The organism is Sphingobium baderi (genome assembly GCF_001456115.1).
GTDB classification, from domain to species: Bacteria; Pseudomonadota; Alphaproteobacteria; order Sphingomonadales; family Sphingomonadaceae; genus Sphingobium; species Sphingobium baderi_A.
Genome location: NZ_CP013264.1, coordinates 1,893,337 through 2,353,174 on the forward strand (window position 1 = coordinate 1,893,337; position 459,838 = coordinate 2,353,174).

General features: G+C 61.7%; 429 protein-coding genes, 5 tRNA genes, 5 pseudogenes and 1 riboswitch (1 of these 440 cut by a window edge). Of the genes and pseudogenes, 265 read left to right on the forward strand and 174 right to left on the reverse strand.

Annotated features, from left to right (window positions below):
* The 20 genes from ATN00_RS09455 to ATN00_RS09550 all read left to right on the forward strand — a co-directional run.
* Nucleotides 1-440 carry the end of a UDP-N-acetylmuramoyl-tripeptide--D-alanyl-D-alanine ligase gene (locus ATN00_RS09455; RefSeq protein WP_062068614.1) on the forward strand. 955 nt of this gene lie to the left of the window's left edge, so only the last 440 of its 1,395 coding nucleotides appear in the window; its start codon lies off the left edge, out of view; the stop codon is at nt 438-440.
* On the forward strand, nt 440-1,513 hold the full coding sequence (mraY, locus tag ATN00_RS09460) for a phospho-N-acetylmuramoyl-pentapeptide-transferase (protein ID WP_062064190.1): 1,074 nt from the start codon (nt 440-442) through the stop codon (nt 1,511-1,513). Before ATN00_RS09455 ends, mraY begins: the two co-directional genes overlap by 1 nt.
* A 2-nt stretch (nt 1,514-1,515) precedes the next feature.
* Nucleotides 1,516-2,832, forward strand: coding sequence for a UDP-N-acetylmuramoyl-L-alanine--D-glutamate ligase (murD, locus tag ATN00_RS09465; protein WP_062064192.1), 1,317 nt, complete (start codon nt 1,516-1,518; stop codon nt 2,830-2,832).
* A gap of 28 nt (nt 2,833-2,860) precedes the next feature.
* Complete coding sequence (ftsW, locus tag ATN00_RS09470) at nt 2,861-4,063, forward strand: putative lipid II flippase FtsW (RefSeq protein ID WP_062064193.1); 1,203 nt, start codon at nt 2,861-2,863, stop codon at nt 4,061-4,063.
* Nucleotides 4,060-5,226, forward strand: coding sequence for an undecaprenyldiphospho-muramoylpentapeptide beta-N-acetylglucosaminyltransferase (gene murG / locus ATN00_RS09475; protein ID WP_062064195.1), 1,167 nt, complete (start codon nt 4,060-4,062; stop codon nt 5,224-5,226). The genes ftsW and murG overlap by 4 nt, the downstream gene beginning before the upstream one ends.
* Complete coding sequence (murC, locus tag ATN00_RS09480) at nt 5,223-6,671, forward strand: UDP-N-acetylmuramate--L-alanine ligase (RefSeq protein ID WP_062064196.1); 1,449 nt, start codon at nt 5,223-5,225, stop codon at nt 6,669-6,671. Before murG ends, murC begins: the two co-directional genes overlap by 4 nt.
* Nucleotides 6,672-6,756: 85 nt before the next feature.
* Nucleotides 6,757-7,722, forward strand: a complete 966-nt coding sequence (gene murB, locus ATN00_RS09485; RefSeq protein ID WP_062064197.1) for a UDP-N-acetylmuramate dehydrogenase — start codon at nt 6,757-6,759, stop codon at nt 7,720-7,722.
* A complete protein-coding gene (locus ATN00_RS09490) occupies nt 7,719-8,675 on the forward strand; it encodes a D-alanine--D-alanine ligase (protein ID WP_062064199.1) in 957 nt (318 codons plus the stop codon). Before murB ends, ATN00_RS09490 begins: the two co-directional genes overlap by 4 nt.
* Nucleotides 8,668-9,591: a cell division protein FtsQ/DivIB gene (locus ATN00_RS09495; protein ID WP_062064200.1), complete on the forward strand. Its 924-nt coding sequence runs from the start codon at nt 8,668-8,670 to the stop codon at nt 9,589-9,591. The genes ATN00_RS09490 and ATN00_RS09495 overlap by 8 nt, the downstream gene beginning before the upstream one ends.
* Nucleotides 9,592-9,597: 6 nt before the next feature.
* Complete coding sequence (ftsA, locus tag ATN00_RS09500) at nt 9,598-10,884, forward strand: cell division protein FtsA (protein WP_062064202.1); 1,287 nt, start codon at nt 9,598-9,600, stop codon at nt 10,882-10,884.
* A 111-nt stretch (nt 10,885-10,995) separates the two neighbouring features.
* On the forward strand, nt 10,996-12,438 hold the full coding sequence (ftsZ, locus tag ATN00_RS09505) for a cell division protein FtsZ (protein WP_062064203.1): 1,443 nt from the start codon (nt 10,996-10,998) through the stop codon (nt 12,436-12,438).
* Nucleotides 12,439-12,561: 123 nt separating this feature from the next.
* Nucleotides 12,562-14,451, forward strand: a complete 1,890-nt coding sequence (locus ATN00_RS09510) for an SPOR domain-containing protein (protein WP_062064204.1) — start codon at nt 12,562-12,564, stop codon at nt 14,449-14,451.
* Nucleotides 14,452-14,460: 9 nt separating this feature from the next.
* Nucleotides 14,461-15,618, forward strand: coding sequence for a deoxyguanosinetriphosphate triphosphohydrolase (locus tag ATN00_RS09515; protein ID WP_062064206.1), 1,158 nt, complete (start codon nt 14,461-14,463; stop codon nt 15,616-15,618).
* A gap of 42 nt (nt 15,619-15,660) precedes the next feature.
* Entirely contained in the window at nt 15,661-15,969 is a 309-nt protein-coding gene (locus ATN00_RS09520) for a hypothetical protein (RefSeq protein WP_062064207.1), read from the forward strand.
* Between the two features lie 74 nt (nt 15,970-16,043).
* A riboswitch (glycine riboswitch) is annotated at nt 16,044-16,145 on the forward strand.
* Between the two features lie 172 nt (nt 16,146-16,317).
* Nucleotides 16,318-17,475, forward strand: a complete 1,158-nt coding sequence (gene gcvT, locus ATN00_RS09525) for a glycine cleavage system aminomethyltransferase GcvT (RefSeq protein WP_082635155.1) — start codon at nt 16,318-16,320, stop codon at nt 17,473-17,475.
* A gap of 21 nt (nt 17,476-17,496) precedes the next feature.
* Nucleotides 17,497-17,868 (forward strand): glycine cleavage system protein GcvH, encoded by a 372-nt coding sequence (gene gcvH, locus ATN00_RS09530; RefSeq protein WP_062064208.1) that lies wholly within the window; start codon nt 17,497-17,499, stop codon nt 17,866-17,868.
* 49 nt (nt 17,869-17,917) lie between these two features.
* Nucleotides 17,918-19,276, forward strand: coding sequence for an aminomethyl-transferring glycine dehydrogenase subunit GcvPA (gene gcvPA / locus ATN00_RS09535; RefSeq protein WP_062064210.1), 1,359 nt, complete (start codon nt 17,918-17,920; stop codon nt 19,274-19,276).
* Nucleotides 19,273-20,844, forward strand: coding sequence for an aminomethyl-transferring glycine dehydrogenase subunit GcvPB (gene gcvPB / locus ATN00_RS09540; RefSeq protein ID WP_062064211.1), 1,572 nt, complete (start codon nt 19,273-19,275; stop codon nt 20,842-20,844). Before gcvPA ends, gcvPB begins: the two co-directional genes overlap by 4 nt.
* Nucleotides 20,841-21,485 carry a DUF938 domain-containing protein gene (locus ATN00_RS09545; RefSeq protein ID WP_062064212.1) on the forward strand — a complete coding sequence of 215 codons (645 nt, stop codon included), beginning with the start codon at nt 20,841-20,843 and terminating at the stop codon, nt 21,483-21,485. Before gcvPB ends, ATN00_RS09545 begins: the two co-directional genes overlap by 4 nt.
* Before the next feature lie 11 nt (nt 21,486-21,496).
* Nucleotides 21,497-22,420, forward strand: a complete 924-nt coding sequence (locus ATN00_RS09550; RefSeq protein WP_062064213.1) for a hypothetical protein — start codon at nt 21,497-21,499, stop codon at nt 22,418-22,420.
* Here the strand turns inward: ATN00_RS09550 and ATN00_RS09555 are convergent.
* From ATN00_RS09555 to ATN00_RS09585, 7 genes are all read right to left on the reverse strand, one after another.
* On the reverse strand, nt 22,377-24,350 hold the full coding sequence (locus ATN00_RS09555) for an ATP-binding protein (RefSeq protein ID WP_420496696.1): 1,974 nt from the start codon (nt 24,348-24,350) through the stop codon (nt 22,377-22,379). The genes ATN00_RS09550 and ATN00_RS09555 overlap by 44 nt on opposite strands.
* Before the next feature lie 140 nt (nt 24,351-24,490).
* Nucleotides 24,491-25,723: a serine palmitoyltransferase gene (gene spt / locus ATN00_RS09560; protein WP_062064216.1), complete on the reverse strand. Its 1,233-nt coding sequence runs from the start codon at nt 25,721-25,723 to the stop codon at nt 24,491-24,493.
* Between the two features lie 89 nt (nt 25,724-25,812).
* A complete protein-coding gene (locus ATN00_RS09565) occupies nt 25,813-26,055 on the reverse strand; it encodes an acyl carrier protein (RefSeq protein ID WP_062064217.1) in 243 nt (80 codons plus the stop codon).
* A gap of 100 nt (nt 26,056-26,155) precedes the next feature.
* On the reverse strand, nt 26,156-26,434 hold the full coding sequence (locus ATN00_RS09570; RefSeq protein WP_062064219.1) for an ETC complex I subunit: 279 nt from the start codon (nt 26,432-26,434) through the stop codon (nt 26,156-26,158).
* An 83-nt stretch (nt 26,435-26,517) separates the two neighbouring features.
* Nucleotides 26,518-28,968, reverse strand: a complete 2,451-nt coding sequence (gene hrpB, locus ATN00_RS09575) for an ATP-dependent helicase HrpB (RefSeq protein ID WP_062064220.1) — start codon at nt 28,966-28,968, stop codon at nt 26,518-26,520.
* A 37-nt stretch (nt 28,969-29,005) separates the two neighbouring features.
* Entirely contained in the window at nt 29,006-29,785 is a 780-nt protein-coding gene (locus tag ATN00_RS09580) for a TSUP family transporter (RefSeq protein ID WP_062064221.1), read from the reverse strand.
* A 39-nt stretch (nt 29,786-29,824) separates the two neighbouring features.
* On the reverse strand, nt 29,825-30,877 hold the full coding sequence (locus ATN00_RS09585; protein ID WP_062064223.1) for a polyprenyl synthetase family protein: 1,053 nt from the start codon (nt 30,875-30,877) through the stop codon (nt 29,825-29,827).
* An 89-nt stretch (nt 30,878-30,966) separates the two neighbouring features.
* Here ATN00_RS09585 and ATN00_RS09590 point away from each other — a divergent pair, with 89 nt between their 5' ends.
* On the forward strand, nt 30,967-31,245 hold the full coding sequence (locus ATN00_RS09590) for a chorismate mutase (RefSeq protein WP_062064224.1): 279 nt from the start codon (nt 30,967-30,969) through the stop codon (nt 31,243-31,245).
* A 5-nt stretch (nt 31,246-31,250) separates the two neighbouring features.
* Here ATN00_RS09590 and ATN00_RS09595 read toward each other — a convergent pair whose 3' ends face one another.
* Genes ATN00_RS09595 through ATN00_RS09610 form a run of 4 tightly spaced genes read right to left on the reverse strand, consistent with a single transcriptional unit; the run spans nt 31,251 to nt 33,850 of the window.
* Complete coding sequence (locus ATN00_RS09595; protein ID WP_062064225.1) at nt 31,251-32,147, reverse strand: DMT family transporter; 897 nt, start codon at nt 32,145-32,147, stop codon at nt 31,251-31,253.
* Between the two features lie 49 nt (nt 32,148-32,196).
* Nucleotides 32,197-32,844, reverse strand: coding sequence for a heme exporter protein CcmB (locus tag ATN00_RS09600; RefSeq protein WP_062064227.1), 648 nt, complete (start codon nt 32,842-32,844; stop codon nt 32,197-32,199).
* Nucleotides 32,841-33,446: a heme ABC exporter ATP-binding protein CcmA gene (gene ccmA, locus ATN00_RS09605; protein WP_062064228.1), complete on the reverse strand. Its 606-nt coding sequence runs from the start codon at nt 33,444-33,446 to the stop codon at nt 32,841-32,843. Before ccmA ends, ATN00_RS09600 begins: the two co-directional genes overlap by 4 nt.
* Nucleotides 33,443-33,850 carry a metallopeptidase family protein gene (locus tag ATN00_RS09610; RefSeq protein ID WP_062064229.1) on the reverse strand — a complete coding sequence of 136 codons (408 nt, stop codon included), beginning with the start codon at nt 33,848-33,850 and terminating at the stop codon, nt 33,443-33,445. The genes ccmA and ATN00_RS09610 overlap by 4 nt, the downstream gene beginning before the upstream one ends.
* Before the next feature lie 40 nt (nt 33,851-33,890).
* Between ATN00_RS09610 and ATN00_RS09615 the strand changes: the two genes are divergently transcribed.
* The gene (locus tag ATN00_RS09615) at nt 33,891-34,187 is read left to right on the forward strand and encodes a 4a-hydroxytetrahydrobiopterin dehydratase (protein ID WP_062064230.1); all 297 of its coding nucleotides are present in this window, start codon (nt 33,891-33,893) and stop codon (nt 34,185-34,187) included.
* A gap of 1 nt (nt 34,188) precedes the next feature.
* Here the strand turns inward: ATN00_RS09615 and ATN00_RS22850 are convergent, their stop codons facing one another.
* Genes ATN00_RS22850 through ATN00_RS09630 form a run of 3 tightly spaced genes read right to left on the reverse strand, consistent with a single transcriptional unit; the run spans nt 34,189 to nt 37,853 of the window.
* Nucleotides 34,189-34,785: a hypothetical protein gene (locus ATN00_RS22850; RefSeq protein WP_231746437.1), complete on the reverse strand. Its 597-nt coding sequence runs from the start codon at nt 34,783-34,785 to the stop codon at nt 34,189-34,191.
* Nucleotides 34,782-37,112 (reverse strand): patatin-like protein, encoded by a 2,331-nt coding sequence (locus ATN00_RS09625; RefSeq protein ID WP_062064232.1) that lies wholly within the window; start codon nt 37,110-37,112, stop codon nt 34,782-34,784. Before ATN00_RS09625 ends, ATN00_RS22850 begins: the two co-directional genes overlap by 4 nt.
* 42 nt (nt 37,113-37,154) lie before the next feature.
* Entirely contained in the window at nt 37,155-37,853 is a 699-nt protein-coding gene (locus ATN00_RS09630; RefSeq protein ID WP_156415252.1) for an endonuclease/exonuclease/phosphatase family protein, read from the reverse strand.
* Nucleotides 37,854-38,064: 211 nt separating this feature from the next.
* On the opposite strand from ATN00_RS09630, the gene radA reads away from it, so the two are divergent.
* Both radA and ATN00_RS09640 read left to right on the forward strand, forming a co-directional pair.
* On the forward strand, nt 38,065-39,432 hold the full coding sequence (gene radA, locus ATN00_RS09635) for a DNA repair protein RadA (RefSeq protein ID WP_062064233.1): 1,368 nt from the start codon (nt 38,065-38,067) through the stop codon (nt 39,430-39,432).
* A gap of 11 nt (nt 39,433-39,443) precedes the next feature.
* On the forward strand, nt 39,444-39,965 hold the full coding sequence (locus ATN00_RS09640) for a CvpA family protein (RefSeq protein WP_062064234.1): 522 nt from the start codon (nt 39,444-39,446) through the stop codon (nt 39,963-39,965).
* Nucleotides 39,966-40,103: 138 nt separating this feature from the next.
* On the opposite strand, the gene ATN00_RS09645 is transcribed toward ATN00_RS09640, so the two are convergent.
* The 3 genes from ATN00_RS09645 to obgE are packed head-to-tail and all read right to left on the reverse strand — an operon-like array spanning nt 40,104 to nt 43,252.
* Complete coding sequence (locus ATN00_RS09645) at nt 40,104-41,018, reverse strand: NAD-dependent epimerase/dehydratase family protein (protein ID WP_231746438.1); 915 nt, start codon at nt 41,016-41,018, stop codon at nt 40,104-40,106.
* A gap of 6 nt (nt 41,019-41,024) precedes the next feature.
* Nucleotides 41,025-42,164: a glutamate 5-kinase gene (gene proB / locus ATN00_RS09650; RefSeq protein WP_062064236.1), complete on the reverse strand. Its 1,140-nt coding sequence runs from the start codon at nt 42,162-42,164 to the stop codon at nt 41,025-41,027.
* Nucleotides 42,149-43,252: a GTPase ObgE gene (obgE, locus tag ATN00_RS09655; protein ID WP_062064238.1), complete on the reverse strand. Its 1,104-nt coding sequence runs from the start codon at nt 43,250-43,252 to the stop codon at nt 42,149-42,151. Before obgE ends, proB begins: the two co-directional genes overlap by 16 nt.
* A gap of 97 nt (nt 43,253-43,349) precedes the next feature.
* On the opposite strand from obgE, the gene ATN00_RS09660 reads away from it, so the two are divergent.
* Entirely contained in the window at nt 43,350-43,883 is a 534-nt protein-coding gene (locus ATN00_RS09660) for a GNAT family N-acetyltransferase (protein ID WP_062064239.1), read from the forward strand.
* A 35-nt stretch (nt 43,884-43,918) separates the two neighbouring features.
* Here the strand turns inward: ATN00_RS09660 and ATN00_RS09665 are convergent, their stop codons facing one another.
* From ATN00_RS09665 to rplU, 3 genes are all read right to left on the reverse strand, one after another.
* Nucleotides 43,919-44,494, reverse strand: a complete 576-nt coding sequence (locus ATN00_RS09665; RefSeq protein ID WP_062064240.1) for a GNAT family N-acetyltransferase — start codon at nt 44,492-44,494, stop codon at nt 43,919-43,921.
* 275 nt (nt 44,495-44,769) lie between these two features.
* The gene (rpmA, locus tag ATN00_RS09670) at nt 44,770-45,039 is read right to left on the reverse strand and encodes a 50S ribosomal protein L27 (protein WP_007683600.1); all 270 of its coding nucleotides are present in this window, start codon (nt 45,037-45,039) and stop codon (nt 44,770-44,772) included.
* Between the two features lie 31 nt (nt 45,040-45,070).
* Nucleotides 45,071-45,370: a 50S ribosomal protein L21 gene (rplU, locus tag ATN00_RS09675; protein ID WP_062064242.1), complete on the reverse strand. Its 300-nt coding sequence runs from the start codon at nt 45,368-45,370 to the stop codon at nt 45,071-45,073.
* Nucleotides 45,371-46,029: 659 nt separating this feature from the next.
* Between rplU and ATN00_RS23665 the strand changes: the two genes are divergently transcribed.
* Together ATN00_RS23665 and ybaL are read left to right on the forward strand one after the other, a co-directional pair.
* Nucleotides 46,030-46,167 carry a hypothetical protein gene (locus ATN00_RS23665; protein WP_197413711.1) on the forward strand — a complete coding sequence of 46 codons (138 nt, stop codon included), beginning with the start codon at nt 46,030-46,032 and terminating at the stop codon, nt 46,165-46,167.
* A gap of 60 nt (nt 46,168-46,227) precedes the next feature.
* On the forward strand, nt 46,228-47,862 hold the full coding sequence (gene ybaL, locus ATN00_RS09685; protein WP_062064246.1) for a YbaL family putative K(+) efflux transporter: 1,635 nt from the start codon (nt 46,228-46,230) through the stop codon (nt 47,860-47,862).
* A gap of 183 nt (nt 47,863-48,045) precedes the next feature.
* Here ybaL and ATN00_RS09690 read toward each other — a convergent pair whose 3' ends face one another.
* From ATN00_RS09690 to ATN00_RS09730, 9 genes are all read right to left on the reverse strand, one after another.
* Entirely contained in the window at nt 48,046-49,782 is a 1,737-nt protein-coding gene (locus ATN00_RS09690; protein ID WP_062068622.1) for a DEAD/DEAH box helicase, read from the reverse strand.
* A 324-nt stretch (nt 49,783-50,106) separates the two neighbouring features.
* A complete protein-coding gene (gene rplA / locus ATN00_RS09695) occupies nt 50,107-50,805 on the reverse strand; it encodes a 50S ribosomal protein L1 (RefSeq protein WP_021247341.1) in 699 nt (232 codons plus the stop codon).
* A 4-nt stretch (nt 50,806-50,809) separates the two neighbouring features.
* Nucleotides 50,810-51,241, reverse strand: coding sequence for a 50S ribosomal protein L11 (gene rplK / locus ATN00_RS09700; protein ID WP_062064248.1), 432 nt, complete (start codon nt 51,239-51,241; stop codon nt 50,810-50,812).
* Nucleotides 51,242-51,361: 120 nt separating this feature from the next.
* A complete protein-coding gene (gene nusG / locus ATN00_RS09705) occupies nt 51,362-51,898 on the reverse strand; it encodes a transcription termination/antitermination protein NusG (RefSeq protein ID WP_062064250.1) in 537 nt (178 codons plus the stop codon).
* 34 nt (nt 51,899-51,932) lie between these two features.
* Nucleotides 51,933-52,139 (reverse strand): preprotein translocase subunit SecE, encoded by a 207-nt coding sequence (gene secE, locus ATN00_RS09710; protein ID WP_062064252.1) that lies wholly within the window; start codon nt 52,137-52,139, stop codon nt 51,933-51,935.
* Between the two features lie 169 nt (nt 52,140-52,308).
* Nucleotides 52,309-52,384 (reverse strand) — tRNA-Trp (locus ATN00_RS09715).
* A 53-nt stretch (nt 52,385-52,437) separates the two neighbouring features.
* The gene (locus ATN00_RS09720; protein WP_062064254.1) at nt 52,438-53,355 is read right to left on the reverse strand and encodes a YihY/virulence factor BrkB family protein; all 918 of its coding nucleotides are present in this window, start codon (nt 53,353-53,355) and stop codon (nt 52,438-52,440) included.
* 222 nt (nt 53,356-53,577) lie between these two features.
* The gene (locus tag ATN00_RS09725) at nt 53,578-54,801 is read right to left on the reverse strand and encodes a dihydroorotase (RefSeq protein ID WP_062068624.1); all 1,224 of its coding nucleotides are present in this window, start codon (nt 54,799-54,801) and stop codon (nt 53,578-53,580) included.
* Nucleotides 54,802-54,833: 32 nt separating this feature from the next.
* Nucleotides 54,834-55,829 carry an aspartate carbamoyltransferase catalytic subunit gene (locus tag ATN00_RS09730; protein WP_062064256.1) on the reverse strand — a complete coding sequence of 332 codons (996 nt, stop codon included), beginning with the start codon at nt 55,827-55,829 and terminating at the stop codon, nt 54,834-54,836.
* Nucleotides 55,830-55,947: 118 nt separating this feature from the next.
* On the opposite strand from ATN00_RS09730, the gene ATN00_RS09735 reads away from it, so the two are divergent.
* The 3 genes from ATN00_RS09735 (at nt 55,948) to ATN00_RS09745 (ending at nt 57,457) form a co-directional block, all read left to right on the forward strand.
* Nucleotides 55,948-56,169, forward strand: coding sequence for a hypothetical protein (locus tag ATN00_RS09735; protein WP_062064258.1), 222 nt, complete (start codon nt 55,948-55,950; stop codon nt 56,167-56,169).
* A 21-nt stretch (nt 56,170-56,190) separates the two neighbouring features.
* A complete protein-coding gene (locus ATN00_RS09740; protein WP_231746439.1) occupies nt 56,191-56,427 on the forward strand; it encodes a hypothetical protein in 237 nt (78 codons plus the stop codon).
* 76 nt (nt 56,428-56,503) lie between these two features.
* Nucleotides 56,504-57,457, forward strand: coding sequence for a cation diffusion facilitator family transporter (locus tag ATN00_RS09745; protein WP_062064260.1), 954 nt, complete (start codon nt 56,504-56,506; stop codon nt 57,455-57,457).
* 45 nt (nt 57,458-57,502) lie between these two features.
* Here the strand turns inward: ATN00_RS09745 and ATN00_RS23395 are convergent, their stop codons facing one another.
* A complete protein-coding gene (locus ATN00_RS23395; protein WP_156415253.1) occupies nt 57,503-57,916 on the reverse strand; it encodes a hypothetical protein in 414 nt (137 codons plus the stop codon).
* A 34-nt stretch (nt 57,917-57,950) separates the two neighbouring features.
* Between ATN00_RS23395 and ATN00_RS09750 the strand changes: the two genes are divergently transcribed.
* The 3 genes from ATN00_RS09750 (at nt 57,951) to egtD (ending at nt 60,969) form a co-directional block, all read left to right on the forward strand.
* The gene (locus ATN00_RS09750) at nt 57,951-58,631 is read left to right on the forward strand and encodes a flavodoxin family protein (RefSeq protein WP_082635156.1); all 681 of its coding nucleotides are present in this window, start codon (nt 57,951-57,953) and stop codon (nt 58,629-58,631) included.
* A gap of 65 nt (nt 58,632-58,696) precedes the next feature.
* On the forward strand, nt 58,697-59,986 hold the full coding sequence (gene egtB / locus ATN00_RS09755) for an ergothioneine biosynthesis protein EgtB (RefSeq protein WP_062064262.1): 1,290 nt from the start codon (nt 58,697-58,699) through the stop codon (nt 59,984-59,986).
* Nucleotides 59,983-60,969 (forward strand): L-histidine N(alpha)-methyltransferase, encoded by a 987-nt coding sequence (gene egtD, locus ATN00_RS09760; protein ID WP_062064264.1) that lies wholly within the window; start codon nt 59,983-59,985, stop codon nt 60,967-60,969. Before egtB ends, egtD begins: the two co-directional genes overlap by 4 nt.
* A 44-nt stretch (nt 60,970-61,013) precedes the next feature.
* Here egtD and ATN00_RS09765 read toward each other — a convergent pair whose 3' ends face one another.
* Nucleotides 61,014-62,261: an FAD-dependent oxidoreductase gene (locus ATN00_RS09765; RefSeq protein ID WP_231746440.1), complete on the reverse strand. Its 1,248-nt coding sequence runs from the start codon at nt 62,259-62,261 to the stop codon at nt 61,014-61,016.
* 64 nt (nt 62,262-62,325) lie between these two features.
* Nucleotides 62,326-63,003, reverse strand: a complete 678-nt coding sequence (locus ATN00_RS09770; RefSeq protein ID WP_082635157.1) for a TetR/AcrR family transcriptional regulator — start codon at nt 63,001-63,003, stop codon at nt 62,326-62,328.
* Between the two features lie 123 nt (nt 63,004-63,126).
* On the opposite strand from ATN00_RS09770, the gene ATN00_RS09775 reads away from it, so the two are divergent.
* A complete protein-coding gene (locus ATN00_RS09775; RefSeq protein ID WP_062064268.1) occupies nt 63,127-64,716 on the forward strand; it encodes a phytoene desaturase family protein in 1,590 nt (529 codons plus the stop codon).
* Nucleotides 64,717-64,809: 93 nt separating this feature from the next.
* Nucleotides 64,810-65,010: a hypothetical protein gene (locus ATN00_RS09780; protein WP_197413712.1), complete on the forward strand. Its 201-nt coding sequence runs from the start codon at nt 64,810-64,812 to the stop codon at nt 65,008-65,010.
* A gap of 282 nt (nt 65,011-65,292) precedes the next feature.
* On the opposite strand, the gene ATN00_RS09785 is transcribed toward ATN00_RS09780, so the two are convergent.
* From ATN00_RS09785 to ATN00_RS09815, 7 genes are all read right to left on the reverse strand, one after another.
* Complete coding sequence (locus ATN00_RS09785) at nt 65,293-66,366, reverse strand: serine aminopeptidase domain-containing protein (protein ID WP_062064271.1); 1,074 nt, start codon at nt 66,364-66,366, stop codon at nt 65,293-65,295.
* A gap of 75 nt (nt 66,367-66,441) precedes the next feature.
* Nucleotides 66,442-67,227: an NAD(P)-dependent oxidoreductase gene (locus ATN00_RS09790; protein WP_062064273.1), complete on the reverse strand. Its 786-nt coding sequence runs from the start codon at nt 67,225-67,227 to the stop codon at nt 66,442-66,444.
* Between the two features lie 354 nt (nt 67,228-67,581).
* Nucleotides 67,582-70,137, reverse strand: a complete 2,556-nt coding sequence (locus tag ATN00_RS09795; protein ID WP_197413713.1) for a TonB-dependent receptor — start codon at nt 70,135-70,137, stop codon at nt 67,582-67,584.
* Between the two features lie 502 nt (nt 70,138-70,639).
* A complete protein-coding gene (locus ATN00_RS09800) occupies nt 70,640-71,554 on the reverse strand; it encodes a helix-turn-helix domain-containing protein (protein ID WP_231746441.1) in 915 nt (304 codons plus the stop codon).
* A gap of 167 nt (nt 71,555-71,721) precedes the next feature.
* A complete protein-coding gene (locus tag ATN00_RS09805; protein ID WP_062064277.1) occupies nt 71,722-72,708 on the reverse strand; it encodes a zinc-dependent alcohol dehydrogenase family protein in 987 nt (328 codons plus the stop codon).
* A 17-nt stretch (nt 72,709-72,725) separates the two neighbouring features.
* Complete coding sequence (locus ATN00_RS09810) at nt 72,726-73,829, reverse strand: phosphotransferase (RefSeq protein ID WP_062064279.1); 1,104 nt, start codon at nt 73,827-73,829, stop codon at nt 72,726-72,728.
* Nucleotides 73,830-74,053: 224 nt separating this feature from the next.
* On the reverse strand, nt 74,054-75,304 hold the full coding sequence (locus tag ATN00_RS09815) for a GntR family transcriptional regulator (RefSeq protein ID WP_197413714.1): 1,251 nt from the start codon (nt 75,302-75,304) through the stop codon (nt 74,054-74,056).
* 635 nt (nt 75,305-75,939) lie between these two features.
* Between ATN00_RS09815 and ATN00_RS09820 the strand changes: the two genes are divergently transcribed.
* The 4 genes from ATN00_RS09820 to ATN00_RS09835 all read left to right on the forward strand — a co-directional run bounded on the left by ATN00_RS09820 (nt 75,940) and on the right by ATN00_RS09835 (nt 84,675).
* Nucleotides 75,940-78,477, forward strand: coding sequence for a TonB-dependent receptor (locus tag ATN00_RS09820; RefSeq protein WP_082635160.1), 2,538 nt, complete (start codon nt 75,940-75,942; stop codon nt 78,475-78,477).
* Nucleotides 78,478-78,591: 114 nt separating this feature from the next.
* Nucleotides 78,592-80,688 (forward strand): PKD domain-containing protein, encoded by a 2,097-nt coding sequence (locus tag ATN00_RS09825; RefSeq protein WP_062064285.1) that lies wholly within the window; start codon nt 78,592-78,594, stop codon nt 80,686-80,688.
* 49 nt (nt 80,689-80,737) lie between these two features.
* Nucleotides 80,738-82,408 (forward strand): tannase/feruloyl esterase family alpha/beta hydrolase, encoded by a 1,671-nt coding sequence (locus ATN00_RS09830; protein WP_062064287.1) that lies wholly within the window; start codon nt 80,738-80,740, stop codon nt 82,406-82,408.
* Between the two features lie 98 nt (nt 82,409-82,506).
* Nucleotides 82,507-84,675: a PKD domain-containing protein gene (locus tag ATN00_RS09835; RefSeq protein WP_197413715.1), complete on the forward strand. Its 2,169-nt coding sequence runs from the start codon at nt 82,507-82,509 to the stop codon at nt 84,673-84,675.
* A 156-nt stretch (nt 84,676-84,831) separates the two neighbouring features.
* On the opposite strand, the gene ATN00_RS09840 is transcribed toward ATN00_RS09835, so the two are convergent.
* Complete coding sequence (locus ATN00_RS09840) at nt 84,832-86,037, reverse strand: cytochrome P450 (protein ID WP_062064288.1); 1,206 nt, start codon at nt 86,035-86,037, stop codon at nt 84,832-84,834.
* 200 nt (nt 86,038-86,237) lie between these two features.
* Nucleotides 86,238-86,414 carry a hypothetical protein gene (locus ATN00_RS23400; RefSeq protein WP_156415254.1) on the reverse strand — a complete coding sequence of 59 codons (177 nt, stop codon included), beginning with the start codon at nt 86,412-86,414 and terminating at the stop codon, nt 86,238-86,240.
* Nucleotides 86,415-86,516: 102 nt separating this feature from the next.
* On the opposite strand from ATN00_RS23400, the gene ATN00_RS09845 reads away from it, so the two are divergent.
* On the forward strand, nt 86,517-88,922 hold the full coding sequence (locus ATN00_RS09845; RefSeq protein WP_156415255.1) for a TonB-dependent receptor: 2,406 nt from the start codon (nt 86,517-86,519) through the stop codon (nt 88,920-88,922).
* 224 nt (nt 88,923-89,146) lie between these two features.
* Here ATN00_RS09845 and ATN00_RS23670 read toward each other — a convergent pair whose 3' ends face one another.
* On the reverse strand, nt 89,147-89,344 hold the full coding sequence (locus tag ATN00_RS23670) for a hypothetical protein (RefSeq protein WP_062064290.1): 198 nt from the start codon (nt 89,342-89,344) through the stop codon (nt 89,147-89,149).
* 39 nt (nt 89,345-89,383) lie between these two features.
* Between ATN00_RS23670 and ATN00_RS23675 the strand changes: the two genes are divergently transcribed.
* From ATN00_RS23675 to ATN00_RS09870, 4 genes are all read left to right on the forward strand, one after another.
* Nucleotides 89,384-89,962 carry a helix-turn-helix transcriptional regulator gene (locus tag ATN00_RS23675; RefSeq protein WP_062064293.1) on the forward strand — a complete coding sequence of 193 codons (579 nt, stop codon included), beginning with the start codon at nt 89,384-89,386 and terminating at the stop codon, nt 89,960-89,962.
* 117 nt (nt 89,963-90,079) lie between these two features.
* Entirely contained in the window at nt 90,080-90,514 is a 435-nt protein-coding gene (locus ATN00_RS09860; protein WP_062064295.1) for a limonene-1,2-epoxide hydrolase family protein, read from the forward strand.
* Nucleotides 90,515-90,566: 52 nt separating this feature from the next.
* Nucleotides 90,567-91,010, forward strand: coding sequence for a limonene-1,2-epoxide hydrolase family protein (locus ATN00_RS09865; RefSeq protein ID WP_062064297.1), 444 nt, complete (start codon nt 90,567-90,569; stop codon nt 91,008-91,010).
* Between the two features lie 181 nt (nt 91,011-91,191).
* Nucleotides 91,192-93,591: a TonB-dependent receptor gene (locus ATN00_RS09870; protein ID WP_062064299.1), complete on the forward strand. Its 2,400-nt coding sequence runs from the start codon at nt 91,192-91,194 to the stop codon at nt 93,589-93,591.
* A 78-nt stretch (nt 93,592-93,669) separates the two neighbouring features.
* On the opposite strand, the gene ATN00_RS09875 is transcribed toward ATN00_RS09870, so the two are convergent.
* Nucleotides 93,670-94,056 (reverse strand): nuclear transport factor 2 family protein, encoded by a 387-nt coding sequence (locus ATN00_RS09875; protein ID WP_062064300.1) that lies wholly within the window; start codon nt 94,054-94,056, stop codon nt 93,670-93,672.
* A gap of 92 nt (nt 94,057-94,148) precedes the next feature.
* Between ATN00_RS09875 and ATN00_RS09880 the strand changes: the two genes are divergently transcribed.
* Nucleotides 94,149-96,365, forward strand: a complete 2,217-nt coding sequence (locus ATN00_RS09880; protein ID WP_062068640.1) for a molybdopterin-dependent oxidoreductase — start codon at nt 94,149-94,151, stop codon at nt 96,363-96,365.
* Between the two features lie 27 nt (nt 96,366-96,392).
* On the opposite strand, the gene ATN00_RS09885 is transcribed toward ATN00_RS09880, so the two are convergent.
* Nucleotides 96,393-97,790 (reverse strand): phosphotransferase, encoded by a 1,398-nt coding sequence (locus tag ATN00_RS09885; RefSeq protein WP_197413717.1) that lies wholly within the window; start codon nt 97,788-97,790, stop codon nt 96,393-96,395.
* A 242-nt stretch (nt 97,791-98,032) separates the two neighbouring features.
* On the opposite strand from ATN00_RS09885, the gene ATN00_RS09890 reads away from it, so the two are divergent.
* Nucleotides 98,033-99,310, forward strand: coding sequence for an MFS transporter (locus tag ATN00_RS09890; protein ID WP_257720664.1), 1,278 nt, complete (start codon nt 98,033-98,035; stop codon nt 99,308-99,310).
* 340 nt (nt 99,311-99,650) lie between these two features.
* Here the strand turns inward: ATN00_RS09890 and ATN00_RS09895 are convergent, their stop codons facing one another.
* The 3 genes from ATN00_RS09895 to ATN00_RS09905 all read right to left on the reverse strand — a co-directional run bounded on the left by ATN00_RS09895 (nt 99,651) and on the right by ATN00_RS09905 (nt 104,395).
* Entirely contained in the window at nt 99,651-101,987 is a 2,337-nt protein-coding gene (locus ATN00_RS09895; protein ID WP_231746442.1) for a TonB-dependent receptor, read from the reverse strand.
* Nucleotides 101,988-102,216: 229 nt separating this feature from the next.
* Complete coding sequence (locus ATN00_RS09900) at nt 102,217-103,242, reverse strand: phosphotransferase family protein (protein WP_062064306.1); 1,026 nt, start codon at nt 103,240-103,242, stop codon at nt 102,217-102,219.
* 49 nt (nt 103,243-103,291) lie between these two features.
* Nucleotides 103,292-104,395 carry a CapA family protein gene (locus tag ATN00_RS09905; RefSeq protein ID WP_062064308.1) on the reverse strand — a complete coding sequence of 368 codons (1,104 nt, stop codon included), beginning with the start codon at nt 104,393-104,395 and terminating at the stop codon, nt 103,292-103,294.
* A 349-nt stretch (nt 104,396-104,744) separates the two neighbouring features.
* Here ATN00_RS09905 and ATN00_RS09910 point away from each other — a divergent pair, with 349 nt between their 5' ends.
* Entirely contained in the window at nt 104,745-105,524 is a 780-nt protein-coding gene (locus ATN00_RS09910; RefSeq protein ID WP_062064310.1) for an SDR family NAD(P)-dependent oxidoreductase, read from the forward strand.
* 370 nt (nt 105,525-105,894) lie between these two features.
* Here the strand turns inward: ATN00_RS09910 and ATN00_RS09915 are convergent.
* The 3 genes from ATN00_RS09915 to ATN00_RS09930 all read right to left on the reverse strand — a co-directional run bounded on the left by ATN00_RS09915 (nt 105,895) and on the right by ATN00_RS09930 (nt 110,923).
* Nucleotides 105,895-107,258, reverse strand: a protein-coding gene (locus ATN00_RS09915) for an IS3 family transposase (RefSeq protein WP_373886176.1) whose coding sequence is annotated in 2 segments (ribosomal slippage) — nt 105,895-106,908 and nt 106,911-107,258 — 1,362 coding nt in all. Because the reading frame shifts where the segments join, the coding sequence is not laid out codon by codon here.
* Nucleotides 107,259-107,297: 39 nt separating this feature from the next.
* Complete coding sequence (locus ATN00_RS09925; RefSeq protein WP_197413719.1) at nt 107,298-108,278, reverse strand: hypothetical protein; 981 nt, start codon at nt 108,276-108,278, stop codon at nt 107,298-107,300.
* Nucleotides 108,279-108,514: 236 nt separating this feature from the next.
* The gene (locus ATN00_RS09930; RefSeq protein ID WP_156415256.1) at nt 108,515-110,923 is read right to left on the reverse strand and encodes a TonB-dependent receptor; all 2,409 of its coding nucleotides are present in this window, start codon (nt 110,921-110,923) and stop codon (nt 108,515-108,517) included.
* 258 nt (nt 110,924-111,181) lie between these two features.
* Between ATN00_RS09930 and ATN00_RS09935 the strand changes: the two genes are divergently transcribed.
* The gene (locus ATN00_RS09935) at nt 111,182-111,586 is read left to right on the forward strand and encodes a limonene-1,2-epoxide hydrolase family protein (protein WP_062064316.1); all 405 of its coding nucleotides are present in this window, start codon (nt 111,182-111,184) and stop codon (nt 111,584-111,586) included.
* A gap of 79 nt (nt 111,587-111,665) precedes the next feature.
* Here ATN00_RS09935 and ATN00_RS09940 read toward each other — a convergent pair whose 3' ends face one another.
* From ATN00_RS09940 to ATN00_RS09955, 4 genes are all read right to left on the reverse strand, one after another.
* Nucleotides 111,666-112,898 (reverse strand): phospholipase A, encoded by a 1,233-nt coding sequence (locus ATN00_RS09940; RefSeq protein WP_231746443.1) that lies wholly within the window; start codon nt 112,896-112,898, stop codon nt 111,666-111,668.
* A gap of 267 nt (nt 112,899-113,165) precedes the next feature.
* Nucleotides 113,166-115,538: a TonB-dependent receptor gene (locus ATN00_RS09945; RefSeq protein WP_062064317.1), complete on the reverse strand. Its 2,373-nt coding sequence runs from the start codon at nt 115,536-115,538 to the stop codon at nt 113,166-113,168.
* Nucleotides 115,539-115,842: 304 nt separating this feature from the next.
* Nucleotides 115,843-117,444 carry a GMC family oxidoreductase gene (locus tag ATN00_RS09950; RefSeq protein WP_062064319.1) on the reverse strand — a complete coding sequence of 534 codons (1,602 nt, stop codon included), beginning with the start codon at nt 117,442-117,444 and terminating at the stop codon, nt 115,843-115,845.
* A 44-nt stretch (nt 117,445-117,488) separates the two neighbouring features.
* Nucleotides 117,489-118,985 carry an aldehyde dehydrogenase family protein gene (locus ATN00_RS09955; protein ID WP_197413720.1) on the reverse strand — a complete coding sequence of 499 codons (1,497 nt, stop codon included), beginning with the start codon at nt 118,983-118,985 and terminating at the stop codon, nt 117,489-117,491.
* A gap of 21 nt (nt 118,986-119,006) precedes the next feature.
* Here ATN00_RS09955 and ATN00_RS09960 point away from each other — a divergent pair, with 21 nt between their 5' ends.
* Nucleotides 119,007-119,840: a TetR/AcrR family transcriptional regulator gene (locus ATN00_RS09960; protein ID WP_156415257.1), complete on the forward strand. Its 834-nt coding sequence runs from the start codon at nt 119,007-119,009 to the stop codon at nt 119,838-119,840.
* Between the two features lie 151 nt (nt 119,841-119,991).
* Here ATN00_RS09960 and ATN00_RS09965 read toward each other — a convergent pair whose 3' ends face one another.
* Entirely contained in the window at nt 119,992-120,396 is a 405-nt protein-coding gene (locus tag ATN00_RS09965) for a nuclear transport factor 2 family protein (protein ID WP_062064323.1), read from the reverse strand.
* A 375-nt stretch (nt 120,397-120,771) separates the two neighbouring features.
* On the opposite strand from ATN00_RS09965, the gene ATN00_RS09970 reads away from it, so the two are divergent.
* From ATN00_RS09970 to ATN00_RS09985, 4 genes are all read left to right on the forward strand, one after another.
* Nucleotides 120,772-121,851, forward strand: coding sequence for a Gfo/Idh/MocA family protein (locus tag ATN00_RS09970; RefSeq protein WP_062064324.1), 1,080 nt, complete (start codon nt 120,772-120,774; stop codon nt 121,849-121,851).
* Nucleotides 121,848-122,762: an SMP-30/gluconolactonase/LRE family protein gene (locus ATN00_RS09975; RefSeq protein WP_231746444.1), complete on the forward strand. Its 915-nt coding sequence runs from the start codon at nt 121,848-121,850 to the stop codon at nt 122,760-122,762. The genes ATN00_RS09970 and ATN00_RS09975 overlap by 4 nt, the downstream gene beginning before the upstream one ends.
* A 106-nt stretch (nt 122,763-122,868) precedes the next feature.
* Complete coding sequence (locus ATN00_RS09980) at nt 122,869-123,309, forward strand: limonene-1,2-epoxide hydrolase family protein (RefSeq protein ID WP_062064326.1); 441 nt, start codon at nt 122,869-122,871, stop codon at nt 123,307-123,309.
* A 338-nt stretch (nt 123,310-123,647) separates the two neighbouring features.
* Entirely contained in the window at nt 123,648-124,490 is an 843-nt protein-coding gene (locus ATN00_RS09985; protein ID WP_062064328.1) for an NAD(P)-dependent oxidoreductase, read from the forward strand.
* A 182-nt stretch (nt 124,491-124,672) separates the two neighbouring features.
* Here the strand turns inward: ATN00_RS09985 and ATN00_RS09990 are convergent, their stop codons facing one another.
* From ATN00_RS09990 to ATN00_RS10020, 7 genes are all read right to left on the reverse strand, one after another.
* Nucleotides 124,673-125,893 carry a cytochrome P450 gene (locus ATN00_RS09990; protein WP_062064330.1) on the reverse strand — a complete coding sequence of 407 codons (1,221 nt, stop codon included), beginning with the start codon at nt 125,891-125,893 and terminating at the stop codon, nt 124,673-124,675.
* Between the two features lie 277 nt (nt 125,894-126,170).
* Complete coding sequence (locus ATN00_RS09995; protein ID WP_062064332.1) at nt 126,171-126,686, reverse strand: nuclear transport factor 2 family protein; 516 nt, start codon at nt 126,684-126,686, stop codon at nt 126,171-126,173.
* Between the two features lie 19 nt (nt 126,687-126,705).
* On the reverse strand, nt 126,706-127,893 hold the full coding sequence (locus ATN00_RS10000) for an aromatic ring-hydroxylating oxygenase subunit alpha (RefSeq protein ID WP_257720665.1): 1,188 nt from the start codon (nt 127,891-127,893) through the stop codon (nt 126,706-126,708).
* 59 nt (nt 127,894-127,952) lie between these two features.
* Nucleotides 127,953-128,315: a hypothetical protein gene (locus tag ATN00_RS10005; RefSeq protein WP_062064336.1), complete on the reverse strand. Its 363-nt coding sequence runs from the start codon at nt 128,313-128,315 to the stop codon at nt 127,953-127,955.
* Nucleotides 128,316-128,407: 92 nt separating this feature from the next.
* The gene (locus ATN00_RS10010) at nt 128,408-128,764 is read right to left on the reverse strand and encodes a nuclear transport factor 2 family protein (RefSeq protein WP_062064338.1); all 357 of its coding nucleotides are present in this window, start codon (nt 128,762-128,764) and stop codon (nt 128,408-128,410) included.
* Nucleotides 128,765-128,824: 60 nt separating this feature from the next.
* A complete protein-coding gene (locus ATN00_RS10015) occupies nt 128,825-129,868 on the reverse strand; it encodes an ecdysteroid 22-kinase family protein (protein ID WP_231746446.1) in 1,044 nt (347 codons plus the stop codon).
* Between the two features lie 94 nt (nt 129,869-129,962).
* Nucleotides 129,963-132,194: a TonB-dependent receptor gene (locus tag ATN00_RS10020; RefSeq protein ID WP_231746447.1), complete on the reverse strand. Its 2,232-nt coding sequence runs from the start codon at nt 132,192-132,194 to the stop codon at nt 129,963-129,965.
* Between ATN00_RS10020 and ATN00_RS23940 the strand changes: the two genes are divergently transcribed.
* Nucleotides 132,193-132,486 carry a hypothetical protein gene (locus tag ATN00_RS23940; protein ID WP_231746448.1) on the forward strand — a complete coding sequence of 98 codons (294 nt, stop codon included), beginning with the start codon at nt 132,193-132,195 and terminating at the stop codon, nt 132,484-132,486. The two genes, ATN00_RS10020 and ATN00_RS23940, sit on opposite strands and share 2 nt — an antisense overlap.
* A gap of 62 nt (nt 132,487-132,548) precedes the next feature.
* Here the strand turns inward: ATN00_RS23940 and ATN00_RS10025 are convergent, their stop codons facing one another.
* Both ATN00_RS10025 and ATN00_RS10030 read right to left on the reverse strand, forming a co-directional pair.
* Entirely contained in the window at nt 132,549-133,463 is a 915-nt protein-coding gene (locus ATN00_RS10025; RefSeq protein ID WP_062064342.1) for a helix-turn-helix domain-containing protein, read from the reverse strand.
* Between the two features lie 73 nt (nt 133,464-133,536).
* Entirely contained in the window at nt 133,537-134,358 is an 822-nt protein-coding gene (locus ATN00_RS10030) for a TetR/AcrR family transcriptional regulator (RefSeq protein WP_156415259.1), read from the reverse strand.
* Nucleotides 134,359-134,393: 35 nt separating this feature from the next.
* Here ATN00_RS10030 and ATN00_RS10035 point away from each other — a divergent pair, with 35 nt between their 5' ends.
* From ATN00_RS10035 to ATN00_RS10060, 6 genes are all read left to right on the forward strand, one after another.
* The gene (locus tag ATN00_RS10035; RefSeq protein WP_062064345.1) at nt 134,394-135,554 is read left to right on the forward strand and encodes a sulfotransferase; all 1,161 of its coding nucleotides are present in this window, start codon (nt 134,394-134,396) and stop codon (nt 135,552-135,554) included.
* Nucleotides 135,555-135,567: 13 nt separating this feature from the next.
* Nucleotides 135,568-136,680 carry an NAD(P)H-dependent amine dehydrogenase family protein gene (locus tag ATN00_RS10040; RefSeq protein WP_062064347.1) on the forward strand — a complete coding sequence of 371 codons (1,113 nt, stop codon included), beginning with the start codon at nt 135,568-135,570 and terminating at the stop codon, nt 136,678-136,680.
* Nucleotides 136,673-137,941, forward strand: a complete 1,269-nt coding sequence (locus ATN00_RS10045; protein ID WP_062064349.1) for a hypothetical protein — start codon at nt 136,673-136,675, stop codon at nt 137,939-137,941. Before ATN00_RS10040 ends, ATN00_RS10045 begins: the two co-directional genes overlap by 8 nt.
* A gap of 82 nt (nt 137,942-138,023) precedes the next feature.
* Nucleotides 138,024-138,833 carry an SDR family oxidoreductase gene (locus ATN00_RS10050; RefSeq protein WP_062064351.1) on the forward strand — a complete coding sequence of 270 codons (810 nt, stop codon included), beginning with the start codon at nt 138,024-138,026 and terminating at the stop codon, nt 138,831-138,833.
* A gap of 100 nt (nt 138,834-138,933) precedes the next feature.
* Complete coding sequence (locus ATN00_RS10055) at nt 138,934-139,389, forward strand: YaiI/YqxD family protein (RefSeq protein ID WP_062064353.1); 456 nt, start codon at nt 138,934-138,936, stop codon at nt 139,387-139,389.
* 262 nt (nt 139,390-139,651) lie between these two features.
* Nucleotides 139,652-141,046, forward strand: coding sequence for a GntR family transcriptional regulator (locus tag ATN00_RS10060; protein WP_062064355.1), 1,395 nt, complete (start codon nt 139,652-139,654; stop codon nt 141,044-141,046).
* Nucleotides 141,047-141,082: 36 nt separating this feature from the next.
* Here the strand turns inward: ATN00_RS10060 and ATN00_RS10065 are convergent, their stop codons facing one another.
* A complete protein-coding gene (locus ATN00_RS10065; protein WP_062064357.1) occupies nt 141,083-141,919 on the reverse strand; it encodes an SDR family NAD(P)-dependent oxidoreductase in 837 nt (278 codons plus the stop codon).
* 145 nt (nt 141,920-142,064) lie between these two features.
* Between ATN00_RS10065 and ATN00_RS10070 the strand changes: the two genes are divergently transcribed.
* The 4 genes from ATN00_RS10070 (at nt 142,065) to ATN00_RS10085 (ending at nt 147,888) form a co-directional block, all read left to right on the forward strand.
* On the forward strand, nt 142,065-142,916 hold the full coding sequence (locus ATN00_RS10070; protein ID WP_062064358.1) for an SDR family NAD(P)-dependent oxidoreductase: 852 nt from the start codon (nt 142,065-142,067) through the stop codon (nt 142,914-142,916).
* 355 nt (nt 142,917-143,271) lie between these two features.
* Nucleotides 143,272-144,930 (forward strand): carboxylesterase/lipase family protein, encoded by a 1,659-nt coding sequence (locus ATN00_RS10075; protein WP_062064360.1) that lies wholly within the window; start codon nt 143,272-143,274, stop codon nt 144,928-144,930.
* Nucleotides 144,931-144,969: 39 nt separating this feature from the next.
* Nucleotides 144,970-145,398 carry a limonene-1,2-epoxide hydrolase family protein gene (locus tag ATN00_RS10080; RefSeq protein WP_062064362.1) on the forward strand — a complete coding sequence of 143 codons (429 nt, stop codon included), beginning with the start codon at nt 144,970-144,972 and terminating at the stop codon, nt 145,396-145,398.
* Between the two features lie 204 nt (nt 145,399-145,602).
* Nucleotides 145,603-147,888, forward strand: a complete 2,286-nt coding sequence (locus ATN00_RS10085) for a TonB-dependent receptor (RefSeq protein WP_082635169.1) — start codon at nt 145,603-145,605, stop codon at nt 147,886-147,888.
* 251 nt (nt 147,889-148,139) lie between these two features.
* Here ATN00_RS10085 and ATN00_RS10090 read toward each other — a convergent pair.
* Nucleotides 148,140-148,214 (reverse strand) — tRNA-Gln (locus ATN00_RS10090).
* Nucleotides 148,215-148,340: 126 nt separating this feature from the next.
* Between ATN00_RS10090 and ATN00_RS10095 the strand changes: the two genes are divergently transcribed.
* Both ATN00_RS10095 and ATN00_RS10100 read left to right on the forward strand, forming a co-directional pair.
* Complete coding sequence (locus ATN00_RS10095; RefSeq protein WP_062064366.1) at nt 148,341-148,853, forward strand: MarR family winged helix-turn-helix transcriptional regulator; 513 nt, start codon at nt 148,341-148,343, stop codon at nt 148,851-148,853.
* 72 nt (nt 148,854-148,925) lie between these two features.
* Nucleotides 148,926-149,237, forward strand: a complete 312-nt coding sequence (locus ATN00_RS10100) for a hypothetical protein (protein ID WP_062064368.1) — start codon at nt 148,926-148,928, stop codon at nt 149,235-149,237.
* A 41-nt stretch (nt 149,238-149,278) separates the two neighbouring features.
* Here ATN00_RS10100 and ATN00_RS10105 read toward each other — a convergent pair whose 3' ends face one another.
* A complete protein-coding gene (locus ATN00_RS10105; RefSeq protein WP_062068650.1) occupies nt 149,279-150,040 on the reverse strand; it encodes an enoyl-CoA hydratase in 762 nt (253 codons plus the stop codon).
* Between the two features lie 92 nt (nt 150,041-150,132).
* Here ATN00_RS10105 and ATN00_RS10110 point away from each other — a divergent pair, with 92 nt between their 5' ends.
* The 11 genes from ATN00_RS10110 (at nt 150,133) to ATN00_RS10160 (ending at nt 161,437) form a co-directional block, all read left to right on the forward strand.
* The gene (locus tag ATN00_RS10110; protein ID WP_062064370.1) at nt 150,133-151,146 is read left to right on the forward strand and encodes a bile acid:sodium symporter family protein; all 1,014 of its coding nucleotides are present in this window, start codon (nt 150,133-150,135) and stop codon (nt 151,144-151,146) included.
* 39 nt (nt 151,147-151,185) lie between these two features.
* Nucleotides 151,186-152,796, forward strand: a complete 1,611-nt coding sequence (locus ATN00_RS10115) for a phytoene desaturase family protein (RefSeq protein WP_062064371.1) — start codon at nt 151,186-151,188, stop codon at nt 152,794-152,796.
* 440 nt (nt 152,797-153,236) lie between these two features.
* Nucleotides 153,237-153,635, forward strand: a complete 399-nt coding sequence (locus tag ATN00_RS10120) for a group III truncated hemoglobin (protein ID WP_062068652.1) — start codon at nt 153,237-153,239, stop codon at nt 153,633-153,635.
* Nucleotides 153,632-153,934 (forward strand): TehB family protein, encoded by a 303-nt coding sequence (locus tag ATN00_RS10125; protein WP_062064373.1) that lies wholly within the window; start codon nt 153,632-153,634, stop codon nt 153,932-153,934. The genes ATN00_RS10120 and ATN00_RS10125 overlap by 4 nt, the downstream gene beginning before the upstream one ends.
* Nucleotides 153,935-153,975: 41 nt before the next feature.
* Complete coding sequence (gene hmpA, locus ATN00_RS10130; protein WP_062064375.1) at nt 153,976-155,187, forward strand: NO-inducible flavohemoprotein; 1,212 nt, start codon at nt 153,976-153,978, stop codon at nt 155,185-155,187.
* Between the two features lie 212 nt (nt 155,188-155,399).
* Entirely contained in the window at nt 155,400-157,460 is a 2,061-nt protein-coding gene (locus ATN00_RS10135) for an FUSC family protein (protein WP_062064377.1), read from the forward strand.
* Nucleotides 157,457-157,693 carry a DUF1656 domain-containing protein gene (locus tag ATN00_RS10140; RefSeq protein WP_062064379.1) on the forward strand — a complete coding sequence of 79 codons (237 nt, stop codon included), beginning with the start codon at nt 157,457-157,459 and terminating at the stop codon, nt 157,691-157,693. Before ATN00_RS10135 ends, ATN00_RS10140 begins: the two co-directional genes overlap by 4 nt.
* Before the next feature lie 2 nt (nt 157,694-157,695).
* On the forward strand, nt 157,696-158,595 hold the full coding sequence (locus ATN00_RS10145; RefSeq protein WP_062064381.1) for an efflux RND transporter periplasmic adaptor subunit: 900 nt from the start codon (nt 157,696-157,698) through the stop codon (nt 158,593-158,595).
* A complete protein-coding gene (locus tag ATN00_RS10150; protein WP_062064382.1) occupies nt 158,589-160,025 on the forward strand; it encodes an efflux transporter outer membrane subunit in 1,437 nt (478 codons plus the stop codon). The genes ATN00_RS10145 and ATN00_RS10150 overlap by 7 nt, the downstream gene beginning before the upstream one ends.
* Nucleotides 160,026-160,100: 75 nt before the next feature.
* A complete protein-coding gene (locus ATN00_RS10155) occupies nt 160,101-160,949 on the forward strand; it encodes a LysR family transcriptional regulator (RefSeq protein ID WP_062064383.1) in 849 nt (282 codons plus the stop codon).
* On the forward strand, nt 160,946-161,437 hold the full coding sequence (locus tag ATN00_RS10160; protein ID WP_062064384.1) for a DUF6306 domain-containing protein: 492 nt from the start codon (nt 160,946-160,948) through the stop codon (nt 161,435-161,437). Before ATN00_RS10155 ends, ATN00_RS10160 begins: the two co-directional genes overlap by 4 nt.
* A 6-nt stretch (nt 161,438-161,443) precedes the next feature.
* Here ATN00_RS10160 and ATN00_RS10165 read toward each other — a convergent pair whose 3' ends face one another.
* Both ATN00_RS10165 and ATN00_RS10170 read right to left on the reverse strand, forming a co-directional pair.
* On the reverse strand, nt 161,444-161,887 hold the full coding sequence (locus ATN00_RS10165; protein WP_062064385.1) for an Rrf2 family transcriptional regulator: 444 nt from the start codon (nt 161,885-161,887) through the stop codon (nt 161,444-161,446).
* Between the two features lie 80 nt (nt 161,888-161,967).
* On the reverse strand, nt 161,968-163,752 hold the full coding sequence (locus ATN00_RS10170; protein WP_062064386.1) for a chloride channel protein: 1,785 nt from the start codon (nt 163,750-163,752) through the stop codon (nt 161,968-161,970).
* 66 nt (nt 163,753-163,818) lie between these two features.
* Here ATN00_RS10170 and ATN00_RS10175 point away from each other — a divergent pair, with 66 nt between their 5' ends.
* From ATN00_RS10175 to fghA, 6 genes are all read left to right on the forward strand, one after another.
* The gene (locus ATN00_RS10175; protein ID WP_062068654.1) at nt 163,819-164,241 is read left to right on the forward strand and encodes a MarR family winged helix-turn-helix transcriptional regulator; all 423 of its coding nucleotides are present in this window, start codon (nt 163,819-163,821) and stop codon (nt 164,239-164,241) included.
* Nucleotides 164,242-164,346: 105 nt separating this feature from the next.
* Nucleotides 164,347-164,592: a hypothetical protein gene (locus ATN00_RS10180; protein ID WP_062064387.1), complete on the forward strand. Its 246-nt coding sequence runs from the start codon at nt 164,347-164,349 to the stop codon at nt 164,590-164,592.
* Between the two features lie 10 nt (nt 164,593-164,602).
* Entirely contained in the window at nt 164,603-164,995 is a 393-nt protein-coding gene (locus tag ATN00_RS10185; protein ID WP_062064388.1) for a DUF488 domain-containing protein, read from the forward strand.
* 86 nt (nt 164,996-165,081) lie between these two features.
* A complete protein-coding gene (locus ATN00_RS10190; RefSeq protein ID WP_062064389.1) occupies nt 165,082-166,191 on the forward strand; it encodes an S-(hydroxymethyl)glutathione dehydrogenase/class III alcohol dehydrogenase in 1,110 nt (369 codons plus the stop codon).
* 11 nt (nt 166,192-166,202) lie between these two features.
* Nucleotides 166,203-166,586, forward strand: coding sequence for a VOC family protein (locus tag ATN00_RS10195; RefSeq protein ID WP_062064391.1), 384 nt, complete (start codon nt 166,203-166,205; stop codon nt 166,584-166,586).
* An 11-nt stretch (nt 166,587-166,597) separates the two neighbouring features.
* Nucleotides 166,598-167,440, forward strand: a complete 843-nt coding sequence (gene fghA, locus ATN00_RS10200) for an S-formylglutathione hydrolase (protein ID WP_062064393.1) — start codon at nt 166,598-166,600, stop codon at nt 167,438-167,440.
* A gap of 15 nt (nt 167,441-167,455) precedes the next feature.
* Here the strand turns inward: fghA and ATN00_RS10205 are convergent, their stop codons facing one another.
* The 6 genes from ATN00_RS10205 to ATN00_RS10230 all read right to left on the reverse strand — a co-directional run bounded on the left by ATN00_RS10205 (nt 167,456) and on the right by ATN00_RS10230 (nt 177,045).
* The gene (locus ATN00_RS10205; RefSeq protein WP_062068656.1) at nt 167,456-168,322 is read right to left on the reverse strand and encodes an FAD:protein FMN transferase; all 867 of its coding nucleotides are present in this window, start codon (nt 168,320-168,322) and stop codon (nt 167,456-167,458) included.
* A 176-nt stretch (nt 168,323-168,498) separates the two neighbouring features.
* The gene (locus ATN00_RS10210; protein WP_062064394.1) at nt 168,499-169,386 is read right to left on the reverse strand and encodes a DUF4198 domain-containing protein; all 888 of its coding nucleotides are present in this window, start codon (nt 169,384-169,386) and stop codon (nt 168,499-168,501) included.
* Nucleotides 169,387-169,397: 11 nt separating this feature from the next.
* Entirely contained in the window at nt 169,398-169,931 is a 534-nt protein-coding gene (locus ATN00_RS10215; protein ID WP_062064396.1) for a DUF2271 domain-containing protein, read from the reverse strand.
* Nucleotides 169,932-169,949: 18 nt separating this feature from the next.
* On the reverse strand, nt 169,950-170,597 hold the full coding sequence (locus ATN00_RS10220; protein WP_062064398.1) for a PepSY-associated TM helix domain-containing protein: 648 nt from the start codon (nt 170,595-170,597) through the stop codon (nt 169,950-169,952).
* A gap of 241 nt (nt 170,598-170,838) precedes the next feature.
* Nucleotides 170,839-175,500 carry an NAD-glutamate dehydrogenase gene (locus ATN00_RS10225; protein ID WP_062064399.1) on the reverse strand — a complete coding sequence of 1,554 codons (4,662 nt, stop codon included), beginning with the start codon at nt 175,498-175,500 and terminating at the stop codon, nt 170,839-170,841.
* 273 nt (nt 175,501-175,773) lie between these two features.
* On the reverse strand, nt 175,774-177,045 hold the full coding sequence (locus tag ATN00_RS10230) for a cytochrome-c oxidase, cbb3-type subunit III (protein WP_062064401.1): 1,272 nt from the start codon (nt 177,043-177,045) through the stop codon (nt 175,774-175,776).
* A 167-nt stretch (nt 177,046-177,212) separates the two neighbouring features.
* Between ATN00_RS10230 and ATN00_RS10235 the strand changes: the two genes are divergently transcribed.
* Nucleotides 177,213-177,288, forward strand: a tRNA-Thr gene (locus ATN00_RS10235).
* Here the strand turns inward: ATN00_RS10235 and ATN00_RS10240 are convergent.
* From ATN00_RS10240 to ATN00_RS23405, 4 genes are all read right to left on the reverse strand, one after another.
* The gene (locus ATN00_RS10240; RefSeq protein ID WP_082635171.1) at nt 177,259-178,941 is read right to left on the reverse strand and encodes a recombinase family protein; all 1,683 of its coding nucleotides are present in this window, start codon (nt 178,939-178,941) and stop codon (nt 177,259-177,261) included. The genes ATN00_RS10235 and ATN00_RS10240 overlap by 30 nt on opposite strands.
* Before the next feature lie 39 nt (nt 178,942-178,980).
* Entirely contained in the window at nt 178,981-179,490 is a 510-nt protein-coding gene (locus ATN00_RS10245; RefSeq protein ID WP_062064403.1) for a GNAT family N-acetyltransferase, read from the reverse strand.
* Between the two features lie 3 nt (nt 179,491-179,493).
* Nucleotides 179,494-179,784: a type II toxin-antitoxin system TacA family antitoxin gene (locus ATN00_RS10250; RefSeq protein WP_062064405.1), complete on the reverse strand. Its 291-nt coding sequence runs from the start codon at nt 179,782-179,784 to the stop codon at nt 179,494-179,496.
* Between the two features lie 116 nt (nt 179,785-179,900).
* Complete coding sequence (locus ATN00_RS23405) at nt 179,901-180,146, reverse strand: hypothetical protein (RefSeq protein WP_139181290.1); 246 nt, start codon at nt 180,144-180,146, stop codon at nt 179,901-179,903.
* Nucleotides 180,147-180,344: 198 nt separating this feature from the next.
* Here ATN00_RS23405 and ATN00_RS10255 point away from each other — a divergent pair, with 198 nt between their 5' ends.
* The 5 genes from ATN00_RS10255 (at nt 180,345) to ATN00_RS10275 (ending at nt 183,022) form a co-directional block, all read left to right on the forward strand.
* Nucleotides 180,345-180,584 (forward strand): DUF6429 family protein, encoded by a 240-nt coding sequence (locus ATN00_RS10255; RefSeq protein ID WP_062068658.1) that lies wholly within the window; start codon nt 180,345-180,347, stop codon nt 180,582-180,584.
* Nucleotides 180,585-180,931: 347 nt separating this feature from the next.
* A complete protein-coding gene (locus ATN00_RS10260; RefSeq protein WP_062064407.1) occupies nt 180,932-181,249 on the forward strand; it encodes a DUF736 domain-containing protein in 318 nt (105 codons plus the stop codon).
* A 167-nt stretch (nt 181,250-181,416) separates the two neighbouring features.
* Nucleotides 181,417-181,809, forward strand: a complete 393-nt coding sequence (locus tag ATN00_RS10265; protein ID WP_062064409.1) for a hypothetical protein — start codon at nt 181,417-181,419, stop codon at nt 181,807-181,809.
* Between the two features lie 280 nt (nt 181,810-182,089).
* The gene (locus tag ATN00_RS10270; protein WP_062064411.1) at nt 182,090-182,761 is read left to right on the forward strand and encodes a DNA methyltransferase; all 672 of its coding nucleotides are present in this window, start codon (nt 182,090-182,092) and stop codon (nt 182,759-182,761) included.
* Nucleotides 182,762-182,797: 36 nt separating this feature from the next.
* Nucleotides 182,798-183,022, forward strand: coding sequence for a hypothetical protein (locus ATN00_RS10275; protein ID WP_062064413.1), 225 nt, complete (start codon nt 182,798-182,800; stop codon nt 183,020-183,022).
* Between the two features lie 209 nt (nt 183,023-183,231).
* On the opposite strand, the gene ATN00_RS10280 is transcribed toward ATN00_RS10275, so the two are convergent.
* Nucleotides 183,232-183,459: a helix-turn-helix domain-containing protein gene (locus ATN00_RS10280; RefSeq protein WP_062064415.1), complete on the reverse strand. Its 228-nt coding sequence runs from the start codon at nt 183,457-183,459 to the stop codon at nt 183,232-183,234.
* A gap of 170 nt (nt 183,460-183,629) precedes the next feature.
* Here ATN00_RS10280 and ATN00_RS10285 point away from each other — a divergent pair, with 170 nt between their 5' ends.
* The 15 genes and pseudogenes from ATN00_RS10285 to ATN00_RS10350 all read left to right on the forward strand — a co-directional run bounded on the left by ATN00_RS10285 (nt 183,630) and on the right by ATN00_RS10350 (nt 194,200).
* On the forward strand, nt 183,630-183,896 hold the full coding sequence (locus ATN00_RS10285; RefSeq protein WP_062064418.1) for a hypothetical protein: 267 nt from the start codon (nt 183,630-183,632) through the stop codon (nt 183,894-183,896).
* Between the two features lie 143 nt (nt 183,897-184,039).
* Entirely contained in the window at nt 184,040-184,240 is a 201-nt protein-coding gene (locus tag ATN00_RS23945; protein ID WP_139181289.1) for a transcriptional regulator domain-containing protein, read from the forward strand.
* 46 nt (nt 184,241-184,286) lie between these two features.
* The gene (locus tag ATN00_RS10290) at nt 184,287-184,802 is read left to right on the forward strand and encodes a DUF2285 domain-containing protein (protein ID WP_231746246.1); all 516 of its coding nucleotides are present in this window, start codon (nt 184,287-184,289) and stop codon (nt 184,800-184,802) included.
* A gap of 130 nt (nt 184,803-184,932) precedes the next feature.
* Nucleotides 184,933-185,199, forward strand: a complete 267-nt coding sequence (locus tag ATN00_RS10295) for a helix-turn-helix transcriptional regulator (protein ID WP_062064420.1) — start codon at nt 184,933-184,935, stop codon at nt 185,197-185,199.
* Complete coding sequence (locus ATN00_RS10300) at nt 185,196-186,080, forward strand: replication initiator protein A (RefSeq protein WP_062064422.1); 885 nt, start codon at nt 185,196-185,198, stop codon at nt 186,078-186,080. The genes ATN00_RS10295 and ATN00_RS10300 overlap by 4 nt, the downstream gene beginning before the upstream one ends.
* Nucleotides 186,081-186,384: 304 nt before the next feature.
* The gene (locus ATN00_RS10305) at nt 186,385-187,533 is read left to right on the forward strand and encodes a phosphoadenosine phosphosulfate reductase domain-containing protein (RefSeq protein WP_062064424.1); all 1,149 of its coding nucleotides are present in this window, start codon (nt 186,385-186,387) and stop codon (nt 187,531-187,533) included.
* Nucleotides 187,533-187,976 (forward strand): annotated as a pseudogene (locus tag ATN00_RS24365) (DNA cytosine methyltransferase); the annotation flags it as partial. The gene ATN00_RS10305 and the pseudogene ATN00_RS24365, both read left to right, overlap by 1 nt.
* Nucleotides 187,977-187,992: 16 nt before the next feature.
* Nucleotides 187,993-188,895, forward strand: coding sequence for a hypothetical protein (locus ATN00_RS23955; protein ID WP_231746248.1), 903 nt, complete (start codon nt 187,993-187,995; stop codon nt 188,893-188,895).
* Nucleotides 188,896-189,025: 130 nt separating this feature from the next.
* On the forward strand, nt 189,026-189,613 hold the full coding sequence (locus tag ATN00_RS10320) for a DUF2840 domain-containing protein (RefSeq protein ID WP_082635175.1): 588 nt from the start codon (nt 189,026-189,028) through the stop codon (nt 189,611-189,613).
* Nucleotides 189,610-190,188: a S26 family signal peptidase gene (locus tag ATN00_RS10325; protein ID WP_062064427.1), complete on the forward strand. Its 579-nt coding sequence runs from the start codon at nt 189,610-189,612 to the stop codon at nt 190,186-190,188. The genes ATN00_RS10320 and ATN00_RS10325 overlap by 4 nt, the downstream gene beginning before the upstream one ends.
* Nucleotides 190,169-190,516: a DUF736 domain-containing protein gene (locus ATN00_RS10330; protein WP_062064429.1), complete on the forward strand. Its 348-nt coding sequence runs from the start codon at nt 190,169-190,171 to the stop codon at nt 190,514-190,516. The genes ATN00_RS10325 and ATN00_RS10330 overlap by 20 nt, the downstream gene beginning before the upstream one ends.
* Before the next feature lie 35 nt (nt 190,517-190,551).
* Nucleotides 190,552-190,896 (forward strand): DUF736 domain-containing protein, encoded by a 345-nt coding sequence (locus ATN00_RS10335; RefSeq protein WP_062064431.1) that lies wholly within the window; start codon nt 190,552-190,554, stop codon nt 190,894-190,896.
* A gap of 4 nt (nt 190,897-190,900) precedes the next feature.
* The gene (locus ATN00_RS10340; RefSeq protein ID WP_062064433.1) at nt 190,901-191,608 is read left to right on the forward strand and encodes a lytic transglycosylase domain-containing protein; all 708 of its coding nucleotides are present in this window, start codon (nt 190,901-190,903) and stop codon (nt 191,606-191,608) included.
* Nucleotides 191,605-192,186 carry a hypothetical protein gene (locus ATN00_RS10345; protein WP_062064435.1) on the forward strand — a complete coding sequence of 194 codons (582 nt, stop codon included), beginning with the start codon at nt 191,605-191,607 and terminating at the stop codon, nt 192,184-192,186. Before ATN00_RS10340 ends, ATN00_RS10345 begins: the two co-directional genes overlap by 4 nt.
* Nucleotides 192,187-192,424: 238 nt before the next feature.
* The gene (locus ATN00_RS10350; RefSeq protein WP_062064436.1) at nt 192,425-194,200 is read left to right on the forward strand and encodes a relaxase/mobilization nuclease domain-containing protein; all 1,776 of its coding nucleotides are present in this window, start codon (nt 192,425-192,427) and stop codon (nt 194,198-194,200) included.
* Nucleotides 194,201-194,214: 14 nt separating this feature from the next.
* Here ATN00_RS10350 and ATN00_RS10355 read toward each other — a convergent pair whose 3' ends face one another.
* Nucleotides 194,215-194,730, reverse strand: coding sequence for a GNAT family N-acetyltransferase (locus ATN00_RS10355; protein WP_062064438.1), 516 nt, complete (start codon nt 194,728-194,730; stop codon nt 194,215-194,217).
* A gap of 15 nt (nt 194,731-194,745) precedes the next feature.
* On the reverse strand, nt 194,746-195,054 hold the full coding sequence (locus tag ATN00_RS10360; RefSeq protein WP_062064445.1) for a type II toxin-antitoxin system TacA family antitoxin: 309 nt from the start codon (nt 195,052-195,054) through the stop codon (nt 194,746-194,748).
* A gap of 82 nt (nt 195,055-195,136) precedes the next feature.
* Between ATN00_RS10360 and ATN00_RS10365 the strand changes: the two genes are divergently transcribed.
* The 3 genes from ATN00_RS10365 to ATN00_RS10375 all read left to right on the forward strand — a co-directional run bounded on the left by ATN00_RS10365 (nt 195,137) and on the right by ATN00_RS10375 (nt 197,924).
* On the forward strand, nt 195,137-197,122 hold the full coding sequence (locus tag ATN00_RS10365) for a conjugal transfer protein TraG (protein WP_062064447.1): 1,986 nt from the start codon (nt 195,137-195,139) through the stop codon (nt 197,120-197,122).
* 8 nt (nt 197,123-197,130) lie between these two features.
* Complete coding sequence (locus ATN00_RS10370) at nt 197,131-197,553, forward strand: ribbon-helix-helix domain-containing protein (protein WP_062064448.1); 423 nt, start codon at nt 197,131-197,133, stop codon at nt 197,551-197,553.
* Nucleotides 197,554-197,666: 113 nt separating this feature from the next.
* Complete coding sequence (locus ATN00_RS10375) at nt 197,667-197,924, forward strand: type II toxin-antitoxin system ParD family antitoxin (protein ID WP_257541981.1); 258 nt, start codon at nt 197,667-197,669, stop codon at nt 197,922-197,924.
* 69 nt (nt 197,925-197,993) lie between these two features.
* Here the strand turns inward: ATN00_RS10375 and ATN00_RS10380 are convergent, their stop codons facing one another.
* Nucleotides 197,994-198,359: a helix-turn-helix domain-containing protein gene (locus tag ATN00_RS10380; RefSeq protein ID WP_062064450.1), complete on the reverse strand. Its 366-nt coding sequence runs from the start codon at nt 198,357-198,359 to the stop codon at nt 197,994-197,996.
* A gap of 252 nt (nt 198,360-198,611) precedes the next feature.
* Here ATN00_RS10380 and trbB (ATN00_RS10385) point away from each other — a divergent pair, with 252 nt between their 5' ends.
* The 11 genes from trbB (ATN00_RS10385) to ATN00_RS10435 are packed head-to-tail and all read left to right on the forward strand — an operon-like array spanning nt 198,612 to nt 208,261.
* Nucleotides 198,612-199,598: a P-type conjugative transfer ATPase TrbB gene (gene trbB, locus ATN00_RS10385; RefSeq protein WP_062064452.1), complete on the forward strand. Its 987-nt coding sequence runs from the start codon at nt 198,612-198,614 to the stop codon at nt 199,596-199,598.
* Nucleotides 199,595-199,927, forward strand: a complete 333-nt coding sequence (locus ATN00_RS10390) for a TrbC/VirB2 family type IV secretion system protein (protein ID WP_062064454.1) — start codon at nt 199,595-199,597, stop codon at nt 199,925-199,927. Before trbB (ATN00_RS10385) ends, ATN00_RS10390 begins: the two co-directional genes overlap by 4 nt.
* Nucleotides 199,927-200,196 (forward strand): VirB3 family type IV secretion system protein, encoded by a 270-nt coding sequence (locus ATN00_RS10395; RefSeq protein WP_062064456.1) that lies wholly within the window; start codon nt 199,927-199,929, stop codon nt 200,194-200,196. Before ATN00_RS10390 ends, ATN00_RS10395 begins: the two co-directional genes overlap by 1 nt.
* Nucleotides 200,193-202,664, forward strand: coding sequence for a conjugal transfer protein TrbE (trbE, locus tag ATN00_RS10400; RefSeq protein WP_062064457.1), 2,472 nt, complete (start codon nt 200,193-200,195; stop codon nt 202,662-202,664). The genes ATN00_RS10395 and trbE (ATN00_RS10400) overlap by 4 nt, the downstream gene beginning before the upstream one ends.
* A complete protein-coding gene (trbJ, locus tag ATN00_RS10405) occupies nt 202,661-203,380 on the forward strand; it encodes a P-type conjugative transfer protein TrbJ (RefSeq protein ID WP_062064460.1) in 720 nt (239 codons plus the stop codon). Before trbE (ATN00_RS10400) ends, trbJ (ATN00_RS10405) begins: the two co-directional genes overlap by 4 nt.
* Before the next feature lies 1 nt (nt 203,381).
* Nucleotides 203,382-203,777, forward strand: coding sequence for a putative entry exclusion protein TrbK-alt (gene trbK-alt, locus ATN00_RS10410; RefSeq protein WP_231746250.1), 396 nt, complete (start codon nt 203,382-203,384; stop codon nt 203,775-203,777).
* The gene (gene trbL, locus ATN00_RS10415; protein ID WP_062064462.1) at nt 203,774-205,111 is read left to right on the forward strand and encodes a P-type conjugative transfer protein TrbL; all 1,338 of its coding nucleotides are present in this window, start codon (nt 203,774-203,776) and stop codon (nt 205,109-205,111) included. Before trbK-alt (ATN00_RS10410) ends, trbL (ATN00_RS10415) begins: the two co-directional genes overlap by 4 nt.
* A gap of 6 nt (nt 205,112-205,117) precedes the next feature.
* Nucleotides 205,118-205,801, forward strand: coding sequence for a conjugal transfer protein TrbF (gene trbF / locus ATN00_RS10420; RefSeq protein WP_062064464.1), 684 nt, complete (start codon nt 205,118-205,120; stop codon nt 205,799-205,801).
* Nucleotides 205,798-206,802, forward strand: coding sequence for a P-type conjugative transfer protein TrbG (gene trbG, locus ATN00_RS10425; protein ID WP_062064466.1), 1,005 nt, complete (start codon nt 205,798-205,800; stop codon nt 206,800-206,802). Before trbF (ATN00_RS10420) ends, trbG (ATN00_RS10425) begins: the two co-directional genes overlap by 4 nt.
* Entirely contained in the window at nt 206,799-208,040 is a 1,242-nt protein-coding gene (locus ATN00_RS10430) for a TraB/TrbI/VirB10 family type IV secretion system protein (protein ID WP_062064468.1), read from the forward strand. The genes trbG (ATN00_RS10425) and ATN00_RS10430 overlap by 4 nt, the downstream gene beginning before the upstream one ends.
* Nucleotides 208,037-208,261, forward strand: coding sequence for a DUF2274 domain-containing protein (locus ATN00_RS10435; protein WP_062064469.1), 225 nt, complete (start codon nt 208,037-208,039; stop codon nt 208,259-208,261). The genes ATN00_RS10430 and ATN00_RS10435 overlap by 4 nt, the downstream gene beginning before the upstream one ends.
* A gap of 18 nt (nt 208,262-208,279) precedes the next feature.
* On the opposite strand, the gene ATN00_RS10440 is transcribed toward ATN00_RS10435, so the two are convergent.
* The 18 genes and pseudogenes from ATN00_RS10440 to ATN00_RS10515 form a co-directional block, all read right to left on the reverse strand.
* On the reverse strand, nt 208,280-208,585 hold the full coding sequence (locus tag ATN00_RS10440) for a hypothetical protein (protein WP_062064470.1): 306 nt from the start codon (nt 208,583-208,585) through the stop codon (nt 208,280-208,282).
* A 91-nt stretch (nt 208,586-208,676) separates the two neighbouring features.
* Entirely contained in the window at nt 208,677-209,588 is a 912-nt protein-coding gene (locus ATN00_RS10445; RefSeq protein ID WP_082635177.1) for a LysR family transcriptional regulator, read from the reverse strand.
* Nucleotides 209,589-210,019: 431 nt separating this feature from the next.
* A tRNA-Asp gene (locus tag ATN00_RS10450) sits at nt 210,020-210,096 on the reverse strand.
* Between the two features lie 336 nt (nt 210,097-210,432).
* Nucleotides 210,433-210,975: a hypothetical protein gene (locus tag ATN00_RS10455; protein WP_062064472.1), complete on the reverse strand. Its 543-nt coding sequence runs from the start codon at nt 210,973-210,975 to the stop codon at nt 210,433-210,435.
* Nucleotides 210,950-212,812 carry a hypothetical protein gene (locus tag ATN00_RS10460; RefSeq protein WP_062064474.1) on the reverse strand — a complete coding sequence of 621 codons (1,863 nt, stop codon included), beginning with the start codon at nt 212,810-212,812 and terminating at the stop codon, nt 210,950-210,952. Before ATN00_RS10460 ends, ATN00_RS10455 begins: the two co-directional genes overlap by 26 nt.
* Before the next feature lie 2 nt (nt 212,813-212,814).
* The gene (locus ATN00_RS10465; RefSeq protein ID WP_062064477.1) at nt 212,815-213,720 is read right to left on the reverse strand and encodes an alpha/beta fold hydrolase; all 906 of its coding nucleotides are present in this window, start codon (nt 213,718-213,720) and stop codon (nt 212,815-212,817) included.
* 3 nt (nt 213,721-213,723) lie between these two features.
* A complete protein-coding gene (locus ATN00_RS24265; protein WP_156415260.1) occupies nt 213,724-216,747 on the reverse strand; it encodes an ATP-binding protein in 3,024 nt (1,007 codons plus the stop codon).
* 14 nt (nt 216,748-216,761) lie between these two features.
* A complete protein-coding gene (locus ATN00_RS10475) occupies nt 216,762-221,540 on the reverse strand; it encodes a CapA family protein (RefSeq protein ID WP_062064481.1) in 4,779 nt (1,592 codons plus the stop codon).
* A gap of 62 nt (nt 221,541-221,602) precedes the next feature.
* Nucleotides 221,603-222,862, reverse strand: coding sequence for an HlyD family type I secretion periplasmic adaptor subunit (locus ATN00_RS10480; RefSeq protein WP_021244340.1), 1,260 nt, complete (start codon nt 222,860-222,862; stop codon nt 221,603-221,605).
* A 3-nt stretch (nt 222,863-222,865) separates the two neighbouring features.
* Complete coding sequence (locus tag ATN00_RS10485; RefSeq protein ID WP_092957170.1) at nt 222,866-225,082, reverse strand: type I secretion system permease/ATPase; 2,217 nt, start codon at nt 225,080-225,082, stop codon at nt 222,866-222,868.
* Nucleotides 225,079-226,374, reverse strand: a complete 1,296-nt coding sequence (locus tag ATN00_RS10490) for a TolC family protein (RefSeq protein ID WP_062064482.1) — start codon at nt 226,372-226,374, stop codon at nt 225,079-225,081. Before ATN00_RS10490 ends, ATN00_RS10485 begins: the two co-directional genes overlap by 4 nt.
* A 148-nt stretch (nt 226,375-226,522) precedes the next feature.
* Nucleotides 226,523-228,274, reverse strand: coding sequence for a BapA/Bap/LapF family large adhesin (locus tag ATN00_RS23970; RefSeq protein WP_231746252.1), 1,752 nt, complete (start codon nt 228,272-228,274; stop codon nt 226,523-226,525).
* 47 nt (nt 228,275-228,321) lie between these two features.
* Nucleotides 228,322-231,129 (reverse strand): hypothetical protein, encoded by a 2,808-nt coding sequence (locus ATN00_RS23975; RefSeq protein WP_231746253.1) that lies wholly within the window; start codon nt 231,127-231,129, stop codon nt 228,322-228,324.
* Between the two features lie 115 nt (nt 231,130-231,244).
* Nucleotides 231,245-231,547: pseudogene (locus ATN00_RS24370) on the reverse strand (BapA/Bap/LapF family prefix-like domain-containing protein); the annotation flags it as partial.
* Between the two features lie 775 nt (nt 231,548-232,322).
* Nucleotides 232,323-232,733: a hypothetical protein gene (locus ATN00_RS23415; RefSeq protein WP_139181285.1), complete on the reverse strand. Its 411-nt coding sequence runs from the start codon at nt 232,731-232,733 to the stop codon at nt 232,323-232,325.
* Nucleotides 232,730-234,157, reverse strand: coding sequence for an EAL domain-containing protein (locus tag ATN00_RS10505; RefSeq protein ID WP_156415262.1), 1,428 nt, complete (start codon nt 234,155-234,157; stop codon nt 232,730-232,732). Before ATN00_RS10505 ends, ATN00_RS23415 begins: the two co-directional genes overlap by 4 nt.
* Nucleotides 234,049-235,113, reverse strand: a complete 1,065-nt coding sequence (locus tag ATN00_RS22880) for a tyrosine-type recombinase/integrase (protein WP_231746255.1) — start codon at nt 235,111-235,113, stop codon at nt 234,049-234,051. Before ATN00_RS22880 ends, ATN00_RS10505 begins: the two co-directional genes overlap by 109 nt.
* Nucleotides 235,114-235,472: 359 nt before the next feature.
* Nucleotides 235,473-236,375 (reverse strand): LysR family transcriptional regulator, encoded by a 903-nt coding sequence (locus ATN00_RS10515; protein ID WP_062064487.1) that lies wholly within the window; start codon nt 236,373-236,375, stop codon nt 235,473-235,475.
* A gap of 136 nt (nt 236,376-236,511) precedes the next feature.
* On the opposite strand from ATN00_RS10515, the gene ATN00_RS10520 reads away from it, so the two are divergent.
* The 4 genes and pseudogenes from ATN00_RS10520 to ATN00_RS24375 form a co-directional block, all read left to right on the forward strand.
* Entirely contained in the window at nt 236,512-237,285 is a 774-nt protein-coding gene (locus ATN00_RS10520; protein ID WP_062064489.1) for an SDR family oxidoreductase, read from the forward strand.
* A gap of 90 nt (nt 237,286-237,375) precedes the next feature.
* Nucleotides 237,376-237,678 carry a type 1 glutamine amidotransferase family protein gene (locus ATN00_RS23680; RefSeq protein ID WP_197413579.1) on the forward strand — a complete coding sequence of 101 codons (303 nt, stop codon included), beginning with the start codon at nt 237,376-237,378 and terminating at the stop codon, nt 237,676-237,678.
* Nucleotides 237,672-237,932, forward strand: coding sequence for a type 1 glutamine amidotransferase family protein (locus tag ATN00_RS23685; protein WP_197413580.1), 261 nt, complete (start codon nt 237,672-237,674; stop codon nt 237,930-237,932). The genes ATN00_RS23680 and ATN00_RS23685 overlap by 7 nt, the downstream gene beginning before the upstream one ends.
* Before the next feature lie 788 nt (nt 237,933-238,720).
* Nucleotides 238,721-238,834: pseudogene (locus tag ATN00_RS24375) on the forward strand (hypothetical protein); the annotation flags it as partial.
* Nucleotides 238,835-239,182: 348 nt separating this feature from the next.
* On the opposite strand, the gene ATN00_RS10535 reads toward ATN00_RS24375, so the two are convergent.
* Nucleotides 239,183-239,776, reverse strand: a complete 594-nt coding sequence (locus ATN00_RS10535) for a DNA-methyltransferase (RefSeq protein ID WP_231746257.1) — start codon at nt 239,774-239,776, stop codon at nt 239,183-239,185.
* 156 nt (nt 239,777-239,932) lie between these two features.
* Nucleotides 239,933-240,409, reverse strand: coding sequence for a hypothetical protein (locus tag ATN00_RS23990; protein WP_231746258.1), 477 nt, complete (start codon nt 240,407-240,409; stop codon nt 239,933-239,935).
* A 120-nt stretch (nt 240,410-240,529) separates the two neighbouring features.
* Between ATN00_RS23990 and ATN00_RS23995 the strand changes: the two genes are divergently transcribed.
* From ATN00_RS23995 to ATN00_RS10565, 5 genes are all read left to right on the forward strand, one after another.
* The gene (locus tag ATN00_RS23995; RefSeq protein WP_231746259.1) at nt 240,530-240,889 is read left to right on the forward strand and encodes a glycine zipper 2TM domain-containing protein; all 360 of its coding nucleotides are present in this window, start codon (nt 240,530-240,532) and stop codon (nt 240,887-240,889) included.
* 312 nt (nt 240,890-241,201) lie between these two features.
* On the forward strand, nt 241,202-241,714 hold the full coding sequence (locus ATN00_RS10550) for a hypothetical protein (protein WP_156415264.1): 513 nt from the start codon (nt 241,202-241,204) through the stop codon (nt 241,712-241,714).
* Between the two features lie 147 nt (nt 241,715-241,861).
* Nucleotides 241,862-242,068 (forward strand): cold-shock protein, encoded by a 207-nt coding sequence (locus ATN00_RS10555; protein ID WP_062064497.1) that lies wholly within the window; start codon nt 241,862-241,864, stop codon nt 242,066-242,068.
* Between the two features lie 590 nt (nt 242,069-242,658).
* Nucleotides 242,659-242,865 (forward strand): hypothetical protein, encoded by a 207-nt coding sequence (locus ATN00_RS10560; protein WP_062064499.1) that lies wholly within the window; start codon nt 242,659-242,661, stop codon nt 242,863-242,865.
* Nucleotides 242,858-243,091 carry a hypothetical protein gene (locus ATN00_RS10565; protein ID WP_062064501.1) on the forward strand — a complete coding sequence of 78 codons (234 nt, stop codon included), beginning with the start codon at nt 242,858-242,860 and terminating at the stop codon, nt 243,089-243,091. Before ATN00_RS10560 ends, ATN00_RS10565 begins: the two co-directional genes overlap by 8 nt.
* Before the next feature lie 61 nt (nt 243,092-243,152).
* On the opposite strand, the gene ATN00_RS10570 is transcribed toward ATN00_RS10565, so the two are convergent.
* Both ATN00_RS10570 and ATN00_RS10575 read right to left on the reverse strand, forming a co-directional pair.
* Nucleotides 243,153-243,335 carry a hypothetical protein gene (locus ATN00_RS10570; protein WP_062064502.1) on the reverse strand — a complete coding sequence of 61 codons (183 nt, stop codon included), beginning with the start codon at nt 243,333-243,335 and terminating at the stop codon, nt 243,153-243,155.
* Nucleotides 243,336-243,395: 60 nt separating this feature from the next.
* Nucleotides 243,396-244,079 (reverse strand): CDP-alcohol phosphatidyltransferase family protein, encoded by a 684-nt coding sequence (locus tag ATN00_RS10575; RefSeq protein WP_062064504.1) that lies wholly within the window; start codon nt 244,077-244,079, stop codon nt 243,396-243,398.
* 417 nt (nt 244,080-244,496) lie between these two features.
* On the opposite strand from ATN00_RS10575, the gene ATN00_RS10580 reads away from it, so the two are divergent.
* From ATN00_RS10580 to ATN00_RS10595, 4 genes are all read left to right on the forward strand, one after another.
* The gene (locus ATN00_RS10580; protein ID WP_062064506.1) at nt 244,497-244,712 is read left to right on the forward strand and encodes a hypothetical protein; all 216 of its coding nucleotides are present in this window, start codon (nt 244,497-244,499) and stop codon (nt 244,710-244,712) included.
* A complete protein-coding gene (locus ATN00_RS10585; protein ID WP_062064508.1) occupies nt 244,709-244,951 on the forward strand; it encodes a hypothetical protein in 243 nt (80 codons plus the stop codon). The genes ATN00_RS10580 and ATN00_RS10585 overlap by 4 nt, the downstream gene beginning before the upstream one ends.
* 285 nt (nt 244,952-245,236) lie before the next feature.
* Complete coding sequence (epsC, locus tag ATN00_RS10590) at nt 245,237-246,247, forward strand: serine O-acetyltransferase EpsC (protein ID WP_062064509.1); 1,011 nt, start codon at nt 245,237-245,239, stop codon at nt 246,245-246,247.
* A gap of 70 nt (nt 246,248-246,317) precedes the next feature.
* On the forward strand, nt 246,318-247,904 hold the full coding sequence (locus ATN00_RS10595) for an ArnT family glycosyltransferase (protein ID WP_062064511.1): 1,587 nt from the start codon (nt 246,318-246,320) through the stop codon (nt 247,902-247,904).
* Here the strand turns inward: ATN00_RS10595 and ATN00_RS10600 are convergent.
* Nucleotides 247,870-248,052: a hypothetical protein gene (locus ATN00_RS10600; protein ID WP_062064513.1), complete on the reverse strand. Its 183-nt coding sequence runs from the start codon at nt 248,050-248,052 to the stop codon at nt 247,870-247,872. The genes ATN00_RS10595 and ATN00_RS10600 overlap by 35 nt on opposite strands.
* A 170-nt stretch (nt 248,053-248,222) precedes the next feature.
* Between ATN00_RS10600 and ATN00_RS10605 the strand changes: the two genes are divergently transcribed.
* The 12 genes from ATN00_RS10605 to pnp all read left to right on the forward strand — a co-directional run bounded on the left by ATN00_RS10605 (nt 248,223) and on the right by pnp (nt 261,606).
* Nucleotides 248,223-249,956 (forward strand): acyl-CoA dehydrogenase family protein, encoded by a 1,734-nt coding sequence (locus ATN00_RS10605; RefSeq protein ID WP_062064515.1) that lies wholly within the window; start codon nt 248,223-248,225, stop codon nt 249,954-249,956.
* Between the two features lie 137 nt (nt 249,957-250,093).
* Nucleotides 250,094-250,618: a ribosome maturation protein RimP gene (rimP, locus tag ATN00_RS10610; protein WP_062068675.1), complete on the forward strand. Its 525-nt coding sequence runs from the start codon at nt 250,094-250,096 to the stop codon at nt 250,616-250,618.
* A 13-nt stretch (nt 250,619-250,631) separates the two neighbouring features.
* Nucleotides 250,632-252,203: a transcription termination factor NusA gene (nusA, locus tag ATN00_RS10615; protein WP_062064517.1), complete on the forward strand. Its 1,572-nt coding sequence runs from the start codon at nt 250,632-250,634 to the stop codon at nt 252,201-252,203.
* Nucleotides 252,204-252,209: 6 nt separating this feature from the next.
* Nucleotides 252,210-252,461: a tautomerase family protein gene (locus ATN00_RS10620; RefSeq protein WP_062064519.1), complete on the forward strand. Its 252-nt coding sequence runs from the start codon at nt 252,210-252,212 to the stop codon at nt 252,459-252,461.
* A gap of 93 nt (nt 252,462-252,554) precedes the next feature.
* Nucleotides 252,555-253,211 carry a DUF448 domain-containing protein gene (locus ATN00_RS10625; protein ID WP_062064521.1) on the forward strand — a complete coding sequence of 219 codons (657 nt, stop codon included), beginning with the start codon at nt 252,555-252,557 and terminating at the stop codon, nt 253,209-253,211.
* Nucleotides 253,212-253,280: 69 nt separating this feature from the next.
* Entirely contained in the window at nt 253,281-255,866 is a 2,586-nt protein-coding gene (gene infB, locus ATN00_RS10630) for a translation initiation factor IF-2 (protein WP_062064523.1), read from the forward strand.
* A 103-nt stretch (nt 255,867-255,969) separates the two neighbouring features.
* A complete protein-coding gene (gene rbfA, locus ATN00_RS10635) occupies nt 255,970-256,365 on the forward strand; it encodes a 30S ribosome-binding factor RbfA (RefSeq protein ID WP_062064524.1) in 396 nt (131 codons plus the stop codon).
* 169 nt (nt 256,366-256,534) lie between these two features.
* The gene (locus ATN00_RS10640; RefSeq protein WP_062068677.1) at nt 256,535-257,434 is read left to right on the forward strand and encodes an alpha/beta hydrolase family protein; all 900 of its coding nucleotides are present in this window, start codon (nt 256,535-256,537) and stop codon (nt 257,432-257,434) included.
* Between the two features lie 100 nt (nt 257,435-257,534).
* The gene (locus tag ATN00_RS10645; RefSeq protein ID WP_062064527.1) at nt 257,535-257,915 is read left to right on the forward strand and encodes a DUF6491 family protein; all 381 of its coding nucleotides are present in this window, start codon (nt 257,535-257,537) and stop codon (nt 257,913-257,915) included.
* Between the two features lie 32 nt (nt 257,916-257,947).
* Nucleotides 257,948-258,841 (forward strand): tRNA pseudouridine(55) synthase TruB, encoded by an 894-nt coding sequence (gene truB / locus ATN00_RS10650; RefSeq protein ID WP_062064529.1) that lies wholly within the window; start codon nt 257,948-257,950, stop codon nt 258,839-258,841.
* Nucleotides 258,842-258,858: 17 nt separating this feature from the next.
* Nucleotides 258,859-259,128, forward strand: coding sequence for a 30S ribosomal protein S15 (rpsO, locus tag ATN00_RS10655; protein ID WP_062064532.1), 270 nt, complete (start codon nt 258,859-258,861; stop codon nt 259,126-259,128).
* 174 nt (nt 259,129-259,302) lie between these two features.
* A complete protein-coding gene (gene pnp, locus ATN00_RS10660; RefSeq protein WP_062064533.1) occupies nt 259,303-261,606 on the forward strand; it encodes a polyribonucleotide nucleotidyltransferase in 2,304 nt (767 codons plus the stop codon).
* A 221-nt stretch (nt 261,607-261,827) separates the two neighbouring features.
* Here the strand turns inward: pnp and ATN00_RS23425 are convergent, their stop codons facing one another.
* Nucleotides 261,828-262,571 (reverse strand): hypothetical protein, encoded by a 744-nt coding sequence (locus ATN00_RS23425; protein ID WP_156415265.1) that lies wholly within the window; start codon nt 262,569-262,571, stop codon nt 261,828-261,830.
* A gap of 186 nt (nt 262,572-262,757) precedes the next feature.
* Between ATN00_RS23425 and ATN00_RS10670 the strand changes: the two genes are divergently transcribed.
* The 4 genes from ATN00_RS10670 to ligA are packed head-to-tail and all read left to right on the forward strand — an operon-like array spanning nt 262,758 to nt 268,505.
* The gene (locus ATN00_RS10670) at nt 262,758-263,786 is read left to right on the forward strand and encodes a sensor histidine kinase (protein WP_062064538.1); all 1,029 of its coding nucleotides are present in this window, start codon (nt 262,758-262,760) and stop codon (nt 263,784-263,786) included.
* A 48-nt stretch (nt 263,787-263,834) separates the two neighbouring features.
* On the forward strand, nt 263,835-264,608 hold the full coding sequence (locus tag ATN00_RS10675) for an outer membrane protein assembly factor BamD (RefSeq protein WP_062064539.1): 774 nt from the start codon (nt 263,835-263,837) through the stop codon (nt 264,606-264,608).
* 44 nt (nt 264,609-264,652) lie between these two features.
* The gene (recN, locus tag ATN00_RS10680; RefSeq protein WP_062064541.1) at nt 264,653-266,314 is read left to right on the forward strand and encodes a DNA repair protein RecN; all 1,662 of its coding nucleotides are present in this window, start codon (nt 264,653-264,655) and stop codon (nt 266,312-266,314) included.
* 49 nt (nt 266,315-266,363) lie between these two features.
* Entirely contained in the window at nt 266,364-268,505 is a 2,142-nt protein-coding gene (gene ligA / locus ATN00_RS10685) for an NAD-dependent DNA ligase LigA (RefSeq protein ID WP_062064543.1), read from the forward strand.
* Nucleotides 268,506-268,523: 18 nt separating this feature from the next.
* On the opposite strand, the gene yghU is transcribed toward ligA, so the two are convergent.
* Both yghU and ATN00_RS10695 read right to left on the reverse strand, forming a co-directional pair.
* Complete coding sequence (gene yghU, locus ATN00_RS10690) at nt 268,524-269,396, reverse strand: glutathione-dependent disulfide-bond oxidoreductase (protein WP_062064545.1); 873 nt, start codon at nt 269,394-269,396, stop codon at nt 268,524-268,526.
* Nucleotides 269,397-269,481: 85 nt separating this feature from the next.
* Nucleotides 269,482-269,916, reverse strand: a complete 435-nt coding sequence (locus ATN00_RS10695; RefSeq protein ID WP_062064547.1) for a universal stress protein — start codon at nt 269,914-269,916, stop codon at nt 269,482-269,484.
* 350 nt (nt 269,917-270,266) lie between these two features.
* Between ATN00_RS10695 and groES the strand changes: the two genes are divergently transcribed.
* The 3 genes from groES to ATN00_RS10710 all read left to right on the forward strand — a co-directional run bounded on the left by groES (nt 270,267) and on the right by ATN00_RS10710 (nt 274,446).
* Nucleotides 270,267-270,554, forward strand: a complete 288-nt coding sequence (gene groES / locus ATN00_RS10700; protein ID WP_021243753.1) for a co-chaperone GroES — start codon at nt 270,267-270,269, stop codon at nt 270,552-270,554.
* A 50-nt stretch (nt 270,555-270,604) separates the two neighbouring features.
* The gene (gene groL / locus ATN00_RS10705) at nt 270,605-272,248 is read left to right on the forward strand and encodes a chaperonin GroEL (protein ID WP_062064549.1); all 1,644 of its coding nucleotides are present in this window, start codon (nt 270,605-270,607) and stop codon (nt 272,246-272,248) included.
* Nucleotides 272,249-272,523: 275 nt separating this feature from the next.
* Nucleotides 272,524-274,446, forward strand: a complete 1,923-nt coding sequence (locus tag ATN00_RS10710) for a putative bifunctional diguanylate cyclase/phosphodiesterase (RefSeq protein ID WP_231746260.1) — start codon at nt 272,524-272,526, stop codon at nt 274,444-274,446.
* Between the two features lie 14 nt (nt 274,447-274,460).
* Here ATN00_RS10710 and ATN00_RS10715 read toward each other — a convergent pair whose 3' ends face one another.
* Nucleotides 274,461-275,414, reverse strand: coding sequence for a crotonase/enoyl-CoA hydratase family protein (locus tag ATN00_RS10715; RefSeq protein ID WP_062064553.1), 954 nt, complete (start codon nt 275,412-275,414; stop codon nt 274,461-274,463).
* 463 nt (nt 275,415-275,877) lie between these two features.
* Between ATN00_RS10715 and tgt the strand changes: the two genes are divergently transcribed.
* Nucleotides 275,878-277,008: a tRNA guanosine(34) transglycosylase Tgt gene (gene tgt / locus ATN00_RS10725; RefSeq protein ID WP_062064557.1), complete on the forward strand. Its 1,131-nt coding sequence runs from the start codon at nt 275,878-275,880 to the stop codon at nt 277,006-277,008.
* A 1-nt stretch (nt 277,009) separates the two neighbouring features.
* Here tgt and ATN00_RS10730 read toward each other — a convergent pair whose 3' ends face one another.
* Nucleotides 277,010-278,587, reverse strand: coding sequence for a sensor histidine kinase (locus tag ATN00_RS10730; RefSeq protein ID WP_231746261.1), 1,578 nt, complete (start codon nt 278,585-278,587; stop codon nt 277,010-277,012).
* Between the two features lie 42 nt (nt 278,588-278,629).
* Entirely contained in the window at nt 278,630-278,782 is a 153-nt protein-coding gene (locus ATN00_RS24205; protein ID WP_197413742.1) for a NepR family anti-sigma factor, read from the reverse strand.
* Between the two features lie 377 nt (nt 278,783-279,159).
* On the opposite strand from ATN00_RS24205, the gene ATN00_RS10735 reads away from it, so the two are divergent.
* From ATN00_RS10735 to ATN00_RS10770, 8 genes are all read left to right on the forward strand, one after another.
* Nucleotides 279,160-279,954 carry a response regulator gene (locus ATN00_RS10735; RefSeq protein ID WP_062064558.1) on the forward strand — a complete coding sequence of 265 codons (795 nt, stop codon included), beginning with the start codon at nt 279,160-279,162 and terminating at the stop codon, nt 279,952-279,954.
* A gap of 77 nt (nt 279,955-280,031) precedes the next feature.
* Complete coding sequence (locus ATN00_RS24210) at nt 280,032-280,163, forward strand: hypothetical protein (RefSeq protein ID WP_062064560.1); 132 nt, start codon at nt 280,032-280,034, stop codon at nt 280,161-280,163.
* Nucleotides 280,164-280,280: 117 nt separating this feature from the next.
* A complete protein-coding gene (locus ATN00_RS10745) occupies nt 280,281-280,913 on the forward strand; it encodes a sigma-70 family RNA polymerase sigma factor (protein WP_156415266.1) in 633 nt (210 codons plus the stop codon).
* Nucleotides 280,914-280,957: 44 nt separating this feature from the next.
* Nucleotides 280,958-281,236 (forward strand): hypothetical protein, encoded by a 279-nt coding sequence (locus ATN00_RS10750; RefSeq protein WP_156415267.1) that lies wholly within the window; start codon nt 280,958-280,960, stop codon nt 281,234-281,236.
* Between the two features lie 146 nt (nt 281,237-281,382).
* Nucleotides 281,383-282,771: a TIGR03013 family XrtA/PEP-CTERM system glycosyltransferase gene (locus ATN00_RS10755; protein ID WP_062064566.1), complete on the forward strand. Its 1,389-nt coding sequence runs from the start codon at nt 281,383-281,385 to the stop codon at nt 282,769-282,771.
* Between the two features lie 10 nt (nt 282,772-282,781).
* Entirely contained in the window at nt 282,782-284,857 is a 2,076-nt protein-coding gene (gene prsK / locus ATN00_RS10760; protein ID WP_062064568.1) for an XrtA/PEP-CTERM system histidine kinase PrsK, read from the forward strand.
* The gene (prsR, locus tag ATN00_RS10765; RefSeq protein ID WP_062064570.1) at nt 284,857-286,227 is read left to right on the forward strand and encodes a PEP-CTERM-box response regulator transcription factor; all 1,371 of its coding nucleotides are present in this window, start codon (nt 284,857-284,859) and stop codon (nt 286,225-286,227) included. The genes prsK and prsR overlap by 1 nt, the downstream gene beginning before the upstream one ends.
* A 4-nt stretch (nt 286,228-286,231) precedes the next feature.
* The gene (locus ATN00_RS10770) at nt 286,232-288,202 is read left to right on the forward strand and encodes a tetratricopeptide repeat protein (protein WP_082635181.1); all 1,971 of its coding nucleotides are present in this window, start codon (nt 286,232-286,234) and stop codon (nt 288,200-288,202) included.
* 13 nt (nt 288,203-288,215) lie between these two features.
* Here ATN00_RS10770 and ATN00_RS10775 read toward each other — a convergent pair whose 3' ends face one another.
* A complete protein-coding gene (locus ATN00_RS10775) occupies nt 288,216-288,560 on the reverse strand; it encodes a GntR family transcriptional regulator (protein ID WP_062064571.1) in 345 nt (114 codons plus the stop codon).
* A 72-nt stretch (nt 288,561-288,632) separates the two neighbouring features.
* A complete protein-coding gene (locus ATN00_RS10780) occupies nt 288,633-289,214 on the reverse strand; it encodes a nitroreductase family protein (protein WP_062064573.1) in 582 nt (193 codons plus the stop codon).
* Between the two features lie 126 nt (nt 289,215-289,340).
* On the opposite strand from ATN00_RS10780, the gene ATN00_RS10785 reads away from it, so the two are divergent.
* The gene (locus ATN00_RS10785; protein ID WP_082635182.1) at nt 289,341-291,149 is read left to right on the forward strand and encodes a peptide MFS transporter; all 1,809 of its coding nucleotides are present in this window, start codon (nt 289,341-289,343) and stop codon (nt 291,147-291,149) included.
* A gap of 163 nt (nt 291,150-291,312) precedes the next feature.
* Here the strand turns inward: ATN00_RS10785 and ATN00_RS10790 are convergent, their stop codons facing one another.
* Nucleotides 291,313-291,780, reverse strand: a complete 468-nt coding sequence (locus tag ATN00_RS10790; RefSeq protein ID WP_062064575.1) for an SH3 domain-containing protein — start codon at nt 291,778-291,780, stop codon at nt 291,313-291,315.
* 125 nt (nt 291,781-291,905) lie between these two features.
* On the opposite strand from ATN00_RS10790, the gene ATN00_RS10795 reads away from it, so the two are divergent.
* Entirely contained in the window at nt 291,906-292,904 is a 999-nt protein-coding gene (locus tag ATN00_RS10795) for a 2-hydroxyacid dehydrogenase (protein WP_062064577.1), read from the forward strand.
* Nucleotides 292,905-293,177: 273 nt separating this feature from the next.
* Here ATN00_RS10795 and ATN00_RS10800 read toward each other — a convergent pair whose 3' ends face one another.
* The 5 genes from ATN00_RS10800 to ATN00_RS10820 are packed head-to-tail and all read right to left on the reverse strand — an operon-like array spanning nt 293,178 to nt 297,121.
* Complete coding sequence (locus tag ATN00_RS10800; RefSeq protein WP_062064579.1) at nt 293,178-294,071, reverse strand: copper resistance protein B; 894 nt, start codon at nt 294,069-294,071, stop codon at nt 293,178-293,180.
* Nucleotides 294,068-295,834, reverse strand: a complete 1,767-nt coding sequence (locus ATN00_RS10805; protein ID WP_062064581.1) for a copper resistance system multicopper oxidase — start codon at nt 295,832-295,834, stop codon at nt 294,068-294,070. The genes ATN00_RS10800 and ATN00_RS10805 overlap by 4 nt, the downstream gene beginning before the upstream one ends.
* An 8-nt stretch (nt 295,835-295,842) precedes the next feature.
* Nucleotides 295,843-296,415, reverse strand: coding sequence for an RNA polymerase sigma factor (locus tag ATN00_RS10810; RefSeq protein WP_062068681.1), 573 nt, complete (start codon nt 296,413-296,415; stop codon nt 295,843-295,845).
* 5 nt (nt 296,416-296,420) lie between these two features.
* A complete protein-coding gene (locus ATN00_RS10815; protein WP_062064583.1) occupies nt 296,421-296,861 on the reverse strand; it encodes a Spy/CpxP family protein refolding chaperone in 441 nt (146 codons plus the stop codon).
* Nucleotides 296,858-297,121 carry a hypothetical protein gene (locus ATN00_RS10820; protein WP_062064585.1) on the reverse strand — a complete coding sequence of 88 codons (264 nt, stop codon included), beginning with the start codon at nt 297,119-297,121 and terminating at the stop codon, nt 296,858-296,860. The genes ATN00_RS10815 and ATN00_RS10820 overlap by 4 nt, the downstream gene beginning before the upstream one ends.
* 121 nt (nt 297,122-297,242) lie before the next feature.
* Between ATN00_RS10820 and ATN00_RS10825 the strand changes: the two genes are divergently transcribed.
* The 4 genes from ATN00_RS10825 to ATN00_RS10840 all read left to right on the forward strand — a co-directional run bounded on the left by ATN00_RS10825 (nt 297,243) and on the right by ATN00_RS10840 (nt 301,883).
* Nucleotides 297,243-297,428 carry a DUF1328 domain-containing protein gene (locus tag ATN00_RS10825; RefSeq protein WP_062064587.1) on the forward strand — a complete coding sequence of 62 codons (186 nt, stop codon included), beginning with the start codon at nt 297,243-297,245 and terminating at the stop codon, nt 297,426-297,428.
* Between the two features lie 4 nt (nt 297,429-297,432).
* A complete protein-coding gene (locus ATN00_RS10830; RefSeq protein ID WP_062064588.1) occupies nt 297,433-297,636 on the forward strand; it encodes a DUF5818 domain-containing protein in 204 nt (67 codons plus the stop codon).
* Between the two features lie 641 nt (nt 297,637-298,277).
* Nucleotides 298,278-300,947 carry an aconitate hydratase AcnA gene (acnA, locus tag ATN00_RS10835; RefSeq protein WP_062068683.1) on the forward strand — a complete coding sequence of 890 codons (2,670 nt, stop codon included), beginning with the start codon at nt 298,278-298,280 and terminating at the stop codon, nt 300,945-300,947.
* Between the two features lie 231 nt (nt 300,948-301,178).
* Nucleotides 301,179-301,883: a glutamine amidotransferase gene (locus tag ATN00_RS10840; protein WP_062064590.1), complete on the forward strand. Its 705-nt coding sequence runs from the start codon at nt 301,179-301,181 to the stop codon at nt 301,881-301,883.
* 19 nt (nt 301,884-301,902) lie between these two features.
* Here the strand turns inward: ATN00_RS10840 and ATN00_RS10845 are convergent, their stop codons facing one another.
* Nucleotides 301,903-302,559, reverse strand: a complete 657-nt coding sequence (locus tag ATN00_RS10845) for a glutathione S-transferase (protein WP_062064592.1) — start codon at nt 302,557-302,559, stop codon at nt 301,903-301,905.
* Between the two features lie 122 nt (nt 302,560-302,681).
* On the opposite strand from ATN00_RS10845, the gene ATN00_RS10850 reads away from it, so the two are divergent.
* Nucleotides 302,682-303,905 (forward strand): polyhydroxyalkanoate depolymerase, encoded by a 1,224-nt coding sequence (locus tag ATN00_RS10850; RefSeq protein ID WP_062064594.1) that lies wholly within the window; start codon nt 302,682-302,684, stop codon nt 303,903-303,905.
* A gap of 13 nt (nt 303,906-303,918) precedes the next feature.
* Here the strand turns inward: ATN00_RS10850 and ATN00_RS10855 are convergent, their stop codons facing one another.
* From ATN00_RS10855 to ATN00_RS10875, 5 genes are all read right to left on the reverse strand, one after another.
* On the reverse strand, nt 303,919-304,272 hold the full coding sequence (locus ATN00_RS10855) for a YbaN family protein (protein WP_062064595.1): 354 nt from the start codon (nt 304,270-304,272) through the stop codon (nt 303,919-303,921).
* Nucleotides 304,272-305,576, reverse strand: coding sequence for a sensor histidine kinase (locus ATN00_RS10860; protein ID WP_062064598.1), 1,305 nt, complete (start codon nt 305,574-305,576; stop codon nt 304,272-304,274). The genes ATN00_RS10855 and ATN00_RS10860 overlap by 1 nt, the downstream gene beginning before the upstream one ends.
* A gap of 145 nt (nt 305,577-305,721) precedes the next feature.
* The gene (locus tag ATN00_RS10865; RefSeq protein WP_062064599.1) at nt 305,722-306,384 is read right to left on the reverse strand and encodes a response regulator transcription factor; all 663 of its coding nucleotides are present in this window, start codon (nt 306,382-306,384) and stop codon (nt 305,722-305,724) included.
* A 39-nt stretch (nt 306,385-306,423) separates the two neighbouring features.
* Nucleotides 306,424-306,762, reverse strand: a complete 339-nt coding sequence (locus ATN00_RS10870) for a hypothetical protein (RefSeq protein WP_062064601.1) — start codon at nt 306,760-306,762, stop codon at nt 306,424-306,426.
* Nucleotides 306,763-306,841: 79 nt separating this feature from the next.
* The gene (locus ATN00_RS10875; protein WP_062064603.1) at nt 306,842-307,579 is read right to left on the reverse strand and encodes an SIMPL domain-containing protein; all 738 of its coding nucleotides are present in this window, start codon (nt 307,577-307,579) and stop codon (nt 306,842-306,844) included.
* Nucleotides 307,580-307,721: 142 nt separating this feature from the next.
* On the opposite strand from ATN00_RS10875, the gene ATN00_RS10880 reads away from it, so the two are divergent.
* From ATN00_RS10880 to ATN00_RS10895, 4 genes are all read left to right on the forward strand, one after another.
* Nucleotides 307,722-309,500 (forward strand): ABC-F family ATP-binding cassette domain-containing protein, encoded by a 1,779-nt coding sequence (locus tag ATN00_RS10880; RefSeq protein ID WP_062064605.1) that lies wholly within the window; start codon nt 307,722-307,724, stop codon nt 309,498-309,500.
* A gap of 63 nt (nt 309,501-309,563) precedes the next feature.
* On the forward strand, nt 309,564-310,313 hold the full coding sequence (locus tag ATN00_RS10885) for a VIT1/CCC1 transporter family protein (RefSeq protein ID WP_082635325.1): 750 nt from the start codon (nt 309,564-309,566) through the stop codon (nt 310,311-310,313).
* A 40-nt stretch (nt 310,314-310,353) separates the two neighbouring features.
* A complete protein-coding gene (locus ATN00_RS10890) occupies nt 310,354-310,899 on the forward strand; it encodes a glutathione peroxidase (RefSeq protein ID WP_062068687.1) in 546 nt (181 codons plus the stop codon).
* A gap of 182 nt (nt 310,900-311,081) precedes the next feature.
* Complete coding sequence (locus tag ATN00_RS10895; protein ID WP_062064607.1) at nt 311,082-311,729, forward strand: trimeric intracellular cation channel family protein; 648 nt, start codon at nt 311,082-311,084, stop codon at nt 311,727-311,729.
* A gap of 29 nt (nt 311,730-311,758) precedes the next feature.
* Here ATN00_RS10895 and sppA read toward each other — a convergent pair whose 3' ends face one another.
* A complete protein-coding gene (gene sppA, locus ATN00_RS10900) occupies nt 311,759-313,642 on the reverse strand; it encodes a signal peptide peptidase SppA (RefSeq protein WP_062064609.1) in 1,884 nt (627 codons plus the stop codon).
* 154 nt (nt 313,643-313,796) lie between these two features.
* Between sppA and gpmA the strand changes: the two genes are divergently transcribed.
* The 8 genes from gpmA (at nt 313,797) to ATN00_RS10940 (ending at nt 321,538) form a co-directional block, all read left to right on the forward strand.
* Entirely contained in the window at nt 313,797-314,483 is a 687-nt protein-coding gene (gene gpmA, locus ATN00_RS10905; protein WP_062064610.1) for a 2,3-diphosphoglycerate-dependent phosphoglycerate mutase, read from the forward strand.
* A 147-nt stretch (nt 314,484-314,630) separates the two neighbouring features.
* On the forward strand, nt 314,631-315,125 hold the full coding sequence (purE, locus tag ATN00_RS10910) for a 5-(carboxyamino)imidazole ribonucleotide mutase (protein WP_062064612.1): 495 nt from the start codon (nt 314,631-314,633) through the stop codon (nt 315,123-315,125).
* Nucleotide 315,126: 1 nt separating this feature from the next.
* Nucleotides 315,127-316,197: a 5-(carboxyamino)imidazole ribonucleotide synthase gene (locus tag ATN00_RS10915; RefSeq protein ID WP_062064615.1), complete on the forward strand. Its 1,071-nt coding sequence runs from the start codon at nt 315,127-315,129 to the stop codon at nt 316,195-316,197.
* A gap of 8 nt (nt 316,198-316,205) precedes the next feature.
* Complete coding sequence (locus tag ATN00_RS10920) at nt 316,206-316,694, forward strand: dihydrofolate reductase (RefSeq protein WP_231746262.1); 489 nt, start codon at nt 316,206-316,208, stop codon at nt 316,692-316,694.
* Nucleotides 316,695-316,740: 46 nt separating this feature from the next.
* Nucleotides 316,741-317,679, forward strand: a complete 939-nt coding sequence (locus ATN00_RS10925; protein ID WP_062064619.1) for a bifunctional riboflavin kinase/FAD synthetase — start codon at nt 316,741-316,743, stop codon at nt 317,677-317,679.
* Between the two features lie 45 nt (nt 317,680-317,724).
* Nucleotides 317,725-320,613 carry an isoleucine--tRNA ligase gene (gene ileS / locus ATN00_RS10930; RefSeq protein WP_062064621.1) on the forward strand — a complete coding sequence of 963 codons (2,889 nt, stop codon included), beginning with the start codon at nt 317,725-317,727 and terminating at the stop codon, nt 320,611-320,613.
* Entirely contained in the window at nt 320,610-321,128 is a 519-nt protein-coding gene (gene lspA / locus ATN00_RS10935; RefSeq protein WP_062064623.1) for a signal peptidase II, read from the forward strand. The genes ileS and lspA overlap by 4 nt, the downstream gene beginning before the upstream one ends.
* Nucleotides 321,128-321,538 (forward strand): DUF3035 domain-containing protein, encoded by a 411-nt coding sequence (locus tag ATN00_RS10940; protein WP_062064624.1) that lies wholly within the window; start codon nt 321,128-321,130, stop codon nt 321,536-321,538. Before lspA ends, ATN00_RS10940 begins: the two co-directional genes overlap by 1 nt.
* A 60-nt stretch (nt 321,539-321,598) precedes the next feature.
* On the opposite strand, the gene ATN00_RS10945 is transcribed toward ATN00_RS10940, so the two are convergent.
* The 10 genes from ATN00_RS10945 to ATN00_RS10990 all read right to left on the reverse strand — a co-directional run bounded on the left by ATN00_RS10945 (nt 321,599) and on the right by ATN00_RS10990 (nt 332,508).
* A complete protein-coding gene (locus tag ATN00_RS10945; protein ID WP_062064626.1) occupies nt 321,599-321,931 on the reverse strand; it encodes an ArsR/SmtB family transcription factor in 333 nt (110 codons plus the stop codon).
* Nucleotides 321,918-322,373 (reverse strand): SRPBCC family protein, encoded by a 456-nt coding sequence (locus tag ATN00_RS10950; protein WP_062064628.1) that lies wholly within the window; start codon nt 322,371-322,373, stop codon nt 321,918-321,920. Before ATN00_RS10950 ends, ATN00_RS10945 begins: the two co-directional genes overlap by 14 nt.
* 71 nt (nt 322,374-322,444) lie before the next feature.
* Nucleotides 322,445-323,971: a DUF4403 family protein gene (locus ATN00_RS10955; protein WP_231746263.1), complete on the reverse strand. Its 1,527-nt coding sequence runs from the start codon at nt 323,969-323,971 to the stop codon at nt 322,445-322,447.
* 92 nt (nt 323,972-324,063) lie between these two features.
* Entirely contained in the window at nt 324,064-325,995 is a 1,932-nt protein-coding gene (gene dxs, locus ATN00_RS10960) for a 1-deoxy-D-xylulose-5-phosphate synthase (RefSeq protein WP_197413581.1), read from the reverse strand.
* 50 nt (nt 325,996-326,045) lie between these two features.
* Nucleotides 326,046-326,516, reverse strand: coding sequence for a Fur family transcriptional regulator (locus tag ATN00_RS10965; protein WP_062064632.1), 471 nt, complete (start codon nt 326,514-326,516; stop codon nt 326,046-326,048).
* 52 nt (nt 326,517-326,568) lie between these two features.
* Nucleotides 326,569-326,895 (reverse strand): DUF423 domain-containing protein, encoded by a 327-nt coding sequence (locus ATN00_RS10970; RefSeq protein WP_062064633.1) that lies wholly within the window; start codon nt 326,893-326,895, stop codon nt 326,569-326,571.
* A complete protein-coding gene (locus tag ATN00_RS10975; RefSeq protein WP_062064635.1) occupies nt 326,892-328,712 on the reverse strand; it encodes a monovalent cation:proton antiporter-2 (CPA2) family protein in 1,821 nt (606 codons plus the stop codon). The genes ATN00_RS10970 and ATN00_RS10975 overlap by 4 nt, the downstream gene beginning before the upstream one ends.
* Complete coding sequence (locus ATN00_RS10980) at nt 328,712-329,134, reverse strand: iron-sulfur cluster assembly scaffold protein (protein ID WP_062064637.1); 423 nt, start codon at nt 329,132-329,134, stop codon at nt 328,712-328,714. The genes ATN00_RS10975 and ATN00_RS10980 overlap by 1 nt, the downstream gene beginning before the upstream one ends.
* Nucleotides 329,135-329,184: 50 nt before the next feature.
* A complete protein-coding gene (gene purT, locus ATN00_RS10985) occupies nt 329,185-330,357 on the reverse strand; it encodes a formate-dependent phosphoribosylglycinamide formyltransferase (RefSeq protein ID WP_062068691.1) in 1,173 nt (390 codons plus the stop codon).
* A gap of 93 nt (nt 330,358-330,450) precedes the next feature.
* Nucleotides 330,451-332,508: a transglycosylase domain-containing protein gene (locus ATN00_RS10990; protein WP_062064639.1), complete on the reverse strand. Its 2,058-nt coding sequence runs from the start codon at nt 332,506-332,508 to the stop codon at nt 330,451-330,453.
* 120 nt (nt 332,509-332,628) lie between these two features.
* Between ATN00_RS10990 and ATN00_RS10995 the strand changes: the two genes are divergently transcribed.
* Nucleotides 332,629-332,829, forward strand: a complete 201-nt coding sequence (locus ATN00_RS10995; protein ID WP_062064641.1) for a hypothetical protein — start codon at nt 332,629-332,631, stop codon at nt 332,827-332,829.
* 4 nt (nt 332,830-332,833) lie between these two features.
* Here the strand turns inward: ATN00_RS10995 and ATN00_RS11000 are convergent, their stop codons facing one another.
* Nucleotides 332,834-334,144, reverse strand: coding sequence for an MFS transporter (locus ATN00_RS11000; RefSeq protein WP_062064643.1), 1,311 nt, complete (start codon nt 334,142-334,144; stop codon nt 332,834-332,836).
* A gap of 153 nt (nt 334,145-334,297) precedes the next feature.
* Between ATN00_RS11000 and pgsA the strand changes: the two genes are divergently transcribed.
* The 3 genes from pgsA to ATN00_RS11015 are packed head-to-tail and all read left to right on the forward strand — an operon-like array spanning nt 334,298 to nt 335,565.
* Nucleotides 334,298-334,861 carry a CDP-diacylglycerol--glycerol-3-phosphate 3-phosphatidyltransferase gene (gene pgsA / locus ATN00_RS11005; protein WP_062068693.1) on the forward strand — a complete coding sequence of 188 codons (564 nt, stop codon included), beginning with the start codon at nt 334,298-334,300 and terminating at the stop codon, nt 334,859-334,861.
* A 3-nt stretch (nt 334,862-334,864) separates the two neighbouring features.
* A complete protein-coding gene (locus ATN00_RS11010; protein ID WP_062064645.1) occupies nt 334,865-335,125 on the forward strand; it encodes a MoaD/ThiS family protein in 261 nt (86 codons plus the stop codon).
* Nucleotides 335,122-335,565, forward strand: coding sequence for a molybdenum cofactor biosynthesis protein MoaE (locus tag ATN00_RS11015; RefSeq protein ID WP_062064647.1), 444 nt, complete (start codon nt 335,122-335,124; stop codon nt 335,563-335,565). Before ATN00_RS11010 ends, ATN00_RS11015 begins: the two co-directional genes overlap by 4 nt.
* Here ATN00_RS11015 and ATN00_RS11020 read toward each other — a convergent pair.
* Nucleotides 335,562-336,497 (reverse strand): hydrogen peroxide-inducible genes activator, encoded by a 936-nt coding sequence (locus ATN00_RS11020; protein WP_062064649.1) that lies wholly within the window; start codon nt 336,495-336,497, stop codon nt 335,562-335,564. The two genes, ATN00_RS11015 and ATN00_RS11020, sit on opposite strands and share 4 nt — an antisense overlap.
* Before the next feature lie 41 nt (nt 336,498-336,538).
* On the reverse strand, nt 336,539-337,312 hold the full coding sequence (locus ATN00_RS11025; protein WP_062064651.1) for a sulfite exporter TauE/SafE family protein: 774 nt from the start codon (nt 337,310-337,312) through the stop codon (nt 336,539-336,541).
* A gap of 171 nt (nt 337,313-337,483) precedes the next feature.
* On the opposite strand from ATN00_RS11025, the gene epsC (ATN00_RS11030) reads away from it, so the two are divergent.
* Both epsC (ATN00_RS11030) and ATN00_RS11035 read left to right on the forward strand, forming a co-directional pair.
* The gene (epsC, locus tag ATN00_RS11030) at nt 337,484-338,203 is read left to right on the forward strand and encodes a serine O-acetyltransferase EpsC (RefSeq protein ID WP_062064653.1); all 720 of its coding nucleotides are present in this window, start codon (nt 337,484-337,486) and stop codon (nt 338,201-338,203) included.
* Nucleotides 338,203-338,547: a DUF2794 domain-containing protein gene (locus ATN00_RS11035; RefSeq protein WP_062064655.1), complete on the forward strand. Its 345-nt coding sequence runs from the start codon at nt 338,203-338,205 to the stop codon at nt 338,545-338,547. Before epsC (ATN00_RS11030) ends, ATN00_RS11035 begins: the two co-directional genes overlap by 1 nt.
* Nucleotides 338,548-338,551: 4 nt before the next feature.
* Here ATN00_RS11035 and ATN00_RS11040 read toward each other — a convergent pair whose 3' ends face one another.
* On the reverse strand, nt 338,552-339,625 hold the full coding sequence (locus tag ATN00_RS11040) for a hypothetical protein (RefSeq protein WP_062064657.1): 1,074 nt from the start codon (nt 339,623-339,625) through the stop codon (nt 338,552-338,554).
* A 137-nt stretch (nt 339,626-339,762) separates the two neighbouring features.
* Here ATN00_RS11040 and ATN00_RS11045 point away from each other — a divergent pair, with 137 nt between their 5' ends.
* Nucleotides 339,763-340,695, forward strand: coding sequence for an NAD(P)H-dependent flavin oxidoreductase (locus ATN00_RS11045; RefSeq protein ID WP_062064659.1), 933 nt, complete (start codon nt 339,763-339,765; stop codon nt 340,693-340,695).
* Here the strand turns inward: ATN00_RS11045 and ATN00_RS11050 are convergent.
* From ATN00_RS11050 to ATN00_RS11070, 5 genes are all read right to left on the reverse strand, one after another.
* Complete coding sequence (locus tag ATN00_RS11050) at nt 340,690-341,568, reverse strand: alpha/beta fold hydrolase (protein ID WP_062068695.1); 879 nt, start codon at nt 341,566-341,568, stop codon at nt 340,690-340,692. The genes ATN00_RS11045 and ATN00_RS11050 overlap by 6 nt on opposite strands.
* A 112-nt stretch (nt 341,569-341,680) precedes the next feature.
* Complete coding sequence (locus ATN00_RS11055) at nt 341,681-343,258, reverse strand: PAS domain-containing sensor histidine kinase (RefSeq protein WP_062064661.1); 1,578 nt, start codon at nt 343,256-343,258, stop codon at nt 341,681-341,683.
* Between the two features lie 267 nt (nt 343,259-343,525).
* Nucleotides 343,526-344,329 carry an LLM class flavin-dependent oxidoreductase gene (locus tag ATN00_RS11060; protein ID WP_062064663.1) on the reverse strand — a complete coding sequence of 268 codons (804 nt, stop codon included), beginning with the start codon at nt 344,327-344,329 and terminating at the stop codon, nt 343,526-343,528.
* A gap of 191 nt (nt 344,330-344,520) precedes the next feature.
* Complete coding sequence (locus ATN00_RS11065) at nt 344,521-344,856, reverse strand: DUF4286 family protein (protein WP_062064665.1); 336 nt, start codon at nt 344,854-344,856, stop codon at nt 344,521-344,523.
* A gap of 44 nt (nt 344,857-344,900) precedes the next feature.
* Complete coding sequence (locus tag ATN00_RS11070; RefSeq protein ID WP_062064667.1) at nt 344,901-347,315, reverse strand: TonB-dependent receptor; 2,415 nt, start codon at nt 347,313-347,315, stop codon at nt 344,901-344,903.
* 293 nt (nt 347,316-347,608) lie between these two features.
* On the opposite strand from ATN00_RS11070, the gene ATN00_RS11075 reads away from it, so the two are divergent.
* The 8 genes from ATN00_RS11075 to ATN00_RS11110 all read left to right on the forward strand — a co-directional run bounded on the left by ATN00_RS11075 (nt 347,609) and on the right by ATN00_RS11110 (nt 355,186).
* The gene (locus ATN00_RS11075; protein ID WP_062064668.1) at nt 347,609-348,331 is read left to right on the forward strand and encodes an alpha/beta fold hydrolase; all 723 of its coding nucleotides are present in this window, start codon (nt 347,609-347,611) and stop codon (nt 348,329-348,331) included.
* Nucleotides 348,332-348,351: 20 nt separating this feature from the next.
* A complete protein-coding gene (locus ATN00_RS11080; RefSeq protein WP_062064670.1) occupies nt 348,352-349,599 on the forward strand; it encodes a cytochrome P450 in 1,248 nt (415 codons plus the stop codon).
* A 157-nt stretch (nt 349,600-349,756) separates the two neighbouring features.
* Nucleotides 349,757-350,986, forward strand: a complete 1,230-nt coding sequence (locus ATN00_RS11085; protein ID WP_062064672.1) for an acyl-CoA dehydrogenase family protein — start codon at nt 349,757-349,759, stop codon at nt 350,984-350,986.
* Between the two features lie 53 nt (nt 350,987-351,039).
* Nucleotides 351,040-351,555, forward strand: a complete 516-nt coding sequence (locus tag ATN00_RS11090) for an ester cyclase (RefSeq protein WP_062064674.1) — start codon at nt 351,040-351,042, stop codon at nt 351,553-351,555.
* Nucleotides 351,556-351,620: 65 nt separating this feature from the next.
* Entirely contained in the window at nt 351,621-352,172 is a 552-nt protein-coding gene (locus ATN00_RS11095) for a VOC family protein (protein WP_062064676.1), read from the forward strand.
* Nucleotides 352,173-352,251: 79 nt separating this feature from the next.
* Nucleotides 352,252-353,589 (forward strand): aromatic ring-hydroxylating oxygenase subunit alpha, encoded by a 1,338-nt coding sequence (locus ATN00_RS11100; RefSeq protein WP_197413582.1) that lies wholly within the window; start codon nt 352,252-352,254, stop codon nt 353,587-353,589.
* A gap of 100 nt (nt 353,590-353,689) precedes the next feature.
* A complete protein-coding gene (locus tag ATN00_RS11105; RefSeq protein ID WP_156415268.1) occupies nt 353,690-354,175 on the forward strand; it encodes an aromatic-ring-hydroxylating dioxygenase subunit beta in 486 nt (161 codons plus the stop codon).
* Between the two features lie 135 nt (nt 354,176-354,310).
* Nucleotides 354,311-355,186: an AraC family transcriptional regulator gene (locus tag ATN00_RS11110; RefSeq protein WP_062064682.1), complete on the forward strand. Its 876-nt coding sequence runs from the start codon at nt 354,311-354,313 to the stop codon at nt 355,184-355,186.
* Nucleotides 355,187-355,219: 33 nt separating this feature from the next.
* Here ATN00_RS11110 and ATN00_RS11115 read toward each other — a convergent pair whose 3' ends face one another.
* Together ATN00_RS11115 and ATN00_RS11120 are read right to left on the reverse strand one after the other, a co-directional pair.
* Nucleotides 355,220-356,110, reverse strand: coding sequence for a dioxygenase family protein (locus tag ATN00_RS11115; RefSeq protein ID WP_062068697.1), 891 nt, complete (start codon nt 356,108-356,110; stop codon nt 355,220-355,222).
* Nucleotides 356,111-356,126: 16 nt separating this feature from the next.
* Nucleotides 356,127-357,191, reverse strand: coding sequence for a maleylacetate reductase (locus ATN00_RS11120; RefSeq protein WP_062064683.1), 1,065 nt, complete (start codon nt 357,189-357,191; stop codon nt 356,127-356,129).
* Nucleotides 357,192-357,463: 272 nt separating this feature from the next.
* Here ATN00_RS11120 and ATN00_RS11125 point away from each other — a divergent pair, with 272 nt between their 5' ends.
* From ATN00_RS11125 to ATN00_RS11135, 3 genes are read left to right on the forward strand one after another with little or no spacing between them, the layout of a single operon-like run.
* The gene (locus ATN00_RS11125) at nt 357,464-358,726 is read left to right on the forward strand and encodes a cytochrome P450 (protein WP_197413583.1); all 1,263 of its coding nucleotides are present in this window, start codon (nt 357,464-357,466) and stop codon (nt 358,724-358,726) included.
* Complete coding sequence (locus ATN00_RS11130) at nt 358,723-359,349, forward strand: O-methyltransferase (RefSeq protein WP_062064687.1); 627 nt, start codon at nt 358,723-358,725, stop codon at nt 359,347-359,349. Before ATN00_RS11125 ends, ATN00_RS11130 begins: the two co-directional genes overlap by 4 nt.
* Nucleotides 359,342-360,055, forward strand: coding sequence for a CoA transferase subunit A (locus tag ATN00_RS11135; RefSeq protein WP_062064689.1), 714 nt, complete (start codon nt 359,342-359,344; stop codon nt 360,053-360,055). The genes ATN00_RS11130 and ATN00_RS11135 overlap by 8 nt, the downstream gene beginning before the upstream one ends.
* Nucleotides 360,056-360,225: 170 nt before the next feature.
* Here ATN00_RS11135 and ATN00_RS11140 read toward each other — a convergent pair whose 3' ends face one another.
* On the reverse strand, nt 360,226-362,550 hold the full coding sequence (locus ATN00_RS11140; RefSeq protein WP_197413584.1) for a TonB-dependent receptor: 2,325 nt from the start codon (nt 362,548-362,550) through the stop codon (nt 360,226-360,228).
* An 84-nt stretch (nt 362,551-362,634) separates the two neighbouring features.
* Entirely contained in the window at nt 362,635-364,614 is a 1,980-nt protein-coding gene (locus tag ATN00_RS11145) for an FAD-dependent oxidoreductase (RefSeq protein ID WP_231746264.1), read from the reverse strand.
* 422 nt (nt 364,615-365,036) lie between these two features.
* On the opposite strand from ATN00_RS11145, the gene ATN00_RS11150 reads away from it, so the two are divergent.
* On the forward strand, nt 365,037-366,734 hold the full coding sequence (locus ATN00_RS11150; RefSeq protein WP_062064695.1) for an FAD-dependent oxidoreductase: 1,698 nt from the start codon (nt 365,037-365,039) through the stop codon (nt 366,732-366,734).
* 21 nt (nt 366,735-366,755) lie between these two features.
* On the opposite strand, the gene ATN00_RS11155 is transcribed toward ATN00_RS11150, so the two are convergent.
* Nucleotides 366,756-367,553, reverse strand: a complete 798-nt coding sequence (locus ATN00_RS11155; RefSeq protein WP_062068699.1) for an SDR family NAD(P)-dependent oxidoreductase — start codon at nt 367,551-367,553, stop codon at nt 366,756-366,758.
* 415 nt (nt 367,554-367,968) lie between these two features.
* Nucleotides 367,969-369,132: an NADH:flavin oxidoreductase gene (locus ATN00_RS11165; protein WP_082635185.1), complete on the reverse strand. Its 1,164-nt coding sequence runs from the start codon at nt 369,130-369,132 to the stop codon at nt 367,969-367,971.
* Nucleotides 369,133-369,249: 117 nt separating this feature from the next.
* On the opposite strand from ATN00_RS11165, the gene ATN00_RS11170 reads away from it, so the two are divergent.
* From ATN00_RS11170 to ATN00_RS11205, 8 genes are all read left to right on the forward strand, one after another.
* Entirely contained in the window at nt 369,250-369,846 is a 597-nt protein-coding gene (locus tag ATN00_RS11170; RefSeq protein WP_062064699.1) for a TetR/AcrR family transcriptional regulator, read from the forward strand.
* A 206-nt stretch (nt 369,847-370,052) separates the two neighbouring features.
* On the forward strand, nt 370,053-370,859 hold the full coding sequence (locus ATN00_RS11175; RefSeq protein WP_062064701.1) for an SDR family NAD(P)-dependent oxidoreductase: 807 nt from the start codon (nt 370,053-370,055) through the stop codon (nt 370,857-370,859).
* 120 nt (nt 370,860-370,979) lie between these two features.
* Nucleotides 370,980-371,813 carry an SDR family NAD(P)-dependent oxidoreductase gene (locus ATN00_RS11180; protein ID WP_062064703.1) on the forward strand — a complete coding sequence of 278 codons (834 nt, stop codon included), beginning with the start codon at nt 370,980-370,982 and terminating at the stop codon, nt 371,811-371,813.
* A 52-nt stretch (nt 371,814-371,865) separates the two neighbouring features.
* Complete coding sequence (locus tag ATN00_RS11185) at nt 371,866-372,408, forward strand: hypothetical protein (protein WP_062064705.1); 543 nt, start codon at nt 371,866-371,868, stop codon at nt 372,406-372,408.
* 232 nt (nt 372,409-372,640) lie between these two features.
* On the forward strand, nt 372,641-373,462 hold the full coding sequence (locus ATN00_RS11190) for an SDR family NAD(P)-dependent oxidoreductase (RefSeq protein ID WP_062064707.1): 822 nt from the start codon (nt 372,641-372,643) through the stop codon (nt 373,460-373,462).
* Between the two features lie 69 nt (nt 373,463-373,531).
* Nucleotides 373,532-374,572, forward strand: a complete 1,041-nt coding sequence (locus ATN00_RS11195) for an LLM class flavin-dependent oxidoreductase (RefSeq protein WP_062064709.1) — start codon at nt 373,532-373,534, stop codon at nt 374,570-374,572.
* A 143-nt stretch (nt 374,573-374,715) separates the two neighbouring features.
* A complete protein-coding gene (locus ATN00_RS11200) occupies nt 374,716-376,380 on the forward strand; it encodes an FAD-dependent oxidoreductase (RefSeq protein WP_062064711.1) in 1,665 nt (554 codons plus the stop codon).
* An 80-nt stretch (nt 376,381-376,460) separates the two neighbouring features.
* A complete protein-coding gene (locus ATN00_RS11205; RefSeq protein WP_062064713.1) occupies nt 376,461-377,375 on the forward strand; it encodes a TIGR03619 family F420-dependent LLM class oxidoreductase in 915 nt (304 codons plus the stop codon).
* A 179-nt stretch (nt 377,376-377,554) separates the two neighbouring features.
* On the opposite strand, the gene ATN00_RS11210 is transcribed toward ATN00_RS11205, so the two are convergent.
* Complete coding sequence (locus tag ATN00_RS11210) at nt 377,555-378,229, reverse strand: TetR/AcrR family transcriptional regulator (RefSeq protein ID WP_062064715.1); 675 nt, start codon at nt 378,227-378,229, stop codon at nt 377,555-377,557.
* A gap of 210 nt (nt 378,230-378,439) precedes the next feature.
* Here ATN00_RS11210 and ATN00_RS11215 point away from each other — a divergent pair, with 210 nt between their 5' ends.
* From ATN00_RS11215 to ATN00_RS11235, 5 genes are all read left to right on the forward strand, one after another.
* Entirely contained in the window at nt 378,440-379,687 is a 1,248-nt protein-coding gene (locus ATN00_RS11215) for a cytochrome P450 (protein ID WP_156415269.1), read from the forward strand.
* Between the two features lie 158 nt (nt 379,688-379,845).
* Entirely contained in the window at nt 379,846-380,136 is a 291-nt protein-coding gene (locus ATN00_RS11220) for a DUF1330 domain-containing protein (protein ID WP_062064719.1), read from the forward strand.
* Nucleotides 380,137-380,177: 41 nt separating this feature from the next.
* Nucleotides 380,178-382,145, forward strand: coding sequence for an FAD-dependent oxidoreductase (locus tag ATN00_RS11225; RefSeq protein WP_062064721.1), 1,968 nt, complete (start codon nt 380,178-380,180; stop codon nt 382,143-382,145).
* 61 nt (nt 382,146-382,206) lie between these two features.
* A complete protein-coding gene (locus tag ATN00_RS11230; protein WP_082635326.1) occupies nt 382,207-383,361 on the forward strand; it encodes an oxidoreductase family protein in 1,155 nt (384 codons plus the stop codon).
* A 150-nt stretch (nt 383,362-383,511) separates the two neighbouring features.
* Complete coding sequence (locus tag ATN00_RS11235) at nt 383,512-384,351, forward strand: hypothetical protein (RefSeq protein ID WP_062064722.1); 840 nt, start codon at nt 383,512-383,514, stop codon at nt 384,349-384,351.
* A gap of 68 nt (nt 384,352-384,419) precedes the next feature.
* Here the strand turns inward: ATN00_RS11235 and ATN00_RS11240 are convergent.
* The 8 genes from ATN00_RS11240 to cyoA form a co-directional block, all read right to left on the reverse strand.
* Nucleotides 384,420-384,493, reverse strand: a tRNA-Gly gene (locus ATN00_RS11240).
* A gap of 34 nt (nt 384,494-384,527) precedes the next feature.
* Nucleotides 384,528-385,061: a response regulator transcription factor gene (locus ATN00_RS11245; RefSeq protein WP_156415270.1), complete on the reverse strand. Its 534-nt coding sequence runs from the start codon at nt 385,059-385,061 to the stop codon at nt 384,528-384,530.
* Nucleotides 385,054-386,373, reverse strand: a complete 1,320-nt coding sequence (locus tag ATN00_RS11250; RefSeq protein ID WP_062064724.1) for an ATP-binding protein — start codon at nt 386,371-386,373, stop codon at nt 385,054-385,056. The genes ATN00_RS11245 and ATN00_RS11250 overlap by 8 nt, the downstream gene beginning before the upstream one ends.
* Nucleotides 386,370-387,020: an SURF1 family protein gene (locus ATN00_RS11255; protein ID WP_082635327.1), complete on the reverse strand. Its 651-nt coding sequence runs from the start codon at nt 387,018-387,020 to the stop codon at nt 386,370-386,372. The genes ATN00_RS11250 and ATN00_RS11255 overlap by 4 nt, the downstream gene beginning before the upstream one ends.
* A 53-nt stretch (nt 387,021-387,073) precedes the next feature.
* Entirely contained in the window at nt 387,074-387,463 is a 390-nt protein-coding gene (cyoD, locus tag ATN00_RS11260; protein ID WP_062064728.1) for a cytochrome o ubiquinol oxidase subunit IV, read from the reverse strand.
* Complete coding sequence (gene cyoC, locus ATN00_RS11265) at nt 387,460-388,104, reverse strand: cytochrome o ubiquinol oxidase subunit III (RefSeq protein ID WP_062064730.1); 645 nt, start codon at nt 388,102-388,104, stop codon at nt 387,460-387,462. Before cyoC ends, cyoD begins: the two co-directional genes overlap by 4 nt.
* Nucleotides 388,105-388,108: 4 nt before the next feature.
* Complete coding sequence (cyoB, locus tag ATN00_RS11270; protein ID WP_062064732.1) at nt 388,109-390,127, reverse strand: cytochrome o ubiquinol oxidase subunit I; 2,019 nt, start codon at nt 390,125-390,127, stop codon at nt 388,109-388,111.
* A 66-nt stretch (nt 390,128-390,193) separates the two neighbouring features.
* Complete coding sequence (cyoA, locus tag ATN00_RS11275) at nt 390,194-391,333, reverse strand: ubiquinol oxidase subunit II (RefSeq protein ID WP_062068707.1); 1,140 nt, start codon at nt 391,331-391,333, stop codon at nt 390,194-390,196.
* A 166-nt stretch (nt 391,334-391,499) separates the two neighbouring features.
* Between cyoA and ATN00_RS11280 the strand changes: the two genes are divergently transcribed.
* Nucleotides 391,500-392,831 (forward strand): MFS transporter, encoded by a 1,332-nt coding sequence (locus ATN00_RS11280; RefSeq protein ID WP_062064734.1) that lies wholly within the window; start codon nt 391,500-391,502, stop codon nt 392,829-392,831.
* On the opposite strand, the gene ATN00_RS11285 is transcribed toward ATN00_RS11280, so the two are convergent.
* The 4 genes from ATN00_RS11285 to ATN00_RS11300 all read right to left on the reverse strand — a co-directional run bounded on the left by ATN00_RS11285 (nt 392,828) and on the right by ATN00_RS11300 (nt 396,465).
* Nucleotides 392,828-393,673, reverse strand: a complete 846-nt coding sequence (locus ATN00_RS11285) for a glycosyltransferase family 2 protein (RefSeq protein WP_062064736.1) — start codon at nt 393,671-393,673, stop codon at nt 392,828-392,830. The genes ATN00_RS11280 and ATN00_RS11285 overlap by 4 nt on opposite strands.
* A gap of 3 nt (nt 393,674-393,676) precedes the next feature.
* The gene (locus ATN00_RS11290) at nt 393,677-394,966 is read right to left on the reverse strand and encodes an ammonium transporter (RefSeq protein ID WP_062064738.1); all 1,290 of its coding nucleotides are present in this window, start codon (nt 394,964-394,966) and stop codon (nt 393,677-393,679) included.
* A 78-nt stretch (nt 394,967-395,044) separates the two neighbouring features.
* The gene (locus ATN00_RS11295; RefSeq protein ID WP_062064740.1) at nt 395,045-395,770 is read right to left on the reverse strand and encodes a head GIN domain-containing protein; all 726 of its coding nucleotides are present in this window, start codon (nt 395,768-395,770) and stop codon (nt 395,045-395,047) included.
* Nucleotides 395,722-396,465, reverse strand: coding sequence for a head GIN domain-containing protein (locus ATN00_RS11300; protein ID WP_062064742.1), 744 nt, complete (start codon nt 396,463-396,465; stop codon nt 395,722-395,724). Before ATN00_RS11300 ends, ATN00_RS11295 begins: the two co-directional genes overlap by 49 nt.
* 307 nt (nt 396,466-396,772) lie before the next feature.
* Between ATN00_RS11300 and hemB the strand changes: the two genes are divergently transcribed.
* Both hemB and ATN00_RS11310 read left to right on the forward strand, forming a co-directional pair.
* Nucleotides 396,773-397,768, forward strand: coding sequence for a porphobilinogen synthase (gene hemB / locus ATN00_RS11305; protein WP_062064744.1), 996 nt, complete (start codon nt 396,773-396,775; stop codon nt 397,766-397,768).
* Nucleotides 397,769-397,821: 53 nt separating this feature from the next.
* On the forward strand, nt 397,822-398,394 hold the full coding sequence (locus ATN00_RS11310) for a gamma carbonic anhydrase family protein (protein WP_062064746.1): 573 nt from the start codon (nt 397,822-397,824) through the stop codon (nt 398,392-398,394).
* Between the two features lie 5 nt (nt 398,395-398,399).
* Here ATN00_RS11310 and ATN00_RS11315 read toward each other — a convergent pair whose 3' ends face one another.
* On the reverse strand, nt 398,400-398,912 hold the full coding sequence (locus ATN00_RS11315) for a hypothetical protein (RefSeq protein ID WP_062064748.1): 513 nt from the start codon (nt 398,910-398,912) through the stop codon (nt 398,400-398,402).
* 52 nt (nt 398,913-398,964) lie between these two features.
* Nucleotides 398,965-399,228 (reverse strand): hypothetical protein, encoded by a 264-nt coding sequence (locus tag ATN00_RS11320; RefSeq protein ID WP_062068708.1) that lies wholly within the window; start codon nt 399,226-399,228, stop codon nt 398,965-398,967.
* Nucleotides 399,229-399,293: 65 nt separating this feature from the next.
* Here ATN00_RS11320 and ATN00_RS11325 point away from each other — a divergent pair, with 65 nt between their 5' ends.
* The 13 genes from ATN00_RS11325 (at nt 399,294) to ATN00_RS22900 (ending at nt 416,640) form a co-directional block, all read left to right on the forward strand.
* Nucleotides 399,294-400,436: a pyridoxal phosphate-dependent aminotransferase gene (locus ATN00_RS11325; protein WP_062064750.1), complete on the forward strand. Its 1,143-nt coding sequence runs from the start codon at nt 399,294-399,296 to the stop codon at nt 400,434-400,436.
* Between the two features lie 607 nt (nt 400,437-401,043).
* Nucleotides 401,044-402,459, forward strand: a complete 1,416-nt coding sequence (locus ATN00_RS11330) for a tyrosine-type recombinase/integrase (RefSeq protein ID WP_003167773.1) — start codon at nt 401,044-401,046, stop codon at nt 402,457-402,459.
* A complete protein-coding gene (locus ATN00_RS11335; protein WP_003167772.1) occupies nt 402,452-402,754 on the forward strand; it encodes a helix-turn-helix domain-containing protein in 303 nt (100 codons plus the stop codon). The genes ATN00_RS11330 and ATN00_RS11335 overlap by 8 nt, the downstream gene beginning before the upstream one ends.
* Nucleotides 402,755-402,766: 12 nt before the next feature.
* Entirely contained in the window at nt 402,767-403,147 is a 381-nt protein-coding gene (locus ATN00_RS11340) for a type II toxin-antitoxin system RelE/ParE family toxin (RefSeq protein WP_003167771.1), read from the forward strand.
* A gap of 1 nt (nt 403,148) precedes the next feature.
* Nucleotides 403,149-403,532: an XRE family transcriptional regulator gene (locus ATN00_RS11345; RefSeq protein ID WP_231746265.1), complete on the forward strand. Its 384-nt coding sequence runs from the start codon at nt 403,149-403,151 to the stop codon at nt 403,530-403,532.
* A 111-nt stretch (nt 403,533-403,643) separates the two neighbouring features.
* Nucleotides 403,644-405,644 (forward strand): site-specific DNA-methyltransferase, encoded by a 2,001-nt coding sequence (locus ATN00_RS11350; protein ID WP_197413585.1) that lies wholly within the window; start codon nt 403,644-403,646, stop codon nt 405,642-405,644.
* Entirely contained in the window at nt 405,644-407,977 is a 2,334-nt protein-coding gene (locus ATN00_RS11355) for a DEAD/DEAH box helicase family protein (protein WP_003167767.1), read from the forward strand. Before ATN00_RS11350 ends, ATN00_RS11355 begins: the two co-directional genes overlap by 1 nt.
* An 84-nt stretch (nt 407,978-408,061) precedes the next feature.
* A complete protein-coding gene (locus tag ATN00_RS11360) occupies nt 408,062-408,988 on the forward strand; it encodes a hypothetical protein (RefSeq protein ID WP_003167766.1) in 927 nt (308 codons plus the stop codon).
* Nucleotides 408,989-409,087: 99 nt separating this feature from the next.
* Entirely contained in the window at nt 409,088-409,840 is a 753-nt protein-coding gene (locus ATN00_RS11365) for an ImuA family protein (protein ID WP_003167764.1), read from the forward strand.
* Nucleotides 409,755-411,275, forward strand: coding sequence for a Y-family DNA polymerase (locus tag ATN00_RS11370; RefSeq protein WP_003167763.1), 1,521 nt, complete (start codon nt 409,755-409,757; stop codon nt 411,273-411,275). The genes ATN00_RS11365 and ATN00_RS11370 overlap by 86 nt, the downstream gene beginning before the upstream one ends.
* Nucleotides 411,272-414,544 carry an error-prone DNA polymerase gene (locus tag ATN00_RS11375; protein ID WP_062064752.1) on the forward strand — a complete coding sequence of 1,091 codons (3,273 nt, stop codon included), beginning with the start codon at nt 411,272-411,274 and terminating at the stop codon, nt 414,542-414,544. Before ATN00_RS11370 ends, ATN00_RS11375 begins: the two co-directional genes overlap by 4 nt.
* 79 nt (nt 414,545-414,623) lie before the next feature.
* Nucleotides 414,624-415,415, forward strand: coding sequence for a hypothetical protein (locus ATN00_RS11380; RefSeq protein WP_197413587.1), 792 nt, complete (start codon nt 414,624-414,626; stop codon nt 415,413-415,415).
* A 256-nt stretch (nt 415,416-415,671) separates the two neighbouring features.
* On the forward strand, nt 415,672-416,640 hold the full coding sequence (locus ATN00_RS22900) for an ArdC-like ssDNA-binding domain-containing protein (RefSeq protein WP_475630836.1): 969 nt from the start codon (nt 415,672-415,674) through the stop codon (nt 416,638-416,640).
* Here the strand turns inward: ATN00_RS22900 and ATN00_RS11390 are convergent.
* From ATN00_RS11390 to ATN00_RS11400, 3 genes and pseudogenes are all read right to left on the reverse strand, one after another.
* Nucleotides 416,522-417,400, reverse strand: a pseudogene (locus tag ATN00_RS11390) (tyrosine-type recombinase/integrase); the annotation flags it as partial. The gene ATN00_RS22900 and the pseudogene ATN00_RS11390 overlap by 119 nt on opposite strands.
* Nucleotides 417,397-418,338 (reverse strand): tyrosine-type recombinase/integrase, encoded by a 942-nt coding sequence (locus tag ATN00_RS11395; protein ID WP_062061477.1) that lies wholly within the window; start codon nt 418,336-418,338, stop codon nt 417,397-417,399. The pseudogene ATN00_RS11390 and the gene ATN00_RS11395, both read right to left, overlap by 4 nt.
* Entirely contained in the window at nt 418,335-419,546 is a 1,212-nt protein-coding gene (locus tag ATN00_RS11400) for a tyrosine-type recombinase/integrase (protein ID WP_062061472.1), read from the reverse strand. Before ATN00_RS11400 ends, ATN00_RS11395 begins: the two co-directional genes overlap by 4 nt.
* 147 nt (nt 419,547-419,693) lie before the next feature.
* On the opposite strand from ATN00_RS11400, the pseudogene ATN00_RS22905 reads away from it, so the two are divergent.
* The 28 genes and pseudogenes from ATN00_RS22905 to ATN00_RS11530 all read left to right on the forward strand — a co-directional run.
* Nucleotides 419,694-419,996 (forward strand): annotated as a pseudogene (locus ATN00_RS22905) (zincin-like metallopeptidase domain-containing protein); the annotation flags it as partial.
* 379 nt (nt 419,997-420,375) lie between these two features.
* Nucleotides 420,376-422,523: a ParB/RepB/Spo0J family partition protein gene (locus ATN00_RS11405; protein ID WP_003167758.1), complete on the forward strand. Its 2,148-nt coding sequence runs from the start codon at nt 420,376-420,378 to the stop codon at nt 422,521-422,523.
* Nucleotides 422,524-423,494: 971 nt separating this feature from the next.
* The gene (locus ATN00_RS23695; protein WP_003167757.1) at nt 423,495-423,659 is read left to right on the forward strand and encodes a hypothetical protein; all 165 of its coding nucleotides are present in this window, start codon (nt 423,495-423,497) and stop codon (nt 423,657-423,659) included.
* Between the two features lie 195 nt (nt 423,660-423,854).
* A complete protein-coding gene (locus ATN00_RS11410; RefSeq protein WP_062064756.1) occupies nt 423,855-424,412 on the forward strand; it encodes a hypothetical protein in 558 nt (185 codons plus the stop codon).
* A gap of 72 nt (nt 424,413-424,484) precedes the next feature.
* Nucleotides 424,485-424,886, forward strand: a complete 402-nt coding sequence (locus ATN00_RS11415; protein WP_003167755.1) for a hypothetical protein — start codon at nt 424,485-424,487, stop codon at nt 424,884-424,886.
* 9 nt (nt 424,887-424,895) lie between these two features.
* Nucleotides 424,896-425,090, forward strand: a complete 195-nt coding sequence (locus ATN00_RS11420; RefSeq protein WP_035284207.1) for a hypothetical protein — start codon at nt 424,896-424,898, stop codon at nt 425,088-425,090.
* A gap of 74 nt (nt 425,091-425,164) precedes the next feature.
* Entirely contained in the window at nt 425,165-425,581 is a 417-nt protein-coding gene (locus ATN00_RS11425; protein WP_003167753.1) for a hypothetical protein, read from the forward strand.
* Nucleotides 425,574-426,218, forward strand: a complete 645-nt coding sequence (locus ATN00_RS11430) for a hypothetical protein (RefSeq protein WP_035284194.1) — start codon at nt 425,574-425,576, stop codon at nt 426,216-426,218. The genes ATN00_RS11425 and ATN00_RS11430 overlap by 8 nt, the downstream gene beginning before the upstream one ends.
* A 158-nt stretch (nt 426,219-426,376) precedes the next feature.
* Nucleotides 426,377-430,723, forward strand: a complete 4,347-nt coding sequence (locus ATN00_RS11435; protein ID WP_003167751.1) for a bifunctional class I SAM-dependent methyltransferase/DEAD/DEAH box helicase — start codon at nt 426,377-426,379, stop codon at nt 430,721-430,723.
* Nucleotides 430,724-431,761 (forward strand): DUF7146 domain-containing protein, encoded by a 1,038-nt coding sequence (locus tag ATN00_RS11440; RefSeq protein WP_003167750.1) that lies wholly within the window; start codon nt 430,724-430,726, stop codon nt 431,759-431,761. It begins immediately after the preceding gene.
* 334 nt (nt 431,762-432,095) lie between these two features.
* Entirely contained in the window at nt 432,096-433,028 is a 933-nt protein-coding gene (locus ATN00_RS11445) for a DUF2493 domain-containing protein (RefSeq protein WP_035284205.1), read from the forward strand.
* Between the two features lie 164 nt (nt 433,029-433,192).
* Nucleotides 433,193-433,609, forward strand: coding sequence for a hypothetical protein (locus ATN00_RS11450; RefSeq protein ID WP_003167748.1), 417 nt, complete (start codon nt 433,193-433,195; stop codon nt 433,607-433,609).
* 707 nt (nt 433,610-434,316) lie between these two features.
* Nucleotides 434,317-434,718 (forward strand): single-stranded DNA-binding protein, encoded by a 402-nt coding sequence (locus ATN00_RS11460; protein WP_003167746.1) that lies wholly within the window; start codon nt 434,317-434,319, stop codon nt 434,716-434,718.
* 279 nt (nt 434,719-434,997) lie between these two features.
* On the forward strand, nt 434,998-435,258 hold the full coding sequence (locus ATN00_RS11465) for a helix-turn-helix domain-containing protein (RefSeq protein ID WP_029371814.1): 261 nt from the start codon (nt 434,998-435,000) through the stop codon (nt 435,256-435,258).
* A 94-nt stretch (nt 435,259-435,352) separates the two neighbouring features.
* Nucleotides 435,353-435,616: a DNA -binding domain-containing protein gene (locus tag ATN00_RS11470; RefSeq protein WP_171218693.1), complete on the forward strand. Its 264-nt coding sequence runs from the start codon at nt 435,353-435,355 to the stop codon at nt 435,614-435,616.
* Between the two features lie 112 nt (nt 435,617-435,728).
* Nucleotides 435,729-435,983, forward strand: coding sequence for a transcriptional regulator domain-containing protein (locus tag ATN00_RS24380; RefSeq protein WP_003167742.1), 255 nt, complete (start codon nt 435,729-435,731; stop codon nt 435,981-435,983).
* Nucleotides 435,984-436,173: 190 nt separating this feature from the next.
* On the forward strand, nt 436,174-436,500 hold the full coding sequence (locus ATN00_RS24385) for a DUF2285 domain-containing protein (protein ID WP_081602705.1): 327 nt from the start codon (nt 436,174-436,176) through the stop codon (nt 436,498-436,500).
* 135 nt (nt 436,501-436,635) lie between these two features.
* Nucleotides 436,636-436,917 carry a helix-turn-helix transcriptional regulator gene (locus tag ATN00_RS11480; RefSeq protein ID WP_003167739.1) on the forward strand — a complete coding sequence of 94 codons (282 nt, stop codon included), beginning with the start codon at nt 436,636-436,638 and terminating at the stop codon, nt 436,915-436,917.
* Nucleotides 436,918-436,934: 17 nt separating this feature from the next.
* Complete coding sequence (locus ATN00_RS11485) at nt 436,935-438,095, forward strand: replication initiator protein A (RefSeq protein ID WP_003167738.1); 1,161 nt, start codon at nt 436,935-436,937, stop codon at nt 438,093-438,095.
* On the forward strand, nt 438,092-438,730 hold the full coding sequence (parA, locus tag ATN00_RS11490; protein WP_003167737.1) for a ParA family partition ATPase: 639 nt from the start codon (nt 438,092-438,094) through the stop codon (nt 438,728-438,730). The genes ATN00_RS11485 and parA overlap by 4 nt, the downstream gene beginning before the upstream one ends.
* Entirely contained in the window at nt 438,727-438,981 is a 255-nt protein-coding gene (locus ATN00_RS11495; RefSeq protein ID WP_062064758.1) for a hypothetical protein, read from the forward strand. The genes parA and ATN00_RS11495 overlap by 4 nt, the downstream gene beginning before the upstream one ends.
* The gene (locus ATN00_RS11500; RefSeq protein ID WP_003167735.1) at nt 438,978-439,499 is read left to right on the forward strand and encodes a DUF2840 domain-containing protein; all 522 of its coding nucleotides are present in this window, start codon (nt 438,978-438,980) and stop codon (nt 439,497-439,499) included. The genes ATN00_RS11495 and ATN00_RS11500 overlap by 4 nt, the downstream gene beginning before the upstream one ends.
* Complete coding sequence (locus tag ATN00_RS11505; protein WP_003167734.1) at nt 439,496-440,041, forward strand: S26 family signal peptidase; 546 nt, start codon at nt 439,496-439,498, stop codon at nt 440,039-440,041. The genes ATN00_RS11500 and ATN00_RS11505 overlap by 4 nt, the downstream gene beginning before the upstream one ends.
* Before the next feature lie 68 nt (nt 440,042-440,109).
* Complete coding sequence (locus ATN00_RS11510) at nt 440,110-440,448, forward strand: DUF736 domain-containing protein (protein WP_003167733.1); 339 nt, start codon at nt 440,110-440,112, stop codon at nt 440,446-440,448.
* 3 nt (nt 440,449-440,451) lie between these two features.
* On the forward strand, nt 440,452-441,237 hold the full coding sequence (locus ATN00_RS11515; RefSeq protein ID WP_153874703.1) for a lytic transglycosylase domain-containing protein: 786 nt from the start codon (nt 440,452-440,454) through the stop codon (nt 441,235-441,237).
* Nucleotides 441,238-441,487: 250 nt separating this feature from the next.
* Complete coding sequence (locus ATN00_RS11520; protein ID WP_035285838.1) at nt 441,488-443,251, forward strand: relaxase/mobilization nuclease domain-containing protein; 1,764 nt, start codon at nt 441,488-441,490, stop codon at nt 443,249-443,251.
* 30 nt (nt 443,252-443,281) lie between these two features.
* The gene (locus ATN00_RS11525; protein WP_062064760.1) at nt 443,282-445,273 is read left to right on the forward strand and encodes a conjugal transfer protein TraG; all 1,992 of its coding nucleotides are present in this window, start codon (nt 443,282-443,284) and stop codon (nt 445,271-445,273) included.
* Nucleotides 445,274-445,276: 3 nt separating this feature from the next.
* Nucleotides 445,277-445,699, forward strand: coding sequence for a CopG family transcriptional regulator (locus tag ATN00_RS11530; protein WP_003170529.1), 423 nt, complete (start codon nt 445,277-445,279; stop codon nt 445,697-445,699).
* Between the two features lie 42 nt (nt 445,700-445,741).
* Here the strand turns inward: ATN00_RS11530 and ATN00_RS11535 are convergent, their stop codons facing one another.
* Entirely contained in the window at nt 445,742-446,986 is a 1,245-nt protein-coding gene (locus tag ATN00_RS11535; RefSeq protein WP_003170528.1) for a glycosyltransferase, read from the reverse strand.
* A 45-nt stretch (nt 446,987-447,031) separates the two neighbouring features.
* Nucleotides 447,032-448,264: a Na+/H+ antiporter NhaA gene (gene nhaA, locus ATN00_RS11540; RefSeq protein ID WP_003170527.1), complete on the reverse strand. Its 1,233-nt coding sequence runs from the start codon at nt 448,262-448,264 to the stop codon at nt 447,032-447,034.
* Nucleotides 448,265-448,595: 331 nt separating this feature from the next.
* Between nhaA and trbB (ATN00_RS11545) the strand changes: the two genes are divergently transcribed.
* The 11 genes from trbB (ATN00_RS11545) to ATN00_RS11595 all read left to right on the forward strand — a co-directional run bounded on the left by trbB (ATN00_RS11545) (nt 448,596) and on the right by ATN00_RS11595 (nt 458,178).
* The gene (gene trbB / locus ATN00_RS11545) at nt 448,596-449,585 is read left to right on the forward strand and encodes a P-type conjugative transfer ATPase TrbB (RefSeq protein ID WP_003170526.1); all 990 of its coding nucleotides are present in this window, start codon (nt 448,596-448,598) and stop codon (nt 449,583-449,585) included.
* Nucleotides 449,582-449,914, forward strand: coding sequence for a TrbC/VirB2 family type IV secretion system protein (locus ATN00_RS11550; protein ID WP_003170525.1), 333 nt, complete (start codon nt 449,582-449,584; stop codon nt 449,912-449,914). The genes trbB (ATN00_RS11545) and ATN00_RS11550 overlap by 4 nt, the downstream gene beginning before the upstream one ends.
* The gene (locus ATN00_RS11555; protein ID WP_003170524.1) at nt 449,914-450,195 is read left to right on the forward strand and encodes a VirB3 family type IV secretion system protein; all 282 of its coding nucleotides are present in this window, start codon (nt 449,914-449,916) and stop codon (nt 450,193-450,195) included. Before ATN00_RS11550 ends, ATN00_RS11555 begins: the two co-directional genes overlap by 1 nt.
* Nucleotides 450,196-450,208: 13 nt before the next feature.
* Entirely contained in the window at nt 450,209-452,665 is a 2,457-nt protein-coding gene (trbE, locus tag ATN00_RS11560; protein WP_062064762.1) for a conjugal transfer protein TrbE, read from the forward strand.
* Entirely contained in the window at nt 452,662-453,441 is a 780-nt protein-coding gene (gene trbJ, locus ATN00_RS11565; protein WP_003170522.1) for a P-type conjugative transfer protein TrbJ, read from the forward strand. Before trbE (ATN00_RS11560) ends, trbJ (ATN00_RS11565) begins: the two co-directional genes overlap by 4 nt.
* Before the next feature lie 10 nt (nt 453,442-453,451).
* Nucleotides 453,452-453,739, forward strand: a complete 288-nt coding sequence (gene trbK-alt, locus ATN00_RS11570) for a putative entry exclusion protein TrbK-alt (protein ID WP_003170521.1) — start codon at nt 453,452-453,454, stop codon at nt 453,737-453,739.
* 3 nt (nt 453,740-453,742) lie between these two features.
* Nucleotides 453,743-455,101, forward strand: a complete 1,359-nt coding sequence (gene trbL / locus ATN00_RS11575; protein ID WP_003170520.1) for a P-type conjugative transfer protein TrbL — start codon at nt 453,743-453,745, stop codon at nt 455,099-455,101.
* Nucleotides 455,098-455,787, forward strand: a complete 690-nt coding sequence (gene trbF, locus ATN00_RS11580; protein WP_010395139.1) for a conjugal transfer protein TrbF — start codon at nt 455,098-455,100, stop codon at nt 455,785-455,787. The genes trbL (ATN00_RS11575) and trbF (ATN00_RS11580) overlap by 4 nt, the downstream gene beginning before the upstream one ends.
* Nucleotides 455,784-456,767, forward strand: coding sequence for a P-type conjugative transfer protein TrbG (trbG, locus tag ATN00_RS11585; RefSeq protein ID WP_003170517.1), 984 nt, complete (start codon nt 455,784-455,786; stop codon nt 456,765-456,767). Before trbF (ATN00_RS11580) ends, trbG (ATN00_RS11585) begins: the two co-directional genes overlap by 4 nt.
* A 68-nt stretch (nt 456,768-456,835) precedes the next feature.
* A complete protein-coding gene (locus ATN00_RS11590; RefSeq protein WP_197413744.1) occupies nt 456,836-457,960 on the forward strand; it encodes a TraB/TrbI/VirB10 family type IV secretion system protein in 1,125 nt (374 codons plus the stop codon).
* The gene (locus ATN00_RS11595) at nt 457,957-458,178 is read left to right on the forward strand and encodes a DUF2274 domain-containing protein (RefSeq protein ID WP_003170511.1); all 222 of its coding nucleotides are present in this window, start codon (nt 457,957-457,959) and stop codon (nt 458,176-458,178) included. The genes ATN00_RS11590 and ATN00_RS11595 overlap by 4 nt, the downstream gene beginning before the upstream one ends.
* A 28-nt stretch (nt 458,179-458,206) precedes the next feature.
* Here the strand turns inward: ATN00_RS11595 and ATN00_RS11600 are convergent, their stop codons facing one another.
* Together ATN00_RS11600 and ATN00_RS11605 are read right to left on the reverse strand one after the other, a co-directional pair.
* Nucleotides 458,207-459,250, reverse strand: coding sequence for a LysR family transcriptional regulator (locus ATN00_RS11600; RefSeq protein WP_082635186.1), 1,044 nt, complete (start codon nt 459,248-459,250; stop codon nt 458,207-458,209).
* A 103-nt stretch (nt 459,251-459,353) separates the two neighbouring features.
* Entirely contained in the window at nt 459,354-459,806 is a 453-nt protein-coding gene (locus tag ATN00_RS11605) for a PTS sugar transporter subunit IIA (RefSeq protein ID WP_003168926.1), read from the reverse strand.
* Between the last annotated feature and the right edge of the window lie 32 nt (nt 459,807-459,838).

Below are 459,838 nucleotides of genomic sequence, written 5' to 3' on the forward strand. Positions count from 1 at the left end.
GCGGCGAGCGGCGCATCGTGCCGGTCGCGGGTGGCGAGGCGCTGCTGATCGACGAAAGCTATAATGCCAATCCGCTGAGCATGGCGGCGACGCTCAAGCAATTGGGACAGGAAAAGGCAGAACGCCGCATCGCCGTTCTGGGCGGGATGCGCGAACTGGGCGACCGCAGCGCCGAACTGCATGCCGGACTTGCAGAACCGCTCGCCGCCGGACAGGTCGACTATGCGATATTGGTTGGACAGGAGATGGCGCCGCTGGCCGACGCGCTGGGAAAGGCATTTTCCTTCGCTCACGTGCCCGATGCGGCGGCGGCCACCAACCTGCTGCAATCCGAAATGCGCGCGGGCGATGCGATCCTGGTCAAGGGATCGAACGGCATCGGCCTGTCACGCCTGATTGCCGCGCTGAATGAAACGACCCGCGATGGGAACAGGAACTGATGCTCTACTGGCTTGCCCAGACACTGGATTTCGCGGGGGTTTTCAACCTTGTCCGCTATTTGAGCTTTCGTGCCGGAGCGTCGATCGCGACGGCGCTGCTCATCGGCCTCGTCATTGGACCACGGTTCATCGGCTGGTTGCGCGTGCGGCAGGGCAAGGGACAGCCGATCCGTGACGACGGCCCGCAAAGCCATCTGGCCAAGCGGGGCACGCCGACCATGGGCGGTCTCATGATTCTCACTTCCATGATCGTGTCGGTCCTGCTCTGGATGAACCTCTCGTCCATCTATGTGTGGGCTTGCCTCTTCGTGACGCTGGGCTTTGGCGCGATTGGCTTTCTTGACGATTATGACAAGGTGACGAAGGCCAGCCACAAGGGCCTTTCAGGCAAGGTGCGTCTGCTGTTCGAGTTCCTGATCGCGGGGTTCGCCGCGTGGATGATCGTTAATCATCACGGCAATACCGCGCTTTATGTGCCCTTCTACAATGGCCCGGCGATCGAGTTGGGGCCGTTTTATTTCCTGTTCGCAGCCTTCGTGATCGTGGCGTTCGGCAATGCGGTGAACCTGACGGACGGGCTGGACGGCCTTGCCTCCATGCCGGTTATTATCGCGTCGCTGGCGTTCATGCTGATCGTTTATCTAGTCGGCCGCGCGGACTTCGCCACCTATCTGGGCATTCCGCATGTGCCGGGGGCCGGCGATCTCACCATCCTGTGCGGTGCGATCATTGGGGCAGGCCTCGCCTTCCTCTGGTTCAACGCGCCGCCCGCCGCCGTATTCATGGGCGATACCGGGAGCCTCGCGCTGGGCGGCACCATCGGCGTGATCGCCGTCACCGCGCATCATGAAATCGTGCTGGGTATCATTGGCGGGTTGTTCGTCGTGGAGGCGATGAGCGTCATCATTCAGGTATTCTTCTACAAACGGACCGGCAAGCGCGTGTTCAAGATGGCGCCGATCCACCATCATTTCGAGCAGCTTGGCTGGGCCGAGCCGACGGTCGTCATTCGTTTCTGGATCATCGCCTTCGTGCTTGCGCTCGCCGGTCTTGCCACGCTGAAGCTGAGGTAAGGATGGGGATCGTTTCGAACATCTTTGCGGGCAAGCGTTACGCGGTGTTGGGACTGGCGCGATCGGGCCTCGCCACGGTCGAGACGCTGGCGGCCAGCGGCGCGCAGGTCGTCGCCTGGGATAGCCGGGAAGAAGCGCGCGCTACCGTAGCGGACAAAGCGGAGCTTGCCGACCCGGCGGAGATCGACCTTAAGGGCTTTGACGGCGTCGTCGTGTCGCCGGGCGTGCCGCTCAACAAGCATCCCATTGCCATGCAGGCGAAGCTGGCGGGCGTGCCGATCATTGGCGACATCGAGCTGTTTGCGCTAGCCCGGCCGACGCTCCCACCGCATAAGGTCGTCGCCATCACAGGCACTAACGGCAAGTCGACCACCACCGCGCTCATCCATCATATCATCGAGCAAGCGGGATACCCCACACGCATGGGCGGCAATATCGGCCTGCCGATCCTGGGGCAGGAACCGCTGGAGCCGAACCTGAAAGGCGCGGGCATCTATGTGTTGGAACTGTCGAGTTATCAGATCGACCTGACCCACAGCCTCGATTGCGACGTGGCGGTGTTGCTTAATATCACGCCGGATCATCTGGATCGCTATAATGGTTTCGAAGGCTATGTGGCCTCCAAGGCACGGCTGTTCGCCATGCAATCCGCGGAGCATGTTGCGGTTATCGCCACTCAGGACGATCCGAGCCGCGCCATAGCAGCCAAGGCCATTGCCCGCAGCGTGGAAGTGAAGGCGGCGGACATCGATCCCGCCGCGCAGGCTGGATGGCCTTCGCTACAGGGGCCGCACAATGCCCAGAACGCCGCCGTCGCCATTGCTGTAGCCAGCGCGCTGGACATTGATGAGGATACCATCGCCAACGCGCTCACCTCTTACGCCAGCCTGCCGCACCGGATGCAGCGGGTTCGGGAACTGAACGATGTTCTCTACGTCAACGACAGCAAGGCGACCAATCCCGCCTCGACTGCCCCTGCGCTCGCTGCCTTTCCGCCCATGAATGGAAAGCCCCGCATCCACTGGATCGTCGGCGGCCTTGCCAAGACCGATAATCTGGACGAGTGCGCGCCTGCATTCGGTAATGTCGCGCAAGCCTATACCATCGGTGAGGCGGGGCGTATGTTCGCCGACTTGCTACGCCCACATATGGCGGTGGATGACAGCGAGATGCTATCGGCCGCCGTTCGGCGCGCGGCGCGGGTGGCGCAGCCGGGCGATGTGGTGCTCCTGTCGCCGGCTTGCGCGAGTTTCGACCAGTTCCGCGATTTCGAAGCGCGGGGCGATGCCTTCGCCGCGGCCGTCGCGGCGCTGGAATAAGCAGGCGCAAAGGAAAGGGCGAGCAGGCATGTTCAGGGCAGGGGAACTGGTGAAGGGCTTCAAATCCCGCACCGTGCCGCGCGAACGGACCGCGCTTGCCATCTGGTTCTGGGAAATCGATCGCCTGCTGCTGTCGCTGATCGTCGCGCTGATGGCGATCGGGCTTGTGGCGGTCGCGGCGGCATCCCCGGTTGCCGCCATCGACCGTTCCACTACCACGGTCGCGGTCAATCCACTGATCTATTTCTATCGCCAGCTCATGTGGGTGGGGCTGGGTTTGCCGATCATGCTGGTGATTTCCATGTTGCCCCGGCCACAGGCGCGGCGGTTCGCGGTCGTGATGTGCTGTGTGTTCGTGCTGGCTCTGATGCTGGTGCCCCTGCTGGGATCGACAGTGAACGGCGCGAAGCGATGGATTGACCTGCCTGGCTTTCGTTTCCAGCCTTCGGAATTTCTGAAACCGGTTTATGTCGTCACCATTGCCTGGCTGCTTTCGCTGCGTGGCAAGGACGAAACGCTGCCTGTTATTCCGTTGACTGGCGTGGTCACGGCTTTCATCGCGCTGATCTTGATGCGCCAGCCCGACTTTGGGCAGACAGTGATATTCGCGGCTTGCTGGGGCTGCCTATTGCTGCTTTCGGGCGTGCCGATGCGCTTCATTGGTGCGATGGCGGGGATAGGGCTCGCCGGGCTGGTGGCGATGTATATGTTCTACGAGAACGGGCGGCAACGTATCAACGACTTCCTGGGCATCGGCGTCGATCATGCGGCGGGACCGGACCAGACCGACCTTGCCTATCGCACCATCACCCATGGCGGCTTCATGGGCGTGGGGCCAGGGGGCGGGCAGAACAAGTTCCGGCTGCCCGAAGCGCATACCGACTATATCTTCTCGGTGATCGGGGAGGAATTCGGCCTCCTCGCCTGCATCGCCATCGCGGTCCTCTACCTCGCCATCGTCGTGCGGGTGTTGTTGCGCTTGCTGGACGAAGAGGATAATTTCACGATCCTCGCCGCCGCTGGCCTTACCACCCAGTTCGGGTTGCAGGCGATCATCAACATGGGTGTCAATGCCCAGATTTTTCCGTCAAAGGGCATGACGCTGCCCTTTATCAGCTATGGCGGCTCCTCTATGCTCGCGCTTTGTATCGGGGTAGGCCTGTTGCTCGCATTCACGCGGCGCAACCCCTTCATGGGCCGGCACACCGTCGTCAAATGGAGTGGTCGATGAGCATTTCCCGTCACTTCGTCCTCGCCGCAGGCGGGACGGGCGGTCACATGATACCCGCCCATGCCGTCGCTGAAGAGCTGATGGCGCGGGGCCATCATGTCGCTTTGGTGACGGATGAGCGGGGCGCGAAGATCCCTGGCATTTTTGACAAGGCGCAGGTTCATGTGCTGCCCGCTGGCCGGATGACCGGCAACCCGAAGAGCTGGCCGGGCGCTTTGAAGGCCATTCTCGCCGGGCGGGCCATGGCGCGGCGGCTGAACGAGACGTTCCGGCCGACTGCCGTAGTCGGCTTTGGCGGCTACCCGGCCCTGCCTACTTTGCTGGGTGCGTTGGCCGATGGCATTCCGACCGCTATTCATGAACAAAATGCCGTGCTGGGCCGCGTGAACCGGTTGATCGCGCGCCGTGTCGACGCGATCGCGACCGCCTATCCCGTGGTGGAGCGGCTCAACGACAAATATGCCGACAAGGTCCATCTGATCGGCAACCCTGTGCGCGAGGAAGTGAAGGCGCTGCGGGACGAAGAATTTCCCGCATTGACCGACGAGAGCGTGTTCCGCGTGCTGGTGATCGGCGGCAGTCAGGGCGCGACGATCCTGTCGAGCGTGGTGCCCGATGGCCTTGGCATGTTGCCACTGAGCTTGCGCCGCCGCCTCCAAGTCACGCAGCAATGCCGCGCTGAGGATATCGAACGTGTCCGCAAGCTCTATGCCGATCTTGAAATTCCCGCGGACCTGGCGACCTATTTCAATGACGTGCCGGAAAAGCTGGGCTGGTCGCACCTCATCATTGCGCGGGCAGGCGCCTCGACATTGGCGGAACTGACCTGTGCGGGCCGTCCCGCCATCCTTATCCCGCTACCCAGCGCCATGGACGATCACCAGACGGCGAACGCCCGCGAGATGACGGAAGCGGGCGGTGCGCGCACCATAACGCAGGCGCGCTTCACCGCCATCGAACTCGCCAAGCAGATGCAGAAGATGGCGATGGAGCCGGGCGCGCTCCAGAATGCCGCGAAGCGCGCTCGCGCATGTGGGCGTCCCGACGCCGCGCGCGACATGGCCGATCTGCTTGAAAGCATCGGCCCCGCGCCCATCGTCAATGATCCGCTGCGCGTCGGTCCGACGCCGACCAGCCTCAATCTCCAGGGAGTTCCCGCATGAAAGGTGTCGGCACTGACATCGGTACGATCCATTTCATCGGCATCGGCGGTATCGGCATGTCCGGCATCGCTGAAGTGATGCATAATCTGGGTTACAAGGTTCAAGGCAGCGATGTGGCCGAAGGCTATGTCGTAGAGGGACTCCGCCAGAAGGGCATAGCCGTGAAGATCGGCCATAAGGCGGAAAATCTGGGCGATGCAGCCGTGGTCGTCACCTCCACCGCGATAAAGCGGGGCAATCCGGAAGTCGAACTGGCGCTGGAAAAGCGCGTGCCGGTCATCCGTCGCGCGGAAATGCTGGCCGAACTGATGCGCCTCAAATCCACAGTCGCAGTAGCCGGAACCCACGGCAAGACTACCACGACCTCGATGATCGCGGCGTTGCTGGATGCGGGCGGCGTAGACCCAACCGTCATCAATGGCGGCATCATCAACAGCTACGGTTCCAATGCGCGTCTGGGAAATAGCGAGTGGATGGTGGTGGAAGCCGACGAAAGCGATGGCAGCTTCCTGCGTCTTGACGGCACCATCGCGGTCGTCACCAATATCGATCCTGAGCATCTCGATCATTACGGCAATTTTGACGCCGTGAAGGATGCCTTCGTCGAGTTCGTCGAGAATGTGCCTTTCTATGGCGCGGCGATATTGTGTCTCGACCATCCAGAAGTGCAGGCGATTCTGCCACGCGTGCAAGATCGGCGCATCGTCACTTACGGCTTTTCGGCACAGGCGGATATTCGCGGCGAGAATGTGCAGCCAATCCCCGGCGGCAATCGCTTCGATGTGCAGATCCGTGAGCGTGACGGTTCGGTCCGTCGGATCGACGGTGTCGAAATGCCGATGCCGGGCCGCCACAATGTGCTCAACGCCATGGCTGCCATCGGCGTTGCGCTGCATATGGGGATTGACGATGCAACCATACAGACCGGTTTTGCCAAATTCGGCGGCGTAAAGCGCCGCTTCACCAAGGTTGGGGAAATCCCGGCCGGGCAAGGTGTCGCCACCGTCATCGATGATTACGGCCACCATCCGGTCGAGATCAGGGCCGTGCTCGCCGCCGCTCGCGAAGGCTTGCAGGGCGCGGGGAGCGGGGGGCGCGTCATTGCCGTGGTCCAGCCGCACCGCTTCACGCGTCTGCGCGATTTGATGGACGAGTTCCAGCAGGCGTTCAACGACGCCGACATCGTCTATGCCGCGCCCGTCTATCCGGCGGGCGAGCAGCCGATCGAGGGCGTGGATAGTTCCGCGCTGGTCGAAGGGTTGAAGCGCCGGGGCCATCGCGCGGCCTCTACCGTGGAAGGGGCCGACGATCTGGCCCGTGTCATCGCTACGGATGTTCGGGCTGACGATATGATCGTCTGTCTGGGTGCAGGGGACATTACAAAATGGGCGGCAGGCCTGGCATCTGCCGTCACAGCGTCGAGTAAGCAGGGAGAGGCGGCCTGATGTCCGCGCTGTTCGGCATAGGCTTGGACGCGCAGATGCAGCAGGGTGTGGATGCTGTGTACGACATGGGCGAAACGGTGCGCTCATGGGGAGTGCGCGCTTGACGCTAGCTTCTTCTCTCCGGTCGTCCTTTCCTTCCGTTCGCGGCACGCTCAAGGCCGACGCTCCCTTGGCGCCGCTGGTCTGGTTCAAGGCAGGCGGCACGGCGCAATGGCTGTTTGAGCCTAGGGATATCGATGATCTCTCCGATTTTCTGAGTGGTCTGGACCCGGCCATTCCAGTGATGGCGTTGGGCCTTGGCTCCAATCTTATCGTGCGGGATGGCGGCGTGCCGGGCGTGGTCGTGCGGCTTGGCAAGCCCTTTGCGAAGGTGGAGAGGGTGGATGCCACGACTCTGCGCTGTGGTGGCGGGGCGTCGGGTATCCTTGTTTCTTCAACCGCGCGCGATGCGGGCATAGCGGGGCTTGAGTTCCTGCGTTCGATCCCCGGCACGGTCGGTGGCTTCGTGCGGATGAATGGCGGCGCCTATGGCCGCGAAACATGCGATATATTGATCGAATGCGATGTCGTTTTGCGTTCGGGCGAGCGCATCACGCTGCCGCTCGACGCATTGGGTTACACCTATCGGCACAGCACATTGCCCGAAGGCGCAGTGGTGGTGAGCGCGCTGTTCCGGGGCGTGCCTGGAGAGCCTGTCGCGATCCAGGCGGAGATGGACCGGATCGCCGCCGCGCGTGAGGAAAGCCAGCCGCTTCGCAGCAAGACCGGCGGATCGACCTTCAAGAACCCCGCCGGGCATAAGGCTTGGGCTCTGGTCGATGAAGCAGGCTGTCGTGGGCTTAAGCTGGGCGGGGCGCAGGTCTCGGAAAAACACACCAATTTCCTCCTCAACCTAGGCGAGGCGACCAGCACAGATATCGAGGCGTTGGGCGAGGAAGTCCGCCGCCGCGTTCGAGAAAAGAGCGGCATAGAACTGGAGTGGGAAATTCAGCGTGTCGGACTGTTAGCCGACGCCGCCGACAAGGAGAAAATCGTGGGGTTGCAGAAGTGAGCCGGGGTCCGTGGCATGTCGCCGTCCTGATGGGCGGATGGTCGGCGGAGCGCCCCGTCTCGCTGTCGAGCGGGGAAGGCGTGGCGAAGGCGCTGGAATCCCGCGGGCACAAGGTTACGCGGATCGACATGGATCGCGACGTCGCGCTGCGCCTTGCGGAAACGAAGCCCGATGTCGTGTTCAACGCCCTGCACGGCGTTCCGGGCGAGGACGGGACGGTGCAAGGCATGATGGACCTGATGGGGCTCACCTACACTCATTCGGGTCTCGCCACTTCGGTCATCGCCATCGACAAGCAACTCACCAAACAGGCGCTCGTGCCGCATGGCATCCCCATGCCCGGCGGGCAGGTGGTACAGAGTGAGAGCTTGTTCGAGGGCGATCCCCTGCCGCGTCCCTATGTCGTGAAGCCAGTCAATGAAGGCAGCTCCGTCGGCGTCGCCATCGTGACCGAGGGCGGCAATTATGGCTCGCCTGTCGGCCGCGATGTGGAAGGGCCGTGGCTGCATTTCGAAGAGTTGCTGGCCGAACCCTATATCCGGGGCCGGGAACTGACGACCGCAGTTCTGGGTGAAGAGGCGCTGCTGGTCACGGAATTGCGGCCCAAGAGCGGTTTCTATGATTTCGACGCCAAATATACCGACGGCATGACTGAGCATGTCTGCCCCGCCAACATCCCTGACGACATCGCGCAGGCGTGCAAGGCGATCTCGCTGCGCGCCCACAAGCTGTTGGGTTGCAGGGGGGCGTCACGTTCCGACTTCCGCTGGGACGACTCGCAGGGTATCGATGGCTTGTTCCTGCTGGAGGTCAATACGCAGCCGGGCATGACGCCACTCAGCCTCGTGCCTGAACAGGCGGCGAAGCTGGGCATTGATTATGCGGAACTGGTCGAGCGGATCGTGGAGGATGCGCTGAAAACGGGGGCGAAAATGGGGGCTTTGCATGAGTGAAGCACGAATTCGGCGTGGCGGTACCGCACGGTTGACGCGAACGACGTCCAAAGGGCGGGGCCGCGCGGTCAAGCAGCGGTCCCAGATCGACCGCCTGATCGCATCCCTGCCCGTCAGCGAAGCCACGGTGCAACGCATGGCGAGTTGGGCCATCGTCGGCATCGCGCTGGCGCTCGCCGGTGGCATTGCGATCATGTTCGGTCTTCCCGGCATGGCGCGGCAGGGCGCGGCGGACCTTGCCGCCCGCGCAGGCTTCGAGGTCGAAAAGGTCGAGGTGCGCGGCGTTGAGCGCATGGATGAAATGCCCGTCTATAATATTGCACTGGGGCAGGTGGATCGCTCCATGCTGTCGGTCGATCTGCCCAAAGTGCGGGAGGAAATGCTGAAGCTCGGCTGGGTCAAAGATGCACGCGTTTCTCGCCGCCTGCCCGATACGCTGGTGGTCGATATTGTCGAGCGTGAGCCGGTCGCGGTGTGGCAGAACGGGGGGCACCTGCAACTGATCGACGTAGCGGGCGTGGTGCTTCAGAGTGTGTCGTCCGGCGCCATGCCTGATCTCCCACTGGTCGTAGGACCGAACGCCAATCTCCAGACGGCGGGCCTCAACAAACTGATGGAAAATGCCCCCGCCCTGAAGCCTATGCTTGCCGGTGCGACATGGGTCGGCAATCGCCGCTGGGATCTGCGTTTCCAATCGGGCGAAACGCTTTCCTTGCCCGAAGGCGACAAGGATTCGGCCTCCGCGCTGGTCAATTTCGCGCGCATGGACGGCGTCAATCGCTTGTTGGGCCGGGGAATCGTCAAGTTCGACATGCGCGATCCCGATCGTTTCGTGCTCCGTCTGCCGCAAGGGTTGGCGCAGGACAAGCCTGAAGCGGCGACGAATACGCAGCCCGCTTCGGACGGTGAGGGATAAGGCGTCATGGCACAGCCCAAGGTCGAAAAACTCTTCACGGCGATCGACATCGGGTCGTGGAAAGTGTCCGCGCTGATCGCGGGGCGCACGGAAACGGGCGAGTTGACGATCCTGGGCACCGGCCAGCGCGAAAGCCGGGGCGTGCGGCGTGGCTTCATCGCCGACATGGAGCGCACGGAACTCGCCGTGCGCGAAACGGTGGAACAGGCAGAACGCGTCGCGGGCACCAATATCGAGGATGTGTGGGTCAGTTTTTCTGGCGGCAGTCTGGTCAGCGATGTCGTCACGGTTGAACGTGACATGGGCGGCTATCGCATCGAACAGGCCGATATCGATGACCTGCTCACCACCGGCCAGCAGGGGATCGACCCGGACGGGCGCGTCATACTCCATGCCCAGCCGACTTGCTTTACCATCAACGGCAAGGTGCCGGTCAAGAAGCCGCTGGGGATGCATGCCGATCTGCTGGGCGTCGACATTCATGTCGTGCTGGCCGATGGCGCGCCGCTCGCCAATCTCGACCTGTGCGTGCGGGGGGCTTATCTCAACGTCAATTCCATCGTCGCCTCGCCGATCGCCACCGGCTTTGCCTGTCTGTCGGAGGAGGAGCGCGATCTGGGCGTGGCGCTGGTGGAACTGGGCGCGGGTGTCACCAATGTCTCGCTTTATGCGGGCGGTATGCTGGTGGGGCTTCATTCCATTCCGCTGGGTGCGTCGGACATCACCGATGACATCGCGTCGGCCTTCGGCATCCGACGCAGCCAGGCGGAGCGGGTCAAATGCTTCTATGGCTCGGCGATGCAGAATCGCCGCGATTTCCGTGAAATGATCGAGATCGCGACGCCCCATGGCGATGTCGCCATTCCAGGCCAGAATGCAGGGCCGAACGCCGAAGGCGGCAAGATCACCCGTGCCGCGCTGGTAGGCGTGATCTGCGAACGGCTCAATCAGATCATGGTCGAAGTGAATGCCGCGTTGGCGGGCATGGGTTTCAATACGCCTACGGGACGGCAGGTCGTGCTGACCGGCGGCGGCGCGGAGATGAAGGGCATTGCCGACTACGCGCAAGGCGCACTGGGTCGCGCCGTTCGCATCGGACGCCCGCGCGGGATCGCGGCCTTGCCTGAAGCGCACAGCGGGCCTGCCTTCGCCACATTGGCCGGATTGGCGCTCTACGGCGCTTCCAACCCGGTTGATCTAAGGATGATGGCGCCCGTCCCGCAGACCGTGCATCGTCTCAGCGCACCCGTATGGTGGCAGCGGATGATGCGAGCGATGAAGACCAATTATTGATGGAATTGAAAATCAGATGAAATTAGCTGATGAATTACACGAATTTCTGTTGCATTAACCTTTCAGGTCAGTTTCGCTTCACGTCGCCGAAGCTGGAGGGAGCTAGAATTTATGAGTATTGAGATCAGCCCGCCGCATGTGGACGAGTTGAAGCCACGCATCGCGGTGATCGGCGTAGGCGGCGCGGGCGGCAACGCCATCGCGAACATGATCGCCGCCAGTGTCGAGGGCGTGGATTTCATCGTCGCCAACACCGACGCGCAGGCGCTGAACGCCTCTCCGGCGGAACGGCGCATCCAGCTTGGCCCGCAGATCACCGAAGGACTGGGCGCGGGATCGCGTCCCGAAATCGGCAAGGCGGCGGCGGAAGAAACCATCGCATCGGTCGAACAGGCGCTGGAAGGCGCGCATATGTGCTTCATCGCCGCAGGCATGGGCGGCGGCACTGGCACCGGCGCAGCCCCCGTCATCGCCAAGGCGGCGCGTGACAAGGGTATCCTGACCGTCGGCGTCGTGACCAAGCCCTTCACCTTTGAAGGCAATCGCCGCATGAAGTCGGCGGAATCGGGCATCGAGGAACTGCAAAAGCATGTCGATACGCTGATCGTCATTCCGAACCAGAACCTGTTCCTGATCGCGAACCCCAACACCACCTTCAAGGAAGCCTTCCAGATGGCGGACGAGGTGTTGCAGCAGGGCGTGCGCGGCATCACCGACCTGATGGTCATGCCCGGCCTGATCAATCTCGATTTCGCCGACGTCCGATCTGTGATGGGCGAAATGGGTAAGGCCATGATGGGCACCGGCGAAGCCGATGGTGACGGCCGCGCGCTTCAGGCGGCGGAGAAGGCGATCGCCAACCCGTTGCTCGACGGCGTGTCGATGCGCGGGGCGAAGGGCGTCATCGTGTCCATCGTTGGCGGTGACGACATGCGCCTGATGGAAGTCGATGAAGCCGCCAACCATATCCGCGAATTGGTCGATCCAGACGCGAACATCATCTGGGGCTCCGCGTTCAACGACAATCTGAGCGGCAAGATCCGCGTGTCGGTTGTCGCGACTGGTATCGACAGCGAAGTCGGCCAGGGCGCAGCCCCGTTGACCCAGCCGTTCAGCTTCGCCAATCGTCCCTCGGTCGCCGTGCCCTCCTCCGCGCCGAAACCGGTCGCGCCGGCGCAGCCCGGCGCGCAGGCCGTAACGGAAGAACCCGAGACGCTGGAACTCGACGTGCCTGAAGCGCCCGCTCCCGCACCGCTGACGCCGCCGATCGAGGAAACGGCGGCTGCGACTGATGCAGCTCCTGCGCGCCCTCGTCCGGCTGCTGTTTTTTCCGATGAAAATGCGGGTGAAGATGAACTGCTGCTGGGCGCGGAAAGCGCCGAAGCCGCCCCGGCCGAACCAGCGCACCCGCAGCCCGCGCCTCGCGTGGCGACCGGCGGAACGCTGTTCGAGCGGATGGCTGGCCTCACTCGCGGCGCGGACAAGGCGCCCGCGGTCGACGATAGCAAGGGAGCGGACATTCCCCGCTTCCTCAATCGGCAGAGCAATCAGTAAAAGCTGTGGGCGCGGTGTGTTCCGCGCCCCTTTTTTGCGCGCCGTCGATTGCATGGAGCAATCCGGCGCGCTTTTTTCTGCGGTAAGTTTCCCATTCAGGGCGCGATCCGCTAAGGGGCGTATGTGATAAGATCTCCCCTATGGCTTCTGGCGCCCCTCCTATTGGTGGGAACGGCCCATGCCCAATCCGATCAGGCGCAACTGGTTCGCCCATCCGATGCCGCTGATCTCAACAGCCATCTAGCGCGCCTGGCTTCCGATCCCCGCGACGTCACTGCGCTGATTGGAGCGGGGGAGGCTGCGTTGGCGCTGGACGATCCGCGCGCCGCCGCCGGATTCTTTGCGCGCGCGGACGCGATTCAGAGCGGCAATGGCCGCATCAAGGCCGGGCTGGGCCGCGTGATGCTGAAGATGCAGAACCCGGCGGAAGCACTGCGTCTGTTCGATCAGGCCGCGCGGCTGCGCTATCCTGATGCCGGTTTCCTGTCCGACCGTGCATTGGCCCGCGATCTCACCGGAGATCAGGCTGGCGCGCAGCGCGACTATCAGGCCGCGTTGCAGCGCCAGCCGGACGATGCGGAACTCATTCGCCGCTATGCTGCTTCGCTCGGTATTTCGGGACAGGTGGAGGCATCCGACAAGGTGCTCCAGCCACTGCTCTACAAAAGCGACCGGGCCGCTTGGCGATATCGCGCCTTTATCCTGGCGATGAATAACAAACAGGCGGAAGCAAAGAAGATAGCGGACCAGACAATGCCTGCCCCGCTTGCGAGCGCCCTGACTCCCTATATGCAGAAAATGCCCTATCTCACTGCCGCACAAAAGGCTGCGGCGATTCATTTTGGCCATTTCCCTACAAATGTGGGCACGCGAATCGCAGCCATAACCCCGACCGCGCAACCGCCATCCGCAGCAGTGCCGAATCCGGCGACTCCCAACGCAGCGGCATCCACGCCTTCAGCCCGCGCGGACAATCGTTCACGCAGCGCGGTGCGGCGTGAAGCGTCAAGGGTGGCGCGGGCGGGCAGCCCGGCGCCGGTGGCTTCATCCTCCCCGGAGGCGACGACAGCGGTGTCGGCCGCGCCCGTTCATTCAGCCCAGCCACAGCCCGTGCAGCCGCAGCCTGCCCAGCAGCAGGTCCAACCACTACCACCATCGTCTCAACCGACGTCGCAGCCCGCCCCGCAGGTCCGGCCAGTCTCGCCGCCGCTTCAACCCGTGCGGCAGGTGGAGGCCGCTTCGCCCGCACCTTCGACGAGTGCCGTGCAAGGACCACCGGCGCCTGGCTTTGAATCCGTGCAGGTCACGCGCGCTCCCGCAGCGGCTCCGGCGCAGCAGACCAATCCCTTGAACGCCGTGCCGCTCGCGCCCGCGCCGACGCAACCTCAGCCTGCTCCGAACGCGGCCACACAACCCGTTGCTGCGCCGCTTCCAGCGCAATCGGCCAGGGCCGTCGCGCCCGCCGCGACCCCACAGCCCAATCCGCAAGCGACGCGTACGCTGGCGGATATCATCCACGCCATCGACGTGCCGGACGAGGAATTGAAGCCCAGTGTCGCGCCAGTTGATCTGGCGGAGGTCGCCGCCTTGCAGGCTGCCCGGCGCGCTGAGCGTGAGGCGGCCGCAGAAAAGGCGAAGAAATCCGCCGATGCGAAAGCCAAGGCTGAGGCCGACGCAAAGGCGAAGAAGGAAGCCGAAACCAAGAGGAAGCAGGCGGAGGAACAGAAGCGGCTGGCGGCCAACCCATCCCGCAACTGGGTTCAGATCGGCACGGGGTCGGACAAGGGCGCGCTGGCCTTCACCCTGCGCGCGCTTCGCAAGAAATATGACGAGGTGGCGCCACAGGATGGTTGGACGGCATCCTGGGGACGCACAAATCGCCTGCTCATCGGCCCCTTTTCCAGCTTCACGCGTGCAAAGACGGTGGAATCGAACCTCAAGAAAGCGGGGGCAGATGCCTTTGCCTGGCAAAGCGATGCGGGAGAGGTCGTCGAGCGGATCGGCGGCAAATAAGGCACGCGCATGACCCGTCTGGCTTCCTATGCCTCTCATCCCGGTCATAGCCGGGGCCGCCTCCATGCCGAGCCGGGCGGTGAAATACGCGGGCCGCGCGACATGTTCCAGCGTGACCGTGACCGGATCATCCATTCCATCTCATTCCGCCGCCTGCGCCACAAGACGCAGGTGTTCGTGTCGCCTGACGGCGATCATTTCCGCGTGCGCCTTACTCATAGCCTTGAAGTGGCGCAGATCGGCCGCACCACTGCCCGCACCCTGGGTCTTAACGAGGATTTGACGGAGGCGTTGTGCCTGGCCCATGACATCGGTCATCCGCCCTTCGGCCATGCTGGGGAAGATGCGCTGGAGGCGGCACTCGACGAACAGGGCGGCTTCGATCACAATGCACACACGCTTCGCACGCTGATGCAGCTGGAAAGCCCCTATCCGCTGTTCCGGGGGCTGAACCTCAGTTGGGAGATGCTGGAGGGACTGGCCAAGCATAATGGTCCTGTCGATCATCCCGGCTGGGCCATGCGCGAAGTAGACGCATTGTTCCCCCTCGATCTTTCCAGCCATGCCTCGCTGGAAGCACAACTCGCGGCGATTTCGGACGACATAGCCTATGACAATCATGACATAGATGACGGGTTGCGCGCTGGTCTGCTGACACTGGATCAGTTGCTGGCCGTGCCACTGGTGAAGATGTCATGGGACCGGGTCCGCGCCCGCTACCCCGATGTGCCGGAAGACAGGTTGTTGCGTGAACTGGTGCGCGAACAGATCGGCGTTATGGCGAATGATCTGATCGCCGCAACCCGGGCGAATATCGCGCAATCGGGCGTCGAGACGGTGGAGGAGGTGCGGCAAGCGGGGCGCGCTCTTGTTGGGTTTTCGCCGGAGATGGCCGCGCAGGAACGCGAACTCAAGCGGTTCATGTATGCGACGCTCTATCATCATCCCGAACAGCTTGCCGCAGCGGCGCGCGCGCGGGTGATCGTCACCGACCTGTTTCGCGCCTATCATGAACGGCCCGACCTGATGCCGCCCGAATGGCGCGATGACTGCGTGCGGGAGGAACCGCGGTGCAGTCGCCATATCGCGGATTTCATCGCAGGCATGACGGATCGCTATGCGGAGAAGCGTCATGCCGAGATATTCGGGGAAGTGACATTCGCCTGATCGCTGGTTGAAAGCGGGCGTGGCCATGCCCAATTTCCATTCATGGCCCTGCATCCGCAAATCGCCGCGCTCGCCGCGCAACTGGAAGAAATGTCCGCCCTGCTGCGGGACCATGGCGATCGCTGGTGGTCGGTGAAGATCGATCTGTGCCGCAACCTGATCGCCGATTCCAATTTCACAGGGATCGAAAAATTCCTGGCGCTGATCGGCGATGCGGGCGGTTTCGCCGATTTTGAATTGCGCGACGGGGAAGGGAAATTGCTGCCTGCCCATGTCCGCCTCGTCGAATTGCGGCAGGCTGCGCGCGTGTTGGCCGAAAGGCTGGCACGGGAAGAACGTTCCGCCACCTGATCGCATGAGCGATTGACGCCGCCCGGCATTTTGAGCAATGCGTAATCCGTCTCCAGCGTCGAAGACTCGGCGCCGGGCATGATGCGGGAGAGCATGGCGGGCCTTTCAGGCCAGGCGCCATCGCCGAAGGAGCAACCGCCCCGGAATCTCTCAGGCTAAAGGACCGCATCATGGGCAGGCACTCTGGAAAGCGGATGGTTCATTCCATCCCACCGAAGGGGTAAGCCATCCGGTCGAAGGATCGGTGGTCAAAGCTCTCAGGTTCCGTGACAGAGGGGGTGGCAAGCGCACTGGCCCGTTGGCCTTTCTGCGTCTGTCGCCGAACACTCAACACGGAAAGGCCGCCCCATGACCGGCAAGGACGACGTCGCGACCCTTGAAGAGGAACTTCCGCCCAGCGCCCTGCCGCTGGACGCCTGGCACCGCGCGCAGGGCGCCCGCATGGTGGTCTTCGCGGGCTATCATATGCCGATCCAATATGAAGGCATCATGGCCGAACATGCCTGGACTCGCGAACATGCAGGCCTGTTCGACGTCAGCCATATGGGTCAGCTCACCTTCTCCGGCGAGGGCGTGGACGAGGCGCTGGAACGATTGCTGCCCAGCGACATCAAGGGATTGAAGCCCTTCCATCAGCGTTATTCCATGCTGCTGGATGAGGAAGGCGGCATCCTTGACGACCTGATGGTGTCGCGCATCGGTGGTGGCGCGTTCGATGGCGCGGACATCTACATGGTCGTCAACGGCGCGACCAAATATGACGATATGGGATGGATGATCGAACATCTGCCCGATGAAGTCACCATGAACCATATGGATGAGCAGGCTTTGCTCGCGTTGCAGGGGCCGGAGGCTGGCGAGGCGCTTGGTCAGCTTATCCCCGAAACCGCCGATCTTTCCTTCATGCAGTCCCGCCCTTTTACCTGGCGCGACGTGCCGCTGTGGATCAGCCGGTCGGGTTATACCGGCGAGGATGGCTTTGAAATCAGTATCCCCGCCGAGGATGCCAAGCTTTTGGCCGATGCGCTGGTCGCCATGCCGCAGGTAAAGCCCATAGGTCTTGGCGCTCGCGATTCGCTGCGGCTGGAAGCGGGGTTGCCGCTCTATGGCCATGATCTCGATCCCCGCGTCAGCGTGATTGGCGCGGATCTGGGTTTTGCCGTCCAGAAGCGACGGCGCGAGGAGGGAGGCTTCTTCGGCCACGCCCGCGTGATGAAGGAACTGGCGGATGGCCCCGGCAGCAAGCGGGTGGGCCTGAAGATCGACGGCCGCCTGCCTGCGCGGGAAAGCGCGCCGATCTATGCGGGCGATGTGTTGGTAGGCGAAGTGACATCCGGCGGTTTCGCGCCGACCATGGGCGCGCCGATCGCCATGGGCTGGGTCAGCCTGCCGCACAGCGCGCTCGACACGGCGCTGGAGGTTGAGGTGCGCGGCAAGCGCATCGGGGCGACCGTTGCGCCGATGCCGTTCGTGCCGCACCGTTATCGCCGTCAGAAATCTGCCTGAATTTCGAGGGGAGTTGAAATCATGAGCCGTTATTTCACAGATGAACATGAATGGATCGATGTCGAAGGCGAAATCGCCACTATCGGCATCACGGACTATGCACAGGAACAGCTTGGCGACATCGTGTTCGTCGAATTGCCTGCCGAAGGCGCGACCTTCGAAAAGGGTGACGATGCTGCCGTCGTGGAATCGGTAAAGGCCGCTTCCGATGTCTATGCGCCCATTTCCGGCGAGGTCGTGGAAACCAACAGCGCGCTGGAGGATGAGCCCGCCCTCGTCAACAGCGATGCCGAGGAAGATGGCTGGTTCTTCAAGCTGCGCGTTACCGATGCCAGCGAACTGGAAGGGCTGATGAACGAAGCCGCCTACAAGAAGTTCGTGGCTTCGCTTTAAGTTTCACCGTCGCTCCCCCATTGCGGGACCGATGCCGTAGGAAAATATCATGCGCTACCTACCCCTTACCGACGCCGACCGGCAGGAGATGCTTTCCGTCATCGGCTCGGCCAGCGTGGATGACCTGTTTGTCGATGTGCCCGTGCAGGCACGCTTGCCCGGCACAATCGTGGGTCTGCCCGACCATGCCAGCGAATTGGCGGTCGAACGCCACATGGCGAAGCTGGCGCGGCAGAATCTGTCGGCGGGGGAGGCGCCCTTTTTCCTTGGTGCGGGGGCCTATCGCCATCATGTGCCCGCCAGCGTCGATCATCTGATCCAGCGGGGCGAGTTTCTGACGGCCTATACGCCCTATCAGCCGGAAATCGCGCAAGGCACGCTTCAGGTGCTGTTCGAATTCCAGACGCAGGTGGCGCGCCTGCTGGGCTGCGACGTCGCCAATGCATCCATGTATGACGGCTCGACCGCCTGCTGGGAAGCCATCGGCATGGCCCGCCGCATTACCAAGCGCGGCAAGGCGCTGCTGTCGTCCGGCCTGCATCCGCATTATGTGTCGGTGGCAAAGACGATGGCGAAATTCACCGGCGACGCTCTGGTCCACGAAGCTCCGAAGCTGGACGCGGCCACCGACATCGATGCGCTGGTCGCCAGCATCGACAAGGATACGAGCTGCGTCGTGGTTCAATATCCTGACATACTCGGCCGCATTGCCGACCTGACGCCACTCGCCAACGCCGCCCATGAAGCGGGCGCGCTGCTGGTCGCGGTAGTGACTGAGCCGGTGGCGCTGGGCGCCATTGCCGCGCCCGGCCATATGGGCGCGGATATCGTGGTAGGCGAAGGACAGTCGCTGGGCGTCGGCTTGCAATTTGGTGGCCCTTATCTCGGCCTGTTCGGCTGCAAACAGAAATATGTCCGCCAGATGCCTGGACGCCTCTGCGGTGAGACGGTTGACGCTGCGGGGCAACGCGGTTTCGTGTTGACGCTTTCTACGCGCGAACAGCACATCCGCCGCGAAAAGGCGACCTCCAATATCTGCACCAATTCGGGCCTTTGCGCGCTGGCGTTCAGCATTCACATGACGCTGCTGGGCGAAAAAGGCTTGCGTGAGCTTGCCACCCTCAATCATGCGCTGGCCGTGGAGGCCGCCGACCGCCTTGCAAAAGTGCCCGGCGTGCGCTTGCTCAACGATGCCTTCTTCAACGAATTCACGCTGATCCTGTCGAAGGATGCGCGCGACGTTGTCCGCAATCTTGCCGACAGAGGCGTGCTGGGCGGCGTGTCGCTGGGCCGCTTGTTCCCGGATGCTGCCGACATTGGCAACGGTCTGGTCGTCGCGGTCACAGAAACGGTGACGGCGGAGGATGTCGAAACATTCGCCAAGGCGCTGGAGGAGGAACTGGCATGACCATGCTCAAGGAAGGCCGTCCCACCGCGCCGCAGGCTGTCGCGGAAGAACATGTGGCTCCAGCAACGGCCACCGGTAACCGCGCGCTGATGCTGGAAGAGCCACTGATCTTCGAGATCGGATCGGCAGACACGACCGGCGTCGATTTCGCCGAAGTGCCCAAGGTGAAGAGCCGTTTCGGCAATCTCGCCCGAAAGGACGCCATCGGCCTGCCGGGCCTGTCGGAACAGGAGACGGTGCGTCACTATACGCGCCTCAGCCGTCAGAATTACGCGATTGACCTTGGTCTGTTCCCGCTTGGCTCCTGCACGATGAAGCATAATCCGCGCCTCAATGAAAAGGTCGCGCGGATGCCGGGGTTCGCCGATCTCCACCCGCTTGCGCCTCAATCGACGGTGCAGGGCGCGCTGGCGGTGATCCATGAACTCGCGCAATGGCTTGTCACCCTGACCGGAATGCACAGCGTTGCCATGAGCCCTAAGGCGGGCGCGCATGGAGAGCTCTGCGGCCTGCTTGCCATCCGCGCCGCTCTGGAGGCACGCGGCGACGCTCGCTCGGTCGTGCTGGTGCCTGAAAGCGCGCATGGCACCAATCCCGCGACCGCTGCCTTCTGCGGCTATAAGGTGGAGGATATTCCCGCGACGCCGGATGGCCGCGTCGATCTGGAAGCGCTCAAGTCCCGCCTCGGCCCGGATGTGGCGGCGGTGATGATTACGAACCCCAATACCTGTGGTCTGTTCGAGCGCGACATGAAGACGATCTCCGACGCGGTTCATGCGGCCGGAGCCTTTGTTTATTGCGACGGCGCCAACTTCAACGCCATCGTCGGTCGGGTTCGTCCCGGCGACCTTGGCGTCGATGCAATGCACATCAACCTGCACAAGACCTTCTCCACGCCCCATGGCGGCGGTGGCCCCGGTTCCGGTCCGGTGGTGCTGTCACAGGCGCTTGCGCCCTTCGCGCCATTGCCTTTCGTCGAAAAACAGGGTGACCGCTTCGTGCTGGTAGAGGAAGAATCGGTCGAGGATCATCATGGCGGCAGCTTTGGCCGCATGGTCGCTTTCCATGGCCAGATGGGCATGTTCACCCGCGCGCTCGCCTATATCCTGAGCCATGGCGCAGACGGCCTGCGTCAGGTGTCGGGCGATGCGGTGCTGAACGCCAACTACATCCTACGCAGCTTGTCAGACGTGCTGGACGCCCCCTTTGGCGGCAGCGGGCCCTGCATGCACGAGGCCCTGTTCAGTGACAAGGGACTGGCGGAAGGTTTCACCACGCTCGACATCGCCAAGGGGCTGATCGACGAAGGCTTCCATCCGATGACCATGTATTTCCCGCTGGTCGTCCACGGCGCGATGCTGGTTGAGCCGACCGAAACCGAAAGCAAGGCGGCGCTTGACCAGTTCATCATGGCGCTGCGTAGTCTGGCTGAACGGGCCAAGGCCGGGGATGAGGCGCTGAAGGGCGCGCCTTATCATGCTCCGCGCCGCCGTCTGGACGAAACGCTGGCCGCACGCAAGCCGGTGTTGGTCTGGACCGAACCGGAACTGGCGGAAGCCGCTGAATGATGAAGGAGCCAGAGCCTTGGACACCCAACTCTGGCGCTTCTGCAAAAGGCATGCGCCACGCGCCGGCAGCAGTTCGCAACCGCGATGCCATCCTGGCAGTGCTGCGTGAGGCACTTCCTTCGTCCGGCCTTGTGCTGGAGATAGCAAGCGGGAGTGGCGAACATGCCATTCATTTCGCCGCCGCTCTGCCGGAGCTGAATTGGCAGCCAACCGATTTCGATCCTGACGCCCTGGCCTCTATAGCCGCACGACAGGTGCAAGCGGCATTGCCCAATCTTAGCGCACCGCTTCTGCTGGATGCTATGGCGCAAGAGTGGCCCATTGCTCATGCTGACGCGTTGCTCTGCATCAATATGATTCACATCAGCCCTTGGGAAGCGACCCTGGGCTTGCTGCGTGGGAGTGGGGCGGTTCTGCGCGCTGGTGGTCTACTTTATCTTTATGGTCCCTATATCCGCTCACAGATAGAAACCGCTCCCAGTAATCTGGCCTTCGATGCTTCGCTCAAGGCTCGCGATCCTGACTGGGGGGTGCGGCGGCTGGAGGACGTAGTGGAAGCGGCCCGGATGCAGGGACTGGTGCTCGACAGCATTGTGGAAATGCCGGCCAATAATCTGTCTTTGCTACTGCGTAGACGTTAAGGAGGGCAACGATGCCCCACCGTCTGCGCTCCCTTGTTGCTCAAGAACTTGCCATGTCCGTCGATTCTCGTGCGGCCGCTATGGCGGGGGCTCTTGCGGCGCGCTATCCCGATGCGGCGCGTGCGGTGCTCTTTTATGGTTCGTGCCTGCGGGAAGAGAATCTCGACGGGCTGATGCTCGACTTCTATCTGATCGTGTCTGACTATCGCGCTGCTTATGGCCAAAAATGGCTGGCCACCGCCAATCGCCTGATTCCGCCCAATGTATTCCCTTTCGAACATGGGGGCTTGATCGCCAAATATGCGGTCCTGTCGGAGGCCGATTTCGCGCGTCTTTGCGGTGTTGAAGCGGATAATGTGTCGGTCTGGGCGCGATTTGCCCAGCCATCGCGGTTGCTCTGGGCCGCGGACGATCTTGCCCGGCAAGGCGCTATCGCCGCCATAGCCTCGGCCGCGCCGACGCTGCTGGAATTGACCATGCCGATGATGCCTTCATCGACTGCACATAGCGTTTTGGAGCTATGGAAAACCGGTTTTACGCTCACCTATAATGCCGAACTGCGGGCGGAGCGAAAAGGTCGTTCCTTCTCCATCGTGGATGGCGACCCGGACCGTTATGAACGTTTTGGTGCCGCCGCTCTTGGAGAAATCGCGCGGTTACGGGATGTTGGGGCGAAAGGCGAAGTGCCGCATGCTCTATCGCCCGATCAGGCGGCGCGGCGCTGGCGGCAATTGCAGCGGCGGGGGAAATGGCTGTCGGTTATCCGCCTTGCCAAGGCCAGCTTCACCTATGCGGGCGGGATCGACTATCTCGCCTGGAAGATAAATCGCCACGCGGGCACAAGCATTGAGATCAAGCCATGGCAGCGCCGCTGGCCGTTGATCGGTGCGCTCACTCTGCTGCCGCGGCTGTTCCGGGGTGGCGCGATCCGTTGAGGGCGTTGGATAGTGACACTGACAGGGCGGCGAGCGTGTAGGGTTTGCGTAACACCTCATATCCCGCGAAATCGGTGCTTTCCGCAGTATCGCCAGCATATCCGGTCACGAACAGCACCGGCAGATGCGTATAGGCGCTGGGCAGGGATCGCACCAGTTCGGGACCGGTCATGCCCGGCATCAGTACATCCGTCAGAATGAGGCCAATGTCGCGATTGGCCGCCAGCAGTTTCACGGCCTTGTCAGGATGATCGCAGGCGAGCGGCAAGTGGCCCAGTTCCGAAAGGGCTGCCATCGTCTGATTGAGGACACGCGAATCATCTTCCACCACCAGGATGCGCGTCGGCGGATGCAAAGTGGGTTCATGTTCCATGTCCTGCACGATGTCGGGCGCATCCGTCTTAGCGATAATGCGGCGGGGCAGGTGGATGTGCACGCTGGTTCCCTCGCCCTCTTTCGATTCTATGCGGATCTCACCCTCGCTTTGCCGCACGAAGCCGAAAATCTGGCTGAGGCCCAGGCCCGTACCTTTGCCGACGGGCTTGGTCGTGAAGAATGGTTCGAACACACGGGCCAATATGTCCGGAGACATGCCGCAACCGTCGTCCGTCACCGTCAATGTGACATATTCCCCCGCCGGACATTCCCCCACCTCATGCTCGGAAAGCTGGCTCTGGCCCGTTTCGATCGTGAGCTTGCCGCGTCCGTCCATGGCATCGCGCGCGTTGACGCACAGGTTCAGAATCGCGTTTTCCATCTGCTGCTGATCGACGAAGATGCGCCAGCCCTGGGCGTGATGATGGAAAGTCACGATGATCTGATCGCCTATTGTGCGGTCGATCAATTCTTCCATGTCGGCCAAAAGCGTGTCCGGGTCCAGTGCGCTCGGCAATAGCGGCTCTGACCGGGCAAAGGCCAGCAGACGACGCGTCAGCGCGGCGGCGCGGTGGGCGCCTTCCATGGCATTGGCCAAATGGCGGGAGGCTTCCTCCGGTTTCAGCCTCAACTTGCGCTTGGCCAGTTCCAGCCCGCCGACCACCACCGCCAACATGTTGTTGAAATCATGAGCGATCCCGCCGGTCAACTGGCCGATCGCATCCATCTTCTGCATCTGGCGCAGATTCTCCTCGACGGCGGCGCGCTCAGCGGTTTCCTTCTTCAATTGCTCATAGGCTTCGGACAATTCGATAGTCCGCGTGGCGACTGCCGCCTCCAGCCGGTCGGCCCTGTCGGTTTCCACTTCGGCCAGTCGCCGTGCGTTGCGTCGCTCGGTATAAGCGGCATTGGCCAACCACACCGCGCAGAGCACGCTCACCAACAGCGCCAATCCCAATAGCCGATAGGTGCGGCTGACCCAGGCACTGCGGTCGCCGGCAAGGCTCACGGCGAGGCTGCGCTCCGCCAGGCGCTTATTCTCTGCCTGTATCACGCTGTCCAGCAAGGTGGTGATCCGCCGCAGATCCTCCGATTTGCCCGCTTGGTGGAATTGGGCCAGCGCTCCCATTTTCTGGTCATATGTGGTGCGTAGGCCGATCTGGCTCAGCGTCTTGCCGCGGGCGATGAAGGCTTGTTGCAATTGCTGGACATTGTCGCGTTGCCAGCCGGAATCCCGGGTGGCGTAGGCCAGCGACTTGATCTGGCTGGCGGCTGTTCGCCATTGATCCTGGAATAAGCGGCCCGTGTCGGGGTCCATGCTGATGACATAGCGCGCCAACGTCACTTCGGCGCGAGCGGTCGTCGCCTGAAACGTGCGGACCAGCGTGATGACCTCGTAGCTTTTCTGCTGTTCTTCCAGCGCCCGGGCATGATCGCGCGATGCGCTGCTGGCGCCGTAAAGCATGGCGCCCAAGGCTCCCACAAGGAGAATGGCCAGCACCGGAGCAAAGGCGCGCCGAAGGAGCGACCGCCAGCCAGTGCTTTCCTCTTCCATGAAATCGCCTTGGGCCATGGGCTGTTACACTAACCAAACGATGTTGTGCGCGAAACAGCAACGATTAAAAGTTGCAGGCAAAACTGCGATTTTGTCGCGCGTAAGGCTCGTCTGGCCGTGAATTTGCGGATTTGAATCGATCAGCCGATAGCGCCGACGGTCCGTCCGGCCACTTCGAACATGCCGATGATCTGTTCGACCTGTTCATCGCTATGCTCCGCGCAAAGCGAACAGCGCAGCAGGAATGTGCCCGCCGGGGTCGCCGGGGGGCGGGCCATGTTGACGTAAAGGCCCAGTTCCAGCAGCGCCTGCCATATGGCGACGGCTTGAGTCTGATCGGTCAGGATGACGGCAATGATCGCCGATTGCGGTTCCTTCGTCCCCAGCGTGAAACCGAGGTCGGTGAGGCCCTTGTGCAGCCGCCGGCTGTTTTTCCACAGATGCGCCCGCTTTTCGCTTGCGTGCATCAACTTGCGGATGCTGGTCGCGGCGGTGGCGACAACGCTGGGCGGCAGCGAGGCGGTGAATACATAGGGGCGGCAGACCAGCCGCATTACCTCGAACTTGGGGTGGTTGGAGACGCAGAAGCCACCCACCGTGCCGACCGATTTGGAGAAGGTGCCGACGACGAAGTCCACGTCCTTCTCGACACCCTGCTCTTCATAGACGCCGCGGCCATTGGGACCGAAAAAGCCCATGCCATGGGCTTCGTCGACAAGGATCATGCAATTGGGATGTTTACGGACAGCGGCCACCATGTCGGGCAGGGGCGCAATGTCGCCCAGCATCGAATAGACACCCTCCAGCACGACGAGCTTCAGCGCATCGGTGGGCAGGCGGCCAAGGCGCTTGTCCAGATCCTCGACGCTATTGTGGCGGAAGCGGACGACCTCCGCGTCGCCCAGGAAACAACCATCATAGATGGACGCATGGCTGTCCGCGTCCAGCACCACATAGTCGCCCTTGCCCGCCAGCGTCGAAATCATGCCCAGATTGGCCTGATAGCCGGTCGAAAAGACCATGGCGGAAGAGGTGCCGTAAAATTCCTTCAGCGCATCCTCGACTTCCTTATGCCCCTGGTAGGTGCCGTTCAGAACGCGGCTGCCCGTCGTGCCCGCGCCGAACTCGTCGAGCGCCTTCTTGCCCGCAGCCACCACGTCCGGATCGAAAGTCATGCCCATATAGTTATAGGTGCCGAGCAGGATAGTTTCCTTGCCCTTGATGATCGCGCGGGTGGGGGACAGAACCTGGTCCATGACGATGGCGAAGGGGTCGCGCACGCCCGTCGCCAACAGCGCCTCACGCTCGGCGATCAGGGGATCGAATTTGGAAAACAGGTCGCGCGAATTTTGCGTGGCGGTGGCTTCGGTCATCTTGATTTATCCCAATATCCGTGCGTCCTGGCGGGGCAGAACCTGTCACGCGCGCCTGAACGAACGCCCCGCGCGAATGGGGCGGAAGGTCAGCCCTTCAGTTTCGCCACGGCATCCACCAACTGGCCGATGGTTTCGATTTCCGCCTGCATGTTCATGGTGATGATGATGTCGAATTCATCCTCGATCGCGGCGACGAAGTCCATCACCGTCAGGCTGTCCCATTCCAGGTCGCCCGCGAAGGTGGTGGCTTCGCTCAGCTCCACGCCCTTTTTGTTGAAAGGAACGATTTGCGCGGTAACGCTGTCGAAAATCTGCTGGCGATCCGTCATTATCTCTTCAATCCATGGGGAAGCAAAGCTCGCTTCTGGCAAGGGAATAAGGCGTCAATCGGGCAGCATCTGGCCCGAAAAACTCCATCAGACCATAAGATCAGCGGAAATTATCGGCGTAAGCCTGAATTTTCAGCGATTTTGGTGCGGTCTGGATGACCGTATACGCAATGCCTTCCCGCTCGGCATAGGCGCGCGCTGCCTCCTCGGAAGGAAAAGTCAGCTTGAGTTGCTGCTTCATGTCGCCCGATCCGGCCCAGCCGGTCAGCGGATCGGGCTTCTTCGCTTCGGCGGGAGCATATTCCAGCACCCATTTATGGGTCAGCGCCTTGCCGGATTGCAGGGCGTTCTTCTGGATCTGGTAAATGCGCGCGCTCATCGCGTGAAAGACTCCGTGAAATCGTGCAGCCGCGTTGCACCAGCGGACAGGCGTTCGTCAAGACTTGGCGTCAAGACTTGGCGTCAAGGCTTGGCACGGGCATCGGAGCGTTTCGTCCGCAACGTCGCCGCCGCGCCAGCCGGATCTTCGGGCCAGGGATGCCTAGGATAGCGCCCGCGCATTTCCTTGGCCACCGCATTCCAGCTTCCAGCCCAGAAGCCGGGCAGGTCGCGCGTCGTCTGGATCGGACGGCCCGCAGGGGAGGTGAGGGAGAGGACAAGCGGAATATGCTGACTTCCCACCACAGGATGCTCGGTCAGGCCGAACAGAGCCTGCGCGCGTAGTTCCACGCGCGGTCCACCCTCGGCCGCATAATCGATTTCATGGCTGCTCCCGGCGGGCGAGCGAAATTCGGGCGGTGCGAGCCGGTCGACCTGCTGCTTTCCATCCCAGCCGATCAACCCTTCCAGCACGCCCGAAAGTTGCGATCTGTCGATATCGGACAAGCGCCGCCTGCCCGTGAGCAATGGCGGTAGCCATTCGTCCAGCGTTGCGATGAGCGTTTCGTCCGACAAGACTTCGACACCCGCGAAATCCGCCCGTATCCTTAATGATCGCGCTGCTTCCGACCATGGCAGCAGATCCAGCCCGCCTTGTCGAACTCCCTCCAGCAGCGCCGCGGCCACTGCATCCGGCTCGGGCAGATCGTCAAAGCCGGAAGAAATCCGCACCGCGCCCAGCCGCCGCTCGCGCAGGGCTTCGACCCCGCCCGTATCCGACCGAAAGCGCACGGTCCTATGTTCCGCGATCCTGTCGCCGAACAAGGCCAGCACATCCGCTTCGCTCAGGGGCGCGGCGGAGATGATCCGCGCGCCCGCCGCGCCACCCTGAACCGCGCCAACTGCCAGCCAATCCTCACGCGTGAGTGGCGACAAGGGATCGAGCCGGAAGCCGCGTCCGCCCACGCTCGCCCAATCCGCGCCATCGGCGGAGCGCCGCTTCGCCACCCGGTCGGGAAAGGCGAGCGCAAGGCAGAGGCCGACTGCATGCTCCCCCTTGCCATTTGCGGGACGGGCCTGGGCTGCAACAAGCCGTGCCCACCGTTTCGCCATCGTTCGCGCGGCATCCGCGCGCTTGCCGTTCTCGCGCTGCCAGCGCGTGCGCCGATGCGACAGGTCGATATCCTGACCGCCAACGCCTCGCTCACCCAGCAGCACCGCGACGTCAGCGGCAACATCGGCCAAGCCCCTATCACCCGCGCGCACCAGCATATGTCCGATACGCGGTTCGACCGGCAGTCGGGCAAGCGCCTTGCCGTGCGCCGTAATTCGCCCATCTGCGTCCAGCGCATCCAGCGCCGTCAGCCGCTTGCGCGCTTCCGCGATGGCGGCAACAGGCGGGGAATCCAGCCAGCGCAGCCCTGCTGGATCGCTCACGCCCCAAAGGGCACTGTCCAGTAGCAGGCTCGACAGATCGCTTTCCAATATCTCCGGCGGATCGAAGGGCGGCATTCCCGCCGTCGCCGCCGTTTCCCACAGCCGATAGGCGACGCCCGGCCGCTGGCGCGCCGCACGTCCGGCGCGCTGGATCGCCGCCGCCTGGCTGGCGCGCTCCGTCACGAGCCGCGTGACGCCTGCCGCCCGGTCATAGCGTGGCCGCCGCGCCAATCCCGAATCCACCACGATGCGAACGCCGTCGATGGTGAGGCTCGTTTCCGCGATGGAGGTTGCGAGAATGACCTTCCTTCGACCTTCTCGCGAAGGGCGTATCGCGGCGCGCTGGGCCGCCGGTTCCAGCGAGCCGTGCAATTTGTGGATTTCCACGCTCGCGCCTTCCAGCCGTTCCGCCGTTCGTTCGATTTCCGCGACGCCGGGAAGAAAGGCAAGCACATCGCCCTCCGCCTCCTCCGTCAGCGCCCGGCGGATGGCCGCTGCCATTTCGTCCTCGATCCGCTTTTCCGTCGATCGTCCGATATGCCGTAATTCGAGCGGTTGAATGCGCCCTTCGCTCTCGATCACCGGCGCACCATCCAGAAGCGCGGCAAAGCGCGCGCCGTCCAGGGTCGCCGACATCGGCATGATTCGCAGGTCCGGCCGCAGCGCGCCTTGCGCGTCCAGCGCCAGCGCCAGCCCGAAATCGCTGTCCAGGCTGCGCTCATGTACTTCGTCGAACAGCACCGCGGACACGCCGGACAGTTCGGGGTCGTCCTGAATCCGGCGCACGAAAATGCCTTCGGTCAGCACGAGGATGCGCGTCCGGGCAGACTGGCGGCTATCCATTCGCGTGGCATAGCCAACCGTTCCGCCCGGCTGCTCGCCCATCAGTTCGGCGATCCGCTCCGCTGCAGCCCGCGCTGCCAGCCTGCGGGGGGCGAGCAGCAGGATTTGCCCGTCACACCATGGCTCATCGAGCAGGGCGGGAGCCACCGCCGTCGTCTTGCCTGCGCCGGGCGGTGCGACCAGCACGGCATTACTCCCCGCGCGCAGGGCAGCGAGCAAGTCGGGCAGCACATCATGGATGGGCAGATCGGTCATTCTCGCCCTGTCGCGCCATTCCGCTTCCGGCGCAATGCTATCCGAAGAGATAGAGGTGGATCGGGTTCTTCGGGTCCAGCAGCATCTTCGCCGTCAGCGCCAGCGACATGACGATCAGCAGGGGCCGGATCAGCCGGCTGCCGAAGCGCATCGCCAGTCTCGCACCGATCTGCGCGCCCACGATATTGGCGACCGCCATCGCCAGTCCGACCATCCACAGCACATGGCCGCCCACCATCATGGTCAGCAAGCCCGCCAGATTGCTGGCGAAATTGGCTGCTTTGGCCTGCGCTGTTGACCTGAGCAGGCTGAGGCCGCCCAATGCCAGGAAGATCGTGGTATAAAAGGCCCCGGCACCCGGCCCGAAAAAACCGTCGTAAAATCCGATACCGCCGATCAGCAGGGAAAGCGCCGCTATACCGATGCGCTGATGCCGGTCGATCTCGCTGATTTTGGGCGAGAAAGTGAAATAGGCCGCGATGGCGATCAACAGCGCGGGCATCAATCCTGCCAGGATCGACGGGCTGACTCTCTGCACCAGCCATGCGCCGCCCACCGATCCGGCAAAGGCCGCGATGATCGGCCAGCGGTAGGTTTTGAGGTCCATATGCCCCGCCCGCGCATAGGCGATGCAGGCCCCGAATGTGCCAAGGGAGGATTGCAGCTTGTTGGTTGCCACTGCGCCGACCGGCGGCACGCCCGCCGCCATCAACGCGGGCAGGGTGATGAGACCTCCGCCGCCAGCCATGGAATCGATCACCCCCGCCATGAAGCCGGCGATCATCAGAAAGGCGATGATTTCAGGAGACAGGATCATCGGTTCCGCCCGTGAGCGTCAACGATGCTGGACAGGGAATCAGTATGCACGCGCGATGGCGAATTCCACTGCTTCCACCAGCGCCGCCTTGGCCTTGCCGCCGTCGAACATGCCCAGTGCGTCGATGGCACGCTGCCCATAATGGCGAGCGCGGGCCAGCGTATCGTCGATCGCGCCCGTCTCGCGCAGCAGCCGCGTCGCATGGGCCAGATCTTCATCGGCGATCCGGTGCCCGGCGATGGCGGCTTTCCAGAAGGCGCGATCTTCTTCCGAACCCCGCGCATAAGCGAGGATCACCGGGAGTGTCACCTTGCCGTCGCGGAAGTCATCTCCTGCATCCTTGCCCATGGTCGCGCCATCCGATTCGTAGTCGATGGCGTCGTCGATCAGTTGAAATGCGATGCCGAGGTTGCGGCCATAGACGTCCAGCGCCTGTTCCTCCGCCTCGTCACGTCCGGCGACCACGGCGGAGATGCGGCAGGCAGCGGCGAACAAGGCGGCGGTCTTGGCGACGATGATATCGAGATACTGCTCTTCGCTCGTGTCGATCTTGCGTTGGGCGGTGAGCTGGTTGACCTCGCCTTCCGCGATCACCGCGGAAGCGCCCGACAGGATCTTCAGCACCTTGAGCGATTCGGCCTCGACCATCAGTTCGAAGGAGCGGGAGAAGAGGAAATCGCCCACCAGCACGCTGGCGCTGTTGCCCCAGATGATGTTGGCGGTCTTGCGGCCACGGCGCAGCCCCGACCCGTCGACCACATCGTCATGCAGCAGCGTGGCGGTGTGGATGAACTCGACCGCGGCGGCGAGTTTGTAATGGCGCGATCCGGCGTAACCCACCAGTTCGGCGCAGGCGAGCGTCAGCATCGGCCGCATCCGCTTGCCCCCGCCCGCGATCAGATGGCCCGCCAGTTCGGGGATCAGCGGGATACGCGACTGCATCCGATCCAGGATGACGGCGTTCACCTGATTCATCCCATCCGCCACCAGAGCCATCATGGGCGCGAGCGAAGGCGCGCTGCCGGTGCGGCCGATAGGGTGGACATTGCCTGTGACAGGGCCTGTGGCGGGTGCGGTCATGACAGGGGCCATGTGGCGGCGCAAAATGCTAAAGGCAAGCGGGAATAGCTTGCCTCACGATGCGTTAGGCGCAAAAAGCGCCCGAAGAACGGAGGAACTGCGTGGACGAGACATTGAAGCGGTATCGCGAAAGCATCGACAATATCGATGCGGCTCTGGTGTTCATGCTGGCCGAACGCTTCAAGATCACCCAGGCCGTGGGCCGTTACAAGGCGGAGCACAAGCTGCCTCCCGCCGATCCGGGTCGCGAAGACAGCCAGATCGCCCGTTTGCGGCAATTGGCGCTGGATGCTCATCTGGACCCCGACTTCACCGAGAAATTTCTGCGTTTCATCATCGATGAAGTCATCCGCCATCACGAACAACTGCGCGAGCAATAAGCCGTTCAGGCCGGTTCGACGACATCGCCCGCGCGCGGCTTGCCCCGGGATCGGCCCAGCAGAACCCCACCCAGCGCCAGCGCGAATCCGCCAAGCTGCACCGGGCCTAGCTTTTCTCCGAAAATCAGCCAGGCTTCGACGGCGGCCAGCGGCGGCACGAGCAGCAGCAGCATCGACATCCTCGTCGGTCCTTGATGCCGCACAAGCCATACCAGCAGCGACAGCCCCGCCGCCGACAGGCCCAGCACCGACCAGCCGAGTCCTACCCAAAGCATCGCGCTATTGTCCCACCGCGCCTCGCCCATGAAAAGGGCTGCTGCGATGGCGACCAGCGCGCCGCCTCCATTCTGGACCGCACCTGAAATCGCAATGCCATCCCCCGCGATGGCGCCCCGCTGGATCAGGGTGCCGGCCGCCATGCCCATGATGGCAAGCAGAGCGGCAACGGCGGGCAGGATGGCGATCGAACCCGTGCCGGATCGCTCGATCGCGGGCGCCAGCACGCAACCTACGCCGACGATGGCGACGCCAAGCCCCGTCCATGCGCGCGCGGGCAGATGTTCATGGAGGAAGATGACGCTGGCCACCGCGACCATCAGCGGTTGAAGCGCGCCCAGCAGCGCCATGATCCCGGCCGGCATCCCATGATCGACCGCCCACCAGCTCAGCGTCAGATATACTCCGTGCAGCATCGCGCCCGCCGCCAGATGCAGCGCCAGCCTTTTCCCGCGGGGCAGGGCCTGCCGCGCGCAAAGCGCCGCCGCGCCGAGCACCAGCGTCACCAGCGCCAACCGCACCGCCAGCACCAGTTCGGGCGAGCCATGCGGCACCACGGCGCGCGCGACGATGAAGCCGGTGGACCAGATCAGGACGAAAAGGGCGGAGGCAAGGAAGGCCAGCATGGGCCAGCGCCTTTGGCCCACCCGCACCTTTATGTCGAGGGCCGTTCGGCTATTCCCTGCCCGCTCGGATCGCCGCTCCCCCGGCAAAGGGCGTGACCGCCACCAGCAAAAGCGAAGCCGCACCCAGGAATTTGAAAGCCGCGCCGCTGCCGTCGCTCAGCGTCCCCGCGCCAAAGATCAGCAGCGGCACGGCCAGCGGCAAGGCCAGCAGCCCGGCCAGTGCTCCGCTGGACCGTAATCCAGCGGTGAGGGTCGCGACCAGCAAACCCAACGCCGCGAGCGCGGGCGTCCCGATCAGGAGGCCTGCTTCCAGCAGGATGATCGCTTCGGCGTCCAGTTTCAGCAGGGCGGCGGCAGGCAGCGTCGCTATCATCAGCGGCGGCCCGAAACCCAGCCAATGCGCGATCAGCCGCGCCAGGACGATCATCTCCTCCCCGATGCCGCGCAGGGCGATCTGGTCCAGCACGCCCGAATCGCGATCAGGCGTCACCAGACGATCTACAGGCAGCAGACTGGCCAGCAACGCCGCAATCCACAACATGCCCCCGCCTGTTCGCCGGAGCAGCGGTGCGTCAGGACCAACAGCAAAGGGATAGAGGCTCGCCACCAGCAAGAGGAAGGCGACCGGCAGCCACAGCCCCGCCGAGCGCCATGCCTGCCCCAGATCGCGGCGGGCCAGCAGCCACATTATCCTCATGCGTCTTCTGCCTCCGCCGCATAAGCGCGCAGGTCGATCCGTGCATGATCCGCAATCGGCAGCGGCTGATGCGACGCAGCCAGAATAATGCCGCCCATGGCCAGATGACAGGATATCGCTGCGCCGAGCAAATCCAGCGATGCATCGTCCAGCCCGTTGCCCGGCTCGTCCAGCAGCCATATCGCCGCGTCTGAAGCGATCACACGCGCCATCATCGCGCGCTTGCGCTGCCCGGTGGAGAGCATCCGCACCGGCACCTCCGCGAGCGGCAGGAGCGCCATGGCGTCCAGTGCGCGCTCCAATGTTCCGTCAACCACTCCGTCCAGCCGTGCCCAGAAACCCAGTGCCTTCAGCAATGGCCGCTCGCTATCCAGCGCCAGCCGCTCGTCGGTCAGGGCTATGCCGCCGCGCATGTCCACTCTCCCGGCAAAGGCGGGCAGGAGGCCCGCGCAAATCCGCAACAGGCTGGACTTGCCCACGCCATTGGGGCCGGTGAGCAGCGCACTGCCGCCCGCTTGCAGATCGAGCGTGACATGCCGGAACAGCATCCGTCCGCCGCGCATACAGGCTACATCCGACAGGCGCAGCACCGCGTTCCTCATGGCGCAACCATGTCTTCCAGTACGTGCATGTCGAGGTCGGACAGGCCGAAATGATGGCCGATCTCATGCACTACGACATGGGTGATAAGCGCATCCAGAGCGACGCCGGTTTCCACCCATTCGTCCAGCAGCGGTCGGCGGAAAAGATGGACGGTCGGCGGCGTATCCCCGGTCTGCGCTTCATGGCCCACCGGTCGTCCGGTATAAAGGCCGGTAAGGCCAAAGGGATCGTCGATCTCCATCTCCTTCAGCACCTGTTCGTCGGCGAAATCCTCGACGAACAGGATTACATTGGACAAATGCGCGGCGAACGGATCGGGCAGGCGGTTCAAGGCCTGGAGCGCCAGCGTTTCGATATCTTCTTTCGTCGGCGCGAAACGCTGTGGTTGACGGGTGTCGGACATGGCTGCGACATAAGCCAAAGCAGATTGTGAGGATAGTCAAATGGTTGATAAACTGGACGGAGAAGCGCGGGCGCTGGCGCTGGCAGGACTTCCCGACTGGACGACGATTGGCGAACCTGACGGCATTCGCCGCCGCTTCGCCTTTACCGATTTCAACGAAGCCTTTGGTTTCATGACGCGCGTGGCGTTGCTGGCGGACAAGGCGGATCATCATCCTGAATGGTCGAACGTCTATAATCGCGTGGACATCACGCTGACCACGCACGATGCGGGCGGCCTGTCCCAGCGCGATATTGCCATGGCAACCGCCATCGATGCGCTATTGGCCGCGCGTTAGATTATTTGCCTATATATTTGCTGTTGCCCGTGCCGCTTTCGATCCGGTCCTCATAGCCGGAAAGGGCGGCGGTCACCGTGGCGTTGCTCGCATAGCGCATACGCAGCGCAGCCAGCCGGCCGTCGGTGCCGGAACACAGTTCTGCGATATTTTCCTCCAGATAAGCGCGCCGATCCGCATCATAGGGTTCCTCGCCCCGGAAATGGTCGCAACTGTCCCGTTCGACCATGAAGTTCGTCACCTCCTGGGGAAAGGGCGCAAGCTGCCCCGCTTGCCCCGAGGGCGGCAGGTCGAGCGGACGGTAAGGCGATGGCGGGGTGACGGCCATTTCCTGACTGTCCGGCAATTTGGCTTGCAGCGGCCCTTCCGCTTCGGCGGGCGCGATGACCTTGTTGGGCGGCAAGTCCTTTATCCTGACGGCAGGAGGTGGGACTGTCTCCCCGGCTATGGGTGGGGGCGGCGTAACTGCAGGCAACTCGCTCGTGGCTTCGCCATGTTGCGTCTGATCGGTGTTGGCGGAACGCTCTTCCGACGATGATGAACAACCGCCGACAAGGGCCAGCAGGATCGTTGCAATCAGTGTCGCGCGGATGCTCATCCGATCTCCTCTCGCAGGCTGGCGATCAGATCCGCGATGTGCGGCAACCGCTCCTCCTCCTGGTCCAGGATCGCCAGAAACGCTTCCCGCCTATAGTCATGCAGCCGCTCGGGCGAAAGGCGGCTTGCTGCGGGTATGGCGGAAATCGCGATATCCAGCAGCCGTTCCACCCCGTGCAGCCGTCCCCAAAGATAGTCGTTCTCTCGATAGGCGCGGCTGAAGAAAGCGCCGAAATTGTTGAATTCTATGCCTTTCAGCGTGGCTTCAGCACCGCCTGACCGGATGGCGCCGCAATCTTCGGGCGAAATGCGATCGACCTTGATCGGATCATATTCATCGGCGGTTTCGCCCTGCAAGAGCGGCAGTGTGGCAATGTCGTAGAAGGGGAAGCCCAGATAGGCGAGCAGCATGATGCGCCGCTCTTTCTTCGGCAAGCCAGCCAGCGCATCGGCCAACATTCTGTCGGCGGCGTCGTCCCGTGCCCTCAGGTCGCGTTCCTGCGCGATGGCGGCCAAGGCGGCGGCGGCGTCGGTCGGCACCTCACGCGCTGCGGCGCGAACGGTTTCCGCGTGGAAATCGGCTTCTTCGCACTCCGAATAATGGGCCAGCGCCTGATAGATGGCGTTGCGCAGCTTTTCGATCGCCGCCTCCTCGGCCGCGTTTTCGATCTCCAGAGCCTCCGTCAGCCGCCGTGCCAGAAAACGCAGCCGCCGCACGCGGAAAGCCAGGTCATGGGTGCGGAAAAACAGCACCGGCGCGGAAGATGGCCCTGCATCCTCGGTCAGCTTGTCCGCGCCGGTGGCGCGCACTTCCGCCCAGATCGCCTGACGATAGTTTTCGTGCATCATCGGACTGTCCTCCCCGCTCAGGCGGAACAGTAGTTCCGCGAGCGATTCGACGATTCCCGATAGCTTGAGGTGCCCGTAAGCCGGAAAGGCGAACCCGGCCGAACTCGCCGCCCGCTGCTGCGCCTTGGCGCGCCAGGTGGACAGCCGCGCAGGCGTGGGCCGGTCCAGAAAAAGCATCCCGCCAATGGCGCTTTCCACTTCCGCCTCGATGCCGGGGCGCAGCGCGTGCAATATCCGCACCATGCGCCGGACGCGAGAGGAATGGTGGTCGATCGCTTCCAGATTGTCGCGGATCGGCTGTTCGCGCGGAATGTCGCTCAGCGCCCCGAAAATGGTGCGAAAAAAGCCCGGCAACCGCGTGTCTCCGGGCATTTCCTCCTCCGCTTCCCCTTCGCGGTTCAGGCGGATGGAATGATGTCCCGGCTTGGGATCTATATAGACGAAACGGCGATCCACTTCCCGCCGGGAGGGCCGGTTGCTGAGCGCCCCTATGGCTTGCGCGAAGGGCGCGTTGGCAAGGACGGAGCCGTCGATCAGCACTGCGTCCTCTGCCACGCCCTGCGCCACATGCCGTGGCAAGGCCCGCGCCAGAAAGGCGTCGCGCGTGGGCCATGCGCGATGACGGCGTTTCAGCACCGCATCCAGTTCCCGCACGGTGAAGGGCGGGAAGGCTCCCGGAAAGCTCGCCGTCGCCCGCGCCGCAAAGACCAGTTCGGCGGCATCGGCAAAGGCCCGCCGTCCGTGCCCCTGCGCGCGGAAGCCGATGGAGAGGCGATGCTCCGTCTCGATCACCTGTGGCGGGCTGTTGAGCGTCAGGCTTTGCGGATGCCCTTCGAAATCGGTGACGGTGACGAACAGATCCAGCGGATGCCCGTTGGGCAACAGCGGCGGGCCGCCTCCCGTCGCTTCCATCGCGTCGAAGGCGTCGAGGATCATGCCGGAGAAGATCTCCCCGCCAAAGGGTGGCTCGAACCAGCGCGAACGGATGAAGCGGGACAATTTGCGCCGCACTTCCTCTCGCGTGTCGGGCGCGACCGTGCGCTCCACCGTATCGCCAGGCCGCCGTGCCGCCACCCACACCAGGGGCGTTGCCCAGAATTTCGTGATCGCCCGGGCGGGGCGGGCATCGGGAGCCAGCAACTGATCGACATCGGCATTTTCCAGCCACATGTCGGTCAGCGGCTCCAGCGACTGTCCCGTCTCGATCGCCTGCGCCAGAAAGATGCCGTTGATCCCGCCCGCGCTCGCCCCGGCAATGATGTCGGGCATGATCCGCAGCCTGATGCCGCTTTCCTGCTCCATGGCTTCCAGCAGGCGGCGATAGACGGCTTCGGTGCTGCCCTGGTGCGGCGTCCCGTCATGAAAACCCCGGCTCGCCCGCGCCAGCCGCCAGATCTCCTTGGTGATGCCGTGCATATATACGGCAAGGCTGATGCCGCCATAGCAGACCAGCGCCAGCCGGAGTTCCTTCTCCCTCATGCCTCATGGATCGCAGAGCGGACGAAGCTTGTCGAGGGGGCGTCAGTCAAGCCGGAACTCCGCCCAGATCGGCAGATGATCCGACGCCTTGCGCGCCGCCGCGCTTTCATGGACGCCGCTATCCGCCAGCTTCAGCCGCCCGCAATGCATGATCCGGTCGAGTCGCGCCACCGGCCGCCGCGCATGGAAACTCCGTCCGCAGGGCGCAAAATTATAGTGCCGCGCGAAGTCGGCCAGGCACCCCCGGTCCGCGCTCCATTCATTGAGGTCGCCCATCAGCACCGTGGGCATTGCCGCGCCCTGCGCCGCCGCGTGGATCATCGCTGAAGCCTGTCGCCGCCGCCACAGGCCCGACAGGTCCAGATGCATCCCGAACACGCGTATGGTCGCGCTGTTCAGCGTCACTTCCGCCATCGTTGCGCCGCGCGGTTCCAGGCAGGGGAGGTGAATCACATCATGCGCGCCAACCTCCGCACCCTTGCGGACGAGGATCGCATTACCGTGCCAGCCCATTGAGTCGGTCTGCACGTTGAGCGGCACAGCCTTATAGCCGCTCTGGCTGTCGAGCAGCAGCGGCGGGAGGGCCGCAGACCGCACGCCGAATCGCCTGTCGGCTTCCTGGAGCGCAATGATGTCGGCGTCGACTTCGTTCAGCACGTCGATCACTCGTTCTGGGATGCGGCGGCGGTCGGTGCCGATGGCCTTGCGGATATTGTAGCTGGCGATGCGAATGGACTTCATGGTGATGTAATGCGTCAGAAGCCCCTTCGTTTCCAAGGGGCAATGCAGCTTGCTCGCTCTTGAATTTCTGCATCCGGCCAGTTGCGGACAACCCACCTTCGTTCAGGGCGAATGGAGATAAGGGAATGTCCACCCTCCACCCAAAGGCGAAAATCCTAACCAAACCGCCAGCCGGGATTGTGTTCTATATATGTTCTGATATGCGTGGATCATGGCAAAGGCAAAGCGTAAATTCGTCTGTCAGCAATGCGGCACCATATCGGGCCGCTGGCAGGGCCAGTGCGACGATTGCGGGGAATGGAACAGCATTGTCGAGGAAGCGGCCGAAACCGTCTTTTCCGCGCGCCACGATCTTCAGACCGGAGGCAGGGGGATTTCCCTCGTCGGCCTGGACAGCACCGTTCAATTGCCCGACCGCACCAGTACCGGGATAGCCGAGTTCGACCGCGCATTGGGCGGCGGCATAGTCTCCGGTTCCGCCACGCTGATTGGTGGCGATCCGGGTATCGGCAAATCCACGCTTCTCCTGCAAGCCGCCGCCCGCATCGCTGCCCGCGGTCTGTCGGTCGCCTATATCAGCGGGGAGGAAGCCACCGATCAGGTTCGCCTGCGTGCCCAACGCCTCGGCCTTGGCACGGCGCCGGTGCAACTCGCCAGCGCCACCTCCGTCCGCGATATATTGACCACGTTGGGGGAAGGGGAGCCGCCTGCGCTGCTCGTCATCGATTCGATCCAGACGATGCACAGCGACCTGATCGAAGGTGCGCCCGGCACCGTCAGTCAGGTTCGGGCCTCGGCTCAGGAACTCATCCGCTTCGCCAAGCAGCGCGGCACCGCGCTTGTCATGGTGGGCCATGTGACCAAGGATGGCAGCATCGCCGGTCCCCGCGTCCTCGAACATATGGTCGACACGGTGCTGAGCTTCGAAGGCGAGCGAAGCCACCAATATCGCATCCTGCGCGCGATCAAGAACCGCTTCGGCGGCACAGATGAGATTGGGGTCTTCGCCATGGTGGCAGAGGGGTTGGAGGAAGTCGCCAACCCTTCTGCCTTGTTCCTCACCCACCGTGATGAAAGTGTGACGGGGGCAACGGTATTCCCCGCGCTGGAAGGGACGCGCCCCGTTCTGGTCGAAATCCAGGCGCTGGTCGTCCGCCTGTCGAGCGGCGCGACGCCTCGCCGCGCGGTGGTCGGTTGGGACAGCGGGCGGCTCGCCATGGTTCTCGCCGTGCTGGAGGCGCGCTGCGGTCTCAGCTTCTCCACCTGCGAAGTCTATCTGAACGTGGCGGGTGGCTATCGCCTGTCGGACCCGGCGGCTGATCTTGCCGTTGCCGCCGCGCTTATGTCCGCGCTCACCGAACGCCCGGTTCCCGCTGATGTCGTGCTGTTCGGTGAAGTGGCGCTTTCGGGCGAAATCCGTCCCGTCGCCCATGCGCCGCTGCGTCTGCGCGAATCGGCCAAGCTCGGCTTCAACCGCGCGTTCGTTCCTGCCGCCGCTGCCGATGGTGTGAAGGGCATTTCGGTCAGCGGTTATCGTGCTCTCTCACAGCTTGTTGACCAGATGCTCGGGCGCGGATAGCCAGCCATGCCATGAACGCCGTCGACATCCTCGTCCTCCTCGCCATCGGCGGTTGCGCCATTTTCGGTTTGATGCGCGGTTTCGTGCAGGAAACGCTCTCGCTGATTGCCTGGGTATTGGCGATCTTCGCCATCCGTTTGTTCCATGCTTCGGTTGCTGAACTGCTGACCCCGCTCATCGGTACGGAAAGCGGCGCGGCGATGCTGGCGTTGGTGCTGGTGTTCGGCGTGACCTTCGCGGCGGGAAAACTGCTCGCCCATGCCATCGGCAAGCGCACGCGCCAGTCGATCCTTGGTCCGGTCGACCGTGTGCTCGGTGGCGGCTTCGGCGCGATCAAGGGCCTGATCGGCGCGACCCTGTTCTTCCTCGCTTTCAGCCTTGTCTACGATACTTTCTACGGCAGCGGCGCGCGCCGCCCCGATTGGCTGTCTGACGCGCGCACCTATCCGCTGCTCAACGCGAGTGGACAGGCGATCAGCGAATTTGTCGCGGAACGACGCGCGCAGAAGCCTGCGGAACCGGCAGCGAATTAAGACGCAGATCCGGCGGGCGGCGGTTTTTGGCTAGGCTTTGCCGTTAAACAAGCCCGTGCTCCTGCCTTCGCGGATGCACGGCATATATGGGATCAGTGGTCAGTTCGCGAAGCCATCAAGGCGGACAAAAGCCGTCTCCTACAACCACCCCTTGACCCGATAAGCCTGCACCGTCGCCTTCAGTCCATCCTCGGTCGCTACCTCCGGCGACCACAGTGCCCTGGGCGGATGTTGCCCCATAGCGGCTACCCAGTCGGGGTGACAGAAATAGCGCACCCGGTCGGGCGTCAGCTTCGCGCCCTTGCCTCGGAAGAAACGGTCCATCCGCGCGCCCGCGCCCAGCAGCCATGCGGGTGTCGCCATGGTCCGCACCGTCCGCCCCAGCGCATGCCCGATTGCCTGCCCGAAATCCTGATGATCCCATCCCTGTGGCGTGCCGTCATCGACCTCATAGGTCTGCGCGAGGCTCATATCCGTCTCGCCCGTCAGCGTCAGCAGCAGCCGCGCCAGATCGCTGACCTCGATCACTGAAAGCCGCCCGCCCGGTGGCAGCAGCATCACGCCCCGCTTCGCCATGCGGAACAGTTCCAGCATCTCCTGGTCGCCCGGTCCGTAAATAGCGGGCGGGCGCACGATGGTCCAATCCAGCCCGCTGGCTTTCACATGCCGCTCGGCCAGTTCCTTGGACCAGCCATAGTCCGACAGCCCCGGCTCGCGCGCGGCCAGCGAAGATACATGCACCAGCCGCCTGACACCGCGCTTTCGCATGGCATCGACCACCGCTATCGTCCCGCGCGCATTGCCGACCTCAAAGCTGTCGCGGTCCGGCGCATTCACCACGCCTGCAATATGAATCACCGCGTCCACGTCGCGCACCAGCGTATCCAGCGCGGCGGCATCGTCCAGCGACCCTGGCACCCATTTAAGCCGTGCGCGCGGCGGTTGCGCCCGGCGGGTAAGGGCGCTTACATAATATCCGGATTCCAGCGCTTGGTTGAGCGTTTCGGCGCCGACGAATCCCGTCGCGCCGGTCATGGCGATGCGAAGTGTCATGGGGGGTCAGACCATCGCGAGATGGTCGCGATGGACCAGCACCGATCGGGGCAGATGACCCAGCAGCGCGGCGATGTCCTCGCTTCGCTTCCCTGCGATCCGTGCGGCTTCATCGCTATCATATTCGATCAGGCCGCGCGCGATCACCCGGCCGTCTTCCGTCAATATATCGACCACATCGCCCCGTGCGAAAATGCCTTCCACCTTCGCTACGCCTGCCGGGAGCAAACTGTTGCCCTTGCCCAGAGCCTTTTCCGCGCCCGCATCGACGACGATCCGCCCGCGCACCGTCAACCGGCCCGCCAGCCATCCCTTGCGCGCGCGCTTTGCGGGGGCAGCGAGGAAGATCGACCCGCGCCCGTCCTTCGCCCAATGAGACAGCGGCGCTTCCACCTTGCCCGAAATGATGGCGAGGTGCGCGCCCGCGCTCGTCGCGATTCGCGCGGCCTCGATCTTGGAGGTCATGCCCCCCGATCCCATGCCCGAAGCGGACCCGCTGTCCGCCATGCCCGCGATCCGCGCATCGATGCGCTCGATTGTCTCTATCAACATGGCGTTCGCATCGGCATGCGGGTTGGCGCTGTAAAGCCCATCCACGTCCGAAAGGAGCACAACCGCGTCAGCCCGTGCCGCCTGTCCGATGCGCGCCGCCAGCCGGTCATTGTCGCCGAAGCGGATCTCCGCCGTGGCCACGCTGTCATTTTCATTGACCACCGGCACGACGTTCAACTGCATCAGCCGCTCCAGCGTCGCCGAAGCGTTAAGATAGCGCCGCCGATTCTCCAGATCGTCCAGCGTCACCAGCATCTGCGCGGCGGTGATGCCGTTTTCGTGCAGCAAGCTGGCCCAGCATTGCGACAGGGTGATCTGCCCGGTCGCCGCCGCTGCCTGCGCGTCTTCCAGCGACCCGCGCCCGCCCTTGGGGAGTTTCAGCCGCCGCGCGCCCAGCGCGATGGCCCCGGACGACACGATGATGACCTGCTGCCCCGCCGCGCGTCGCTCCGCCACATCGGCGACCAGCGTGCGGAGCCAGTTTTCACGCACCTGGCCATCGGGATCGACCAGCAATGCCGAGCCGATTTTGATGACCAGACGGCGGATTTGTGCGGGTAGGAAGCCGGAGAGAGGCGTTACAGGGGCGACCATGTGCTTTCGCCTTCCTCGCCCTCATCATCCGGCGCTTCGCCCTTATTCTGTGCCTCCCCCAGCAAGGGCAGCACGGCGTCCAGCAAAGCGCCTACGCCTTCGCCGGTCGCGCCGGAGATGATGAACATATCGACCACGCCCGCCTCGTCGCGAAGCTGCGCCGCGATGTCTTCCATCAATTCCTGCCCTAACAGGTCGCCCTTGTTCAGCGCCACCAGCTGCGGTTTTTCGTCCAGCCCCGCGCCATAGGCGGCCAGTTCGTCCTGCACGATCCGAAATGCCTCGACTGGATCGTCGCCTGTCGCGTCGACCAGATGCACCAATACTCTGCACCGCTCGATATGCCCCAGGAATCGGTCGCCGATCCCCGCACCCTCGGCCGCGCCTTCGATCAGGCCCGGAATATCCGCCAGCACGAACTCCCGATCCCGATGGAGCACGACGCCCAATTGCGGCTTGGTGGTGGTGAAGGCATACGCCCCCACCTTCGCCTTCGTATTGGTGACCTGATTGATGAAGGTCGATTTGCCAGCATTGGGCATCCCCAATAGCCCGACATCGGCCAGCAGTTTCAATCGCAGCCACACCCACATTTCCTGTCCCGGCCATCCCGTGCCATGTTGGCGCGGCGCGCGGTTGGTGCTGGTCTTGTAGGACAGGTTGCCCCGCCCGCCGTCGCCCCCGCGCAGCAGCACGAGCCGTTGCCCGACCTGGGTGAAGTCGGCCAACACCTCCTGCTCCTCATATTCGGGGATGCCGTCCTCGTCCTCCGTGCCTTCGATCGGCTGGGGATCGGAGAGGATCTGCGTGCCGACGGGAACCTTGATGACCAGATCGTCGCCGCCAGCGCCATAGCGGTTCTTGCCCGCGCCAGGCATGCCGCGCTGTGCTTTGAAATGCTGGGTATAGCGAAAGTCGATCAAAGTATTGAGGCCTGCGACGGCTTCAAAGATGATGTCGCCTCCCTTGCCCCCATTGCCGCCGTCGGGGCCGCCATATTCCACATATTTTTCGCGCCGGAAACTGACCGCTCCGGGGCCGCCCCAGCCGGACTTGATGAAAATCTTGGCTTGATCGAGAAAGTGCATCGCGCGCCCATAGCCGCTTATGCGGTGAAGTTAAACCGGCGATGGAAGGGGGCCTGCCGCTTGACGGTGGGAGAGGGGGCGTCATCATGGCGGGATCATGACCCATGCGCCCACGCTGCATAGCGAAAGACTGGTCCTGCGTCCCCACCGGCAGGAGGATTTTCTTGCCTGCCGCATGCTCTGGAGTGATGCCGAGGTGGTTCGCCATATCGGCGGCGCGACGCAGGATACGCAGGCGGTCTGGTTCCGCATGCTACGCTATGCGGGCATGTGGCAACTCCTTGGCTATGGCATGTGGGTGGTGGAGGACTGCGCGACAGGCGCCTTTCTGGGTGAAGCTGGCCTGCTAAGCGCCTGTCGCGGCATTGCGGAGCTGGAGGGTGTGCCGGAAATCGGCTGGGTCTTTTTACCGTCCGCCTGGGGTAGGGGAATCGCCTCTGAAGCGGTCGGGGCGGTGCTGCGCTGGGCCGACGCCCATATCGACGCTCCCGCGATTCGCTGTATTATCGAAGGCGACAATGTCGCATCGTTCCGGGTGGCCGGGAAACAGGGCTTCTCCAGTATAGGAAAAGCCCTGATCGACGGAACCCCCGTCGAAATCCTGGACCGTCCCCGCGCCTCAACCGGATAGGACCGGGAGTTTGGCTCCCGGCCCGAATTGCGCCCTTATGCCGCCAGGGCGGGCAGGGCGTCGCCATAGATGTCGAGTGCCGGGTCCACCGGCATGAGCGCGCTTTCACCTTCTTCGAAAATCAGGCAGTCGGCGGCGTTTTCACGACCATGGCTGCGCCGTTTTTCGACACGGCCGGTGAAGTGGAAGCCCATCTTCCGCAGCACATGACCCGAAGCGGGATTGTCCGCGAAATGGGCCGCGCGCACGCCCCGCAGACCGCTGGCGCGAGTCATGCTGAGCAGGGCGCGAGTGGCTTCGGTGGCAAAACCAAGGCCCCAATAGGCGCGCGCGATCCAATAACCCAGTTCCGGCGTGCCGTCGGCGCATCGTTCGATTCCACATCCACCGACGAGACGCGGCGCTCCCTGCGTGCGCGCAAAGATCAGCAGACGCGGCTGAAGCGAGTCCTGCGGCATCGACAGAAAGGCTTCGGCGTCCTGCGGCCGATAAGGGCTGGGCACGCGGGTCAGGTTCCGCAGGATTGCAGTATCGTCGATTGCCTGGGCCAGGGCATTTGCATCCTCCTTCCAGCCGGGCCGAAGCAGCAGGCGGGGGGTACGGGCGAACATGATAGATCTCTCCTCTTTTCTGCAGCGCCCATGGCCCACAAAAGTTACGGCTTGGCGACGCTCTCGACTGGCTGCCTTGGCTGCGCGATAGACGTGCGAAAAAGGCTTGGGTTCCAGCGGTTTGAGGGAAAATGAAGGAAGAGCCGGACGAATAGAAAAAGGGGCGCTCCCTGGGATGGGGCGCCCCTTGTTTCCCTCGAACGCCGGCAGTTCGCCAAATGGCTTTCTACCGGGAGGATCGCCCTTGCGAAGGACGATCCGTCATCGATCGTCCGTTATTCTGCGGCTTCGGCCATCGCGTCGACCGATACATATTTGCGGCCGAGCTTACCGGTGTGGAATACCACGCGGCCTTCCCCGAGCGCGAACAGCGTGTGGTCCTTGCCCATGCCGACGTTACGGCCGGGATAGACGCGGGTGCCGCGCTGGCGAATGATGATGTTGCCGCCGATCACTTCCTGACCGCCGAACTTCTTGACGCCAAGGCGCTTGGATTCCGAATCGCGACCGTTACGCGACGAACCGCCAGCTTTCTTATGTGCCATGACCTAAACTCCTTAAATCTCTAGCTGCGGCTCAGGCGCCGATCGACACGATCTTCAGGATCGTGTGATTCTGGCGGTGGCCGTTCTTGCGGCGGTAATTGTGACGACGGCGCTTCTTGAAGACGATGACCTTCTCGCCTTTCGCCTGCGCGATGATTTCGGCGGCGACGGTCAGCTTGTTGGCGTCTTGCGCCTTGCCGCCTTCACCGGCGAACAGGACATCGTCCAGGGTTACCTTGTCGCCAGCCTCACCGGCCAGCTTTTCGACGACGATCTTGTCTCCGGCGGCGACGCGATATTGCTTGCCGCCTGTGCGCACGACTGCGAACATGGCTCTGTCTCTTCTTGTTCAAATCTGCTTTACGCAGATCATTGAGGACGAAAGTCCTGCCGACCCGCGCGGGAATGTGGCCCGGTAAGGTAATGACTCGCCTATGTCAACCGATATGGGGTGGCATTGGCACTGGTTTTCAGCGTTTTCATTCCCTATTTCTACCGAAAGAAAGGGAACCGCATGTTGCTACCACGCCGCAGGGACGACGCAGGAAAGGGCTGCCCGCTCTTTCTCGCGACGTTGTGGATGGCAATCTGCGTAGCTCTGCTTTGCGCGCTGGCGCCGCTTGGTCCTCCATCAAGCAAGCTCATGGGGTCCGCCTTCAATCCCGCGACGACCGCCGTGGTGCTGAAAGCCCGATCGCCTGCCGGGCCGCAGGTGAACAGGGTGATCCGGCCCGATGGCGAGGGGCTTAAGTCCCTGCCTTATGCTGTCCCGCTTTCAGTTCTGCCAATCCTTTGCGGGTTCGCGATTTCCCTCTGTGTTTTGCATACGCCAAACGCACTTGCCCTTCATTTTGCGAAGATTCTCGCTTCCACCGCTATCGGTCATCGTCCTCCGGCGCGCGCGCCGCCGCTCTCCTGAAAAGACAGCCGTTGCCGGCCTGCATCTCCCATGCGGCCCGGCTCGTCCTTTCTTGAAGAAGGAGTGCGCTGATGTCCCGCAAGAGAGTGCGGCGCGGGGGCAGTCGTTCCCGCCGTCGCCCACCCTGGTGGTTCATGCCAGCGGTCATGTCCGGTCTTGGCGCGGCTGCGGCTCTTATGTCTGCCGCCTTGCTGACCGCCATGGAATGAAGGATATAGTGCCGGCGGATGGCTGAGCCATCCGCCGGTGGACAGAAACAAAGGATTTCTATGCCCCATCACACGCCGCTGATCGGCACTATCGTTGCAGGTCTTGTCGTTGCGTTCATTCTGGGCGCTATCGCCCATCGTCTGAAACTTTCGCCGCTGGTCGGCTATTTGCTCGCCGGCATCATGGTGGGTCCGTTCACGCCCGGCTTCGTCGCGAACGCCAGCCTTGCCAATGAGCTGGCGGAAATAGGCGTCATCCTGCTGATGTTTGGCGTGGGCCTCCACTTTTCTCTGCGCGACCTGTTGTCCGTGCGGAAGATCGCCGTGCCGGGCGCCATCGGGCAAATCGCGGTCGCCACGTTGCTCGGTATGGCGCTCGCCTGGTCACAGGGCTGGTCCATTATGGGCGGCCTTGTTTTCGGTCTTGCGCTTTCCGTCGCCAGCACGGTCGTCCTGCTTCGTGCGTTGCAAGGCGCTGACCTCGTCGAAACGCAGCGCGGGCGGATAGCAGTGGGCTGGCTGATCGTCGAGGATCTGGTCATGGTGCTGGCCCTCGTGTTGCTTCCGGCGCTCGCGGGAGTGATGAATAGTGCGGAAACGGGCGGAGGCATGGAAGCGTTGCTCCTTCCGCTGTTCGGAACCCTGCTCAAGGTAGCAGGCTTCGTCGCGCTGATGTTGATAGTTGGGCGCCGTGTCATCCCATGGGCGCTGCATTGGGTTGTCCATACCGGTTCTCGTGAGTTGTTCCGTCTCGCTGTGCTCGCCATCGCGTTGGGCGTGGCCTTCGGTGCGGCGGTCGCCTTTGACGTGTCTTTCGCGTTGGGCGCTTTCTTCGCGGGCATGATCCTGGGCGAAACGCCGCTCAGCCGCCGGGCGACGGAGGAAACACTGCCGTTGCGCGATGCCTTTGCGGTGCTGTTCTTCGTGTCAGTGGGAATGCTGTTCAATCCTGCCGTTTTGGTGCAGCAGCCGCTGCTGTTGCTTGCGACCGTCGCGATCATTATCATCGGCAAAACAATCGCCGCTTTCGCTATCGTGCGCGCCTTCGGTCATCCTACGGACACGGCGCTCACCATTTCGGCGAGCCTCGCGCAGATTGGCGAATTTTCTTTTATTCTTGCATCGCTGGGCACTGGTCTGGGCGTGCTCCCGGCCGAGGGACGCGATTTGATACTGGCCGGCGCGATCGTGTCGATCCTGCTCAACCCGATAATCTTTTCCCTGGTCGTGCGCGATCGCAAGGAGGAGGAAAGGGAAGAAAATGAAGAGCCGACACCAGAAAAGCCCCGCATGGGCCATGTCATTCTGGTGGGCTATGGGCGCGTGGGAAAACTGATCGCGTCGCGCCTCGCCGAACGCAACGTCCATTTCGTCGTGATGGAAGGTGATGCTGACCGGGCGGAGGAGGCCGAGGAGGCGGGCCTATCCGTAGTGCGCGGCAGCGCGCTGGAGGACCGGCACCTGAAGGCGGCAGGCATAACGGAAGCGCGCCGCTTGCTCATCGCCGTGCCCGAAGGCTTCGAAGGCGGCGCGATCCACGAACATGCGCGCCATCTCAACCCCGATCTGCAGGTCATTGCCCGCGCCCATAGCGATGCGGAGGTCGCGCATCTGGAAGGGTTGGGCGTGCCCCACATCGTCATGGGCGAGCGGGAACTTGCATCGCGCATGCTGGCTCTTTGCGGGGCTGGCTGAAGCTCTTCAGGCTGACGTTATGCCAAGGGCGGTCGACATGGCTTAATTGGGCGCCTGCCGCATCCTGCGCGGCAACCCGGAAGATGTCATCGGCGTCCAGCGAAAAATCGCGGACGCCGATGACTGCTTCTTGGTTCCGGGCGGAGTCCGCGCCGGAAGTGGCCATGATGGCGAAAGGGTGAATTATCCGCGCGGTTTGCGCGGGCCGCCGCGCTTTGGTCCCTTGAACGGCCGCGGGCTGTGTGGTGCCCCGCTCCGAGGGCGATCGCCATTGCCTGGCCGTGGGCCGCCTTTACGATGTTCGCGGGCTTGCTCGCGCGGCGTGCCTTCAATTTGCTCGATTGCGACTTCCGCGCCCTCGTCATTCGCCTGCCCCGTCCGTTTTACCGCCGCCATGAAGCGCGATGCGATGGCAGAGGGAATTTCGAACAACGTCTCGTTGGCGGCGATGCGGATCGCGCCGATCTCGCCACGGCTGACATGGCCACGGCGACAGACCAACGGCAATATCCAGCGGGGGTCGGCATTCTGCCGTCGTCCGATGTCCATGCGGAACCAGACCGTATCCTCGAAACCGGGACGCGGCCCATCGCGCCGAAGCGGCGCTTCGCTGGCGTCGAGCAGTTCCTCCGGCTGGGGCAGAGCGGCGCGGGCGCTACGCACCAACATGGCCGCGATTTCCTTCGCGCTTTTTTCCTCAAGCAGTTCCGCGCCCAGCGCCCAGTCAGCCTCGTCCAGTTCGGCCCTTTCCATCAGGGCAGCGCGCAGCCGCGCATTATCCTGTTCCTGAATGGCCTCGCGGCTGGGCGGTGTGCCCCACTCGACGGGGATCTTTGCGCCCCGCAGCATGGATTCAACCCGGCGGCGGCGCGGATAGGGCACGATCAGCACCGCCGTTCCCTTCTTCCCCGCGCGCCCGGTGCGGCCCGAACGGTGCTGCATTGTTTCCGCATCGCGCGGCAGCTCGACATGGACGACGAGGGAGAGGTTCGGCAGATCGATGCCACGCGCCGCCACGTCCGTCGCCACACACACCCGCGCTCGCTTGTCACGTAGCGCCTGCAATGCATGATTGCGTTCATTCTGGCTATGTTCCCCCGACAGGGCCACGGCGGCAAATCCCCGCTCCGTCAAACTCGCATGCAGATGCCGTACATTGTCCCGTGTCGCGCAAAAGAGGATCGCCGTCTCCGCCTCGTGAAAGCGCAGCAGGTTGACCACTGCATTCTCAATGTCGGCGGGTGCGACCGTCAGCGCCTGATAACTGATGTCGCCATGGCCGCGCTCATCGCTGACCGTGGAGATCCGTAGCGCATCCTTCTGATAACGCCTTGCCAGCGCTACGATGGGCTTGGGCATCGTGGCGGAGAACAGCAGCGTCCGCCGACCTTCCGGCGTCGCGTCCAGTATCTCTTCCAGATCCTCGCGGAACCCCATGTCTAGCATCTCGTCCGCTTCATCGAGCACGGCTGTCCGCAGATCTGACAAGTCCAGCGCCCCGCGCTCCAGATGGTCGCGCAGACGTCCTGGCGTGCCCACGACGATATGCGCGCCATGGGACAGCGCCCGCCGCTCCTTGGAAGCGTCCATGCCGCCCACACAGGTCGCGATCCGCGCCCGCGCTGCGCCGTAGAGCCACTCCAGCTCCCGGCTCACCTGCAGCGCCAGTTCGCGCGTCGGTGCGATCACCAGTCCCAGCGGTCTGCCCGGAACAGGCAGCTTCCCCGCCTCGTCCAGCAATTCCCCCGCCATGGCAAGGCCGAAGGCCACGGTCTTGCCCGATCCGGTCTGCGCGGAAACCACCAGGTCGCGGCCTTCCGCCTCGGTCTGCGTCACCTGAGCTTGCACCGGAGTCAGGTTTTCATAGCCCTTCTTGCCGAGCGCGTCGGCGAGCAGGGTAGGGAGATGTTCAAAAGTCATGTTCTGTTTGTCCGTCGGAATAAGCGACCCGCCTCTGCCGACGGTATCTTGATCTGTGCCGAGCCAGGTTCCCAGCTTCCCATCCGGGTAACGTCCCATCCCCCCTCATCCGTTCGGGCTGAACCTCTGGAGGCTCCGCTCTTTCTTTTGAAGTTGCAGAAGGTGGAACGACCTCTGGCCTCGCTCAGTTTCGGCGAGGCAATCCTGGCGCTTTCCCGAAGGAAGGCGAAATCGGAAAGCCCCTTAGCAGACTTCCCGAAAAAGAAGAAAGCCTCCTTCCCCGCGCGGAGGAAGGAGGCTCCCCTATCCGTTAAAAACGTCCGATCAGGCGGCGGCTACTTCCGCCACGTCGACCTTCACGCCCGGACCCATCGAGGACGAGAGCGCGATCTTGCGGACATATTTGCCCTTGGCGCCGGCGGGCTTCGCTTTGACGATCGCATCGACGAAGGCGTCGAAATTCTTGCGAAGATCGTCCTGGCTGAAGCTGGCCTTGCCGAGACCCGCGTGAATGATACCGGCCTTTTCGACGCGGAACTCAATCTGACCGCCTTTGGCGGCCTTGACCGCTTCGGCGACGTTCGGCGTGACGGTGCCCAGCTTCGGGTTCGGCATCAGGCCCTTGGGGCCCAAGACCTTGCCCAGACGGCCGACCAGACCCATCATGTCAGGGGTCGCGATCACGCGCTGGAAGTCGATATTGCCCGCCTGGATGCTGTCCAGCAGGTCTTCCGCGCCCACGATGTCGGCGCCAGCGGCGGTCGCGGCTTCGGCCTTGTCGCCACGGGCGAACACGGCGACGCGCACGGTCTTGCCGGTGCCTGCGGGCAGGGTGACGACGCCGCGGACCATCTGGTCGGCGTGACGGGGATCGACGCCCAGGTTGATCGCGATTTCGACGCTTTCGTCGAACTTCGCGGTCGCGTGGGTCTTGATGAGGCCCAGCGCTTCGTCAACGCCGTGCAGCTTTTCCTTGTCCACGGCAGCGGCCAGGACCTTCGCCTTCTTCGTCAGCTTTGCCATGATCTCAGCCCTCCACCACTTCGAGGCCCATCGCGCGGGCGGAGCCTTCGATGATCTTCGTCGCCGCGTCGATGTCGTTCGCGTTGAGGTCGGCCATCTTGGCCTGCGCGATTTCGGCGAGCTGCGAGCGCTTGATCGTTCCGGCGACGACCTTGCCGGGTTCCTTCGAACCGGACTTGAGGTTCACGGCCTTCTTGATGAGGTAGGTGGCCGGCGGCTGCTTCGTGGTGAACGAAAAGCTGCGGTCCGCATAGACGGTGATGATGGTCGGCAGCGGCGTGCCCTTTTCCACCTTTTCCGTCTGCGCGTTGAACGCCTTGCAGAATTCCATGATGTTCACGCCGCGCTGACCCAAAGCAGGGCCGATCGGCGGCGAGGGGTTGGCGGCTCCAGCGGGCACCTGGAGCTTGATATAGCCCGTAATCTTCTTGGCCATTTTCACTCACTCTATTGCTGGAAGGACGAAAATCCGGCCTTCCGGTTCAAGTTTAGCGGTGTTGACGGATCACCGAAGCGATCCTCCCGCGGCACTTCCGGGCCAGAAGCCCGAAAATCCTTATTTCGACAGTTCGACCTGTTCGAAATCCAGTTCGACCGGCGTGGCGCGGCCGAAGATCGACACCGACACCTTGACCCGGTTCTTTTCGAAATCCAGTTCTTCGACTGTGCCGTTGAAGCTGGCGAAGGGGCCGTCCAGCACCTTGACGCTGTCGCCGATCTCGTAATCGACGCTGACCTGGTGCTTGGGCGCGGCGGCGGCTTCCTGCTGCGCGCCGAAATAGCGGGCGGCTTCCGATTCGCTGATCGCCTGCGGCTTGCCGCTCGATCCCAGGAAGCCCGTCACCTTGGGCGTATTGCGGACCAGGTGGTAGATGTCGTCGTTCATGGCGAGCTTGGCGAGGACATAGCCAGGCATGAACTTGCGTTCGACCTGCACCTTCTTGCCGCGCTTCACCTCGGTGATCGTCTCGGTCGGCACCTCGACCTGCTCGACCAGTTGAGAGAGGCCCATGCGCTCGGCTTCGGAGAGGATCGATTCCTTCACCTTGTTCTCGAAGCCCGAATAGGCGTGGATGATGTACCAGCGCGCCATGTTACCGTCTCAAACTCCCAAAAAAGCCGAAATATCAGCCCCGACCCGACGCAAAGCCCAGCAGCCACTGGACGATCGCGCCGAAGAAGGTGTCGATGCCGAAGAAGAAGAGGCCCAGCAGCGTCGTCATAATGACCACCATCACCGCCGTCATCACCGTTTCGCGGCCCGTTGGCCACACGATCTTCGACGCCTCGGTCTTCACCTGATTGACGAATTCGCCCGGAGAAACCTTCGCCATCGCCTGCCTCAAAACCTTCGTAACAACACCAATTCGCGAAGCAACAGTCCGCCCTCCGGACCCCGCCATGTCGGCGTCCCGGGGTGCGGCCGCCGCTCCGCGACCCAATTCTTCGCCCGCGCTCCTATCCGCAAATCCCTATGAAAACAAGAGAAAGCGGCGGTTCGCGTGGCAGGAGTGGAGGGACTCGAACCCCCGGCATTCGGTTTTGGAGACCGACGCTCTACCAGCTGAGCTACACTCCTGTACTGGCGAAGGAGGGCGCTTTAGCGTGGGCAGGCGGGCAGGGCAAGCAGGATTATGCCGCCATTGGCACAGCGTCTGCAACGGACGTATCGGCACTGGTCTGTCGCTCGGCCTCCGCATTGATCTGCGCGCCCAGCAGCACGACGAAGGCGGAGACGAACAGCCAGAGTTGTAGCACCACCACCGCGCCCAACGATCCATATGTTTCGTTGTAATTGCCGAAATGTGAGACGTAGAGTGACACCGCCAGCGTCGCGCCCAGCCAGCACAGCGTCGCGGCCACCGACCCCACGGTAAGCCATTGCCACTGCGCTCGCCGCCGGTTCGGGCCGAAGCGGTAGATAAGGCCGAAAATTGCGCTCGCGAGCAGGCCTGCGCTCAGCCATGTTGTCGCCTTGATCGCGAACAACACGCCTGGCCCCCATCCCGTAAGCAGCTTTTGGAGCAGGCCGATGACCGTCGCGGTGAACACGCCGGCGACCACGATCAGCACGGCGGAAAAGGTGATCCCCATCGACACCCGGTAAAATGCGAACAGGCCACGCCCTTCCTTTTCCCCATAGACCACATTGAGCGCCTCCATCACCGCCGAAGCCGCCCGCGTCGCGCCATAGACCGCCAGCGCCAGCGCGACCGCCAATCCCACGCCCGCCACGCCTTTCGCGGTCGTCACCACCCCCAGTAACTGGTCGTTGATGAGCGATGCGGCGTCGGCCGGAACCACGGTGATGATCGCTTGCATATGGCGGCTCACCAGTTGCGGGTCGCCGAACAGGCCATAGGTCATGACGACAGCCGCCAACAGCGGCGCGAGGCTGAGGAAGGCATAATAGGCCACTCCGGCGGCCAGCAGCGTCAGATGATTCCCGGAAATGGCGGCGTAGACCCGTTTCAAAATTTCCCACCATGCCCGCGGCGGAATCTTCCATGGGGCATCGACATGGACCTGCTGCGCGATCATCTCTCTCATCGGCTCCCCCTTGTTACGGCATCTTCCATAAGCAAGCGCGCAAGGGAGCGGGGAGTTCCCTTCCCATGGCGGTTGCGTCTCCTCTCCAGAGTCGCAAGCTATGGGGAAGCCGATAGCGTGGCCTTGATGGGCGCTGAAACAGGTTCAGCATGACGATGGAGAATGTCCACCCTTGGCAGGAGCAATCCTTGCAAGACAGCGGAGTTGCAGGTCGCATAATCCCTAAAGGAAAACTCCGCCCTTCATGATCTGCCGTACGCGTCCTTGAACCGGGACGCGGTCGAAGGGCGTATTGCCCGCCTGCGCCGCCATCTTTGCCGAATCGATGATCCACGGCGCATCAGGATCGACGAAGATCAGATCAGCCGCGCTCCCAGTGCCGAATCCTCCCGCATTCACGCCCAATATCTTCGCAGGATTGGCGCTTAGAAGCATCATGAGCCGATTGATCGACACCAGCCCTTCCCGCACCAGATTGAGTGATAGCGCCAGCAGCGTTTCCGCCCCCGCCATGCCGGGCGACGCATCGACGAAGGGCAGCCGCTTGTCTTCCGGTCCGCGCGGATCGTGGCCGGAGGTGATGACGTCCACAGACCCGTCGCGCACCGCCTCCAGCGCGGCCTTGCGATCATCCTCCGACCTAAGTGGAGGAGACAGGCGCGCGAAGGTGCGGAAATCCGTCACGGCCTGATCATTCAGGAACAGATAGGCCGGGCTGATGCCACATGTAACTTTCAGTCCCTCTGCCTTCGCCCCGCGGATCAGATCGAAACCGGCCTTCGTCGTTACCAGCCGGAAATGCACAGCCGCGCCCGTTTCCCGCGCCAGCATGAGGTCGCGCGCGATGGCCATCGCTTCGGCGCAGGCAGGCGCGTGCGGCAATCCCAGACGCGTCGCCGTCTCGCCGCTGGTCGCCACCGCTTTGCCCGTCAAGCCGCTATCTTCGGGGTGTGTAATGACTGTCAGCCCCAGCCCCGAAGCATAGGACAGCACCCGCAGCATTACGCCGGAATCCGCGATCCACTGGCGTCCTGTGCCCACGGCTTTCGCGCCGGCGGCCTGCATCATGCCGATCTCGGCCAGTTCCATGCCTTTCAGGCCCCGCGTCGCCGCCGCGATGGGATGCACCCAGAAATCGGGCTTCCCGGCTCGCGTCGCTTGCTGGATGAGTCCCACGTCGTCCAGAGGCGAGGATTGATCCGGCATTAACGCCGCCCGCGTAATTCCTCCGAAATGGAAGGCGGGCTTGTCCGTGGCGAACACCCCAAGATCCACCAGTCCCGGCGCGACCACCAATCCCTTAGCATCGACCCTCTCCGCATCTTGCGGCAGTGTGACGTCACCCGCCGCGACGATCCGGTCGCCCTCGATCAGGATCGAGCCCTCGGTCAGCCTGTCGCCCGCCGGATCGGCCAGTTTCCCGTTGATGATGGCGAGCTTGCTCATGCCCATCAAGTCCTTGTTGTCGGCCGGGATGTTCAAGACCAACCCTCCACGCCCCGCGCGCCGCGGGTCAGCACGTCAAGGCATGCCATGCGTACCGCCACGCCCATTTCCACCTGCTCGGTGATCGCGGATCGCTCAGGATCGTCCGCTACACTGCTTGAAATCTCGACGCCCCGGTTCATCGGTCCCGGATGCATCACCAGCGCATCGGGTTTCGCTATCGCCAGCCGCTCCGGCGTCAGTCCGTAGAGCACATGATATTCGCGCGGGGAGGGGATGAAGGCTCCGTCCATCCGTTCGTTCTGAAGGCGTAACATCATCACCACGTCCACGCCGTCCAGCCCTTCATCCATGCGGGTGTAGGGCGTCGCGCCCAGCATCTCGACCTCCGGCGGCATCAGCGTTGGCGGCGCCACCGCCCGCACTTGTGCGCCCAGCGCGGCAAGGCTGAGCATGTTCGAACGCGCCACCCGGCTGTGCAATATATCGCCGCAGATCGCCACGATCAGCCCTTCGAAACCGCCTTTGCGCCGGCGGATGGTCAGCGCGTCGAGTAGTGCCTGCGTCGGATGCTGATGCCATCCGTCGCCCGCATTCAGCACCGCGCAGTCCACCTTGTCCGCGATCAGCGCAACCGCTCCTGAACTCGCATGACGGATGACGATCACGTCTGCGGCCATGGCGTTCAACGTCATGGCCGTGTCAATCAGCGTTTCGCCCTTCTTCACGCTGGACTGGCCCGCGTGCATGTTGACGACGTCCGCGCCCAGCCGCTTGCCCGCGATCTCGAAGGACAGCAGCGTGCGGGTCGAATTTTCGAAGAAGGCGTTGATCTGCGTCATCCCCGCAAGCCGGTCATCATGCTTGCGTGCATTGCCGCGATTAGCCTTCGCCCATTGCTCTGCCTCGTCCAGCAAGAACCGGATTTCCCACGGTTTGAGATCGGCAATCGACAGCAGGTGCCGATGCGGAAACAACGCCCGGCCTGTCAGCTCGAGCGTTGCGGATGGAATGGTGATTTCGGGCATGAACCGATCCTTTAGGCGAGGGCGCAAGGGAGGGCAAGCCGATCCAAAATTCTACCCGTCCTGCCTTACCGGAACCGGCATGCCCGCGCGTTGTTGTCCTCTGTGAAAGGAGATTTCGATGCATAAGGAAGAGGAAGATGGCGATGTCGTTACCCATGTTTCGCGGGTGGAGGCGCGCGGCGGTGCTTCCACTCATGTGACCCGCTATGTTTTGAGCATCAGCCTGGGTCTGGTTGTGATCCTTTTTGCCATCCTGCTGGCCACGGGATTTTTCAACACCGCACAGACAGGGGCGGACAATTCCCACATGGCGAACGTCGCAGAGGCAAATGGCAGCTAAACCCGTTGCGAGCGACGCGAGTTGATCGTCGCGTTCATCGTCCGGTTTACCAAGGAGATTGATATGCAGAAGGAACAAGGCGACAAATCTGCCCGCAATCCTGCGGAAAGTCGTGATGATGTGCCTCCGCCGGAGCAGGGCTCGCCCGGAGAAGATACAGACAATGATCATGACGAGGCCGCCAGGCGGATTGAGAAGGGAAAGGATAAAGATCCGAACCCGCTGGCCCCGCCTGTAAACACGCAGGCGGGGAGTTGACGCGGATGCCGGAAGGATGGGCGCGTGCCGCCACACCCGGCCTGCTCAAATCCACCCTCCATATCGGCTGAACTACATGGAAAAAGCTGAGCGCGTCAGTCATTTCCGAGAGAATATCGTTCTCTACGGCGCGTTGCTCGCCAATATCGGAATTGCGGTCGCGAAATTCGTGGCGTCGGCCTTCACCGGTTCATCTTCGATGCTGACGGAGGGTGTGCATTCGCTGGTCGACAGCGGCAATCAGGTGCTGTTGCTTTATGGTCAGGCCAAAGCTAAAAAGCCATCCGATACGGTACATCCTTTTGGCTATGGCAGGGAATTATATTTCTGGGCGTTTGTGGTGGCGATCCTGATATTTGCCGTCGGCGCGGGGGTGTCCGTCTATGAAGGCTGGGTGCATATCGGAAAGCCCGAGCCGCTCCGAGATCCCTATATGAACTATGCCGTTCTGGCGGTTGCCTTTCTACTTGAAGGAACATCCTGGACGATCGCCGTTCGAGAGTTCGGCCGCAAGCGCGGGTCGAGCAGTTGGTGGCAATCGATCAGGCGATCCAAAGATCCGGCAGGTTTTATCGTTCTGTTTGAGGATAGCGCCGCATTGGTCGGTCTGCTGTTCGCGGCAATTGGAGTTTGGGCGAGTCATCATTATGGCAATCCGCGTTTGGACGGGATCGCTTCGATCGCCATCGGCCTCGTTCTGGGGGGCGTGGCCATATTGCTGGCGCGCGAAGCTAAAGGCTTGCTGATCGGCGAAAGCGCCGATGGCACTCTTATCGGGACTGTTTGGCGATTGCTTGATGGGCGGCCGGAAATCACGGCAGTCAATCATATCCGCACCATCCATACCGCGCCCGATGCCGTTTTCGTAGCGATCAGTGCAGACTTTGCCGACGACTTGCCCATGGGGCAGGCGGAAAGCCTGATCGAGGAAATGGAAAGCGCAATGAAGCAGGCCGTTCCCGAACTCACCTCCATCTACATCCGGCCCGAAAAGCGCGAAAACGCAGTCGTCCAGTCGCGCCCGACGTGATCGGGTGATGAGACGTGATCGGGTGATGAAATGTGCCATTCGGTCTCAAGACCATAATCCCGACCATTGATTTTTCAGTCGGAACTTCGCGGCGCGATGGACGGAAAACAGAGAAGTTGCCAGCCGTGGTCGCTCCCCGTTGGTAGAGCAGAAAACGCGTCCACTCACCTGAGCGTCTGAGGCTTCTACAGGTTTTCCGTCATGATCGGGAAAGCAATTTTGTGATTTTTGCCGACTTCCTTCGCAACCGGCGACGCGATCAATTGTCGGCATTGGATCTTGAAGCACTTCTTGCGATACTCCTTTGTTGGATGCGCCCGCACTTAACGAACGTGGCCCGAAGGGAAATGCTGCGATTTCCGTGATGCTACGCCGCGCCGGCCAAATTGGTCGGTCATTGCGGGCGTCTGAACTTTTTTGCGGCTCGAGCCGTTTCCCAACCAGCAGCAGTCGTTCCATCCCGTCCGGCATCAATGCCTAGGAGGTTCCGACTATGTCACTCCGCGCCCTGCAGTTAAATTGCACGCTTAAATCCGATCCGGCCGAGACATCCTCAACAGATGCCATGATTGCCGTTCTGGCAAAGGCATTTGCAGATCGGCAGGTTGAGGTCAGCCAGACCGTCCGGGTCGCTACCCTCGACATAAAAGCGGGCGTCACATCCGATGAGGGCGATGGAGATGCCCGGCCCGCCTTGCGATCGAAAATCCTCGACCATGATATATTGCTATTCGGTAGCCCGATCTGGATGGGGCAGGTCGGCAGCGTGGGCAAACGGGTGCTTGAGCGTATGGATGCCTTCCTTTCGGAAACCGATGAGCAAGGGCGGATGCCTAGTTATGGCAAGGTCGCCATGCCAGCGGTCGTCGGCAATGAAGATGGCGCTCACTTCTGTTCGGCCCAGATTTTCCAGGCTCTCAACGATGTCGGCTGGACTATTCCGTCGGTTGCGGCCTGCTATTGGGTTGGTGAAGCCATGGGATCGACCGATTTCAAGGATCTTCGGAAGGTAGCCCAAATGGTCGAAAAGACGGCGAAGATGGCGGCGTCCAATGCGGCGCACCTTGCCGCATTGCTGAAGTCGCAGCCCTACCCGAGCCGGTCGCCCCCTGTGGGAAGCGAGGATCGAATTTTCCCTTTTCGTGCGACCTTTTTGCCCGCTCGCGCGTATTGATCGGGTCGAGGGGATTGGCCTCCTCACTCATAGCTATCGAAGCTGGAAAGGAGGGGCTAGCCGCCTTGAACACAAGTTCCACTCTTCGTCCCGCATCGTTGCCGGAACAGGATCTGGCTGAGCGTTTCCAGACGGTTCGCGAACGCACGCTCGATCTTGTCGCCCCGCTTTCCGATGCAGATGCCAGCGCGCAATCCATGGTAGATGCCTCCCCCGCCAAATGGCATCTGGCGCACACGACATGGTTTTTCGAGATCTTCATTTTACGCGACCATCTGGAAGGCTATCGGCTGTTCAATGAGAGATGGCCCTTTCTTTTCAACAGCTATTATGAAGCTGAGGGCGCGCGTCAGGCCCGATCGCAGCGAGGGCTGCTGACGCGACCCGCTCTTGGCGAAGTCAGGCGGTTCCGGGAATATGTGGATCAAGCCGTGTTGACTGCGATCCCCTTTTTGGCGGAACGCTGCGGTGAATTGCTGGAGCTTGGCTTGCATCATGAGGAGCAGCATCAGGAATTGCTGCTGACCGACGTCAAGCACCTCTTTTCCTGTAATCCATTGGGCCCTGCATTATGGCCCATGCTTCCCGTGTCGATGGTCGGGGATGTTGCGGACTCGGGGTCAGCATGGCGTGAATTTTCCGGCGGACTCGTCGAAGTCGGGACCGATGGCGATGCCTTCGCCTTCGATTGCGAGCAACCCCGCCATAAGCATTTTCTGAATCCCTATGCCTTGGCCCGGCGAACCGTCACCAACGGCGAATGGATCGCCTTCATGGAGGATGGGGGTTACCGCAATCCTGCATTGTGGCTGGACGAAGGCTGGAACTGGGTAAAGGCGGAAGGAATCGAAAGTCCGCTTTATTGGCGATGCGAAGACGACGGGCATTGGATGCATTTCACGCTGGCGGGCTGGCAACCAGTCGATTCGGCCGCACCCGTCGTTCATATCAGCCTTTTCGAGGCGGATGCCTTTGCGGCCTGGTCAAGCGCGCGCCTGCCGACCGAGCAGGAGTGGGAACATGCTGCCCAAGGTCTCGATCCCGATGGCGGCATGCAGTTCGATGGCGAATATGAAGTAGGGCCGAGAGCCGCGTCAGACCCGAAAGGACTCAGCGAGATGTTCGGTTCTGTCTGGGAATGGACGGGATCGCCTTATCGGCCCTATCCCGGCTTTCGCGCGGCAAAGGGCGCTGTCGGCGAATATAATGGTAAGTTCATGAGCAACCAGTTCGTGCTGAAGGGCGGGAGCTTCGTTACTCCGCGGGGCCATATGCGCGGGAGCTATCGCAATTTCTTTCAACCCGAAAAGCGCTGGCAGTTCACGGGTCTTCGCCTTGCGAGGGATCTGACATGACTGCAGGCGCAGGTCTTCGGATTGTGGATATTGATGCAGAGGGCGTGAATATCGCCTTCCGTGAGGATGTGGTGAAGGGCCTTGCGGAGACCCAGAAGGCGATACCCGCGCGCTGGTTCTACGATCTGCGCGGATCGCAGCTTTTCGAGGAGATCACCCGCCTTCCCGAATATTATCCGACCCGCACGGAAACCGCTTTGTTGCGGGACAATGGGCCAGAAATCGCGAAAATGGCAGGTCCTGATCGGACAGTGGTGGAACTCGGATCGGGCAGTTCGGTCAAGACGCCTCTATTGCTCAGCGCCATCGCCCCCCGTGCCTATGTCCCCATCGACATTTCAGGCGAGTTTCTGCGGCAGTCGAGCCGGGATCTGGCGGAAAAATTTCCGGGCCTGCCGGTCATCCCGGTGGAGGCCGACTTCATGCGGAAGGTCGATTTACCCCCGCGCCTGATAGGCGAGAGCCTGTTAGGCTTCTTTCCCGGTTCGACCATAGGCAATTTCGTGCCCCACACCGCCATCGATCTTCTGCGTTCGATGCGCAATACGCTGGGGAGAAACGCCCAGTTGCTGATCGGCATCGACCGTATCAAGCAAGTGGATCGCCTTCTTGACGCTTATGATGATGCGGAAGGGGTGACGGCTGCCTTCAACCTAAACCTGCTTCACCGGATCAACCGTGAACTGGGGGCCGACATTCCGGTAGACCAGTTTCGCCACGTCGCTCGCTGGAATGAAGGGTGGAGCCGCATCGAAATGCATCTGGAGGCGGTGAAGGATGTTCGCTTTTCGCTTTGCGGGCGCAGCTTTTCCATGCGTGCAGGCGAAACAATCCATACCGAAAACAGTCACAAATATAGCCCCCGGCAGGCCATCTTGTTGTTGCACGCGAGCGGTTGGTCACCTCTTGTTCGCTGGACGGACGATCAGGACGATTTCCTGCTGTTTCTCGCTGAAGCAACGCAGTTCCGTTCAGCGCCCTAAAGGGAGTATCGCGACACGGTCGGCTTTTGTGCCCAAGGCAAGCTTCAATGATTGGGAAGGCCGTCGGCCGGGCTGAGCATCCCTTGGGTCGCATCAGGCGACCGGATATGTTCACGGCGGATGCCAAGACCCAGCAGACGCGCCGGTAGGCCCTGCAATGGCGGAATGGCTTGAAGAAGGCGCAGAATGGCAGGCGCACGGGGGGCCTGATTACGCATCGCCGCACCTATGACGCTGCGGTGCACGATGCGCTGGACGGCCTGTATCACTTTCACCGGGAACATTCGCCGCCGCTCCACTTCATGCAGAAGCGGATCGGGATCGGCGCCTTTGGAAAGCGGCCCCGCAAGGATATTGGCGGCAGCTACCGCATCCTGAATCGCCAGATTGATGCCGACGCCGCCAACCGGTGACATGGCATGTGCGGCATCGCCTATCGCCAGAAGGCCGGGGCGGTGCCAGCGCGTCAGGCGATCAAGCGACACGGTCAGTTGTTTGACGTCATCCCATTGGTTGATCGCCCCGATATACCCTGCAAGTGCTGGGACGGTCGCTGCAACGTCGTTTCGAAAGCGTGGGATGCCAGCGGCACGAACGACTTCGGCCGACCCTTTTTCGATCACGCGCGCGCATTGGAAATAATCGCCTCGGTCGATTGTGACGATCATCTCGCCCCGGTCGACATAGCCTTGCGTTCGGTTGTCCGGCGTCCTTTCCTTGGGTATTCGGAACCACAACACGTCTATGGGCGCCTTCAGGTCCCGACGGGGAAGCTCGGCGGCGTCTCGCAGAACGGAGTTCCGCCCGTCGGCAGCGATCACCAGTGATGCCCGGATCGATTCGCCGCTCGCGAGCCGTATGCCTTCGATCCGTTGCGGCCCGTGCAGCAAGCCGGTCACCTCTTCGCCCATCTGCATGGAAAAGGCAGGCAGCGTGTGCGCTTGTTCGGCCACGAAATCGAGGAAATCCCATTGCGGCATCATTGCGATGAACTTTGCCCGGCCCGGCAGGCGACGAAAGTCGGCGATCTGGTAGGCCCGGCCGGCGATAACGGCTCCGATGGACGGCACCTTATCATGATTGCGAGCGAGCAATATGTTGAGGAGGTTCAATTCGTCAAAGAGGTCGAGTGTCGAGGGATGGACCGTGTCGCCCCTGAAGTCCCGAAGAAAATCGGTGTGTTTTTCCAGGACTAATGTGCGAACACCTGCCCGCGCAAACAGCAGTCCAGCCATCATCCCCGCTGGGCCGCCGCCAACGACTATGACCGGAAGAGCGCTGTCCTTTGTCACGAAAACAAGCTTACCTCGCCTTTGCTTTCTGGTCCATGGCCTGAAGCTTACACCTGCGTTTCACTCAAGTGCCTGCCATGGCGATGAAGATATCCCACATCCGGTCGAAATCCTCCCTGATCCGCGTTTCGGTCCAGGGTTCCGCACTGGTGAGGGCCTGCCAACGGGGGCCCTCCGTCACTAGCCGCAAGAGCGCGGTGCGCCACAGGTCTATGGGCGCCGGTTTCAACATGCCGGCCGCCTGCGCGGATGCGATGCGCCGATCCACCTGGTCGGCGAGTTCACTCGGCAAAGACGGGATCGCCGACATCTCCTTCCGCATGGCGGCGGATGCTCCCCATATCACGATACGCTGCAGGTCGATCGCGGTAGGGCTGGTCACGAAACGGCAATAGGCTTCGGCTGTCCGGCGTAGCGCCACCAGCGGATCGTCCGATGGCAGGATGGCAGCGTCGGCCTGTGCTTCCAGTTGTGCGATCTGCAGGCGAAGAACGTGGTCGAACAATTGCCGCTTGTCCCCATGTCGCCGATAGACCGCGCTGCGTGTTAGTCCCGCCGCGCGGGCAATTCGTTCGATCGAAGCTCCGGCGAAGCCCATGTCCCGAAATTCCGCTAGCGCCGCCTTCAACACGGCTTGATCGAGGTCGCTGGCCTCATGCGATGATGGACGTCCTGTGCGCCGCCGGGTCGTTGCGGGGACTGAGCGAACTGAAATCGATCTGGAAGAAGATTTTTCGGGCATCGGCTCACCTGTCACAGCAAGGCAAAAGATTGCAATGCGATAAACGCGACATATTGTCGCTTTTTTATTCCCTTATGCGTAATCCACCGCTAGCATCCGGCCATCCAGTCGGGAGTAGAATATATGTCTGAGTCCTATGATGTCGTTATTGCCGGCGCTGGCCACAACGCATTGATAACAGGGAGCTACCTCGCAAAAGCTGGTCTGTCCGTTTGCATTGTTGAGCGCAAGGAAAAGGCTGGCGGTAGTGTCGCGACCACGGAGGACTTTACCGGCAAAGGCTTTCATCAGGACGTCTGTTCGGTGTCGCATTCGATGCTCATGGGCAACCCGCTTATCCGCAATGATGAATTGGAGCTGATTTCGAAGTTCGGGTTGGAATATGCCAATCCGGAAAAGATGACAGTCCTGTATTTCGACGATGACACACATCTGGAATTCTGGAGCGATCTCGATCGCACCTGCGCGTCGATGGCGAAGATTTCACCCAAGGACGCGGACAATTTCCGCCGCTTCTGTACCCAGGTCGACCAGACCATGGATATGTTGGTGATGGGTATGTATTCGGTGCCGCCATCCCCCGGCATGCAGGCAATGATGATGGATGCAACGCCTGAGGGGCAGGAGATGATGCGGTTGCAGGCGATCAGCGCCTGGGACTTGATCTGTGAATGGATTGAAAATCCAAAGATCAGGATCGCGCTCGCCCGCTATGCGTCGGAAGCTATGCTCAATCCCTTTGATAATGGGACGGGCTTCGGCTTCTACGTGATCCTGCCCTATATGTATCGTTTCGGCACCGGCATCTGCATTGGAGGATCAGGTGCGCTTGCTGAAGCGCTTGGGCGCTGTTTCATTGCTCATGGAGGGGTCATCAGGCTCAACAGCGAAGTAAAGGAAATCCTGATCGAAAGCGGCGAGGCGAAGGGCCTCATCCTGACCAATGGCGAAACGATCAGGGCGAACAAAGCAGTGGTGGCCGGCCTGCATATCGCGCAAATCTTCCCGCATATGGTGCCCGGCTTTGAACTGCCGCCCGGTTTCCAGCACCGCGTTGACACGCTTAAATATGCCGACTTTCAACCGATGACGGTCCATCTGTCGCTCAATGAGCCGCTGGATTTCAAATATGGCAATGGGATCGAGGATTATTTCTGGGTCGAACGCTGCCATTCCGATGTGGAGGAATTCCGCCGGGGTTTCCAGAATCTGCAATATGGCATTCCCGATCGCAATTTCGCTTGTTGGGTCCAGCAGTTCCGGGCCGATCCCAGCCGCGTGCCGGAGGGCAAGGGAACCGTCCATATTTATGCGTTCATGCCGCTCGACCTCAAGGAAGGCGGCCGCGAGAAGTGGGACGAGATTGGCGCGGAGATTGCTCAGGGCTTCATTGACGATCTGCGCGAACAGGTCACCAACCTCACCGATGACAATATCATCGCAACGCATTTCATGACGCCGCTGGACATCACGCGCTACAATACGTCGCTGGTCAACGGGGATATTCAGCATATCGGTTTTTTCAGCTGGCAGTTGGGCGGCAACCGACCGGTGCCGGGCTGGGGCCAGTACCGTATGCCCGTGCCCAAGCTTTACATGACGGCGGGCTCCACTCATCCGGGCGGTGGCGTCACAGGCGGCCCGGGTCGCAATGCAGTGCAGGTCATCATGGAGGATCTGGGACTGGATTTCGAAAAGGTTTCGTCAAACTAAGCCACCGGGCACGGCGCGGGATTTGTCGGTTCGGCGCCGCGCCGGGCGTGATAGGAACAGGGCATGAAGGTATACAGCAAGGACGGCGTCGAGATGATGGACGTCAAGACGATCGAACTTGAAGGCGAAAAATTGGTCGTCAAAGGGAAGATGATGGGCGCGATGGCGGCCGTCATCCATATCAAACCTGAAGATATGTGGGAGGCTTTCGCTCTCTTTCCGATGAGCGTCAAGCTGCGCATGCCAGGCCTTTTGTGGAAGGGCTGGCGCGCCAGCCGGAAAAAAAGCGACTGAAAACGACAGCGGTGCTGCCAGAAAAAACGGGGTCGATGGAACCTGCGCTACCGGTGGCACCGCTTCAGGGCGCAATATATGGCGCCTGTGGAGCTTAACGCAGGTTCGGCGGATAAGTTTGACCCGATGAATGAGCGTCGTTCGGCGGGCGAGTGCCAATATTGTCCGTCAAATTCGCCTGCGGAGATGCCAGTCAGTCTGGTTACGTTATCAAGGTGCTGGATATGTGGTCGGGCGCATCAGCGACGCAAGGAAGCAAAAGGTCAGATAGGACGGAACTGACTAATCGGCGATGGTTGCGGCCAGGCTTCGCATCCGCGCCACGCCGTCGCCCCAATTCTGGATGCGTTCCCAGAACAGCGTGCGAGTATGCGCGAAATTATGCATATGCGCCATCCGTGGGCATACGAACAGTTGGACATCGCTGGCGCTTTTGAATGCCTTGGGCTCGGCCCATGGATCCGGGACGACATCGCGTTCACCAACCGCAATCAGGACGGGTACGCGGATCGAGGCTGCTTCGAGCGCCACTGCGCCGGGAGCGACCATATAGACACCGCAGGCGGGCGTGGTTGCCGAACGCCATGGAGGCAGCGTATCGAGCAGCCCGGCAGAAGCCTCCATATCGAGCGTCACCCAGTCGGCTGGCTCGTCATCCCAGTGGAACGACCATTGGAATGGATGCTCGCCTTTGCGCGCAGCTTCCTTAAGCGCCTCGGCATCGCCTAGCTGTGGTCCCTTGGAGGCGGCAAGTGCGGCGAGATTGTAGATCTTTGGCGCGGCGAGCGGGCTGCGCCGGGAAATCCACGGCCATGTCGCCTCAGGCTGGCCAGGGCGCGTGGGCACGATGGTATGGATGCCGCTATAGCCCAGCGTAGCGATGCCATCGAAAGTCTCGTGATTGCCTTGCGCCACAATTGCGAAGCAGCCACCCATCGACTGGCCTATACCTATCCGCGTTGCACCCGGGACGGCCGGGAAGCTGTCGACAAGCGTACCCGCCTCTATCCGGTCCATGATTGCACGTACGGTCGCGTCATTGGCGGCAGCAACAATATCGAGGTCAAGCTTGTCGTCGTCGGGAATGGTGGAATCGCCGAAGCCCAGATGATCGCAGGCGACGACGATCCAGCCTCTTGCGTTATGATAGCCGGCTTCGCCACCGCCCGATCCGTCGGGCATATCGAAGCTGTAATAGCGGCGATTATAGCCGCCGCCTGGAAAGGCGAAACAGACAACGGGTGGTTGCGCGAGGCCATCGGCATCGGGAAGAAAGACGCTGACCGCGACATGCGCCGGCATGCCTAGCCCCGCTGCCTCCGTCACATCGATGGTCAGTTCGATTGGCGTGCCCATATCACCCCTCCTTCAACCTGCTGATCGTCGGCGATTTTCTGACCTGCCCAGGTCACCGCTGCCCGTTGGTTATCATTACTTTTGATAGGCGGCGGTTGATGCGGCAAGTGCTTTCAGCTCGATCCCGGCCTTGTCGCCGGCAGCAAGCGCGGCATTCACATCCTTCACCATGTAACGATGCGACGTATCAAGCATGCCCTGCGGATCGGCATGAATGAAATGTGCCATGACATCGCTGGCGCCGCTGCACTGGACGAGTGCCGCCGCGGTCGATTCCCGCTCCAGCCCCAGCGCGCCAGCCAGCTTGATCGCATCCGCCGCCAATTGCAGATGTCCCGCGAACAGAATATTGTTGACGAGCTTGATCGCCCGGCCGGCGCCGCTAGCGCCGACGTGGAAGATCGCGCGCGCAAAGGAATCGAAAGCAGGCCGTCCCCGCTGGATCGCGTCTGCATCGCCGCCCACGAGAAGGGTGAGTTTGCCCGATGCCAGTTCCGACTGCATCCGGCTGAAGCAAGTGTCCAGTATCGAAATACCAGCCGGCGCTGCGGCGGCGATACGCTGGATCGATTCGATGCTGCCGGTCGTGAATACAGCGACGATGGTGCCCGGCTTCAGGTCGCCCATCACGCCTTCTGGGCCGTTCAGCACATCCTCGACCTGATCGTCGGAAAAGACGGCGATGCACAGCAGGTCGCAATCGATTGCGGCCTCACGCGGAGACGCGCAGAGGATGAGGTCGCCAGCATCGTCCGCTGCAGGAGCATTCACGTCGAACGCTCGGACGGTATGGCCGGCGGCGGCAACGGTCTTTGCTGTTGGCAGGCCCATCTGGCCAAGGCCGATCCATGCGACTTTCATGTTCTCTCCTCGTACAATGATTGCTCACTCCATGATCAGGAGTCGTCAAGCGCCGACCCTTGCAACGATCTGGGCTCAACGAAAACCCGTGAGGCGTCGCATGGGGCCCTGAGGCCCAATTGCGATAGTCTTTGGCAGCATCAATGGGCAACGAAGCTCGTCCCATGCGGGTTGGCGGCCGAGTACCCCACTAATATCAAGCCGCCGTCCGCAAGAGCGCCTGATCCGGCATCAACAGTCCCGGCTATGAAACAGGCCATCCCATTCTTTCTCTCTAATGGCGATGGCCATAGTGCGCGGAAAGGGGCGGCCGTAACGCGACCGCCCCTTTCCTTCTTTTTCTAATGCGTTCGATCAGAAACTGAACGAGACGGAACCGCCGAAAGTGCGTGGCATACCCTGGAATTGCACCGTGGCACCAAGGCCGGTGTAGCTGTTGAAGACATTGGTGAAATAGGGTTGATCGGTCACATTCTTCATCCAGAATGCCAGCTCCAGCTGGGGTTGGTTGAACGTGTAACTGACCTGTGCATTCACGAGGCCATAGCCGCGGATGCGCGACGCCTCGTTGGCAATGGCTACCGCCGCCTGCGCGGCTGGATCGCCGGTGGTGAAGTAGTCGAAGTAGCGCGACGAGACATAAGCATAGTCGGCGTGCAACTTTAGCTTGCCTGAATCCATCATTATCGTCTGTGTCGCGCTGAGATTCGCCGTCCACTTCGGCGCCTGCGTAATGGGTTCTCCGGACCGATCGACCTGGACGGCGGACCCGCTTACCAATTGGGTCTCGAACCGGCTACCCTTCACATAGGATGCATGCAGATAGGCAAAGCTGCCTGACAGATCCATGCCCTCCCACGGCAGCACAGTGCCTTCGAACTCGACGCCGTAGGTGCGGGCCTTGCCAGCGTTGCTGACGAACTGGGTCAGGCGGGTCGCTCCGCCGCTGTCGACGAAGGTCGTGTTGATGATCCGCTGCACGTTGGATTGCCAGGCGTGGAAAAAGGCCAGGTTGGTGCGGATGCGCCGGTTCATGAACTCGCCCTTGAAGCCGGCTTCGATGTCACGCACGTCTTCGGGCTTGAAGGAGCTGGAATAAGGCGGTGGCACAGGACGTGAGTTGAAGCCGCCGGAATTGGAAGCGCCACTGGTCTTCGCGTAGATAAAAATGTCTGGCGACACCTTGTAATCGACGCCGGCTGTCCATGCCGGATAAGAGAAGCGCGCCGTTTCCGGGTTCTGGCACCCCCCAGCTGGAACCGGCAGGCCGGCGTTCGGACCAGCTTGGCAGTTCGGCGTGGCGGACAGGCGAGGCGTCGTGCCACGGCGATTGATGTAGCGCGTATCCCATGTATAGCGGATGCCGCCAGTCACCCGCAATTCGTCGGTGAAATTATAGTTCACCTGCGCGAACAGCCCCTTGGACGTACTTTCGAAATCGCCGAGCGTGTGGTCGCCGCCGGTGGCGACCGGGGTGTTGTAGAAAATGGCGGAATCGGAAAGTTCCGTGCCTGACTCGCGGAAATATATGCCCCCGAGAATATACTGCAGCTTACCGACATCGCCGGAGATCTGGAGTTCCTCGCTGAACTGATGTTGACGGTATTGGCTGATGAAGGCGCCCACGCCGGTGTTGGTGCCAGTCAGGTCCAGGTTGCTGCTGGTGTTCGACCAGCGATAGCCGGTGATCGACTTTATGGTTACCGCGTCGAGATCGATAGCCAGATTGGCGGTTGCCGACCAGGCCTCGTTGAAATTACCCAGTTCATCGATCCGGCGTTCACCGGTGGAGGGGGCGCCGAAATTATATTTCCAGTTCTTGGCGAGCAGCGTCGCTTTCTGGGCGTCAGTGGCAAATTCCGGATTGAGATATTGAGTAACGGGGCCGATCGGTCCCTGAGAGAAGTTGGTGAAGGTAGATGCCGGCACCGAAAAGGTCGGCGAAAGTGGGATCGGCGTGTCTCCAGGGATCGCACCCGACCGAACACCCTGCGAGATACCGTAGAAGCTGGCGAGCGGACCTGTAGGATTGATCGCGGCGACCGCTGTAGCGTTTCCGGTGTCCCGGTAATGCATATAGTCGCCGATCAGGTTCAAGGTTATGGGGAGCGCCTTCGATTCCCATTTCAGCGATCCGCGGCCATAATATTCGCCCTTCACGCCGCCATTGGCGTAGCCGAGCGCGGGATTGGGGAAATAGCCGTCATGGCGATCATAGCGACCGGCGAAACGCACCGCGACCTCGTCGCTGAGAGGCGCGTTTAACACGCCCTCGATATTGACCGCGTCATAATCCCCATAGCCGGCCTTTACATAGCCACTCAAAGTGTCGGTTGGTTGCGCCGAGGTCAGGTTAAGCGCGCCGCCCGTCGTGTTGCGACCGAACAACGTTCCCTGCGGACCACGCAGCACTTCGGCCGAGCCAGGGTCTAGAAAGCCGAGATTGCCTACTATTGGCCGGGCGACATAAACGCCGTCGATATAGATGCCGACTGCCGCGTCGGAAAAGGAATTCGGGCTGTTCTGCGCCTGACCGCGAATGGCGAGATAGACGATAGTGGACGGGCCTGTGCCACCGGTGCCGATGCTGAGGCTTGGTGCCGTGCGGGCAAGATCGGTCACTTGCGAAACCTGCCGCTCTTGCAGCAGTGCGCTGGAGAGGGCGGTCACTGCGACCGGCACCGTCTGCTGATTTTCACCGACGCGGCGGGCAGTCACTACGATATCGTCGAGCGATCCGCTTTCAGAGGCGGTTCGTGCCTGTCGAGCCGCTGGGCGTTGCTCACTTCCAGCGGATGTTGTGCCCTCAGGAGCGGCCTGTCCGCTCTGGCCATAGGCATGGCCCGCTGTGATAAGTGCTGTCGAAGTAACGGATGCGCGCAGAAATGCAGCAAGCAACTGCCTGTTCATGTCATTCTCCCCCATCGCTGCTTTATTGCAGCTTTCATTCAATTCGATCTGTGATTGCGCTAACTGCGAGGCAGATCAAATCAAACAAGTCGAACGTAGCACAGCGAGAAATTATTGCAACCCAAGCAGATAATGCACATGTCGCTTAATTTGTACCAAAAATGGCAATTTCTTCGGCGACTCTCTAAAATAAGGTGAGACTTGAGGGTGCCATCGACAACGCCCTCAATCACCTGTCGCAATGCTGGTCGACATACTAAGTGTATGAAAGATGGGGGCGTACCGGATCGACGCAGACGGGAAACAACATTGAGTATGGGCAAGTAAACAGTGGTATATTCTTCTAGAATGACTGCTTGACTGAATTTCAAGAATTTTGATCGTGATGCCGCAGGTATGTAGGAAACAATCTACCGCAAGCCCGATAAGCGAACCTTAGTTCGTTTCGTTACCTGTCTATGATGTCGGTTTGGGCTGATGGTTGTTTTTCGTTTGTTTACTATCAGTGCATGCTGGCCGGAGGTTGACGGAATTCCTTCGGCGTTTGTCCGGTTGCGGTGCGGAATGCTGCCGAGAAAGCCGACGTGCTGCTGAATCCGCAACGCCAACTGATTTCCTTTATCCGGGTGTCCTCGGAGCGCAGCATTTCCTTGGCCATCGCGATACGGCTGCGCGCAACGAAATCGCCCAAGCTAATACCGGTAGCTTCCTTGAATACGCGCGACACGTGGCGAACGCTCATGTTGCAGCCCCGCGCGATGTCGGCGACGCCCAATGGTCCCGACAGATTACCCATTATATAGTCAGAGATATGTCGCACCTGGCGCGTGCATCGAGAGGCGGGGCTGCGCGTTTCCTCCGACCCAACATGCCTCACCAGTTCGACGGCCAGGTTCATGAGCATGGATTCGATTACGGTCTTGCTGGCGAAGCCCGGTGATCGCAATTCGATTGCAATCCCCTCGAACAAGCGGCGCATCACGACATTCTGGATATCCGCGCAGGGATCGAGCTTTTGCATAGGGCGCTGGCCATCGAATATGTTTTCCAAAAAAGCTTCGCCCATTGCGACGCAAACGAGGTGTCGTTCCTGCAAGGCAGGCTGACCGATATATGGCCGGTGAGGTGGCAGATAGAGCACGTCCCCACTCAACGCGCGCCTGTCGTTCCGACCCATTGTGATGAGGCTCCGCCGGGGTTGCCGGTCCAAAGAATAATCGAGATAGTGCTTCTCGGGACTGAATGGCCCGCTGCTGGGCAGTACCCAGTTGAAATGCCGAATGTCGACCCGTGTGTCCAGGATGCTGGCCGTGGCTTCGATGTTAAAATCCGTTACGCCGAATCTCTCCTGTTTAGTCCAGTCGCTCTCCGGTCGGAACATCTTGCCCTCTGTGCACCTGCTGTCTTTGATCTGCATTCCGCATAGCGTAGTTCGCGCATCGCGTCCTGCGCGAAATATCGCCGACTGGCTTGTAAGCTCGTCGATGAAGATTGGTGATCAGTGATCCCCATTTTGATGCTTCCTGCCGATGCCGCCGGTGCTGATCGTGACTTGCCCCCGAAGCTGTGCCTCTTTCTAGTTCTTTATGGCGCTGGCATTCTCAGAACGATTTTGCCGAACTGCTCATTTGATTCCAGGTAGCGAAAGCTGTCCACGATGTCGGCGAGTTCAAAGACCTTATCAATGTTGGGCCTTATGCCACCTTCTTCGACAGCTTTTACGATGTCGGCGATCGCCCCGCTCAGGTCGATGATGGACGGGTCCAGCACCGATGTTCGGATCGTTAGATGGTTCGCGAACAGCGCCGCCACGGGCAGGGGCGTCGGTTCTCTGCTCAATATGCCATACAGGACATAACGTCCCTGAAAGGCTATGGCCGCGGCAAGATCGTTTATGCCAGCCCCGGCAACTGCGTCGATCACGAGTTCGGCTCCCTTGCCGTTCGTCAACCGCCGGATCGCGGTGCCGATTTCTTCCTCTCCAGCTACGATCACATGGCGAGCGCCTGCCGTCCGTAGTTGGTCAGCCTTACTTCGATTGCGTGTCACGGCAATCGGGATGGCGCCCGCCAGATTGACGAACTGGATCGCTGCCAGGCCCACGCTGCTCGATGCGGCGGTGATGACGACATGCTCGCCTCGCTTCACATTCCCCGCCCCGAACAGGCATCCATGTGCTGTCAGGAATGGCGCCCAGAGGGCGGCTGCTTCGATCATGCTCAGATTTTCGGGATGCCTGATCACATAGCGAGCCGGAACGACGATCAAAGATCCCATCGTTCCGAACTCCGGTGCCATACGGGGGATGACGCTTGCGGCGTCGCCAACAGCCAGCCCGGTCACACCGGCACCAATGCTCTCGATCCTACCTGCCGCTTCCTGACCCAATAAGGATGGCAGGCACGGAATTACCGGATGCTGACCATGATAGTAGATCGAATCCGATCGGTTGAGTCCCACGGCTTCGACGCGAATACGGACCTCGCCTTGGTGCGGCGGCCTGACATCGATCCGCTCAATCTGCAAAACCTCCGGGCCGCCTGTCTCGTGGAAGCGTATTACCTGTGCCATGATCGGCATTCCTTCCGTTAGAAGCCGTAGAAAGATCCGGTATCCAGATCCTTCGCTGCCGTGCCGAAGCGGTCAAGGCTGGCGACCGTATCCTCGTTGGGGTTGATATTGAGATGCCAGGCTATCAGTCCCCATAGAATCCAGCGCCGGTAATCGTCCCAGGCCGTATCGAAATCCAGCCTGACGCCGTGGCCCGACATTTCATCGCAATAATGGCGGATGAGCGCGCGCTCTGATGCCCGGCGTTGATCGATGCCAAGCGAACCGACCATGAAATAGGCGACATCCCGCCAAGGACGCGCCTTACGCACGATTTGCCAGTCGAACCACATCCTCGCTCCGTCGGGACGCAGATAACTGTTGCCGATATGCGCGTCCCCATGAACGAGGCAAAGGGGGCTGTGGTCGCCAGCTTCCCTTTCGCATAATTGCCGATAGGCCTTATGAAGCCGTTGCGGGTCAGCGCTGGCCCAGGCGGGAAGAACCGCGAGATGTTCCGGCTTTTCATTGTGCCGCGCAACATAGTCGCGCATTAACGTCCAATAGTCGTCGCCTGCGGTTGCCGGCGTGGTCCCTGTCAGAAGCCATCGCTGACGATCAAGATCGGGCAGGGCCCATGTCATACCATGGAGCCGAGCCATTTCCGTCAATGCGCTGGCCATGGCATCGTGCGTCAGGCTTTGTCCCGACGTGCCGAATTCGCCGCCCAATGGCACCAGATCCTCAAGGATGACCAGCCCCTGCTGGCCTTCCGCATCATCATCCCAGTCGGCAAGGAAGCAGCGCGGTGCCGGCAGGTCGAGCGTGCCGCTAAACAACCCGTAAAAGCGTGCTTCATTGACGCAGGCATTGCTGCTGAGCGGATCACCGGTCAGGTTGGCCTTAAGGCAGATCTGATCGGGCAATCCAGCATCCAGCGCGGCCTGATTGCGATCGATGGCATAGCGTGCCTTGCTGGTGTGGCCCTTGATCTCACTGAGCAGGTGCATATCGCTAATGACTGTACCTGGATATTGATGCCGCAACAGCTCGGTCAGCCATGCCGGGGTAATGGCGTCGAATGAGAGGGGCAGGCGTTCGGTCCGGCGCGGTTCGCCGCGGGATTTTTCAAAGGATGCCACGGTTTCCCTCTCTCCTTGCAATTTCAGTCATTGCGCGCGATCTCTCGGGCCGCATCGTGTCCTTGCCGTTATCCGATCGACAGGAAAAGGCGTCCATCTCAACAAATGTTTCGCACTCGCCTACCATTTGCCGGATCGGAGCCAGCATTTGAGACCGGTCCATTATGACCGTCTGTACGTTCTGAGCACCGATCTATGCACCGGGCAAACCATCCATGTCGACCTCAATGTCCGCCGAGCAGTATGGCGATCTGGCCGTGCATTTCCATATAATGCCGGTCGGCGGCCAAGAGATTGCGGCCGCGCATGAAGTCGACATGCTCGAGCGCCTTCTGCTGCAATAAATCGATGTCGCTGATCCCGACAAAGATCTTCAATCCGGCACGGCGCGCGCGATAAGCGGATAAGGCCTGTTCCAGCAAGCTGAGGGCCGGATTGTTGATCACGGGCCATTCGATATGCATGCGCCGGATATGGGTAGCCGGATTGCGCCAATCCTTGCGTTTGATCATATGCTGTAGCGCGTCGAAGCGCGAAACGTCGGCCTTTGATGCAAACAGGCTGCGATTGATGCGATCAAGCGTCGCCAATATGTGCCGAAAATCGTCGTCGGCCAGACGCTGCCTTGCGAAGGCATCGCTTAGGCCGCGGACGATATTGGCCGGATGCGCCGCTGCTGTGACGATTCCGTTGCTGCGGCCCCGGCGGCAGGTAAGCAAGCCTCGATCCTCCAGCAATCGCATCGCCTGCCGCAGAACCTGCCGGCTGACGCCGATGCGTTCGGCTAATTGCTGTTCGCTGCCCAACTTCTTGATTCCCATGCGACGCAATCGCGCTACTTCGCCAGCCAGGAATTCGGCCGAAAGACCAACCAGGCCCTGATCCCGGGCGCAGCCGGGCGTCTCGGGAGCATCGTTCGCCGCCAGAAGCGCATCGAGCGCTGTGACAAAGGGCTTCAAGCAAGGATGAACTGCCGCGTCGGCCCAGGGCCCCAAGGGTAGAGCCTTGCTGACCGCAGACTGGCCGTCAAGCAACAGGCTTTGGAAAAGGCTTTCGAAGTCTGCGCTTCGGCCTTGGCCGACGTGATAGTCATGTATCTGCAGCAGTTCGATGGCCCGGCGCGCTTCGACAATTTGATCAACCGTGATGCCTGCGCCGGGGAGGTAGCGCTGGAGCAGCGAAGAAGCATCATGGATCGGTTGTCCCAGGGCGATCAGGCCGCCCTTCGCTCCGCGTCGCATGCGGGCAATGCCGCGATCCTCCAGCAGACGTGTCGCTTCGAGCAGCGTTTCCTTGCCGATGCCGAATTGGTCGCACAGACCCGGTGACGTTCCCAGGGATTCGCCCGGTGTTACGCCATCTTCGTCGATTGCCTGTTCGATGCGCCGTGCGATTACCTGTGCGAACTTCTCGCGCGTCGCCGTTTCGAACAGCACGGAATCATATATTTTGGGCCAGTCGAATCGAATCTCCATGGGCATCCTCTCTTTCTTCGGAGATGTTTTTGCTCTCTCCTTTTCTTGCCTCCGCATTGAACCGCGCAAGATGGACCCAGCCTATTGAGTCTGACGGAGAAATGCCAGCAAACAGGAGCGGAATTCTAAGGTTGGCCCGTGTCAGGTGGGAAATTGATGCGGCGCAATATTCTATTATGCCAGGCCCTATCTATGTTAATGCTAATTTAATTTGGATTTTTCGCGATCTGACAAAGCGACATAATGCGCTGCAACATGTATTGCCTGCGGAAATCGCCGGAAGATAGGAATTGATAAATAGGCGGTCAATTCACGCGGCAATTCTAACCGACAAAATCCATTGCTATGGATTGATGATCGACGACATCCAAATCCCGTTTGATCGAAGGATCGGTTGAGAATATTTTTGTTCCAGATATATAAGTAAAATTCAAAAAATTGGAGCATAATTTATAAGATTTTCTCGTGAGTGATTTGAAATAGCTGTATATTATCCATAATAATCAAATCATTCCGGGATAAAATAGCATGGGTTTGTGTCCTGCGATTCTCGGAGGGGTCGTGTCGATACACCGCGCGCAATAAAATGACGGTTCGCAAATGTGCGATCATGTCGAACAGGGGAGGGGCTTGGGATGAAATTACTGCACTCGTCCGCGGCACGGATGGCCGCGCTTGGAGGGATTTGCTGGCTCATGCCGGCCGTTGCTGCCGCGCAATCGGCTTCGCCGCGTGTGCCTCAGGTGGGAAGCGATCGGGCGGCGTCTGAAGCTTTTTCAGACATCGTCGTCACTGCCCGCCGGCGTGAGGAAGCGCTGCAAAATGTGCCCGTATCGATTACTGCGATCACGCCGGAACAGTTGCGCGAAAAGGCGGTCAATGATCCCTATGACCTCACTATGTCCGTGCCGGGCCTGAACGTCCGCGTCGGGGGCGCCACGCGTGAGACGCCCGACTACTTTATTCGCGGGCAGGGCAACACGTTCTCGGGCAATCCGGGGGTGCTCGTCTATTTCAACGAAGTGCCGCTTGGCAGCCTCAATCCCAATCTGCAAAGCGCTGCTGCCAATCTGATGATCTTCGATATGGCGTCAGTGCAGGTGTTGAAAGGGCCCCAAGGGACGCTGTTTGGCAAGAGCAGTACCGGCGGCGCCGTATTGTTCAGTCCGCAAAAGCCCAAGGACGAATTCGGCGGTTATCTCGATGTTCAAGTGGGCAACTATAATTTGCGAGAGTTTCAGGGCGCCGTTGATATCCCGATAATCGAGGGCAAGATCGCAGTGCGTTTCGCATTTGACATTGCCCGCCGCGATGGTTTTACCGTCAGCCAGAGCACTGGCCAGAAGCTCGATCAGAAGCATCGTGAAACATTTCGTCTAGGTATCAATTTGACACCGACCGAATGGCTGGAAAGCTATTTCATGCTGCAGCAGTTTGAAGCGGACGAAGCATCCGTCGGCGGAGTTTTTACGGATTTCAATCCGAACTTTGCCCTATTCAACACGACGCCCGGCGTAGGCGTCGGCTATTTCGCGGTGGCGGGCCTTTGTGCTAGCATATCCGCGCCGACCGCCGTGCCGGGGTGCATCGCGACGCGAACCGGCAGGATCGCGGATCTGGTTGCGGAGCTTAAGGCTGAACAGGCGCGACTTGCAGCCGGTGGCTCAAAGCGCCGGAATCTGACGTCTCGACGGGATTATCAGAATTTCAAGACCCAGCAGATCACGAATACCACTAGTGTCAATATCGGCGAGGTGCCGGTCATCGGGGATGTGACATTTAAGAATATCGGGTCGATGTTTCGAGTATTAGAAAATAACGTCATCCGAGAATTCGGGACAAACTCGAAAAATCATGGCGTCGTTATCAATCAATATGATCTCATCGGGATGCCACAAGAAATATCTGTGTCAGATCAGGCTCAGAAATCTCCATTTCATCGAAATTTCACTGAGGAATTTCAGGTCCTCGGAGATATAGATGGCAAGCACAGTTGGATATTGGGCTATTTTCTGGCTCAGGCATCAAACAACAATGTTGGCATGCCGCCCATATTCCAGACGTTCAACAACGCCCTGACGGTTCCATTGGACAGCCTTAACTTCATATTCCCCACGACCACTACGTACAGCAAGCGCAAGGAGATGGGCTATTATGGACAGTTCACAGCAGACCTGTCGGACTTGATGCTCGATGGGCTACATTTGACAGCCGGTTACCGCTTGACCAAAGATTCAACCTATCAGGTTTTCCGGAATTTTACGCCTTCGCCAACTGGATTGCAGCCCGGTACGATCAGTTCAATCCAGGATTTCAGGGAAAAGGCGTCGAGCTACACGTTTACGCTGGATTATAAGGCCAACAATGACTTGCTCGTCTATGTGACAACACGCAAAGGCTTTAAGCCGGGTGGCGTCAATGGCACGGCGGCCAGCGCTGGCATTCCCGGTGTACGCCCGACTTTTGACCCTGAAACACTGAAGGATGTCGAAGGCGGTGTTAAATGGGATTGGCTGCTGGGTGGCGTGCGCGGCCGTATCAACTTGGCGGCTTATCAGAGCTGGTACAGTAATGTTCAGCGGGCAGAGACGATTGCGTTGCCGGTTTCGCTGGGCGGCGGTGTAACAACGCAGACGAATAATATTGCGGAGGCGAAGATCGGTGGCGTCGAACTGGAAGGTAATTTCCAGTTCAGCCGACACTTGTCTGCCTTCATCAACTACGCCTACACCGATGCCCGATATACTAAATATCCCGGTTGCACGACCAATACTCTCGGCGTATGCACGCCAAATATTCAGACGCCTTATGTCGGGGTTCCTAAGCATCAAATATCGTTTGGCGGTCGTTATGTATTGCCGGTTGATGAATCTATAGGCGAGATCGCTATATCTACCAATATATACTATCAGTCGAGGACGCTATTTGATGATTCCGTTCTACAAGATCCAAAGCAATTGGGTTTTCAGAGCGGATATGCTATGGCAGACGCGCGCCTAGACTGGAATAAAATCGGTGGATCGCCACTGGATTTGGCTTTCTTCATTCGCAACATTACCGACCACACGCACTATGTTGGCTATGGCAACACGCTGACTTCACTCGGGGCAAGCCAGGCAACCTACAACGAGCCGCGGACCTATGGCTTGCAACTTCGCATGCAATTTAACTGATGAACCGGGCAGGCGTCGCGCGGCGGCGTCTGCCCTGTGGACAAGCCACATTTACGGATCGGGCGACATGATAGGACGTGAAGCGCGATAAGCAACTCGGGAGACAATGGGCTAATGGCAACGGAAGCACTGACGGCATCAGCAATCAACCCGGACGGTTACGCAGTCGCAGACGCCTATTTCGGCAGGCCCTATATCGATCGCGACGAATGGCGTGAGCAGCCCTACCCGCACCGCAATATCCACGGCGGCTTTGAGAACACGGATACGCGTTTTACTTTCTATTTCCCGGCTATCGAAGCGTGGGAGGGGCGGATGTATCATCCGATCGAAGGTGCCCATGCCGGACATGAAGAAGCTTTTGCCGGGATGATGGGGCAGTTGCTGGGTGGCCTTCCCATGATTGCCCGGCTCGGCGGTTATATGGTGGAATCGAATTGCGGTCATATCGGTGATGATATCGACCGGCGTGCGGGTGATGACCCGACTCTTTATGGCCATCGCGCTGGTGTTGAGGCAGCGCGTTTTTCGAAGCATGTCTGCAAGCAGGTTTATGGTCGTGAGCCCGCTTATAGCTATGTCTGGGGCGGTAGCGGGGGAGGACGGCGATCACCCCTCCATCTGGAATATGGGGCCGGTGTCTATGATGGTGCGTTGCCGTTCATGGGCGGCGGCGACATCGCCGAATATGGTACGACTGCGCGTGTCCGCAGCGAACAGCCAGTGCATTTCGGCGCGATGTTCAATGTCCAGCGGCTGTTGGAAGGCGATAAGCTTGATCGGGTGATCGATGCCATGCAGCCCGGTGGAAGCGGTAATCCATTCGGAGGCCTTTCCGCCCACGAACGGGAAGAATTGGCGAACCTCTACCGCCTTGGCTATCCTCGTGGTGACGAGTTCATGATCGCCAAGCCTATGGGGCAGATTTGGCTCTGGTCTTCGATTGCCGACATGTTGATCGCCGAGGATGGCGACTATTTCCGAAATTTCTGGACCAAGCCAGGCTATCTGGGCTTCGATGAGCCCCAGCATGTGCAGGAAGACCTGATCGACCAGCACTGCACGATAGTCCGGGTCGTCACGCCGCGCGACCTCACGACGGATGCATTTGCTGCGCCCGAATATGCAGAGATGCGCGCGCGGATGACCTTGAGCGCATCGGGTAGCGGCAATTGGGACCTGCCCATCGCGGTCGAGTTGGCTGACCTTCCGCCGGGCTACCGGCTGGGCGCCGGGGTCCGCATCACCAATGGCGATGCTGCTGGACGGCAGCTCTATTGCACGGGTTTCGTCGGGAACCTGTTGTTCTGCGACGGGCATGGGGATGCAAACCTTATCCGGTTCACCGGTGTGAAACCGGGCGACCAGATACATGTCGACAATCATGCGTTCCTCGCTTTTTGCTATTATTATCGGCATCATCTGTCGAGCGATGCGCTGAACGATTTCCTGCGTCTCGATGGCGTGCCGCTCTATCCTCAGCATGATGTGCCGCTAGCCTCGCCGCTGATGGGTGTCCCCTATTCCGGCCGCTATGAAGGCAAGCTGCTCTGGATACATCATACGCACGACGCGTCGCTCTGGCCACCGCAGGGGATCATCTACAAGCAGGCAGTCGAAGCGGCGCAAGGCGCTGAAAAGGCACGCGAATGTTTCCGCCTGCAATGGACCGAAAATGCGGAGCATGTCACGCCGCTGTTGTTGCCAACCCATCCGGCGCGCGCCACAAATACGTGGTTGATCGACTACCTGCCAAGTGTTGAGCAAGGCCTCGCTGATCTCGCCGCCTGGGTTGAGAAAGAGATCCCGCCTGCGGAGACCAATTTCACCATGGTGGACGGCAAGGTCAGCCTGCCCCCCACCGCCGCCGAACGCGGCGGGACGCAGCCGGTCGCGGGGGTCACTGTCAATGGCGGCGCGCGGACGGAAGTGGCGGCAGGGCAGCCCGTCACGATCCAACTCGAAGCGGAAGCACCGCCGGGCGCAGGCACGATCACGCAGGTCCAGTGGGACTTCGATAATTCCGGCCGTTTCGCCATCGAGCAGCCGATCATGCAGGGGGAGACCAAACTCTCCCTGTCGATGACCCACGCCTACGACCAGCCCGGCACCTATTTCGCTGTCGCCCGTGTTCGATTGAATCGGGAAGGCGATCCGACTGCGGCGCGTCAGGTCGAAAATCTCGCCGCAGCCCGCATAGTGGTGTCCTGATGGCCCGCTCCCCTCATCCTTCCCTTTTCACCTTGCGAGGAAGATCGATATGATGCGCTTTTCAAGACGCGATGCGGTTGCATTCAAATGTCTGATAGCGGCGGGAGCCAGCCTGCTGGCGGGCCCGGCTCTGACTCAGACAGGAGCCGGACAGTGCAGCGTCGCCACCATCCAGGCGATGACGACGCCGGACGCGACGATTACCTCGGCGGTCCCGACGGCTGCGCCGGTGCCTCATTGCCGCGTCGACGGCTATGTGACGACCACGAACCCTGGACCGAACCGCGTAAACTTCCGCCTGCAATTGCCCGATACAGGTTGGAATGGGCGCTATTATTTCATCGGCATGGGGGCCACCGCGGGCTTCGTCCCCACGGATTCGCAGGTTCCGGCGGGCAATCCGCTGATCAAGGGTTTCGCGGTTGCTGGCACGGATACGGGTCAGCAGAACCGTGCCAACTGGCGCTTCATCGGTGAAAGCCCGGCCCAGGCCATCGACTATATTCATCGCGGCGGCCATGTGACCGCCGCTGCGACGCAACAGATTACGCGCAAATATTATGGGCGGGAGAAGATCTGGCGCTATCATTCGGGCTGTTCGGGCGGCGGACGCATGGGCATGGAGGCTTTGGCCCATCATCCCGGCGACTATGACGGTATCCTTCTCGGTGCGCCCGGCATCGGCCCGACCTTCGGGTCTGAAACGATGCTGGCCTTCATTTACATGGGGCAGCAGATGTTGCGCGAACCCGGCGCATGGGTGTCGCCTGCAAAGCTTGGGATGCTTGACAAGAAGGTTACCGCGATCTGCGATGGCCTGGATGGGGCTGAGGATGGCATCATAGCCGATAACAAGGCCTGCAAGGTCGACATGAAGCAGTTCGAGTGTAAGGCCGGTGACGGCGCCGACTGTCTGACCGCACCAGAACGGCGCACGGTAGAGGCGTTGCTGCGCGGGCCTCGTGGCCCCAATGGGCAGCAGATCAAGGATGGCCTGCCGATCAGCAATATCAGTGTTTGGTCCGGTTTCATCGGCGGGCCGCCGCCATGGGATCTGAATGTCGATACCAACAAGATGACGTTCGACCAGATGAAGGCACTGCCGATCGGCTATCTTATGGGAAATTCGCTGGCCCAGGCCTATTTCGGTAAGGACTATCAGGCGATCAAGCAGTTTGATTTCAATAAGCAGTCCGATCTCGATGCTTGGTGGGCGGCTGGCGACCGCCTGGGTTACACGCGTTATTCTCCTGATATCTCGGCTTTTCAGAAGCAGGGTGGCAAGATCATCTTCTGGAATGGGGAAAGCGACCCCTGTTGCCTCGTCCAGGATCTACGCAGCTATTACAATGCTGTTGGAAAAGCCGTCGGGGGACCGAGCATGCTCGACGCCTTCGCTCGCTTTTATCAGGTGCCTGGTATGGCCCATTGCGGCAGCGGAACTGGCCCGCAGGATGCACCCGACGCCATGCTGGCATCGCTGATCGACTGGGTGGAGAACAAGAAGGCGCCGGCCAGCATCGTGACTCATCGCGGTGACCGAGCGAAGATGGCCTTCGCCGATCCCAAGACGGGCACTGTTTCAGGGGTCATCGTGCCGCCGTCGACGGGCACGCCGCGCGACTTCCTGCTCTGCCCCGATCCGACGGTCGCCACTTTCAACGGCAAGCCTGGCGGCGAGAGCGAAAGCGAAAACTGGACCTGCAAGCCGCGCAAGTAGCGGCCGGTGCAGTCGTCCGCTCCGCCGGTGGGTGAATAGGGGACCGCTGGCGGAGCGGACATACAGAACAGGCCGCATATTCGGGATAGGAACGCCACATGATGGAACGCAGAGAAGTGATCGCCGGCGGCGTAGGCATAGCTGGCTTGGCTGCTACGGGATCACTGTTAGCGCAGCCCGCCGCTAGCCTCAGCGCCAAGCCGATCGAACTTGATGGTTACAAGGTGACTGACCCGTTCTTTGGTCGACCTTTTATCGATGCGGATGAGCAACGGGGGGAGGGGACTCCCTATCGCTATATCCACGGCGGCTTCGAAGGGACGGATACGCGCTTCACATATTGCTTTCCGTCTACCGAGCATTACCGAGGGCGTCTTTTTCAGCCTCTCGAAGGCGCGAACGCCGGCCATGAGAATGTCAATGCCGGTCCCCTCGGGCCGATCACAGGCGGCCTGGAGATGACGTTTCGGCTAGGTGGTTACTGCGTGGAATCCAATATGGGCCATATCGGGGATGTCGAAGACCCGAAGGCTGGACCGGACCCGACGATCTACGGTTTTCGCGCTGCGGCTGAATCTGCACGCTTTTCTAAATATGTGGCCAGGCAGATTTATGGAGAGGCTCCGCATCACGCTTATGTCTATGGCGGCAGCGGTGGCGCGCGCCGGTCGCCCCTGTGTCTCGCCTATGGGGAGGGTACATGGGACGCCGCTCTCCCCTATATGGGCGATGCCATGGACGGCGAGCATGGCGACATGCGTCGGCTTCGCACGGGCACGCCAAACTTTTCATCCATGTTTAACGTGCAACGCGTGCTGGGTGCGAAGCTCCTCGATGTCATCGATGCGATGCAACCGGGCGGCAGTGGGAATCCCTTCGCAGGTTTGGACACGCATCAGGCAGAAGAACTGGCGACGCTATATCGCCTTGGTTATCCGCGCGGCGACGAGTTCATGATTATGCAGCCCATGGGGCAAGCCTGGTTGTGGGCCTCTATGGCCGAGCGGCTGGAGGCCGAGGATCCCTATTTCAAGTCCTTCTGGACTGAACCCGGCCATGTCGGCCACGATCAGCCGGATCTGGTTCGCAAGGACATCATAAACCTCAAGACCCGAATCAAACGCCCTCTTTTTGCACGTCAACTCGCTGAGGAAGCGGAATTTCGCGCGCCCGAATATGCCCGCATCGTCGCGCTGGCCAGCGTGTTCGCGGGCATGGAGAATATGTGGGACGTGCCGATGGCAGTCGAACTGGAGCAGGATCCGGGCGGCTATCCACAGGGGGCCGGTATCAAATTCCTGAGCGGCAAGGCGACTGGCCGGCAGCTTTATTATATGTCCGGCGTCCGCACTGTCTGGCTTGGAGCGGGCGCTGGCGAGGCGCAGAATCTGCGCTTCAAAGGGGTTCAGGCAGGTGATGAGGTCCAACTCGATAACCGCGCCTTTCTCGCTTATTGCTATTATTATCGCCACCACATCATGAACCATGTCGAATGGGACGCGCTGCGGATCGGTGGCAAACCGATTTACAAGCAATATCGGCAGCCGGAGGCGTCACCTTTCATGGGCGTGTTACACACAGGTCGGTTCGAGGGTAAAATGATGTGGGTCCATCACACCCACGATGCGTCTCTCTGGCCGGTGCAGGGCGTCGGCATGAAGAATAATGTCGAGCGTGAATATGGCGCGGTCGAGGCGCGAAAGAAGTTCCGGCTGCGCTGGACCGAGAATGCCGAACATGTCCCGCCTCATATGGCGGCGTCTGCGCCGGGCCGCGCCAACACCACCTGGCTGATCGACTATCAGCCGGTGATTGAACAGTGCTTGTTGGATCTCGTCGATTGGGTGGAAAATGACATCGAGCCGATTGATAGCAATTTTTCGCTGGTTGATGGTCAGATAACGCTGCCGCCGACAGCGAGGGAGCGCGGTGGAATCCAGCCGGTCGTGTCAGTCACCGCCGATGGCGGAGTGCGCGCGGATGTGCGCGTAGGGGAAAGCGTCGCCTTGATCGTGAAGGCCGAAGTGCCTGAGGGAACCGGGAAGATCATCGGTGTGAAATGGGATTTCGATGGAACGGGAAGCTATCCCCGCGAGGAAGTCGTGGATGGCACACGCACCGCGCTCATGCTCAGTACGAGCCACAGCTTCGATAGGCCGGGCACCTATTTCGTTACGGCACTGGTAGAATCGCACCGTGAAGGCGAGGTCAATGCGAAGTTTCGTCGCGTTTCGAACGTCGCCTCCGCGCGCGTGGTGGTCAGTTGACGGTTTCCGTCTTCGGTCATGCCCGGAGCGGCGATAGTCATTCGCCGCATCCGGGTCACAATCTTCTCTATAATGAATGAGGCAGCCGAGTTTCGCCGGCAGGCTCTTGGTCGGTATCCGGTTGGTCGTATACCATGCAAATGGCGTTCGGTCCCCTTATCGGTTCCAAATGAGGGGAAGGCTGTCCACATGGATGATGTTGCTGAGGTAAAAGGGTACCTCGAAGCCCGACTCCACGGAGAATTCGGGCAGTGCGGCGAGCATTTCCTGCATCGCGATTTGCAGTTCCCGACGTGCAAGATGGGCGCCCAAGCAACGGTGCGGGCCGTAACCAAAGGTCAGATGGGATGGACGACGATCGAAGCGGACTTCTGTCGGCGCCTCGAACGCTTCAGGGTCGTTTGATCCCAGCGGCGTCGACATCGCCACCCTGTCGCCGGCGCGGATATTCACGCCATACAGGTCGATATCGTGCGTGCAGATGCGGAAGGTGGTGACTGCAGCGTAGGCCCGCAGCAATTCTTCGATCGCGAGAGTCGCGCCCGCTGGGTTCTCGCGTAGTTGGTTCTGATGTGCCGGATTGGTTGCGAGATGGAAGAAATGCAGGCCGATATTGGCCGATACTGTATCCAGTCCACCCAGATATAGATTGAAACAGTGGCCGAACACTTCCTCCGGCGACCATTTGCGGCCGTCAACTTCCAGTTGAAGCGCGATGCTGATCAGGTCATCGCCCGGGGTCCGGCGCCGCTCATCGATCGCATTGAGCAGATAGGCTTTTACCGCGCGCGTGCCCTGAACGCGATCTTCCATGTCGTCGGTGTGCAGGAGGGAAAATTCCCAGTCGAGAAACTGCTGCATCTCCTCCTGCGGCAATCCCAGCAAGTCGAGGAAGATCGATACGGGGAACGGAACCGCGAAATCCTTGACGAAATCGCAGCTGCCCTTGTCCTTGAAGCGGTCAATATATTCGCGCGCGCGCAGCCGCACCTTGCCGTCCAACTCCCCCATGCGCTTGGGTGAAAAGACAGGATTGAGCGCATTGCGGAACCCCGTGTGGCGCGGCGGGTCAAGCTCGGTGGGGATGATATCCCAACTCTCGCCGATGCCGGCCGCAAAGCCCGTATTGCCCCGCTTGTGGAAATTCTCGGTGTCGGCGTAGATTTTTCGCAGGTCTTCGGCGCGGCGAACGACCCATCCGCCCTGTCGGCCCGGAAACACATCCGTTCCCCAGAAAATCGGCGGCCCTTCTTGAAGCCGGGGAATGATGTCCGTATAGGGATTGATCGTCGTCGCCGTCCGCGGTGTGAGCGGAAACGTCATCGCAAGATCGGCGGGGACATTGTCAGGAAGCTGGCTCATGCGTCAGCCGCCAGTCGGGAATACCCAGCGGACAGGATGTTGTCGATCAATGCAGGCGCGTGATCCGTGACGGCAGTCTCCGCTGTTGGCAAAACCGCCAGCTTTTGCCCAATCCATACAAACTTCATGCTCTTTCCTCATCGCTCCATCGGTCGCGCGCTCGTTGAAACATGCGCGGCGTGCCGCATTCAATGCAACCATCATACCTCAACGGCAAGGTGGGAAGCGCTGCGCGTCACCTTGCGGGCCTGGCCGCGATAGGTTTTGGCAGCATTAAGGATCATTGCAAAATGCAAAGGTGCCTTCAATATTTCTTCGATCGGATTGTTGCTCCCTGTTTGACGATTATCGGCCAAATTATACCGCCAATCGGCCAATCTGGTGCATTCCTTTCTTTTGACAGGTCGGTAAGACGATCGTCTTGTCTTCAAGCCCTTCGCGAAAAGATGGCGTTGCGCCACGACTTGGGAGGACGACAAATGAACGGACTGAAAATCTCACGCCTGGTTGCCGTTTCATCGATTGGCATGATCGCTGCGTTGTCCTCGGCGGCCATGTCGCAAACTTCCTCTGCCAATGACGTATCGCATAGTGCGGGCGCGACCGACGACATTGTCGTGACGGCTCGCCGCGTGTCGGAAAGCCTGCAATCGACGCCGGTCTCGGTGACGGCGTTCAGTGCTGATACGCTTCGCCAGGCGTCAATCCGTGACACGCAGGACTTGTTGGTGAAAACGCCGGGCGTGTTTCTGGCGGGGTCCGGTGGCCGCGAAAATACGAACTTCTCGATCCGTGGGCAGTCAAAAGCGTTGGCGGGCAACAGCGCGGCCGCCGTCATCAGCTATTTCGCCGAGGTTCCATCGCCTACGGTTGGTTCCAGCATTCCAACCTATGACCTGGGATCGGTGCAGGTGCTGAAAGGGCCGCAGGGCACATTGTTTGGTCGCAACACGACCGGTGGCGCGATCCTCTATTACCCGACTGCGCCGTCCTATGATTGGGAAGGCTATATCCAGGGAACCTACGGCAATTACGATACTCGGCTTCTGGAGGGTGCGCTCAATCTACCGATCATCGCGGACAAGCTGGCCTTGCGTGTGGCTGGCCAATATCAGAAGCGCGACGGTTGGACGAAGAATATCGGCGTCGGCGGCGACGCCGATGACCTCAATTCACGGGCGCTGCGCGGATCATTGCTGTTCGAACCGTTCGATGGGCTGACCAATACGACGATCGTCGATTATTACCGCAATCGCGCGGTCGGTGGCGGTTCCGTTCTGATCGACGTTCTTCCGGGCCCCAATGCGCTAACCGCTACTGGCACGTTGGCTGCCGCACAGGCGCAACTCGCGCTTCAGCGCGCGCGCGGTATTCGCGTGATCGATTCCGACGTGGATGCCTTCGAGCGGGTGAAGCGTTTTGGCGTCACCAATCGCACTGAAATCGAACTGGGTCCGAATGTCGAGGTCGTCAATATCTTTGGCTTCCGTCACACGGACGTCGACTATTTTTCCAGCGTCGACGGCCTGCCGACGCTTATTTCCGACGGCACTGGCGCCATCCCTGGAGGTCTGCCGGTCACTGTAGTCGGCGGCCGTCAGAAATCGGACGTCAAGCAATATACCGAAGAACTGCAGTTGCGGGGCAAGCTGTTCGATGACAAGCTCGACTGGTTGATCGGCGGCTTCTATCTGGCGAGCAATCCCGTCGGACCGAGCGGCACCTATATTCCTACCTTCATCCTGCCGGGCATCACCAATGCGCCGTTCAACTACAGCTTTTACGCTGAACGCAGCAAGGCGGTGTTTGCCAATATCGGCTATGATCTTAGCGCCCTGGTGGAAGGCCTGAAGTTCAGCGCAGGTTTTCGCTATACCTGGGATAATATCACCGCCTGTGTTGGCGGCGGTACGACGCCGGATCCTACCGTGACGCCTCGTGATTGCCGGACCAGCACGCCTGCGATACGCAATGCCAGCGTCAACAAGACATCGTCCAAGGCACCGACGTGGACGGTCGGCTTTGATTGGCAAGCGACCGATGATCTGTTTCTCTATGCCGTCACTCGCCGTGGCTATCGCTCAGGCGGTATCAACGGGCCTACGCTTGCAGGACGGCTCGCGCCCTTCCAATCCTTCGCGCCAGAAAAAGTTACCGACGTGGAGATTGGCATCCGCTCCGACTTCCGCGCCGGTGATGTCGACATCCGCCTGAACGCTTCACCGTTCGTTGGCTGGTACAGTGGCGTCCAGGTGCCGATTTCGGGGCTGAACACTCAGGCGACGTGCAGCCTGACAGCGCCTGGAGGCACAGATGCGCCACGCTCACCCGACGGTGATTGCGACGCTGCTAACGATCCTGCCGGCGGCACGCTGTTGGTGAATGCTGGCAAGACGCGAGTTGCGGGCATTGACCTGACAGGCCGCATCGCGCCGACCCGCACATTGTCCTTCGATGCAGGCGCGACCTTCCTTGACCTTAAGTCGCGCTCGCTCACCGTGCCCACGCAACTGCTGCCCTATCTGCAGATCGCCGAAGTGCCGTTCAATCTGGTCGCGAAGACGACGCTGACGGCTGGCGCTCGCTGGACATTGCCGCTGCCCGAAAGCTTTGGTGAAGGCACGCTGGCGGTCGACTATTATCATTCCAGCAAGGTGCGCTCGTCCGACAACGTGTTGCCGGCCTATGATCTGGTCAATGCGCGTTTCGACCTGAGGCGTGTGGGCGGTTCCGGCTTCGACGCTGCGCTGTTCATGCGTAACGTGTTCGACACGAAATATCTGGCGTCCAGCAATGTCGGTTCGGCTCAGCTGGGTATCCTCAGCGGTTTCTATGGCGCGCCTCGCACATATGGTATCGAACTGCGCTATCATTTCGGGGACTAAGCGAATGTATAGATGGTGTGCCGTTTACCGATATGTCCATCGGTGCGGCCGCCCTGCCAAAAGATAGGGGGTTTGCGACGGCCGCTGTCACACTATCTAAAATATAGATCGCCCGAAGCGGCGATGGCTGGGAGCGGGATGATCTGGAGATGAATTCCTTGCGAAGTGACTTGTTGCAATCTTTGTCACCAGTTATCGATCGTGTGGAAGGGCAGTGCCGTTCATCAAGCTTCGATGTTCAGATACACAATACCAATTGGCCGGAGCCGGGCGAGGGGCTGTTCCGTTCGCCATGGTCCTTCATCGAGATGTTCTGCAATACTTCGCGACTTGTCACCGGGGGGCGTGATGGGTTCGGCCGAGCCGGCCACCATGTCGACCTTGGCGACATCGCCTTCATCGCCAAGGATGAGCCATTGCAATGTCGTTGGCGCCGAGGGGCGCAGCGTAGCATTTCCTGCATGTTCGACATTGACGCGATTGCGGCGAGATCGGCGGTCGGCTGGGATTGGCCCACATTCGACTGGGCTTCGGCTCTTGCGATCCGCAACGATTATATTGGCGCGACGCTGAGGCGGGTCGCGGCAGAGACGCTTAATCCCGGTTTTGCAAGCGAGCTTCAGATCGAAACGATGCTGCTCGGCGTGGCATTCGAATTGCGGCGCCAGTTCAATGGTGAGCAGGTCGCGGCCCAGGCATCGGCAGGAAAGCTCGGGTGCGCGCAGATGGCTACATTGCGAGCGATGGCTTTCGATACAGTTGGTGATCCTCCCTGTATCGCCGATTTGGCTCAGGTCATCGGCATGAACGGAAGGCAATTGGCCGCTCGGTTTCGAGCGACGACCGGACAGACATTGCGAAACTTCCTGGCTGAAAGCCGGCTGGAGCGCGCAAAGCTGTTGCTCCGCGACCATCGGTTGCTGATCAAGCAGGTTGCGTTCGATTGCGGCTTCAAGAGTTCCGCGGCCTTTGCTGCGGCATTCCAGCGCAGCACGGGCTTCACTCCCCAGAATTTTCGCGCATCGGTATCCCTGCAATAACAGCTAGCCCTGCATTTGAGCTAAACATTTTGTCTCTTGGCGACGTTCCTGGCGTAAGACGCCAACTCGCGCTCCTGTTAGCTCTGTTCCAATAAGAATTGGACATGGAGAGGTGCCTTGGGCGAGCGCGAAGAATCGATAGCGTTGAAGTTCATCGGCTATTTTCGGGACAGTTGGCCCGAGGATCTGGACGCGCCGCTTCAGCTGGTGTCGGAGGACTGCTATTATCAGAGCATAGTTCCGACGACCGATCGGATATGCGGCAAGGCCGCGATCAAAGCTAAGTGGGAACGGATCAAAGCCGAATATGGCGATCAGCGCCATGACATGAGGGGCGTCGCATCCAGCGACACTTTGGTCTTCACCGAACGGACCGACTGGTCTCACACAAATGGAAAATGGGTGTCGATTCCGCTGGTCGCGGTGTTCGAGATCGGGCCGGAGGGCAAGATAGTCGCCTGGCGGGAGTATCTCGATGGCGGAAATGTTGCACGCCAGATCGGCATGGATGTGAACGACCTTGAACAATCGCTGCGGTCGGGAGCGGCCTGAAAGCGGGCGTTGGGTCTGTGTCCTCTGCAGATCAGACAATGGAGAATGAGCGTTGACCAAACAGGAAGAGATCGTGCTGAATTTCATCGGCGCCTACGGCAAGAGCTGGCCCGCCGATCTGGCAGCCGCACTGGAGCCGCTGGCCGAGGACGCCTATTACCAGATCGTCGTGCCGACGATCCCCCCCGTTGTCGGCCGCGACAGAATATTGGCCGAACATGAACTGATGAAGCAGAAGGTGCTTGACCAACGCCATGACATGAAATCCTGGGGTTCGCATGGCAATACGGTGTTTACGGAGCGCGTGGATTGGTCGCTGCGGAACGGCAAATGGTCCCCGGTCCCGCTGGTGGCCGTGTTCGACCTGAATGATGACGGCCAGATCGTTGCCTGGCGCGAATATCTGGATCTGGTCCACATCTCGAAATCGCATGGCCTGACTGTGGATCAGATGATCGAATCGCTGGATCTGGACCTGAATTCCGCATCTGCCTGAAAGCCGGAATTCCATCATAGCAGCATATGGCTGCTACCCGCAGTGCGGGTCAGCCGATCCACTTCCGGCTGGGAATTCCGTCCTTTGGACTGTCGGCTACGCGCAGACAAATCAGTTTGAACGTGATCAAAATGAGGCCGCCCGTAGAGAGCTGCCCATAAACGGAGCGAGGGGAATCGATATGACCATGTGGAAAATGGGGGGCGCCATCTCGACCTTGGCGTTGATGGTGACGTCCACGGCTGCTGCACAGGATACTGGCCCAGCGCCGTCCATGCAGGACGACATGACTCGCGACATCGTGGTCACTGCCCGGCGCAAGGCGGAATCCGCGCAGACCGTGCCAATTTCCATTACCGCCGTGGGTGGGGAGGATATACAGAAGCTTGGACTTCAAACCACTGGCGATCTACAGCGGCTTGTTCCCGGCGTCATCCTGAATGGTGCGGGTTCCATGTCGAACACGACCTACACGATCCGCGGGCAAGGCAAGGCAGTTACCGGTCCGGGCCTGCCGTCGGTTATCACTTATCTTAACGAAGTGCCACTGCCGCCTATTGGCAGCTTCACGCCGACATTCGATCTGGACAATGTTCAGGTCCTCAAAGGACCGCAAGGAACGCTGTTTGGCCGCAATACGACTGGCGGCGCCGTTCTGGTTTACACTCGTGCGCCATCCCACGCATTCGAAGGCTATGTGCAGGTCGATGTCGGCAATTACAACAAGCATTCCTTTCAGGGCGCGGTGAACATCCCCATCATCGCCGACAAGCTGGCCATCCGTCTTGCGGCGGACATTGAACGCAACAAGGGCTTCACGCCCAATATCAGTACCGGCAAGCGTCAGGACAACCTGCACATGGATGCGCTGCGGGCGTCAATCCTGTTCGAGCCAACGGATGGGATCAGTAACAGCCTGGTGATCGACCATACGCGGATCGAGAGTCGAGCGCAGGCATATTTCCCTGTGGTTGTTCTGCGCCCCGATCTTCAGCCGCTGGTCGATTCCCTGCGCGCGCTGGGACGGCGAACTGCAGCCAGCACGGTCGATCCCTTCGACAATGAAACTTTCTGGGGCATTTCGAACACGACATCGATCGACGTCGGGGACATCACGATCAAGAATATCTTCGGCTATCGCTATACCAAGGTCGACAATCTGCAGAATGCGATCGGGTTGCCGGCCGCGCCCCTCCCTGATCTGGGGTCCGGTCTGGCCGCCCTTGGCTTGATTCCGGGACAGCCCGGAACGCTCATCACGACCCGCAACAAGAGCGTGTCGGAACAATATTCGAATGAGTTGCAGATCGCTGGATCGCTATTCAACGACCGGCTGACCTGGCTCGCCGGTGCCTTCTATCTCAAGGCCCAGCCCGCTGGCGTAAACTATCTGGTGCTCGATCTTTTCCGGCCGACACCGCCCAGCCCGACTACCGAGGCGATCGTCAATGGCGCTCTGGGTGGCGTATGGCCGGTCGGATCGCTGTCAGACACGCTTTATGGCGATGAAAGCCATGCCGTATTCGCAAACCTGTCCTATGCGCTTGATGATGTTGGGCTAGTGGGTGTCACACTCAATGGCGGCTTTCGCTACACTTGGGACAAGCAGTCGATTTGCAGCAACAGCCGTGCATCCGTGTCACTGGCGACAGGCAACACGATCGTTCCGCCATATTCGGGTCTGGCTGCATGTCGTGCCGATACCGGAAGCCCATATGGCCGCGCGAGCTTCGATGGGGCAGCCAAATCGAAGGCACCGACATGGACGCTGGGCATCGACTACAAGGCGAGCGACGACATTTTCTTCTACTTCACGACCCGGCGCGGCTATCGCGCCGGCGGCCTGAATGCGCCCGTCCTTGCGCCAGTCCTGAGCGATTTCCAGACCTTCGATCCGCAAACCGTGACCGACTATGAAATGGGTGCCCATACGAAGTTCCGTGCCGGTTCATGGAGCGGGCATTTCAATATTGCTGGGTTCATCAGCCATTTCGACAAGTTGCAATTGCAGGCAACTGGGATAACGGCTGGCTCCGGCCTGCCAGGTGTGGATTCCACCAATGCGCCATCGGGCTCCGCTCTGCAGATCAATGCGGGCACGGCGACCTCCAAGGGTTTCGAGTTCGACGGTGATATTTCGCCGATGCGTGGCCTGACGTTCAGCTTCGCCGGCGCACACCTCCTTCAGAAGTTCGACCGTCTGGAAGCGCCGGCCATTCTGGCACCCTTCTTCCATTCACCGGGCGGCTTCACCGGGGCGCCGAAATGGAGCTATCAGTTCGCCGCCGATTACAGCTTCGATCTGGGTGATTTTGGTCAGATGTCGCTGCACGGCGATTATTACCATATCGATCATTATCTACAGGGGCCGGTGCGCCTGCCGGGCTATAATCTGATCAGTCTCAATGCACAGGTCAGTAATCTGAAGGGCCTGCCGATCACTGTCACCGCTTATGTGGATAATCTGACGAACCATCAATATATCCAGAACATCATCATCAGCGCGACGAGCTTTGGCATCAATTCGGGCAGCTACGCGCCGCCGCGCACTTACGGTGTCCGGGTGCGCTATGATTTCTAAATGATGCCGGGATTGGGCGCCTTCCATTGTCGAGGAAGCGGGACATCTTTGCCCCGCTTCCTTGTCGGCCAATCTTGTTCAATCGCTCCCCGGATAAAATTGGGCGGCCACGGCGGTATCGAGATATTCCCGGCCCTCCACGATCCGGCCCAGCCGGTCGATGACGAATATATAGACATAGCTGTTGCAATAAAGGCCCTCGGCAAAGCTGAAACGACCTTCCGCTTCTATCGCGATCCGGTCGCCCTCGGCCGTCATGCGCGATATGGTGAGCATCCGTTCGTTCGATCGCCGGATCGTGTTGGCCAGCCCCTGCAGCAGGGCGTTGCGGTCCAGTTCGCCCCAACCTTGAACCCACCAGGTCGCCGTCGGTGCGAGCATGGCGTCCAGAGTGGCAAGATCGCCTGCCGCAATAGCTTCCAGAAAGCTGGGTCCGGTCTGCGTGGGGGGGATACCGATATTCATGCGACTGTTGAACCTATGGCTCATTGGTCTGTCAACAAGGAGAGGCCATTGCGCTATCGTAGGGACCGATGCTTGAGGAGAGGGAACATGGTATGACTGCGGCAGAGAAGGTCGGTCTACATCAGCGCACCTGCCCTTTATGCGAAGGGATGTGCGGAATCGACGTGAGTGTCGAGGGCGACAAGGTGACGATGATCCGTCCGAACAAGGCGAATGTCTGGAGCCGGGGCCATATCTGCCCCAAGGGCACCACACTCGGCGATCTGCACCATGATCCCGACCGTCTGCACACGCCAATGATCCGTGAAGGGACAGAATGGCGCGCTGCTTCCTGGGAAGAAGCCTTCGCGCATGCGGAACGTCTGGCGCGCGGCGTTCGCGAGAAATATGGCCAATCCGCCTTTGCCAGCTTCGGCGGCAATATGTCGGGGAAGGGCTTTGCGAGCGGCCGCTACATGATGCTGCTTTATGGCCTCGCTCGCTTCGCGCAGAGCTTCTCTTCGTCGAGTGTCGACCAACTGCCCAAGAATGTCAGCTCCCATCTGCTCTACGGCAATATGTGGAAGATCCCGATCCCAGACGTTGACCGGACCGACCTCTTCGTCATGCTTGGGGCGAACCCTGCGGAATCGAAAGGCAGCATCTTCTCGCATCGCGATGTCATGGGCGCGCTCCGTGATCTGCGCGCGCGGGGCGGAAAGCTGGTGGTGGTGGACCCCGTGCGTACACGGACGGCGGCGGCGGCCGATCAATGGGTGCCGCTGCGTCCCGGCAGCGATGCAGCGTTCTTGCTGGCTATCGTTCATGTGCTGTTCGCCGAGGACAGGGTTCGTCTCGGCCATCTCGCGTCGTTGGTGGCGGGGGTCGAGACGTTGCGCGACGTCGCTGCCGACTTCTCGCCCGAACGTGTAGAGCGGTTCTGTGGTGTCGAGGCAAAGATTATTCGCGACCTAGCGCTGGAGATCGCGAATGCACGCGCCGCCGCCATTTATGGTCGGATCGGTACCTGTACTCAGACTTTCGGGACATTGGCATCCTGGCTTGTGGACGTGATCGCAATCCTGACGGGCAATCTGGATCGTCCCGGCGGATCGATGTGGAGCACGCAGGTCGCTCCCCATCTGGATCTCGCGCCGCCCTATCCCAGCAACGCATCCGTTACCGGCAAACCATCGCGTGTGCGTGGTGTGCCGGCGATTCTGGGGCAATATCCGGCGTCCTGTCTGGCCGAGGAAATTGATACGCCGGGTGCGGGACAGATTCATGCATTGATGACGCTAGGCGCCAATCCGGTGTTGTCCGTTCCTGGCACAGCCCGGCTTGATGTGGCGCTCGGACAGCTCGAATGCATGATCAGCATCGACATCTATATCAACGAAACCACACGACATGCCCATGTCATCTTTCCTAGCCCATCGCTGCTGGAACAGCCGCATTGGGATGTTTGGGGCTGGCCCTGGGCGTTGACGAGCGGCGGCCATTATTCGCCAGCCTTGTTCGATCCGGTGGATCGCCCGCCAGAATGGCAGGTGATGGCCCGGGTCGGCGCGATCATGGGCGGAGTGGATGGTCCTGATCTCGGCGCACTGGACGACGAATTTTTCGCTGGAATGTGCGATCGTGCGGGGATCGACCGGCAAGTCGCTTTCGATGCGCTGCCCGTAAATGGTCCCGAACGCGTCCTCGACCTGTGCATCCGTTCAGGACCGTTCGGGGATCGGTTTGGGGCGAATCCGCAGGGGCTGAAGCTCGACGACTTCAAGGCCGCACCGGATGGCATATTGCTCGGACCCGCCGTGCCGTGGGGCGGCAAGGCTATCAAAACCCCTAGCGGCCTTATCGAACTGGCCCATCCGCATTTCCTGGCCGATCTTTCCCGGCTGGAAGCGGCGATGGACGATACGGATGCCGACCTGGTTCTGGTCAGTCGGCGCCAGTTGCGCTCGCTCAACAGCTGGATGCACAATCTTAATACGCTGGTGAAGGGTAAGGAGCGATGCACGCTCCAGATCCACAGCCAGGATGCGCTGCGGCTGGAGATCGCCAGCGGTGACATTTGCGAAGTGGCGAGCGAGGGCGGCACGGTCACCGCGCCGGTCGAAATTACGGACGATATCATGCCCGGCGTCGTCAGTCTGCCGCATGGCTGGGGTCATGATCGCGGGGACGCGCGCCTCGGTATTGCGAGACTGCACGCGGGCACGAATATCAATGAACTCAGCCCGGCCAGAATGCTCGATGCCGCGTCAGGCAATGCCGTACTGAACGGCATTCCGGTCACGGTCCGACGAATAGAGGCGCAGGCATGAAATATGACCTGACCGATGCTCCGTTTGTCAGCGGGGCGGGATTGGCTGAAGATCCATGTCGATATAGTCATATCCCTTGCCACATCCCCGCAGCAGGAAGTTTTGGCGCTTCAGCCAGCGATGGAAATGCTGGATCAGCCGCGCATCGTCCGCTGGTCCGGCATTAGCGACGAACGTATCGAGCGCCGCCATCGCGGCATCGCCATTATCCGGGCGGTGACCCAGTAGCTGTTCGACATCGTCCATGTCCGCCGCTACAACCGCAGCGCCATAGGCCGCCCAGCGTTGCATGTAGCGGGCAAGCGCCGCCGCGGAATTGCGCTGATACGTCATCCCCGCGCCATCGCCGGGAAAGGCGTCGATCTGTTCGATCAGCTTGCGGCCGGCTTCGACATAGCCGATCGCCTGTGCCACCGGCGGGTCCGGGTCGATCAGCGTCACGCTGTCATGCTCGGCCATCGCGCTGATGGAAAAACGCGTGGCGGACACTGCGAACTGCAAATAGGCGACATAATCCTGTTCGGGTGAGGACTGGAATGCGAGTGGCCACAGAAGGAAGCCGTTTACGCCGCAGAAGCCAGCGGTATGATATTCGATCAACTGCTTGCTAATCCTGTCGCCGGTCAGCGTCTCATAATGGTCGATCAGGGCGGAGATGTCGCCCAGCGGCTCGGCCGTGTCGCGGATTCGCAGGCCAGCCAGTTCGGCTGCCGGGTCACCGAAGCTGGAGACTTCGAAATCGATGAGGCCGGTCACGTGATCGCCATCGAACAGGAACTGGCCGGCATCCGGGTTGATGAAGGCGGCTCGTGTCCGATCCCGCGGCACGTTGCGGCGAAGCCAGCCGGCGATGAAGCCCATCAGGGGGAACGGGCGTCCGATCGTGTCGTGGAAGATGCGGATCGCGGGTTCGTAAAGCCCCAGTGCAATATCCTCGACCGATGTCGGGGCTGGAAGCCCGACTTCGGCAAAGGCTTCGAGCGGTAACTGGTGCAGGCGCGCAATGAGAGCGACATAGTCCTCGCGGACCTTGCGGCGTATCTCCTTATCGACAATGGTTGCGGTGTTGATCGTTCCGGGGAGGCGTTCCAGCACCAGCGATAGCGGATCGTCGATCACGCCCAGCAGGCGCGGCGCGGGGATGCCTTGCGCTTCCAGCGCGCGATGGATCGCGCCTTCCTGCATCATGTCCACAGGCGACACATAACTGTCACCACGCGGCCCGCGAATATAAAGCGGTAGTGCCTTGCCATTTGCGACGACTTCGACGTCCCAGCCGGGCCGCCAGCGCGGATGACGTTCAAATTGAGTCACGATGCCCAGATTGTTGGTGAGCCAATCAAACACACGCCGGTCGAACGGCTCCAGTGCAGTTGGATCGAACCCTGTGGTTCTTCCATCTTCGGCCACGCTGCTGTCGGTCATTTCGAACATCCTCTCGCCTTTAAGGTTAGCATGGCTTCGCTCGCTGTCGCCTCTTTCCGTATGTCGGCGATGGAATCCGTATCCTAGAGAAACGTGCAAAGCTTCCGATTCACATTGGCCGATGTGCACTGTGGATTCACAGGTTCAGCGCCGAAAGGGCTCCAGCGATTTCACTCATCCAGTCCCAGCCGCAGAATTCGTCGCTGCCCGCCCGCACATTAGCGGCGCTTTCAGCGCCGAGCATTGCGCTTTCGGCGCTCAGCTTGCCGCTCGTCGTCTACCTGCCCAGCTACTATTCGGGCAGCCTCCATCTCGACCTTGGAGTTGTAGGGGCGGTATTCATGATCGTCAGGATCATCGATATCACGTTTGACCCGCTGATTGGCGGGTGGATGGACAGGACCCGCACTCGTATGGGCCGCTATCGGCCCTGGCTCGCCGCGGGAGCACCGATGATCATGATCGGTATGTTGATGCTTTTCACCGCATCGCCTGGCGTAGGGCCGATCTATCTCATGGGCTGGCTTATCGTTGCCTATGGTGGCTGGTCCATCCTAGGCCTCGCGCAACTGGCGCTGGCCGCCAATGCATCACCCGACTATCAGGAACGATCGCGCATCTATGCATGGTGGCAGTTCGCCTTCATGCTGGGCATGGTCGCGACCATGTTGATCCCCAAGCTTCTGGCACTTGCGGGGCGGCCGGGGCAAGCCGGCGCGATGAACATGATGGCATGGTTCGTGTTCGTCGTGACCCCGCTCATGACAGGCTTTACCCTTCTTATGGTTCGTGAACGGGGCGAAGTCGGGGCTTCCCATGGCGGCGGCATCGGGGTCTATCTTCGCCTCGCGCGGCGCGCAGACGTCAGGATCGTGCTCCTGGGGGAATTGCTGCTTGGGCTGGCGGCGGGCACAACGACGACGCTGGCGATCTTCTTCTTCGCGCTTGGCAAGGGAATAGCGCCTGCCGATGTTGGACTTATCCTGATCGGGCAATTTGTTGTGGCCTTGCTGGTGACGCCCATGTGGACATGGCTCGCCGGTCGTCTCGGCAAGCATCGCGCCCTCGCACTCGCAGCGGTTGGTTCGGGTTTCGTCCAAATCCCGCTCTACCTGATGCCAGGCGGCAATCTTTTGATAGCGATTGCCATCTTTTCGCTGGTGGGGCTTTTCTATGGTGCGATAGCGATGCTGCCGCGTGCCATGATCGCGGACTGTGCAGACGCGAATCGGTTGGATACTGGGCATGACAGCACCGGTCTGCTGTTCGCCTTGTTGATCGGTATCTGGAAGATCGGGCAGGCGCTGTCGGTCGGCTTGCTGTTCTCGATCCTCGAATGGATTGATTTCAATCCCGCGCTGGATGCGAAAAACACCGTTGAAGCCCTTGAGCGCTTGCAACTGCTTTACTGTTTCGTGCCGCTGTCGCTATCTCTCGTCGCGGCGCTGAATCTGCTATATTATCCACTGACCGGCGCACGTCATGCCGTCATTCGCGCGGCGCTTGCCGTTCGCGATTAGCGCCAACGAGGGCCGAGCCGGTAAACCGATGCGGATGAGGCTCCACTCTGCAATGAGGACGATAGTGGCGAAGTAGGGTTCCTATCGTATCGGCGGCGGCTTTGACACAAAAGAGCCTATCGATGAGGCGATATCGTCCGGTAGCATCCTCTCCTGTCAGTCTTGCCACATAATCTGGGGCGGCCAGATCGAGACGGCTAAATGCCGACCGAACTGGCCGCCCCGATGCGATAGAGCGATCTGATGCCTTAGGATTTAAGGGAGAGGTTTTTCCGATACTTTACCCCGGCATTGTAACCCACATTAAAAATCCCTCGGCAATCAAAAGATCGTGAGGTTGTCAGTTCTGCCCGAACCGCCACGTCATGCCCAATCCGTAGGTGCGCGATTCACCGGAGAACTCGGTTGCGATACCCAGTGAACGGTAGAGATCGGAAAAGCGGCGGGTCAGATATTTCTTGTTCGCCAGATTGCGGGCGAAAATCGAAATTTCGACGTTCGGATTTTCAACCTTATAGGAAATCCGGCCATTGATCAGACCATAGCCCGGAATCCGTCCCAACTCGTTTTCCGCAGCATATTGTGCCTTCACCGCATCCGACTGGGCGTCGGCAGCGCGCGAGGCGAAGAATTGCTGCCCGCTTACATAAGCATAGCTGGCATTGACCGACAGTTCGCCGGTGGAAAGGATGAACGTCTGCGTCGCGCTGATATTGAACTGCCTCTTCGGCAACTGGATCAGCGGCAGATTGCTCAAGTCGACGGTGCACAGGATTTGGGTTGCATTTGCCCCTTGTGCACATCCTGCGGGAGTTGCTCCCGTCACTCCGTTGATCACCTGGGTTTCGGTGAAGGTACCCTTTTCATATTTGCCGTCAGAGAGATTGCCGCTCGCCGTGATCTCCATGCCCTTCCACGGCACAGCTGTGATTTCGAGCTCGGCGCCCCAAATGCGTGCGTTACCGTTATTCTGGAGATATTGCGTCACGCCAGCTGGCCCGACGGCATTGACGATGGCCTGAACGTCCGATTTCCATGTGTGGAACAGTGCAAGGTTCGTGCGCAGGCGATTGTCGAGGAAGGTGGCCTTGATGCCGCCTTCCACGTCCTTCACCTTTTCGGGCGCAAAGGCCGGCGCGGCCGGGCCTGCGCGCAGGTTCCAGCCACCCGCTTTAGCGGCCCCACGCGTGACCGCGTAGACGAACACATCGTCGGATGCTTGCCAGTCGAGGCCCGCCGTCCAGGCTGGGTAATGGAATTTTGCCTTCTGCGTCTGGTTGCACTGTGTTGCTGTCGGGGGAGAGTCGGGGAAATCGAGATTGCAGTTCACGCCAGAAAGTGTGCCGGCGACCGGCATATTTGCGGGGATTCCGAGGATCTGCATATTGTGCAGAACGGTGTTGCGCGTATCCCATGTATAGCGGAATCCGCCGGTCGCTCGCAGCGTGTCGCTGAACTTGTAATAAGCTTGGGCGTAGAGGCCTTTCGTGATGTTTTCCGCATCGGCATTGGAGTCGCGGATCAGGCCGCCGAACACCTGGGAGCGACTGAGCTCATAACCGGATTCTCGCGATATGTAGCCACCGGCGATATAGCTCAGGCGGTCAGTGATGTCGCCCGATCCCTGCAACTCCTGAGACCATGCCTTCGAACGTGAGCCTGAGAAGGTCGCCAAAATCGGCGCCGGAACGGCATCGGTATCTACCAGACCGTAATTTTTGGAATAACGGAATGCCGTGATGGATTTGATCGCCACCGCGCCGGCATCGATATTGATAGTGGCGGAAGCCCCTCCAGCCTTCAGTGTATCGAAGGGGTCCTGCGTGTACATCTGCTTCACGGAATCCGGCTGCAACGCATATTCCGGAGCGCCGGGCACCGATGGGCCGGCGCCATAGGTGGTATACCAATCGGACTTGTCGTGGACGAATGGCGTGACCTGTCCGAGGAAACCGGCGAGCGGCCCCCCGAATACGGCAGGATTATAGGCGGCCATATGGATCAACTGCTCATGGCCTTTTATCTTGTTATAATCGGCGCTCAGGACGATATCGAACCCTTCGCCTTCATATTTCAGCTTGCCGCGAATGAAATCGCTGCGCTGGTTCAAGATATTGCGGCCGGTCGGCGCATTGTTGCTGAACCCGTTCTTGTCCGTCAGGTTGTAGGTCACGCGGGCATAGAGGTTCGATGCCAGCGGCACGTTGACGATTGCATTGGCGCGCTTGTAGCCGTGGTTGCCGCCCTCGACCTGTAACGTTGCCTCCAACCGGTCGACGGGATCGTTCGACAGGATGTTCAGAGCGCCGCCTGTGGTGTTGCGACCGAATAAGGTGCCTTGCGGACCACGCAGCACTTCGAGACGTTGAAGATCGTTGAGATCGGTCATGCCCTGTGACGGGCGCGAGATATAGACGCCGTCGATATAGGTCGCCACGGCAGGATCATTGGCCAGGATCGGCTGAAGATTGCCCTGTCCGCGAATGGCGATATAGGCGAAGGTTGCCGCACCGGGCGATCCCGTCGAAATCACGAGGCTGGGCGCTGTACGCTGCACATCAGCGACATTGACGATCTGCGCGCGTGTGATCGCCTCTTCGCCGAGGGCGGTTACCGCGATCGGAGTGGATTGCAGGCTCTCTTCACGTTTACGTGCCGTAACCACGATGTCCTGCAAGCCGCCCTGATCCGATGCGGTCGTTTCCTGAGCAAATATCGGCGTTGCAAATCCTGCTATTGAACTTGCCAGAGCTGTTCCAAGCAACATCATTGATTTTTGCATGATTTCCCTTTCATGAATTATATTATATATTGATTTTTATAATTTCATCATAATCTAATAATTAGATGAAATATTACGGTTCTTTTAAAACCTTATCGAATAAAGATTTAATCATCTTGATATATTAAAGAGAATTGGCGTACCGCTCTATGTACAATCGGACGCGATCGACGAGGAAGTCGGGCAATGCGGCTGGCGCTGCCATTTTCTTGTCATTGCTGTAATCGCGGATCGACAGCACTAGGATTTTCAGCGCGGCAATGGCCTGATAATAACTGAAATAGGGCATTTCCCATCCATAGATCCGCTCGAATCCGGCAATCGCTTCGGCTTCATCGGGAATACCGTCTATGCGTGGGATGCCGAAGTTGAGGCTGAAGATGTCGTCGAGATACATCCAGTGGGCGAGGTCGATTTCGGGTGGGCCGAGTGAGGCGACCTCGAAATCGAGCAGGGAGGCGACCTCCAGATCGGGACGGAACATCGTATTGCCCAGCCGGGCGTCATTCCACACCAGTCCAACCCGATGCACGGGCGGCTGATTGGCGAGAAGAAAGCGCAGGCTGTCTTCGACAAGGGGATAAGACTGGCCCTGCGCGGCCCATTCGAACCAATGGCCGACGAAGGTGTCGAGATAGGAACCAGCAGTCGGCGGGCCATCCGCCGCGCCGGGAAGGAACGGGAACTGCCGCCAATCTATCCGGTGCAGCCGTTCCATTTCCCTGATGCCGTTCCACCAACTGCGTTCGCGTTCGGCGGGGCTAAGATCGGCGAACCAGCCTTCCGCATGATAACTGGGAAAGTCGGACGGCACGCGGCCGTCAATGCGATCCATCAGGAAGAAGGGCGTGCCAAGCATCGCAGAATCTGCTTCGGCGAAATCGATCCGGGGAACCTGGACATCCGACGAATCGGCCACCGCGCGCATAACACGATATTGGTGAAAGACATCGGCCAGCATTGGCACGGCGACATCGCGCTGCAACCGCGCGACGAGCGGCCGTTCGATTAACTCGGCACCTTCGCGCCAGACCGCCGTGAACAAGATCGTCCGGCTCGAAAAGCCTTGTGACGGTTCCACGACGTCCCGGATCTCGATATCGGGCGTTCCCGGCAGCCGGGTCGACAGCCAGCCGGAAAGACGCTGCATTAGTTCCAGAGCTGTTTGGATAGGAGGTTGTCCGTTCATTGCCGCTGCCTCACCCAAGATCGATCACTCCAAGGGCGTCGATCCGCCCATTGAGATTGGCTGCTTGGGTGCGTTCCGCGACCAGGGCGAGGATGTCATCATAATGGGGATCTCCCGGTTCCAGCAGCTTTGGCCTGCCGCTTGTGCCTAGAAAGACCGGCCGCACCCTGACGCCGGTGATCGCTCCCTCTGCAATCGTCACCGAGGCTGCGAGACCTCGGCTTGTTTCGTCGAGCAACGGTGCGGAAATGCCGGAAGGCGTTTCGGCGCGCGACCAGGGCGAGATCATGGCGAACTTGCCCATGCAATAGAGGATCGCCTTGCCGCGATAGACTTCGAAGCCCTTGATAGGGAGCGGTCCCTGGCTGACGATCAGATCGACCCCGGCGTCGATAAAGGCGCGGGCTGCTTCGCGCTGATATTCGGCGATGGCGGAGGGATGCTCCAATATGCCCCAGTGACAACTCATCACGACGATATCGACCTGCGACCGCAGCGTCTTGACGCCTTCTATGACGGCATCCAGATCGTCGCGATTGACAAGGGTACGGACATCAGGCTCTACGCCCCAATTGTCCCATGACGCATTTTCGGCATAGGTGTGGCGCCGCAACGGCACGATGCCAGGTGTTCGCCGACCGGCATGGGCGCCTGGCAAAAAGCCTGAGGTGCAGGCGAGGAAACCGATGCGATGGCCGTTGCGTTCGATGATCGCGGGCTGGCGAGCAGCGGCGATGTCGATGCCTCCGCCGACCGGAGCGATCCCGGATTCCTGCAACAGGCTGATCGTCCGCAGGAACGCGCGGTAGCCCCCATGCATCGTGTGATTGTTCGCGATCGACATGACGTCAAATCCTGCGCGGCCCATCATCCGGATGCTTTCGGGCGCGCCGGGTGCGAACAGGTCGCCCTTGTCGAAATCGTCATTGATATGCGCTTCGACGGGATGGGTATCGCCAGCTTCTTCCGCATAAGGCCATTCGCAGTTGCCGAACGTCACGTCCGCTGCCGAAAGGGCGGGAGTTACCTGATCGAACAAATCTGCCGGCGGCTCGCGCGTCATCAATTGCAGATCGCCCACCGCCAACAGTTCAAGCGGAGATCGCGCACTCATTGCGTGATCTCGCGGTGAGCTTTGAACGATGCTCTCATGATATCCTCCGATCTGAGTGCAAGATCTAAAGCCGGACATCGGCATCCTCTCTCTAAGGGGCGATCTTGCGCCTTTACCCTTGCTGTATTGGATGGATGAGGAAACATCGCGGGACAAGCGCCGGCCGCCTTATGTTTATGCACGAAGGATAACGGCTCCGCATAGATTGTGGCGCCTTTATCCTCGTCCGCCGGCGCAAAGGCCGTGATTACCCCTATCAAGGTGATGAAACGCGCCGAAACATAACGGCGGCGTGCATTGTTCGCGGACGGCAACCCTCTACCCTGTCCGCGAGAATGAAGGAGATGACATGGCTGGCAGGTTTGAAGGTAAGGTCGCGCTTGTCACCGCGGCTGCGGACGGTATCGGAGCGGCGACGGCAAAAGCGTTTGCGGAAAATGGCGCCCGGGTGGTTCTGTCCGACATCAATACGGAATTAGGGGAAGAGCGCGCCGAGGCGTTACGCGCAGCCGGTCACTCCGCCACATTCATTCGCGCTGACGCGACCCGCGAGGAAGAAGTGGAAGCGCTTGTCCGCCGCACTGTGTTGGATCATGGCGGGCTGCACCTTGCGGCCAATGTTGTTGGAGATGGACATCCTGGAGCTTCCGGACCCGAATTCCATCAGCAGAGTCTGGAAGCGTTCGAGTATACGATCATGATGTGCCTGCGTACGACCTTCCTCTGCCTGAAGCATGAGATCGCGCATATGATCGATCATGGTGGGGGGGCGATCGCGAACGTCACGTCGCTCGCGGGCATGCTTTACAACAGCTTTGGCGGGGCTGGTTACGGGTCGAGCAAAGCGGCTGTGATTCGGCTCACCAAATTCGCGGCGGTGAGCTATGCTGATCGCGGCATCAGGGTGAATTGCATAGCGCCCGGGGTCACTCCGACGCGGGCTTACTACAAGAGCGGCCCTGAACATGCAAAGGTGCTGATTGACGAGCAGGTGATCAATCAGCCAATCCGCCGTGCGATCGCAACGGAAGAACAGGCGGCAGGGATTATTTGGCTGTGCTCCGATGAGGCTTCCATGGTTACCGGCCATAATCTTCCCATCGATGGAGGTTGGACAGCGCAATATTAACCAGGTGCATTGTCGATCCTTGCCGATTGGCACATAGATTATGCATGGATGGATCGGGTGGATCTGTCTGCGATCATCTGAGGGTGGCGAAATGGCGAACTTTCCTGCTTCCAGCGCTCGATTGCTTTTAATGCGTTATGTTCGGCGGCGTTGAAAATTTGGCCATTTCACCTGCCGCGGCCATCCGCTCGTTGTATCGTCCTGCGGATGCCGATCCGTCCTGGAGTCATCGGATTTCAGATTTGGCAGCGAGGCCGGCGATTCCGCCCCTCATATGAGCATCGCTTGCCCAGACCTGTCCGTCGTCAGAACATTCGGCACAACTCGCGGCGTAGATTAGCGGAGTGCGGACCTCGTCAGGGGGTTGATGTTAGGCGGCGAACTTGCGGTGCTGCAAGCGCCGATGTTCGATGGTCTGTCGCTTGATCCTTTCGCGCAGTTTGATGATTGCCGGAGCCCTGCCGAAGTAGGCGTCGGCAGGCGTCACGTTGGCCAGGCTCTCGTGGTATCGCTGGTGATTGTAGTGCTCGACGAAGGCCTCGATGTGGGCTTCGAGGTCGCCGGGCAGGAAGTAGTTTTCCAGCAAGATGCGGTTTTTCAGGGTCTGGTGCCAGCGCTCGATCTTGCCCTGGGTTTGGGGATGACACGGGGCGCCGCGGACATGGCTCATCTTCCGGGCCTCGATGTATTCCGCCAGCTCACCCGCGATGTAGCTGGGGCCATTATCGCTGAGTAGCCGGGGTTTGTGCAGCACCGTGGCGCTGTCGCAACCAGAAGCCGCCAGGGCGAGGTCCAGCGTGTCGGTGACGTCCTCGGCTCGCATGTTGGTGCACAGCTTCCAGGCGATGATGTAGCGTGAGAAGTCGTCGAGCACGGTCGACAGATACATCCAGCCCCACCCGATGATCTTGAAGTAGGTGAAGTCGGTCTGCCACATCTCGTTCGGCCGCGTGGTTTTCGTGTGGAACTGATCGGCAGCCTTGATCACGACATAGGCCGGGCTGGTGATCAGGTCGTGGGCCTTCAACAGGCGGTAAACCGTGGATTCCGACACGAAGTAGCGCTGCCCATCGGTGAAGCGCACGGCCAGTTCCCGGGGGCTCAGCTCAGACTGTTCCAGCGCCAGCTCGATGATCTGGTCGTGGATGCCCGCCGGGATGCGGTTCCACACCCGGCTCGGCGCCGATGGCCGATCTTCCAACGCCTCCGGCCCGCCTTCGAGGTAGCGATCATACCAGCGGTAGAATGTCCGACGAGGGATGCCGAGTTGGTCCAGCGTGCGCTTGGCCGACAGGTGCGACTGCTCGACGGTTCTGATGATCTCGAGCTTCTCGGATGCGGGATACCTCATTCGTCGTTGCCCCCATCCGCGACCATGCTTTTTTTGAGCAGACGGTTTTCCAGTGTCAGATCGGCCACGCATTCCTTCAGGGCCCGGGCTTCGCGGCGCAGGTCCTGGACCTCTCCGGTGGTCGCGGCACGGGCGGTGTCGCCGGCCAGGCGGCGCTTGCCAGCTTCCATGAACTCCTTCGACCAGGTGTAATACAGGCTCTGGGCAATGCCTTCCTTGCGGCATAGCTCGGCGATGCTGTCTTCCCCGCGCAGGCCATCCAGCACGATGCGGATCTTGTCCTCGGCCGAAAAGTGGCGCCGGGTCTGTCGGCGGATGTCCTTCACTACCCGCTCTGCTGGGGCCTTGGCGGGCGATTTTACATTGGAGGATCTGGGCTTCATCTTCGTTCCTTCGTCACTACGACGAAGCCCAGATCCTCCTTAAATCACAACCTCAAATCTGTGCCATCGGTGCTGACGGCGGACACCGACACCCCACCCCGGCGTCGCTCCCACATAAAGGGCATTGATAAGGACCGCGCGCCGAGCCGCTTCCTCATCCTTCCGGATCATAGCAACGAACGTGGCAAGTCCCATCGCCTCCAATCCGAAATTGAGAACTGAACTCCAATGGAGGGCCTCGTTGAAATAGGCGTCTGACCATTTGTCGTTGGACTCGCCGCCCCAGGTTTTCAGTCCGTGAAGTACAGCCCTCTTCCACAGGTCCCTCAGATTCTCCTCGCCTGTCTGGCCAACGATGATCTTTTCGTATGTTTCCGGATCGGTAGTGACGGCTTCTTCGAAATTCGAACGCCACTGCCTTAGATAGAGAGGTGTGGGCAAATCATAATCGACGCGCATGAAATCGCGGGTATTGATCCGCACGGCGCTGGGCTTCGCCGGCCGCTGCGGCCGCCTGCGGCCAACCGGCGGATCTTCGGTCTTCACGACCTGCACGCCGGCATTATAGGCCATTCCATGCACTGGCCCGGTAGTGGAATTGTCACGGATGAGTGCTGGCAGCACGTTAAGGCAACTCTCTGCGCCGCCCCGAAGAGCTGTCAGCCGCTGCGTCATCTTGTCGGCCATATCCTGCTTGCCCTTGGCAAGGAACGCGGCAGCCTGCGACATTATCGCGCTCTGGTCGGCAGGGGCGCTATCCCATTTCCGACGAAGGTCGCGCAGTTCGATCCCGCCCCAGACGCTGGAAGCATAAATCGCCCACGCTTGCTGGCCGATATCGTCGGGGGACACTTTCCCATCCATGATGGGCCCTGACAGACGATCGGTCATCCAACCATTGAAGCCCAGCCAATAGACTTCCTGGCTGGGAAGTTTGGCCGCGACTGGCGCGAATTCGGCGACCAGCGTTTCCATCAGTTCGGGTGCTTCCGGCATGACCTTGGCCAAGCTGGGAATCATGGGCGCTTTACCAGCAAATCGTGACATCGACGTATCTCCGGGCCTTTTAATTGATGAAGTGCTGGACTTGGCCAGGACAGCAGACGGCAGACTCAATGCTCCGAGCCCGAGCAGCCCGCCCGTTAGAATCTTCCGCCGGTCATATTCTGTCATTTGGCCTCTCCATGGTGATTACACCCTTTTCTACATTGTGCAGCGGATGACGCGCATTGGCGACAGCATCATCCTTGGTGCCGTCAGAAACGGTAATTGATCGCGACGCCATAGGTTCTCGGTTCGCCCCAGATGGATGTCGCGAAGCCGAAACTGCCAAGCGCGTTACTCTTCGATACGGCATAAAGCTTGTTTGCGATGTTCTTTATAAACGCCTGCACACCGAAGCCCGTGCCCAGAACATTGCTCGCCGACAACTGGGCGTTCCAGATACTGAACGCGGACTGAGTGTTGAATGGATCGATCCGGTTGTTGAGAGTGGCGTCCAATTGGTTGAAGTCCTCGAAGTAGATCACGCTCTGGTAAGACCAGGTCACCGACGCAGTCAGTCGCTCGGCGACTTTGGCATCGATGGGAACATGATAGGCGGCGGTGACGCTGCCTGTGTATTTGGGTGCCTGCGCTAATGCATTGGCAGTCAGGTCGGCAAACTGTCCTGGGGCAAGTTCAGTTTGGAAATTGGTGTATTTCGCATCGAGATATGTTCCTGAAGCCGAAAAATCGAGTTGCCCCAAATGAATATCGCCCTGGATTTCGATGCCCTGAACTTTGGCAGCGGACGCGTTACGGATATAGGCTGCCGGAACGTTGTCCACAAATGCGGTTATGCGTCGCTGAATGCCGCTATATTTGCTACGAAAGGCTGAGATATTGGCGCGGATCGGTACGCCGCCCAGACGGAATTCGCTCTTCGCGCCGATTTCGATATCGTCAAGTTTCTCTGTATCATATGGCACGGGCGGCGTCGTGTTGACGCCGCCGCCATTGAACCCGCGACGGGCAGTGCCATAAACGAGGATGTTCGGGGCGACGTTATAGTCCAGTCCAAAAGTCCAGCTAGGCTCGCGAAACTCGACCGAAGCACGGAATGTACAAGTCACGATATCCACTGCGGGGTTTGTCGCTGGAAAGCTGCATCGTCCGCCGGTAAAATCGACGCTTCGAACATCCTTGGTCTGCCAAGTGTAACGAGCGCCGGCCGTTACATTCAACCTGTCCGTAACCGCATAGGTGGCTTGGGCGAAGATGGCTTTGTTCTCGTCGATGTTCGTAGTGTCTCTGACGATCGGATCGAGTGGCCCCGGGGCGGCCGATCGGAAGAAATTTCCGCCGTCGACCCGGTCGTTGCTGTAATAAGCGCCCACGATCAATTTGAGGCGAGAAATATCTGCCTGGACCTGCACTTCATTCGAAACATGGCGGGTTTTGGAAATGTAATTGGATTGGAGGGAATCGAAGATCGTTCCGTCGCCATCCGACGTCCGATTGGCCTTTAGATGCCAGTAACCGAAGATATTCTTGATGGTGATCTGATCGTTGAGCGCGAAGGACGTAATATTCGTCGCTCCCCATGAATCCGTCAGCGACCGCCCTTGATAGGGGTTTGCTGTCTCGAACGGCCCGAGCTTACTCTCCGTTGCAAAGAATTGCTCAAAGCTGGGCAGGCCCAGGGTTGTCGTCAATGGAGGGCGATATTTGCAGGCGCCGAGGGTCAGCAACTGGCCGATACTCGGAGTGTCAGGGCAAGGCGAAATGGCTGTAATTTTTTTGTAGGAAGGCTCTTCGTCGGCATAGAAGCGATCGATCGTCAGGAGATTTTCGAATCCTTCGACGGGATCGAACAAGAGCGAGATACGAAAGCTGCTATAGTCTTCGCTGTCCTGGTTCCGCAGCGTCGGACCCGGGATGTTGCTCACATATTTGGTCAGGCCTGCCCGCTTCTTGAATTGCCCCGCCGCACGTAGGGACAAACTGTCGGTCAATGGCACGTTGAACATGGCCTGTCCCCCGATCATGTCGCGGTTACCCGCCTGCAGTTCGACGAAGCCTTCCGTCTGATGTGTTGGGCGAGCTGGCTGGATCAGGATGGCGCCCGCCGTGGTGTTCGTGCCGAACAGCGTTCCCTGCGGGCCTTTCAGGACCTGAATGTTCTGCAAGTCGTACAGCGCGCGGTTGGCGGCATCCGAACTCACAGGCACTTCGTTGAAATAGAGAACAACGCCGTTAGAGCGTAAACCTCTGAGCGAGAAATTTGCCGATTGGCGGCCCGAAGTGCCGGCACTGACCCGCAGGGTGGGAACAAGAAATTGGACCTCACTGAAATCCGTAATCTGCCTGCTTTTCAGTTCTTCTCCGGATACTGCGGAAATCGTGACCGGCACATCCTGTGCCGCCTCTGACCTCCGCCGCGCCGTCACCACAATATCTTCAAAATCGCTTGCTGCGGTTTTCCCCTCCAGCGGCCGCGTATCCTCCGTCGCTGTTGTGCTGTTTTCATTTGATTGCGCGAAAAGATTGCCGCTCATCATTATCGAGCAGCCGAGCAGTACAGTTTTCACCATCATGGCGGCGCCAAGGCGAGCACTACGGTCATTCGATGCGATGTATGCGTTCGTGGCGGTCATATGTGGGCGAATATTGTACTCAATCACTATAAGTCCCCTCACAAAATCATTTAAATAACTAATAATAAGTTGCTATAGTTATTACAATATATTTACAAAATAATACTTGATCCAATTATGGATTTTCGGCCAGCCCTGAAAAAGGGGCTGTAAGTGCAAAGCCGTTTCCCAACAACCGCAAATCGGGCAACGGCCGTTTTATCTCCGTTGTTGCAAGGCGCGAAGCGATCCGTAACCTGATGGCTGCCGTAGAGCGGAGCTATTCCCACCATTTAGGAGATTTGCATGAGCGTAGAAGCTGAGGCCAAGATTCGCGAGTTTCTGTCAGTGTTCCACACCGGTAGCTTGGATACGAAACAGTTGAGTAGCTATTTTTCCGAAAGCGCGACCTATTTGCATAGGGCCAGACACGCCGAACCTCTGCGCGGGCGTTCCGCCATTATAGAGGAATTGGAACAGCAATTCACGCGGTACAGCGACTGCGCTTGTCAGATACATGCCATAGCTTCTACCGATCGTCAGGTGTTTACCGAACGGACAGACGAGGTGGTGATGCGCAGAGATGGCAAACGCGTGTCCGTTCTTCTGTGCGGCATATTCGATCTGGATATGGAATACCGCATTACCAATTGGCGTGAATACTGGGATATGGATGACGTTCTAAAGCAGACGAGCGATGTCGGCGCTTAATGTAAACGGACCCTGAAGGCTACTGCCTGCTGCCAGCATGCAACCATCATCGCGGCATGGGCGTGCCTTTCCCATTTATTTATCGAACGATTCCTATTCCGATCCTCAACCGGGTTATCTTCCGGTCATAATCGAGCAGATTTTCGCCATATCCGGCAAAGCCCTGGCCGAAGATGTAAAGATTGAGGTTCGAATTGACGATGCGATCGAGGGGATAGGACAGTTCGGCGTCAATAGCGCCTTTTCCCGACGAGAAGTTGAAGCGGCTGTTGGTCGTCAGGCGCAATCCGTCGTCCTCACCGATTTCGGCGAAAAGCGATGTGTTGCCGCGATAGCGCTTGATATCGGGATTGTCTGCCAGATTGCCAGCATAAAAGGAAAGGCGGGGACCGAGGGAAAGTATATATTTGCCAACCGGCATGGTTGCGACCGGTTGGATATACACGGTGTTGAGGCTGCGCGACGCCAGACCATCGCGGCCATTTGATTCATGCCGAAAGCCCGCCTGACCGCCCAATGCGATCTGCTTTCCCACCGGTGCGGCGGGAAGCAGGTAAAAGATTTCGGGCATGTAGTCGATATTGTGGAAGGGCGAAGAGTGCGCGCCCAAATCCCAGAACAATCGCTGCGTGTAGGCGAAGTGGATGCCATTGATTAGGGGATTACCGCCGCCGACGGCCCCGGGATCGCCGAACAGTTGATATTTGAAGCTGATCTGTATGCGCCCATCGCTGTTCGTGCCTGGACCATAGACAGCGTAGATGGGCGCATAGCTGGAGAGATTGCCCAGAAATGCATTGCCGTGATCCGGCTTGGCGGAAGGTGGCTGGTTGCTGGCTGGCCCAACCGGTGGCCCAACCGGAATCGGTCCGGCAACGGCGGGCTGCGTTGTGTCCGGTGTCGTTATCATTGGTGATGCTGTATCGGGAAGCGCGAAGGCGTAACCCGATGCCCCGGCGTCCATGAGCGACAGGATCACGGATTTCCGGCTGCGACTACCGGCTGGAAGACTCATCAGATACTGAGCCTGTACAAATCCTCTCGGTTCGATCTCCTGTGCCGATGAAGGATTGGAGCGCTTCAACATTACCGGAAGCCGCCGATCATCGATCGTCAACTCGGCGGAAATCCGGTCGGGCAGGTTGTTTGTCTTTGGTTCCGGAGCGGGATTGAGAACGGTGATTTCGACGCGGATGCTGTCGAGTGCCATCGGTTCGATATTGCTGATAAGCATGCGCGGTGCGGGTTGAGCCATTGCCTGGGTTGCACCCAGTGCAAGTGGCGTCATGATGATCATAAAGGGAAGCTTCATGGTCTTCCTATGAAGAATTCCCCCGGAGAAAGCCAACACGTTCCGGCGAGCATGGTCGTCCAAAAGCTGTCGAGCTTCTCTGTGCGGAGCCCGTGTTCGATCCTTTGGTTGTCAGGGAGAGGCACAGCCAGAACTGCATTTGCTCGAATGGGAGTAGTAGAGTGCGCGGCACCTACCTTTCGGCCGACGGCAAACAGGGTTTGCCGGGTTCACCCATATATCGAAAATGGACCGGAAGCAGGTATGTCCTGCTCCCGGTCTGTCATATCAGAAGCTGTAGCGTGCTTTCACGCCCCAGATGCGCGGTTCGCCGAGATAGGCGGAACTGATCGGGAAGCTCTTGAGCAGAACGCTAGCCGATGCGTAGTATTTTTCATTGAACACGTTCTTGACGAACACGCCCAGATCCAGACCCGACGATGCCACATTGCGCCACGTCAGTTGCGAATTGACCAGATTGTAACCCGGCAGCTTCTCGCCGTTCTGGCCGCCGAAGTCGGCTGTGCTGAACAGGTCCGCGTCGAACACCAGATCGCCGTCCGCAGGATGGATCGGCAGGATCCAGTTGATCGCGAAGGTGCCGGAGAAGCTTGGCGTGAACTTGTTGATGTTCTCCGGCGAGAAGGTGATCCCGGTCGGGATGCCTGCGGGCAGAACGACCTTGTCGATCTTCACCTTGGTGAATGCGCCATTGAACGAAGCCGTGAAGCTGGGCGCCGGGCTGACGCTTGCTTCAAATTCCACGCCATAGATGGACTGATCGGAAATGTTCGCGCCGAACGCCGTATTGGATGGCGTATCGGGCGCCTCATTGGGTACGATGCCCGTGACGTTCAGGAACTGCAGCGCATTTTTGTACTTGGAATAGAAAGCCGAGATATTGAAATGGCCGCGGGCTTCGCCGGACCGGAAGCTGATCTTCGAACCTGCCTCCACATCGGTTACCGTTTCCTTGCCGGTTTTCTGGAAAGCGCGCAGGTCCGGGCAAACGCCGTTGCCGTATATGCAAAGCGGATCGTTGCCGCCTGTGGTGAAACGGGATTCGAACGCAGGGGTGTTGACGTTTGCTCCGCGGTAACCGCGACGGCTCACGACATAGAGCAGCCAGTCGGGATTGACCTTATAGTCGAGGCCGATGGTCCAGCTCGGTGCTTTGCCCTTGTTCTTGATGGTGCCAACACCATCAATGATATTGAGCGCAGCAACCTCGCGGCAGGTGTCATTATCGACATAGCCGGTCCCGATGGCGCCGCCACAGGCGCTGACCTTGTCCCAGCTATAGCGCATGCCTGCGTTAAACGTCAGCCGATCGGTGATCTTGTAGCCGATCTGGCCGAACAGGGCTTTATTCTCATTGGTGACGTGCGAGGTGATCGCATTTGCCGGAACGCCGCCTACGGAGAAGGCGGTGAACTGCGAACCGCCCGGACCATAGGACTGATCCTTGTTATAATAAGCACCGACGATGAAGTTGAGATTGCCCACTTCGCCGAGAATCTGGAACTCGTCACTTAGATATTTGCGCTGCCCAAGCTGTGATGCGTAGAAAAGCGTGAAGGGCACTTCCACGCCCGGCCCGACCGGCAACGACAGGTTGGTGGCGCCGGTATTGATCAACTGATCGCTGTAATTTTTACGGAAGCCGAAAATATTGCGAACAGTGATATCGCCAAAGGTCAACGATGTGTTGTTGATGATGGAGGTCGCCTTGCGATTGGCAAAGCCGCCGTTCACCCCACCATCGAATGAGCCATATTCGTGCTGCCGCTGCAAGGCGAGCTGCTCCTGAATCTGAACATCGAGCGGGGCAAGGCCGGGATCTATCGCGGCCATCGGGAAGTTCTGGCGTATGAGGTTCAGGCCACCCGCCAGTTCGTTCGCCTTGGAATATTCGTAGATGGTCAGGCTCTTGATCCAGTCGGTAGGTTCAAGCAGCAGGGACACGCGAAAGCTGTCCTGATGGATGTCATCGAAGCCCGGTCCGCTGTCGATCGCATGGATACGCGGGTCCTGCCGGCGGATCTGCCCGGCGACGCGCAACGCCACCTTGCCGTCCACGATCGGTATGTTGAGCGCGCCTTCCAGTTCCTTATGGTCATAGCGGCCGTAAATGCCCTGCACATAGCCGCTGAGATCGTAGGTCGGCTCCTGCGTGTTGACCAGCACTGCGCCGCCCAGCGTGTTCTTGCCGAACAGGGTGCCTTGCGGCCCCTTGAGGACCTGAACGCCCGACACGTCATAGGTGGGAATGTTCGAACCCACGATCGGCAGCGGGACGTTGTTGACGTACATGACGACGCCCGGCGTGCCTTCTCCCTGCGGCAAGTTGCCAATACCGCGCATGGTCAGCGCCATGGTATCCTTGCCGCCTTCCGATGCGATGGTGAAGCCGGGCGTCACGGTGCGTAGGTCCGATGCGGTCTGCACGTTGCTGCGCGCCAGCCCTTCGGCCGAAAACGCCGTCACGGAAACTGGAACGTCCTGCAAGCGCTCTTCGCGACGACGCGCGGTGACGACGATATCGCTTGCAGCGCCGGCCGCATCGCCCTGCGGAACAGTTTCATCCTGTGCCCACGATGGCGTGGCGCTGAGGCACGCGACGCTGGAAAGAAGTGTGGCAGCAAAAGTCAGTGATTTCATGATGATCCCTTTCAGATTCGAAGAACCGTTTCCATGTGATTGGATCGCCCCTGAACGACCATTTCTCGACAATCGGGCAATCGCTTAAGCCTGAACCCGCCTCTTGTGCCTTTCGTAAGATAGGGGAATGCAAGTTGCTGCGAACTGCGACAAATCGGCAACGGTCCGACAAGATGCATAGCTGCCGGTGGTCCGGCTGGCACTATGCTGGCAATTCCCCGAAGGCGAAAAGCGGCACATTCATTTGATCCGTAGGACGCCTATTCGTGGCCCGCACCGCCATGATTGCCCAATGTCGAGCCCCTCATGCCCGCTGCAAGATCAGTTCGGCGGCACGCATCCCGATTACCATAGCGGGGGCGTTCGTGTTCCCGGAGACAATCCGTGGCATGATCGAGGTGTCGGCGACCCGCAGTCCCGTGACGCCTCGCACGCGCAATTCCGGGTCCAATACGGCCGCATCGTCAGAACCCATGCGGGCTGTGCCACAGATGTGATAGGCGGTGCCCCCCAGAGAAACCGCGTTTTGGAGAATATCTTCGTCGCTTTCGATCCTCGCGCCCGGCAGTGTTTCTTCCGCTATCCATTGCGCCAGCGCCGGCTGTTTGCCCAATGACCGAAGCCACCGGAACAGCGACACCGCACTCAGGCGATCGATCTCGGCGGAAAAATGATTGGCATCGATGAACGGTTTGGCCATCGGATCGGGCGACTGGATGCGTAACTCGCCTTGGCTTTCGGGGCGGGTGAAATAACCCAGGATTGTCATGCCAGGGAACGGATCTATGTCGACACCTTTCTCTGTGGCGGAAATTGAGTAGAGGCCGACCCCGATCTGGGCATCTGGATGTTCCAGTTCGGGTCGGGTCTTGATGAACCCGCCAACTTCATGCGCCGAATGGGTGAGGGGGCCGCGTGACAGAAACGCATACGACAGAATCGACCTGAGAAGTCCCAGACCGCCGAACCGCTTGTTGAGGCTGTTACCGGTGACCCGATATTGGGTCGACAGATAGCGATGTTCGCGAAGATTGCGGCCGACTTGCGGGGCGTCGACGACGACGGGAATGTCGTGGGCCTGGAGGAGGGGGGCGGGGCCGACGCCGGATAGTTGCAGCAATTTGGGAGACTGGATGGCGCCGGCCGACAGAATGACCTCCCGCCGCGCATAAATTTGGCGTTCACCGTTCTTGTTGCGGATCACCACGCCGGTTGCACGGGTGTTTTCGATCGTGACCCGAAGCACATCGGTTTCGGGAAGCACGTCCAGATTGGCGCGATCGCGAACCGGCGTCAGAAATGCGCGGGCTGCGGAAAATCGTTTGCCATGCCATGTCGTTGTCGGCTGATAGCCCATGCCGCCAGACATGACCGCGGGCATATCGTTGACGTCATCCACGCGGGGGACACCCATCTGGCCTGCCGCGTCGAGAACGGCCTCGCACAGCGGATCACCCGAGGGATGGATGGTGATATTCAGCGGCCCACCAGAGCCGCGCCATGCCTTTGCGCCGAGTGGATGATTCTCCAGTTCCGCAAAGCAGCGGCCGATTTCGGCCCAACCCCAGCCGGGGCATCCAAGAGCTTCCCAACCGTCATAATCATAAGGGGCGCCGCGGACATAGACCATGCCGTTGATGGAACTCGACCCTCCAACAGCGCGTCCTTTGAGCCATGTTTCGGAGGGCGCATTACCGCCGGGCGCCACTTCATAGTCCCAGACATGAGGGTTGCCGGGCGCCAGCAACTTGCCGATCCCGCGCGGCATGCGGATCAACGGGCTGGTATCATCAGGTCCGCTCTCGACAAGCAGAACCCGAACCGAAGGGTCAGCCGATAGCCGGTTGGCCAGCACGCAGCCGGACGAGCCCGCGCCGACGATGATATAATCGTAGCTTTGATCCACGATGACCTCTTTTATTGAACCCGAAATGCTGGCGGGCGACGGGGTTAACCGGCGGGGAAGCCAATGGCCTTCATCTCGGTGAATTCATTGAATCCTTCTTCGCCCCATTCGCGACCAAGGCCGGAGCGTTTGTAGCCGCCGAAGGGCATGTCGGGATGGAAGCCGCCCGGTCCGCCGTTGATCTGAACCTGCCCGGTACGCATCTTCAGCGCCATCTCAAATGCGGTGGCCTTGTCATTGGAGATGATTGCGCCACCAAGGCCATAGTCGCTGTCATTGGCCAGCCGGATGGCCTCGGCATCGTCGTCAAAACCGATGACGGCGGCGATTGGTCCGAAAACTTCACGTTGACCGAGATGGCTATCATTGCTCACATCGTCGAAGATCGTCACTTCGAAGAAATAGCCCTTGTCCAGACCGGCCGGGCGGTCTCCGCCAACGACCAGACGGGCGCCGTCCTCCAGCGCGCGCTTACAGAAATCCTGGGTGCGGGTGATTGCCGTCTCACGGATCAACGGACCCATGAAGGTGGTGGGATCATAGGGGTCGCCGACCTTGATCTGACGCGCGGCGCCGGCGAGGGCTTCGACAAAGGCGGACCGAATACGGTTGTCGACCAACATGCGGGTCGTGAGTGAGCAACCCTGTCCCGCCTGAAACATCGATCCGAACAGGGCCACCTCCACCGCCAGAGCGAGATCGGCATCATGCCGGATGACAATCGGAGACTTGCCGCCCAGTTCCAGCTGAACCTTCTTCAACGTCGGAGAAGCCTGCGCCATCACCGCTGCGCCGACCGCGTCGGAGCCGGTGAAGCTCACCATGTCGACGCGCGGATCGGCGCTCATCATCTGGCCGACTTCCAAGCCGCCGGTTACGACATTGAACACGCCGGGCGGGAGATCGAGTTCCGCCACCATTTCGGCGATCAACATCGTTTGGAGCGGGGTGAAGGGTGAGGGTTTCAGTACCACGCTGTTGCCCGCCGCCATCGCCGGGAAAGCCTTGATAAGGCCGAGCAGGAAACCTGAATTATAGGGCGTGATCGCCGAAACGACCCCGACAGGATCGCGGGTGACGACACCACCGCCAAGAGCGCGGCCGCCGCCGCCGAGGCGATCGGAGATGATCATCGGCAAAGGCCTGGTCGGATCCTTGCGCGCCACTTCGATCGTCCGTTCCAGCTGAGAGAAGAGCAAGCCGAGCTGCATCTCGCAATTAAGCCGGGTGAAGCCCATTTCGAGCTGCATCAGACCAACCGCTTCCTCCTGTCGCGCGAGCACGAGATCGAACAGCCGCTGCATGCGATCCGCACGGACGTTGCGGTCCTCATCGCGCCAGGGGCCTCGGTCAAAACTGCGTTTTGCGGCGGCAATGGCCCGCTCCGTGTCCTCGATGGAGCCAAGCGGTGCACTCCCGACCTCTTGTTCGGTTGCGGGATTGATGACTGCCTCGGCGCCTGCGCCGGGAACCGTCCAGGTTCCGTCGATGAAGAGCTTGTCGTAATCTACTTTGATCTGCCCCGGTGCGACCGACATCATCTCTCTCCTCCTGCGTGGGTTGTGATCCAACCGCCAATCCGCTTTCGTGACGGGTGGACCAAAATACGCTATGAGGCAAGAAAAAGTATCATTAGTGCTACATTATGGCGCCGCTTGCCTGTCCCGGCAGTCGGTGCAACCATTTGCGCGTTATTTGAGATCGGACACCACTTCATGCCACCTGCGCCCTCTTCGCGAATCTCGCAGATAGCCAGCGGCGCTGACGCTTTGTCCGCTCGACGAACTGGGAGGCCGTCCGCCAGCGAGGCTGACGCGCTTAACCAGGAAATACTGTCCGCTGCGCTCCGCGAGTTTCTGGATCGCGGTTTTTCAGGCGCGTCGATTGCACGCATCGCCAAAGGCGCCAACGTCGCCCGGATGGCGATCTATCGGCGCTATGGCGGCAAGCAGGCGCTGTTTGAAACTGTGCTCTTCGAGCAAATCCGGCAACTCGAAGCACTCGCTTCGGCCATTCGGAATGATGCGGGCGATCCGTTGACCGAGCTTCGGATGACGGCGCGGGCCTATCTTGAATTCATGATCTCGCCCACGGCGGTCGATCTTCAGAGAATCCTTATTGCGGAAGGATCACGGCTGTCGACATTGTCTCAACAAGTCGCTCCGCCGTTGCCGCAATTGTTGGGGGAGCGGCTGGATCAATTGATCGGGCACGCGCAGCAGGCCGGCCAACTGATTGAGATGCCGGGGGCTCTGCTTCGGGAGATTCTGCTGCGCCTCATTGCGGAAGGCCCCCGCTGGGAGATGCTGATGGGGCAAAAAGCGTGGACGGCGGACGATATTGAGCAGCATTTCCAGAAAATGTGGCCGATGTTCCTGAAAATCGCGGCTGTGTAGCAGCCCATTGTCAGGCCGTGCAGTCTCGGTTCTGCTGCTTACTTCCAGCGCTGGCGAGCGGTCATAACGTGCGGTTTGCTTCCATCAAAGCGATAGGCCGCTATTGATTGAGCGATGAATTGAGATCTGGAGTGAACCCGCTGCGAGGATATCAGCCGGCAGCCATCGCTTCGACGACAACCAGACTATTGAAATACTCGCGCCAGAGTATCACGCACTCATCGCGGATGCCGATCAGGAAGACATAGCCGTTGCGATAGCTGGTACCGTTCGCCAGTTCGGCATCGCTCTGCGCCTCCATCACCAATGTCGATTCATCAGGGCACCAGTAGAAGCGGCTGGGCGTCAGCGCCATGCGCCGGAAATTGGCGCGGCCGTCGCGGAACATCGCCATAACGGCATCGCGGCCGGAGACGGCGGTTGGCATGGGCGGAGGCGCGAAAGGAAATTCTGCGCGCGCCTCGGCATGGAGGCAGCTCTCGATTCCATCCATGTCACCGTTGTTGAAGCTCTCCAGCAGCCGGTCCGCCAGCGCGTTTGCGCGTGTCGTGTCCATTTTTGATTTCCTCTCAACTCGCGCCGTGCATCTCGGCGCGATTAACGATTAATGCAGCATTGAAGGTTGGGGACGCTACGGCCCCTATCCGGTGACAGGGCAAGCCGTAAACGCGCATCTCGTTCGCATCCCGCCAAGCAGATTCTCCGCCCAGCAGCGGGTTGCTCGGACTATTCGAGCGCAGGCGACATGGCGCTACGGTAGGGGCGGCTCCAAATGGTTCGGATGGCTTCTGCCAGGCACCTACCCTGTCGGAAGACGGGCAACTCTTGCTACAGAAGATCCACAGTGTTGAAAAAGGGGGAGATGCTGGCGGTTGAGGCCGAAGCGAGCGGGCGTCCAGCTTCGGCAACGCGGGGAGGTTAGAGAGGCACCATGGGAACGAAGCTTCGTATCGGCGTGATTGGCGCCAATCTTCAGGGCAGCTGGGGCGTATCGGCGCATTTGCCGGCAATCGCCGCGCTTGAGGCTGTCGACGCGGTCGCGGTCGCCACCTCGCGCCAGGAAACCGCCGAGGCCACCGCGCAGCGGTTCGGCATACCCAATGCGTTTGGCGATCCTCGCGCGTTGATCGACCATCCCGATGTCGACGTGGTGGCGATCTGCGTTCGCGTACCGGCGCATCGCGATCTGGTGCGTCGCGCAATTGAGGCGGGCAAGCATGTCTATTGCGAATGGCCGCTGGCGCGCGACACCGCCGAGGCGCAGACATTGCTGGATGCCGCCGAGAAGGCTGGCATCGTTCATATGGTGGGTTTGCAATCGCGCAGCGCGCCGGTGCTGACCTATGCCAGGGATCTGATTGCTGCGGGCGAGATCGGCAGGGTGCGAAGCGCCGGGCTGGTCCATTCCTCCGACTGGATATCCGCTGTGTTTCCCGGCACCGAATATTTGCAGGACCGGTCGAGTGGAGCACATTTCCTGAGCATCCCCGGCGGTCACAGCATAGACGCGCTGACTTGGATGCTGGGCAATTTCAAAAGCCTGACCTCAGTGGTCCACACTGCGCTGAATGATCTCACCGCCTTTGGCACCGGCGCGCCGGTCAAGCGGACCTCTGCCGACCAGATATTGGTGGCGGGCATGCTTGACAGTGGCGTCGTGGCGTCTGTGCGCCTCTCGGGCGCATCTTCGCCTGGCATCGGCGTCCGAATTGAGATTAACGGGGACAAGGGGGACCTCGTCATCATGGCCGCAGCCGGGGGCCGCGGTATCCAGATGTCAAACCTGACGTTGCACAAATCGGTCGACCCGGGAGTACTCGAACCGGTCTCGGTGCCGGCAAGCTATTTTCATACGCCCGCATCGCTGCGCGCCAATCCACCGATGAATGTCGGCGAAGCCTATCTCCACATGAAGGAGGCAATCGCGACCGGCGGCAGGGCAAGTCCCAACTTCGCCGATGCTGTCGGGTTGCACAAGCTGTTGGACCAAATTGAAATGGAGGCCATATGATGAAGACATTCGCTACCGGGCTGAAGATGCCCGAAGGTCCGATCGCGCTTGCCGGCGGCAGCCTGCTGGTCGTCGAAACGTTGGGCCGAAAGCTCAGCCGGATCGCGCCCGATGGCCGTGTTTCTACCGTGGCGGAGCTGGGTGGCGGTCCCAATGGCGCTGCCATCGGGCCGGACGGCCGCTGTTACATATGCAATAATGGCGGCTTCGGGCAGATGGACCTTCCCGACGGCGGACTGATGCCGATTGAAGCCCCTATCGATACGCCACCCGGATCAATTCAGGTCGTCGATCTCGAGACCGGAATCTTCGAGACGCTCTACGCGCATAGTGAAGCAACCCCCTTTTGGGGACCGAACGATCTTGTTTTCGACAACGACGGCGGCTTCTGGTTCACCGATTTTGGAAGGGATCGCGGTCGTGTCCGTACCCGAGGTTCGGTCTATTATGCCAGGATCGACGGCAGCGAGATACGTGAGGTCGTGCACCCCGTCGACGGGGCGAACGGCATCGGTCTTTCACCCGATGGGGCCACTCTGTACGTCGCATCCACTTATGAGGGGCATTTGCTCCAATTCCGGCTTTCGGCTCCAGGCGTGATCGACCCGGCGGGTGGACACGCGCCAAACGGCAGCAGTTTGGTGGGGCGCGGCGGGCCGGGACAGTATCTCGACAGCCTTGCGGTAGACAGTGCCGGGCGTATCTGCTGCGCCTCGCCGGGCATCGGCGCAGTGCTCGTCTTCCCGCCGGAGGGCGGCACGCCGGAGGTAGTCCCGACCGGCGATTTCCTGACCACCAACATCTGCTTCGGCGGCCCGGATCGACGCACGGCATTCGTGACGCTGGGCAGCAGCGGGCGGGTGGTTACCTTTGACTGGGATGTGCCCGGGCTCAAGCTTACGTATGAATGATCCCGAGGCAAGGTGCGCTGCTTCGACGCGGCGACCCGCCTGCCCAGAGGAAGGTGCAGTAATCATCGCTCTGCCGTTCATTGCATGAAAATCGAGGAGAGACGCTATGACCAATCGCAAGGAAGCCGCCGTCGAGCAATTCCTGACGCTGTTCCACGCATCCGAGTTGAACATTCCAGCCATCCGTGCGGCGCTCGCGGAAAATGCGCGGTGGCAGCCGGTCGTGCCGGTGGCGGCGATGGTTCACGGTGCGGAAGCCATATGCGGCGAGATAGAGCGTCAGTACAAGCTCTATGCCGATTGCGATTGCGAAATACTGCACATCGCCAGCGCAGCTAATACCGTCTTCACTGAAAGAGTGGACAGTGTCCGCATGCTCCATGACGGCCGCACAGTGCTGACGCGCGTGACCGGGGTCTTTGATCTCGACGATGAGGACAAGATCACTTTCTGGCGCGAATATTGGGACATGCTCGACATTGCTGACCAGGTCGGCATTTCCGGCGAGGAAATGCGTAAGATGATGGTAACGAGCGTGCCTGCCTGAGAAGCGATGGAACGGCTGGGGGGGGGATGGAACTGACGCGCCCTGCCGCGATAGCTGGACGCAATGTCATTCCCTAACCGCGCAATTCCGGCTCGTCCACCTCGCGCCCATGATCATGGGTTGGAGTCGTTTCATGTCCGCATCGATGTATCCGTATGGGTTTGCGAAAGCTGAACGGGCGTTGCCGTGTCGCGGAAGCCTACACGCAATAACGATTCCGGGATGCCTCCTGGCGGTTCCGCAATGGTATGGCATTCACACAGGCATTGTTCCGGATTTACGGATGTTCCCGTGGCGGTTACGCCATTTCGGAAATTGGAAAAAGATAGGAGTATTCCATGGCGGACAGCATCAGGAAAATCGGTTTCATTGGTCTTGGCAGCATGGGAGGCGATCAGGCGCGAGAACTCGCCAAGCTACAGCTTGACCTTACCGTCTATGACGTCTTCCCGCAGGCGCTGGCGAAATTCGAGGGACGCGCAAAGCTGGCGGGTTCCATGGCTGAGGTGGGGCAGGACGCCGACGTCGTCGGCATCTGTGTGCGCGACGATGCTCAGGTGCTCGAATGCGTGGATGCGTTGTTGCCTGCGATGAAGCGGGGTGCGATCCTGCTTATCCACAGCACGATCAAACCGAAAACTGCACAGAATATTGCCGAACGCGCTGCCGCGGTGGGGGTTGAGGTTATTGACGCGCCGGTTACTCGCACCGAGATGACTAAGGACGGTCCTTTCGTCTTTTGCATGACCGGCGGGGATGAAGCTCTTGCGGCACGCGTTCAGCCGGTGCTCGATGCCTTTTCGACCAACACCATGCATATCGGTCCGCTGGGCTCGGCGATGGCGCTCAAGATTTGCAATAATCTTGTTTCCTGGTGTGGCATCATGCTGGGTATCGAGGTTGCCGATGTGGCCGAGGCGTCCGGCGTGCCGATGGACAAGCTGCTGACCGTGATGAAGCGTAATGGCAATCTTACCCCGCCGATGGCAGGTTTCGTCGACTTCCGGAACAATCCGGGCGATGCGGCCCGGCGCGCTTTCTTCGCCAGTCAGGCGGGCATCGGCGAAAAGGATCTTTCGCTGGCAGAAGAACTGGCAGCGAGCGCAAATGCCGCGTCGCCGCTAACCAGCCATTCGAAGACGCTGGTCAAGAAGAAGCTGCTGGCCATATGCGAGAGCTGATCGGTCTTCACCTGCGATTTGGATATGGAGCGTGCCGCGTGTCATCAAGCGCGGCACGCATTTTTGTTTTCGATTTCGAGTGATGCTACAGCGATCTACCATGCGTATTGTGAAAGGAGCGCTGTCGGTCATGAAGCCGACAGCGCTCCTTTCAGCGCCTCATATGCGGTGATCCGTCTGGCTCAGTCCCATTGGAGATGAACTTCGGGGACATGAAGAATGTTGCCGACGAAATAGCCGACTTCGAACCCATCCTTGATCCGGAAGGGTGGGATTTCCTTGAGAAACTCCTCAAGCGCGGTCTGAAGCTCCAACCGGGCAAGGTGCATGCCAAGGCATTTGTGGATGCCGTAGCCCAGGGAAATATGCTGGCCCCGGCGATCGAAGCGAATCTCGCCCGGATCGTCATAGAAGTCGGGATCGCGCCCAGCGACGGGCGTGGAGATCGCCACATAATCGCCGGGCATGATCTTTTGCCCATGCAATTCCATTTCACGTGCCGCGATGCGAAAAACACTGACCGGAGCAAAGGCACGGAAAAATTCTTCGACGGCAAGTACGATCTTGCCGGGGTTTGCACGCAGTTCCGCCTGCCTGTCTGGGTAACGCGCAAGGAAAGTAAAGATATTGCCCAGCATCGATGTAACCGTATCGAGGCCGCCGATGAAGAGATTGAAACAATGTCCGAAAATCTCGTCGTCATTCCATTTCCGGCCATCTATCTCATAATCGAAAATGCGACTGATATAATCGTCCTGCGGGTTGGCGCGCCGATCAGCGATCTGTTCCTTGAGATAGGCCTGAACCTTGCGTACGCCGCTCGCCCGCTCTTCCATTGTTCTGGTGTGCAGGATTTCCTTTTCCCACTGGAGGAACTCCCCCATTCTTTCCTGGGGCAGGCCAAGCAGGTCGAGAACGATATAGATCGGGAATTTCTCTGAAAATTCATGCACGAAATCGCAATGGCCACGCTCCTTGAAGCCGTTGATCAGCGTGGCAGCGCGCTCGCGCAGATTGTCCCGCATCGCGGCCATGCGTTGCGGCGCGAAATAGGGGTTGAGCGCCTCGCGATATTGTGCATGGGCGGGGGGATCGGTCTCGGTCGGGATGACCAGCCAATCTTCGCCAATGGATTGCGCGAACTTGCCCATGCCGCGCTTCGTGAAATTTTCTCCGTCCCGCAGGATCGCCTGTATGTCTTCCATGCGGGTCAACAGCCAGCCCCCCTGATGGGCCATGAAGATGTTGGTTACCCACGTGATCGGCCCCAAAGTCGCGTGTATTTCGGGAATGATGGTTTCCTGTGGGCATTCCGGAACCACGACGCGATCGAACAGACGCAGGGAGATAGCCTTGTCTGCGGGAACATGGGCAGGGATATGATCAGAAACATCGATAGACATTGTGATTACCTTTTATTTCCGTCAGGCGGTGCGCCCCATTCTGACGTTTTCCTCTCGAATGCGCGGCCCCCGGCTGACGCCGATAATAGGCTATACCCCATTGACGGTAAATCGGGGCGATATGCGTCAGCATGACAGGCTGTTTTGAAAACGCCATCAGAGCAGGCGCCATGGCGTCCACGGTGATATGGATCGCACTGAAAAAGTTGCCATCGTGAATCAGATGTTCGATGCATATGAGGCGATGATGGTATGAACAGGTTCGGCATCAAAAAATTCACCTGGAGGAAGGTGATAGGCTTTCCGGCTGGTTGACGTCACCCCGTCCGCTTTCGCCGATGGCGTTGCCAACAAAGGCGCGGCTGATAGTCGTCAGCAAAGGCTGGCGCGGAATGGCAGGCCCGCGGGTTTGCGGATCTTCGATCACGCGCCAGATATGCAAGGTGTCGCCGAACTCTTTATATTCGACGATCCGCTCGTCGGTGATCCGGAGTTGGAAGATGTAGATGTTCCGATAGTCTGCGCCGTTCTTCAACTGGGCGTGGCTTTGCGCCTCGAACCAGATGCGATCACCCTCGGCGACCATCTCGCCGACTTCGAAGGTGATGGGCCCGGCGAGAGGAAGGATCGAGGTCTGTCCAAAAAATCCATCGACATCCATCCAGCCGCAAAAAGGCATGTCCCCGGCGATGAAGATGCGACAATCGGGCGCGAATAATGTTCGCAGCGTTTCGCCATCGCCACCCACGGCGGCTTCGATCCAGCGCCATGCGATGGTGCGGCTGTCCGTCATGGGTCGATTCCTTCCTAGCTTAAAGATCTTGCAACATTTTCGACAGATCGTCTGCCTGAATGAAGCGGGCGATCAGGTTGTTGAAACGCAGCAACAAATATTCGCTGCCGCCGAATATCTGTTGACCCTCGGGATCGGAGGTCAGGCCGATCTGCTGAAGTTCCACCATCGCGATATCTTCGGTGATGACATCTCGCGCCTGCGCTTGAATATGCGCTGCTGCGAAAATCTCGCGATGCGTTTGCGGCGCCTTCCGCCCGTATAGCCGAATGCTTGTCTCGGTTCGGCCAACTGCGGTTGGCCAATATTGCATCCACAAATAGCCGTTCGGAATGATTTGGATGAGGCTATTGGGAAAAAGCGTGATGGCCTCGATCTGAAAATTCGGCAGGTTAATCCGATTGATTGCCGGCGCTCCCGCGATCCCTTGCTTGGCCTCCATCCGGCGCAGGTCTTCCAGATAATCCTGCTGGATTGTCTCGAGTACGAAACGCGCGACAGGGGTGGTGGGCAGCCATTCGGGATTTCGGCCCAGGGTGGCCGTGGCGTGTAGGCCGAGATATCTGGGATCGTGAAAATCCTGGAACGGGTTTTCGATGACCGCGACTTGCGGATGCAGCGTGCTACGGTGCAGCGACGATATATGATAGCCCTCGCCAGAGGCATCAATCATGCCCTTCCAATTACCCTGGACTGTCTGGGTCATTTCGACGCCGGTCGGATATTCGTGAAAGGGTATCGGTTCGAACAAATCGCCGAAAGGGCCCAGAAAATCCAAGAGCGGGACCGGGTTTTGTGCCAGGTTCACGAAGACAAACCCGTTCCATGTCTCGCACGCGATAGGCTTCAGTCCGTTTTCGGCCCGCACAACATGCTGAAACGAGCCAGAATCCGGGATGCCGCGCAACACACCGTCCACGTCATACAACCAGGCGTGATAAGGGCAACGAAAGCTGGTCGCATTACCCCGATCTTCACATACCAGCGCAACGCCGCGATGGGAGCATTTGTTGTGAAAAGCGCGCAGGAGCCCGTCGCCATCGCGCACGAGGATGCCAGCGGTTCCGACCGTCGGGATCGCAAAGCGCATGAAATCGTATGGCGCCGGGACATCCTCGACCCGTGCGATGGCGAGCCACGCGCGGCGGAACAGGCGATCACGTTCACGGGCGAAATTGGTGTCGTCGGTCGAAAGAGTCGCGGGCATGGTCGCAGGAAAATCCAGACCGGACTGCAATGCCCCGGTTTCCAGCGTGCCGATGGCGCTCACAATATCGCTCCATTTGGACCGATAGTCCGCATGTCGACACGGTGTGGCGATCGCATATGTGGCACAGTGGATTGATGGAATGTCTCAACCGCCTGAGCGACTTCCGCCAGCCCGAGCGTCATGCGGAACAACCGTTCCTCCGGGCCGGCAAGAGAGCCCGGCGCCCGGGAATCAAGCAATGCAAAGATTGCTGGCAGTCGGGGCGTGATGGCATCGTAAAACTCTTGCAGCGCATCCAATGCCGTCGTTTGTCTCTTTAGATAGCGATCGGCCTGTGTCTCCAACTCTCCCCACTCCCGGAATTGGAGCAGGTCGGCGAAGCCGGACGGGAGAATATTCGTCTCTGCCGCCACTTCCATGGCACAACCTCCAATCGATGCTTCAATTGTGACGTTCCGACTGGAGCGCCAAATGGTCTCAGAACGCGGTAATATGCCAGATCCGCCGACCGTTATATATTCTCCGCCACGGCGCGAGGGTCGAGATATTCCCTTCCCTCGATGATCAGGCCATCCTGAATGATCAGAATGTTGACATCCCGATGGACTTTGCCGGGAAACATCATTTCACTTACGGCCTCATATGCTACCCGATCGCGCTCTGCGGTGATGCCGGTAACGTTGACCGAGCGCGTCGAGGCGGTGAGAAGGCTGTCCCGCACCGAAGCCGTGTAGCTGTCACGATTTATGTCGCCCACGCCAAGTATCCACCATTGAACGTCTGGGTGCTGAAGCCCCTCGACCGTTTCAAGATCGCCATCGATAACGGCCTGCACATATCGATGGACGATAGCCTTTGCTTCCGACATAGGGAGTCTCCTTCAGGGCGGCGGCTCCGGCCATAGGCCGGGCCAATCGCTTGATGAGATTCAGGCGCCCAAGAGGCCCGCAGAGTCGTAGTCGATGATCGCGGCAGAGAAACGCTCCGTGGGTGGACGCCCGTTCTGGCCCCACCATTCCTCGACTTGTAACCATGCTTGTATTCCATAGACTGGCCAGCGACGAAAATGATCCCACATGACGTCGCGATCCGGAACGTCGCGGGCTCCGGTCGCAATGAGTGCTTGCCGATAATGATCGAGCAGTTGCCGATCAGCGGCACGGCGCTCTTCTATCGTGAGTGAAGCGATCATGAAATAGTTCACGTCCCGCATGCCATGGCCGACCCGACACAGTTGCCAGTCAAACCAGATACGGTGGCCGTCGGGGTAAATGTAGGTATTGCCCATATGGGAATCGCCGTGAACCAGACAGAACGGCCCGGGCTGTTCGCGGGCCCATTTGTTCAGCTTGGCATACACGCGATCCAGCCTGGAATGATCTTCGACGATCCATGGCGGCAGGACATCGTTGTAAATGCCGCTTTTGAGGTTGGCATCGACATAAGGCCGCATGAGAGCGATCTGGTCCGTGTCGACAGGCGTATCCATCGATCGGGGCAACCAGGCCAATTGACCAAGTCGTTCATCTCCCCACCATGCACCATGGAGCTTGGCCAGGTCCTCCAGGGCTCGCGCGACGCCTTCGATCCCTAAAAGGTCCGTACTATGTCCGAACCTGCCGCCGGCATCGGCAAGGTCTTCGAGCACGACCACGCCTTGACCGCTGCCATCGCCATCCCAATCGGCATAATAGCATCTCGCCGCCGGCAGCGGCGGCATCGATCCGGCCTCATAATAAAATCGGGCTTCGAGTTCGCAAATGTCAGTATTATTATTGATGATTTGACCCGACCAGTTAGCCTTGAGGCAAAGATGCTCAGGCAGGCCCGCCGCTTTCCCTGCATCATTATATGTGACTGCCACGCGTAAATTAGTCGTATGGGAATTGTGCAAGTCGACTGTTTCCATCGTCTCGATGCACAGGCCGGGATAGCGATTTGCGAGCAGCCCGCCCAGCCATTCGGCCGTCACACCTTCCAGGTCTCGGGGAATGGGAGCAAGGCGGGCATAGGGACCATAGGTCCGTGTCGCTGTATCCTGGATAACTGTCATTGCTTTCCTCTCCTCAACGTTCGCCGAACCGATACCGAAGCGTCAAGCCGAACTGGCGAGGCGCGCCATATATTCCCGCGTTGATCCCGACCGTATCTCCCGACACGGTGCCAGCCTGCAGATATTTTTTGTCGAATACATTGGTCATGTAAACGCTGAGATCCAGAGGCCGGGCGCCGACATCGTTCCAGTCCAGGCGCATGTTCACCACGTCATAGGATGGCAAATAAGTGTCGACATAGGGCAGCTTGCTGGATGCATAATAATCTGCGGAGAAATTCAGTTCGCCGACATTGTCTCCCAGCGGCAGGCGATATTGGGCGCCAAGCGTAATGGTTCGTTTCGCGACGAGGTCAAAGGGAATCTCACGGCTCCCCAGATAAGCGGTAAATACCGCTGGCGCGTTGAAGGACCGTGTTTTGGGGTCGAGGAAGTTTCCGCCGAATGTGAATGATAGGTGGCTCGTGGGCGAAATCCTGCCATCGAAGTCCAGGCCTGCGATCCGTGCCTTTCCGGCGTTGACGAGCAGCGTCCCGGACTGCGGATCATTGTTGGGATCGCAGTCGCCATCCGGCGAATAGGGCGGCTGACCGAGGACCGGGGCGCCGACCGTGCAGCCCGGATTTGTCCGCACTCCGCTCAACGCGATCTGGACTCCGTCATAATAGCCCACAAAGGCCGACGCATTTAGCCGGACCTTGACCCCGCCTACGTCCCAATCCGAACGGATACCGGCCTCAACATCGGTGACCCGCTCAGGACCGAAGGACTGGTAGGGCAACAAATTGCCACCGAAGGTGGGCGTATTGATCCCACCGGACCGATAGCCTCTTCTGGTGACTAGATAGGTGAAGAGTTTCTGGGTGGCTTGCCAGTCGAAGCCCAACGTCCAGGTCGGCGCGTTCGATTTGGCGTAATTGACGGTAGGAATGATGAGCCGAGGGTCGGTGCCCTCCACGCAGATATCCTCGCTCAGCGTGCCGCCGGTGCTCAGATCAGTCGCGGTGCAGGAGCTCTCTTTGTCCCACGTATAACGGATGCCGGCATTCAAACGCAGGCCGGATAGTATGTCATCGAGGTTGATGTTGACGTTTCCGAACAGCGCCCGGCTGGTTTCACGATAGAAAGCATAGTTATAGGTCGGGAAATTCTGCGGATAAGTCTGACCCGGAAGTGGTGGCTGGCCGACCGAATTGCCGCCGCCGGTCGGTCCGAAGGGCCGACTCTTCAGATAAAATCCGCCAAGCAGCCAGTTGATTCGGTCGCCGAATGCATCCCCTTTAAGCTGAATCTCGTCGGTGAACTGCTCGACCCGGCTGATCGAACCGCCATTGATGAAGGTGAGTCTCACTCCTGCGGGCAGCCCGATCTCCGGATTGCCGGTGGAGGTGAGAAGCGGCAGTCCGTCGACATTGTAATTGCCGATGCCCGTGGTGCGTCGATACCCGAATATGTTGGTGAAACTCATGCTATCGCTGAGATCTATGTCGGTGCGATTGGTGATGCCCAGCCGGCGTGTTCGACTGATAGTCGGAGAGACGTCGTTATCGACCACGCGCGGTCCGCGGGCGCGTTGACGCGCCAATTCGGCCAGGGTCGCTTCGCGTAATCCCAGCAGGTCGATCAGTCCCGGTTGGTCGACAACGCCGAAAAGAACGGTTCCATCGCCATTGTACGAGTTTCGATAATAATCGAAGATGGTCAGGTTCTTGACCCCCTCGACGGGTTCGATCAGCAGCGATGCGCGGAACGCGCGGGAGTTAATGTCATCGAAATCGCCCCCGATGCCGATGTTCTTGGTGTAACCGTCCCGCTTTTGATACTGGCCTGCGAGCCGTAGCGAGATCTTGTCCCGTACGATCGGAACGGTGAGCGCGCCTTCCAGTTGGCGATTGTCGAACCGGCCATAGCCCAGTTGCAGATAGCCGCCCACATCATAGGTCGGCGCGGTCGGATAAAAAAGTACGGCTCCCCCGGTCGTGTTGCGACCGAATAGCGTGCCCTGCGGACCCTTCAGGACCTGTACGGATGCCATGTCGTAGACAGCGAGTCCGCTCGAAAATGTGGGCTGCGGCACATCGGCGAAATAGCTGACAACGGCCGGTGCGTTCGAGCCTGAAAGCGCCTTCGATTGGCCGCGGATGACGAAGACCGAATTTTCGCGGCTCCCCGATCCGCCCAGGAAAACACCCGGCGTCTTGATCATGAGGTCGGCCGTATTCTGGATCGTTGCGGTTCTGAGCATGTCGCTGTTGAATGCGGTGACCGAAACCGGCGTCGATTGGATATTTTCTTCGGAGCGGCGTGCGGTGACCACAATGTCGTCGTTCGCGGCCGAGGCATCCAGCGCAGGAGGGGTATTTTCCTGGGCAAGAGCGGACGCTGGCAGCAAATATATTGCGGACACCATCAACGCAGCGCGAAAATCCAGTCCGGCTTTCAAAAACATCGTTCCCCCTCGCGGGCCGTCATGCGCGGCCATTCCTTTTGTAAATGGGCAGCAGATATTCGCTGACCATCCCGATGTGCTTAAATGACAAGGCAGACAGGAAACAACGGCGAAGCCTTAACTCGGCCAGCGGCATTCTTGATTATACGTTCAACTGCGGTGATGCTGTGCCCGAAAGCGGCCGGGCGATATCCCTAGTTCGCGCTTGAACGCCCGCGAAAACGCAACATCGGTCCCATAGCCGGACCGGTAGGCGACTTCCGCGAGAGACAGGCCGCCGCGAAGAAGGTTGCATGCTCGGGCCAGCCTGAAACGCGTCATGTATCGCGCAGGGGTTTCGCCAAGGCATTCCGCGAAGTGAACCGCAAAGGAGGTGCGCGACATGTTTGCCAGATGCGCCAGCGAGGCGACGGTCCATGGCTTCTCAGGTTCCAGATGGATTGCGCGCAGGCTGGCACCAATGCGGGAGGGCGCGCCGCTGTCGATGTACCGCTGGAGCCAGGGATTTCGCATCAGGTACTGAATGATCACGCCCATCAGCGTGGCCTCCAGCAGGCGGCGGTTGATCGATGCATTCACGAAGGGGAGGGGGCTTTTCGTGCCGATCAGATAATCGGAGATATCCGCTTGCCAAGCATATTCCCAAGGTTTGATCCCAGGAATGATGACGGTGGGAGGCAAAAGGTGCAGGATGGGGTGCGGGCCGATATTGCCCAGGTCGTAGACGACGCAATTGAGGTGGCATTCTCTATCATCGGCCACCTCGACGCGATATGGCGCTCCGTCGGTCAATAGCGCGAAATCGCCGGGTTGAAGTCGCTCGGTCGAGCCTCCCTCTCGTAATATCTCCACCTCGCCGGACAGAACCGTCAGCCCGAAGACGAGAGTCGTATCGTCCGGATGGTCGTCCAGGTGAAGGTCGCGACCTCGAGAAATGGCCAGTGTCTGATATGAGGCCGATGCGATGTGGATGCTTTCGAGGAGCGCCGACAGCGAAGTGTCGTTCGGGATGATCTGCCAGCCCCGCTCCAAGGCCCTATGCGAGCGTCCGGAATGGCCGGACATCTTATTCTTCCGCCCCACGCACTTTCATTCCCCTCGTCGAGCACCTCATGGGCAAAGCCCCTTCATTTCCTGGTCACGAGGTCCCGTTCGCGACTGCATCCAACATTAATCCTACGGCATAGTGCTGCCAGGATTCGATGCCTTCGTCTGACGTCAGATCCAGCGATAGAAAGGCCGAGAGAACGCCGCCGCAAAAGAAGCAGGTCGTCAGGATCGACAGCGACGCCGCAAACAGTCGCTCGATATGCAGGTCCGGCTTAAATTCACCGGTCGTCGCTCCGCGCGCAATGATGTTTGCAAAGATGTCGACCACTGGCTGGGTCACATTCCTGATCTGATGGTGCTGCCGCATATGCATGCCGCCATGGATATTCTCATCCAGCATGATCGGTATGCAGTCGGGGAACAGCCGGTATTGGTCGGACATGGTAATGAGAAACAAACGCAAGGCATTGGGCGGCGTCAGGCTGTCATAAGCCTGCGCGCGCATGTTACGCATCGATTGCTGTAGGCAATCCCAGATGACCTGGGAGAACAGCTCATCCTTCGATTCATAATAATGATAAATGAGCTGTTTGGTCTTGCCGGAGTTCTGCGCGATATTCGTAATGCGGGCGCCGCTCAGGCCATGACGGCCGAACTCGGACCGTGCCGCTGAAAGGATCGTGGCCGCGCTATTGTGGCGATCACTTCCCTGCATGTCCTTTCTATCGTCCGCCATCCCACTCTCCCGATCTTTTCTGCTTCTTGCCCAGAATACATCCCTGGGGAGCGCGATGGCCTCTCCAACGATGGGGCAGGCGATGCCGGACGCTGACCGAGTGTAAAAAGAGCGGCCTTTACCTGCCACCGCGCCTCGCCTTAGCCATAGGTCGTGGCCAGCGAGGTTGGCCACCGGCAAAAGGCGATAATCGAAAGAGGCGAGGGTGAATGGCGATCAGGCTGCAATTGGATGCCCAGGATATTTTCGCGGCGGCGAAGGCGCGTAGCGGTCTGGGCGACTATGCTGATGATGCGTTGCACGAGCGGTTCGACTATCTGATCAGCCTGTTCAATGGCTTTGGCAGCATAAGAGAACCTGATTATCCCGCAGCAGTCGAACAGATGACGGAGACGGTGGTCAAGCGTTTGCAGGTTGCCCGCGACTGGGCCGAGACCCCGGCGATCCTTGAAGAGGAGATCGTTCAGCCCTTTTTCGTGCTGGGCAGCGCGCGGGCGGGTAGCACCTTTACGCAGATGCTTCTGGCAATGGACGATGGTCATCGCACGCCGCGCTATCGCGATGTCCAGCATCCATCGCCGCCGCGCGGGCTGGATGCGGCGGCTGATGCCGCCGCCCTTGCCGAACAGAATGCCTATGTCGATTTCATGGTGGGCAAGTCGCCGAGGATGATGTCGGCGCACCCCTATCTCGATCAGCGGGGGGAGGCGGAGGCGGAAGACGAATATGTCTATTCGCTTGATTTCGACCTGGCCTATCCGCTCTGGTATCTGAAAGTCCCCAGCCTGCCGCAGAGCCTGCCGCCCCGCAATCCGGTGCAGGCGCTGCGGTTTTACAAAAATATGCTCAAGCAGTTCCAGTGGAAGACCCCGACCCGCCGCTGGATCGGAAAGGGCGTGATCCACCATTATATACCCGAAGCCGTGATGGAAGTGTTTCCGGACATGGTGGGTTTCTGGATCCATCGCCCGCCCGAGGAATATGTGGCGTCGCTGCTGGAATTGCTGTCGCTGCAATATGGGCCATTCAATGGCGATCTTTATAATGTGCGACCGACCGAACTGGTGGCGCAGCTGAAAGCCGGGGTGCAGCATATCCTAAACAATCCAGCTACGTTCGATCCCCGGCTCCATCATATCCGCTTCAGCGATATGGTGACGGACCCGGTGCCGGTGTTCGAGAAAATCTATGATGCCCACGGCATTGCGTTCACTGATGCCTATGCCGATCGTATCAACGTCCGCATGCGCGATCCCAATTACCGCGCTGACCGTTACGGCAAGTTCGAATACTCGCTTGAGAAATATGGGCTGGAAAAGGACGTGCTGCGTCGTGAATTCGCCGAATATTGCGACCGTTTCTCGATCTGATGGAGCACAGAGCATGATCGAGCCATTGCGCGTGATCAATTGGGCGACCGGGCATACCGGACGGATGGTCGTGCGTGCCGTCGCGGAGCGGCCGAATTATCGGATCGTGGGCGCTTTTGTCTATAATCCAGACAAGGTCGGACGCGATTTGGGTGATATTTGCGGCATCGAGCCGTTGGGTGTCGTCGCCACAAATGACCGCCAGCAGATAATGGACACACCGGCGGATTGCGTATTGTTCCTGGCTGGTGCGGAGAATGACGTGCCGGGCAGCATCGCTGACATCTGCGCGTTGCTGGCATCGGGGAAAAACGTCGTCACCACGGCCGCCAATTTCATTTATCCGAGGTCGCTGGGAGCCGAGACAGAAGCGGCGATCACCAAAGCCTGCATGGATGGCGGCACGACTTTTCACGGTCTTGGCATCATGCCCGGTTTCTTCGCGGAATCACTGCCTCTGCTGATGTCGAAGCTGGCGCGGCGGGTGGACTGCGTGATCGCGTCGGAAACGCTGGCCTATGACAAATATCCCAGCGCTTACCAGATGTTTGACCTGATGGGTTTCGGCTTCGCGCCAGACGACCCGACGCCTGCCTTCGCCAATGTGGAACTGGTCGGTGAGACATGGCGCCATTCCGGGATGTTGATGGCCGATGCACTAGGGTTGCCGATCGACCGGATCGAAAATTTTCGCGATGTGATCGTCACCGATCGGGACCTGAATGTCGCGGCGGGCACGATCCGGGCGGGCACCGTGGGCGCGATGAACTTCGGCGTGCGGGTCATTTCCGGCGGCGAAGTGCGGATCGTCCTGCAGCATTTTACGCGCATGGCCGATCATCTCGCGCCTCAATGGCCGCGCGGCCATGGCTGGCTGTTGGAGATGCAGGGCGAACCGGAAATCCGCGCACGCATAGAGATCGGCGCACATGATAGCGTGATGCCGACGGATGACGCCTGCATGGCGACCGCCATGCACGCCATTCACGCGGTCCCCTATGTGGTTGCAGCCGCGCCGGGGATATTGACCCTCGCCGCCGTTCCGCCGCTCTGGGGCGTTGACGCCTTCCATGTCGGACGAGCGGCTGCGTCCGCCGTCACGCAGCATGAGTCCGGCCATGTCTGATGTCACGGTCAAGTCTGGCATTCTCGCCACCGCTGACCAGCGGCTGGTCGAGGAGCGCGCCATGATGTTATTCCAGACCGATGCAATCGCCGGGGCCCGCGGCGCGATGCTGGCGCTATTCCGTGCCGATCGCAACGCGAAGCTTGCGGATCAGGACGCATTGATCCGAAACAGCGTGGAGGAGCATCTCTTCCATTGCTGTCTCGTGGTCGCCAACGAGACGCCGCATCACCCCCGGTTCGTGTGGAGTATCGTCCTCGACCATCAATGGATGGGACTCGACGTTCCCGGCAGCCGTTTCGGCCAGGACAATTGCGACAATATCTACCGGTTTTCCACGATCGACGCAGGCTGCACCTACCGCATCAAGGGGCGTTTTGCGGCGTCGCCGCCCTGCGATTTCAGCATCTGCGCCATGCCCGCGCAGGTCGGCGAACATATGGCGGCCGAGGTGGTCGGTTATGTCGGCGCTTCGATGATCGATGTGGGGCCGGATGGCAGTTTTGCTATCACGGCCGATGCGACTCCGTCAGGCAGCCGTCGCAACCATCTGACGATTGCTGGCGCCCGGACGCTGATGGTGCGCGATTCCATGGCAGAATGGAGCGTAGAGCGGCCCACTGCTCTCACGATCGAGCGCACAGATGCGCCGCAACGAGACGATTTCGATCCGGCGACTGCAGCCGTTCGAGCGGCGGAACTGGCCGGCATTCTCTCCGGTTTTTTCCTGGAGAATATCCAGCATGGCATGTTCGAGGGCGGGCCGCTCAACAAGGTGGACGATCCGCTACCGTCGGGCAGCCGGGGAGGGCTGATCACGCAATGCGCGACCGGCGGTTATTACCGGTTGGGTGACGGAGAGGCATTGGTCCTGACGCTCGACCGCATGGACGCGCGCTATCTGGGCGTCCAGATCGTCGATATGTGGATGCTGTCCTACGACTATCGGCACCATATTAGCTGCCTGAACCACAGTCAGGCCGTGCCCGACGCGGATGGCCGCTATCGCTTCGTGATTTCCGCTAGCGATCCTGGCGTGCCCAACTGGCTGGATGGCAGCGGCAATGCCTGCGGCTGCATTTTGGTGCGCTGGCAACATCTTCCGCCCGGCGCTCAGCTTGAAGGCAGCGCGTCATCCCAGCTGGTGCGATTGGAAGCGCTGCGGTCGGTCCTGCCTGTGAATACGCCGGTGATCGATGCCGTTACCCGCGCCCAACAGCGGGAGCGACGCTTCGCCGACTATTCCGGCCGATTTGGGTGATTGGGCTTGCGGTTATGGCTGGACACTACGCTTAGGTGCGAAAAGAATATGATGCGTGTGCGCTGACCGAGAGGAGGAAACTATGGATTTGGGAATCGAGGGTAAGGTGGCGCTGGTCACTGGTGGTTCGCATGGCATCGGCCGCGCTATCGCGGAAGAGCTTGGCCGTAACGGTTGCCGCGTGCTTATCGTGGCACGGGGACAAGCAGGAATCGACGAGGCGGTGGCGGCGATCCGCGCCGAAGGTGGAGAGGCTGCGGGCTTTTCTGCGGACCTGGTCGATCCATCTTCCTATCCGCGAATGGTGGAAGCCGCGCGCGCGTGTTACGATGCGCCGGATATCGCCATTTTCTCGCCGGTTGCGCCGCCGCCCGGTCGTTTCACGGAGTTCGCCGATACGGATTTCGACGGCGCATTCCACAATGTGGTGACGAGCTTCGCGCATTTCGTCCGCGCGGTGACTCCCGCGATGCAGGAGCGCCGTTGGGGCCGTATCGTGACGGTTGGGTCCGGGCATGGACGGTTGCCCGGCCGCCGTGCGACCCTGGGATTCGATTATGCGCTGGCGAACACCGTGCGGCCGGCCGGCCTCGGGCTCAGCCGCAGCGTGGCCGACGAACTCGCGCAGTTCGGTATCACGGTCAATACGGTGCCCCCCGGCTTCATCGATACAGGAGAGCAGTATGAGGCTTTTTTCCGCGATTGCGCGCAGGCTGTGAATCAGAGCTTCGAGCAGTTCATGGCCGGCCTGATCGATCGCATTCCGATGAAGCGCTTCGGGACAGCGGATGAGGTGGCGGGTTTGTGCGCCTTCCTGTGCTCGGCGCGTGCCAGTTATATCACCGGCCAGTACATGCTTGTCGATGGCGGCCGGATGGAGATCTACTATTGATTTCCACTGGGAATTGCACGTGTAGCCGGCCAAAGCTGATCTTCATCCTCGTTGGAAGAAGTTTCTCCCCTTAACAGGCGATCCCTTCTATATCTCTTGGATGCCCCAAATCCTCATCGATGCCGACGCCTGCCCCGTAAAGGACGAGACCTATAAGGTTGCCTGGCGGTACAATGTGCCCGTCATCGTCGTCAGCAACAGTCCTATCAGGGTCCCGGCGCATGCGCTCATCTCACGTGTGGTGGTGAGCGATGCGTTCGATGCGGTGGATGACTGGATCGTTGAGCATGTGGAGGCGGGCTCTATCGTCGTGACCGCTGACATATTGCTGGCCGACCGATGTCTGAAAGCAGGATGCGGGACGGTGATCGCTCCGACTGGGAAGCTCTTTACCAGTGCCTCCATTGGCAATGCCGTTGCGGTGCGGGCGATCATGGCGGATTTGCGCGCGGGGGCGGTCGGGGATGGCATTGGTGGGCCGCCGCCGTTTGGAAAGGCGGATCGATCGCGCTTCCTCTCGATGCTGGATGAGGCGGTAGGGCGGCTCCGGCGGTAAGTCGCAGATCATCGACCCTCGCTGGACATTGTGTCTGCGCCTTCGATCTGGCTCCTCACGGACGCGGGGGGCAGCAGATTGGATTTCGGTTCCCTCAGCCAGAACGAGCCCGCATTCTGGCCGTTCCCGTTCCCCTTCACGCACGGCCGGGGTCCGGGGGCATGACGGGAACTGCGGTTGGCTGCGATCCGCGCACAAAAGACCTTGTGCATCCATCAACCTCTCTCCAATAATCATTTGTTGCACACCCCCAAGGATCACCATGGCAAGCACCAGCAATGGCATCGCCCTCGCCGACGAGATCGAAGAAGCCATCGCGGCGACCTTTCCTGAACCCGGATCGTTATTCGCTACGGAAGATCAGTTGAGACCGCGCCACGGGACCGGTCGGTCGACGGTCCGACAGGCCGCAAGAATACTCGAGCAGCGCGGCGTTGCGTATATGAAGCGCGGGGTGGGCGGCGGTCTGATCGTGATGGAACCTGATCCTGGACCGGTCGGCCGCATGCTTGCGATTGCGATTGGCAGCCGGCTCGGCAATTTCTTCGATATGCTCCGGCTGGTGAAGGCGACCGATGCAACGGTGCTTCCAAGCGGAATCAACGGTCTCGATCTCGCGGAGTGCGACAGCATCCGCGCCATGGCCGATGAAATGGAAGCGATGGCCGTCGACGAATTTTCGCAAGGGCGCGCCCATTGGCACTTGCTCAGGCGCGCTCTGGGCGCACTTGGCAATTCGGCGACCCTGCTTGCTTATCATACATGGATGGAATGCAATGCAGACCTGATCCCCTTTTCGATGAACGTTTCGGAAACGCGGCGGCGGGGCGAATATTGGGCGCTTACATTGCAGGCGATGGAGGCGCTCGTTGCCGGGGACATCAGTTCGCTGTTCGAGTTTCGCAATCGCCAGATCCGCTTCGCCGTCGATTGGCACGCGTGGCGCGGCATGGAAAGCCACCGTCCGCTCACCCCTTCGCTCAACAGTCCCAATCTGGTCGATGTCACGGCCGGGCGCCATGGCGCGGACCGGCTGAGCCGCGAATTGTTGCACGAGGTACGATTGCGGCGTTGGGAACCGGATGCTCATCTCGGCGGCTTTTCAGAGCTGATGGAGCGTTATGGCGTGAGTTCGGCGATGCTCCGTCAGGCGACGAAGATGCTGGAGGAATGCTCAACCGTTTATACCCGACCGGGCCGGGGCGGCGGTGTGTTCATCGGTGATTGCAACCCCGCGGCGCCAATCCGCCGCGCGACCAATTATCTGAAGCAGGCGCGGATGCCACCGGAGGATATTCGCGCTTTCCTTACCCAGATTCTGTTGGAATGCCTCAGCCAGATACCCGATCGGGCGACCTCGCAGCGGATCGGGCAGGTGCGGGATGGCCTTGCCGTCGCCGCCCGGCAAAAGCCCGGCATCATCGCCCCTGAACTGGTGATGGCGATCGGTCAGGCATCGGGAAATGCTGCTTTATCGATCTGGGTCGAAGTGCTGGTGCAGGCGCTGCCGAAAAGGGGGCGGGACAATGTTCCCGATGTCGATCTCAATCCCTGTTTCGATGCGCTCGCGGAGAGCATCACGACTTATGATACCGGTCGCGCCCGCCGCGCCCTGATCCAGCTCACGCGCTATGCGGATCCGGTGAGCGCCGTCTGACGCTCTACCAGATCTCACACGGCCCGCTTTGTCCGGTCAGGCCGGGTTGCCTGTATTCTTCACCCGCTCAGGCAGCAGGAAATCCCGCTGTAGCTGCGCGAACGGCAACTGCGCGGTAATGCCGCCGTCCACCTTGTACAGCGCGCCGTTGCAATAGGCGGCTTCATCCGACGCGAGGAACAGTGCCATCGCCGCAATATCTTCGGGCAGCCCGAGGCGGGGTCCGTTCTGCAGCTTCATGAATGCATCATGCATCGGTCCATTCGCCCAGGCCTTCATCGCCGGAGTCTCGATCACGCCCGGAATGATCGCGTTGCAGCGTATGCCGTCCGCGCCGAAGCAGGTGGCGATCGTCTGGACATACCAGTTCACCATCGCCTTCGATGCGCCATAGGAGAATTGCGAAACGTCGCCCGCCAGCGAACTGGTGGACGACGTGAAAAGAATCGACCCTCGCCCCTGTTTGAGCATGTGGGGCAGGGCGAACCGCGTGGCGAGTACGCCGCCCAGCACATTCACATTGACGACGTCGTGAAAGGTTTCCTTGTCGAATTGCAGGAAGCTCACATCCGGCTTGCGCTTGCCCGCGGCGGTATTGACGGCATTGTTGAACAGGATGTCGATCGTGCCATATTCGTCGACCGTCCGCTGGATCATGTCGCCAAGTTGCTCTTCCTCGCCGACATCGATCGTCAGCGCGAGGCTGCGCCCGCCAGCTTCCACGATTTCCTTCGCCACGGCCTTTGCCGCTTCGCCATTCAGATCGGCAATGACGACCGCTGCGCCCTGCTTTGCAAAGAGCAACGCCGTCGCCCTGCCGATACCCGATCCTGCCCCGGTGATCACCGCGGTCTTGCCCTGAAGTCGGTTCATTTCGCTTCCGCTCCTCTCGATTGATTTTTTGATTGCCTGCAAGAAATAAAATAGGCCAGTCTTAGTGACGCCTATCGGGAGATATGCTGAGCCTCTATTAGATTTGATGTAAGCAACGTACGAGCATGGCAAACAGAAGCCATGCGTGGCGCCGAAGATGCGGCGACTGGAAAATGAACATGCGGAGCGGATGATGACGGCGAATTTCACGGATCGTTATGGTGGCTGGGCGTTGATTGCGGGAGCATCCGACGGTCTGGGCGCGGAATTTGCCAGAGAGCTTGCTCGCCGTGGCATGAATTGCGCGCTGGTGGCCCGTCGCGCTGATAAGCTGACGGAATTGGCGGAAGAACTGCGTCGCGATTTCGGCGTCGAGGCGCGATGCCATCCGATCGACCTCGCCGCCGCCGATGCTGGCGCCCGCCTGTATGCGGTGGCTGATTCGCTCGACATCGGCCTGCTCGTCTTGAATGCGGGCGGAGATACGGTTGGGACGGCATTTCTGGCCAGCGATCTCGGTGCCTGGCAGGCACTGACTTGCCGCAATATCGACACGCTGACCGCAGCATGTCACAGTTTCGGCGCGCGTTTCGCGGCTCGAAAGCGTGGCGGTGTCATGGTGGTGGGCTCGGACGCTGCGTTCGGCGGCGCCGGGCGTCTGAGCGTCTATAGCGCCAGCAAGGCCTATGCCCTTAATCTGATCGAGTCGCTGTGGGCCGAACTCCGGCCCGTGGGTGTTGACGTCGCCTATCTCGTGATCGGGTCCACCGACACGCCGAAAATGCGGAAGGTTTTGGCTGAACGTGAAATTTCTCCCGAATCGGTGAACCTCGCAGCGCCCGATGATATTGCACGTTGGGCGCTGGATGAAATTGGCGCTGGTCCCACTTTGGTTTTCGATCGCGCGGCGGATCAGGCCAATGCGCTCATTTCTCCATCGCTCCGGCGTGCGAGGGTCGAACATACGACGAAGCTGATGGATTTCTTCTACGGGTGATGGCTGGCACGCCGTAAAAATATGGTTGGCCTGTTTATCATCTCATGCTTGACGATACGTCCGATTATAGTTTAGCATTACTGATAAGTAAAAGAGTCTCGGTGCAAGAATAGGTCGGCACAAAGGGAGGATAAAGATGTTCATGGAACCGATTCCATGGCCAGACGATGAATCTTGCCGATGGAATTTATCTTATGAAATCCAGATAATGATACTTCACAATTATATTAAATTAATATTCTGCAGTTATTAACATAATTTACTTCCATAAATATTTTATATTAAAAAATAATATGGAAAATGATATTTTGCCTATCATTGCGATAAAAATAATATGGATTTGAGGAGAGGTTTCATGAATAGGAAGACTTCATATTATGTTGCGGCCGCGGCCTTGTCGATGGTTCCCATCGCCAGTGGTGCTTCAGAGGCTTCCCCATCGTCTTCTGCACCGGTTGTTCAGACCACTGAAGGCAAGCTGGAGGGGCAGGCCTCGAAGGGCGTATTCTCTTTCCTCGGAATCCATTATGGAGCGGACACCAGCGGGGCGAACCGCTTCCTGCCGCCACAGGCGCCATCGGCCTGGGTTGGTGTCCGCAAGGCTGATCACATGGGCAATCGTTGCCCGCAGCCCACAGTGAAGATGCCGCCCGAAATGGCAACGGTGCTGTCTTTTTCCGATCTGCCGATGAGCGAAGACTGCCTCGTTCTCAATGTCTGGTCGCCCAATGTCGGCGATGGCAAGAAAAGACCGGTGATGGTCTGGCTGCACGGCGGCGGTTTCTTCCTCGGCAGCGGCGGCGACGCTTATTATGAAGGAAGCAATCTGTCGCGAAAGCAGGACGTGGTGGTCGTTACCCTGAACCATCGGCTCAATGCGTTCGGCTACCTGCAACTCGGTGCTGAAGCAGGCGAGAAATTCGCCGACTCGAATATGGTTGGCATGCTCGATATCGTTCAGGCACTGCGCTGGGTGAAGGCGAATATCGCACAGTTTGGCGGCGATCCGGATAATGTCACCATCTTCGGCCAGTCCGGCGGCGGCTCGAAGGTCAGCACGCTCACCGCGATGCCGGTCGCCAAGGGACTGTTCCAGAAAGCCATTATCGAAAGCGGTGCCGCCACGCGTCTGGCGACCGTTGAGGATGCCACGGCCACGCGCGACAAGCTGCTCTCAATCCTTGGCATCAAGCCCGATGAGGTGCTGAAGCTGCAGAGCGTTCCGATGGACGAACTGATCTTGGCGGGCGGAAAGGCCGGTCTGCTGGCTTTCTCGCCGGCTGTCGATGGCAAGATCCTGCCGACCCATCCCTTCGATCCGATTGCCTCTCCGGTATCCGCGACCATCCCGCTGATGGTGGGCACGACCAAGGATGAGGCAACCAATGTCGTCCTTTCGGACCCAACCTGGCCCACCATGGATGAGGCGGATCTAGTTAAGCGTGCATCGGCAATGGTCGGACCGGACCGGGCGGCCAAGGCGATTGAACTCTATCGGTCCAAGGCGCCCCAGGACAAGCCAATGCATCTGTTCACCAGCATGATGACAGATCAGGTCTTTACGCACAGTTCGATCCTGCTTGCCGAACGCAGGGTTGCACAGGGCAAGGCCCCGGTATTCATGTACAAGGTCAACTGGGAAACGCCGGTGCTTGGCGGCAAGCTGCGTTCGCCGCATGCTGTCGAGCTTCCGTTCGTCTTCGACAATGTCGACGTCTCGGCGGGGTTGGTGGGCGCAGGACCGGAGCAGCAGCAGATGGCCGACCTGATGAGCAGCGCTTTTGCGGCGTTCGCGCGGACAGGCAATCCGGATGTTGCGGATCATCCGCACTGGCCAGCCTATACGCTGGCGAAGCGCGAGACATTCATCTTCGATCTCCCCGCGCATGTCGAATCCGATCCCAATCGTGACTTCCGCATTTTCTGGGAGAAACAGCCGGCGCCTGTGATGGGCGGCAGGAAGGATTCGCCGCTTAAGGATGCGCTCGATCCGAAAAAGCTCGGATCGGAATAGGCCCGATCTTCACACCAACATCATCGCCGGAGTAAATATATGGGCGTGGTTCAGGAAAAATTTGTCGAGGAATTTTGTGACGCCTGGGGTGACGGGACCGATGAAAGTCGCCCGGACGTCGAAAAGATATTGTCGATGATGTCACCCGATGCCGAATGGCAATTATGGGTGCCTGGTGGTCCGACGATCCGCGGCCGTGATGCGCTGCGTGCCGAAATCCATCGCCAGATGCGGTTCGCGACGAACAACAAGTGCAATGTCGTCAACGTTCTGTCGAACGATCATATGGTCATGCAGGAAAGATCCGATCAGGCCATTATCCGCGGCAAGCCATGCCCGCATCAGATGGTCGCTATCTACGAACTTGACGGGAACGGCCTGATCAAGCGCTGGCGCGAATATCTCGACATGATGGACCTGTTGAAGAAACAGGGCGGAGACCTCAACGACGCAGCCTATGGCGGCTGATACCCACGCCCGAACTACAATAAATATCTGGCGTAATGAATGAAGGGAGGCGCCGCCACTGGCGGTGACCTCCACGGACAAGGTGAGGAAGGCTGACCGGCGACAATGCCGACGGCGCCGCGCGACGGAACTCGGTTTTTCGAGCTGCGAAGCCGTGCCTGCGACAGGACGACGACCGGTCAGCCATTTGGCTGAAGGGAAATCATGATGAATGCAGCACTTTCTTCAAGTGTGATCGCCAGGCTTGCGTTGATGGCCGGCTGTTCGGTCGTTGCGGTCGGTACGGCGGCGGCGCAAACCGGATCGTCGGCTTCGAAGGACACGTCCGCGGCGCAGACGCCGACCGACGCCACCAATCTGGCGAACCCGATGGCTGACATCATAGTCGTCGCACGGCGTAGCGAGGAACGGCTGCAATCCGTTCCACTCAGCATTACCGCCGTGTCCAACGCTCAATTGTCAGCGACCACCGTCACCACCGGCACCGACCTTCAGAAGCTGGTCCCCACGCTGAACGTCGGGGTAAGCATCTTCGGTTCAAGTCAGCAATATTCCCTGCGCGGCGTTCGAACGGGGGTGGTGACCTATTTCAATGAAGTGCCGGTTTCGACCAGTGCCGCTGATCTCCAGCTCTGGGATCTGCAATCCGTTCAGGCGATTGCGGGCCCGCAAGGCACATTGTTCGGGCGCAACAGCACTGGCGGCGCGGTATTGTTCGTTCCGCAGCGGCCAAAGGATGAATTTGGCGGCTATGTCGACGGCCGGATCGGCAGCTATAATTTGCGCGAAGTGACGGGTGTGATCAATGTCCCGATCGCCGATGTGTTGAAGGTCCGTCTCGGCGTTCAGCGTACCAAGCGCGATGCCTTGACGAAGAATATCTCCGGCCCGGACATGAACACGCAGGATCGGACGGTCGTGCGGGCCTCGGTATTGTTCGAACCGACCAGTTGGCTTTCCAACTATACCGTGTTCCTCTATTCGCACCGCGATGAGCGGCCGCTGGCCCAGATCAGCGGGTCCGATGGCGTTGTCGTCTCCTGTCCGACCAGTATCCCCAGTTGTGTCTATGGCGCTACATATAACGAAGAACTGCTGGACCAGCATGCCCGTGGCATCAGAACCGTATCCATCCCGCTCGATACGCGGCAATATGATGAACCTTGGCTGCTTACAAATATCCTGTCCGCACAGGCCGGGGATATCACGTTCAAATATATTGCTGGCTATGGCGGCAACAAGCAGGATCAGTTTACCAGCCAGTTGTCGATCGCCTTGCCAGTCATTGTCGGTGATAATGAATCGAAATCGCGCCAGCACACCCATGAACTGGAAATTCTTGGCAGCATGTTCGACAATCGCCTGACCTGGGTGGGTGGTCTTTATTATTGGAAGAATCGTTCGAATAGTCTGAACCGCTATCTGTTGTTTGCACCCGCGGGCACTGTTCTGTCCGATCTGACGACTCAGCAGACCGGCGGCATCGATCAGCAGATTTCGAAGGCCGTTTACGGTCAGGCGACGTTCGCCGCTACCGACCGGCTCAAATTGACCGCGGGCGTGCGTTACACCAAGGACAAGCAACTCACCAATCAGGTCGGGTACAGCCCGGGCCTCCAGTGTAACCTCCCTGATTTCCCCAATGTCGATCTGACGACCTGCCACCAGCGCATTACGTCGACCTCGGATGCCGTCACCTACAACTTCTCGGTTGATTATGAGCTGTCGGACAAGGTTCTTGTCTATGCCACGACGCGCAAGGGCTATAATGCGGGCGGCTTCAACGCCAATATCAACGACCCCAAGCTCGAAATCGTGAAACCTGAATATATCCGCGATTATGAGGCGGGCGTGAAGGCGGACTGGAATCTCGGTTTGGTTCCGATACGTACGAACATTTCGGCCTTCCTTTCAAAGTATAAGGATATTCAGCGCACGACGTCCCTGATCCTCGATGATCTGGTGGTTACCGGCAATTTCAACGCCGCCGCGGCCACCATCTATGGCGGGCAGATTGAGGTGCTGGCCCGTCCGGTGACCGGGTTCGATTTGCAAGCATCCTATGGTTATCTTCAAACCAAATATGACAGTTTCGACAATCCGCTGGTCGGTAATCTGACGGGCAACAAATTCGCCCAGGCGCCGACCCATACCTTGCACCTCGCAGGAACCTACACCTATCCGCTTTCGGTAGGGGAACTCGTTGCGAATGCGAGTTACGGCTATACCAGCAGCGTCACATTCGCGGACGACAATATCACCACGCCCGGCAACACGGCCCGGGGATATGGTCTGGTCGATGCCCGGCTCAGCTGGAACAATGTTGCCGGTCTGGGGATCGACGCCAGCGTGTACGTCAAGAATGCCACCAACAAGAAATATATCCTCAACGCCACCGATCGCACCACGCCGTTCGGGTTCGTGTCGAGGCTCTATGGTGATCAGCGCACCGTGGGATTGCAAGTGAGATACTCCTTCGGCGACCGGTAATCGTCTGACATTCGCTCTTGCAAAAGAATCGTGAGGTAAGCGGAAGCGCTGACGGCATCGCGGTTAGCGCTAGAGAACGCCCCACTATCGATAGTGGGGCGTTGCGCTCAGTTTTCCTCACCTCAGTTGCAATTTCTGGGACTGGCAGGAACGTTCTATGCATAGCCCATCGGTTCAAAAATGGGGCCGATCCGGTCGCGCATCACAATTTGTAAGTCATCGCACATCGAGTCGAATCTAGAGGATTCGGCTGGCTGGGGCGGCAGGATTCGAACCTGCGCATGCCGGTACCAAAAACCGGTGCCTTACCGCTTGGCTACGCCCCATCAGATCGCCGGGATGGCTGATGCGGTTCGCATATAACGCCTGATCTGCGAAAGGAAAGCCTAGTCATTGCGATCATTGCGCGTCAATATGAGGAGATCGAACCAGCCTTGGGGGAAACGCTGGCCATGGCCGCAAACAATAGCCTGACCGCATCACAAATCTCCCCGGCATCTCCGCTTTTCCTACGTGAGGATGAAATAAGGCGGGGCATTGAAATGCTGTATTTCGGCTATTCAGCCCTGACACGATCCATTGATGAAACGTTGCTCGCGCAGGGATTGGGCCGGGCGCACCATCGGGCTCTATATTTCATTTCCCGTCAGCCGGATCTGACCGTCAAGGACCTGCTTCGGCTTTTGGCCATCACGAAACAATCCCTTGGGCGCGTTCTCAACGATCTTGTCGATGGCGGCTATATAGAAACGCGTCAGGGCACGAATGATCGGCGGCAAAAATTGTTGCGCCTCAGTCCGCAAGGCGCGGCGCTGGAGGCGGAACTGTTCCGCGCCCTGCGTGAGAAAATGGCGTCGGCTTATGCACAAGCGGGACAAGGATCGGTCACTGGTTTTTGGCGCGTGCTGGAAGGTCTTATCCCCGATCAGGACAAGTCCATGGTCTTGGGTCTGCGAAACCGCTGAACCATTGACGGGAGGCAACTTTATGGTCTTTGATGCGCTTAATCCCGCTTACAAGTTGAACGAGGAGCGATCATGAGGAAATTCTTTCTGGCAACCGCCACTATATTGTTTGCCGCTGGTCTGTCCGCCTGCTCGGAAAAGGCGCAGGACAGCTTGGAAAACGCGGGCTCGGCGATTGGGAATGATGTCAGCGGCTCCATGGAAAGCGCAGGCGATCGGATTGATAATGGTCTCGACCGGGCAGGGCAGGCCATTGATGAAGGCTCTGACAGGGTTGGCGCCGCTGCCGACAATGCCGCTCATGATGCACGCCGGGAGGCGGGAGAGGCCAAGCGCGACGTCGGAGAATCGCTGGAAAAGGCAGGTAACGACCTGAAGAATTAATGATCCAGCGCCGCCGGTCCGGTGAGCGGTGGCGCAAATGCTCAGGACGGCTTACGGAATACCGGCACCCTTTTTTCGAAAAAGGCTGTGAAAGCCTCCCGCGCTTCGGGGGATTGCATGGCTTCCCCGAAAAGCCGCCCTTCTTCTTCGATGCGCGCGCGAAGTTCATCGAGATCGCCTTTCAGCAAACGCCTGGTTATAGCGAGCGCCTGCGGTGGCTTCGCCGTTAATGCCGCAGCCGTTTTTCGGGCATGGTCAAGCAGGATATCGCTCGCGACAATGGCGCTGACCAGCCCTGCTCGGTCTGCGCTTTCCGCATCCATGGGTTCGCCCAGCAAAAGCATGGCCGCAGCCTTGGCATAGCCCATCATCGCGGGGGCGAGCAGGCTGGAGCCCGCTTCGGGTACGATTCCCAGATTGACGAAGGGCATGATGAAGCGAGCATCGGGTGCGGCGTAAATCAGGTCGCAATGGAAGAGCATGGTGGTGCCGATGCCCACCGCCAGGCCTTGAACCGCCGCCACGATTGGCTTGTCGAACGATGCTATCGCGCGAATAAACTCGAAGGCTGCCTCGCCGCCCTGCGGGCCTGCGACGAAATCCTTGAGATCGTTGCCAGCGCAGAAATCGCTCCCCCGTCCGGCGATCAGGACCGTGCCGATATCGCTGCGGCGCGAAGCATCCGCCAGCGCGGCGGTCATGGTGCGATACATGGCGGCGGTCAGGGCATTTTTCTTGTCGGGGCGATCGATATGGATTTCGATGATGCCGTCATTTTCGACCAGCACTATGCCTTCGCTCACGATCTGCTCCCTGAAACGATCAAGAGGGAACTGTTGGCCGATGATGATGGTCACGTCTATCCTTTGCCGCCTCTTTTCAGCACATAGGCTGCATGAGTCGGCTAAGATTGATTCTGGACCCTTTCCTGCTGCTGCTGATCGCCATGGTCGTGCTGGCATCGATGGTCCCGGCGCATGGCCGGGGCGCGCAAGCCGTGAATATCGCTGCGGATGTCGGCATTGTGCTGCTGTTCTTCCTGCACGGCGCGAAGCTGTCGCGGGAGGCGATCTGGAATGGGGCGCGGGCGTGGAAGCTGCACCTGGCGACATTGGGGACGACCTTTGCGGCCTTTCCGCTGCTGGGGCTGGCAACGCAGCAGATCGGGGCGCTGCCCGCGACGATGAGGGCCGGGCTGCTATTCCTGACGCTGCTGCCCTCGACCGTGCAGTCGTCCATCGCCTTCACCGCTATCGCGCGGGGCAATGTGGCGGCGGCTGTGGTGAGTGCCTCCTTCTCAAACCTGCTGGGCATATTCCTGACGCCGGTGCTGGTCGCGCTGCTGATGCAGGGAGGGGGGACGGCGGGGATGATCTCGCTCCAGTCGATCGAGGGGATCGTGCTGCAATTGCTGCTGCCCTTTGTAGTCGGACATCTGATGCGGCCTTGGATCGGGGGCTTTGTGGAGCGGCACCGGACGATGCTGGGGCGGGTCGATCGGACGTCGATTCTGTTGATCGTTTATTCGGCCTTTAGCGCGGCGGTGGTGGAGGGGCTGTGGCACAAGGTGTCGCGGGCGGAACTGGCGCTGCTGACGGGTGTGTGCGTGGCGATGCTGATCGTCGTGCTGCTGTTTAGCTGGGCGCTGGGGCGGGTGCTGGGTTTTGCGCGGGAGGATGCCATCGTGCTGCAATTCTGCGGGTCGAAGAAGAGTCTGGCGTCGGGCGTGCCGATTGCGGGCGTACTGTTCCCGGCGAGCGTGGTGGGACCGTTGATCCTGCCGCTGATGCTGTTTCATCAGATCCAGCTTATCGCCTGTGCGCTGCTGGCGCGGCATTATGGGGCGGAGGCGGAGCGGGAAGAGGGGACGCGAAACCAAGAGGGAAGTGGTGAAGTGAACGCGGTTTGATTTTTATCGTTTCGATGTCGTAACGATAGGAGAAGAAGCTTGAGCCGGCATTATGACGCGGTGATCGTGGGTGGCGGGCATAATGGGCTGGTCTGCGCCTTTTATCTGGCGCGGGCGGGGTATCGCGTCCGCATCCTGGAGCGGCGCGCCATCGTGGGCGGGGCGGCGGTGACGGAGGCGTTCCATCCCGGCTTCCGCAATTCGACGGCCAGCTATACCGTCAGCCTGCTGCATCCCAAGATCATCCGCGACATGAAGCTGGCCGACCATGGCTATCGCGTGATCGAGCGGCCGATCAGCAATTTCCTGCCGCAGCCCGATGGCGGATACCTGAAATTGGGCGGCGGGCTGGAGAGGACGCAAGCGGAGTTCCGCAAATTCAGCGCGAAGGATGCCGACGCGCTGCCTGCTTATTACGAGGCGCTGGACGTCGTGGCGGATGTGCTGCGCGACATGACGCTGAAGGCGCCGCCCAATGTGGGGGATGGATTTGCCACGCTGATCGAGGCGGTGAAGCAGGGACGGCGCGTCGCGGGTCTTTCCATCGAGCGGCAGCGCGACGTGCTGGACCTGTTCGCCAAATCGGCGCGGACGTTTCTCGATTCATGGTTCGAGAGCGAGGCGGTGAAGGCGGCTTTCGGCTTCGACGCGGTGGTGGGCCATTATGCGTCGCCCGATACGCCGGGAAGCGCCTATGTGCTGCTGCATCATGTGTTTGGCGAGGTGAACGGAAAGAAGGGCGCATGGGGGCATAGCGTCGGCGGCATGGGCGCGATCACGCAGGCGATGGCGAAGGTCGTGAGCGCCATGGGCGTGGAGATCAGCCTGGAAGCGCCGGTCGACCGGGTGCTGGTGGATGGCGGGCGCGCGGTCGGCGTGCGGCTGGAAAGCGGAGAGGAAGTGACGGGCCGCACCGTCATCGCCAATGTGGGGCCGAAGCTGCTCTATGAGCGGATGATGGACGCGGGCGATCTGCCCGCCGATTTCGTGAGGCGCATCCGGGCGTTCAAGACGGGATCGGGCACGTTCCGCATGAATGTGGCGCTGTCGGCGCTGCCGGATTTCGCCTGTCTGCCGGGCGAAGGCGAGCATCACCAGTCGGGGATCATCATCGCGCCGACGCTGGATTATATGGACCGGGCCTTTCTGGACGCGAAACGGGACGGTTGGTCGAAGCAGCCGATCGTGGAGATGCTGATCCCGTCCACCATCGACGACAGCCTCGCGCCGCCAGGTCGCCATGTGGCGAGCCTGTTCTGCCAGCAGTTCGCGCCGGTCCTGCCCGATGGCCGCAACTGGGACGATGAACGGGAAGCGGCGGCGGACGCGATCATCGCGACGGTGGAGGATCATGCGCCCGGTTTCGCGAAAAGCGTGATCGCGCGGCAGATTCATTCTCCGCTCGATCTGGAGCGGAAATTCGGGTTGGCCGGCGGCGACATCATGCATGGCAATATGACGCTGGACCAGCTTTGGGCGGCGCGGCCGGTGCTGGGGCATGGCGCGTATCGCGGGCCGATCAAAGGGCTTTATATGTGCGGGGCGGGAACGCATCCGGGCGGCGGCGTGACGGGCGCGCCGGGGCATAATGCAGCGCGGGCGGTGCTGAAGGATCGGGCGGTCCTGGGGAGATGGCTGGGGCGGGGGTAGCGTTTGTCCCGCTATCCGTTCGTGTTGAAATCGAGACATGATGGCAAGGCGTCGGCGTGTCTCGACTTCACTCGACACGAACGAAGGTTTTTGGTCAGTTCAGTGGGACAAGCGCTGGCCTCGCCTGTTCGCGCATAAGCGGGTGACTGGATCGCCCTGGAGTATGTCCGGTTGAAATTGTGCTCCTGCGAAGGCGGGAGCCCAAGTCCGCCGCCTGATCTGTGCTGCTGCCTTCAGCAGCATATCGGGATTGCATTGCGACCGGGTGGTTTGAGGATGGCGGACAGGGATCGTCGAACCGCTTCCCCTTTTCCATCATCCCCATCGAGCCATGGAGGCGGGCCGCCACGCCGAAAGATTTCCCTATAACGTGTATTTCAGTTGCATGTTTTGTTGCGCCTATATAGATGCATTTCATATACATGATTGGAGTCGCGGCGATGACAGGATCGCAAGCCGGATTGGGGATGGACGACAGCGGGCTGGGTCAACTGGTTGACGCATTCTATGCGCGGATTCGCCAGGATGAGGCGCTGGGGCCGATCTTCAACGATGCGGTGGATGACTGGCCGGAGCATATCGGGAAGCTGACGGATTTCTGGTCGTCGGTCATGCTGGGGAGCGGGCGCTACAAGGGGCAGCCGGTCCCGGCGCACAGGAAACATCGCGACCGCATCAGCCCCGCTTTGTTCGACCGCTGGCTGGCGCTTTGGGCGCGGACGACCGACGAGATGATGTTGCCCGAGGTCGCCAGCGCCTTGCAGGAGAAGGCGGGCCGGATCGCCGAAAGCCTGCAACTGGCGCTGTTCTTCCGGCTGGACGGGGCAGTCCGGTCATGAGCCGGGACGCTTCCGGGCCGGGGGCAAAGGCGCCGCTTCCCTATCGCTCAACGCCGGTTTTCGATTCTGACAGCCTGCCGGACGCCCTGCGGAACCGTCATGCGACGAAGGCGGGCGTCTGGGGCGTGATCCGGGTGATCGAGGGGCGGCTGCGGCTGACCTGCCTGGACCCTTTTTCCGAACATATGCTGGACCCGGACCATGCGGGGATGTTGCAGCCCGAACAGGCGCATTTCGTCACGCCGGAAGGGGCGATGCGGATGCAGATTGATTTCTACGACCAGCCGCCCGGCGGCTGACCCTTTCTTCCCTTTCCCAATTCAGACCAGAGGAGATTTTGATGTCGCAGACGTTGAGCGAGCAGACCATTGCGCTGGTGAAAGCCACCATTCCGGCGCTGGAGGCGCATGGGCTGGACATTGTGCATGAAATGTATGCGCGCATGTTCCAGAACCCGGAAATCCGCGATCTGTTCAATCAGTCGCACCATGGCGATGCCGGATCGCAGCCGCGCGCTCTGACCGGCGCGATCCTGGCCTATGCCAGCAATATCGAGAATCTGGGCGCGCTGGCCCCGGCGGTCGAGCGCATCGCGCAGAAGCATGTCGGCTTGCAGATATTGCCGGAACATTATCCCCATGTCGCCGACGCGCTGCTGGGCGCGATCAAGGCAGTGCTGGGCGATGCCGCGACCGACGATATTCTGGCGGCGTGGGGCGAAGCATATTGGTTCCTCGCCAATATCCTGATCGCGCGGGAAAAGCGCGTCTATGGCGAGCAGCAGGAAGCGCAGGGCGGCTGGAACGGCTGGCGCGCGTTCCGCGTCGAAAAGGTGATCCGCGAAAGCAGCGTCATCCGGTCTTTCGTGCTGCGCCCCGTCGATGGCGGGCGTGTGATGCGGCATAAACCGGGCCAGTATCTGACCTTCTGGTTCGAGATACCCGGCCATCCGCCGGTCAAGCGCAACTATTCCATTTCGGGGGAGGCCAATGACGAAACCTATCGCATTTCGGTGAAGCGCGAGCCGCAGGGGTTGGCGTCCGGGTGGCTGCACGATCATGCCGCCGAGGGGACGATCCTGAAGGTCGCGCCGCCCGCGGGCGAGTTCTTCCTGGGCGAGCAGCCCGAACGCCCGGTGGTGCTGCTGTCGGGCGGCGTCGGGTTGACGCCGATGGTCGCCATGCTGGAAACGATCGCTTCGCGCCATCCGCAGCTTCCCACATGGTATGTCCATGGCACGCACGACCGCGACACCCATGCGATGCGCGATCATGTCCGCGCGCTGGCGGCGAAGGGAAGCGCGATCAGCGTGGCCGACTTCCATCAGACGCCGCTGGCCGACGAGGTGGCAGGCCGGGATTATGACCATGCGGGCATCATCACCGACGAATGGCTGATCGCGAACACGCCGGTCGGGGATGCGGACTATTATATTTGCGGTCCGCGCCCCTTCCTGCGCGCGGCGGTTTCGGCTCTGTCGCTGGCTGGCGTGGAAGCGGGACGCATCCATTATGAATTTTTCGGGCCGGCGGACGAATTGCTCGCCGCATAGGGAAGGTCCGGCATGATCGGCGTCATCCTTGCCCGTATCGGAAGCGGGCAGGGATGACGCAAAATTTTTGCGCTTATCCATAAATATTTTGCTCTGTAGTTCAGCCATGGCTCGCGACTATTGAGCGCAGCCGAATCCAAGGGAGGAAAAGCCCACGGTCGGTGGCGGTCGTGACAATCCCGATCGTCAGGTGGTGTCACGGGTTGCCCCAAATGAAGTCTGCGACAATTCGCGGCATCGGCCTGCCGCTGCCTTCCCTGACGGTCGATCCGCAAAAGCTGCTCTTTTCCTTGAGCAGCTTCATCGCCGCCGCCATCACCCTGGCCATTGCTTTCAGCGCCAGCCTGCCCCGGCCATGGTGGGCGCTGCTGACGGTCTATGTCACGGCGCAGCCCATGGCGGGGGCGTTCCGGCCCAAGGTGCTCTATCGGCTGGGCGGCATCGCGGTGGGCGCGGGGGTGACGATCCTGTTGGTGCCCAATCTTCAGAACTCGCCGGAACTGCTGGTGCTGTGCCTGGCGTCGTGGACGGGGCTGTGCATCTATCTGGCGGTGCTGGACCGCACGCCGCGCGCTTTCCTGTTCCAGATGGCGGCGTTCAGTTCGGCGGTCATCAGCTTTCCCTATCTGGACGACCCCGCGAACATCTTCGACACGACCATCGCCCGCGTGCAGGAGATGACGGTCGCGATCCTGTGCGTCACCGCCGTCCATGCGCTGTTGCAGCCGTGGAGCGCGACGCCGGTCATCCGCGCGCGGGCGCAATCCTTTCTGGGTCATGCCCGGCGCTGGGCGGCCGAAGCCATCGGCAGCCGTCACACGCGGCTGGAGAATGAGCATCGGCGGATGCTGGCCGCCGACATCACCGAATTGGGGATGATCGCGGTGCATCTGCCCTTCGACCAGCGCTGGGCACCCGCGACGAAAAGGCGGGTGACGGCGTTGCAGCAGCAGCTTGCGCGCATATTGCCGCTGGCCTCCGCCGCCGCGAACCGGCTGGACCTGCTGCGGGCGCAGGGGGCGCTGTCGCCGGAGCTTGCAAGCCTGCTGGACGATGTGTCGGATTGGCTGACCGACCCCGAAAGCGGCGTGCATCAGTCCGCGCCGCTGATCCGCCGCTGCGAGAAGATGGCGGCGGAAGGAGAGGCGGGGGCCGGGTGGAGCGGGCTGCTGACCGCCAGCGCCTGCGTCAGGATGGCGGAGTTCCTGACGGCGCTCGCCACGAGCCGCAGGCTGGCCGGGCGGATCGGATCGCCGGGCCGTCCCCGGCTGGAAGCGCGGGTCGCGCAGCCCTTTGCATTGGCGCGCGATCATGGGGTGGCGGCGCTGGCGGGCCTCGCGACGGCGAGCGCCATTGGGCTTTACTGCGCGGTCTGGATATTGCTGGCATGGCCCAACGGGTCGGCGACGGCGGCCTTCGCGGCGCTCATCACCTGTTCGTTCGCGGCGCAGGACGATCCCGCACCTGTGATCGGCCGCTATCTGTGGGCGACGCTCAAGACATTTCCGGTCGCGGCGCTCTACCTCTTCGTCATCCTGCCGCGCGTCGACGGGTTCGAGATGCTCATCATCACGCTGGCGCCCGCCTTGCTGTGGATGGGCTATATTCAGGCGGACCCGGCGCGGTCGCCCCAGGCGCTGCCGATGTTTTCCTGCTTCATCGTCGCCATGGGATTTCTGGCGCGGTTCCAGGGGGATTTCGCGCTGTTCATCAATACCGGGCTGGCGCAGCTGGGCGGGATCGTCGCCACGCTGGCCGTCACGAAGATGTTCCGGTCCGCCAATGTGCTGCACACGGCGCGGCGGATATTGCGCGCCAACTGGGCGGAACTGGCGCAACTGGCCGACATCAGGCGGCCCTTCCTGCCGGAGAGGTGGACGGCGCAGGCGGTCGATCGGCTGGGGCAGGTCGCGGCGCGCATGGCGGTCGCGCCGGAGGGGGATGCGCTGCACGCCGCCGATGGCCTCGCGGACCTGCGGATCGGGCGCAACATCATCCCGATCCGCCGGGCTTTGCCGCACGTTCCGCATGATGCGCGGCATCGGCTGGGCGCGGTGCTTTCCGGCCTGTCCGCCTTCTATTCAAGCAGATGGCGCAGGGGACGGGCCGATCCGCCGCCCGCCGAAATGCTTCGGTCGATAGATCAGGCGCTCCATGCCCTGCTCGCGCTGCCGCTGGACGAGCCGCGCCGCCGGGCGCTGCGGGCGCTCATCGGGATGCGGTGCAACCTGTTCCCGGCGGCCGACGCTCCGGCGGTGGAGGGGCGAGGATGATCGAGGAAGTGCATCTGCTGGGCGTCTATATGCCCGCCGCGCTGCTGTGGGCGGTGCTGGCGGCGGTGCTCGTCTACTTGCTGCGCGTGCCGATCCAGCGGCTGCCGGGATATAGCTTGCTTTGGCGCCTGCTCTGGCACCCCAGCCTGCTCGAACTCGCGCTTTTCGTCCTGCTGTGGTGGGGGCTGAGCGCCTTCGCCGACCGTTTCCTTCATGAATGGCTGCTTTCCTGACCATGCTTCAACGCCATAATCTTCTGCGTTCGATTGCGACGCTCCTTGTCCTGATCGTCATCCTTGCCGCCATCTATGCGCTGTGGCTGCGCTATCAGGTCGAGCCCGTGACGCGCGACGGCAAGGTGCGCGCCGATATGGTGCCGGTGGCCGCCGATGTGAGCGGCCTCGTCACCGACGTGCGCGTGGCCGACAATCAGGCGGTGAAGAAGGGCGAGGTGCTGTTCGTGATCGACCGGCCCCGCTACCAGCTGGCGCTGGAACAGGCGGAGGCGGCGATTGCGAGCGACCGGGTCGCGCTGGCGCAGGCCGTGCGGGAGGACCGCCGCAACCGCGCCATGCCCGATGTGATCGCGGCGGAAGCCATCGAACAGGGACGGGCGCGGGCGGAGGGGCTGCGGGCCTCATTGGGACAGGCGGTTGCGGCGCGCGACCTCGCCCGGTTCAATCTGGAACGCACGCTCGTGCGCGCGCCGGTGGATGGGACGATCTCCAACCTTTCCTTGCAGCCGGGCGTCTATCTGACAGCGGGGAAGGCGGCGCTGGCGCTGGTCTATAACCGATCCATGCGGGTGGAAGGCTATTTCGAGGAAACCAAATTGCCCGCCATTCGCGTGGGCGACCGGGCCAGCATCTACCTGATGGGCGTGGCGGACGAGATTGGCGGCCATGTCCAGAGCATCGCTGGCGGCGTGGAGGATCGGGAAAGGGCGGGGGTCGATGGGCAGTTGGCCAACGTCAATCCCTCCTTCACATGGGTGCGGCTGGCGCAGCGGATTCCGGTGCGGATCGCCATCGACAAGGTGCCCGCCCATGTCCGCATGATCCCCGGCCAGACCGCCACGGTCGTCATCCACCCCCGCGAGGATGGCCGCGAAGTGCATCGGAGCCTGCCATGGTGAGAGGGGGGGCGAGGCGCTTTCTGGCGTTGGCGGCGGTCGCGTGGCTGGGCGGTTGCGCGACGGTCGGACCGGATTACCGGGTGCCTGGAAGCGCGAAGGTCAAGGCGGCGCAGGCGCAGGGGGCTTTCCGGTCGGAGTCGGCGGCGGTGACGGCGCAGCCGCTGCCCGATCATTGGTGGAAGCTCTATGACGATCCGGTGCTGGACGGGCTGATCGCGCAGGCTTTGGCCGCCAATACCGATTTGCGGGTGGCGGAGGCCAATCTGGAGCGCAGCCTGGCTTTGCTGGACGAGCGCGGAGCGGGGCGCGAAGTGCAGGGCCAGGCGAGCGGCGAGACGAGTTGGGCGCAGCGTTCGGCGGAGGCCGAGTTGCAGCATGTGAAGCCCCCGGTGCGGCAAATCTACAATGCGGGCGTGTCGGTCAGCTATGACCTTGACCTGTTCGGCGGCATCCGGCGCGGGATCGAGGCGGCGAGCGCGGACACCGAAGCGGCGGTCGCGGCGCGCGATCTGGTGCGGGTGAATGTCGCGGCGGAAACGGCTCGCGCCTATGCCGATATCTGCAATGGAGGCTACCGGATCGACGTGCTGGGCCGGGCTATCGCGGTGCAGGAGCGGGGGGTCCGGCTGACCCGGACGCTGATCGCGCATGGCCGTGCCGCCGCCTTCGAACTGGACCGGCGCGAGGGATTGCTGGAGGCGGCGAAGGCGCGGCTGCCGCGGCTGGCGGCGGGGCGGCGCAATGCGGTTTTCCGGTTGGCGGCGGTGACGGGGCGGACGCCGGGGGAGGCGGATATGGCGCTGTTGCAATGCCGTCAGCCATTGACGCTGGCGCAGCCTGTTCCGGTGGGCGATGGCGGCGCGCTGCTGCGGCGGAGGCCCGATATTCGCGTGGCGGAACGGCATCTGGCAGCGACGAGCGCGCGGATCGGCGTGGCGACGGCGGCGCTGTATCCCGACATCCGGCTGGGGGCTTCGCTGGGATCGACGGGCGCGGCGGCGGACATGTTCTCGCCGCTGACCAACCGGTTCGCGTTGGGGCCGCTCATCGGCTGGACGCTCAATCGTCATGCGGCGCGGGCGCGGATCGCGGCGGCGCAGGCGCAGAGCCGCGCCGATCTCGCCGCATTCGATGGCGCGGTGCTGAAGGCGCTGCGGGAAGTGGAGACGGCGCTCACCAGCTATGCGGCAGGGCTGGAACAGCAGGAGGGGCTGGAGCGCGCGCTGGAGGATGCCCGGCGCGTGGCGGGGCGAACGGCGCAGCTTCGCCGGGGCGGGAAGATCGGAGAACTCCCCGCGCTGGAGGCGGAGAGGGATCTGGTCGCGGCGGAACAGGCGGCGGCGGAGGGCCGGGCGGCCATCAATGACGACCAGATCGCGCTGTTCCTGGCTTTGGGCGGCGGGTGGACGCCGGAGGCGCGCGCAGAGTGAAGCGGCAGGTGTTTTCCGCTATCATGCAGCAGGAAAATGAATATAATTTCCATTTGAAATGAAAGAATTTGCCTGATGGACATCAGCGTCGCCCGCACATTCCTGGAGGTGGTGAAAACCGGCAGCTTCGTGAGCGCGGCGGCCAATCTCAACCTGACGCAGACGGCGGTGAGCGCGCGCATCCGGGTGCTGGAGGACCAGCTCGACCGCCCCCTGTTCATCCGGAACAAGGCAGGGGCCAAGCTGACACCGGCGGGCGAACAGTTCCTGCGTTTTGCGACCACATTGGTGCAGGTCTGGGAACGGGCGCGCCGCGCCGTGGCCCTGCCGCCGGGGCGGGAAACGGTGGTGACGATCGGCGCGGAACTCAGCCTGTGGAGTCCGCTGTTGCGGCACTGGCTGCTGTGGATGCGGCGGGAATGTCCCGAAATCGCGGTGTCGACGCAGATCGCGGCGTCGGATCGCCTGATGGAGCAGGTGCAGGATGGATCGCTGGATGTGGCCGTGCTCTATGCCGCGCCCAGCCGCCCCGGCGTGATCGCGGAGCTGTTGTTCGAGGAGAAGCTGGTGCTGGTGAGGACGACGCCCGCCAGCCGCCCGCTCGGCCCCGAGGACCATGTGCAGATCGACTGGGGGGAGGAGTTCGCCGCCAGCTATCAGGCGGCTTTCCCCGATCAGCCCAATGCGGTGATGTCGATCGGCTATGGGCCGTTGGCGCTGGACTATATTCTGGCGACGGGCGGCAGCGGCTATTTCCGCAAGGGGTTCATCCGATCCTATCTGGAGGAAGGGCGGCTGGCGCTGGTGCCCGACAGCCCGGAATTTTCCTATTCCGCCTATGTCGTCCATTCCACCAAGGCCGATCCCGGCGTGATGGACAGGATACGCAGCGGCCTGCGCGCGGCGGCGGCGATTTCGGCATGACGCAGGAGCCTGCCTCGCCCCCATGCTATGCGGCGGAGGCGGACGACGCCTATATGGGCTATGCTGGGCGGGAGGAGATCGTGGCGGCGCTCCACATATTGCTGGAGGCGGAGCGGGCGGGCGCGCGGGTCGCGCTGGTGGCGGCGAAACATGGGCCGGAACCGGATTATGCGGCGTTGATGCGGGATGTGCGCGGCGACGAGGCGCGCTGGTGCGCCATGCTGTCGCGGCATCTGAAGCGCCTGGACGCCGTGCCATCGCGCAGGACGGGCGACTTTTACGGCAAGGCGATGGCGATTGCGGAGCCGTGGGAGCGGCTCGCTTTCCTCAATCGCGGGCAGTCGTGGGTAGTGCGGAAGCTGGAGGCGCTGATGCCGCGTATTCGCGATGAGAGGCTGCACGCGGATTTGCGCGCCATGCTGGAAAGCCACCGGGCCAATATCGAGCGGGCAGGCGTGCTGCTCGATAGCGGGAAAGGTGGCGCCTGACAGGCTTTAGGACAGGCCGATGCCGAGCGGGGACTGCTGGGCCATCAGCCGCCGCATCGCCGCCTTGTCGGTGAGCAGGTCGGCGATGCTGTAGGTGTCGAACACGGCCAGCATGGCCTGAACCCCCTTGGCGAGCACGCCCGTCAGGCCGCAGGCGGGGGCAAGCGAACAGCCGGAACATTCCGCGAGCTGGAACCCTTCCTCGGTCCGGCGGACGACTTCCCCCACGCTGATGTCCTGCGGCGGGCGGGCAAGGCGCATTCCGCCGCTGCGCCCCCTGATGGTTTCCACGAACCCTTCATGGGCGAGCGCGTTCGCCACCTTCATCAGATGGTTGTGGGAAATGCCATAGGCGCGGGAAATCTCGCCGATCGAGCAAAGCCGCTCATCGTGCAAGGCCAGGTGGATGAGTACCCGCAGCGAAAAATCGGTATAGCGTGTCAGCCGCATGCGCGCCTTTTAGCGCGTCGGGGCGCTAAATACATGTATAATGATGGCATCTTGGCAACGCGGCGATACGCGCCGGATGTTCAGGGCGTGGCGGGCCTTTCCGGGCGGCCGATGAAACGCTTTCGTCCGGTTTCCGCCAGCCGATGCGCGCTGCGGGCCTTGAGGAGATCCTGCCGCGAGAGGATGCCGAGCACGCGGCGGCTGTCGGGATCGACGATGGGTATCCGGCCGATGCCCGATTCGATGATGAGGTCCGCCACCACGCCGCTGGGCGTATCGGGATAGGCGACGGGCTGGGCGGCGTCGGATATGGCGTCGGCGAGGGAAACGGTGCCGCCATTCGCTTCCATCTGCCAGCGCAGGGCGTCGGTCCGCGATACCAGGCCCAGCAGGCGTCCTTCGGGATCGACCACGGGATAGCTGCGGTGGATGGCGTCCACCGCGAAGAAGGACACCGTCTGCGCGATGGTCATGGACCCCGGCAGGGTCGCGGGATCGCGGGTCATCAACTGTCCGGCTTGCAGCAGGTCGAGCGGGTCCACCGTATATTCCTGAAGGATGTGACGCCCGCGCCGCGCGATCTTTTCGGTTAAGATGGACCGGCGCATCAGCAGCACGCTGACGGCATAGGCAGCGCCCGCCGCCGCGACGGTGCAGGGGATCGCTTCGAAATGGCCGGTCAGTTCGACCGCGAAGATCGCGCCGGTCATGGGCGCGCGCATCGCGCCGCTCATGATGCCGGCCATGCCGATCATCGCCCAGAAGCCGGGATCGCCGGGCAGGAACTGTCCCATGAGGAAGCCCGCCGCGCCACCAAGGATAAGAAGGGGCGCGAGAACCCCGCCCGAAGTGCCCGATCCCAGCGCGACGAGCCATACGACGCCCTTCACGACCAGCAGGGCGGCGACCACCCTGAGCGGGAGGGAGGCGGCAAGCAGCGCCTCTATGCTGGCATAGCCCGCGCCCAGCACATGCGCGTCGATCAGGCCGCCAAAGCCCACCACGACCGCACCGATGGCGGGCCACCACATCCAGTGGACGGGGAGCCGGTGAAACAGATCTTCGATCCGGTAGAGGGCGGTCGACAGGAATGTCGCTTCCAGACCGACGACGATCCCGATGCCCGCCGCCGCCAGCAGATCCCAGGACGATCCTGGCAACGCCAGCGCAGTCGCGAACATGGGGCCGGACCCGATAAGGAAAGGCCGCCATGCGAAGGAGACCAGCGCCGCGACCACCACGGGCACGAAGCTGCGCGGCTTCCATTCGAAGAGCAGCACTTCCACCGCCAGAAGGATGGCGGCCAGCGGGGTTCCGAAGATGGCGGTCATGCCCGCCGCCGCGCCCGCGACCAGCAATGTCTTGCGTTCGGCGGCGCTCAGGTGGAAGCATTGGGCGAAGAGGGAACCGATGGCGCCGCCGGTCATGATGATCGGCCCTTCCGCGCCGAAGGGACCGCCGCTGCCGATGGAAATGGCCGAAGACAGGGGCTTGAGCAGGGCGACCTTCACCGACAGGCGGCTTTCGCCGAACAGGATCGTTTCGATGGCTTCGGGGATGCCGTGGCCGCGGATCTTGTCGGAGCCGAAGCGCGCCATCAGCCCGACGATCAGGCTGCCGACGATGGGGATCAGCACCACCAGGAAGCCGACCGAGGCTTCGGTGATCGCCACGCTGTCGGCGGACAGGCGGCCGAACCAGAAGAGGTTGGTGGCGATGGCGATGAGCTTGACCAATATCCACGCGCCCATCGCGCCTCCCGTGCCGACGATAACGGCCATCAGCGCGAGCAGCGCCATGCGGCGATCCACGCTATGATCGGCCAGTTGATGTGTTTCGGCGGCGCGCGTTGGCGTAAGGGACATGCGGAATGGCGCTCTCTAGCAAGGTTGAGGCGCGCCAATTATATCGTAATACGATATAATACAATGATGGAGATCGGGGTGACGCAGGAGAAGGAACTGACCGATGCGGATTATCGGGCGCTGGCGGCGTTTCGCCATGCGATCCGCCGGTTCCAGTCGTTCAGCGAAGGTCAGGCCGCCCAGGCCGGGCTGACGCCGCAGCAGCATCAGGCGTTGCTGGCGATCCGGGCCGCGACGCCGGAACAGGCGACGGTCGGATATGTGGCGGAGCGGTTGATCCTGAAGCCCCATAGCGCGACGGGGCTTGTCGACCGTCTGGTGGCGCTGGGGCTGGTTGTGCGTGAGGCGGCGGCGGCGGATCGCCGCCGGGTCTATCTGCGCCTGACGCCGGGCGCTTATGCTATGCTGGCGGCGTTGACCGCGATCCATCGCGAGGAAGTGCAGAAGCTGCGGCCGGTGCTGCTGGATATTCTGGGCCAGCTAGCGTGAGCCATGAGCGCAAGAATATTGCCCCTGGATAAAGATAATAGTCGTTTGTTTTATCCTGGAAGAGGGCGCAGATCGGCCTGGACGCCTGTAACGAGGAGGAGCGATTTGCCCGGCTATGTATGGATCATCGACCTTTTCGGTCTTGTTCTGGCCATTGCCGGTTTCACCATGGCGTTCAGGCAGGATATGGCGCGCCGCATCATCGGCAGGCCGCGGACGCCTGCGAAATCCGTCGCGGCGGAAGAAGATGGCGGCGATCCGCTGACCTATATGCTGCGGATCGCGGGCGTCATGCTGATGGTGTTCGGCATCGCCATCGGCGGCATGTTCACGCTGTTCAACCTCGCTTAGGCTTTAGACCATGGGCAAGATCGGCATCAGGAGAATTTACGAGCCGCCGGCGCAGGCGGACGGCCAGAGGATATTGGTCGACCGCCTCTGGCCGCGCGGCGTCACGAAGGAAGCGGCGGACCTGACCCTGTGGTGCAGGGAGATCGCGCCGTCCTCCGCGCTGCGGAAATGGTTCGGTCATGACCCCGCGAAATTCGATGCGTTTCGCGACCGATACCGGCGAGAACTGGATGATAATCCCGATGCCGTCGCGCTGCTGTGCGATAGGGCGGTCAAGGGGGACGTGACCCTGCTCTATGCCGCGCATGATGAGCGGTGCAATCATGCGGTCGTTCTGGCCCAATATCTGCGCGACCGTTGCGGGAAAGCGCCCAAGGCCGGTTCCAAGCCAAGCGACGCCTGAGCTCTTTATCGAGACATTGGCGCGGGGTTCCATCCGCTGACTTTTGTCCTAAAGATAGCCCCGGAATATGGGTTAGGAGTTTACGCATGAAGACCAGAGCCGCTGTCGCATTCGAGGCGAAAAGGCCCCTCGAAATCGTGGAGGTCGATCTGGAAGGCCCCAAGGCGGGCGAGGTTCTGGTCGAAATCATGGCGACCGGCATTTGCCATACGGACGCCTATACGCTGGATGGATTGGACAGCGAGGGCATCTTTCCTTCGATCCTGGGGCATGAAGGCGCCGGGATCGTGCGCGAAGTCGGTGCGGGCGTGACTTCGGTGAAGCCGGGCGATCATGTCATTCCGCTCTACACCCCCGAATGCCGCCAGTGCAAAAGCTGCCTGTCGGGAAAGACCAACCTGTGCACCGCCATCCGCGCCACGCAGGGCAAGGGGCTGATGCCGGACGGCACGACGCGCTTTTCCTACAAGGGGCAGCCGATCTTCCACTATATGGGCTGTTCCACCTTTTCCAATTTCACGGTGCTGCCGGAAATCGCCGTGGCGAAGATCCGGGAGGACGCGCCCTTCGACAAGAGCTGCTATATCGGCTGCGGCGTGACGACGGGCGTGGGCGCGGTGGTCAAGACCGCGAAGGTCACGCCCGGTTCCAACGTCATCGTCTTTGGCCTGGGCGGCATCGGCCTCAACGTCATTCAGGGCGCCAAGCTGGTGGGCGCGGACATGATCGTCGGCGTGGACATCAATGACGGCAAGGAAGAATGGGGACGCCGTTTCGGCATGACCCATTTCGTCAACCCGGCGAAGATAGAGGGAGACATCGTCCAGCATCTGGTCGCACTGACCGATGGCGGCGCGGACTATACGTTCGATTGCACGGGCAATACCGGCGTCATGCGGACCGCATTGGAAGCGTGCCATCGCGGCTGGGGCGAAAGCATTATCATCGGGGTCGCCGAAGCGGGCAAGGAAATCAGCACGCGGCCCTTCCAGCTTGTGACGGGGCGCGTCTGGAAAGGCAGCGCCTTTGGCGGGGCGAAGGGGCGAACCGACGTGCCGAAAATCGTGGATTGGTATATGAACGGCAAGATCGAGATCGATCCGATGATCACCCATGTGCTCAGCCTGGAAGAGATCAACAAGGGCTTCGACCTGATGCATGCGGGGGAAAGCATCCGGTCCGTCGTCGTTTATTGAGGAGAGGGACAATGTTCAGTCATGTGACCGTCGGCGCCGATGATCTGGAAATATCGAAGGCCTTCTATGATGCCGTGCTGGGGCCGCTGGGCTATGGCCCGGCCATGGCGGTGAGCGAGGATCGCTACGCCTATCCGTCCGATAAGGGCGTGTTCCTTATCATCCGTCCCATCAACGGCCAGCAGGCGTCGCACGCCAATGGCGGCACCATCGGCTTCACCTGCGATTCGCCCGAAAAGGTCGATGCATGGCATGCGGCGGGGATCGCCAATGGCGGCAAGTCGGTCGAGGACCCTCCGGGCATTCGGGCAAGCGGGTTCGGCAATATGTATCTTGCCTATCTTCGCGATCCTTATGGCAACAAGCTTTGCGCCATGCATCGCATGACGGCTTGACCCGGCCAGCCATGGAAACGCTTTCGACCAGCCATGCCCATGGCGGCGTGCAGGGCGTTTACCGTCATGCATCGTTGGCGACGGGGACGGACATGACATTTTCCGTCTTCGTGCCGCCGCATGCGGAAGGCGCGCGGCTGCCGGTCGTCTGGTATCTGTCCGGCCTGACCTGCACTCATGCCAATGTGACGGAAAAGGGGGAGTATCGCCGCGCCTGCGCCGAACTCGGCCTGATCTTCGTCGCGCCCGACACCAGCCCCAGGGGCGAAGGCGTGGCGGACGATCCGCAGGGCGCTTATGATTTCGGCCTTGGCGCGGGTTTCTATGTCGATGCGACGCAGCCGCCCTTTGCGGCCCATTATCGCATGTGGACCTATGTCACCGAAGAATTGCCTGCCCTGTTGGGCGCGCATTTCCCCGCCGACCCGTCGCGCCAATCCATCATGGGGCACAGCATGGGCGGACATGGCGCGCTGACGATCGGGCTGACTTTTCCCGATCGCTTCAAGGCGGTGTCGGCCTTTGCCCCGATCGTTGCGCCGGGACGGGTGCCGTGGGGACAGAAGGCGCTGGCAGGCTATCTGGGGGATGATCGCGATGCCTGGCGCAGGCATGATGCCGTCGCGCTGATCGAGGATGGCGCGCGGATGCCTGACATGCTGGTGGATCAGGGTGATGCCGATCCGTTCCTTGAGGAACAGCTCCAGACGCATTGGCTGGAGGAGGCCTGCCTTGCCGCCGGGCAGAAGGCGACCATCCGCATGCAGCCGGGATATGACCACAGCTATTATTTCATATCGACATTCATGGAAGAGCATGTGCGGTGGCATGCCCACCGGCTGAAGGGGCTCTGACGGCGGCGTGCCCGGTCAGTCGAGCATGGCGGCAAGGGCGGGGGTCATATATTCCTGCGCCTGATCGCTCGTTCGCCCGATGAGGCGGGCGGCGATACCGTGCCGGGTGGCGAGCGCCATGCCGCGATCGGGGCCAAGGACGGTGATGGCCGTCGCCCAGGCATCGGCCAGCATGGCGCTTTGGTGGAGGACGGTGACGGCGGCCACGTCATGGGTAATGGGCGCGCCGGTCGCGGGGTCGATGCTGTGGGAGAGACGGCGGCCGCCTTCCATGCGGAAGCGGCGATAGTCGCCGGAGGTGGCGACGGAAAGGCCGCAAAGCGCGATGCGAAGCGTCGGGACGGCGAGGCCGGGTGGAGATTCCGCGTCCACCCACCATGGCTGGATGTCGGGCTTGACGCCTTCTCCGCGCAGTTCGCCGCCGATCTCGATCAGGAAATGGTGGAGGGATCGTGTTTTGAGAGCCTGAGCCACGGCATCGACGGCATAGCCTTTGGCTATGCCGGAGAAGTCGAGCGCGACCGGGGCGAGGCGGCGGGCGCGGAAACCATCCATCTCTATGGCCTGCCAGGGAGGCGAGGCGGGTGTTCCGGTTGCCACTTCCTTGCCGGGACCAAAGCCCCAGCGGTCGACCAGATTTCCGATAGCGGGATCGAAGGCGCCGCCGGAGAGGCGCGCCATGTCAAGTCCTGCGCGCAGGACCGCCATCATCTCATCGGGGAGGGACATCCATTGCCCAAGGGGCAGCCGGTTGAAGCGGCTGATGTCGGATTCCGCCTCCCAATTGCTCATCTGCGCGATGATGCGGGCGAGGACGGTTTCGATCAGCGCCGCACAATCGGTGGGCGCGTCGACGATGCGGGCCGACCAGATCGTGCCCATGGTCGGCCCGCCAAGGTCCGTGATCTTTCCCGCCCGGTTGCGACCGTCGAACTGGTCGGGCGAAAGATCGGGCGGGATGGCTATGCGGATGGCGGGCACACCCGATCCTGTGTTCTGGCTGGGCTGGATCGGGACAGGTCAGACACCCGCCCCGATGCGCCCAAGTCCTTGGCTGCTCAGGGCGCGAGCACTTCCAGCGTGGTGACGTAGGAGGCGCGGCGCTCGGGCGGGCCTGCGGGGGCCTGCGGGGGTGACGGCGGGCCTTTTCCTTCGGCCGCGCCCGGCCCCTTGCCTTCGCTGCCGCCGGGGCCGCCTTCGCGTCCGCCGCCGATGCTGGCATTGAGCCAGTACATGCCCGGTTGCGGCCATGTGACTGACAGCTTGCCGTCCGCGCCGGTGGTGAGGTCCATCTGGCCCAGGGAATCGCGGTAACGGATACCGCCGGGGATCACCGTGACTTTGAGGCTGGATGCGGGCTTGCCATCGAGCAGAAACTGAAAGGTCGCGCTTTCGCCCGAAACAAGGTCGTTGGGATGGGTGACGGGCACCATTTCAAGGCCGACGCCGGTGGGCTTGAAGAGATTGGTGGTCGGCGCGCCCAGCGTCACGAAAATCTCGTTCCGGTTGGCGGCTTCGGCGGTCTGCACGTCAGTCGCTCCGGCGGGGATCGCTGTGGCCAGCGTTTCCTTGGTCGTACCGCGCGGCAGGCGTTCGCGCTTGCCGTTCAGCATGTAGCTGCCCATCACGCCGGTCGACACGCTGGCGATGCGCCAGGTGCCCGGCTGTGTCAGATGCACGTCGAAGGTGGAGCGGTAGCGGCCCTTGGCGGCGTTTTCGATCTGACCCGCCGAACCGTCCGGCCGGGTCACGGCGATATTGTCCGTGCTCATCGGGAAATGTTCGAAATAGAAGAGGTCGTTGGACACGGCGGCGTCCACCGTCACCCAGCTATCATCGCCGGACAGCACGGTGGAGGACGGCAGCATCCACTGGCGATGCGCCTGCGCGGCGGTGGAAAGCGTCAGCGCGGCAAGCGCGCCGGCGATCAGAAATCTGGCCTTCATGGAACTTCCCCTCATTTACCGATGCTGAGGCTGACTGCCCCCAATTCGCTCGCGCCCTTGGCCCGCACGACCGCGCCGGGTCTGGCGGGCCATGTGAAGGGCAGGCGGACGACTTCGCGGCCGCCGACTTCGCGCGCGGCTTCCACGATCAAGGTGTAATTGCCCGGACCAAGCTGGCCCAACGGCCCCTTGCCGGTGGTGAAGGTGATTTTCTGATCGCCCGGCGCGCGGGTGGCGCCAGTGACGCCGTCGGCGGGGAATTGCATCGTCCGGCCAGAGGCGCGCCACCATTGGCGCACGTCGCGCAGCCATTTCGTGCCTTCGCTATTCTTCATGTCATAATCATACCAGACCGACAGGGTGCGCGGCGTCGCGCCTTCCTTCTCCAGCCAGACGGCGACATAAGGCTTGTGATATTCCGCCACCGACAGGCGGGGAATATTGACGGTGAGGTTCAGCGTTTCGGCCTGCGCGGGCACGGCCAGAGCGCCGGTCGCGCCCAGCGCCGCTCCGCCGGTCAGCAGCAGTTTGTGGCTGATCTGCATGGTTGTTCTTTTCCCCTGTCAGTGGATGAAGACGATGGCGAGGATCGCCGGGATGGCAAGGCCGATGGCGACCAGCGGCCATGTGCTGGGTCGCTTGGCCGCGTGGAGTTGGAGCAGCAGCAGGCCGGTCAGCGCGAAGAGGAAGCAGGCGACGGCGAAAATGTCGATGAACCATTTCCAGACCGTGCCGGTGTTGCGGCCCTTGTGCAGGTCGTTGAGGTAGCTGACCCAGCCGCGACTGGTCGCTTCGCTGGTGACTGCGCCGCTGTGCCGGTCGATCGACACCCAGCCATCGCCGCCGGGGCGGGGCAGGGGGAGATAGACTTCGTCGGCGGACCATTCCGCTTCGCCCGCGCCGCGCTGGCCGATTTCCTGTTCGACCCAGTGGGCGATGTCGGCGGGCAGGGGTTTCTTGGCGTCGGGCTTGTCGTCGGGTGCGACCTGCTTGAGCAGAGCGGGGGGCAGGGTCGCGGCCTTTTCGACCGTTTGCGGGGCGGCCTCCACATCGGCGGCGTGATTGAGCGTAATGCCGGTGAAGGCGAACAGCAGCAGGCCGATGAGACTGACCGCCGAACTGATCCAGTGCCATGCATGAAGTTGCTTCAGCCAGAAAGCCTTGGGCGCTTTCTTCTTCTTTTTGGGTTGAAGGCTGGCGGGGGCGTGCATTGGAAAGCGGCGAATCCTGTGTGGCGCGAGACGGGTCGAATAACGCGAACGACTCGCAATTGCAAACCTGCGGGGAAGGGAAATTGTATCAAGATGTAAGCGGAAACGTTCTGTGCTGAATAGAAAGGGTAACGCTCCCTTGAGAGCGCCGATACCCCTCCATAAGACCTTCGGTCTGCCAACTCCCCTTTAAGGGGAGGATGTGATGGTTTGCTATTCCTTCCCTTGCAGGGGAGGATTTTTAGCGTCCCAGCAGGCCCCGCGCCTGCCCCGCGATTTCGGCGAGCATGGCGACGTTGGGGACGGCCGCGGCCTTGGCGCGCTGGACGAGGGTGCGGAACTGGCGGATGCGGGAGCTTTTTTCCTTCAGCCAGTTTTCGACATGGGCGGCGATGTCCTTGCCCTTCGCATGGGCCAGCAGGTCGAGCCGCACCTGCTGCATGTCGCGGGCGACGCCGGAAATGAGCAGGCGCTCCCATGGGTCGGTCGGCTCCATCCGGGCGGCGGCGGACTGGACCCAGTCGATGCCGACCGCTTCGCCCAGATGAGTGAAGGCGCGGGTGAGGGCGACTTCGTCCACGCCCAGCTTTTCGGCCAGCATGGCGATGCCGACCGCGCCGTCCAGCTTGAACAGGCCGGCGGTGCGATGGGCCAGATCCTCCGGCGCGCCGAGCGAGAGAAGATGATCGGTGACGGCGGCGGTGCGGCGGATGGCTTCGCTGGTGAGGAGGTCGTCGACCTTGCTCGCCAGTTTGCCGACGCCTTTGGCGAGCAGCTTCTGCCCCTCGTCCGGCAGCGTGCCGGTGGGGACGGAACGCAGGATGTCCGCGATCTGCGCCCGCATCCCGCCCGCGATATGGCCGAACAGGGCGAGGCGGGCCGCTTCCGACATGTCCGCCGCGTCGATGTCGTCCCACAGCTTGTGGATGCCATAGAGCCGTTCCGCGATCAGGAAGGCGCTGGCAAGGTCGCTCATCGAGCAGCCTTCTTCCTCCGCCAGTTCGAACGGGTGGATGAGGCCGAGGCGATTGACGATGCGGTTCGCGACCTTGGTGGCGATGATTTCCTTTTTCAGGGCATGGGCGGCGATGGCGTCCGCCTCCTTCTTCTGCATCGCGGCGGGGAAGGCGGCCATCAGTTCGCCGCCCATGCTGGGATCGGTGGCAAGATCGCCCTGTTCGATCGCATCCTGAAGCGCGAGCTTGGCGGTGGAGAGAAGGACGGCGAGTTCGGGGCGGGTGAGGCCCAGGCCGTCCTGACTGCGGCGCAGAAGCTGGTCGTTCGCCGCCAGCCCCTCCACCTGCCGGTCGAGCCTGCCTGCTTCCTCGAAGGTTTCGATGAGGCGGACATAGCTGGCAAGGTCCGCCGCGCCGCCGCTTTCCGCGATGGAAAGGCCCAGCACCTGAAGCCGGTTATCCTCCAGCACGATGTCGGCCACCGCGTCGGTCATGCTTTCCAGGAGGGTGTTGCGCGCGTCGAAGGCGAGGCGGCCTTCGATCATCTCCTTGTTGAGCGCGATCTTGATGTTGACTTCATTGTCCGAGCAATCGACCCCCGCCGAATTGTCGATGAAGTCGGTGTTGATGCGTCCGCCGCGCAGGGAAAAGGCGATGCGCCCCGCCTGCGTGACACCCAGGTTGGCGCCTTCGCCCACGACCTTGACGCGCAGATCCTCGCCATTGACGCGCAGGTGATCGTTGGCGGGATCGCCGACATCGCCCTGGCTTTGCGCGGCCGCCTTCACATAGGTGCCGATGCCGCCGAACCAGAGCAGGTCGTTGGGGCTTTTGAGGATCGCGGAAATGAGCGCGGTCGGCTCCATTTCCGTGGCGGTGACGCCAAGGACGGCCTGCATTTCCGGGGTCAGGGGGATGCTCTTGAGCGAGCGGGGGAAAACGCCGCCGCCCTTCGAGATCAGCGCCTTGTCATAATCGTCCCAACTGGAGCGGGGGAGCTTGAAGAGGCGCTCGCGCTCCGCCCAGCTTTTCGCCGGGTCGGGATCGGGATCGATGAAGATGTGGCGGTGGTCGAAGGCGGCGACCAGGCGGATCGCCTTGCTGAGCAACATGCCATTGCCGAACACGTCGCCCGACATGTCGCCGCAGCCCACGACCGTGACGGGATCGCTCTGCACGTCCACGCCCATTTCGGCGAAGTGGCGGCGCACGCTGATCCATGCGCCGCGCGCGGTGATGCCCATCGCCTTGTGATCGTAACCATGGCTGCCGCCGCTGGCGAAAGCGTCGCCCAGCCAGAAATCATGTTCCAGCGCGATGGCGTTGGCGACGTCGGAGAAGGTCGCCGTGCCCTTGTCCGCCGCGACGACGAAATAAGGATCGTTGCCGTCATGGATGACGACCTGCGCGGGATGCTTGACCTTGCCCTTGACGATATTGTCGGTGACGGACAGCAGCGCGCGGATGAAGATGCGGTAGCTTTCCGTGCCCTCCGCCATCCATGCGTCGCGGTCGACCTGCGGATTGGGGAGTTGCTTGGGATAGAAGCCGCCCTTTGCCCCGGTCGGCACGATGACGGCGTTCTTGACGCGCTGCGCCTTCATGAGGCCGAGGACTTCGGTGCGGAAATCGTCGCGCCGGTCCGACCAGCGCAGCCCGCCGCGCGCGACCGGGCCGGCGCGCAGGTGGATGCCCTCCACGCGGGGGGAATAGACCCAGATCTCACGCCATGGCAGCGGGGCGGGAAGGCCGGGAACCTGCGCGCTGTCGAGCTTGAAGGCGAGGGCTTCGGCGGAGGCGGGGGCGAAGAAATTGGTCCGCAGGGTCGCGGTGATGACGGCGCGGAGCAGGCGCAACACGCGATCCTCGTCAATCGCGGTGACTTTTTCGAGGCCCTCGTCAATGGCGGCCTGCGCTTTGGCGGCGCGGGTTTCGCTGTCCTTGCCCGCCGGGTCGTGGAGCGCGGCGAAAAGTTCGACAAGCTGAAGCGCCACGTCCTTTTCGCGGCGCAGCGTATTGGCGACCGTCGCCCGGCCATAGGCCATGCCGGTCTGGCGTAGATAGCCGAACAGGGCGCGGAACAGCACGACCGCGCGCTGCGACAGGTCCGCCGTCACGATCAGTTCGTTCAATTGATCGTCTTCCGCCACGCCTTCCAGCACCTGCGCGATGGCTTCGGTCACGATGTCGGCGCGGGCGATCACCGCCTGGGCATCGCCGCCGCTGGGCAGTTCCAGCACGAAACGCTGGACATGGCCCAGCGCGCCGCCGTCGATTGGGGTCGTCATCTCGTCGATCACGCGGAAGCCGAAATTCTCGAAGGCGGGGACGACTTCGGAGAGCGCGATGGCGTCATGGCTGTACAGCTTGAGCCGCAGTCTTTCCGCCGCGTCTTCGGGATTGCGGTAGATGCGGATCGACTTGTCGCCGGGGCCGGAAAGGCCGTGAATCAGGCGGATGTCGAGCGCCGCTTCCGCCGCGCCCGCGCCATTGCGATAGGCCATGGGGAAGCCAGGGGCGAAACGCTGGGCGAGGGCGGCGGCGCGGCCCGGCTCTTCGGTTTCGGCGAGTGATTCCTCGACGGCGGGAAGCCAGCCGCGCACCATCTTACGCAGGCGTTCGTCAAGGGCCACGTCATCGGGCACCATGCCGCCGTCGCGCAGGTCGAGCGTGATGCGGAGCAGGGCGAGGCCCCCTTCCTCCAGCGCGACCGACCAACTGAGCACCTGTCCTTTGGCAGCTTGCGACAGCATGTTCTGAATGGAAACGCGGCGGGAGGTGGACAGCTCCTCACGCGGGAGCCAGACAAAGGCATAGAGGTGGCGGGCCAGCGCGCTGGTGGCCAGAGCAAGCTTCGGACGCGGGCGGTCGGCCAGCGACATGAAGGTCAGCGCCAGCCGCTCCAGCGTTTCGCGGTCGAAGCCGATCAATATGTCATGAGGCAGGGCGATCAGCGCATGGACCAGCGTCTTGCCTGCATGGCCTACCGGATCGAAGCCGAATTTTTCCATCAGCAGCGACAGGGCCGAGCGTAGCAGCGGCACCTTGTCCGGCGGCGCGGCAAGGGCGGAACTGGTCCACATGCCCGCATGGATGGACAGCGCCACCACATCCTTGCCCTCCCGCACCGGCACGATGATGAGGTCGAGCAGCACATGGCGGTGCACGCGCGAAAGGATGTTGGATTTGATGATGAGGGGAACGCGCTTGCCCTCCTCGAACCAGGCGAAGGCGGCATCGCGGGAAGCGGGCGCGATCAGCGGCTTGTCGCGCAGGGCGCAGATGCCGACGCCGTCCCGCGCCTTGCCGTCGCGGTCGCATATCTCATGGCCGATCTGGGTGAAATGGCGGGCGAGGAACCAGCGCAGCAGCGCCGCCCCTTCCTCATCGGGGATGGCGTCGGCATCGGCCGCCATCGCTTCGCGCATCCGCGGCCAGTCCGTGACCGCGGCCCGCACGTCGGCTAGCGTGTCGTGCAGATCCTTTTCCAGCGCGCGGCGGACCTTCGCGTCAGCGCGATCCGCTTCGATATAGATCATCGATTCCCGGCGGGCGCCCGATGCCTCATCGTCCAGTATCGCCTTGAGCGCGCCTTTCGCGTCGCGGTTGACCGACAAAATGGGATGGAGCAGGCGGTGGATGGTGATGTCCACCGCCGCCAGCGTGTTGGCGATGGAATCCACCAGAAAGGGCATGTCATCGTTGACAAGGGCGATCCGCATGAAGCGGCCCGACATGCTTTCGCCCAGCGTTTCGACGGCGATGGCGGCCTCCCCGGAGGCGCGATGGCTGGCGGTGCGGCCGAGGAAGGCGGCGGCGTCGGCCATGGCGGCTTCATCGAAACCCTCGCTTTCGCCCGGCAGCGCGCCGCGCGCCAGCGCGTCCTCCAGAGCTTGACGAATGGAAAGGTCGACTTCCTTGATCTTTGGCTCAGCCGCGGCCGTCATGCGTTCACCTCATCCTCGCGGGATTTCCCGCTTCTTTTTCCAGAACGAAGGAGGCATGGATCGCGATCCGACTCCTCGGCTCGCAGGTCTATATGCGCCCGAGCGCGGTGCGGCTCAAGCGAGAATTGGAAATAAAGTTACCGATTTGCGTAATATTATGACGAGTTGCGGCCTGTGCGGTTTGACACAGCGAAGGGGCGCCGAGGCCGCTTCCTTCATGGGCGGCTTATAGGATGCAGGCCCCGTCATGTCCATGCACATGCGCGGGAAAGTTCATGGTGCGGCGGCGATCATCACCTTCCGGCCCAGCGACGATCCGCCCGGCAGCGCCGCTACGATCGCGAGCGAACCATCCTTTTCCCGGCGTGCCACGACCACGGCGAGGCCGTCATCATCCGTGGCGATCGCCTGTGGCGTGAGGGCGGGCGCGCGCTTTATCGCATGGCGCGCCAAGCCGCCGCGGTCGGGCTTTGCGGGCATTTCGGCGCGGCGGGCGGCGCGGATGTCGCGCACCAGTGCCTTCAGCCCGCCATCATAAGCGGCGAGATGATCGGCCAGCGTCCCCATGCCCAGCCCCAGCACGCAGCCATGGTCGAGCGCCGCCGCATATTCGGTGATGCGCGTCTTGTCATAAGTGGCGCCGAAGATGAGCTTGACGACGGCGGTCATCGGGCTGCGCGCCTGCACCTTTATGCCTGCATCGGTGAGCAGTTCCGCATAATCTTCCGGCGATTCCCGTGCGGCCAGGGCGAAATCATAGGCAAGGCCAATGGCATGATAGAGGGCGCCATGGCTGCGCGCTTCGCTGCCGCGCGCCTGCTCCGCGCCATCGCGGGCGGCGGCCAGCCAGTCGGCCAGCGGGGCGTCGGCATCGGGAACCGGCATGTCGATCATGTCCGAAGCGGTCAGGTCAAGCACCGAAGGATCGGCCATGGCTGCGTCGTCGCGGGCAAAATCGTTCAGGGAAAGGCCCAGCGCCTCGCCAACCTCCCGCTCCAGCGCATCGGTTTCCTCCCGGCTGGCGACCTCTTTCCAGTTGATGACGCCGAACACGAAGTCGATCGTCTCGTCATCGGAGGAAAAGGGCATCAATATGCCGCGGTAAAGCAGTTCCGCGCCGCGCTGGTTCACGAATTCGGCTTCGAAGCCGATGGGCGCGGCATTGGCGATGATCTGGAGATAATGGTCCGTCAGGCGCGACAGCAACGAGCGGGCCGGCACATCGTCGACGTGACTGATCGGCCCGCCGATCTCACATTCCCGACGCAGGGCCGTGCCCATATAGATAACCCCTGGGTTATCGACACCGGCGCTGAAGTCCAGCAATACGCTGTAGGGGCCGAAATCCTCAAGCTGTTCGGGCTGAAGATCCTCGATCGACGGCAAGGCGCGGTCGCCCAGCAGCGACGCCCAATAATTATAGGCGCGGACCTGCATCCGCCGTTCATTGGTGATAACAGCATGCGGGCTTTCGATCGCGGCATCGTCGGCGTAATCGAAATCATCCTGATCGCCGTCGATATCATGTCCCCGCAGAGTGTCCATCCGATCGATCCTTGAACCAAAGCAAATCTTTGGGCCCCACAGTGGCAGCAGATGGTAAATGCCCGGTAAAGAACGCCGCGTAAGACGAGAAAGCGCGCGAATGAGGGGAAGAAGCGAAAATGTCCGCTTGTCCTTCGCCCAAACCGCTGTTATTTGCCCGCCCCGATGCCGCTTTAGCTCAGTTGGTAGAGCATCGCATTCGTAATGCGAGGGTCACGTGTTCGAGTCACGTAAGCGGCACCATTTCGGTCCAAAACCGCGAGTCCCTAGCACCGCCGCCTCTACGCCAGAGGCGGCGGTGAGGGTCCGCAGCAATTCGGTGCGGGTGCCAAGGATTCGCACGTCCGTCTTGCTATGGACTTCGACACGCTGAGCCACGGCCCGCACATGATTTCGGGCATAGGAACCATCATCATACCGGAGCTTCCGCTTCGCAGCCAACGCGAAGGCATGAAGGCTTTCGACCGTGATCTCCGGGCTGATCCGCTCGATGTGCGCGACCGCGCGCTCGGCATCGCCTCTCGCCTGGTCGCGGATGGCGGTCAGTTCCGCGATGCGCCCCTTGAGCGACGGATCGCCCATATCGACCAGTCCATTCTCGATCGCCTCGTAGAGCCGGGAGAGTTTGGTTTCGGCCTCGGTCGCCCGCCGTTCCATCTCGGCGACGTGCTGGCGGCGTTCGGTCACCCATTCCTCCCGCCGCGCGATAAGCTGGTCCATCAACACCTCAAGCCGCGCAGGATCGAGCAGGCGCTTTTCGAGATGCTCGATCACCGCCTCGTTCAACTGGTCCATCGGGAGAGACACGCCTGGGCATCCGGTCTTCCCTTTCGTGGCCTTGGTGGCGCAGGTGTAATAGCGATATTCCAGCCCGCTCCGGCTGGTGCCGGTGCGCAATGTCATCGCGGCCCCGCAGCACGCGCAGAAGCAGATGCCCGTCAATAGCGTCGTGCCGCCCACTGCACGCGGCGGCATCATCTTCGGGCTGCGCGCCTTCAAGGAGCGCTGCACGGCCTCGAACTCTGCCACCGTGACGATCGGCGGCGTCTCCATGATCGCGTGCTCGGCCTCGGGCTTCCGACGCCCTTTCTTTGCATCATAGGTATTGAAGCGGTGCTGGCCGATATAAGTCGTCCGGGTGAGCACCTGATGCACCATGCCCTTGCCCCAGCGCCCGCCATAGCGGGTGCGGATATTGTTCTCATTGAGCCAGCAGGCGATCGCCATGACCCCGATCGGCCCGCGTCCATCGACGCCTTCCAGCGCCAGACGGAAAATCCGGCGCACGGTCTCGGCATGGATCGGGTCGATTTCCAGCTTCTTCTTGATCTTCGCGCCGCGCCTCTCGGCTTCGACCACGCGGTAGCCGATCGGCGGGCGGGCGCCGTTCCAGAAACCCTGCCTCGCATTCTCGTTCATCGCGCGCAGCGTATGCTTGGCGGTTTCCTTCGACTGATATTCGTCGAACAGCGTCATGATCCTGCGCATCATCTCGCTCGCCGGATCATCGCCGAGAACCTGCGTGATCGAGACAAGCTGCACACCATTCTTCGCCAGCTTGCGGACGTAGAACTCGAACTGGAACTGGTCGCGGAAGAAGCGCGAGAAGCTATGGACGACGATCACGTCGAACGCGGGAGGCTTTTCCATCGCCGCGTCGATCATCGCCTGGAACGATGGGCGACGATCGTCGGTAGCCGTGTTGCCCGGCTCGACGAACTCGGCCGCGACCTCCCAGCCTTTCGAGAGGCAATAGCCCTCAAGCTGGCGGCGCTGGTCGGGAATCGACAGATCATGCTCCGCCTGACGTGGGGTGGAAACGCGCAGGTAGAGCGCGGCGCGGGCCGTGGCCACGAGCGGCGGCGTTTCGGTTTCGGCGTGAGCGACAGTCGCCATGACAACATCCTTTCATCAACCAGCGGCCCACGACCGCGATTACATCTTCTCCAGTCCCCGCACCGCCGACGACGCCAGCAGGAACAGCCGGTTCGGCTGCCGCGGGAAAGGCGTAAAGCCAAGTCCCTCGTAAAAGGCCGCCGCGCGTTCATCCTTGGCATCGACGACAATGGCCAGCACCGCCAGCGTCTCGGCGGCGCCGAGAATGCGCCGGATCGCATCCACCGCCAGGACTTCACCGAAGCCCTTGCCGCGCATCCGAACGTCCCGCGCAAGGCGTCCGATCAGCGCCGCTGGATAACCACTTTCATAGCGCGGCAGCTTGCGGGCGATTTCGTCAGGAAGCTCGCCCAGCTCCAGCTTGAAGGCGCTCAGGCTGTAAAAACCGACAATGCCCATCTCCGAATCCGTGGCGACGAAGACGCGCGCGACGTGACGGCGGTCATCCTGACCGGCGCGTCGCCGGAACCAGCCATCCAGATCGGCCTGCCCGCAAGAGAAGCGCGACCGATCATGGTGCTTGCCGAGGGCTTCGAAGACGATCGCCAATCGTCAGCCCACAAGATCGCGATGACGGCGCATGGCGGCGATCAGCCGCTCGGACGGCTCCGGCGGATTCATCAGCGCCTCGAAGAAGGCATCCCGATCCGCGCCGGACAGCACCAGGCGTTGATGCTCGTCGAGCACGCGACGCGCGCCTTCATAGGCGAGGTCTCCTGCCGTCAGGCCGGTGACGGCCGTCGCCTGCTGAATCAGGTCTTTGGCCGATGCGCTGACGCGCAGTTCGATCCGTTCGCGCTTCATCTCGCGCTCCGGTTTCCGGCGTTTTTGAAGGGCCGACATAGCTGATCTCCTTTGGAGAAAGATGTACGGCATAATACCGTGCCGGTCAATATCACCAGGGTTTGCCGGCCGTATCACCCGAGCGCAAAGACGCAGGACGCGAGACCCGATTTGCATCACGGCAGCGTCCCGAACAGCGCGTCCAGTTCCTCGCGCAAGCCGCCTTCGATGACGCGCAGTTCGGCATCGCCGATGGGAACCTGCTCGGGCCAGTCGTCGGTGACGATGATCGGCGCGTTGGCGGTGTTGCCGCGCTTTGACGCGCGCGTCGGCGGCGGCTGCATGTAGTAATCGTGCAGGTCTTCCAGCCCTTGCGACCAGCCTCGGGGAGCGCGACGGCGGCGTTTTCGAGAGAGTACCATGCACCCAAGCTGCCGCACGTCCCGCGGGAATCCAGCAAAATCGCCATTTCACAAACGTCTGCCGGACCATGGCGGCGGTGGTGGGATTCGGCGCACGGCGGCGCGAGGCGGAAATAGCGAAGCGAAGCGTAGCAGAGATACGTGCTGACGGCGGGATCGCGGATGCGCCATATCTCCCGGTTTGCTATCCTTCGGTCCATGGATTCGCGGACAGAGATCGATACCGGCAGAATCGACGAGGCGGTGCTTGCTCTGTTGTGGCTCAATCTCGACGCCACCGGCACGGCCTGGAAGGGTTTCGACTGGAGCGCGATGAATCGGCTGCATGAACGCGGGCTAATTTCCGATCCGGTGCGCAAGGCGAAGTCCGTCTGGCTGACCGATGAAGGCATGGCCGAGGCCGAGCGCCTGTTCTTCGAGCTGTTCTCCCCGCGCTGATTCCGTCACGGTGACATTGAGGGCGTAACCGACCATTGCTACCGACCCGTCTCGCCCTGCGATGAAACGCCGGGCGCATCATTGTCCTCTGTCCTGCCTGCCTGGCCGACCCTCACGGCCTTCCTCATGGCTGGATCTGATCGGGTCCGCCTGTCGGCGCAACGGCGCCGGACCACTTTTTTCCGCCGCCTTCGGCTTTGCAGCGCGAAACAAAAAAGTGGTCCTTTGGCCGTCCACGGGCCGCAAGCCCGGAACTCCGGGCAGCGGTGCGCTGCCGAACGTCCCCGATCCCCGATCGCCACGAGGCCGCGATGGGCGCGGCCCGGACAAGCGAACGGAGTATCATCATGAGCACCATCGGCACTTTCACCAGGGGCAAGGACGGCGTCATCGAGGGCAAGGTCGCCACCCTCACACTCAACACCCGCGCGAGGTTCGTGCCCGTGGAGAAGGATAGCGACCGGGCGCCCGACTACCGGCTGACCTTCGCCAACGCGGATCACATCGAGGTCGAGGTCGGCGCCGCCTGGATCAAGACCAGCCGCAACGAGCGCGACTACCTTTCGGTCAAGATCGACGATCCCTGTTTCCCTGCGCCGCTCTACGCAAGCCTGGTCGAGAGCAACGAGCACCCCGGCGAATACATCCTGCTCTGGTCCCGCTGACCAGCGCCATGCCCCGCCAGCAATGGCGGGGCGCTTCCTTCGGACGCCCGGTCGGGCGCCAGGGGCGATACAATCAGCCGCGCTGTCTTGTGCCAGTCATGAGTTGCCGCTACCGCTGCGAACAATTCTCAAAAAGAGAGCGAGGGGCAAAACCGAAAGGACCGACGATGACCCGCCATTTCTTGCCGCCATCGCATGATGCGGGCATCGTGCCCGCGATGCTGATCGCCGCGGCGCGTTGCTGGCGGGAAGCGTGGGACAATCGGCAGCCGGTCCAACCCGGTCTGTTCTCGCTGTTGTCCCGCGATGGTCACGATATGCTGGCGCCCGTGTTCGACAGCTTCCTGACTCTGGCCGAAGCGGTATCCGGCAGGCGGATCGCCGTCGGTAAGGGCACGCATCTCTCCGAAGACGAGCATCGTCTGATCGGTCTGTTCGAGGGCACCGGCTTTTCATCGGGTAAAAGCGGACTGGCCAGTTCGCTCGATTGCGCGGTGAAGTCGCTGCGCATCCTGTCGGCGCGGACTATCAGCACGCCAGTCGCACGCCTCGCAGCCTGAAATTCATCTTCTGAACATTGAGTGTGCCGGCATGGCCGGCGTGTCGTCCTGCGCCGCCAGGGCGGCGCGATCGTTGCTAAGGACTCCGTCCTCGCGCCGGTCAAGGGAAGTGGAACCGTCCGGGGCGGTATCCCCACCTTCCGCGGCAAGCCTTGTGCAGGCGGGTGATTCCCCTCCACCCCGGCCGCCCTTGCCAGTTGCTACCCTGGTCTCGCCGACGGGCAGAAGTTCAGGCGCGGCGTTCCGCTTCGCTGAACTTCAGACCCAGAGGATTTGAGACATGACCAGCAATGCACAGGCTCCCCGCAATGTGATCTTCAACGGCGATTGCATCGACGTGATGCGCAGCTTTGATGACGGCACGGTGGATTTCATCCTGACCGATCCGCCCTATGTGACCCGCTACCGGGACCGCCAGGGCCGCAAGGTGGCGAACGACGATAACGGCCGCTGGCTCCGCCCGGCCTTTGCCGAGATGCACCGCGTCTTGAAGGACGGAGGCTTTTGCGTCTCTTTCTATGGCTGGAACAAGATCGACCTTTTCATGGACGCATGGAAGGCGGCGGGCTTCCGTGTTGTCGGACACCTTGTTTTTCGCAAGCGTTATGCATCATCGGCCCGTTTCCTTCGCTATGAACATGAACAGGCTTATTTGCTGGCTAAGGGCAATCCCATCCGTCCGGCGCGGCCTATCCCCGATGTGCTGGACTTCCCCTATACCGGCAACCGTCTGCACCCCACCCAGAAGCCGATTGAGGCGCTGGTGCCGTTGATCGAGGCGTTCACGCAGCCGGGCGACCTTGTGCTGGACCCGTTCAGCGGCAGCGGTTCAACCCTGGCGGCAGCGCAGCAGCTAGGCCGCGACTGGACCGGCATCGAACTGGACAACGGCCACTATCACACCGCGCGCAGGCGGCTTGCCTCGCAGCGCCATCACCGGGCGGCCGCATAGGTCGCCCATCTCTCCCCACAAGCCGGAGGCAAGATCATGACGGATATCATCAGAACCTTCCGCCCCGAGCGGATGCCCAAGACCATCACCACGCCGGAAGGGGTGACTTACTATCGCACTGGACATACCGGCGAGACCATCGAAGGGGCGCGGCGACACGGGATCGAACCGGGATGGACGACCTACGAATACTGGATTCGTCCGGGCGACGATAGCAGGCGTCTTTACGCAATCAGTCCGACGCAATTCTGGCTTGAATGAAGCCATCCCCAGGCCATGCCCGGCTCACAGGGGGCGGGCATGGCTGGCGACGGCACCGATCGAAAGTCACGGTTCGCCGCAGGCCGCCACTCCCACGCCATGTGCGATCAGCGCAGCCGCGAAATCCGGCCGCATGTCCCGCAGGTCCATGCGGCCGGATTTTTCGCGGTCGCCGGGCATGGCCCGGCTCGTGCTCAACGTCTGTGAAGCTACTCGGCCGCGGGCGGCTCGATTTCAGCAACAAGATCGGCAGGGGTGACGTTCAGGGCCGAAGCCAGATGGAACAAGGTCACAACAGATGGATTGCGGCGTCCTCTTTCCAGATCACTGATATACTGTTGGGTAAAGCCGGACATTTCGGCCAGGCGCTCCTGGGTCAAGCCTTTGTCCTTTCTGAGCCTGACAAAGTTCAATCCTACGAGGCGGCGCATGTCCATGGCCGCAAAGCTGGACGATACAACTCATCCGGTTTATCCCATATAAGGTGTATCGACGGGAACCCGCAGTCCCGGCTGGCAGAAGATGCATCTGATGATGCGTGACACGCGCGTATCCGGCGCCGTAATTCGCGGTAAAACAGTTAACGGGCAACATGATGGGGGGCGCCATGAGTAGCAGCCAATTCGCGGATCGCGCGCCTGATGCGCCGCAGCTTACTGCCTATGACGAGAACCACCTTGCCGACTATATCCGGCTGCTAGACGCCGACGATGAAGGTGTCCCCTGGTCCGAGGCGGCAGCGCAAATCTTCGGTATCGTCCCCGCCGCCGAACCGGATCGGGCGAAGGCGATGCACGCCAGCCATCTCGCCCGCGCGCGGTGGATGACCGAAGTCGGCTATGCATATCTGCTCGGCCCGCGCGCCACCAGATAACGTTAACGCGCTGAGCAAAATCGACTTATTTCACCGTGCGGCTCCGGCATGCATCGGCGCGTTCTTCGCGCTGTCGGCAAAAACTCCGGCCTTGCATCCTCAAGGTTCCAGAAGTCGCGCCGGACGCGACCGGGAGGATGCCCATGACAAAACCGCCGTCACAGGCCCGACGCTCCGGGCCGAAACCAGACACGCCCGGCCGGTCGGAGTTCGCCGCCGCGTTCCTGCAACGCAATCGCCAGTATCGCGCCGCCCACGAGAGCCTCGGGCAGAATCCCACGACGGGCGCGCGATCCGCGCTAGCCCGTAAATGGGGGTTATCCTTTCGCCTACAGGGCGGATGACCTGTCGGGCACGGTCTTCTGGCGGCCCGAACTGACCGCCGTCACCGTGATCCTCGATGCCGCGCCGGAAGGATATGACGGCGCAAAGGCGGTCGATCCGCTGACGCTCGGCGCGCTGCTCGCCGACCGGGCCGGGATCGATGGCCGTCATGTCGTCGTCGCGGATGCGGCCGGCGAACATCGGCTGTGGCTGCGTGATCCGACGCCCGGCCGGCCGCTCGCCGCGATCGTCCCGCTCGACAAGGATTTCGTCACCCGCATCGCCAGCCTGCTGCGTTTCCACCGGCTCATTGCGGGCAGGCGGACTGGCCCGTTGCCGCGCGGCTGGCCGCTCACTGCAATCCGGGTATCCCGGCTCGAACTGATGCTGCGCGCGCTCGATCTGCGGCTCGCCGGGGCAACCTACCGCGAAATCGCGATCGCGCTCGACAGGGAGGAAGCCGCGCACCTTTCGGCATCCGACTTCAAGAACTCGGATTCCCGGTCCTTCGTCTACCGCCTCGTGCGCGACGCCACCGCCATGATGAAAGGCGGCTACCGCAAGCTGTTGCGCATCCGCTGATCGCGCCGGGCGCATGTCCGCGCCCGGGGGGGTGGTCACATCGGCGAGGTTGCGAATCTTCGTTCCCCACCCCGCCGTCAGCACTTCGCCATGATCGCCTCCTGCCACCCCGCGCCGCAGGAGACGCCCCTTGTCCAGAACACCCGTCAACCTTCCCCCGCGCTTCCTGCGGACCCCCGAGGCGGCGCGCTTCCTCGGCCTCTCCGGCCGCACCCTTGAGAAGCACCGCTATTTCGGGAGCGGCCCGGCCTATCGCCGGATCGGCGGACGGGTGGTCTATTGCGTGGACGACCTGCGCGCCTGGGCCGACCTCGGCACCAAATATTCCACGTCCGATCCCGGTCAGGACGATCTCATGCCGCGGCGGGATGCGGCCATCGCGCAGAGCCGGCGATGAAGCCCCGCCGTGCCTCTCTTTCGAGCGAGCGCGCGCAGCTTACGCTGTTCCCGTCGCTCGGCGGCGATCTTGCGCCCCGCGATTCCCAGGACCTCATGGCCTGGCCGTTTTTCAGTCTCGCCAAGCGCAGGCGTGTGACCCCGATCGACTTTCGCATGGGCGCCACATGGATCTCGGTCGAGGCCGTGCCCGAACATGGCATGGCGACCATCTGGGATGCCGATGTCCTGATATGGGCGGCGAGCCAGATCGTCGCCGCGCGCGACGCGGGCAAGCCGACCTCGCGGCTGATGGCCGCCACCCCCCACGAAATCCTCACCTTTACCGGGCGCGGCACCGGCAAGGATCACTACGACCGGCTGAAGGCTGCGCTCGACCGGCTGCAATCGACGACGGTCGCCACCTCGATCCGCCAGCAGCACCAGCGCCGCCGCCATCGCTTCTCGTGGATCAACGAATGGCAGGAGCGGCTGGACGGCGACGGGCGTCCGCTTGGGCTGGAGCTGATCCTGCCCGACTGGTTCTATGCCGGCGTGGTCGATCGCACGTTCGTGCTCACCATCGACCGGGCCTATTTCAATCTGACCGGAGGGCTGGAACGCTGGCTCTACCGGATCGTGCGCAAGCATGGCGGCCAGCAGGAAGGTGGCTGGAGCTTCGACGTCCAGCACCTTCACCTCAAATCCGGCGCGCTCTCGCCATTGAAGCAATTCGCGTTCGAGCTGCGCGCCATCGTCCGGCGCCAGCCCCTGCCGGGATATGCGCTGACCATCGACCGCGCCCTCGGCCGCGAACGGCTGACCTTCGTGCCGATCCCCGTCGATCCGCTCGATGCCGCCATGCGCCGGCTGGGCGCCGCGCTTGTGGATAACAGGCCATGAGACTCGGCCTATTGAAAACCGCCGGACTCGGCCGATTAAAAACCGCTGACTCGGCCTATAAAAAACCGCATCGCCTCGTAACCCATTGGAACGAAAGGCGGAATCGGCTTCCCTATAACTATGCTAACAATAAAGAATACTTCGTATTCTTTCTAACGCGGCGGCGCGTTGTGGATAATTCGCCAAGTCCGAGCAAATATCCAGCAGAAAACCCGCCATATCTACTACGCTACACCACTACGCCATTTCGTGACGTTTATCAATGCCGCGCGGGTGTAGGAGCAACTGTTGCCGGTGGGCGGCCATGATCGCCGTCCAGCACTTCGGCAGCATCTCGGGCGGCAAGGACAGCCAGGCCGTCCTGTGCCTGATGGTCGAGCGGATCGAGCGCAAGGGGCTGGCAGCGTTCGGCAACCGCGCCCCGCGCTTCCTCTGTGCCGACAACGGGCACGAGAACCCGATCACGCTCGATCATATTGCCTATCTCGACGACTGGCTCCGGCAGCGCGTTGGTTTGTCGATCGAGATATGCTCGGCGAACGATGTGCCCGGCCTCACCGACGAGGCGGCCTCTGCCCGCAAGCGCGGGATGCTGCGCGAGGAATGGTCGAAGGAGAAGCGGCGAACCCGCCACAAGGGCGCGTGCAACCAGCGCCGCGCCGCATGGCGGGCGGGTTTGCTCACCAGAGCGGAATGGCTCGCCGGGTGCGATTGCCCCGTCCTGGTCTCGCCGCCTGTCCCCGACCCTCTGATCGACCGCGCGATCGCGCTGCTGCATCCCACCGGCATCCCGTTCCTCGACATGGCGATGCTGCACGGCCGGTTTCCCGGCACCAAAACCCGCTACTGCACCGACGAGACGAAGCTGATCCCGATGATGCACCGCAAGCGCCCGCTGCTCGACGCGGGCGTGCCGGTCATCGACTGGATCGGCGAGCGGGCTGACGAAAGCCCGGCGCGGGCGAAGAAGCCGCCGATCCAGTCGAAGCGCTATCCCTCCGGCGCCCGACAAGTGCTCTACCGGCCGATCTTCCGCTGGTCGGCAGCCGATGCCTTCGCGATTTCGGAACGGCACGGCCTGCGCCACAATCCGCTCTACACGATGGGCATGAGCCGGGTCGGCTGCTCGACCTGCATCATGGTCAGGAAGCGCGAACTGCGCGCATGGGCCATGCGCTTTCCCGCCGAAGTCGATCGCGTGCGGGAATGGGAACGGCTGGTCAGCCTCGTCTCCCGCCGTAGCGCCGTAGCCGGCACCCCGGCCTCGCTGCTGCCCGCGCCGACCGTCCCCGGCGATCCCGCCGACCACGGCCGCGCCACCATCGACCGGGCGATTGCATGGTCGCGCACCAGCCGGGGCGGCCGCAACTACGACCTGTTCATCGACCAGGAGCAACGCGAGGCCGACGAGCACGGCCTGCGCTGCGACAGCGAATACGGGCTGTGCGAATGATGCGCGCGCTCGACCTGTTCAGCGCGGCGGCGGGCGGATGGTCGCTCGGCCTGCATCGCGCGGGCTTCGTCACCGTCGCGGCCTGCGAGATCGTCGAGTGGCGCCGCATCCTCTACGCGGAGAACAATCCTCATGTCCGGCTCTACGAAGACGTCCGCGGACTCACGGCAGCTCGCCTTGTTTCCGATCTCGGATTCCTCCCCGACATCATCGTCGGCAGCCCGCCGTGCCAGGACATCTCCAGCGCCAACACCAAAGGCAAGGGAATCGAGGGCGAACGGTCGGGTCTCTATCTCGAAGCCGTCCGCCTGGTCGGAGATTGCCGCCCTCGCTGGTTCGCTTTTGAGAACAGCGCTAACCTCAGAACTCGCGGCGCTGACCGGCTGCTCGATGCGCTGGAAGCGCTCGGCTACGCCTGCGAACCGTGCGTGGTGGGTGCTGACAATGTCGGTGCCAACCATGTCCGCAAGCGCTCCTGGCTTATCGGCTACGATCCAGGACAGCTTGCCCACGCCGCGATCCAGCGATGCGGCGCATGGGCCGGAAATGTGCAAGGTGCGCGGCGAGAAGACAACCGGCATGAACCTGCCGACGATGATGCATCCCGCGGCGCAGGACCGGATGCTGCCGACCCCGATGGCGACGGACGGGATGACGGACGGCGCGGGCGGCGGGGCGGGATCGACATATCCGCTGCGGATGATCCTGGCGACGCCGCGCAAGTCGGATGCGGATCGGGGCGGACGCGGCGACATATTGAGCCAGTTGCAGGGCCATGCCAGCCGTCATGCCGGGATGATGGGAACACCGACCGCGAACCCGGCTCCGCGCGGCAGTGTCCTGCGCAAGCACAAGGGCCGGATGACTTCGGACCAGGACGATTTCGACCGGACGCCGACGATCGGCGAGGTGCTGCATTTCGACAGCCTGGAGCCACCTTACGGCATGATGCCGACGCCAGTGAAACCGAACGGCGGGCGCCGGTTGAGCGCACAGGAAATCGAGACCGGCAAACGGGCGAACGGCGCGAAAGCGCAGATCGACACGCCGAACCTGCTGCGCCATGCGGCGGAAATCCTCCCCACCCCGACGAAACGGGACAGCCGGATGGACGGCTGGAGTCCAGCCTACGACCGCAGGAAATCCCCGACGATGGATGCGGTGATGGACGGCGCGATGACGGATCGCGCGCCGGACAAATGGGCGGGCGCCCGCGCACTGGCGGCGATGCTCAGGAGCCATGGGCTGACTGGAACGGCGGCCTTGCCCGTCACCTATGGGTGGATGATGGGATATCCGCCTGGGTGGCTGGCACGCGCATTGCGCTCGGCTCTCGCAAAGGGACTTCTGCGGCCAGTCTGATCGTCGAAGCCTTCGGCGACGCCGTGCTCCCGCAAATCCCCGAAGCCATCGGCCGCGCGATCCTGCGCACCGAAGCCGCGCTCGACCTCGCGCTCGGGCGCACATCCATCCCCATGCCCGGAGACGAACGATGAGCGATCCCGCGCGCCCGGAGCGCATAGACTTCAGCGCGTTCGAGGCCGGGCTGCGCCGGCAGCCGGCGGAGCGGGAAACGCCCCACCATAACCCGGCCATACCATCCGCGATCGCATCCAGCTCACGGCTGACCGAGGTGGAACTCACCTGGATCGAGAAAAAGCTGGAGCACTGGATGCGCTTCGGCCGCATCGCCCAGGATCGCATCCTGACGCGCAAGACCCGCGTCGTGAGCTTCCGGCCGGGCGCGATCTTCGCCTTCGTCCGCTGGTCCGCGAACGATTACGGCACGATCAGTTCGCGCATCGACATCATGCGCGCGGTGGCCACGGGCGAGCCATACACCACGTTGCCCTTCGTGCGGCCGGGCGGCGAAATTCTCCTGCATATCGAGGGCTGGCCGAAGGTCCAGCAGGTGCTCGCCGCGATCGACGCGGTGGAGACGGCGGGCGTCGATCCCTGCGACGCTGCGCCCGATCATTGGCGCCATGTCCACAACCGCATCGCCGCCGGCCTCCCACCGCGTCCCTATACGATGGAGCGCCATCGCGCCTGGCTCAAGCGCCGGGAGGTCGAGGGATGAAGCGCCGCCGCTATGTCATGACGACGGCTATCACGGCATCCGCCTTCGCGGCCTCGTTTGTTGCCATCGCGGTCGCCGATCCGCGCCCGCGCATCATCTGGAACGCCAGCGCCAGCGCGCCCATCGGCCTCTATCGCATCCATCCCGACCGCGATCCGCCCACTGGGGCATTGGTCGCCGTCACGCCGCCCGAACACCTCGCCCGCTGGTTGGCGGGGCGCGGCTATCTGCCCGAGGGCGTGCCGCTCCTGAAGCATGTCGCGGCGAAAGCCGGGCAGCGGATTTGCCGGATCGATGTCGTCGTGAGCGTCGATGGGCAGTCGGTCGCCGTGGCGCGGCAACGCGATGGTCAGGGCCGCCCGCTGCCTGTCTGGCGGGGCTGCCGGACACTCGGACCCGACGAGATGTTCCTGCTCAATCCCACCGTCCCCGACAGTCTGGACGGCCGCTATTTTGGGCCGCTCCCGACATCGACCGTCATCGGAACGGCAACGCCGGTGCACCTGCGCGCGCCGTCCCCGACAACTTCACCCCCCAGCGAAAAGGAGATCGGCCATGCCGACCAATATCTTTGAACCCTCCGGCGACGGCTATGCCGGGCGCATCCGGCTGTTCGGAATCGACGAGACGATCGTGCTTGTCGTGCTCGATTCGACCGACATCGAGAATGCGCCCGATTACCGCATCCATCTCGATGACGAGGGTGGTCCCGAGGTCGGCGCTGCGTGGAAACGGGTCGGCGAACGCGCGGGCGACTACATCGCCCTCGAGATCGACAGCCCGATTTTTCTCTCGCCGTTCCGTCCGGTGCTGTTCCGCGCCGACGACAAGGGCCGGACGTTCCGGCTGTCGTGGACGCGCCTGCGGTCGCGCGATGATCGCGCCGATCAGCCGCGGCGCTGACGCTCTCTCTTCCCCCGCAAACGAAAGGTAGACTCATGAACCAGATCACCATCGGCACGTTCCGCCGCGACAACGGCTCCTGGAAGGGCCGCATCCAGACGCTCGGTCTCGACGCGCCGATCTATCTCGCCGAGGTCGATCCCCGCGAGAACGAGGGCAAATGTCCCGACATGCGTGTCTATCTCGGCGAGAATGCCGAGGGATTCCCGATCGGCGAGGCGCGGCATCGCCCCGGTGGACCGGGCGGATTCCACATTGCGGTGCGCATCGACGGCCCGCTCTTTCCGCGACCGATCGACGCCATGCTGCTCACCGCCGGACATGGCGACGTTCATTATCTGGTCTGGAACCGCCCGCCCGAACCGGCCAGCGGAGGTTGAACGGATGCGCCGGCCTCTCCGTCATCCGTTCACCCTGGCGCTGATCGCGGTGTTCGCCGCCGCGCAGCTTCCCGTCATCGCCGCCGCGCAAACCTTGCCGGCGGAACGGGGGACGGTGAGCCACCCCTATGCCCTCCATGTCGCAGATGCCGCGCGCCGCTTCGGCATTCCCGAGGCATGGATATGGGCCGTCATGCGCATCGAAAGCAACGGCGATTCCCGCGCGGTGTCGGCGGCGGGCGCGATCGGCCTGATGCAGATCATGCCCGGCACCTGGGCGACCCTGCGCGTCCGTCATGGGCTGGGACGCGATCCCTATAACGTGCGCGACAACATCATGGCGGGCACCGCTTATCTGCGCGCGATGCACGACCGCTACGGCAACCCGACCGCCATGCTGGCCGCCTATAATGCGGGACCGGGGCGCTACGACGAATATCTGTCGCGTGGCCGCCCGCTTCCGCGAGAGACGCGCGCTTATCTCGCGAAGCTGGCGTCGGTCGCCGGCAGCGCGGGCGATATCCAGCTTGCCGCTGCCGCGCCATCCGATCCCCATGCATGGCGCCGGGCCGCATTGTTCGCCGCGCGGGCCGACGACAATCCGCCTGCGCCGGATGCCGCCCTGGATGGACACCAGGACGACCGTCCCGTTTCAGCCGATCCGCCCGCGAACAGCCTGTTCGTTGCGCTGTCGGGGCGGAGGCAGCCGTGAAGATCGCCTATGCCGATCCGCCCTATATTGGCTGCGCGCATCTCTATCGCGACCATCCCGACTATGCGGGGGAGGTCGATCACGCCGCGCTGATCGAGCGACTCCAGCGCGACTATGACGGCTGGATATTGCACGCCGCCGCGACGCCGGAATCGATCGCCGTCCTCGCGCCGCCGGTCCGTGAAACCGGCGCGCGGTGGATGGCGTGGGTCAAGGGCTTTGCCGCGTTCAAGCGCAACGTGCCGGTCGCTTATGCGTGGGAACCCGTCATCGTGAAGGCCGCGCGCAAGCCGGTGGTCAGCAAGCGGCTGGTCCTGCGCGACTGGATCGAATGCCCGATCACGCTGCGCCGCGGTCTTACCGGGGCCAAGCCCGAAGCAGTCTGCCATTGGTGCTTCGAGACGGTCGCCGCGCGTCCCGACGACACGCTCGACGACCTGTTTCCCGGCACCGGAGCCGTCGCCGAAGCGTGGCGCACCTGGCGCCTCAAATTCGCGCTGCCGGGCGATCCCGTTGCAGCATCGCCGCGGCTCGGCAGCGCGCCGTCCGCAAGCCGGCGGCAGGCCGGCGCACCATGACCGCCCCCGTTTTCAGATTGCCCGGTTGGAAGGTGGAAGTGCCTGGAAGGGCAGGAAAAAGCCGAAGGAAGGGACGGCAAGATATAAGCCGCACCCCGTTTCGCCGAAAAGCCGAGGCTTTTCCGTGGCTTCACGCGGGGGCGTCGGTCGGCGCGCGTGCCGCGCGGAAGGAAAAAGGCAGCAATATCAACGCGCCGAACGGCACCAAGGGCCGTTTTCGGCGGAAAGCGCGCCAGCCATGAGCGAGGATGGCGATTTCCGCATCCGGCCCGGCAAGGTCAGGGACAGAGGCCGTCCGGGCGGCAAGGCGCGCGGGTTTGTCGCCCAGGTGCTTCGTGTGGCCGCGCGTAGCGGTGGAGGCAGGTCGCGCGGCTGGGGCGGATCGCGCCCGCGCGGGCAATCGAACTTCGGCCGGGGCCGCACGGCCTTCGCCCGCAGCCGCCTGTTCGGATCGGGCCGGCGCGTGCTGGTCAAGATGGTGCCCGTCACCCGTATCGGCCGAGGCGGACGGCCCAGGGCACCGCTGTCCGCGCACATCGCCTATCTCAAACGCGAGGGCGTCACCCGCGATGGCTCGCCCGCGCGGATGTTCGATGCGAATGGCGACGGCGCCGATGACCGCGCCTTTACCGCGCTTGCCAAGGATGACCGGCATCATTTTCGTATCATCGTCTCGCCCGAGGATGCGGCGGACCTTTCGGACCTTCGCGAATACACCCGCGATCTCGTCCGCCAGATGGAAGCGGACCTCGGCACCCGTCTCGAATGGATCGCGGTCGATCACTGGAACACCGACAACCCGCATGTCCATCTTCTGGTGCGCGGTGTCGATGACCAGGGCGCCGATCTCGTCATGAGCCGCGATTATATCAGCCACGGTCTGCGTTCGCGCGCCGAGGAACTGGCCTGGGCCGAACTCGGCCCGAAGCCCGAACATGAAATCAGCCAGGCGCTCGACCGGGAAGTGACGGCCGAACGCTGGACGAGGCTGGATGCCGAGATCAGCCGCACGGCCGATGAGCTTGGCGTCATCGACTTGCGGCCCCAGCAGCCCGGACCCGACGATCCGCGCGTGCGTCGCCTCATGATCGGACGGCTACAGCATCTCGAAACGATGGGGCTCGCCGCCGAAACCGAACCCGGCCAATGGATCATGGCCGAAGGCGCGCAAGCGAAGCTGCGCGATCTGGGCGCACGCGGCGACATCATCCGCACCATCGGCCAGGCGTTGAAGGATCACGGCCAGGACCGGGCGCTCGACAGCTATGCGATCGTGAGCGCGCCGCCCGAAAAGCCCATCGTCGGGCGGCTGATCGACAAGGGGCTGCACGACGAACTGCGCGGCTCGGCCTATGCGGTGATCGACGGCACGGACGGACGCACCCACCATGTCCGGCTTCCAGGCATCGAGGCCCTGGAGCGCGGTCCCGCCATAGGCGGCATCGTCGAACTGCGCGTCATCGGCCGGGCCGGCGAACAGAAACCGACCCTGTTCCTTGCCACCCGCTCCGATCTCGATCTCGCCGCACAGGTGAAGGCGCCGGGCGCCACCTGGCTCGACCATCGGCTGATCGAGCGCGGGACCGGCGTTGCCGAGGGAGGCTTCGGCGCGGACGTGCGCCGGGCGATGGACGAGCGCACCGATCGTCTCGTGCGCGAGGGACTGGCGCGGCGCTATGGCGAGCGCGTCGTCTTCCAGCGGGGACTTCTCGATACGCTGCGCCGCCGTGAACTGGACGCGACCGGCGCCGAGATCGCGGGCCGGACGGGGCTCGCCTACCGGCCCACCAGTCCCGGCGACAGGATCGCCGGCACCTGCCGCCAGCGCCTCGCGCTCTCCTCCGGCCGCTTCGCCATGATCGAGAGCCTGAGCGGAGATGGGGGCCTGAGCTTCCGGCTCGTCCCCTGGTCGAACGACCTTGAGCGCCAGCTTGGCCGCCAGGTCTCCGGCATCATGCGCGACGGCGGCGGGATCGGCTGGTCATTGGGCCGCAAGCGGGGGCTGGGATTGTGATGTGTCGGCGCGTCTCAGTTCGGCCGCGAGCGGATTGCCTCGATCGGCAGCAGCATGACCAGTTCGCCGAGCGAGGTAGGGATAAACCCGTGCCGCGCATAAAACGCCGCCGCCTTTTCGTCGATCGCATGAACGATCACCGCGCGCGCACCGGCAATCTCGGCTGCCGCGGCGCAGCGCCGGAGCGCATCGGCCAGAAGATCGGCGCCAAGGCCGATGCCCTGGAACCCGGCATCAACGGCGAGCCGGCCGATCAGGAGCAGCGGCACCCGGTCGGGCATGCCGCGCCGCAGCTTCGCGGACGGCAGAGCAGCCCGCTGCTCCATCGCGGTCGTGATCGTATAGTAGCCGACCACCCGGCGCGGCTCGGCGGCATTGCAGACGACATAGGTGCGCGCCGAACTCCCCTCGCTCGCCAGCGCGCGGTCCCGCAGCCAGTCATCGAGCGAGGCATGCACGCCATTGGCGAAGCCCGCGACATCGTGATCGGCGGTCAGACGCGCGGGTGGCGTGATGCGGATGTCCGCCACGGAACCGAAAGCCCGTCAGCGTTCCCAGATCGGCTTGCGCCGCATGAGGGTCTGCAGAGCGTCGGACGGCGCGGGCGGGGCATCGAGCATGGCGAGGAATTGCTCATGCTGCTCCGCGTCGAGGAAGAAGGTGCGCTGATCGAGAATGGCGTCCTCCGCTTCGCGCCGCGCGCTGTCGAGCATGAACTCGGACAGCTTCTGACCGCGCAGCGCGGCGGCACGGGTGAGAATGGCCTTCATACCCGCCGACGCCCTGATCTGGATGACATCGTCCTTGCGGGCGGAAGCCCGCCCGTTCGGATGTGCAGGTGTCGTCTGCGCCATTGTCGCGATCCTCCGGTTGCCGGGCGTATCTGGGGTTTTGCAACGACAATGTCAATACAATCACTTTCGCAGGAGACGTCCCATGTCCGCAACGAAAATTCTCTGGGGCCAGATCACCACCGTCTTCCTGATCGTGCTGACCGCGATCTGGAGCGCAACACAATGGACGGCGGCGGCGCTGGCGTATCAGCCCGAACTTGGCGAACCCTGGCTCATGGCGCTGGGCTGGCCGGTCTATCCGCCTTACGCCTTTTTCTGGTGGTGGTTCAGCTTCGACGCCTATGCGCCCGACATTTTCCAGACCGGCGCCTGGATCGCCGCGTCGGGCGGGTTCGTGTCAATCGCGGTCGCCATCGCGATGTCGGTCTGGCGGGCGCGAGAGGCGAAGAACGCCGAGACCTACGGCTCCGCGCGCTGGGCGAGTGAGGACGAGGTGCGTGCGGCCGGGCTGCTCGGCAATGATGGCGTGGTGCTCGGCAAGCTCGGCCGCGCCTATCTGCGCCACGACGGTCCCGAGCATGTTCTGTGCTATGCGCCGACCCGTTCGGGCAAGGGCGTCGGCCTGGTGGTGCCCTCGCTCCTGACCTGGTCCGCCTCGGCGATCGTCCACGACATCAAGGGCGAGAACTGGACGCTGACCGCGGGCTTTCGCGCGCAACATGGCCGCGTCCTGCTGTTCGATCCGACTAACGCGGCGTCGGACGCTTACAATCCGCTGCTGGAGGTGCGGCGCGGCCAGTGGGAAGTGCGCGACGTGCAGAATGTGGCCGATGTGCTGGTGGACCCGGAAGGCTCGTTGGAGAAACGCAACCACTGGGAAAAGACCTCGCACTCGCTGCTGGTGGGCGCGATACTCCATGTGCTCTACGCCGAACCGGACAAGACGCTGGCCGGAGTCGCCGCCTTCCTGTCCGATCCGGCGCGCACGATCGAGCAGACGCTGGCCGCGATGATGGCGACACCGCATCTCGGCGAAGCGGGCGTGCATCCGGTGGTGGCCTCGGCCGCGCGCGAACTGCTCAACAAGAGCGACAACGAGCGGTCGGGCGTGCTCAGCACCGCCATGTCGTTTCTCGGGCTTTACCGCGATCCCGTCGTCGCGCAGGTCACGCGCGCCTGCCACTGGCGCGTCATGGATCTGGTCGCGGGCGAGCAGCCGGCGACGCTCTACCTCGTCATTCCGCCCAGCGACATCTCACGGACCAAGCCGCTCATTCGCCTCATGCTCAATCAGATCGGGCGGCGATTGACCGAGGAACTGGCCAGCGGCGCGAGGCGTCATCGCCTGCTGCTGATGCTCGATGAGTTCCCGGCGCTGGGCCGGCTCGATTTCTTCGAGTCCGCGCTGGCGTTCATGGCCGGCTATGGCCTGAAATCCTTTCTGATCGCGCAGTCGTTGAACCAGATCGAGAAAGCCTACGGGCAGGACAATTCGGTCCTCGACAATTGCCACGTCCGGGTGAGTTTCGCGACCAACAACGAGAAGACGGGAGAGCGCGTGTCGAAGGCGCTCGGCACCAGGACCGAAATGAAGGCGATGAAGAATTATGCCGGACACAGGCTCTCGCCCTGGCTCGGCCATCTGATGGTCTCGCGTTCGGAGACCGCGCGCCAGCTTCTGACCCAGGGCGAGGTCATGCAGCTTCCGTCCGACGAGGAAATCGTCATGATGTCGGGCATTCAGCCGATCCGTGCGAAGAAGGCGGCCTATTATGCCGATCCCCGTCTCGCCGCGCGGATCATGCCGCCGCCCGATCCGGCCGCATCACCACCGCGGGAGGTCCGTCCCGACGACTGGACGGGGCTCGCCGCCACGGCCGATCCCGCCGAGATCGCGGCGATCATCCGGCGCCAGGAGGATGCCGCCAACAGCGGTCTGCGCCGCGAGCCCGAGCTTCCCGATCATGTCGCCATCGTGAAGGAGACAGCGCCCGCACCGCCAGCGCAGGAATTTTCCATTGTCGAGGACGAACCCGAGGACGTCGCGCGCCAGGCTGCGGCGCGGCGACGGATGCAGGGCGTCGCACGTCAGGCGTCGCTCGATCCCCACGACGGCATCGAATTGTAGGAGGTTCCATGCGCGTCCGTCTCAACGTCTATTTTCCGCCCGAGCTGGCGAAACAGGTGAGCGAGCTAGCGATCCGCCGCCGCATCTCGCGCTCGGCGATCGTGGAAGCGGCCGTCGCCTCCTGGATGTCGCCGGACGGCGCCGACCGGATGGAGGCCGCGTTCGCGCGCCGTCTCGACCGGCTTTCGCGCCAGGTCCAGCGGCTCGAACGCAACACCGGCCTCACCACCGAGGCGCTGGCGCTGTTCGTGCGTTTCTGGCTGGCGGTCACGCCCCCGCTGCCCGATGAGGATCAGACGGCCGCCCAGGTCAAGGGGCGCAAGCGCTATGAGGGTTTTGTCGAGACGCTCGGCCGGCGCTATGCAAGCGGCAAGAGCCTGCTCGACGAAATACCGGAGGATGTCGAGCCGAAGGCGCCAGATCAACCATGACAACAGATTGGCATATTCTGCCAATAAGCTTTATGATGCCCTGCTCGTTATGGAGCTTCGCGCAATGCCGACCCGCAATGTCGTTCTGACCGACCATCAGGCCGGTCGATACGCTGGTTCGCTCAGGCCGCTATCAGAACGCCAGCGAGGTGCTGCGGGAAGGCTTGCGGCTGGTGGAACAACGCACCGCGGAAGATGCGGCCAGGCTTGAAGCCTTGAAGAAGGCAGTCGCAGCAGGTTGGGATGACATAGCGGCAGGCCGCTATGCGGATATCACTGAGGAGGGACTCGGCGACTTCATCGGCGCATTGGGCGAGCAGGCGGCAGCATCGCGGAGAATTTCTCCCATCCTGGCGCTCCCGAGCGTCTGACGACCCGCGATCCGGTCGGGACCAATCACCGGGAAGAAGCCTGCTGTCGCGCAACCAGACAGCCAGGCCTCACCGCGATAGTTGGTATTCGCGGACCAGAATCGACGCAGGGACATGCCAGGCCCGCTCGATCTTGCGGATCATCTGGAGCGAGAGCGCCCGCTTGCGAGCCAGAACCTCCGTCGCACGGGACTGGCCGATCAGGGTCGCCAGATCGGCGCGGGTGCGCCCTTCCGCTTCCATCGCCGCCTCGATCGCTTCCACCGGGTCGAGCTTGTCTACCGGCCAACGCTTGCGCTCATATTCATCGACCAGCGTCGCCAGCACATCGAGGCGGTCCTCATCGGCGCTGCCCGCTTCCGCGTTCCAGAACGCCCGGATTTCATCGACCGCCGCGCGATGGTCGTCATCGTTCTTGATTGGTCTGATTTCCATGTGCCTGTCCTTCAGAATTGATCGACGGCTTCGCCGTCGATGCGCGCCACACAGGCCGCGACTCGGTCGATCGCGATCCCGAAAGGAGCCTGACATACACAGCACGCAGAGCGCCGCCCCGCAACGCGTACGTATCTGCCGCCCCCTATACTACGCCCTGACTTAAGTGTTGCTTCGCGTGATTTCCTGTCTCTCTTGATCGACCCCTGACGCCGGGCGGCGGTTCGCCCGGCCCGATGCAGGGGCTTCGTCTTGACCGTCCACCCGATCCGTTCCGAGGCGAAGACACGCGGCGCGCGAATGCTGCGCACGGCGCTGGGACCGTCGATCGCGGCCTGGCTCGATGACAGCCAGGTGATCGAGGTGATGCTGAACCCGGACGGCCGGTTGTGGGTCGACCGGCTCGGCGAAGGGATCAGCGACACCGGCATGACGCTGGCCGCCGCGGACGGGGAGCGCATCGTGCGCCTGGTCGCCCACCATGTCGGCGTCGAGGTTCATGCCCGGTCTCCGCGCGTCTCAGCCGAACTGCCCGAGGGCGGCGAGCGGTTCGAGGGGCTGCTGCCGCCCGTGGTGGCCGCGCCGGCCTTCGCGATCCGCAAGCCCGCCGTCGCGGTGTTCACATTGGACGACTATGTGACCGCCGGGATCATGTCGTCCGCCCAGGCGGACACGCTCCGGCAGGCTGTTCCGGCCCGCGCCAACATTCTCGTGGCGGGTGGAACCGGCAGCGGGAAAACCACGCTGGTCAACGCGCTGCTCGCCGAGGTGGCGAAGACCGCCGACCGCATCGTGCTGATCGAAGATACGCGCGAACTGCAATGCGCCGCGCCCAACCTCGTCGCCATGCGGACCAAGGATGGCGTCGCCTCACTGTCCGATCTTGTCCGCTCGTCGCTGCGCCTGCGGCCCGATCGCATCCCGATCGGCGAGGTGCGCGGCGCCGAGGCGCTCGACCTGCTCAAAGCCTGGGGGACCGGCCACCCCGGCGGCATCGGCACGATCCACGCCGGGACCGCGCTCGGGGCGCTGCGGCGCATGGAGCAGCTTATCCAGGAGGCCGTGATCACGGTGCCCCGCGCGCTGCTCGCCGAGACGATCGACCTGATCGCCGTGCTGGTGCGCGACGGACACGGCCGGCGCCTCGCCGAACTGGCCCGTGTCGAAGGGCTCGACGCTGCCACCGGCGACTACCGCCTCACGCCGCTTTCCACCACCCAACCCGGAGATGAACCATGATCCATGCCATCCGGCATGGCGCACGCCGCGCCATGCTCGCCGCCACCGCCAGCGTCATCGCGCTCACCATCTCGGCGCCCGCCCATGCGGGCGGATCATCGATGCCGTGGGAAGCGCCGCTGCAATCCATCCTCGAAAGCATCGAGGGGCCGGTGGCGAAGATCGTTGCGGTCATCATCATTATCGTGACGGGGCTCACCCTCGCCTTCGGCGACACCAACGGCGGCTTCCGCCGGCTGATCCAGATCGTCTTCGGCCTCAGCATCGCGTTCGCTGCCAGTTCCTTCTTCCTCAGCTTCTTCTCGTTCGGCGGCGGGGCGCTGGTCTGATGGAAGCCGGTGAACCGATCGCGGGTTTCTATGCTCCCGTCCACCGGGCGCTGACCGAACCGATATTGTTCGGCGGCGCTCCACGCTCGCTGGCCATCGTCAACGGAACGTTGGCGGGCGCGATCGGGTTGGGCCTGCGCCTCTGGATCGCGGGCCTCGTCCTCTGGGCCATCGGCCACGCGCTGTCGGTATGGGCCGCGCGGCGCGATCCACAATTTGTGGACGTGGCCCGGCGCCATCTCAAATATCCGGCGTGGATGCAGCCATGATGAGCCTGCGCGAATACCGTGGGCATGCGGCGCATCTGGCCGACTTCCTGCCCTGGGCCGCGCTGGTCGGCGAAGGCGTTGTGCTCAACAAGGACGGGTCGTTCCAGCGCACGGCGCGGTTTCGCGGTCCCGATCTCGACAGCGCCACCCCCGCCGAGCTGGTCGCGACGACCGCACGGCTCAACAATGCGCTGCGCCGTCTGGGCTCGGGATGGGCGATCTTCGTCGAGGCGCAGCGCACCCCCGCGCTCGACTATCCCGATTCCGATTTCCCCGATCCCGTCTCGGCGCTGGTCGATATGGAGCGCCGAGAACAGTTCCGCGAGGAAGGCGCGCATTTCGAGAGCGGCTATTATCTGACGCTGCTGTGGATGCCGCCAGCGGAGGACGCCGCCCGCGCCGAAACCTGGCTCTATGAAGGCCGTTCCGGCGCGGGCGTCGATCCATGGGAATCGCTCGCGGGCTTCAAGGATCGCAGCGACCGTCTGCTCAATCTGATCGATGGCTTCGTCCCGGAAGTTCGCTGGCTCCAGACGCAAGAGACGCTGACCTACCTGCACAGCACGATCTCGACCCGCCGCCAGCGCGTGCGCGTGCCCGAGACCCCGATGCACCTCGATGCGCTGCTCGCCGACGAGCCGCTGACCGGCGGACTCGAACCGAAGCTCGGCGAGCATCATCTGCGCACGCTCACCATCGTCGGCTTCCCGAGCGTGACGTTCCCCGGCCTGCTCGACGAGCTGAACCGGCTCGCCTTCGAGTATCGCTGGTCGACCCGCGCGATTATGCTCGACAAGACCGACGCGACCAGGCTGCTCACCCGCATCCGTCGCCAGTGGTTCGCCAAGCGCAAATCGGTCGCGGCGATCCTGAAAGAGGTGATGACCAACGAGGCGAGCACACTGCTCGACAGCGACGCCTCGAACAAGGCCGCCGACGCGGACACTGCCCTGCAGGAGCTGGGCGCCGATTATGCCGGCATGGCCTACGTCACCGCGACGGTGACGGTATGGGACCGTAATCCCGCCATCGCCGCCGAGAAGCTGCGGCTGGTCGAGAAGGTCATCCAGGGCCGCGACTTCACCGTGATCCCCGAGGGGATGAACGCAATCGAGGCATGGCTGGGGAGCCTGCCCGGTCACACTTACGCCAACGTCCGCCAGCCTCCCATCTCCACTTTCAATCTCGCCCACCTGATCCCCCTGTCAGCGGTATGGGCGGGGCCGGAACGGGACGAGCATTTCGGACAGCCCCCTTTGCTCTACGCAAGGACCGAAGGCTCGACCCCGTTCCGGTTTTCCCTTCATGTCGGCGATGTCGGCCATACTCTCATCGTCGGTCCCACGGGCGCGGGCAAGTCGGTGCTGCTGGCGTTGATGGCGATGCAGTTCCGCCGCTACGCGAATGCCCAGGTCTTCGCCTTCGACTTCGGCGGCTCGATCCGCGCCGCCGCGCTCGCCATGGGCGGCGACTGGCAGGATTTGGGCGGCGGTCTGTCCGACGATGCCGATACCGGCGTCCAGTTGCAGCCGCTCGCGCGGATCGACGATCCTGCCGAACGGGCATGGGCGGCCGAATGGCTGGCAGCGATCCTCGCCAGCGAAGGCGTTGCGGTCGATCCGCAGGCCAAGGAGCATATCTGGTCGGCGCTGGGGTCGCTCGCCTCCGCGCCCCAATCCGAACGCACGCTGACCGGCCTTGCCGTGCTGCTCCAGAGCCAGCAGCTCAAGCAGGCGCTGGCCCCATACTGCATCGGCGGGCCATGGGGCCGGCTGCTCGATGCCGAAGACGAACGGCTGGGTGACGCATCGGTTCAGGCGTTCGAGACCGAGGGGCTGGTCGGCGCGGGAGCGGCCGCCGCCGTGCTCTCCTACCTGTTCCACCGGATCGAAGGGCGGCTGGACGGCTCGCCGACGCTGATCATCATCGACGAGGGCTGGCTGGTGCTCGACAGCCCCGCCTTCGCCGCGCAGCTGCGCGAATGGCTGAAGACGCTGCGCAAGAAGAACGCCAGCGTCATCTTTGCCACGCAGAGTCTCGCCGACATCGAAACCTCGGCCATCGCGCCGGCCATCATCGAATCCTGCCCGACGCGCATCTTCCTGCCCAACGAGCGCGCGGCCGAGCCGCAGATCGCGGCGATCTACGAGCGGTTCGGGCTTAACGCCCGCCAGATCGAAATCCTTGGGCACGCGACGCCCAAGCGGGATTATTATTGCCAGTCGCGGCGGGGAAACCGCCTGTTCGAGCTGGGGCTGGGCGAGGTCGCGCTCGCCTTCACCGCCGCGTCGTCGAAGACCGATCAACTCGCCATTGCCGACATCATCGAGACCCACGGGGCATCCGCGTTCGCCGCGCAATGGCTGCGGCATCGCGGCTGCGCCTGGGCCGTCGAACTGCTGCCCGAACCGGCATCCGGCCGCCAGCCCGAATTTCCTCTCACGTCCGACATGGAGATTTCATCATGAAACTGCCTCCCATCCGCCGCGCCCTTATGATCGGCGTTCTCACCACGTCGGCCGTAATCGGCATCGCCGCGACCACACCCGCGCACGCGCAGTTCGGCGGGGTCGTCTATGATCCCACCAACTACGCGCAGAACGTGCTGACCGCCGCGCGGTCGCTGCAACAGATCAACAACCAGATCACGCAAATCCAGAGCCAAGCGTCGAGCCTGATCAACGAGGCGCGCAACCTTGCCAACCTGCCGCTCTCGACGGTGGACACGCTTCAGCAGCAGGTCCGGCAGACCCAGCAGTTGCTCGGCGAGGCGCAGCGTATCGCCTGGGACGTGCAGGACATCCAGCAGACGTTCAACGGACGATATAGGGGCGCGGGTCTCACCGGCACCAATGCGCAGATGATCGCCAACGCCGATGCCCGCTGGGAGGACAGCGTCGGCGCGTTTCAGGATGCGCTGAAAGTGCAGGCCGGCGTGGTCGGCAATATCGACGGCGCACGCACGACGATGAACAGTCTGGTCACGGCCAGCCAGTCGGCGACCGGCGCGCTCCAGGCGGCGCAGGCGGGCAACCAGCTTCTCGCCCTGCAATCGCAGCAGCTCGCCGACCTCACCGCCGCGGTCGCCGCGCAGGGCCGGGCGCAGGCGCTCGACGCCGCGCGTCAGACCGCGATCGAGGCGGAGGGGCGCGAACGCTTCCGCCGCTTCTTCGGGCGGAACTGACATGATCTCGCGCAACGCGAAGATCGCCGGGATAGCCGCGCTCGCGGGCATCATGTTCGTCGTGGCGGTCGAGACCTTCCGCGAACCGGGCGACATGCCGCTCGACGCGGTCCTGCCGCTGCTCGACGAAGGCGAGGCGCGGACGCTGCTGGCGCGCGAACTCGAACGCTGCGCCGCGCTCACCATGCCCGACAAGGATTGCGAGACGGCATGGGCGGAAAACCGCCGGCGCTTCTTCGGAAGGGATAGCGCCGTCCCCGCGCCGGCCGAGGCTGGCCCGGTTTCCGCCGCCGACAATAGCGCGGCGAGCGATGACAGCCGGGCGAACGAGGCGATCCGGCCGGACCTACCCGGCAATTATGTCCCCGCCGATCGGGCCGGGACCGCCGCGCCATGAGCGATACAGGGATTGTCGATACCTTCCTCGACACCTTCAGCACCTATATCGATTCAGGGTTCGGCCTGCTCGGCGGCGAGGTCGGCTTCCTGTCGTCCACCCTGATCGCGATCGACGTGACCATTGCCGGACTGTTCTGGGCCTGGGGCACCGACGAGGACGTGATCCAGCGTCTGGTGAAGAAGACGCTCTATATCGGCGCCTTTGCTTTCATCATCGGCAATTTCCAGACGCTCGCCACCATCGTCTTCGACAGCTTCGCCAATCTGGGCCTCAAGGCCAGCGGTGACAAGCTCAGTCTCGCCGAGTTCATGAAACCCGGCACCATCGCCGCCAAGGGACTGGATGCGGCGCAGCCGCTGATCGATGCGACCGAGGCGTTCAACAGCCTCTGGGCGGTGTTCGCCAATCTCGCGATCATCGCCGTGCTGCTGCTTTCCTATCTGGTCGTCGTCCTCGCCTTCTTCATCATCGCCATTCAGGTCTTCATCGCGGTGATCGAGTTCAAGCTGGTGACGCTGGCCGGGTTCGTCCTGCTGCCCTTCGCCTTCTGGAACCGCACCGCGTTCATGGCCGAAAAGGTGCTCGGCCATATCGTTTCTTCCGGCATCAAGGTGCTGGTGCTCGCGGTCATCACCGGGATCGGAACCGCGCTGTTCAGCACGTTCACGGTCGCGGTCGGTGCTGATCCCACGGCGCGGGACGTGCTGTCGATCGCGCTCGGCGCGCTGTCTCTGCTCGGCCTTGCGATCTTCGGTCCCGGTATCGCCAACGGCATCGTCTCGGGCGGGCCGCAGCTCGGCGCGGGCGCCGCCGCCGGAACCGCGCTGGCGGTGGGCGGCGCGCTGGCCGGTGGCGCGGCGGCGGCAAAGCTGGGTGTTGGTGCTGCCGGTTCGACCATGGCGGCCGGCGGCAGGATGGGCGCTGCGGCGGCACGCGGCGGCGCCCGGATGGCTGGCGGCGCTGCGGGCGCCTACAGCGTCGGCGCGCTCGGCAAGAGCGGCGCGGGCGCGGTGGCGGGCGGCATGGCCGCTGTCGGGCAGAAGGCGGCGGGTGCGGTCGCCAGCGCCGCGATGTCGCCGCTACGCAAGGCGGCCGCATCGATGAAGGACAATTATCGTTCGGGCGCCCGGGCGGGGATGGGGGCGGCCTCACAGGCAACGGCAGCCGCGACTTCGGCCGCATCGCCATCCGCGGCCGCGCAGCCCGCATGGGCCGCGCGCATGAAGAACCGCCAGTCCGCCGCGCACGGCGCGACCGTCCTCGCCCACACCATGAAGGCGGGCGACAGCCAGGGCGGCGGCGGTGCTCCCGACATCAGGGAAAAGGAGTGATCGCCGATGTTCCGCAGACCTTCCATCCGCTACAGCCAGATGCTCGAAGCTGTGACGCCGTATCAGCGCGCCGCGCAAGTGTGGGACGACCGCATCGGTTCCGCCCGCGTGCAGGCGCGGAACTGGCGGCTTGCCTTCTTCGGATGCCTTGCCCTGTCCGGGGGCCTTGCGGGCGGGTTGGTCTGGCAATCCGCGCGCGGGCATATCGTGCCGTGGGTGGTCGAGGTCGACCGGCTCGGCGAAGCGCAAGCGGTCGCCCCGGCCGAAGCGGGCTACCGGCCGACCGATCCGCAGATCGCGTTCCATCTCGCGCGCTTTATCGAACAAGTGCGCGCGATCCCGGCCGATCCGGTCATCATCCGCCAGAACTGGCTGCGCGCCTACGACTTCACCACAGACAAGGGGACATTGGCGCTCAACGACTATGCGCGCGCTAACGATCCGTTCGCCAATGTCGGACGGGTCCAGGTCGCGGTGGATGTGTCGAGCGTGATCCGGGCATCGCCCGAGTCTTTCCGCGTCGCATGGACCGAGCGGCGCTATCAGGACGGCAATCTGGCCGCGACGACACGCTGGTCGGCGATCCTCACCGTCGTCGTGCAGCCGCCGCGCACCCCCGACGCGCTGCGCAAGAATCCGCTGGGCGTCTTCGTCAATGCTCTCAACTGGTCGAAGGAACTGACCCAATGAGAAATCCGTGCTTGTGCAAGGCCGCCATGCCCGCCTTGCTCCTCTCCGCATCCATGCTCGGCGCCTGCGCCACCACATCGGCGAAGACGGCCGATACCGGGCAGATCGAGATCGCCGCGTCCCCCGCGCCCGAGCCGCCGCGCGCGGTCGAGGTGGTGGCGATCCCCGAGCCGCTGCCGCTGCCCGGCCAGTTGAAGCCGGTTACGGCCAGCGCGCGGCGTCCCGAGTCCGCCGATCCACGCCAGCGCATCGGCGCGGCCAATGCCGCCGCCCGCATCCAGCCCACCCGCGATGGCTATGTGAACGCGATCCAGCAATATCCCTGGGCCGAAGGCGCGCTCTATCAGGTCTATGCCGCGCCCGGCCAGGTGACGGACATCGCGCTTCAGGAAGGCGAGCAGCTCGTCGGGCCGGGGCCGGTCGCTGCGGGCGATACCGTGCGCTGGATCATCGGCGATACGGTGAGCGGCGCCGGTCCAACGGCGCGTGTCCACATCCTCGTGAAGCCGAGCCGGCCGGACATTTCCACTAACCTCGTCATCAATACCGACCGGCGCACCTACCATCTGGAACTACGCGCCACGCCTTCGACATACATGGCGTCGGTGTCGTGGACCTATCCCCATGACCAGTTGATCGCGCTACGCCGCGCGAATGCGGCAGCGGCAACAGCCGCGCCGGTCACGGCGGGCCTCGATCTCTCCGCGCTCGATTTCCGCTACCGGATCGAGGGCGACCGCGTGTCATGGAAGCCCGCCCGTGCGTTCGACGATGGGCAGCAGGTGTTCATCGAGTTTCCTCACCAGATCGCGCAGGGCGAGATGCCGCCGCTGTTCGTGACCGGCGCCGCCGGGGACGCCGAACTGGTCAATTACCGCGTGCAGGGCCGCTATATGGTCGTGGACCGCCTGTTCGCCGCCGCCGAACTGCGGCTCGGCGACAAGCGCACCGCGCGGCGCGTGCGCATCCTGCGCGAAGATGCGCGAAGGGGGCGGCCGTGAGCGATCCCGCCATCACGGCACCCGCAGGGCCGGCCACCGCACCGGCAGCGCCACAGCCACAGCCCGGACCCACCAATCCCGCCGCCTTCCAGCTTCGCGGCCCGACGCCGCGTGTCATGCGCCTGTCGAGAAAGGCGCTGGCCACGCTTGGCGTCGTCGCGGGGCTCGGGATCGGCGGATCGCTCTGGTATGCGCTCGCACCCAGGGGAGAAAAGGCGGCAACGGAACTCTACAACACCGACAGCCGCGCCGCCTCGGAGACCATCACCTCGGGGCCGAAGGATTATAGCCGGGCGCCCAAACTCGGCGAGCCGCTCCCCGGCGATCTCGGGCGCCCGATCCTGTCTGCACAGCAGCGTGGGGAGAATGTGCCTGTTCCATCCATGGGAGCCGGACAGCCCGATCCGCGCGCGCAGGCCGAGGAAGCTGCCCGCCAGCGCATCGCCCAGGAGCGCGACGCCGCTCGCACCAGCACGGTATTCCTCGGCGGTGGTGGCGTCGGGGCAGCCGGGATGCCGATCATGCCCGCGCTTCCCGGCCTCGCCACGGCTGATGCAGCCACCCCGCCGCCAGCCGAAGCCGCACAGACCGACCAAAGCGCGAAGCGGGTCTTCATGGCGCAGGCATCCAGCCAGCGCACGGTGAGCGCCGAGCGGCTGACCGCGCCGGCCTCGCCCAACATCATCCAGGCCGGGAGCATCATCCCCGCCGCGCTGATCACAGGCATCCGTTCCGATCTTCCGGGGCAGATCACCGCGCAGGTGACGCAGAACGTCTATGACAGCATCACCGGGCGCATCCTGCTCATTCCGCAGGGCGCGCGGCTGATCGGCGAATATGACAGCGAAGTGGCAGCCGGGCAGAATCGCGTGCTGCTAGCCTGGGATCGGCTGATCATGCCGGATGGCCGCTCGATCATCCTCGAACGCCAGCCCGGCGCCGATGCCGCGGGCTACGCCGGCTTACAGGACCGCGTGAACCAGCATTGGGGCAACCTGCTCAAAGCCGCCGCCGTCTCGACGCTGCTCGGCGTCGGGGCCGAACTGGGCGCGGACAGCGACGACGATCTGATCCGTGCGCTGCGGCGCGGCTCGCAGGACACCGTCAACCAGACGGGCCAGCAGATCGTGCGGCGGCAACTGAATGTCCAGCCGACGCTCACCATCCGGCCGGGGCATCCGCTCAGGATTGTTCTGACTCGCGATCTTGTGCTCGACCCCATTGGAGGCAGCCGATGACGAAACTCAAGCTGGGACCGCTGGCCGATGATCGGCCCGTCAAGCTGTCGGTCGAACTGCCCGCTGCCGTGCACCGTGATCTCATCTTGTATGCCGATGCGCTGGCCGCAGAGACCGGGCAACAGCCAGTCCCACCGGAGAAGCTCGTCGTACCGATGCTCGTCCGGTTCATGGCGACAGATCGGGCGTTCGCCAAAGCACGGCGCGCGCAGGGGAACTGATGGTGTCGACGGCCTGTCTTATTTGCCGAAGAACCGCTTGTGCCGTGCCTGGGCATCTGCCTCTGTTACAGCCATGTCCGCGTTGAAACACTCGTCGCCGCGCACCGTCCCTTCCGCGCATTGTGCCATGACTTGCCGCGCCTCGTCGAGATGCGCCGCAAAATACTGCTTGCCGCGCGGTTCGGCCGGAACCGGCGAGGCGGGTGGGCCGGCAACGATAGCCGTCTGTTCGACCGGCGCGATCAGAGGCCGCAGCACGAAGCCCGCGCCGAACCCGATGATCAGCGCGACCAGAACGATGATGAGTGTTCTGCCTTGTGTCACGACGATTTCCTTTCCCAAGTGTGTCAAATGAGGCGGCCCGTTGGTTGCGATCGGGCCGGTTAACGTCGTATGTCTCTCCCAGCGCTGTGGCTCAGGGAATATCGAAGGCGAGCGCGTAGCGATCGCGCACAAAGGCCAGGAACCGCCGCAATGCGGGGTTGCCATTATCCGTTCGCCAATAGCCCGAAAAGACGATCAATGCGGCGCCCTGCTCGCCATGCACAGGCCGATAGACCACATCGGGGTAGCGCGCGCCGGTTCCGCCCTCACATATGATCGAAAGCCCGATCCCACCGCCCAACGTGCTCAATATACCCTCGCGGCTGACATGGTGCATCCTGACGTCGGGCTGGACGCCGGCAACCGACAAACGGCCTGTCAGCATATCGCGGATTTCCGGGCCGGGGTCGGCGGCCGGCAACAGGAAACGCTCGCGGCGCAAATCCGTCCAATAAAGCGGATTGTGATCAGCCAAAGGGTGATGGGCCGGCAAAGCGACCATCACTCGCTCGCTCCAGAGTGCCTCATGCCGGAAACCGTCAAAACTGGCGTCGCCGACCAGGATGGCGATGTCGATCTCGCCCGTATCGAGGCCAGCGAACAGTGCGCTTCGACCGGCCTCGACCCCGTCCAGTTCAACATCGGGATGGGCGTTGCGCCAACCCAGCATCGTCGCCCGCAGATGGCCGGCCGAGATGGCGTTATTGTGCCCCACCGTCAACCCGCCGGCGCGGCCTTGCCCGGCCGCGCGCATAGCCCTCACCATCTTGTCGGCGCTCGCGATCATCGCGCGGGCGCTATGGATGAAGTGGGTGCCAGCGATGGTTGTGGTGACGCCGGCGCGGGAACGGTTGAAAATCTCGCCGTTTACCACACGCTCTAGCTTGAGGATGTTCCTGCTCAGCGTAGACTGCTCCACCCCCAGCACACGGGCCGCCCGATAAAAACTGCCATGATCGGCCGCCGCAATGGCGTAGCGAAGCTGTCGGATATCGAATGGCATCCTTTTCCCTTTGTTCTTAGCGCCTTATTTGTTGTTTGCCGAGCCTCCGCGAACGAGCAATCTTTTGCCTCCGCCACAGATGTGTCCATCACGGGTACGAACTCCCGGGCAGGATCAGCTTTGATGATTGGAAAAAGCGCCTTGCAAGTCCGACTTCGCAACGTCATGCATGCAAAGGACGATATTCCAAGGAATGTCACGCTGGCACGTGGATTTGCGACTAGCAGGGATCGCTGTGCAAGTCCTATGAATGGGAGCAATCGCGCCACAGTGGACATGACCGGATCGGGAAAGCTTTTCAGAACATTGAGGCGCTGTTACAGCGTTCGCCGAAAACGAGGCCTGGCCAAAGTCTACCGTCCAATTTTCCCCATCGCCCCTCCAGCGCAGTTTGTTAAAAATAGAGGTGACGTGCCGTCCGCTATTGCTGATGGCGCGAGTGACGGGGCTCGAACCCGCGACCTCCGGCGTGACAGGCCGGCGCTCTAACCAACTGAGCTACACCCGCAATGTGTCAGGATTGAATAGTTCCGACAGATCGTCTCGTCAATAAAAAACATAATTAATATTTATAATCTGCAATCATAATTCTATGAGATACAGAAAAAATTCCCGAACAGATGAAGCGATCGGGTTGCATTGCTAAATATTAAACGGATATACCTTGCATTATCAGGCACAATTACTCAGTACTGGTTTTTCGTACTTATTTACCTTTCGCAGTCATTGTTTCTATGGCGAGACATAATCTTATCAAACGCAGGTCTTACCGGAAGCGAAAATTCCTGATTGGCGATGACTTCCGACTGCGTTCGTATCCTACGGCTAACCGTAATGGTTGCTATCAGGTCGTTTTACGCTCACGATGATCTGGAGGACATCGAGGTGATTGGGCGCCGTAAATTTCGACCACCTTGCAGAGCCTGGCCATGTGCCAGGCTTCAAGCTTATCCATAAAATAGCCGCTACCGCCTCCACGAGCGATGCCGAGTTCGAAGCCACATTCGCGCAATCCGGCTCGCGCCCTGTCTGCCAGCATCTTAATCGATGCCGCCTTGCACCCCATAAGCTGAGTCATTTTCCTTTCTGAAACCGCTTGTCCCTGCATCTCCATCAAGATCTGAACAAACCTAGCTGGGCCGGGGCTGTCGATCTGGAGAAACTGGCGGATATTCTCTACAGAAACCGAAGGGGTAGGGAGTTTGAGCGCCTCCAACGACCGATCGAGTGCTCCCGCCCGTTCGATGAACTGCCGCAGCGTTTGCACGAGCTGCGTCAGGGTGTTGACGAGTTCAGCAAAATCGTCGGCGTTGAAGCAATTGCCCTGACCCTCACGTCCGGGAAACTCCAGCGTTGTTCGATCAATGTTGCGATCGCGATGGTACATTCCATTGCTCCACAGGAAATATAACGACATTTGAATCGTCGGAGGCTGCATTCGATACATCGACGGTATTGAGACAACGGCTCGCTTTGTTGCAGAAGTGCTCCGCCCCATTGGCGATATGTGGGATCAGGCTTTGGGCGCCCGATCCATCCCGGACCGCATAGAACCGTTCCAGTTCATAGAGCAGCGCTGCATAACAGGCGCGTTCGGGCGCGATCGCCCTGATCTCCGGCCGGATTTCGCCGGCGAAGGACAGCGCTGCTTTAATCCGTTGCTCCGAATTTCTGCCTTGTGGCCATCCAGCTCCAACCGGCTCCCATCGCCAGCGCGCCCAATTGCAGATGACTGGGCTCTCCTGGGCGACACCGACCAGGCGCTTCTCGAGTCCCGGCAAGACCAGTTGCCGCGGAAGCCGGTCTACCCCGTCCAAAATCGAAGGCCAATATTCATGGATTTTGTCGATCGATCGGCTTGCCTCCCCTTCCGTGATGAAAAGTCGCAGATATCGCCAGTCAATGATCGCCAGCCTCTCCGCGAGGCGCGGGCTACCACGATCATATCGCTCGATAAGGTCGGCAGGCAGGTCGCAGGCCAGCAATTGTTGCCGCAACGTCGGCAGGATGGCCGCTTTTTCTTTGGGCTCGAGCCATCGAAAATCCTGTTCCAGACGGAACATCGTCGCACGATGCCGATCAACATCATGCATGCCCAGAAATGGCGGAGCGGGCCAATGATCGGCTGAAACTGCCAGCAGCTCCCGCTCATGTTCTGCAAGGCTCTGAAGGGAATGGTGGAACAGTTTCACAAGAAAGGGTCGCTGTTCCCCCTCTGGGGCTGATCTCACTGTCGCATATATGAGTTTCCCATTTTCAACGGCGCGGAACTCCGGGTTGACGGCGGCGGGAAAGGCGGGATCATATTGTTTTGAAAGAGGCGCGAGCCATCGCCGGATCTCGACATTGATCAGCAGAGCGTGAAAACCGTCAGCGCTCTTGACCTTGGGATACCAGGGGGCTTCTGAGTCGAAGAGGACCCGGAGCCGTTCGCTCTGGGAAGTCAGCGTATCGAGTAGTCGATAAGCTACAGCACAAAAGATCAATGCCTGTCGCGCCAGCAGGACCGAGATGAAAATAATCGTCAGGTGCGGTACGGTGCCGCGCCACAGATCGATTGCGACCCAGCTGATGACATAAAGAAACGCGCCACCCGACCAGAGTTTGCTCGCGATTTCGGGAGAAAGCGACCGTTGCGATCCAAGTTCGGAAGATGCTCCGTACCGCACCGCTATCGAACCCGCACCACAAAAGGTCAGCAGAGCAAGAAGCAGCAAGGGATATGTGTGGGCAAGCCAGATGATCACTAGAACGATGCATAGTATCAATCCAAGCAGGTGGAGGAGATACCGATAATAGCGAACAGCGTGATCGTGATGGCGGTCGAACAGACCGACTTTCCGGTGCTGGCGACAAATATGATCCGCGCCGCTGCGATAGATTCGCCTGATCAGCGTTTCCATCCCCAGATGGAACAGAAAAAAGCCCAGCGCGGCCCCGCCCAGGAGCGCGACAAGCTCATCGCGCTCATAGTGCCGGAGAAACGAGGGGAGAAGTTGTGATATCCGGCCTGAGCCAAGGATTATCAATATCTTCCACGGCAATAGCAGAGATACCAGCAAGCCCGCCTGCGAAGCTATGAAGGCGATGGCAAAAATCAGGACATGGCCAGGTGTCTCTTCAATCAGGGTCCGATAGGCAAGGAGCAAGTCATGCCGTGGCTTCGTGCGATTCCCTGCGTGGTTCGCGGATAGCGGCTGTCCGGCTGAAGATCGGTCAAACATGATCAAGCCTTGCCCCCCGCGCAGGAAGCAGCGGTTCTCATTCCGACGGACGCGGTCAGATTATGAAAATCAGGGCCTATCGCGGCATGATTGATGAGATCGATCCTGTGCCCTTTCTTCCGCACGACATCGGCAAATTTGCGCTGGAGGGCAAAGGGCGTGATCTGGTCGTGCTCGTTCCCGATCATGATGATGCGGCGCGAGGAATCCGGTACGATACCATCGACGTGGACGAGTGGATCGTAGACGTGGGCGGCCAGCGACGCGCGGGGAGTTTTCCCGGCGCGAGCATCCATATAGCGAGCGCGCTCCAGAAGCGAAAAAGCCCCGGATGTCAGCACAGCGCAGGATATGTCGCGACGTCCCATGGTCAGAAGGGCCGCGGCTGCCGTGGCGCCACCGCTATGACCATAGAGCACGAAGCTCTTGAGCTTGTACCGTTCCCGAAGTCTGTCAAGAGTCGCATTCAGCGCGAGAAATTCGGCGCTATACCGGGTGCGTAGATGGTTCCCGCTGGAACCATAGGTTCCCGGCCGTTCTACGAGGATGACGGGATGGCCATAGCGGCGGGCCATGCGATCCGCGATCGCCTGCTGTTGTCGAGCCGTATTTTCGGGAATATCCGCCGGCGGGCGTCGCGCAAGACGATGCCGGTCGGCCCTAAAGAACACGATCACGCGTTCTGCGCCATCGACCGCGCCGCCCACAAAATACCGGATGCAGTCCTCACCCGACGGATATTCGGCCCAGACCGCATCCGAAACCGGACACTGCGCCTTGTCCGCTGGCGCGCCCCAGACAAGCGGAACGGACGACTGATCGACGGGCGTGGCCGCCCCGCATCCCAGCAGCGCCAGGGCAGGAAACAGGACACGGCCCAGTCGCGCCCGCAAGTGGCCGGCAAACATGGCTCAGCTCCGCATCATGATGAAGCCCGCGGGCACGTTGCCATCATGATCAAAATGCTGTGCAGATATCAAAGGCAGTGTGGCGGATCCAACTGCGCAAGTCTCGGTCATATCGTCGACGGCGTTCTGCGCTCCGGCGTAAACCAGTTCAAATCCCCCTAGGGGCAATGCACGCACATATCCGTCCAGGGCTCGCAAGTGGGCATGACGCCAGACATGCCGGATGAAGGCATCGACCTTTCCCCGGCAACTGGCGACCATGCGCACCGCCTTGCGCTTTCCGCCGGTCGGCCGCTCGGCATCCGGGAACAGGGCTTCGATCAGGGTGCCCGCCGTATCGCGGGCCTGCCCGTTGGTCACGAAATGATGCAATCCCATATCCGGATTGGCGTTCACCTCAATCACCACCCAGCGCTGGTCATTCGGGGACCGGGCGATATCCTCCGCGAGCAGGTCGAACCCAATATGGAGGGGATTGAAGACGGCCTTTCGCGTTTGAACGGCAATCTCCGCCCAATCTGGGTGGGCGGTATCGGATACATCCACGCTTTCGCCGCCGGAGCCGATGTTTGCCACGGAATGCAATTGCAGATAATGGCCGCTTTCCAGCACCGTCCGCCCGTCCATGCCTTCCTCGGCCAGATTGCGAAGCATCATCGGGGTCAGCCTAACGGGCTTCGAGCCGTCATGCGGATTGCTCTTGCGGCGTTCATTCTTGAGCGCGATCAGTTCGTCGATATTGTGCCTGCCATCGCCGATCAGATGGGCCGGCACGCGCTGTGTGGCAGCGCGGATCACATTGCCGATGACCAAAACCCGGTAATCCCTGCCCGTATGATATTCTTCCACGATCACCGTGCGAGATCCGGTTTCCAGTGCTTCTGTCCAAGCCTGCTCGAAGTGCGGGAAGGTCGTGATATCTGTGGTGACACCAGCGCCGCCCGATCCGCTTGCCGGTTTGATGACGGCGGGCATGCCGAGTGACTGAGCGAATGCCCAGGCCTGCTTGATCTGTTCTGCGGGAAAAAGATCGCCTTGCGGGACGTGCACGCCGGCATCCTGCAGCAATCGCTTGGTCCAATCCTTGCTGCCGGTGGCGGCACGCGAGACGGCAAGGGTTCCATCGGACATGCCCTGGAAGAACCTGACCTGCCGCTCACCGTCCGAAAGGAGCGTGATTTCCGGGGTCAGTGCCGTCACTTCAAGGTTGCGGGCATACGCCGCCTGCCTGAGGAGGCGCATCTGTGTCGAATAGTCGCGTTTGAACGAATCGCCCCCGCACGTAGCGCCATGAGAGGGAGCTGGATCAATAACCGGAGGCGCATGGGAATCAAGCCCGGTTGCACGCTCCTTGACGATCCGGAAGCTCTCGTCGAGCAACATGCGGGGCAGTTCGGTCGCCGGTTGGCCATAGTCCGCAAAGCAGGGCACTGCGATGGCCGGATTGGAATCGACCCTGATGACCGAGACATTCTCGTCATGATCCGCGGGCAAGGAGAAATCCTTCACCCTCAGGTTGAGACCCAGCAGGATAGAATGTGAGAGAGTGTTTGCGGCACGTTCGACCAGGGCGACAATCGAGGGATGCAGATGACCGATGATGCTAATGCATTTGTCGTGGGCTGCTCGACACACGGCGGCGGCCAGCTTGCCGGCCACGAATACCATCTCGACTTCAGTGCCGGCGACATGGTCCTCGACAAGGACCCGTTGCCCTTTGGATGCGGCTTTCTTCCAGGCGGTGAGGAAAGCTGCTTCATTGGCGAGGCCAGTGGTCGCATCAACATTTCCAACACCCCGGACGGGCTTTACAACCTGCGCGTACATGCATTGACGGAAATGGGTAAGCGCCCTTTTGCGATCGGCAAAAATGCGACCTCTCGGCACAGGGATTCCATGATCCGTGAGGAGCGCCCTGGTCGCAGCCCTGTTTGCGGTAATCCGACTCGAAGCTATTGCAACTTCAGGGGCGTTCTGCCGGAAGAAAATTTCATAACCATCCTTGGAGACGCGGTAAATCAGCCCTCGAACGGTCTCGACCGCAAATCCTTGCGACAGAGCCACATCGCTGATGAGCGTGCGAGCGATATTCCGCTCCTCGCCAAGACCATCCACCGCGGAAAAATCATTGGCGCCTTCAGCCATGATCCCTTCAAGAATCCGATTATTGGAGCTCGGATCGAAATCCTGCCTCATCTTGGGAGCTGCCATCGCAGTCCGTGTTGCGCGCGAACGCTGAGACTCGCTGCCGGAAATTTCACGGATGGCGGTGGCCAGGTCGATCCTGGCCGGACGATATTCCTCGATCTCACCGCTTTCGATGCGCTTTTGGAGACCATCGAGAAACGCATGAATGTCGGTGACGTCCAGACCCACTAGATCGCGCACATGGTAACGCCACCAGGCCATGTCGAGGATGCGGGCGATCGTCGCTTCATCGAACCTGTATTTGATGACCTTCGCGGGCGAGCCACCCACTATGGCGAAGGGCGGCACATCCCTGACGACAACAGCGCCCGCAGCGACGACGGCGCCATAGCCGATAGTCACGCCACCCCTGAGCAGCGTAGCGTTCCCGATCCATGCATCGTCCTGGATGACGAGCGGCCCTCTTATGGTGTTCTCAAAGGGCGGAACCTCAGCCTCCACCTCAAATGTCCGTCCCATCCAGCGTGTATAATATTCGCGGCATGCAAAAGGATGGGTGCTGATCCTGTCGAGCGGGAGCTCATTGCCGATCAACCGAGAGTAAGGCGCGATGCTGCAATAGCGTCCGACGTTAGCCCCGCTGCCAAGGGCCGAATGCAGATAGGAAAAGGCCCCGCAATTGCTGAAGCCTTTCCTGCCCGACATGGATGCAAAGGGCTCAAGAGAGATCGGACCTTTCAGTGTTATCTCTTCGCCTTCGCGATAAATGCCGCGCGTTTTGAACGGGTGCAGCAGGTAGATATTATGACTGAGGAAAAACTCCTCGATCGCTGAGGTCCACCTGAACTTGAACGGATAGTTAATGGGTTCTGCGGTCATCTCTTTATCGATCATCATTCCGCCGCGACCGATGTTTCCACGCGGCTCTGGACGAGCTGCGTCAATCGTTCGCAGACTTCCCCGAAGTCGGAATCGCGCCGCGAGCCCTTGATCAGCAAGAGGTCGCCTGATCGCAGTTCACGATGGAGATATTCGGCAAGTGCCGAAGCTGATGAGAAATGGGGTCCCATCAACCCATGGGGCAGAACGGCCCGCAGGAACTGCATCTCTTCACCGTGCGTCAAGATCAGGTCGGGCGCGGCATCGAGGAGAGGCGTGGCGAGGCTTTCGTGCAAGGATTGGCTGAGGTCGCCCAGGTGAACGATCCGCCCCAATATGGCGATCTTGCGTCCATCGCTTCGCGTCGGCGCCTCTTTGAGAACGGAAATAGCGTTGAGCATGGAACTCACCGTCGCGTTCCAGCTGTCGTCGATCACATCAACCGTACCACCGTCACGCATCGGCAACTCGAGGCGACGCAGCCGGCCTTCTTCAGGCTCAAAGCCCGCAAGTTGCCGCGCAGCGGCCTGTAGATCGTACCCCGTCGCGTAGAGCACGCTCATCGCCGCCAGCGCGTTGTTCATCATTCCGCTTCCGGGCAACGGCACGTGAAGGTCTATGAGCTCCCCTTCGGGCGTGACCAATTGCACCTGACTGCCCGTGTCGGTGTGCTTGCGGTCAAGTACGCGCAATGTTGCCTTTGGGCTGTCGCCGAAAGTCACGACCCGCTTTGCATGCTCCTGTGCTGCCGTAAGCACGGTATCGAAGCAGGCAAGATGCTCGCCGACGACCGCGACCGCAGGCCCCGTCAGGCCATCGAATATCCGCGACTTGAACTTGGCGGTATCTTTAACCGAAGCGATCCGCTCGCTGCGCGCCTGCGATATCCCGAGTTCTGTTATCAACGCCACCGTCGGCTTGATCTGGCGCGTGATCGGTCCCCGCCGCATCCAGAGAGCGCTTTGGGCAATTTCCACGATGGCCGCGGAATGATAGCCCGCGAGATTAGCGAGCAGCGCTGGCGCGCCCACACGCGAGTTGTAATTACCGAAACTCGCCAGTGCTCTCGTTTCCTTGCCCAGCAGATGCTTTAGCATGCCGACGGTCGTCGACTTTCCGGCCGTGCCGGTAATCGCGATGACGTCGCCCTCGAACCGCTGCCGCGCCGCAAAACCCAGTTCGATGAGCGCCCTAATTGGATCATCGACCTGCAACAGAGGAAAACCCTTGGGCAGACCCGGGACCGGTCGCGCCACTATAGCGCCCGCAAGACGTCCCGCATGACGCGCGAGCACATGATGCGTGTCCCAACTCTTGGCCGCTGAACTGAACTGCTCGTGAAAAGCGAGTGCGTCATAGTGGGAAGCCACATAGAGAACCGGATCATCGACATGGTCGACATGGCCGAAACCGCGAATGATTGAACGGACGAACCAGCCTGCCGGAGGCCGGACCAGCCATTTCCCGCCTGTCACCAACTCGATCTGCTCGGCGGTCCAGGTCTGCCCCGCCTTGGGCCTGAGGACGTCCGCAGGAAAATCGGTTCGGTAGTTGCGCGTCATGCGGGTCACATCGGCGGGTGAACCCGTTGGAGCGTCCAGCTTGATCCGGAGCGGCAGCGCTACAGGCATGATTGCTTCTCGCCCGGAAACCGCACCGACTGTCAGTTGCAGGTCGATATTGTCCCAGTCTTTTATATAGGGTGGCCGCAAGCCATAATAGTCGCGGTAAATCTGCCCCGGTTTCCAGCGGGTCGTCGGCATGAGCCAGTCGCATGGGTCATGGTCCATGCCCAGGCCCCAGGGTTTCATGGTCGTCGTGGCCACGGGCACGCCGCGAATATCGAGTCTGATATCCTCCGCGACCGGTGCATCGGCGCGCCAGAATGTTTCGACCCACAGCATCCGGCGACGCTGGATCTGCTTTGGTTTCACCCGCACGCCGAGCAAAGTTAAAGGCCCCAACTGCACAGGATCGATACGTGCATCTTCGGGCACATCATCGACTAGCCACCTGTCATCCAGCGTATAGGCGGACTCCATCAAAATCGGCGAAGTCATCAAGCCATTCGAGGCCGGTTTCGTGGAACGGCGTGGCTTTCTGCGCCGAACCGGCGGAGACAGCTCGATGATGCCCGTTCCGTTAACTGCGCACTGCAAATGCGTACCCATGGTTTCGCATTTCTGGCCAAACTTCCGTATCGCCTCGATCGCATCTGGCCCTTCCAACTGCCTGGTGAAGCCAAAGCCTCCGGCCAGCGGCGTGAACACAACCCGCTCGACGCCATTGTTGCTCAATTCGAGGGAGAACAGCCCCGCGTCGAAAGCGGTGCTGCGGATGGAATCAAACAATAAATCTCCGGCGTCGTGAATGATCGGTCGCTGCTGATAGATCTCGACGCCCTGGAGCACATGGGCGGAAGCCCCCAGAACGGCATCGGCTCCTGCCTCGATCAAAGCGTGGCCGACTGCAATTTCATCGGCGTCGGGCTCTTCGACGAGATTCGTGCCCCAATGCACGGCTACGACGACTACATTGGCTTTCTCACGCGCCGCTGCGATATGACGTGTCATTGTCTCGCACCACAGGCCGGGGGCTTCGGGAGGCAGATAGGCCGAGCCTGGCCGATCGTCGGTAGCGGCAAATCGGTGCTGGGTAGAATCGATCGAGAAGATCGCTACGGTAAGATCACCGGCTTGGCGGAATAGTGGTGCGAACGCCTCATCGACGGTGCGTCCTGTGCCGACATGGCCGATACCGGCCCTATCGAGCCATTCGCCCTGATCGACCACCGCGTCCGCTCCATAATCTCCGCTATGATTGTTCGCCGTTGCGACGACATCGACGCCCGCCTGCGAGAGCAGACAAGCCATCTCCGGCCTGGCACGATAGTAGTAGGGACCATTCTCCCCCTTTTTCGTGCCCTGCTCACCCTTGGTGGTGACCACGCATTCTAGGTTGACCACCGCTATGTCAGCGGCCGCCAGCGCGGGAACGCGCACGATATTTGCTGCCTCCAGATCAGCGGTACGGTAATGCTGCCGGCGGCCGAGATTGACGTCTCCACCCCAAGCCAACACCGGCCCCTTTTTCTGGGGAGCGGCTATCAGTTCCTGTGCCTTCGCTGATTTGCTTAATAGATAGTACCGGTAGGCGACCAAGCCTGAAAGATAATGTTCAACATCATCGATACGGACACGGAAAGCGTGGTGACGGATGAAGAAGGAGCCGACAATGCGTTGCGGATTGGCGAAGAACATCGCCAATTCCGGCCAGAAATGGCCATTCAGAAGGTAGCGCGCACGGTAATGGAGAGCCCGTTGGAACTTGGGCAAATCGATTTCATCCAGCAGATGCCGCATCTCCGGCATCGTCTCGATGCGGTCCAGCATCGCCTGGGCGGCCATCATCAATTCGAGCAAGGTCGGGAACGTTGTGATCCGATTAAGAATAAAATCCAGATAATCCTTCACATTCTGGATGCCGAACCGAAAATAGCGCTCATCGGGACGGTAGCGGGTGAGTTCGTTGACGCAGTAACTCAGCCAATGGTCATTATGCCGCCAATGCTCCTTTGCGATGAAATGCTCGAAGGCCTTCTCCACCGTCGTTAGCCAGCGCTCATCCTTTGTGAGGCTGTAAAGACGCATCAGGCCGAACGCAGCTTCGCCTTCATAGTAGATGGTTCGAAAAGATTCCTTGAGCGTGAGATCCGGGAAGTTGAGAACATGGACAAAGGAGCCGTCACGGCTCCGCTGCATATACTGGACGCCAAGGGCGAGCTTTTCGAGCAAAGGAAGATTATCGATGCAGCCGGTCACGGCAGCATGACGCGTGAAGGCGAGGATAGCCACTGCATTGGCACCAAGCTTGATTTCATTGCCAACATCAACAAGGAACGCCGCTTCGGTGCCGTTAGGGAGCGTAGCGGTACGGATCGCTTCGTGGCATAGCCAGCCTAGCGACCGGTCTATCGCCGCCCACAGCCTTGCATCCCGCGTCACTTCCCATGCCTCTATCATGGCATAGGTGGTGCTCGCATGGCGAAGGGCGTTGTAGGCCGGGATTTCCCGGTCGAAACAGGGATGCCAGCCATAGATGAAGCGACCATCCTCCCCAACCTGTCCCGCGAGGAACGAGCTGCTGCTTTGGAGCAGTTCAGTTAGGATATCCTCATCCAGTGTATCGATAATACGTCGGCCAGCCGACCTGCCTGGTCCCGCAATCTCATGCACTGCATCGCGTTTCTCCAGATCAATGAAGAAGCCGCGCGAGGAGAACATCCAGACTGATGTCGCATCGCTGAAGTCCACGCCGGCAAGGCCGTGGCGCAACCGTGCATAGCGCTGGAAATTCTTCTCGTTCACCACGCAATGCGGATATTTGGGGCCGCCATAGAACATGGCGTTTGCGTTGATTTCAGTTTCGAGGAAAGCATGGCGGCAATTGGGATCGAGCGAAATTCCCTGCCGACAATAGTTCCGCTTCACCTGAGTGAGTTGCTGTTTGAGCGTTCCCCAATCGTTGTGTCGGATGCCGTCAATGAGATCGACGCGCAGCCAGCGGATCGTGTTTGGATTCTTCCGCGTTATCCGGTCCAATCGTGAGACGCCCCTTCGCCAGGCGTCGTCAAAGGTCGATCCGCGATAGGTCTCAACGCGGGCTCGCTTGTGGGTGTCGGTAAAAGAAAAGAAGAGAATATATTCTGACCCCGCCTGGCCCACGGGAACGGCAGCCTCCTTCAGTCGATCGTAAACGGACTGCATCAGCAGGGAAATCGGATTATCGGTCATGTCAATCTCATCGGATTTTGCGCGGGGAGCATGCCCGTGCACTGAAGGGGGTATGATCCGGGTCATCGTTCGCGAAGCGCCTCTCGGGCGCGGTTCATCGGCTTGAGAAGGTAGTCGAGGACCGTCTTGCTACCGGTATGCACATCAACAGTGGCAACCATTCCGGGGACGATCGGAAAACGCTTGCCGTTTTTATTGATGAGCGCGTTGGTCTGCGTGCGGACAAAGACACGATAATAATATTCGTCTCGTTTTACTTCATCCTGGATCGTGTCGGGGGAGATGCTGGACACTTTCCCATCGAGACCGCCATAAATAGCATAATCATAGGCGGTTATCTTGACAGTCGCCCTCTGGCCGGGATGAATGAATGCAATGTCCCGCGGCGACATTCGCGCCTCGATCAATAATTGGTCATCGAGCGGGATGATTTGCATCAACTGCCCGCCTGGCGGTATCACGCCGCCTTTGGTGGATACCTCGATATTCTTGACGATACCCCGCACGGGCGAACGCAATGTCAGGCGGGAAAGGGAATCGGTACGTCCCTTGATGGTCGCCGAGAGCGTTTCGATGTCAGCATTCGCTTTGGCGAGTTCCTCGCGCGCGGCGACCATGTATTGGGACTGCAGATCGGATTTTCGAAGCTCAAGGTCCGCGACCTTCTGCCGAAGCCGCAAGACCTCGACATTGCTTGCGGCGCCGACGGGGACCAGCGATTCCGTGATCTTGAGCTCGGAACGGGTCTGGGCCAGGGCTTCCTGGAGCCAGCGGACGGATTCGGCGACGCTGTCTCGCCGGCTCTGATAAAGCCGGGTTTCCTGAGAGATCAGGTCGAGATTACCCTTCAAATCCTTGGGGAAGGTAAGAGCCGTACCATTGACCTCCGCGGTGAGCCGCGCCGAACTCGCCAACGCAGCACGATATTTGGCAGTGGACTCATCGACATTGGATTCGGTCAAGGTCGGATCGAGCCGGGCCAGTATCTGGCCTGGCTGAACGATATCGTCCTGCCGGACCCTGAGGTCGGCAAGAATGCCGCCTTCCAGCGACTGGATGATCTGTTCGCGCATGGTGGGCACCACGCGGCCCGACCCGGTGGCCACTTCGTCGAGATCGGCAAACCACGCCCATACAAGGAAGGCCGCGAGGCCGACGCAGATAAGCGCCACGACGCGCTTTGATCGGCTGAGGCCAACATCATCTTCTTCCCCAAAAACTAGACTTGCATCATGGTTTCCGGCGGTGATCTTGAAACGGTCGGATATTCCGGTCCGGGCAAGCAACCTGCGCCAGCCGCCGTCATTTTGTTTGTCCATCATACTTCAGTTCATCCCGGTCTGCGCTGCGGGAGCAGCTTTGCGCGGGGTGCCTCCACCTTTGAGGACCTGATCGCGCGGACCGTCCCGCAGGACTTTTCCGCCATCGATCACGATCAGGCGATCAACCAGATCGAGCACTCGTGTGCGATGGGTTGCGACAACCAGGGTTCGCCCGCGACACCATGCGCCGAAGTGTGCGATGAATTGACGCTCGGTCGCCTCGTCCATTGCGGCCGTGGGCTCATCGAGCAGGACCACGGAGGGATTGCGGATGATGAGTCGCGCGAGTAAAAGGGCCTGCTTCTGCCCGCCCGACAGCCCATTACCACCTTCGAGAATGACATGATCGAGCCCCTTGGGCAGGCGGCGGATGAAACCCTCCGCGCCGACCATCGTCAGCGCCGCAAGAATGTCGTCGCCCGAAGCCTGTGGCGCGCCGAGCAGGAGATTTTCTCGGACGGTGCCATGGAACAGACGGGCCGTCTGGGTCAGCATGCCCACGTTGCGCCTGACGTCCGCCGGATCGATATGGGCGAGCGCGACGTCATCGAGCAGGACTTCCCCGGCCGAAGGTTCCAACAAACCGGAAAGCGCCTGGATCAGTGTCGACTTGCCGGCACCGTTGCGGCCGAGCAGGGCGACTTTCTCGCCAGGTGCGATACGTAGCTTGCGTGCTTCGAATGCAATGGGAGAGGTGTCATCACCGTAGCGGAGGACTGCATCGTTGAGCTGGTAATTCCCGTTGATCACGGGTCTGTGAATCCGACTTTCCCGTTCGGGATGGTCGACCGGCAATTTCATGATGGCGTTGAGGCTGTTAATGCCCACGCGGGCTTGTTGAAGGCGGCTCATGATCGAGGTGACGCGTGCCATGGGAGACATCATGCGTGCGCCCAGCATGGACAAACCGACCAGAGTTCCCGTTGTGATATCGCCCGCCATCACGAGCGGAGCGCCAAAGAACACGGTGGATGCGTAGGTCCCACCGCGCACTTTAGCGGACCAGGTCGTCAGATTATTCGTCACTTCCCGCAGCTTCAGCTGCGCCTCGCCGGTCACTGCATTATAGTGATTCCATTGACGCTGGAAGCGTTCTTCGGCCTGCAGCATCTTGATATCTTCAATGCCCTGGATCGTCTCGATCAGCAGGGCATTCCGCAGCGAGGACTCCCGCATCGCCTCTCGCGCATAGGTGCGCAGTTTCCTCTGGGCCAACAGCCCAGGTACGACGAGCAGGATGAAGGCGCCGATCGGGACCAGCACCATAATACCTCCGAGATACCAGAAGATCACAAGGAAGATGAGGAAGAAAGGAATGTCCGCGAGCGCCCCGACCGTGGTCGAGGTCAGCATTTCGCGTACCTGTTCGAGCTCGCGCAATTGGGAGATGAAGGAACCGGTCGAGGTGGGCCGCGCCTGATTGCGAACTCTGAGCGCATGGCCGAAGACCTGATCGGACAGGCGAATGTCAGCGCGCTTGCCCAGCTTGTCGATGATGCTGGTGCGTGCCCGCCGCAACAGGAACCCGAGCGCGATCGCCAGCACCACGCCGCTGAACAGGATGTAGAGCGTCGGAAAAGAGCCGGACGGCACCACCCGGTCGTAAACCTGCATGGAAAACAGAATGCCCGACAGCGTCAGAATATTGGCGATCAGCGACCCCAACAGCACATGACCATAGGGTCGCAGATCCCGGACCACGATCTTACGAAGCCACTGGCTGTCAAAAGGTTCGATATAGGCATCGACCCGGGCGTCCGCAGCCTGGCGAGCGGGCCTCAGAATGAGAACCCGACGCAGGCCATCGAGCATTTCCATGATCGGAAGCGTGGTTTCGAGGCCCTGATCACCGACGAGAACACAATGTGCGCCGCCGCGTTCGTCCAGCGAGCGCACGACGACGATCTGGCAGTCCCGCAATTCCAATACGAGAGGCAAGCGCCAGCTGGATGCCGTCAGGTCGAAGCCGTGAGGATCGTCGAACCGGACTCTTAACCCAAGCCTGCGCGCGACATTGCGGAGCCGTTCCGTCTCGTTCTCATTGACATCCCATTGACCCGAGAGCGTTGCTGCCTGGGTTGACATGGAAAGGCCATAATAGTCGGCCACGACCCGTAGGGCCGAGACCCAGTTCTCGACAGGGATTGAACGCGCAAGCGGTGAGGGCGACGACGTGTCCCCTTGTTTTGGCAATGCGATGGATGCAGACATTTCGGTCATAGAGTTACCCCCCGCACTACGGTGCCGGTCAGCGCGTAAGCATCGCGCAAGGCGCCGCTGTAATAGAGACAATCGACATTGAGGCGGCGCATGTCATGCACCGCATTCACTTCATCGAAGCGTGTCTGGTGATATTCCTGTTGGGCATTGAGCAGGTCCAGCAAAGTCCTGGTTCCCAGCTGGAAATATTGCAGTCGATAGAGCGTGCCGGTTTCTTCCATATCGGCCCGGCGCTTGCCGAGCGTGTTGAAACGCTCGGTCAGGCTGTCGATCTGTTCGCGGTTTTCGGCCAGTGTCCGGTCGGCCTCGAGGCGCGCGGCCTTGAGCGCCGCATCGGCCGATTCCAGCATGTGAAAAGAGGCGCTCTCCCGCGCTTTACGTGCGCCGCCCTGATAAAGGCTGCTTGAAACCGTGATGCCGACGGTCACGTCGTTGCGTTGGGCAAATGGATCGCGCAGATTGGTGTCGATATCTGCGCCCATGGACACGGTAGGGAGGCTGGCGGCGCGGGCGCCGCGATAGGCGGCCTGCGCTTCATCGCGTTTGGCGACCGATTGCATGACCGAAGGAAGCTGGTTCCAATCGGGTTCACGAACCCGACATGTCCGTTCCAGCCAGTCTGGCACTTCGGGAGCAACGTCCAGGCGTCCTTCCCAGCCGACGAGATAGCGCAGATTGCTCTCCCAGCGCTGCACTTCGGCGGTGATCTGCAATATAGTCGCGCGTGCCGCCTCAATGCGCGCTTCCGCCTGGGATCCATCGGAACGAGTACTGGCGCCGCGCCGGACGCGCAACTGCACCAGCCCGTTGATCTCCTCGAGGCTTGTCAATTGTTCCCGGGCGATGGCCAGAAGCGCGCGATAGCGCTGCGCTTCGATGACCGAGAAAGAAGTGTTACGGGAGAGATTGTCGACCGCGAGCAGTAGTTCAGCCCGGCTGACCCGTTCCGCAGCTCTTGCCCTTTCGACTGAACTGCCGACCTTGCCGAAATCGTAGAGCATTTGCGAGGCTGACAGTGTCGCGCGTGGTCGCCAGCTTGTTCCGCCGGTGATCGACATGCTCGGTCCGATGCCAGCGCTGATCTGCGGACGATATCCTGCCTGGGCTTCCTTGATGTCCTGACCGCTTGCCGACAGCGCGGCGATGGCCTGATCAATGGAAGGATACCATTTGACCGCGCTTCGCACGGCCGATTCCAATGTGAGAACTGTTTGCTGCCCCGTCGGTAGAGGCGCTGTATCCTGGGCGTTGACGACGGCGAACCCTGGGAATGACACCAGGGCGGCGCTCATGATTAACGACATCCTGCGGACCATCGGTAAATGAATTGCGGGTTTGTGCCTTGTCACCAGGCGTCCTTGAAACTGCTTGTTTTTGGGAGAAAAGGAGTGCCGGGCGTCGACCCGGCACTCCCAAAGTTTCGGTCAAAAGACCGAGAGCCTAGATGTGGCTGTCGACATCATCCTCGGGGAGCGTGACCGTATCCGCATAGTGGAGCGGATCGTCGCTTCCCGTGTCGGCATCCGGAATGATCGAGGTGTCATGGCCTTGCGGCACACCCAGAGCATCCAGATCGACATCGCCATCATTGCTTTCGAGCAGATAATCGACGTCGCTGCCACCATCGTCATCATGGTGCGTCGGATGGTCGGACTGACCATCGTCGGCGTGGCCGTCGTCGAACTCGATCGAGTCCGCCAACAGCATTGCGACGGGCGGATCATACGGCCCATCGCCATGGCCGATCGAGATATCCAGGGATGCCTCCTCGACCGTCCCATTCGGATGTTCGAGGCGGTAGGCGAATTCATCCACCCCGTTGATATCCCCGAGATCCGAATGCGGCTGGTACGAGTAGCTGCCATCGGAATTAATGGTCAGCGTCCCATGGTCGCCTTCGATCGTTGTACCATTGTCCACCTTGACGAAAGTGCCGGTGCCATCGTCCACCAGGAACTTGGTGTAGGAGGAACCGAGCGTGTCATCCGCCAGCACATTCCCCGTCGCCGGATGGGTGCCGTTGGTGACGAACTCGTCAAGATGGGTGACAGATTGCCCCGCGAACGAGAGGGACAGTGTGCCGCCGAACGTTGGCCGTGTAGGCGTGGTGTACGATGCAGTGACAGTATAGCTGCCTGCACCCAAGTCACTAAGTATCTGATCGATACCCAAGCCACCAATGCCAAGGAGTGCACCACCCGCACCTGTCAGAACTTGATGATAACCATCAGGCCCATCAATTGTCACGGTCAGCTTATCATTGACGGTATCAATACCGCCAGCAACCTGACCAACATCGGGGGAACTGGCAGTGAATTTTATGCTTGCCTGTTCATTTTCCCCAACGGTGAAGGTCCTTGTGACCGTAGCACTGGTACTGCCAAAGCCGCCAGCAACGGAAGCCGTACCGGACCCGCTCGGACCACCAGACTCCACGAGGTAAGCGCTGTCGATAACAGCGTTGCCGCCATTGTCAGTTGCGTTCATCTCGAGAGTTGCCGACTGCGTCAGATCTTCCGACCAGATCAGGCCCTGACCATCACTGTCGATCTGCACATACAGCGTCGCGGTGCCGGTTTGGCCGGAACCATCCTGGACGGTGTAGGTGAACTGGTCGACCTGACCAATGCCCGAACCGCTCGTGTCATTCGGCGTGTAGGTGTAGCTGCCATCGGAATTGATGATGAGGTCACCATAAGCGCCGTGGATGGTTTCACTGCCACCGTCCGGGACCGTGACACCGTTCACTTCCGTTACGGTCGTTCCCGGTGCATCATTGTCGGTGACATTGCCGCTGACGGACTCAGCATCATAGCCACCAACGGTGGTATGATCGAAATAGTCAATCGCAGCCTTGACGTTGACCAAGGTGAGCCCGGTAATGCCAGTGGCCGCACCCATGATGCGATATTCGCCGGCAGGCAGATCATTAAAGGTGATACTTGCCTTTTCCCCGCCAAGATACACCAGGTCGATAAGACCATTCTGACCGATAGAGGTCATGTTGGTCCAATTGCCTGAAGCATCCTTGACCTGGACAAGCGCCTCCGCGCCATTGAACAGGCCCAGCAATGCGTTCGTTGACACTTCAAATGTAGCGTCAGCTGAATGGTTCTCCTGCACTGTGAAACTGACGCGCGGCGCACTGTCAAAGATCGCCTGAGTCAATCCACCAAGGTCGAGAAGAATCAAAGCAGTGTCCGACTTGTCATCATGTCCTGACAGCGCTGGTTCGATGTTCAGCTCAGCACGTGCATAGTCATCCTGAGCGTCGGCGTCGGCATCAGCGTCGGCATCGGCGTCAGCGTCAGCGTCGGCATCCGCATCGGCGTCCGCATCGGCGTCGGCATCAGCGTCAGCGTCAGCGTCGGCATCGGCGTCCGCGTCCGCATCGGCGTCAGCATCCGCATCCGCATCAGCGTCAGCGTCGGCGTCCGCGTCAGCATCGGCGTCGGCATCCGCATCAGCATCCGCATCAGCGTCGGCGTCCGCGTCCGCATCGGCGTCGGCATCCGCATCGGCGTCAGCATCCGCATCAGCATCCGCATCAGCGTCGGCATCCGCATCAGCATCCGCATCGGCGTCGGCATCCGCATCCGCGTCAGCATCGGCGTCGGCATCCGCATCAGCGTCGGCATCGGCATCAGCGTCGGCATCCGCATCAGCGTCGGCATCGGCATCAGCGTCGGCATCCGCATCGGCGTCCGCATCGGCATCAGCGTCGGCATCGGCATCCGCATCCGCATCCGCGTCGGCATCTGCGTCGGCATCCGCATCCGCATCAGCGTCGGCATCCGCATCAGCGTCGGCGTCAGCGTCCGCATCTGCGTCAGCATCCGCATCCGCATCCGCATCAGCGTCGGCATCGGCATCGGCATCAGCGTCGGCATCCGCATCAGCATCCGCATCGGCGTCGGCATCCGCGTCCGCATCCGCGTCAGCGTCGGCGTCCGCATCGGCATCCGCGTCCGCATCCGCGTCAGCATCGGCGTCGGCATCCGCATCGGCATCAGCGTCAGCGTCCGCATCGGCGTCCGCATCGGCGTCAGCGTCGGCATCCGCATCGGCGTCGGCATCAGCATCGGCGTCCGCGTCCGCATCGGCGTCGGCATCCGCATCGGCGTCAGCATCCGCATCCGCATCCGCATCAGCGTCGGCGTCGGCATCCGCATCAGCGTCGGCATCGGCATCAGCGTCGGCATCCGCATCGGCGTCCGCATCGGCATCAGCGTCGGCATCGGCATCCGCATCCGCATCCGCGTCGGCATCTGCGTCGGCATCCGCATCCGCATCAGCGTCGGCATCCGCATCAGCGTCGGCGTCAGCGTCCGCATCTGCGTCAGCATCCGCATCCGCATCCGCATCAGCGTCGGCATCGGCATCGGCATCAGCGTCGGCATCCGCATCAGCATCAGCGTCGGCATCGGCATCGGCATCAGCGTCGGCATCCGCATCAGCATCCGCATCGGCGTCGGCATCGGCGTCAGCGTCAGCGTCAGCGTCCGCATCCGCATCAGCGTCGGCATCGGCATCGGCGTCGGCATCCGCATCGGCGTCGGCATCAGCGTCAGCGTCAGCGTCAGCGTCCGCATCGGCGTCCGCATCGGCGTCGGCATCGGCGTCAGCGTCAGCGTCCGCATCCGCATCAGCGTCGGCATCGGCATCGGCATCGGCATCGGCATCAGCGTCGGCATCGGCATCAGCGTCGGCATCCGCATCAGCGTCGGCATCGGCATCAGCGTCGGCATCCGCATCGGCGTCGGCATCCGCATCGGCGTCGGCATCAGCATCGGCGTCCGCGTCCGCATCGGCGTCGGCATCCGCATCGGCGTCAGCATCCGCATCCGCATCCGCATCAGCGTCGGCGTCGGCATCCGCATCAGCGTCGGCATCGGCATCCGCATCCGCATCCGCGTCGGCATCTGCGTCGGCATCCGCATCCGCATCAGCGTCGGCATCCGCATCAGCGTCGGCGTCAGCGTCCGCATCTGCGTCAGCATCCGCATCCGCATCGGCGTCGGCATCGGCGTCAGCGTCAGCGTCAGCGTCCGCATCCGCATCAGCGTCGGCATCGGCATCGGCATCAGCGTCGGCATCGGCATCAGCGTCGGCATCCGCATCAGCGTCGGCATCGGCATCAGCGTCGGCATCCGCATCGGCGTCGGCATCCGCATCGGCGTCGGCATCAGCATCGGCGTCCGCGTCCGCATCGGCGTCGGCATCCGCATCGGCGTCAGCATCCGCATCCGCATCCGCATCAGCGTCGGCGTCAGCGTCAGCGTCGGCGTCCGCGTCAGCATCGGCGTCGGCATCGGCGTCGGCATCGGCGTCGGCATCAGCGTCAGCATCGGCGTCCGCGTCAGCATCGGCGTCGGCATCCGCATCGGCGTCAGCATCCGCATCCGCATCAGCGTCGGCGTCAGCGTCAGCGTCCGCATCCGCATCTGCATCGGCGTCCGCATCAGCGTCAGCGTCAGCGTCGGCATCGGCGTCCGCGTCAGCATCGGCGTCGGCATCGGCGTCGGCATCAGCGTCCGCGTCCGCATCGGCATCCGCATCGGCGTCAGCATCCGCATCCGCATCCGCATCGGCGTCAGCATCCGCATCCGCATCCGCATCCGCATCAGCGTCGGCATCCGCATCGGCGTCGGCATCCGCATCCGCATCAGCATCAGCGTCGGCATCCGCATCGGCGTCGGCATCCGCATCCGCATCAGCATCAGCGTCGGCATCCGCATCAGCGTCGGCATCCGCATCCGCGTCAGCATCGGCGTCGGCATCAGCGTCAGCGTCCGCATCTGCGTCAGCATCCGCATCAGCGTCGGCATCAGCGTCGGCATCCGCATCGGCATCAGCGTCAGCGTCAGCATCGGCGTCAGCGTCGGCGTCCGCATCGGCGTCGGCATCCGCATCAGCGTCAGCATCGGCGTCCGCGTCCGCATCGGCGTCGGCATCAGCGTCAGCATCGGCGTCAGCATCGGCGTCGCTGTCAGCGTCAGCATCGCTGTCGGGTCGGCTATGGTGATCGTCGTCGCCGGCCAGAGCAATCACACCGCCCAAGGCGGCCAGACCGGCCAATGCGCCCGCAACTGGAAAAACGCTGGCCGCCTCGGTCGATGCGGCGGAACCCAAGATGACATCGAGGGAATTGATCTCGGAGAACTGGAAGTTGCTATATCCAGGACTATGGCGGCCCCACCAAAGATTGCCGTCATCGTCCTCCAGGACGAGTTCGCTCTCGTCGCCATTGGAAGCCTGGACGTAGAAATTCCGGATACGGATTGTTTCGCCCGACTGCAAAGTCAGGATGAGATCCTGGCCTTCCTTTGCGTAGGACTGGACATCCCTTGGATGATAAGGAAGCTCGACAACGCTCGCCTGGTCAAGGGAGATGACGTTGCCAGCCTCTTTGAGGTCCAAAGTAGTGGCAGATCGATCTGCCCTACTTATTATTTTAGTAGCCATGATTGGATATGTTCCTCCATGCTATTTGGTGAAGGATTATTTTTTTATGACTGCGCTCCCTCGACGCAGCACAGGGGGAAGTAAAACCAGGGCGAAGCCGATGGATTTCACTGCCCAAACAAGCCGGTGAATTTCCGGCACATGAAATGGAGGTGGCGAGACGCAGCACCATGGGGGACGCGCTTTTGCGCTGTTTGGTATTGCGCCTCGCCTTCCCTGGGGGCGACCCGAGGGAATCGGAAAGAAGTGCAAGGACGTCAGAGTTCAACGAGGCGTTGAGGCCTGCGTGCAACCATTTCAGCGTCGCTAACGCCGAGGCCATCGGATCAGAGTTATTCATTTGAGGAGTTGCCACGCGGCCCATCCGACCGCGACCCAGAAAGGAATGACGGCGGGGATCATGAACACGACCCACCTGACGATCGGGCTCGGTCCCTCGTCCGCTGGCAGGTGGCAGGTGGACGATGAATTTCTGACAAGTGGCGCCTGAGCCGGAAGAGCCGGTATCGACCAGCACGCGTAGGCGCCATCATTGGATGGCTCCCGCGCGCCGGTGGCAGCGGCTCTATTGTCGATTGTGGAGGATGAATCGTGTGTACGATTCATGTCATAGCACTCGCGGTCCGGAGGATCAGCCACCAGAGGATCGGGCTCAGCGGCACAGCGATGAGGCAACCCTTCGTGAATCTGCGGTCGTCGAGCGCCGGCAGGTCCGCTTCATCCGCCGTCGCGACGGAGCGCTGACTCCATTTCGTTCCTTGGCTGACCCACTCCGTCATGCCGTCAGGATCCGCGTTGAAGTGTCAGATTCAGGCGTGGCAGCGAGTGTCGAACTGCTCGCCCGCAACGCCGGAAACGTAGATACGGATGCTTCCCGATGACCATGATGAGGTGTCCGGACTTGGAGACAATCGCCATGTTGCTCTCGGCTTCGGACAAGGGCCGTGCATCCCCTGTTTGATCGCTGATCGCTCGCGAGGGAAAGGCTGTGTTGATGCCGCGCGAGGGGGGCAATCAGGTCGATGGCGAGTTGCACATGTTCGCCGGCGAGATCCGTACCGCGGCCCGCGAGCAGGCGCTGCGCAATCTTAAGTGTTGCCAGCGCATGCTTGAGCGCCCGCCTGTCCGGCAGATGCTCGCCGTCATCATGTCGGGGGCACGCCGAGAGATCGTCGGATGTCATCATGATGACCAGCCCACGACGCTGGCGTTTGTGAGCAGTTCGTTAAGGCTGCCGCTGAAACCGGTGCTCTCGGCGCCCCATCGCCACCTCCGCGTCAGACCAGGGTCACCATGATGATAGCCCTGCTGCCATTGAGCGCCAGCTTCGAGCGCCAGCTGGCATTGGTCATCATTCTCAATACCTTCGACGATGACGAGCGGGACGAGAGCATTGGCTAACCCCACCAGATGCATGAAGGCGGTGCGATCTTGCACAGACCGTGCTGCACGGGCGACGAAGAGGCGGTCTATCTTCGCGATATCGGGCTTAAGGGCGAGAAGTTGACGGATTGACGCGAATCCGGTGCCGAAATCGTCGATCGCGATCATGCAGCCTAGCGAACGCATTCGGGATGCAAATGTCGTTGCCTCAGAAATGCTGGGGATGGGGGTCGTCTCGGTGATTTCGATGACCAGCCGTTGCGCGACCCGGCGGTTCCGGGCCAGACGCTGCGCAATATCCTGCCACCAGCCATCAAACCTCGTGCTATGCGCGGAGATGTTGACGCCAAGGGTAACGTCTGGCTGCTGCTCAAGCTCGGCGATGACCGCCTTTATGACATAATGGTCGAGAGCGCGGACGAGACCCAGGCGTTCCAGCGCTTCTGGCAGACCACCGGGCGGATGACTCTTCCCATCGGAACTGATCAGACGGATCAGGCATTCGTGGTAGAGGATACCGACCGCCCCACCGACACCGCTCACCGGCTGCCATGCGAGGGCGACCTCACGGCTATCATGCCGAGCCGGCGAAAAGCGAATCGAAGCCTCTATCGAGATGGAGGCATCGGTCGATTCGTCAGCTTCAATCGCGCCGAACAGTTCGGCGGCCGCTTCCATATCTGCGCGATAGTGCTCTTTCCACGCTTCGCCGTGGCCGGGCGCATCGCCGGGAAAACGGATACGCTCAAGTGCGTGCAGGGCGCTGGACGCCGGTGCGCCAGGTTCGTCATGTTTGCCAAGGTCGGCTCCGGCCCACGCCCCTGATACGGAGAGTAGCAAACGTTCGCCAGAGCAATCGAGAGGCACCATTGCGATCGCGGAGCAGAAGGAATGAATCCAATTGTCGCAGGCCTTTGCAAGCGGCTGTTCGCCGAGCAAAGTGTGGTTCCAGAGGAGCACTTCCAGCCGACCGTCAGACTCGGTCGTGACGAGGCCGTCATCGCGGATACTGTCTGCAAAAATCTGGTAAAGTTCGGCAAGTGCCGATCGCGCCACCTCAGCCCCGTAAGCCCGCAGGAGATGCGGGTAGTTGTCGATCCGAAAAATGAAATGAACCGCTACGGAAGCCAAGGACGACGGACGCCGATGCAGGAAGTGAATATTCGCACTCCCGCTCCCTTCATCGTTCCAACCCCCTGGAACCATTTGACACCCCCCGTAACGCAATGGGCGGAACCCACCAACATGCGACGGTCTAGCCAAAAGTGTATCAAATGGCAATGCCCTTCGGCATGGGCATGATTGTTAATTTTTCGAAAAGGTGACTTTTTGACCGAAAAGTTCTGTATGAATTCGCTACATAACGCCAAAATAAGCTCCGAGAGATCCGATTTATCGGTGCAGTGAAAATTCCGGTCTTCTTTGTTTTCTCGCACACCCGCATCACTTTCGTAGCCATATTCATCGTTTTCTGTATTCTCACGATTATCTGAGAAGCCCTCATCCCACATGCGCGAAGCGATCTGTCTTTCTTCGGGGCCCATAGCGCTGGTATATATTGACGTAGTTTTGATATCGGCATGCCCCAACCAGCGCTGCACGAGATTCAACGGCACGTTCGATTGGATCGCGCATATCCCGAAGCTGTGGCGCAAGCCCTTTGGTGTGGCTTGAGCGCCTTTCACACCGGCCTGCTCCATGACCTCCCGAATCCGCCGATAGCCTGTCATGCGCGACCACGGCCACAAACGATCCCCCGAGCGCTGGACTTTGCCTACAAGCAACTTCAGGCTCTGGAGTAACTCATCCGGCAACGGAATGGCGCGAAAGACCTGCTTTCCTCGCTTCTTCAGGCATTCGATGATGGCTTGTCCTGCTTCGAAATCGAGGTTCCTGTCAGTCAGCGCCAAGGCTTCGGAGATGCGGCAACCTGTGGCCGCAATAAAACAGCAGAAGGTTCTGACCCGTTCGGACCGGCTTTTTGTAGCAGCAAGGAAAGCTGCCCTCTCCGACTGCGTAAGATATTTTCTCTGACCCTCGCGGTTATACATCGTCCAGAGCATCTGCTGACATTCCTCCGTTTTTTTCGTGGAGGTGGTCCTAGCGCCAGAATGGCCGTTAAGCTCCTGATTTCGCTGGATTGATACACTTTTGGCTAAAGCGTATCGCGCATGATTTGGCATTGAATTTCTCCTGTTCGATAAAATCACCTTCCTGCCGTGACACAATGCCTGGATCGCCCTAAACGAGGCACTCTTTGCGTTGCGTCGGGCGGCTTGCCCGGTGGTCCGCCTGAAGGACGGAGCGAGATGTTACTATGCCCGGAGACGCATCATTTTGCTGCTGGCGAAAGGTTCGTCAGTCGTAAACGCTTCTCGGTTGATCGCCCGGTTTAGCTAGAGCCCTCGCCAATCATAGATTGCCCCGCCCCCATTAGGTTCAAGCCTGTCGTCTCCGCGCGGGACGCGAAGCGCTTGAGCGGCAGCTTTCAGGGAGCGGCTTCGAAACCTCCAACGACCGCTCTGTCGGCGAGCATCGACGATTAAACCAGCATGTGTTGCTTCAACAGCGTCTCGAGCCAGTCTGTAAACGCCTGTAGTCGAGGCGTGAGATGTTCCCTGTGCGGATAGAGCAGCGTCATCGGCATGGGCTCCGCGCGGTAACCGGGCATGACCTCGATCAGTTCGCCGGCTGCAAGGTGGATCCGCACATCATACGCCGGAATCTGGATCAGCCCCAGACCGGCAAGGCAGCAGGCGATATAGGCCTCCGCGCTGTTCACCGTCACGCGCCCGCGCAGGGGCATGGTACGCAGAATTCCATGTTCGACCCACTCCCAATCCTCAACCCGCCCGCTGGAAGGGGAAGCGTAATTGACGGCCCAGTGGTTTTCGAGCTCGCCCGGCAGGCGGGGCATTCCATGACGTTCCAGATAGTCAGGGCTGGCGACGTTGATGAGCGGCAGTTTGCCGATCGACCGCGCGATCAGACCGGAATCGCTGAGGGGGCCCACACGCACAACACAATCGACGCTGTCCTCCACCAGATTCACTGCGCGATCGGTGACACCCAGATCAATGTCGATCTGCGGATAGAGATCGAGAAAGGCGGGCAATGCCGGGGCGACAATCAGCCGTCCGATCCGTCCCGGAACATCGACACGCAACCTGCCCGACGGCTGCGCTGCGGCATGCCGGAACAGGTTTTCCGTGCTCTCGACCTCCGCGATCACGCTCTGGCAACGCTCGTAGAAGGCGGCGCCATCCTGTGTCGGCGCGACCTTGCGCGTCGTCCGATGGAGCAGTCGCGCGCCTACGCGCCGTTCCAGCTCCTGCACCGCCGCCGACACGGAGGAACGCGGCATGCCAAGCGTATCGGCCGCGCGCGTGAAGTTCGAACATTCGACGACGCGCGTAAAAATGCGGAACAGGTCGATGCGATCCATCCAGGAGTCCTCAATTGTGCGTAATTTCTGACAGGTGATGTCAGAATGGTCGTCTTTATCGTGCAATAGCAGGCGTTATGATCTTTGACGACAGCGACCGACGCGGTGGTCGCACTCCGGCAAAGGAACCCGTTTCATGACCGATCACAGCATTCAGGGAAAAACCGTCATCATCGCCGGCGGGGGCAAGAATCTTGGCGGATTGATTGCCCGCGATCTCGCCGCCCATGGCGCGAAGGCGATCGCCATCCACTTTAACAGCCCCGCATCGAAGGCAGAGGCCGACGAGACGGTGGCAGCGGTCAGGGCCGCGGGCGCCGAAGCTGTCGCGCTTCAGGGCGATCTGACCAGTGCGGGTGCTGTCGAGAAGCTGTTCGCCGATGCGGTCGCCGCCATCGGACGGCCGGATATCGCGATCAACACCGTGGGCAGGGTGCTGAAGAAGCCGATCCTTGAAATCACCGAAGCCGAATATGACGAGATGAGCGCGGTCAACGCCAAGAGCGCCTTCTTCTTCATCAAGGAAGCAGGCCGGCATCTGAACGACAACGGCAAGCTGGTGACACTCGTCACCTCGCTGCTCGGCGCCTATACGCCCTTCTATGCAAGCTATGCCGGGACCAAGGCCCCGGTCGAGCATTTCACGCGCGCCGCCTCGAAGGAGTTCGGCGAACGTGGGATCTCGGTGACGGCGATCGGGCCGGGTCCGATGGACACGCCGTTCTTCTATCCGGCCGAGGGCGAAGATGCGGTCGCCTATCACAAGACCGCCGCCGCTCTGTCGGCGTTCTCAAAAACCGGCCTGACAGACATTGAAGATATCGTACCCTATATCCGCTTCATGGTGTCGGACGGCTGGTGGATGACCGGGCAGACCATTCTCGTGAACGGCGGTTACACCACCAAGTAAGGGCTGAGAGGGCGGTCCGCTACCACGGCAGGCCGCCCTGCTTTTATCGGGCACTCAACCGCAGCCTATTGAACACAAGGCTCATACACCATGCCCGCATCTGACCTGAAGGTCGAAACCCGCATCGGCGTGCGCCGCAAGCCGCGCCGCATCCTCTCCATCATGTCGAACACGGCCGAGTTGAAGGGTTGCCCGGTCGGCTTCTTCGCCGAGGAGATGGTGCGGGCCTTCCTGATGTTCACGGAAGCCGGGCAACGCGTGGATCTCGCTTCTCCCCAAGGCGGCGAGGTGATGTTCGATACCCACAGCGATCCGCGCACGCCGGACGGCGCCCATGCCGACGATCTCATCAGCCTTGGCTCGCCCATCACGCCAAGTTCGGTGCGATGCTGAAGGACACGCTGCCGATCAGCGCGGTGAATGTGGATGATTATGACGCGGTCTGGGTCGCCGGTGGTGGCGGTCCGCTTCTCACCTTCAAGGATGACACCGCGCTGCATGCGTTGATCGCAGCTTTCTATGAGAAAAGCAAGATCGTGACTCTGATCTGCTACGGCTCATCGCTGCTTTTTGTGGACCCGCCTCCATTGTTGCTACGAATCGCCGAAATGTCGGCGGGGAGTTGTCCATCAAGAGAGCATCCTTGACGAGCATCTACCCATGCAGCAGTTTTCAAATCTTACAGTGAGGCTGCGACCTGAATTTAAGTCATAGCGCCCTGAGGTATTCAACGGCGGCAATAGGTGGATCGATGCGGAGAAATGCGGCCCTATCGTAGTAGAAGCGGCGATTCATATTCATCGCTTTCGTCCGCATTGGGGCACCATTCTTCCTAACATATGCTGACGGTCCGGAGACGCTTCCTCTGCGGTCTGATTTATGGCGTGTTTTCCGCTACTTATCGCCATGCCTTTGCGGCGCGCCGAAACAGAGACGCTTTGCGCCCGGGGATAGGGCGCTCTGTGGCGCAATATCTCTGGAGGGCGGGATGGTGGACCCGAGATTTTCCGGGGGATTGGAACGAGCAGCGGGACCGATTGGCCCCGCGCTTTGCGTAAGCGAGTTGCCCCGACTGTCAGCTGAATCCGAACAATGTTTCCTGCTCGCACCAGCCTAGCGGGATGCGGTTTGTCTGCACCAGTCGCTTGCGGCTAAGGTTGGCGGGCTGACGCCCTTCGAGAATGGCCTGAATGATGGATGGCGCGAGATAGCTCGTGCGTAACAGGTCGGCGAGATATTCCCGGCCACAGCCAAGACGGCCTGCTACCTCCAGGAAGCTGCCGCCTTTAAGGCACGAGTGGCAAGAAAACCTGTAAGCCTCAGTAATGGAAGGTCCTGGCCGTCCCGTGGAGCAGCGATCGACTTCTTCCGCGAACTGCGCGACCGCTATCCGGTCGGTGCAACCGTGTCGGATCCGGCAGATCATGACGACCTGATGGCGCTGCTCCGGCGTTACGACATGTGCGGCCTTGATGGCCCAAGCAAGATCGGGGTGGGGGTCGACCGGTTCGAGACCCGGTTGAACATCACCAACGGGGGTAGGAACGTCGGTTTCTGGGCTGTCCGGACGGACGGTAGCGAAACCGATTTCAGCTTCATCCGGGCTGTGAACGAAGCCCCCAAGGGTGCCCTTGATCAACTCGTCGATGCCTGTCGAACAGCCGTTCAGGCCGAGTTGCAGAGCGCGCGCATCACATATTTTGCAATGCACGCAGATCGATCCGGAAGCGTGGTGTGCCCAGTCTCGGGCGACCGCATTTCCGAGCGCGATTGCGGACTGGAATATGCCGGGAGGGGGTTTTCTGAGCTGGTGGGTGATTTCGCCATCGCTCAAGGGTGGCAACCCTGCAACAATTCGGTGAGGACAGCGCCGACGCACGCCGGCGCTGTCCCAGGTTCAGATGTCGACTTCGTTCACTACCGTCTCGATCTCGTCAAAGCTGAGATCGCTACCGCACAGGATCGCCTTCTGACCGGTGAGCTTCTGCCAGCGTCGCACGGCCACATCGACATAGCGCGGGTCCATCTCCACCGCGCGCCCCAGCCGCCCCGTCTGCTCGGCTGCGATGATCGTGGTCCCCGATCCCGAGAAGGCATCAAGGATGATGCCGCCATGGCGAGAGCAGTCCAACATGGCATCGGCCACCATCTTCACCGGCTTGACCGTCGGGTGCATGGCCAGCTCTTCGTCGCGGTCGGCCTTGAGCGAATTGACGCCGGCATAATCCCAGACATTGGTGCGATAGCGGCCATGCTGTCCCAGTTCGAAATTGTTGATGTGCGCTGCGTTGCCCTTTCTGAACACGAAGATCAGCTCATGCTTTGAGCGATAGAAGGTGCCCATGCCGCCATTGTCCTTGTTCCAGACGACAAGGTTGCGCAGGCTGTCATAGACCCGTTCGCCAGCTTCAAGCATCTCGCCCATGTGCCGCCAGTCCATGCACTGATAGTGGATAGAGCCATCGACGCTGTAGGCGGCAAGATTGTCCATCTCGGCAACCAGCTTTTTGCTGAAATTGCCCCTTTCAGCCTTCGGCTGCCGTCCGCCTCATTCCCTGCAACCCCCAAGGAATTTCCCTGCAATATGGTCCAGGGAATTTGCCATTAGAAATGGCTGTTTCCTGCCATTTTCTTCGAGCTCGAGCCGTCATTTTTCTGGCGAAATTTGATTTGGCCGAAAATCAGGGAAATGCAGGGAAGAGACAGGTTCGCTCCAGACTGCGTTCCGCACCACATCCCCCTGAAATCCTTTAGAAGATGCGAAGTCGGTGCTTTTTGCGGCTTGCCTGCTGCGCTGTGCCGCATCGCGGGCGTGGAGCCGTGCGTTTGCGCTGAAAGCCATTCCTTTCCCGATTTGGTGCGGATCTGCGCGATGGCGCTGGAGCCTATGTCCTGCTTGGGCCATCATCAGCGTTTCATTCCGGAAACATTCAGCAACATCGGAGTTAAACGCGGCCTGAGGTCGCGCATCGCGCCTTGAATGGAGGATCAGATGAGGAAACTTGCGATTGGACTGGCGCTGGGCGCCATGCTTCTGCCGTCCGTGGCGACCGCACAACAGCATCCGGGGCAGGGGCATCCGCAAGGAAGCAACCGTCCGCAACAGGCGCGCCCGGATCAGCACAGGCCTCAGCCCTCCAGACCCGGTCAACATTCCTCCCATCAGAACCGCCCCGGACAGGAGCGGCCTCATCAAAGCCGGCCCATGCCGGCACCTTCCCGGCCAGTCCCTTCAAATCCAAACATGCATCAGCAAAAGCCGCGGCCAAATGGAAGCAATTGGCAAAATTTCGGCAATTATGACTACAACCGCCCCGGATCAGGCGACAGGAAATATTTCGCGGATAAATTCTATCGTGAAGGGACGCATTATAAGCCGACCAAGATCACCCGGAACACGCGCATATATCGGGGCAGCAACGGGCGTTATTATTGCCGCCGTTCCGATGGCACCACGGGCTTGATCGCAGGCGTTGCCATTGGCGGCATCCTGGGCAATTTCCTGGGCGATGGCGATTCCGCATTGCTGGCCACCGTCCTTGGTGCGGGCGTGGGCGGAGCGTTGGGCCGCGAGATCGATCGCGGCAATGTCCAGTGCCGCTGATAAGCTAAGGGAGACGCTCCCGCCGGTGCCGGAGGGAGCGTTATCCACGAAAAGAGAGTAGAAGAGGCGGAAGGGGGCGCCCTTGCCACTGGCGCGGGATGATGGCACAAATCCGGGTGGCACGGATGGCGGAAATATCGGATTTCGGGGTGATGATGCGCCAGTCATGCAAGCGGCTGCATGCTTGAAATCTAGCCCCCCGCTTCGCATCTTTTACGGGAGCAGATCGTCAGCGAGTCCGGGAAATCATGCCAGTCGGGAATATCTCGGGCGAGGGCAGGGGCGGTCGCGGATTCATTGACGCATGCCCATGTGACATTGCTGTCCGGCTGTGCATTCTGGGAACGGCAGGCTTCATCGGGCGGCTCACCCATCGGGGAGCGCGAAGGCGTACCGTTCACGCGGCTGTCCGGAAATCGCCTGCGGGAACTGGATCGTTTCCTTTCCATCCTTCTGGATGAGATCGCGCTTCGTCATGGCGGGCCCGACCATGATGGCTCCGCCTTCGCCCGCCAACGCAATACGTCCCGCAAGCTATATGCAGTGGAGAGGATGATCGGCGTGACCTGTCTGTCGGACCTTCGCCTGCGCGCCATCGGGCGGGTGTCCGCCTGCTTGCATCATTGTTCCGGTGCGATCCATTCATCCGGGTTGAGGAATGATCTCCACCTTGCGGCAGGGTCCGATCCTGCCAGCGGTGACATCGGCCATGCCGAGGAGCGGCTCCTGCTTTCCCCGGATTCCATTATTGCCATCTGCCGTTTCTACCGCGATCTTGGCGACAGGCTGATGCACGGCACGCTGCCTGCAAAAGCCCGGCATTGACTTTTTCGGGAATTGAGCCGATATAAAAGCCGCTAACGTCGCCTGCGACGGAATTTGGCCCATTGGGTTCTCCTTCCTTTCTCGCGCTACCAGCTCCGCTCGTGCATTTGCGGGCGGGTAATCTGTTTTCGTGAAAGGAAACATCTCATGCCCATCGGCACCGTTAAATTTTTCAATGCTGACAAAGGCTATGGCTTCATTGCGCCCGAAGATGGCGGCAATGACAGCTTCGTCCATATCTCCGCCGTGGAACGCGCGGGCATGGCGACGCTGCAGAAGGATCAGCGGCTGAGCTACGAGGTCGAAACCGACCGTCGCGGCAAGCAGTCCGCGGTCAATCTCGAGACCGTCTGAGTCCATGTTTCGGGACTTTGGTCCCCGATATCATAATATCGAACATGTTGCCCGGTAGGGGTTCTCCTTTGCCGGATTGCGTTCTCCGCGTTCATGTCTGTACGGCTGACAGGGATGCGGAGGACGTTTCAGAAATCCGCGACCTTCTTGTCGCGGCCGACTTTCGCTCCCTTCCGAGCCCTTGGCCGATGCAGGGTAGGCGACAGGCACATGCCTGGCCTGACTTTTCTGTATCAGGCATAAGAGACCGCGCCCGCGAGGCGCGCCCATTTTTCAAGAATAATTTATGCGCGAATGTTCGCGCAAGGATAACCATGAATTTCAAGACACATTTTACATCCTCTCATCCAGTCAATGTCGCTATAAACCGCAAGCCGTTCCGTCCCAAATGTCCGCCAGTCGCAGGCATTTTGTCGACCCGGGATCTGCGCCGTATCGTAGCGGAAATGCTGGGCTAGAGCGCGCTGCGCTCCAACGGGCGGGGTGCGCGCTCTTAGTTGCTTGTTGCCGTATCGCTTTGGCGGAAAAGCGGTTCCCACTTTTCCGCACGATGCTTTCATAGCGCCGCTCGGCGCCGCTCGGAGACCGCCATGTCTGTTACCAGTGATTTTTATCTGGCCCGCGCTGCCCAATGCGAACGAGAAGCTGGCGAGACCGACCTCATCAACGTGCGCGAACGCTGCCTGCGGGCCGGGGCTGCGTGGCAGGCCATGGCCGACCGGGTCTTGAAAGGCGAAGCGGATCGCATGCAGCATGCGGCGGACAAAGCCGCCCTTCAGGAGCAGTTCGATGGCTAGGCAGTTCGGCAAGCACGCACATATCGCCAAGCTTTCGCCCCAACAGGCGGCAAGGCAGGGAAGCATAACGAAAGCTGCCATCGCAGGGCTGGGCGCTCCGGGCGCGATTGCGTTCCTGAACGGGCATGATGCGCTTCTGGGCGGGCGGCCGCTGGACCTGGCCATCGAAAGCGCCGAGGGGCTGATTGCCGTCGAACGCGCGCTGCTCCATCGCACGGAAGCATGAAGGCGCTCTCCATTGCGGAGAGTCGCCCTGGCTTCTTCCGGTATGAAAAGTCTGGCCGCCGTCAGAATTTGGGCGTTGGCAAATCCTGATCGGCGTCCAGGCGGCGGTCGATTTCTTCACCCAGCAGATCAAGCTGTTCGAATGTCGCGATGATGTTCAGAACGGCGCCGTCCTCCAGCGCCAGCTGAAGCCGATAATTTTCGCCATCCCGCTCGATGGCGAAGTGGGCAAGGGCACCGGTCATGACATTTCCAATATGATAGGATCGCCTGCGCGACCGGAAGATATGCGCGTTACGGAGAGGTCATGTCTCGATGGCGTCCGCCCGGGCAAGCCGCCGTCCCGTCACCAGAGTCTGGCCGATGAACAGGATGATCAGGATGGTTCCTACCGATCCCACGAATATGTCGAACCCTGACCAGCGCCCGAAAAGCCCCGGTCCCGACCCCAGGATCATCATCATGACGGTCAGCGTAATCAATATGATCCTGAGTTCCGTCGGTCCCGCGGAAAGATAGGAGAGCTTGAATTCCCCCAGCACGCGGGCGGACAGATAGGCGTGGATCGACAGCAGGAAATAGCCGGCAAGCGCAACCAGCGCGACATCCATCGTCACGAACGGACTGAGGCCGATGCCAGCCAGGATCAGAAGCGTCGCAAGCCCGTCGCAGCTATGATCGATGAAATATCCGTATGACGGCCGTTCGATATGCCGATAGCGCGCAAGGCTGCCATCCATCGAATCCCCGAACCACTGGACGAAATAGCCCCCAATGGCGAGCAGCAGCCAGGCGGCCGCGAAATTGCTCGCGACATATCCGGCAAAAATCATGACGGCGCCAACCATGCCCGTCGCGGTCAGGCGATCGGGCGTGACCCATGACGGCATGTGACTGCACAGCCAGTTGAGCAGGCGTCGTTCGTTCGCGGCAAGCCAGTTCTGCTGAATCCTTGAAAGCGATTTGACCGGTTGGGGCTGGATTGTCATGATCCTTCCTGTGGTTGTTGGGCGGGCAATATACGAACCTGTCGCGGCGGACATGGATCGTTTTCAAACGCCCTCTTGCCGATGGCTGGGGCGAAAAATGCGCCAGCTCAAAAAAACGAATAGGATGATTGCCGCTGCGACAGTGGCCTGAAAAGAGAGATCATCCATTTTCATGCCCAACTCCCATTTTGCGGGAGCACATAGGTCTCTCTGTCGGATCATGCGAAACGGGAACCCGATGCGTTTCCCCCTATCATCGGGATGCGCCCCTGGACAGGGTTTTCGGATATGCGGGTCTTTTAGCGCGACGATGACGACTATGTGTGCTATACGGTTTCCATTGCGCGAACCTTGCTGCAAGCATTCGCCGTGACTGAGAGACCATTGTGCTCCCGCTTGCCGAGCCAGGAGCATTTCATGGAAGATCTGAACTATCTGTTGCAACGCGAGCAGGAAGAACTGCTGCGTTCCCAGACCGCTCCCGGTCCAGCGGCGCGCGCCGCCCATCAGGGGCTTGCCGAAGGATATGCGCGCCGGATCCGCGATCATCGCCATCCCTATCGAACGAAAAGAGCCGATGGCAGCATGTCGTTCAATCCCTATCCCTTCGGCGCCGAAAGCGCCGTGGCATGAGCCGGGCCGTCAATGTGCAGGAAACGCCCGAGAAGATCGAGGCGCTCTGCGTGAAACATGCTTTCCGGCTGTCGACGGTGGAGCCGCTCATTTCTGGCGGTTCGAGGGTCGTGTTGCTTGACCCCAGGGATGCCGAGGCATTTCGCGTCTTGATGAAGACGAAACTGATCGATGGCACGGTGACGCGATCCTCTTCCCACATCGCGCGGCAATTGCCGCCTTCGACCCGTTGGAGATGAGGCGTGGAAAAACATAATGCCCTTAAACGGCGTCGAACGGAGGAGTTGAGCGAGGCGCTTCTTGTGAACTGCCCTCACAAAAGGGGGCAGCATGAAGAGCAGGCCCGCGCCTATGCGAAGATCATTGATGCGGTGAGCCGGAAGAAACGAGAATTGTCGATGTCCCAGCGATCCTGAAGCGGGCCGGTGCAAAGCTGACTTGCGGGGCGATCAAGGAAAACTCGTTTAGGATGCACCGGCGGCGGCGTTACGGATGGGGAAACCCACAAGTGGACGCCGCAGGATATGAGCGAAGACACGATACCCCCGCATGATGACGGTCAATATTGGAATATTGACGGGCTGGTCCGCGATCTGGCGGCGGCGCGGGCGCGCTGGCGACAGGAACAGCGGCATCATACCGAATATGGCGGCGCGGGCTTCCCCTCGCGCGGCGATATTTCCAAGATCATGATGTCGCTGTGCGGCGCGCTCTTTCCCCTGCGGCTGGGGCCGAGCTTCGTGCGGATCGACAATGAGGATGCGTTCGTCGCCGAAACGCTTCAGACATCGCTCAGCAGACTTTATGGGCAGATCCGGCTGGAACTTTATTATGTCTATCCGGATGGCTCGGCAGCGCAGGTGGATGCAGAGGCCGCGCGCATCATCAGCGCCTTTGCAAGCCGTCTGCCCGAACTGCGCGTGCTGCTCGACACCGATGTCGAGGCCGCCTTTGCCGGCGATCCGGCGGCGCGCAGCGTGGACGAGGTGCTGATCTGCTACCCCTCCATCCTCGCGATCATCCATCACCGGCTGGCGCATGAACTACATGGGCTGGGCGCGCCGCTGGTGGCGCGGATCATATCGGAAGTCGCCCATTCCAAGACCGGCATAGACATTCATCCCGGCGCGACCATCGGCCATCATTTCTTCATCGACCATGGGACCGGCGTGGTGGTCGGCGAAACCGCGATCATCGGCAATCATGTGCGACTCTATCAGGGCGTGACGCTGGGCGCGCGGAGCTTCACTGTCGACGAACAGGGCGTGCTGGAAAAGGCCCAGCCGCGCCATCCGGTGATCGAGGACGATGTGGTGATCTATGCTGGCGCGACCGTTCTGGGCCGGATCATCATCGGCAGCGGATCGGTGATCGGGGGCAATGTCTGGCTGACCCAAAGCGTCCCGGCAGGCAGCAATGTGCAGCAGGCCAAGGCGGAAAATCAGATCACCAGCCGGATCGACGACATGCCTTCCCATCGGGTTCGGCGGATTATTCCTTCCAGTGAAGGGGAGAGTCGGGGACTGGCTGGCTAAGGAGGCGGACAGTGTTTTTTAGGAAATCCTGTCTAGGAAGGCCGTTCCTCTCGCACTGGGAAATTTCGGATTGGCCTTTTCTGCTCCCTTGATTTCGCCGGATGTTTCCGATGCCGATGCCCCGGCGCGTGCACCTGCGTTTTCGCGGCCTGCATTGCCGCTGCTTGCGCTACCCGCGCTTTTGCTCGCCCTTGCGCTGCTGATGCTGGCTCAGGCCGGATATACGGGGGAGGACGACGCGCATTATCTTTTCGCGGCGGACGCCTGGCGGTCCGGCCAGTGGTTCCTGGGCGTCAATCACTGGCATTTGCGGCATCCCCATGTGCTGGCGATCGCCGCGTCCTTCGCGCTGTTCGGGCGCAATGAAGGGGCCATGATATTGCCCACGGTCGTGGCTTTCCTGGGCGTCATCACGCTCACGGTCTGGCTGGTCCGCCGTGTGGCGGATGACTGGACGGCGGTGTTCGCCGGGCTGCTGGTCGCGGCCACACCCGCTTTCGTCCTCTATGCGAAGATTCCCTATCCGGACGTTGGCGAGCTTTTCTATGGCGTCCTGTCCTTCGCCCTGCTGTGGAAGGGGCTGGAAACGTCCCGCTATCGCTGGTTCGTCCTGTCCGGTCTCGCCATGGCCTTTGCCTGGCTGATCCGACCAAGCTGCGCCCCCTTTATCCTGCTCTATGGCCTGCTGTTCCTGAACGGCTACCGCGTGCCGCGTTCGCGTTATCTGGCAATGGGCATCGGGTTCGCGCCGCCGATATTGGCGGAGTGGCTTTATTATTACCTCCGCGCGGGCGACCCCTTCTACCGTTTCGCCGTGGATATGCACAGTCTGGAGATACCGACCGCGCATATGATGGGCGGCGTGGCGCATGGGCTTCGGCCTCCCTTCAACGCCGAACTGATGGCGAAATGGGTGCCCAACAGCATGGTCGACGTGCACTGGCTGGTGAACCCCTATATCGATTTTCTGACCAGCCCGAGTTTCGGACTGCTCTACAGCGCCGCGATCATCGCGGCCTTTCTGCTGCTGCGCGACCGGCGGTTGCAGCCGGAGATCCGGCAATTCGCATGGATCATGATCGCGCTGGCGTTGCTCTGGATTTTCGTCACTATCTATGTGCTCAACCTGCGCCCGCAGCCCCGTTATTTCCTGCCCGCGACATGGTGCGCCTGCATCCTGGCGGCGATGGGATTGCGGCATGTTCTTCGGGAAAAAGGACGGCTTCCCGCCTTCGCCTTGTTGGCGATCCTCATCGTCAGCGACGCCGCGCTGGTCAGCGCCCGGAAAGACCCGATGGAGGCGGAACGGCAATTGGCGGCCTTCGCCGCAAGCCGCGATGGCCCGATGACGAGCGACCTTGGCAAGGCGCGGTTTTTCCTGGAGCAGCGGGGCATGGCGGGCCGCGTGACGATCATCGGCGAAGGCCGCCGACCGCCAGCTGGCCTTTTCCTGACATCGAGCGATCAAGTCGAAAGCTGGTCGGAGAAGGGGGTTTCGGGCTTCAAGCCGGCGCCGGCGCGTCCTTCATGGCTGGACCGGCTCTGGGCAGTCGTCGTTCCGCAGAAGGTCTATGCCAAATTGCGTCCCCGGCGCGACCTTATGCTGGCCGAAGTGCCGGACGTCAGCTCAGCGCCTCGATCGTCGCCCACAGGCTGAGGCAGAGGCCGATCAGCACCGCGATCTTGCGGCGGGGTCCGCGGATATGCACCTCGCCCGCGCCAAATTCATAGCCGCACTGGACGCACGCCCTGCTGGCGGGAGACGCGGCTGTTCCGCAGAGCCTGCAATGTCCGGCGTTGGTCATGGCTTCCTTTTGTCCGTGCGCGCCTGAAGTTTTCGGCATGGAAATGTTGCGCGGAAATCTAGCGAGCGATGGTGAAGAGCCGGTAAACGGGCGGCAGCCGTTTCGTTTCGGTGCCGCTCTGGGAAAACGACCGCCATCTGGTATAGCAAAGCCTTGAGAAAGGATGGCCCATGCAGACCTATGTCCCGCCTATTGACGATTATCGCTTCCTGATGACGCAGGTGCTGGATTTCGACCGGGCGATGGCGGACATCGGCATGGAGGTCGATGGCGATCTCGCCGCGACGATTTTGGAGGAAGCGGGGCGCATGTGCGCGCAAAGGCTCCAGCCGCTCAACCGCACGGGCGACGAGGAGGGCAGCCGCCTGATCGACGGCGCGGTGCAACTGCCGCAAGGCTTTGCGGATGCCTATCGCGAATTTGCCGAGGCGGGCTGGGCTTCGCTTTCATCCGACCCGGAACATGGCGGGCAGGGGCTGCCGTTCGTCCTGCAACTCTGGCTGGACGAGATGCTGTCGGCGACCAACCTGTCCTTTGGCCTTATCCCCGGCCTGACGCGCGGCGCGTGCGAGGCGATCAAGGCCCATGCGAGCGATCCACTGAAGGCCGTCTACCTGCCGCCCATGGTGCGTGGTGAGTGGACCGGCGCCATGGCGCTGACGGAAAGCGGCGCTGGCACCGACCTTGCCTTGCTCAAGACCAAGGCGACGCCAAAGGACGGCGACAACTATGCAGTGAGCGGGACCAAGATATTCATCTCATCGGGCGATCACGATATTGGCGGCAATATCGTCCATCTGGTGCTTGCCCGCCTGCCCGATGCGCCAGCAGGGGTGAGGGGGATCAGCCTGTTCCTCGTCCCCAAATTCCTCCCCGACGCGTCCGGCGCCTTCACCGTCCGCAACGCGATGTCGGTCGGTGCGCTGGAAAGGAAGATGGGCATCCACGCGCAGCCCACTTGCGTCATGAACTATGATGGCGCGACCGGATGGCTGGTGGGCGAGCCGCACAAGGGACTTGCCGCCATGTTCACGATGATGAATGCGGAGCGGTTGATGGTCGGCATTCAGGGGCTGGGCATTGCGGGTGGCGCTTATCAGCAGGCCGCCGCTTATGCCCGCGAGCGCCTGCAGGGCCGTAGCGCGGATGGGACGCGCGGGCCGGTGCCGATCATCGAACATGCCGACGTGCGGCGGATGCTGCTCAGTGTACGCGCCTTTGTCGAAGCGGGTCGGGCGCTTGCGGGCTGGACCGCGCTGCAACTGGATCGCGCCCACCGTCACCCGGACGCGGCGGAGCGGGGGAAGGCGGATGCCTTTGTCGCGCTGCTTACGCCGGTCGTGAAGGCGGCCTTTACCGACTTTGGCTTCGAAAGCGCGGTGCAGGCGCAGCAGGTATTCGGCGGCCATGGCTACATCCGCGAATGGGGCATGGAACAATATGTCCGCGACGCCCGCATCGCCCAGATTTACGAAGGCACCAACGGCGTGCAGGCCATGGACCTGGTGGGCCGCAAGCTGGCGCTGGAGGGCGGCGCGGTGGCGCAGGGCTTCTTCGATCTGATCGCCGCCGATCTGGAAGGGCAGGGCGCGCCTATCGCCGCAGCCACGCGGGACGCCCTGCAATTGCTGCGCGACGCCACCGCTGCCTTGCGCGGAGCCGATGCGGATGCGCTGGGCGCGGCGGCGGTCGATTATCTGCGACTCTTCGCGCTTGTTGCGATGGGCTGGATGTGGGCGCGCATGGCCGACGCCGCGACGAAGGGGGGCACGCCGCTCCACAGCGCCAAGATCGCCGTGGCCGACTTCTTCGCCGGGCGCATGTTGCCGCAGGTGAAGGGGCTGGCCGCCGCGCTATCCGCAGGCGCGCAGTCGATCATGGCCTTGCCCGACGACGCCTTCTGAACATTGAACGAAACTTGTTGCAGGCGCGTCGCGATATGCCTATATCGCGCTTGCTTCCTTACATCGTCAAACATGTCGGGGTCGCGGGCGGGAACGCTCGCGGCGTGGAAGCCGCACATATTGTTTTTGGAGACTCCATGGCGGACATCGCCGAACTGACAGCATTGATCGAACCGGAGGTGAAGGCCCTCGGCTTCGACCTCGTGCGAATCAGGCTGTTCGGCTCCGGGGACGAACATACGCTTCAGATCATGGCCGAACGGCCCGAAACGAAGCAGTTGGTCATCGAGGATTGCGCCGCCCTTTCCCGCCGCCTGTCGGATGTGCTGGACGAAGCCGACCCGATCGAGGAGGCCTATCGCCTGGAAGTCAGCTCGCCGGGCATCGATCGCCCGCTGACCCGCCTGCACGATTTCCTCGAATGGACCGGGCATGAAGCGAAGATATCGGCGACCGAAACCGTCGCGGGACGCAAGAGCTTTCGTGGCCTGCTCCAGGGCATTGAAGGCGATAATATCCAGTTCAAGGACGCAAAAGCGGGAGAGGTTTCTATCCCCTTTGCGCTGGTGGGCGACGCGAAGCTGCTGCTGACCGACGCGCTCCTTTCTGCTACCATGCCGCTCTCCTCCGATGGGGCGGACGAGTTCGAAACCGAAGAGTAAAGGTTCACTAGCCATGGCCAACGCCATTTCCGCCAACAAGGCCGAACTGCTCGCCATCGCGAACAGCGTCGCTTCCGAAAAGATGATCGACAAGGCGATCGTCATCGAAGCGATGGAGGACGCGATTCAGCGTGCCGCCCGTGCCCGTTACGGCGCTGAAAACGACATTCGCGCAAAGCTGGACCCGGAAAGCGGCGACCTGCGCCTGTGGCGTGTCGTCGAAGTGGTCGAAGCGGTGGACGATTATTTCAAGCAGGTCGACCTCAAGCAGGCGCAGAAGCTGAAGAAGGACGCCGTGATCGGCGACTTCATCGTCGATCCGCTGCCCCCGATCGACCTAGGCCGCATCGACGCGCAGTCCGCCAAGCAGGTGATCTTCCAGAAGGTCCGCGACGCCGAGCGCGAGCGTCAGCATGAGGAATTCAAGGACCGCGTGGGTGAGATCATCACCGGCGTCGTCAAGTCCGTCGAGTTCGGCCATGTCGTCGTGAACCTGGGCCGCGCCGAGGGTGTCATCCGCCGCGATCAGCAGATACCGCGCGAAGTCGTCCGCGTCGGCGACCGTATCCGCTCGGTAATCCTGAACGTGCGCCGGGAAAATCGCGGGCCGCAGATTTTCCTCAGCCGCGCCCACCCCGAGTTCATGAAGAAGCTGTTCGCGCAGGAAGTGCCCGAAATCTATGACGGCGTGATCGAGATCAAGGCCGCCGCCCGCGATCCGGGCAGTCGCGCCAAGATCGGCGTCATCAGCCGCGATTCGAGCATCGACCCGGTCGGCGCCTGCGTCGGCATGAAGGGCAGCCGCGTGCAGGCCGTCGTGCAGGAAATGCAGGGCGAGAAGATCGATATCATCCCGTGGAGCGAGGACACCGCGACCTTCGTCGTCAACGCGCTCCAGCCCGCGCAGGTCGCCCGCGTCGTCATCGACGAGGAAGAAGAACGCATCGAAGTCGTTGTCCCCGACGATCAGTTGTCGCTCGCCATCGGCCGCCGCGGCCAGAATGTCCGCCTTGCCAGCCAGTTGACCGGCAAGGCCATCGACATCATGACCGAGGCTGACGCGTCCGAAAAGCGGCAGAAGGAATTCGTCACCCGCTCCGAACTGTTCCAGAACGAACTGGACGTGGACGAGACGCTTTCGCAGCTTCTGGTAGCCGAAGGCTTCGGCGAACTGGAAGAAGTGGCCTATGTCGGCGTTGACGAACTGGCCGCGATCGAAGGGTTCGACGAGGATCTCGCCGCAGAACTTCAAAGCCGAGCGCAGGAGGCGCTTGACCGCCGCGAGGCAGCAGCTCGTGAGGAACGTCGCGCTCTGGGCGTCGAGGACGCGCTGGCCGAAATGCCGCACCTGACCGAAGCCATGCTGGTGACGCTGGGCAAGGCGGGCATCAAGACGCTTGACGATCTGGCCGATCTCGCCACCGACGAGCTGATCGCCAAGAAGCGCATCGACCAGCGCCGCCGCCGGAGCGAAACGTCGGAGGACAAGGGCGGCATCCTGGCCGAATATGGCCTCTCCGAAGAGCAGGGTAATGAGACCATCATGGCCGCCCGCGCCCACTGGTTCGAGGGTGAGGAAGCGTAAAGCCTGATGCCCTTTGTCGATATCCGTCTGGCGGGAAACGCCACCCATGAACAGAAAGCCGCCATCGTGGCTGACGTGACCCGGTCGCTCGTGGAGCGGCTGGGCAAGTCGCCTGCGGCTGTTCAGGTGGTGATTTCCGAAGTCCCGACGGAAAATTATGGGGCCGGCGGTCAATTGATCGCCGACCGCGCGGCCGCGGCGCAAGCTGGCGGGCCGTCAATCGGGGAGGACGCCCATGTCGCGGTCACTTCCCGATGAGAGGCTAAGCGCCCCTATCGTTGTTCGAGAAATGCGCTCCTGCGAAGGCGGGGGGGCAGTCCTGCCGTCCCATGTCCATGCGGAGGCGCGGGCATGACCGAACGCAAATGCATATTGTCGGGCGATCGTGCCGACCCGGACATGCTGGTTCGGCTGGCTCTTGGCCCCAATGGCGAAGTGCTGCCCGACATCCGCGCGAAGGCGCCGGGACGGGGGGCATGGATCGGTGTTTCGCGGAACGATCTTGAAACCGCGCTGGCCAAGGGTAAGCTGCGGGGCGCGCTCGCCCGCGCGTTCAAGACCGGCGAATTGCAGATTCCGGACAATCTGCCCGACCTCATCGAAACCGGGCTTCGCAAGGCGCTGCTCGACAGGCTGGGGCTGGAAGCGAAAGCGTCCATGCTGCTCACCGGCTCTGAAAAGATCGACGTTGCGGCGCGTCAGGGCAAGGTGACGCTGTTGCTTCATGCCGCCGACGCGGCGGCGGATGGCAACCGAAAACTGGACCAGGCGCTGCGTGTCGGGCAGGAAGCGGAAGGCACCGATCTTTCGGGCATCGTCTTGCCTGTGGACCGCAGCGCCCTATCTATGGCAATGGGGCGGGACAATGTCGTCCATATTGCGGTGACCGACTCGCGAGCCGCGTCGCGTCTGCGTGCGGCTCTTGGCCGCTTGGAAAGCTATCTGGGTTGCGCTACCGGGGCGCCGGTGCATGGGGAGCAGGACTCCGCCGATGCGCTGGGCGCCTGAGGAGCATGGAATAAAGGCGCCGGCGGGCCTCTCCGGCCGGATTGGAAGTGAAGGGTTAAGTTCAGTCGTATGAGTGACAGCAAGGAAGACAAACCGGTTCTGGGCCGCAAGCCGCTGGGGATCAAGCGCACGGTCGAGTCCGGTCAGGTGCAGCAGCAGTTCAGCCATGGCCGCAAGAATACGGTCGTGGTTGAGGTGAAGCGGCGCCGCGTCCTGGGCAAGCCGGGCGAAAGCGCCGGCGGCGCCGCGCCTGCGCCTCAGCCCGATCCGACGCCCGCGCCCAGCCCTGCCGCACCCGCGCCGCAGCAGCGGGCGCCGCAACCTGCCGCGCCCGCCCGTCAGGCGCCGCCGCAGAATCTGATGTCGCGTCAGGAATTGCAGGCCAAGCTTCTGCGCGAGGCGGAAGAAGCCCGCATGACCGCTCTGGAAGAAGCGCGCCGCCGCGAGGATGCTCAGCGCCAGGCCGCGAGCGAGGAGGAACGCCGCCGCGCGGAAGAAAACCGTGCCGCCGCCGAGCCTGCCGAGGTCGCCCCGACCGAGCGCGCCGACGAAGAAACGAAGGCCTCGCAGGAAGCCGCGCAAGCAACGCCTGAAGTCGCGCCCGCCGCTGAAGAGCCTGCTGCTCCCGCCCCGGCTCCTGCCGCAGCAAGCGAACGCGTGGTTTCCGCGCCGCCGCCGCCGCGCCGCTTTACCCCGGTCACGCCGGCCAAGCGCCCCGAACCGGCCAAACCCGATCGGGCCAAGCGCGGCGACGACAATCGTCGCCAGTCCGGCAAGCTCACCGTCACCCGCGCCCTGTCGGACGACGATAGCGCCCGTGCCCGCTCGCTCGCCGCTTTGAAGCGCGCACGCGAAAAGGAACGCCGCGCGCATTATCAGGGCGGCAGCCAGCCCCGTGAAAAGCAGGTGCGCGACGTCGTGGTGCCCGAAAGCATCACGGTGCAGGAACTCGCCAACCGCATGGCCGAAAAGGGCGCGGACCTGGTGAAGGCCCTGTTCAAGATGGGCACCGCCGTCACGCTCAACCAGCCAATCGATCAGGATACGGCGGAACTGTTGGTCGAGGAATTCGGCCACCGCATCCAGCGCGTTTCCGAATCCGACATCGAAATCGGCATGGAAGGCGAGATGGATGCGCCCGAAACGCTGAAGCCCCGTCCTCCCGTGGTCACGATCATGGGCCATGTCGATCACGGCAAGACCAGCCTGCTCGACGCGCTGCGCGGCACCGATGTGGTGGCGGGCGAAAGCGGCGGCATCACCCAGCATATCGGCGCCTATCAGGTGAAGACCAAGGGCGGTGACACGATCACCTTCCTCGATACGCCGGGTCACGAGGCTTTCTCGGAAATGCGCGCGCGCGGCGCCAACGTCACCGACATCGTCATCCTGGTGGTGGCGGCGGACGACGGGCTGATGCCGCAGACGATCGAGGCGATCAACCACACCAAGGCCGCCGGCGTCCCGATGATCGTCGCGATCAACAAGGTCGACAAGCCCGAAGCCAATCCCCAGCGCGTGCGCGAGCGCCTGCTGGAGCATGAAGTGGTAGTCGAGGATATGGGCGGTGAAGTGCAGGACGTCGAAGTGTCCGCGCTCAAGAAGATCGGCCTTGACCAGCTGATCGAGAAGATCCTGCTCCAGGCCGAGTTGATGGAACTGACCGCCAACCCGGATCGCGCAGCCGAAGGCAATGTGATCGAGGCGCAGCTCGACAAGGGGCGCGGCGCGGTCGCGACCGTCCTGGTCCGTCGCGGCACGCTCAAGGTCGGCGACACTTTCGTCATCGGCGCGGAAAGCGGCAAGGTGCGCGCTCTGGTCAACGACAAGGGGCAGCAGGTGAAGGTCGCTGGTCCGTCGACTCCGGTCGAGGTGCTGGGCCTGTCGGGCGTTCCGCTCGCGGGCGATCAGCTGACCGTCGTGGAAAACGAAGCCCGCGCCCGCGAAGTCGCCGCCTATCGTCAGGAACAGGCGACGCGCAAGCGGACCACTGCGGCTCCGACCAGCTTTGAACATATGTTCTCGGCGCTCAACACGACCGTCATCGAATATCCGGTGGTGGTGAAGGGCGACGTGCAGGGGTCCGTCGAAGCGATCGTCACGTCGCTCAATCGCATTTCGACCGACGAGATCAAGGTCCGCATCCTCCATTCGGGTGTTGGCGCGATCACTGAGAGCGACGTCACGCTGGCCGCGGCCAGCCGCGCGCCGCTGATCGGCTTCAACGTGCGTCCCAATGCGAAGGCGCGCCAGCTTGCCGAACGTGAGAAGGTGTCGCTGCGCTATTATGACGTGATCTACGATCTGCTGGAGGAAGTGCGCGGCGAAATGGCCGGGCAGCTTGCGCCGGAACGCATCGAAACGATCGTCGGCCGCGCCGAGGTGCTTCAGGTATTCCCGGCCGGAAAGAAGGACAAGGCAGCCGGTCTGCTCGTGCTCGACGGCATCATCCGCAAGGGGCTGTCCGCGCGTCTCACCCGCGACGATGTCATCGTTTCGCGCACGCACATCGCTTCGCTCCGCCGCTTCAAGGACGATGTCTCCGAAGTCCGCGCGGGCATGGAATGCGGCGCTGTCCTGCAGGACACGAACGACATCAAGCCCGGCGACACGCTGGAGCTGTTCGAGGTCGAGGAACGCGCGCGCACCTTGTAAAACGGGCAATGCGTCATCCCAGCCGACGCTGGGATGACGCGCCGTTTACGATGTGCGCCGTGGCCTGATGCGCCGGCTCGCGCCGGGGTGATGAGGATTTGCTATGGCTCAACAACCCGAAGGCCCTTCCGTCCGCCTGCTTCGCGTGGGTGAACAGGTGCGTCATATCCTGTCCGAAATCCTGACGCGCGGCGATGTGCATGACGATGTGCTGAACAATCATGTCGTCAGCGTCACCGAAGTCCGCATGTCCCCCGACCTGCGCCATGCGACGGTGTTCGTGAAACCCCTGCTGGGACAGGATGAGGAAGCGGTGCTGAAGGCGCTGCGGACCAACACCGCCTATCTCCAGCGGGAAGTCGCGCACCGCATCCGCCTCAAATATGCGGCTAAGCTCAAATTCCTCGCGGACGAAAGTTTCGACGAGGGCAGCCATATCGACCGCCTGCTGCGTGACCCAAAAGTCGTCCAAGATCTGGAAAAACCTCAGGAAGATTGAGCCGCAAGGCCAGTTGCTGCCCCGCCCTGATCTCAAAATCGCTGCCTATTTCGGACGGATCGGCTTAAGCTGTTTCTTCCAGATCGTTTGGCTGGCGATTGGGCATAATATTTCAGGGAATGGACGGAAAATGGCGCATCCCGCGAGACATATGCGACGATTGGCGGGAATGTTCCTGCTTCTGGGGCTTTCCACCTCCATGATGGTGGGCCTGCCTGATGCAGCGATGGCGAAGGAGTCGGCGATTCATTCCGCCGTCACCGCCGATCCCCCGCCGGATACCGCCTTTCCAGCAGGCATGAGCGCCTTTGTCATCCCGGCTGGCGAGGGAGCGATGAACGCGATCATGTATACCGCCGCGGGGGCGGGGTTGCATCCGACCCTGCTCCTGCTGCACGGCTTCCCCGGCAATGAGCAGAACCTTGACCTCGCGCAAGCCGCCCGACGCGCTGGATGGAATGTGCTGACCCTGCATTATCGCGGTTCATGGGGGAGCCCCGGCACTTTCTCCTTCACCCATGCGGCGGAGGATGCCCGCACGGCGCTCGATTTTCTGCGCCAGCCCGGCGTCGTGGCCCGTTACCGGATCGACGCCGGCGCGATCGTGCTGGCCGGACACAGCATGGGTGGCTTCATGGCGGCAGATGCAGCGGCTGACGATCGGGCGGTTGCGGGCCTTTTCCTTATCGACCCGTGGAACCCGGCCGAAACGGCGGCATCGCTCTCCACGGCGCAGGGCGAAGCGGCATGGAAAGCGGAGGTGACGGGCGATCTGGCGCCGCTGCACGGCGCGACCTATGACACCCTCACCGAGGAACTCAAAGCCCATGCAAGCCGCCTCGACCTTGGTCAGCGCCTTGTCGCACTGGGCCAGCGTTCGCTGACGATCATCGGCGCGGAACGGGGCCTTGGCGCTACCGCGCGCAAAGTCGCCGCCGATGCCCAATCCGCCAATCCTTCATCCCGCCTGATGGTCTGGCCGACGGATCATGGCTTTTCCGATAAACGGATCGCGCTGGCCGATGCGCTGGTCCGCTTTCTGGCGGGCGTCACGCCGCCGCTGCGCTGAAGAGAGATTTGTAGCAAAGTGTCGCATTCCGTTGAACGACGGGATGCCACCACTTACCTCCTTTTCAACAGGGGCTCTGAAACAAGATTGGAGCCGGAAAATGAAGAACATTGCTCAATTGGCCCGTTTCGCTGTCGCGGCGGCGGTGCTGACGCTTGCGGGAACGGCCATGGCGGCGACGGGATCGGACCGTCCGCTGGGACGCGAAGCCAGCATCCCCTTCGTCAATCATGGCGGCATATCCAACTGGCGCGCCGACGGCGATGAGGGCTTGTATATTCAGGACCAGCATCGCAACTGGTATCGCGCCAGCCTGATGGGAGCGTGCACGGACCTGCCCTATGCCGAAGCGGTGGGATTCCGCACATGGGGCGGAGACAGGCTCGACCGCTTTTCCGCGATCCAGGTCGGCGGTCAGCGTTGTCCGATCGAGAGCCTGGTCACCAGCGCCCCACCGCCAGCCAAGGCGCATAAGGGCTGACAGAGGCATCCGCGCAAGATACAGGCGCGCGGATGCATGGCTGGATCATCCTCGACAAACCCTTGGGACTAGGCTCGACGCAGGCGGTGGGGGCGGTCAAGCGTGCCTTGCGCCAAAGCGGCGCGGGGAAAGTGAAGGTAGGCCATGGCGGCACGCTCGATCCCCTTGCGACGGGCGTGCTGCCGGTCGCCATAGGGGAAGCGACCAAACTTGCGGGGCGGATGCTCGATAGCGACAAGATTTACGATTTCACCATCGACTTTGGCGCGCAGACCGACACGCTCGATCTGGAAGGGGAGGTGATCGCGACCAGCAGCATCCGCCCCACGCCAGCGCAGGTGGAAGCGATCCTGTCTCGCTTTACCGGCCCCATCGAACAGGCGCCGCCCGCCTATTCCGCGATCCTGATCGACGGCCAGCGCGCCTATGACCTCGCCCGCGCCGGGCAGGATGTGCAGATGAAGATGCGGGGCGTGGTGATCCATTCCCTCACCATCACGGCCAGTGAAGCGGAAGGGGAGGGGCTGGCTTCCATCACCCTTACCGCCCATGTTTCCAAGGGCACCTATATCCGCAGCCTCGCTCGCGATATTGCGCTGGCGCTGGGCACGGTCGGCCATGTCACCATGCTGCGCCGGGTGAAAGCGGGGCCGTTCACGCTCGACTCCGCTATTTCGCTGGACAAATTGAACGAAGCTGCTACGGGCGGCGGCATCGTGCAGCTTATGCTGCCGTTGACGGCGGGGCTGGACGACATCCCGGCTCTCCCCGTCTCTCCCGATGAAGCGCTGGCTCTCCGACAGGGGAAGGCGCTGATGGGGAAACCGCATACCGGTCTCATGCTGGCGATGGAGGGCGATACGCCCGTCGCGCTGGTGGAGGCCAGTGGCCCGGATATCCGGGTGGTGCGCGGCTTTAATCTCTAGTTGAAGAAAGGAAGCCGATGTCGATCACTGCAGAGCGCAAAGAAGCGCTGATCAAGGAATATGCCCGTGCCGAAGGCGATACGGGTTCGCCCGAAGTCCAGGTCGCGATCCTCTCCGAGCGTATCGCCAACCTGACCGAGCACTTCAAGGGTCACCACAAGGATAACCACAGCCGTCGCGGCCTGCTGATGCTGGTCAACAAGCGCCGTTCGCTGCTGGACTATCTCAAGAATAAGGATGAGGGCCGCTATACCGACCTCATCTCCAAGCTGGGCCTGCGTAAGTAAGCCTGTTATAGAAGGGACGGCCCCCCAGCGGGGCCGTTTCCGATTCCGGGGGCATCGCAATTCGGCGGTGCATTCCGTCAGGGGCCAAAAGATGCCCCACAGCCGCCGCGGACCGGCTTTGTCCGCATATGAGGCCCCGCCGGGCAATAGGGCCAGGCGGGCGAAGGAAAACACATGTTCGACGTAAAGAAAGTATCCATCGAGCTGGCAGGCAAGACCCTGACTCTCGAAACCGGCCGCATTGCGCGTCAGGCTGACGCCGCCGTGCTGGCGACCTATGGCGAAACCGTGGTGCTGTGCGCCGTGACCGCCGCCAAGTCGGTGAAGGACGGGCAGGACTTCTTCCCGCTCACCGTCCATTATCAGGAAAAATATTCCGCCGCCGGCCGCATTCCGGGCGGCTTTTTCAAGCGTGAGCGTGGCGCGACGGAAAAGGAAACGCTGGTTTCCCGCCTGATCGACCGCCCGATCCGCCCGCTTTTCCCCGAAGGCTTCTACAACGAGATCAACGTCATCGCCCAGGTGCTGTCGTTCGATGGCGATAGCGAGCCGGACATCGTTGCGATGATCGCCGCTTCGGCTGCGCTGACCCTGTCGGGCGTGCCCTTCATGGGTCCGATCGGCGCGGCGCGCGTCGGTTACAAGGATGGCGAATATCAGCTCAACCCTTCGCTCGACGAAGTGAAGACCGGCGATCTGGATCTGGTTGTCGCCGCCACGCACGACGCGGTGATGATGGTCGAATCCGAAGCCAAGGAGCTTTCGGAAGACGTCATGCTGGGCGCCGTGCTGTTCGCCCATGAAGCGAGCAAGAAGGTCGTCGGCGCGATCATCGAACTGGCTGAAAAGGCCGCCAAGGATCCGTGGGAAATGGCCGCACAGGACGATCTGGGCGACCTGAAGGCGAAGCTCAAGAAGCTGATCGGCAAGGATATCGCCGCCGCCTACAAGCTGACCGACAAGTCGGCCCGCTCCAACGCCCTGAACGAAGCCCGCGCCAAGGCGAAGGCGATGTTCGAGGCCGACGGTCTTGCCCCGCAGATGGTGATGGCCGGCATCAAGCTGACCAAGAAGCTGGAAGCCGAAATCGTCCGCACCGCGATCCTGAAGGATGGTCAGCGCATCGACGGCCGTAACACCACGCAGATCCGCCCGATCGAAGCGATGGTGGGCTTCCTGCCGCGCACCCATGGTTCGGCGCTGTTCACCCGCGGTGAAACGCAGGCGATCTGCACCACCACGCTGGGCACCAAGGACGCCGAGCAGATGATCGACGGCCTGAACGGCGTCTATTATGAAAACTTCATGCTGCACTATAACTTCCCGCCCTATTCGGTCGGTGAAGTAGGGCGCTTCGGCGCACCGGGCCGCCGCGAAGTCGGCCATGGCAAGCTGGCATGGCGCGCGCTGCACCCTGTGTTGCCGAGCAAGGAAGACTTCCCCTACACCATCCGCGTCCTCAGCGACATCACCGAGTCCAACGGCTCGTCCTCGATGGCGACGGTCTGCGGCGGTTCGCTTTCGATGATGGACGCGGGCGTACCGCTCAAGCGTCCGGTGTCGGGCATCGCCATGGGCCTGATCCTGGAAGGCAAGGATTTTGCGGTCATCAGCGATATTCTTGGCGACGAGGATCACCTCGGCGACATGGACTTCAAGGTGGCGGGCACGGAAAGCGGCATCACCACCATGCAGATGGACATCAAGGTCGCCGGCATCACGCAGGAGATCTTCGAAGTCGCGCTGCGTCAGGCCAAGGAAGGCCGCGCGCACATATTGGGTGAGATGAACAAGGCGCTGTCTTCGACCCGGACCGAATTGTCGGCCCATGCTCCGCGCATCGAGACGATCCAGATCGACAAGTCCAAGATCCGCGACGTCATCGGCACCGGCGGCAAGGTCATTCGCGAAATCGTCGCGGAAACCGGCGCGAAGGTCGACATTGACGACGAAGGCATCATCAAGATCAGCTCGTCCGACATCGACCAGATCGAAGCCGCGAAGAAGTGGATTCTCGGCATCGTCGAGGAAGCGGAAGTCGGCAAGATCTACAACGGCAAGGTCGTCAACATCGTCGACTTCGGTGCGTTCGTGAACTTCATGGGCGGCAAGGACGGTCTCGTCCACGTCTCCGAAATGAAGAATGAGCGTGTCGAAAAGCCGACCGATGTCGTGTCCGAAGGCCAGGAAGTGAAGGTCAAGGTTCTCGAAATCGATCCGCGCGGCAAGGTGCGCCTGTCGATGCGCGTCGTAGATCAGGAAACCGGCGAGGAACTGGAAGACACCCGTCCTCCGCGCGAACCTCGCGAGCCTCGTGGTGATCGCGGCGACCGTGGCCGTGGCCCGCGTCGTGATGGCGGTGGTCGTGGCGGCGAGCGTGGCGAGCGCGGCCCCCGTCGCGACCGTGGTCCTCGCGACGATAAGGATGGCGATGACGGCTCCAATGCCGGCTTGCCCGATTTCCTGACGCAGGACTGAACGGTCCATCGCGGCAATCGTGCCAATAAAAAAAGGGGGCGTCCGGATTTCCGGGCGCCCTTTTTTGTGAGGCGATTATGCGGTTTGCAAAATTGTGCAGCGGATGTCGGAGTGGGTAGGTAGCGGTCAGTCAGCTTCTCGGCCGCAAGTGTCGGAAAGCGTCCACGCCGACTAGATTGGCTTAGTTATGACGGCTGCATCGCGCGCCTGTCGTTGCCCCTCTATAAAGGCCGTCTCATAGATGTCCGTCCATTCCTTGAGCATTTCGGGCGATGCGCCACTTGCGTCGAGGTGTTGTGCACCCTGTCCCAAAATTTCATGGTGATCGGCCCTTTGGAGCAAACCGCCGATGCGACGGACTGGATGACCGAATGAAGGTTTTCTGTGGAGGGTGCTGCGTTGTCTGTGCCGGATCGCTGGAGATAAGTTAGCCAGCCGATCGACTCCCTATATTGTTGGGAGGCATCGATGGCGCGGAAATGAGTGCGGCAAGAGCCTTCAACATCAGGGAGCCCGTTCGGAACTCCTTGAAGAAAACCATTCCCGAAACCCAAAAGCGCAAACTGCTGGGCGGGCTGTCGCGTTGCAAGATCGTCGTTAACATCGACACTCATCGCAGTGTAGTCGGTGTAACCGGCGTAACCTTCCGGTCGGCCTGGAAAAATTTCAAAGCTATCACTGGCTGCTGACGCGAGATTGATTGGCCATTTCGACCGCGGATTGCCCATAGCGCAGCGGACATAAGGACGCCTCGAAGTTGCGAGACGCTTGTACACCGCCGTTAGAGCCAATGCGACGATGATGGCCAACATTCCGATGAAGTCATGGCGGAAGAAGGTCATGCGCGCGATTCCGAATCCGCCGGACAGGATGATCGCGAAGAGAATGAACGCAGGAAGCTGTGGTTGAATGTTCATCCGTCCCGTTTCTTCGGCGGCAACCACCGACATAAGCGTACCGCCCATCCTTCGATGTCCGTTTCGAAGTGAGGAACTGGGGCTCCTGAATGATTGGCTTTGGTCGAAAACCGCCATGCACGATCACAGGTTGCAAATGGCATAACCCCTTTTTGAAACGGCGTCGGACTAATCTCCATCAATGCATCCCCAGAAAGTTATGCTACTGTAACAAAGGACTGTCTGGGGATTTTCATGCGGCGCGGGAATGATCGATTCATAGAACGTTTGCCGCTTGCGCTCGGCCAGCGCTGGATGGGCTTTTTCTGGGCGGCCTTATTTTGCCTTGCGGCATTGGGGCTGCGTCTGGCCATGAGGCCATTGTTGCTGAGCGCCGCGCCCTTCGCCGCCTTTTTCCCGGCGGTGATTCTGTCGGCCTTTTTGTTCGGGGTGTGGCCGGGCCTGTGGGCGGCGATGCTGGGACTGCTGTTTGGCAGCTATTTTTTCCTGCTTCCTTATACGGGATATGAAGTCACGCCCCACCTGGTGATGATCCTGTGCCTTTATGTAATAGTCATGGTCGTGGCTATCGCCCTGATCCATTTCATGCAGCGGGTGAATTTTCATCTGGCCGTGGAACGCAAGCGCAGCCGGGAACTGGCGGATACCAAGGATCTGCTGTTTCGCGAATTGCAGCATCGCGTATCGAATAATCTGCAGGTGGTCGCGGCCATGTTGGCCCTGCAACGCCGTGATATCGATGATGACGCCGCACGCCGCGCGCTGGATGATGCGTCGGCCAGGCTGGCATTGATCGGCAAGATCAGCCGCGCCATGTATCATCCGTCCGGAGAAGGACAGGATGTCGGCGCGTTTCTGACGACATTGTGTGGCGATATTATCGAAGCCAGCGGACGGCAGGACATTGCCGTCCATGTCGCAGCCCCGCGTCAATTGCTGCTCGCATCGCATGTCAGCGTTCCGTTGGCGCTGATCGTGGCGGAGGCGGTTAGCAACGCGATCGAACATGGCCTGCCCGATCGCGCGGGCACGGTACGCGTTTCGCTGGACGCATCGGAGGAAGGGTTTGCCCTGCGGGTCGTCGATGACGGCAAGGGCATAACGGCAGGTGAGGAAATCGGCGCTTCGAACAGCCTGGGCCTTCGCATCGCGGCTGCATTGGCGGCCCAGCTTGGCGGGCGTTTCGTGCTGGAGCCGGGCGCCGGCGGCGGAGCGGTTGCGCGCCTTGATCTTCCGCCATCGGCGAATGTAACATCCGACTAACCATTCTGCCGCTTGGCGGCGGCCATTCGCTCGGCTATGACCCGGCCCATGCTGACGAAAACCATGATGCGCCTTGGCGCTGCCGCCGCTCTGGTCCTGCTCGCGGGATGTGCGACATCGAAGAACAAGGCCGACACCCAATATGTCGCCCGTGACGTGTCCACGCTCTACAATGCGGGTAAATACCGGCTGGATCGCGGACAATATAAGCTGGCGGCCGCATTATTCGACGAAGTGGAACGCCAGCACCCCTATTCGCCATGGGCGCGGCGCGCGCAGCTCATGTCGGCGTTCAGCTATTACATGAATCGCAACTATAATGAATCGATCGGCGCGGCGCAGCGTTTTCTGTCGATCCATACCGGCAACAAGGACGCTTCCTACGCTTATTATCTGATCGCGCTCTGCTATTATGAGCAGATTGCAGACGTCACCCGCGACCAGAAGATCACGCAGCAGGCGCTGGATTCGCTGGGCGAATTGATCCGCCGTTATCCCGATACGCGCTATGCCTCCGATGCCCGCCTCAAGGTCGACCTCGTCAACGACCATCTGGCTGGCAAGGAAATGGAGATTGGCCGCTTTTATCAGCGCCGTGGCCAGTGGCTGGCGGCAACGCTGCGTTTTCGCACGGTGATCGACAAATTTCAGACCACGACTCACACGCCCGAAGCGCTGGAGCGTCTGGTCGAAAGCTATCTTGCCCTGGGTATTCCCGATGAGGCGAAGAAGGCAGCGGCTGTCCTGGGGGCCAACTATCCCGGCACCAAATGGTATGAACGCTCCTTCAAGCTCATTCGGGAATATGCACCCAAGGCATAGGATCGTTTGTTCCCCTTTTGTACAGCGAAGGGTAGAAGCAGGCCATGCTGACCGCCCTGTCCATTCGCAACGTCGTGCTGATCGAGGCGCTCGATCTGGAGTTCGGGCCAGGTCTGGGCGTGCTGACGGGGGAAACCGGGGCGGGCAAATCGATCCTGCTCGATTCTCTGGGACTGGCGCTGGGCGCGCGGGCCGACAGCGGGCTTGTGCGGAACGGCGAATCGCAGGCAAGCGTCACCGCGACGTTCGATGCGCCTGCGCCAGACCATCGTGCCTTCGCGCTCCTTGCAGAAAACATGATCGCCCTTGAACCGGGCGAACCGCTCATCATCCGAAGGACGCTCAAGGCCGATGGTGGGAGCCGGGCTTTTGTGAACGATCAACCCTGCTCCGCTGCGCTGTTGCGGGAACTGGGCGGGACGCTGGTTGAAATTCACGGGCAGCACGATGATCGGGGATTGCTCAATCCGCGCGGTCATCGGACGCTGTTAGATGTCTATGGGCGCTGCGATGTCGCCCATGTCGCTGCGGCCTATATGGCATGGCGAACGGCTGCCGATGCCTTGGCGGATGCACGGGAAACGGTTCGCAGCGCAGCGCGTGACCGCGATTACCTGACCCATGCGGTCGAGGAACTAGCGCGATTTGCGCCGGGACCGGGCGAAGAAGCGGCTTTGGCCGACGAACGGGCCACCATGCAGAAGGGCGCTCGCCTGACCGATGATCTTGCCGCCGTGACGGAGTGCCTGACAGGATCGGACGGCGGACTGGCGCAATTGCGGCAGGCGGCGCGGCGGCTGGACCGGATTGTGGTGGAATATGCTCCGCTGGCCGATGTGCTGGCGGCGCTCGACCGTGCCGTGATCGAGGCCGGGGAGGCGGAGGAGCGGCTGAGTGAGTCGGCCGAGGCGTTGAGTTTCGATCCGGCAAGACTGGATGCGATCGAAACGCGCCTGTTCGATCTGCGCGGCCTTGCCCGCAAGCATCAGGTGCAGCCCGATGACCTCGCAGCATTGCGGGAAGAGATGGCAGACAGACTTTCCGCCATCGAAGGGGGTGAGGAACATCTCGCCACGCTGGAAGCGGCCGTCGCGGCCAAAGCGGATGCTTACCGGCAAGCGGCGCAAGAGCTCTCGACCGAGCGCCAATCGGCGGCGCAGCGGCTGGATGCGGCCGTCGCGGCGGAACTGGCACCCTTGAAACTGGATGCGGCTCGTTTCCGCACGGTGGTGGCGCCGCTGGACGAGGGCCAGTGGAGCGCGCAGGGTCTGGATCGGGTTGAATATGAGATATCGACCAATCCCGGCGCACCCTTCGCACCGCTGGTGAAGATCGCTTCGGGCGGCGAATTGTCGCGTTTCATCCTGGCGTTGAAGGTGGCATTGGCGGAGCGGGGAGGGGCCGATACGTTGATCTTCGACGAGATAGATCGGGGCGTGGGCGGCGCGGTCGCGTCCGCTATCGGAGATCGCCTGGCCCGCTTGGCGCAAAGCAGCCAGATTCTGGTTGTCACCCATAGCCCGCAAGTCGCGGCCCGTGGAGCTGGGCACATGCTGATCGCCAAGTCCAGCGACGGGACGGTCACGCGTACCGGCGTCCATGCGCTCGATGCGGGCGAACGCCGTGAAGAGATTGCGCGCATGTTGTCCGGCGCGGAAATCACCGCAGAGGCGCGAGCGCAGGCCGAACGGTTACTGGAGGTCTGAGGGCGGCTTCAGCCTTTCCGCTTGAAAGGCACGGCGCTATGGAAGGCGCATGACTGAACCTGCCTCCATGACCGAAGCCGAAGCAGCCAATCGCCTGATGCGCCTTGCAAAGGAAATCGCGCGGCACAACCGGCTTTACCACGATCAGGATCAGCCGGAGATCACGGACGCGGCATATGACGCCCTGATGCGGGAAAACAATGCGCTGGAGGCAGCATTTCCTGACCTGGTGCGCGCGGATTCCCCCAATCGTCAGGTAGGGGCGGCCCCCACTTCCGGGCTGAAAAAAGTTCAGCATGCCATTCGCATGATGAGCCTGGACAATGGTTTCGCGGACGATGACATCGCGGAATTCCTTGCGCGTGTTCGCCGTTTTCTGGCTTTGCCGGAGGATGTGCCTGTCGCATTGACGGCGGAACCCAAAATAGACGGGCTTTCCTGTTCCCTGCGTTATGAGAGGGGCGAACTGGTGCTCGCGGCTACGCGGGGGGATGGCGCCACGGGTGAGGATGTGACCGCCAACGTCCGCACGATCACGGATATTCCAGAGAGGCTGACAGGCGCCAATATCCCGGAGATCTTCGAGATCAGGGGCGAAGTCTATATGGCGAAAGCCGATTTCGCTGCCCTGAACGAGCGCCTCCTTGCAGAAGCCGATGACCCGGAAAAGGCGCGGCAATTCGCCAATCCCCGCAATGCGGCCGCAGGTTCTCTTAGGCAGAAGGACGCCACGGTCACGGCTGGCCGTCCGCTTCGCTTCCTGGCGCATGGGTGGGGGGAATGTTCGGCGATACCCGGTGAAACCCAACTGGACGTGATGCGGGCCATAAATGGCTGGGGTTTGCCTGTTTCCGACCTGCTGGTCCGGGTCGATACGCTGCGCGCCATATTGGAGCATTATCGCCGGATCGAGGCAGAGCGCGCCGAACTGCCGTTTGATATCGACGGCGTCGTCTACAAGGTGGCCCGGCTCGACTGGCAGCAGAGGCTGGGCTTCGTGGCCAAGGCGCCCCGCTGGGCCATCGCGCATAAATTTCCGGCGGAACGAGCGCAAACCACTTTGGAAGCCATCGATATCCAGGTCGGGCGAACTGGTAAGCTGACCCCTGTGGGGCGGTTGACCCCCGTGACAGTCGGTGGCGTCGTGGTTTCCAACGTGACGCTCCACAATGCCGATGAGATCGAACGGCTGGGCGTTCGTCCGGGCGACCGGATCGTCGTGCAGCGCGCGGGGGACGTGATCCCGCAGGTCGTGGACAATCTCACCCGCGAGGATGTTCGCGCGCCTTTCCTTTTTCCCGATCATTGCCCGGTTTGTGGTTCCGAAGCCGTGCGGGAGGAGGGAGAAGTGGACATACGCTGCACTGGAGGACTTGTCTGTGCGGCCCAGCGGTTCGAGCGTTTGCGCCACTTCGTCAGCCGCGGTGCGCTGGATATAGAGGGCCTTGGCGAAAAGACGATCGAGGAATTTCTCGACCTTGGCTGGATTTCGGAGCCGGGCGATATTTTCCGTCTGTCAGCCCATCGCGCGGCGCTGCTCGGCCGGGAGGGATGGAAGGAGAAATCCGTCGACAATCTGCTCGCCGCGATTGAGGCGAAGCGGAAACCGGATGCGGCGCGGCTGCTTTTCGGGCTGGGGATACGTCATGTCGGCGCGGTGACCGCGCGCGACTTGTTGAAACGGTACACGACCTTGCCCGCCATCCGCTTGCTGGCGCAGGAGATCGTCGCCCTGCGCGATACCATGATACGGGTGGAAGGAGAGGAGGAAAGCCGTTTCCTCAACCGGCGGGACAAGGCGATTGCCGAAATCATCGGCGTCGAAAATGTCGGCGCGGCGGTCGGTCATGCGCTCGCCGATTTCTTCCATGAACCACATAATGTCGCGGTGTGGGACGATCTGCTGGGCGAAGTATCGCCGCCCGATTATGTGGTGCAAACCACGGCCAGCGCCGTCACGGGTAAGATCGTGGTGTTCACCGGCAAGCTGGAAACGATGAGCCGCGATGAGGCGAAGGCGCAGGCGGAACGTCTGGGCGCGAAGGCGGCGGGATCGGTCAGCGCCAAGACGGATCTGGTGGTCGCTGGCCCCGGCGCGGGTTCGAAGCTCAAGCAGGCTGCGGCTCTGGGCATAGAGGTGATCGATGAAGCCGCCTGGGCCGAGATCGTGAAGGCGGCGGGCCAGGGGTAAGCTGGCCCGGCCTTTACCTCAGGACGCCTGCTCCAGCTTGTCCTGCGTTTTCATCTGGAAATCGCGGGCTTCATGGCGTTCGTGCAACTGCTCGTCCAGCGGACCGGAGACCTTGTTGACGATACGGCCACGCTTCACGGCCGGACGTGCGTCGATCTCTTTCGCCCAGCGATTGAGGTGCTTGTAACTGGCTCCGTCGAGAAACTCGCCGGCCCCTTCGTAAGTGCGATTGAGGACGACGCCGCCATACCAGGGCCAGATTGCCATATCCGCGATGCCATATTCATCGCCCGCCATATATTCATTGTCCGCGAGATGGCGGTCGAGCACATCGAGCTGGCGCTTCACCTCCATCGTGTAGCGATTGATCGGATATTCGTATTTTTCCGGCGCATAGGCAAAGAAATGGCCAAAGCCGCCGCCCAGCAGGGGCGCGCTGCCCATCTGCCAGAACAGCCAGGACAGCGTCGCCGCGCGCTTGGCCGGATCGGCAGGCAGGAAAGCGCCGAATTTTTCAGCCAGATAAAGCAGGATCGCGCCCGATTCGAATATGCGCTGGGGCGGAGACACGCTGTGATCCATCAGCGCGGGAATCTTGCTGTTGGGGTTGACGGAAACGAAGCCGCTGGAAAATTGATCGCCTTCGCCGATGCGGATCAGCCAGGCGTCATATTCCGCTTCCTTATGTCCGGCTTCCAGCAGTTCTTCAAGCAGGATTGTGACTTTTTGCCCATTGGGCGTCGCGAGGGAATAAAGCTGCAGTGGGTGTTTGCCGACCGGCAGATCCTTGTCATGTGTCGGTCCGGCGATGGGGCGGTTGATATTGGCGAATGTGCCGCCATTCGCCTTGTCCCATGTCCAGACGCGCGGCGGGGTATAGCTTTCGGTCATGCAGGGTGCTCCCTTGGATGGCAGTTACCCCCGCAGGTAGGAAGCGGCCCCCGACCCGGCAACCGTTCCTGCCACCATGGCGGATTTATTTCTTTCCTGTCCGCGCGATAAGGACACTCACCGGCGAGTGGTGGGCGATGGCTGATGCATTCGATCCAAGCAGCTTCGAGGAGAAAGAGGGTTGATGCGAGCCGAGGACGATAAGGTCGGCTGCCTGGGCCTGCGCGTAGGAAATCACCTCGTCGCGCACCGGACCGCGTTTGGTGATGAAATCGATGCGGCTTTCGTCGATACTCAGATCTCCACACCATTCACGCATGGCGGCCATGGCATCTTGCTGTTCATGCAGATCGAAATCCTCCGCGAGCAGTTCGGCATAGCGGGACGGCAGATAATAGCGGACATAGAGAAGGTGAAGCCGCCCCTCGTTCCCCGCGATGGCGGCAGCGCGCGCCAGGGCCGCGCGGCCATTATCCGGATCATTGACGTCCACCGCTACGATGATGTTCGAAAAGCGCATCTTTCTCTCCTTTGCCTTCCCGCTATTGTTCCGGTTCGGTGGAGAGATGGAAGCACGGAGCGGGCGCGACATGAAATAATGCCTGCGGGCAATGGCATGGCGACGGCCGCAACAATCCTGCAACGCGGTGATGGCAGGGGAGGGGATATCTGATCGTCCCGCGGAAAAAATGACGGCCACCTCTTGACCGAAAAAATCCTCCTTCCATATTCACGCCTGCTAGCACTCCTGAAAGAGGAGTGCTAGCAAGTGAAGGTTCATTGGGAGAAGGGCCAGAGCGCGCATCAGGGGGTGTCCCCGCGCGCTTTTCCAGATCCCGCAAACGTCCGTAAGAGGGAAAGGCACTCAACATGGCATTTCGTCCGTTGCATGACCGCGTTCTCGTTCGCCGCGTAGAGGCGGAAGAGAAGACAGCTGGCGGCATCATTATCCCCGATTCCGCCAAGGAAAAGCCGCAGGAAGGCGAAATCGTCGCTGTCGGCACCGGCTCCAAGGCCGAAGACGGCAAGGTCACTCCGCTGGACGTCAAGGCCGGCGACCGCATCCTGTTCGGCAAATGGTCGGGCACCGAAGTCAAGGTCGACGGTGAAGACCTGCTCATCATGAAGGAATCGGACATTCTGGGCGTCGTCGCCTAAAGAATCGCCGATTTCCCGCACTCCAATTTGCAAGAAAGAGGTTTTTACCCATGGCTGCAAAAGAAGTAAAATTCTCCCGCGACGCCCGTGAGCGCATCCTGCGCGGCGTCGACATTCTGGCCGACGCGGTCAAGGTGACTCTGGGGCCGAAGGGCCGCAACGTCGTCATCGACAAGAGCTTCGGCGCGCCCCGCATCACCAAGGACGGTGTTTCGGTCGCCAAGGAAATCGAACTGAAGGACAAGTTCGAGAATATGGGCGCCCAGATGGTCCGCGAAGTCGCTTCGAAGACCAACGACGTCGCCGGTGACGGCACCACCACCGCGACCGTTCTTGCCCAGGCGATCGTTCGCGAAGGCATGAAGTCGGTTGCCGCCGGCATGAACCCGATGGACCTGAAGCGCGGCATCGACCTTGCCGTCACGAAGGTTGTCGAAGACCTCAAGGCCCGTTCCAAGCCGGTGTCCGGCACCAAGGAAATCCAGCAGGTCGGCATCATCTCGGCCAATGGCGACACGGTCGTCGGCGAGAAGATCGGCGAAGCGATGGAGCGCGTCGGCAAGGAAGGCGTGATCACCGTCGAGGAAGCCAAGGGCCTCGAATTCGAACTGGATGTCGTGGAAGGCATGCAGTTCGATCGCGGCTACCTGTCGCCCTATTTCATCACCAACCCGGAAAAGATGCAGGTCGAACTCGCTGACCCCTACATCCTGATCCACGAGAAGAAGCTGTCGAACCTCCAGTCGATCCTGCCGATCCTCGAAGCAGTCGTGCAGTCGGGCCGTCCGCTGCTCATCATCGCGGAAGACATTGAAGGCGAAGCGCTGGCGACCCTGGTCGTCAACAAGCTGCGCGGCGGCCTGAAGGTCGCTGCGGTCAAGGCTCCGGGCTTCGGCGACCGCCGCAAGGCCATGCTGGAAGACATCGCCGTCCTGACCAAGGGCGAAGTCGTTTCCGAAGACCTCGGCATCAAGCTCGAAAACGTCACCCTGGGCATGCTCGGCACCGCCAAGCGCGTCACCATCGACAAGGACAACACCACCATCGTCGATGGCGCCGGTGACGCCGAAGCGATCAAGGGCCGCACCGAGCAGATCCGCGCTCAGATCGAGACGACCACGTCCGACTACGACCGCGAAAAGCTGCAGGAGCGTCTGGCCAAGCTGGCTGGCGGCGTGGCCGTCATCAAGGTTGGCGGCGCATCGGAAGTCGAAGTCAAGGAGCGCAAGGACCGCGTCGACGACGCGCTGCACGCGACGCGCGCGGCCGTTGAAGAAGGCATCGTCCCCGGTGGCGGCACGGCGCTTCTCTACGCGACCAAGGCCCTGAGCGGCCTCAAGGGCGCCAATGACGACCAGACCCGCGGTATCGACATCATCCGCAAGGCCATCGAAGCGCCGCTGCGCCAGATCGCCCAGAATGCGGGCGTTGACGGCGCCGTCGTCGCCGGCAACCTGCTGCGCGAAAATGACGAGACCAAGGGCTTCAACGCCGCCACCGACGCCTATGAAAATCTGGTTGCCGCTGGCGTCATCGACCCGACCAAGGTTGTTCGTGCTGCTCTGCAGGACGCGGCTTCGGTTGCCGGTCTGTTGATCACCACTGAAGCGACCATTGCCGAACTGCCCGACGACAAGCCGGCGATGCCGGCCATGCCCGGCGGCATGGGCGGCATGGGCGGCATGGACTTCTAAAGCCGATCGTCGCAGGCGGACGCATGTTCGCCTGCGGTCCGATCGCGGCGATGAGAAGTCCGCGTTCAAGCGATATAAAAAAGCCGGCGGAGCAATCCGCCGGCTTTTTTGCTGCGCCATCGCCGCGCCCCGCGCGTGATATTTTCGCGAGATTAACCAAAAAATAAATCAACGGCCCCATTTTGAGGATTGGGAACCGGAGACCCGCCAATTTGCGCGCCATAAGAACCTTTCTCATCAGTCGACTTGCCCGGCACACGGCGCAGGACGCGGATGTGCGCCGCAGTCTGGTGGAAACGCTCTATGCTTCTCCCGCATCGCTGACCATTGGCGCGGTAACGGGAACCGCTGTCGGCATAGTCATCGCCAATCTTAGCCAAGATCCGACGATCGATGCTATCGTCGCTGCGGTGTGTATCGTGGCGGCCTTGCGGGTCGTCACGGCGATATTCTTCCACCGGCAATTGGTGCGCGGCACCGCGGTCGCTTCCCGCGTCTGGGAACTGGTCTATGAGCTTGGCGCATGGGCCTATGCGGGGCTGCTGGGCCTCATGAGCTTTGCGACGCTCGTCGCATCGGGCAATTCGGTCATGCACATGCTCAGCGTGTCGATGGCAACGGGCTACGCCGGCGGTATTTCGGGCCGCAATGCGGGGCGGGTTCACATCGCCATCGGGCAGGTCTGCCTTGCCCTGTTGCCGACGGCGACGGGGCTATGGCTGGAGGGATCAACCGGCTATCGGGTTCTGGCTGTTGCTATGGTGATGATGATCCTGGGGCTGGCGGAGATCAGTTCCACGACGCACCGCATCGTCGTTCAGGCGCTCAAAGGTAAAAGGGACCAGTCTGCCCTGGCGGAAAAATTCGAGCGTCTGGCGCGATATGACAGCCTGACCGGTTTGGAAAACCGCATGGCCATGCAGATGCGGCTGCAGGACATTTTCGACAATCACATGAGTTCGCACGACGCGGTGGCCATCCTCTGGATGGATATCGACAGGTTCAAAGAGATCAATGACTCGCTGGGTCATATCGTTGGCGACCAATTGCTCCGCATCGTTGCTCAACGATTGAAGGAAGTCGTTCGCGACAATGGCTGGATCGCGCGCTTCGGCGGCGACGAATTCGTCATCATCTGCCCCAATGCCGACCGATTGACGGCGCAAACCATGTCTCGGGAGATCATTGAATATTTCGCGCATGGATTTGGCATCGGCGACCATCATCTCGAAGTGACCGCGTCCATCGGCTACGCGGTTGCGCCGCAGGACGGCCGTCACATGGACGAGTTGATGCAACATGCGGATATCGCCCTGTATGAAGCCAAGCGGGAAGGGCGCAATCGCGCGTCAAGCTTCAGCTGGCTGTTCAAGGAACGCTTCAACCGCGTTCACGAGATCGAAACAGGTCTGCGCCGCGCTATAGAGGGGCAGGAGCTCAAGCTGGTGTTCCAGCCGATCGTGGATCTGGAAAGCCTGCACATCGACGCCTGTGAAGCGCTGCTGCGCTGGGAGCATCCCACTTTGGGGCCGATACCGCCATCCGAGTTCATTCCGATCGCGGAAGGCATGGGCATTATCGAGGACATCACTTCCTGGGTTCTGCGTAATGCCTGTCTGGCGGCCGCGTCCTGGCCCACGGATGCGCGGGTCGCCGTCAATATATCGCCCGCCTCCCTCAAATCTGCGGAGCTGCCGGGCAGCGTCATCGCGGCTCTGTTGGAATCGGGCCTGCCTGCGCGCCGGCTGGAACTGGAAGTGACGGAATCCATCTTCCTGGATGACAGTGGCCAGGCCAACACCATTTTGCTTGAATTGCAACGCATTGGATTACGGCTGGCACTGGATGATTTCGGGACGGGATATTCCTCGCTTTCCTATCTGCGGTCCTATCGTTTCGACACGCTGAAGGTGGATCAGAGCTTCATGGCGGGCGTCAGCGCCAATGCGGAGGACCGGGCCATTGTCAGGGCCATCGGAAATCTGGCCCGCGATCTGGCGATGGATACGGTGGCCGAAGGGATAGAAACCCTCGATCAACTCGATCATGCCCGGGATGCCGGTTTCACCAACGTGCAGGGCTATCTGTTCAGCAGACCCATATCGTGCGAGGCCGTTGCGGCACTGATTGCCAGTGGCCCGCTGATACCGTCGGAAGAGCCGCCGATCATAACCTATCCGCGCCGCCGGTTGAGCTGACTGGCCCGAGAATTTCAGCGCAGGCGGGTCTGGGCCGACGCCAGCCGGCGCATCATCCGCAAATCCCGATCCGAAAGCATCAGCGCGGTGTCGGTCCAGGTGGTGACGATGTCGGTCAATTCTTCCAACGTCATGGGATTGACGCGACGGCCCGCACGCGCGATTCCGACATAACCGGCATGGTGCGCGCTGTGTTCGGCAATCCACTGGCGGGTTGCCTCCTCACCTTCTCCTGCCTCAACCACCTGAGAGACGATGCCCATGTCGCACATTTCTTCGGCGGTATAGACATGACCTTCCATTATCATGCGCCGGGCCAGCACCGGACCGATCTTGCGGGACAGGATCGAATAGGCGCCCATGCCAGGGAACAGGCCGAACAAAACCTCCGGCAAACCAAAGCGCGCCTGCCGTTCCGCGATGATGACATCGAAGCACATGAGCGCTTCCAGACCGCCGCCGAGCGCATCTCCCTGCGCCAAGCCGATGTTGATGATGTCCATGTCATTGCTGTGCCAGATGCGATCGACGATCTCGACACAGGAAATGCCATATTTCAGCAAGGCGTCGCGATTGCGGTTCTGGATGCATTCGGCGAACATCTCCAGGTCGCCACCCAGATTGAAGACACCGGGAAAGCGGGACCCCAGAACCATGAATTTGAGGGCGCTGGGGTGGGCGCTGAAGAGCCGCTTGCTTTCGCTGAGCCAGGTCATCGTGTCGCGAATCAGGCCCTGGTTCGAATTAGGCCGTTCATGGGGTGTCATGAAAGCCCATAATGTGCCCGCTTCTGCATCCCAGCGCACGTCGATCTGTCCCAGATCGAACAGCATGGACTGGCTGAATTCTTCGGAAGCCCTGTTTTCCCTAGCGTCGAGATCACCGGTGTCGACGGGAAGGGGAATATCATCCTCATGCGACGTTCGTGCGTCAGCATGGGTCGGATTAAATCGACCTGAATCAATCATCTGCGCCCCCGAATTCCCATTTTCCGTTAGCAGAACAGGGTTGTAGGTCTGATGCAATGCCGACAGGATAAATGCCAGGCTATTAACCAATTTTTATATAAAACTGTTACCTTCAAACCTATTACTGGCAGCCGAAAATGGCAGCTTTGTTGCATTATTGCAACGACTGCTTCTTGGGTAAGCAGGCTTGGCCTTTGTTAACCTTTACAGGCTAAATCGGTGTTCATGTATCGGCGCCCGTCAAATCCTAAAACCGTGAACCTGATGCTGCATGACGCCACGGATAGCCCATGGCAGTTGCGATTGTCCGATGATTGCCTGCGTTTTATAGGTCGATATAAGCGGGTCGAAGGTTTCCACGTCGACGCGATGATGTTGTTCGAAGGCTTACGCAAGTCGGGTTGATCCGGCGGGCTGCCATGGCGCACTTGTGCCTGCTGCCGTTCGCTCCTAGAGGGCGCTCGTGACCCAATCGCGCTTTTCCTTTTCCGTCGCCGCCACCGATGGCAAGGCCCGCACCGGCGTTATTTCGATGCGCCGGGGCGATATTCGGACACCGGCCTTCATGCCGGTTGGCACTGCGGCCACGGTGAAGGCCATGCGGCCCGCCGAAGTGCGGGCAGCGGGGGCCGACATCATTCTGGGCAACACCTATCACCTGATGCTGCGCCCGGGCGCGGAGCGCATGGCGCGACTGGGCGGGCTGCACGGTTTCATGGGCTGGGACAGGCCCATATTGACCGACAGCGGCGGCTATCAGGTGATGAGCCTCTCCGCGCTCACCAAAATGAGCGAGGAAGGCGTTTCCTTCTCCAGCCACATCGACGGGTCGAAGCATATGCTCAGTCCCGAACGATCGATGGAAATCCAGCGCCTGCTGGACAGCGATATCGTCATGGCGTTCGACGAATGCACGAAGAACGGCTGCACTCATGATGAAGCGGCACGGTCGATGGAAAGGTCGATGCGCTGGGCGAAGCGGTCCCGCGACGCCTTCGATGCCGGGGAAGCCCATGCGGAGCGCGCCGCGCTGTTCGGTATCCAGCAGGGATCGCTGGATGAAGGATTGCGGCGCATTTCCGCCGACAGGCTGATCGACATCGGTTTCGATGGCTATGCCGTGGGCGGTCTTGCCGTGGGCGAAGGGCAGGAAGCCATGTTCGGTTGCCTCGATTCCGCGCCGGATATGTTGCCTGCGGACAGGCCCCGCTATCTGATGGGCGTGGGCAAGCCGGACGATATTGTGGGCGCGGTGGAACGGGGCATCGACATGTTCGATTGCGTGCTGCCGACGCGCAGCGGCCGCAACGGTCAGGCTTTCACATGGAATGGCCCGCTCAATATCCGCAATGCGCGTTTCGCGGAAGATCAGGGACCGCTCGATCCGCGCTGCGCCTGCCCGGTCTGCTCCACATGGAGCCGCGCCTATCTGCATCATCTCGTCAAGGCTGGAGAAATGCTGGGTGCGATGGCGATGACGCAGCATAATATTCATTTCTATCAGGATCTTATGCAGAATATCCGAGGCAGCATCGCAGAAGGGCGCTTTGCCGCTTTTGCTGCCGGTTTCCGGAGCGGATATAAGCGGGCGTGAGTCAGGCCAGGGTTGCGATCACGATCGCATAGAGGCCCGTCGCCGCATCATGGTCCAGCGGCGAACGCAGTTGCCGGGACAGGCCGGTGAGGATGCGTCCGTAGCGCTCCTCCAGGCGAACGGACATGTCGGGTGATGCGCGCAGGGCAGGAGAAAGGATTTCCAGCCTGGCGCGACCCATTGATCCGCTGTCCCCGTGAATGGATATCTGCATGGTTGCAAGGGGATCGGACAGCATGGCCAGTTCGATCAGTTCCGTGAGCAGGAAGGCGACCGGCACGGCGACATCCTGACTTATGTGCAGGTTGTCGCTGTCGATCTGGATGGCGAATCGGCGTGCTTCCGCCGGAGCGCTGCTCCGCAGGCTGGCGGACAGTTCGCTGATGAGCGAGCGGACCCCCACGCCATGATTTTCCTCCAACTCCGCATAATGATTGCGATGCACGACCGACAGGGCATCGACCCGGCGCTGGATCGAAGCATAGGCTTCCCCCGCTTCGAAGGTGACGGCGGATCGTGCATGCAGGTTGATGAGGCTGGCGATGATCTGAAGGTTGTTCTTGACGCGATGATGCACCTCGCGCGTCAGCTTCCGCTGGGTTTCCAGCGCTTCGGCCATTTCTGTCTCATGGGTGGCGACTTCTTCGCTGATGGCCCGGAATGTCTGGCCGAGAGCCACGATTTCCTGTGCGGGGGTCCGCATGCGGCGCAGGGGTTCCAGAACTTCGCCCGGTTGATAGGCCGCCACGGAACGGCGCAACCCCACCAGCGGGCGGATCAGCAGCCGGTTGACGACGAACCATCCGATCGCGGCGGCGGCAAACCACATGACGAGGGGCAGGAAAAGCGAGAGCAGCCGGGCCGCGGTCGCGGGTGGATCCTGCGTCGTCATGGTCAGAACCATGTCAGGCTGAACGACCCGGGCGGACAGGCTGGTGTTGCGATATCGGGATTGCTCGCGATCATCGGGCCGCTGGGTGATAAACAGTGTTCTGGAGCCCTGCCGCAGGCTCAATTGGCGATTTTGAAGGGCAGTGGCGGGGTCGGTCACTCTTTCCAGATGGGCGCGGGAATAATAAGCAAGCGCCACGATCTTGCCGTCCGAGCTGATCTCGCGGCTGACGAGAAAGCCGGCTTGGGGCAGTAATGCCGCATCGGCGGAATCAAATCGCCGCTCCGGCGCTATTCCGGCCGGTTCAGCCTGTGGCGATCCGCATAGTCGCTGTCCCGTCCGGTCATAGATATAGAAAGTGCCTTCGCCGCGGGTATGCGATTGCAGGAAAAAGGCGAGGCGCCCGCACATGGCCGAATCGGCCGTCCGAGCTGCGATGGCATTGACCGTAAGGGCGATGGCGGTTCGGTCCGATGCAAGATCGGCGGTCAGTTTGCGGGCGCTCTGCGTTACAGCTACCCGGAGCAGGGCTTCCCTTTCGAGGTCGGCGGTGCGGATCGCCTGAAGCGAGGCGACGAGCGCCAATATGCCGAGCGGCAGCAGCGCCAATGTCAGGATGAGGAACATCTTGACGCCGGTCGAACGAAAATAGCTGCTCATTGTCACGGATGGGGGATGTGCAGACATGTGGCAACCCGCCTGAGGATGGCTGCCCCGATCATGATGCCATCAATCCAGTTTGCTGAGGAGGTCTAGCATTTCCGCGGGAATATCCTCATCGATGGCGCGTTGATAAACTGATCGCAAGGCGTCGGCGACATGTTCCTTGTTCTTGGAACGGGAACCTCGTTTGCCGCGCGCGGAAGGCTGTGCACGTTTCATACCTGTAACGGCGACATCTGGACCGATATCGACTGTCTGTGTCGCATTCCGTTCCTTTGTTGAAGAAACCAAAACTCAGCCCCTCTGAAACAACCCGTGCCCTGCCTGCCGATCTGTTTTTTGCGAGTTTCCGGGGCAGCGTCAATTCCTGGACCCTATAAAATCCGTAAACCTTGGCTTTGCCGTCGAAAAAAACCGAACGTCAGTGAAACAAATCTGTCCGTTGATGGTTCCCCAGTCCAAGGCGTTTTTTGTATCATCGGTATTACCGATGGCGAGGGGGCTGGTCTTGCCATGGGGACATTGTCGATCCATCCTTCTTGTTCGAAACAGATTTCGCAGCATTATGCCTATAAGGGTAGGGAGAAGACCAACACATGTCGCTTGGACAACAGCTGCACCCCCATCTTCCCTTTCTGCGCCGTTATGCGCGCGCGCTGACAGGGGATCAGATGCATGGTGACGCCTATGTACGCGCCTCGCTTGAAGCAATCGTAGCCGCGCCGGAAGAATTCCCCGCCGGCGTTGATCCGCGTCTGGGCCTTTACAAGATTTTCCATGCGATCTGGTCGTCGTCTCATCTGGATGACGTGCCTGCCGTTATCGGTCCCGACGGGCAGGAGGCGATTGCCCAGGCGCGACTCGGGCGGCTGACGCCTTTGCCTCGCCAGGCGCTGCTCCTGACCGCGTTGGAAGGGTTCACGATTGACGACGCGGCCTATCTCATCGGCATGGATGCGTCCGATGTGGAAGCCTTGGTGGAGGAAGCGCTGCACGCGATCGAGTCGCAGACCCGCGCCAAGGTTCTGATTATCGAGGACGAACCGATCATCGCGATGGATATCGAAACCATCGTTCGCGATCTGGGCCATGAAGTGACGGCGATAGCGGTCACGCGGGAGGATGCGGTGCGCGAAGCGATGGCGCAGCGTCCAGGATTGGTGCTGGCGGATATCCAACTGGCCGACGATTCCAGCGGGATCGACGCGATAAAGGATATCCTGGCGGAATTTGCCGTTCCGGTGATCTTCATCACCGCTTTCCCGGAACGGTTGTTGACGGGCGAGCGGCCTGAGCCGACATTCCTCATCACCAAGCCATTTCAGCGCGCCACGGTCAAGGCGGCGATTTCTCAGGCGCTTTTTTTTGACGAAGCTACCGCGCCTGCCTGACGGAATAGACCGGGGGGCGCATCGGAACCCCCGCCCGTTCGTTGCGTTATTGATGCGTAACGATGGGGAGAGAAGACATGGCTGACGAGGAGCAGCATATTTCGACAGTGGATGTCCGTGCGGGATCGACGCCTCATATCGTGCGATATGTTCTGGGGATTTCGCTGGCGCTGGTCGTCATCGTGATGCTGCTGGTTCTTTGGCGTTGAAGCCTTGACGATGGATTTTTCGGTTGGCTGTTATCAGCATAAGGCGCAAGCATTTATATGGCTTTGACCACTTCGGTTCACGCAGCAAAAGCGGCAGGCGGCACAGGGAGTGCTCCTATGGATGAGGCGGTTGAACGCACCACATTGTCCGATTCGGATTTCAAGCGCGAACTTGCCGCAGTCATCCCTCATCTTCGTGCGTTCGGCCGGTCGCTGGCGGGCAATCGGGATGTGGCTGATGATCTTGTTCAGGAAACGCTGTTGAAGGCATGGGCCGCGCGTACCCGGTTCCAGGCTGGGACCAACATGCGAGCCTGGACTTTCATCATCCTGCGTAATCATTATCTTTCGCAAATGCGCCGTTCGCGGTTCCGGGGAGATTGGGACGACCTGACGGCGGATCGCCTGCTGGCTGCCCCGGCGGGTCAGGATAAGCATGTGGAACTTTCCGACATGCAAAGGGCGCTGTTGCAACTGCCCCAGCCCCAGCGGGAAGCGTTGATATTGGTGGGGGCCGGTGGCTTCGCCTATGAAGAAGCGGCCGAAATTTGCGGCGTTGCGGTGGGGACGATCAAAAGCCGCGTGGCGCGTGGCCGTGCTGCGCTGGAACAGATCATGGAAAATGGGGATTTGCCTTCGCGCCGTACCCAGGAAACCACGGCCACCGCGGTTCTCGATGAAATCATGGAAGATGTCGATCGCTTGAGCCGTGGGCGTGAAGCGACTTCGCCGGGGGATGAAACAGGCTGAACGAAACGGCCGGATATGGCCCGTCCGCGTCGAGGGAGATGGAGATGGACGAGGAGCAATCGCAAGACGATCTGCCAGACAGATCGGCACGGCCATCCGACGCGGGACGGCCGCACGGTAGCGGGCTCGTTTTCCTGTTGGTTGCTCTCGCCCTGATCCTGGCCATCGGGTTTTTCTATCTTTCGAAGGCCCGGGAGGACCGGCAGGCTGACCGGATGACGCAAGCGGCCAATTCAGTCGACGATGCGGCAAGGGTCGTAGGCGACGCGGCCAGAAATGCCGCAGACAGTTTTCGCAGGGACAATGATTCCGGGCCGAATTAACCTGTATTCCCGCCCATTTTCCCATTCAGGAATTATTTGCCATTTTCAGGCACTCTCCCGGGGGTGTCGGATTTCCTTACAGCGTATGTAAGATAGATCCGGTGCGATAGGGCCGCGTTGCAGCGGCCTGGGGAATGCACGGGATCATGATCAGGCTTTTCAAACATTATGTGCCGCATGCGGTGTTGCTGCTGGGCCTTCTGGATTTTGCCTTGCTGCTATGCGCGGCGGAGGGGGGCTGGGTGCTGCGGGCGCGGCAGATCGGCATGGATGTCGATCCCGCTATGACCCGGGTTTGGCCTTTGCTCAGCTTCGTTATTGCTATCCAGACGGCCATGATCGCAGTTGGCGTTTATGGGACAGAGGCGTTGCAATCGATCCGCTTCGCCTTTGCCCGGCTGCTGGTAGCTGTATCGCTGGGTGTCATCTTCCTGTCGGTGATGCACTTTATCGGGCCAGACATGACCCTGTGGCGCTCCAATTCGCTTTACGCGATGGGGCTGGCGATGGGATTGCTGATCCTGATCCGCCTGCTGCTTGGCTCCATGATTGGCGGGGAAGCTTTCAAGCGGCGCCTGGTCGTGTTGGGAGCGGGAACCCGTGCCGCCCGCATCCGCGAACTGGAGCGGAAAAAGGGGGCGGGTTTTCTGGTCGTTGGCTATATCGGCATGAACGATGGCCCCCAGGTGATCCCCGAATCCATCAATCGCAGCGCAATATATAATCTCGCGGATTTCGTGGTCCGGCTGGGCGCAAGCGAGGTTGTGCTGGCGTTGGAGGAGCGTCGCAATGCAGTGCCCCTCAGCGACCTGTTGCGCGTCAAGACAACCGGGGTTCACGTCAATGAAATTTCCACCTTTCTGGAGAGGGAGACGGGCCGGGTCGACCTCGACAGTGTAAACCCGAGCTGGCTCATCTTTTCCGACGGCTTTTCCGCTGGCCGCCGGTTGTCCAGCATCGCCAAGCGGGTTTTCGATATCGTCGCCAGCCTGCTCCTGCTCATTCTCACCGGACCGGTCATCCTGCTTGCGGCGATGCTGGTGAAGCTCGACAGCCGTGGCCCGGCCTTCTATCGCCAGCAGCGCGTGGGCCTGTATGGCCAGGAATTCTGGATCGTCAAATTACGCACCATGCGTCAGGACGCCGAAGTCGCGGGACAGGCGGTCTGGGCGGAAAAGAACGATCCGCGCATCACTCGCCTCGGCTATTGGCTTCGCAAGCTGCGTGTCGATGAATTGCCGCAGACATGGACGGTCCTTAAAGGGGAAATGAGCTTTGTCGGGCCTCGCCCCGAACGGCGCCAGTTCGTCGAGGATCTGGAGCAGCATCTGCGTTACTATGCGGAACGCCATATGGTGAAGCCGGGTATCACGGGCTGGGCGCAGATCAACTATCCCTATGGCGCTTCGATCGAGGATGCCCGGCACAAGCTGGAATATGACCTCTATTATGCCAAGAATTATACGCCTTTCCTTGATCTGCTGATCCTCATCCAGACGGTGCGCGTCGTCCTTTGGCCAGACGGCGCGCGTTGAGGGCGGGGCGATGAGCATCCTGCTGCAATTCATCGGCAATTGGGGACACGCGCTGGCCGCGGCGCTGTTCGCTGCGTTGGGCATATTCATCCTGCGCCGACGCGATGGCGAGATCGAGCCGCGCCTGTTAGCCAGTGCCTTGCTGATGACATCCTGCTGGGCGCTTTATGTTTCGTTCGGCGGGGTCGGTCAGACGCTTTCCGGTCTTGGCGAAAGCATACGCAACGCGGCATGGCTGCTCCTGATGTTCGTTCTGTTGCGGCGTGGCCCTGCCGGACGCACGGGACCGATCTTCGCGATCGGACTGGTCTATGCCGCCGTCGTTGGCTTGCTGATGCTTCAGAGCTTCACCGATTTCGTGACGCAGCAGCTTTCGGACGAAAATGAACTACAGCGCGCCCTGACCCTGCTTTCGCTGATATTGCGGATGATGACGGCGATCGGCAGCCTGGTTCTGGTTCACCAGCTTTATACGGCATGGCCCGTGCGGGATAGGGGAAGGGTGGTCCTGTTGCTTGCCGCGCTCGCCGCCATGTGGACCTATGACTTCAGCCTTTATGCTGTCGGCTATTTCACGCCGAATCATATGGATGAGCTTTACGCCCTGCGCGGCCTTATGATGGCGCTGCTTGCCCCCGTCATCGCAGTGAGCCTGCGTAAGGAACTAGCCGGACGCATCCAGTTATCGCGCAGCCTGACATTCCAGTCGCTCTCCGTCGCGGCGGTGGCGCTCTATATCATCCTGTTCGCGGCAGCGACCGTCCTGATCGAACTTATCGCCGGCCCCTATGCGCGAGTCATGGAGATCGGCGGCGTTTTCTTCATGGCGGTGACGGCGCTGATCCTCCTGCCTTCGCCGCAGTTGCGTGCGCTCTGGAAAGTGCAGGTCGCCAAGCATTTCTTTCAGCATCGCTATGATTATCGCACTGAATGGATGCGGTTCGGCGAAACCATTGGCCGACCAGGCAGCGACGCGCCCGCTCTGGGAGAACGCGTGGCTAAGGCGGTCGCCGATATTACGGACTCATCAGGCGCCTTGTTGCTGCTACGCGGGGAAGATGGGCGGCTGACTTTGGAAACCCAGTGGAATTGGGACATCGACTTTCCCGAAACGCCTTCGCTTTCCCGGGAACTGGCTGTTCGTCTGGAGCAGACAGGATGGATCATCGATATTGAAGGGATGGAGGGCGATGCCGGCGCCTTGCCCGATTGGGTGAAGGGTGACGGACGGGGCTGGGCGCTGGTGCCACTCATTCATTTCGGCAAGCTGATCGGTGCGATCCTGCTCGCGCGTCCGCCGATCGACCGACGGCTCGACTGGGAGGATCTGGATATGTTGCGTGCCGCCGGACGGCAGGCCGCGACCTATATCAGCGAAGCGCAGGGACAGGAGGCGCTGAGCGACGCGCAACGTTTCGACGAGTTCAATCGGCGGTTCGCGTTCATCATGCATGACGTCAAGAATCTGGTGAGCCAGCTTTCGCTCCTCGCCCGCAATGCCGAACGCCATGCCGACAATCCCGATTTCCGCGCGGACATGATCCTGACGCTCAAGGAATCGGTGGGAAAAATGAACGACCTTCTGGCGCGCCTGTCCCAGCACAATAAAGGACGGATGGAAGAACCCAGACCGATGATGCTGCGGGAAATGGCCGATGGCGTGGCGCGTTCCCGCTCGCGCCAGCACCCCGTGCGCGTGACGGGCGACGCGCTGCCAGCCATGGCCGATCCGGTTCGGGTTGAGCAGATTCTGGTGCATCTGCTTCAAAATGCGATCGACGCCAGCGCGCCCGACAGTCCGGTTGAACTTTGTCTGGCCACAGAGGGGAGCGAAGCCTGCGTGGAGATTGTGGATCGCGGCGTCGGAATGACGGCGGAGTTCGTGCGGCGTGAGCTTTTCAAGCCGTTTTCGAGCAGCAAGACGGGCGGCTTCGGCATCGGTGCTTTCGAGGCGCGCGAACTGGCCGCCGCAATGGATGGGAGAATCGAGGTGGAGAGCAAGCCCGGCGTTGGCAGCCGGTTCATACTGCGCCTGCCTCTGGCGCCTGAAGGAACGTCGATGACAATGAAAGGGGAGGCTGCCTGATGAGCGACATGCGGCCAAAATTGCTGATCGTGGAGGATGATCCGGGCCTGCAGCGCCAGTTGCGCTGGGCCTATGAGGAATATCAGCTTTTCATTGCGGGCGATCGGGAGGAAGCCATCGAATTGCTGCGCGCCGAAGTGCCCGACGTGGTGACACTGGACCTTGGCCTGCCGCCCGATCCAGATGGGACGAGCGAAGGCTTCGCGACGCTGTCGGAAATACTGCGGATCAAGCCCGAGACGAAGGTCATCGTGGCATCGGGGCATGGCGCGCGGGAAAGTGCGCTGGATGCGATTTCGGGCGGCGCCTATGATTTCTATCAAAAGCCGGTTGATATTGACGAGCTGGGTTTGATCGTGCGCCGTGCCTTCCACGTCCACGCGCTTGAAAGGGAAAATGCCCGGCTGGCAGAGATCGCGCCGGAGGGCGCGGCTGTGCTCGGCAAGCTCATCACCAGCGCGCCTGAAATGCTGAAGGTCGCGCGTACGATCGAGCGAGTCGCCAGCGCGCAGGTTTCCGTGCTCCTGCTTGGGGCGAGCGGCACCGGCAAGGAATTGCTGGCGCAGGGACTGCATGACGCCAGCCCCCGCAAGTCAGGTAATTTCGTCGCGATCAACTGTGCCGCGATACCGGAAACCCTGCTGGAATCCGAACTGTTCGGGCATGAAAAGGGCGCTTTCACTGGCGCGGTAAAAACTACCCCCGGCAAGATCGAACAGGCGCAGGGTGGCACGCTGTTTCTGGATGAAGTCGGCGATATTCCCTTGCCGCTTCAGGTCAAATTGCTGCGTTTCCTTCAGGAAAGGGTGATCGAGCGGATCGGCGGGCGACAACCCATCGCCGTCGACACGCGGATCGTATGCGCCACCCATCAGAATCTGGAGGAGATGATCGCCGCGGGCACTTTTCGCGAGGATCTTTACTACCGTCTCGCGGAAATCATCGTGCGGATTCCCGCGCTCAAGGACAGAGCGGGCGATCCGGCGTTGCTGGCGCGGCATTTCCTCAACCGCTTCGCAAAGGACATGAACCCGCAGGTCAAGGGCCTCGCGCCCGATGCGCTGGCGGCGCTCGATGCCTGGCAATGGCCGGGCAATGTGCGCGAACTGGAAAACCGGATGAAGCGCGCCGTCATCATGGCCGATGGCAAGCATGTGACGGCCGCCGACCTCGACCTGGACGGTGAGCGGGAGGCTGGCGGCGATGTCGTCAATTTGAAGGCCGCGCGTGAAATGGCGGATCGTCGGGCTATTCGTCGGGCCATTGCTCGGACCGATGGCAATATTTCGGGGGCGGCGAAGATGCTGGGGATCAGCAGGCCGACGCTATATGACCTGCTGAAACAATATCAGATGCAGGGGCAGGGCTGAACGGATGAACCGCAAGCGCCTGTTCCTGCTCGTCGGCATCGGCGCCCTGCTGCTGTCGGCGGCGGCATTGTGGCAATGGCGCGCACATGAGGCGGATGGAACTGCCCCGCTCGCGCGCGGGATCGCCGCGCTCGTCAAGGGCGATGCGCGAACGGCTCGCGTCGAGCTTTTGAACGCCATCCGCGCCGACCCGCAGTCCATTCCCGCCCGCATCGCGCAGGCGCAGGCGCTGGTGGATCTGGATGACGGGAACGGCGCGCAGGCCGAAATCGAACGCGCACGCGCGCTGGGCGGCAGGCCGGGCGACATGCGGGTGCTGATGGCGCGGGCCTTGCTTTTGCAGGGGCGTGCGGATGCCGCCCTTGCGGAGATAGAAGCGGACGATATTCCCCCGTCCTTCGCCGGAGCCGCGATGCGGGTCGCCGGGAATATCCACATGGCGCGGGGCGATATGGCGGCAGCCGAAGCAGCGTTGGACCGGGCAAGGGAAATGGCCGGGAATGACCCGGAAAGCTGGATCGACACGGGACGCTATCGGTTGATGATGGGCGATCAGGCTGGCGCCATCGTCGCGGCGGACCGAGCCGTGGCGCTGGCGCCGAAAAATGGCAAGGCCCTGCTGCTTCGAGGGGAACTGACGCGAAGCCAATATGGGCTGGTCGCCGCTTTGCCATGGTTCGAGCGAGCGCTGGCCCTCAATCCCGACTCCGTGCCGGTGCTGGAGCAATATGCCGCCACACTGGCTGACGCCGGGGAAGCGCGCCGGATGCTGAGCGTCACGCGCCGCCTGCTGGCGCTGACGCCGGGCAATGCGCGGGCGTGGTTCATGCAGGCGGTCATGGCGGCGCGAGCGGGTCGGGCCGACCTTGCCCGGTCGCTATTGGCGCGGACGCAAGGGCGGCTGGACGGCGAACCGGCGACGATGCTCCTGCGCGGCGTGCTTCATCTGAACGACGGCAATGCGACGCTGGCCATTGAAGCCCTTGCGCCCCTAGTCCAGCAACAGCCCGACAACGCCATGGCCCGCACTCTGCTGGGCCGGGCTTATTATCTGGCCGCGGATTTTCCCTCCGCCGCGACGACCCTCGCGCCGATCGTCGCGCAAAGGGATGCCGATCCCTATGTCCTGACGCTCGCCGCGCGCGCGCAGGAAGCCATGGGCGAGAGGATCATGGCGGACGATATGCTCGCTCGCGCGCTTTGGCCCGATCGCCCCTCGGCCGATCCCTTTGCCAGCGCGGACGATGCCGCCCTGGCTCGTTCCGCCCCCTCCAATGCCGCCACCGCGCAGGAGAATATTCCCTATATTCGGACGCTGCTCAGCACGGGACAGGCGGAACAGGCCGTCGCGCGGGCGCGTCTGCTCAGCCAAGCCAATGCCGGTGCGCCCGATGCCTATGTCATATGGGGCGATGCGCTTGGTGCCGCCGGACGGCAGGGGGAAGCGGTGAAGGCCTATGAAATGGCGGCCAATCTCCGTTTCAGCCGGGATATAGCGCTGCGCCTTGCCGCGGCTTTGCAGCGGGCGGGCGATCCCGCCCGGTCCATGCAGGTCGTGCATCTGTTCCAGTCGCAAAATCCCGACGACGCGCAAATGCAAAGGCTTGCCGCCGCTGGCTATATGGCGAGCGGAAAATGGCGGGAGGCGCTGCGGATGCTGAAAGCGGTGGAGGCGCGCATCGGTTCGAACGATGCCCTGCTCATGGCCGACATGGCCCGTGCGTCGCTGGAAACCGGCGATGAAGAAAGGGCGCGCGCTTATGCCGCCTTCGCCTATCGCCAGATGCCGGGCAGCCCCATCACGGCGGATGCTTACGGCTGGACCCTGTTCAGAACTGGCGCGAATGGGCAGGCCGCCGTCGACCTGCTGGAAAAAGCGGTTGCGCTTGCACCGGGGCAGCCCCGTTTGCGGGCGCATCTGGAACAGGCCCGTGCGGAGCTGGACAAGCGGAAAGATCGCCTCGTGGCCCGATGACAGGCACGCCGGATCAGGCTTGCTGCGTATCCAGTTCCTCGGGCCGAAGCCCAAGTCGGCGGATTTGCGCGGCCACCGGCGGCCACACATCTTCCAGGAAGTGTTTGCGTTCGGCTTCCCGCAGGCGGCGAGTGGCGCCGTCCGCCACAAACATGCCGACGCCGCGTTTCACGATAACCAGGCCGTCGTCCTGAAAACTTTGATAGGCTTTCGCCACCGTCAGGGGATTGGCGCCCTGTTGCGCGGCGAACGCGCGAACGGACGGGAGCAGATCGCCATCGCTATACTCGCCATCCAATATGGATGCGGCGATGGTGTCGCGGAGGCGCAGATAAACGGGCTTGCTGTCGTCGGCCATGGTGCATCAGTGCCATAATACAGCATCGCGGGTCAAGCCATAGCATTACGGAATGACGGCTTTTCGCTATATTTATCTGTCCCAGAGCGAAACTATCTTGTCATAATCTGGCCTTGGCCGTTCTTCGAGCGACTTCCCGGACGTGCCCAGAAAGACGAAACCGGCAATGCGTTCGCCTTCATGGCCGAAGGCAGCCCGCACATCCTCATTATAAGCGGGCCAGCCCGTCAGCCATCCTCCGGCAAAGCCAAGCGCATGGGCAGCATGGAGCAGGTTCATGATGGCGGCTCCCGCCGACAATTCCTGCTCCCATGCGGGAATCTTGCTGTCCAAAACAGGCGATGACAGGGCGACCACCAATGCGGGCGCCTGATGCGCGAACTGGTGCATGGCTTCTATCTCAAGCCGTCCCGCATCGGATTTTTCCTTCCGATATGCGGCTTCCAGCAGGTCGGCCAGCGTCGTGCGCTTTTCCTGCGGCACGATGACGAAGCGCCAGGGAAAGAGCTTCCCATGGTCGGGGGTGCGGGACGCGATCTCCAGAATCTGTCGCAGTTGGCCGGTATCGGGGCCGGGCGCGATCAGGTTGCGCGGTTTACCGGAACGGCGCGTGCGAAGCAGCGAAAGCGGGGTCGTGCGGTCGTTGAAAGTCACATTTCTCTCTTCGATTGTTTGCGTGCTTTGTAATGATATTCTTCACACGCGCAATTTCTTCGCTAGGTTCCTGCCCATGCCAAGGCTCTGCAAAGGGCCGGGAAGCATAGCAAGGGAGTTACAATCATGGCCAATCCATCCGCCGGTAGAGATACCGGCGCGGATGCGGCCCGTCAGCCCGTGGACGACCGACCGCAGTGGTTCGGCCATCCGCGACAACTGGCGCGGCTTTTCACGACCGAAATGTGGGAGCGGTTCGGTTATTACGGGATGCGGGCGCTGCTGACGCTCTACCTGACCAAGCATTTCCTTTTCGACGACCAGACAACCAACGGCATTTACGGCGGCTTTACCGCCCTTGTCTATCTGACGCCGCTGGTCGGCGGGCTGATCGCTGACCGCTATCTGGGCGCGAAACGCTCGATCAAGTTCGGCGCGCTGATGATGGCGCTGGGCTATTTCATCCTCTGTTTCGGTGGAGAAACGGCCAAACCTCATGCGATCGTCGACGGACAGCGCTATGAAGTGCAGGTCGAGAATTTCGTCGATCGACCTACCAGCACGGGATCGGAAAAACGCTTCCTCGTCGATGGCGGCCAACGCCTCGAAATACGCGGCAATGAAGATGGCACCGTGTCCCTGCTCGACAGCAGCGGTCATGTTTCGCGCACCGTCGAAAAAGGTGGTTTCAAGGCGGATGGCGAACGCGCACCGCTTTATACGATGCTGCTCCTCATCGGCCTTTCCATGGTCACGGTCGGCAATGGCTTCTTCAAGCCCAATATCTCCACCATCGTCGGTGAGCTTTATGAAAAGGGCGACCGGCGCAGGGATGCGGGTTTCACCATATTCTATATGGGCATCAATGTGGGATCGCTCTTCTCGCAGCTTCTTTGTCCATTGCTGGCCGATACGGTCGGCTGGTGGGCGGGCTTTGGCCTTGCGGCGCTGGGCATGGTTTTCAGTTGGAGCCTGGTCCAGTTCGATGGCGGCAAACTATCCGGCTATGGTGAAACGCCACCGCAGTCCGGCCCGGACCGCAGCCTGCTGATCTATGCGGGCGCGGTATTGGCGGTGCCGTTGGCCTGGTTTCTCTTCGTCAACCTGATGCACAATGCGGACGCGAAGGCGGGCGAGGGGATCATCGCCTACCTGCTGTCGCTGCCGATCATGGGCAAAGTGCTGTTCGCGACCTTCATCCTGTCGATTCCCGGCATCCTCCTGTGGTCCTGGTTCGAAGGGAGCCGGGCCGAGTTTCAGATGATGCTGGCAGCGATGGTGCTGGTGGTGTTCAACGTGGTATTCTGGACCCTGTTCGAACAGGCCGGATCGTCGCTGACGCTGTTTGCGGACCGGAATACGGACCTGTCGGTTTTCGGACTGTTTTCGATCAGTGCCGGGCAGACGCAGTTCTTCAATGCCTTCTTCATCGTTACTCTGGCGCCTCTGTTCGGCATCATGTGGAACGCGCTGGCGAAAAGGGGGCGGGAACCGTCCATCCCCGTCAAATTCGCCATTGCCCTCATCGGTGTGGGCGTCGGGTTCCTGTTCCTCGTCTGGGGCGCGCATCATGCCGGGGCGGATTTCAAGGTCGCGATCTGGTGGCTTGCCGGACTCTACCTTATCCATTCCGCGGCCGAGCTGTGCATATCCCCCGTCGGCCTTTCCATGATCACCAAGCTGTCGCTCGCGCGGGTCGTCGGGCTGATGATGGGCGTGTGGTTCCTGTCGATTTCCGTGGCGCAATACGTGGCGGGCATGGTCGCGCAGGTCGCCAGCGTCGAAACCGTGGGGGGACAGGTGACCAACCTCAAGCTCAGCCTCGATACCTATGTCGGCGTATTCTGGACCATCGGCATCGCGGCAGCAGGGATCGGCGCGACGCTGCTGATCGTGGCGCCGCTGATCAAGCGATGGATGCACGGCGTGCAATGATGAAGGCGCGCGCATGGGCGCGGGCCTTGGCTGCCTGCGCCGGAACTGGATTGGCCGCAGCCTGTGGCGCACCGCTATGCGAACCCTGCGCCGCAGTCATTGCCCAAGGCCCATGACTGGTGAGGCCGGGAGGGAGGGGGCCGTGTGCCTCCTCCCTCAATAGCTAACGCGCAGCGCCCCAGATGTCCTCAGCCTTGATAAATCCCTTCTGTCCGCGGACGTCGAAGGCGCACCAGCCGTTCGAACAGGAGGAAAGCCGGCCGACGACGCCTTTTTCCGCGCGGAACAGCGACCGTGCGTCGTCACGCGGGGATTCGCGCATCGGCGCTATTTCGGATGTCACGATGGCGGTGGGGGTGTCGCTGAGCAGCCGGACATGCATCCAACCCTGCGCGCCGGACGAATCCTCGACCTTGCGCCACAGGCCCAGCACCTGAACCACCTTCACCGGCAGGTCGCGGCGGCGATAGACCCAGTTGGACGGATAGTCGAGGCTGGGGCCGACACGCATCCGCGCCTCATCCTGGGCCAGCGAAGCCCAATAGGGCACCGGCTTGTTCGGCGCGGCATGGCCGTGCCCAGCAACCGACAAGGCGCCGATCATGCCAGCGGCCAGCAAAAACCCCTTCATCTCTTGATCCGTTCCCTTATCGCCAGATCGCGACCATAGCCGCTGGTCCCCGGTTGCGACAACCGCTGTCTTGCGGGCCGCCACAAGGCGCTTGACCGGCAGGCTGGGGGAGAATAGCCGAGGCCATGGCCAAGAAACCGCGCCCCGCCAAACCGCGTGTCATCGTCACGCGCCGACTGCCTCCCAATGTAGAGGCGCGCATGGCCGAACTGTTCGATGCCAGTTTCAATGTCGGCGATGTACCGATGGATCGCCCCGCGCTGATCCGCGCCATGGCGCAATGCGACGTGCTGGTCCCGTGCATCAGCGACCAGATCGACGGCGCTCTGATCGAAGCCGCGCCCGAGCGGTTGCAGTTGATCGCCAGCTTTGGCAGCGGCGTCGATCATATCGATCTGGGTGCTGCCCGGCAAAAGGGCATTATCGTCACCAACACGCCGGGTGTCCTGACGGAAGATACCGCCGACATGACGATGGCGCTCATCCTGTCGGTGCCGCGCCGCCTGGCCGAAGGAGAAAAGCTGGTCCGTTCCGGCGAGTGGCGTGGATGGAGCCCTTCGGGGATGCTGGGCCACCGCATCGGCGGCAAGAAGCTGGGCATTATCGGCATGGGCCGGATAGGCCGGGCCGTGGCTCGCCGCGCCTGCGCCTTTGGGCTCACCATCGCCTATCATAATCGCCACCGCCTGCCCTTTGAGGTGGAACAGGAACTGGAGGCGAGCTGGTGCCCGGAACTGGACGGGCTGCTGGAAACGTCGGACATCATCTCGATCAATTGCCCGCTGAATGCGGACAGCAGGGGAATGATCGACGCGCGGCGGATCGCGTTGCTCACGCCAGATGCTTATCTCATCAACACGTCGCGCGCAGAAATCGTGGACGAACCGGCATTGATCGCGGCGCTCAACGAAGGCCGGATCGCGGGGGCGGGGCTGGACGTTTATATGCATGAGCCAGCCGTGGACGCGGACCTGCTGTCGCTTTCCAACGTCGTCCTTCTGCCTCACATGGGATCGGCGACATTCGAGGGGCGCGACGCGACGGGCGCCCGCGTGATCGCCAATATCCGCAGTTGGGTCGACGGGCACCGCCCACCCAATCAGGTGCTGGAAGGCTGGGTCTAGGGGCGGGTTCCCTATTCAAAGGCGATGTCTCCGCATTAGAGCGCCCCCACTTGTCGGCCGATTTGGGTGGGGAGCGGATACAGCTTTGCCCCTCGCCCCTGGGGAGAGGGGGCCGATACGGCGCATTTCTCCCTCCTCCAGCTTCGCCTAACTCGCTGCGCGAGCAAGGCTTCATATCCTCCCTTTCCCCTGCGGGAGAAGGGAACAGGAACGTTCCTACCTGATCGCTAATGGCCGTTGGCCGCGGGTCATTTGCAAATAATGATCGCTTTCTCAAAACCAGAAGCGCATGCCCGTCACCAGCCTCACGGCGCGGGGATGGTCGCCCTCTGCCCGCATTTCCGCCGCTTCCGTGCCATAGACACCGCGCCATTCCACGCCGACATAGGGGGTGAAACGCGGCTCGATCATATAATGGAGCCGTGCCCCCAGCTCCGCTTCCCGCAGCACTTTCCCCTGTCCCGCGAATTTCAGTTCCGCACGGGGCGTCAGGATCAGCCGCTGCGTCAGGCGCATGTCGTGGCTGGCTTCCACCCGCGCGAACAGGTCGCCCTTGTCCGACAGGAAAGCGGCCGCCTCCACCTTGAACCAATAGGGCGCCAGTCCTTCGATCCCGATCACGGCATAGCTGCGCGCGGGCGTGGGGCGAATATCCTGCCGGATGCCAGCCTGAAGATTGAACCATGGGTCGAGCGCGTGGGACCAGAGCGCCTGCACCTCGGCGCTGTCGAGGCGGCGGCCCCGGCTTCCTTCACCCTCCGTCTTGATGGTGAGCCGGTCCGTGTCCCCGCCGAACCATGCTTCGCCCGCCCAGCGATATCCGTCGCGCCCCTTGCCCATCTGCGCTTCGAGCTGGTCTATCAGGATCATGCTGTGCGCCATTCCGCCATTTTCGTGGGCAAGCAGAGCGCGGGCACGTTTCATGGCATCGGGTTCAAAGATCCCGTCCGCGGCATGATCCGCCGGAATGGGTGGCGCGGAGGCTGGTGCGCTTTCCATGGAATGACCCATGCCATGATGCGCGCCATGGCCTTCGTCGGCCTGTGGAGGTGTTGGATGGGCAGGCCGCGCTTCCATCGAAGGCATGGCGTGACCGGCATGATGATCATGCTCCTGCGCTATGGCGGGCGCGGTGAGGAGCAGCAGCGGCAGAAAAGCGATCTTCATGCCTCATCCTCCCGCACGGTCACTATGCGGAACATGCCGGAATGCATGTGGAGCAGCATATGGCAGTGAAAGGCCCAGTCGCCCGGCGCGTCGGCGGTCAGATCGAAACTCAGCTTGCCGCCGGGCAGCACATTGACCGTATGCTTGCGCGGTTTCGCGGTTTCGTCGCCTCCCGTCACCAGTTCGAAAAAATGGCCGTGCAGATGGATGGGGTGCGGCATCATCGTGTCGTTGATGAGCGTCACGCGCGCACGCTCCCCCAGCCGAAAAGGGATAGGGTCCGCGCCGTCGCTATATTTAACGCCGTCGAAGGACCACATGTAACGTTCCATATTGGCTGTCAGATGCAGTTCGATTTCCCGCGCGGGCGGTCGCGTATCGGGATTGGGCAGGGCAGCCACCAGGTCGCGATAAGTCAGGACGCGGTGGGAAACATGCTCCAGTCCCGTGGGCCGGTCGCCTGAACGATCCACCGGCATCGGAGAGAGGCTCGCGACGCCGGGACCGAGCGGCACTTGCGGGGCGACCGAAGGATCGCGCATCTTCATCGAACCATGATCCATGGGAGCAGAGGAGGCAGGCATGGAATGGTTCATCCCCTCATGACCCATGGCGGTATGGTCCATCCCGCCGTGGCTCATCCCGCCATGATCCATTCCCATATCGCGCATCGTCAGCAACGGGCGTTCCCGCATGGCCGGAATGTCCGCCACCATCCCCATTTGCGGGGCGAGCGTGGCGCGGCATTGGCCGGATCGGTCGATAGCCTCCGCCACGAAGCCATAGGCCCGATGCTCCTGCGGCTGGACAAGGACATCATAGGTTTCGGCAATGGCGATCTGGAATTCGTCGGTCTCCACCGGACGCACATCCTGCCCATCCGCTTGCACCACCGTCATGGGCAGGCCGGGCAGGCGGATGTTGAAATTCGTCATCGCCGATGCGTTGACGATACGGAGCCGAACCGTTTCGCCGGGCGTGAACAGGCCGGTCCAGTTGGCCCCGTTGTCATGCCCGTTGATGAGGTAGCTGTAAGCCGCGCCCGTCACATCGGAAATATCGGTCGGGTCCATCCGCATCGCGGCCCAGTCCAGCCGTTCCCCAAGCGGCTGGCCGCGTCCCTCCAGCAGGCCCGCCACGGTCTGCCGCTGCCGGTTATAATAGCCCCCCATCTGCTTCAGCCGCCGCAGCAGGATATGCGGATGCGTGAAGCTCCAGTCGGAGAGGACGAGAATATGCTCGCGATCCGCTGTCACCCCGTTGCCATGGGCTGGGTCTATGACGATGGCGCCATAGAGGCCCATTGCTTCCTGCATGTTGGAATGGCTGTGATACCAATAGGTGCCCGCCTGCCGGACCGGGAAATCATAGGTGAAGGTTTCGCCAGGTCCGATCCCCGGAAAGCTGATCCCCGGTACACCGTCATATTGGAACGGGACCAGCAGGCCATGCCAATGGATGGAGCTGTCCTCGTCCAGCGTGTTGGTGACGGCGATGCGAACATTCTGGCCCTCGCGCAGGCGGATGAGCGGTGCGGGAAAGGCGTCGTTCACCGTCACGGCATGGCCCTGCCTGTCGCCTAGCGCAAAGGGGCTATGGCCGATGCTGAGCGCTATGTCCTCGCCCGATAATGTGCCGCCTTGGCCCGGCAGGATGCCATGGCTTCCGCTGCGTGCCCATGCGGGCGAAAGGGCGGGGAGCAGCAAGCCGGCGGCGGTGGCGCGGATAAGGGTGCGGCGATCCAGATGGGACGAAAGGTTCATGCCTTCCTTTACGCGCCGTCCGTCTCCACCCCTCCCATTTTTTTCCTGAGCGCGGCCCGGGCGCGATAGAGCCGCATTTCGACCGCCTTCGTCGAAAGGCCGAGCAGGGCGGCGGCTTCCTCCTGCATCATGCCTTCGATGGCGCAGAGGATGAGCGGCTCCTTGAGCGAAGCGGGCAGGTCGGAAAGGGCAGCCATGGCGCGCGCCAGCATCTGCCTGTCCGCTGCCTGCCGGTCGATGGCGGGCGCCGGATCGGCTATGTCCAGTGCCTCATCCATCGGTCGGGCGCGCAGGAAGAAGGCGCGCACGGCATTGCGGCGGGCGCGATCCCGGCATTTGTTGAGTGCGATCCGCAGCAGCCATGGGCGGAACGGCTTTGCGGAGTCATAGCGGCGAAGGGCGTCGAAAGCGGCGATGAAACTGGACTGCACGATGTCCATCGCGTCATTTTCCCCGCCATGGGCGTGGGCGAGGCGATAGACGGCTTCGCGGTGCCGGGCCATCAATCCGGCATAGCCCGCTTCATCGCCCGCGAGTGCGCGCGTAGCAAGATTTGCGTCTGTCGGATCGGCGATGGCCACGAAATTCAACGCGCCGGAGATGTTAAAGCCCGCTCCACGGCGGCATCATAGCGAGCCACCTGATCCGGCTTCAGGATCGCGCGCATGGCAAAGACGTGCTCGATCGTTTCCTTCTGCAATGTGCCCATCACATGATGGATGCGGTCGACCGCGCCCGAGACGGCCGGGCCGTAAGCCTTGTCGCGGCGAATAGCCTCCGCCAACGCGACATTGTCCGCCTTCATTTCCCTTTCCAGCGCTGTCTTGCGCGCGGCAAAGGCGCGGTTGAGCGCATCGAGGCGCGCCTTCTGCCCCGCGTCGAGTGCCAGCTCATCATAGAGCAGCGCATGGAGAACTGTTTCGGAAGCAGGCGCGGGTTTCGTCAGAGCGCGCCCCGCCAGCACACCCGCCAGAGCGGCAAGGAAGGCGACCAGCAGACTGATCAGGATCAACCGGACGGCGCTCATGCGTCCGGGGCCAGCAATGTGGAAGGCGCCAGTTCCAGTGAAGGCGCAATGACCAGGGCACTGTTTTCCCGATCCGGCACCCAGGCTCCGGCTCCACCCGCAGACAAGGCCACCAGCGCTATCGCGCCCAGAAGCCGGCGCTGCGCCCGCGCGTCGCGGTGATGGCGAAGCCCTGCCATCACATTCCCCTCCATATCGGCGAGAGCAGCCGGGACAGCGCCGTGTCCCGCGCGCTTCAGTATTTCGTCAAAGGGCTCCATCCTGCTTCTCCTTCACCCTGCATTACGCGCCGTCCACGCCCGGCCCTCATCGATATTTGGCGGAACAAGACATTTCGCGGCTCGTTGGAAGTCTATCCTGTTATGGAAAAGGACGCTCTCCATGATCAAGCTCGCGCTTATCTCCCTCGTCATTGCCGCTGTTCTGGCCCTGCTGGGCTTTGGCGGCGCGGCGGGCACGTTTGTTGGCATCGCCAAGATCCTATTCGGTATTGCGATCGTGCTGTTCCTGATTTTCCTCGTGCTCGGCATCATGGCTGGCAAGGGCGTCAAGGACGCTATAGACTGACTTCATGAATGGACATGACGCTGGAGTGGACGAAACCGGACGCCTGATAAGGGATGCGGCCGGCTTTCTGCTCCAGCGAGATGCCGGCGGGACTTACAGGCTGGTGCTGTTGCGCGTGCCGGTGGATCATGTCGAAAAGCGTGTGAGGATCAGGGGGTGGCGCGTCGGCGATGATGTCGTCGAAGTGGAAGGCGTCGCAGCCGCCTGAGCATGGTTCCAAGCTTCCCAGAACCATCTCTGATAAACGCGGCGCTGGAAAGCGCCGGTCGACCCATTATTCAGGCAACGGGCTGAGGAAGAGAACAAGCCCCGTCTGCATGATGCCCGTTAATGAAGCGGGGCGCATAACCGATGCCATGCACTCCATCGAGGGGAAGCGCGGTATCGCAGCGGGCACATTGCGCCATCATGCGGCCGATGATCCAATGGCGCTGGCCACAAGCGGGACAGTGGTTTGTTTCCCCCGGATGATAAAGCAGCGCATATCCGCGCCGAAATCGGGACATGGGAGAACATACGGGCTCAGGCATGGGCATAAACTCCGTTCGTCGTGCAGGAAGAACGGGCCGCAGGCACCAAGGTTCCCAATTCCCTGGGCTCCATTTTCGATCACCGATGCGCGAAACAACGGATTTGCCGTCAAGGCGCGGATTCGCGCTTTGTCCATTTGACTCCGGGGCGACAGGCGCTATGGCGCTGCTGCATCGGGACATACCCGCTTCGACCATCGGTTGGGGCGCATTCGTCCACCTTTCCCGTCGGCGGTTTTCGCTGTTCGGTGATGCTTTGGTGGAACCGCGTCATCCTCCCGCCGCATGGCCGTGGCACTTGCGAGGAGACGCACGACTCATGACCGCCATCGGACAGGACACACTTGGCACGCGCGATACTTTGAAGGTCGGCGGCAAGGACATCGCCTATTATTCGCTGAAGAAGGCCGCAGCCCGGCTGGGCGACGTTTCGCGCCTGCCTTTCTCGATGAAGGTGCTGCTGGAAAACCTGCTCCGCTTCGAGGATGGCGTGACCGTCACGGTGGAGGATATCCAGGCCATCGTGGACTGGCAGAAGGATCGTAGGTCGGAACGTGAAATCCAGTATCGTCCCGCCCGCGTGCTGATGCAGGACTTTACCGGCGTTCCCTGCGTCGTCGACCTCGCCGCCATGCGCGATGCGATGAACAATCTGGGCGCCGACGCCAGCAAGATCAATCCGCAGGTGCCTGTGCACCTCGTCATCGATCACTCGGTGATGGTGGACGAATTCGGCACGCCGCAGGCGTTCGAGGACAATGTCGAGCTGGAATATCAGCGGAACATGGAACGCTATGACTTCCTGAAATGGGGTTCCAAGTCGCTCAACAATTTCAAGGTCGTTCCTCCCGGCACCGGCATCTGCCATCAGGTCAACCTGGAAAATATCGCGCAGGCCGTCTGGTCGTCGGTCGATGCCGATGGCAACATTGTCGCCTATCCGGACACCTGCGTTGGCACGGATAGCCACACCACCATGATCAACGGCCTCGGCGTGCTTGGCTGGGGTGTCGGTGGGATCGAGGCCGAAGCCGCGATGCTGGGCCAGCCTGTCTCCATGCTCATCCCCGAAGTCGTCGGCTTCAAGCTGACCGGCACGCTGGGCGAAGGCATCACCGCCACCGATCTGGTGTTGACCGCCACACAGATGCTGCGCGCCAAGGGCGTCGTCGGCCGTTTCGTCGAATATTTCGGCCCCGGCCTTGCTTCGCTGAGCCTTGCCGACCGTGCCACGCTGGCCAACATGGCGCCGGAATATGGCGCGACCTGCGGCTTCTTCGGCATTGACGACAAGACGCTGGATTACATGCGCCTCACCGGTCGCAGCGAAGAGAATATCGCGCTGGTCGAAGCCTATGCCAAGGAGCAGGGCTTCTGGCTCGACGCGTCGGTCGATCCGGTCTTCACCGACATTCTCGAACTGGACATGAGCACCGTCGTCCCGTCGCTCGCCGGTCCCAAGCGCCCGCAGGACAAGGTGATCCTGACGCAGGTCGATAACGTGTTCAACGCCGACCTCGAAAAGCTCTACAAGAAGGCCGCGCCCGCCCGCGTCGCTGTCGAAGGCCGGACCCATGACATCGGCGACGGCGACGTGGTCATCGCCGCGATCACGAGCTGCACCAACACGTCGAACCCCGGCGTCCTCGTCGCCGCCGGCCTCGTCGCCAAGAAGGCGGTCGAAAAGGGCCTGAAGCCCAAGCCCTGGGTCAAGACCTCGCTCGCCCCCGGTTCGCAGGTCGTCACCGATTATCTGGAGAAGGCTGGTCTCCAGTCCTATCTCGATCAGGTCGGCTTCAACCTTGTCGGCTATGGCTGCACCACTTGCATCGGCAATTCCGGCCCGCTCGCCGAGCCGATCAGCAAGGCGATCAACGGCAACGACATCGTCGCCGCGTCGGTTCTGTCGGGCAATCGCAACTTCGAAGGTCGCGTGTCGCCCGACGTGCGCGCCAACTTCCTCGCATCGCCGCCGCTGGTCGTCGCCTATGCGCTGAAGGGCACCGTCACCACCGACTTCGTCGCAACCCCGATCGGTCAGGGCAGCGACGGTCAGGACGTCTATCTCAAGGACATCTGGCCCACCAATGACGAAGTTCGCTCCGTCATGGATGGCGCGCTGACCCGCAATATGTTCGAAAGCCGTTATGCGACCGTCTTTACCGGCGACGCCCGCTGGCAGGCGATCAACGTCACGGGATCGGACACCTATAGCTGGCGCGCGGGTTCGACCTATGTCGCCAACCCGCCCTATTTCGAAGGGCTGACCATGACCCCGGCGCCCGTCACCGACATCGTGGACGCCAAGCCACTCGCGATTTTCGGCGATTCGATCACTACCGACCATATTTCTCCGGCCGGTTCGATCAAGGCCAGCAGCCCGGCGGGCAAGTGGCTCTCCGAGCATCAGGTCGCGCAGGCCGACTTCAACAGCTACGGCGCGCGCCGTGGTCATCATGAAGTCATGATGCGCGGTACCTTCGCCAATATCCGCATCAAGAACCTGATGCTGGACGGCGTCGAAGGCGGCATGACCCGCTATGAGGGCGAAATCATGCCCATTTACGACGCGGCGATGAAGCATAAGGCCGACGGCACGCCGCTGGTCGTCATCGGTGGCAAGGAATATGGCACCGGCTCGTCGCGCGACTGGGCCGCGAAGGGCACCAACCTGCTGGGCGTCCGATCGGTCATCGTCGAGAGCTTCGAGCGTATCCACCGCTCGAACCTGGTCGGCATGGGCGTGCTGCCGCTCCAGTTCAAGGATGGCCAGAACAAGGATACGCTGGGCCTGACGGGCGATGAAACCTTTACCATCACGGGCGTCGCTGGCCTCAAGCCGCGTCAGGACGTGGACGTGAAGGTGACGCGCGCCGACGGTTCGACCTTCACCTTCACCGCGCTTTGCCGCATCGATACCGTTAACGAACTGGATTATTTCCTGAACGGCGGCATCCTGCAATATGTGCTTCGCAAGCTCGCCGCCTGATCGCGGCATGTGCTGATATGGAAAGGCCCTTTCCGCTGGAGGGGGCCTTTTTTCTTGGAGTGAAGCTCAGGTTATCAGGCCATTTGCGCCCGCAAAATGTCCTGTCCTGTGCGATGGATGCGACGTTAAGTTGCGCGGCTTCTACGCCCTTTCCGCCGAAAGAAGGATTTTGGTCCGGACAAGATTGGCTCTGTAGCCAATCGAGGGCCTTTGCGCTTATGCGATGCGACGATGAAGAAAGCGCTTATCGTTCGTCATGTGCCGCGTGAAGGAGCGGCAGGATATCTTCAGCCGATCGAGGCCGCAGGCTATCATATAGAACGGGTGGACGTGGCAAATCCCGATTTTGCCGGCGTTGATCTTTGCGAGCCTGATCTGCTTATCATGATGGGCGGCCCGATGGGCGTTTATGAGCAGGACGCGCATCCCTGGATTCCCTTGCAGATAGCCAAGCTGGCGCAGAGGCTGGGACGCGACCGGCCGACGCTGGGTGTTTGCCTGGGCAGCCAGATGATAGCCGCCGCCATGGGCGCGCCGGTCTATCCCGGCGGGACCATGGAAATCGGCTTCGCGCCCATCGCTCTAAATATGGCGGGCACCGATTCCCCCATCCGGCATCTGGAGGATGTGCCGGTGCTGCATTGGCATAGCGACACGTTCGACCTGCCGCAGGGCGTGGAATTGCTGGCATCGACCCGGCACTATGCCCATCAGGCGTTTCGGCGGGGGGGCAATGTGCTGGCGCTGCAATTCCATGCGGAGATGGGAGAAGATGCCCGATTCGAAGATTGGCTGACCCATTTCTGGGCTGATCTCGATATGGCGGGACAATGCGGCATTGCCTTGCGCGATGATCATGACAGGCATGGGCCGGGCGCCGTGGCCGCGGGGCGTGCGATGATCGCCGAATGGCTCGGCAATATCCGGCTAGATTAAGCGTACGCCAGATGCGAAATCAGAATTCGTAATCCAATTCTTCGACTTCATCCGGTTCCCGCCGTGCTTCGTCAATCCATTCGCGCATCAGATCCCAACCGTTGATGGTCCTGCAATAGGCGGCCGATGCGGGGGAAAGCGTAACGGCGTAGGTCAGGAAACGCTCGGCCACTGGCGCAAACATGGCGTCGGCCACCGTCGGCTTCTGTCCAAATAGCCAGGGGCCGCCATAGCTGCCCAGACATTCCGACCATATGGCTTCGATCCGCTCAATATCCGGCCTGGCGCCTGGAAATACAGGGAATTTGTCGTGCCGAACCTTCAGATTCATCGGCAGCGCCGACCGCAGATTGGAAAAGCCCGAATGAATCTCTCCCGACACCGACCGGCAATGGGCGCGGGCGATTCGTTCGGCGGGATAGAGTCCAGCCTGCGGATAAAGCTCATGCAGATATTCCGCGATGGCCAGGGTGTCCCAAACGCTCGCGCCTTCATGCGTGAGGCGCGGAACCAGCACCGATGGGGAAAGAAGCAGCAGTTCCGCCCTGTTTTCAGGGTCGTCGAGGGCGATCATCCGCTCAATGATTTGCAGGCCCGCCAGACGGCACAGGAGCCATCCGCGCAACGACCAGGAGGAATAATTTTTGCTCGATAGGGTAAGTTCCGCGATCGCCATGACGTTTTCCCCGTAGAGAAAGGCTTCCAATTGCGTATGATGCAGTGCACCATGAAACGTCGGAAAAGCGTTTTACGCAAGGCCGAATCGGCATGGCAGTAAAAAAGGCGCAGCGGGGAACAATGCGAATGCTCTATACAGGCTATCAGGCTTGGAACGATATGCTGGCCCCCTCGCGTTGGGGTGCAAGGCTGGCGCTGGGAATGAAGGATAGTCTCGGCTCGTTCGCCGACTTACCTGCCCCTCGCCGTCTTTTCGCCCTGATGGACGTGTTTGAAGGCGCGAAACTCACGCACAAGCGCCCTTCCTACGACATCAAGACCGTAAGCAGCGGCAACGCCGACGTCGCGGTGAGGGAGGAAGTCGTGCTGGAGATGCCGTTTGGCGATCTTCTGCATTTTGCCAAGGACGATGTGGTGACGGCCCAGCCCAAGGTGCTCGTGGTCGCGCCGATGTCAGGTCATTTTTCCACCCTGCTCCGCAGCACGCTGACGACATTGCTGCGCGATCACGATGTCTACATAACGGATTGGAAGAATGCGCGCGACGTGCCGCTTAGCGCCGGCGCCTTCGGTTTCGATGATTATGTCGATTATGTGATCAGCTTTTTCCAGGAGCTCGGCCCCGGCGCGCATTTATTGTCCGTGTGCCAGCCTTGCGTGCCGGCATTGGCCGCTGTGGCGTTGATGGCGGAGGACAAGGATCCCTCGACGCCTCGCTCCATGACGTTGATGGCCGGTCCCATCGATACGCGCATGCAGCCCACCGTGGTTAATGAGCTGGCGCAGGACAAGCCGATCGGCTGGTTCGAACGGAATCTGATTTCGGTTGTCCCGTTCCGTTTTACGGGGCGCGGGCGGGAAGTCTATCCGGGCTTTCTGCAACTCGCGGCCTTTGTCTCCATGAATCTGGGGCGGCATGGCGCGCAGCATCGTGAGCTTTATCAACTCCTTGCCGATGGGAAGGATGACGAAGCGCAGCATATCAAGGATTTCTACGAGGAATATTTCGCCGTCCTGGATATGACGAAGGAATTCTACATCGAAACCATCGAGCGCGTGTTTCAGCGAACCTTGCTGGCGAAGGGAGAATTGATGCACCGCGACCGGCTGGTCAATCCCGGCGCCATACGCAAGACCGCATTGCTGACCGTAGAGGGGGAGAGGGATGATGTTTGCGGAATCGGTCAGACTTCTGCCGCTCATGGTCTTTGCACGGGACTGCGCCCCCATTTGAAACGCCATCACCTTCAGACCGGCGTGGGCCATTATGGCGTATTTTCAGGCAGTAAATGGGAAAAGCTCGTCTACCCCCAAGTGCGGAACATGATTCTGGCGATGAACTGACAAGCGAGGATGCTTAGCTTTCCGGTCTCGTCCATATCCACATTCCCCCGATCAAGGCAGCGGCCAGAGGCACGAGAAACCAGGGGAAGGGCGAAAATAACAGCGCCAGTATTGCGCTGAAAAGAAAAGCGGCCAGTGCGGCCTTTTTTCCTCGGCGACTGATCGCGCCACGCTCGCGCCAGCGTCGGATGTGCGGGCCGAAATGGCGATGCTCCAGCAGGCGGGCTTCAAGCGAAGGGCTGGATCGCGCGAAGCAGAACGCGGCGAGGATCATGAAGGGAACTGTGGGCAGCAAAGGCAGGAAGGCGCCGATGGCCCCAAGGCCCAGAGACAGGAAACCCGCAAGAAGATAGAAAGTCCGGCGCATCAGGCCATGGGCAGCCGCAAACGGACGAGCAGGCCGCCTAGGTCATCGCTTTCCTCCATCGCGACGGACCCGCCGTAGATTTCGGCCACATCGCGCACGATGGCAAGGCCAAGGCCGGTGCCGGGCTTGCCTGAATCGAGCCGCACGCCACGGTCGAAGATACGGATGCGATCAGCCTCTGGAATACCGGCGCCGTCATCTTCGACCAATATCTCGACCATGCTCTCTTTTTTCTCGACGGTCGCGAAAACGCTGCCCCCGCCATATTTTGCGGCATTTTCGATGAGATTGCCGAGCATTTCATCCAGATCCTGCCGTTCCACGCGGACGGCCACAAGCTTGTCGCCGCTCATGTCGATGCGTGCTTCGGGATAAAGGCGCTGGACCGCCCGTTCGACCGCCTGAAGACTGGTCCATACTTCAGCCCGGCTCTGCGCGGCGCCGCGCCGTCCCACGGCCCTGGCGCGGGCGAGATGGTGATCGACCTGCCGCCGCATCGTGGTCGCTTCGCGAATCACCGTGTCGCCAAGGTCCGGCGATTGCGCGGTCGCGGCGTTCATGATGACCGTCAGCGGCGTTTTGAGCGCATGGGCAAGGTTGCCCGCATGGGTCCGTGCCTCCTCCGCCTGCCGCTCATTATGCGCGAGTAGCGCATTGAGTTCTTCGACCATCGGCAGCACTTCGGCGGGCATCGGCTCCGTCACGCGATTTTTCTCTCCGCCCCGCATCCGAACGATCTCATGCCGAACCCTGCGAAGAGGGCGCAGGCCATAGATGGTCTGGAATGTCGTCAGCACGATCAAGCCGAGAGCGAGCAGGGCGAAGCTCTGAAACAGGGTTGAGCGCAGTGTATGTATCTGCCTGTCCAGTCCTTCGCGGGCCGCCGCGACCATGAACATCCAGCGGGTATTCGATCCCGGCAGAATGACGGTCCGCTCCATGATCCGCAAATCCTCTCCGGGAAACTGCTTGCTGTCATAGGTGTGGAAATTCTGGTCGGCATGTCCGTCAGGCACCTTGAGGGCGCGGTCCCACAGGGAACGGGATCGCCAGTCCTCATGCTCTTTCGCGCTGATCTGGTAGTAAAGGCCGCTATTGGGTTCGAGGAACCGCTGGTCGGCCAAAGGCCGGTTGAACAGCACTTCACCATCGGGACCGATTTCGGCCGATGCGATCATGGCGGTCAGCACATAGTTAAGGCCATCGTCGAAATTGCGCGTGATCGCGTCCGTCAGGACACGGTCCAGCGCGACGCCGCCGCCCAGTAACAGGACGCTGATCCACAACGCCGCGACGCCGATCATGCGTCGGCTGAGCGATCCGGTGGAGCGCACAGTGGAGGGCGAGTTGGCGTCCATCATCCCCGTTCACGCGAAGCCGAGGCAATGGGCCGCGCTCGCCCCGTCCTTCGACTTCGCATGGCGCGAACGGGGGAGGGAGGAAGAGAGATTATACGGGTTCGTCCAGACTGTAGCCAAGGCCCCGGATGGTGGTGATGACGTCCGCGCCCAGCTTCTTGCGGATGCGCGTCACGAACACTTCGATGGTGTTGGAATCGCGGTCGAAATCCTGATCGTAAATATGTTCGATCAGTTCGGTGCGGCTCACGACCTTGCCCTTGTGATGGAGCAGGTAGGACAGGAGCTTATATTCCTGCGCGGTCAGCTTCACTGGCTCGCCCTTCAGCGTCACCTTGCCCGACCGCGTGTCAAGCCGCACGTCGCCCGCCGTCAGTTCGCTCGACGCATTGCCCGAAGCGCGGCGGATCAATGCGCGCAGACGGGCGATCAGTTCCTCGCTCTGAAACGGCTTGGCCAGATAGTCGTCCGCGCCCGCGTCGAGACCCGCCACCTTGTCCGACCAGCTATCGCGCGCGGTCAGCACCAGGACCGGAAAGCCGCGGCCTTCCTTGCGCCAGCGGTCCAGCACCGTCAGCCCGTCGATGGTCGGCAGGCCCAGGTCCAGCACCACGGCGTCGTAATTTTCCGTCGATCCCAGAAAATGACCGTCTTCGCCATCATCCGCCAGATCCACGGCGTAGCCTGCGCCTTCGAGCGTATTGCGGAGCTGTTGCCCCAGGCTGGGTTCATCCTCGACGATCAGCAGACGCATATGGCCCCGTTCTTGTTTTGATGTTTCCGTGGCGGACGCCTAGCGCGCCCAGCCCGTTATATCGCCTGTGCGACCCTCCGCATCAACCCATACGACCTTGCCATTCTTAACATATTTCAGGCGATAGCGGTTGGAAGAGGGATTGAACTCGCTTCCCAGATAGGTCGCATCGCCGACAGCAGCGTCGACCCGGCGCTTGATGAGGGAAAATGGCATGACCTGCCCGTCCAGCATCGCTCGCCGCGCGGCATCCTGTTCGTCGCGCCGGTTCCCGGCGTCGGCCATGGGCGTCATCGCCATGAGGGCGCTCAGGGCGCCCAGACCGGCGATCAGGCTTTTCCTCTTCATCGTCATGACCATGGCATAGGCCAATGCCATTGAACAGCCGGTGAATGGTTGCGCGGTTCCGACAGGATGCCAGCGCGGCCATGTGCCGCGCTGGCCAAATTGTCAGTTCTCAGCGTTCCAGCGCGTATTGCACCGTCAGCGTCACCGACGATCCTACCTGTCCCGGTTCCACCGGCGTGGGAACGTCTGACGCCGCCTCTGTCTTGAAGCGGGCCGACTGCATCATCGGCATGGGCGGATTGCCGCCGCTGTTGCCTTCCGAGATGGAGACAAGACGCGCCGAACGGAAACCGGCGGCCTGCGCGTAGAAATCGGCCTGCGACTTGGCGCTCTTGAGCGCGGTGGCGCGTGCCTGCGTCAGCATCGGTGCGGGATCGTCGATGGAGAAGCTGGGGCCATTGATGTTGGTGGCGCCCGCCTTCACCATGGTGTCGAGCAGCGACCCGACGCGCTTCACGTCGCGCAGCTTGACGCTGAGCTGGTTCGACGCTTCATAACCCAGGAAGCGCGGGCCGGAATTGTCGCCCTCACGATTGCTGTAGTCATATTGGGCGTTCAGGTTGATGCCGCTGGTCTGGAGGTCCTTGCGGGCGATCCCCGCCTTGGTCAGCGCACCGATCAGGCTATCCATCTTTGCCGCATTGTCAGTCATGGCCTGCTGAGCGGTGGGCGCGCGGGTCTGAACGCCGGTGCCGACCGTCGCGATGTCGGGCGCGGCTTGAACGGTTTCGGTGACGTTCAGCGTGACGACCGGCGCCGTCTCGGCGATGGTGACGCTGGTCTGGGCGATGGCCGCTACGGGAAGCGCGGCGACGCCGAGCGCCATCAGGGCGAGGGCGGATTTCATGGGCTTTTCTCCTCTAAAAGCGATGCAGGCCTTTTGTATCGGCTGCGATGAATGGACGCTGACATGCGTTGAAAGCCGTCAGACAGATTTGGGTTCCATGCGCCTCTTGCCCGAAAGCGCGTGAAGCCCTAGCTGCACCGGCATGGCAGCACCGATCCTCTCCTTCGAAAATCTGGGCCTTTCGCAGGGCACCCACTGGTTGTTCCGCAATATCGACATTTTCGTAGGCGAGCGGGACCGGCTGGCGCTGATCGGCCGCAATGGCGCCGGCAAGACGACATTACTCAAGCTGCTGGGCGGCCAGATCGAAGCGGATGAGGGCACCCGTTCCGCCCGCCCCGGCGCGCGCATCATCATGCTGGAACAGGACCCGGACGTCAGCGCCTTCAAGACGCTGCGCGATTTTGCGCTGGCTGGCCAATATGCGCCGCCCGCACATGAGGTGGAGGCGATTGCAAGCCAACTCGGCATCGACCTCAGCCGTGAAGCTGCGACCGCATCGGGTGGCGAACGCCGCCGCGCCGCCATAGCCCGCGCATTGGCGAGCGAGCCGGACCTGTTGCTGCTCGACGAACCGACCAACCATCTGGATATTGCAGCGATTGACTGGATCGAAGGGTGGCTGGGCCGTTATTCCGGCGCGTTCATTGTCATCAGCCATGACCGCGCCTTCCTGACGCGCCTGACACGCCAGACGCTTTGGCTGGATCGCGGGGCGCTCCGTCGCAACGAGATCGGCTTCGGCGGGTTCGAGGACTGGATGGAAGCGATCTATGCGGAAGAAACCCGCGCCGCCGAAAAGCTGGATGCCAAGCTGAAGCTGGAAGCGCATTGGCTCCAGCGCGGCGTCACTGCGCGGCGCAAGCGCAATCAGGGCCGTCTTGCGAAACTGCATGAAATGCGTGCCCAGCGCGCGGCGATGGTCGGGCCGCAGGGTGTCGCGAAGATCGCGGCCGCCAGCGACGACAGCAAGACGAAAAGCGTCATTTCCGCCGAGCATGTCACCAAGAATTTCGGCGATCGGGCGATCATCAGGGACTTTTCGCTCCGCATCCAGCGCGGCGATCGCATCGGTATCGTTGGCGGCAACGGTGCGGGCAAGACAACCCTGCTCAAGCTGTTGACGGGTGAACTGGCGCCCGACAGCGGCTCGGTGACGCTGGCGAGGACGCTGGACATGATCTTCATCGACCAGCAGCGCAGCCTGATGCAGCCCGACAAGCGTGTGCGCGATGTTCTGGCCGAAGGGGGCGACTGGATCGACGTGCGCGGCGTTCGCAAGCATGTTCACGGCTATCTCAAGGATTTCCTTTTCGATCCTTCGCTGGCGGAGGCGAAGGTCGGCACGCTTTCGGGTGGGGAACGATCCCGCCTGCTGTTCGCGCGGGAATTTGCGCGGGAATCCAACCTACTGGTGCTGGACGAACCGACCAACGACCTTGACCTGGAAACGCTGGATCTGCTTCAGGAAGTCATCGCGGATTATGACGGCACGGTGCTGATCGTCAGCCACGACCGTGACTTCCTCGACCGCACGGTGACGGTGACGCTGGGTCTTGACGGCTCCGGCCATGTCGACGTGATCGTCGGCGGCTATGCGGATTGGGTGGCCAAGCGGCAGCCGCGCAGCGCGCCAAAGGAAAAGAAGGCTCCCGTTTCCGCTCCCCCGCCCAAGCCCGCCTCGGCCAAGCTCAGTTACAAGGATCAACGCGACCTTGACCTGTTGCCCCGGCGTATCGAGGAACTGGAAGCGGCCATTGCGCGTGATGAGGATGCGCTCCACGACCCCAATCTCTACGCCCGCGATCCGAAGAAATTCGACGCGTTGACCAAGGCTGTCGAGCAGGCGCGCGCCGACAAGGACGCTGCCGAAGAACGGTGGCTGGAACTTGCCGAAAAGGCTGAAGGGTTAACCGCCTGAACTTGCGTTGCGACAGGCATCTGATAGCGACGGGCGGACGCGAACAGGGAGGCAGGTCGCATGATGGCTGGTCATCAGGCACAATTGTCGAAAGGTGAGGCGGGAGAGGCCGTAGCGCCCCCGCGGCCGCATCATGCGGTTCACTATGTCAATCGCATCGGCTGGCTGCGCGCCGCCGTGCTGGGCGCCAATGACGGCATCGTGTCCACCGCCAGCCTGCTGACGGGCGTCGCGGCGTCCGGCGCATCGCGTGAGGCGATTCTGCTGTCCGGCGTCGCGGCTCTGTTCGCGGGCGCGATGTCCATGGCGGCGGGCGAATATGTGTCGGTCAGCGCCCAGTCCGATACGGAGCGTGCCGATCTCGCCAAGGAAAGCCACGCCATCGCCCAGCAGCCAGAAGAGGAGTGGGCGGAACTGCGCGACATCTATGTCGAACGCGGCCTTTCCCCCGATCTGGCGGCGCAGGTGGCGGATCAGTTGATGGCGGCCGATCCGCTTGGCGCCCATGCGCGCGATGAACTCGGTATTTCGGAGGTGACTACGGCGCGCCCTGTGCAGGCCGCGCTGACCTCAGCCGCGACCTTCTCCGCCGGAGCGATTGCGCCTGTGATGGCGGCGGTGGCTGGCCCGGCATCCCATGCTATCATGACCGTTGCGGTGATTTCTCTGCTTTGCCTTGCCTTGCTGGGCTATATCGGCGCGCGGCTGGGCGGGGGAAAGGTGTGGCCCTCCGTCATCAGGGTCGTTTTCTGGGGTGTGCTGGCGATGGCGGTCACCACAGGTGTCGGCAGGCTTTTCAGCGCCGCTTTATGATGGCATGATCCACGCCGATCCCATTTCCAAGGAGATAGTCATGTCCGCGATTCAGCAAATTCCATTGAAAACCATCAAGGGCGCCGATGCCAGCCTGGGCGACTATGCCGGAAAGGTCGTGCTGGCCGTCAATGTCGCCTCCAAATGCGGGTTGACGCCCCAATATGAAGGGCTGGAAAAGCTCTATGGCGACTATAAGGACAAGGGATTGGTCGTCGCCGGTTTCCCCGCCAATGACTTTGGCGCCCAGGAGCCCGGCAGCAATGACGATATCGCGACCTTCTGCACGACCAATTTCGGCGTGGATTTCCCCATGTTCGAAAAGATCGTCGTGACAGGCCCGGAAAAGCACCCCCTCTATGCCGCGCTGACGAACGCCCGGCCCAAGGCGCAGGGCGACGGGGATTCCTTCCGTGAAAAGCTGAAGGGTTATGGCATGACGCCCAACCCCGAACCGGAGGTGTTGTGGAATTTCGAAAAATTCGTGATCGCCAAGGACGGCTCCGTCGCTGCGCGCTTCGCTCCGACCACCGCGCCCGACGATCCCGAACTGGTCGCCACGATCGAGGCTGAACTGGCGAAGTGATTCCCGGAGCCGCTGTTTGGGGGCGTGCGCCGGCCTTGTCGGTTGTCGCTGGTCCAGAACAGCGGCTCCATGAATGTCTAAGCGCCGATATGCTGCGTTAACATGCTATCGCCCGGCTTGATTTCGCCGGGCGGTGCAATGGTTGGCAGCGGCCGCCGCGATCAGGCCTGATTGAGCTTTCCATGCTGCCATCGCCCGTCAACTTTACGCCGCAGGTCGGCACGGTGCTGGAAATATTGAGCATCGTCGGCACCTTCGTCTTTGCGGCATCGGGTGCGCTCGCTGCCGCGCGTCTGCGTCAGACACTTGTGACCTTTGCCTTTTTCGCACTGGTGACGGGCGTTGGGGGCGGGACGGTGCGTGATCTTCTGATCGATGCTCCGGTTTTCTGGGTGCATGACGCTGCGCCGGCCATCACCTGCATGATTGCGGCTCTGCTCATCTGGATGACGCCGCGTTCTTTCTGGAGCGATCGCGCGCTCGATTGGCTGGATGCCGTCGGCCTTGCGGCCTTTGCCGTATTCGGGGCGGCCAAGGCGATGAGCTTTGGTATTCCGCCCTTTGTCGCGGGGATGATGGGCGTGGTCACAGGTTGCGTGGGCGGCATCATGCGTGACCTTCTGGCGGGGGAGCCTTCCATCCTGCTGCGTCCCGAACTTTATGTGACGGCCGCTGCCGTTTCCTCCGGCTTGTTTGTGCTGCTGCGCTGGTTTGGGCTGGAAGTGCCGATCGCCAGCGTGATCGCTGCTCTGCTGGGTTTCCTGCTTCGCGCGTTGGCGATCCGGCGGGGGTTGGGACTGCCTGTTTATAAGGGCATCAGCCGGGAATAACGGCCCCTGCCGGGCAGTCCCCGAACTTCCTAGCGCCAGAGCGTCGCGAGCATTGCAAGCAGCCCCCGCTCATCCGCGCCGTTCGCCGGGCGTGGAGCGCCATAGCCCCGACATTCCAGGCAATCGGCCCTTATGCCGGCGCCGCTGACGAGGGCCTTCACGTCGCTGATCGCCTGCATGGCCCAATGGCGCTGGAGCACGGCCTGCCTTGCCAGCATGTCTCGGGAATTGCCCTTGTCATCCTCCTCGCGCTCGACGATGGACTGGACGAACTGGGCAAATTTGTCCGGCTCCTTCTCGATCCGATAGGCGCGCGTCTTGGCCGGGTCCACCTTCGCCAGCCGCGCCGCTTCGGCAATGGCGTCTTCCAAGCCGCCGAAACGGTCCACCAGGCCGATCTGCCGGGCCGTCCCACCGTCCCACACCCGCCCTTGCGCGATGGCGTCGATCTGCTGGGGCGTTTTGCGCCGTGCCTCAGCGACCAGCCCCACGAAGCGGCCGTAAATATCCTCGACCCCCATCTGCATGATCCGGTCAAATTCCGGGGTCGTGCCGCCCGCAAAATCAGGCTGCCCCGAAAGCGGCGTGGTCCGCACGCCGTCCGTGGTGATGCCCATCTTCGCCAGCGTGCCTTCAAAACTCGGCAGGATGCCGAATACGCCGATCGATCCGGTGATCGTGTCCGGCTCTGCAAAGATCATATTGGCGGGCGTCGAAACCCAATAGCCGCCGCTGGCCGCGACATTCCCCATGGATACCACCACAGGCAGCCCCTGCGATTTCGCCGTCATGATGGCTTCGCGAATCTTTTCCGACGCCATGACCGATCCGCCCGGCGAATCGACCCGGACCACCAGCGCCTTCAAATCCTTTTCCGCCAAAGCCTTGTAGAGCAGGCTGGAAACCGTATCGCCCGCCGCCGTGCCCGGACCGGCTTCTCCATCCACAATCTCGCCCGCGATGGTGAGCACGCCGATCTGCCCGTCATTGGCAGGTTTGCGCGCCCTCACATAGGTTGCAAGATCAATACTGGCGAAGGCGCCTGCCTGCTGTTCCGAAGATGCGCCGGCGACTTTTGCGACTCGTTCGCCAAAGGCTATCTCGTTACCCAGCCTGTCCACCAGACCGGCATTTTCCGCCGCCTTGGCCAGATTGCCGCCCGTCGCCTGCGCCGCCGCAGCCGGATCGCCGACATAGGCGGTCAGCTTCGCCTTGGGCCGGGCCTTGGCCACTTCCTCCTGCCAGTTCTGCCACAGCGCATCGGCCAGTGCCTGATTGGCCTGCTTGGCTTCCGGCGACTGATCGGTGCGGACGAAGGGTTCGACGAAACTCTTATAGGTGCCGACGCGATAGACATGGGTGTTGATGCCCAGTTTGTCGATCAGGCCCTTGTAGTAAAGCGCCGACCCGCCGCGTCCCATGATGGCGACGCCGCCCAGCGGATCGACCCATGTTTCGCTGGCATGGGCGGCAAGCTGATAGCTGTCGTCGCTGTAGATGGTGGCGAAGGCGAAGACCGGCTTCCTCGCCGCGCGCACCCCATCCAGCGCCTTGCCGACCCGCGCCAGCGCCACCTGTCCGCCACCCACGAAACCGTCGAGATTGAGCACGACGGCTTTGACCTTGCCATCATCCTTCGCGGCTTCCAGCGCCGTCACGATGTCGGAAAGGCGATATTCCTTCATGCGCGTGCCCGAACCGGACAGCAGGGCCATGGGATCGGCTTCGGCGGGCTGTTCGACGATGGTGCCATCCAGATCCAGCACCAGCGCCCCGGAATTTACGCTTGCGGCGGGCTTGGGCGACCAGGACAGCGCCGCATAGAGCAGGCCGAAGAACAGCAGCAGGAACAGCAGTACCAGACCGTCCTTGATCGCGACCAAAATGCGCCACGCGCCTTTTACGAATGCCAAGTTGCCGGTTCCTTTTTCAGCCTCGCTTCAGGGCTATCCTATCGCCCGACCGACTGCAATGTGGGGTGAAAGGGCAGGGCGACAAGCTTGCGCCCGCGATTTCCGGCGCTATGGGAAGCGCAACCCATGGCTTTATGTGCAGGAGACGCGCCTCATGCCCACTCTCGTCCTTATCCGTCACGGCCAGTCGGCCTGGAACCTGGAAAACCGCTTCACCGGCTGGTGGGATGTGGATGTGACCGAAAAGGGCGCGGAGGAGGCGCGGGCCGCCGGTCGCCTGATGGCTGAAAAGGGGCTGGATTTCGACCAGTGCTTCACCTCCTTCCAGACCCGTGCGATCAAGACGCTTGATCTGGCGCTGGAGGAAATGGGGCGCCTGTGGCTGCCGGTTGAAAAGGACTGGCGTTTGAACGAGCGGCATTATGGCGGACTCACCGGCCTCAATAAGGCGGAGACGGCGGCCAAGCATGGCGACGATCAGGTGAAGATCTGGCGCCGCAGCTTCGATGTGCCCCCGCCGCCGCTGGAGCCAGGCAGCGAGTTCGATCTGTCGAGAGATCGCCGCTATGCCGGTATCGCCATTCCTTCGACTGAATCCCTGAAGGATACCATCGCCCGCGTGCTGCCCTATTGGGAAAGCCGCATCGCGCCGGAACTGAAGGCGGGCAAGCGCGTGCTCATCTCCGCCCATGGCAATTCGCTCCGGGCGCTGGTCAAGCATCTGTCGAATATTCCCGATGAAGAGATCACGGAACTGGAGATCCCGACCGGCCAGCCCATCGTCTACGATCTGGCGGACGATCTGACGGCGAAAGACCGCTATTACCTTTCGGAACGCTGAAACCTCCGTTCGTTTCGAGCGAAGTCGAGAAACGGACATGAATGCATGTTGTTTAGCATATCCGCATTGCCCCTTGGCGGCCCGCCCGCTAAGGGGCTTTGCTTTCCGGGCGGTTTTGCGACCGCTCCTTGACGGGAAGCATGAGAAATGAGCGGGGGTAATGCAGCCGCAGATGTCGGCATCATCATGGGCAGCCGGTCCGATTGGGATACGATGCGCCATGCCGCCGAAACGCTGGAAGCTCTGGGCGTCGCCCATGAGTGCAAGGTCGTGTCCGCCCATCGCACGCCGCAGCGTCTCTATGATTATGCCACAGGCGCGGTCGGGCGGGGCCTGAAGGTCATCATCGCGGGCGCGGGAGGGGCGGCGCATCTTCCCGGCATGGCCGCATCCATGACCCGCCTGCCGGTGCTGGGCGTTCCTGTGGAATCCAAGTCGCTCAAGGGCATGGATTCGTTGCTCTCCATTGTGCAGATGCCGGGCGGCGTTCCGGTCGGCACGCTCGCGATCGGCAAGCCCGGCGCGATCAATGCCGCGCTGCTTGCCGCTTCCATCCTCGCTACGACGGACGCCGCTCTGGCCGAACGGCTCGACGCATGGCGCGCCAGACAGACCAACGACGTTGCGGAGACGCCGGAATAAGATGACGACCATCGCGCCCGGTTCCACTATCGGCATCCTCGGCGGCGGGCAGCTCGGCCGGATGATCGCCATCGCCGCCGCGCAGCTTGGCTATCGCACGCACATCTACGCGCCGGAGGACAGCGGCCCCGCCGCTGATGTGTCATCGCGATGGACGCAGGGCGCTTATGAGGATGTCGCCGCGCTCGCCGCCTTCGCGGATGCGGTCGATGTCGTCACTTATGAGTTTGAGAATATCGACCCTGTGGCGGTGGATGTGCTTGTTACCCATGGTCTTGTTCGCCCCAGTGCACAGGCGCTGCGCGTCGCGCAGGACCGCCTCGCCGAAAAGCGGTTCGTTAGCGATCTGGGGGGGCTGACCGCGCCCTTCGCCTCGGTGGAAAGCCTGCAAGACCTTGAGGCGGCGATTGAACGGATCGGCGGCCGCGCCATCCTCAAGACCAATCGCATGGGTTATGACGGCAAGGGACAGGCGCGGCTCAGCGGGCCGGGCGATGTCGCCGCGGCATGGGGCGCCATCGGCCGTCAAAGTGCCATCCTCGAAGGATTCGTGACCTTTGAAGAGGAATTTTCGGTGATCCTCGTTCGGGGGAGCGATGGACAGGTCCGGTTCTGGGATTCTGCCGCCAATGTCCATGTCGACGGCATCCTCGCCACCTCCACCGTGCCGGCCGGGCCGCTGATCGAGGGGCAGGTCGCGCAGGCCCAGGCTCTCGCGCGGCAAGTGGCGGACGCGCTTGGATATGTCGGCGTGCTGACGCTCGAATTTTTCGCCAGCTCCCATGGTCCCGTTTTCAACGAAATGGCCCCGCGCGTTCACAATAGCGGCCACTGGACGATCGAGGGCGCTGTCACCAGCCAGTTCGAAAACCATGTCCGGGCGATTTGCGGCCTGCCGCTGGGCGATACGGGACTTGCCGCCAGGCGCGCGCAGATGCACAACCTGATCGGCGCGGACGCAAATGACTGGCAGGCGATCCTGTCCGATCCGGCCAATCATTTGCATCTTTATGGCAAGCATGAAGCGCGCCCCGGCCGCAAGATGGGCCATGTCACGCGGCTGACGCTGTGAGCGAAGGGATGGAAATCGTCCTCGTCCTGGCCCGCGCCGACAATGGCGTCATCGGCCGGGGCGGCGGCCTGCCATGGCGATTGTCCGCCGACCTCAAACATTTCAAGGCGCTCACCCTGGGCCATCCCATGGTCATGGGCCGCAAGACATTCGATAGCCTGCCCGGCCTGCTGCCCGGCCGCCGCCACATCGTCTTGACCCGTGACAGGGAATGGGCGGGCAAGGGTGCCGAAATCGCGCATGACGTCGAAGGCGCAGTCCGTCTCGCGGCCGCGTCCACCGTCATGGTAATCGGCGGCGCGGACATCTATCGGCAATTTCTGCCGCGCGCACATCGTATCGAACTCACCGAAATTCATATGGATGTGGTGGGCGACACCGCTATCCCTTATCCCGATCCCGCCGATTGGGAAGAAATCGCCCGCGAAGACTTTGCGATGGAGAGGGATGCCCCCGCCTATAGCTTCGTTACCTTCCGGCGGCGCATCGGCGCGTGATGCCCATGCATTGCGTCTCGCTCGCCCTGTCCTTATAGCGCGCGCCATGGAGCGGCTGGAAAGCGGCGCACCGGTTCCCGTGCATCTGCGCGGCTCGATCATGGCGCTGGGCAATTTCGATGGATTTCATCGCGGTCATCAGGCCGTGGTTTCCCGCGCGATCGAATGGGCCAAGACGGAAGGGCGCCCCGCCATAGTCGCCACGTTCGACCCGCATCCCATGCGCTTTTTCCGGCCTGACGCGCCGCCTTTCCGCCTGACCACGCTGGACCAGCGGCAGGCGCTGTTCGCCCGGGCCGGGGCGGATGCGATGCAGCTTTTCGCCTTCAATGCAGAGTTTGCCGGGCGCACCGCCGAGCAGTTCGTCCAGTTGCTGGTGGATATGGGCGTTGCGGGGGTCGTCACCGGCAAAGATTTCACCTTCGGCAAAGGGCGCAGCGGCTCGACCGATCGGCTGGCTCAGCTATGTGCGGCAGTGGGCATGGCGGCGCAAGCGGTCGCGCCCGTCGCGGTGCAGGATGGCCAGGTCATTTCCTCAAGCCGTATTCGCGATGCGTTGAAAACCGGTGATTGCGAAACTGCCACCCGCCTGCTCACACGGCCTTTCGCGATCCAGGGCAACGTGCAGCATGGCGACAAGATCGGCCGGACGATCGGTTTTCCGACCGCCAATCTCGACCTTGGTACATATCTGCGCCCGGCCTATGGCATCTACGCGGTGCGCGGGATGCTCCCCGATGGCCGCGTGCTGGACGGCGCGGCTAATCTTGGCATCCGCCCCAGCTTCGATCCGCCCAAGGAGCTGCTGGAGCCGCATTTCTTCGACTTTGCCGAAAGCCTCTACGATCAGGTCATCGAAGTGCAGATGATCCGCTATCTGCGGCCCGAGGCGAAATTTGACGGGCTGGACGCCCTGATGGCGCAGATCGCAAAGGATTGCGACGATGCGCGGCAAATCCTTGCGGGAACGCCCCACCTCGCTTAATGCCCGCGGGTAATGCAGCATATGGCGTAATTGCGCGGACCCTTCATGACCGATCAGCCTGATTATAAATCCACCGTTTTCCTCCCCGTCACCGACTTCCCGATGAAGGCGGGCCTCGCCCAGAAGGAACCGGCGATCCTTGCGCGCTGGGAGGCGATGGACCTTTACGGCAAGCTGCGGGAACGGCGGAAGGGCCGAACACGCTTCATCCTGCATGACGGCCCGCCCTACGCCAATGGCGACATCCATATGGGCCATGCGATGAACAAGGTGCTGAAGGACATCATCGTCCGCAGCCAGTCGCTGTTGGGCAAGGATGCGCCTTATGTGCCCGGCTGGGATTGCCACGGCCTGCCGATCGAATGGAAGATCGAGGAGGAGTATCGCAAGAAGAAACAGAACAAGGACGAGGTTCCGGCGCAGGAATTCCGTGCCCAATGCCGTGCCTATGCGGATAAGTGGGTCGGCGTTCAGAAGGAGCAGTTCAAGCGCCTGGGCGTGATGGGCGATTGGGACGATCCCTATCTCACCATGAAGTTCGACGCCGAAGCTACCATCGTCGGCGAGCTACTGAAATTCGCGGAAAGCGGCCAGCTTTATCGCGGGGCCAAGCCCGTCATGTGGTCCCCGGTCGAAAAGACCGCGCTGGCCGAAGCGGAAGTGGAATATGAGGACATCGTCTCGACCCAGATCGACGTGGCGTTCGAGATCGTGGAAGCCCCGAACGCGCCGGAACTGGTCGGCGCCCACGCGGTGATCTGGACGACGACGCCGTGGACGATTCCGGTCAATCAGGCTTTGGCTTATGGCGAGACGATCGCATATTCGCATTTTCTTGCAAGCGATGATCGGCGCTATGTTGTTGCGTTCGATCTCGTTGACGCCTTTCTAGCGCGCACGGGGCTAAAGTTAGCCGATTTCGAGAATACGCCAGCAGACATCGCCATCGAAGATTTGACGCACTTTGAGTTGGATAATTCTTATATCGGATCAAAGCTCGCCGGAGCCGTCGCCCGTCATCCGATGCACGCCCTTGGCAGATTCTTCGCCAAGCCGCGCCCGTTCCTTGCGGGCGATTTCGTGACCACCGACGCGGGCACGGGTCTTGTCCACATGGCGCCCGACCATGGCGAGGACGACTTCGCGCTCTGCAAGGCGCACGGCATCAACCCCGTCTTCGCAGTCGAAGGCGACGGCAAATATCGCGAGGACTGGCTCTGGCTCGGCGGGCAGGGGAGCGTCATCAACGCCAAATTCGTCAGCAAGGACGGCCCGATCTGCACCGACCTGCGTGAAGCAGGCGGCCTGCTCGCCGCGTCGGATGACTTCAGGCACAGCTATCCCCATAGCTGGCGGTCCAAGGCGAAGATCATCTTCCGCTGCACTCCGCAATGGTTCATCCCGATGGACAAGCCGCAGGACGGTGTGCCGGTCGATGTCGACGGCAGCTTCCTGCCCACGCCCGTCATTGTCGGCAACGGCCCGACGCTGCGCGACGTGGCGCTCGACGCCATCGCCCATACCCGCTGGGTGCCTGAGCGTTCGACCAACCGCATCCGCTCCATGGTGGAGGGCCGCCCGGACTGGGTGATCTCCCGCCAGCGCGCATGGGGCGTGCCTATCGCGCTCTATGTTCATCGCAAGAGCGGTGAATATCTCGTTGATAAAGCTGTCAATGAACGCATCATCCAAGCCTTCAAACAGGGCGGCGCGGACGCATGGTTCGGCGCGGATCATCAGGCATTGCTCGGCCCGGATTACGATCTTGCCGACTATGAGGTGGTGAACGATATCCTCGACGTCTGGTTCGATTCAGGCTCGACCCACGCCTTCACCGTCGAAGCGCGCTATGGCGATGACGTGCGCGCGGACCTGTATCTCGAAGGGTCCGACCAGCATCGCGGCTGGTTCCAGTCGTCCCTTCTCGAAAGCTGTGGCACGCGCGGTCGCGCGCCCTATGACGCCGTCCTCACCCACGGCTTCGCGCTGGACGGGCAGGGCCGCAAAATGTCGAAAAGCCTCGGCAATGTGGTCGATCCGCTCAAGGTCATCGCCGAAAGCGGTTCCGACATTCTGCGCGTATGGGTGGCCAGCACCGACTATTTCGATGATGTCCGCATCGGCAAGGAAGTGCTGGCAGGATCATCCGATGCCTATCGCAAACTCCGTAACACTTTCCGGTATTTGCTGGGCGCTCTTTCCGATTTCTCGGAAGAAGAGAAGCTGCCCGTTAGCCAGATGCCGGAACTGGAACGCTATATGCTCCATCTCCTCGCAGAGTTGGACGCGGAGTTGCGCGGCGTGGTCGACAAGGCAGCGGACAGCGAGAACTGGCTGGAATTCAGCCGCTACACCCGCGCGCTGATGGACTTTGCCAATAGCGACCTGTCGGCCTTCTTCTTCGACATCCGCAAGGACTGTCTCTATTGCGATGCGAAGTCGGACCCCAGGCGCCGCGCCTATCGCACCGTGCTTGATACGCTGTTCCATGCGCTCGTTCGCTATGCCGCGCCGATCATCCCCTTCACCGCCGAGGAAGTGTGGCAAAGCCGCTTCCCCAATGAAGAGGAAAGCGTCCATTTCCTGGAATGGCCGGAAGTCGACCGCCACTGGGTGAACCATGGGCTGGGCGAAAAATGGGCTGAAATCCGCGACCAGCGCGATCAGGTCAACGAAGCCATAGAGCCGCTGCGCCGCGAAAAGATCGTGCGATCCAGCCTGGAGGCCGATGTGGCGATGGGTGAACTGGTGCCCGTGGGCGATGTGGACTTTGCCGAAGTCGCCATCGTTGCCCGCGTCGAAATGGGCGTGGGCGATGGGATCATTGTAAAGCCGTCGCAATGGCATAAATGCGGCCGCTGCTGGCGGTTGCTGCCGGAGGTGAAGGAGGATGGCGCCTTGTGCGACCGCTGTGACGAGGTGCTGAAGGCATGACTGCTCCCGCCGTCAATCATCGCCCCCTGGGTCTGACTATCGCAATCGTTACGCTCGCGCTGGATCAGCTTGTCAAATATACCGTTACCTATCCGCTCGCGCTCAAGAGCAGGGGGGAGGAAGGGATCGATATTTTGCCAATCTTCCGCCTGCGCTGGCTGGAAAATCGGGGCGTATCCATGGGTTTCTTCCATGCCGATACGGACCTGATGCGCTGGCTGCTGGTTGGCATGACCATGGTGATCGCGATTTTCGTGGGCGTGTGGATGTGGCGGGAAAAGGCGCGGCAAGATGTGGCGGCGCTTGGCCTGGTGCTGGGCGGGGCGATCGGCAATATCGTCGATCGGATACGGCTCGGCTATGTGGTCGATTATGCCGATCTGCATTTCGGCGAATGGCGGCCCTTCCTGATTTTCAACCTGGCCGACGCCGCGATCACCATCGGCGTGCTGATCCTGCTTGCGCGCGCGCTTTTGCTGCGCGAGAAGGGCGCAAAGACGGAGTCATTGAACTAATGCGTAAACTGATCCTTGCTGCTGGCCTGCTGGCCACCTTGTCCGCTTGCGGTTCGTCGGGGCTGTTCGATCGCGAACGTCCGGATGAATTTGCTGTGTCGCGTCAGGCGCCGCTCGTGATTCCGCCTGATTTCGCGCTGGTTCCGCCCGCGCCCGGCGCACCTTCCGCCGCTACCGTGGATTCGAGCCGCGCCGCGATGGAAGCGATGTTCGGCGGTCCGGCCGCCCGCAGCGCGACTGAGAGCGCCGCTCTTTCTGCTGCGGGACGCGGTAATGCCGCTCCCGGCATCCGGTCGTCCGCGGGCGATCCCGCGACGGAGGTGGTGGAAAAGGGGGAAACCACGCGTGACATCATTGCCGCGCCGGAAGGCGATGGTCAGGATGCTCGCGCTTCGGTTCCTCAGCAATAATCCGGTAGCGGCGGATAGGCCGGGATCATTCCCGGCCCATCCGTATATGAAAACAAGCCGCTAGAGGCTGTCTTCAACAAAGGATTTGAACCGCGACAAGGTCGAATCCCATTGCGCGCCAACCTTATCGAGCCAGAGCCGGGCGCCTTCGATTGCTTCCCTTCGCAAGGCAAAATGCACTTCGCGGCCGCTTCGGGTCCGTTGGACCAGACCGGCCTCACGCAGCACATTCAGATGCTTGGCTACGGCCTGTCTGCTGATCGGCAGGTCTTCCCCCATTTGCGCGATTGATCGCTTATGTCCGTCAGCCAGTTGTGCGACCAAGCCCAATCTCGTCTGATCGCCCAGAGCCGCAAACAGGCGTGCGGGGTCGGGATGCTCAGCCAGTGACATAGTCGTTTATATTTTTGACTTGTTCGGTCCAACCGCCTTCATTGTCGCGCATGACATTGGTGCGGCGAGGTTCCGGCACCTTGTCGAAGCCGCTTTCGGTGACGGTGAGGCATGTGCCTCCGGTCGTGGGTGTCAGGATAAACTCGACCAGCGTCCATTCGGGAACCGGAATGCTGCTGTCCATCAAATCCTTGTCGCCGCCTGTCGCGGGCCATTCAAACGCAAATCGCGTCATGGGTTCGATGGCGACTATCCGCGCTTCCCAGCGATAATCTTCATAGCCGGGATAGGTCATATGCCCGGTGGATGGCTTTCCGATCTCAAAGGGCTGGTCGAGCGCGACCCGAAACCATGTCCCGAATTTCTCATGATTGACGAGCGCATCCCAGACTTGCTCCAGCGGCGCCGCGATCTCGATCGTTTTAACGATGGCGTTTGTCATATATGCAACCTCCTGATTGCCTATATGAGTTGGAAAGGGATGAAATGCAACCAATAGATTGCACTTCTCATTCAGGACGGTTTGTATGCGATCCGCGCCGTTCCATTGGCGCGAACGGGCAGGTGCAATCCTTGACCGAAAGCTCTGATCTGTCCGATTTCCACCGCCCCCAGATCGGTCGTAATCAGAAAATCTCCAGTCTGTCTTTCACTGATCGCACGCCGGATCTTGATCAGAAGTTCCGCTATGTCTTCGGAAAAATTCTGGGTGAGGGATTGCGCGATAAGGGTGCTGACCGCCGGGTTCTTGCCGAGCGCCAGCAACAGGTCTCCGCTCAAGGCATCGGTGCTCCCAGCCACGGCCAGAGCGTCGAAATGGACTTGTGGTGAATTGGGGGCATTGCGGGGGATGGCTGTCATCCATATCCGGCCATGAACTTCATCCGCCTTGCCGCCGGCTGCGGGACGAACGGCCAATGTAAGGCCCACCGCGATGCGCCCGCCGGTCGTGCCATAGGCTTCGACATTCTCGAAGCGAGCGACCACCGGCCCGATGGCGGGCAATTCGAACGGCGTTTGCGACCGTTTGGCCAAAGCGCGCATAATCACCGGTTCCAGTTCACTATAGTCGGCGGTCACGGGGATGAAGAAATGGAATTGCCCGTCCGTTTTGTCTGATGCCGGCGGCGGAAGCGGGGTCGGTTTCGTAGGATCGGGCCGATTGCCGACAAATGTTTCGGTAACGGCTTCGATGCCCAGATTGAACCGCAGCCGGCTGCCCTGCATCGCATAGCCATTATAGAGAATCCTGAGCGGCGTGACGCGCATCCATACCGGTGGATTTCTTTCATTCAACAAGACCGACGTGAAGCTTTTCCGCCATAAATCTTCCACTTGGGCCGGAATGTTGGAGCGGGCCAGTTCGCGCGGCAGATCGCGTTCAAGTGTCTGGATGATGGGGCGCAGTTTCTGGTCCGCCTCATCGGTGAAAGTGATGCGCTGGCCCAGAAAATCGATTCCCGGCGCTTTGGTCCAGTCATATCTCAGGCGGACCGTCCCGCGCGGACGCCAATCCTTGCCAAGATCCAACCTGATCCGCGCATGCGCCAGGGCGGAGCCGGTAGCGGTTTCACCCTTCAATATCCCGCCGACATCACGGGCGCTGATCTGGGCATGGATGGGGACATCGGCCACGATATCCTGCCCTTCCCCCCGCAGTCGGATTGGCCCTCGGGTTACGACGCCCACGATCGTGCAACTGATTGGGGGCGTGACGTTCAGCTTCGCGCCCAGGATTTTGACGCGTTGTGGGGGAATGCAGCGGGGAGAATGTTTGTTGATCGTCCATAGCTGGCGCGGGATGGCCTGCTCCACGGCATGCCGTATGGCGCCTGAATCGATATCGACCGGGACAGAGAGGGTGGAAGCCTCCCGCGGAACGGGAACCGGGTCATGGGCGCGGGGCGGCGCTTTCACCGGTTTGGGCTGGGAGCAACCGGTTGCCAGCCCTGCAAGGCAAAGAACAAGGACAGCATGGCGCGGAATATGGGACGATAGGGATGCCGTGCTATCCGTGCCCTTGTGTCTGAATTGCGCCACCAATCCCCCCGTCCCAACAGCGTGCAACGTCGATTATCGCAGGACGCCCGAAACAATGTTCCGTTCCATCCGCTTGCGATGCGGACGGGGCGTCAGGCCCGCGCCGTTTCCACGCCGGCGCTGTTATGACGCAGCGCCGTCAACACCGTCTCCACTATGCCTGCGGCATCCAGTTTTGCATCGGCATATTGCTTTTCCGGCTTATCCTGATCCTGGAAAATATCGGGCAGGCGCATCGTGCGGAGCTTCAGCCCGCTGTCGATGAGGCCGCTGTCGCTGGCCAATGTCAGCACATGGGCGCCAAAGCCACCAATGGCGCCTTCCTCGATCGTCACGGCGACTTCATGGGTCGTCAGCAATTTGCGAATCAATGCTTCGTCGAGCGGTTTGGCAAAGCGCAGATCGGCGACCGTCGTGGACAGGCCCTTGGCCTCCAGTATTTCGGCCGCTTTCAAGGCTTCTTCAAGGCGTGTGCCGAGCGACAGGATCGCGACCTGACGCCCTTCGCGGACGATCCGGCCCTTGCCGATTTCCAGCCGTTCCGGAACTGCGGGAAGCGCAACTCCCACGCCATTTCCGCGCGGATAGCGCACGGCGATCGGTCCAGCGTCATGCATGGCGCAGGTGTGGACCATATGCACCAGTTCCGCTTCGTCGGCGGCCGCCATCACGACCATGTTGGGCAGGGTGGCGAGATAGGCGACGTCGAAGCTGCCCGCATGGGTGGACCCGTCCGCGCCGACCAGCCCGGCCCGGTCTATGGCGAAGCGCACTGGGAGATTTTGGATCGCTACGTCATGCACAACCTGATCGTAGGCGCGCTGAAGGAAGGTCGAGTAGATCGCGCAGAAAGGCCGCATGCCCTGCGCCGCCAGACCAGCGGCGAACGTCACCGCATGCTGTTCTGCTATGCCCACGTCGAAAGACCGGTCGGGGAATGCCTCCGCGAATTTGTCGAGACCCGTGCCCGAGGGCATGGCGGCGGTGATCGCGCAAATCCGCTCGTCGCGCTGCGCCTCGGCGATCAGGGCCTTGGCGAAAACGCCGGTGTAGCTCGGCGGTCCGGGTGGCGCCTTGGCCTGCGCGCCCGTAACGACGTCGAATTTCTGGACGCCATGATATTTGTCCGCCGCCGCTTCGGCAGGCGCATAGCCTTTGCCCTTCTGCGTGACGACATGGATCAGGCAAGGTCCTTCGGCGGCATCGCGCACATTTTCAAGTACCGGGATCAACTGGTCCAGATTATGCCCGTCGATGGGACCGACATAATAGAAGCCCAGTTCCTCGAACAATGTCCCGCCCATCGCCATGCCGCGTGCGAATTCATCGGTCTTGCGCGCGGCATTGTGCAGCGGGCGCGGCAATTTTCGCGCAAACCGTCGTGCAAGGCCGCGCAGCCCCAGAAATTCGCGGCTGGATACGAGCCGCGCCAGATAGGCCGAAAGCCCGCCGACAGGCGGCGCGATCGACATGTCATTGTCGTTGAGGATAACGATCAGCCGATTGCCCGCCTCACGGGCGTTGTTCATCGCCTCATAGGCCATGCCTGCTGACATCGCCCCGTCGCCAATCACCGCTATGCCCTTGCCGGGCTTGTCGGTCAGCTTGTTGGCGACCGCAAAGCCCAGCGCCGCGCTGATCGAGGTCGAACTATGCGCGGCCCCGAATGGATCATATTCGCTTTCAGCCCGCTTGGTGAAACCGGACAGTCCATCGCCCTGCCGCAGCGTGCGGATGCGGTCGCGCCGCCCGGTCAGGATCTTGTGCGGATAGCATTGGTGGCCGACATCCCAGACCAGCTTGTCCTCAGGCGTGTTGAACACATAGTGGATCGCCGTGGTCAATTCTACGACGCCCAGCCCCGATCCCAGATGACCGCCGGTCACGCCGACGGCCGAAATCACTTCCTGACGCAGTTCGTCGGCCAGTTGCGGAAGCTGTTCGGGTTTGAGGCCGCGCAAATCCGAAGGCCAGTGAATCTGGTCCAGCAGCGGCATGGAAGGGCGATCGTTCATCAAAGACATATACTCGTCAAGCCGCTAGGCTGTTCCCGGCCGGAAAGCAACGCCCAGGATCAGGCCGCGCATTTCGCGCATGTGCCCAATATCTCGATCACCGGGCGTTCCGGGCGAAAGCCTTCATGCTCCGCCACGGCGCGCACGTCGCCCGTCACCCTGTCATCGTCGACATGTGTGGCCTGATGGCAGTTGCGGCATACCAGGAATATGCAGTCATGATGGCAGCCGGGATGGGCGTTGGCGATATAGGCATTGGCGCTTTCTACCCGCATCGCGATGTTGTTTGAGACGAACAGGTCCAAAATCCGATAGACGCTGTTGGGCGCCACCCGCTTGCCGCGGGCCTTGGAAACGGTGTCCGCAATGTCATAGGCCGATGCCGGCTTTTCCTCCGCCGCGAGGGCATCGAAAATGGCGGCGCGCATGGGCGTCCATTGCTCGTTTTGGGCTTCGAGCGTGGCCTGCGCGGCATCGGCGAGCTTGGCGCCGGTCGGTTCATGATGTTTATGATGGTGATGGTCGGCCATAAGCTTCAATCTAGGCTCGCAGTGGGTTTGGAGCAAGGGTTCGCCCACAGGCTCAGGCGCGCCAGAAAATCCATGCGGTCCACAGCCAGCCCGCTATCATCAGCGTGCCCCCGATGGGCGTAACCGCGCCCAGCCATCTGGGGCCGCCAAAAGCCATGATGTAAAGCGTGAAGGCGAAGATGGCCGCGCCGATCAGCAGAACGCAGGCCGGGCCGCGCACGGTTGACGCCAGGACCAGCGCGGCGACGGCATGGACCATTTGATATATGCCGCCTGTGCGGAGCCACTCAGCCGCCTGGGGATTGGCGGCGCCATGTGCTCCAAAGGCGCCCGCGCCGATGGCGATCGCCGCCGATAGTGCAGCCAGAACAGCGATCATGCCTCTTCCTCTCCTTCGCCCCGCGACAGCAGGCGCATTCGTTTGCCGGGTCGATAGATCAGTTCCTTGGCGACGGCCAGATCGCCATGCTCTTTCTGAGCGGCCAGCCGTTGTTCGTCATTCTTGCGATATTGCTGCTCGACCTCCTCGATTTCCGCTTGGGGCACGCCCAGCGCTTCCATCGCCTGCACGCCCATGCAGACGGCCGATTCGAACACTTCGCGTACTACGCCCGCCAGATCCATGTCCTGTAATTCCAGCAATTGCCGCCGATCGAATGCCCGCGCCAAAATCGCGGCTTGCGGGAATGTTTCTGCAATCGGTTCCAATATTCGGCTGTCCAGCGACGGATCGTCGATGCAAAAGGCGATGAGCCGGGCTTCGTCAGCGCCCGCCCGGTGAAGAAGGTCGATCCGCGTGCCGTCGCCATAAAAGACTTCCACGTCGAAGCGGCTCGACACTTCGATCTGCGCGGGCTTCTTGTCGATCAGGACGACACCGAAGCCATGTCCGGCCAGCATTTGAGCGACCGTTTGGCCAAAGCGGCCATATCCCACGATAATCGCCGTGCCGCGCGGCGCCTGATCGGGATCGCGCAGTGCGGCATCGGCCTTGGGCCTGGCAAATTCGAATCGTGCCGCGAACAGCATCAGGAACGGCGTGGTCGCCATGGAGAAGGTCACGACGGCGCTGAACAGGCTGGCGGCTTGCGGCGCGATCAGCAGCGCGTTCTGCGCCTGTGCGAACAGCACGAATCCGAATTCGCCGCCCTGGCTCAACAACAGGCCGGCCCCTATGGCCTGTCGCCAGTCCATGCCGAACAAACGCGCGAGCCCGCAGATCAGTATCGTCTTGGTCACGACCAGCACCGCCGCCATGCCGACGACGAACAGGGGAAAAGCCGCCACCGTTCGCAAGTCCAGCACCATGCCCACGGCCAGAAAGAACAGGCCAAGCAGGATGGAACGGAACGGCTCCACATCCGCCTCGATTTCATGGCGATAGGGGGAGTCGGCCAGCATCACGCCTGCCACAAACGCGCCCAGCGCCGTCGACAGGTGCAGCGCATGCATCAGGGATGCCGCCGCCAGGACAGTGAACAGCCCCACCGCGACGAACAGTTCGCGTTCGCCCAACCGCCCCACCAGTCGAAGCAGGGGGCGCAATATGAAGCGGCCCGCCAGCACCAGACCGGTGATCGCAACCACCGTATATATGGTCAGCAGCCATCCCGGTGGTCCGGCGGCGTCTACGGGATTGCGAGACAGCGCGGCGATGATGGTGATGAGCGGGACGATGGACAGATCCTGAAATAACAGGATAGAGAAGATTTTCTCGCCAAAGGGTGAGTTGATACGACCGCTGTTCTTGAGCATCGGCAGAACCTGCGCCGTGGACGACAACGCCAGCGGCAGGCCAAGGGCAATCGCTGCACCCCAACTGAAGCCGGTCGAATAGAAAATGACGGCGGTCAAAACCAGACCGCACAGAACCACCTGTGCCAGACCGAGCGCGAAAATATCCCTTTTCAGCCGCCACAGCCGTGCCGGGTGCAATTCAAGCCCGACAAGGAACAGCAGCAGCACAATGCCGATTTCGGCGATGGCCAGCTTTGATTCCGCGCCACCGACCCATCCCATCCCTTGCGGACCGACCAGCGCCCCTGCGATCAGATAGCCCAGCACCGCGCCCAGGCCGAAACGCCGGAACAGGATGACGAAGAACACCGCAGCGCCCAGCAATATGACGCCTTCGGAGAGCAGGACATCCGTGGCGGACAAGGCGGCGCTGGCGGCTCCGGGTGTTGGCGGTTCCATCAGATGTCGGCCTGTCGCGCCGCTTCGGCCATGGCTTCGAAACCCAACCGGATCGAGGGGTGCCGCGCCGGATAGCCTCGCGCAGGGGCGAGAACTTCAATCCCGGGCCAGAAATCCAGATCGTCGCTTTCTCCCGCCAGATAGGCGGTCAGGCGATCGCGGGCCTCGGCCAGTTCGCCCGTCGTCAAACCGATCGCATGGCGCGCCATCAGCGAAGCCGATGCCTGCCCCAAAGCGCAGGCTTTGACGTCCAGGCCGATATCGGCGATCCGCCCGCCGTCCATCCGCACGTCCGCCGTGACGCGCGATCCGCATGTCGGGGATCGCCTTTCTACGCTCGCTTGCGCGTCCGTCAGCCGCGCATGATGGGGAATGCTGGCCGCAAGCCGCAATATATCCTTGTTGTAGAGGGGGGCGCTCATTGACCTGTATCTAGGACAGGAAAGCGTTCGGGAGAAGGGGCGGACCGCCTTTATCCTTTGTCATAGACGATCCGCACCTTGGCTGCCGCTTCCGCCGCGACCCGCCTTGCTTCCTCTACCGTCTCCGCACGGGCCAGCGCCACGCCCATTCGGCGATAAGGGCGAGTTGTGGGCTTGCCGAACAGGCGGACATCCACTTCTGCTCCGGTTGTCGCCAGCGCATCGGCCAGTCCTTCAAAGCGGAAATTGTCCGATTCCCGGTCGGCGAGAATCACCGCTGACGTCGCTGCGCCATAGAGCCGGATTTCCGGGATCGGCAGGCCTAATATCGCACGGGCATGCAGGTCGAACTCGCTCAGTTTCTGGGAAATCAATGTTACCATGCCCGTATCGTGCGGGCGCGGCGACAGTTCGGAGAAGATCACTTCCTCGCCCTTCACAAAGAATTCCACACCGAAAAGGCCATAGCCGCCCAGATTGTCGACCACCTTGCGCGACATGTCCTGCGCGTCCGCCAGCGCCTTGGCGGACATGGGCGTGGGCTGCCAGCTTTCCTGATAGTCGCCGCGTTCCTGCCGGTGCCCGATGGGTGGACAAAACAGCACGCCATCGCGGGTCCGCACGGTGAGCAGCGTGATTTCATAATCGAAGGGGATGAATTCCTCCACGATCACGCGCTGCCGGTCGCCGCGCATGTTCGCCACCGCATAGGTCCATGCGCTTTCCAACTCATTGGCGTTTCGCACCGTGCTCTGCCCCTTGCCGGAAGAGGACATAACCGGCTTGATGACGCAGGGCAGGCCCGTATGCTCGGCCCCGGCCCGCACTTCTTCCAGACTTTCGGCATAGCGATAGCGTGATGTGCGAAGACCCAGTTCGACCGCCGCCACCTCTCGAATTGCGTCGCGGTTCATGGTCATCATGGTGGCGCGTGCGGAAGGAACCACCTCGACGCCGTGGGCTTCGACCTCCGCCAGAGTTTCCGTGCGTATCGCTTCGATCTCCGGCACAACGAAATCGGGTCGGTGCTGGTGGATCGCCGCCTTGAGCGCATCGCCGTCCAGCATGGAAAAGACTTCGTATCCGTCCGCGACCTGCATGGCGGGCGCACCGGCATAGCTGTCGCAGGCGATGACCTGACAGCCCAGCCGCTTGGCGGAAATGACGAACTCCCGACCGAGTTCGCCCGAGCCCAGCAACAGGATCTTTGCGGTGAATGCCATACCTTGCTTGTCCTTGCGAATCATGTGCCGGAGATAGAGCGCATGTGCCCGCATGACCTTCTGCGCGGCGCGACGTCAACCGCCGGCCTTGGCCTATTGCGGCGCACCCTGGCCGGGCGGTTGGGTCGGCGCGACGCGGGGCGGCGGCGTGCCTTGTTGCGGCGCGGGCGCTTGACCGGGCGGAGATTGCTCGGTGGGCAGGCGAATCTGGGCTGGACCGATGTTCACCGTCATACCTTCCTGATTGACGTCCACGCTCATGTTCCCAAGGCCCGCTTCCACCGTCACATTGGCGATGGCATTGACGAGGTCGCTGTCCTTCTGTTCCTCGGGTGCATTCTCGACCGGCTCATTGATCGCCCGGCTCATGAAATCCCGCCAGATACGCGCCGGTATGCCGCCGCCCGCCGATCCGCCGGGCAAGGGGCTGTTATCGTCATTGCCGATCCACACCGCTGTCACCAGACCTCCGGCATAGCCCACGAAGATCGCATCCCGGCTGTCCTGCGTCGTCCCGGTCTTGCCGAAAGTGCTGGTCCGCAGCGCCGCCGCGCTCCCCGTGCCCTGATTGGCGGCGGAAGAGAGAAGGTCGCGGATCATTTCCAACTGATCGTCACTGAAATGATGCTGGCGTCGCATCAGGCGGTCGAACCAGCCCTGTTCCTCCGGCGGCAAGCCATGGGCCATGACTGGATAGGCGCCCGCCGCCACCGCCGCATAGGCTTCGGCCAGCTCGATCAGCGGAATTTCCGACGTGCCGAGCGCAAGGCTCAGATCCTCGGTCAGCGGCGCGGTGACGCCCAGGTCGCGGGCGACCTTGATGACGTTGTCTATGCCCACCTTTTGCGTCAGCCGTATGGCTGCCACATTGCTGGAGACGGCGAAGGCCTGCCGCAGGGTGATTTGCCCGCGATATTTGCCGCCATGGTTGGCGGGGCGATAGGTGCCCGTGGTGATCGGCCTGTCTTCGATCATGTCGTCCGGCGTCATCCCGGCGCGAAAGGCTGCCAGATAGACGAACAGCTTGAAGGTCGAGCCGGGTTGCCGTTTGGCCTGAACGGCGCGGTTGAAGCTGCTTTTTCCATAATTTCGGCCCCCGACCATGGCGACGACGCTGCCGTCCGGCTTCATGGCCACCAGCGCCGCCTCCGCCCCGCCCAGCGGCGCACGGCGAACGGCGCTTTCGGCGAGGCGCTGGATGCGCCAGTCGAGCGTAGTCGTCACATTCTGGGCACCATATACCGCGCCCGCACGGTCCCGCGCATCGGGCAGCACCCAATCCGCGAAATAGGTGCCGCTGGTAGGATCGGCCGTTTCATGCACATTGAGCCGCGCGGGGGAGAGGGCGTCGCGCTGCGCTTTGGTGATATAGCCCGCGTCCACCATCGCTTGCGTCACCAGATCGGCGCGGGTGCGGGCGCCTTCAAGATTTGTCGTGGGGGCAAGGCGGGATGGCGCTTTCAAAAGACCCGCCAGCATGGCCGCCTGCGATATGGTCAGCCGTTCGGGCTGGCGATTGAAATAATGGAGCGAGGCGGCCCTTAATCCATAGACATTGTCGCCGAAATAGACGTTCGACAGATAGCGTTCGAAAATCTGGTCCTTCGTCAGCCAGGCCTCCAGCCAGAAGGCGATCAACGCTTCGCGCCCCTTGCGCCCGAAGGTGCGATTGCTGGAAAGGAACACGCCTTTGGCAAGCTGCTGGGTGATGGTGCTCCCGCCCTGCGATGAGCTGTCCGACCACAAATTGTGCCAGGCCGCTCGCGCTATTCCGCGCGGATCGATGCCCCAATGACTGTAGAAGCGCCGATCCTCTATCGCCATGAAAGCCTGTGGCACATGGGCGGGCAAGTCCTTGATCGCGACCGGCTTGTCGATCACGGCTCCGCGTCGGGCGATCAGATGCCCGTCCGACGACATCAGGCTGATGCTGGGTGGCGCAATCGGCTCCAGCGACCGCGACAAGGGTGCCGTCACCGCCAGCCAGGCGATGATAATCATCAGCAGGGCCATCAGCCCCGCGATGATCCATCCCATGATCTGCAGCCGCCTTTTCCAAGGCGTGGGCGGCACGAAGGCGCTGGGTGGTCCTGCGCCGAAGGGGCGCGAGGCGCCGGCGGCAGGGTCGACGGTTGGCAAGGGATCGTTCATCGGTCAGGCCATGCTGTATTGTAAAGGTGATACAGTCAAGCATGTCCCGCACCGGGACAACATCAGATTAACCATGATTGGGCGTGGCCGGAATGGTAAATAATGCGTTAATGATAGGTTATGCGAAACCGTCCGCTCGTCCTCACCACCGAATCCGCCCGGCATCCCTTCCGGAAGATGCTGCCGCCTCATGTGCTGCGCGTAGCGGAGGGTAACGCCGCTGGCCGCCGCAAACGGCCGGTGGACGACGACAGCGACTGGAAATTGTTCGCGCTCAGCTTCTGCGCCTTTTTCACGGCTTTCTACAGTTTCATCTTCTGATCGGTCAGTCGCACAGGACGCCATCGCAGGCCTTGTGCAGTTTCCAGGCAAGCCAGGCGCACGGTAGCGTCAAGAGCGCCACCAACAGCAACTGATTGACCACAGACATGCCCGCGATGCTGAGGGCGATGGCGATCACCGATCCGATGACCATGGCCCCGGAATTCACAATATTATTGGCCGCCACGGTGCGCGCCGCTTCGCATTTTTCGACGGTCGTGGTCAAAAAGGCATAGAGTGGTACCACGAACATGCCGCCAAATGTCGCCACGCCCAGCAGGCAGAGCGAAAGAGCGATGGCGAGGGGGTGGGCCAGAAAGCCCGAGAGAGAAAGCAGTTCCCCGCCTGGCTCTGGCGTCCACAGGTCGCACACGATGTGGAAAGCGATGATGCAGAGTCCCATGCCGATGACCGAAGCCGGGGCAAATCGGGCAGAGACCTGTCCGCACAACAGCCGATTGATCGCGATGGAGCCAATGGCGATGCCGATGGAAAATATGGCCAGGAACAAGCTGGCGACCGCTTTGTCGGCGGTCAGCACATTCTTCACCAGCGGCGGGAACTGGATGAACAGGATGGAGCCAACCGCCCAAAACAGGCTGATCGACATGATCGCCAGGAAGAGGCGGCGGATATGCATCGTCCCGCGCACCAGCGTGACCGACGAGCGGATGATGTGAAAGTCGATCGGTTGCTTTTCCAACAGCGACGGGGCGGGGGGCACGGCGCGACCCGCCAGATAGCCGATGAGCGCGGTGACGATGATGCCGATGGCGGCCGCTTCGATCGGGATAAGACCCGCCAGGATCGTCCCGGCGAGAATGGCGATATAGGTGCCCGCTTCGACCAGCCCGGTGCCGCCCAGAACTTCCTCATCATGCAGGTGCTGGGGCAGGATCGCATATTTAATCGGGCCGAAGAAGGTCGAATGGACGCCCATCGCGAACAGCGCGGTCAACAGCAGGGGAATCGCAAGCATGTGAACGGCGATCCCGCTCCAGATGAGAGCAAGGCCCGCTGCGCCCACCGTCATGATCGCGATTTCCACGGCCTTCACGATGCGGATGATGGTCGCCTTGTCGCGCTGGTCGGCCAATTGCCCTGACAGCGCGGACAGAAGGAAGAATGGCAGGATGAAAATCCCCGTCGCCAGCGCGCTGAACCAGGTTTCCGATCTTTCGTCGTTATAGACCTGATACACCACGAACAGCACCATGGCGTTCTTGAACAGATTGTCGTTGAACGCGCCGAGGAGCTGGGTCACGAAAAGCGGCAGGAAACGGCGCTTGTTGAGAAGCCTGAGCGAGGCCTGCATGTGCGGTCGGTCTTCTTCGCTGTGGACAATCGGGCGGGGTCTAGCCGCTGGCGCCGTCGCTGTCCAACCCTCTCGTCCAATCCTGCTGTCCAATCAGGACCATTCGATGTCGCCATGCTTGTGCCTGCGGCCCGACTGTGGCAGTCCGCCGCTATGCTGACGCTGCCCAATCTGCTGACGCTTTCGCGTATACTGACCGTGCCCCTTCTGGTCGCGTTGCTCTGGCCCGCCGAAATCGGCGCGCGCTGGACCACCGGCTATGCGCTGGCCTTCGCTCTTTACTGCCTCATGGGCGTGACGGATTATTTCGACGGCTATCTTGCCCGCGCGCAGGGAGCCGTGTCCCGGCTGGGCATTTTCCTCGATCCGATCGCCGACAAGATCATGGTGGGCGCCGTGATCCTGATGCTGGCGGCGACGCGGGACATCGCCGGCATTCATATCGTCGCGGCCATGGTCATCCTGCTGCGAGAGATCGCCGTTTCCGGCCTGCGCGAATTTCTGGCGGGATTGCAGGTCTCCGTCCCGGTGTCCCGCCTCGCTAAATGGAAGACGACCCTTCAGATTATCGCCCTGGGCGCGCTGATCCTGGCTGGCGCGGTGCCGCAATATGCTTTCGTGCAGATGATCGGCCTTGCGACATTATGGGCCGCCGCCGTGCTGACGCTCATCACCGGATGGGATTATCTGCGCGTCGGCATCCGGCATATGGATTGAACGATGGCGACGCTGACCCTCGTCTATTTCGCCTGGGTGCGCGAAGCCATCGGCCTGGATGAAGAGCGTATCGAGCGGCCTGCGCCCGGCAAGACCATAGGCGATCTGGTCGCGGCATTGGCGTTGCGAGGCGGGGGATATGCGGAAGCCTTGAGCGATGCTTCCCGCCTTCGCGCAGCGCTCGATCAGCGTTTCGTTCCGTTCGGCGATGTGATCGGAGAGGCGCGGGAACTGGCGCTCTTCCCGCCGGTGACGGGCGGATGAGGCGGATTTCCATCCAGACGGAGGATTTCGATGCGGCCATCGAACTTGCCGCACTGGAAGCGCTGGGTGGTGGCGGTGTGGCGAGCTTTACCGGCATCGTGCGGGGCGAGGGTGGGCTGACGGCGCTGGAACTGGAGCATTATCCAGCGATGACCCTGCCGCAGGCCGAACGGATCGTTGATGAAGCGATGTCTCGCTGGCCGCTATTGGGCGTCAGCGTCGTTCACCGCGTGGGGCGGCTGGAGCCCGGGGCGCGCATCGTCTTTGTCGGCACGGCATCCCGCCACAGGACGGCGGCGCTGGAAAGCTGCGCTTACCTGATCGACTGGCTGAAATCCCACGCGCCCTTCTGGAAGAAGGAGCATTTCACCGATGGCGCGGCTCGCTGGGTCGAAGCGCGCGCGGAGGATGAGGAAAAAGCACGCGGCTGGACGCGCTAAAGCGGCGACGCCTCGCCGTGGTTCAGGGGTGGCGTTTCCGCTGCCCGTAAAATTTCGGCAAGGAGGCGGAATTCCTTCTCTCGCGGGCTGTTTTTGCGCCAGATCAGCGCAATATCCCGGTAGGCTCGTTCCGATTGCAAAGGACGCGCCGTGATATGGGTATGGTCCAATATGCCCCCGGTGATCGCCATTTCCGGCAGCATGGTGACGCCCAACCCATTGTCGACCATCTGCACCAGCGTGTGCAGCGATGTTCCCATCATCGTGGCGCTGGCCCGCAATTCCGGCCGGTTGCATGCCGCCAGTGCATGGTCTTTCAGGCAATGCCCGTCCTCCAGCAGGAGCAGCTTCGTTTCGTCGATCATATCCGGGCCGATCCATTCGGGCGGATCGCGCGGATCGTCGCGTGGGAAGGCGACATAGAGCCGGTCCTGGAACAGGATTTCGCTATCCACCTCGCCCGTGGGGAAGGGCAGAGCCAGAAGGACGCAGTCCACATTGCCATGGCGCAGGGATTCTATGCCTGCCTGCGTCGTTTCTTCACGCAAATAAAGTTTGAGTTCTGGGCGGTCGGCCCGCAGGCGAGGCAGCAGGCGCGGCAGGAGAAAAGGCGCGATGGTTGGGATGACGCTCATCCTGAGTTCACCGGTCAGTGGCTTGCCGGAAGCCTCTGCGATGGCGGACAGTTCCTCGGCTTCGCGAAGGACGCGGTGCGCTTTTTCAACGATCTGATCGCCCAGCGCTGTGAAGCGCACCACGCGCCGCGTCCGTTCCACCAGCGTCACGCCGATCAGCGATTCCAGTTCCCTGATCCCCGCCGAAAGCGTGGATTGGGTGACATAGCAGCTATCGGCCGCCTTGCCGAAATGCTCATGCTCTTTTAGCGCCACCAGATATTGGAGCTGTTTGAGCGTGGGCATGTAGTTGGACATCTTGATCGGCTTTCTCGATTAACAAGCCGAATATAAGTGATCTAACCTATATATCCAAGCCATTTGGCGACTCCGAACAGCGACGTCAGGGTCAGGATGACTCCCACCGCGACAAACAGGACGCGAGGCGCGACATGGCGGGCCAGCATGGCTCCGAACGGTGCGGCCACAACGCCGCCGACGAGAAGGCCGATGGTGTATGTCGTGAACGTCTCCCACCCCAGATGCAGCAGGAAAGTGATGCTGATCGAAAGGGTAAGGAAAAACTCGACTGTGTTCACCGTCCCGATCGTATGCCTTGGACTGGACCCCTGGATCAGCAGATTGGATGTGACTACCGGTCCCCATCCGCCGCCGCCTGTGGCATCCATGAAGCCGCCGGCAAGCCCCAGTGGCGCCACCCATTTCGGATCGCGCGCCTGTGGAGGGAAATGGAAACCACGCCAGATCAGATAGATGCCAATGCTGGTCAGATAGATCTGGACTATCGGCTTAATGATCGCGCCGTCGATGTTGGACAGCAGATAGGCGCCCGCCACGCCGCCGATCATGCCCGGAATGATGAGGCGCGCGAACAGGCGCCAGTCGACATTGCGATGCGCGATGTGGCTGATCGCCGAAACGCCGGTGGTGAAGGTTTCCGCCGCATGGACGCTGGCCGATGCCTTGCTCGGCGGCAGGCCCAAGGCCAGCAGCAGGGTGCTTGAAATGACGCCATAGGCCATGCCCAGCGCGCCGTCGATCATCTGGGCCCCAAAGCCGATGAGGATGAAGGGCAGGATGTCGCCGAAATGATTGAGGAGAGAATCGATCATGAACCGCCTATAAATCGAATGTCTACCTCAATGATAGAAATTACGCGTAAAGCCAAGCAGCTTTCCTTTCCACGATGATAAGCTGTCTTTAGGGCTTCTCTGGAAAAATCAGGCCCATGCGACTATGTAGAGCGGAACCGTGCATGGCACGGGTTGTTCAGGGACGAAAAGATGCTGCGTAACCTCATGGCATATCTGGACTCGGTGAAGTCGCGGGACCCGGCGCCTCGATCGCGCGCGGAAATCCTGCTCTATCCTGGCGTCTGGTCGCTGGCCTTTCATCGTATAGCTCACCGTCTGTATCGTGTGCGGCTCTATTTCCTTGCCCGGGCAGTGAACCATCTGTCCCGTTTCCTGACAGGGAACGACATTCACCCCGGCGCCAGGATCGGCAAGCGTTTCTTCATTGACCATGGCTTTACCGTCATTGGAGAGACTGCGGAAATCGGCGATGACGTCACGCTCTATCAGAATGTGACGCTCGGCGGAACGGACCCGGCCAATGGCATTGCCGGAAAGCGCCACCCGACACTGGGAGATGGCGCGATCGTGGGGTCTGGCGCGCAAGTCCTGGGACCGATTCGCGTAGGCGCGCGCGCGCGCGTAGGGGCCAATGCCGTGGTGACCAAGGATGTGCCGGAAGGGGCGACGATGGTCGGCATACCGGCGCGGCAGATGCTGGTCGATGTGACGGCCTATCAGCGTGACTTCGTGCCTTATGGCACGCCCTGCTCCGATTGCTTCGATCCTGAAAAGCAGAAGCTGGAACTGCTCCAGTGCGAGATGGAGCAACTTCAAAAGCGCCTGGCCCAACTGATCAAGGAACAGCGTGGGGCTGGTTCGGACAGCAAGGACGACATTCCTCTTTTCAAGGAACGTGATCGCGCCTGATGTCCAATGTGACACCCTTTCCGGCTTATGGGCAAAAGGTCGGGCAGACCGGGTTTGATCGTCAGGAACTCCAGCGGATCATGGATCTGTATGGTCGCATGGTTTCGGCGGGGCACTGGCGCGACTATGCGCTGGACATGGGCCGGGATGCGGCGATTTTCTCCGCCTTTCGCCGGTCCGCCGAACGCCCCGAATATCGCATCGAAAAGCGCCCCGCGCTGCGCCACCGGCAAGGCATGTGGGCATTGATCGGTGAAGCGGGGCATGTCCTCAAGCGCGGACAGGAGCTTCAGGGCGTCCTCGCGCCCGTTGAACGCAAACTGCTCAAGATTGTCGAGGATTGACGGATCAGGCCGCAGCCTGATCCAGAGAGGCACGGTCCAGATAGGGCAGGCGATCCGTCAGCACATCGGGCAAGCTGCCGACGACCCAAGCCCGCGCCCGATGCCAAAGGGCGGATAGAAGCAACAGGGCCGATCCGATCACCAGCGCGGTAAAGGCAGCGGACAATTCGACCGCGCCCGCTTTGTGGAACAGCGCATAGAGCGCGAACAGCACATAAGCCAGACTTGACACCAGAAGGGCGCGCCGGTCGATCGCCAGTGCCACCAGTCCAAAGGCGACATAGAGCGCGATGACCATCATGGCCTTGCCGATGCCCATTTCATTCCCGTCGAACACGCCCAACAGATGAAACAGCGAATGGGCGATCATGGGAGCCGCTGTCAGATGCAGCCAGAAAGCCACGTCGGAACGCCGGGTCGTGCGTCCCCGGTCCGACATGTCCCAGCGCATCGCCAGTGCAAAGATCGCAAGGCCCGCAATCAGCAGCAGAATGATCCATAGTCTTTCATTTCCCGGCGCGATGGACAGGACGAGGCCCGCTACGACTGCCGCGCCCGCCGCTGCTCCCGCTGCGACGGTGATGGGCACCATGAAACGCCGCCAGTGCATCCAGGCCGTAACGGCGCTCGCCAGAGCAATGGCGGACACGATCAATCCCTCAATCCTGTCATCCGCATCGGGCAAGATCTGTCCGGCCAGTGCCATCAGAGCAAACGCCACGCCGCCGACAAATCCACCCAGCAACAATATCGAGGGCAGGGCCATCCGCCGCTGACGCGTGAAATATTCCGCCAGCCCCCAACTGGCTGCTGCCACCAGCAGGCCCGATGCGATGGAAGGGTGATATTCCGCCGCGCCCAACCGCAGGCTGTTGCCCAGCCATCCGACGGCTACCAGCAATATGATGCTGGCAATGGCGACGAAGATATCGTTGAAGCCCGTCAGCAGGCGGAAATGTTCTTCATCGACGACCGGGCTGGCGCGCATCCGGGCGACATGGTCGCGCAGCGCGTTGGCGGCATCGGCTGAAAGGGCGCCGGCCGCTACGGCATCCTGTAGATCGCTTTCGCTATACATGGCCAGCCTCCGCCAAATGCCTGATCCCAGGCGATCTAACATTGCTGTATTATTTAATCAACACAGCAGATTTTCTCCTTTTTCCTACCCCTTTGCGATGATAGCGCCACGGTTGCCTAAGAGGGAGAAAGACCGACATGACCCTGCCAGCGTTGCTTGAAGGCCGCCTGTCCCTTCCGCTGATCGGATCGCCCATGTTCCTCGTATCGCGGCCTTCCCTGGTCATCGCCCAATGTCGCGCAGGCATTGTCGGCGCGTTTCCCTCGCTCAACGCTCGGCCTTCGGGCACTCTTGAAAGCTGGCTTCAGGAGATCGAGGAAGCGTTGACCGAAACGGACGCCCCTTTCGCCGTCAACCTCATCGTCCACCGCACCAATGCGCGGCTGGAGGAGGATCTAGCGCTTTGCGTCAAATATAAGGTGCCGATCGTCATCACCTCGCTCGGCGCGCGGGAAGATGTGAACCGGGCGATCCACAGCTATGGTGGCATCGTCCTGCATGACGTCATCAACAATGTCTTTGCGCGCAAGGCGGTTGAAAAGGGCGCAGATGGCCTGATCGCCGTGGCGGCCGGGGCAGGGGGACATGCGGGCACCTTGTCACCCTTTGCGCTGGTGGAGGAAATCCGCTCCTGGTTCGATGGGCCATTGGCGTTGTCCGGCGCAATCGCAACGGGACGTTCCATTGCCGCGGCGCGGATGATGGGGGCGGACCTTGCCTATATGGGGTCTCCCTTCATCGCGACGGAGGAAGCCGATGCCGATCCCGCCTACAAGCAGATGATCGTCGACAGCGGCGCGGGCGATATCGTGTATTCCGACGTGTTCAGCGGCGTTCTGGGCAACTATCTGAAACCCAGCATCGTCGCGGCGGGCATGGACCCCGACAATCTGCCCGCAGCGGCGTCGATGGATTTCGCGAAACTGGGCGGCGATGGAAAGAAGGCGTGGCGCGACATCTGGGGCGCCGGACAGGGCATTGGCGCAATCCGCAAGATTCAGCCCGCAGGCGCCTTCATCGACCAGCTCAAGGCTGAATATCGCGACGCCGTGGCTGCTTTCCCTTCATAAGAAAGCGCGCAGTTCGGCAATGAAGCGGTCGAACTGGTCGTGATGCAGCCAATGGCCGGCATCGGCGAATTCCACCAGTCGCGCATCCTGAAAATGAGCGGCCCGGCCATCCTGAACCGGATTTGACGCCCAGCTGTCCAGGCCAAGGCACAACATGACGGGGCAGGTGATCCGGCTCCAGAATTGCGGCAGTTCGTCGTCGATACCAGTGTCCGGCGACCAGCCCCGCAGGCTGGGGTCGAATTTCCAACCATAGCTGCCGTCCTCGTTCCGGTTGGTGCCGTGAATGGTCAGGTGCAACGCCTGCTCGACGGACAGATGGTCGTTGCGCGCGCGCATCCGCTCCACGCCTGCTTCGATCGAGGCCAGCTTGCGGCTGGGTTTGTGCAACGTGCTCCGCCGCCGATCGATCCATTCGCGCCATTTGTCGACCGCGGGTTCTTCCGCCTTTTCCCGTAAGCGCGCGGGGGAAAGTCCAAGCCCCTCAATCGCGACCAGCTTCGCCACGCGCTCGGGATAAAGCCCCGCATAACGCAGGCTGATGGCGCCGCCGAGTGAATGGGCGACGATCGTCACCGTCTCTTCGCCGATCATATCCACCATCTGCGCCAGATCGTAGACGAAGCTGCTCATCATGTAGCCGCCGTCGGAAGACCAGCCGCTGTCGCCATGTCCGCGCAGATCGACGGCCATGACATGATAGTCGCCGCAAAGCGCGCGGGCGGTCCAGTCCCAGCTGCGCGCATGGTCGAAGCCCCCATGCACCAGAAGCAGGGCCGGCGCTGCAGAATTTCCCCAATCCACATAGTGCAAGCGCGTCCGCAGCGACGTGAAGAAATGCGATGTGGGTGTGGGCGCTGCGGGCGTGTCCATGCGATCCTGCCGGCTGAAAAGAAGGTTTATTTCCTTCCTTTGGTCATGCACCGGCCGCTTGCAATAGCCATGCGGAAAAAATCCACATTCCCCCCTTTGCTGTTCGGGAAATCTATCCCTGGCCGGAATCGCCATTGCTGCCGCCAGCCGGGTCAGGCAAGGGCCGGCGGCGTATCGAGCTTACGATCTGGGCCAGCGCCGCTTGTTTGAAGGGCTTGTCCAACCTGGGCCTGCTGCTTGCATGGGGTGGCAACTCGGCAAAGCCGGTGATGATGATGACCGGCAGGCCGGGTATTTTTTCCTCGATCGCGTCGGCCAGCTGCGCGCCGGTCATGCCGGGCATCGCATGATCGGTGATGACCAGATCGACGTCGCCTTGCTCCAATATCCGAAGGGCGTCGGCCGCGCCGCTGGCCTGAAATACCGTGTGCCCCAGATCCTCCAGCATCCCCGCCGTGTTGATGAGCACGAGATCATCATCGTCGACCGCCAGAATGACCAGTGGCGTGCTGGTTTCATATGCCACTTCCGTTACGGTTGCCTCGGCGCGTGGGACGTTGGCCGCCGCTACCGGCAACCAGAGCGAAACCGTCGTGCCCTTGCCCGCCTCGCTTTCGATGGTCATTGCGCCGCCGCACTGTTCGGCAAAACCGTGGACCATCGACAGCCCAAGCCCCGTCCCTTTGCCCACGCCCTTCGTGGTGAAAAAAGGTTCGGTGGCGCGTGCCAGCGTCGTTTCGTCCATGCCTTCGCCCTCGTCGATGACCGACAGGCGGATATAGGGGCCGGGTTGCAGGTCGCCGCGAGGAATTGGCGGGGTTGCGACTTCGCTCCCCTCGAGGATCAGGCAACCCACGCCACGCATCGCGTCGCGCGCATTGACCGCAAGGTTGAGCAGCGCGAGTTCGAGTTGCCCCGGATCCGCCTGAGCGGACGCCAGGACAAGGGGGAATCGGGTTTCGATTCCCACGCCCGTGCCCAGTGTGGCCTTGAGCAATTCGGCCATGTCCCGCACCAGCGCGATGCAATCGACGCTTTGCAGTTTCAGTTCCTGTTTGCGCGCAAAGGCCAACATGCGCTGCGTCAGGGTCGCGCCCCGCTCTGCTGCGGCCATGGCGTTGTCTATATAGCGGGAAATATCGGCCCCGCTGGCCAAACGCTGCCGCGCAAGATCCAGGCTGCCCACGATGACCGCCAGTAGATTGTTGAAATCATGGGCCACGCCGCCCGTCAATTTACCGATGGCTTCCATTTTCTGCGTCTGGAAAATGGCCTCGCGCGCTTCTTCCAAAGCCTGCTGCGCCTCGCGCCGTTCGGTAAGGTCGCGCGTGACCTTAGCAAAGCCCAGAAGCTCACCTTCGGCATTGCGGATGGCATCGATGACGACGCTTGCCCAGAATCGCGATCCGTCCTTGCGGATTCGCCATCCCTCCGCCTCGAAACGCCCTTCGCGCGCCGTTGTGTCTAGTGCTCGCGAAGGAACGCCTGCCAACCTGTCATCTTCCGAATAGAAACGGGAGAAATTTTGGCCGATAATTTCGCTTTCCCGATATCCCTTCAGCCGCTCGGCCCCGGCGTTCCAACTGCTCACCGTACCGGCGGGATCGAGCATGTAGATCGCATAGTCCGTCACGCTCTGGATGAGCAGTTCGAACCGGTTTTCCAGCCGGTCAGGCATTGCCTTTTTCATCCGGACCTGAAATCCTTGCCATATGCGCCCTGGAAACCGAACGCATCGCGGGGGATAACGGTTCCTTGCTACGCAGGATTTGGCATTCGATCGGTCAATCCAGGCACTTGCAGGATAGCTGTTCAACGGGAAATAGGGTTGGGCAAGGCTTTGCGGCGATCTGGTTCTTATGCGGAAAACAGGTTGAGGATTCTCATATCCTTAATCCCGTCGCGATGATCTCGATGGCGCGCCGCGCTTCGTCGATGGAAGCGATTTTGGGCAAGGTCACGGCGACGCGATCGGCTCCGGCATCCTCATAAATTCGCACAGCGTCCAGTTCGGACTCCGTGTCAGAATGACGGAAATGTCGAAATGATCGATCTTTCTCCCTGCATCTTCGGCGAAGCGGTGGAGCTTGGCTCGACTCTCCTTCAAATTCTCCGGGCCGGAGCCCTCGCCAAAGGCGAGCCGATCATTGTGATATACGGGTATCCAGCCTTCGCAGCTGGTCGCGACCCGGCGTAGAACCCTGTCGTTAAACCCGCCTAGCGATATCGGCGGATGCGGCTGGGTGAGGGGGCGTGGACCGAGCAATGTGGGCGGAAATTTGAAAAACTCGCCATCGAAGGTGAAGCTGTCCTGGGTCCACAGACCTTTCATCACCGCAATGCTTTCCATCGTATAGTCCCAGCGCCGCTCGAAGCTGCCGCCAGTCAGTTCGATTTCCAGTCTGCTCGCGCCGCCCACGCCCAGCCCCAGGCTAAAACGGCCGCCACTATAGCGGTCGATGGTTGCGACCTGCTTCGCCACAACGACTGGATGCTGCATGGGCATTATAAGCACACTGGTAGACACTTCGATGCGCTTGGTCATGGCCAGTGCGCGAGCCGCTCCGATCAGGGGGTCGAGATAGAGTGGAACGCCGAAATGGGGCGGCAAGACTGGCTCGTCCAGCGGCCGGATTGTGTGATGACCATAGGTCACCCAGTCCAGTCCCGCCTCTTCGGCGATCTGGCATATCTCGCCCATGTCGACATCGGCTATGGGGTGGCCAGGGTCCGCATAAGGGCGGCTTAGTCCGATTTTCATCACATCCTCCTGGGCTCTCGCGGCATGGGGCAAGCAATCTTATGGCAATCGTTTCCCTCGCCGATGTGCATCAATGCTGGCCGCGCTTTCCGGCGGGATTGCCGTTGAGGCGGCTCTATGGCCTGCTTTTGATGCCCAGCGGAAAGGGACTGAGGCGGATGGTCTGTCCTGTCTTGCCGTTAGACTACGTGCTAGACCTCAACTACCGGTGTGATCTCCTCGTAGAGATGGATGGCCATATCCGACTGGGAAAAGGCGTCGCTCATTTCCATCTGGCCTGTCTCGACAAGAGTCTGGAGTTCCGCGACAATCGCAGAGGGATCATCGGTCTGCATCCGGTAGATGGCCATGTAGCGCTGATGCGGAGCATCCTCCGCTTCTGGGTCAACCAGCCGGAATCGCTGCGCCGAAACGAAGCCGGGTACGGCGACCACGTCCGCCAGATGACGATTGCTGTACCAGTCGTTATACTCCTGATCGCGACCTGGCACCGGATTGCTCAGCACGACATATGCATAGTTTTTCACAGCCGTCCCTTTGATGTGTCCCTCGCAAGAGCGGTAGTCCTTCGTCAGAAACGATAACGGGCCGATACGCCCCAGGTGCGCGGATCGCCGACATAGACTGAACTGGTCGGAAAATTGGCGAGCAGAACGCTCGGCGACTGGTAATAATGGGCGCCGGTCAGGTTGCGGACGTAAACACCCAGGTCGAAGCCGGACCCTCCGATCCCGCGCCAGTCGAGCCGTGCGTTCGCCAGAGCATATCCCGGCAATTTTTCGCCATTCTGCCCGCCGAAGTCATCGGTCATATAGATATCGCCATTGAAAACGATCTCGCCGTCGGCGGGCCTGAACGGCAGGGTCCAGCTCACGCTGGCCGTGCCGGCGAAGCTGGGCGTGGGCAAGTTGACCTGCGCTTCGGTGGCGACCGGTGTCGGAACGCCTGGACCGAACGTTACCGAGCCGAGCGACTTTACCTTCTGCTTGGTGAACGCCCCGTTGAACGAGACAGTGAGGGAACGGACCGGGCTGACCGAAGCTTCGATCTCAACGCCATATATTTCCAGATTTGCAATGTTCGCGGCGACGGAGCCATTGGTCGGTTGATCCGGCGTGGTAAAGGGCAGGCCGACATTCTGGGCATTCAGGAATTGCAGCGCGCCTTTGTAGTCGGTGTAGAATGCGGCGATGTTGAAGAAACCGCGAGCTTCCCCTGACCGGAAACTGAGCTTCGCGCCGATCTCGCCGTCAGTCAGTTTTTCTTCCTTGGTGTTCTGGTAGGGGCGCAGGTCGGGGCAAGCGCCACCTGGATTGGAGCAGCCGACGCCACCGGTGGTGAACGGGCTTTCGAAGCCGGGCGTGTTGACGTTCGCGCCACGATAGCCACGCCGTGACACGATATAGAGCAGGGTGTTGTCGTTCGGCTTGTAGTCGAAACCAATGGTCCAACTGGGCTCCTGACCTTTGTTGCTTACGATAGCCACGCCGTCGATGAGCCCGAGTGCAGCTTGCGCGTCGCATGTCTCCCGGTCAACATAGGTCGACCATATGCCGCCGCCGCAAGCATTGACCTTGTCCCAGCTATAGCGTGCTCCGACATTGAAACGCAGCTTGTCGGTAAGATCGATCCCGACCTGCCCGAACACCGCGTAATTTTTGTTGGCGACATGGGCTGTTACGGGAACGCCATCGACATCGCCCACCGCGAAGGCGCGGAAATTGGAACCCATCGGCCCGGTGGAGCGATCATTATTATAGAAACCGCCGACGATGAAATTGAATCCATCGAATTCGCCAAGTACCTGAAGTTCGTTGGTTATATACTGCCGCTGAATCACCGATCCCGCGTGAAAGATGGAGAATTGCGATCCGAAGAACGGAGCGCCGGAGGAGAAGAAGAGCGGGCCGGTGGCGCCGGTGTTAATCATCTGATCCGCGCGGTTCTTGCGGAAGCCAAAGATGTTCCGGACGGTGATGTTGCCGAAGGTCAACGAAGTGTCGTTGGTTATACCCAGTTGTCGGCGATAGGCCTGGCCGCCGTTGATGCCGTCATCGAACGCGCCGTAGAAGTTCTTCTTCTGTATCTCGCGATAATTCGCGATCTGCGCGTCGAGATACGCGCCCTCCGTCGGCCCGAAGATCGCCCCCAGCACACCGGGCTGGGCGCGGTAGAGATAAAGGCCGCCTGCACGTTCATTGGCGCGGAAATAATCCACTATGGTCAGGCTCTTGATCCAGTCGGTCGGCTCGATTAGCAGCGATGCCCGGACGCTGTCCTGATGCACATTGTCGAAGTCGGGACCGCCATTCAGATTTTTCGTTCGGCCATCCTGACGTCGCATTTGTCCCGCCACGCGCAGGGCCATTTTGTCGGGAATGATCGGGATGTTGAGCGCGCCCTCCAATTCCCTGTAGTCGAAGCGGCCATAGGTCCCTTCTATATAGCCGCCGAAATCATATGTTGGCGCTTCGGGGCTCACCAGCACTGCGCCCCCCAGAGTGTTGCGGCCGAACAAAGTGCCTTGAGGCCCCTTGAGCACTTGGATGCTAGCCAGATCGTAGGTAGGAATATTCGATCCCACGGAAGGCAGAGGCACGTTCGCGAAATAGGTGACGACACCCGGCGACACCTCGCCCAGCGGAACCTGACCGATGCCGCGAAGGGATACGGCTGAATTTTCCTTGCCGCCTTCGGCCCCAGCCCGGAAACCGGGCGTGATGGTGTTGATGTCCTGAACGGTCTGGACCGTGCTGCGCTCGAGCGCAGCGGCGGAGAAGGCGCTCACTGAAACAGGAACGTCCTGCAGTCTTTCGTCGCGTCGCCGTGCGGTAACGACAATGTCGCTGGCTGTGCCATAGCCGGAACCAAGTTGCTGTGGTTCTTCGGCTGCCTGCGAAGGTGCATCCTGGGCCCATAATGGTGTCGCCGGCATTACCGCCGTTCCGCTCAAAAGGCCGAGCGTCGCGAGGATCTGTCGTTTCATGGAATTATCCTCCCCTTTATATTCCTGTCTTCCGCCGTTTTATTAAGCGGCGGCGTGACGATTTGGTCGTCATCGGCATCGCCTGTTTTATGGACCCGGCGTCATATAGCGGTGTCGGCGCTGGAGCCACTGGCGTGACCGGCAGGGTAAACAATTGACCGACCAGCGACACTCGATCGCGTTGCCGCCGCTGCTGCGGTCGCGACATAGTGATGTCCGGCAGAGAAGCTGGCCTGAACATATCCGATGACCCGATGTGCGAGGGTTCGGAACGGGCCGTGCAAAGGATGATAATGGCGACATATATACTGGTGCACGGTGGAGGGATGGGCGGTTGGGTATGGAAATATATCGCCGCTCCGCTCCGCTCGGCTGGCCATATCGTGCACACGCCCACCCTCACCGGCTTTGGTGATCGTCATCACCTGATTTCATGCGATATAGATACGGCGGTGCACGCGACCGATATCGCGCGGATGATGGAATGCGAGGAAGTATGGGACGCGGTTCTGGTCGTGCACAGTTACGCCGGTGCCGTCGCGCCGCTGCTGCTGACGATGGCGGGAGACCGCATTCGCAGGGTGATCTATCTCGACGCCATCGTGCCCATGGCGGGGGAGAGCGTGGCGGAAGCAATGGGCTTTCTATCGGCCGAGGCGGTCGTTGGACTACGTGCCCAGCATGCGGCGGGCCAAGGTCCGCTGGGTGCTGGCGTGCCCGATCAGGTACGCAAAATGGCTGATATTGAGCCGCAGCGCATGTCGGCTGATCGTGATGCATGGGTTTTTCGTCATCTGACCGACATGCCGCTCAGCGCCAACATCTGCGCCATACCCGTGGGAGCCGATGCGATAACCCATCGGGTCGATTATCTGGGCGTGCCCCATACGATGATGCATCCGATGCACGCGCGGGCCGACGCGCTGGGCTGGACCGTGCATCAACTGGGCGGTGACCGAGACCATATGGTTCATGTGGGCGATCCGGACGCGGTGCTGACATATCTGATTGAATAGCACAGGACAGGAGAGCGACCATGGCCGAGGTGGCCGATACGGCGGCGGACGCAAGGGCATGTGAGGCGATACCAGCGCACGTTCCCGCTGGCATGGTCCGGGATTATCCGCTGAAAGTCAGTGACAAGACCACAGAAAATCCATTCGACCGGATCATTCCGGAGATCGCGGCCGGGCCCATCGCCTTCTATGCGGAGGGTGTGTTGCCTACCGGCGACCCAGGCTGGGTCTTTCGTCGCTCGGAAGATTTGCGCGCCATCTTCAAGGATGGCGAGAATTTTACAGCACGCGGCTGGTCCAGCTTCAGTGGTTTGATCGGCGACAGCTGGTATCAGGTGCCGGTGGAATATGATCCACCCGAACACACAGCCCTGCGCGCTCTGCTCAACCCGTTGCTTGCGCCGCAACGCATGGCGGCACTGGATGCCAGGGTGCGCGCTTATGCCCGCAACTACATCGATACATTCCGTGACCGCGGCTCGTGCGAATTCATGAGCGAGTTCGCATTCAAGTTTCCCATCGCCGTGTTTCTGGAGCTTATGGGGTTGCCACAGGAAGATGTGGACCAGTTGCTCGCATGGGAGATGAATCTGCTGCATCAACCCGATGTGTCCGAAATCGCGCGTGCCACCAGGGCTGTGCGGGACTATCTCGTCGACAAGCTGGATGCGGCCCGCAAAAATCCCAGGGACGATTTCATCGGCTTCATCGCCACGGGTAAAGTCGGGGAACGTCCGCTCAGTCGTGACGAACAGATCGGGATGGCCTTCAACTTCTATACCGGGGGCCTCGACACGGTCTCCACGAACCTTGGATTGCACTTCCGACACTTCGCGGAACATGGTGAGGATCAGGCCTGGTTGCGGAACAACCCGGATAAGATCGTACTGGCCACCGAAGAGCTTCTGAGAGCTTATGCCGCTGTCACCACGTTCCGCATATGCGTCAAGGAAGTGGAGATCGCGGGTGTTCGTGTCATGCCTGGCGATCGGGTGGCGATGAGCACCACGCTCGCCAACCGGGATGCGGACAAATATGACGCCCCCAATGAGGTCCGGCTCGACCGGGGCCCCTCGCACGACAGCTTCGCGCATGGGCCCCATCGTTGTGTCGGCATGCATCTAGCTCGGCGCGAATTGCATGTGGCGATAGAGGAATTCCTGAAGGCCGTTCCCCAATTCCATATCGCCCCGGACGCCGTCATTGTTTCCACGTTGGGGCCGATCATTCAGCCGGAAACGCTTCCCCTGGTCTGGTCCGCCAGATGATCGCGGTGCGTCCGCTTGCCGCAACCGATGGCCGATTTGAGTTTCCATCGTTCGTTGTGGTGGCCGTCGCCGCGCGGATAATCATGACGACGCAGTTTTAAAGGCGTCCCTACGCTTTATCGAGCAGCCGGGATGTCGCGAAGGGCCAAGGACAGCAATGCTACACTCGCGGACCAAACCATCCTCCGACATCCTCTGGGGTTTTGACGAAGGCGCTGGTAATCAGGTTGTTGAGGCCGCCATCGGTTTGCGCGAGTTGCTCGCCAGCAATGCGTCCCGCGGCGACGTTCAGCGCTATCCGACCGATGAGGTCATTCGGGCGCTTGACGATGCCATGCTATGGGGCGTTGCCGTGCCCAAGCGGCTTGGAGGGCAGGGCGTATCGGCTACGGCGCTGGTACGCATGGGCGCCGAACTTGCCAAGGGAGATCCGTCGGTGGGCTGGGTGTCCCAGATCATCAACGGAACGACCTGGGTTACGTCGCTGGCATCGGATGAATTGCAGGAAGAACTTTTCAGCGAAGGCGTGCCGAAGATCGCGGGCGTTTTCAATCCGCCAGGCACGGCGATCCCGGTGGATGGGGGATACCGGGTCAGTGGAGCATGGCCCTATGCGTCGGGCATCCGCCACGCACGCTGGGGGCAATGGGGTGTGCAGATCGTAAAGCCTGATGGGACGCAGGTGCCCGGTAATTTCTGCTACGTTCCCGCCGGCGATTTCCGTATCGAAGATAGCTGGCATGTGACGGGTATGCAGGGCACCGGTTCCGATACCGTCGTGATCGAGGATGCCTTCGTCCCCGAAAGGCGGATGGTCCACGCTGCGCGATCCTACAATTATGTCGAACCGGGGAAGAAGCATTACGGCGCGCCCTCCGACTATTTCGCGCAGATGGCACTGGTGCACCGCACGATGTGCGGCGTGCCGCTGGGCGCCATCGAAGGGCTGCTGGAACATGTCGTGAAGACCGCCGCCACGAAGCCGCTCGTCGGCACGATATTCGCCCGGCAGTCGGATTCGCAGGTCGTGGCGAAGGAAATTGGCGAAGCCGCGATGAAGATTCACACGGCGCGCACGTTGATCGAAGCCGCTACAATGGAACTGGACGGCGCGGCGCTCGAACGTCGCACGCTGAGCGAGCGGGAGCGTGCCCGGAACAAGGCGCAGGCCAACCATGCCATGCAGATATTGCAGGAGGCATCCCAGACGCTGATGTATGTCGCGGGTTCATCGGCATTCAATAATGCCAATCCGGCATCCCGCTATTGGCGCGATTTCAATATGATTGCGCGTCATTTCGGTAATATTCCGAACATCGGATATGAAGTCTACGGCCGCTCGCTGCTGGGTGTTACGCCCAGCGCGATCCCGCCGCACATGTATTAATGCCAGAGCGGGAACGCCTGGCCCGCACACATCTTAGGAAGGATGGAAATACCATGATCAATGTCGAAGAATTCAAGCATAGTCCGGAACGGCGCAAGGAAGTCGTTCAGGGGTTGACCGAAAAACAGGCGAAAATGGCTAACCACTGGATGGATCTGTTCGATCAGGCCTTCAACGTCGGCGATTTCGTCAAGATGGACGAGTTCTTTCATCCCGATATGACCTATAGCAATCCCAATCGCCTGGATCTGGGACCCTATGTCCAATGGAAAACGTCCCCAGTCGCCCTTTATAAAACCTTTCCGCCTTCGGTTTATCGTGTGCTGGAAGTATATGGTAAAGGCGAAGACAAGATCTGTGTATTCTGCAACCACCAAGGCGAGCAGACCGGAGGCCCCTATATGGGAGTTCCGCCACAAGGTCAGAAGATCAACGTGCACTGGTTTTCGGTCTTGACGTTCAAGGACGACAAGATCATCCACATTTATTCCATATCCGATGTGTTGACGATGTTGATCGACATTGGCGTGATTCCCAAAGACAAGCAGCCGGTAGACCCATACAAGTAAAATAGAGCTTGCGGGCGGCCATTTTGGGATGGCCGCCCGCAAGCAAGAAAACAAGGAGAGCGTGAATGGCAACGCAAGCAGACGCCGGCCTGTCGGGCGTGAATCGCTTCATCGGTCGCCAGTTCGATCAGGTGGCATTCGTTGTCGATGAGCTTGAAGCTGCCAAGGAGCGATTTGGACGGATTTACGGCATCCAGTCGTGGAATACTTGGCGCAACCTGGCCGATGGACAGTCTCACAAGGTTTATCGCGGGACGCCGGGTGATTATCAGTTCAGTTGCGCTTACGGTTATGTCGGCGATATGCAGGTGGAGTTATGCCAGCATGATGGCGGCCGCAGCGTATATAAGGACTGGCTGGATACGCGCGGCCCTGGCTTGCATCATCTGGCTTTCCGCCTCGACGAACGTCCCGAATATGAAGCCGCCTGCGCTGCGTTCGAGCAGCAGGGCGCGCCGTTGGCGATGGGAGGGGAGATCGAAGGTGCAGGCGTCTGGGCCTATTACGACACGGTCGAACAACTTGGTTGTTACACGGAACTTTATTGGTCCTCGCCCGCGGTACTGGAAATATTCGAGCGGATGAAACGCGGCGAACAGGTTGAGATCGCACGATGAAAGCGGGAGTATGAACGTGACCTTACGGGGCAGGATTGGGTCGGCGGAAGCTGCTCCTCAGCTTGTCGATGGAACTTTCGTGCGGGATCTGATCGATCTCGACGCGCGGGAGGTATCCTTGCGCGTTCACCATGACCGGGAGATCTTCGACATTGAAATGGAGCGGATTTTCGCAAAATCCTGGCTCCCCCTTGCACATGAGAGCGAAATTCCCAATCCGGGCGATTTCGTCCGGCGCAACGCCGGCCAGGATTCCTGCCTGGTCGTCAGGCGCGAGGACGGATCGATTGCGGTTCTTCTCAACGCCTGCAGCCATCGCGGCATGACCCTGTGCCGGGAGGAGAAGGGAAACAGCCAGACTTTCAAATGCCCCTATCATGGCTGGGCGTTCGGCAAGGACGGTCGTTTTCTGGGCGCGCCGTTTGAGAAGCAGATGTATGGGGATGAACTACGCAGGGCTGCCGACGATCTGCATCTCGTCGTAGCGAAAACCGCCATGCTGGGCGGGATGATCTTCGCGAACTGGGATCAGGACGCCGAAGATTTCGAGGCCTATTTGGGTGACTTCGCCTGGTATTTGCGCGCTGCTCTGGAACGGACCAATCGTGGTTTCGAAGTGATCGGGCCGCCGCAGCGGCAGATCATGCGTGCGAATTGGAAGCTGCTCGCCGAACAACTGGCCGATGGCTATCATGCCCGCGCGCTGCACCAGTCGGCGGGCGACATGGGGACGCTCGGCCATGACGCCCACGACCCAGCATCCTGGGGCATGGTCGGCATCAACGTCAGCACGCCCGGCGGCCACACGATGCGCTGCATTGACACCCGCCTCGCTTATAGCTTTGCCGGTATCGGTGACACGGCCAGCGTGGCGGAACGGCTGGCCGCCGTTCCTCCGCCGGGCGCCAACGCGGACATGGTGAAGCAGTTTTCCAACAATCTGAGCGATGGGCAGATGCGATTGCTTGCCGATACGCCGCCGTTGGTCATGGGGCTATTTCCGGGGACTGACTTCTTCATGCTGATGAGCGTGGGCGGCTCCGATGATGGCAGTCACGGTCCAGTGATGGTCGCGCGAGCCTGGACCCCGCGTTCGCCGGAACTGTTCGAGATGCTGACATGGACACTGGTTGAACGGGATGCGCCGCCGGAACTGCGGGAACAGACGCGACTGACGACCCTTCGTAATTTCGGCATAAGCGGCTTCATCGAGCAAGATGACGCCGAGGCATGGCAGGGGATACAGAAGGCGGTGCAGGGGCCCGTCGCCCGTCGGATGACGGCAAAATATCAGGCCAAGCTCGGCGTTACCCGGCCCGAAGGTTTCGAGGGCGGCGGTGATGTCTATGCCGGTTTCAGCCGCGACGATGCCCAATGGGCATGGTGGAAACGCTATGCTCAGGTGATGGGTGCCTGACATTGGGGAGGTTGGGACGTTGAACGAATTGGCGGCATCCACATCGACGGAGGCATCATTCGGTTCGCGCGCGCGCATTCGCGCCACGGACCCTCGCTACATGGAAATACTTGATTTTCTCTGGGAAGAGGCTGCCACGCTGGACCGGGATGACCTTCGAGGTTGGCAGAACCTGCTGGACCCGGCCATCCACTATTACATGCCGGTCTGCCTCACCCGCAAACGCGGCAGCAATGAAAGCTTCGAGACAGAAGGCATGCACTATGATGAAGACTTCGGATCGCTGAGTTTTCGGATACGGCGCTTTCTGGAAACCCAGGCATGGGCGGCCGATCCGCCTTCACGCGCGCGGCGCTTCGTCACCGGAGTTCAGGTGTGGGAAGGGCAAGGCGAAGGCATATATGACGTCGCCAGCTCGCTGTTGCTCGTTCGCACGATGGACGATGATTTTCGCACAGATTTGCTCACGGCAGAGCGGCAGGACAGGGTCCGTCTATCCGAAACGGGTGCCGCCCGCCTGCTCGAACGCAAGATATTGTGCGATCAGACTACAATCGGCACCCATAATCTTGCGATATTTCTATAGATTTATGGAGTTCCTGCCGTTCCAGCGGGGCAGCCCGCCGAGTCCTGGAAACGCCTTTCCAAGGATAGGGGCGTTCTCGGCTCAAAAATTGCTTAACCTGATAAAACAGAAAAAATATATGGTGAGGATCGCGAGATGATCGTTGATGCGCTTCCCAAGCCCAGCGGTCTGGACGGTATAGTCGAGCATCAAATCAGATCGGCCGCCAGTACTGTCCAGATCAATCGCTATAGCTGGCGCGAACCGCGCGAAGCGGTGTTCAAGACCGATGCGCCTATCATCGATATTCTGCTCTCGCGGCGCCAGGCGGAACTGGACGGCGAATTTCTGGAAGCAGGCTGGCGCGCGCGCAGGCCTGTCGGTGAAATCATGTTCATGCCGCCCGACTTCACGCTCCACAGCCGTTGGAATCGGGGCGACCGCCGATCGATGTGCTGTGTGCTCGACAAGAGCGCCTTCTCCGATTTTTTCGAGATCAACTGGGAAGACCGCAAGCTGGCTGCCAGTCTGGATATCTGTAATGGCTTCGTCCGCGGTGTCATGATGCGCCTGGTCAGCGAGGCCATGGAGCCAAGCTTTGCCAGTGCTATATATATCGAAGCGTTGAGCACCGCGCTTGCCGTCGAGCTTCGCCGTCATTTCGACATGCTCGATCCCGAAAATCTGCCCAAGGAAGGCGGGTTGAGTCTGTCGCAACTGCGCCGTATCCGGGAAAGCCTGGAGGAGGAAAGCGCCTCTCACCCGGTCACGGTCGCGGGCCTCGCCAAGAGGGAAGGACTGAGCGTCCGCCACTTCTCGCGCCTGTTCCGTGCTTCGACCGGCAGTGCGGTGAGTGATTATGCTGCAGGAATCCGTATCGAGCGAGCGAAGAAATTGCTGGCAGATGAGCATAGGCTGATCAAGGAAGTCGCCTATAGCTGCGGGTTTCAAAGCTCATCGAGCTTTTCGTCCGCGTTTCGGCGAGCGACCAGCCTGACGCCGCAGCAATTCCGCAGCACGCGGCTGGACTAGGGAGGGTTTGCCGGAGCCCTGCAAATTCCGCGTCTATTCCAGCGATTCTGGACTCTGCGCCATTGCGCTCGGGGCAAGCACGAAATCCCGGACAAGCGAATACCAGTCGCCCTCCATCGAGGTTCCATCCGGTGCTCGTCCGCCCTCATGCGCGACATAGGGTTCGATCAGCGATTCCTTGACGCCAAACACGACATCGCTGTCCAGATACGAATCCCCTTGCGCGAAAACATGGGTGACCAGCTTGCGGCATCCGGGCGCGGCGATCATGAAATGCACATGCTCGGGCCGCCATGGGTGACGGTCCTGAGCCGCCAGCATGGCGCCTACGGGGCCATCTGTGGGAATGGGATAAGGCGCCGGACGCCGCGTCCAGAAATGGAAACGCCCCTCAGCGTCGGCGATAATCCGGCCGCGACCTGCCAGTCCACCGGTCTTATCTAACTGCTGAACGTCGTAGAAACCCGATACATCGGAGTGCCATATATCGATGATGGCGCCTGCGGCTGGCGTTCCCTCATGCCGCCATACCGTTCCGGAAACATGCATCGGCGGACCGTCGATGCCGGCGCCCAGATTCCCACCCAGCGGAAATTCAGGCGGCGGCACGTAAAAGGGACCGAATACAGTGGTTTCGGTGATGTCTCCCGCTACCGGATTGTTGATCGAATCCACTAGCGTGGACACGCCCAGCGTGTCGGACAGCAGGATGAATTCCTGCCTCTTTTCATCGCACTTCTGCCCCGTGCTGGTCAGAAAGCCGATGCCTGCTTCCCATTCGGCCTGCGTCGGGCGGACTTCCCGTACGAAGGCGTGCAGGTGCCGCACCAGTGCCTCACTGATCTCCCTGGCGCGTGGATCGGATGCGCGCCGCACCCGCTTCACAACGGCATCGGTGATGGAATGCTCATCAAAATCTCGCATGGCAATATCCATATCGTCAGTATTCGGATGGCGGATCGCCTGCCCATGCTGCACGCAGCAGCAGTTCAAGCGGTGCGCGGTCGAGGGGGCGGGGATTGGGGTAGGTGTTGGCGCATGCGATTTCGACCGCTTCTGGAATTGCGCTCTCCGGTAGACCAAGGTCACGCAGCGCCAGCGGTGCGTTCAGCCCGCGTGCAAGCAAATGGAGAGCCGTCCAGGGTGCCTCGTCTGTCGCCAGCGCGCGCGCTAATCGCGCCATGGCCGGTTTGGCGACGCGGTTATACGCGATGGCATGGGGCAGGATGACGCTGTGGGTTTCCGCGTGGGGCAGGTCGAAGCTGCCGCCCAGCACATGGCAGAGCTTATGATGCAATCCCATGTCTACCTGCCCCAGGCAGGATCCGCAAAGCCAGGCTCCGTAAAGCGCCTTGCCGCGCGCCGCGATGTCGCCGGCGTCAGACAGGATAACGGGCAGGGCCTCCGTGATGGCGCGAATGCCTTCCTCCGCCATCAGGCTCGTGATCGGGTTGCCGTTATCGGCATACAGCGCCTCTGCCGCATGGGCGATGGCGTTAAGGCCAGACCTTACCGACGCTCCACTGGGGAGCGTCAGGGTCAAGCTTACATCATATATCACGCTTTCCGGCTGCACATGGGGGCTGCGCTGCGTGGTTTTGCGGCCTTGCTCGGTTTGCCCGATGATCGGGGTCATCTCTGATCCGGCATAAGTGGTGGGCACTACGATCTGGGGCAAGTCGGTACGCAAGGCGATGGCTTTTCCCAAACCGATGGTCGATCCGCCGCCCAGCGACACGATGCCATCCGCGCGAATGCGGGTGAGATGTTCCATTGCGCGTTCGGTTACCTCGACGGGCGTGTGCATCGCAGCGTCGGTGAAGTGCCCCGCATCGATGGAGCCGAGCAGCCGCGACGCTCGTTCGGCAAGGTCCGCCTGTTGTGGCGTGGTAAGCACCATCGCGCGCTTTACGCCGAGCGCGGCGCATTCGCCGGCCAGCGCGGACAGGGTTCCGGTCCCGAACAGAACTCGGGTAGGTAATGCCTGGTAACGGAATGTCTGCATCGGATTGTCCAGTTCGCGTTGCAGGGGTTTACGGCTGTCCGATGGGTCGGCTCAACCCTTCGCTGCACCCGGCGTCGGACAGGGGCTGTCCGGATCGGCCACGACGTTTCCCGCTGACCATGTCCTTTGCGGGACAACCATGTCCGGGCAAGGCAAGATTCGCCGATTGACCCGGCAGGCATGGCGGTCGCATCCCTGTTCTCTCTGAAGCGGGAATGGTCCAGCCGATCGTGACACACACAATAGAGCCTCGTTCGATCGATACTTCTTCGGTGACCGAGTCCGCTTTCCACTCGGTCAGCGCGACTTATGCCACCGACGATCTGGCCGATCCTCACAGTCTCTACGCGCAACTTCGCCGGACCACGCCGGTCATGAAAGGCGATATTCTTGCCCTTTATGGCATTCCGTCCCAGGCTGATTATGCCAATACGGGACGGCCGGTATTCACGCTGTTCCGGCACGCGGATGTTGCTGCGGTTTTGCGCGATGACAAGACATGGTCGACCGACCTGCTCAAGGACGGCCTGGGCACTTTCTTGGGAGAAATGTTTCTGAGCGCGCGCAATGGTGAGTCCCACCGATTGTTACGACGCCTGTTGCAGCCCTGTTTCGCACCGGACGTGACACGCCGCTGGAGGACCCATGTCATCGCGCCGCTCGTCGAACGGGAATATGGCGGCCAATGGCGCGCGCGTGGTCGCGCAGAGCTTATGTCCGATCTGGCCATGCCGTTTCCGATCCTTGCCATTTATGCGATCCTGGGTTTTCCGGACGATCCTGCCTCCGTCACCCAGTTCGCCGATTGGGCTTTGCAAATCCTGAACGGCCCGCAGATCGATCCCGAAAAGGCCAAGGCGTCCATGGCACGTGCGTTCGAGGCGGCCGACCTGCTCGACGAACATGTTCGTGGAGTCGTCGCCGCGCGCCGCCGGGCCGGAGCATCCGGCGAGGAGCTTATCGACCGGCTGATCCGAACCGAAGTGGATGGAGAAAGGCTCGACGATGGCCAGATCGCCGGAATCGTGCGGATGCTGCTTCCCGCCGCGGCGGAAACCACGACGCGGACATTGGCTAATCTCATGGTTCACCTGTTGCAGGACGAACGGCTGCTGGCGCGGGTGCGTACGGATCGTTCGCTGCTTCCGCGTGCGCTGACGGAATCCATGCGGTTGGAGCCGGTGGCCGGCTTTCTGGCGCGCCGGGCATTGCGTGACTTGGACATAGGCGGAGTCACTATTCCTGCCGGATCGGCGGTGTCGCTCGTCATGGGGTCGGCCAACCGCGACGAGGCAATGTTCGCGGATGCGGATAGTTTCGATCTCGACAGGTCGCAGCAGGCCAATCTGGGCTTCGGCTACGGCCTTCACATGTGCATCGGCATGCCCGTTGCGCGGACGGAAGTGGAGGTAGCCGCCGATATGCTGTTGAACCTGCCCAATCTGCGCCTTGATCCTGATCGGCCCGCGCCGCGCCTCCATGGGCTGCAGTTTCGGGGGCCTGATGCCGTCCATCTGCGCTGGGACACGAAATGATCGTCGATCCAGCCGTACGGGCTGCTCTCGATACGATGGAGGAGAGGTGGGCGCGGGAACAGCGGGAGCAGGCACGAATTCCGCGTGAAGAAGCATATGCCCGCGTCGATGAATTCCTGTTGCCGATCGGCCCGGAAACGGGGCGGCTGATACATGATCTGATCCGACAGGGCGGACTGAAATCCATCCTGGAGGTGGGCTCATCCTATGGCTATTCGACACTCTGGCTGGCCGATGCCGCCCGGGCCGTAGACGGCTGCGTCACGTCGCTTGAACTGCACGCTGGCAAGATCGCGGCGGCGCGGGAAACGCTCGCCGAAGTGGGACTGGCGAACCGGGTCGATTTCATCGCGGGCGATGCCCTCGCATCCATCCACGCGCTTACCGGGCCGTTTGATCTGGTCCTGATCGACCTGTGGAAGGACCTCTATATTCCCTGCCTCGACCGTCTTGGCGGCAAACTGGCAGCCGGAGCCATCATCGTGGCCGACAATATGCTGTTCCCACCCGAAAATGCCGACAATGCGGCCGCCTACCGCCGCGCCGTCAGAGCGCGGGGCGATATGGACAGCGTCCTCTTGCCGATCGGCGCGGGCATTGAGATCAGCCGCAAGCATGGTTGACAAGCTTTTCGCCTCACCGGATGCCGCGCTTGCCGGGTTGCTGTTCGATGGCATGACCATCATGTCCGGCGGTTTCGGTTTGTCGGGCAATCCAGAAAATCTGATTCCCGCGATAAAGGCAAACGGTGTCAAGGATTTGACCGTCATTTCCAACAATTGCGGCGCGGAGGGCTTCGGATTGTGGCTGCTGCTGGCAAACGGCCAGATCCGCAAGATGATCAGTTCCTATGTTGGCGAGAACAAGCTGTTCGAGGCGCTGTATTTGCAGGGCAAGCTGGAACTGGAACTCAATCCGCAGGGGACGCTGGCGGAACGTATCCGGGCGGGAGGCGCCGGCATCCCGGCCTTCTATACCGCCACGGGGGTGGGCACGGTCGTGGCGGAGGGAAAACCGGTCGAAACCTTCGAAGGGCGGGATTATATCCGCGAAACTTGGCTTCGTGCGGACCTTGCCATCATCAAGGCGTGGAAGGCCGATCCAGCGGGAAACCTCCTGTTCCGCAAGACGGCCCGCAACTTCAACCCTGTCATGGCGACCGCCGCCACCCATACTATCGCGGAGGTCGAGGAAATCGTACCGCTCGGCGCTCTCGATCCCGACCACATTCACACGCCCGGAATCTACGTTCACCGCGTCATTCAGGGGGCTCATTATAAAAAGCTCATCGAAAAACGCACAACGCGCCCCCGTCCCGAAATCGTCTGATGCTTGCAGACGATCTGTCGTTGGTGCCGATCGTGGAACTGCGTGCTGACTTTCGGCCAGAGGCAGCGGGCGTCTGTCCCTATATCTCTGTGCGTTGGCGTGGGATAAGGGCTTGTTCGTTGTGGAACGGAATATGGCGGGATGGCACCCATCCCGCCGCGTCGTTTGTGCTAGCCGCCAAAGTCGTATCGAACCCGCAGGCCATATATCCGTGGCTCCCCCGTCGAAAAGCTGAAATTGCCCGGACTGGTGCCAATCAGGTTGCTGTTGCGTAGATACACTTTGTCGAGGATGTTGGTCACGAACAGCGTTGCGCTCAACGCCGTATTGCCGATGTTGGAAAATTCGACGCTGCCGTTGAGCACGCCATAGCTTGGCACCTTGGCGATGCCCGCGAAATAGCTGCCTATCCAGTAATAGTCGCTCCGCAGCGTTACATCCGCGCCTGCCGCATCAACCGGCAACCGATAGCTGCCTGACAGCGTGTAGCTCCATTTTGGCGCTCTCTCATATATGGCCGAGCCGCCAGCCTGGGCCGCGAAGACTGGCGGAGTCTCCAGGCTGGTATATTTCGCGTCGAGATAGGAAGCTCCAAAACTCAGGATCAGCGGCTCAACCGGCTGGAGAATGCCATCGACTTCCACGCCTTGCACCTTTGCCTTGCCGCCGTTGATGTTGAGGGACGTGTTGGCGGGATCAGTAGCAGGATCGCCGTCGCCGTCGAAATCCGGCGGAAGGCCCGCAATCTGCCGTTGGAGGTGACTGAAAATACCGCGGAACGCGGCGACATTGAGCCGCCCGCGCATCTCCCCTTTCTCCCACTGGGTCTTGAGGCCGATCTCGACATCATTGACCTTTTGCGGTCCAAAATATTGGAACGGCGCCAATGTCCCGGCGAGCCGTGGCGTGTTGATGCCACCCGCGCGATAGCCGCGGCGGACGGTAACATAGGTGAAGATGTCGCTCGACACCTGATAGTCGGCGCCCAGCGTATAGGTCGATGCCTTGAACTTCACCGAATTCGAGAATGATCCTGCCGTCGCCTCGCATTCGGAAGTGGACTGAATGGGATCGCCGAAGAACGGCCTGGTGTTGACCGCGCAAACGCTTTCCTTGTCCCAGGTGTGGCGATAGCCGGCGTTGAGACGCAACCCATCCATGATCTCGAAATTGAGATTGCCGAACAGCGCATAGCTCCGATCTTTGAACAGGTTGTTCGAAATCTGCCCGAACGGATTACTATCCGGGTCGCCGGCCGCGTCGAATGCGTCGATCGCGAAGGCATCGGGGCCCGTGGGCTTCAGATCGAGGAAAAAGCCACCCACCAGCCACTGCAGCTTTCCGTCCATCAGGTCGCCGCTGAACTGCAATTCATTGCTGATCTGGCGATCATAGCGAAAACCGCGTGTGTCCAGCAGGAAAAGCGGCAAGCCATCGGTGCTGAATTGTTGATCCACCTTTGTGTCGCGATAACCAAAGATGTTCTTGATCGTGACGGCCCCCAGGTCGAGCGTCGTCGTATTGGATATTCCCCACAGGCGCGTGCGGTCGTATCCCGGGATGTTCGAATTGGTAACGTGGAAGCCCAATCTCCGCTGCTCCGCATTGGCCAGGTCAACGTCGCAAGCAGCCGACACGCCGCAGTTGAATGCCGGGAAGAAGCGATAGGCGGCATTGGGGCCGGCATCGCCGACCGAAACATAGCCGTCTCCATTGGTGTGCTGCCAATAATAGTCGAACACTGTAACGTTGCTGAAAGTTGGGCTGGGCTCGATCTTCAGCGTGACGCGGAATGCCCGGGAATTGAGGTTCGATCCGTCGCCCGCAACACCGATGTCCTTCTGATATCCGTCCCGTTTCTGAAAGTCCCCCGCGACGCGAAGCGCGATGCCGTCCGCAATCGGCAGGTTTATGGCGCCCTGAAGGGCATGCCAGAAATAATCTCCCGCCGTGCCCTGCACATAGCCCTCGAACTTGTCGACGGCTGGCTTGGAATAGACCAGCACCGCGCCGCCCGTGGTATTGCGCCCGAACAGCGTTCCTTGCGGACCCTTGAGCACCTGTACTGACGCCACGTCGAACGCGGGCAGCACCGCGCCCCAGGAAGGCAGCGGCACTTCGTTGAAATAGCTGATGACCGATGGCAGGCCCGGTCCGGCAACGTCTTTGCCCTGGCCACGAATGGAAAAAGTGGTGTTCGCCGCCGACCCAGCCCCTACGAAAATGACTCCCGGGACGATCCGCTGCAGGTCGGTGGTGGCCTGTATATTCTTCTGGACTAGCGCCTCGCTGCCAAAAGCGGTCACGGCGACCGGGACAGTCTGGATGTTCTCCTCGCGGCGGCGCGCAGTGACGACGATATCCATGTCAGCTGCCGCAGCGTTCCTATCATCGGCTGCGCCGCTGTCTTGCGCCAACGCTTCGCCAGCTTGGGGCAGCAAAGTCATGCCGGCAACGCCGGCCATCAATAGCTTTGCGATCTTCGGATATTGCATGATATCCCCTTCCATGTTTCCTGCCTGATTGCCGCAGATTATTTTTGTCGTCGTCTCGATCGAAAGGCCTGGCGCATGGCTCCATCACACCATGGCGCGCACCAACCTATGTCCTTCGGAAATGGCCAGATGCAGATCGCGCGGCGCGCGCGCGTCGCCAACGATCACCATCCTGTCCTTGCCAAATCCCCGTTCTCTCAGATCGTCGTAAACGGCCCGCATGGGTTCCTTGGCGTTGATGAACACCACGGTGTCGGCAGCGACCTCCTCGGAATCTCCTCGATAGAGAGTCCTGACGATGCAGGTATCGATACCGATATGATCGATCCTGCTGCGTATCAGCAGGCGGAAGTCGCCCTCTTCGGCGAACCGGCGGAATGCGGGGTCGACGCGGGTCACATGATCCAACTGGGGCGCAACGCTGGCGAACCGCGTGACGAACGTGACGCGCAATCCCTTTGCAAGAAGAAATTCGGCGGCTGCCACCGCTTCATAATGGCCGACATCGTCGAACACAACCGCGCTCTTTCCCAATTTGGCTGGCGTAGCGGTCAGCAAGTCTATCGGCGACAAGACATGGGGCTGGTCAAACCCAGGCACCGGCTCGGCCGGATATGCATATTGGATGCCGTTGTGCCGAGGGATGGAGCCGCAGGCGATGACGACGAAGTCAGGATTTTCCTCAAGAACATCCTCCACCTCGGCATAGGTGCTGGTGCGAACGTCCACGCCCAGGCGGAATATCTCCTGCTCCAGCCAGAACGCGATATCACCTATGACGTGCAGGCGCGGAGCTCGCTTCGCCACCGCCACCTGACCACCCAGATCAGGCCCTGCCTCGAACAATGTAACCCGATGTCCGCGCAGCGCGGCGACACGCGCGGCCTCCATGCCAGCGGGACCGCCGCCAATGACCACCACCTTGCCGGGATCGTCGGCGGGGCGGATCAGATCCTCCGCCAGATCGCCTTCGCGGCCAGCCGCCGGGTTGATCGTGCAAGCCAGCGGGTATCCCAGGTTTACGCCCTGCCAGCATGCCTGATTGCATCCGATGCAGGATCGCACCTGCTCGGGCTTCCCGGCTTGCGTCTTACGGATGATGTCGGGATCGGCGATGTGGGCGCGGGTCATATGTACCATATCGGTTACACCGTCGCGTAGAAGTTGCTCGGCCTCGTCCAGAGTGCGGAACCGGCCGATCATGAACCGGGGAATGCCCCGTGAGGCCGCCGCGATCTTCTCGCTGGAGGACAATTGATAGCCAACGGGCTGATCCATCGCCGCCACAAACTTGAAGTTGAAATAATCGCTCCAGCTCAGGTCCAGGAAGTCGATCAGCTTTTCGGCCTGAAGCGTCTGGACAACCAGCGCCAGTTCGTCTTCGTCGAGCCCGCCTTCGCCGGTGCTGGCGCCCATGCGTATGCCCACAGGATAGTCATCCGGCACCTGTGCGCGCACTGCCAACAGGACTTCGCGCAGGAAGCGCATCCGGTTTTCCAGCGATCCGCCATATTGGTCGGTTCGCTTGTTCACCAGCGGATTGAGGAACTGCATGATGAGGTAGCCGTGCGAGGCGTGAACCTCGATGCCCTCTATCCCGCCCTCCACGCATCGGCGGGCGGCATTGGCGAAATGCTGGATGACCTCTTCGATCTCGGCAAGGCCCATGGGATTGGGGACGATGCCGGTCGCGGGGTTGGGCACTGCCGAAACACCCCATGGCGGGGATTGATCCAGCACCGGATAAATATGTCCGCCATGCCATATTTGTTGAAAGACGCGCATGCCATGCGGCTTGATGGCTTTCATCAACCGTCGGTATCCGTCGATAATGGTATCGTCCAAATTGGCGAGGCTGAGGACAGAGCTGGGATGCACTGTGGCTGCTTCCAGGAAAGTAAGGCCGACGCCGCCCTTGGCTCGCGCCACATGATAATCGATCAACTGATCGGTGATCCGACCGTAATCAGTCAGGTTGGTGCCGTGAGCGGAACGGGAAATCCGATTGCGAACCTCCACGCCCTTTATCTTCAGCGGTTCATAGACGAACTGCAGGCTCATCATGCTCTCCCGCCGACGCTGGACGTTTTTTTTACTTCACAATTGCCGGACAATAGAATTTGTCCGGGAACGGGAGCATTCCAGATCATCGGCAATGTTGATTGACGGCAGCAACATCTCACCTCGCCGCCAATTATATTTTCCGTGACTATGCTGTCCGGCAAAGCCGCTCGCGACAAGTTTCCCGAGTATTGCTCTTCGGACAAGATGTTGGCCAATCGGCTATTGTTGAGAAGAGGGGCATCTGAAACCCTGAAGCGAACGCTGGGGATTTATTGTGAAAGTCCCTGATTTCAGGCTTTTCTATGGTCGCATCCTGTTTCGGCGTCGCATGTTGGAGTAGCGGAGAGCCATTTTCGCCGGAATTGACAGAGCGTTCGGGACGGTAGCAGACCCTTTATCGACAAGCCGGCAGGGGAGAGGACATGCCTGAACGGACGTGGGATGAGGAATGCGATGTTCTGATCGTAGGATCGGGCGCGGGGGGATTGACGGCTGCGGTGGCCGCCGCCGACTTGCATGCGCGAGTGATCCTCATCGAAAAGGGTCGCAACTTCGGCGGAACATCAGCTACTTCGGGCGCGGTCTTGTGGGTTCCGGACAGTCATCTGGCCGAAGCTGCTGGACAGCAGGACGATCCGGTAGATGCTGTGCGCTACATAAAGGCGATTGCCGGCGACGAAAGCGATGACATTCTGATCCGCGCTTTTGTTGAAAACGGGCGCGAGATGCTGTCGTATATGAGCCATCATAGCGATGTTGAATATGTCTCTATTCCCTATCCCGACTATCAGCCGGAGGCGCCGGGCGCTCGTTCCGGCTGGCGCAGTCACGACGTCGTCCCCATGGATGGCCGGAAACTGGGTAAGGATCTTGAATATCTGGAACCGCCGCATCCGTCGAACATGCTTTTCGGCCGTTTCGTGTGGAACACCATAGACGCCTCGATGCTTGTGACGCGTAAGCCCGGCTGGATCGGCGCCATGGCGAGGACGCTCTGGCGTTATTATTCCGATATAGGTCAACGGCTCAGATCGAAGCGTTCGCGATATCTCACCGGCGGCAACGCGTTGATCGGGCGGTTGAAGCTGTCCATCGACCGGCGGGGGATCAATATCCGCAGGGAAACGGCACTTGTCGAGATCATCCGCGACGGTGCTCAAGTTGTCGGGGCCGTTGTCGAACGCCATGGCCGCAAGAGCGCCATTCATGTCCATAAGGGCCTGGTGCTGGCGGCAGGAGGCTTTGAGCGGAATGCGGCGCTGCGTGCGCGCTATCTGCCGCAATCGCCCAACCCCGACTGGAGCGGATCGCAATCGAACAATCAGGGTGACGCGCTCGAACTCGCAATGTCCGTCGGCGCGGCGACGGACCGCCTGGATTCGGCTTGGTGGGCGCCAGCGGTGCACGTCAGGGGAGAGAGCCGGTCCCGCCCGCTTTTCTTCGAACGCGCCCTGCCCGGGTCGATCATCGTCAATCAGGCGGGCGACCGCTATTTCAATGAGGCTGTCGACTACCATCTTGCAGGCAGGGCGATGGTTGAGAATGACCGGCCCGGTGCTGGCACGTCGCCGTCCTACATCCTGTTCGATGCCGGGTTCAAATGGCGGTATCCCATGGGGCCGGTCCTGCCGATGATGCCCTTGTGGATGCATTCACGCGCGGTTCGAGATCTGGTGTTCGTCGCGGACGATTGGGGTGAAATGGCGGACAGGATCGGTGTTGACCGTGATCGCCTGCAAGCCACCATCACCCGTTTCAACGACAATGCGAGACAGGGCAGGGATTCCGATTTCCAGCGGGGCGAAAGCCTGTACAATCGCATATATGGCGATCCCAAGATAACCGGAAATCCCAACCTGCTACCGCTTGTGAAGGCGCCTTTCTATGCGTTGGCTATCTATCCGGGTGACATCGGCACCAATGGCGGGTTGGTGACGGATGGCAATGCGAACGTGTTGGATACGGAAGGCCGCCCAATAGGGAATCTCTATGCCACGGGAAACATCACCGCTTCGGCCATGGGCCGCTCCTATCCCGGCGGTGGCGCGACCATCGGGCCGGCTATGACCTTCGGCTATCTCGCTGCCCGCCACGCCATGGGTGTCAACGAGCCGCGTTGAGCGCGCGTGGCCGGCGGGGGATTATTCGGCCGCAGCCATCATTGCCTCGAAATCGGCCACATAGGGTTGATGGGCGGACAACCCGCCATCGACGTGGAGCACCGTGCCGGTGACATAGGCGGCATCGTCCGACGCCAGATAGGCTACAGCCGCAGCGATATCATCGGGTTCCCCCACGCGTGGCGACAGGATCTGCTTCATGAACGGCGACAGGTCGGTCTGGCCGGAATTGGCGAATGCCTGGGTTAAGATCAGTCCGGGCGCGATTGCATTGCATCTTATGTTGTCCCGCGCATGCTGCGTGGCGATGTAACGGGTCATGCTGACGATAGCGCCCTTGGACGAACCATAAGCGACGCGGGCGATGTCTCCTACGAATGCCGATCCCGACGACGTGTTGATGATCGATCCACCGCCGCCCCGCACCATGTGCGGAATGGCAAAGCGGCATGCGAGAAAATAGGCGTCGAGATTGATGCGGAAAGTGGTCCGCCACAGGTCCAGCGGTATATCGGTCACCCGCGTGTCATGGGCGAGGTCGGCGCCAACATAGGCGGCGTTGTTGTGCAATATGTCGAGCCTGCCGAAACGTGAGATTGCAAAGTCCACCAGCGCCTCGATCGATGCTTCATCCTGCGCGTCGAACCTTCTGGCCGCGGCTGCATCGCCGATCTGCGACGCCACCGCAGCGGCGGCTTCCTGGGCTATGTCTGCGACTACGACCCTTGCGCCTTCGCGTGCCAGTCGATGGGCCGTCGCAGACCCGATACCGCCGGCCCCGCCCGTGACGATAGCGACTTTTTCTTCCAGCCTGTTCATCCCAAACTCCCATATGTTCTTCACATAACCATGCGGCGCGAAGAACAATGGGGTCGATAGTCGTGGCGCAAACGCGCATCAGATCATACTTTCGCCGCATCGAAATCCTGACGGACCGCAACGCCTCATCCTTCCGGTCGAGCCAGGCGATCCGGCGGCGAAAGGGCGCGCGCGGGCATGAATCGGGCGTAGTTGAGTGCGGCTGGAGAAATCTCGCGGCTGAAATCGCGTTACCTGCGTTTCGTTCCGGTCATCCTGTATTGGCAGATGCAATCGGGACAATGGCCCTCGAAGTTGGAACCATCCGGCTCGCATGTAGCTTCGAACTGGGGCCGGTCGACATTCAGATGACGGAGCGAGCCGAAGGCTAGCGTTAGTTGACCGGCCCTAACAATGTCAGTGAAGCAAGGCGCTTTTATTGGAGCGTATCGAGCATTGCGCGCGAATAGGGCATTGTGGCTTCCCCTTTGGCGACCTTTTTCGGCCATTCCCAGTCGGCAATCAGCGCACGGCCAAGCGCGATCATGTCGAATTCCCCGCGCTCGATCCGCGTGGCCACGTCGTAGAAATTATTCTCGACTGCGGCGCCGCCCGTCTCGAAGGAGGCGAACAGGTTTTCCGACAGGCCCACGCCGCCGACCGCCATGGAAGGCTTCCCGCTCAATTTCTTGGCCCAGGCGGCTAGCGGCAGGTCCGATCCTGTGAAGGCCGGCGCGCTGAAATAGAGCGTGCTGGCATCGAACATATCTACGCCAGCTTCCGCCAGCGCGCGCAGCAGCACGCCGAGTTCGTCGGGAGTTTCGGCAATCCGCGCATTGAAATCCTGCTGCTTCCATTGGCCGAACCGGAAAAGGATCGGCATGTCCTCTCCCACCGCCTCGCGCACCGCGCGCACGATTTCCGCGCCGAAGGTCGCGCGCGCGGCCATGTCGCCGCCATAGCGGTCGGTGCGGCGGTTGGTCTCCGACCAGAAGAAGCTGTCGATCAGATAGCCGCTGGCGCCATGGATCGCGATGCCATCAAACCCGACGTCTCTTGCGTTCCTGGCGCTTCGCGCGAAACCATGGACGACGTCGGCGATCTCTTCCTCGGTCATGGGGCGGGTGGGCTCGATCACGCGGGCGATATAGTCGCGCGTCACTGTCGAGAAGCCGCCGTCTGGACCCCAAAGTCCTGAAGGCCGGAGCGACGGCGCATCGGGATAGGGGCCGGTGCCATCGATACGGAAAACGCCCTGATGCCAGAGTTGCGGAAAGATCTTGCCGCCCGCCTTATGGACCGCATCTGTGACTTTGCGCCACCCATCGAGAGCAGCTTCTCCATGGAGCAGCGGAATATGAGTTTCGGTCCCGCTACCCGCGCCGATCGCGGCAGGCTGGTCGACGCCGATGCCTTCCGTGACGATTAGTCCCGTGCCCCCCTCCGCGCGCTTGCGGTAATATTCAACGACCGCCGCGTCAGGGGCATTGGCTGGTGAAAAACTGCGCGTCATCGGCGCCATGGCCAAACGATTGGACAGGGTGAGCCCGCGCAGGGTCATCGGGCGGAACAGCGGTGCGAGCATCGGGTCGGAACTCATGGACATCCTCGATTTGTCATATTAACATACAGACTGTATGTATGTATTTCACGATGATCAAGCCGCTTTCGCAGGCGAATGGATGACAGGTAGGCAAAAAACAGGCAGACGCGCGAGATGAGCACACGCACCCGTCCGCAGATGACGTTTGAGACCCGCGCGTCGTTAATCGCTATGGCGCGCGATGCGTTTGGCCGCCATGGCTTCTCCGGCGTGCCGTTGGAGGATCTCTGCGCGGCGGCGGGTCTGACGCGTGGCGCTCTCTACCATCATTTCGGCAGCAAGCTCGGCCTGTTCGAGGCGGTCGTGGCTGAGATGGACGATGCGCTCGATGAAGCCGTCGAGCGCGCGACCGAGGAAGCTGGAGGGGGGTGGCCGGGCTTTCGCGCCGGTTGCCGCGCTTATCTTCAGGCAATGGTTGCGCCCGATATCCAGCGGATCGTCCTGAACGATGCACCGGCCGTCATCCCGAACTTTGCAGGGCGCCCTCGCATGCGGCTTTGCACGGCACAGATGGTCGATGTTCTGGAGGGGCTCATGGGCGAAGGGGCCATCCGGCGCACGGATGCAGCCGCCCTTGCCAATGTCATTGCCGGTGCCGTCGCCAATGCCGCCGCATGGGCGGCCAGTCGCCAGGATCCTGCGGCAGCCTTCGCGGCGGCGGGAGACACCATCGGTCTGCTTCTGGATGGCCTTGAGATAGCGGAGGTATAGAAGGATTTCGTTTGACGGGAAGCTGGCGGAAACGGGTCACTGTGGCGCTGATGAAGCCTCGCCGAAGGCCGTCCTTGCTCCGACCTCCTGACCTTTAATCCTGTCCTGACCGAGCGGTGAATTATAATGTTCGCGTACAAAACCGGTCTGCACCTAGAAACCGGGTCAGGAGAACCGAATAAGGTCTCAATTGCAGGAGAGCATCGTTGAAACGGCTTGGGAATAAAATCGCCTTCATCACCGGCGGCGCAGGCGGCATAGGCATGGCGTGCGCTGAACGCTTCATCGCGGAAGGCGCCAAAGTCATTGTTGCCGACCTGTTCGGGGATGCAGCGAGGAAGGCTGCGGATCGGCTTGGTCCGGAAGCGCTCGGCCTCGGCGTCGATATTGGCGATGAAGCCTCGGTTCGGGAAGGCATGGCGGCGGCGATCAGGCATTTCGGCCGGATCGACATCCTGTTCAACAATGCCGCGCTGACCAACCCGGCGTCGATGAACCTCGACACCGATGTCGTCAATGTCCCCATGGACATCTGGAACAATACGCTTCACGTCAACCTGACCGGTACGATGTTGTGTTGCCGTCACGCAATTCCACACATGGCGGAAAATGGTGGCGGAACCATCCTGAACACGGCTTCGGGCGCGGGACTTGCCGCCGACGTCACCCGCGTCGCCTATGGTGTTTCGAAGGCCGGGATGATCGCGCTCACCAAATATGTCGCCACGCATCACGGCCACCAGGGCATTCGCGCCAATGCAATCTGCCCCGGTCCGGTTATCACCCCGCTCTCACTGGATATTGGCGGCGACATGATGCCGCTGGTCAAGCGGCAGACGCCCCTCGGCAAGCTGGGAGCGCCCAAAGATATCGCGGCATTGGCGACTTTTCTGGTTGCCGACGAATCCGAATATATCAACGGCGAAATCATCACCATCGACGGCGGCACGATGGCGCATCACGCCCATGTCCCGGACATGCAGGACTATCTCAAATCCAAAGCGGCTACCTGATTATTGACGCCGTGCGCGAGCGCGGAATTAAGAAGGGAATGGCCGGGGATAATCCAGCACGCGCGTTCTGGCCTGAATATGCAGATTGCCTTGAGACAGATGACCGGAGAAGGAGTGAACATGCTCAGACTGAAAAATCGCGTGGGAATCGTAACCGGCTCGGGCAAGGATATCGGGGAAGCCACAGCGCGGCGTTTGGCGTCGGAGGGGGCGACGGTGATACTCGCGGATATCGCTTTCGAAGCGGCCAGCAATGTCGCTGCGTCGATTGTCGCGAACGGAGGGCAGGCGTCGGCCATTGCGCTCGACCTGGCGGAAGAAGATAGCATCCGGGCTCTTTATAAAGAGGTTGCCGCGCGTCACGGTCAGCTGGATTTTGTCCATAATAATGCGGCAGATACTCGCGTTGAGCAGATGGCGGGCGATATGGATCTGGCCAATATGGATGCCGCCATCTGGGACCGGGCATTCGACGTCAATACGCGGGGAACCATGCTTATGATCAAGCATGCCCTGCCAGCGATGCTCGCCAAGAAGCAAGGCTCGATTGTCAATACCAGTTCCGGCGCAGCCCTTCGGGGCGACTTTTACGGGCCAGCCTATGCAGCGTCCAAATCGGCGATCAATTGCCTCACTGTTTATGCTGCAACGCAATATGGCAAGCAGGGGATACGCTGCAACGTGGTTTCTCCCGGCATGATCTTGACCCATGGCGCGCAGCAGACGGTGCCGCCGGCGCAATTGAAGCGGATACAGACCCACAAGCTGACGCCCTATCTGGGAGAACCGGACGACATCGCCGCTGCCGTCGCGTGGCTGGTGTCCGACGATGCACGTTTTGTGACGGGCCAGATCATTCAGGTCGATGGCGGCATCACGGCCCATATGCCATATTTCGCTGAAAATAGTGCGGCTTTCGACGCAGATCCTACCGCTCGGCCGGATGAGCTATAGGTTTCGTTGAAATCGGAAGCAGAGGAAATCTGGTGCAGCGAAGGGATTGGCGATGGACTATCTAGCCCAGGTGAAAGAACGTTGCCTCGCTGAACGCACTGTCGCGACGAGGGAGCGTTACGACAAGTTCATCCACGATGCGATCGATCCCTGGCATAAACATATGCTGACCGTTTTGCGGGATCATTGGTGGTCGGAAATTATCGGCGATGTCGATGCGACCATGGCAACTCTCGTCAAAGATCCCGTCTATCAGTTCCATGGCGGATCTCTGCATACGGCGGTTGTCAACACAACCGAAGCGGCAAGGGAGATGTACGCGTCACTTTATGACGCGGGCTATTATCCGGGAGGCGTATTGGAAAATATGCGTATCGCCTGCGCGGATTGGGGCGTCGTCATCGAATCCGATCTTACCAGCGTGCTTCCCGGCGCGGCTTTCAATTTGCCGAATATGCGAATTGATCCGGCCTTGCCCTATCAAAGCACTTCTCAAGCCGTGCAGTCGCAACCATTTGACCGGGAGACCGGGCTTATGAAGGGCGAGATCGTATATTTGGGCGATATCACAGAAATTTTCATAGCGCGCCGCTGACAAAGCCGATCGGCGGACCGATGCTCCGGACCATGAGCCGATCTGTCATGAACCGGCTGGCCGTCCAGCTTGAAAGGTCCGCCGACGCCGTGGGGATTCATGGCGAATTTGCCATAAGCTCAAAGATTTCGCGGCCTAAACCAGAGTCTAATTATTTATCGTGCATCGAAATGACCGGCATGCGAAGCGGGGTGGAAATATCGTCTCGACATGATGGATGGAGCGGAGAAATATGGGTCAATTGACAGGCAAGGTTGCGATCGTAACGGGATCGGGCGCGAATATCGGCGAAGCATGCGCGCGGGCGCTGGCTGAAGCGGGCGCTTCGGTCGTGCTTGCCGATATCAATATCGCCGGTGCCGAGCGCGTGGCCGGGGAGATCGCCTCTGCCGGCGGCGCAGCGTTCGCACAGCCCCTTGACCTTGCCGAAGAGGACAGCATTCAGGCGGTCATCGACGCCACCATGGCCCGTTTCGGAAAGATTGACGTGTTGCACAACAATGCTGCCGACACGCGCCTGGAACAGATGGGCGCCGACATGCGGCTCGACCAGATGGACGCGGCGGTCTGGGACCAGGCGTTCAAGATCAACACGCGCGGCACCATGCTGATGATCAAGCATGCCGCGCCGCACATGATCGCGGGCGGTGGCGGATCGATCATCAACACGTCAACCGGCGTGGCGTTGACGGGAGACATCTTCAATCCCGCTTATTCATCGTCGAAAGCGGCGGTGAACGCCCTGACGAAGAACACGGCGGTTCAGTTCGGCCGCTACAATATCCGCTGCAACGCCATCACGCCGGGCCTGGTCCTCTCTCCGCTGGCCCGTGAGATGATGGGAGAAGCCCAGATCGACACGATACAGCGCCATGTGCTGCTGCCGCGCTTCAGCCGGCCTGAGGATATTGCGGGCGCGGTGGTGTTCTTCGCTTCCGACGCATCGAACTTCATCACCGGCCAGATCCTTTCCGTCGACGGCGGCATCGTGCATCATACGCCCTATGTGGCTGACATGCTGGCCGCCATGGCCGCCGCCGAGCCCGCGAACTGACAGAGCGCGTCGCGCTCCCAACGGGTGCCCGCCCGCCTCCCTGACAGATACGAGAACGCCGAGGGACATATGCCAGCTACCAATGCCGCGGGCGGCGAACGCAAATATTGGGGCGTTATTCCCATGATGCCAGCGCCGATGCTCAGCGATATGACGAAACGCATGGAGGACATCGGCTTCGAAGGCGCGACTGCGTTGCAGATTTATGGGCCGCCATGGCCGAGTCTGTCGGTTGCGGCGGCGGCGACATCACGCTTGAAGGTAGCCACGGGCGTCGCGGTAGCGGCTTCCCGGAGCCCCTTTGAAACGGCGATGATTGCAATGGACATGGATCGCATCAGCCAGGGCCGCTTCATCCTGGGGCTGGGCACGGGCGTTTCGTCCGTCAACGTCGGTTCTTACGGTGTGCCGGATTACAAGCTGATAACCCACATGCGCGATACGGTGGCCGCTGTCAGGCATGTCATCGGCAATGCTCACAAGGGCCTGTCGCCGTATCGGGGCGCATATTATAGTGCTGATTTTCAGGAACTGATGCTGACGGCGCCGCCCGTGCGGGAAAATCTTCCGATATGGGTTGCGGCGCTGCGTGAGCGTCTGACGGACACTGCCTTGGAAATCGCGGACGGGTTGATCGTCCACTCTCTCTGGTCGGTGGACTATACCGTCGAGCAAGGCCCGCGCATTGCCGCCAAACTCGCAGAATTTGGCCGGGAACGCTCCGCTGTCGAAATCAATGCATGGCCTTGGGTCGCCGTGAACGACGACAAGCAAGCAGCGGTCGATGATGCGCGCCCGACAGTTGCCGGTTATGCGGGCATCAAGGAATATGAACCCTTCTTCGCAGCGCGTGGATTCCTGAAGGAAGCAAAGCTGTGCCAGCAGGGCGATCAGAGTAATTCGCTTGCCGTGATGCACCATGTCCCGGACGAAATGGTCAAGGCGTTCGTCGCGTGTGGCAGTGTGGATCAGGTGCTCGAACAACTGGAACCGTTCTGGTCGGTGGTTGATTCCCTCTGTCCGATGTCGCCATACCGCCATCTCAATATGGAAAAGCTCACATTCTATGGCGCGGGCCTGCATCGTCTTGTGGCGGCGGCCAAGCGTTGATCCAAGGATGAAGTGATAGATCAGGCAGCGTGCGCGATTCATTGATAAAGCGCGAAGTTTGATCGCTCAGGCGCATAAGCGTCAGCGGATAGTAAATTACCACAGGGGCGCCGACGCGCCATAGTCAGGACTAGGAGCGGAAGATGCAGTGGGATGTCATCGTGGTCGGATCAGGAGCGGGGGGCTTGACGGCTGCGGTTCGCGCAGCCAAGGCGGGCCTGAAGGTGCTTGTCCTTGAAAAAGGGGAGCATTTTGGCGGCACGACTGCGGTGTCGGGCGGGGGTATCTGGATTCCAGGCAGTCCCCAGGCCCAGGCCGAAGGTCTCGCGGATTCCCCTGCCATCGCACGCGACTACATCCTCAAAGTAATAGGCGAAAGCGCGCGCGCGGAGTTGATCGACGCTTATCTGGATAACGGCCCTGAAATGGTATCCTGGTTGGCGGCAAACAGCGAGGTCGTCTTTCTGATGTCGTTGCCCAGCAGCGACTGGTATCCCGAGATACCCGGCGCCAGACATTATGGCCGCGTTCTCAGCCCCCGCGAATATGATGGAAAGAAGTTGGGGGCTTATTTCCCGCAGCTCCGTCCAGGCCGGGAAGAGTTCAACGCGCCGGGTGGCTTCATGATCGACATGTTCGACCTGCCCTATCTCGCGCAGATGCCCAAGCCGAAGGCACTCTGGCATTTTGGCAAGCTCGCCGCGCGGTTCGGCACGGACAAGCTTCGGGGATATAAGCGGGGCACGCGCCTGACGATGGGTAATGCGCTTGTGGCCGCGCTGCTGAAATCCGCGCTGGATGCGGGCGTGACATTGCGGAAGAGCGCCGCCGTCGAAGGGCTGTTGACCGAAGGGCGGCGCATTTCCGGCGTGCGGGTGTCGGCCAACGGCGGGACAGAGACGCATGAGGCGCGGTTCGGCGTCGTCTTGGCGTCCGGAGGGTTTTCGGCGAATGAGCAGCTGCGTAAAGCCTATATCCCCTATGCGGACCAACATGTCTCGATCTTGCCTTACGAAAATGTCGGCGATGGCATGAACATGGGCCTGGAGGCGGGCGCCTCGCTTGATGGCGAGAACCTCATCAACGCCGTATGGTCGGTGGTGTCGACCTTGCGGCGGGAGGATGGGTATCTTGCCCGCTACGCGCACCTGATGGACATGTCGAAGCCGGGCTGCATCGCCGTCAACGCAAAGGGTGAGCGGTTCGGCAACGAGGCATCGGTGCATTTCGTCGAGGCCATGCACGAGACGGGCTCAGTGCCCGCCTACATTATCAACGATGCTGCTGGCGTGAAGAAATATGGGCTGGGCATGGTCTATCCCGGCGCGCCGAACCTGAAGAAGCTGCTTCATGCCGGATATGTCATTGAAGGGGCCACGCTGAGCGAACTCGCTCACAAGATCGGGGTCGATCCCAATGGGCTTGAGGAGACCGTCGCACGCGTCAATCAAATGGCTGAGACGGGGAAGGATGCCGATTTCGGGAAGGGCGATACCTTGATCGATCAGGAAATTGGCGATCCCAAACACTCACCAAATCCGTGTTTCGGTCCGCTGGGCAAGGGGCCCTATTATGCCGTGAAAATTTATCCTGGAGATGGCTCAACCACCGTGGGTCTGCGGATCGATAACCGGTGTCGCGTCACCGATGCGAATGGCGATCCGGTTGAAGGACTATATGCAGCCGGTCTGGATGCCAATTCGATCTGGCGTGGCAAGTCGCCGGCGCATGGCTGCAATGTGGGTCCGGCCATGGTTTTGGGTTACATTGCGGGCAAGTCGCTTGCGGAAGCGGGTGCGGGTGCGTGATGCGAAAGATCTGAGTTGGTCGATGCAGGCTATCCGCCGGTTTTGAACCGGACTTTCACGATTATAGCTAGGCGAAGAACATGAAAATCAACATCGCAATCCCCCATGCATTGGAAATTCCGGCGCTTACTCAGCCTTGGGAACTGACGCTCGATCACAAGGACGTTTTGCGGGCGATGAAGCTGGCGGACGATCTGGGGTTCCACAAGTGCATGCTCGGCGAACATTTCCTTATTCCCAGCGATCATCTGGAAGCGAGCGGCGCATTCTGGCACCATGGAACCGTGTTTCTCGCGGGGATTGCTGGCGCGACCGAGCGGCTTGGCCTAGCCTCCTCAATCAATATCCTGCCTCTTCAAAACGCGATCGTTCAGGCGAAGGCCTGGTCGACAATCGATTGGCTGAGCGGCGGTCGCGGCACCGCCGTCGTAGCCGTCGGGTGGTTGAAGGAGGAATTCGATCTGCTTGGGGTTCCTTTCCGGGAACGCGGCGCAATATGCGACGAATATGTGCAGGCGATGATCGCCCTGTGGACGGAGGACAAGCCGGAATTCGAAGGCAAATATGTCTCGTTCAAGGATGTGGGATATGAACCGAAGCCACGGAATCTGCCCCTATGGTTCGGTGGCGATGCCGAGGCCCCGTTAAAGCGCATCGCCAAATGGGGTGACGGATGGAATCCTTTCCTGACGCCGCCGAGTCAATTTCCCGAGGCGCTCGATTTCATTCGTTCGCAGCCCGACTATCACGGCCGTCCGATCGAACTCTTCTTCCCGATCGAGGCGATGAAGTTGGGCGACGGCCATGTCGAGAACAAGGCCGCGGCTGAGACGATCGGTTCCTGGAACGTGCAGCAGACTATCGATCTTTGCGGTTGGCTAGGTGAACTGGGTGTTACGGAGACGATCATTCCGCTGCCGCCGCTCGACAGTTTCGATGCGTATCTCGATCGCATGCGCTGGGTTGCTCAGGAAATCATGCCAAAAATGGGCTGATCCTGCCCGAAAATCTAATGCAATCTACGGGCGTTTATTGGACTTGATCCGATTCAATCTCATCGGATCAAGTCTCGCCGAGGCTCCTGTGCATCCCGCATGCGCTGAAGCTTGCGGCGTTTGCGGATCAGCGCCTGCACGGGACTGAGTGATGATCCACAGGTCGCGTCCACCGGTTATCAATCCTTGTTAGCTATTGCGGCCAGCAAGAAATCGGTGCTCATGGCGCACCAGGCGGCTACGTCCATATCATTGTCATCCCGCGTTCGGGAGACAAGTGAGACGAGAGGAAAATGCGTGAACCATGTGGTAACGAGGCTGAAAATAATCCAGAAAAGATGATCTGGATCAACATTGTCCCGGAAGGTGCCATTCGCGCGCCCACGTTCGACGATCTCGCCCAGAACCTCGTCGATCAGCTTTCGCATCACCATGGCAAGGGGGCTTCCTTTCCCCACATGCGCGAAACCATGTTGGGCTTCGTCGATCGTCATCTTGGCGATCTGGGGGCGGTCCATATAATCGCGAAACAAGTTCTGCATGAATTTCGCAAGCGCCGTTTCGGGTGGAAATGCGTTATATTCCGTGCATCCGATAAATTTTGTTGTGCCTTCGGCAGCCTCCTTAAGAATAAGGCTATAGAGCTCTGCCTTACTCCCGAAGTAATAATAGAGCAGCTGCTTTGAAACCTTCGCGCGCCGGCAAATCGAATCGACCGTCGCGCTATCGAACCCGGAACTGGCGAACTCTTCCTTCGCTGCGTCCAGAATATCAACGATGGTGGTGGCGTTGGATGACCGCCGTCCGCGCGTCATAGCCGTCGCAGCATCGTGGTGATCGCTGCTCAATGGCATGGCTCAACCCCTCCTTTTCACCGGCAATCGCTCCGCCTGACCAAGCGTTGAATTATTGCTTTTTACGCTAGCGGCTGCGCGCCCTAAACACAACTTGTCAGCCGCTGGTGATGACGAGTGCGGGGCGAAGCTTGGGTGCGGAGGCGACTGCACAAAATACCGCTGGGCTATGTTTTGGTCAAATCCGACATTGAAAATTCGAGGGAATTTATGTCCGTTGCAAATCTGCTTGCCAAACCCGAACTCCCGGAACTTGACGCGGATCGCTTTATCGACATCGACCTGTTCGGTCAGGATATGAAGGCCAATGCTCCGGCATATTTTTCGGAGTGGGCGACGAAGCCTCCGTTTTACGCGACGGTTCAGGGCCATGCCCATGTCGTCATCTGCCGACACGAACAGGTGCAATGGGCGCTGCGGACGCATGAGATTATCAGTGCTGTCCCGCATCAGGGTTGGGGCACGGATCTTTTCGACTATTTCAATGGATTGCCGCTGGTCGTCGACTTCGATCCGCCGGAGCATTCGCGGATGCGCCGCCTGATGCAGCCGGGCTTTGCCCCAAATCGCATTTCCAGGCTGAAACCGCTGATCGACTCTATGATTGACGATCTTGCGAAAGTCATGGCGGAAAAGAATGGCTTCAACATGGTGACCGATTTCGCCGGTCCGCTCATGTATCAGATACTGCTGGGCGGCGTGTTCGAGTTCGAGCCGGACGTCTGGCCACTTTTCATCAATCTTTCCAATGCTCTGGAACTGGTGGCGACGGTCCCGCCCGGCGCGCCCAAGCCACCGGAATATATGGCGGCGTTCGACGCTGTTTACGAATTTTGCGGCAAGCTGATCGAAGATCGCCGTATCAACCCCAAGGACGATCTTGTCGGTTCGGTAATCGCCGCCCATGACGAGAAGGGGGCGATTTCGATCGAGGAGCTGTTTTCGACCCTGGTTCAGCTTTTCACGGCTGGCCTGGGGACCGTGCCGGCGACATCGTCGAACGCGGTGCTGCGGCTGTTACGGCATCCAGACCAACTCGCATTGCTACGGAAAGACCCGTCGCTCCTGAACATGGCTCTGGAAGAGTGCATGCGCGTCGATTGCCTGGGCAACTTCCGCCATCGCTTCGTGGTCAAGGAGCATGTGATCGACGGTACGCCCGTCTATCCCGGCATGGTCGCCCATCTGGCGCTTGGCGCCGCGAACTACGACCCTGACAAATATCCGGACCCCACTCGTTTCGACATCACGCGCGAGCCGCGCGACATTCTCACTTTCGGTTTTGGTCCACATCTTTGCCCCGGCAACAACCTGGCGCGGATGGTCACGCGGGCCATCGTGAGCCGCCTGATCTTCGGCTTCCCGGATCTGCGGTTCACCAATCCCGATGAAGTGATCGTCTATGGCGGGATGCCTACCGAGCGTTTCCCGATCAATGTCAATCTGAGCGTGAACTGATCGGCCGAAGCCGCAAAGTAAGGAGAGGAGATAGATGGTGTTCGGAGATTTGACCGGTCAGGTTTTCAGCGCCGACGGCGGCATCGTGCGCCATCTTCCATTTTACGCGGATGCCATGGCGCAGATGAGCGGCAGTTGAAACGGAAGAGAGAACGGACATGGCATCTTATGTGATGAGCGTCATGCAGAAGCATGATCTGGAAAAATATGCCGAATATTCGGCGCAGGGCTTTGTCTCGCTCAATGGTATCGAATGTGAAGTCATTGTCGGTGAGGGGATCGAACTGTTGGAGGGCGCCCCGCCTGGCAGTAGTGTCGTGATCATAAGGTTCCCGGACAATGACGCGGCCATGCGCTGGTATCGGTCGGAGGCCTATCAAAAGGCTATCCCGATGCGCCATGCCGCAGCGGACACCGCTTTCGTCTTGCATTTTACCGACAATAAATAATCTGAACCAGCGACAGTCTGGCAAATAGTAGAGGGTAAATAATGAGCAAATATGCGATCATGTTCAGCCCGATCAAGATCGGACGGATGGAGATCAGGAACCGGGTTTTCATGTCCCCGCACGGCATGGTCGGTCTGGGCATAGGAACGGATCGCCAGGTTGGTTATTTTGAGGCGCGCGCGAAAGGCGGAGCGGGGCTGATGGTGATCGCCAGTTGCCAGGTTGTTCCGGCGCCGCTTGTCCCGCCGGGCTGGTTCATAGAAGCCTATAATCCCGATCATATCCCGGCGATCCGACGGATCGTCGAGGCGGCGCACAAACATGGCGCGAAGATCGCCGTCCAGGGCGTCTGGATGATGGCCGATCCGGCCAAGGCGCAGGCATCGGCGATCGCGCCGCACACCGTGCTTGCCGATACACAGCCTCGCTCGATGACCATCGACGAGATTCAGGAATTGATCGAAGCCCATGCCGTGGCAGCGGCCCATGCCGAACAGGCCGGAGCCGACGGGTTTGAATTCCCCATCAACGCTGGCGGTGGCCTGCAAAGCTTCACATCCGAATTCTACAACCAGCGCAGCGACCGCTATGGCGGCAGCCTGGAAAACCGCATGCGTATCGTGACTGAGATCATCGCCGCGATCCGCGAACGCGTGCGGCCCGATTTCGCCATCGGCGTGGCGGTCAACGCCGATGAATCGACACTGGGCGCGAGCGGTATCGACGATGGGATCGCCCAGTGCCGCATCCTGGAAGAAACCGGCATGGTCGACTGGCTGCGGATCACGGCGCGCGGGCAGAAGCCGCAGATGACGCAATATCACTATCCTTCCTCCTATATGGCGAATGAGGGCACGCATCTGGACGCCGCCGAAGCGGTCAAGAAAGCGGTCAGCCTCCCCGTGGTCAGTGGCGGACGCATCCTGACTCCCGCCTTTGCGGATCAGGCGATTGCCGATGGGCGTTGCGACATGGTGTTTGTCGCCCGTTCCGTGATTGCCGATCCCGAATGGCCCAACAAATGCCGGGACGACCAGACCAGCGAGATTCGCGCCTGCATAGGCGATCTTGAAGGCTGCTTCCTGCGCTCTTGCTATGGCCAGCCGGTTGGCTGCACGGTGAATCCCGATATCGGTTTCGAACATGAAGGGCCGCTGACGCCGGCCGGAAATAAGAAGCATGTGCTTGTGGTTGGCGCCGGTCCTGCTGGCATGCAGGCGGCACTGGTCGCGGCGAAACGTGGTCATAAGGTCACGGTTCTGGAAAAGTCCGACAGGATTGGGGGCCATGTCACCTTGCAGGCCATGCTTCCCGGCCTGGAAGATCGGGCGGACCTCATTCGCTGGCTAAAGCTTCAACTCGATAAGGAGGGCGTGGAAATCCAAACGGGGAGCGAAGCCACGCCTGAATCCATCAAGGCGCTTTCGCTCGATGCCGTGATCATTGCCACGGGCGCGCGCTATTCCAAGACCGGGGCAAGCAAGAGCCAATTGACCGGCGTGCCCGGCGCGAACCTGTCCCATGTCCTGACGCCGGAGGAGCTTCTTCTGGAAAAGGCGCGGACCGGCAATCGCATAGTCGTGTATGACAACACCTCATACGAAGTCGGCCCCGGCATTGCCGAGCATCTGGCGGACCAGGGCAAGGAGGTCTTTCTTCTTACGATGGACTCCGCGATGGCCATGTCGGTCACGGAACTCGGTCTGAACAAGGTCGTCGCGCGCAGGGTCATTCCCAAGGTGACGTTCATGCCATCGGCCGAAATCACCGGTATTGACGAGCATGACGTCCATGTGCGTGGCTTCCTGTCCGGCGAGAAGTCGGTTCTGGAAGGGATCGACAACATTGTCCTCGTCACTTCCAAGCCTCCGCAGGAAGATCTCTATCATGCTCTGATCGCCGATATGCCCGACATTCGCATCATCGGTGACGCCCGCGAAGCGCGCTGGAGCGTTTTCGCGACCGATGAGGCGATAAAGGATGGGCGAATGGCCGGGCTGGCGGTGTGAGGAGGCCGGGAGGCCGTTCTTCACGCAGATGACCAATGCCTATCATAGGAGAAATAAACAAATGTCAGTCCTGATCGACAATCGTGATGCCTGGGCCCCGGACGTGATAGATACGGCCGTGGTTCCTCGTCCCTATCCCAACCGCACCGGCCGACTGCCATGGAACAAGGATGACATGACCGCGGAGAGGCTCACTGGCCTTCTTCAAAACAAATATCCCGGGATCGTGGTGGAGGATCTGGTCGTCCACCAGTTCATTGACAGCCATACGAGCAAGCTTCGCATCGCCGTCAAGCTCAACGATGTCGGCGTGAAAGCCGGGATTCCGGAACGACTCTGCATCAAGTCGAACTATTCCGGCCTTCACGACAATGTCGACATCTGCGCGATCGAGGCCCGTTTCTACCATTTCATGGCGCATCTCATGAAATGCCCCACGGTGACCTGCTATTATGCTGACTGGGATGATGATGGAAGCGGGCAGGGCCTCATCATTCTGGAGGATCTGGAAAAATATGGCGGACATTTCGGGCAGAGCACCGATCTGAACGGCGTGGCCGAAGTGGCGAAGTTGCTCGAAGGGCTTGCCGTTCTCCACGGCAGTCTCTGGGGCAGTCCGGTGCTCGATGAGCATGAATGGCTCCAGACGTCGATGGATACGCCGATCGACAATGATCAGATTCGGATCATGTGGCCGTATATCGAGGCCAATCTGGCCGATCCCGAAGTCTGCAAGGTTATTCCGCAAAAGCTGATCGACGATCCCGACCGGCTGCAACGCGCTTTCGACAAGCTCGCCGAGTGGGAGCTTTCTCAGACCACGCCCCGTTGCGTGAACCTTGGCGACTGTCATCAGGGGAACACCTATCGAAAGCCTGATGGCGAGCGTATCTGGCTGGACTGGCAACTCGTCCGCAAGGGACGGCCCTGGCGCGACCTCACCTACCTCATGATCGGTGCGCTTACCATTGAGGAGCGCCGCGCATCAGAGCGCCAGCTCCTTTCGCACTATCGTGAGGCCCTGGTGGCGACGGGCGCCCGCGACGTGCCGGATCTCGACAGCATCTTTGAGCAATATCGCCGCTGGGTGATCTACGGCATGCAGGCATGGATCGCGAATATGGACTTTTGGGGGCAGGTCGGCCTCCCGATGAATGAACGGTTTTTCACCGCTGGCGAGGATCTCGGGACGTGGAAGCTCTTGCTGGGCGACTGACATCCGAACATTGCGAAAGCTGCCGGCTCGTCGATGCCGTCGTCGTGCCAGTCACCGGGAGCATAAGACCCCGCGCCCGGTGACGAACTCCCAAAACCAGGGCTTTACTTGGGACGGATCGAACTGGATAGTCCCGTAAAGGAGAGAGTGATGGTACCCAAATTCTGCCGTTTGGCATGGCGCGTCAACGATATGGAGAACTTCACCAGCCAAATGGGCGAACTGGTGGGCGCCCAATTCTTCACGCCCGGCTTCATTGCCGAATTATACCCCGATGCCGATTTCAAAGTGATGTTCGGGGAACATGGGATCGAGCCTATCCAGCCGGGCGCAGAGGGACTCGCCTTCGGCGAAGATTCCGGTTCCTTGATTGAAATCGCCATCGACGTCGCCAATGCGGAAGACGTGCGGGCGAAGCTGGAAGGAGCGGGCTACCAACCCACGGCGATCAGCTATCTGCCGGTTCCGGCAGTCAATGAATATCTGTTTGGCAGCGATTTCCATGGTGTGCCGTTCCTCGCCTGCACGGAAGGGGTGAATGAGGAACAAATTCGCTCCGAACGACCATTCGATTTCCTTGCTGACGCCGCGCCCCCCAAGGTCGCTTGCGTGACGCTGGTCGTTAAAGATGCGGACGCGCTGGCCGCGGACCTCAAGAGCTTCCATGGCATGGACTTTATGGAGTCGGACCCGGCTGGTTTCGCGCGACGCGCACTCATCGGGCCACATCGTGTGAAGCTGATCGAAGGTCCTTCGGCGCTTCTCGACGGTGTGGAAGGCCCGTTGGTTTCGGCGGACATCATCCTCTCCGATGTCGAGGCGGCCAGGGCCAGGTTCGAGGCAGCCGGATATGGCGTGAAGCACATCCGTCCGCTCGCCTCAGGCGGTAACGCCTATTATTTTGGCCCAACCGTGCAAGGTTTCCCTGTCACGCTCTATCCGGCGAGCGCGGACGCCGAAATATTAGGACTTGAGGTGAAGCCCAGCTGAATGACGGCAAGATTCCAGTACTCCACCTTATACAAGGTGGCGTTTGAGCGACTTGGAAATGTCAGGGCTGGAGCGGGTGAAGGGAATCGAACCCTCGTCGTAAGCTTGGGAAGCTTCTGCTCTACCATTGAGCTACACCCGCGTTGCCTTGCCCATGGCATGACCGGAAAGACGCGTCAACCGACCTGCCGTTTCGCCAGCTTGCGGGCCAGCGTGCGGCGGTGCATCCCCAGCCGCCTTGCCGCTTCGGAAATGTTGAAGTCGCTGTCTTTCAGCACTTCATGGATATGTTCCCATTCCAATGTCTTGATCGACGTCGGGCGGGGGGCAAGGGGCGCGGCGGGATCGCCGCCCGATCGCGCGAAGGCAGCCTCTATGTCGTCGGTGTTGGAGGGTTTCGCCAGATAGTTTGTCGCCCCCAGCTTGATCGCCTCGACCGCCGTCGCGATGCTCGCAAAGCCGGTCAGCACGACGATGAGCATGGCCGGATCATGGGCGTGGAGCCTCTGCACGCAGGGCAGGCCCGACTGCGCGCCCAGCTTCAGGTCGACCACCGCATAACCCGGATCATGCTCCGCCAGCAGCGCGTCGAGCTTCTCATGGCTGTCCGCCAGCAACACTTCATAGCCGCGCCGCTCAAAGGATCGCTTGAGCGTGCGGGCAAAGGATTCGTCATCCTCCACGATCATGAGAAGGCGGTCGTCAGGCACCGGAAATCTCCTCCATGGCGAGCGTACCGAGCGGCAGGCGAAGCAGGATCAGCGCCCCGCCATCGGGGCTGTTGCTTGCATTGACGCTGCCGCCCAGTTTCCGCACGACATTGACGACAAGGAACAGGCCAAGCCCGCCGCCTTGCCTGCCTTTGCTGGACCGATAGGGCTTGCCGAAGTCGGCCAGCATCTCCTCGCTGAAACCGGGGCCATTGTCGCGCACGGCAATGTTCAGCCAGTTGCTATCGCGCCCGACCAGCATGTCGATCCGGTTCGCTCCTGCTTCCCGCGCATTGTCGAGCAAATTGCCGATCGCCTGGCGGATCACCGGATCGGCGATGATGCGGGGATAATCATGCGGTCCAAAGTCGCGGAGCAGCACCGTCCCGGGATTGGCGTTCTGCCAATCCTGCGCCATGTCCTCGATGAAATCGCGAAGGCCCGTTACCTGCGGCGCTTCCCCGCGCGCTTCGCCCGACGACAGCAGGATGCCCGTGACGATGGCCTTGCAGCGCTGCACCGCCGCCTGCATCTCTTCCACTTCCTCGACCAGCGCGGGATGCTTCGTCACTTCCTTCATATGGAGCCAGTCGCCCAGCACGACGGCAAGCTGCGACAGGGGCGTGCCCAGTTCATGCGCCGCGCCCGATGCCAGCAGGCCCATGCGGACGATATGTTCCTCCTCCGCCGCCTGTTGCCGCAGCCGGGCGAGATATGTCTCCCGCAACTGCAGATTATGCGTCACGCGCGACATGAACAGCACCAGCAGCACCGCGATCATCGTGAAGTTGATCCATGTGCCGACGATGTGCAGGTCGAACAAATGCCCTTCCAGTGCGCGGGACAGGGTCAGCGGATGATAGAATATCGAAAGCAACGCCGCGCAGAGCGCCGACAGGATCACGATCCCCCACACGCTCCATCGGTCGAGCAGCACCGCGCCCAACGCCACCTGCAACAGATAGAGCCCGATGAAGGGATTGGTCGCCCCGCCGCTCAGATAAAGCTGCGCTGTCAGCGCCAGTACGTCGAACAGCAAGGCCAGGAAAAGCTCCGGCCGGGCCACGTCGGTCCGGCGCCGCAATATCGCGAAGCTCGCGATGTTCATCGCGCCGGCCAGCGCCGCGATCAGCAGCATCGGCGCGATCGGCAAGCGGATGCCCATGCCGAAATGCACGATCAGGATCGTCGCGACCTGCCCGGCGATGGCGATCCAGCGCAATTGCACCAGCAACGCCATGTTCCGGTGTCCGGCGGCGTCTGCAGGCCATTGGCCAGGCAGCCACCGGGCGGTGATAGGCGCCTGCTTCATGATGCCCCGCGCGCTTTCAGCTCCTGACCCATGACATAGATGTATGCGCCCGCGCTCATGATCGCCAGAGCGAACCAGGTGATCGCGTAGGAAAGGTGATTATTGGGAAAGCGCACAACCGTAAGCCCGCCGACGGGCAGCGCATCGGGGGAGGGGGATGCTTGTGCGTCGATGAAATAATTCGCGGCCGGCCTAACCCCACGTTTCGCCGCGATGGCTGCCACGTCCCGTGAATACCAGCGGTCCGTGTCCGGGTCGTTGGCGCGCAGGAAACCTCCGCCCGGCTCGCTCAGGCGCAACAGCCCGGTCAGCGCCACGCGCTCCTTTGGTTGCCCATAGCTGGCCTTGGCTTCCGGCGGCACAAAACCGCGATTGACTATCACGGTGGCCCCGCGATCCGTCACCAGCGGGGTCATCACCCAATAGCCAGATCCGCGCACCGTCGAAGCCTGAACCAGCGTCGCCTGGTCATTGAGGAAACGGCCCGTCACGGCCACCCGCCGATATTCATCCGACCTGTCAGCTTTGGCGGGGGCCGCCACGGGAGCGGCATGAATCCGCGCATCCACCCGTGCGATCAGGTCGCGCTTCCATGCCAGCCGATCCACCTGCCAGACGCCCAGCGCACCGAAACCCGCCACCAGCATGATCGCGATCAGCGTCAGCCCGATCAGGAACCCCGCCGACCGCCGCTTTGCCGTCACGGCATCTGGCTCATGTCATGCGCGCTCATACCCTGCATCTGGGGCATCATATTATGATTGAGGTGATACATGACCCACATCGACCCGGCCAGCGTGATGACGACCAGCACGAGCGTGAAGATCAGCGCCATCATCGTCCATCCGCCTTCCGACCGGGTGTTCATGTGCAGGAAGTAGATCATGTGCACCACGATCTGCACCACGGCAAAGGCCATGATGACGATAGCGGTCGTCTGCGGATTGGCGAAATAACCCGTCATCACCAGCCAGAAAGGGATGGCCGTCAGGATCACCGACAGGCCGAAACCGATCATATAGCTGCCGAAAGTGCCATGGGCATGGCCATCGTCATGATGACCGTGATTGCTCTGTTCGTGCGCGCTCATCGCAGCATCCCCATCAGGTAAACGAAGGTGAAGACGCCGATCCAGATGACGTCCAGAAAGTGCCAGAACATCGAAAGGCACATCAACCGACGCTGATTGGCGGGGATCAGGCCCTTTTTGGCGACCTGCACCATCAGCGTCACCAGCCAGATGATGCCGAAGGTGACGTGCAGCCCGTGCGTGCCGACCAGCGCGAAGAAGGCGGACAGGAAGCCCGACCGCATAGGCGTCGCGCCCTCATGGATCAGATGCGCGAACTCATAAAGTTCGATGCCGAGAAAGGCGAGGCCGAACAGCCCTGTGATCGCCAGCCATCCCTGCGTCGCGCCGATCCGGTTCTTTTCCACCGCCAGCATGGCAAAACCATAGGTGATGGAAGAGAACAGCAGCATCGCCGTGTTCAAAGCCACCAGCGACAGGTCGAACAGGTCTTTCGGCCCCGGTCCCGCCGCATAATTGCCGCCCAGCACGGCATAGGTCGCGAACAGGCAGGCGAAGATGAGGCAATCGCTCATCAGATACATCCAGAAGCCCAGCATGGTGCTGGACCCTTCCGGATGATGCGGTTCATGCTCCAGGTGGAAGAGCGGCTTGCCGTCCTTGTCGAGGAAGGCGGGGTCTACGGTGGGTGCGCTTGCCATGATATTAGCCCTGCATCGCGAGCTGACGGGTGCGCTCGCCCTCGGTGCGCTCGACCACGTCCCTGGGGATATGGAAGTCGCGCTTATAGTTGAAGGTATGGCCGATCGCGACGGCCAGGATGCCGACGAAGCTCAATCCCGCAAGCCACCACATGTACCAGATCATGCCGACCGAAAAGGCGATGGAAAGCCCCGCGATGATGACCCCCGTGCCGGTGTTGCTCGGCATATGGATCGGCTCGAACCCGCTGGTGGGGCGCTGATATCCGCGCTTCTTCATGTCCGCCCATGCGTCGCCGTCATGGATGACCGGCGTGAAGGCGAAGTTATAGTCGGGCGGGGGCGAACTGGTCGCCCATTCCAGCGTGCGGCCGTTCCACGGGTCGCCGGTGGTGTCGCGCAGCTTGTCGCGGTTCTTGATGCTGACCCCGAACTGGATGAACATGCAGGCGATGCCGGCGGCGATCATGACCGCGCCCAGCGCCGCGATCTCGAACCATATCTGAAGGCTCGGATCGTCGAAAACCCGCATCCGGCGCGTTACGCCCATCAGGCCCAATATGTAGAGCGGCATGAACGCGAACCAGAAGCCCACGACCCACAGCCAGAAGCTGTAGACGCCCCATTTGCGGTCCAGCTTGAACCCGAATGCCTTGGGCCACCAATAGTTGATCGCCGCGAACAGGCCGAACAGCACGCCGCCGATGATGACGTTGTGGAAGTGCGCGATCAGGAACAGCGAGTTGTGCAGCACGAAGTCGGCGGGCGGCACTGCCAGCAGCACGCCGGTCATGCCTCCGACCACGAAGGTCAGCATGAAGGCGACCGTCCACATCATCGGCAGTTCGAAGCGGATGCGCCCGCGATACATGGTGAACAGCCAGTTGAAGAGCTTCGCGCCCGTCGGGATCGAAATCACCATCGTCGTGATGCCGAAGAAGCTGTTGACGCTCGCGCCCGACCCCATGGTGAAGAAGTGGTGCAGCCACACGAGGTAGGACAGGATCGCGATCACGACCGTCGCATAGACCATCGACGAATAGCCGAAGAGCCGCTTGCTCGAGAAGGTCGAGGTGACTTCGGAAAACACGCCGAACAGCGGCAGGATGAGGATATAGACTTCCGGGTGGCCCCATATCCAGATGAGGTTCACATACATCATCGGATTGCCGCCCATGTCGTTCGTGAAGAACGCCGTCCCGACATAGCGGTCGAGGCTGAGCAGCGCCAGAACGGCGGTCAGCACGGGGAAGGCCGCGACGATCAGCACGTTGGCGCAGAGCGATGTCCACACGAAAATCGGCAGCTTCATCATCGACATGCCCGGCGCGCGCATCTTCACGATGGTCGCGATCAGGTTGACGCCGGACAGCAGCGTCCCGATGCCCGCTATCTGTAGCCCCCATATATAATAATCGACGCCGACGCCGGGGCTGTAGGCGATCCCGGACAGCGGCGGATAGGCCAGCCAGCCCGTCCGGGCGAACTCGCCCACGAACAGCGACATCATGACGATGATGGCGCCCGCCGTGGTCATCCAGAAGCTGAAATTGTTGAGGAAGGGGAAGGACACGTCCCGCGCGCCGATCTGCAACGGCACCATATAGTTCATGATCCCGGTTATCATCGGCATCGCGACGAAGAAGATCATGATGACGCCATGCGCCGTGAATATCTGGTCGTAGTGATGGGCGTTCAGATAGCCTTCCGATCCGTTGAAGGCCATCGCCTGCTGCAACCGCATCATGACCGCATCGGCAAAGCCGCGCACGAACATGATGAGGCCCAGGATCATGTACATGATCCCGATGCGCTTATGATCGACCGTCGTGAACCAGTCGCGCCACAACATGCCCCACAGCCGATATTTGGTGACGAGGCCCAGCACCGCGACGCCGCCGATGGCGACCGCGATGAAGGTGCCGATCAGGATCGGCTCATGGATCGGAATCGCGCTCCAGTCGAGCCGTCCGAAGATCAGTTTCCAGATGCCGCTATTTTCCGAGGCGGGATGAGGGGACATGGTCAAGCCTTCAGGCGAAAGGAAAGGGGGAAGGGACGGCGGGCGCTCGGGGCGCGGGGTGGGGGATCACATGCCATGATGCCCCTCATGCCCATCCTGATCCTGCTGATGCGGCGCCTGATGACCCTGCTCTGCCGGAGTCTTTTCAGCGGCGGGCGTCATGCCCGCGGGCTGGGCGATCTCGCCCGCCCGTCCCGGCTCGACCGGATGGAAGCCGCCGACATCGATGGTGCCGTCATGACGCAGCCCTTCGGTGTCGCGGGCCGATTCCTTGCCCGCGCCGCCCCTGGCGTCGGTCATCATCACCGCGTCCATGCATTTCTTGCCCGGTTGCACGCACATGTTGAGCGCGGCGTGGAACAGGTGCGGCTCGACGCTGCCGAAATAGATCGGCGGCACCTTCTCGCTCGGCTGCTCCAGCTTCACATAGGCGGCGCGGTCAAGGCTGGCGCCGCTGGCCTTCACCTTGGCGACCCACTGATCGAAGCCCGCCTTGTCCATTGCGTGAAAGCGGAAACGCATGTTGGAGAAGCCCGCGCCCGAATAATTGGCGGAAAAGCCTTCGAAATTTCCCGGCTTGTTGGCGACGGCATGCAGCACCGTCTGCATCCCCGGCATGGCATAGATCTGTCCGGCCAGCGCGGGCACGAAAAAGCTGTTCATGATGCTGGACGATGTGATCTTGAACTCGATCGGCTGGTCGACCGGCGCGGCCATCTCATTCACCGTCGCGATGCCCAGTTCCGGGTAGATGAACAGCCATTTCCAGTCCATCGCCACCACTTCGACCTGCAGGCGTTTGGCGGCCGGGTCGACCTTGCGCTCATGGTCGATGCGCTCGATGGGGCGGTATGGGTCCAGCAGATGCGTGCTGGTCCAGGTGATCGCGCCCAGCGCGATGATGATGAGCAGCGGCGCGGACCAGATCAGCAGTTCCAGCGTCGTGGAATGATCCCAGTCGGGATCATGGTCCTTGGCCTGCGCCTTTTCCCGATAGCGCCACGCGAACCACACGGTCATCGCCATGACCGGCAGGATGATGAGCAGCATCAGGGCGGTGGAGATCAGGATCAGGTTACGCTGCTGCAATGCGACATCGCCCGCAGGATTCATCAAAATCCAGTCGCAGCCACCCAGCGGCAGCAGCAGGGCAGGGCTGAGGCGACGCAAAAATGCGGAACGATCAAGGAGGCGGCGAACGGTCATGCTGTCCGCATAGGCTGGGTGTTTACGGATCGACATTGGACCTTTTGTCCTATCCCCTCGCAGGTGCAAAATAGGGCATGGCCTGTTCGACCACCGGTACGATTCGACTTGTTGCAACGAAATGCGGCATGGATCGTTCCCGCAGACTGAAGGCCAGCGAGACACCATGACCTCCGTGACGACCACGCCCAGTTCGACCGCAATGGAACGCGATGCGCGCAGCGTAACCGCACGGCACAAGCGCGTCGCGCCCGGCGAAATCGCGATCGGCGTCGTGATCGGCCGCACCTCGGAATTTTTCGACTTCTTCGTCTATGCCATCGCATCGTGCATCGTCTTTCCCGCGCACATATTCCCCTATCTCAGCCCTCTCGCGGGGACGCTCTGGTCGTTCGCCATCTTCGCGCTCGCCTTCATCACGCGGCCCATCGGCTCGGTCATCTTCATGTGGGTGGACCGCCAATATGGCCGGGGCGTGAAGCTCACTATCGCTCTTTTCCTGCTGGGCGGATCGACGGCCGCCATCGCCTTCCTGCCGGGATATGACACCATCGGCCACTGGTCGGCGGCGCTGCTGGCGCTGTTCCGCTGCGGGCAGGGGGTGGCGCTGGGCGGCACCTGGGACGGCCTAGCCTCGCTGCTGTCGCTCAATGCGCCGAAGAACAAGCGCGGCTGGTACGCCATGATGCCGCAGCTTGGCGCGCCGCTCGCGCTACTGGTGGCGAGCGGCCTGTTCGCCTTCTTCCTGTCTACCCTGTCGCGCGCGGATTTCCTCGACTGGGGCTGGCGTTATCCTTTCTTCGTGGCCTTCGCGATCAACGTGGTGGCTCTGTTCGCCCGCCTCCGCATCGTCGTCACCCATGAGTTTGAGCGCCTGTTCGAATCGAAGGAGCTTCAACCCTCGCCCGTGCTGGAAACCATCCGCAGCGATGGGCGCAACATCGTCATCGGCGCCTTCGCTCCGCTGGCGAGCTTCGCGCTGTTCCACATGGTGACGGTGTTCCCACTCTCATGGATCGCGCTTTACACGGAACAGCCGCTCGAACGCTTTCTGGGTATCGAGATGATCGGCGCCTGCGTCGGCATCCTTGCGATTATCGTGTCCGGTTTCGTCGCGGATCAGGTCGGCCGCCGCTCCCTGCTGGCTTATTCGGCGCTTGGCATCGGCATTTTTTCCATCGCCGCGCCGTTGCTGCTGAGCGGCGGCGACCTGCCCGAAGTCGCCTTCATGGTGCTGGGCTTCATCCTTCTGGGCCTCAGCTTCGGCCAGTCGTCCGGGGTCGTCGCATCCAACTTTTCCAGCGCCACCCGTTACACCGGCTCGGCACTGACGTCTGACCTTGCATGGCTGGTGGGCGCGGGGTTCGCGCCGCTCGTCGCGCTCGCCTTGTCCGCCACCTTCGGGCTGGCGGCGTCGGGCGCCTATCTGTTCTCCGGCGCTGTCGTCACTGGCCTCGCTCTGTTCATCAACAAGGAACTGGCGGGCCGCGACCGTTAGGATTGCGCCCGCATCCGGGCGAGCGCCTTGCGATCGAACCAGCCGGTTATCCCGCCCCTGGGCCTGAAACGCGGCAGCCATTCGCCGTACAGCTCTGCCATTCGGCGCGGCAGCCCCGCCGGGCCTTCCCGTCCCATGATGTCGGACAGGATGCGATTCTGGAAATAGCGCAGCGAATAATTGTGCATCCGCCGATATTGCATGTGCCAGCTTGCCGGACTGAACACGCTGACCGGCTCGCAGCGAAAGCCCGCGCCTTCGCAGGCGACGATCCGTTCGGGCGCCCAGTTCGCGTCCCGCTCCAGATCGGTGTGCGCCCATGCGGCGACCATTCCATCGTCTCCGATCAGATCGTCGGGCAGGCGCAGCCCCCGCTCCCGGATCGCGGCGAGAAATCGCCGGGGCAGGGCATAAAGGTCGCCGAACAGACCGCCTTCCACCTTCAGATTGCGCCGGTAAATCTGGGCCTGCCGCCCGTTGACCGGCATACCGGCGGCGGCATTGGCTTGCGGATGAGCCGCAAGGTCCGCGACCAGCGCATCAATGGAGCCTGACGTGATTTCCGCGTCGCCATCCATGAAGATGACGGCATCCTCTTCCCCGCTCAGCAGCTCATGCACGAAATGATTCCATGTCCGCGACTTGCCGCCCTGCGCGATGTCATGGACGATGACATGCGCCCGCCCCGCGGCGAATCCTTGCGCGCGTTCCACCGTCGCGTCGGTGGTGCCGTTCACCAATATGTGAAAGCGCGTGTCCGGCCGATCCAGAGGCAGCGAGCCGAGGCACAGGCCGATGCGCCGTTCCTCCTGATGCGCGAAAATGCCGACCGCGACCGTCATGCCTCAGCGGAAATCCCAGGCCTGTTCGCCATGCAGCGCCGTATCCAGCCCGTTTTCCTCCTCCTTCGGGCTGACCCGCAAGGGCAGAACCACGGAAATCAGGAGCGCCGCGATTGCCGTCCCCGCCATGGACCACAGGGCGACCACGATCACGCCGATGACCTGGCTCAGCATCGCGCCGCTCAGGTCGACCGCGCCTTCAAAGCCGACGCCGCCCAGCACAGGCAGGACAAAGACCGGCAGCAGCAGGACGCCCGCAAGCCCGCCTATCCCATGCAGCGCGAAAATATGCGCCGGATCGTCCACCGACTTTCCCATAAGGCCGCTGACACCACGGCAGATCACCGCCGCTGCAAGGCCGATCAGCATCGCGCCGCCGGTGCTCACCAGCGCCGCGCTTGCAGCGATGGCCGCCAAACCCGCCAGCGCGCCTGAAATCGCGCCCGTCGCCGTGCCTCGCCGGCCGAGCGCCTTGTCCAGCACCATCCAGCCCAGCGCGGCCGCGCAGGCCGCGAAATGGCCGTTGAGGATGGCCGTCGCCGCATCGTCCGTCGCGCCCAGCGCCCATCCGCCGACGCTCCCCGCCGATCCCAGCCAGATCAGCGCGCCGCCCGCCATGCTCAGCGCGGGGGCATGTCCGCTTGCGGTGCCAGAGGCTCGCCGTCCCGCGATCAGGCTCAATGAAATTGCGGAAAAGCCCGCGCACAGATGCACCGTCAGCCCGCCTGCGAAATCCATGACGCCCAGTCCCGCCAGCCAGCCGCCGCCCCATATCCAATGGGCGGTGGGCACATAGACGAGCAACAGCCAGAGCGGCGCGAACAGGATCATCCATCCAGTTCGCGCCCGGTCGACCACCGCGCCGCCAACGACACAGGCCGCCAGGATGGCCAGGCTCATCTGAAACAGGACAAAGGCCGATTCCGGCACCGTCATGCTATCGCGCAAAGCGGCCAGATTGGAGAGCAAAAGATTGCCGCTTCCGCCCAGCCACGCATCGCCCGGCGCATAGATCAGGCTGTATGCGGCAATAGCCCAGACCAGCGACACGCTCGCCGCGACGCCCATATTTCCGGCCACGGCCGAAAGGGCGCTCCGTACGGAAGACAGACCAGCCAGCCGCAGCGCCAGCCCCGGCAGCGCCGCCAGCAGCACCAGCATGGCGCACAGCATCATCCAGGCGGTGTCGCCGCTATCGGCTACCGCGATGACCTGTGCATGGGCAGGCTGCGGCGCCAGCAAGGCGGCGACGGGCAGGATCAGGTGACGTTTGCTGAAGGCCGGCTTTTTCATATCGGCTGCCTCTTTAGCCGCGCGCCGGTAAAAACTTCGATAAGCCTATATGTGCGAAGCCTTCCGCGCCGCGCCGACCTAGAAGGATTTACCGCCGCAACCGATGCGGCCGATCCCGCGATTGTCGACGCTGCACGCGGCCTTGCCCGCGACCGTGACGTCGCCCGATCCCGATGCGGTCACACTGGCGTTCACGTCTGCGGTGATGGAAACGCTGCCCGCGCCTTCATTGCCGATGCTGGCCTGCCGCGCGACAAGTCCCTCGGCCGACACCGTGCCGGGACCGGTGACGCGGATATTCGCGACGCCCGCACGGCCGTTCAGCGTAGCCCGGCCCCCACCCGCAAGGCCCAGGTCAAGCTGGTCCAGTTCGACCGCATCCACACTGACATCGCCATTGCCACCCATCACGATCTCGCCGCGCAGGCCCTTCATCCGGTTGACGTTCACGGAACCGCCGCCCGTCAGCACGATCCGCTCCAGCGCGCCTGTCGACAGACGCAGCGTCACCGGGCCACCACCGCTTTCGCCCGGCTGCGCCCGTTCCATGGTGATGGACAGCATCCGCCCCGAAACATCGACTTTCAGCCGGTCCAGCATGTGCAGATCGCCATCGGCACGGGCGGATGGCCCCATGCCGGTGGCGACGATCACGTTCACCGGCGCTTCGACCCGAATCTCGTCGAAGCTGGTGATGGTATAGCCCCGGCTCGCCGCCTCCGCCGAAACGCCGGATCCCGCCATGCCGATGAGGATCAGGGCGCGCAGCGCGCCTCGCCCGGTCCGATGCCGCTTGTCCTGCATTGCGCCTTGCCCTTCACCGTAACATTGCCCGGTCCCATGATGTTGATAGCAACCGGGCCATCGGACGCAAAGCCCATGTCGCCGCTGCCCATCAATGAGGCATCCGCCTTGCCCAGTTTCAGCTTTTCGCCGTCGATGTCGCCCGACCCGGTGAGGGACAGCTTGCCTTCATCCGCTGTGCCTGCAATCTCGATGGAGCCGGACCCGGTAATATCGGCCTTCAGCTTGCGTAGCTTCACCGCCCCGATCTCCATGTCGCCCGATCCCGTCAGCGACAGGTCCAGTGCCTGGCCCTCCGCCCGGTCGAGGTCGAAATCCCCGGAGCCGGTCAGCGTCACGGCGGCGATGGCGGGCATGGTGACGCGAACGGTTGCGCCCCTGTCGCTGGAGCCGGTCCATTGCGACTTGCGCCCAATCTTCAACCGCCCATCGTTGACGGCGATCTCAAGTTTTTCGATGGCGTTGGGGTCGCCTTCCGCCCTGACGGCAAAGCCGTCGCCAATGATCACGACCACATCATCCGGTCCCACGGCGTCGATTGCGGTAAAGTCCTTGAGCGCCGACCAATCCTGTGCCGCGTGCATGCTCTGATCGCTCGCAGGTGCTGCATTGCCGCCGCCCTCCTTCGAACAGGCAGTCGTCATCAGGGAAAGGCCCGCCAGCAGCAGCGCGGACAAGGAAAGGGACTTGGGCATCGCACACTCCTTAACTGTATTGTGTTGTTAATACAGAAAGGCGCTTTCGGTTCCAAGCCTTTAGTGGCCGATAGTGGCCGAACGATTCGCCAACGGCACTAAAATCCTCCTGCAAGGGGAGGGGGACCGCCGCGAAGCGATGGTGGTGGGGTGATGCCCTCTCGATAGCGGGATACCCCTCCGTCAGCGCGCTGCGCTGCCGCTTTCCCTTGAAGGGGAAGATATACAGGCTTGCGAGTAACCGCGTCGGCTTCCTCCTTTCCCACCTTCGCTTGATCCACGGCGGGGAGGGGCCTAAACCGCGCCCATGACCTATGCTTCCTATCCGGCGCTGCGTCTGCGCCGCCCCCGCGCTTCGGCCTGGAGCCGGGCGATGCACGCCGAAAACCGCCTCAGCCCCGCCGATTTCATCTGGCCGCTGTTCGTGACCGAAGGGCAGGGGGTGGAGGAACCCATCGCCGCGCTCCCCGGCGTGTCGCGCTGGTCGGTCGACCTGATGGTTCAGCGCGCGAAGGAAGCTCGCGACGCCGACATCCCATGCCTCGCGCTGTTCCCCAACACCCAGCCCGAACGCCGCAGCGACGACGGCGTCGAAGCGCTCAATCCCGACAATCTCATGTGCCGCGCCATCCGCGCCATCAAGGACGCGGTGCCCGACATCGGCATCCTGACCGACGTGGCGCTCGACCCCTATACCGCGCATGGGCAGGACGGCCTGCTGGACGAAGCGGGCTATGTCCTGAACGACGCCACCATCGACATGCTGATCGGCCAGTCGCTCAATCAGGCGGCGGCGGGCGCGGACATCATCGCGCCCAGCGACATGATGGACGGTCGCATCGGCGCGATCCGCGAGGCGCTGGAGGAGGAAGGCCATGCCAATGTGCAGATCATGGCCTATTCCGCCAAATATGCGAGCGCCTTCTATGGCCCGTTCCGCGACGCGGTGGGATCGCGCGGGCTGCTCAAGGGCGACAAGAAAAGCTATCAGATGGACCCCGCCAACAGCGAGGAGGCGCTGCGCGAAGTCGCCCTCGACCTGGAGGAAGGCGCGGACAGCGTCATGGTGAAGCCGGGCCTGCCCTATCTCGACATCATCGCCCGGGTGAAGGACGCCTTCGCCGTGCCCGTCTTTGCCTATCAGGTGTCGGGCGAATATGCGATGATCGAGGCCGCCGTGGCCGCCGGGGCAGGGGACCGCGACGCGCTGGTGCTCGAAACGCTGATGGCGTTCAAGCGGGCGGGCTGTTCGGGCGTGCTCACCTATCACGCGCTCCACGCCGCGCGCCTGCTTCATGGCTGATGTCGCGTCCCACGCCCCTACAGCATAGCCAGACCCGATTGAGGATGCCTGCCATGACCGACCATCCCGGAACGACGATCATCCCCTTCAACGGCAAGATGCCGGTCATCCATCCCAGTGCCTTCATCGCGCCGGGATGCCGCATCATCGGCGATGTGGAGATCGGGGAGGATGTTTCCATCTGGTATAATTGCGTCATCCGCGCCGACGTGAACCGCATCCGCATCGGCGCGCGGACGAATATTCAGGACGGCACCGTGGTCCATTGCGACAGCCCCGACGAAGGCGGACATGGCCCGGCGGAGGGCTATCCGACCCTGATCGGGGAGGAGGTGCTGATCGGCCATATGGCGATGATCCATGGTTGCACGTTGCTGGACCGCGCCTTTATCGGCCTGTCGTCGGTGGTGATGAGCGGCGGCGTGGTGGAAAGCGACGCGATGCTTGCCGCCGGGGCGCTGTTGTCGCCGGGCAAGACGGTCCCTCATCGCCAGCTTTGGGCAGGCCGCCCTGCCAAATATATGCGCGAGCTTTCGGACGAGGCGCTGATCGGCATGCGCGAAGGCGTCGAGCATTATGTCCACAATGGAAAGGCGCACAAAGGCGCGATCAAGGCCGCGCGCTAAAGGGATCAGGGCTGAACCAATCGCCCTTTCAGCGCGTCCAGCCGGTCATTCTGCCCATCGACAATCGTCAGAGCCTTCGACCGCGCTGCGTCGATCTCATCGGTGCCGCCTTGCTCCTGGCCTTCGGCAATGGCGTTGCTGCGTGCGACATAAAGCGTGTCGAGGCTGGCGAGCGCGGACACGCTGTCGTTGCGCGTTGATTCCAGCGTGCTGATCGCGACCTGCGCCGCGACCCAGCCTTCGCTCGATACCGCTGCGCCCCTTGCCGCCTGCGTGGCGCGATCTGCCGCTACATAAGCCTGATCGAACGCGGCTTTCCCTGCCTGCGCCTGCGCGGACAGCTTGTCGATCTGTGCCTTCAATGCCGGGTCGGCGGCGGCCGGGGCGGGCGGCGGCGCCACTTCGGCCATCGGCGCGCCTTCCACCGCCCGCTTGGCCAGCGAAGGGTAGCCCTGCTGCGTCCCCGCGCAGCCGGACAGGAAAAGGGCGATGGAGGTTAGCAGCCGGCGCGAGATCATGGCCTTCCATCTAGGGGGCGTCGGCGCGGCGCGCAATGGCGCTTGTGTCGCTTCAATCCTTCGGCTTGTGCTTTGAAAAAAGGTAGCGCCACACGCCGATCATGTTGATGATCAACAGCGCCACATTCTGCCACCCGATACCTTCGCTGTCCTGCGCCAGAAACCCCCAGAGGATCAGCGCGACGGACGAAGTGACGAACAGCACAAAGGCCCATCCGGTGATGCGTCGTCCCAGATGCAGCGACACGACCAGCGCCGCCAGCGTCGCCGCCCCCGCGCCATAATATTGAAATGCGTCAAGGACGGTTTCGCTCACCTCCCTGAAACGCGGATCGCACGCCAAGGTTGCGAGGCGGCGGCGCGCTCTTTAGTCAGGCGCTCATGATCGCCTGCATCGACCCCTTCCACGCCATTGCCATCAGCCGCGAAGCTCATCGGCTGGAAGCGGAGGGGCGCTCCATCCTCCACATGGAATTTGGCCAGCCCTCGACCGGCGCGCCCGCCGCCGCCATCGCAGCGGCGCATGACATCCTCGACAGCGATCCGATGGGCTATTGGGAAAGCCCCGCGCTCAAGAACCGTATCGCGCGGCTCTATGACGAACGCCATGGCGTGACGGTCGACCCGGAACGGATATTGCTCACCTGCGGCGCATCGCCGGGGTTGGTGCTGGCGCTGTCCTGCCTGTTCGCGCCGGGGGCTAAGGTGGCGACGGCGCGGCCGGGCTATGTTGCCTATCGCAATACGCTCAAGGCCCTCTATCTGGAGGCGGTGGAGGTCGATTGCGGCCCCGCCGACCGCTATCAGATCAGCGCGGCGGCCCTGCGGAAGCTCGATCCGGCGCCCGATGGCCTGATCCTCGCCAGCCCCGCCAATCCCACCGGCACGATCATCCCGGCGGAGGAACTGGCCGCCATCGCGCAGGTCTGCGCGCAGCGCGGCGTCCGCATCGTCTCGGATGAGATCTATCACGGCCTGTCTTATGGCGAGCCTGCCCATTCCATGCTGGAATATGCGCCCGGCGCCATCATCGTGAACAGCTTTTCCAAATATTTCAGCATGGCCGGATGGCGGCTGGGCTGGATCGTGGTGCCGCCCGATCTGATCGACGCGGCAAGGGCGCGGATGGGGAACCTGTTCCTCACGCCTCCGTCCCTCGCGCAACATGCCGGCCTGATTGCCATGGATTGCGTGGAGGAACTGGAAGGCCATGTGGCGACCTATCGCCGCAATCGCCAATTGCTGCTGGAAGCGCTGCCTGCCCTTGGCCTGCGCGAAATAGCGCCGCCGGACGGGGCTTTCTACATCTACGCCGATGTCGGCCACCTCACCCATGACAGCCTGTCCTTCTGCCAGAAGCTGCTGCGCGAAACCGGAGTCGCCGCCGCGCCGGGCATCGATTTCGATCCGGTGGACGGCCAGCGTCACATCCGCTTCAGCTTCGCCGTATCCACCGATCGGGTCGAAGACGCCATCGCCCGCATGATCCCCTGGTTCGCGGCGCAGGGATGTGAAGAGGCATAGGCAGTCTGCAATTCCCGCGCGGAACGGCGGCTATGAGTGGGAGGGGACATAATTTATCCCTCGCCCCTTGGGGAAGAGGGGGGCGGAGACTTGGCAGTTTGCTGTCTAGTCGTAGCTGAATGATGGGGTATGCGCCGCTCGCTGGATAGCGCGCAGCTTCGCCTTCTTCCCCCTCATCCAACTGTGCCTAACTCGCTACGCGAGCAAGGCTTCATATTCTTCTCCCCAAGGGGAGAAGGGAAAAGAATGTCCGCAAACCGGCCATCCCGTGATCGCGGGTTTCAACCCTTCGATTCTCATCTTGAGAAACTGCAGCAATGCGCCGCGCCAACGGGGACATGATAGCAAGCCGGCCAGCGTCTGAGGCCAACTAAAATGGTGCGGGCGGTCGGACTCGAACCGACACTCCTTGCGGAACCGGATTTTGAGAGACCGGATATGCCCTATCCTTTGTGTATCCGGCAGTATCCGTTTTCCCGATAACCGATTGTCAGCACTAGCTTTTTTCGGTTCTCAGAGCACACATACCTAGCCGGACGTACGCTACGGTTGGCTTTCTAGGTGCACCTATTCTGCACCTGAAATCCGACCTCAACGGAGGTTAGGAATGCCCAAAATCAAGCTCACAAAGACCGCTGTCGACGCCGCAACCCCGAAGGAGCGCGATTACGAACTCCGCGATACGACGATACCTGGGTTCCTTGTCAAGGTCACCCCGACTGGCCGCAAGATTTTCATGGTCGCCTATGTTGCCCACAATGGGCAGCGCCGAAAGCCCGCTATCGGCCGCTACGGTGAGATTACCGTCGAGCAGGCTCGGGGGATCGCCCAGGACTGGCTGGCCGAAGTCCGCCGCGGTGTCGATCCAAGCGCCGAACGGGCGACCGCCCGCCAGGCGCCCACGGTCAAGGAACTCTTCGACCGCTTCATCACCGACTACTCGGAGACCCGCAACAAGCCGTCCACCGTCCATTCGAACCGCGGCTACGGCAAGCGCTACATCATCCCGGTGCTCGGCCAACTGAAGGTGCCTGACGTCACGCGCGCCGACATCTCGAACCTGATGAAGAAGATGTCGAAGAAGCCGACCAACGCCAACCGCGTTCTCGCGGCCGTGCGGAAGATGTTCAACATGGCCGAGGTCTGGGGCATGCGCCCGGATGGGTCGAACCCATGCCGCCACGTGCCGAAGTTCCCGGAACGGGGAAAGACCCGGCTGATCACCGACGGCGAGATGAAGAAGCTCTTCGCCTACCTCGCGCGCGCTGAGGCGGAGGGTCTTGAGCATCCCTTCATCCTTCTCGCGATCCGGCTCCAGTTCGAATTCGCGGCGCGCATGTCCGAGATCCTCAATCTCGAATGGGAGTGGATCGATTTCGACAATCACCGCGTCGTCTGGCCCGACAGCAAGACCGGGGGCATGTCCAAGCCGATGAGCGCCGAGGCGATCCGGCTCTTCGAAACCGCGCCCCGGCTGGAAGAGTCGGCGTTTGTCTGCCCGTCGGTCTTCGACCCCAACCTGCCGATGTCGAAGCACACCTATTATCAGGGCTGGCGTCGCATCCTGCAGCGCGCCGGGCTGCCGCATATCGGCACCCACGGCATTCGCCACCGCTCGGCCACGGACATCGCCAATTCCGGCGTCCCGGTGAAGGTCGGGATGGCGCTGACGGCGCACAAGACCGTCACGATGTTCATGAAGTACGTCCATACCGAGGATGACCCGGTACGGGCAGCGGCCGAGGCGGTGGCTCAGCGGCGCCTGTCGGTGGTGGGTGGCAAGCCTGCCCCGGCTCCAGCGCCAATTGTCGTGCCGCCCGAGCAGCCGACCATCGCACCACCAACTCAGATCGAGCTGGCGCCGACCGGGCCGGACGGCAAGCCGCTTGGCTTCGACGATGGGGCCTATACCTCGCGCACACGCGTCGGAAACTATCGCCCGTATCGCCACCGCAGCGGCGAGAACCGCGGCGTTCCTCCCGGCACCAAGCGCGCCGAGGCGAAGGAGGCGACCCATGGCTGAGAAGTCACAGTCTCAACGCCGGTGGCCTACGCCTGATATCCTCAGGCGCGCGAAGTTCGTCGACGATGCCGGCCCGATTCGGTTTGTCGATACGGAGGCCGCCGCGCGCTACCTGGCGATCGAGGCTCACACCCTCGAATGCTATCGTTCGCTGGGCGGCGGTCCCGTCTTTCACAAGTTCGGGAAATGGGTGCGCTATGCGGTCGACGATCTCGACGCGTGGGCCGAGAGCTGCCGGCGCGCGACGACGGCTTCGCCTGCCGCCCCGCGTATCCTCCCCATTGACCGAATATAGGTTCCAACCTATATGGAATGGGAGGTCGAATTCCACCCAGCCTTCGAGGCGGAGGTTCTGACTCTTGAGCGTGACGTCCGCGTCGCGTTGATCGCCGCCGCCAGGCTGTTGGCCGACTACGGTCCGCAGCTTGGCCGGCCTCACGCCGACACGCTCAAGGGATCGAAACACCCCAATATGAAGGAGCTGCGGTTCGAGGGCGGCGATGGCGAATGGCGTGCGGCCTTCGCCTTCGATCCCAAGCGAAAGGCCATCGTCCTTGTAGCGGGCGACAAATCTGGCGTCAGTCAGAAGCGCTTCTACAGGACGCTGATCGCAAAGGCGGATCTACGGTTTTCCGAGCATCTGGAAAGCCTGAAGTCCGCTAAGGAAAGCAAACGAAATGGGCCGTAGCTTGACTGAAATCGTGGCAGCGTTGCCGGCTGACGAGCAGGAAGCGATTGAAGCTCGTTATCACGAGTTGAAGCAGGAGGTTGATGGCCTGCGCGAACTCCGTCGTATTACAGGCAAGGCTCAAGCGGACATCGCGTCGGCGCTGAACATAAGGCAGCCGTCCGTCTCTCAGCTCGAAAAGCAAACCGACATGTACCTCTCGACGCTTCGCAGTTACGTGGAAGCTGTCGGAGGCAAGCTTGAACTGACAGTGAGGCTCCCTTCTCGCCCGATAATCAACCTGCAAACATTAGGTGACATCGGGCTATCGCCCCTGCGCTCGGCTCCATCGGCACGATCCCGGCCTCGAAAACGACATCCTGGGGCCCGCATGACATCGCGTTAGCGCTGCCTCCGACCAGGCGCTAAACCGGATCAAACGTCGCCGGATAGTCGAGAACGAAATAAGAACACAGCTGGCGTCGGGTGGTGTCTCGATGCGTGATTGGAGTGATGGGTGGACATTGAGAATGACGCTCTTGGCAGCGAACTAGCCAAGCTGGACAGAGATGACCTTGAAAGAATCGTGCGCGGACTCCTTTCACATGGCGTCGCGTTGAGCTTCCATGGAAAGCGCACAGCTCTGGAAATTTACCGCCGAGTGCGTCCTCGAGTCACGCGGCGCGAGCCGCGGTTGCATGTCGGGCCTGCGATCGACCAAGCGAAAAACCTTTTGATTGAAGGCGAAAACCTTCAAGCAATGGTGACATTGTATAAGTATCGCGGCGAGGTCGACCTTATTCTCACGGACCCACCCTATAATACCGGACAATATTTCCGGTACAATGATCGCTGGGATAGTGATCCTAACGATCCTGAACTCGGTACGCTTGTTGGCCGCGAAGATGGGTCGCGCCATACCAAGTGGATCAAGGCAATGATGCCTCGCCTTCAGGTGATGAAGGCGATGCTGAAGCCATCGGGCGTTCTTGCGATCTGCATAGACGACAACGAGCTATATCATCTCGGAATGATGCTGGATGAAGTGTTTGGTGAGGAGAATAGGCTCGGAATTATTAATTGGCAGAAGGCGTACTCTCCCAAGAACGACGCTAAGACGATCTCGAAGACTACCGAGTACGTCCTCGTTTATGCCAAAGATCGCACACGGGCAAAAACTGGCCGCATCGACTTGGATCGTGGGGTGGTCCGCAATCTGGACGATGACCCTGACGGCGATTGGATTCCCAGCGATCCGACGGCGCGGCAGCATCGTGACAAGACCGCCTACGCAATTCAGTCTCCGGTCACCGGATATCTTCACTATCCCAACGGCGAATACAGATTCGATGGGCAATTGCCCGAGGCACGCGCACATTGGGTCAACTTCACAAAGGCGGAGGCGCGTAAGCTGCTTGCTGAGTGGGGTAGCGAATACGTCGAAAAAGACCTCGGGGATGGCCGAGGAAAGGCACTCGTCCTGAAGGGTGCGGGGACGCGGCTTGAAAACTATGACCCCGCCAAGGACCCAGTCGTTAAGAAGGCGGCGATTCAAGCCCAACGGCGCCGAGAAGCGGGGAATTGGCCCCAGCTATACTTCCGCGACGATAAGGCTCGCCGGCCCGGATACGGCCGGCCTCGGCTAAAGAATCATCTTCATCGGATCAAGGAGGGCAAAGTCCCCACGACCTTCTGGGACGAAGAGCAGTACGATGACCCCTTCGAGATCGGGTCAGTGGCTTGGGCCCACGGCGAGTCCGGCCATACAGACCTGGCAAAACGTGAACTCGACGCTGTGGTTGGGAAGGATCACGGCTTCGATACAGTCAAGCCACTGCGCTTGCTAAAGAAGATCATTCAGATCTGGTGTCCGCCCGCCGGTCTCGTAATGGACCCGTACGCCGGCTCCGGTTCGACGGCACATGCAGTGCTAGAGCTCAACCAGGAGCAGGAAGCGGACCGACGGTTCATCTTGATTGAGCAAGGTGCCCCCGAAAACGGCGATAAGTACGCTCGCACTCTTACATGGAAGCGCTTGCACAATGCCATAACCGGCGAACGGCCAGATGGAAGCCGAGCAGAACCGCTCGGCGGCGGCTTCGAATATAGGCTGCTAACGAAGACGATCGACGCGCGTACGGTTCTATCGATGCAGCGAAGCGAGTTGATCGACATTGTGCTTACGTCCCACTGGGAAACGCAGCGCAGAAGCGCTCCGAGCTTGAGCTTCTTTGATGGTGCGGGCTACCAGTACCTCATCGGGACCGACGATGCGGGTGAGGGCTATTTTTTGATTTGGGACAACGGGGGTCCGGTCGGCTCTCTCGACCTCAATACCTACAAGACCGTCGTGACGGAGGGGAAGCGAGCGGGTGTGAAGCCTCCGTACCACGTTTATGCAAGGTACGAGACATTTCAGTCACCTAACGTGCGCTTCTGGAAGATACCGGACCGCATCCTCGCGCACCTCGGTTTGGATGAGAATGATGAGTACAACTCGTCTGAGCAGGAAATGTGATGGACGCCTTCAGTTTTCAGCAAGAGGCGTCTAGCCAGATAGCCGAACGGTTTGCCGAGTACGCCGCAAATCCTTTGATGGTAGATCGTCAAACGACGGTTCCATTCCTTCAGACGTTGGTGTCGATCACCGGTAGCGGAAAGACCCTGATCTTGGCTGAGGCCATCGCGCAGATTCGCGATCGGCTTCCGATCCAGCCCGTCGTTCTCTGGATATCTAAAGGCCGGATCGTCGTTTCACAGGCGTACGCAAACCTTTCCTCGGGGAAGTACGCTGACAATCTGCCGGGGTTCAACGTGAAGCCGCTTCTACAGGTGGCTCCGAGCGACCTCGAAGATGACTCAGTGCCGCTTCTGTTGGTGGCGACGGTCGGCAAATTTGCGGTTGAAGACAGTCAGGGAGGAGACCGGCGCGTTTACCAGGCACAACTCGACTTGGCCTCTGAATCGCTCTGGTCCCTCATAGCGAAGCGACGGACACACGGCGGGCTGCGCCGTCCGCTAATTGTAGTCTACGACGAAGGTCACAACCTCTCGGATCTCCAAACTAGACGGCTCCTCGAGCTTTCGCCGGACGCGCTGATCTCAGCAAGCGCGACTATGGCGCTACCTGGCCAGCTTGAAAATACGATTGCCCGCCTTCGCAATGATCGCGGCTGGAATGAGCAGCGCTTTACTACCGCCGTTTCAAGCCGCGCCGTTGTTGATGCCGGGTTGGTTAAGGAGCGCATCGCGATTGGCGGTTACGTCACTCCGATGGAAACGGCTATCGACGCAATGCTGGCTGACATGGGAGATGCTCAAGAGGCGTCCGCCTCCCTTCCCGTCCCCTTCAGGCCGAAGGCAATCTACGTCTGCAGCACAAATACGGTCGACGGCGTCCCTATAAGCGAGGACGTCAAGCGCCCCTTCGCAGATCGTCAGGCTCGACCGATCCTTATTTGGCGCCACCTCGTAGAAAATGCCGGGATTGATCCGTCTAAGATCGTTATCTACAGCCAACTGAAGTTTGGGCCAGGCTTTCCACCGCCGCCGTCACTTCGTCTGCTTTCTGGCGGAGACAACGACTATACCACCTTCCTAGAAGGCAACTTCGAGCACGTCATCTTCAACCTCGGCCTGCAAGAAGGTTGGGATGATCCCACATGCGGCTTCGCTTATATTGACAAGGAGATGGCCTCAGCACGGCAGATCACTCAGGTGATCGGTCGCGTCCTGCGCCAACCCGGAGCCGAGCACTATCAGAACCCCATTCTCAATACCGCGCATTTCTACATTCGCTCCGATGAGCGGGGCGTTTTTGACGAGATATTGGATGATGTTCGAACGCAACTGCTCAATGAGCATCCCGCCATCAGCCTAAGCATAAAGAAGGATGGGCGAGGTCGCATCCTTGAAAAGCTCATGCCGGAGCCGCCGCGCACAGTGCCGACTGTTGGCATTCTGTCGGCAAATGCAAAGGATCCTATCGCGGCGATTATCTCGAAAATGATGAACTTTTCATCTGGTGGTGAGAACACCATCGGCCAAGGTAGTCGCATGCTGGTTCTGCAAGAGATCGGGACCGGCAATGAAGCCACCTATGACTGGGTCGAAGTCGAACACAGCAATCGCGTGACGGCGCGTGCGATTTTTCGGCGCGAGCTTCAGCGCCTTTATTCCGGTGCCCTTAGGAGAGCCGGTGGACCGATCAATCTCGTCGATATCGAGCTTCCAAAGTTCGACGCTCTTGTCGAGCTCACAAGCCCGGCAGCCGACCATATTCGGTCAATCGCGAGAGATGTTGTCGATTGCTACATATCGAACTCACGCATTTTTCAGAATGACTTTGACGCCCCGTACTCGGTGGGACCAGTCCTTGTTGACGAAGCAGATGCCGTAGAATTCTCCAAATCCCTGCATCGCCGCTATTCTGGCTTAAATCCCCTCGAACTTCGCTTCGCGCGCGCGCTTGATAAGTCGCAGCGAGTGTGGGCACGCAATCCGCGTAACAGCGGCTTTTATTTGCCACTGTTAGATCTCGCGTCGGCCTCAACGTACTGGCCCGACTTCTTGGTGTGGGTCGACAAAACCGTGGTCGCCATTGACACGAAGGGCGATCACCTCCTCACGGATGCGACGCTAGGCAAGCTGTTTGAAATAGACACTTTGGGCGAACCAGCCAAAGTCGTACTTCGCCTAGTGTCGGAAGGAGAAGCCCAAGTGTCTCCTTCCGGCCAAATCACCAAGCTGAGCGGGATAGGCTTTACGGTGTGGAGCTGGAAAGCTGGCAAGCTGCACGCTCAACATGCGGAAGACGAGCGTGCCGCGGTCAAGAAGGCACTCACCTTTTGAAGCCGCAGCAGGACATTGTCTCTTGCTTCCATCCGGGGCGCTGCGCATCCCCGCGTAGACGTCTTGTCAACGGGTCCTAACCTGATGGCGGCCAAATCCCATCCGATCACAGCCTCGAAAATCTACTACATCAAGCTCGGGCGAGGCGGAGACTGGGAGGCCGAAAGTCTGCGCGACAGCGTCATACGGTTTGGCTATCGGGAAGCGCCTCACGAACTCTGCTCCAAAGGTGAATGGCAGGGTGTATGGGAAGCGATGAAAGCTATTCGTGGTGACGCTGGCGCCGCCACTCGTGACGTCAATCAAATTCGGGCTTTCTATGAAGCCGACGACCGGTCGATCTTCATCACCTTCGTTGGAGGCTTGCTTTATTGGTGCCGTCCCGGCGGCGAGGTCGAGTTATTGGAAGACCGTAGCCATCGCCGCACCACACTAGACGGATGGCACAGCACCAGCGCCGGCGGCACCGTCCTTTCAGCAGATCGGCTCTCAGGTAGACTGCTCAAGGTCCAGATGTTTCGAGGGACTATCTGCGATGTTCGCGCCAGCGACTATGTATTGCGCAGACTGAACGACGAGCTTGCTCCTGAGGTAGCGGCTGCCGAGGAAGCCGAGCGGGTGCTGCTAGCTGCGATCGTTGGCCTCATGCGTCTGCTCACATGGCAGGACTTCGAGCTTCTTGTCGATCTTGTCTTCTCGACCAGCGGTTGGCGACGCTTGAGCCAAGTCGGTCGCACGCAGAAGACCGTGGACCTCGAACTCATCCTCCCGAGCACCGCAGAGCGAGCGTTCGTTCAAGTCAAATCTCAAGCTTCCCCGAGCGGGCTGCGTGATTACGCGGCGCGGCTCAGCCAAGCTGACGCATACGACCGTATGTTTTTTGTCTGGCACACCGGAGATATCCCGGAAGACGATGCTCCTGCCGGCGTCGTTCTTCTCGGACCGCAGAAGCTCTCCCGTATGATTCTCGACGCGGGCCTATCGTCATGGCTTCGCGAAAAGGTGTCGTAGCCGCCCTCCACGGCAGAAAGCCGCTTGACTCGGAAGACGGGACGTAAGAACAAATAGAGAACATGATGCAGAACCTGCTCCCGGAGGTCAACAGGAAGCTTGCGGCCAGAGCCCGCCATAGAGTCCTTGCGCGCGCAGATCGAGAAGATCCAAGGCCGAAGCCGGCGCGCCAAATCGGTACTCCCCTTCGGGATCACCGAGGTGGATTCACGACTCCCTGGCGGTGGTCTCGCGCTCGGCGCCCTGCATGAGATAGCCGGCGGCGGTAACGGCGCGGTCGACGGGGCGGCAGCCGCCTCGTTCAGCGCGGGCCTCGCCGCCCGCACCAAGGGCAAGATCCTCTGGTGCATCACGCGCGCGGACCTGTTCGCTCCGGCCATCGCTCAAGCAGGCCTCGCAAGCGACCGCGTGATCTATCTCGAAGCCGGCGACGATAAGACTGTGCTCGCCTGCATGGAGGAAGGACTGCGCCACGGCGGCCTCGGAGCCGTGATCGGCGAGGTCGCCCGTCTTTCCATGACAGCGTCGCGGCGGCTGCAACTGGCGGCCGAAGGTACGGGCTCGCTCGGGATCGCCCTGCGGCGCTGGCGGCGACAGACAGAGGCAACGGATTTTGGCCAGCCGACCGCGGCGATGACGCGCTGGCGTGTGTCCGCGCTGCCCTCGACGCCGCTGCCTGTTCCCGGCGTAGGCCGCGCCCGCTGGCTGGTTGAACTCATCCGCGCGCGAGCGGGCGAAAGTGCCGATTTCGAGTTGGAGGCGTGCGATGACACGGGTCGTCTCGCTCTTCCTGCCGAACTGGTCCACGGACCGGCTTCGGCGGAAGGCTGGCGACGCGGCGCCTCCGGCTGAGGCGCCGCTCGTCCTGATTGGCCGCGACGGGAACAGGCGGGTGGTGCTGGCGGCGAATGCTGCGGCCCAGGCCGCCGGCCTGCACGCCGGCATGCCCGTCACTAAGGCGCAAGTCCTGGTGCCGGGTCTCCTCGTGCAGGATGCCGATCCCGCTGCCGACGCCGAGGCGCTTGAGCGTCTCGCGGTATGGCTTCTCCGGTATGCGCCAATCGTCGCCCCCGATCCGCCCGACGGCCTCATCATTGACTCGACAGGCGCGGATCATCTCCACGGCGGGGAGACTGTCATGCTGGACGGCTTGATCGGGCGCCTCGCCATGTCCGGGATCTCCGCGAGAGTCGCGATAGCCGACACCTGGGGAGCAGCCCATGCGCTGGCCCGATTTTCAGCGCAGCCGGCTGTCATCGCGCCCGAGGGCCACGGCTCGCCCATCTTGGAGCGTTTGCCGCTAGAGGCGTTGCGCATTCCATCTCCCACCATCGCGGCGCTTCGCACGCTCGGCTTCCGAACGGTCGGCGACCTTCTGGCGCAGCCGCGCGCGCCGCTCACCCTTCGCTTCGGCCCCGAACTCGGCCGACGCTTGGACCAGGCCTTGGGCATTGCGGCCGAACTCATCGAGCCGGTCCGTCCGGCCGATCTCATCGAGGTGCGCCGGGCCTTCGCCGAGCCGATCGGCGCGGCCGAGACCATCGCCCGTTACATCGGCAAGCTTGTCACCCAGCTCTGCGAACGTCTGGAGGAAGGCGGCCTCGGCGCACGCAGGCTCGATCTCATCTGCCACCGCGTCGATAGCCGGGCCCAGGCCGTGCGGGTCGGCATGGCCACGCCGGTCCGCGATGCGAAGCGGCTGACGCGCCTCCTGTGCGACAAGATCGAGACCATCTCGCCCGGCTTCGGCATCGAGGTGATGACCCTCGCCGCAAGCGTCGCTGAGCCGCTTGAGCGCAAGCAGATCGTCAGCTCGCTGGTCGAGGAGAGCACCCCGGACGTCTCCGATCTCATTGATACCTTGATGAACCGCGTGGGCGAGCGTGCCCTCTATCGGCTTGCACCGGTCGCCAGCGATGTTCCGGAGCGGTCTGTCTGTCGTATCCCGGCGATGGCGGCCGACACGGGAGCGGGCTGGCCCGGCCATTGGCCGCGGCCCTCCCGGCTTCTGCCGGCCCCTGAGCCGGTCGAGACCGTGGCGTTGCTTCCCGACCATCCGCCGGTGTCGTTCACCTGGCGCGGCATCCGCCGCCGCCTTCGGCGTGGCGACGGGCCGGAGCGCGTGTTCGGCGAATGGTGGAAGCGCGATGCCGAGCTGGTTGCCGTCCGCGACTATTTCCGGGTCGAGGACGATGCCGGCGAACGCTACTGGCTGTTCCGCGCCGGCGATGGCGAAGATGTCGCCACAGGCTCGCACCGCTGGTTCATTCACGGGGTCTTCGGATGAGCGAGCCCCGCTACGTCGAACTTCAGGTCACCTCGCATTTCAGCTTTCTCCGGGGGGCCTCATCTTGCGAGGAGCTGTTCGCCCAAGCCGCGCTCGCCGGGATCGAAGCGCTGGCCGTGGTGGACCGGAATTCGCTCGCCGGCATCGTCCGGGCTCATGAAGCGGCGAAGACAACCGGGGTTCGCCTAATTGTCGGCTGCCGTCTCGACCTCACCGACGGCATGTCGGTGCTGGTCTATCCAACCGACCGACCCGCTTATTCCCGTCTCTGCCGGCTGCTGTCGCTCGGCAAGCGGCGCGGCGGAAAGGCGAAGTGCGTGCTCGAATGGCAGGACCTCGTCGCCTACGGCGAAGGCTTGATCGCCGTGCTCGTGCCGGAGCTCGCGGACGAGGAATGCGGCCTTCGGCTGCGCCGCTTGCGCGATGCGTTCGGCGATCGGGCTTACTTGGCTTTGACGCTGCGTCGCCGCCCCAACGATCAGCTCCGTCTTCACGAGCTTTCCAACCTCGCCGCCCAAATCCGGGTCGCGACCGTGGTAACGAACGACGTCCTCTTCCACGAGCCGGCCCGCCGCACCCTCCAGGACGTCGTCACCTGCATCCGGCACAACGTCACGATCGACACGATCGGCGACCGCCGCGAGCGTCATGCCGACCGCTACATCAAGCCGCCCGAGGAGATGCACCGTCTCTTCGGCCGCTACCCCGAGGCGCTCACCCGAGGCCTGCAGATCGCCGACCGCTGCCGTTTCAATCTCGACGAGCTGGCCTATCAATATCCCGAGGAGCGCGACGATCCTGCCCTTACGCCGCAGGAGACACTGGCCAAGCTCACCTGGGAAGGCGCCGCCGCGCGCTATCCGGACGGCGTGCCTGACAGCGTGACCGCCGCGCTTCAACACGAGCTGCGGCTGATCGAGAAGCTCGACTACGCGCCGTACTTCCTGACCGTGAATTCGATCGTCCGCTTCGCGCGATCGAAGGACATCCTTTGCCAAGGCCGTGGATCAGCCGCCAACTCTGCGGTGTGCTACGTCCTCGGCATCACGTCGATTGATCCCGGCCGGAACGATCTTCTCTTCGAGCGCTTCGTCAGCGAGGAGCGGCGCGAGCCGCCCGACATTGACGTCGATTTTGAACACGAGCGGCGCGAGATCGTCATGCAGTGGGTGTTCGACACCTACGGCCGCGACCACGCCGCGCTCTGCTCGACCGTCATCCGCTATCGCACCAAGGGCGCGCTGCGGGATGTCGGTAAGGCGCTTGGCCTCCCCGAGGATTTGATCGGCACCCTGTCGTCGCAGGTCTGGGCCTGGTCGGAGGAAGGCGTTGAACAGAAGTACGTCGAGGAGCTGAACCTCAACCTAGCCGATCGCAGGCTTCGCCTGACGCTCGACCTCGCCCGGCAGCTCATAGGCGCGCCGCGCCATCTTAGCCAGCATCCTGGCGGTTTCGTGCTGACCCATGACAGGCTCGACGACCTCGTGCCGATCGAACCGGCTGCGATGAAGGACCGGCAGGTCATCGAATGGGACAAGGACGATATCGACGCCCTCAAGTTCATGAAGGTCGACGTCCTGGCGCTCGGGATGCTGACCTGCATGAAGAAAGGGCTGGACCTCCTGGCTGAGCACAAGGGCGTCCATCTCGACCTTGCCTCCATCCCGGCCGAGGACCCGCGCACTTACGCGATGATCCGCAAGGCGGACACGCTTGGCACCTTCCAGATCGAGAGCCGCGCACAAATGTCGATGCTGCCGCGCCTGAAGCCGCGCACCTATTATGACCTCGTCGTCCAGGTCGCGATCGTCAGGCCCGGTCCGATCCAGGGCGACATGGTGCATCCCTATCTTCGCCGCCGGGAGGGCCTCGAGCCCGTCCACTATCCGAAGCCTGAGCTGGAGAAAGTGCTCGGCAAGACGCTCGGCGTGCCGCTCTTTCAGGAACAGGCGATGCGTGTCGCCATCGAATGCGCCGGCTTCACCCCCGGCGAGGCCGACATGCTCCGCAAGTCGATGGCCACCTTCAAGTTCACCGGCGGCGTCTCGCGCTTCCGTGACAAGCTGATCGCCGGCATGGTCGCCAACGGCTACGAGCAGGCGTTTGCCGAGCAGACCTTCAAGCAGCTTGAGGGCTTCGGCAGTTACGGATTCCCGGAAAGTCACGCAGCCTCTTTTGCGCTGATCGCCTATGCCTCGGCCTGGCTCAAATGCTGGCACCCGGAAATCTTCTGCGCCGCGCTGCTGAACAGCCAGCCCATGGGCTTCTACGCGCCGGCCCAGATCGTCCGCGACGCGCGCGATCACGGCGTCGAGATCCGCCCCGTCTGCGCCAACGCCTCCCGATGGGACTGCACGCTCGAGCCCACCGGCAGCGATGAGCGGTTCGCCGTTCGCCTTGGTCTGCGCATGGTCAAGGGGCTCGCCAACGCCCACGGCGCGTCGATCGTCACGGCCAGGGCGGACCAGCCCTTCGGCTCAGTGGACGATCTCTGGCGCCGTGCCGGCGTGCCCGTTACGGCGCTCACGCAGATCGCCGAAGCCGACGGGTTTCGCCCGCCCTTCGGTCTTACGCGCCGTGAGGCGCTATGGGCGATCAAGGCTTTGCGCGACGAGCCGCTTCCGCTCTTCGCTGGCGCGTCGGCCCGCGAGGCGGAAATCGTGCCTGAGGTCGCCGAGCCGGCCGTTATCCTGCGCCCGATGACGGCGGGCGGTGAAGTCGTCGAAGACTATCGGCATGTCAGCCTGTCGCTGCGGGACCACCCGGTCTCGTTTCTGCGCCAGGAGCTGCGCCGTCGTCGTGTGGTCTCCTGCCAGGAGGCGATGGACGCAAAGGACGGCCGATGGCTGGAGGCGGCCGGCATCGTGCTGGTGCGGCAACGTCCCGGCAGTGCCAAGGGCGTCATGTTCATCACGCTCGAAGATGAGAGCGGGATCGCCAACCTCGTGGTCTGGCCCAAGGTCTTCGAGCAGAACCGCCGCACCATTCTGTCGGCCGGCATGATCGCGGTGCGCGGGCGCGTTCAGCGGGAGGGGGAAGTGGTCCATCTTGTCGCCCAGAGGCTGACCGATCTCTCCGCCGAGTTGGCCAGCGTTGGCGAGCGCGACACGGCCTTTCCATTGACGCATGGGCGCGGCGACGAATTCCACCATGGTTCGCCAACCCCGGACCCTCGCGGTCAGCCGCCGAAAACGGTTCGACCGCGCGACATCTACATACCCGACCTGCACATCGATACGATCAAGGTGAAGACGCGGGATTTTCAGTAAAGGTTAGCGCCAGTGGGAAATCTCGTTCCAACTGAATAGTCATCTCTGAGACAACAGGGCAGTGAGGACCAACAAAGAAATGGGTGATTGGGACATCGGAGAAGACTGGATGAGCCGGATGCAGGGAATCGGCGAAAAGACGCTTGGCCCCGTAGCGATACATGGCGGGTTACAAATGAAGCGCCGAGAGCAAAACCGCGCTGCCTTCAAAAACTCAAAAGAATGGGGGCTGATTACACAAGCGCACGCATCTGCGGTCAACGCTCTGGTCAACTTCCTCTCACGAATAGCCGGAAAGCCAATTCCCGCCGATCGTGAGGACGTACAGGGTCAGGCAGCGCTGATCGCCCATTTTGTCCAAGGGATCGACCTCTGTGAAACGGCAATCGTTGAAGGGTTCTATCCTCAGGCCGCAACGCTGCTGCGCCAGCAGCACGAAATCATCGCGGCTGTCGAAGAATTCACCGTAGGTCGGCGCAAGGACGGAAAGACGCCGCATGCGACCATCGGTGTTCTTCGTGACATGGGGCGGACCTACGGCGACCTCAGCGGTGGTGCCCATGTCTCGCACGCGAATCTGCTCAAAAACTTCGTTATTATGGCGATCGGTGAGCACGACGGTCCTTCGCTGCTACCGATCTACCACCATGAAATCACCCTCAACTTTTATGCGCTTCACGTCAGTTACATCCTCATGATGGCCCAACTGGCCGGCGAGGTGGAGAACAGCGTGACCGGGGACACCCTCAATCCCGACGAAGTGAAGCTGCTTTTCGTCGGACGCCAGATTCTTATGGATCTCGGCTTGATCAGGTTCGAGGAACCTCCCAATCCTCAGGAGGCACCCGCGAAGGGCTGTGCGACGGATTAGGCCGACGCCGTTCTCGCCGTGCGGTTTGTACGGAGGCTGGCGGTGGCCGTTTTGACGTGTGGGGCGGTTAGTTCTTCCGCAGAAGCAGGTTTTAACGGGGGAAAGCCTTCCCCCTGGCCGGCACTGCGTTGCCGGCGCACCCCTTCTGCGGGGAGACCCCGCAACGCCCCCTTCAGAGTGAGAGTGCGGACCGGGTTTGCCGTGACGGGTTGAGGGCTGGAGAAGAGGTCTCCGGCGCCCGTCGCGGAGAACCGCGATGTCCAGACAGGATCGCAGCGCGCGCGCCGGCTCGGATCGGGCGAGCCTTTACGACGATATCACAAACAAGATCATCGACGAACTGGAGGCCGGCCGCTTCCCCTGGGTTCAGCCCTGGGGCTCGGCCGCGGTCAAGGCGCCGCTTGCCATGCCGCAGAACGCCGCCACAGGCCGGCGCTATTCGGGGATCAATGTCCTCATTCTCTGGGGCGCCGTCATCGAGCATGGTTTCCCCGGCCAGAGCTGGCTCACCTTCCGCCAGGCGCTTTCCCTCGGCGGCAATGTCAGGAAGGGCGAGCGCGGCACAACCGTCGTCTATGTCGACCGTTTCACCCCCGAGGACGAAAAGCGCCGCGCCCGTGAGGCTGGCGGGGACGCTCAGGCGATTCCGTTCCTGAAGCGCTTCACGGTCTTCAACGCTGCTCAATGCGATGGCCTGCCCGAGGAAGTCGCCGCCGTCGCACCGCCGCCCGAACTGGGCCTGATTGAGCCGCGCGTCGAGGCCCTGATCCGGGCGACCGGCATCGATTTCCGCATCGGCGGAAACCGCGCGTTCTATGTCCCGACGCATGACTATGTCGTCGTTCCGCCGCCGCAGGCGTATTTCGAGCCGATCAACTGGCACCGTACGGCCCTGCACGAGCTCGGACATAATGCCGTGATCCGGATTATGCCGCATGGGTTCCGCTGGAAGCTGGATTTCCGGGCATCGGCCATGCGTCTGTTCGGCATAATCAGAGCCCTTCCAAGAACGCGAGGAGTTGATCGTCGGGCCGGAACCGGCCTGACGGGGTGGGCGGAGCCGCGACGCGAGCGAGCGCCTTCTCCTTCATCCGCATGTCGGCGTGGATGTAGATCTGGGTTGTCTCGACGTTCTCGTGACCAAGCCAGAGCGCGATCACCGCAGGATCGACGCCGTGGTGAAGCAAGTCCATCGCCGTGCTGTGGCGCAGCGTATGCGGCGTGACCCGCTTGGCGCCGATGCTCGGACACGCGCGCGATGCCGTGAGGCAGTGCTTGCGGACCAGATGTTCGAGTGCGTCGCGGCTCAGCCGTTCGCCCCGGATCGACGGGAACAGCGGTCTGCTCTCGTCCTTGTCGTTGCCGATCCACGCCGCCAGCAGCTTGGCAGTCTCGCGACGAAGCGGTGTGGCGCGCTCCTTCCGGCCCTTGCCCATGCAACGGATGTGTGCGCCACTTCCGAGCACGACATCCCCGCGCGTGAGGCCAACCAGTTCGGATGCCCGAAGGCCCGTCTGGACCGCGAGCAGCAGCAGCGCATGATCGCGCCGCCCTGCCCATGTCGTGCGGTCCGGCGCTGCCAGCAACGCCGCGATCTCGTCGGCGTCGAGGAACGTCACCGTGCGCTTCACATAGCGTTTGTTGGGCATCGCGAGGATGCGCTGGCAGTGCAGCAGCCAGGTCGGATCGCTCATCGCCACGTAGCGGAAGAACGAGCGGATCGCGGCGAGCCGGGTGTTGCGGCTGCGCGCGCTGTTGCCACGCGCCGTCTCGGTATGGACGAGGAAGTCGGCGACCAGATCGGCGTCGATATCCTCGACCGTGAGCCTGACCGGCGGCTTGCCGTGGTGGGCGCTCGCATACCGGAGCAACAGCCGGAACGTGTCGCGATAGCCTGCGACCGTATGACGGCTCGCCTCCATCTGGACGCACAGCCGGTCGGTGAAGAAGCGCTGGATCAGCGCAGGCAAGGCAACCGCGCTCATTGGACTGCCTCCCGGCCATCGGCCGTTGCTCGCGCCATCGCCAGATCGAGCAGTTCCGGGACCGCTTCCAGATACCAGTATGTGTTGGAGGGATCGCTATGGCCCAGATAGGTCGTCAGCCGGATCATCTCGCGCGCCGGGTCTTTGCCTGTGCGATACCAACCGATCATCGTCTTCACCGCGAAGGTGTGGCGAAGGTCGTGGATGCGCGGCCCCCGGCCATGCTTGCAGTATGGCTGTGGAGTCCGAAGCCCGATCTGCTGGCAAGCCCGCGCGAAGTTGTAGCGGGCCGCGCAGTCAGTGAGCCTCGTCCCCTTGTCTGTGACGAACAGCGGCTTGGCCGGATGGCCGAGCAGCCGGTCGCGTTCGGCAAGATAGTCGATCAACGTCGCGACGACGCTCGGATCGAGCGGCAACAACCGCTCTTTGCCGAGCTTGCCTTGCCGGACGCGCAGCACGCCATGATCGGTATCGAGGTCATCACGATCAAGCCCGAGCGCCTCGTTGATCCTCAGGCCCGTGACCGCGATCAGCCCGAACAACGTCGAGCAGGTCAGCCCGCGCAGGCCGTAGATCGATGGCAGCGTCTCGGCCGCTGCGATGATCGACCCGATCTCGGCATCGGTGTAGATATGCGGGCGCGACCGCTGGAAGCCTCCCGGCAAGAGGCCGCGCGGCGGCGGTTCGTGCCCCGGATCGAAGCTGCTCAGCCACTGCGCGAACAGCCGCACGATGCTGAGCCTCGCCGCTCGCGTCGATGGGCAGGCTTCGGCCAGCGTGGCGTGCCAGCGCAGGAACAGCGCCGTATCGATATGGGCGGCGCCCTCGTGGTCGGCGAACCGGGTGAAGCGACGCAAGATGCGCTCGCTGGTGCCAAGGTCGTAGCCGAGGCTGCGGCGAACGCTCAGATAGCGGTCGAGCTGGGAGGCGAGGCTCATTGCGCGCCTCCCGCCACCGGCCAGGGCAGCGCGACCGATCGCAGTCCGTCGATGTCGAGCCGGGCATATATCATTGTCGATGATCGGGAGCGGTGCCGCAGCACGTCGCCCACCTCGTCGAGCGACGCGCCCGTATTCACGAGCTGGGTGGCAAGGCTATGACGCAGAAGGTGCGATCCCACATAGGGCGTCGCCGGCTTCTGGCCGGTCGCCTTGAGGGCATCCTTGAGGATGGCGTTGACGATCTGCCCATCCTTGAACGGGCGATGAGGCGCGCGATGGGTGACGAACATCGTGCGGCAAGCCGCCGGTCCTCGCTCCTCGCGAAGATAGCGGCTCAGCGCGTCGCCGACCTCCACGGTGATCGGCACGCGGTCGTGCAGTTGGCCCTTGCCACGCACCGTAAGCTCGCCCGAGCGCCAGTCGATATCATCGAGCTGGATCGCGATGACCTCGGCCGCGCGCAGGCCAAGCCGGGCCATGAGCAGCAGCATCGCATAGTCCCGCGCGCCATGTCGGGGATTGTCGCGCACGCAAGCCAGCACCGCCTCGACGCCTTCCGGCGACAGGTGGCGCGGCAGTCGCGCTCCCCAGACCTTCGCCGTCTTCGGCACGCTCAGCGCCAGATTGGTCGCCGTGGCCCCGCAGCCGAACAGATATTGAAGGAAGATACGGACATGGGTGGCGACCGTCTTGTCGCGACGGGCGCTGGTCAGCACATGCTCCATGAAGCCGATCACGTCAGCGGGACGCAGGCTGCCCGGATCGATGATCGTCTCGCCGAAGCGATAGTCGAGGAAGCGGCGCGCGAAGCCTATCGTATGGGGGATGCTCCGCGGACTGAGGCCGCGCTGTTTGACGAGATAGGTCTCGAAGTCCGCCAGCAGTGTCGCGCGCGCCTGCTGCACCTCGGTCAACGGCACCGGCTGCGTCACGCCGATATCGAGCAGATGCTGCGCGAAGCGACGGGCCAACTTATACGGCCATGCCGTGCCCGCATGCTTGCGCGGCACCTGGCGGCCCACCTGCTCGGCCATATCGAGCGTCAACGCCGAAGGACTGATACCCTCAGCATCCATCACGCGGCCCACTTTCCGCAGGATCAATCGATAGGCATTGATCGTGGCGGGCGTGTAGTTCTCCGCCGCAAAACTCTCGGCGAACGAGTCCAGATAAGGCTCGATGCTGGTCTGCAAATATTCAGGCATGATCGTCGTGCTCCATGTTGTTGGAGCGACGAAGATTATGCCGAATGGGATTGGCGCGATCATACTGCCAACCGCGCGCTGCCGACCAGATGCGGCATAATCCGGATCACGGCATTATGACCCTTATGCCGATATCGGCATAAGACCCACGCGACGGGCCATCCCTCGCGCCTCGGCCGTGATTTTTCCGGCTCCTTCGGCACCAAGAAATACGCCTTCGAGGAGCTGATCGCCGAGATCAACGCGGCCTTCTGCTGTGCCTCGTTCGGTATCGCTCCAACCGTCCGCCATGCCGACTATATCGGCTCCTGGCTGGACGTCCTGCGCGAGGACAATCGCGCCATCGTCCGAGCCGCCTCCCAGGCCAGCAAGGCGGCCGACTGGCTTCTCAGCTTCCTGCCGGATTCCGGCGGCATCGACCAGAACGACGATGAGAGGGAGGCGGCGTGATGAACGCGCTCGCCTTTCCGGGCTTCGTTCCCGCCCCCGCGTAGTTGGCTGACATCCGCCTGCGCGTCCTCAGTCTCGCCGCCGGTATCAAGTCCACCACGCTGGCCCTGATGGCGGCGCAAGGCGAAGTCGGCCCAATATCGTGCCCTTTCCCGTCTACATCGTCTCAGCCGGGATCTCCTCCAATCTGCAGAGGCGCAAAGCCGCTTCTGCGGCTTTCCGGGCTTTCGGGTTTCTGGGCGCCCTGAACATCGCCGTTCCGTTCTCGCCCCTGGCTAGACGATAGGCCTGACCAGCAGAGTGAGAGGGAGGTGGGGATTTTCGTGACGGGTTCGGGTCGAGAGAGAGGCTCTCGGCGCCCGTCGCGGAGACTACCACGATGGCTACTGCCGCCCAGAAAATCATCCTGTCGCCTTCCCGCGACATCCCCTTCAACAAGCTCGTGCTCAGCCAATCCAACGTCCGACGTGTCAAGGCCGGCGTCTCGGTCGAGGAACTGGCCGAGGACATCGCCCGCCGAGGCACGCTCCTCCAGAGCCTCAATGTCCGCCCGGTCCTCGACGCCAGGGGCGATGAGACCGACATGTATGAAGTTCCCGCCGGCGGTCGCCGCTATCAGGCGCTCGCCATCCTCGTGAAGCAGAAGCGTCTCGCCAGGACCGCGCCTGTGCCCTGCGTCGTGCGTGATCCCTCGACGTCGATTCTCGCCGAGGACGACAGCCTCGCCGAAAACACCCAGCGCGTGCCGCTGCATCCTCTCGATCAGTTCCGGGCCTTCTACGACATGCGCCGCAAGGGCATGAGCGAGGAGGAGATCGCTGCCGCCTTCTTCACGACCGCGCAGGTTGTGAAGCAGCGCCTGCGTCTGGCCTCTGTCTCGCCCACGCTCCTCGGCATCTATGCCGAGGACGGCATGAAGCTCGAAGAGCTGATGGCCTTCACCGTCAATCCCGACCATGCCCGCCAGGAGCAGGTCTGGGAGACGGTCCAGACCTCCCACAATCGCCAACCCTGGTATATTCGCCAGTTGCTCACTGAAACCACGGTGCCGGCCACCGACAAGCGCGCCCTGTTCATCGGCATCGAAACCTATGAGCAGGCGGGCGGCAGCGTGCTGCGCGATCTCTTCCAGACCGATAGAGGCGGCTGGCTTCAGGACCCCGCGCTTCTCGACCGCCTGGTCGCGGAGAAGCTCAAGACCCTCGCCGAGGAAATCGCCGCCGAGGGCTGGAAGTGGATCACCGTCGATACCGATCTGCCCTATGGCTACGATCAGGGGCTGCGGGCGCTCGACTTCACCCTCGTCGATCTGAACGATGACGAGCGCGCGGCCCGAGAAGCCCTGCGTGAGGAATACGAACGGATCGAGGCTGAATACTCGGAAGCCGATGAGCTGCCGGACGAGATCGACCAGCGTCTCGGCGAGATCGAGACGGCGCTCGAAGCCTTCGAGAAGCGCCCGGTCATCTACGATCCGGCCGACATCGCGCGTGGCGGCGTCTTCATCAGCGTCGACCGCAATGGCGAGCCCGTCGTCGATCGCGGCTATGTGCGCCCGGAGGACGAGACGCCGGTCGGCGTCGAGGACCCCGACGGCGAGGCCGAAGCCACCGGTACCGAAGTCGCGGCATCCGGCACCGTTCAGCGCGCCGTCATCACCATCGGCGGCCAGTCGGCCGAACCGGAGGATGACGACGAGGAAGACGTCATCAAGCCGCTGCCCGAACGGCTCGTTACCGAGCTGACTGCGCACCGCACCCTGGCGCTCCGCGATGCCGTGGGCGCCAATCCCCAGGTCGCGTTTACCGCCTTGCTGCACAAGCTCGTGCGCGACACCTTCCAGCGGACGGCCACCTCCGGCGCCAGCCTGCAGGCGTCCGTCAATCACGTCTTCTTCCGCGAACAGGGCAAGGATCTCGCCGAGACGGCCTATGCCAAGTCCGTCATCCAGCGGCATGAGGACTGGAAGGCTGACCTACCAGCCGATGAGGATGCGCTGTGGGACTGGCTCGCCGTGCTCGACGACGCCAGCCGCATGGCGCTGCTCGCGCATTGCGTCAGCTATGGGATCAACGCCCTCTATGAACGGCCGAATCCCTACAGCGGCAGCGGCGTGTCGCAGTCGGGCCTCGACCGGCGTATGGCAGAGGCCGATCGACTGGCCCGCGCCACCGGCCTCGACATGGTGGACGTCGGCTTCCGACCCACGGTCGAGAACTATCTCGGCCGCGTCACCAAGCCCCGCATTCTTGCGGCCGTCCGCGAAGGCGCGGGCGAACGCGCGGCCCAGCTCATCGACCACTTGAAGAAGGGCGACATGGCCAAGGAGGCCGAACGCCTGCTGGCCGACAGTGGCTGGCTACCGGAGCCGCTGCGCCTGATCGACCATGACGAGCCGACCACATCCGATACCTCGGAAGGCGAGGCCGAGACTGCGCTCCCAGCCTTCCTTGCCTGTGAGGACGAGGACGAGGAAACCGCCGAAGACCCGGAAGCCGAGGCGCCAGCGATGATCGCCGCGGAATGACGCCAAACCCCGGCGGGCGGTCGAAGCCGCCCCGCCGTCTTCATTTTCAGCTTCAAGGCCCGGCGATCCGTCGTCGGGCCTTTTTTCATTTTCAGGGAACTCCCACCTCCGACATTTATCTACCAGCCGGCCGTCAAATGGCGGTAGCCGGTTCCCCTCTCAGTGGGATTTCCGCTCATAGACGTGATTGAGGTTATCGGCTTGGTGCTGGAGGCTCCTCGCCACCGTTGCAGCCGCGGCCCGGTTCGGAAACGCCCCTGTTGTCATCCCGTTCAGGCTTACGCACCACCCATCGGGCTTCTCAATGACCGTATAACGCCGTCGCTCTCCACCGACATTGGCGGACTTACCCGTCACATAGCCACTCATCATGAGCGTCGATCGCTTCGTTGATTCGGTGTGTCGGACTTCGTCCAAACCCCGAAGGCCGCCCCGATAACCGCCATCGCCATACGCCAGGATGATCGGCTGCTCTCGTTCGTCTTCATCGTTGCCCGCAAAAGTGCATTTCTGCTCATGGTTTCACCTCAACAAGAGGCCGCATCAAAGCTTCGAGCGCGTATGAATTCCATCCTGACGCAACCGGCCGCTCATAGTATTCTCATCAATTCGACCGGTGGACCTCGGCGCCATGCAACGCCATAGCGGGCCAAGCTCGTGCCCGGACAGCTCAGACCCTCAAACATCTTCGCTTCACCATTAGGCGGGAAGTGCGGGGCAATGGCATCCCTCTAGATTGATGATCCGGCTGCTGTCTGATGCCGGACACCATCCCGCTTCCATTCGCAAACCTTGGTCCGATCCGTCTCCTTGTCAATCAACCCGCAAGGGGTCGGCTTACGCGCGCGTGCCGCCTTCGGGGATTCGGAAAAGGTCCGAACGCCCGAGGGTGATTGCAGAGCCGGTCAGACACTTCGGGCGCCTGTCGCGCGGGGGATGGTCCCCCGCCTCCCAAGACAGGAGCCGGAACCATGTCCTATGCAAATGCCACCGCCTTCGCCGCAAGCCTAGCCACCACGCTGATGGTTTCGATCATCGTCTTCCAGGCCGGGGACGGCACTCACGGCGCCATGCCCGCCGACGAATTCGATGGCGACGAAGAAATGGTCAGGCTGGAACTTGATCCATTCGGCTGAGGCGCGACAGCGCCTCACCCCGACGGCTCGGAGCGCAAGATCGCGTCCGGGCCTTCAGCGCTGCGCTACCGCTCATCGCCGGCAGCGGCGCCGGCTCATGCCCCGACAAGGGAGAGTGAGAGTGCGGACGGGTTTTCCGTGACGGGTTGGTTGCCGGAGAGAGAGCTCCCGGCGCCCGTCCTGGAGCATCCTGCGATGGCCCTTGCACCTCAAACCACCTTCGCCCCGGTCGGCGACATCCTCGCGCATCAGATCCTGCCCCGGCTGCGCCTTGCCGCGAAGCTGCCGCTGCGCATCACCTGCATCGGCACGGCCCGCTATGTCGGTACCGACGAGGCCGACAGCTTCGACCGCAGCGTCTTTCTCGGCGACCGCCCGTCGCTGGAGAACGCCACCAGCTTCGCGGCCGTTTCGGTCAGGCGCGGCGGCATTGGCGTGAGACAAGATAAGACGCTGCGCTTTCATCCACGCTTCGCCGTCATCCAGGATAACGATCAGAATCTGGTTCTGGCCGGCGAAATCCGCGCCGGGATCATTCTCTGGCAACAGCCCGTCGCCAGCGACGGCGAGGCCCGCCGGATCGTGACCGAAGCCAGCCGCCTGCGCGGACTGGCTTTCGCCGCCTCCGGCCGGGGCGAGCAGCGTGCTGCCCGCAATCATCGCCACCAAGCAGGCCTGCTCGAAGCACGCCTGGTCGACCCCTTCTGGCGCGAGGCCGCCGCCGATCTGCTCCGGCTGCCACAGGCCGCCTGATCCCATCCCCCGATTTCCACCCATCCGACCCGGCGCTTCGCTTCGCCGGGTTCTCACCTATGGAGTTTTCCCATGCCGAAATTCGTCGTCAGCAAAGGCCACGACGCCTTCGTCTATTACGAAACCGTCCTAGAGGCCGACACGCCCGAAGAGGCGCGAAGTCTCGTCCGGAGCGTTCATTACGAAGGCGCATGGCTCCCCACCGGCTATGTGCAGGAGTTCGACGATTACGAGATCGACGAGCATAGCGGCGTTCGCCTCCTCGAAGACGGTGAAGCCGTAGAGGCCTTCCTGAACATCGGCGTCACCGCCCAGGAGCGCGACGCCTTGCTGGCGGGGCTGCGCCTCCTCCAGCTCGCCCTTGGGCGCGGCGATCTCGAACCTGCGCTCGAAAACATCGTCACCAATGACGGCGCGCATACCGGCCTCGATCCGACTCGTATCGACGCTCTGTGCGAACGCATCAACGTCTAGGTGGTGGCGATGTATGCGACCTACCTGCGCCTCGACATCCTGGTCTGGGACAGCCAGCGCGCCGTAATCCGCGCCGCGCGCTGCAAGCTGGCTTTATCGGCCCGGCGCGATCCCGCACTGCGGGGCGCGCGAAAGCGGTTCTATCGCGACATGCTGCGCCACCATGCCGATGCCCAGCGGCTTGTGGCGCAGTTCCGCCTCTGACGCTTCCGCACCGCGTCCATCCCTTGAACCTCGCCCGGCCATCGCGCCGGGCTTTCTCGTTTCAGGAGCCTGACATGGCCAACTACTTTACCCATTTCTCGTGCCTGCTTGACGTCGGCACGCCCGATAATGCCGCCCGAGCGCTTGACCTCTACAACAAGCTTTCGGAGGAAGGCGCTTCCGACGAACCGCCGTCCGAGGGGTTTCTCCTATCGATCCAGCCGGAGCACGGGGGTGCCCGGCTTTGGATGCGCGATGACCAGACAGGCGATCCCGAGCGTCTGCTCCGGTTCGTGAAGATCTGCGCGACCGAGTTCCGCCTCAGTGGTCTCTGGGGCTTCCAATACGCCAACACCTGCTCGCGGCCACGCCTCGACGGTTTCGGCGGCGGCGCTCATGTCCTCGACCTCGCCACCGGCGAGACGGTGGCATGGACCTACACCGATGGCTGGCTCGCCCAGGTTCTCGATGGAGGCGGCTCAGATGAGTAAGGTCATCGAAACCACGGTCTATCAGCTCGACGAGCTTGCTGACGCCGCCAAGGAGAAGGCCCGCGATTGGTATCGCGAAGGCGGCTTCGACTACGACTGGTATGATGCCGTTTACGAGGATTTCCAACAGATCGCGGAAATCCTCGGCCTTCGGCTGAAAACCCGCAGCATGCGGCTCAACGGCGTCGGCTCCCGGCAGAAGCCCTGCATCTGGTTTCGGGGGTTCTGGAGCCAGGGCGACGGCGCCTGCTTCGAGACCTTCTATTCCTACCGGAAAAACGCCCCGCGCCGGATCAGGGAACACGCGCCGCAAGACGCCGAACTGCACCGCATCGCCGATGCACTTCAGGCGGTCCAGCGGCGTAATTTCTACCAGCTTCGCGCCGAGGCGAGCCATCGCGGTCACTACTACCACGAATACTGCATGACGATCTCGGTCGAGCGCGACAGTCCAACCTATCAGGATATGACGGCCGATGCGGAAGACGCCGTGGCCGAGGCGCTGCGCGACCTGGCCCGTTGGCTCTATCGGCAGCTCGAACGTGAACACGAATATCTCACCACGGACGAGGCCGTCGATGAGGTCATCGCCGCCAACGAATACACGTTCACGGCAACGGGCCGTCGCTTCGGCTGAACCAGGCAAGCGTCCTGCCATTCGGCAGGGCGCTTTTTGCATGCCAGCCACGGCCCACCTTTCGAGAGTCAGAGGAGGCCGGGACGGGTTTGAGCCTGTGCGGTCGAGAGAGAGCGCTGCGCGGGTCAATCCTGTCCTGCTCTCCCGAGGTCTCCTCCATGAACATGATTTCCGCATCTGCGGCGGCATCGGTCGCCGGGCCGCTTCCGCTTGTCCCCGACAGCCATGCCGCCACGTCCGTCTTTTCGGCGGCAGGTCTTCTTCTGCCTCACCTCGAGCGCGGCCAGCGCATCGACGCCGCCACGCTTCGCAGCGCGATGGAAACCGCCTTCGGCGCGTCCGATACCGCTGGCGCCTGGGACTGGAAAACCGCCTATGACGCCTGCGAGGCCGCGATCGTCCTGTTCCTGCGCAAGTACGGAAAGGCGCTTTTGCGTAAAGCCGGTTCGCCAGCCGATAGCCTGCCGCTGCTGACGCGGATCGCCGGGCTGCTGCCGACCCATACACGCCGCTCGGAGGAGGCGCAGACCTTCCAGCAATTCTCCACCCCGATCCCGCTGGGGCTGGCAGCGGCGACCGCGGCCGCCATCACGCCCGCCGACCGGGTTCTGGAACCCTCGGCCGGGACCGGACTGCTCGCCATCCTGGCCGAGATCGCTGGCGGCGCGCTCGTCCTCAACGAGCTGGCCGAGATGCGCGCCGGTCTTCTTACTTCCCTCTTTCCCGCCTTGTCCGTCGCGCGTTTCGACGCGGCGCAGATCGACGATCACCTCGATCCCGCCCTGGTCCCGTCCGTGGTGCTGATGAACCCGCCGTTCTCGGCGCTGGCGAATGTCCAGGGCCGCGTCGCCGATGCCGCCTTCCGCCACGTCGCTTCGGCGCTTGCGCGCCTTGCGCCCGGCGGGCGGCTGGTGACGATCACCGGCGCGAGCTTCGCCCCCGATAATCCTGCCTGGACCCCGGCCTTCGTCCGGCTGCAGGAGCGCGGTCGCGTGGTCTTCTCCGCCGCAGTCGATGGTTCTGTCTATGCCAAGCATGGCACGACGATCGATACCCGGATCACCGTCATCGACAAGCTGCCCGCCGACGATCCGGCAGTCTTCCCGACCTCTCCCGGCGCCGCACCGGATGCCGCCACACTGATGGTCTGGATCGGCGCGAGCCTGCCCGCGCGTCAGCCTGTCGATCCTTCAGTCGTTGTTCCGGTTGCCGCAGCGCCTACGCCTCGCACCGTGCGCGGCTATATCGCCGCCACGGCGAAAGCCGCCCGCCCGGCGCCGCAGACCGAACCGGAAGCCGCACCGCTCGACTATGAGATCGTCGATTGGCAGCCGGCCGAGGGCGGCCACATCACCGACGCCATCTATGAGGAATACGCGCTTCAGGTCATCCGTATTCCCGGCGCCCAGCCTCATCCAACCCAGCTCGTCCAGTCGGCGGCGATGGCGAGCGTCGCCCCGCCGAAGCCCAACTACCGGCCGCATCTGCCGAGGATCATTCTCGGTCTTCTGTCCGACGCGCAGCTTGAGACCGTCATCTATGCCGGCCAGGCCCATGCCGACCATCTCGCCGGGGCCTGGACCGTCGACGAGACCTGCGATGTGGTCAGCGCGGCGGCCGAGGACGCCAAGAACGCCGTCCGCTTCCGGCAAGGCTTCTTCGTCGGTGACGGCACCGGCGTCGGCAAGGGTCGGGAATCCGCCGCCATCATCCTCGACAACTGGATGCAGGGCCGCCGGAAGGCCGTCTGGATCTCCAAATCCGACAAATTGCTGGAAGACGCACAACGCGACTGGTCTGCGCTCGGCATGGAGCGCCTCCTGGTTACGCCGCTGTCGCGCTTCCCGCAGGGCAAGCCCGTGACGCTGCCCGAAGGCATCCTGTTCACGACCTATGCCACGCTACGCTCCGACGACCGCGGCGATAGGGTTTCCCGCGTCAAGCAGATCGTCGAATGGTTGGGCGAGGATTTCGATGGAGTGATCATCTTCGACGAGGCGCATTCGATGCAGAACGCCGCAGGCGGCAAGGGAGAACGGGGCGATGTCGCCGCCAGCCAGCAGGGCCGAGCCGGGCTTCGCCTCCAGCACGCCCTGCCGGATGCCCGCATCGTCTATGTCTCCGCGACCGGCGCCACTACGGTCCACAACCTCGCCTATGCCCAGCGCCTTGGCCTTTGGGGCGGCGAGGATTTCCCGTTCGCCACGCGGGCCGAATTCGTCGAGGCCATCGAGGGCGGCGGCGTCGCGGCGATGGAGGTTCTGGCCCGCGACATGCGCGCCCTCGGCCTCTACACCGCCCGGTCGCTGTCCTTCGCCGGCGTCGAATACGAGCTGGTCGAGCATGAGCTGACCCCGGAACAGACCCGCATCTACGATGCCTATGCCGGGGCCTTCGCCATCATTCACAACAATCTGGATGCGGCGATGGAAGCGGCCAATATCACCGGCAGCACCGGCACCCTGAATCGGCAGGCGAAATCCGCCGCGCGCTCGGCCTTCGAGTCGGCCAAGCAGCGGTTTTTCGGCCACCTCCTGACCAGCATGAAAACCCCGACGCTGCTCCGCTCCATCGCAGCCGATCTGGAGGCGGGCCATTCGGCCGTCATCCAGATCGTCTCGACCGGCGAGGCGCTTATGGAACGCCGGCTGGCCGAGCTGCCGACCGAGGAATGGAACGACGTCCGCGTGGACATCACCCCGAGGGAATATGTCCTGGACTACCTTGCCCATTCTTTCCCGGTGCAGCTCTACGAGCCGTTCACCGACTCGGAGGGCAATATGTCGTCGCGGCCCGTCATGCGCGACGGCCAGCCCGTCGAAAGCCGTGAAGCGGTCGCCCGCCGCGACGAACTGATCGCAAAGCTCGCCAGCCTGCCGCCGGTCCCCGGTGCGCTGGACCAGCTCATCCAGCATTTCGGCACCGATACCGTGGCTGAAGTGACGGGCCGGTCGCGGCGCATCATCCGCAAGGCTGGCAAGGGCGTCACTGTTGATCGCCTTGTCGTCGAAAACCGCGCAGCTTCGGCCAACCTGGCCGAAACCCAAGCGTTCATGGACGACGGCAAGCAGGTTCTGGTGTTCTCCGACGCCGGCGGCACAGGCCGCAGCTATCATGCCGAACTGTCGGCCCGGAACACGCGGTTGCGCGTCCATTACCTGCTCGAAGCCGGATGGAAGGCCGATACTGCGATCCAGGGGCTTGGCCGAACGCACCGGACCAACCAGAAGCAAGCGCCCCTGTTCCGGCCGATCACCACGAACGTCAAAGCCGAAAAGCGCTTCCTCTCGACCATCGCCCGCCGTCTCGACACCCTGGGCGCGATCACGCGCGGCCAGCGACAGACCGGCGGTCAGGGACTGTTCAGACCGGAAGACAACCTGGAGTCCCATTACGCACGCGACGCGCTGCGCCAGCTCTATCTCCTGCTGGTGCGCGGTAAGGTCGAGGGATGCTCGCTCGACCGCTTTGAGAGCGCCACCGGCTTGAAGCTGATGGACTCCAACGGCATCAAGGATGACCTCCCAGCCATCACGACCTTCCTGAACCGGCTGCTGGCCTTGACGATTGAGCTTCAGGGCGTGCTGTTCACCGCCTTCGAGCAACTTCTGACGGCGCGCATCGAGGGCGCCATCGCGTCGGGCACCTATGACGCCGGGCTGGAGACGCTGCGAGCGGAGAGCTTTGTCGTCACCGACCGCCAGACGATCTATACGCACCCGCGCACCGGCGCCCAGACCCGCCTGCTGACCATCACCGAGCGCAAGCGCAACCATCCGGTCACGCTGGCGGAGGCCATAGGCAACCTGGACGATCCGCGCGCGGTCCTGTTGGTCAACGAGCGGTCGGGCCGCGCCGCCGTGCAGGTTCCGACCACCAGCGTCATGCTGGACGATGGCGAGATCGAGCGCCGTGTCCGGCTGATCCGGCCGATGGAAGCGCACAACATCCCGGTCAAGACCATGCCCGAGACCCATTGGGTCGAAGCCGACCGGGACGCCTTCGCCTCTGCCTGGAATGCCGAGATTGCCGAGGTGCCGGAGTTTTCCGACAGCACCCTGCATATGGTGACAGGTCTCCTGTTGCCTATCTGGAAGCGGTTGCCGAACGAATCCACCCGCGTCTATCGGCTCCAGACCGATGCTGGCGAGCGGATCATCGGCCGCCGCGTTTCGCCTGCCTGGGTCGCCCACGCGACCGCGACCGGCGTCGCGTCGATCACGCCGGAGGATGCCTTCACCGCCCTTATGGACGGAAAGACGATCCTCGATCTCGCCGAGGGCCTTCAGCTTCGCCGGGTCCGCGTCATGGGCGCGCTGCGCATCGAACTCACCGGCTTCACCGACACGATGCGCCAGCGCCTCACGGCCTATGGCCTCTATCACGAGATCATCTCGTGGAAGCTGCGCTTCTTCGTGCCGGTGGATGCTCAGGGGCCGGTAATCATCGGCAAGCTCTTCGACCGCTGGCCGGTCGAACGCATCGGCGAACGGGAGGCCGCATAAATGGCTTCGCGTCACGCCTCAGAACTGGCGCATCGCCTCGGCCGCGAGGCCGAGGCGGTCTGCCGCGAATACCTGTCCTCCGGTCGGAGGGCAGGCAATTACTGGCAGGTCGGGGACGCGCAGAACAGCCCCGGCCGCTCCCTCTATGTCCGGCTCAGGGACACCCCCAAAGGTCCGGCCGGGAAATGGACCGACGCCGCCACCGGCGACCATGGCGATCTGCTCGACATCATCCGCGAGGCGCTTGGCCTCGTCGATTTCAAGGATGTGGCCGAGGAAGCGCGCCGTTTCCTCAGTCTCCCGCATCCCTCGCCGGAACAGACAGGGACACCGACCGGCAGGACATCGAGCATTGCCGTCGGTTCGCCCGAAGCGTCGCGGCGGCTGTTCGCCATGTCGCAGCCGATCCCCGGCACGCTCGCGGCGACCTACCTCAGCGGGCGGGCAATCACGTCGCTCATCGGCGGCACCGCACTGCGCTACCATCCCCGGTGCTATTACCGGCCCGACGAGCCTTCGCCCACGGAGATCTGGCCGGCGATGATCGCGTCCGTCACCGACCTTGACGGGCGACAGACCGGCGCGCACCGCACCTGGCTCGCCCCGGACGGCTCGGGCAAGGCGCCTGTCGAAACGCCGAGGCGGGCGATGGGCGACCTTCTCGGACACGGCGTCCGCTTTGGCGTTGCCGGCGATGTGCTGGTCGCCGGAGAGGGCATCGAGACCGTGCTGTCGCCCCGTCAGGTTCTGCCGCACATGCCGATGCTGGCGGCGCTCTCGGCCGCACACCTCGCCGCCATCCTGTTCCCGGCGACGCTACGCAGGCTCTATGTCCTTCGCGATCGTGATCCGGCTGGGGACGGCGCGAGAGACAGCCTGATCGCCCGAGCTGCGAGCGTCGGGATCGAAGCGGTTGCGATGTCGCCAGCGCGCGAGGACTTCAACGAGGATCTGCGCTGGCGCGGCGTCGATGCCCTCCGGGCGGCCCTGAAGGATCAGCTTCATCCCGTGGACGTCAGCCGGTTCATGGAGGGGTGAGAGGATCGGCGGGGGATGGGGCAAAGCACTGAAAGGCTCCGCCTGCCGTCTCCAGTCATCATCGGGAACACCCTTCCCGCGTCGGAGAGGGCGCCCACGGCCTTCTGAGGGGGCGATCGGCTCACAAACGGGCCAGCCGGGCAATGGCGCTGCGCTTTCGGCTATTTTCCGCCGGCGGGGCAAGCCCCGCCTTTGCATCGCGAAGCAAAATAGCCGGCTTGGCCATCAAGGCCCTCGCGGGAGCACGAGGGCTGCCAGGCCGTCCCGCCCGTGAGCTTCGACGCCTGCGAAGGCCGCGATGGGCGCGGTCTCCAGACGAAGGATGCTCCCGATGATGAACGAAGACGATGACGCAGGCTTCGAGCCGTTCCACACCTCATCCCCCACCGATCACGTCCTCACCGAACTCCAGCTCTATGGCTACCGCGCTTTCCAGGACGAACCCGATCCGCGTCCGCTACCGGAGGGCAACGCCGTCGCCGCAGCCGTCGCAGACATCTTCGACGCCCTCGTCTCGACGCTCGGCGACACCCGCCTCGAACCCGATCTCGACGATCTCCTCTGGTCGACGGTCAATCTCTTCCATCGCGCCGCCGACCGGGTCGAACGCGAACTCGACGACAACGAGCAGGGGCAGCGCCGCCTTCAGCGGGAACAGGATGGCAGCGAGGTCAAGAGCGTCGAACTCGAACGCCTCACGGCGGAGGGACAGACCCTGGTCGAACGGCGCAACAGCATGGAACTCTTCCGCGACCTCTCGGCGGACGCCTTCGAGCACCACACCGGCACGCCCTGGCGGCCGCGCAGCGGTTCGATGGTCAACCATCGCAACCTCACCTCGGCAATGATCGACAGCCGCGATTTCCTCGCCGCTAAGCGCCGGACCGAGACCGAGGTGCTGCTGCCCGCCGGTCCCAGAGTCGCCGTCACGGGCGGTGCGGACTTCAACGATCACAACCTGATCTGGACGAAGCTCGATCAGGTTCATGCCAAGCACACGGACATGGTGCTCCTGCACGGCGGCTCGCCGAAGGGCGCCGAACTGATCGCCTCCCGCTGGGCTGACAGTCGCAAGGTGCCGCAGGTCGCCTTCAAGCCCGACTGGACGAAGCACGCCAAGGCCGCGCCCTTCAAGCGCAACGACGCCATGCTCGATGTCCTGCCGGTCGGCGTCCTGGTCTTCCCCGGCACCGGGATTCAGGAGAACCTTGCGGATAAGGCGCGCAAGCTCGGCATTCCAGTCATGAAGTTCGACGGCGGCGCGTAAAGCGCCGCCGCTCGGCGGCCTGCCAGCCGCCTCTACTTGACTGAACACGAGGTTGATGGCTTTCTTGAAGAATATTTGCAGCAACGGCGAACTGGCATAGTCGCAGGCGGAGCGTATTATCCGGCAGCCTGTGGTGATCCTCAATCGTTCATGCGGAGGCTGCCGTGACCCTCATCCTGCTTGCCATCTCCCTGACGATCGCGCTTTGCGTCATCGCCTACAACTTTGCCATCTACGCCTTGCCGTTCATGGTCGGGCTGACGGCCTTTCAATATGTCTATGGAATGGAGGCCGGCTTCCTGCTGTCGGCGCTCGCCGCCCTCGGCGCGGCGCTGCTATCCGTGGCGCTGGTCATCGCCGTCGTAGGCTTTGCCAAGAACCCGGCCTTGGGGCTTATCGCCCTCGCCGTATTCGCGGTGCCGGCGATGATCGCCGGTTATGCGCTCGTGCATGGCGTCACGAAGAATTTCGTCGACTCGACGATTATGCTGAACCTGCTCGGCGGCGCCGGCGGTCTCTTCATCGGCATAGCGGCGATGCTCAATCTCAATGCGCTCGGTACAGGCGTCCTGTCTCGCTGATGCGATCGCGAATCGCCGCTCGTCACAAAAAAATCTGCGCCGGTTTGCACTGTTGGGCTTCCGGCATCCTGCTCTGAGGAATGGCGCCACCGGCGCTGTAAGGGCCAGGGTCTTCGCTCCGATTGGCCCCGCTGTGGAAGTCGGTCATCGGCTGATACCCTCCCAGCCTTAGCAAGGTCGCCACTCTCTGCTTCGTTCCCCTCCGTGTCGTGGCGTCCGCGAACACCTTCATGCTCTCCAGCCCTGCAATTCACTAGATCGCACCTTCGGCCGACGGGGTGGAACAACGCCATACATCCTCGAGCCCAATAGCCGTTTCGTCCTGGTCCCGGCTCGCCTTCCGACTGGCGGCGTGCTGCGGCTCGTGACGGCGATCCCGGCGGCGCGCACCCCGCTCTGATGCGGGTTTCATATCGGGGCCTGTAGTGCCCTCGTTGCCGGGAAGGACGAACGGTTCTGCTGTGCGTCCCCGGTGTGAGCTTTCCGAGGCGCCAATCCCTCCGACTGACTGATCCCCTAAGTCCGTTCGGTTTCCGACCGCAACCCCCGCGGCTCCGGACCGTGTTGCCGCGCAAGCGCGGCTGCCCGCTCCACTCCGGGCCTTAAGGGCGAGGTGCCGCCAAGGCGGCACTTGCTGGCGTCTCCCGACGGCCTTGGCCGGGTCTCGTCGGAGGGATGGTCCCTTCGAGAAGCAACGGAGACTTACAATGCAGAACATCGTCATTCTTGCCGGCAACATCGGCCAGGACCCCGAAACCCGCAACACCCAGAGCGGCACCTCGATCACCCACTTCACGCTGGCCACCTCGCGCCCCCGCTACTCGGAAGGCAAGGTTGTCCGAGACAAGGACGGCTATCGCGTCCAGGACACCGAATGGCACCGGATCACCGCCTTCAACGGCCTCGGTAAGACGATCCAGCAGCATTGCGAGAAGGGCATGAAGGTTCTGGTTCGCGGCCGCATCCACTACACCAAGTGGACCGATCAGCAGGGCGTTGAGCGCTACGGCTGCGAGATCATCGCCGAGACGGTGGACTTCCTCAGCCGGGCAAAGCAGACCCAGAACGAAGACGGCAAGTTCATCGACGACGATGACATCCCGTTCTGAGCGGGATACCGGGAGCCCGGCGGCGCAAGCCGCCGGGATTTCCTAATTGTCTGGCGTTCCTGGCATGGGTCGTCGTCTCCCGGCAGCACGATAAGCCTCGAACAATCTCTCCTGCTCGCCTTGGCTTGGAGAGAACCCAGCACTGCCCGAATCGCCCCCGCCGCTGACCAGACGTCAAATCTCTAGGAACACCGATTCTGGGTCGCTTTCCACTCCAACTCCGTCTATAATAGCCGTAGTTCTGGCGTGACGTTGACGCACGGTGGGAGGTGATCATGCATGATCACTTCCCGACAAACACGGGCCGCGCGCGCATTACTGGGTTGGACACAGGAGATGCTCGCTGACAAGGCCAAGGTTTCGCTGACGGCGCTCAAGCGCATGGAGTCGGCCGCTGAACTGCGTGTGTATGAAAGCACCAGCGACCAGGTCCGCAGAGCGCTTGAGGCCGAAGGAATCGCCTTCATCAGATCGGGCCGCAACGAAGGGGTTATGCTTGTCGATGTGCACGAAGCAGCCGAACGCAGCAGAGTCCGGTAATTCCCACCCTTCTACCGCCTCCCGCTTGTCATCGTCGCGCTGTAATGGTGCTTAAGAATAGCAACCGCCATCCCAGAGTGTCACGTGCCGACTAATGACCACAATTGATTTCCTCGACGAAGCCCCTTCCATGCTGTCGCTCACCGAATATGACCGACAGCACATCAAACTCTATGCTCGTCTGCTGGACGCAGAGGCAGATGGAGCAGACTGGCGGGAAGCGGCCGAGGTTCTTTTCGGCATCTGTCCAAGGACTGAGCCGGACCGCGCTCGCCGCGTCCACGACAGCCATCTGGCTCGCGCACACTGGATGACCGAGCATGGCTACCGGCAGCTCAGGCGCGGCCGGCCTCATTAGATCCCGTGTTGTCTCAAGTGCAACGCCTGTTGCGCCTTGCAACCTTCCCAAGAAATAGAATCCCCGGAATCAATTCGCTCTGTACGCGTATTCGCTGAACGGGGAGGATTAAATGACGCCCGATACAAGAGAATGGCGATCATCAACTACATACGACTATCTCGATCGGGCAGATGTGAATGCACTGGCGTGGGAGTGCCTTCGGCGCAATCTCGATTACCAGCGCGACTACGCAAACTCCATCCGCACGGCCTCCGAACTCGGGCCTGAGACCGAAGCGATCGGCGGTCGCTGGGGTCTCCGATTTCCCCGCCAGGCCCAGCCTGAATGCACTCGAACAACCGGTTTTCTGGACGCCGGAAGCTGACACCAGCGTAGTCCATATCGGACCCGCCCCGGAAATTGAGCAGGTCAGCCCTCGCATTTTCGAGGATATTCGCTCGGAAATCAGCCGCAGTTCAGAGGAAGGACTGCATATATCGGTTCTCACCGGAAGCGGTCGCCTGCACCTTGTCGCGAGAGCGGGTCTCGAGCCGACGCAGTCCATCGCCGCCATCATTCCGCTCGACGCCCACAGCCTGGATCGTGTCCAGTCACTGATCAGACTCTGGCGAAGCCTTCACGGCCTGCCTGTGTCACAGGACAGCCGGATGACGGCGCAGCAGCGCCGTCGTCTCAAAAACATGCTCCGCGCCGCTGACGGCCGTTTGCACAATGCCGACTATCGCGAGATCGCCGAAGCGATTTTCGGCGTTGAACGCGTTGCCAGCGACCCATGGAAAACGTCCGCGCTCCGGGACGCTGTCCTCGATCTGGTCAAGGACGGCTTCGCGATGATCGACGGCGGTTACCGCAAGCTTCTTCGTCACCGCCGTCGTTCGTAACCTGCGCTACTAGGGCAAGGTGTGCGAATTAGGCCCCCCCAAGTTCGCACTCCCCCTTCGCTATTCTTCTTCGCCACCGTGGCCTTCGTTCGCCGCTGATCGCCAGCGGCTCCAACGAAAGCCACGGAGGCCACCATGAACGCCAATCTCGCGACCCTGCCGCCGCGCTTCCTCCGCACCAAGGAAGCCGCAGAATTCCTCAGTCTCTCGGCCCGTACTCTCGAAAAGCACCGGACCTACGGCACCGGGCCGGCCTATCGCAAGCTTGGCGGGCGCGTCGTCTATTCCGTCAATGAGCTTGAGGCATGGGCTGAACGCGGCGCCGTGACGTCCACCTCCGATCCGCGGGGCAGCGTGCTGCCCGCGAAACGCCATGAGCCCGCACCGGCATCCCATGCCGGCCGTCACGCCCGCTGATCCGCGCGGTCTTTTCAATGACGACGCGGCATCGCCCATCTCCGGAGCGCGGACAACTCGATCTGTTCCACGCGCTCCCTGGCGATTTCGCGCCCCGCGACGCGCAGGACCTCATGGCCTATCCGTTCTTCTCCCTCTCCAAGTCACACCGCACCGCGCCGATCGATTTCGTCGCCGGCGACGTGAGCATCCGCGTCGAGGCGGTTCCCGATCATGGCATGGCCACAATCTGGGATGCCGACATCCTCATCTGGGCGGCGAGCCAGATCGTCGAAGCGCGCGACAAAGGTCTTCGCACTTCGCGCCTGATGGCCGCCACCCCCTACGAGATCCTCAATTTCATCGGCCGCGGCGTATCGATGCGCGATTATCAGCGCCTCAAGGCTGCCCTCGACCGGCTGCAGTCGACCACGGTCGCAACCTCGATACGGCAAGCGGCCGAAGGCCGCCGCCACCGTTTCTCCTGGATCAATGAATGGCAGGAGCGCACCGATCGCCATGGGCGTCCCGCCGGCATCGAGCTGATCGTGCCGGACTGGTTCTACCGCGCCGTTCTCGACGATGCGCTCGTCCTGACCATCGACCGGGACTATTTCGGTCTCACTGGAGGCCTCGACCGCTGGCTCTACCGCATTGTGCGCAAGCATGGCGGCAAACAACGCAATGGCTGGCGCTTCGACTTCCGCCACCTGCATCAGAAATCCGGCAGTCTTTCGCCATTCAAGCGCTTCGCGTTCGAGCTGCGCGACATCATTCGCCGCCAGCCATTGCCCGGCTACTCGCTGTTCCTTGAGGTCGAAGTCGGCGGCCGGTTGCTGCTTGCTTTTGAACCATCGGCGGCCTGTGGACAACCTGTGGACGGCCTCGTGCTATCAGGAACCCGACCTATCGTGCTATCGGGAACCGGAGGCTCGTGCTATCGGGAACCGAAACAGGGTGTAAGCTCTGGAAACAAAAAGCGAAATCGCGCCCTTAACTTAGAGTCTAACCAAGAATCTAACTTCTTAGAGCGCGCGCGCGATGTGGAAAACATCGCCGGAAGGCGGCCGAACCAGGCCAAAAAGCCATCACTTCAAGCGCATGTAACCGATCAGGCTCTTCGTAGCTCCGCCTGTACGGACCGCTCTTCCGGCCACGCGCATCGCACCTTCGGCGACGAGCCTGGAGGCGCGAAATGATCGTCGCGCTTCTCAATCAGAAAGGCGGCGTCGGCAAAACGACGCTCGCGCTGCATCTTTCCGGTCAATGGGCGCGTGAAGGCAAGCGCATCACCCTGATCGATGCCGACCCACAGGGATCGGCGCTCGACTGGTCGCAGCAACGCACCCGCGAGGGCCTGCCTCGCCTGTTCGGCGTCATCGGCTTGGCGCGCGACACACTTCATCGCGAAGCGCCCGAGCTCGCGCGTGACGCCGATCACATCGTCATCGACGGACCACCGCGCGTTGCAGGTCTTATGCGTTCGGCGCTGCTCGCCGCCGATCTTGTCCTGATCCCTGTGCAGCCGTCACCGCTCGATGGCTGGGCCTCGGCCGAAATGCTGGCGCTGCTCGCAGAGGCCCGAATCTATCGGCCGCAACTCATGGCCCGCTTCGTACTCAACCGCTGCGCTGCACGCACCGTCATCGCCCGCGAGACCGCCGAGACATTGGCCGACCACGATCCGCCCCTGCTGTCGGCGACGATCGGCCAGCGTGTCGCCTTCGCCGACCTAGCACAGTCCGGGCGCCTCGTTTTTGAGGCCGACGACAATAGCGCGGCCGCGCGCGAGATCGCCGCCCTGACTGCGGAAGTCGGGAGGTTGGCGCCATGACCAAAGCCAGCGCCCGGCGCGGCTTCGTCGCCCGGCCTTCCAATCCAGACGACTGGATCAAGTCCGCTGAACCGGGGTCGCCCGGTCCAGCTTCCAGCACGGGCTTCACCGCAAGGCTGACCATCGACGTTACGCCGGAGGTGCGCGGTCGCATCAAGATCGCCGCCTTTCAACGCGGCGTCACCGTCGCCGACATGCTTCGCGAATTGCTCGCGCGCGAATTCCCCCAATCGCCAGGAGACCCGTCATGACCGGCATCGCGGCCCCCCGCATGCGCGGCGGCTCGATGCCGTCGTCTTTTCAAACCGACCGTCTCACCCACGTCGAGCTGACATGGGTGGAAAAGCAGATCGAATACTGGATCAGGTTCGGTCAAGACGTGCAGGAGACGATCCTTGATCGCCGCCGCCGCGTCCTCTCCTTCAGGCCCGGCACGACTTTCGCCTTCGTCCGGTGGGCGTCCAACGACTTCGGCACGATCATCTCGCGCATCGATATCGTGCGCGCCATCACGCCCGGCGAAGCCTATCAGACGCTGCCCTTTGTACGCCCCGGCGGCGACATCCTGCTCAAGATCGAAAGCTGGCCGAAGGTTGAACGCGTGCTGCAGCTCATCGACGCGATCGAGGCCCTTTCGCTCGATCCGGCCGAAGCCGCGCCAGACTATTGGCGGCATGTACACAACCGACTGAGCGCCGGCCAGGACGCACGCCGCTACTCGCGCGATCAGCACCAGGCGTGGCTTAAGCGTCGGAGGATCGCGCCATGACCGACCTCAAATGGGCCATGGCGACGTTCGTAGCGTCCAGCGCGATCGCCGTGACGACGTGGATCGACGCCCCCACCAAACTCATCTGGAATGCCTCGGCCAGCACCCCGATCGGTTTCTATTCGGTCGAACCTGCAAAGCGGCTCGAAGTCACCGATCTGGTCGCCGTCGCTGCGCCGGAACCGATTGCGAGCTTCCTCGCCGATGGCGGATACCTGCCGCGCGACACGCCGCTCCTGAAACGGGTCCTTGGCCTTCCCGGGCAGACCGTCTGCCGCTCCGGCGTCCTGATCAGTGTCGACGGCGTCGCGATGGGAACGGCACTCCAACGCGACCGCATCGACCGACCGCTCCCCGATTGGCAGGGCTGCCGCATCGTCGCGGACGGCGAGATCTTCCTCATGAACTGGGACGTTCCCGACAGTCTGGACGGCCGCTATTTCGGCCCGATCCCGGCCAGCGCCGTCATCGGCCGCGCGGTTCCCTTGTGGACCGACGAGGACGGCCACGGCCGCTTCGAATGGCGGGCGCCAACGCGGTGATCGCCCAGCCTGAGGCGGGCGTAGTGCTCGCCCAATCCTTCTCCACCGCATCTTGAAAGGAAACCGCCATGCCGCAAATCGGCGAGTTCACCCGCGAGGAATCTGGCTTCACCGGCCGCATTCATACGCTCACCCTGTTTCGCGAGATCACCATCGTTCCCGTCGATCCTTCGGACGTCGAGAACGCGCCGAGCTACCGCGTCCATCACGGCGCGGACGATAACGCACCGGAGATCGGCGCGGCTTGGACGGAGTCCAGCGAAAAGGCTGGCGAATATCTGTCACTGCTGATCGACGACCCCAGCTTTGCGCAGCCGATCCGTGCCCGCCTGTTCCAGAACGGGGCTGATACGACCTCCTGGTCTTTGCACTGGAGCCGCCCTCAGAAGCGCGGCGAACGGGAATAGCGCATGCGGATCGCTCGCACGAACCCCGCATCGCCGATGTTAACCGGGCGGCCTCGCGCTGCCCGGTGCATCATCCTCTTCCTCCTTTCCGGCCTGTCTGTTTCCGCCGCGCCGCCGCTCGCTGTACTGGCGCAGAGCGCTCAGTCGATCGCGCAGCCAATCCACGATCCTCACGCCGCCTTCGTGACCGAAGCCTCGCAGCGTTTCGGCATTCCCGAACACTGGATCAGGTCGGTGCGCCGCGTCGAAAGCGCCGACGACGTGCGCGCCGTCTCATCGGCGGGCGCAATGGGCCTGATGCAGGTCATGCCCGCCACCTGGGCGGAATTGCGCGTCCGTTATGGCCTTGGACGCGATCCGTTCGACCCGCGCGACAACATCATCGCTGGTACGGCCTATCTGCGCGAAATGTACGATCGCTACGGATCGCCGGGCTTTCTTGCAGCCTATAGCGCTGGACCCGGACGCTATGAGGAATACCTCGCGGGCCGCCCCCTTCCGGCAGAAACCCGCGCCTATGTCGCCACGCTCGCGCCATTGATCGGGGGGGCTAACCTGTCGCCACCCGCACCGGGGACCGTCGCTGTTGCCGCCGCCGATCCGCACGCTTGGCGGCGAGCTCCGCTCTTCGTCACGCCGTCAGCCCACGGTCTGGATGCGCGCAAAACGATATCCGAACCGCAAGAAAACGACGCCCGGACTGCGCCGTCATCGGGCGAAGGTCCCACCAATTCTGTGCAAAGCGGCAGCATTTTCGTTGCCCGTGCCGACGATGGAGACCCGCAATGAGCCGGTTCGCATCATGGCGCACCTTGGCGTGTTCCAGAGAGCGTTGTGCGGAAGGGTGGGAGGAGCAGAGAGCAACGACAGCAGGACGGCGAGATAAAAGGGCCTCGCCATATTCGCACAAGCCATTGACATGGCTTGGCTTTTGGCGTGCCGGTCGGTCGGGTCGCGTGCCGCGACTGCTGTTTTACCCAGCGATTTCAACGCTGTTTTCGGCACTGTGCGCCTTCGCGCCGTCTCGGGGGGCCCTCCCATGAGCGAGGGCGACAGCGATTTCCGCGTCCGCCCAGGACGCATCAAATCCACGCGCGCACCCAAGTCCAAGAGCTTCATCAATCAAGTGCTGAGGGCTTCGAAGAAGGCCGGGCACAGCTCTGGCGAAGGGCAGACCGCCAAGAGAAGCGCCGGCCGTGGTCATTCAACCTTCGGGCGTGGACGAACCAGCTTCAGCCGTTCGCGCATATTCACTGCTTTGCGCCGTGTCGTCATCAAGGCGCGCGTGGTCCGCCATCAGGGCAAGTCATTCCGCTCCGCGCCACTCTCGGCTCATGTGTCCTACCTGAAGCGCGAAGGCGTCAGCCGTGACGGGGAGAAGGGGGTCTTGTTCGACGCGACGAACGAGCGCGCCGACGATCTCGCCTTCTCCGACCGATGCAGGGATGACCGGCATCATTTTCGATTCATCGTCTCGCCCGAAGACGCGGGGGACATGACCGATCTGCGAGAGTTCACCCGCGACCTCGCCAATCAGATGGAATCGGATCTGGGCACCAAGCTCGACTGGGTCGCCGTCGATCACTGGAACACCGACAATCCACATGTGCATTTGCTTGTGCGCGGCGTCGACGAGACCGGCGCCGATCTGGTCATCTCGCGCGATTACATCAGCCGCGGCCTGCGCTCCCGCGCCGAGGATCTTGTCTCCATCGAGCTCGGCCCCAAGCCCGAACATGAAATCCGCAACGCGCTGGAAAAGGAAGTCACCGCCGAGCGCTGGACACGGCTCGATGTTGAAATCCGCATCGCCGCCGACGAGACCGGCTTTATCGACCTGCGCCCCGAGGCGAACGGCAAGACCGATCCCTCGCTGCGCCGCCTGATGATCGGCAGACTCCAGCATCTCGAAAGGATGGAGCTCGCGGCACAAGGCGCTCCAGGGGAATGGACCGTCGGGTTGCAGGCCGAACGCACACTGCGCGATCTCGGCATTCGCGGCGACATCATCAAGACCATGCACCGCGCCTTCACCGAGCGTGGTCAGGATCGCGGCGTCAGCGATTACACGATCGACGGCGGCGGGGCGGGTTCACCCGTTATTGGCCGCCTGGTCGATCGCGGCCTGCATGACGAGCTGACCGGCGAAGCCTATGCCGTGATCGACGGCACGGACGGCCGCGCGCACCATGTCCGCTTCCGCGGGATCGAGGCCTTCGAGCATGCGCCCCCGATTGGCGGCATCGTCGAGGTACGTCGCTTCGGCGGCCCCGACGATCCCCGGCCGACGCTGGCGCTCGCCAACCGATCGGATTTCGATCTCAACCGCCAGATCACGGCGCCGGGCGCGACCTGGCTGGATCATCGCCTGGTTGAGCGCGAGGCGATGCCCATGTCGATGGGAGGCTTCGGCGCCGAGGTGCGCGACGCCATGCAGGCGCGCGCCGAGCATCTGGCCGATGAAGGCCTTGCCCACCGGCATGGCCAACGCATCCTGCTGCAACGCGATCTCCTCAATACGCTGCGGCAGCGCGAGCTCGATGCCGTTGGCACGAAGCTCCAGAGCGAACACGGACTGCCGTACCAGAAAGCGCAGGCCGGCGAGCATGTCGCCGGTGTCTATCGCCAGCGTATCGCGCTCACCTCGGGCCGCTTCGCCATGATCGACAATGGGCTCGGCTTCCAGCTCGTGCCCTGGACACCGCCGCTCGAAAAGAAGCTCGGCCAGCATATCGCCGGCGTCGCCAAGGGGCATGGCGGCATCGAGTGGAGCCTGGGCCGCCAGCGCGGCCTGGGCCTCTAGCACCACAAGCAGCAAGAAAGGACCCGGCGAATGTCCGCCACCAAAATCCTCTGGGGCCAGATCCTCACCGTCTTTCTGATCATCCTCCTCACCACCTGGGGCGCGACGCAATATGTCGCCTGGCAACTTGGCTATCAGGCCCAGCTCGGCACACCATGGTTCGAGCTTGCCAGGACGCCGATCTATTATCCCCCTGCGATCTTCTGGTGGTGGTACTTCTTCGACGCATATGCGCCGGGCGTGTTCGCCAAGGGCGGCGTCATCGCCGCATCAGGCGGCTTCATCGCCATCGCGGTCGCCATCGGCATGTCGGTGTGGCGCGCCCGCGAACAGAAGAACATCGAAACCTATGGCTCGGCTCGATGGGCGAAGCCGCAGGAGGTGAAGGCGGCGGGGCTGCTCAACCCTGACGGCGTCGTCCTTGGTAAGCTCGATCGTGACTATCTTCGCCACGACGGACCGGAGCATGTTCTGTGTTTTGCTCCGACCCGATCCGGCAAGGGTGTCGGCCTCGTCGTCCCAACCCTGCTGACCTGGCCGGGCTCCGTCGTCGTCCACGACATCAAGGGCGAAAACTGGCAGCTCACCGCCGGCTTCCGATCGAAGCACGGTCGGGTGCTGCTGTTCGACCCCACCAATCCGAAATCGGCCGCCTACAATCCTCTGCTCGAAGTGCGGCGCGGCGAGTGGGAGGTGCGCGACGTTCAGAACGTCGCTGACGTCCTGGTCGACCCCGAGGGTTCGCTGGAGAAACGCAATCACTGGGAGAAGACCAGTCACTCTTTGCTGGTCGGCGCCATCCTTCACGTCCTCTATGCCGAGAAGGACAAGACCCTCGCCGGCGTCGCAGGTTTCCTGTCCGACCCGAAGCGCCCGATCGAAACCACGCTGGCGGCGATGATGACCACGCCACATCTCGGCGAGGCCGGCCCGCACCCCGTCATCGCTTCAACGGCCCGCGAACTGCTCAACAAATCCGACAACGAGCGCTCCGGCGTCCTGTCCACCGCCATGTCCTTTTTAGGCCTGTATCGCGATCCCGTCGTCGCTGAAGTGACACGCCGCTGCGACTGGCGCATCGCCGACCTGATCGAGGACGCGCGGCCGGCCACCCTCTACCTGGTGGTCCCGCCATCCGACATCTCGCGCACCAAGCCGTTGATCCGGCTTGTGCTCAACCAGATCGGTCGCCGCCTGACCGAGGATCTGCACACCAAGGCCCGGCGGCACCGCGTGCTGATGATGCTCGACGAGTTTCCGGCTCTCGGCCGCCTCGACTTCTTCGAAAGCGCGCTCGCCTTCATGGCCGGCTACGGCATGAAAGCCTTCCTCATCGCCCAGTCGCTCAACCAGATCGAAAAGGCCTACGGCGCCAATAACTCGATCCTCGACAACTGCCATGTCCGCGTGAGCTTCGCGACCAATGACGAGCGCACCGCAAAGCGCGTCTCGGATGCGCTCGGCACAGCCACCGAAATGAAGGCGATGAAAAACTACGCCGGGCACCGTCTGTCGCCCTGGCTCGGTCATCTCATGGTGTCGCGCTCTGAAACCGCGCGTCCGCTGCTGACCCCCGGTGAGATCATGCAGCTTCCGCCCAACGATGAAATCGTCATGTTGGCGGCGACCCCGCCAATCCGGGCCAACAAGGCGCGCTACTTCGAGGACAAGCGCTTCGTCGAGCGCGTACTGCCCCCGCCGGACCCGGCCCAAACCAGTCGCACGACGCGCAAGGACGCCTGGACAGAGCTGAAGCCGCAGGCGCCGGACGCTGCGCTGCTCGCCGAGATCCAGAAGGCCGAGCAAGACGCGGCCAATAGCGGCCTTCGTCGAGAACCCGAGCTTCCCGATCATGTCGCCATCGTCAAGGAAACGACCGATCCGAACCCTGCCGACGAGTTCAAAGCTCTGCTCGACGACGAACCCGAGGACGCCGCGCGCCAACGGCAAGCGCTTCGCCGCCACATGACTGGAATCGCCCGCCAGGTCGCCATGGACCCCAACGACAATATGGAGCTCTGAGCCATGCGCGACCGCATGAATGTGTACTTTCCGCCTGAGATGCTGCGCCAGATCGCCGACCTCGCGGACCGCAAGAAGATCTCGCGCTCGGCGATCGTCGAGGCTGCGGTCGCATCGTTCCTTTCGCCTGATGGAGCAGACAAGCGCGAAGCCGCCCTCACACGCCGTCTCGACCGCATGACCAGGCAGATCCACCGCATCGAACGCGATCTCGGCATCACGGCCGAGACGCTTGCCCTATACGTTCGCTTCTGGCTGTCGGTCACGCCGCCGCTGACCGGCGACGCCAACTCAGCTGCGCAGGCGAAGGGCCGCGAACGCTACGAAGGGTTTATCGAGACGATCGGACGGCGCCTCCAACAGGGTCAGAGCTTCTTGCGTGAGATACCCGACGATATCGGTTCGGACGATCAACGCGAGAGCTGAAGAGTGGCGGTGTGGCAGCGACGGCTTTTGAGCACATTGCTGTCATCTGGCTTGGTTCAGCTTTCTCTCGATAAAGTCGATGGCGGCCGCGACCCCGTCCTCGGCACGGATAGCTGTTCCAATTTCGGCGGCACGGGCGCGCATGCCGACATCGTCCATCGCCAGAAAGGCGGAAGCCAGGTCCTCGGCTGTCATCGCATCCTTGACGAGGGGCTTTGGCCCCACCCCAAGAGCAACGACAAGACGCGCCCAGAAGGGCTGATCACCGAGAAATGGACAAATGGCCGTGGGGTTGCCCGAACGCAAAGCAGCGCCAGTGGTCCCAGCACCGCCGTGATGTAGCGTTGCGTGCATAAGCGGAAGGAGCCGGTCGTGCGGAGCGCCCGAGATGACATGGATATGCCGACTCGGCTCGATCTGCCCGAGCGCACCGCCCGCGGTCGCGAGCAACCCCCGCTTGCCCGCTCGCTTCAAACCGTCGACCACGAGACTTGCCAGCCGTTGCGGATCAACACCGGGGATGCTGCCGAAGCCGATATAGATCGGCGGATCGCCAGCCGCGAGGAAATCAGCAAGCTCCGCGTCGGGCTTCCAATCCGGCGTATCGAGGAACCAATAGCCGGTCACTGCAACGTCTGCGCCCCAGTCTTTCGGCTTCGGCAGTACATGCGGACTGTAACCATAGAGTGTTCCACTCAGCGGAGCCGTTTTGCCGCGAGCAGAAGCCCCGAGCGCCTCAGCTCGCCAAGCCCGGATTGTCTTTGCAAACAGGATGCGTCCGCCGTGGATCATCAGCGCATGACTTACCCGATTGAGCGGTCCAAGCGAACCGAACGGAAGGATAGGTGTTGGAAAAGCCGACGTGTAGGTGAAGCCCGACAGCGGCGATGCGAGGAAGAGTGGAATGCCGAGCTTCGCCGCGATATGGGGTGCGCCGAGCGCCTTGGGGTGGAATAAAATCGCTTCGGGAGCGAACATACGAGCGGCATCCCACTCGGCATCAAGCAGCTTTCGGCCTATCTCGCGATAATACCGCAGCAGCTTGAAGCCGGCTCCAAAACCAGCGCCCGAGCTGCCGATAGCCTTTTTCGCTTCAGCGGTTTCAAGGAGCTCTAGGAACTCGGCTGGCAAAGGCGCAAACGCAACGCCTTCCGCCGCTGCCATCTCGGCGAATTGAGCAGGCGCAACAATCAGCAACTCGTGCCCGCGCGCCTTGAGTCCACGAGAAAGCGCCAGATAAGGCTGAATGTCGCCGCGCGTGCCGAGCGTATGGATGGAAAAACGCATCCTCTTATCCCTGTAAAGGTCGCCGATGATGCAACGTAGTGAGTGTTACGATTTGCGCTCCACCGACGTGGGCAAGGCGGAACTGGCCTGCCTGCGATTAGAAATCCTCAGGATGAAGTAACCCGCCAATCCGGCGATCAGCGAACCAAACAAAATCCCGAACTTGGCTCGGTCCTGCAATGCAGGATCGTCAAACGCCAATAAGCCGATGAACAGGCTCATCGTGAAGCCTATTCCGCACAGCAGCGCAACGCCAAGCGTCTGTCCCCAGCTTGCGGCGGCAGGGAGATCGGCAAGCCGGGCTTTTACCAGAATGGCTACGGTGCCGAACACCCCAACCAGCTTCCCGACAACTAGACCAGCCGCCACGCCAAGTGTGAGCGGCTCGATCAAGACCGCAGGCGTCACGCCCGCGAAGGAAACCCCGGCATTAGCAAAGCCGAAAATCGGGACGATCAGAAAGGCGACTGGCTTTTGCAGAAAATGTTCGAGCTGATGCAGAGGGGAAACCGACGGCGAGGCTTCCGGGGTTCCGGGTGTGAGACGGATAGGAACGGTCAACGCCAGTATGACGCCGGCCAGGGTGGCATGAATACCTGAGCGCAGCACCAGCACCCAAAGCACGGCACCAAGAATCAGGTAAGGCCAAAGGCGCATGACGCCGGACCTGTTCATCACAGTCAGCGCACCGACAACGAGCACCGCACCAGCTAACGCGGGAAGACTCAAATCGGCGGTATAAAACAGGGCAATCACGATGACGGCCCCGAGATCGTCTATGATTGCGAGCGCCGCGAGGAAGATTTTCAACGACGCTGGGACCTTTGGCCCGAGCAGCGACAGCACACCGAGTGCAAAAGCTATATCTGTTGCGGCAGGGATCGCCCATCCGCGCAGGGCGGCCGTGTTGCCGAGATTGAAGGCAATATAGATCAATGCGGGAACAGCCATTCCGCCCGCGGCCGCAGCGCCGGGAAGTAGCCTTCGGCTCCAACTGGACAATTGCCCGTCCAGCATCTCCCGTTTGATCTCAAGCCCGACCAGCAGAAAGAATACGGCCATTAGCGCGTCGTTTATCCAGTGCTGGACGCTTAATGGACCGACATAGGCGTGTAGTGCGGCGAAGTAGCCCTCGGCGAGTGGCGAATTCGCCGTCAGAATGGCGAGCGCTGCAACGCCCATGAGAATGATGCCGCCAGAGGCCTCATTGTCGAGAAACTGCCGAAGCGTGGAATTGATACGCCCGCGATTGGGGCTGACAGGCTGCGTTGAGGCCATAGGGCTGCGTCCTCTGGGTAAGAGTTATTCTCTTCTCCGTATGAGGGCGAGACCCTGGCGCACGCAGCACACGCCGTGGTGTTCCTATCATACTCAAACCGTCCGACATCGCCAGCGAAACCGTGTCGATTGCGTCGCATTTTTTGGATTCGCGTCGCAACCACTCCCTGACCGCCCATGCTTTTCAGTAAAGCACTGTCCGCCGTTCTCCTGTATTTGCACGCCACGCTACTACTCCGACAAAGACTTGTTGAATCAGCCCAACTTCGGGCTCTTTTAATCGTCCCCGATCCAGGGCCGGCTGAACGGTCCCTGGCCGCAAGGGGACGACATGGCGGCATCTCACCAGAAATCGGAAGCGATCACGCGCGGCGCGCGCATGCTGCGCACGGCCCTTGGACCGGCCATCGCGCGGTTTCTGGAAGATCCGTCGATCGTCGAGGTGATGCTCAATCCTGACGGCCGGCTCTGGATCGACCGGCTGTCCGAAGGCCTGTCTGACACAGGCGAGCAGCTGGCGCCCGCAGATGGCGAACGGATCGTGCGACTCGTCGCGCACCATGTCGGCGCCGAGGTCCATCCCGGCAATCCGCGGGTGTCGGCCGAACTGCCCGAGACGGGGGAGCGGTTTGAGGGCCTGTTGCCCCCAGTTGTTGCGGCGCCGGCTTTCGCGATCCGCAAACCTGCCGTCGCAGTCTTCACGCTCGACGACTATGTGGCCGCCGGAATCATGTCGGCGGACCAGGCCGAGGCTCTGCGCGAGGCGGTCGCCGCCCGGGCCAACATCCTTGTCGCCGGCGGCACCTCGACCGGCAAGACCACACTCACCAATGCGTTGCTCGCCGAGGTCTCCAAGACCACGGATCGCGTCGTCATCATCGAGGACACGCGCGAGCTGCAATGCTCCGCACCCAACCTCGTCGCCATGCGCACCAAAGACGGTGTCGCCACCTTGTCGGATCTGGTGCGGTCCTCGCTGCGATTGCGACCAGACCGCATTCCGATCGGAGAGGTCCGCGGCTCCGAAGCTCTCGACCTGCTCAAGGCTTGGGGGACCGGTCACCCGGGCGGCATCGGCACCATCCATGCCGGCACAGGGATCGGTGCGCTGCGCCGCCTCGAGCAACTCATCCAGGAAGCCGTCGTCACCGTCCCAAGGGCGCTGATCGCCGAGACCATCGACCTCGTCGCTGTCCTCGCTGGTCGTGGCTCGCAACGCCGGCTCGCCGAACTCGCGCGCGTCGATGGCCTCGGCCCGGACGGCGACTACCGCGTCACTCCCGCAACCTCAGCCTCAAGCCCAACAGGAGATCCCTCATGATCCGTCACGCCCGGCGCATCCGCCGCCATGTCACGGCAGCAGCAGCCGTCACCTATGCGACCCTGATCCTCACCCCCGCCGCTCACGCTTCCGGTTCGTCCATGCCCTGGGAAGCGCCGCTTCAATCGATACTGCAATCGATCGAGGGCCCGGTCGCCAAGATCGTCGCTGTCATCATCATCATCGTCACCGGCCTCACACTGGCCTTCGGCGACTCGTCCGGCGGGTTCCGCCGTCTGATTCAGATCGTGTTCGGTCTGTCGATCGCGTTCGCCGCATCCAGCTTCTTTCTCTCCTTCTTCTCGTTCGGCGGCGGGGCGCTCGTGTGATGGCGGGGAGGCTGGAACAGCTCGACGAGGTGCCGGGCTTCACCGTGCAGGTCCACCGGGCGCTAACCGAGCACATCCTGCTCGGCGGCGCACCGCGCTCCATCGCCATCATGAACGGCACTTTGGCCGGAGCCGTTGGCCTCGGTCTGCGCCTCTGGCTTGTCGGCCTGGCCATCTGGGTTGTCGGCCACTTCGCCGCCGTCTGGGCCGCCAAGCGCGACCCGCTCTTCGTCGAGGTCGGCCGAAGGCATCTGCGCATCCCCGGCCACCTGTCGGTCTGAAGGAGCAGCGCTCATGATGAACCTCGCTGAATATCGCCGCACTTCCAGCCGCCTGGCGGATTTCCTGCCTTGGGCGGCTCTGGTGGGCCAGGGCGCCGTCCTCAACAAGGACGGTTCGTTCCAGCGCACCGCACGCTTCCGCGGCCCTGACCTCGACAGTGCCGTTGCGGCCGAATTAGTCGCGGTCGCGGGACGCCTCAACAACGCCTTCCGTCGGCTCGGCTCCGGCTGGGCGATCTTCGTTGAAGCGCAACGGCACGAAGCCTCGACCTATCCCGAGAGCCGTTTTCCCGATCCGGCGTCGGCCTTGGTCGATGCCGAGCGCAAGGCGGACTTCGAGGAAGCCGGCGCCCATTTCATTTCCGGCTACTTCCTCACCTTCACCTATCTCCCGCCGGCCGAAGATGCGGCGCGGACTGAAGCATGGCTCTATGAGGGACGCGACCGAAACGGCGTCGATCCGCATGAGGTCCTGCGCGGCTTCATCGATCGCACCGACCGGGTGCTGTCGCTGCTCGATGGCTTTATGCCGGAATGCGGCTGGCTCGATGACGCCGAGACGCTGACCTATCTGCATTCCTGCGTTTCAACCAACCGTCATCGGGTGCGGGTCCCCGAAACGCCGATCTATCTGGATGCGCTGCTCGCCGATCAGCCGCTTACCGGCGGGCTTGAGCCGCGTCTGGGACATTCCGATCTGCGCATCCTCACTATCGTCGGCTTTCCCACCGCGACGACACCCGGAATCCTGGACGAGCTGAACCGTCTTGCATTCCCCTATCGCTGGTCGACACGGGCAATCCTGCTCGACAAGACCGACGCCACCAAGCTGCTGACAAAGATCCGGCGGCAATGGTTCGCCAAGCGCAAATCCATCGCCGCAATCCTGAAAGAGGTCATGACCAACGAGGCGTCCGCCCTCGTTGACACCGACGCAGCCAATAAGGCCGCAGACGCCGATCTCGCACTTCAGGAACTAGGGGCCGACTATGCCGGCCAGGCTTATGTCACGGCGACCATCACCGTCTGGGACAAAGACCCGCGGATCGCTGACGAAAAGCTGCGTTTGGTCGAGAAGGTGGTCCAGGGCCGCGACTTCACCGCCATGCCCGAGACCATCAACGCCGTAGACGCATGGCTCGGCTCGCTGCCGGGCAATGTCTACGCCAATGTTCGGCAGCCGCCGATTTCCACGCTCAATCTCGCCCACATGATCCCGCTTTCAGCGGTGTGGGCGGGGCCGGAACGGGACGAGCACTTCGGGTCGCCCCCCTTGCTGTTCGGCAAGACCGAAGGAAGCACCCCGTTCCGGTTTTCCCTTCATGTCGGAGATGTCGGCCATACGCTCGTCGTCGGTCCGACTGGTGCGGGCAAGTCCGTGCTGCTGGCGCTGATGGCGCTCCAATTCCGCCGCTACGAAAATTCTCAGGTTTTCGCCTTCGACTTCGGCGGCTCCATTCGGGCCGCGGCATTGGCGATGGGCGGCGATTGGCACGACCTTGGCGGTGATCTGACGGACGGCGCCGAGTCTTCCGTATCACTTCAGCCTCTCGCGCGCGTCCATGACGTGCCCGAACGCGCCTGGGCCGCTGACTGGCTCATCGCCATCCTCATGCGCGAAGGCATCCAGATCACGCCAGAGGTAAAGGAACACCTCTGGTCCGCCTTAACGTCGCTCGCCTCCGCCCCTGTCCAAGAACGGACCATCACCGGCCTGTGCGTGCTGCTGCAATCGAACGATCTCAAGCAAGCCTTGCGGTCCTATTGCGTCGGCGGGCCTTATGGTCGGCTTCTTGATGCCGAGAACGAGCATCTTGGGCATGCAGCGGTGCAGGCGTTCGAGATCGAGGGCCTTGTCGGCACAGGCTCAGCGCCCGCTGTTCTCGCCTATCTCTTTCATCGCATCGGCGACCGCCTCGACGGATCGCCCACACTGCTGATCATCGACGAAGGCTGGCTCGCCCTCGATGACGAAGGCTTCGCAGGTCAGCTCCGCGAATGGCTGAAGACCCTTCGCAAGAAGAACGCATCGGTCATCTTCGCCACCCAATCGCTCAGCGACATTGATGGCTCGGCGATCGCGCCGGCCATCATCGAAAGCTGCCCGACGCGGCTGCTGCTGCCTAACGAGCGGGCGATCGAGCCCCAGATCACCGCAATCTATCGTCGCTTCGGCTTGAATGATCGGCAGATCGAGATCCTCGCGCGGGCCACCCCGAAGCGGGACTATTACTGCCAGTCGCGACGAGGCAATCGCTTGTTCGACCTGGGCCTCTCCGAAGTGGGCCTCGCGCTCACCGCAGCTTCTTCCAAAACCGATCAGACGGCCATCGCCAGGATCTTCGCCGAGCATGGGCCAGACGGGTTCCTCCCCGCATGGCTGCGCCTGCGCGGCGTCGACTGGGCCGCCGACCTTATCCCCGATCTCGCCAATCTCGTTCCCCCAGCCCCCAAGGAGACTACGTCATGACCATCCATCGTTCCCGCTCGCGCGCACTATTCATGGCCGCGACAATGCTGGCGATGCCCGTCGCCCTGTCGCCGATATTCATCTCTCCGGCGCAAGCTCAATTTGGCTTCGGACGGATCGTCTATGATCCGTCCAATTACGCGCAAAACGTGCTCACTGCCGCGCGCACGCTGGAGCAGATCAACAACCAGATCACACAGCTCCAGAATGAAGCGCAGATGCTCATCAATCAGGCGCGCAATCTCGCGAGCCTGCCGCATTCCTCGCTCCAGCAGCTTCAACAGGGCTTTCAGCGCACGCAACAGCTTCTGAGCCAGGCTCAGAACATCGCGTTCGATGTTCAGAGCATCGATCGGGCCTTTCAGCAACAATACGGCAATGTCTCACTGTCGACGACGGAACAACAGCTCGTCGCCGATGCACGCTCACGCTGGCAGAACACCGTGGGCGGACTGCAGGACGCAATGCGCGTCCAGGCCGGCGTGGTCGGCAACATCGACACGAACCGCGCCGAAGTTTCGACGCTGGTCGGCCAAAGCCAGGGGGCGACAGGCGCGCTCCAGGCGACCCAGGCCGGCAACCAGCTTCTCGCTCTCCAGTCGCAGCAGCTCTCCGATCTTGTCGCATTGCTCGCGGCCGATGGACGTGCCGGGGCGCTGACCGAAGCAGAAAGGGCTGCCGCAGCCGAACAGGGGCGCGAACAACGCCGCCGGTTCCTGACGCCTGGCTCCGGCTATCAGCCCGGCAACGCCCAGATGTTCAACAACGGCAACTGAGGGCGCAAGCATGGATGGCAAGCTGCTGGCCCGGCTCGGCGCGGTCGTCTTCGTCGCCATCGCGATCACTGCGACGGCGATCGAGATGACCCGGAAGGAGGGAGCTCCCGCAGAGGAGCCCGCGCGTCTCGCAGACCCCGTGCGAGATCCCCTGCGCGAGGCTCAACGCCGGTGCCAGCAGCTTGGTCAGAGCGCCGCAAGCGATACGGACTGCATGCGCGTCTGGGCCGAAACCCGCGACCGCTTCCTCGGCCGTGCGCCGGCTCCCACAGCCCCACCTCAGAATCAAGGACAGTGATCCATGGGCGGCACCGGCGTCATCGACACATTCCTCGGGACCTTCACCCGCTACATTGATTCCGGCTTCGGCCTGCTTGGCGGCGAAGTCGCCTTCATCGCCACAACCCTCATCGTCATCGACGTGACGCTGGCCGCGCTCTTCTGGTCCTGGGGAGCCGACGACGACATCATCGCGCGCCTTGTAAAGAAGACACTTTTCGTCGGCGTCTTCGCCTACATCATCGGCAACTGGAACAATCTGGCGAACATCGTCTTCGACAGTTTCGCCGGCCTCGGTCTGAAGGGTTCGGGCACCAGCTTCACCGTTCAGGATCTTTTGCGCCCCGGCAAGGTGGCGCAGACCGGCCTCGATGCCGCCCGTCCATTGCTCGAATCCATTTCCGATCTGATGGGGTGGATCGCCTTCTTCGAGAACTTCATCCAGATCGCCTGCCTGCTGTTCGCATGGGCTCTGGTGCTTCTCGCCTTCTTCATCCTGGCCGTGCAGCTCTTCGTAACGCTGATCGAGTTCAAGCTGACGACGCTTGCGGGCTTTGTGCTGATACCCTTCGGGCTGTTCGGCAAGACCGCCTTCATGGCCGAACGCGTGCTGGGCAATGTCGTGTCATCCGGCATCAAGGTCCTGGTGCTTGCCGTCATCATCGGCATCGGATCGACCCTCTTCTCCCAGTTTACCGCTGGCTTCGGCGGCGAGACCCCTACGATTGACGAGGCCATGGCCGTGGTCCTCGCTGCGCTTTCGCTGCTCGGCCTGGGAATCTTCGGTCCTGGCATCGCCAGCGGCCTCGTCTCAGGCGGTCCGCAGCTCGGCGCCGGCGCCGCTGTGGGCACGGGGCTTGCCGTCGGCGGCGCGGCGCTGGCCGCAGGTGGTGCAGCGGGTCTGGCCGTCAAAGGCGGCGCCGCCGCCATGTCCGGTGGAGCCGCCGCCGTGCGTGGTGGCGCTGCCGCTGCCGGCGCCGCATCGTCGGCCTACAGTCTCGGTTCTCTTGGTCAGACTGGCGCGTCGGGCGTGGCCTCGGGCCTCGGAGGCGTCGCACGCGCAGCAGGTTCGGCTGCCGCATCGCCGCTCAAGCGCGCCGCAACGAAAGCTGGCGAAAGCGTCAAGTCCAGCTTCGCGGACGGCGCGAAGGCCGGTTTCGGAGCCACCGGCGGGTCCTCGACCATGGGGACCATCGGCGGCGCCGACGCTGCCGCTGCTTCCGCCAGCCCCCCGCGAGATGGAGCCCCTGACTGGGCGAAGCGCATGAAACGCAGCCAGGCCCTCAGCCACGGCGTCTCAGCGGCCGGTCACGCCGTGCGCTCCGGCGACAGCCATGGCGGCGGCTCTTCCGTCAACCTTTCTGAAAGTGATCGCTCATGAGCCTCTTCAAACGACCCGCAACCCACTATGGCAAGACACCCGAGCCTGAGACGCCTTATCAGAAGGCTGCTCAGGTCTGGGACGAACGCATCGGCTCGGCCCGCGTGCAGGCGAAGAACTGGCGCTACATGGCGTTCGGCAGCCTGATTCTCACTGCGGGGTTTGCCGCAGCCCTGGTCTGGCAGTCAGCTCGCGGGACCGTCGTGCCTTGGGTCGTGCAGGTCGATAATCTCGGCCAAGCGCAAACCGTCGCGCCAGCCTCCGCGGACTATCGGCCCAACGACCCTCAGATCGCTTTCCACCTTGCTCGCTTCATCGAACAGACCCGCGCGATCCCGTCTGACGCCATCATCGTTCGCCAGAACTGGCTTCGCGCTTATGAATGGACCACTGATCGCGGCGCCGCAGCGCTGAACGACTACGCCCGCTCCAACGACCCCTTCACACGGGTCGGCCGCCAGCAAGTCGCCGTAGAAGTCTCAAGTGTGATCCGGGCTTCCCCCGACAGCTTCCGTGTCGCCTGGACAGAGCGTCATTATGAAAACGGCCAGCTCGCCCGAACGGAACGCTGGACCGCCATCCTGACCATCGTCATCCAGACGCCGCGCGACGCAGAACGCCTCCGCGCCAATCCTCTGGGCATCTATGTCAATGCCATCAACTGGTCGCGGGAGATGAGCCAATGAGCCGCCTTCCGATGAGCAAATCCGCGTTTCAGGGTTTATCCAGATCTGGCCTCGCGATCGTTCTGCTTTCCGCGACCGTACTTGCCGGTTGCGCGACCAATCGGCCGCCGCAAATCAGTTACGATTCGGACGTGCCGCCGCTGCCCGCCGTGCCGGCAGTCGTCACGGACGCGCAGCCGAGGCCATTGCATGTCCCTCCGGCATGGACGCCGGCAAGAGGGGGGACAGCCGCCAACACCCCGGAGGGACGCGTCCAGAACGCCAACTCGGCCGCCCGCGTTCAGCCTCGCCGCGAAGGCTATTTCAACTCGATCCAGATCTATCCCTGGAGCGAAGGCGCGCTCTATCAGGTCTATGCCGCGCCCGGCCAGATCACCAATATCGCGCTGGAGCCAGGGGAGAGCCTGACCGGAGCCGGCCCCATCGCCGCTGGCGACACGGCACGATGGATCATCGGCGATACCGAAAGCGGCAGCGGCGCGACCCGTCGCGTCCATATCCTCGTCAAACCAAGTCGCGCTGACATCACGACCAACCTCGTCATCACGACCGATCGGCGGGTTTACATGATCGAACTGCGCTCCGGCGAAGCGCCCTATATGCCCGCCGTCGCTTGGGCCTACCCGCAGCCGCCCGCAGGTCAGAGGCAGAGCGTCCCGGCGACGCCCGTCATCCCCGTCGCCTCGGCGCGCAACTATCGCTACGGCTTGACCGGTGATTCACCGCCCTGGCGGCCCGTGTCGGTCTATGATGACGGGCGGCGGGTCTATGTCGAGTTCCCGCGCGGCATCGTGCAGGGCGAGATGCCGCCGCTCTTCGTCATTGGTTCCGATGGCGAAGCGCAGATCGTCAACAGCCGCATTTTCCAGCACATCCTGATCGTCGATCGCCTCTTCGGCGCGGCCGAGTTGAGACTCGGCAGCGGCGACCGCCAGCAAACCGTCAGGATTGTCCGTACCGACGGGAGGCCAGCGTCATGAGCAACAAGGAAGATAACCGCGATGATAGCCTGGCGCCCGCCGGTCCCACTGTCGAGTCAACCTCGACCATGCGGCTGCGCGCTGAGCCTCCGCGCGTCACCCGGCTGTCCCGAAAGGTATTGGCTGGTGTCGGCCTCGTCGCCAGCATCGGCATCGGCAGCGCTCTGATTTATGCGTTGCAGACGCGCCAAGGCGGGCCTGGCAACGAGGAGCTCTATTCCACGGAGAACAGAACCACTGCCGACGGTCTTGCGGGACTGCCGCGCGACTATACCGGACCGGTCCTCGGCCCGCCTTTGCCGGGCGATCTCGGCGGTCCGATCCTCGACGCCCAGAACCGCGGCCAGCCCGTCGTGCCGCCAGCAATGGTGACACCTCAGGTCGATCCCGAGGAGCAACGTCGTCTCGCCGAGGAAGAAGCTGCCCGAACGAGCCGGGTGTTCTTCCAAACCGGACCCGGAACGGGCGCGCCGCCCGCAAGCCCCGGCATGAGCAATCCGTCACTGGCGGGTCTCGGTCTCCCGGGGCAGGTTGGAACGCCAACCGCCCAAGACCGGCAGAGCGCTTTCCTCAATGCCGCCGTCGATCGGCGAACGGTGTCGCCAGATCGCGTCATGGCGCCGGCATCGCCCTATGTGCTTCAGGCCGGCGCAGTGATATCCGCCGCCCTCATCACCGGCATCCGCTCCGCCCTTCCCGGCCAGATCACCGCGCAGGTGACCGAGCACATCTATGACAGTCCCACCGGCCGCATCCTGCTCGTCCCCCAGGGCACCCGTATCATCGGCGAATACAGCAATGATGTCGGTTTCGGACAGCGCCGCGTGCTCTTGGTCTGGAACCGGCTGATCTTGCCGAACGGGCGCTCTATCGTCCTGGAACGCCAGCCCGGCGCCGACACGCAAGGTTATGCCGGCCTTGAGGACGGAGTCGACTACCATTGGTGGGACCTTGCGAAAGCCGCCGGGTTGTCGACCCTTCTCGCCGTGGGCGCCGAGATCGCCGTAGACGATGAGGACCGTCTGATCCGCGCCATTCGCGACGGCGCCCAGGACACCATCAATGACGCTGGCCAGCAGATCATCCGCCGTCAGTTGCAGGTCGCGCCCACTTTGACAATCCGGCCGGGATTCCCGGTCCGCGTGATCGTCACTCGCGACCTGGTGCTCGAACCCTATGGAGCAGCGCAATGACAAAACTGAAGCTCGGCCCGATCGCTGAGGATAAACCGGTGAAGATAACCCTGGATCTGCCCGGCGCCCTTCACCGTGACCTCAGTGCCTATGCGGAGGCGCTTGGCCGTGAATCCGGCCAGCCGGTCATCGACCCCAAAAAGCTCATTATTCCGATGCTTGAGCGGTTCATGGCGACGGACCGGGGGTTCGCCAAAGCGCGCCGAAATCGCGAGTGATCGCGACCCGGACCCCGGTTCGGCAAGATCAGATAAGCCGCCGCAGGCGCTCTCCAGAGTCTTTGGACGCTAGTCTCGAGGCTAGCGAAAGAAAACGTCGAAGTGACGGGTTATCCCGGCCAGGCGCCCAAACTGCGCTGAACGGGACTATGTCTTCGTCCTCGACCAGAGGTCGCAGTACGAGCCGGGGGACGGAAACAAAGCTCCAGCCGGCCGACACCACGGTTATGCCTCTGCCGATAGCGACCATGTTCATCAAGGTCTCTTGGTTGCATGGCATGATTTTGATGGCGGGATAGGTGCTGTAATCCGCCAACCGACGAACGATGTAATCGTGGACCTCGAGTCCGGGCGCGCATTTCGTCGCCAGGAATTTCTGGTCGCGGAGCCACGACCATTCAATCGACTCACGCTCGGCTAGATGATGATCCGCCGAGAAGGCAACATGTACCCGCTCTTGCCAGAGCTCGGCAGTTTCACAATCGGCGATCGCGCCCTTCCCGGTAAAGAAAGCGATATCCAGTTGCCGGGACCGCAGTGCGGCTATGTGTTCGGCCCTTCCTCCATCCCTGATCTCTATGGATACGTCGGGGTGCAACAAGGCATACTGTTCGATGAGCTCCCTCAGAAAGCCGCCCGCAAGCGACGTCAGAACGCCGATGCTCAGGCTTCCGTTTTCGCCGCGGCCCGCCGCGCCGGCGGTTTGGGTCGCTCGCATGATCTGCTCAATCGCTGGACGGACGGCGGCGACAAATTGCTCTCCGGCATGAGTCAGGCGAATCCCGGAAGGGCATCGCTCGAAGAACGAAACGCCCACCACATCCTCAATGCGTTGCACGCCCCGGCTCACTGTCGCCGGATACTGGCCCAACGCCTCCGCAGCTCGCCGAAAGGAGCGGTAGTCCGCCGCCGCCACGACATACTGAAGCGAGCTCAGGTCAAACGGGATCTTCGCGGACACAGGAGGAAAAGAAGGCCCCTCTGAGTCCTGGTTTTCCTCCTCCATCCACTCGACCTTCAGTCTGTCGGCGGAGGAAGCGATAACTCCCTCAAGACCATTGGCCTTGGGCAACGGTCCCCTTTGAAAAAAACAACTACGATCTGTCCCGGTCCCGCCTTTCGGGCGAAGCCATCGACTTCCGCGACCTCTTGTCGATCCGGTCGTCGGAAACTCCTCATACCGGCTGCTCTACCAGGACCGAATACGCGGCAGTCGCGGTCTTCGCGCCGCGCAGCATTTTCATGACCTGCTCATCGCGGGTCCGGCGTGCGACCGCGGCGAGAATCTTCAGGTACTCGTTGCTGCCTTCGGGGGCCGAGAGCAGGAGAAAGACAACATCGACCGGAAGGTCGTCCACTGCCTCGAATTCAATGGGCTTCTTCAGCACCATCAGCGCGGCGAAGGATGCCTGAAGTCCGGGAACCGGCGCATGAGGCATGGCGACGCCATGGCCGATGCCGGTCGAACCCAGACGCTCGCGCCCTAGCAAAGCTGTATGGATCGTTTCCTCAGTCAGCCCGGTGCGGGCGGCCGCATGCGCGGCCAGCTTCTTGATCAGGACGGCTTTTGTCGAGATGGATAGATCAAGGATCACGTCCTCTGGTGCGATGGCAGATGACAGGTTCATAGGAGTACTCACGTTAAGTCGCCCGCCCGTGG

Bases quoted from the DNA above. Each gene is read 5' to 3' on its own strand.
- mraY (WP_062064190.1), top strand. From the start codon at position 440: ATGCTCTACTGGCTTGCCCAGACACTGGATTTCGCGGGGGTTTTCAAC.
- murD (WP_062064192.1), top strand. From the start codon at position 1,516: ATGGGGATCGTTTCGAACATCTTTGCGGGCAAGCGTTACGCGGTGTTG.
- ftsW (WP_062064193.1), top strand. From the start codon at position 2,861: ATGTTCAGGGCAGGGGAACTGGTGAAGGGCTTCAAATCCCGCACCGTG.
- murG (WP_062064195.1), top strand. From the start codon at position 4,060: ATGAGCATTTCCCGTCACTTCGTCCTCGCCGCAGGCGGGACGGGCGGT.
- murC (WP_062064196.1), top strand. From the start codon at position 5,223: ATGAAAGGTGTCGGCACTGACATCGGTACGATCCATTTCATCGGCATC.
- murB (WP_062064197.1), top strand. From the start codon at position 6,757: ATGGGGAGTGCGCGCTTGACGCTAGCTTCTTCTCTCCGGTCGTCCTTT.
- ATN00_RS09495 (WP_062064200.1), top strand. From the start codon at position 8,668: ATGAGTGAAGCACGAATTCGGCGTGGCGGTACCGCACGGTTGACGCGA.
- ftsA (WP_062064202.1), top strand. From the start codon at position 9,598: ATGGCACAGCCCAAGGTCGAAAAACTCTTCACGGCGATCGACATCGGG.
- ftsZ (WP_062064203.1), top strand. From the start codon at position 10,996: ATGAGTATTGAGATCAGCCCGCCGCATGTGGACGAGTTGAAGCCACGC.
- ATN00_RS09515 (WP_062064206.1), top strand. From the start codon at position 14,461: ATGACCCGTCTGGCTTCCTATGCCTCTCATCCCGGTCATAGCCGGGGC.
- ATN00_RS09520 (WP_062064207.1), top strand. From the start codon at position 15,661: ATGGCCCTGCATCCGCAAATCGCCGCGCTCGCCGCGCAACTGGAAGAA.
- gcvT (WP_082635155.1), top strand. From the start codon at position 16,318: ATGACCGGCAAGGACGACGTCGCGACCCTTGAAGAGGAACTTCCGCCC.
- gcvH (WP_062064208.1), top strand. From the start codon at position 17,497: ATGAGCCGTTATTTCACAGATGAACATGAATGGATCGATGTCGAAGGC.
- gcvPA (WP_062064210.1), top strand. From the start codon at position 17,918: ATGCGCTACCTACCCCTTACCGACGCCGACCGGCAGGAGATGCTTTCC.
- gcvPB (WP_062064211.1), top strand. From the start codon at position 19,273: ATGACCATGCTCAAGGAAGGCCGTCCCACCGCGCCGCAGGCTGTCGCG.
- ATN00_RS09545 (WP_062064212.1), top strand. From the start codon at position 20,841: ATGATGAAGGAGCCAGAGCCTTGGACACCCAACTCTGGCGCTTCTGCA.
- ATN00_RS09550 (WP_062064213.1), top strand. From the start codon at position 21,497: ATGCCCCACCGTCTGCGCTCCCTTGTTGCTCAAGAACTTGCCATGTCC.
- ATN00_RS09555 (WP_420496696.1), bottom strand. From the start codon at position 24,350: ATGGAAGAGGAAAGCACTGGCTGGCGGTCGCTCCTTCGGCGCGCCTTT.
- spt (WP_062064216.1), bottom strand. From the start codon at position 25,723: ATGACCGAAGCCACCGCCACGCAAAATTCGCGCGACCTGTTTTCCAAA.
- ATN00_RS09565 (WP_062064217.1), bottom strand. From the start codon at position 26,055: ATGACGGATCGCCAGCAGATTTTCGACAGCGTTACCGCGCAAATCGTT.
- ATN00_RS09570 (WP_062064219.1), bottom strand. From the start codon at position 26,434: ATGAGCGCGCGCATTTACCAGATCCAGAAGAACGCCCTGCAATCCGGC.
- hrpB (WP_062064220.1), bottom strand. From the start codon at position 28,968: ATGACCGATCTGCCCATCCATGATGTGCTGCCCGACTTGCTCGCTGCC.
- ATN00_RS09580 (WP_062064221.1), bottom strand. From the start codon at position 29,785: ATGATCCTGTCTCCTGAAATCATCGCCTTTCTGATGATCGCCGGCTTC.
- ATN00_RS09585 (WP_062064223.1), bottom strand. From the start codon at position 30,877: ATGGCCCCTGTCATGACCGCACCCGCCACAGGCCCTGTCACAGGCAAT.
- ATN00_RS09595 (WP_062064225.1), bottom strand. From the start codon at position 32,147: ATGCTGGCCTTCCTTGCCTCCGCCCTTTTCGTCCTGATCTGGTCCACC.
- ATN00_RS09600 (WP_062064227.1), bottom strand. From the start codon at position 32,844: ATGAGGATAATGTGGCTGCTGGCCCGCCGCGATCTGGGGCAGGCATGG.
- ccmA (WP_062064228.1), bottom strand. From the start codon at position 33,446: ATGAGGAACGCGGTGCTGCGCCTGTCGGATGTAGCCTGTATGCGCGGC.
- ATN00_RS09610 (WP_062064229.1), bottom strand. From the start codon at position 33,850: ATGTCCGACACCCGTCAACCACAGCGTTTCGCGCCGACGAAAGAAGAT.
- ATN00_RS09615 (WP_062064230.1), top strand. From the start codon at position 33,891: ATGGTTGATAAACTGGACGGAGAAGCGCGGGCGCTGGCGCTGGCAGGA.
- ATN00_RS22850 (WP_231746437.1), bottom strand. From the start codon at position 34,785: ATGAGCATCCGCGCGACACTGATTGCAACGATCCTGCTGGCCCTTGTC.
- ATN00_RS09625 (WP_062064232.1), bottom strand. From the start codon at position 37,112: ATGAGGGAGAAGGAACTCCGGCTGGCGCTGGTCTGCTATGGCGGCATC.
- ATN00_RS09630 (WP_156415252.1), bottom strand. From the start codon at position 37,853: ATGAAGTCCATTCGCATCGCCAGCTACAATATCCGCAAGGCCATCGGC.
- radA (WP_062064233.1), top strand. From the start codon at position 38,065: ATGGCAAAGGCAAAGCGTAAATTCGTCTGTCAGCAATGCGGCACCATA.
- ATN00_RS09640 (WP_062064234.1), top strand. From the start codon at position 39,444: ATGAACGCCGTCGACATCCTCGTCCTCCTCGCCATCGGCGGTTGCGCC.
- ATN00_RS09645 (WP_231746438.1), bottom strand. From the start codon at position 41,018: ATGACACTTCGCATCGCCATGACCGGCGCGACGGGATTCGTCGGCGCC.
- proB (WP_062064236.1), bottom strand. From the start codon at position 42,164: ATGGTCGCCCCTGTAACGCCTCTCTCCGGCTTCCTACCCGCACAAATC.
- obgE (WP_062064238.1), bottom strand. From the start codon at position 43,252: ATGCACTTTCTCGATCAAGCCAAGATTTTCATCAAGTCCGGCTGGGGC.
- ATN00_RS09660 (WP_062064239.1), top strand. From the start codon at position 43,350: ATGACCCATGCGCCCACGCTGCATAGCGAAAGACTGGTCCTGCGTCCC.
- ATN00_RS09665 (WP_062064240.1), bottom strand. From the start codon at position 44,494: ATGTTCGCCCGTACCCCCCGCCTGCTGCTTCGGCCCGGCTGGAAGGAG.
- rpmA (WP_007683600.1), bottom strand. From the start codon at position 45,039: ATGGCACATAAGAAAGCTGGCGGTTCGTCGCGTAACGGTCGCGATTCG.
- rplU (WP_062064242.1), bottom strand. From the start codon at position 45,370: ATGTTCGCAGTCGTGCGCACAGGCGGCAAGCAATATCGCGTCGCCGCC.
- ATN00_RS23665 (WP_197413711.1), top strand. From the start codon at position 46,030: ATGTCCCGCAAGAGAGTGCGGCGCGGGGGCAGTCGTTCCCGCCGTCGC.
- ybaL (WP_062064246.1), top strand. From the start codon at position 46,228: ATGCCCCATCACACGCCGCTGATCGGCACTATCGTTGCAGGTCTTGTC.
- ATN00_RS09690 (WP_062068622.1), bottom strand. From the start codon at position 49,782: ATGACTTTTGAACATCTCCCTACCCTGCTCGCCGACGCGCTCGGCAAG.
- rplA (WP_021247341.1), bottom strand. From the start codon at position 50,805: ATGGCAAAGCTGACGAAGAAGGCGAAGGTCCTGGCCGCTGCCGTGGAC.
- rplK (WP_062064248.1), bottom strand. From the start codon at position 51,241: ATGGCCAAGAAGATTACGGGCTATATCAAGCTCCAGGTGCCCGCTGGA.
- nusG (WP_062064250.1), bottom strand. From the start codon at position 51,898: ATGGCGCGCTGGTACATCATCCACGCCTATTCGGGCTTCGAGAACAAG.
- secE (WP_062064252.1), bottom strand. From the start codon at position 52,139: ATGGCGAAGGTTTCTCCGGGCGAATTCGTCAATCAGGTGAAGACCGAG.
- ATN00_RS09720 (WP_062064254.1), bottom strand. From the start codon at position 53,355: ATGAGAGAGATGATCGCGCAGCAGGTCCATGTCGATGCCCCATGGAAG.
- ATN00_RS09725 (WP_062068624.1), bottom strand. From the start codon at position 54,801: ATGAGCAAGCTCGCCATCATCAACGGGAAACTGGCCGATCCGGCGGGC.
- ATN00_RS09730 (WP_062064256.1), bottom strand. From the start codon at position 55,829: ATGCCCGAAATCACCATTCCATCCGCAACGCTCGAGCTGACAGGCCGG.
- ATN00_RS09735 (WP_062064258.1), top strand. From the start codon at position 55,948: ATGCATAAGGAAGAGGAAGATGGCGATGTCGTTACCCATGTTTCGCGG.
- ATN00_RS09745 (WP_062064260.1), top strand. From the start codon at position 56,504: ATGGAAAAAGCTGAGCGCGTCAGTCATTTCCGAGAGAATATCGTTCTC.
- ATN00_RS23395 (WP_156415253.1), bottom strand. From the start codon at position 57,916: ATGGAACGACTGCTGCTGGTTGGGAAACGGCTCGAGCCGCAAAAAAGT.
- ATN00_RS09750 (WP_082635156.1), top strand. From the start codon at position 57,951: ATGTCACTCCGCGCCCTGCAGTTAAATTGCACGCTTAAATCCGATCCG.
- egtD (WP_062064264.1), top strand. From the start codon at position 59,983: ATGACTGCAGGCGCAGGTCTTCGGATTGTGGATATTGATGCAGAGGGC.
- ATN00_RS09770 (WP_082635157.1), bottom strand. From the start codon at position 63,003: ATGCCCGAAAAATCTTCTTCCAGATCGATTTCAGTTCGCTCAGTCCCC.
- ATN00_RS09775 (WP_062064268.1), top strand. From the start codon at position 63,127: ATGTCTGAGTCCTATGATGTCGTTATTGCCGGCGCTGGCCACAACGCA.
- ATN00_RS09780 (WP_197413712.1), top strand. From the start codon at position 64,810: ATGATGGACGTCAAGACGATCGAACTTGAAGGCGAAAAATTGGTCGTC.
- ATN00_RS09785 (WP_062064271.1), bottom strand. From the start codon at position 66,366: ATGGGCACGCCAATCGAACTGACCATCGATGTGACGGAGGCAGCGGGG.
- ATN00_RS09790 (WP_062064273.1), bottom strand. From the start codon at position 67,227: ATGAAAGTCGCATGGATCGGCCTTGGCCAGATGGGCCTGCCAACAGCA.
- ATN00_RS09795 (WP_197413713.1), bottom strand. From the start codon at position 70,137: ATGAACAGGCAGTTGCTTGCTGCATTTCTGCGCGCATCCGTTACTTCG.
- ATN00_RS09800 (WP_231746441.1), bottom strand. From the start codon at position 71,554: ATGCAGATCAAAGACAGCAGGTGCACAGAGGGCAAGATGTTCCGACCG.
- ATN00_RS09805 (WP_062064277.1), bottom strand. From the start codon at position 72,708: ATGGCACAGGTAATACGCTTCCACGAGACAGGCGGCCCGGAGGTTTTG.
- ATN00_RS09815 (WP_197413714.1), bottom strand. From the start codon at position 75,304: ATGGAGATTCGATTCGACTGGCCCAAAATATATGATTCCGTGCTGTTC.
- ATN00_RS09820 (WP_082635160.1), top strand. From the start codon at position 75,940: ATGAAATTACTGCACTCGTCCGCGGCACGGATGGCCGCGCTTGGAGGG.
- ATN00_RS09825 (WP_062064285.1), top strand. From the start codon at position 78,592: ATGGCAACGGAAGCACTGACGGCATCAGCAATCAACCCGGACGGTTAC.
- ATN00_RS09830 (WP_062064287.1), top strand. From the start codon at position 80,738: ATGATGCGCTTTTCAAGACGCGATGCGGTTGCATTCAAATGTCTGATA.
- ATN00_RS09835 (WP_197413715.1), top strand. From the start codon at position 82,507: ATGATGGAACGCAGAGAAGTGATCGCCGGCGGCGTAGGCATAGCTGGC.
- ATN00_RS09840 (WP_062064288.1), bottom strand. From the start codon at position 86,037: ATGAGCCAGCTTCCTGACAATGTCCCCGCCGATCTTGCGATGACGTTT.
- ATN00_RS09845 (WP_156415255.1), top strand. From the start codon at position 86,517: ATGAACGGACTGAAAATCTCACGCCTGGTTGCCGTTTCATCGATTGGC.
- ATN00_RS23675 (WP_062064293.1), top strand. From the start codon at position 89,384: ATGTTCGACATTGACGCGATTGCGGCGAGATCGGCGGTCGGCTGGGAT.
- ATN00_RS09870 (WP_062064299.1), top strand. From the start codon at position 91,192: ATGACCATGTGGAAAATGGGGGGCGCCATCTCGACCTTGGCGTTGATG.
- ATN00_RS09875 (WP_062064300.1), bottom strand. From the start codon at position 94,056: ATGAATATCGGTATCCCCCCCACGCAGACCGGACCCAGCTTTCTGGAA.
- ATN00_RS09880 (WP_062068640.1), top strand. From the start codon at position 94,149: ATGACTGCGGCAGAGAAGGTCGGTCTACATCAGCGCACCTGCCCTTTA.
- ATN00_RS09885 (WP_197413717.1), bottom strand. From the start codon at position 97,790: ATGACCGACAGCAGCGTGGCCGAAGATGGAAGAACCACAGGGTTCGAT.
- ATN00_RS09900 (WP_062064306.1), bottom strand. From the start codon at position 103,242: ATGCAGCGTCTTTCCGGCTGGCTGTCGACCCGGCTGCCGGGAACGCCC.
- ATN00_RS09905 (WP_062064308.1), bottom strand. From the start codon at position 104,395: ATGAGTGCGCGATCTCCGCTTGAACTGTTGGCGGTGGGCGATCTGCAA.
- ATN00_RS09910 (WP_062064310.1), top strand. From the start codon at position 104,745: ATGGCTGGCAGGTTTGAAGGTAAGGTCGCGCTTGTCACCGCGGCTGCG.
- ATN00_RS09925 (WP_197413719.1), bottom strand. From the start codon at position 108,278: ATGATTCCCAGCTTGGCCAAGGTCATGCCGGAAGCACCCGAACTGATG.
- ATN00_RS09935 (WP_062064316.1), top strand. From the start codon at position 111,182: ATGAGCGTAGAAGCTGAGGCCAAGATTCGCGAGTTTCTGTCAGTGTTC.
- ATN00_RS09940 (WP_231746443.1), bottom strand. From the start codon at position 112,898: ATGAAGCTTCCCTTTATGATCATCATGACGCCACTTGCACTGGGTGCA.
- ATN00_RS09945 (WP_062064317.1), bottom strand. From the start codon at position 115,538: ATGAAATCACTGACTTTTGCTGCCACACTTCTTTCCAGCGTCGCGTGC.
- ATN00_RS09955 (WP_197413720.1), bottom strand. From the start codon at position 118,985: ATGATGTCGGTCGCACCGGGGCAGATCAAAGTAGATTACGACAAGCTC.
- ATN00_RS09965 (WP_062064323.1), bottom strand. From the start codon at position 120,396: ATGGACACGACACGCGCAAACGCGCTGGCGGACCGGCTGCTGGAGAGC.
- ATN00_RS09970 (WP_062064324.1), top strand. From the start codon at position 120,772: ATGGGAACGAAGCTTCGTATCGGCGTGATTGGCGCCAATCTTCAGGGC.
- ATN00_RS09975 (WP_231746444.1), top strand. From the start codon at position 121,848: ATGATGAAGACATTCGCTACCGGGCTGAAGATGCCCGAAGGTCCGATC.
- ATN00_RS09980 (WP_062064326.1), top strand. From the start codon at position 122,869: ATGACCAATCGCAAGGAAGCCGCCGTCGAGCAATTCCTGACGCTGTTC.
- ATN00_RS09985 (WP_062064328.1), top strand. From the start codon at position 123,648: ATGGCGGACAGCATCAGGAAAATCGGTTTCATTGGTCTTGGCAGCATG.
- ATN00_RS09990 (WP_062064330.1), bottom strand. From the start codon at position 125,893: ATGTCTATCGATGTTTCTGATCATATCCCTGCCCATGTTCCCGCAGAC.
- ATN00_RS09995 (WP_062064332.1), bottom strand. From the start codon at position 126,686: ATGACGGACAGCCGCACCATCGCATGGCGCTGGATCGAAGCCGCCGTG.
- ATN00_RS10000 (WP_257720665.1), bottom strand. From the start codon at position 127,893: ATGCCCGCGACTCTTTCGACCGACGACACCAATTTCGCCCGTGAACGT.
- ATN00_RS10005 (WP_062064336.1), bottom strand. From the start codon at position 128,315: ATGGAAGTGGCGGCAGAGACGAATATTCTCCCGTCCGGCTTCGCCGAC.
- ATN00_RS10010 (WP_062064338.1), bottom strand. From the start codon at position 128,764: ATGTCGGAAGCAAAGGCTATCGTCCATCGATATGTGCAGGCCGTTATC.
- ATN00_RS23940 (WP_231746448.1), top strand. From the start codon at position 132,193: ATGTCGCTGTTGAATGCGGTGACCGAAACCGGCGTCGATTGGATATTT.
- ATN00_RS10020 (WP_231746447.1), bottom strand. From the start codon at position 132,194: ATGCTCAGAACCGCAACGATCCAGAATACGGCCGACCTCATGATCAAG.
- ATN00_RS10025 (WP_062064342.1), bottom strand. From the start codon at position 133,463: ATGTCCGGCCATTCCGGACGCTCGCATAGGGCCTTGGAGCGGGGCTGG.
- ATN00_RS10035 (WP_062064345.1), top strand. From the start codon at position 134,394: ATGGCGATCAGGCTGCAATTGGATGCCCAGGATATTTTCGCGGCGGCG.
- ATN00_RS10040 (WP_062064347.1), top strand. From the start codon at position 135,568: ATGATCGAGCCATTGCGCGTGATCAATTGGGCGACCGGGCATACCGGA.
- ATN00_RS10045 (WP_062064349.1), top strand. From the start codon at position 136,673: ATGTCTGATGTCACGGTCAAGTCTGGCATTCTCGCCACCGCTGACCAG.
- ATN00_RS10050 (WP_062064351.1), top strand. From the start codon at position 138,024: ATGGATTTGGGAATCGAGGGTAAGGTGGCGCTGGTCACTGGTGGTTCG.
- ATN00_RS10055 (WP_062064353.1), top strand. From the start codon at position 138,934: ATGCCCCAAATCCTCATCGATGCCGACGCCTGCCCCGTAAAGGACGAG.
- ATN00_RS10060 (WP_062064355.1), top strand. From the start codon at position 139,652: ATGGCAAGCACCAGCAATGGCATCGCCCTCGCCGACGAGATCGAAGAA.
- ATN00_RS10065 (WP_062064357.1), bottom strand. From the start codon at position 141,919: ATGAACCGACTTCAGGGCAAGACCGCGGTGATCACCGGGGCAGGATCG.
- ATN00_RS10075 (WP_062064360.1), top strand. From the start codon at position 143,272: ATGAATAGGAAGACTTCATATTATGTTGCGGCCGCGGCCTTGTCGATG.
- ATN00_RS10080 (WP_062064362.1), top strand. From the start codon at position 144,970: ATGGGCGTGGTTCAGGAAAAATTTGTCGAGGAATTTTGTGACGCCTGG.
- ATN00_RS10085 (WP_082635169.1), top strand. From the start codon at position 145,603: ATGATGAATGCAGCACTTTCTTCAAGTGTGATCGCCAGGCTTGCGTTG.
- ATN00_RS10095 (WP_062064366.1), top strand. From the start codon at position 148,341: ATGGCCGCAAACAATAGCCTGACCGCATCACAAATCTCCCCGGCATCT.
- ATN00_RS10100 (WP_062064368.1), top strand. From the start codon at position 148,926: ATGAGGAAATTCTTTCTGGCAACCGCCACTATATTGTTTGCCGCTGGT.
- ATN00_RS10110 (WP_062064370.1), top strand. From the start codon at position 150,133: ATGAGTCGGCTAAGATTGATTCTGGACCCTTTCCTGCTGCTGCTGATC.
- ATN00_RS10120 (WP_062068652.1), top strand. From the start codon at position 153,237: ATGACAGGATCGCAAGCCGGATTGGGGATGGACGACAGCGGGCTGGGT.
- ATN00_RS10125 (WP_062064373.1), top strand. From the start codon at position 153,632: ATGAGCCGGGACGCTTCCGGGCCGGGGGCAAAGGCGCCGCTTCCCTAT.
- hmpA (WP_062064375.1), top strand. From the start codon at position 153,976: ATGTCGCAGACGTTGAGCGAGCAGACCATTGCGCTGGTGAAAGCCACC.
- ATN00_RS10135 (WP_062064377.1), top strand. From the start codon at position 155,400: ATGAAGTCTGCGACAATTCGCGGCATCGGCCTGCCGCTGCCTTCCCTG.
- ATN00_RS10140 (WP_062064379.1), top strand. From the start codon at position 157,457: ATGATCGAGGAAGTGCATCTGCTGGGCGTCTATATGCCCGCCGCGCTG.
- ATN00_RS10145 (WP_062064381.1), top strand. From the start codon at position 157,696: ATGCTTCAACGCCATAATCTTCTGCGTTCGATTGCGACGCTCCTTGTC.
- ATN00_RS10150 (WP_062064382.1), top strand. From the start codon at position 158,589: ATGGTGAGAGGGGGGGCGAGGCGCTTTCTGGCGTTGGCGGCGGTCGCG.
- ATN00_RS10155 (WP_062064383.1), top strand. From the start codon at position 160,101: ATGGACATCAGCGTCGCCCGCACATTCCTGGAGGTGGTGAAAACCGGC.
- ATN00_RS10160 (WP_062064384.1), top strand. From the start codon at position 160,946: ATGACGCAGGAGCCTGCCTCGCCCCCATGCTATGCGGCGGAGGCGGAC.
- ATN00_RS10165 (WP_062064385.1), bottom strand. From the start codon at position 161,887: ATGCGGCTGACACGCTATACCGATTTTTCGCTGCGGGTACTCATCCAC.
- ATN00_RS10170 (WP_062064386.1), bottom strand. From the start codon at position 163,752: ATGTCCCTTACGCCAACGCGCGCCGCCGAAACACATCAACTGGCCGAT.
- ATN00_RS10175 (WP_062068654.1), top strand. From the start codon at position 163,819: ATGGAGATCGGGGTGACGCAGGAGAAGGAACTGACCGATGCGGATTAT.
- ATN00_RS10185 (WP_062064388.1), top strand. From the start codon at position 164,603: ATGGGCAAGATCGGCATCAGGAGAATTTACGAGCCGCCGGCGCAGGCG.
- ATN00_RS10190 (WP_062064389.1), top strand. From the start codon at position 165,082: ATGAAGACCAGAGCCGCTGTCGCATTCGAGGCGAAAAGGCCCCTCGAA.
- ATN00_RS10195 (WP_062064391.1), top strand. From the start codon at position 166,203: ATGTTCAGTCATGTGACCGTCGGCGCCGATGATCTGGAAATATCGAAG.
- fghA (WP_062064393.1), top strand. From the start codon at position 166,598: ATGGAAACGCTTTCGACCAGCCATGCCCATGGCGGCGTGCAGGGCGTT.
- ATN00_RS10205 (WP_062068656.1), bottom strand. From the start codon at position 168,322: ATGGGCACGATCTGGTCGGCCCGCATCGTCGACGCGCCCACCGATTGT.
- ATN00_RS10210 (WP_062064394.1), bottom strand. From the start codon at position 169,386: ATGAAGGCCAGATTTCTGATCGCCGGCGCGCTTGCCGCGCTGACGCTT.
- ATN00_RS10215 (WP_062064396.1), bottom strand. From the start codon at position 169,931: ATGCAGATCAGCCACAAACTGCTGCTGACCGGCGGAGCGGCGCTGGGC.
- ATN00_RS10220 (WP_062064398.1), bottom strand. From the start codon at position 170,597: ATGCACGCCCCCGCCAGCCTTCAACCCAAAAAGAAGAAGAAAGCGCCC.
- ATN00_RS10225 (WP_062064399.1), bottom strand. From the start codon at position 175,500: ATGACGGCCGCGGCTGAGCCAAAGATCAAGGAAGTCGACCTTTCCATT.
- ATN00_RS10230 (WP_062064401.1), bottom strand. From the start codon at position 177,045: ATGGACACTCTGCGGGGACATGATATCGACGGCGATCAGGATGATTTC.
- ATN00_RS10240 (WP_082635171.1), bottom strand. From the start codon at position 178,941: ATGGCGACTGTCGCTCACGCCGAAACCGAAACGCCGCCGCTCGTGGCC.
- ATN00_RS10250 (WP_062064405.1), bottom strand. From the start codon at position 179,784: ATGTCGGCCCTTCAAAAACGCCGGAAACCGGAGCGCGAGATGAAGCGC.
- ATN00_RS23405 (WP_139181290.1), bottom strand. From the start codon at position 180,146: ATGGTACTCTCTCGAAAACGCCGCCGTCGCGCTCCCCGAGGCTGGTCG.
- ATN00_RS10255 (WP_062068658.1), top strand. From the start codon at position 180,345: ATGGATTCGCGGACAGAGATCGATACCGGCAGAATCGACGAGGCGGTG.
- ATN00_RS10260 (WP_062064407.1), top strand. From the start codon at position 180,932: ATGAGCACCATCGGCACTTTCACCAGGGGCAAGGACGGCGTCATCGAG.
- ATN00_RS10265 (WP_062064409.1), top strand. From the start codon at position 181,417: ATGACCCGCCATTTCTTGCCGCCATCGCATGATGCGGGCATCGTGCCC.
- ATN00_RS10270 (WP_062064411.1), top strand. From the start codon at position 182,090: ATGACCAGCAATGCACAGGCTCCCCGCAATGTGATCTTCAACGGCGAT.
- ATN00_RS10275 (WP_062064413.1), top strand. From the start codon at position 182,798: ATGACGGATATCATCAGAACCTTCCGCCCCGAGCGGATGCCCAAGACC.
- ATN00_RS10280 (WP_062064415.1), bottom strand. From the start codon at position 183,459: ATGGACATGCGCCGCCTCGTAGGATTGAACTTTGTCAGGCTCAGAAAG.
- ATN00_RS10285 (WP_062064418.1), top strand. From the start codon at position 183,630: ATGAGTAGCAGCCAATTCGCGGATCGCGCGCCTGATGCGCCGCAGCTT.
- ATN00_RS23945 (WP_139181289.1), top strand. From the start codon at position 184,040: ATGACAAAACCGCCGTCACAGGCCCGACGCTCCGGGCCGAAACCAGAC.
- ATN00_RS10300 (WP_062064422.1), top strand. From the start codon at position 185,196: ATGAAGCCCCGCCGTGCCTCTCTTTCGAGCGAGCGCGCGCAGCTTACG.
- ATN00_RS10305 (WP_062064424.1), top strand. From the start codon at position 186,385: ATGATCGCCGTCCAGCACTTCGGCAGCATCTCGGGCGGCAAGGACAGC.
- ATN00_RS23955 (WP_231746248.1), top strand. From the start codon at position 187,993: ATGTCCGCAAGCGCTCCTGGCTTATCGGCTACGATCCAGGACAGCTTG.
- ATN00_RS10320 (WP_082635175.1), top strand. From the start codon at position 189,026: ATGAGCGATCCCGCGCGCCCGGAGCGCATAGACTTCAGCGCGTTCGAG.
- ATN00_RS10325 (WP_062064427.1), top strand. From the start codon at position 189,610: ATGAAGCGCCGCCGCTATGTCATGACGACGGCTATCACGGCATCCGCC.
- ATN00_RS10330 (WP_062064429.1), top strand. From the start codon at position 190,169: ATGCCGACCAATATCTTTGAACCCTCCGGCGACGGCTATGCCGGGCGC.
- ATN00_RS10335 (WP_062064431.1), top strand. From the start codon at position 190,552: ATGAACCAGATCACCATCGGCACGTTCCGCCGCGACAACGGCTCCTGG.
- ATN00_RS10340 (WP_062064433.1), top strand. From the start codon at position 190,901: ATGCGCCGGCCTCTCCGTCATCCGTTCACCCTGGCGCTGATCGCGGTG.
- ATN00_RS10350 (WP_062064436.1), top strand. From the start codon at position 192,425: ATGAGCGAGGATGGCGATTTCCGCATCCGGCCCGGCAAGGTCAGGGAC.
- ATN00_RS10360 (WP_062064445.1), bottom strand. From the start codon at position 195,054: ATGGCGCAGACGACACCTGCACATCCGAACGGGCGGGCTTCCGCCCGC.
- ATN00_RS10365 (WP_062064447.1), top strand. From the start codon at position 195,137: ATGTCCGCAACGAAAATTCTCTGGGGCCAGATCACCACCGTCTTCCTG.
- ATN00_RS10370 (WP_062064448.1), top strand. From the start codon at position 197,131: ATGCGCGTCCGTCTCAACGTCTATTTTCCGCCCGAGCTGGCGAAACAG.
- ATN00_RS10380 (WP_062064450.1), bottom strand. From the start codon at position 198,359: ATGGAAATCAGACCAATCAAGAACGATGACGACCATCGCGCGGCGGTC.
- ATN00_RS10390 (WP_062064454.1), top strand. From the start codon at position 199,595: ATGATCCATGCCATCCGGCATGGCGCACGCCGCGCCATGCTCGCCGCC.
- ATN00_RS10395 (WP_062064456.1), top strand. From the start codon at position 199,927: ATGGAAGCCGGTGAACCGATCGCGGGTTTCTATGCTCCCGTCCACCGG.
- trbE (WP_062064457.1), top strand. From the start codon at position 200,193: ATGATGAGCCTGCGCGAATACCGTGGGCATGCGGCGCATCTGGCCGAC.
- trbJ (WP_062064460.1), top strand. From the start codon at position 202,661: ATGAAACTGCCTCCCATCCGCCGCGCCCTTATGATCGGCGTTCTCACC.
- trbK-alt (WP_231746250.1), top strand. From the start codon at position 203,382: ATGATCTCGCGCAACGCGAAGATCGCCGGGATAGCCGCGCTCGCGGGC.
- trbL (WP_062064462.1), top strand. From the start codon at position 203,774: ATGAGCGATACAGGGATTGTCGATACCTTCCTCGACACCTTCAGCACC.
- trbF (WP_062064464.1), top strand. From the start codon at position 205,118: ATGTTCCGCAGACCTTCCATCCGCTACAGCCAGATGCTCGAAGCTGTG.
- trbG (WP_062064466.1), top strand. From the start codon at position 205,798: ATGAGAAATCCGTGCTTGTGCAAGGCCGCCATGCCCGCCTTGCTCCTC.
- ATN00_RS10435 (WP_062064469.1), top strand. From the start codon at position 208,037: ATGACGAAACTCAAGCTGGGACCGCTGGCCGATGATCGGCCCGTCAAG.
- ATN00_RS10445 (WP_082635177.1), bottom strand. From the start codon at position 209,588: ATGCCATTCGATATCCGACAGCTTCGCTACGCCATTGCGGCGGCCGAT.
- ATN00_RS10455 (WP_062064472.1), bottom strand. From the start codon at position 210,975: ATGTACCATCGCGATCGCAACATTGATCGAACAACGCTGGAGTTTCCC.
- ATN00_RS10460 (WP_062064474.1), bottom strand. From the start codon at position 212,812: ATGTTTGACCGATCTTCAGCCGGACAGCCGCTATCCGCGAACCACGCA.
- ATN00_RS10465 (WP_062064477.1), bottom strand. From the start codon at position 213,720: ATGTTTGCCGGCCACTTGCGGGCGCGACTGGGCCGTGTCCTGTTTCCT.
- ATN00_RS24265 (WP_156415260.1), bottom strand. From the start codon at position 216,747: ATGACCGCAGAACCCATTAACTATCCGTTCAAGTTCAGGTGGACCTCA.
- ATN00_RS10475 (WP_062064481.1), bottom strand. From the start codon at position 221,540: ATGACCGATAATCCGATTTCCCTGCTGATGCAGTCCGTTTACGATCGA.
- ATN00_RS10480 (WP_021244340.1), bottom strand. From the start codon at position 222,862: ATGATGGACAAACAAAATGACGGCGGCTGGCGCAGGTTGCTTGCCCGG.
- ATN00_RS10485 (WP_092957170.1), bottom strand. From the start codon at position 225,082: ATGACCGAAATGTCTGCATCCATCGCATTGCCAAAACAAGGGGACACG.
- ATN00_RS10490 (WP_062064482.1), bottom strand. From the start codon at position 226,374: ATGAGCGCCGCCCTGGTGTCATTCCCAGGGTTCGCCGTCGTCAACGCC.
- ATN00_RS23415 (WP_139181285.1), bottom strand. From the start codon at position 232,733: ATGATGACATCCGACGATCTCTCGGCGTGCCCCCGACATGATGACGGC.
- ATN00_RS22880 (WP_231746255.1), bottom strand. From the start codon at position 235,113: ATGCCAAATCATGCGCGATACGCTTTAGCCAAAAGTGTATCAATCCAG.
- ATN00_RS10515 (WP_062064487.1), bottom strand. From the start codon at position 236,375: ATGGATCGCATCGACCTGTTCCGCATTTTTACGCGCGTCGTCGAATGT.
- ATN00_RS10520 (WP_062064489.1), top strand. From the start codon at position 236,512: ATGACCGATCACAGCATTCAGGGAAAAACCGTCATCATCGCCGGCGGG.
- ATN00_RS23680 (WP_197413579.1), top strand. From the start codon at position 237,376: ATGCCCGCATCTGACCTGAAGGTCGAAACCCGCATCGGCGTGCGCCGC.
- ATN00_RS23685 (WP_197413580.1), top strand. From the start codon at position 237,672: ATGCTGAAGGACACGCTGCCGATCAGCGCGGTGAATGTGGATGATTAT.
- ATN00_RS10535 (WP_231746257.1), bottom strand. From the start codon at position 239,776: ATGGACAATCTTGCCGCCTACAGCGTCGATGGCTCTATCCACTATCAG.
- ATN00_RS23995 (WP_231746259.1), top strand. From the start codon at position 240,530: ATGCATCAGCAAAAGCCGCGGCCAAATGGAAGCAATTGGCAAAATTTC.
- ATN00_RS10555 (WP_062064497.1), top strand. From the start codon at position 241,862: ATGCCCATCGGCACCGTTAAATTTTTCAATGCTGACAAAGGCTATGGC.
- ATN00_RS10560 (WP_062064499.1), top strand. From the start codon at position 242,659: ATGTCTGTTACCAGTGATTTTTATCTGGCCCGCGCTGCCCAATGCGAA.
- ATN00_RS10565 (WP_062064501.1), top strand. From the start codon at position 242,858: ATGGCTAGGCAGTTCGGCAAGCACGCACATATCGCCAAGCTTTCGCCC.
- ATN00_RS10570 (WP_062064502.1), bottom strand. From the start codon at position 243,335: ATGACCGGTGCCCTTGCCCACTTCGCCATCGAGCGGGATGGCGAAAAT.
- ATN00_RS10575 (WP_062064504.1), bottom strand. From the start codon at position 244,079: ATGACAATCCAGCCCCAACCGGTCAAATCGCTTTCAAGGATTCAGCAG.
- ATN00_RS10580 (WP_062064506.1), top strand. From the start codon at position 244,497: ATGGAAGATCTGAACTATCTGTTGCAACGCGAGCAGGAAGAACTGCTG.
- ATN00_RS10585 (WP_062064508.1), top strand. From the start codon at position 244,709: ATGAGCCGGGCCGTCAATGTGCAGGAAACGCCCGAGAAGATCGAGGCG.
- epsC (WP_062064509.1), top strand. From the start codon at position 245,237: ATGAGCGAAGACACGATACCCCCGCATGATGACGGTCAATATTGGAAT.
- ATN00_RS10600 (WP_062064513.1), bottom strand. From the start codon at position 248,052: ATGACCAACGCCGGACATTGCAGGCTCTGCGGAACAGCCGCGTCTCCC.
- ATN00_RS10605 (WP_062064515.1), top strand. From the start codon at position 248,223: ATGCAGACCTATGTCCCGCCTATTGACGATTATCGCTTCCTGATGACG.
- rimP (WP_062068675.1), top strand. From the start codon at position 250,094: ATGGCGGACATCGCCGAACTGACAGCATTGATCGAACCGGAGGTGAAG.
- nusA (WP_062064517.1), top strand. From the start codon at position 250,632: ATGGCCAACGCCATTTCCGCCAACAAGGCCGAACTGCTCGCCATCGCG.
- ATN00_RS10620 (WP_062064519.1), top strand. From the start codon at position 252,210: ATGCCCTTTGTCGATATCCGTCTGGCGGGAAACGCCACCCATGAACAG.
- ATN00_RS10625 (WP_062064521.1), top strand. From the start codon at position 252,555: ATGACCGAACGCAAATGCATATTGTCGGGCGATCGTGCCGACCCGGAC.
- infB (WP_062064523.1), top strand. From the start codon at position 253,281: ATGAGTGACAGCAAGGAAGACAAACCGGTTCTGGGCCGCAAGCCGCTG.
- rbfA (WP_062064524.1), top strand. From the start codon at position 255,970: ATGGCTCAACAACCCGAAGGCCCTTCCGTCCGCCTGCTTCGCGTGGGT.
- ATN00_RS10640 (WP_062068677.1), top strand. From the start codon at position 256,535: ATGTTCCTGCTTCTGGGGCTTTCCACCTCCATGATGGTGGGCCTGCCT.
- ATN00_RS10645 (WP_062064527.1), top strand. From the start codon at position 257,535: ATGAAGAACATTGCTCAATTGGCCCGTTTCGCTGTCGCGGCGGCGGTG.
- truB (WP_062064529.1), top strand. From the start codon at position 257,948: ATGCATGGCTGGATCATCCTCGACAAACCCTTGGGACTAGGCTCGACG.
- rpsO (WP_062064532.1), top strand. From the start codon at position 258,859: ATGTCGATCACTGCAGAGCGCAAAGAAGCGCTGATCAAGGAATATGCC.
- pnp (WP_062064533.1), top strand. From the start codon at position 259,303: ATGTTCGACGTAAAGAAAGTATCCATCGAGCTGGCAGGCAAGACCCTG.
- ATN00_RS23425 (WP_156415265.1), bottom strand. From the start codon at position 262,571: ATGGGCGGTACGCTTATGTCGGTGGTTGCCGCCGAAGAAACGGGACGG.
- ATN00_RS10670 (WP_062064538.1), top strand. From the start codon at position 262,758: ATGCGGCGCGGGAATGATCGATTCATAGAACGTTTGCCGCTTGCGCTC.
- ATN00_RS10675 (WP_062064539.1), top strand. From the start codon at position 263,835: ATGCTGACGAAAACCATGATGCGCCTTGGCGCTGCCGCCGCTCTGGTC.
- recN (WP_062064541.1), top strand. From the start codon at position 264,653: ATGCTGACCGCCCTGTCCATTCGCAACGTCGTGCTGATCGAGGCGCTC.
- ligA (WP_062064543.1), top strand. From the start codon at position 266,364: ATGACTGAACCTGCCTCCATGACCGAAGCCGAAGCAGCCAATCGCCTG.
- yghU (WP_062064545.1), bottom strand. From the start codon at position 269,396: ATGACCGAAAGCTATACCCCGCCGCGCGTCTGGACATGGGACAAGGCG.
- ATN00_RS10695 (WP_062064547.1), bottom strand. From the start codon at position 269,916: ATGCGCTTTTCGAACATCATCGTAGCGGTGGACGTCAATGATCCGGAT.
- groES (WP_021243753.1), top strand. From the start codon at position 270,267: ATGGCATTTCGTCCGTTGCATGACCGCGTTCTCGTTCGCCGCGTAGAG.
- groL (WP_062064549.1), top strand. From the start codon at position 270,605: ATGGCTGCAAAAGAAGTAAAATTCTCCCGCGACGCCCGTGAGCGCATC.
- ATN00_RS10715 (WP_062064553.1), bottom strand. From the start codon at position 275,414: ATGATTGATTCAGGTCGATTTAATCCGACCCATGCTGACGCACGAACG.
- ATN00_RS10730 (WP_231746261.1), bottom strand. From the start codon at position 278,587: ATGTCTGCACATCCCCCATCCGTGACAATGAGCAGCTATTTTCGTTCG.
- ATN00_RS24205 (WP_197413742.1), bottom strand. From the start codon at position 278,782: ATGAAACGTGCACAGCCTTCCGCGCGCGGCAAACGAGGTTCCCGTTCC.
- ATN00_RS10735 (WP_062064558.1), top strand. From the start codon at position 279,160: ATGTCGCTTGGACAACAGCTGCACCCCCATCTTCCCTTTCTGCGCCGT.
- ATN00_RS24210 (WP_062064560.1), top strand. From the start codon at position 280,032: ATGGCTGACGAGGAGCAGCATATTTCGACAGTGGATGTCCGTGCGGGA.
- ATN00_RS10745 (WP_156415266.1), top strand. From the start codon at position 280,281: ATGGATGAGGCGGTTGAACGCACCACATTGTCCGATTCGGATTTCAAG.
- ATN00_RS10750 (WP_156415267.1), top strand. From the start codon at position 280,958: ATGGACGAGGAGCAATCGCAAGACGATCTGCCAGACAGATCGGCACGG.
- ATN00_RS10755 (WP_062064566.1), top strand. From the start codon at position 281,383: ATGATCAGGCTTTTCAAACATTATGTGCCGCATGCGGTGTTGCTGCTG.
- prsK (WP_062064568.1), top strand. From the start codon at position 282,782: ATGAGCATCCTGCTGCAATTCATCGGCAATTGGGGACACGCGCTGGCC.
- prsR (WP_062064570.1), top strand. From the start codon at position 284,857: ATGAGCGACATGCGGCCAAAATTGCTGATCGTGGAGGATGATCCGGGC.
- ATN00_RS10770 (WP_082635181.1), top strand. From the start codon at position 286,232: ATGAACCGCAAGCGCCTGTTCCTGCTCGTCGGCATCGGCGCCCTGCTG.
- ATN00_RS10775 (WP_062064571.1), bottom strand. From the start codon at position 288,560: ATGGCCGACGACAGCAAGCCCGTTTATCTGCGCCTCCGCGACACCATC.
- ATN00_RS10785 (WP_082635182.1), top strand. From the start codon at position 289,341: ATGGCCAATCCATCCGCCGGTAGAGATACCGGCGCGGATGCGGCCCGT.
- ATN00_RS10790 (WP_062064575.1), bottom strand. From the start codon at position 291,780: ATGAAGGGGTTTTTGCTGGCCGCTGGCATGATCGGCGCCTTGTCGGTT.
- ATN00_RS10795 (WP_062064577.1), top strand. From the start codon at position 291,906: ATGGCCAAGAAACCGCGCCCCGCCAAACCGCGTGTCATCGTCACGCGC.
- ATN00_RS10800 (WP_062064579.1), bottom strand. From the start codon at position 294,071: ATGAAGATCGCTTTTCTGCCGCTGCTGCTCCTCACCGCGCCCGCCATA.
- ATN00_RS10805 (WP_062064581.1), bottom strand. From the start codon at position 295,834: ATGAACCTTTCGTCCCATCTGGATCGCCGCACCCTTATCCGCGCCACC.
- ATN00_RS10815 (WP_062064583.1), bottom strand. From the start codon at position 296,861: ATGAGCGCCGTCCGGTTGATCCTGATCAGTCTGCTGGTCGCCTTCCTT.
- ATN00_RS10820 (WP_062064585.1), bottom strand. From the start codon at position 297,121: ATGGAGCCCTTTGACGAAATACTGAAGCGCGCGGGACACGGCGCTGTC.
- ATN00_RS10825 (WP_062064587.1), top strand. From the start codon at position 297,243: ATGATCAAGCTCGCGCTTATCTCCCTCGTCATTGCCGCTGTTCTGGCC.
- ATN00_RS10830 (WP_062064588.1), top strand. From the start codon at position 297,433: ATGAATGGACATGACGCTGGAGTGGACGAAACCGGACGCCTGATAAGG.
- acnA (WP_062068683.1), top strand. From the start codon at position 298,278: ATGACCGCCATCGGACAGGACACACTTGGCACGCGCGATACTTTGAAG.
- ATN00_RS10840 (WP_062064590.1), top strand. From the start codon at position 301,179: ATGAAGAAAGCGCTTATCGTTCGTCATGTGCCGCGTGAAGGAGCGGCA.
- ATN00_RS10845 (WP_062064592.1), bottom strand. From the start codon at position 302,559: ATGGCGATCGCGGAACTTACCCTATCGAGCAAAAATTATTCCTCCTGG.
- ATN00_RS10850 (WP_062064594.1), top strand. From the start codon at position 302,682: ATGCGAATGCTCTATACAGGCTATCAGGCTTGGAACGATATGCTGGCC.
- ATN00_RS10855 (WP_062064595.1), bottom strand. From the start codon at position 304,272: ATGCGCCGGACTTTCTATCTTCTTGCGGGTTTCCTGTCTCTGGGCCTT.
- ATN00_RS10860 (WP_062064598.1), bottom strand. From the start codon at position 305,576: ATGATCGGCGTCGCGGCGTTGTGGATCAGCGTCCTGTTACTGGGCGGC.
- ATN00_RS10865 (WP_062064599.1), bottom strand. From the start codon at position 306,384: ATGCGTCTGCTGATCGTCGAGGATGAACCCAGCCTGGGGCAACAGCTC.
- ATN00_RS10870 (WP_062064601.1), bottom strand. From the start codon at position 306,762: ATGGCATTGGCCTATGCCATGGTCATGACGATGAAGAGGAAAAGCCTG.
- ATN00_RS10875 (WP_062064603.1), bottom strand. From the start codon at position 307,579: ATGAAATCCGCCCTCGCCCTGATGGCGCTCGGCGTCGCCGCGCTTCCC.
- ATN00_RS10880 (WP_062064605.1), top strand. From the start codon at position 307,722: ATGGCAGCACCGATCCTCTCCTTCGAAAATCTGGGCCTTTCGCAGGGC.
- ATN00_RS10885 (WP_082635325.1), top strand. From the start codon at position 309,564: ATGGCTGGTCATCAGGCACAATTGTCGAAAGGTGAGGCGGGAGAGGCC.
- ATN00_RS10890 (WP_062068687.1), top strand. From the start codon at position 310,354: ATGTCCGCGATTCAGCAAATTCCATTGAAAACCATCAAGGGCGCCGAT.
- ATN00_RS10895 (WP_062064607.1), top strand. From the start codon at position 311,082: ATGCTGCCATCGCCCGTCAACTTTACGCCGCAGGTCGGCACGGTGCTG.
- gpmA (WP_062064610.1), top strand. From the start codon at position 313,797: ATGCCCACTCTCGTCCTTATCCGTCACGGCCAGTCGGCCTGGAACCTG.
- purE (WP_062064612.1), top strand. From the start codon at position 314,631: ATGAGCGGGGGTAATGCAGCCGCAGATGTCGGCATCATCATGGGCAGC.
- ATN00_RS10915 (WP_062064615.1), top strand. From the start codon at position 315,127: ATGACGACCATCGCGCCCGGTTCCACTATCGGCATCCTCGGCGGCGGG.
- ATN00_RS10920 (WP_231746262.1), top strand. From the start codon at position 316,206: ATGGAAATCGTCCTCGTCCTGGCCCGCGCCGACAATGGCGTCATCGGC.
- ATN00_RS10925 (WP_062064619.1), top strand. From the start codon at position 316,741: ATGGAGCGGCTGGAAAGCGGCGCACCGGTTCCCGTGCATCTGCGCGGC.
- ileS (WP_062064621.1), top strand. From the start codon at position 317,725: ATGACCGATCAGCCTGATTATAAATCCACCGTTTTCCTCCCCGTCACC.
- lspA (WP_062064623.1), top strand. From the start codon at position 320,610: ATGACTGCTCCCGCCGTCAATCATCGCCCCCTGGGTCTGACTATCGCA.
- ATN00_RS10940 (WP_062064624.1), top strand. From the start codon at position 321,128: ATGCGTAAACTGATCCTTGCTGCTGGCCTGCTGGCCACCTTGTCCGCT.
- ATN00_RS10945 (WP_062064626.1), bottom strand. From the start codon at position 321,931: ATGTCACTGGCTGAGCATCCCGACCCCGCACGCCTGTTTGCGGCTCTG.
- ATN00_RS10950 (WP_062064628.1), bottom strand. From the start codon at position 322,373: ATGACAAACGCCATCGTTAAAACGATCGAGATCGCGGCGCCGCTGGAG.
- dxs (WP_197413581.1), bottom strand. From the start codon at position 325,995: ATGTCTTTGATGAACGATCGCCCTTCCATGCCGCTGCTGGACCAGATT.
- ATN00_RS10965 (WP_062064632.1), bottom strand. From the start codon at position 326,516: ATGGCCGACCATCACCATCATAAACATCATGAACCGACCGGCGCCAAG.
- ATN00_RS10970 (WP_062064633.1), bottom strand. From the start codon at position 326,895: ATGATCGCTGTTCTGGCTGCACTATCGGCGGCGATCGCCATCGGCGCG.
- ATN00_RS10975 (WP_062064635.1), bottom strand. From the start codon at position 328,712: ATGGAACCGCCAACACCCGGAGCCGCCAGCGCCGCCTTGTCCGCCACG.
- ATN00_RS10980 (WP_062064637.1), bottom strand. From the start codon at position 329,134: ATGAGCGCCCCCCTCTACAACAAGGATATATTGCGGCTTGCGGCCAGC.
- purT (WP_062068691.1), bottom strand. From the start codon at position 330,357: ATGGCATTCACCGCAAAGATCCTGTTGCTGGGCTCGGGCGAACTCGGT.
- ATN00_RS10990 (WP_062064639.1), bottom strand. From the start codon at position 332,508: ATGAACGATCCCTTGCCAACCGTCGACCCTGCCGCCGGCGCCTCGCGC.
- ATN00_RS10995 (WP_062064641.1), top strand. From the start codon at position 332,629: ATGCGAAACCGTCCGCTCGTCCTCACCACCGAATCCGCCCGGCATCCC.
- ATN00_RS11000 (WP_062064643.1), bottom strand. From the start codon at position 334,144: ATGCAGGCCTCGCTCAGGCTTCTCAACAAGCGCCGTTTCCTGCCGCTT.
- pgsA (WP_062068693.1), top strand. From the start codon at position 334,298: ATGCTGACGCTGCCCAATCTGCTGACGCTTTCGCGTATACTGACCGTG.
- ATN00_RS11010 (WP_062064645.1), top strand. From the start codon at position 334,865: ATGGCGACGCTGACCCTCGTCTATTTCGCCTGGGTGCGCGAAGCCATC.
- ATN00_RS11015 (WP_062064647.1), top strand. From the start codon at position 335,122: ATGAGGCGGATTTCCATCCAGACGGAGGATTTCGATGCGGCCATCGAA.
- ATN00_RS11020 (WP_062064649.1), bottom strand. From the start codon at position 336,497: ATGTCCAACTACATGCCCACGCTCAAACAGCTCCAATATCTGGTGGCG.
- ATN00_RS11025 (WP_062064651.1), bottom strand. From the start codon at position 337,312: ATGATCGATTCTCTCCTCAATCATTTCGGCGACATCCTGCCCTTCATC.
- epsC (WP_062064653.1), top strand. From the start codon at position 337,484: ATGCTGCGTAACCTCATGGCATATCTGGACTCGGTGAAGTCGCGGGAC.
- ATN00_RS11035 (WP_062064655.1), top strand. From the start codon at position 338,203: ATGTCCAATGTGACACCCTTTCCGGCTTATGGGCAAAAGGTCGGGCAG.
- ATN00_RS11040 (WP_062064657.1), bottom strand. From the start codon at position 339,625: ATGTATAGCGAAAGCGATCTACAGGATGCCGTAGCGGCCGGCGCCCTT.
- ATN00_RS11045 (WP_062064659.1), top strand. From the start codon at position 339,763: ATGACCCTGCCAGCGTTGCTTGAAGGCCGCCTGTCCCTTCCGCTGATC.
- ATN00_RS11050 (WP_062068695.1), bottom strand. From the start codon at position 341,568: ATGGACACGCCCGCAGCGCCCACACCCACATCGCATTTCTTCACGTCG.
- ATN00_RS11055 (WP_062064661.1), bottom strand. From the start codon at position 343,258: ATGAAAAAGGCAATGCCTGACCGGCTGGAAAACCGGTTCGAACTGCTC.
- ATN00_RS11060 (WP_062064663.1), bottom strand. From the start codon at position 344,329: ATGAAAATCGGACTAAGCCGCCCTTATGCGGACCCTGGCCACCCCATA.
- ATN00_RS11070 (WP_062064667.1), bottom strand. From the start codon at position 347,315: ATGAAACGACAGATCCTCGCGACGCTCGGCCTTTTGAGCGGAACGGCG.
- ATN00_RS11075 (WP_062064668.1), top strand. From the start codon at position 347,609: ATGGCGACATATATACTGGTGCACGGTGGAGGGATGGGCGGTTGGGTA.
- ATN00_RS11080 (WP_062064670.1), top strand. From the start codon at position 348,352: ATGGCCGAGGTGGCCGATACGGCGGCGGACGCAAGGGCATGTGAGGCG.
- ATN00_RS11085 (WP_062064672.1), top strand. From the start codon at position 349,757: ATGCTACACTCGCGGACCAAACCATCCTCCGACATCCTCTGGGGTTTT.
- ATN00_RS11090 (WP_062064674.1), top strand. From the start codon at position 351,040: ATGATCAATGTCGAAGAATTCAAGCATAGTCCGGAACGGCGCAAGGAA.
- ATN00_RS11095 (WP_062064676.1), top strand. From the start codon at position 351,621: ATGGCAACGCAAGCAGACGCCGGCCTGTCGGGCGTGAATCGCTTCATC.
- ATN00_RS11105 (WP_156415268.1), top strand. From the start codon at position 353,690: ATGGAAATACTTGATTTTCTCTGGGAAGAGGCTGCCACGCTGGACCGG.
- ATN00_RS11110 (WP_062064682.1), top strand. From the start codon at position 354,311: ATGATCGTTGATGCGCTTCCCAAGCCCAGCGGTCTGGACGGTATAGTC.
- ATN00_RS11115 (WP_062068697.1), bottom strand. From the start codon at position 356,110: ATGCGAGATTTTGATGAGCATTCCATCACCGATGCCGTTGTGAAGCGG.
- ATN00_RS11120 (WP_062064683.1), bottom strand. From the start codon at position 357,191: ATGCAGACATTCCGTTACCAGGCATTACCTACCCGAGTTCTGTTCGGG.
- ATN00_RS11130 (WP_062064687.1), top strand. From the start codon at position 358,723: ATGATCGTCGATCCAGCCGTACGGGCTGCTCTCGATACGATGGAGGAG.
- ATN00_RS11135 (WP_062064689.1), top strand. From the start codon at position 359,342: ATGGTTGACAAGCTTTTCGCCTCACCGGATGCCGCGCTTGCCGGGTTG.
- ATN00_RS11140 (WP_197413584.1), bottom strand. From the start codon at position 362,550: ATGCAATATCCGAAGATCGCAAAGCTATTGATGGCCGGCGTTGCCGGC.
- ATN00_RS11145 (WP_231746264.1), bottom strand. From the start codon at position 364,614: ATGATGAGCCTGCAGTTCGTCTATGAACCGCTGAAGATAAAGGGCGTG.
- ATN00_RS11150 (WP_062064695.1), top strand. From the start codon at position 365,037: ATGCCTGAACGGACGTGGGATGAGGAATGCGATGTTCTGATCGTAGGA.
- ATN00_RS11155 (WP_062068699.1), bottom strand. From the start codon at position 367,553: ATGAACAGGCTGGAAGAAAAAGTCGCTATCGTCACGGGCGGGGCCGGC.
- ATN00_RS11165 (WP_082635185.1), bottom strand. From the start codon at position 369,132: ATGAGTTCCGACCCGATGCTCGCACCGCTGTTCCGCCCGATGACCCTG.
- ATN00_RS11170 (WP_062064699.1), top strand. From the start codon at position 369,250: ATGAGCACACGCACCCGTCCGCAGATGACGTTTGAGACCCGCGCGTCG.
- ATN00_RS11180 (WP_062064703.1), top strand. From the start codon at position 370,980: ATGCTCAGACTGAAAAATCGCGTGGGAATCGTAACCGGCTCGGGCAAG.
- ATN00_RS11185 (WP_062064705.1), top strand. From the start codon at position 371,866: ATGGACTATCTAGCCCAGGTGAAAGAACGTTGCCTCGCTGAACGCACT.
- ATN00_RS11190 (WP_062064707.1), top strand. From the start codon at position 372,641: ATGGGTCAATTGACAGGCAAGGTTGCGATCGTAACGGGATCGGGCGCG.
- ATN00_RS11195 (WP_062064709.1), top strand. From the start codon at position 373,532: ATGCCAGCTACCAATGCCGCGGGCGGCGAACGCAAATATTGGGGCGTT.
- ATN00_RS11200 (WP_062064711.1), top strand. From the start codon at position 374,716: ATGCAGTGGGATGTCATCGTGGTCGGATCAGGAGCGGGGGGCTTGACG.
- ATN00_RS11205 (WP_062064713.1), top strand. From the start codon at position 376,461: ATGAAAATCAACATCGCAATCCCCCATGCATTGGAAATTCCGGCGCTT.
- ATN00_RS11210 (WP_062064715.1), bottom strand. From the start codon at position 378,229: ATGCCATTGAGCAGCGATCACCACGATGCTGCGACGGCTATGACGCGC.
- ATN00_RS11215 (WP_156415269.1), top strand. From the start codon at position 378,440: ATGTCCGTTGCAAATCTGCTTGCCAAACCCGAACTCCCGGAACTTGAC.
- ATN00_RS11220 (WP_062064719.1), top strand. From the start codon at position 379,846: ATGGCATCTTATGTGATGAGCGTCATGCAGAAGCATGATCTGGAAAAA.
- ATN00_RS11225 (WP_062064721.1), top strand. From the start codon at position 380,178: ATGAGCAAATATGCGATCATGTTCAGCCCGATCAAGATCGGACGGATG.
- ATN00_RS11230 (WP_082635326.1), top strand. From the start codon at position 382,207: ATGTCAGTCCTGATCGACAATCGTGATGCCTGGGCCCCGGACGTGATA.
- ATN00_RS11235 (WP_062064722.1), top strand. From the start codon at position 383,512: ATGGTACCCAAATTCTGCCGTTTGGCATGGCGCGTCAACGATATGGAG.
- ATN00_RS11250 (WP_062064724.1), bottom strand. From the start codon at position 386,373: ATGAAGCAGGCGCCTATCACCGCCCGGTGGCTGCCTGGCCAATGGCCT.
- ATN00_RS11255 (WP_082635327.1), bottom strand. From the start codon at position 387,020: ATGCTGGTGGCGGGTTTCGGTGCGCTGGGCGTCTGGCAGGTGGATCGG.
- cyoD (WP_062064728.1), bottom strand. From the start codon at position 387,463: ATGAGCGCGCACGAACAGAGCAATCACGGTCATCATGACGATGGCCAT.
- cyoC (WP_062064730.1), bottom strand. From the start codon at position 388,104: ATGGCAAGCGCACCCACCGTAGACCCCGCCTTCCTCGACAAGGACGGC.
- cyoB (WP_062064732.1), bottom strand. From the start codon at position 390,127: ATGTCCCCTCATCCCGCCTCGGAAAATAGCGGCATCTGGAAACTGATC.
- cyoA (WP_062068707.1), bottom strand. From the start codon at position 391,333: ATGACCGTTCGCCGCCTCCTTGATCGTTCCGCATTTTTGCGTCGCCTC.
- ATN00_RS11280 (WP_062064734.1), top strand. From the start codon at position 391,500: ATGACCTCCGTGACGACCACGCCCAGTTCGACCGCAATGGAACGCGAT.
- ATN00_RS11285 (WP_062064736.1), bottom strand. From the start codon at position 393,673: ATGACGGTCGCGGTCGGCATTTTCGCGCATCAGGAGGAACGGCGCATC.
- ATN00_RS11290 (WP_062064738.1), bottom strand. From the start codon at position 394,966: ATGAAAAAGCCGGCCTTCAGCAAACGTCACCTGATCCTGCCCGTCGCC.
- ATN00_RS11295 (WP_062064740.1), bottom strand. From the start codon at position 395,770: ATGCAGGACAAGCGGCATCGGACCGGGCGAGGCGCGCTGCGCGCCCTG.
- ATN00_RS11300 (WP_062064742.1), bottom strand. From the start codon at position 396,465: ATGCCCAAGTCCCTTTCCTTGTCCGCGCTGCTGCTGGCGGGCCTTTCC.
- hemB (WP_062064744.1), top strand. From the start codon at position 396,773: ATGACCTATGCTTCCTATCCGGCGCTGCGTCTGCGCCGCCCCCGCGCT.
- ATN00_RS11310 (WP_062064746.1), top strand. From the start codon at position 397,822: ATGACCGACCATCCCGGAACGACGATCATCCCCTTCAACGGCAAGATG.
- ATN00_RS11315 (WP_062064748.1), bottom strand. From the start codon at position 398,912: ATGATCTCGCGCCGGCTGCTAACCTCCATCGCCCTTTTCCTGTCCGGC.
- ATN00_RS11325 (WP_062064750.1), top strand. From the start codon at position 399,294: ATGATCGCCTGCATCGACCCCTTCCACGCCATTGCCATCAGCCGCGAA.
- ATN00_RS11330 (WP_003167773.1), top strand. From the start codon at position 401,044: ATGCCCAAAATCAAGCTCACAAAGACCGCTGTCGACGCCGCAACCCCG.
- ATN00_RS11335 (WP_003167772.1), top strand. From the start codon at position 402,452: ATGGCTGAGAAGTCACAGTCTCAACGCCGGTGGCCTACGCCTGATATC.
- ATN00_RS11340 (WP_003167771.1), top strand. From the start codon at position 402,767: ATGGAATGGGAGGTCGAATTCCACCCAGCCTTCGAGGCGGAGGTTCTG.
- ATN00_RS11355 (WP_003167767.1), top strand. From the start codon at position 405,644: ATGGACGCCTTCAGTTTTCAGCAAGAGGCGTCTAGCCAGATAGCCGAA.
- ATN00_RS11360 (WP_003167766.1), top strand. From the start codon at position 408,062: ATGGCGGCCAAATCCCATCCGATCACAGCCTCGAAAATCTACTACATC.
- ATN00_RS11370 (WP_003167763.1), top strand. From the start codon at position 409,755: ATGACACGGGTCGTCTCGCTCTTCCTGCCGAACTGGTCCACGGACCGG.
- ATN00_RS11375 (WP_062064752.1), top strand. From the start codon at position 411,272: ATGAGCGAGCCCCGCTACGTCGAACTTCAGGTCACCTCGCATTTCAGC.
- ATN00_RS11380 (WP_197413587.1), top strand. From the start codon at position 414,624: ATGGGTGATTGGGACATCGGAGAAGACTGGATGAGCCGGATGCAGGGA.
- ATN00_RS22900 (WP_475630836.1), top strand. From the start codon at position 415,672: ATGTCCAGACAGGATCGCAGCGCGCGCGCCGGCTCGGATCGGGCGAGC.
- ATN00_RS11395 (WP_062061477.1), bottom strand. From the start codon at position 418,338: ATGAGCCTCGCCTCCCAGCTCGACCGCTATCTGAGCGTTCGCCGCAGC.
- ATN00_RS11400 (WP_062061472.1), bottom strand. From the start codon at position 419,546: ATGCCTGAATATTTGCAGACCAGCATCGAGCCTTATCTGGACTCGTTC.
- ATN00_RS11405 (WP_003167758.1), top strand. From the start codon at position 420,376: ATGGCTACTGCCGCCCAGAAAATCATCCTGTCGCCTTCCCGCGACATC.
- ATN00_RS23695 (WP_003167757.1), top strand. From the start codon at position 423,495: ATGTCCTATGCAAATGCCACCGCCTTCGCCGCAAGCCTAGCCACCACG.
- ATN00_RS11410 (WP_062064756.1), top strand. From the start codon at position 423,855: ATGGCCCTTGCACCTCAAACCACCTTCGCCCCGGTCGGCGACATCCTC.
- ATN00_RS11415 (WP_003167755.1), top strand. From the start codon at position 424,485: ATGCCGAAATTCGTCGTCAGCAAAGGCCACGACGCCTTCGTCTATTAC.
- ATN00_RS11420 (WP_035284207.1), top strand. From the start codon at position 424,896: ATGTATGCGACCTACCTGCGCCTCGACATCCTGGTCTGGGACAGCCAG.
- ATN00_RS11425 (WP_003167753.1), top strand. From the start codon at position 425,165: ATGGCCAACTACTTTACCCATTTCTCGTGCCTGCTTGACGTCGGCACG.
- ATN00_RS11430 (WP_035284194.1), top strand. From the start codon at position 425,574: ATGAGTAAGGTCATCGAAACCACGGTCTATCAGCTCGACGAGCTTGCT.
- ATN00_RS11435 (WP_003167751.1), top strand. From the start codon at position 426,377: ATGAACATGATTTCCGCATCTGCGGCGGCATCGGTCGCCGGGCCGCTT.
- ATN00_RS11440 (WP_003167750.1), top strand. From the start codon at position 430,724: ATGGCTTCGCGTCACGCCTCAGAACTGGCGCATCGCCTCGGCCGCGAG.
- ATN00_RS11445 (WP_035284205.1), top strand. From the start codon at position 432,096: ATGAACGAAGACGATGACGCAGGCTTCGAGCCGTTCCACACCTCATCC.
- ATN00_RS11460 (WP_003167746.1), top strand. From the start codon at position 434,317: ATGCAGAACATCGTCATTCTTGCCGGCAACATCGGCCAGGACCCCGAA.
- ATN00_RS11465 (WP_029371814.1), top strand. From the start codon at position 434,998: ATGATCACTTCCCGACAAACACGGGCCGCGCGCGCATTACTGGGTTGG.
- ATN00_RS11470 (WP_171218693.1), top strand. From the start codon at position 435,353: ATGACCACAATTGATTTCCTCGACGAAGCCCCTTCCATGCTGTCGCTC.
- ATN00_RS24380 (WP_003167742.1), top strand. From the start codon at position 435,729: ATGACGCCCGATACAAGAGAATGGCGATCATCAACTACATACGACTAT.
- ATN00_RS11480 (WP_003167739.1), top strand. From the start codon at position 436,636: ATGAACGCCAATCTCGCGACCCTGCCGCCGCGCTTCCTCCGCACCAAG.
- ATN00_RS11485 (WP_003167738.1), top strand. From the start codon at position 436,935: ATGACGACGCGGCATCGCCCATCTCCGGAGCGCGGACAACTCGATCTG.
- parA (WP_003167737.1), top strand. From the start codon at position 438,092: ATGATCGTCGCGCTTCTCAATCAGAAAGGCGGCGTCGGCAAAACGACG.
- ATN00_RS11495 (WP_062064758.1), top strand. From the start codon at position 438,727: ATGACCAAAGCCAGCGCCCGGCGCGGCTTCGTCGCCCGGCCTTCCAAT.
- ATN00_RS11500 (WP_003167735.1), top strand. From the start codon at position 438,978: ATGACCGGCATCGCGGCCCCCCGCATGCGCGGCGGCTCGATGCCGTCG.
- ATN00_RS11505 (WP_003167734.1), top strand. From the start codon at position 439,496: ATGACCGACCTCAAATGGGCCATGGCGACGTTCGTAGCGTCCAGCGCG.
- ATN00_RS11510 (WP_003167733.1), top strand. From the start codon at position 440,110: ATGCCGCAAATCGGCGAGTTCACCCGCGAGGAATCTGGCTTCACCGGC.
- ATN00_RS11515 (WP_153874703.1), top strand. From the start codon at position 440,452: ATGCGGATCGCTCGCACGAACCCCGCATCGCCGATGTTAACCGGGCGG.
- ATN00_RS11520 (WP_035285838.1), top strand. From the start codon at position 441,488: ATGAGCGAGGGCGACAGCGATTTCCGCGTCCGCCCAGGACGCATCAAA.
- ATN00_RS11525 (WP_062064760.1), top strand. From the start codon at position 443,282: ATGTCCGCCACCAAAATCCTCTGGGGCCAGATCCTCACCGTCTTTCTG.
- ATN00_RS11530 (WP_003170529.1), top strand. From the start codon at position 445,277: ATGCGCGACCGCATGAATGTGTACTTTCCGCCTGAGATGCTGCGCCAG.
- ATN00_RS11535 (WP_003170528.1), bottom strand. From the start codon at position 446,986: ATGCGTTTTTCCATCCATACGCTCGGCACGCGCGGCGACATTCAGCCT.
- nhaA (WP_003170527.1), bottom strand. From the start codon at position 448,264: ATGGCCTCAACGCAGCCTGTCAGCCCCAATCGCGGGCGTATCAATTCC.
- trbB (WP_003170526.1), top strand. From the start codon at position 448,596: ATGGCGGCATCTCACCAGAAATCGGAAGCGATCACGCGCGGCGCGCGC.
- ATN00_RS11550 (WP_003170525.1), top strand. From the start codon at position 449,582: ATGATCCGTCACGCCCGGCGCATCCGCCGCCATGTCACGGCAGCAGCA.
- ATN00_RS11555 (WP_003170524.1), top strand. From the start codon at position 449,914: ATGGCGGGGAGGCTGGAACAGCTCGACGAGGTGCCGGGCTTCACCGTG.
- trbE (WP_062064762.1), top strand. From the start codon at position 450,209: ATGATGAACCTCGCTGAATATCGCCGCACTTCCAGCCGCCTGGCGGAT.
- trbJ (WP_003170522.1), top strand. From the start codon at position 452,662: ATGACCATCCATCGTTCCCGCTCGCGCGCACTATTCATGGCCGCGACA.
- trbK-alt (WP_003170521.1), top strand. From the start codon at position 453,452: ATGGATGGCAAGCTGCTGGCCCGGCTCGGCGCGGTCGTCTTCGTCGCC.
- trbL (WP_003170520.1), top strand. From the start codon at position 453,743: ATGGGCGGCACCGGCGTCATCGACACATTCCTCGGGACCTTCACCCGC.
- trbF (WP_010395139.1), top strand. From the start codon at position 455,098: ATGAGCCTCTTCAAACGACCCGCAACCCACTATGGCAAGACACCCGAG.
- trbG (WP_003170517.1), top strand. From the start codon at position 455,784: ATGAGCCGCCTTCCGATGAGCAAATCCGCGTTTCAGGGTTTATCCAGA.
- ATN00_RS11590 (WP_197413744.1), top strand. From the start codon at position 456,836: ATGCGGCTGCGCGCTGAGCCTCCGCGCGTCACCCGGCTGTCCCGAAAG.
- ATN00_RS11595 (WP_003170511.1), top strand. From the start codon at position 457,957: ATGACAAAACTGAAGCTCGGCCCGATCGCTGAGGATAAACCGGTGAAG.
- ATN00_RS11605 (WP_003168926.1), bottom strand. From the start codon at position 459,806: ATGAACCTGTCATCTGCCATCGCACCAGAGGACGTGATCCTTGATCTA.